General features: G+C 67.9%; 325 protein-coding genes, 4 tRNA genes and 1 pseudogene. 174 read left to right on the plus strand and 156 right to left on the minus strand.

Annotation, left to right across the window (positions count from 1 at the left end; translation table 11 throughout):
- The 6 genes from BGO20_RS20860 to BGO20_RS20885 all read right to left on the minus strand — a co-directional run.
- Positions 1 to 1,030 (minus strand): glycosyltransferase family 4 protein (locus BGO20_RS20860; protein ID WP_299858726.1); only part of this gene is annotated, 1,030 nt, incomplete at its 3' end.
- Positions 1,027 to 1,860 (minus strand): class I SAM-dependent methyltransferase, encoded by an 834-nt coding sequence (locus tag BGO20_RS20865; RefSeq protein WP_291659384.1) that lies wholly within the window; start codon positions 1,858 to 1,860, stop codon positions 1,027 to 1,029. The genes BGO20_RS20860 and BGO20_RS20865, both read right to left, overlap by 4 nt.
- Positions 1,857 to 4,148 carry a glycosyltransferase gene (locus BGO20_RS20870; RefSeq protein ID WP_291659385.1) on the minus strand — a complete coding sequence of 764 codons (2,292 nt, stop codon included), beginning with the start codon at positions 4,146 to 4,148 and terminating at the stop codon, positions 1,857 to 1,859. Before BGO20_RS20870 ends, BGO20_RS20865 begins: the two co-directional genes overlap by 4 nt.
- A gap of 149 nt (positions 4,149 to 4,297) precedes the next feature.
- Positions 4,298 to 5,146 (minus strand): calcium-binding protein, encoded by an 849-nt coding sequence (locus BGO20_RS20875; protein ID WP_291659386.1) that lies wholly within the window; start codon positions 5,144 to 5,146, stop codon positions 4,298 to 4,300.
- Positions 5,147 to 5,417: 271 nt separating this feature from the next.
- A complete protein-coding gene (locus BGO20_RS20880; protein WP_291659387.1) occupies positions 5,418 to 6,773 on the minus strand; it encodes an HlyD family type I secretion periplasmic adaptor subunit in 1,356 nt (451 codons plus the stop codon).
- Positions 6,770 to 8,524, minus strand: coding sequence for a type I secretion system permease/ATPase (locus BGO20_RS20885; protein ID WP_291659388.1), 1,755 nt, complete (start codon positions 8,522 to 8,524; stop codon positions 6,770 to 6,772). The genes BGO20_RS20880 and BGO20_RS20885 overlap by 4 nt, the downstream gene beginning before the upstream one ends.
- Before the next feature lie 326 nt (positions 8,525 to 8,850).
- Here BGO20_RS20885 and BGO20_RS20890 point away from each other — a divergent pair, with 326 nt between their 5' ends.
- Entirely contained in the window at positions 8,851 to 9,453 is a 603-nt protein-coding gene (locus BGO20_RS20890) for a MarR family winged helix-turn-helix transcriptional regulator (RefSeq protein ID WP_291659389.1), read from the plus strand.
- Complete coding sequence (locus tag BGO20_RS20895; RefSeq protein WP_291659390.1) at positions 9,402 to 10,595, plus strand: glycosyltransferase; 1,194 nt, start codon at positions 9,402 to 9,404, stop codon at positions 10,593 to 10,595. Before BGO20_RS20890 ends, BGO20_RS20895 begins: the two co-directional genes overlap by 52 nt.
- A gap of 108 nt (positions 10,596 to 10,703) precedes the next feature.
- On the opposite strand, the gene BGO20_RS20900 is transcribed toward BGO20_RS20895, so the two are convergent.
- The 11 genes from BGO20_RS20900 to BGO20_RS20950 all read right to left on the minus strand — a co-directional run bounded on the left by BGO20_RS20900 (position 10,704) and on the right by BGO20_RS20950 (position 21,015).
- Positions 10,704 to 11,519: a MipA/OmpV family protein gene (locus BGO20_RS20900; RefSeq protein ID WP_291659391.1), complete on the minus strand. Its 816-nt coding sequence runs from the start codon at positions 11,517 to 11,519 to the stop codon at positions 10,704 to 10,706.
- 77 nt (positions 11,520 to 11,596) lie between these two features.
- Complete coding sequence (locus BGO20_RS20905; RefSeq protein ID WP_291659392.1) at positions 11,597 to 12,973, minus strand: sigma-54-dependent transcriptional regulator; 1,377 nt, start codon at positions 12,971 to 12,973, stop codon at positions 11,597 to 11,599.
- On the minus strand, positions 12,970 to 14,697 hold the full coding sequence (locus BGO20_RS20910) for a sensor histidine kinase (protein ID WP_291659393.1): 1,728 nt from the start codon (positions 14,695 to 14,697) through the stop codon (positions 12,970 to 12,972). The genes BGO20_RS20905 and BGO20_RS20910 overlap by 4 nt, the downstream gene beginning before the upstream one ends.
- Before the next feature lie 58 nt (positions 14,698 to 14,755).
- Positions 14,756 to 15,181: a DUF2147 domain-containing protein gene (locus BGO20_RS20915; protein ID WP_291659394.1), complete on the minus strand. Its 426-nt coding sequence runs from the start codon at positions 15,179 to 15,181 to the stop codon at positions 14,756 to 14,758.
- Positions 15,171 to 15,575: an EamA family transporter gene (locus BGO20_RS20920; RefSeq protein ID WP_291659395.1), complete on the minus strand. Its 405-nt coding sequence runs from the start codon at positions 15,573 to 15,575 to the stop codon at positions 15,171 to 15,173. Before BGO20_RS20920 ends, BGO20_RS20915 begins: the two co-directional genes overlap by 11 nt.
- Complete coding sequence (locus BGO20_RS20925) at positions 15,572 to 16,732, minus strand: GNAT family N-acetyltransferase (protein ID WP_291659396.1); 1,161 nt, start codon at positions 16,730 to 16,732, stop codon at positions 15,572 to 15,574. Before BGO20_RS20925 ends, BGO20_RS20920 begins: the two co-directional genes overlap by 4 nt.
- Positions 16,729 to 17,580 (minus strand): alpha/beta hydrolase, encoded by an 852-nt coding sequence (locus BGO20_RS20930; RefSeq protein WP_291659397.1) that lies wholly within the window; start codon positions 17,578 to 17,580, stop codon positions 16,729 to 16,731. Before BGO20_RS20930 ends, BGO20_RS20925 begins: the two co-directional genes overlap by 4 nt.
- 11 nt (positions 17,581 to 17,591) lie before the next feature.
- The gene (locus tag BGO20_RS20935) at positions 17,592 to 17,954 is read right to left on the minus strand and encodes an EamA family transporter (RefSeq protein WP_291659398.1); all 363 of its coding nucleotides are present in this window, start codon (positions 17,952 to 17,954) and stop codon (positions 17,592 to 17,594) included.
- The gene (locus tag BGO20_RS20940; RefSeq protein WP_291659399.1) at positions 17,951 to 18,874 is read right to left on the minus strand and encodes an arginase family protein; all 924 of its coding nucleotides are present in this window, start codon (positions 18,872 to 18,874) and stop codon (positions 17,951 to 17,953) included. Before BGO20_RS20940 ends, BGO20_RS20935 begins: the two co-directional genes overlap by 4 nt.
- 19 nt (positions 18,875 to 18,893) lie before the next feature.
- Positions 18,894 to 20,330 (minus strand): aspartate aminotransferase family protein, encoded by a 1,437-nt coding sequence (locus BGO20_RS20945; protein ID WP_291659400.1) that lies wholly within the window; start codon positions 20,328 to 20,330, stop codon positions 18,894 to 18,896.
- On the minus strand, positions 20,323 to 21,015 hold the full coding sequence (locus tag BGO20_RS20950; RefSeq protein WP_291659401.1) for an MtnX-like HAD-IB family phosphatase: 693 nt from the start codon (positions 21,013 to 21,015) through the stop codon (positions 20,323 to 20,325). The genes BGO20_RS20945 and BGO20_RS20950 overlap by 8 nt, the downstream gene beginning before the upstream one ends.
- A gap of 402 nt (positions 21,016 to 21,417) precedes the next feature.
- Here BGO20_RS20950 and BGO20_RS20955 point away from each other — a divergent pair, with 402 nt between their 5' ends.
- From BGO20_RS20955 to BGO20_RS20965, 3 genes are all read left to right on the plus strand, one after another.
- Positions 21,418 to 22,992 carry a Re/Si-specific NAD(P)(+) transhydrogenase subunit alpha gene (locus tag BGO20_RS20955; RefSeq protein WP_291659402.1) on the plus strand — a complete coding sequence of 525 codons (1,575 nt, stop codon included), beginning with the start codon at positions 21,418 to 21,420 and terminating at the stop codon, positions 22,990 to 22,992.
- 13 nt (positions 22,993 to 23,005) lie between these two features.
- Complete coding sequence (locus BGO20_RS20960) at positions 23,006 to 24,439, plus strand: NAD(P)(+) transhydrogenase (Re/Si-specific) subunit beta (RefSeq protein WP_291659403.1); 1,434 nt, start codon at positions 23,006 to 23,008, stop codon at positions 24,437 to 24,439.
- Between the two features lie 253 nt (positions 24,440 to 24,692).
- Positions 24,693 to 25,379 carry a lysophospholipid acyltransferase family protein gene (locus BGO20_RS20965; RefSeq protein ID WP_291659404.1) on the plus strand — a complete coding sequence of 229 codons (687 nt, stop codon included), beginning with the start codon at positions 24,693 to 24,695 and terminating at the stop codon, positions 25,377 to 25,379.
- 14 nt (positions 25,380 to 25,393) lie between these two features.
- Here BGO20_RS20965 and BGO20_RS20970 read toward each other — a convergent pair whose 3' ends face one another.
- Entirely contained in the window at positions 25,394 to 26,077 is a 684-nt protein-coding gene (locus BGO20_RS20970; protein WP_291659405.1) for an EipA family protein, read from the minus strand.
- Positions 26,078 to 26,224: 147 nt separating this feature from the next.
- Here BGO20_RS20970 and BGO20_RS20975 point away from each other — a divergent pair, with 147 nt between their 5' ends.
- A complete protein-coding gene (locus BGO20_RS20975) occupies positions 26,225 to 27,616 on the plus strand; it encodes a sensor histidine kinase (RefSeq protein WP_291659406.1) in 1,392 nt (463 codons plus the stop codon).
- 25 nt (positions 27,617 to 27,641) lie between these two features.
- On the opposite strand, the gene BGO20_RS20980 is transcribed toward BGO20_RS20975, so the two are convergent.
- On the minus strand, positions 27,642 to 28,325 hold the full coding sequence (locus tag BGO20_RS20980; RefSeq protein WP_291659407.1) for a response regulator transcription factor: 684 nt from the start codon (positions 28,323 to 28,325) through the stop codon (positions 27,642 to 27,644).
- Between the two features lie 111 nt (positions 28,326 to 28,436).
- Entirely contained in the window at positions 28,437 to 29,081 is a 645-nt protein-coding gene (locus BGO20_RS20985; RefSeq protein ID WP_291659408.1) for an outer membrane protein, read from the minus strand.
- Between the two features lie 281 nt (positions 29,082 to 29,362).
- Here BGO20_RS20985 and nhaA point away from each other — a divergent pair, with 281 nt between their 5' ends.
- Positions 29,363 to 31,204: a Na+/H+ antiporter NhaA gene (gene nhaA / locus BGO20_RS20990; protein ID WP_291659409.1), complete on the plus strand. Its 1,842-nt coding sequence runs from the start codon at positions 29,363 to 29,365 to the stop codon at positions 31,202 to 31,204.
- Positions 31,205 to 31,644: 440 nt separating this feature from the next.
- On the opposite strand, the gene BGO20_RS20995 is transcribed toward nhaA, so the two are convergent.
- From BGO20_RS20995 to BGO20_RS21010, 4 genes are read right to left on the minus strand one after another with little or no spacing between them, the layout of a single operon-like run.
- On the minus strand, positions 31,645 to 32,973 hold the full coding sequence (locus tag BGO20_RS20995) for an NAD(P)/FAD-dependent oxidoreductase (RefSeq protein WP_291659410.1): 1,329 nt from the start codon (positions 32,971 to 32,973) through the stop codon (positions 31,645 to 31,647).
- 55 nt (positions 32,974 to 33,028) lie between these two features.
- Positions 33,029 to 33,916, minus strand: a complete 888-nt coding sequence (locus BGO20_RS21000; protein ID WP_291659411.1) for an ABC transporter permease — start codon at positions 33,914 to 33,916, stop codon at positions 33,029 to 33,031.
- Between the two features lie 4 nt (positions 33,917 to 33,920).
- Positions 33,921 to 34,871 carry an ABC transporter permease gene (locus BGO20_RS21005; protein WP_291659412.1) on the minus strand — a complete coding sequence of 317 codons (951 nt, stop codon included), beginning with the start codon at positions 34,869 to 34,871 and terminating at the stop codon, positions 33,921 to 33,923.
- 18 nt (positions 34,872 to 34,889) lie between these two features.
- Positions 34,890 to 36,542: a peptide ABC transporter substrate-binding protein gene (locus tag BGO20_RS21010; protein ID WP_291659413.1), complete on the minus strand. Its 1,653-nt coding sequence runs from the start codon at positions 36,540 to 36,542 to the stop codon at positions 34,890 to 34,892.
- 200 nt (positions 36,543 to 36,742) lie between these two features.
- Between BGO20_RS21010 and BGO20_RS21015 the strand changes: the two genes are divergently transcribed.
- The 3 genes from BGO20_RS21015 (at position 36,743) to BGO20_RS21025 (ending at position 37,944) form a co-directional block, all read left to right on the plus strand.
- Positions 36,743 to 37,381 carry a cupin domain-containing protein gene (locus tag BGO20_RS21015; RefSeq protein WP_291659414.1) on the plus strand — a complete coding sequence of 213 codons (639 nt, stop codon included), beginning with the start codon at positions 36,743 to 36,745 and terminating at the stop codon, positions 37,379 to 37,381.
- A 69-nt stretch (positions 37,382 to 37,450) separates the two neighbouring features.
- Positions 37,451 to 37,612: a hypothetical protein gene (locus BGO20_RS21020; RefSeq protein WP_291659415.1), complete on the plus strand. Its 162-nt coding sequence runs from the start codon at positions 37,451 to 37,453 to the stop codon at positions 37,610 to 37,612.
- A 176-nt stretch (positions 37,613 to 37,788) separates the two neighbouring features.
- The gene (locus BGO20_RS21025; RefSeq protein ID WP_291659416.1) at positions 37,789 to 37,944 is read left to right on the plus strand and encodes a hypothetical protein; all 156 of its coding nucleotides are present in this window, start codon (positions 37,789 to 37,791) and stop codon (positions 37,942 to 37,944) included.
- A gap of 630 nt (positions 37,945 to 38,574) precedes the next feature.
- Here the strand turns inward: BGO20_RS21025 and BGO20_RS21030 are convergent.
- Positions 38,575 to 38,650: transfer RNA gene (locus tag BGO20_RS21030), tRNA-Glu, on the minus strand.
- Positions 38,651 to 39,220: 570 nt separating this feature from the next.
- On the opposite strand from BGO20_RS21030, the gene BGO20_RS21035 reads away from it, so the two are divergent.
- From BGO20_RS21035 to BGO20_RS21055, 5 genes are all read left to right on the plus strand, one after another.
- Positions 39,221 to 39,970 (plus strand): ComF family protein, encoded by a 750-nt coding sequence (locus BGO20_RS21035; RefSeq protein WP_440141658.1) that lies wholly within the window; start codon positions 39,221 to 39,223, stop codon positions 39,968 to 39,970.
- 48 nt (positions 39,971 to 40,018) lie between these two features.
- Positions 40,019 to 40,276 carry a glutaredoxin 3 gene (grxC, locus tag BGO20_RS21040; protein WP_291659941.1) on the plus strand — a complete coding sequence of 86 codons (258 nt, stop codon included), beginning with the start codon at positions 40,019 to 40,021 and terminating at the stop codon, positions 40,274 to 40,276.
- Between the two features lie 88 nt (positions 40,277 to 40,364).
- On the plus strand, positions 40,365 to 40,838 hold the full coding sequence (locus BGO20_RS21045) for a DUF1178 family protein (protein WP_291659418.1): 474 nt from the start codon (positions 40,365 to 40,367) through the stop codon (positions 40,836 to 40,838).
- A 352-nt stretch (positions 40,839 to 41,190) separates the two neighbouring features.
- Positions 41,191 to 42,126 (plus strand): cell wall hydrolase, encoded by a 936-nt coding sequence (locus BGO20_RS21050; RefSeq protein ID WP_291659419.1) that lies wholly within the window; start codon positions 41,191 to 41,193, stop codon positions 42,124 to 42,126.
- A gap of 183 nt (positions 42,127 to 42,309) precedes the next feature.
- Entirely contained in the window at positions 42,310 to 44,301 is a 1,992-nt protein-coding gene (locus BGO20_RS21055; protein WP_291659420.1) for a protein meaA, read from the plus strand.
- An 11-nt stretch (positions 44,302 to 44,312) separates the two neighbouring features.
- On the opposite strand, the gene BGO20_RS21060 is transcribed toward BGO20_RS21055, so the two are convergent.
- Positions 44,313 to 45,167, minus strand: a complete 855-nt coding sequence (locus BGO20_RS21060) for an urea carboxylase-associated family protein (RefSeq protein ID WP_291659421.1) — start codon at positions 45,165 to 45,167, stop codon at positions 44,313 to 44,315.
- Positions 45,168 to 45,219: 52 nt separating this feature from the next.
- The gene (locus BGO20_RS21065; protein ID WP_291659422.1) at positions 45,220 to 45,837 is read right to left on the minus strand and encodes a J domain-containing protein; all 618 of its coding nucleotides are present in this window, start codon (positions 45,835 to 45,837) and stop codon (positions 45,220 to 45,222) included.
- A gap of 98 nt (positions 45,838 to 45,935) precedes the next feature.
- Between BGO20_RS21065 and BGO20_RS21070 the strand changes: the two genes are divergently transcribed.
- A complete protein-coding gene (locus tag BGO20_RS21070; protein WP_291659942.1) occupies positions 45,936 to 46,208 on the plus strand; it encodes a BolA family protein in 273 nt (90 codons plus the stop codon).
- Positions 46,209 to 46,211: 3 nt separating this feature from the next.
- Here the strand turns inward: BGO20_RS21070 and BGO20_RS21075 are convergent, their stop codons facing one another.
- The 3 genes from BGO20_RS21075 to BGO20_RS21085 form a co-directional block, all read right to left on the minus strand.
- Positions 46,212 to 47,420, minus strand: coding sequence for an MFS transporter (locus tag BGO20_RS21075; RefSeq protein WP_291659423.1), 1,209 nt, complete (start codon positions 47,418 to 47,420; stop codon positions 46,212 to 46,214).
- A gap of 94 nt (positions 47,421 to 47,514) precedes the next feature.
- On the minus strand, positions 47,515 to 48,684 hold the full coding sequence (locus BGO20_RS21080) for an acetyl-CoA acetyltransferase (RefSeq protein WP_291659424.1): 1,170 nt from the start codon (positions 48,682 to 48,684) through the stop codon (positions 47,515 to 47,517).
- 159 nt (positions 48,685 to 48,843) lie between these two features.
- On the minus strand, positions 48,844 to 49,749 hold the full coding sequence (locus BGO20_RS21085) for a DMT family transporter (RefSeq protein WP_291659425.1): 906 nt from the start codon (positions 49,747 to 49,749) through the stop codon (positions 48,844 to 48,846).
- 209 nt (positions 49,750 to 49,958) lie between these two features.
- On the opposite strand from BGO20_RS21085, the gene BGO20_RS21090 reads away from it, so the two are divergent.
- The 3 genes from BGO20_RS21090 to BGO20_RS21100 are packed head-to-tail and all read left to right on the plus strand — an operon-like array spanning position 49,959 to position 53,521.
- Positions 49,959 to 51,488: a serine hydrolase gene (locus BGO20_RS21090; protein ID WP_291659426.1), complete on the plus strand. Its 1,530-nt coding sequence runs from the start codon at positions 49,959 to 49,961 to the stop codon at positions 51,486 to 51,488.
- An 18-nt stretch (positions 51,489 to 51,506) separates the two neighbouring features.
- Positions 51,507 to 52,403 (plus strand): DMT family transporter, encoded by an 897-nt coding sequence (locus tag BGO20_RS21095; protein ID WP_291659427.1) that lies wholly within the window; start codon positions 51,507 to 51,509, stop codon positions 52,401 to 52,403.
- A 14-nt stretch (positions 52,404 to 52,417) separates the two neighbouring features.
- Complete coding sequence (locus BGO20_RS21100) at positions 52,418 to 53,521, plus strand: CobW family GTP-binding protein (RefSeq protein ID WP_291659428.1); 1,104 nt, start codon at positions 52,418 to 52,420, stop codon at positions 53,519 to 53,521.
- Positions 53,522 to 53,529: 8 nt separating this feature from the next.
- On the opposite strand, the gene BGO20_RS21105 is transcribed toward BGO20_RS21100, so the two are convergent.
- The 3 genes from BGO20_RS21105 to BGO20_RS21115 all read right to left on the minus strand — a co-directional run bounded on the left by BGO20_RS21105 (position 53,530) and on the right by BGO20_RS21115 (position 56,885).
- Positions 53,530 to 55,149 carry an AMP-binding protein gene (locus tag BGO20_RS21105; RefSeq protein WP_291659429.1) on the minus strand — a complete coding sequence of 540 codons (1,620 nt, stop codon included), beginning with the start codon at positions 55,147 to 55,149 and terminating at the stop codon, positions 53,530 to 53,532.
- 96 nt (positions 55,150 to 55,245) lie between these two features.
- Positions 55,246 to 56,295, minus strand: coding sequence for an ABC transporter substrate-binding protein (locus BGO20_RS21110; protein ID WP_291659430.1), 1,050 nt, complete (start codon positions 56,293 to 56,295; stop codon positions 55,246 to 55,248).
- Between the two features lie 131 nt (positions 56,296 to 56,426).
- A complete protein-coding gene (locus BGO20_RS21115; protein ID WP_291659943.1) occupies positions 56,427 to 56,885 on the minus strand; it encodes an Lrp/AsnC ligand binding domain-containing protein in 459 nt (152 codons plus the stop codon).
- A gap of 125 nt (positions 56,886 to 57,010) precedes the next feature.
- Here BGO20_RS21115 and putA point away from each other — a divergent pair, with 125 nt between their 5' ends.
- Positions 57,011 to 60,100, plus strand: a complete 3,090-nt coding sequence (putA, locus tag BGO20_RS21120; RefSeq protein ID WP_291659431.1) for a bifunctional proline dehydrogenase/L-glutamate gamma-semialdehyde dehydrogenase PutA — start codon at positions 57,011 to 57,013, stop codon at positions 60,098 to 60,100.
- Positions 60,101 to 60,154: 54 nt separating this feature from the next.
- Here the strand turns inward: putA and BGO20_RS21125 are convergent, their stop codons facing one another.
- Positions 60,155 to 61,255: an NADH:flavin oxidoreductase/NADH oxidase gene (locus tag BGO20_RS21125; protein ID WP_291659432.1), complete on the minus strand. Its 1,101-nt coding sequence runs from the start codon at positions 61,253 to 61,255 to the stop codon at positions 60,155 to 60,157.
- Between the two features lie 92 nt (positions 61,256 to 61,347).
- On the opposite strand from BGO20_RS21125, the gene BGO20_RS21130 reads away from it, so the two are divergent.
- Both BGO20_RS21130 and BGO20_RS21135 read left to right on the plus strand, forming a co-directional pair.
- On the plus strand, positions 61,348 to 61,653 hold the full coding sequence (locus BGO20_RS21130) for an ArsR/SmtB family transcription factor (RefSeq protein WP_291659433.1): 306 nt from the start codon (positions 61,348 to 61,350) through the stop codon (positions 61,651 to 61,653).
- A gap of 43 nt (positions 61,654 to 61,696) precedes the next feature.
- A complete protein-coding gene (locus BGO20_RS21135; protein WP_291659434.1) occupies positions 61,697 to 62,191 on the plus strand; it encodes an RNA pyrophosphohydrolase in 495 nt (164 codons plus the stop codon).
- Between the two features lie 177 nt (positions 62,192 to 62,368).
- On the opposite strand, the gene BGO20_RS21140 is transcribed toward BGO20_RS21135, so the two are convergent.
- The 6 genes from BGO20_RS21140 to BGO20_RS21165 form a co-directional block, all read right to left on the minus strand.
- Entirely contained in the window at positions 62,369 to 62,782 is a 414-nt protein-coding gene (locus tag BGO20_RS21140) for a F0F1 ATP synthase subunit epsilon (RefSeq protein WP_291659435.1), read from the minus strand.
- 113 nt (positions 62,783 to 62,895) lie between these two features.
- Entirely contained in the window at positions 62,896 to 64,380 is a 1,485-nt protein-coding gene (gene atpD, locus BGO20_RS21145) for a F0F1 ATP synthase subunit beta (protein ID WP_291659436.1), read from the minus strand.
- Positions 64,381 to 64,454: 74 nt separating this feature from the next.
- Complete coding sequence (locus BGO20_RS21150) at positions 64,455 to 65,324, minus strand: F0F1 ATP synthase subunit gamma (protein WP_291659437.1); 870 nt, start codon at positions 65,322 to 65,324, stop codon at positions 64,455 to 64,457.
- A 134-nt stretch (positions 65,325 to 65,458) separates the two neighbouring features.
- On the minus strand, positions 65,459 to 66,991 hold the full coding sequence (gene atpA, locus BGO20_RS21155; RefSeq protein ID WP_291659438.1) for a F0F1 ATP synthase subunit alpha: 1,533 nt from the start codon (positions 66,989 to 66,991) through the stop codon (positions 65,459 to 65,461).
- Positions 66,991 to 67,560, minus strand: a complete 570-nt coding sequence (locus BGO20_RS21160) for a F0F1 ATP synthase subunit delta (protein ID WP_291659439.1) — start codon at positions 67,558 to 67,560, stop codon at positions 66,991 to 66,993. Before BGO20_RS21160 ends, atpA begins: the two co-directional genes overlap by 1 nt.
- A gap of 219 nt (positions 67,561 to 67,779) precedes the next feature.
- On the minus strand, positions 67,780 to 69,963 hold the full coding sequence (locus BGO20_RS21165; RefSeq protein ID WP_291659440.1) for a primosomal protein N': 2,184 nt from the start codon (positions 69,961 to 69,963) through the stop codon (positions 67,780 to 67,782).
- A gap of 57 nt (positions 69,964 to 70,020) precedes the next feature.
- Here BGO20_RS21165 and BGO20_RS21170 point away from each other — a divergent pair, with 57 nt between their 5' ends.
- Positions 70,021 to 70,950 (plus strand): tyrosine recombinase XerC, encoded by a 930-nt coding sequence (locus BGO20_RS21170; RefSeq protein WP_291659441.1) that lies wholly within the window; start codon positions 70,021 to 70,023, stop codon positions 70,948 to 70,950.
- Positions 70,951 to 70,960: 10 nt separating this feature from the next.
- Here the strand turns inward: BGO20_RS21170 and BGO20_RS21175 are convergent, their stop codons facing one another.
- Positions 70,961 to 71,761, minus strand: a complete 801-nt coding sequence (locus BGO20_RS21175; RefSeq protein ID WP_291659442.1) for an SDR family NAD(P)-dependent oxidoreductase — start codon at positions 71,759 to 71,761, stop codon at positions 70,961 to 70,963.
- Between the two features lie 190 nt (positions 71,762 to 71,951).
- Between BGO20_RS21175 and uxaC the strand changes: the two genes are divergently transcribed.
- The 3 genes from uxaC to BGO20_RS21190 all read left to right on the plus strand — a co-directional run bounded on the left by uxaC (position 71,952) and on the right by BGO20_RS21190 (position 75,738).
- A complete protein-coding gene (uxaC, locus tag BGO20_RS21180) occupies positions 71,952 to 73,355 on the plus strand; it encodes a glucuronate isomerase (RefSeq protein WP_291659443.1) in 1,404 nt (467 codons plus the stop codon).
- On the plus strand, positions 73,352 to 74,821 hold the full coding sequence (locus BGO20_RS21185) for a mannitol dehydrogenase family protein (RefSeq protein ID WP_291659444.1): 1,470 nt from the start codon (positions 73,352 to 73,354) through the stop codon (positions 74,819 to 74,821). The genes uxaC and BGO20_RS21185 overlap by 4 nt, the downstream gene beginning before the upstream one ends.
- Before the next feature lie 86 nt (positions 74,822 to 74,907).
- The gene (locus tag BGO20_RS21190) at positions 74,908 to 75,738 is read left to right on the plus strand and encodes a transporter substrate-binding domain-containing protein (RefSeq protein WP_291659445.1); all 831 of its coding nucleotides are present in this window, start codon (positions 74,908 to 74,910) and stop codon (positions 75,736 to 75,738) included.
- 3 nt (positions 75,739 to 75,741) lie between these two features.
- Here BGO20_RS21190 and BGO20_RS21195 read toward each other — a convergent pair whose 3' ends face one another.
- Entirely contained in the window at positions 75,742 to 76,893 is a 1,152-nt protein-coding gene (locus tag BGO20_RS21195) for an amidohydrolase (RefSeq protein WP_291659446.1), read from the minus strand.
- A gap of 214 nt (positions 76,894 to 77,107) precedes the next feature.
- Here BGO20_RS21195 and BGO20_RS21200 point away from each other — a divergent pair, with 214 nt between their 5' ends.
- Positions 77,108 to 78,817, plus strand: coding sequence for a lysine--tRNA ligase (locus BGO20_RS21200; protein WP_291659447.1), 1,710 nt, complete (start codon positions 77,108 to 77,110; stop codon positions 78,815 to 78,817).
- Between the two features lie 5 nt (positions 78,818 to 78,822).
- Complete coding sequence (locus BGO20_RS21205) at positions 78,823 to 79,503, plus strand: nitroreductase (protein ID WP_291659448.1); 681 nt, start codon at positions 78,823 to 78,825, stop codon at positions 79,501 to 79,503.
- Between the two features lie 90 nt (positions 79,504 to 79,593).
- Here the strand turns inward: BGO20_RS21205 and BGO20_RS21210 are convergent, their stop codons facing one another.
- Positions 79,594 to 80,664, minus strand: a complete 1,071-nt coding sequence (locus BGO20_RS21210; RefSeq protein ID WP_291659449.1) for a DUF808 domain-containing protein — start codon at positions 80,662 to 80,664, stop codon at positions 79,594 to 79,596.
- 189 nt (positions 80,665 to 80,853) lie between these two features.
- Here BGO20_RS21210 and BGO20_RS21215 point away from each other — a divergent pair, with 189 nt between their 5' ends.
- The gene (locus tag BGO20_RS21215; protein ID WP_291659450.1) at positions 80,854 to 81,603 is read left to right on the plus strand and encodes an enoyl-CoA hydratase-related protein; all 750 of its coding nucleotides are present in this window, start codon (positions 80,854 to 80,856) and stop codon (positions 81,601 to 81,603) included.
- An 11-nt stretch (positions 81,604 to 81,614) separates the two neighbouring features.
- Here the strand turns inward: BGO20_RS21215 and BGO20_RS21220 are convergent, their stop codons facing one another.
- The 4 genes from BGO20_RS21220 to BGO20_RS21235 all read right to left on the minus strand — a co-directional run bounded on the left by BGO20_RS21220 (position 81,615) and on the right by BGO20_RS21235 (position 86,282).
- A complete protein-coding gene (locus BGO20_RS21220; RefSeq protein ID WP_291659451.1) occupies positions 81,615 to 83,132 on the minus strand; it encodes a tripartite tricarboxylate transporter permease in 1,518 nt (505 codons plus the stop codon).
- A gap of 10 nt (positions 83,133 to 83,142) precedes the next feature.
- Complete coding sequence (locus BGO20_RS21225) at positions 83,143 to 83,613, minus strand: tripartite tricarboxylate transporter TctB family protein (protein WP_291659452.1); 471 nt, start codon at positions 83,611 to 83,613, stop codon at positions 83,143 to 83,145.
- 94 nt (positions 83,614 to 83,707) lie between these two features.
- Positions 83,708 to 84,709 (minus strand): tripartite tricarboxylate transporter substrate binding protein, encoded by a 1,002-nt coding sequence (locus BGO20_RS21230; RefSeq protein ID WP_291659453.1) that lies wholly within the window; start codon positions 84,707 to 84,709, stop codon positions 83,708 to 83,710.
- A gap of 169 nt (positions 84,710 to 84,878) precedes the next feature.
- Positions 84,879 to 86,282: a trypsin-like peptidase domain-containing protein gene (locus tag BGO20_RS21235; RefSeq protein WP_291659454.1), complete on the minus strand. Its 1,404-nt coding sequence runs from the start codon at positions 86,280 to 86,282 to the stop codon at positions 84,879 to 84,881.
- A 258-nt stretch (positions 86,283 to 86,540) separates the two neighbouring features.
- Between BGO20_RS21235 and BGO20_RS21240 the strand changes: the two genes are divergently transcribed.
- Positions 86,541 to 91,799 (plus strand): alpha-2-macroglobulin family protein, encoded by a 5,259-nt coding sequence (locus tag BGO20_RS21240; protein WP_291659455.1) that lies wholly within the window; start codon positions 86,541 to 86,543, stop codon positions 91,797 to 91,799.
- Positions 91,799 to 93,952 (plus strand): penicillin-binding protein 1C, encoded by a 2,154-nt coding sequence (gene pbpC, locus BGO20_RS21245; protein WP_291659456.1) that lies wholly within the window; start codon positions 91,799 to 91,801, stop codon positions 93,950 to 93,952. Before BGO20_RS21240 ends, pbpC begins: the two co-directional genes overlap by 1 nt.
- A gap of 2 nt (positions 93,953 to 93,954) precedes the next feature.
- On the opposite strand, the gene BGO20_RS21250 is transcribed toward pbpC, so the two are convergent.
- Positions 93,955 to 97,044, minus strand: coding sequence for an efflux RND transporter permease subunit (locus BGO20_RS21250; protein WP_291659457.1), 3,090 nt, complete (start codon positions 97,042 to 97,044; stop codon positions 93,955 to 93,957).
- 11 nt (positions 97,045 to 97,055) lie between these two features.
- Positions 97,056 to 98,138, minus strand: coding sequence for an efflux RND transporter periplasmic adaptor subunit (locus BGO20_RS21255; RefSeq protein ID WP_291659458.1), 1,083 nt, complete (start codon positions 98,136 to 98,138; stop codon positions 97,056 to 97,058).
- Between the two features lie 427 nt (positions 98,139 to 98,565).
- Between BGO20_RS21255 and phnC the strand changes: the two genes are divergently transcribed.
- From phnC to BGO20_RS21280, 5 genes are all read left to right on the plus strand, one after another.
- Positions 98,566 to 99,384, plus strand: a complete 819-nt coding sequence (phnC, locus tag BGO20_RS21260; protein ID WP_291659459.1) for a phosphonate ABC transporter ATP-binding protein — start codon at positions 98,566 to 98,568, stop codon at positions 99,382 to 99,384.
- 62 nt (positions 99,385 to 99,446) lie between these two features.
- Positions 99,447 to 100,361, plus strand: coding sequence for a phosphonate ABC transporter substrate-binding protein (gene phnD / locus BGO20_RS21265; RefSeq protein ID WP_291659460.1), 915 nt, complete (start codon positions 99,447 to 99,449; stop codon positions 100,359 to 100,361).
- A gap of 147 nt (positions 100,362 to 100,508) precedes the next feature.
- Positions 100,509 to 101,387, plus strand: a complete 879-nt coding sequence (phnE, locus tag BGO20_RS21270; RefSeq protein ID WP_291659461.1) for a phosphonate ABC transporter, permease protein PhnE — start codon at positions 100,509 to 100,511, stop codon at positions 101,385 to 101,387.
- On the plus strand, positions 101,387 to 102,241 hold the full coding sequence (phnE, locus tag BGO20_RS21275; protein WP_291659462.1) for a phosphonate ABC transporter, permease protein PhnE: 855 nt from the start codon (positions 101,387 to 101,389) through the stop codon (positions 102,239 to 102,241). Before phnE (BGO20_RS21270) ends, phnE (BGO20_RS21275) begins: the two co-directional genes overlap by 1 nt.
- Before the next feature lie 73 nt (positions 102,242 to 102,314).
- A complete protein-coding gene (locus BGO20_RS21280; protein ID WP_291659463.1) occupies positions 102,315 to 102,512 on the plus strand; it encodes a hypothetical protein in 198 nt (65 codons plus the stop codon).
- A gap of 15 nt (positions 102,513 to 102,527) precedes the next feature.
- Here the strand turns inward: BGO20_RS21280 and phnF are convergent, their stop codons facing one another.
- Entirely contained in the window at positions 102,528 to 103,271 is a 744-nt protein-coding gene (phnF, locus tag BGO20_RS21285; RefSeq protein WP_291659464.1) for a phosphonate metabolism transcriptional regulator PhnF, read from the minus strand.
- Between the two features lie 88 nt (positions 103,272 to 103,359).
- Here phnF and phnG point away from each other — a divergent pair, with 88 nt between their 5' ends.
- From phnG to BGO20_RS21325, 8 genes are read left to right on the plus strand one after another with little or no spacing between them, the layout of a single operon-like run.
- Positions 103,360 to 103,791, plus strand: a complete 432-nt coding sequence (phnG, locus tag BGO20_RS21290) for a phosphonate C-P lyase system protein PhnG (protein ID WP_291659465.1) — start codon at positions 103,360 to 103,362, stop codon at positions 103,789 to 103,791.
- Positions 103,791 to 104,393 carry a phosphonate C-P lyase system protein PhnH gene (gene phnH, locus BGO20_RS21295; RefSeq protein WP_291659466.1) on the plus strand — a complete coding sequence of 201 codons (603 nt, stop codon included), beginning with the start codon at positions 103,791 to 103,793 and terminating at the stop codon, positions 104,391 to 104,393. The genes phnG and phnH overlap by 1 nt, the downstream gene beginning before the upstream one ends.
- The gene (locus tag BGO20_RS21300) at positions 104,393 to 105,505 is read left to right on the plus strand and encodes a carbon-phosphorus lyase complex subunit (RefSeq protein ID WP_291659467.1); all 1,113 of its coding nucleotides are present in this window, start codon (positions 104,393 to 104,395) and stop codon (positions 105,503 to 105,505) included. The genes phnH and BGO20_RS21300 overlap by 1 nt, the downstream gene beginning before the upstream one ends.
- The gene (locus BGO20_RS21305; RefSeq protein ID WP_291659468.1) at positions 105,502 to 106,425 is read left to right on the plus strand and encodes an alpha-D-ribose 1-methylphosphonate 5-phosphate C-P-lyase PhnJ; all 924 of its coding nucleotides are present in this window, start codon (positions 105,502 to 105,504) and stop codon (positions 106,423 to 106,425) included. The genes BGO20_RS21300 and BGO20_RS21305 overlap by 4 nt, the downstream gene beginning before the upstream one ends.
- Entirely contained in the window at positions 106,422 to 107,228 is an 807-nt protein-coding gene (gene phnK, locus BGO20_RS21310; protein WP_291659469.1) for a phosphonate C-P lyase system protein PhnK, read from the plus strand. Before BGO20_RS21305 ends, phnK begins: the two co-directional genes overlap by 4 nt.
- A gap of 47 nt (positions 107,229 to 107,275) precedes the next feature.
- Positions 107,276 to 107,971, plus strand: coding sequence for a phosphonate C-P lyase system protein PhnL (phnL, locus tag BGO20_RS21315; RefSeq protein WP_291659470.1), 696 nt, complete (start codon positions 107,276 to 107,278; stop codon positions 107,969 to 107,971).
- Positions 107,972 to 107,973: 2 nt separating this feature from the next.
- Positions 107,974 to 109,113, plus strand: coding sequence for an alpha-D-ribose 1-methylphosphonate 5-triphosphate diphosphatase (locus BGO20_RS21320; protein WP_291659471.1), 1,140 nt, complete (start codon positions 107,974 to 107,976; stop codon positions 109,111 to 109,113).
- A complete protein-coding gene (locus BGO20_RS21325; protein WP_291659472.1) occupies positions 109,110 to 109,805 on the plus strand; it encodes a DUF1045 domain-containing protein in 696 nt (231 codons plus the stop codon). Before BGO20_RS21320 ends, BGO20_RS21325 begins: the two co-directional genes overlap by 4 nt.
- Here the strand turns inward: BGO20_RS21325 and phnN are convergent.
- Positions 109,802 to 110,401, minus strand: coding sequence for a phosphonate metabolism protein/1,5-bisphosphokinase (PRPP-forming) PhnN (gene phnN / locus BGO20_RS21330; RefSeq protein ID WP_291659473.1), 600 nt, complete (start codon positions 110,399 to 110,401; stop codon positions 109,802 to 109,804). The two genes, BGO20_RS21325 and phnN, sit on opposite strands and share 4 nt — an antisense overlap.
- On the opposite strand from phnN, the gene BGO20_RS21335 reads away from it, so the two are divergent.
- Together BGO20_RS21335 and BGO20_RS21340 are read left to right on the plus strand one after the other, a co-directional pair.
- A complete protein-coding gene (locus BGO20_RS21335; protein ID WP_291659474.1) occupies positions 110,400 to 111,041 on the plus strand; it encodes an LbetaH domain-containing protein in 642 nt (213 codons plus the stop codon). The two genes, phnN and BGO20_RS21335, sit on opposite strands and share 2 nt — an antisense overlap.
- A 170-nt stretch (positions 111,042 to 111,211) precedes the next feature.
- Entirely contained in the window at positions 111,212 to 112,717 is a 1,506-nt protein-coding gene (locus tag BGO20_RS21340) for a globin-coupled sensor protein (protein WP_291659475.1), read from the plus strand.
- A gap of 87 nt (positions 112,718 to 112,804) precedes the next feature.
- Here BGO20_RS21340 and BGO20_RS21345 read toward each other — a convergent pair whose 3' ends face one another.
- From BGO20_RS21345 to rpsU, 7 genes are all read right to left on the minus strand, one after another.
- Positions 112,805 to 113,479: a class I SAM-dependent methyltransferase gene (locus tag BGO20_RS21345; RefSeq protein ID WP_291659476.1), complete on the minus strand. Its 675-nt coding sequence runs from the start codon at positions 113,477 to 113,479 to the stop codon at positions 112,805 to 112,807.
- A complete protein-coding gene (locus tag BGO20_RS21350) occupies positions 113,476 to 114,630 on the minus strand; it encodes a glycosyltransferase family 4 protein (protein WP_291659477.1) in 1,155 nt (384 codons plus the stop codon). Before BGO20_RS21350 ends, BGO20_RS21345 begins: the two co-directional genes overlap by 4 nt.
- A 47-nt stretch (positions 114,631 to 114,677) precedes the next feature.
- Positions 114,678 to 115,967, minus strand: a complete 1,290-nt coding sequence (locus BGO20_RS21355) for a S8 family serine peptidase (protein WP_291659478.1) — start codon at positions 115,965 to 115,967, stop codon at positions 114,678 to 114,680.
- A gap of 255 nt (positions 115,968 to 116,222) precedes the next feature.
- Positions 116,223 to 116,930, minus strand: coding sequence for an anti-sigma factor family protein (locus BGO20_RS21360; protein WP_291659479.1), 708 nt, complete (start codon positions 116,928 to 116,930; stop codon positions 116,223 to 116,225).
- Between the two features lie 48 nt (positions 116,931 to 116,978).
- Positions 116,979 to 117,539: a sigma-70 family RNA polymerase sigma factor gene (locus BGO20_RS21365; RefSeq protein WP_291659480.1), complete on the minus strand. Its 561-nt coding sequence runs from the start codon at positions 117,537 to 117,539 to the stop codon at positions 116,979 to 116,981.
- Positions 117,540 to 117,756: 217 nt separating this feature from the next.
- A complete protein-coding gene (locus tag BGO20_RS21370) occupies positions 117,757 to 118,131 on the minus strand; it encodes a DUF6481 family protein (RefSeq protein ID WP_291659481.1) in 375 nt (124 codons plus the stop codon).
- Positions 118,132 to 118,216: 85 nt separating this feature from the next.
- Positions 118,217 to 118,480 carry a 30S ribosomal protein S21 gene (rpsU, locus tag BGO20_RS21375; RefSeq protein ID WP_291659482.1) on the minus strand — a complete coding sequence of 88 codons (264 nt, stop codon included), beginning with the start codon at positions 118,478 to 118,480 and terminating at the stop codon, positions 118,217 to 118,219.
- 264 nt (positions 118,481 to 118,744) lie between these two features.
- Here rpsU and proB point away from each other — a divergent pair, with 264 nt between their 5' ends.
- From proB to BGO20_RS21420, 9 genes are all read left to right on the plus strand, one after another.
- Entirely contained in the window at positions 118,745 to 119,869 is a 1,125-nt protein-coding gene (proB, locus tag BGO20_RS21380) for a glutamate 5-kinase (protein WP_291659483.1), read from the plus strand.
- A gap of 101 nt (positions 119,870 to 119,970) precedes the next feature.
- A complete protein-coding gene (locus BGO20_RS21385; protein ID WP_291659944.1) occupies positions 119,971 to 121,212 on the plus strand; it encodes a glutamate-5-semialdehyde dehydrogenase in 1,242 nt (413 codons plus the stop codon).
- 31 nt (positions 121,213 to 121,243) lie between these two features.
- Positions 121,244 to 121,855 (plus strand): nicotinate-nucleotide adenylyltransferase, encoded by a 612-nt coding sequence (locus tag BGO20_RS21390; RefSeq protein ID WP_291659484.1) that lies wholly within the window; start codon positions 121,244 to 121,246, stop codon positions 121,853 to 121,855.
- Positions 121,856 to 121,936: 81 nt separating this feature from the next.
- A complete protein-coding gene (gene rsfS, locus BGO20_RS21395; protein WP_465246067.1) occupies positions 121,937 to 122,335 on the plus strand; it encodes a ribosome silencing factor in 399 nt (132 codons plus the stop codon).
- A 6-nt stretch (positions 122,336 to 122,341) separates the two neighbouring features.
- Positions 122,342 to 122,821, plus strand: coding sequence for a 23S rRNA (pseudouridine(1915)-N(3))-methyltransferase RlmH (gene rlmH, locus BGO20_RS21400; RefSeq protein WP_291659486.1), 480 nt, complete (start codon positions 122,342 to 122,344; stop codon positions 122,819 to 122,821).
- A gap of 14 nt (positions 122,822 to 122,835) precedes the next feature.
- Entirely contained in the window at positions 122,836 to 124,176 is a 1,341-nt protein-coding gene (locus BGO20_RS21405; protein WP_291659487.1) for a murein hydrolase activator EnvC family protein, read from the plus strand.
- A complete protein-coding gene (locus BGO20_RS21410; protein WP_291659945.1) occupies positions 124,176 to 125,546 on the plus strand; it encodes a S41 family peptidase in 1,371 nt (456 codons plus the stop codon). The genes BGO20_RS21405 and BGO20_RS21410 overlap by 1 nt, the downstream gene beginning before the upstream one ends.
- A gap of 113 nt (positions 125,547 to 125,659) precedes the next feature.
- Positions 125,660 to 126,874, plus strand: a complete 1,215-nt coding sequence (locus tag BGO20_RS21415) for a divergent polysaccharide deacetylase family protein (RefSeq protein ID WP_291659488.1) — start codon at positions 125,660 to 125,662, stop codon at positions 126,872 to 126,874.
- On the plus strand, positions 126,871 to 127,380 hold the full coding sequence (locus tag BGO20_RS21420; RefSeq protein ID WP_291659489.1) for an RNA pyrophosphohydrolase: 510 nt from the start codon (positions 126,871 to 126,873) through the stop codon (positions 127,378 to 127,380). The genes BGO20_RS21415 and BGO20_RS21420 overlap by 4 nt, the downstream gene beginning before the upstream one ends.
- A gap of 39 nt (positions 127,381 to 127,419) precedes the next feature.
- Here the strand turns inward: BGO20_RS21420 and BGO20_RS21425 are convergent, their stop codons facing one another.
- The 4 genes from BGO20_RS21425 to BGO20_RS21440 all read right to left on the minus strand — a co-directional run bounded on the left by BGO20_RS21425 (position 127,420) and on the right by BGO20_RS21440 (position 130,946).
- On the minus strand, positions 127,420 to 128,013 hold the full coding sequence (locus BGO20_RS21425) for a hypothetical protein (protein WP_291659490.1): 594 nt from the start codon (positions 128,011 to 128,013) through the stop codon (positions 127,420 to 127,422).
- Positions 128,014 to 128,195: 182 nt separating this feature from the next.
- The gene (locus tag BGO20_RS21430; protein ID WP_291659491.1) at positions 128,196 to 129,569 is read right to left on the minus strand and encodes a chloride channel protein; all 1,374 of its coding nucleotides are present in this window, start codon (positions 129,567 to 129,569) and stop codon (positions 128,196 to 128,198) included.
- A 101-nt stretch (positions 129,570 to 129,670) separates the two neighbouring features.
- On the minus strand, positions 129,671 to 130,312 hold the full coding sequence (locus BGO20_RS21435; RefSeq protein ID WP_291659492.1) for an NrsF family protein: 642 nt from the start codon (positions 130,310 to 130,312) through the stop codon (positions 129,671 to 129,673).
- A 79-nt stretch (positions 130,313 to 130,391) separates the two neighbouring features.
- Positions 130,392 to 130,946, minus strand: coding sequence for a sigma-70 family RNA polymerase sigma factor (locus BGO20_RS21440; protein ID WP_291659493.1), 555 nt, complete (start codon positions 130,944 to 130,946; stop codon positions 130,392 to 130,394).
- 182 nt (positions 130,947 to 131,128) lie between these two features.
- Between BGO20_RS21440 and BGO20_RS21445 the strand changes: the two genes are divergently transcribed.
- The 6 genes from BGO20_RS21445 to BGO20_RS21470 all read left to right on the plus strand — a co-directional run bounded on the left by BGO20_RS21445 (position 131,129) and on the right by BGO20_RS21470 (position 137,395).
- Positions 131,129 to 132,013 carry a CE1 family esterase gene (locus tag BGO20_RS21445; RefSeq protein WP_291659494.1) on the plus strand — a complete coding sequence of 295 codons (885 nt, stop codon included), beginning with the start codon at positions 131,129 to 131,131 and terminating at the stop codon, positions 132,011 to 132,013.
- A gap of 70 nt (positions 132,014 to 132,083) precedes the next feature.
- The gene (locus BGO20_RS21450; protein WP_291659495.1) at positions 132,084 to 133,736 is read left to right on the plus strand and encodes a thiamine pyrophosphate-binding protein; all 1,653 of its coding nucleotides are present in this window, start codon (positions 132,084 to 132,086) and stop codon (positions 133,734 to 133,736) included.
- A complete protein-coding gene (locus tag BGO20_RS21455) occupies positions 133,736 to 134,932 on the plus strand; it encodes an OpgC family protein (protein WP_291659496.1) in 1,197 nt (398 codons plus the stop codon). Before BGO20_RS21450 ends, BGO20_RS21455 begins: the two co-directional genes overlap by 1 nt.
- 70 nt (positions 134,933 to 135,002) lie before the next feature.
- Positions 135,003 to 136,400 carry a tetratricopeptide repeat protein gene (locus BGO20_RS21460; RefSeq protein WP_291659497.1) on the plus strand — a complete coding sequence of 466 codons (1,398 nt, stop codon included), beginning with the start codon at positions 135,003 to 135,005 and terminating at the stop codon, positions 136,398 to 136,400.
- 21 nt (positions 136,401 to 136,421) lie between these two features.
- A complete protein-coding gene (locus BGO20_RS21465) occupies positions 136,422 to 136,907 on the plus strand; it encodes a hypothetical protein (RefSeq protein ID WP_291659498.1) in 486 nt (161 codons plus the stop codon).
- Positions 136,904 to 137,395: a YHS domain-containing (seleno)protein gene (locus BGO20_RS21470; RefSeq protein ID WP_291659499.1), complete on the plus strand. Its 492-nt coding sequence runs from the start codon at positions 136,904 to 136,906 to the stop codon at positions 137,393 to 137,395. The genes BGO20_RS21465 and BGO20_RS21470 overlap by 4 nt, the downstream gene beginning before the upstream one ends.
- Before the next feature lie 16 nt (positions 137,396 to 137,411).
- Here BGO20_RS21470 and BGO20_RS21475 read toward each other — a convergent pair whose 3' ends face one another.
- The 4 genes from BGO20_RS21475 to BGO20_RS21490 all read right to left on the minus strand — a co-directional run bounded on the left by BGO20_RS21475 (position 137,412) and on the right by BGO20_RS21490 (position 141,170).
- Positions 137,412 to 138,566, minus strand: a complete 1,155-nt coding sequence (locus tag BGO20_RS21475) for an NAD(P)/FAD-dependent oxidoreductase (protein WP_291659500.1) — start codon at positions 138,564 to 138,566, stop codon at positions 137,412 to 137,414.
- A complete protein-coding gene (locus BGO20_RS21480; protein WP_291659501.1) occupies positions 138,563 to 139,927 on the minus strand; it encodes an FAD/NAD(P)-dependent oxidoreductase in 1,365 nt (454 codons plus the stop codon). The genes BGO20_RS21475 and BGO20_RS21480 overlap by 4 nt, the downstream gene beginning before the upstream one ends.
- A complete protein-coding gene (locus BGO20_RS21485; RefSeq protein WP_291659502.1) occupies positions 139,920 to 140,252 on the minus strand; it encodes a (2Fe-2S)-binding protein in 333 nt (110 codons plus the stop codon). Before BGO20_RS21485 ends, BGO20_RS21480 begins: the two co-directional genes overlap by 8 nt.
- A 93-nt stretch (positions 140,253 to 140,345) precedes the next feature.
- On the minus strand, positions 140,346 to 141,170 hold the full coding sequence (locus BGO20_RS21490) for an IclR family transcriptional regulator (protein ID WP_362890705.1): 825 nt from the start codon (positions 141,168 to 141,170) through the stop codon (positions 140,346 to 140,348).
- Between the two features lie 120 nt (positions 141,171 to 141,290).
- Here BGO20_RS21490 and BGO20_RS21495 point away from each other — a divergent pair, with 120 nt between their 5' ends.
- The 6 genes from BGO20_RS21495 (at position 141,291) to BGO20_RS21520 (ending at position 148,688) form a co-directional block, all read left to right on the plus strand.
- Complete coding sequence (locus BGO20_RS21495; RefSeq protein WP_291659503.1) at positions 141,291 to 142,064, plus strand: enoyl-CoA hydratase/isomerase family protein; 774 nt, start codon at positions 141,291 to 141,293, stop codon at positions 142,062 to 142,064.
- 66 nt (positions 142,065 to 142,130) lie between these two features.
- Positions 142,131 to 143,198, plus strand: a complete 1,068-nt coding sequence (locus tag BGO20_RS21500) for an ABC transporter substrate-binding protein (protein ID WP_291659504.1) — start codon at positions 142,131 to 142,133, stop codon at positions 143,196 to 143,198.
- Positions 143,199 to 143,221: 23 nt separating this feature from the next.
- A complete protein-coding gene (locus BGO20_RS21505) occupies positions 143,222 to 144,280 on the plus strand; it encodes an ABC transporter ATP-binding protein (protein WP_291659505.1) in 1,059 nt (352 codons plus the stop codon).
- Positions 144,277 to 146,040: an ABC transporter permease subunit gene (locus BGO20_RS21510; RefSeq protein WP_291659506.1), complete on the plus strand. Its 1,764-nt coding sequence runs from the start codon at positions 144,277 to 144,279 to the stop codon at positions 146,038 to 146,040. The genes BGO20_RS21505 and BGO20_RS21510 overlap by 4 nt, the downstream gene beginning before the upstream one ends.
- A 37-nt stretch (positions 146,041 to 146,077) precedes the next feature.
- Positions 146,078 to 147,586 (plus strand): AMP-binding protein, encoded by a 1,509-nt coding sequence (locus BGO20_RS21515; RefSeq protein ID WP_362890710.1) that lies wholly within the window; start codon positions 146,078 to 146,080, stop codon positions 147,584 to 147,586.
- 1 nt (position 147,587) lies between these two features.
- Positions 147,588 to 148,688, plus strand: a complete 1,101-nt coding sequence (locus BGO20_RS21520) for a glycosyltransferase family protein (RefSeq protein WP_291659508.1) — start codon at positions 147,588 to 147,590, stop codon at positions 148,686 to 148,688.
- An 11-nt stretch (positions 148,689 to 148,699) separates the two neighbouring features.
- Here the strand turns inward: BGO20_RS21520 and BGO20_RS21525 are convergent, their stop codons facing one another.
- A complete protein-coding gene (locus BGO20_RS21525) occupies positions 148,700 to 150,061 on the minus strand; it encodes a GGDEF domain-containing protein (protein WP_291659509.1) in 1,362 nt (453 codons plus the stop codon).
- Positions 150,062 to 150,500: 439 nt separating this feature from the next.
- On the opposite strand from BGO20_RS21525, the gene BGO20_RS21530 reads away from it, so the two are divergent.
- From BGO20_RS21530 to BGO20_RS21540, 3 genes are all read left to right on the plus strand, one after another.
- Positions 150,501 to 152,348 carry a methyl-accepting chemotaxis protein gene (locus tag BGO20_RS21530; RefSeq protein WP_291659510.1) on the plus strand — a complete coding sequence of 616 codons (1,848 nt, stop codon included), beginning with the start codon at positions 150,501 to 150,503 and terminating at the stop codon, positions 152,346 to 152,348.
- 113 nt (positions 152,349 to 152,461) lie between these two features.
- A complete protein-coding gene (locus BGO20_RS21535; RefSeq protein ID WP_291659511.1) occupies positions 152,462 to 152,770 on the plus strand; it encodes a hypothetical protein in 309 nt (102 codons plus the stop codon).
- A 34-nt stretch (positions 152,771 to 152,804) separates the two neighbouring features.
- Positions 152,805 to 154,367 (plus strand): methyl-accepting chemotaxis protein, encoded by a 1,563-nt coding sequence (locus BGO20_RS21540; protein WP_291659512.1) that lies wholly within the window; start codon positions 152,805 to 152,807, stop codon positions 154,365 to 154,367.
- Between the two features lie 57 nt (positions 154,368 to 154,424).
- On the opposite strand, the gene BGO20_RS21545 is transcribed toward BGO20_RS21540, so the two are convergent.
- From BGO20_RS21545 to BGO20_RS21555, 3 genes are all read right to left on the minus strand, one after another.
- Positions 154,425 to 155,783 (minus strand): GGDEF domain-containing protein, encoded by a 1,359-nt coding sequence (locus BGO20_RS21545; protein WP_291659513.1) that lies wholly within the window; start codon positions 155,781 to 155,783, stop codon positions 154,425 to 154,427.
- 701 nt (positions 155,784 to 156,484) lie between these two features.
- Positions 156,485 to 157,258 carry an SDR family NAD(P)-dependent oxidoreductase gene (locus BGO20_RS21550; protein WP_291659514.1) on the minus strand — a complete coding sequence of 258 codons (774 nt, stop codon included), beginning with the start codon at positions 157,256 to 157,258 and terminating at the stop codon, positions 156,485 to 156,487.
- Entirely contained in the window at positions 157,258 to 157,956 is a 699-nt protein-coding gene (locus BGO20_RS21555; protein ID WP_291659515.1) for a hypothetical protein, read from the minus strand. Before BGO20_RS21555 ends, BGO20_RS21550 begins: the two co-directional genes overlap by 1 nt.
- Positions 157,957 to 158,074: 118 nt before the next feature.
- On the opposite strand from BGO20_RS21555, the gene BGO20_RS21560 reads away from it, so the two are divergent.
- From BGO20_RS21560 to BGO20_RS21575, 4 genes are all read left to right on the plus strand, one after another.
- Positions 158,075 to 158,923 (plus strand): IclR family transcriptional regulator, encoded by an 849-nt coding sequence (locus BGO20_RS21560; protein WP_291659516.1) that lies wholly within the window; start codon positions 158,075 to 158,077, stop codon positions 158,921 to 158,923.
- Entirely contained in the window at positions 158,920 to 159,729 is an 810-nt protein-coding gene (locus tag BGO20_RS21565) for an ABC transporter permease (protein WP_291659517.1), read from the plus strand. The genes BGO20_RS21560 and BGO20_RS21565 overlap by 4 nt, the downstream gene beginning before the upstream one ends.
- 46 nt (positions 159,730 to 159,775) lie before the next feature.
- Positions 159,776 to 160,768, plus strand: a complete 993-nt coding sequence (locus tag BGO20_RS21570; RefSeq protein ID WP_291659518.1) for an ABC transporter substrate-binding protein — start codon at positions 159,776 to 159,778, stop codon at positions 160,766 to 160,768.
- A gap of 124 nt (positions 160,769 to 160,892) precedes the next feature.
- Positions 160,893 to 161,672, plus strand: a complete 780-nt coding sequence (locus BGO20_RS21575) for an ABC transporter ATP-binding protein (RefSeq protein ID WP_291659519.1) — start codon at positions 160,893 to 160,895, stop codon at positions 161,670 to 161,672.
- Between the two features lie 87 nt (positions 161,673 to 161,759).
- On the opposite strand, the gene BGO20_RS21580 is transcribed toward BGO20_RS21575, so the two are convergent.
- The 4 genes from BGO20_RS21580 to BGO20_RS21595 all read right to left on the minus strand — a co-directional run bounded on the left by BGO20_RS21580 (position 161,760) and on the right by BGO20_RS21595 (position 167,449).
- Positions 161,760 to 163,364 carry a hydantoinase B/oxoprolinase family protein gene (locus tag BGO20_RS21580; RefSeq protein ID WP_291659520.1) on the minus strand — a complete coding sequence of 535 codons (1,605 nt, stop codon included), beginning with the start codon at positions 163,362 to 163,364 and terminating at the stop codon, positions 161,760 to 161,762.
- Positions 163,364 to 165,415 carry a hydantoinase/oxoprolinase family protein gene (locus BGO20_RS21585; RefSeq protein ID WP_291659521.1) on the minus strand — a complete coding sequence of 684 codons (2,052 nt, stop codon included), beginning with the start codon at positions 165,413 to 165,415 and terminating at the stop codon, positions 163,364 to 163,366. Before BGO20_RS21585 ends, BGO20_RS21580 begins: the two co-directional genes overlap by 1 nt.
- Positions 165,416 to 165,430: 15 nt before the next feature.
- Entirely contained in the window at positions 165,431 to 166,267 is an 837-nt protein-coding gene (locus BGO20_RS21590) for a PfkB family carbohydrate kinase (protein ID WP_291659522.1), read from the minus strand.
- A 168-nt stretch (positions 166,268 to 166,435) separates the two neighbouring features.
- The gene (locus tag BGO20_RS21595; RefSeq protein ID WP_291659523.1) at positions 166,436 to 167,449 is read right to left on the minus strand and encodes an SIS domain-containing protein; all 1,014 of its coding nucleotides are present in this window, start codon (positions 167,447 to 167,449) and stop codon (positions 166,436 to 166,438) included.
- 213 nt (positions 167,450 to 167,662) lie between these two features.
- Between BGO20_RS21595 and BGO20_RS21600 the strand changes: the two genes are divergently transcribed.
- Complete coding sequence (locus BGO20_RS21600; protein ID WP_291659524.1) at positions 167,663 to 168,409, plus strand: GntR family transcriptional regulator; 747 nt, start codon at positions 167,663 to 167,665, stop codon at positions 168,407 to 168,409.
- 64 nt (positions 168,410 to 168,473) lie between these two features.
- On the plus strand, positions 168,474 to 169,799 hold the full coding sequence (locus BGO20_RS21605) for an NAD(P)/FAD-dependent oxidoreductase (RefSeq protein WP_465246062.1): 1,326 nt from the start codon (positions 168,474 to 168,476) through the stop codon (positions 169,797 to 169,799).
- Between the two features lie 43 nt (positions 169,800 to 169,842).
- Here BGO20_RS21605 and BGO20_RS21610 read toward each other — a convergent pair whose 3' ends face one another.
- Positions 169,843 to 171,369, minus strand: a complete 1,527-nt coding sequence (locus tag BGO20_RS21610; RefSeq protein WP_291659526.1) for an ABC transporter substrate-binding protein — start codon at positions 171,367 to 171,369, stop codon at positions 169,843 to 169,845.
- 348 nt (positions 171,370 to 171,717) lie between these two features.
- Here BGO20_RS21610 and BGO20_RS21615 point away from each other — a divergent pair, with 348 nt between their 5' ends.
- The 7 genes from BGO20_RS21615 to BGO20_RS21645 all read left to right on the plus strand — a co-directional run bounded on the left by BGO20_RS21615 (position 171,718) and on the right by BGO20_RS21645 (position 179,512).
- Positions 171,718 to 172,146, plus strand: coding sequence for a RidA family protein (locus tag BGO20_RS21615; protein ID WP_291659527.1), 429 nt, complete (start codon positions 171,718 to 171,720; stop codon positions 172,144 to 172,146).
- A 14-nt stretch (positions 172,147 to 172,160) separates the two neighbouring features.
- A complete protein-coding gene (locus BGO20_RS21620) occupies positions 172,161 to 173,318 on the plus strand; it encodes an NAD(P)/FAD-dependent oxidoreductase (RefSeq protein ID WP_291659528.1) in 1,158 nt (385 codons plus the stop codon).
- A 13-nt stretch (positions 173,319 to 173,331) separates the two neighbouring features.
- Positions 173,332 to 174,045 (plus strand): SDR family NAD(P)-dependent oxidoreductase, encoded by a 714-nt coding sequence (locus tag BGO20_RS21625; RefSeq protein WP_291659529.1) that lies wholly within the window; start codon positions 173,332 to 173,334, stop codon positions 174,043 to 174,045.
- Between the two features lie 90 nt (positions 174,046 to 174,135).
- Entirely contained in the window at positions 174,136 to 175,689 is a 1,554-nt protein-coding gene (locus BGO20_RS21630; RefSeq protein WP_291659530.1) for an ABC transporter substrate-binding protein, read from the plus strand.
- 177 nt (positions 175,690 to 175,866) lie between these two features.
- On the plus strand, positions 175,867 to 176,805 hold the full coding sequence (locus BGO20_RS21635; protein WP_291659531.1) for an ABC transporter permease: 939 nt from the start codon (positions 175,867 to 175,869) through the stop codon (positions 176,803 to 176,805).
- On the plus strand, positions 176,802 to 177,692 hold the full coding sequence (locus BGO20_RS21640; protein WP_291659532.1) for an ABC transporter permease: 891 nt from the start codon (positions 176,802 to 176,804) through the stop codon (positions 177,690 to 177,692). Before BGO20_RS21635 ends, BGO20_RS21640 begins: the two co-directional genes overlap by 4 nt.
- On the plus strand, positions 177,689 to 179,512 hold the full coding sequence (locus BGO20_RS21645; RefSeq protein ID WP_291659533.1) for an ABC transporter ATP-binding protein: 1,824 nt from the start codon (positions 177,689 to 177,691) through the stop codon (positions 179,510 to 179,512). Before BGO20_RS21640 ends, BGO20_RS21645 begins: the two co-directional genes overlap by 4 nt.
- A 155-nt stretch (positions 179,513 to 179,667) precedes the next feature.
- On the opposite strand, the gene rpiB is transcribed toward BGO20_RS21645, so the two are convergent.
- The 8 genes from rpiB to BGO20_RS21685 all read right to left on the minus strand — a co-directional run bounded on the left by rpiB (position 179,668) and on the right by BGO20_RS21685 (position 186,048).
- The gene (rpiB, locus tag BGO20_RS21650) at positions 179,668 to 180,114 is read right to left on the minus strand and encodes a ribose 5-phosphate isomerase B (protein WP_291659534.1); all 447 of its coding nucleotides are present in this window, start codon (positions 180,112 to 180,114) and stop codon (positions 179,668 to 179,670) included.
- A 65-nt stretch (positions 180,115 to 180,179) separates the two neighbouring features.
- Positions 180,180 to 180,968, minus strand: coding sequence for a transporter substrate-binding domain-containing protein (locus tag BGO20_RS21655; RefSeq protein WP_291659535.1), 789 nt, complete (start codon positions 180,966 to 180,968; stop codon positions 180,180 to 180,182).
- A 29-nt stretch (positions 180,969 to 180,997) separates the two neighbouring features.
- Positions 180,998 to 181,750, minus strand: coding sequence for an amino acid ABC transporter ATP-binding protein (locus BGO20_RS21660; RefSeq protein WP_291659536.1), 753 nt, complete (start codon positions 181,748 to 181,750; stop codon positions 180,998 to 181,000).
- Between the two features lie 15 nt (positions 181,751 to 181,765).
- Positions 181,766 to 182,434 (minus strand): amino acid ABC transporter permease, encoded by a 669-nt coding sequence (locus BGO20_RS21665; protein ID WP_291659537.1) that lies wholly within the window; start codon positions 182,432 to 182,434, stop codon positions 181,766 to 181,768.
- Positions 182,435 to 182,445: 11 nt separating this feature from the next.
- A complete protein-coding gene (locus BGO20_RS21670) occupies positions 182,446 to 183,129 on the minus strand; it encodes an amino acid ABC transporter permease (protein ID WP_291659538.1) in 684 nt (227 codons plus the stop codon).
- Positions 183,130 to 183,137: 8 nt separating this feature from the next.
- Positions 183,138 to 184,031, minus strand: coding sequence for an NAD(P)-dependent oxidoreductase (locus BGO20_RS21675; protein ID WP_291659539.1), 894 nt, complete (start codon positions 184,029 to 184,031; stop codon positions 183,138 to 183,140).
- A 39-nt stretch (positions 184,032 to 184,070) separates the two neighbouring features.
- A complete protein-coding gene (locus tag BGO20_RS21680) occupies positions 184,071 to 184,820 on the minus strand; it encodes a FadR/GntR family transcriptional regulator (RefSeq protein ID WP_291659540.1) in 750 nt (249 codons plus the stop codon).
- Between the two features lie 331 nt (positions 184,821 to 185,151).
- Positions 185,152 to 186,048 (minus strand): GntR family transcriptional regulator, encoded by an 897-nt coding sequence (locus BGO20_RS21685; protein WP_291659541.1) that lies wholly within the window; start codon positions 186,046 to 186,048, stop codon positions 185,152 to 185,154.
- Between the two features lie 51 nt (positions 186,049 to 186,099).
- Here BGO20_RS21685 and BGO20_RS21690 point away from each other — a divergent pair, with 51 nt between their 5' ends.
- From BGO20_RS21690 to BGO20_RS21720, 7 genes are read left to right on the plus strand one after another with little or no spacing between them, the layout of a single operon-like run.
- Positions 186,100 to 187,422, plus strand: a complete 1,323-nt coding sequence (locus BGO20_RS21690) for a M20 family metallopeptidase (RefSeq protein ID WP_465246063.1) — start codon at positions 186,100 to 186,102, stop codon at positions 187,420 to 187,422.
- 11 nt (positions 187,423 to 187,433) lie between these two features.
- Positions 187,434 to 188,987, plus strand: a complete 1,554-nt coding sequence (locus tag BGO20_RS21695; protein WP_291659542.1) for an ABC transporter substrate-binding protein — start codon at positions 187,434 to 187,436, stop codon at positions 188,985 to 188,987.
- A gap of 19 nt (positions 188,988 to 189,006) precedes the next feature.
- The gene (locus tag BGO20_RS21700) at positions 189,007 to 189,954 is read left to right on the plus strand and encodes an ABC transporter permease (RefSeq protein WP_291659543.1); all 948 of its coding nucleotides are present in this window, start codon (positions 189,007 to 189,009) and stop codon (positions 189,952 to 189,954) included.
- Entirely contained in the window at positions 189,947 to 190,771 is an 825-nt protein-coding gene (locus BGO20_RS21705) for an ABC transporter permease (protein ID WP_291659544.1), read from the plus strand. Before BGO20_RS21700 ends, BGO20_RS21705 begins: the two co-directional genes overlap by 8 nt.
- Positions 190,772 to 190,774: 3 nt before the next feature.
- The gene (locus BGO20_RS21710) at positions 190,775 to 192,397 is read left to right on the plus strand and encodes a dipeptide ABC transporter ATP-binding protein (RefSeq protein WP_291659545.1); all 1,623 of its coding nucleotides are present in this window, start codon (positions 190,775 to 190,777) and stop codon (positions 192,395 to 192,397) included.
- Positions 192,398 to 192,414: 17 nt separating this feature from the next.
- Entirely contained in the window at positions 192,415 to 193,635 is a 1,221-nt protein-coding gene (locus BGO20_RS21715; protein WP_291659546.1) for a M20 family metallopeptidase, read from the plus strand.
- Positions 193,632 to 194,831, plus strand: a complete 1,200-nt coding sequence (locus BGO20_RS21720; protein WP_291659547.1) for a M24 family metallopeptidase — start codon at positions 193,632 to 193,634, stop codon at positions 194,829 to 194,831. Before BGO20_RS21715 ends, BGO20_RS21720 begins: the two co-directional genes overlap by 4 nt.
- An 89-nt stretch (positions 194,832 to 194,920) precedes the next feature.
- Here the strand turns inward: BGO20_RS21720 and BGO20_RS21725 are convergent, their stop codons facing one another.
- The 8 genes from BGO20_RS21725 to groES all read right to left on the minus strand — a co-directional run bounded on the left by BGO20_RS21725 (position 194,921) and on the right by groES (position 202,861).
- Positions 194,921 to 195,304 (minus strand): cupin domain-containing protein, encoded by a 384-nt coding sequence (locus tag BGO20_RS21725; RefSeq protein WP_291659548.1) that lies wholly within the window; start codon positions 195,302 to 195,304, stop codon positions 194,921 to 194,923.
- A gap of 481 nt (positions 195,305 to 195,785) precedes the next feature.
- Positions 195,786 to 196,973: an ABC transporter ATP-binding protein gene (locus BGO20_RS21730; RefSeq protein ID WP_291659549.1), complete on the minus strand. Its 1,188-nt coding sequence runs from the start codon at positions 196,971 to 196,973 to the stop codon at positions 195,786 to 195,788.
- Positions 196,974 to 196,987: 14 nt separating this feature from the next.
- A complete protein-coding gene (locus BGO20_RS21735) occupies positions 196,988 to 197,815 on the minus strand; it encodes a carbohydrate ABC transporter permease (RefSeq protein WP_291659550.1) in 828 nt (275 codons plus the stop codon).
- Positions 197,815 to 198,762 carry a carbohydrate ABC transporter permease gene (locus BGO20_RS21740; RefSeq protein ID WP_291659551.1) on the minus strand — a complete coding sequence of 316 codons (948 nt, stop codon included), beginning with the start codon at positions 198,760 to 198,762 and terminating at the stop codon, positions 197,815 to 197,817. The genes BGO20_RS21735 and BGO20_RS21740 overlap by 1 nt, the downstream gene beginning before the upstream one ends.
- 4 nt (positions 198,763 to 198,766) lie before the next feature.
- The gene (locus BGO20_RS21745; RefSeq protein WP_291659552.1) at positions 198,767 to 199,999 is read right to left on the minus strand and encodes an ABC transporter substrate-binding protein; all 1,233 of its coding nucleotides are present in this window, start codon (positions 199,997 to 199,999) and stop codon (positions 198,767 to 198,769) included.
- 578 nt (positions 200,000 to 200,577) lie between these two features.
- A complete protein-coding gene (locus BGO20_RS21750) occupies positions 200,578 to 200,793 on the minus strand; it encodes a hypothetical protein (RefSeq protein ID WP_291659553.1) in 216 nt (71 codons plus the stop codon).
- Between the two features lie 71 nt (positions 200,794 to 200,864).
- Positions 200,865 to 202,490, minus strand: a complete 1,626-nt coding sequence (gene groL / locus BGO20_RS21755) for a chaperonin GroEL (protein WP_291659554.1) — start codon at positions 202,488 to 202,490, stop codon at positions 200,865 to 200,867.
- 56 nt (positions 202,491 to 202,546) lie between these two features.
- Positions 202,547 to 202,861, minus strand: coding sequence for a co-chaperone GroES (groES, locus tag BGO20_RS21760; RefSeq protein ID WP_100962244.1), 315 nt, complete (start codon positions 202,859 to 202,861; stop codon positions 202,547 to 202,549).
- Positions 202,862 to 203,123: 262 nt separating this feature from the next.
- On the opposite strand from groES, the gene BGO20_RS21765 reads away from it, so the two are divergent.
- The 3 genes from BGO20_RS21765 to BGO20_RS21775 all read left to right on the plus strand — a co-directional run bounded on the left by BGO20_RS21765 (position 203,124) and on the right by BGO20_RS21775 (position 204,497).
- Positions 203,124 to 203,393 (plus strand): usg protein, encoded by a 270-nt coding sequence (locus tag BGO20_RS21765; RefSeq protein ID WP_291659555.1) that lies wholly within the window; start codon positions 203,124 to 203,126, stop codon positions 203,391 to 203,393.
- A gap of 173 nt (positions 203,394 to 203,566) precedes the next feature.
- Positions 203,567 to 203,860, plus strand: coding sequence for a DUF982 domain-containing protein (locus BGO20_RS21770; RefSeq protein WP_291659950.1), 294 nt, complete (start codon positions 203,567 to 203,569; stop codon positions 203,858 to 203,860).
- Positions 203,861 to 204,008: 148 nt separating this feature from the next.
- Positions 204,009 to 204,497 carry a phosphatase PAP2 family protein gene (locus tag BGO20_RS21775; protein WP_299858786.1) on the plus strand — a complete coding sequence of 163 codons (489 nt, stop codon included), beginning with the start codon at positions 204,009 to 204,011 and terminating at the stop codon, positions 204,495 to 204,497.
- On the opposite strand, the gene BGO20_RS21780 is transcribed toward BGO20_RS21775, so the two are convergent.
- On the minus strand, positions 204,413 to 204,670 hold the full coding sequence (locus BGO20_RS21780; RefSeq protein WP_291659962.1) for a hypothetical protein: 258 nt from the start codon (positions 204,668 to 204,670) through the stop codon (positions 204,413 to 204,415). The genes BGO20_RS21775 and BGO20_RS21780 overlap by 85 nt on opposite strands.
- A gap of 84 nt (positions 204,671 to 204,754) precedes the next feature.
- Here BGO20_RS21780 and BGO20_RS21785 point away from each other — a divergent pair, with 84 nt between their 5' ends.
- The 3 genes from BGO20_RS21785 to BGO20_RS21795 all read left to right on the plus strand — a co-directional run bounded on the left by BGO20_RS21785 (position 204,755) and on the right by BGO20_RS21795 (position 206,303).
- On the plus strand, positions 204,755 to 204,964 hold the full coding sequence (locus BGO20_RS21785; RefSeq protein WP_291659556.1) for a cold-shock protein: 210 nt from the start codon (positions 204,755 to 204,757) through the stop codon (positions 204,962 to 204,964).
- 201 nt (positions 204,965 to 205,165) lie between these two features.
- Entirely contained in the window at positions 205,166 to 205,405 is a 240-nt protein-coding gene (locus tag BGO20_RS21790; RefSeq protein WP_291659557.1) for a hypothetical protein, read from the plus strand.
- 64 nt (positions 205,406 to 205,469) lie between these two features.
- Positions 205,470 to 206,303, plus strand: a complete 834-nt coding sequence (locus BGO20_RS21795) for a transglutaminase-like domain-containing protein (RefSeq protein ID WP_291659558.1) — start codon at positions 205,470 to 205,472, stop codon at positions 206,301 to 206,303.
- Between the two features lie 104 nt (positions 206,304 to 206,407).
- Here BGO20_RS21795 and BGO20_RS21800 read toward each other — a convergent pair whose 3' ends face one another.
- Together BGO20_RS21800 and BGO20_RS21805 are read right to left on the minus strand one after the other, a co-directional pair.
- Positions 206,408 to 206,677, minus strand: coding sequence for a hypothetical protein (locus BGO20_RS21800; RefSeq protein ID WP_291659559.1), 270 nt, complete (start codon positions 206,675 to 206,677; stop codon positions 206,408 to 206,410).
- Positions 206,678 to 206,752: 75 nt separating this feature from the next.
- On the minus strand, positions 206,753 to 207,028 hold the full coding sequence (locus BGO20_RS21805) for a hypothetical protein (RefSeq protein WP_291659560.1): 276 nt from the start codon (positions 207,026 to 207,028) through the stop codon (positions 206,753 to 206,755).
- 17 nt (positions 207,029 to 207,045) lie between these two features.
- On the opposite strand from BGO20_RS21805, the gene BGO20_RS21810 reads away from it, so the two are divergent.
- The 3 genes from BGO20_RS21810 to BGO20_RS21820 all read left to right on the plus strand — a co-directional run bounded on the left by BGO20_RS21810 (position 207,046) and on the right by BGO20_RS21820 (position 208,612).
- Positions 207,046 to 207,417, plus strand: coding sequence for a hypothetical protein (locus tag BGO20_RS21810; protein ID WP_291659561.1), 372 nt, complete (start codon positions 207,046 to 207,048; stop codon positions 207,415 to 207,417).
- 398 nt (positions 207,418 to 207,815) lie between these two features.
- Positions 207,816 to 208,238 carry a hypothetical protein gene (locus tag BGO20_RS21815; protein ID WP_291659562.1) on the plus strand — a complete coding sequence of 141 codons (423 nt, stop codon included), beginning with the start codon at positions 207,816 to 207,818 and terminating at the stop codon, positions 208,236 to 208,238.
- A 104-nt stretch (positions 208,239 to 208,342) separates the two neighbouring features.
- Positions 208,343 to 208,612 carry a DUF1488 family protein gene (locus BGO20_RS21820; protein WP_291659563.1) on the plus strand — a complete coding sequence of 90 codons (270 nt, stop codon included), beginning with the start codon at positions 208,343 to 208,345 and terminating at the stop codon, positions 208,610 to 208,612.
- A 414-nt stretch (positions 208,613 to 209,026) separates the two neighbouring features.
- Here the strand turns inward: BGO20_RS21820 and BGO20_RS21825 are convergent.
- The 4 genes and pseudogenes from BGO20_RS21825 to BGO20_RS21840 form a co-directional block, all read right to left on the minus strand.
- Positions 209,027 to 209,778: pseudogene (locus BGO20_RS21825) on the minus strand (IS5 family transposase); the annotation flags it as partial.
- Positions 209,779 to 210,131: 353 nt separating this feature from the next.
- A tRNA-Arg gene (locus BGO20_RS21830) sits at positions 210,132 to 210,208 on the minus strand.
- A 157-nt stretch (positions 210,209 to 210,365) separates the two neighbouring features.
- Positions 210,366 to 210,731: a phosphoribosyl-ATP diphosphatase gene (gene hisE / locus BGO20_RS21835; RefSeq protein WP_291659565.1), complete on the minus strand. Its 366-nt coding sequence runs from the start codon at positions 210,729 to 210,731 to the stop codon at positions 210,366 to 210,368.
- A gap of 149 nt (positions 210,732 to 210,880) precedes the next feature.
- A complete protein-coding gene (locus BGO20_RS21840; RefSeq protein ID WP_291659568.1) occupies positions 210,881 to 211,090 on the minus strand; it encodes a hypothetical protein in 210 nt (69 codons plus the stop codon).
- Positions 211,091 to 211,334: 244 nt separating this feature from the next.
- On the opposite strand from BGO20_RS21840, the gene ykgO reads away from it, so the two are divergent.
- Together ykgO and BGO20_RS21850 are read left to right on the plus strand one after the other, a co-directional pair.
- The gene (gene ykgO, locus BGO20_RS21845) at positions 211,335 to 211,460 is read left to right on the plus strand and encodes a type B 50S ribosomal protein L36 (RefSeq protein WP_055726794.1); all 126 of its coding nucleotides are present in this window, start codon (positions 211,335 to 211,337) and stop codon (positions 211,458 to 211,460) included.
- A 143-nt stretch (positions 211,461 to 211,603) separates the two neighbouring features.
- The gene (locus BGO20_RS21850) at positions 211,604 to 212,236 is read left to right on the plus strand and encodes a tetratricopeptide repeat protein (RefSeq protein WP_291659570.1); all 633 of its coding nucleotides are present in this window, start codon (positions 211,604 to 211,606) and stop codon (positions 212,234 to 212,236) included.
- 40 nt (positions 212,237 to 212,276) lie between these two features.
- On the opposite strand, the gene pyk is transcribed toward BGO20_RS21850, so the two are convergent.
- The 3 genes from pyk to BGO20_RS21865 form a co-directional block, all read right to left on the minus strand.
- Positions 212,277 to 213,716, minus strand: a complete 1,440-nt coding sequence (pyk, locus tag BGO20_RS21855; RefSeq protein WP_291659578.1) for a pyruvate kinase — start codon at positions 213,714 to 213,716, stop codon at positions 212,277 to 212,279.
- A gap of 67 nt (positions 213,717 to 213,783) precedes the next feature.
- A complete protein-coding gene (locus tag BGO20_RS21860; RefSeq protein ID WP_291659580.1) occupies positions 213,784 to 214,236 on the minus strand; it encodes a DUF1036 domain-containing protein in 453 nt (150 codons plus the stop codon).
- Positions 214,237 to 214,238: 2 nt separating this feature from the next.
- Positions 214,239 to 215,543: a glycerate kinase type-2 family protein gene (locus BGO20_RS21865; protein ID WP_291659582.1), complete on the minus strand. Its 1,305-nt coding sequence runs from the start codon at positions 215,541 to 215,543 to the stop codon at positions 214,239 to 214,241.
- 231 nt (positions 215,544 to 215,774) lie between these two features.
- Between BGO20_RS21865 and BGO20_RS21870 the strand changes: the two genes are divergently transcribed.
- Positions 215,775 to 216,017: a DUF2312 domain-containing protein gene (locus tag BGO20_RS21870; RefSeq protein ID WP_047574439.1), complete on the plus strand. Its 243-nt coding sequence runs from the start codon at positions 215,775 to 215,777 to the stop codon at positions 216,015 to 216,017.
- Positions 216,018 to 216,046: 29 nt separating this feature from the next.
- Here BGO20_RS21870 and BGO20_RS21875 read toward each other — a convergent pair whose 3' ends face one another.
- The 3 genes from BGO20_RS21875 to BGO20_RS21885 form a co-directional block, all read right to left on the minus strand.
- Positions 216,047 to 217,939, minus strand: coding sequence for a TRAP transporter permease (locus BGO20_RS21875; protein WP_291659583.1), 1,893 nt, complete (start codon positions 217,937 to 217,939; stop codon positions 216,047 to 216,049).
- Between the two features lie 125 nt (positions 217,940 to 218,064).
- Entirely contained in the window at positions 218,065 to 219,015 is a 951-nt protein-coding gene (locus BGO20_RS21880) for a TAXI family TRAP transporter solute-binding subunit (protein ID WP_291659584.1), read from the minus strand.
- Positions 219,016 to 219,254: 239 nt separating this feature from the next.
- Complete coding sequence (locus BGO20_RS21885; protein WP_291659585.1) at positions 219,255 to 219,860, minus strand: FMN-dependent NADH-azoreductase; 606 nt, start codon at positions 219,858 to 219,860, stop codon at positions 219,255 to 219,257.
- 111 nt (positions 219,861 to 219,971) lie between these two features.
- Between BGO20_RS21885 and BGO20_RS21890 the strand changes: the two genes are divergently transcribed.
- Both BGO20_RS21890 and BGO20_RS21895 read left to right on the plus strand, forming a co-directional pair.
- A complete protein-coding gene (locus BGO20_RS21890; RefSeq protein ID WP_291659586.1) occupies positions 219,972 to 220,967 on the plus strand; it encodes a LysR family transcriptional regulator in 996 nt (331 codons plus the stop codon).
- Between the two features lie 78 nt (positions 220,968 to 221,045).
- Positions 221,046 to 221,654 (plus strand): glutathione S-transferase, encoded by a 609-nt coding sequence (locus tag BGO20_RS21895; RefSeq protein ID WP_291659587.1) that lies wholly within the window; start codon positions 221,046 to 221,048, stop codon positions 221,652 to 221,654.
- A 22-nt stretch (positions 221,655 to 221,676) separates the two neighbouring features.
- Here the strand turns inward: BGO20_RS21895 and BGO20_RS21900 are convergent, their stop codons facing one another.
- The 3 genes from BGO20_RS21900 to BGO20_RS21910 all read right to left on the minus strand — a co-directional run bounded on the left by BGO20_RS21900 (position 221,677) and on the right by BGO20_RS21910 (position 227,224).
- Positions 221,677 to 223,449 (minus strand): peptidoglycan L,D-endopeptidase MepK, encoded by a 1,773-nt coding sequence (locus BGO20_RS21900; RefSeq protein WP_291659588.1) that lies wholly within the window; start codon positions 223,447 to 223,449, stop codon positions 221,677 to 221,679.
- 223 nt (positions 223,450 to 223,672) lie between these two features.
- Positions 223,673 to 225,622, minus strand: a complete 1,950-nt coding sequence (locus tag BGO20_RS21905) for a L,D-transpeptidase family protein (protein WP_291659589.1) — start codon at positions 225,620 to 225,622, stop codon at positions 223,673 to 223,675.
- Between the two features lie 105 nt (positions 225,623 to 225,727).
- Complete coding sequence (locus tag BGO20_RS21910) at positions 225,728 to 227,224, minus strand: sigma-54-dependent transcriptional regulator (protein WP_291659590.1); 1,497 nt, start codon at positions 227,222 to 227,224, stop codon at positions 225,728 to 225,730.
- A 216-nt stretch (positions 227,225 to 227,440) separates the two neighbouring features.
- Between BGO20_RS21910 and BGO20_RS21915 the strand changes: the two genes are divergently transcribed.
- Positions 227,441 to 229,276, plus strand: a complete 1,836-nt coding sequence (locus tag BGO20_RS21915) for a M3 family oligoendopeptidase (RefSeq protein ID WP_291659952.1) — start codon at positions 227,441 to 227,443, stop codon at positions 229,274 to 229,276.
- A 52-nt stretch (positions 229,277 to 229,328) separates the two neighbouring features.
- Here the strand turns inward: BGO20_RS21915 and BGO20_RS21920 are convergent, their stop codons facing one another.
- Complete coding sequence (locus tag BGO20_RS21920; RefSeq protein WP_291659591.1) at positions 229,329 to 230,861, minus strand: outer membrane beta-barrel protein; 1,533 nt, start codon at positions 230,859 to 230,861, stop codon at positions 229,329 to 229,331.
- 156 nt (positions 230,862 to 231,017) lie between these two features.
- On the opposite strand from BGO20_RS21920, the gene BGO20_RS21925 reads away from it, so the two are divergent.
- From BGO20_RS21925 to BGO20_RS21950, 6 genes are all read left to right on the plus strand, one after another.
- A complete protein-coding gene (locus tag BGO20_RS21925) occupies positions 231,018 to 231,992 on the plus strand; it encodes a KpsF/GutQ family sugar-phosphate isomerase (protein ID WP_291659593.1) in 975 nt (324 codons plus the stop codon).
- 66 nt (positions 231,993 to 232,058) lie between these two features.
- Entirely contained in the window at positions 232,059 to 232,505 is a 447-nt protein-coding gene (locus BGO20_RS21930; protein WP_291659595.1) for a MerR family transcriptional regulator, read from the plus strand.
- 325 nt (positions 232,506 to 232,830) lie between these two features.
- Entirely contained in the window at positions 232,831 to 236,148 is a 3,318-nt protein-coding gene (locus BGO20_RS21935) for a helicase-related protein (RefSeq protein WP_465246064.1), read from the plus strand.
- Between the two features lie 24 nt (positions 236,149 to 236,172).
- The gene (locus BGO20_RS21940; protein ID WP_291659596.1) at positions 236,173 to 236,481 is read left to right on the plus strand and encodes an RNA-binding S4 domain-containing protein; all 309 of its coding nucleotides are present in this window, start codon (positions 236,173 to 236,175) and stop codon (positions 236,479 to 236,481) included.
- Between the two features lie 170 nt (positions 236,482 to 236,651).
- Entirely contained in the window at positions 236,652 to 236,987 is a 336-nt protein-coding gene (gene fdxA / locus BGO20_RS21945) for a ferredoxin FdxA (RefSeq protein WP_291659597.1), read from the plus strand.
- A 368-nt stretch (positions 236,988 to 237,355) separates the two neighbouring features.
- Positions 237,356 to 237,949, plus strand: coding sequence for a CarD family transcriptional regulator (locus tag BGO20_RS21950; protein WP_291659598.1), 594 nt, complete (start codon positions 237,356 to 237,358; stop codon positions 237,947 to 237,949).
- A gap of 105 nt (positions 237,950 to 238,054) precedes the next feature.
- Here BGO20_RS21950 and BGO20_RS21955 read toward each other — a convergent pair whose 3' ends face one another.
- Together BGO20_RS21955 and BGO20_RS21960 are read right to left on the minus strand one after the other, a co-directional pair.
- A complete protein-coding gene (locus BGO20_RS21955) occupies positions 238,055 to 239,539 on the minus strand; it encodes a M48 family metalloprotease (protein WP_291659599.1) in 1,485 nt (494 codons plus the stop codon).
- 3 nt (positions 239,540 to 239,542) lie between these two features.
- Complete coding sequence (locus tag BGO20_RS21960; RefSeq protein WP_291659600.1) at positions 239,543 to 240,304, minus strand: hypothetical protein; 762 nt, start codon at positions 240,302 to 240,304, stop codon at positions 239,543 to 239,545.
- Between the two features lie 28 nt (positions 240,305 to 240,332).
- Here BGO20_RS21960 and BGO20_RS21965 point away from each other — a divergent pair.
- Positions 240,333 to 240,409: transfer RNA gene (locus tag BGO20_RS21965), tRNA-Arg, on the plus strand.
- Between the two features lie 72 nt (positions 240,410 to 240,481).
- Here BGO20_RS21965 and BGO20_RS21970 read toward each other — a convergent pair.
- Positions 240,482 to 241,372, minus strand: coding sequence for a MurR/RpiR family transcriptional regulator (locus BGO20_RS21970; RefSeq protein WP_291659602.1), 891 nt, complete (start codon positions 241,370 to 241,372; stop codon positions 240,482 to 240,484).
- Between the two features lie 248 nt (positions 241,373 to 241,620).
- Between BGO20_RS21970 and BGO20_RS21975 the strand changes: the two genes are divergently transcribed.
- The 8 genes from BGO20_RS21975 to BGO20_RS22010 all read left to right on the plus strand — a co-directional run bounded on the left by BGO20_RS21975 (position 241,621) and on the right by BGO20_RS22010 (position 251,060).
- Complete coding sequence (locus tag BGO20_RS21975) at positions 241,621 to 242,946, plus strand: aspartate aminotransferase family protein (RefSeq protein ID WP_291659605.1); 1,326 nt, start codon at positions 241,621 to 241,623, stop codon at positions 242,944 to 242,946.
- Between the two features lie 8 nt (positions 242,947 to 242,954).
- Positions 242,955 to 244,424 carry a M81 family metallopeptidase gene (locus tag BGO20_RS21980; protein ID WP_291659607.1) on the plus strand — a complete coding sequence of 490 codons (1,470 nt, stop codon included), beginning with the start codon at positions 242,955 to 242,957 and terminating at the stop codon, positions 244,422 to 244,424.
- Between the two features lie 43 nt (positions 244,425 to 244,467).
- Positions 244,468 to 246,048, plus strand: coding sequence for an ABC transporter substrate-binding protein (locus BGO20_RS21985; protein WP_291659609.1), 1,581 nt, complete (start codon positions 244,468 to 244,470; stop codon positions 246,046 to 246,048).
- Positions 246,049 to 246,150: 102 nt separating this feature from the next.
- Positions 246,151 to 247,095 carry an ABC transporter permease gene (locus BGO20_RS21990; RefSeq protein ID WP_291659610.1) on the plus strand — a complete coding sequence of 315 codons (945 nt, stop codon included), beginning with the start codon at positions 246,151 to 246,153 and terminating at the stop codon, positions 247,093 to 247,095.
- Positions 247,092 to 247,964 (plus strand): ABC transporter permease, encoded by an 873-nt coding sequence (locus BGO20_RS21995; RefSeq protein ID WP_291659611.1) that lies wholly within the window; start codon positions 247,092 to 247,094, stop codon positions 247,962 to 247,964. Before BGO20_RS21990 ends, BGO20_RS21995 begins: the two co-directional genes overlap by 4 nt.
- Positions 247,961 to 249,637, plus strand: coding sequence for an ABC transporter ATP-binding protein (locus BGO20_RS22000; protein ID WP_291659612.1), 1,677 nt, complete (start codon positions 247,961 to 247,963; stop codon positions 249,635 to 249,637). Before BGO20_RS21995 ends, BGO20_RS22000 begins: the two co-directional genes overlap by 4 nt.
- Positions 249,634 to 250,497: a carbon-nitrogen hydrolase family protein gene (locus BGO20_RS22005; protein ID WP_291659613.1), complete on the plus strand. Its 864-nt coding sequence runs from the start codon at positions 249,634 to 249,636 to the stop codon at positions 250,495 to 250,497. The genes BGO20_RS22000 and BGO20_RS22005 overlap by 4 nt, the downstream gene beginning before the upstream one ends.
- Positions 250,498 to 250,514: 17 nt before the next feature.
- Positions 250,515 to 251,060 (plus strand): carboxymuconolactone decarboxylase family protein, encoded by a 546-nt coding sequence (locus BGO20_RS22010; RefSeq protein ID WP_291659614.1) that lies wholly within the window; start codon positions 250,515 to 250,517, stop codon positions 251,058 to 251,060.
- Between the two features lie 14 nt (positions 251,061 to 251,074).
- Here the strand turns inward: BGO20_RS22010 and BGO20_RS22015 are convergent, their stop codons facing one another.
- Genes BGO20_RS22015 through BGO20_RS22035 form a run of 5 tightly spaced genes read right to left on the minus strand, consistent with a single transcriptional unit; the run spans position 251,075 to position 255,128 of the window.
- On the minus strand, positions 251,075 to 251,410 hold the full coding sequence (locus BGO20_RS22015; RefSeq protein ID WP_291659616.1) for a hypothetical protein: 336 nt from the start codon (positions 251,408 to 251,410) through the stop codon (positions 251,075 to 251,077).
- Complete coding sequence (locus tag BGO20_RS22020) at positions 251,410 to 252,306, minus strand: DUF6772 family protein (RefSeq protein ID WP_291659618.1); 897 nt, start codon at positions 252,304 to 252,306, stop codon at positions 251,410 to 251,412. The genes BGO20_RS22015 and BGO20_RS22020 overlap by 1 nt, the downstream gene beginning before the upstream one ends.
- A 5-nt stretch (positions 252,307 to 252,311) precedes the next feature.
- Positions 252,312 to 253,139 (minus strand): carbohydrate ABC transporter permease, encoded by an 828-nt coding sequence (locus tag BGO20_RS22025; RefSeq protein WP_291659620.1) that lies wholly within the window; start codon positions 253,137 to 253,139, stop codon positions 252,312 to 252,314.
- Positions 253,132 to 254,004 carry a carbohydrate ABC transporter permease gene (locus BGO20_RS22030; protein ID WP_291659621.1) on the minus strand — a complete coding sequence of 291 codons (873 nt, stop codon included), beginning with the start codon at positions 254,002 to 254,004 and terminating at the stop codon, positions 253,132 to 253,134. The genes BGO20_RS22025 and BGO20_RS22030 overlap by 8 nt, the downstream gene beginning before the upstream one ends.
- On the minus strand, positions 254,004 to 255,128 hold the full coding sequence (locus tag BGO20_RS22035; RefSeq protein WP_291659622.1) for a mandelate racemase/muconate lactonizing enzyme family protein: 1,125 nt from the start codon (positions 255,126 to 255,128) through the stop codon (positions 254,004 to 254,006). The genes BGO20_RS22030 and BGO20_RS22035 overlap by 1 nt, the downstream gene beginning before the upstream one ends.
- A 110-nt stretch (positions 255,129 to 255,238) precedes the next feature.
- On the opposite strand from BGO20_RS22035, the gene BGO20_RS22040 reads away from it, so the two are divergent.
- The 4 genes from BGO20_RS22040 to BGO20_RS22055 are packed head-to-tail and all read left to right on the plus strand — an operon-like array spanning position 255,239 to position 259,394.
- Positions 255,239 to 256,030, plus strand: coding sequence for a FadR/GntR family transcriptional regulator (locus BGO20_RS22040; RefSeq protein ID WP_291659624.1), 792 nt, complete (start codon positions 255,239 to 255,241; stop codon positions 256,028 to 256,030).
- Positions 256,002 to 257,297, plus strand: a complete 1,296-nt coding sequence (locus tag BGO20_RS22045) for an ABC transporter substrate-binding protein (RefSeq protein WP_291659625.1) — start codon at positions 256,002 to 256,004, stop codon at positions 257,295 to 257,297. The genes BGO20_RS22040 and BGO20_RS22045 overlap by 29 nt, the downstream gene beginning before the upstream one ends.
- Before the next feature lie 55 nt (positions 257,298 to 257,352).
- The gene (locus tag BGO20_RS22050) at positions 257,353 to 258,642 is read left to right on the plus strand and encodes an ABC transporter substrate-binding protein (RefSeq protein ID WP_291659627.1); all 1,290 of its coding nucleotides are present in this window, start codon (positions 257,353 to 257,355) and stop codon (positions 258,640 to 258,642) included.
- Positions 258,642 to 259,394 (plus strand): SDR family NAD(P)-dependent oxidoreductase, encoded by a 753-nt coding sequence (locus BGO20_RS22055; protein ID WP_291659629.1) that lies wholly within the window; start codon positions 258,642 to 258,644, stop codon positions 259,392 to 259,394. The genes BGO20_RS22050 and BGO20_RS22055 overlap by 1 nt, the downstream gene beginning before the upstream one ends.
- Before the next feature lie 60 nt (positions 259,395 to 259,454).
- Here the strand turns inward: BGO20_RS22055 and kduD are convergent, their stop codons facing one another.
- The 6 genes from kduD to BGO20_RS22085 form a co-directional block, all read right to left on the minus strand.
- Positions 259,455 to 260,225 carry a 2-dehydro-3-deoxy-D-gluconate 5-dehydrogenase KduD gene (gene kduD, locus BGO20_RS22060; protein ID WP_291659631.1) on the minus strand — a complete coding sequence of 257 codons (771 nt, stop codon included), beginning with the start codon at positions 260,223 to 260,225 and terminating at the stop codon, positions 259,455 to 259,457.
- Complete coding sequence (kduI, locus tag BGO20_RS22065) at positions 260,225 to 261,061, minus strand: 5-dehydro-4-deoxy-D-glucuronate isomerase (RefSeq protein ID WP_291659633.1); 837 nt, start codon at positions 261,059 to 261,061, stop codon at positions 260,225 to 260,227. Before kduI ends, kduD begins: the two co-directional genes overlap by 1 nt.
- Before the next feature lie 10 nt (positions 261,062 to 261,071).
- Positions 261,072 to 262,352 (minus strand): TRAP transporter large permease, encoded by a 1,281-nt coding sequence (locus BGO20_RS22070; RefSeq protein WP_291659634.1) that lies wholly within the window; start codon positions 262,350 to 262,352, stop codon positions 261,072 to 261,074.
- Between the two features lie 3 nt (positions 262,353 to 262,355).
- Complete coding sequence (locus BGO20_RS22075) at positions 262,356 to 262,889, minus strand: TRAP transporter small permease (protein ID WP_291659635.1); 534 nt, start codon at positions 262,887 to 262,889, stop codon at positions 262,356 to 262,358.
- A 68-nt stretch (positions 262,890 to 262,957) separates the two neighbouring features.
- On the minus strand, positions 262,958 to 263,944 hold the full coding sequence (locus tag BGO20_RS22080; protein WP_291659636.1) for a TRAP transporter substrate-binding protein: 987 nt from the start codon (positions 263,942 to 263,944) through the stop codon (positions 262,958 to 262,960).
- Between the two features lie 67 nt (positions 263,945 to 264,011).
- Positions 264,012 to 264,725, minus strand: a complete 714-nt coding sequence (locus BGO20_RS22085; protein WP_291659637.1) for a 2-keto-4-pentenoate hydratase — start codon at positions 264,723 to 264,725, stop codon at positions 264,012 to 264,014.
- A gap of 158 nt (positions 264,726 to 264,883) precedes the next feature.
- Between BGO20_RS22085 and BGO20_RS22090 the strand changes: the two genes are divergently transcribed.
- The 3 genes from BGO20_RS22090 to BGO20_RS22100 all read left to right on the plus strand — a co-directional run bounded on the left by BGO20_RS22090 (position 264,884) and on the right by BGO20_RS22100 (position 268,186).
- On the plus strand, positions 264,884 to 265,558 hold the full coding sequence (locus tag BGO20_RS22090) for a GntR family transcriptional regulator (protein ID WP_291659638.1): 675 nt from the start codon (positions 264,884 to 264,886) through the stop codon (positions 265,556 to 265,558).
- 219 nt (positions 265,559 to 265,777) lie between these two features.
- Positions 265,778 to 267,013, plus strand: a complete 1,236-nt coding sequence (locus BGO20_RS22095) for an alpha/beta hydrolase (protein ID WP_299858806.1) — start codon at positions 265,778 to 265,780, stop codon at positions 267,011 to 267,013.
- Positions 267,014 to 267,028: 15 nt separating this feature from the next.
- Positions 267,029 to 268,186, plus strand: coding sequence for a lyase family protein (locus BGO20_RS22100; RefSeq protein ID WP_291659640.1), 1,158 nt, complete (start codon positions 267,029 to 267,031; stop codon positions 268,184 to 268,186).
- On the opposite strand, the gene BGO20_RS22105 is transcribed toward BGO20_RS22100, so the two are convergent.
- Positions 268,183 to 269,058: a helix-turn-helix domain-containing protein gene (locus BGO20_RS22105; protein WP_291659642.1), complete on the minus strand. Its 876-nt coding sequence runs from the start codon at positions 269,056 to 269,058 to the stop codon at positions 268,183 to 268,185. The two genes, BGO20_RS22100 and BGO20_RS22105, sit on opposite strands and share 4 nt — an antisense overlap.
- Positions 269,059 to 269,184: 126 nt before the next feature.
- Here BGO20_RS22105 and pobA point away from each other — a divergent pair, with 126 nt between their 5' ends.
- The 6 genes from pobA to BGO20_RS22135 all read left to right on the plus strand — a co-directional run bounded on the left by pobA (position 269,185) and on the right by BGO20_RS22135 (position 275,085).
- Positions 269,185 to 270,357, plus strand: a complete 1,173-nt coding sequence (pobA, locus tag BGO20_RS22110) for a 4-hydroxybenzoate 3-monooxygenase (protein WP_291659644.1) — start codon at positions 269,185 to 269,187, stop codon at positions 270,355 to 270,357.
- 114 nt (positions 270,358 to 270,471) lie between these two features.
- Positions 270,472 to 271,668 (plus strand): ABC transporter substrate-binding protein, encoded by a 1,197-nt coding sequence (locus tag BGO20_RS22115; protein WP_291659646.1) that lies wholly within the window; start codon positions 270,472 to 270,474, stop codon positions 271,666 to 271,668.
- A gap of 88 nt (positions 271,669 to 271,756) precedes the next feature.
- On the plus strand, positions 271,757 to 272,620 hold the full coding sequence (locus BGO20_RS22120) for a branched-chain amino acid ABC transporter permease (protein WP_291659647.1): 864 nt from the start codon (positions 271,757 to 271,759) through the stop codon (positions 272,618 to 272,620).
- A complete protein-coding gene (locus BGO20_RS22125) occupies positions 272,617 to 273,627 on the plus strand; it encodes a branched-chain amino acid ABC transporter permease (RefSeq protein ID WP_291659649.1) in 1,011 nt (336 codons plus the stop codon). The genes BGO20_RS22120 and BGO20_RS22125 overlap by 4 nt, the downstream gene beginning before the upstream one ends.
- Entirely contained in the window at positions 273,624 to 274,382 is a 759-nt protein-coding gene (locus BGO20_RS22130; RefSeq protein WP_291659650.1) for an ABC transporter ATP-binding protein, read from the plus strand. Before BGO20_RS22125 ends, BGO20_RS22130 begins: the two co-directional genes overlap by 4 nt.
- Positions 274,369 to 275,085, plus strand: a complete 717-nt coding sequence (locus BGO20_RS22135) for an ABC transporter ATP-binding protein (protein WP_291659651.1) — start codon at positions 274,369 to 274,371, stop codon at positions 275,083 to 275,085. Before BGO20_RS22130 ends, BGO20_RS22135 begins: the two co-directional genes overlap by 14 nt.
- Before the next feature lie 12 nt (positions 275,086 to 275,097).
- Here BGO20_RS22135 and ggt read toward each other — a convergent pair whose 3' ends face one another.
- Positions 275,098 to 276,771, minus strand: a complete 1,674-nt coding sequence (gene ggt / locus BGO20_RS22140; RefSeq protein ID WP_291659652.1) for a gamma-glutamyltransferase — start codon at positions 276,769 to 276,771, stop codon at positions 275,098 to 275,100.
- A gap of 242 nt (positions 276,772 to 277,013) precedes the next feature.
- On the opposite strand from ggt, the gene BGO20_RS22145 reads away from it, so the two are divergent.
- On the plus strand, positions 277,014 to 277,469 hold the full coding sequence (locus BGO20_RS22145; protein ID WP_291659654.1) for a MarR family winged helix-turn-helix transcriptional regulator: 456 nt from the start codon (positions 277,014 to 277,016) through the stop codon (positions 277,467 to 277,469).
- A 6-nt stretch (positions 277,470 to 277,475) separates the two neighbouring features.
- Here BGO20_RS22145 and BGO20_RS22150 read toward each other — a convergent pair whose 3' ends face one another.
- A complete protein-coding gene (locus BGO20_RS22150) occupies positions 277,476 to 279,827 on the minus strand; it encodes a xanthine dehydrogenase family protein molybdopterin-binding subunit (protein ID WP_291659656.1) in 2,352 nt (783 codons plus the stop codon).
- 130 nt (positions 279,828 to 279,957) lie between these two features.
- Positions 279,958 to 280,731, minus strand: a complete 774-nt coding sequence (locus BGO20_RS22155) for a ferredoxin--NADP reductase (RefSeq protein ID WP_291659658.1) — start codon at positions 280,729 to 280,731, stop codon at positions 279,958 to 279,960.
- A gap of 613 nt (positions 280,732 to 281,344) precedes the next feature.
- Here BGO20_RS22155 and BGO20_RS22160 point away from each other — a divergent pair.
- The 4 genes from BGO20_RS22160 to BGO20_RS22175 all read left to right on the plus strand — a co-directional run bounded on the left by BGO20_RS22160 (position 281,345) and on the right by BGO20_RS22175 (position 286,106).
- The gene (locus BGO20_RS22160; RefSeq protein WP_291659660.1) at positions 281,345 to 282,562 is read left to right on the plus strand and encodes an ABC transporter substrate-binding protein; all 1,218 of its coding nucleotides are present in this window, start codon (positions 281,345 to 281,347) and stop codon (positions 282,560 to 282,562) included.
- A gap of 183 nt (positions 282,563 to 282,745) precedes the next feature.
- A complete protein-coding gene (locus tag BGO20_RS22165) occupies positions 282,746 to 284,602 on the plus strand; it encodes an ABC transporter permease (RefSeq protein WP_291659661.1) in 1,857 nt (618 codons plus the stop codon).
- Positions 284,599 to 285,396, plus strand: a complete 798-nt coding sequence (locus BGO20_RS22170; RefSeq protein ID WP_291659662.1) for an ABC transporter ATP-binding protein — start codon at positions 284,599 to 284,601, stop codon at positions 285,394 to 285,396. The genes BGO20_RS22165 and BGO20_RS22170 overlap by 4 nt, the downstream gene beginning before the upstream one ends.
- On the plus strand, positions 285,396 to 286,106 hold the full coding sequence (locus BGO20_RS22175) for an ABC transporter ATP-binding protein (protein WP_291659663.1): 711 nt from the start codon (positions 285,396 to 285,398) through the stop codon (positions 286,104 to 286,106). Before BGO20_RS22170 ends, BGO20_RS22175 begins: the two co-directional genes overlap by 1 nt.
- 151 nt (positions 286,107 to 286,257) lie before the next feature.
- Here the strand turns inward: BGO20_RS22175 and BGO20_RS22180 are convergent.
- Positions 286,258 to 286,333: transfer RNA gene (locus tag BGO20_RS22180), tRNA-Ala, on the minus strand.
- 119 nt (positions 286,334 to 286,452) lie between these two features.
- On the opposite strand from BGO20_RS22180, the gene BGO20_RS22185 reads away from it, so the two are divergent.
- A complete protein-coding gene (locus BGO20_RS22185) occupies positions 286,453 to 286,743 on the plus strand; it encodes a YggT family protein (RefSeq protein ID WP_291659665.1) in 291 nt (96 codons plus the stop codon).
- A gap of 133 nt (positions 286,744 to 286,876) precedes the next feature.
- Positions 286,877 to 288,469 carry a gamma-glutamyltransferase gene (locus tag BGO20_RS22190; RefSeq protein ID WP_291659667.1) on the plus strand — a complete coding sequence of 531 codons (1,593 nt, stop codon included), beginning with the start codon at positions 286,877 to 286,879 and terminating at the stop codon, positions 288,467 to 288,469.
- Positions 288,470 to 288,532: 63 nt separating this feature from the next.
- On the opposite strand, the gene BGO20_RS22195 is transcribed toward BGO20_RS22190, so the two are convergent.
- On the minus strand, positions 288,533 to 290,119 hold the full coding sequence (locus BGO20_RS22195) for an ABC transporter substrate-binding protein (RefSeq protein WP_291659668.1): 1,587 nt from the start codon (positions 290,117 to 290,119) through the stop codon (positions 288,533 to 288,535).
- Between the two features lie 68 nt (positions 290,120 to 290,187).
- Positions 290,188 to 291,681: an amidase gene (locus tag BGO20_RS22200; protein WP_291659669.1), complete on the minus strand. Its 1,494-nt coding sequence runs from the start codon at positions 291,679 to 291,681 to the stop codon at positions 290,188 to 290,190.
- An 84-nt stretch (positions 291,682 to 291,765) separates the two neighbouring features.
- Between BGO20_RS22200 and BGO20_RS22205 the strand changes: the two genes are divergently transcribed.
- Together BGO20_RS22205 and BGO20_RS22210 are read left to right on the plus strand one after the other, a co-directional pair.
- Positions 291,766 to 292,158, plus strand: coding sequence for a DUF167 family protein (locus tag BGO20_RS22205; RefSeq protein WP_291659670.1), 393 nt, complete (start codon positions 291,766 to 291,768; stop codon positions 292,156 to 292,158).
- Positions 292,159 to 292,227: 69 nt separating this feature from the next.
- Entirely contained in the window at positions 292,228 to 292,926 is a 699-nt protein-coding gene (locus tag BGO20_RS22210; protein WP_291659671.1) for a carbonic anhydrase, read from the plus strand.
- Between the two features lie 6 nt (positions 292,927 to 292,932).
- Here the strand turns inward: BGO20_RS22210 and BGO20_RS22215 are convergent, their stop codons facing one another.
- Both BGO20_RS22215 and BGO20_RS22220 read right to left on the minus strand, forming a co-directional pair.
- Entirely contained in the window at positions 292,933 to 293,862 is a 930-nt protein-coding gene (locus tag BGO20_RS22215) for a site-specific tyrosine recombinase XerD (protein ID WP_291659673.1), read from the minus strand.
- A gap of 111 nt (positions 293,863 to 293,973) precedes the next feature.
- Complete coding sequence (locus BGO20_RS22220) at positions 293,974 to 294,126, minus strand: histidine kinase (RefSeq protein ID WP_291659674.1); 153 nt, start codon at positions 294,124 to 294,126, stop codon at positions 293,974 to 293,976.
- Positions 294,127 to 294,372: 246 nt separating this feature from the next.
- Here BGO20_RS22220 and BGO20_RS22225 point away from each other — a divergent pair, with 246 nt between their 5' ends.
- Positions 294,373 to 294,972, plus strand: coding sequence for a shikimate kinase (locus BGO20_RS22225; protein ID WP_291659675.1), 600 nt, complete (start codon positions 294,373 to 294,375; stop codon positions 294,970 to 294,972).
- Complete coding sequence (gene aroB / locus BGO20_RS22230) at positions 294,969 to 296,123, plus strand: 3-dehydroquinate synthase (RefSeq protein ID WP_291659676.1); 1,155 nt, start codon at positions 294,969 to 294,971, stop codon at positions 296,121 to 296,123. The genes BGO20_RS22225 and aroB overlap by 4 nt, the downstream gene beginning before the upstream one ends.
- A gap of 42 nt (positions 296,124 to 296,165) precedes the next feature.
- Here aroB and BGO20_RS22235 read toward each other — a convergent pair whose 3' ends face one another.
- The 11 genes from BGO20_RS22235 to BGO20_RS22285 all read right to left on the minus strand — a co-directional run bounded on the left by BGO20_RS22235 (position 296,166) and on the right by BGO20_RS22285 (position 305,896).
- Positions 296,166 to 296,498 carry a DUF1330 domain-containing protein gene (locus tag BGO20_RS22235; RefSeq protein ID WP_291659678.1) on the minus strand — a complete coding sequence of 111 codons (333 nt, stop codon included), beginning with the start codon at positions 296,496 to 296,498 and terminating at the stop codon, positions 296,166 to 296,168.
- A gap of 101 nt (positions 296,499 to 296,599) precedes the next feature.
- Positions 296,600 to 297,718, minus strand: coding sequence for a calcium:cation antiporter (locus BGO20_RS22240; protein WP_291659679.1), 1,119 nt, complete (start codon positions 297,716 to 297,718; stop codon positions 296,600 to 296,602).
- Between the two features lie 109 nt (positions 297,719 to 297,827).
- Positions 297,828 to 298,808: a TRAP transporter substrate-binding protein gene (locus BGO20_RS22245; protein WP_291659681.1), complete on the minus strand. Its 981-nt coding sequence runs from the start codon at positions 298,806 to 298,808 to the stop codon at positions 297,828 to 297,830.
- A 55-nt stretch (positions 298,809 to 298,863) separates the two neighbouring features.
- Positions 298,864 to 300,681: a glucan ABC transporter ATP-binding protein/ permease gene (locus BGO20_RS22250; RefSeq protein WP_291659682.1), complete on the minus strand. Its 1,818-nt coding sequence runs from the start codon at positions 300,679 to 300,681 to the stop codon at positions 298,864 to 298,866.
- A 115-nt stretch (positions 300,682 to 300,796) separates the two neighbouring features.
- Complete coding sequence (locus BGO20_RS22255) at positions 300,797 to 301,093, minus strand: hypothetical protein (protein ID WP_291659684.1); 297 nt, start codon at positions 301,091 to 301,093, stop codon at positions 300,797 to 300,799.
- Positions 301,094 to 301,098: 5 nt separating this feature from the next.
- The gene (locus BGO20_RS22260) at positions 301,099 to 302,106 is read right to left on the minus strand and encodes a WD40 repeat domain-containing protein (protein ID WP_291659686.1); all 1,008 of its coding nucleotides are present in this window, start codon (positions 302,104 to 302,106) and stop codon (positions 301,099 to 301,101) included.
- A 14-nt stretch (positions 302,107 to 302,120) separates the two neighbouring features.
- Positions 302,121 to 303,083 (minus strand): CobW family GTP-binding protein, encoded by a 963-nt coding sequence (locus tag BGO20_RS22265; RefSeq protein WP_291659688.1) that lies wholly within the window; start codon positions 303,081 to 303,083, stop codon positions 302,121 to 302,123.
- A gap of 44 nt (positions 303,084 to 303,127) precedes the next feature.
- Positions 303,128 to 304,054: a metal ABC transporter substrate-binding protein gene (locus BGO20_RS22270; protein WP_291659690.1), complete on the minus strand. Its 927-nt coding sequence runs from the start codon at positions 304,052 to 304,054 to the stop codon at positions 303,128 to 303,130.
- A gap of 36 nt (positions 304,055 to 304,090) precedes the next feature.
- Positions 304,091 to 304,966: a metal ABC transporter permease gene (locus BGO20_RS22275; RefSeq protein WP_291659692.1), complete on the minus strand. Its 876-nt coding sequence runs from the start codon at positions 304,964 to 304,966 to the stop codon at positions 304,091 to 304,093.
- A gap of 21 nt (positions 304,967 to 304,987) precedes the next feature.
- Positions 304,988 to 305,722: a zinc ABC transporter ATP-binding protein AztA gene (aztA, locus tag BGO20_RS22280; RefSeq protein ID WP_291659694.1), complete on the minus strand. Its 735-nt coding sequence runs from the start codon at positions 305,720 to 305,722 to the stop codon at positions 304,988 to 304,990.
- Between the two features lie 12 nt (positions 305,723 to 305,734).
- Positions 305,735 to 305,896: a hypothetical protein gene (locus BGO20_RS22285; RefSeq protein ID WP_291659696.1), complete on the minus strand. Its 162-nt coding sequence runs from the start codon at positions 305,894 to 305,896 to the stop codon at positions 305,735 to 305,737.
- 224 nt (positions 305,897 to 306,120) lie between these two features.
- Here BGO20_RS22285 and BGO20_RS22290 point away from each other — a divergent pair, with 224 nt between their 5' ends.
- The 3 genes from BGO20_RS22290 (at position 306,121) to BGO20_RS22300 (ending at position 309,825) form a co-directional block, all read left to right on the plus strand.
- Positions 306,121 to 307,089, plus strand: a complete 969-nt coding sequence (locus BGO20_RS22290; protein ID WP_291659698.1) for a TAXI family TRAP transporter solute-binding subunit — start codon at positions 306,121 to 306,123, stop codon at positions 307,087 to 307,089.
- 73 nt (positions 307,090 to 307,162) lie between these two features.
- Positions 307,163 to 309,463, plus strand: a complete 2,301-nt coding sequence (locus BGO20_RS22295; protein WP_291659700.1) for a TRAP transporter permease — start codon at positions 307,163 to 307,165, stop codon at positions 309,461 to 309,463.
- On the plus strand, positions 309,460 to 309,825 hold the full coding sequence (locus BGO20_RS22300; RefSeq protein WP_291659702.1) for a DUF1850 domain-containing protein: 366 nt from the start codon (positions 309,460 to 309,462) through the stop codon (positions 309,823 to 309,825). Before BGO20_RS22295 ends, BGO20_RS22300 begins: the two co-directional genes overlap by 4 nt.
- Positions 309,826 to 309,835: 10 nt before the next feature.
- On the opposite strand, the gene BGO20_RS22305 is transcribed toward BGO20_RS22300, so the two are convergent.
- Complete coding sequence (locus BGO20_RS22305; protein ID WP_291659704.1) at positions 309,836 to 310,075, minus strand: hypothetical protein; 240 nt, start codon at positions 310,073 to 310,075, stop codon at positions 309,836 to 309,838.
- Between the two features lie 176 nt (positions 310,076 to 310,251).
- Between BGO20_RS22305 and BGO20_RS22310 the strand changes: the two genes are divergently transcribed.
- From BGO20_RS22310 to BGO20_RS22330, 5 genes are read left to right on the plus strand one after another with little or no spacing between them, the layout of a single operon-like run.
- The gene (locus BGO20_RS22310; protein WP_291659705.1) at positions 310,252 to 311,841 is read left to right on the plus strand and encodes a gamma-glutamyltransferase family protein; all 1,590 of its coding nucleotides are present in this window, start codon (positions 310,252 to 310,254) and stop codon (positions 311,839 to 311,841) included.
- A 5-nt stretch (positions 311,842 to 311,846) separates the two neighbouring features.
- The gene (locus BGO20_RS22315; protein WP_291659707.1) at positions 311,847 to 313,043 is read left to right on the plus strand and encodes an amidase; all 1,197 of its coding nucleotides are present in this window, start codon (positions 311,847 to 311,849) and stop codon (positions 313,041 to 313,043) included.
- Between the two features lie 11 nt (positions 313,044 to 313,054).
- Complete coding sequence (nthA, locus tag BGO20_RS22320) at positions 313,055 to 313,693, plus strand: nitrile hydratase subunit alpha (protein ID WP_291659709.1); 639 nt, start codon at positions 313,055 to 313,057, stop codon at positions 313,691 to 313,693.
- A complete protein-coding gene (gene nthB / locus BGO20_RS22325) occupies positions 313,690 to 314,349 on the plus strand; it encodes a nitrile hydratase subunit beta (RefSeq protein WP_291659710.1) in 660 nt (219 codons plus the stop codon). Before nthA ends, nthB begins: the two co-directional genes overlap by 4 nt.
- Entirely contained in the window at positions 314,336 to 314,722 is a 387-nt protein-coding gene (locus BGO20_RS22330; protein ID WP_291659712.1) for a nitrile hydratase accessory protein, read from the plus strand. The genes nthB and BGO20_RS22330 overlap by 14 nt, the downstream gene beginning before the upstream one ends.
- 4 nt (positions 314,723 to 314,726) lie before the next feature.
- Here the strand turns inward: BGO20_RS22330 and BGO20_RS22335 are convergent, their stop codons facing one another.
- Together BGO20_RS22335 and BGO20_RS22340 are read right to left on the minus strand one after the other, a co-directional pair.
- Positions 314,727 to 315,749, minus strand: a complete 1,023-nt coding sequence (locus tag BGO20_RS22335) for a nickel/cobalt transporter (RefSeq protein ID WP_291659714.1) — start codon at positions 315,747 to 315,749, stop codon at positions 314,727 to 314,729.
- Positions 315,740 to 316,387 (minus strand): DUF1007 family protein, encoded by a 648-nt coding sequence (locus BGO20_RS22340; protein ID WP_291659716.1) that lies wholly within the window; start codon positions 316,385 to 316,387, stop codon positions 315,740 to 315,742. Before BGO20_RS22340 ends, BGO20_RS22335 begins: the two co-directional genes overlap by 10 nt.
- Before the next feature lie 290 nt (positions 316,388 to 316,677).
- Here BGO20_RS22340 and BGO20_RS22345 point away from each other — a divergent pair, with 290 nt between their 5' ends.
- From BGO20_RS22345 to BGO20_RS22395, 11 genes are all read left to right on the plus strand, one after another.
- On the plus strand, positions 316,678 to 320,217 hold the full coding sequence (locus BGO20_RS22345; RefSeq protein ID WP_291659718.1) for an indolepyruvate ferredoxin oxidoreductase family protein: 3,540 nt from the start codon (positions 316,678 to 316,680) through the stop codon (positions 320,215 to 320,217).
- A gap of 83 nt (positions 320,218 to 320,300) precedes the next feature.
- Positions 320,301 to 320,975, plus strand: coding sequence for a Crp/Fnr family transcriptional regulator (locus BGO20_RS22350; protein WP_291659719.1), 675 nt, complete (start codon positions 320,301 to 320,303; stop codon positions 320,973 to 320,975).
- 96 nt (positions 320,976 to 321,071) lie between these two features.
- A complete protein-coding gene (locus tag BGO20_RS22355) occupies positions 321,072 to 321,275 on the plus strand; it encodes a hypothetical protein (RefSeq protein WP_291659720.1) in 204 nt (67 codons plus the stop codon).
- Positions 321,276 to 321,360: 85 nt separating this feature from the next.
- Positions 321,361 to 321,663: a hypothetical protein gene (locus BGO20_RS22360; RefSeq protein WP_291659721.1), complete on the plus strand. Its 303-nt coding sequence runs from the start codon at positions 321,361 to 321,363 to the stop codon at positions 321,661 to 321,663.
- A 318-nt stretch (positions 321,664 to 321,981) separates the two neighbouring features.
- The gene (locus tag BGO20_RS22365; RefSeq protein WP_291659954.1) at positions 321,982 to 323,964 is read left to right on the plus strand and encodes an AMP-dependent synthetase/ligase; all 1,983 of its coding nucleotides are present in this window, start codon (positions 321,982 to 321,984) and stop codon (positions 323,962 to 323,964) included.
- Positions 323,961 to 324,776, plus strand: coding sequence for an ABC transporter ATP-binding protein (locus tag BGO20_RS22370; protein ID WP_291659722.1), 816 nt, complete (start codon positions 323,961 to 323,963; stop codon positions 324,774 to 324,776). Before BGO20_RS22365 ends, BGO20_RS22370 begins: the two co-directional genes overlap by 4 nt.
- 170 nt (positions 324,777 to 324,946) lie before the next feature.
- Positions 324,947 to 325,861: a branched-chain amino acid ABC transporter permease gene (locus BGO20_RS22375; RefSeq protein ID WP_291659955.1), complete on the plus strand. Its 915-nt coding sequence runs from the start codon at positions 324,947 to 324,949 to the stop codon at positions 325,859 to 325,861.
- Positions 325,862 to 325,873: 12 nt separating this feature from the next.
- Positions 325,874 to 326,953, plus strand: a complete 1,080-nt coding sequence (locus BGO20_RS22380) for a branched-chain amino acid ABC transporter permease (protein WP_291659723.1) — start codon at positions 325,874 to 325,876, stop codon at positions 326,951 to 326,953.
- 104 nt (positions 326,954 to 327,057) lie between these two features.
- Positions 327,058 to 328,389 carry an ABC transporter substrate-binding protein gene (locus tag BGO20_RS22385; protein WP_291659724.1) on the plus strand — a complete coding sequence of 444 codons (1,332 nt, stop codon included), beginning with the start codon at positions 327,058 to 327,060 and terminating at the stop codon, positions 328,387 to 328,389.
- Between the two features lie 69 nt (positions 328,390 to 328,458).
- Positions 328,459 to 329,304: an ABC transporter ATP-binding protein gene (locus BGO20_RS22390; RefSeq protein WP_291659725.1), complete on the plus strand. Its 846-nt coding sequence runs from the start codon at positions 328,459 to 328,461 to the stop codon at positions 329,302 to 329,304.
- A gap of 43 nt (positions 329,305 to 329,347) precedes the next feature.
- Positions 329,348 to 330,580 (plus strand): phenylacetate--CoA ligase family protein, encoded by a 1,233-nt coding sequence (locus BGO20_RS22395; RefSeq protein WP_291659726.1) that lies wholly within the window; start codon positions 329,348 to 329,350, stop codon positions 330,578 to 330,580.
- 126 nt (positions 330,581 to 330,706) lie between these two features.
- Here the strand turns inward: BGO20_RS22395 and ung are convergent, their stop codons facing one another.
- Positions 330,707 to 331,405, minus strand: a complete 699-nt coding sequence (gene ung / locus BGO20_RS22400) for a uracil-DNA glycosylase (RefSeq protein ID WP_291659727.1) — start codon at positions 331,403 to 331,405, stop codon at positions 330,707 to 330,709.
- A 10-nt stretch (positions 331,406 to 331,415) separates the two neighbouring features.
- Positions 331,416 to 332,939 (minus strand): bifunctional metallophosphatase/5'-nucleotidase, encoded by a 1,524-nt coding sequence (locus tag BGO20_RS22405; RefSeq protein WP_291659729.1) that lies wholly within the window; start codon positions 332,937 to 332,939, stop codon positions 331,416 to 331,418.
- A gap of 178 nt (positions 332,940 to 333,117) precedes the next feature.
- Here BGO20_RS22405 and hemH point away from each other — a divergent pair, with 178 nt between their 5' ends.
- Positions 333,118 to 334,182, plus strand: coding sequence for a ferrochelatase (gene hemH / locus BGO20_RS22410; protein ID WP_291659731.1), 1,065 nt, complete (start codon positions 333,118 to 333,120; stop codon positions 334,180 to 334,182).
- A gap of 6 nt (positions 334,183 to 334,188) precedes the next feature.
- Here hemH and BGO20_RS22415 read toward each other — a convergent pair whose 3' ends face one another.
- A complete protein-coding gene (locus tag BGO20_RS22415; protein WP_291659733.1) occupies positions 334,189 to 335,109 on the minus strand; it encodes an alpha/beta hydrolase in 921 nt (306 codons plus the stop codon).
- A 12-nt stretch (positions 335,110 to 335,121) separates the two neighbouring features.
- Here BGO20_RS22415 and BGO20_RS22420 point away from each other — a divergent pair, with 12 nt between their 5' ends.
- Positions 335,122 to 335,601 carry a MarR family winged helix-turn-helix transcriptional regulator gene (locus tag BGO20_RS22420; protein ID WP_291659735.1) on the plus strand — a complete coding sequence of 160 codons (480 nt, stop codon included), beginning with the start codon at positions 335,122 to 335,124 and terminating at the stop codon, positions 335,599 to 335,601.
- Positions 335,602 to 335,655: 54 nt separating this feature from the next.
- Here the strand turns inward: BGO20_RS22420 and BGO20_RS22425 are convergent, their stop codons facing one another.
- The 4 genes from BGO20_RS22425 to BGO20_RS22440 form a co-directional block, all read right to left on the minus strand.
- The gene (locus tag BGO20_RS22425) at positions 335,656 to 336,567 is read right to left on the minus strand and encodes a TorF family putative porin (protein WP_291659737.1); all 912 of its coding nucleotides are present in this window, start codon (positions 336,565 to 336,567) and stop codon (positions 335,656 to 335,658) included.
- 214 nt (positions 336,568 to 336,781) lie between these two features.
- Positions 336,782 to 338,218, minus strand: a complete 1,437-nt coding sequence (locus BGO20_RS22430) for a L,D-transpeptidase family protein (protein WP_291659739.1) — start codon at positions 338,216 to 338,218, stop codon at positions 336,782 to 336,784.
- Between the two features lie 199 nt (positions 338,219 to 338,417).
- Positions 338,418 to 339,371: an acetyl-CoA carboxylase carboxyltransferase subunit alpha gene (locus BGO20_RS22435; RefSeq protein WP_291659741.1), complete on the minus strand. Its 954-nt coding sequence runs from the start codon at positions 339,369 to 339,371 to the stop codon at positions 338,418 to 338,420.
- Between the two features lie 104 nt (positions 339,372 to 339,475).
- A complete protein-coding gene (locus tag BGO20_RS22440) occupies positions 339,476 to 340,243 on the minus strand; it encodes a class I SAM-dependent methyltransferase (protein WP_291659742.1) in 768 nt (255 codons plus the stop codon).
- A gap of 144 nt (positions 340,244 to 340,387) precedes the next feature.
- On the opposite strand from BGO20_RS22440, the gene gloB reads away from it, so the two are divergent.
- Genes gloB through BGO20_RS22455 form a run of 3 tightly spaced genes read left to right on the plus strand, consistent with a single transcriptional unit; the run spans position 340,388 to position 342,380 of the window.
- On the plus strand, positions 340,388 to 341,152 hold the full coding sequence (gene gloB / locus BGO20_RS22445; protein WP_291659744.1) for a hydroxyacylglutathione hydrolase: 765 nt from the start codon (positions 340,388 to 340,390) through the stop codon (positions 341,150 to 341,152).
- A 2-nt stretch (positions 341,153 to 341,154) separates the two neighbouring features.
- Entirely contained in the window at positions 341,155 to 341,619 is a 465-nt protein-coding gene (locus BGO20_RS22450; RefSeq protein ID WP_291659746.1) for a cupin domain-containing protein, read from the plus strand.
- The gene (locus BGO20_RS22455) at positions 341,616 to 342,380 is read left to right on the plus strand and encodes a GNAT family N-acetyltransferase (RefSeq protein WP_291659748.1); all 765 of its coding nucleotides are present in this window, start codon (positions 341,616 to 341,618) and stop codon (positions 342,378 to 342,380) included. The genes BGO20_RS22450 and BGO20_RS22455 overlap by 4 nt, the downstream gene beginning before the upstream one ends.
- Here the strand turns inward: BGO20_RS22455 and BGO20_RS22460 are convergent, their stop codons facing one another.
- Entirely contained in the window at positions 342,381 to 342,836 is a 456-nt protein-coding gene (locus tag BGO20_RS22460) for a DUF2938 domain-containing protein (protein WP_465246068.1), read from the minus strand. It abuts the gene before it with no gap.
- 196 nt (positions 342,837 to 343,032) lie between these two features.
- On the opposite strand from BGO20_RS22460, the gene BGO20_RS22465 reads away from it, so the two are divergent.
- The 6 genes from BGO20_RS22465 (at position 343,033) to BGO20_RS22490 (ending at position 351,322) form a co-directional block, all read left to right on the plus strand.
- The gene (locus tag BGO20_RS22465; RefSeq protein ID WP_291659752.1) at positions 343,033 to 344,121 is read left to right on the plus strand and encodes an ROK family protein; all 1,089 of its coding nucleotides are present in this window, start codon (positions 343,033 to 343,035) and stop codon (positions 344,119 to 344,121) included.
- A gap of 231 nt (positions 344,122 to 344,352) precedes the next feature.
- Positions 344,353 to 346,998, plus strand: coding sequence for a DUF3772 domain-containing protein (locus BGO20_RS22470; protein ID WP_291659754.1), 2,646 nt, complete (start codon positions 344,353 to 344,355; stop codon positions 346,996 to 346,998).
- A 4-nt stretch (positions 346,999 to 347,002) separates the two neighbouring features.
- Positions 347,003 to 347,527: a CAP domain-containing protein gene (locus BGO20_RS22475; RefSeq protein WP_291659757.1), complete on the plus strand. Its 525-nt coding sequence runs from the start codon at positions 347,003 to 347,005 to the stop codon at positions 347,525 to 347,527.
- Between the two features lie 163 nt (positions 347,528 to 347,690).
- Positions 347,691 to 349,187 (plus strand): hypothetical protein, encoded by a 1,497-nt coding sequence (locus tag BGO20_RS22480; protein WP_291659758.1) that lies wholly within the window; start codon positions 347,691 to 347,693, stop codon positions 349,185 to 349,187.
- A 124-nt stretch (positions 349,188 to 349,311) separates the two neighbouring features.
- A complete protein-coding gene (locus BGO20_RS22485; RefSeq protein WP_291659759.1) occupies positions 349,312 to 350,514 on the plus strand; it encodes a winged helix-turn-helix domain-containing protein in 1,203 nt (400 codons plus the stop codon).
- Positions 350,515 to 350,605: 91 nt separating this feature from the next.
- Entirely contained in the window at positions 350,606 to 351,322 is a 717-nt protein-coding gene (locus tag BGO20_RS22490) for a DUF930 domain-containing protein (protein ID WP_291659760.1), read from the plus strand.
- 9 nt (positions 351,323 to 351,331) lie between these two features.
- Here the strand turns inward: BGO20_RS22490 and mutT are convergent, their stop codons facing one another.
- The 3 genes from mutT to argJ all read right to left on the minus strand — a co-directional run.
- Positions 351,332 to 351,736, minus strand: coding sequence for an 8-oxo-dGTP diphosphatase MutT (mutT, locus tag BGO20_RS22495; RefSeq protein WP_291659761.1), 405 nt, complete (start codon positions 351,734 to 351,736; stop codon positions 351,332 to 351,334).
- An 11-nt stretch (positions 351,737 to 351,747) separates the two neighbouring features.
- Positions 351,748 to 352,251, minus strand: a complete 504-nt coding sequence (locus tag BGO20_RS22500) for a peptidase associated/transthyretin-like domain-containing protein (RefSeq protein WP_291659763.1) — start codon at positions 352,249 to 352,251, stop codon at positions 351,748 to 351,750.
- Positions 352,252 to 352,334: 83 nt separating this feature from the next.
- Positions 352,335 to 353,560, minus strand: a 1,226-nt coding sequence (gene argJ / locus BGO20_RS22505) for a bifunctional glutamate N-acetyltransferase/amino-acid acetyltransferase ArgJ (RefSeq protein WP_299858837.1), incomplete at its 5' end; no start/stop codon positions are given.

Consider the following 353,560-nt stretch of genomic DNA (forward strand, 5'->3'; position numbering starts at 1 on the left):
CGATGCCGCTGACGATCGGGGGGCGGCGATGCTGGAAGGCTTCCTGGATGACGAGCGGCGCATTCTCCCACCAGATCGAGGGGATCACCACCCAGTCAATCTCCGCCATCAGCCCGGGCATCTCGTCACTCGAGTAAGGCCCGCAATGGCTGACGATCGCTGCGGTGTCGGCGAGCATGGAATCGAGCGCGGAGGTGAAAACCTCGTTCTGGAAAGGCGCCCCGCCATGGATGCGCAGGCTGAAGCTCTCTCCAGACGCTTGCAGGATTTTGACCGCCTGCAGCAGCGGCAGGACGCCCTTCCAGGGGTTGAGATTACCGAAATAGCCGAAGCTGGCGCGCCGGCCCGTGGCCTGCCGGTGAGGGACGGAGTCCCGAGCGGGCCGCGCATTGGCAATGACCTCGACCCGCTCATCCGGAAGGCCCCAGTCGAGATAGCGCTGGCGCAGGAAGCGGCTCGGCGCGACGAAGCGGTCGACGGCGGCCAGATGCGTCTTGAGGAAGCGCTCGCGCAGCAGGAAGCGGTCGGGGCCGATCTCGGGGAAGCAGGCATGGCAGGCCGCGGGGGAGGAGCCCACGCAGCGCTGCCGGTCGCCGGGCCGTACCATCAGCCCGTCATGGTGGCAGATCGGGTAATAGTCGTGCAGCGTCATGACGATCGCGGCCTGCGGCAACAGGCGGCGGGCCAGCGTCAGGAATTCCGCGCCGATCAGCACGAGGTGATGGACGTGGATCACCTCCGGCCGAAATTCCTCGAGCAGCGTCCCGAGGTCCTGCAGCGTGCCGTAATGGTCGATCTGGCTCATGTGGAAGCGGTCGTAATGTGCGCTCCACAGCACCACGTCGTCGCCGATGGACTGCAGTGCCGTACCCGGATGAGGCTGGCGGTGGATCCCGTTGGTCGCTCCCAGGAACAGCACTTCGCAGCCCTGTTCGCGATAGGCGCGCGTCAGGTCATGCGCGAAGATCTCGGTGCCGCCCGGGTGCAGTGCCGGGTGGTTGTGCGCGACGACGAGGATGCGCCGGCTCATGGCCGGCCTCCCGGCTTCGTCGCGATCAGCACGTCCTGGTAATGCGCGGAGGTGATCGCCCGCCAATGCCCCGGGCGCAAAGCCTCGACCTTCAGTCCGGCCTGTGCCGTCTGCTCGAGCAGGAAGCGGCTGTCGATGCCGGCGGCGGCGAGCGGCGCCTCGTCGATGGCATACCAGCCCGGCCCGTCCTGCCAGCGCTTGAACGACAGGCGTTCCTGCCCGGTCTCCGCGCCGTCGATGGCGAAGGCGGTGAGGAAGAGGCGGCCGCCCGGCGCCAGCAGCCGCGAAGCCTCCTGCAGATAGACCACCAGCTCCTCGGGCGGCAGATGCGTCGCGACCGAGGTCATGGTCACGAAGTCGAAGCTGCCGTTGGCGAAGCCGAAGCGGACCTCGATGCCCGGCAGCGAGCCCTGCGGGTTGTAGAGCGGGTGGGCGATGTCGAGACGCTGGAAGCGGAAGCGCGGATAGGCCGGCGTGATGGTCTGCGCGCACCAGAGAATGCCGTCCATCACCGGGTCGACGCCGTCGTAGCTGCCGCGCTCGGGGTCGAGATATTGCGTCAGTGGCACCGCCATGCGGCCGATGCCGCAGCCGATGTCGAAGACGCGCTCATGCGGCTGCAATCGGCCGATGCGGATGAAATGCCCGAGGAATTCGGCGCCGATCGCACGAAAGTCGCCGTCGCCGACGAAGATCGAATCCGGCGGCGGGTGCGGCATGAAGCGGTTCGTCTGCAGCGAGGTCATGAGCCAGTCGAGCTCGGGCCGGGCAGAATTCTGCGCCGGAACCGGCTCCGCTGCGATGTCTCTCAGGGCCGTCATTGCCGTCATGCCGCGGTCGCTCTCCTGAAGGTGAAGCGGGGAACAAGCTCGGGCGCGCTCGGTGCCGGTTCGGGCAGGGCGGGTTCAGCCACCGAGGTTGCGAAGGCCAGCATCAGGGCCTCGATCTGCGCGTCCCAGCGCCGCGTCTGCAGCCAGGCATTGTGCTGCGAGGCGGCACCGCGCGTGTAGTCGACGCTCCGGGAAATCGACTGCCGCTCGAGATGGTAGAGAGCGACGCTCGGCGCATAGACGATGCCGAAACCGGCGCGCCGGACCTTGAGGCAGAGGTCGCTGTCCTCATAGTCGCCGATCACATAGCTCTCGTCGAAGCCGCCGAGCTCGTCGAAGAGCGCGCGCGGCATCACGATGCAGGCGCCGGTCACCCCAGGTACGGGCCGTTCGACATTGGCCGGGCCATAGCTCCCCGGCATGCCCTTGAAGAAATGGTGATTGAGCCAGGTGCCCTTGCTGTCGCGCTTGAAATAGAGTCCGGCGTGCTGCAGCGAGCCGTCGTCATAGAGCAGCTTGGGCCCCACGGCACCGACGCGCCTTTGCCGGTCGAGCTTGCCGATCAGCGTCGGCAGCCAACCGTTGCCGATCGGGATCACATCGGAATTGACCAGCGCCAGCGCCTCGCCGCGCGCCTGCAGCGCACCGGCATTGCAGGCGGCCGAAAAGCCGCCATTGCGCCGCATCGCGACGAGCTGCATCGGCAGGCCGTAGGCGAGATGGAGACCGCCGAGCAGATGGGCGACCTCCGCCTCGTGCTCGGGCGAATCCAGCACATAGATCAGCTCGGCATGCTCGACGAACCAGGGGTCGCCGGCGAAAGCCGCGACCTGCACGCGCAGGAAGTCGTAGACGCGGTAGAGCGGGATGACGACCGAAGCCTTCGGCCGGGCCATGACCGGGCCAAACCGTTGGACGCTCGGCTCCGGCCGACTCTCGCGCAGCTCCTCCTGGCAGGCCGCCAGGATGGGCGCAAGCGTTTCCTCCAGCATCGCCGCCGTGAGATACTGCGGTGGTATGGCCGCCAGCGCCCGGGCTCGGATGGTAGCCGCGTCGGCCGGCTGGACCGGCGGGCGCAGCGTCAACGTGGTGCCGGATCGCAGCTTGATCTCGCAGCGCGGCTGCAGCACCGGGGCGCCCGCAGCATAGTCGCAGGCGAAAGCGGCAAAGCCCGTCGCGGCGCGCGTCTCCCCCTCCTCCCCTGTCGGCAGTCTGACCGGGAAGCGCTGGAGCCGCGGCAGCATGGCGACCGGCTCGCCGCCCGCGCGGTGCAGCAGCACCTCCTCGAGCAGTTCGTCGGGGTCACGCAGCCAACCGCCGATCAGCAGCCCCGCCTGGTTGCACACGGCCAGGTCCAGCTCCGCAGCCGGCAGGTCGTCGTCGCGGCGCACATGCTGCACGGCGAGCGGCACCCGCCTTTGCATCTCGATCGCGAGCAGGCGGCCCTGCCCGGACAGGCCGGCGAGCTGCTCCACCACCCAGTTGCGCAGGCCGTCGCGGCTCGCGGCCTTCCCGGCCCACCAGCGGCCGAGCGAGGGCACCACCTGACGTCCGGGAAGAGACCTGACCACGAGCGAGCGCTCGCTTTGCAGGAGCAGCAGCCCTCCGCCGCGCGCGGGCGGTTCCTCCATCACCAGATGGAGCTCGCGCCTGCCGTTCCGGTCGGCAGCGCCAATGCGCGAATTGAGGGTGAGCCGCGTCAGCCCGGCCCCGTCCAGCCGGGAGGCCGCCTGAAGCCCGGCGAAATCGGCCGGAACGAGGGTTTCGCAGAGCCATTGCCCCTCGACCAGCGCCGCGCTCGGCTGCATGGCGAGCGGCTTCGGGAACAGAGTGAGCAGGAACTGACGCAGGAAGGAGAGGTAGCTCGGGGCGGTGGAGAGCCCGAACAGCGGCGGCCAGGCCCGCACCAGCGCGTTGGCCAGGGTGAGGCGTGCCTGCGGCGCCAGGTCGGCGAGAATATCCTTCGGATCGGCGATTCCGTGGACGAGCGCGGGGTCGAAGCTCGCGGTCACATCGCCTTGCGGCCCCTGGTCCGACAGCGTCGCCACGATGCCGTCCGGACCCGAGGCACGGAAGGCGACGGCAAGGCGCTCGCGCCCGTCCCGCAATCCCAGCGAGATCGAAGCGGCAGCGAGGCGGCGACCACCTGTGCTCAGCGCGATCGACGGCTTACCGAAGGGCGAGGCTTCCAGCGTCCAGCAGAGCAGGAAGGCCGGCCCGCCGAGCCTGTGCAATTCAAGTTGTGTCGGGACGGCGGCGGCCGAGGCGGCGGGCGCGAGTGAAAGCATGAAGGCGTTCCTGCGTCGCGGAAGGAGCCCGAAGCGCCATCGAAACGGAAATCTTCCGGCCGATGCGCGCTTCGGAATGGTGTCGGAACGCGGCGCTCTCTCCGCTCTCGCGACCATGCCGGGAGAGCGGAGAGGCCGTGTCGTGACGATCAGGCGACCGAGAAGTAGGCGTGCGGGTCCGCCTGGACGTCTTCCGCCGTCACGCCGACGAGGGTCAGCGTGTCGCCATGGCCGAGATCGATGACGGTGTTGCCGCCGACCGTGGTGGCGCGGGCCGCAACGTCTTCCGCCGAATGGACGCCGGTGCCGTTGATGTCCGACGCGATCTGCAGCATGTCCGAGCCGGCCTCGAAATCGAGGACGACATCGTTGCCGCCGCCGCCGGCGAAGACGAAGGTGTCGTGGCCGGCGCCGCCCTGGAGGACGTCATTGCCGGCACCGCCGAACAGCATGTCGTCGCCCGCACCGCCCTGGAGGATGTCGTTGCCGGCACCGCCCTGGAGGACGTCGTTACCAGCGCCGCCCTGCAGGATGTCGTTGCCGGCGCCGCCCTGCAGGATGTCGTTGCCGGCACCCCCCTGGAGGATGTCGTTGCCGGCGCCACCCTGGAGGATGTCGTTGCCGGCACCGCCCTGCAGGATATCGTTGCCGGCGCCGCCGAGGAGCGTGTCGTCGCCCTGACCGCCGAACAGGGAGTCATTGCCATCTCCGCCGGAGAGGACATCGTCGCCCTGCCCCCCGAACAGTGTGTCGTGGCCTTCGTCGCCGGAGAGGAAATCATCGCCGCGCCCGCCGAAGAGGATGTCCTCCCCCTCGCCGCCGAACAGCGCGTCGTTGCCGCCGTCCCCGTAAAGCAGGTCGTTGCCTTCTTCGCCGAACAGCGAGTCGACTCCGTCCCCGCCATGCACGATGTCATGGCCACCGCCAGCGAGAATCACATCGCTGAATCGAGTGCCAATCAAAAAGTCGTCGAATGCACTTCCTTCGATCGTCGCCATTCGGCGCCTCCTAGGTGGTTGATGAACCCGGATTTGTCGGCAGGCCCGCCGCGGCTCTCCATATCCGGATACTGTTCCGGAGACACGACAAGGGTCCTGTCACCGCTCGACACCCTAAGAATTACGCAATGCGTGCAGCGCATCAACAATTTTATTATGACCATTTTGCGATGCAAAATGATTTAGACTTTATTTGTGGCACGAATTACGTCGTTATTCGTACGGATATACTTCCAAATTCGAAACATCTCTCCCGCACTGCAGCGAGTTCTCAATCCTCGCGGAAAGCGCGGTTGAAGCTGTCGGTGAAGGGCGAGATGAGATAGTCGATCGCACGGCGGGCCCCGTTGACGATCATCACCTCCGCGGTCATGCCCGCGTGCAGAGCAACCTTATGATCCTTCAGGCTCCCAGGATCGATCTCGGCGCGCACCACGAAGTATGGAAAGCCGGTCTTATCGTCGACGAGCTGGTCCGGCGCGACATAGGTGACCTTCGCTTCGAGCGGCGGCAGCAGGCGTGAATTGAACGCCGTCAGCCGGACGCGGGTCGCGGCTCCCACGCGAACCGCATCGATATCCCGCGGATCGACCTTGGCCTCGATGACCAGCGGCTCGTTCTCCGGCACGATGTCCAGGATCGCCTCGCCGGCCGCGATCACGCTGCCGGCGGTACGCATGCGGATATTGGAGACGATGCCCTCCTGCGGGGCCTTCACCACCAACCGGCGCAGCACGTCCTCGGCCTGGACGATGCGTTCGGTGACCTCCGACAGCATCAGCTGGGATTCCTGTATGTCCCCGGCAATCTCGTTCTGGCGGTCGAGGCTGATCGACAGGATCTCCAGATTGGCACCGGCCACGGCCTGCTCGGCCTTGGCCTTGCGCGCGGCATATTCCCCGGCCCGGCCGACGAGCTCGCTCTGCTTGGTCTGCAATTCGACGAGCTGGCTGCGCTTGGCATAGCGCTTCTCGTAGAGCTCGGTGAGGATCCTGACCTCCTCGTCGATCAGCGAACGTTGCCGGTCGGTCGCGTCGATCTGGGCCTTCAGCGCCGCCGCCTCGGCCTGGTATTGTTCGATGACGCGCTGCTGGATCTGGATCTTGCCTTCATGGACCTGGGCGCGCGATTTGAACAAGGTCCGCTCGGCACGCAGCACTTCGCGCGTCACCGGAGTGTCGGCCGTTTCGATGTCATCGGGAAAGTCGACTTCGGCAGCCTTCGACTGCTCGGCCCTGAGACGGGCAAGCTTTGCCATGAGGCCGACGCGCTTGGCCTGCAGTTGCTGCAGCTCTGCGCGAGCGCGGGCGTCCTCGAGCCGCAGCAGCGGCTCGCCCCTGACGACACGCTCGCCTTCCGCCTTCAGCAGGCTCTTGAGAATGCCGCCTTCGAGATGGCTGACCGTCTTGCGCTTGCTGTCGACCGCGACGATACCGCTCGCGACGGCGGCATTGTCCAGCCGGGCGGTGACCGCCCAGGCGCCGAAACCGCCAAAGCCGACGCCGATCGCCGCGATGCCGGCCAGCACGAGGCTGCGCAGGCTCGGCGTGCGCTCATCCGACTCATCCTGCAGCGGTGCGGCCACGAGAGACCTTTCGGGCCCCCTGATCAGAGAGCGGCCGGTCATGCTGTCGCTCCACGGACTGCGGGCGCCGAGGCGGCGCCCCGCGCAGCGGCCTCGATCTCGATCCGCCCGCTCGGCGTGATCATGCCGGCGATCGCGGCTCGCGGCCCGAATTGCTGGACGCGGCCATCACGCAGGACGAGCAACTTGTCGACGACCTGCATCACCGAGGGACGGTGCGCGATCAGGACGACGATCGCCCCGCTCTCGCGCGCAGCCGCCACCGCGCGGATAAGGCTCTGCTCGCCTTCGGCGTCCAGATTGGCGTTCGGCTCGTCGAGGACGATCAGGCGCGGCATTCCATAGAGCGCCCTCGCCAGGCCGATGCGTTGCCTCTGGCCGCCGGAAAGCTTGAAGTCGCTGTCGGCGACGCTGGTGTCGTAGCCGAGCGGCAGCCGGCCGATGAGTTCGTGCACCCCGGCGATGCGCGCCGCCTCCAGAATGGCGTGCGGATCGGGCTCCTGCATGCGGGCGATGTTCTCGGCAATCGTGCCGTTCAGCAGCGAGACCGATTGCGGCAGGTAGCCGACCATCGCCCCGAAGGAGCCTCGCTCCCAGAGATAGGTGCTGTGGCCATCGAGATAGACGCCGCCGGCATTCGGCTTGAGGACGCCGACGAGGAGCCGGGCCAATGTCGATTTGCCCGCGCCGGACGGCCCTACGACACCGAGAACCTCGCCGGGCTCCAGCGAAAAGGACACGCCCTTGATGACGGTCTGCTCCGACCCTGGTGGCGCGAAGATCGCGCGATCGACCACGAGATCGCCCTGGCAGGGCGGCGTCGGAACCGTCTGCCGCTGCGAGCTGCGCGACAGGACGAGTTCCCGCACACGCCTCCACGCCGCCGCGGCGAGAACCCATTGCCGCCAGTCGGTGATCATCGAATCGAATGGCGCCAGCAGCCGCCCGAGCAGAATGCTCGCAGCCATCAGCGTGCCGGCCGTGACCTCGTTGCGGATGATCAGGACCGCGCCCGTCGCATAGACTGCAAGCTGCATCGTCATCCGCGACGAACGCGTCACCGCCGCGATGAGCTTGCCACGGCGCGTCCCCATGTCGAGTTGTTCGATCATCGCGAGCTGCTGGCCGCGCCAACGCCGCGCCAGCGCCGGCAGCATGCCCATCGCCTCGATGGTTTCGGCATGACGAAGGCTGGCGCCGACCTCGTTGATACTGGTGACGCCGGCTTCGTTAGCCTCCTTCAGAACCCGCCGCGTGAGCATGTCCGACAGGACACCGAGCAGCAGCAGGATGATCAGAGAAGCCAGTCCCACCAGCCCGTAGATCGGGTGGAGCAGGAACAGCACCGACAGAAAAACCGGAGACCAGGCGGCCTCGAGCGGTGTCGCGATGGCCGAACTCGCGATGAAGAAGCGGATGTCGTTGAGATCCCGGATCGCCTGTGTCGCCTGGCCCGAACCCTGCTCCAGCGAAGCGCTCACAGCCGCCTGCAAGGCCGGCAAGTTGAGGCGCCGCGCGAAGATGCTCGCCATTGTCTGGAAAGTTAGCGAGCGGATGAACTCGATCGTGCCGTACAGCACGAGCGCCCCGACGGCGATGACCAGCAGCATCGTCAACGTGTCATAGCTGTGGCTGACGGTCACTCTGTCCTGCACCTGCATCATGAAGAGCGGCACCGTCAGCAGCAGCAGATTCACGCAAAGACTGAGAAGCCCCGCATAGCCGAGACCACCGGCGAACGACCTCTGCAGATCCCGGATCAGAACGTCGGGAGCCGGCTTCGCTGCCTTCATGCATGTCTCCGGGAACGGGATCGTCGGGAAGCCGCGGCGATGGCGTCGCCGCCGCACATCAGCATTCACAAACGAGACAGGGAGGGAGTGTCAAGATTATGACAGATTAGATATCTATTCAAACGTCGAATCGGCTAGAAATGAGGCATTATTGTGCGATATTTCAAATTTCGAAGCAGTTCACAATCGATTCCGGATCGATAAATTCTTATCGAATTGCCAGAGACTCTGGCATGTACTTTGCCTATGAGCTTCATAGGGGAAAGGAAGAAAAAGGGATGAATTGGTCAATCTTCAATCAGATGGGGTGAGGAATGCACTTCAAATTGCATGGCGGCGAGCAATTTTCAGGCAGATCCTTGAATGGCCATCACCGGGCTAACGGTGATGGCGAAGTGGAAGACGGGCCCGACCGACGGGTCTCCGCATTCGATCTGGCCCGCGTCATCGAGCGGGTCAGCCGGCGCTTCCTCGACTATCTGCGCCTTGAGCTCGGCAAGCTCGGGATCGAGGACATCTCGCCGGCGCAGGTCATGATTCTGCTGACGATCGGACAAGGCGAGATTGCCGTACGCGACCTGCTGGACCGCGGGCATTACGGCGGCTCGAACGCATCCTACAATCTGAAGCAGCTCGTCGAGAGCGGCTATCTCGAGCGGGGGGCGTCTCCGCGCGACAGACGGCTCGCCCGGATCTCGCTCTCGCTCAAGGGGCAGATGCTGTGCGAGCGCCTGCGCTTGCTCGATGAGGCCAATCCCCTCGCCGCTCGGACCGAGAGCGGGACCGAAGAAGACCTCCTGACCACCCATGAAACGCTCCGACGTCTCGAGCAGTGGTGGAACGACTCCCTCCGCTATGGCGGCGTCCTGCTGGCCTCATGCATATCCTATTCGTTCATCGTTCAGGATCTGGTCAATTCGCTGCTCTGATCGCGAGCCTCGTCGCCCGGGGCGACGAGGTCACGCTGATCACGGAGCGGCCGGCGCCGGAGCAGCCCGGCCTGCGTCAGCTTGCCTACACGGTCGGCGACGCCTCGACGCAGCACCCGGCCCTGGCCGCGACGGACTACCACCTGCGCACGGGCGAGGCCGTCGCCGGCCTGATGGCCCGCCTCGGCGCCGACGATCCGCCTGAGGTCGTCATCGGCCATACGGGCTGGGGCGGACTGCTCTTCGCACGCGACGCCCTGCCGGACGCCGCGCTGCTGGGCTATTGCGAATACTATTATCGCAGCTCGGGATCGGATTTCGATTTCGGCGCGATCGAGCCGATTTCCCAGGCCGAACGGCAGCGCATCCGCATGCGCAACGCCGCGCAGCTGGTTGCCCTCGACGGGCTGGACGCAGCCTATGCGCCGACGCAATGGCAGCGTCAGCAATACCCTGCACCCTATCGTCCGCGCATCGGCGTCTGCCATGACGGCATCGATATCGCATCCTGCCGGCCCGATTCGCAGGCGCGCTTCACCTTGCCGGACGGCCGCGAACTCCGGCCGGGAGCGCCCGTCGTCACCTTCGTCGCACGCGACCTCGATCCCTATCGCGGCTACCCGCAGTTCATGCGGGCGGCGGCTCGTCTGGCACAGGACGATCCAGGGCTGATCTTCGTCGTCGTCGGCGGCGACGGGCCGGGCTACGGACGCCCGCGCGAGGACGGCCGCCTCTGGCGCGAGGCCATGCTGGCCGAAACGGAGCTGGCCGAACGGGTGGTCCACATCCCCTGGCTGCCGCATGAAAGCCTGGTCAGGCTGTTCCAGGTCTCAGCGGCCCATGTCTATCTGACCGTGCCGTTCGTGCTGTCCTGGTCGCTGCTGGAGGCCATGGCCTGCGGCTGCCTCGTGGTAGCCTCGGATACGCCGCCGGTCCAGGAGGCGATTCGCGACGGCGTCAACGGCCTTCTCGCGCCATTCGATGCCCCGGCGATTCTGGCGCAGCGAATCGCCGAGGCGCTGCGGCGTCCGCAGGGCATGGCTTCGCTGCGGCGCGCCGCTCGCGAGACCGTTCGCGCCGGCTATGCGCGCGAGCTGTGCGTCGACCGCCAGATCGGCTGGATTCACCGCCTTGCCGGCTAGATCATCGCGCGTCCTATCGGGCGCGATAACGATGATCTATCTCATTGCTGGAGCATCGAATTTTTCCAAAAAGTGGATTCCACTTTTCGGTCCGATGCTCTAGGCGCCTCAGAGGTCCAGCCGGAACGAATAGCTTGCCCCGAGACCGATCGTGATCTGGTCACGTTGGCCGACCGTGCGCACGAGCGGTGAATTGGCCGCCTGGTCGATCATGCGGTCATAGCGCGCGAACAGCGTCGTCGACCATTGCTCCGACCAACTGTATTCTAGGGCTGTGGCGATGCCGATGCTCTTGGCGCCGCCGGTCGGACGGTAGGGGGCGAGGAAGCCGTTGGCCGCCGATTCGGGCAGGCTCACGCCGAAGTTGCGGCGCATATAGGAGGCGCTGCCCAGCGACAGGCGCGGCCCGCCGGAAAGAGTGAAGCGGCCAAGGCGCTCGACCCAGTCCGCGGAGAAATCGGCGACGACGCCATGGTGCCCGTGAAAGCCCTGCCGGACCTCGACGCGCGTCCGCAGCCGGTCCTGGATCGGCCAGTACTCCGCAAAGGCGCCGGCCTCGATCGTCCAGGGCACGTCGTGCATGCCGAAAAGCCGTTTGCTCGACGAGGAATAGCGCCCGCTCTTCCAGCCGCCGGCGACGCCGAAGCTGAAGCGGTCGGTCTCGTAAAGCGCATAGTCCAGGCTGTCGTCGGGCGCGCTGAACCCCTCCACCTCTCCGACGCGCCGCCAGCTGATCGAAGGCATGAAGGAGAATCCTGCCGCGCTCGCGCCGTCATATTTCGGGCCGAGCTCGGCCGTTCCGCCAAGGGTGATGATCCAGCCCTTGGCCGGCGCCGGATCGGTCAGGGCGGGCAAGGCATCCGCGGCCGCGGCGGCAGCCGGGAGCAGGACAAGGCAGGCAAGGCTTCCGATAGCGATACGCAACCCAGTTCCTCCACGCACCCCGGCTCCGGCCACGCCTCTCGCAGGTGCGGACGACAGTGCCATCACGGTCCGCCACATCATTCCACGATCGTCCGGCTCAATCGGATACCGAGTTTCTTGATGCGGTGCCAGAGGCTGCGCTCGGCGATGCCCAGCATCCGAGCCGCCTTGACCTGCACGCCGTCGCTACGGCGCAGCGCCTCGAGGATGAAGTCGCGCTCGATGCGCTCGAGCTCGGCATCGAGGTCGCGCGGCAGCATGTCGCTGCCGGCGCGCCTTTGCGCCTCGAACAGGTCGCGCGGCAGATCCTGGACATCGATCACCGCATTCTTGGCAACGATCAGGGCGCGCTCGACGCAGTTGTGAAGTTCCCGGATGTTCCCCGGCCAGCTATGCGCCGACATTGCCGCCAGCGCGGCCGGCGAGAAGCCCGACACACGCTTGCCCACCGCCTCCGACAGGGCGGCGAGGAAATGCGCGACGAGCAACGGAATATCCTCCGGCCGCTCGCGCAGGGCCGGGAGGCGGATGGGGAAGACGTTCAGGCGGTAGAACAGGTCCTCGCGGAAGCGCCCCTGGGCCACGGCCTCGCGCATGTCCTTATGCGTTGCCGCGACCAGCCGGACATCCGCGGCCTGGCTGCGGCTGGCGCCGACCGGCTCGAAGCTGCGCTCCTGCACCACGCGCAGCAGCTTCGCCTGGATGGCGAGCGGCATGTCGCCGATCTCGTCGAGGAACAACGTTCCACCTTCGGCGGCGGCGAAGCGGCCGATGCGGTTGGCGACGGCGCCGGTGAAGGCGCCCTTGACGTGGCCGAAGAGCTCGCTCTCGAGCAGTGTCTCGGGAATGGCCGCACAGTTGACCGCGATGAAGGGCCGGCTGCGGCGCGGGCTGTTGAAGTGGATGGCCCTGGCGACGAGCTCCTTGCCCGTGCCGCTTTCGCCGTTCAGCATCACGGTGGCGCGGGTCTCGCAGACCTCGGTGACCTGCTCGATCACGCGGCGGAATGAGGCGCTGTTGCCGATCAGCGTATCGAAGCTGTGGCGCCCCTCCAGCTCGCTGCGCAGGCGTTCGTTGTCGCGCACGACGTCGGCAAGGCGCAGCGCCCGCCTGATCGTGGCGGCGACATCCTCGATCTCGAAGGGCTTGGCGATGTAGTCGAACGCGCCTTCCTTCACCAGCTCGACCGCGTCGCGCACCGCCGCGAAGGCCGTGACGATGACGACCGGCAGCTCGGGCCAGCGGCCGCGGACCTCGCGCAGGAGCCCGCGCCCGTCCATGGCGGGGAGCCTGAGATCCGTCAGCACGAGATCGAAGCGCGTTTGCTCCAGCGCCGCGAGCGCGGCCTGGGCGCTGGTCACCGCCGTCGCCCGGTAGCCAAGATCCTCGAGCGCAGCCGCGAGGACATCGGCCAGGCGTTCTTCATCGTCGACGACCAGGATGGCGTGGCTCACGCGATGTCTCCCTTGCGGGCCCGCGGCAGGGCGAGCGTGAAGGTGGCGCCCTGCCCGGGCTCGCTTTCGCAGGTGACGGTGCCGCCATGGGCCGCCGCCACGCTCTGCACTTTGGCAAGACCGAGGCCGGTCCCCTTCACCTTCGTGGTGAAGAAGGGGTTGAAGACCTCGGAGCGGATCGCCTCCGGCACGCCCGGCCCCTCATCGCGGATCGCCAGCGAGACGATGTCGGGGCTCGCCGCCAGACTCGCGAAGATGGTGCCTCCGGATGGCATCGCATCCATCGCGTTCAGGATCAGATTGAGGCAGGCCTGGTGAAGCTGGTCCGCATCGCCGACGACCTCTCCGCCCCCGCTGTTATCGTCGATGCGAAGCGCGATGCCGTGGCGCGCAAGCTCCGGAGCGGCGATGGCCGCGACACGGTCAATGACGCTGCGCAGCGGCAGACGGCTGCGCACGGGTGGGCGCGGCTGGGCGAAGTCGAGGAATTCCCGCATCAGCGTCTCGATGCGGCGCACCTCGTCGATGACGTAGCCGAGCATCTTCTCCTCGGTCTCGCCGAGCTTCGCCCGGTTTCGCACCACCTCCGTCGAGGTCTTGATGATCCCGAGCGGATTGCGGACCTCGTGGGCGATGACCATGGCGGCCTGGCCCAGCGCCGACAGCCTGTCGCGACGACGCAGCTCCGTCTCCAGTTCCTGCAGCTTGCCCAGCCGCTCGGCCATGCCGTTGAAGCCGCCGGCCAGTTCCGCGATCTCGCGACCGCCGCCGATCGGGACGCGCTGCCCGAAATCCCCGGCGGCGATCGCGCGCACGCCCCTGGTCAACGCCCGGACGGGACGCACCAGCACCTCCGACATCAGGCTCCCGACCAGCACGGCGATCAGGCTGCCGAGCACGAAGATGCCGAGGAAGAGGCGCTCGCGTCCGAGCTGTTCAAGCAGGCCGACCTCGTTGCGCAGGCCGATGAAGCTAACCGCGGCGAGATGCCCGTCGATGCCGCGAAAGCCGGAATAGACCGCGCGATAGGCTCCGTCCCCGGCGCCGGGGTCGAAGATCTCGTCCTCGCCGGCATCGAGCCGCGCCTTGATCGCTTCCGGCACCACGGTCGGCTTCTCGCCATGCGTCTGCATGATGGGTTCGAGCGTGCCGTCGAAGTCGGAAAACAGCGTCACCTCCAGCGAAGTGACCACCTTGATGCCGCCCAGATAATTGTCGTCGAGCCAGCTCCCCACCAGGATGTTGGCCGGCTGCCCGTTGATCGTGATCGACTGCACCGCGCCGGCCATGAGCCAACGCTGGCCGTCGGCGGCGATCTTGAAGAGGCCTTGCCCCGTCGCGGTCGGCAACTCGCCGATCGCCTTGAAGGAGCGCGAGGAGAAGATCACCTCGCCGCCCGGACGATAGATGGCGATGAGATCGTAGCCGACCGAGCTCAGGACGGCGAACTCGCGCTCGGCGGTGCGCTGGATCCGGGTGTCGTCGGGGCTATGCTCGAGGCGATGGCCGATCACGCCGGCGACGCGCTGGGCCTCCTGCACGGCCTCGACGATCTCCAGCCTGAAGAAGCGCGAGGTCTCCCGCAGCCAGTGCCCGACATTGTCTTCGAAGGCGCTCGAGATCAGCTTCGCCGCGATGAAGGCCGAGGCCAGCATCGCCGGCACGCTGACCAGCATGAAGCCGATGACGAGCCTGAGCCGGAGCGACGTCACCTGTCCGGCCATGGCGGGGCGCCGAGGCCGGCCGGGCAGCGCCCGCTCCTTCTGTTGGAGGGTCGCGGCATCAGGGTTGCCTCGTCCAGGTGTCGTCGTCGCAGATCAGCCCGCCGAACACGCAGCCGCGGACGACGAGCGTGTCGCGTGCGGCCAGTTCCAGCGTGGTGCGATACGTCTTGCCGTCGGAGGGATTGTAGCCCTCGCCGGCGAGATTGCCGGGCCCCTCGGGCCTGAAGCCGCTGAGCACCTGCAGGCCGAGCAGCGAGCGCGACCGCAAGCTCTCGTCGGGATTGAAGCGGTCGATCCGCGGCTCCCTGAGCCAGACGATCCGTCCGCACAGGGCCGCGCCGCAGCGGCCGATGGCGATTTCCGATTCCCCGTCGGAATCGCGCCAGCGCCCGACGATATCGGCCATGGGGTCGGCCTGCGCCGGCATCGGCACTCCTCCTGCCAGCGCCACCGCGACCGCCATCATCCGCAACCTACCGCTCATCGTCATGCTCCCCGCCGAGCAGCACCACGCCGGCGATGATCAGGGCGATGCCGCCGGCGCGCGGCAGGTCGATCCTCTCGCCGAAGGCGCTCCAGGCAAGCAGCGGCACCGTGATATAGACCAATCCCGTCATCGGGAAGGCACGGCTGAGCGGCATGTCGCGCAGGATCGCCATCCAGACGAAGAAAGTCGCGAGATAGCCGGCGATCGCCAGCCAGACGCCCGGCAGCGTGACAGAGCGTGCCAGCATGGCGAAGCCGAAATCCATGTCGCCGAGGCCGTCCGCCCCCCATTTGAAGGCGAGCTGCGTGCCGGTGTCGAGCGCGATGAAGGCGAGCCAGATCACAAGCTGGCGCCAGCGTGCGACAAGTTCGGTGGATGTGGTGGCGCTCATGCCGCCTTCCTTCCGGGTCTGCCGGCGAGGTCCGGATCGAATCTGTCGAAGCCGATCCACGGGCTCAGGCGCCGCAGGACCCATTGCAGCGCGGTCACGCGATGACGGACATGGAGCACGGAGGGAACCAGCCGACTGCCGAAACGCAGCTTCGAGGCATAGGCGGTCTGCCCGCTCTGGAACAGACCCACGCCGCGCGCGATGCAGAAGCGGATATTCGCCATCCAGCTCACCGCATACAGGTTGTGTTCGCGAGCCAGCGGGTAGCGCATGCCCAGGAACTTGTCGATGACACGATCCGCCTCGACGAGCAGGAGGTTGAACGCGCAGAGTTCCGCCCCGACCCAGTAGAGCGCAAAGACGGCCCGCTCGCCGAGCGCCTGCGAGACCGCGGCGAAATAGCCTTGCGGCAGGACTTCGAGGTCACCGTAGTCGAGCCCGCTTTGCCGGCGCGTCGCTTCGTAGAGCGCGTCGATCTCGGCCTCCAGCCCGGAAATCCCGCTTCTGAACTCGATCCGGACCTCGCCGGCCTTGCCGAGCTTGCGGCGGATATCCTTGCGGGTGGCAGCCGACAGCGTGGCCAGATAGCCGCCCTCGTCCGGGAACGGCAGGTCGAGCACCGCGACGGGCAGGCTGGCGATACGCACAAATCCCGCCTGCTTCAGAAGGTTCGCGGCCTCGAATTCTTCGGCGGGCGCGAGGTCCTTCCAGACCAGGAGCTGGGCTCCCTCGGCCGTGCCCTGGCGCGACAGGGCTTCCAGGATGGCGTCGAGCGCGGCCGAGCGTCCGGCTTCGTCGAGCCGCGGCGAAAAGCCGAGATGGCAGCGCTCGGCATAAGGCGATCCGATGCAGAGCGCCTTCAGCGTCAGCAGCCCGGGCAGATGGCGAAACAGCGCGTCACCGAGCCGGCGTAGCCTGCCCTGCAGCGGCGTATCGAGACGGTAGCTCAGCCTGAACAACGGTGCGACCGCGACGATCTCGCCATTGCGCTCGGCCACCAGAGCGGCGACGCGCAATCCCATGCCCGACGCGGCCGCAGCCTCCTCGCAGGCGCGGTAATAGGCGTGGCATTCGGCTTCGCCCGGGAGGCAGGCATCCCAGGCGGAGGCGGCGATCTCGGCCACGCTCTCGACGATCCGGGCGGTCGGCGCGCTCATTCGGCGGCCACCACATGCAGTTTCGGCGTCTTCTCGCGGCGATGCGCCTGCTCGAGGCGGGCCGCGAGCGCCAGCGAACGCTCGATGACGATGTCGCGCTGCTGGTCGATCGTCACCAGATGGTAGCTGTCGTCGAGAATGGCGGCGTCGACGAGTCCGCCGAGCCGCCGCTGGATGTAGAAGGCGTTCGAGAGGCTGGCGATATCGTCTTCGCGCGCATGAACGAGCAGCGCCGGGCACTTGATCGTCGGCATCTCGCGCCGGGTCTGGGCGATCAGATCCCACATCTGCTTCAGCGCCCCCGATGGCGTGCCGAGCAGGCCTGCCTCCGAGCTGTCGCCACGCGTAATCGCGGCCGCGATCAGCGACCGGGTGCGCAGGTCCTTCACCCCGAACGGTTCGCGCTCGACGAAGCTGTAGCGCCGGCCGGCGGGCGTATTGATCAGCCATTTCAGCAGGAAGGCGTAGCGCGGGATCGACCAGCCATCGTACCACAGCGTCGGCGCATAGAGGGCAAGGCCGTTCACGGCGTCGGGCCGGACCGCCGCGACATGCATCGCGAGGACGGCCCCCATCGACAAGCCGCCGACGATGACGGTGTCGCAAAGGCCGCGCATGCGCTCGAGCTCGTCGACGACGCTTCGGCTCCAATCGCGCCAGCCCGTGGCCAGGAGCTCGGCCTCGCCGGCACAATGGCCGGCCAGCTGCGGGCAATGAACCGTGCGGCCGGCCCGGTGCAGGGCGCGCGCCACCAGCCGCATTTCGGTGGGGGTGCCGCCAAGACCATGGATCAACAGGAAGCCGGTGCGGTCCCCGGCGTAGCGAAGGCTGAAATCTTGCTTGGTCACGTCGGGTTCCGTCAGGCTGTCCGCGCGACGATGACGACGCCGCAGGTAATGAGGCAGGCGCCGAGCCATTGCCGGGTTCCGACCCGCTCGCCGAGCAGGATCGAGCTCGCGAAGGTGATGGCGAGGAAGTTCAGGCTGGCGACGGGGAAGGCGATCGACAGCGGCACCTCGGCGAGGATTCGCAGCCAGATGAAGAACTCCGCGACATAGGTCGCAATCCCGGCCAGAACCCAGCCCGACCGGCCGATCGCCAGAGCCATCTCGCGCAACGTGCCGCTCGCCGGCAGCTTGTCGGCCCCGAGCTTGAGGCAAAGCTGGCCGACGACGTCGCAGGCGACCGAGAGGACGAACCACAGGATGATCGAAAGGCTCATGGCAGCACCCGGCTGAAGCAGTCGACCAGCGCCGCATTGGCGCGGGCATTGATCGCAAGGTCCTCCGCCGTGGGGCGCAGCCGCGGCGGATGGTCGAAGAAGGCCAGAGCCGCGCGAAACGGATCGGAGAAGCGGGGCTCCGACCAGTCGCCACAGACATCGACGCCGACGACAAAACGCCCGGCCGCCAGCCGCTCGATGGCGGCGATGAGATGAGCGAGCTTCAACTGTCCCTGGTCCCAGTTTGTCACAGCCTCGTCGCGGCCGAGCACGTCCTTGTCGATGGTGAGCCAGACAGCCTCCGTCGGGATCGCCGTCATGAGCTCGTCGAGGAAACCGGACCAGTCCTCCTCAGCGAGGTTGCGCCAGTGCAAGTGGCCTCCCTCCTGCCGGAAGCTCGCGGCACTGTTGTATCGCCTCCAGACGCGGGAGGGCGCGTGCCGCCACGGAAAGAGCGCCATCCGCCCGGCTTCGACCGCCCGGAGATTGGCGAACTGCCACTCCGGGCGCACCAGGTCGTCACTGCAGGGACCGATGGTCACGACCTTGCGGACCTGCGGCAATTCCAGGGCGCGATTGACCCAGGCGCCGCAATTGACCGTCGCCGGAAACCGGACCCAGTCGGGGTGGTTGTCGAAATGGACGACGGTCACCGGCGCGCTGACGGTCCTCAGGAAAAGGGCCGTCAGGTGGTGAAAGTCGCCGGAGCCGTAGAAATAGACTGGCGGTCCGCCGCCGTCCCGCCCGCCCGCGGCCAACCTTTCGAGCAGCCCCGCAACCGCCCCGCGGCTCGCCACGATGCGCAGGCGCGCGGCGAGATCCGCCGCATCGATGCAGGACGCTTCGCCCGTATCGATGCGGCGGCGAAGCGGCTCCTGGCCGGCGACGCTGCCGTCAAGATTGATCACCTGCAGGCGCAACGACCGGTCTCCTGCCGGCTCAGGCGTCGGCGACGCGGGCGAAGAGCTGGTCGAGCAGCGCGATCGCCAGGTCGATCTCGGCATGACTCATGGTCAGCGCCGGCGCGAGGGTAATGACGTTCTTGTAGTAGCCGCCGATATCGAGCACGAGCCCGTAGCGCCGGCCAGCCACCTCCAGATCGGCCCTCATGCCCTCGTCGCACATCAGGTCGACCAGGCGCTTGGATGGCGTGTAGCTGTCATGCGGCTCGCAGATCTCGATGCGCAGCGCCATGCCGAGACCATCGACCTCGCCGACGATCTTGTGGCGACGCTTGAGCTCCTGGAGGCCGGCGAGGAAATGTGCGCCCTTGGCCATGACCATGGTCTCGTAGTCTTCCTCCTCCATCATCTTCATCGCTTCCAGCGCGACGGCGGTGCCGAGCGGGTTGGCGTTGAAGGTCGAGTGGGTGGAGCCCGGCGGGAAGACGGTCGGGTTGATCAGCGCCTCCTTGGCCCAGATGCCGGAGAGCGGGTTCAGGCCGTTGGTCACGGCCTTGCCGAAGACGATCACGTCCGGGTTCACACCGAAATGCTCGATCGACCAGAGCTTGCCGGTCCGGTAGAAGCCCATCTGGATCTCGTCGACGACCAGCAGGATGCCGTGGTCGTCGAGCACCTTCTTCAGCCCGGTGAAGAAGTTCGGCGGCGGAATGACGTAGCCGCCCGTGCCCTGCAGGGGCTCGACATAGAAGGCGGCATATTCGGCCTGGCCGGTCTTGGGGTCCCAGACGCCGTTGTACTCGCTCTCGAACAGCCGGGCGAATTGCGCGACGCAATGCTCGCCATACTCTTCCTTGCTCATGCCCTTGGGGCCGCGGAAATGGTAGGGGAACGGGATGAAATGCGCGCGCTCGCCGAAATGGCCGAAGCGGCGGCGATAGCGATAGGAGGAGGTGATCGCGGAGGCGCCGAGCGTGCGGCCGTGATAGCCGCCCTCGAAGGCGAACATCAGGCTCTTGCCGTTCGAGGCGTTGCGCACGAGCTTGAGCGAATCCTCGACCGCCTGGGCGCCGCCGACATTGAAATGGACCCTGCCCTTCGAGCCGAACTTGCGCTGCGCATCCTTGGCGATCATCGCCGCGAGCTCGATCTTCTCGCGGTGGAGATACTGGCTGGCGACCTGCGGCAGCGTGTCGATCTGGCGCTTCAGCGCGTTGTTCAGGCGCGGATTGGCGTAGCCGAAATTGACCGCCGAGTACCACATCTGCAGGTCGAGGAAGCGGTTGCCGGCCGCGTCGAGCATGAAGGAGCCCTCGCAGCCCGAGAAGATCTTCGGGAACTGCGTGTAGTGGACCGTGTCGCCATGCGAGCAGTACTCGGCCTCGAGCGCCAGCAGGCGCGCCTCCTCGGCGGCGAGCGCGGCCGGGTTCGTCGCGGCGCGAGCGGCCGCGAGCTGGGGAAATCCGTCATCCATCGATCATGTCCTTGAGGTGATGGCTCGCGATGGCCGGCATGGTGCCGGTCAACATCTCGTCCAGGAGACGTGCCGCGTCCGCCAGCTGGGCGAAGGGGTGGTGCTCGATGCCGGTCGCGCGGCAATGCGCGATCAGGCCGTTCTTGGCGAAGACGAGGTCGGCGCGCTCGGCAAGGCAGAAATCGGAGCGCCCGTCGCCAACGAGAATGGTCGCCGGCCGGCCTAGTCCCTGGGCGACATTGCATTTGCAGGTGCCGCTGACGCAGCTTCCATCCCGCGACGCATGCGGCGAGGTCAGGCGCCAACGGTCGCCGCCTGCCGATTCGAGATGGTTGGCGATGACAGGAAGGCCGGCAAGGCCGGTCCGGCGCAGCACGGAATGGATCGTGCGGTCGAGCCCGTCCGATACGACCGTCACCGGAACCGCGTGGCGCTGGCAGACCCGGACCAGGAAAGCGAACCCCCAGTCGATCTCGAAGCTATCGACGAAAGTGTCGAGGATGTCGGGCGACACTCGCAGCAGCGCGATCTGCCGCTCCATGCATTCGCGTGAGCCGATGCGTCCCGCGACCCATTCGGCCTCGATCGTTTCCCAGCCCGGCGCGGCGAAGCGCTCGAGAATCCGGTCCGTCGTGTCATCAAGAGAAATCGTGCCGTCGAAATCGACGATGGCCTGCCACTGCATCCGCGTTGACGCTCCGTTGCGAGGCGGTCCGTCGGCAAGCGCCATGCCAAGTGTCAAGCATCTGTTATTGTTGCGTTTTGTTTCGGGAAACCTTCGTCGAACGCGACATTCGAGGGGGGTTACTCCAAAATTTGGAGGAACATCGCTGCTCGGGCTGACCCGAGTTCGCTATGGAACGGTAGCCGCGAGCCGGCCGACGTCACGGCAACGCGCAAAAGGGAATCGATATTTTTTCGCTCAGCCTATAGAGGCCATAGCAAGGCGTCGGGGGAAGCGCCGCCGTACGGAACGGCTTGAGCCCGGCGGCTCCGCAGTGTTCGATGGGAACCGGGCGAGTCTGGCGTCGTGTTCGAATGAGCTGGCGGTCGCGTCGTGCGGCAAGGGGAAGTGGAGAGGGGCATCGTGAAGATCGGATCACCGAAGGAAGTCTTTGCGGGCGAGGCGCGGGTGGCGATGACGCCGGACAGTGCGGCTCAGCTCCAGAAACTCGGCTATGACTGCCTGATCGAAGCCGGTGCGGGCGTGCTCGCCGGCTTCACCGACGATGCCTACCGGAATGCCGGCGTGAGCGTGGTCCCGACAGCCGGCGCGCTCTGGGACGAGGCCGACGTGATCGCCAAGGTGCGCCCGCCCGAGACCTCCGAGGCCGAGCGCCTCAAGGCCGGCAAGACGCTGATCTCGTTCTTCTATCCGGCGCAGAACAAGGAGCTCCTGGAGCTCTGCAAGGACAAGGGCGCCGCCGTCATCGCCATGGACATGGTGCCGCGCATCTCGCGCGCCCAGAAGATGGACGCGCTGTCCTCGATGGCGAACATCGCCGGCTATCGCGCGGTGATCGAGGCCGGCAACAATTTCGGCCGCTTCTTCACCGGTCAGATCACGGCGGCAGGCAAGGTGCCGCCGGCCAAGGTGCTGGTAGTGGGCGCCGGCGTCGCCGGCCTCGCCGCCATCGGCACGGCGACCTCGCTCGGTGCCATCACCTATGCCTTCGACGTGCGCCCCGAAGTCTCCGAGCAGATCGAATCGATGGGCGCGCAATTCGTCTTCCTCGATTTCAAGGGCCAGCAGCAGGACGGCGCCTCGACCGGCGGCTACGCCGCCCCGTCGAGCCCCGAGTTCCGCGAGGCGCAGCTCAAGAAGTTCCGCGAGCTCGCGCCTGAGATCGACATCGTCATCACCACGGCGCTGATCCCCGGCCGCGATGCGCCGGTGCTCTGGACCAAGGACATGGTCGAGGCGATGAAGCCGGGCTCGGTCATCGTCGATCTCGCCGCCGAGCGCGGCGGCAACTGCGAATTGACCAAGGCCGACCAGAAGATCGTGACGCCCAACGGGGTCACCATCGTCGGCTATACCGACTTCCCGAGCCGGATGGCGGCGCAGTCCTCGACGCTCTACGCCACCAACATCCGCCACATGATGACGGACCTGACGCCGGGCAAGGACGGCAAGCTCGTCCACAACATGGAGGACGACGTCATCCGCGGCGCGACGGTGACCTATGAGGGGGCCATCACCTTCCCGCCGCCGCCGCCGAAGGTCGCCGCGATCGCCGCGCAGAAGCCGAAGGAGAAGGCCAAGGAACTGACGCCGGAGGAGAAGCGGGCCAAGGAAGCCGCCGCCTTTCGCGAGCAGACCCGCTCGCAGCTCATGCTGCTCGGCATCGGCACGATCCTGATGCTGATCGTCGGCGCCTATGCACCGGTCAGTTTCATGAGCCACTTCATCGTGTTCGCGCTCGCCTGCTTCGTCGGCTTCCAGGTGATCTGGAATGTGTCGCATTCGCTGCACACGCCGCTGATGGCGGTCACCAACGCGATCTCCGGCATCATCGTGCTCGGCGCGCTCTTGCAGATCGGCTCCTCGGGCTGGCTCGTCACCATTCTGGCGATGATCTCGGTGCTGATCGCATCGATCAATATCGTCGGCGGCTTCCTGGTCACGCGCCGGATGCTCGCCATGTTCCAGAAGTCCTGAGGGGGGCTCGGACGTGAGCATCGGTATCGTTTCCGCGGCCTATATCTCCGCCGCCATCCTGTTCATCCTGTCGCTCGGCGGTCTCTCGAACCAGGAAAGCGCCAAGCGCGCGGTCTGGTACGGCATCGCCGGCATGGCGCTTGCCGTCTTCGCCACGGTCTTCGGGCCGGGCAGCGGCAAGCTCTGGCTCGTCCTCGTCATGTTCGCCATCGCCGCCGCCATCGGCTGGCAGGTGGCGATGAAGGTGCAGATGACGGAGATGCCGCAGCTCGTCGCGGCGCTGCACTCCTTCGTCGGCCTCGCCGCGGTCTTCATCGGCTACAACGCGCATCTGGAGCTCGGTGCCGTCCAGGCGTTGGACCCGGCGGCACGCGAGGCGCTGACCGGCTTCGCCGCCGTACTGGCCCACAAGACCGGGGTCGAGATTTCGATCCTCAAGGTCGAGGTCTTCCTCGGCGTCTTCATCGGCGCGGTCACCTTCACAGGCTCGGTCATCGCCTTCGGCAAGCTCGCCGGCAAGGTCGACGGCAAGGCGAAGAAGCTGCCCGGCGGCCATATGCTCAACGCGGGCGCAGCGCTCCTCTCGCTGCTGCTGCTGATCCTCTATGTGAAGGGAGCCGGCATCTGGGCGCTGCTGCTGATGACGCTGCTCGCCTTCTTCATCGGCTACCACCTGATCATGGGCATCGGCGGTGCCGACATGCCGGTCGTGGTCTCGATGCTGAACAGCTATTCCGGCTGGGCGGCCGCGGCGATCGGCTTCACGCTCGGCAACGACCTCTTGATCGTGGTCGGCGCGCTGGTCGGCTCGTCCGGCGCGATCCTGTCCTACATCATGTGCAAGGCGATGAACCGCTCCTTCATCTCGGTCATCCTCGGCGGCTTCGGCAATACCACCGGCCCGGCGCTGGCGATCGAGGGCGAGCAGATCGCGATCGATGTCGAGGGCGTCGCGGCGGCGCTGAACGAGGCCGACAGCGTCATCATCGTGCCGGGCTACGGCATGGCGGTGGCACAGGCCCAGCAGTCCGTCTCGGAGCTGACACGCAAGCTGCGCGCCGCCGGCAAGGAGGTGCGCTTCGCGATCCATCCGGTCGCCGGCCGCCTGCCCGGCCACATGAACGTGCTGCTCGCCGAGGCGAAGGTGCCCTACGACATCGTGCTGGAGATGGACGAGATCAACGAGGACTTCCCGAACACGGACGTCGCGATCGTCATCGGCTCGAACGACATCGTCAATCCGGCGGCGCAGGAGGATCCGAACTCGCCGATCGCCGGCATGCCGGTACTCGAGGTCTGGAAGGCGAAGCAGGTCTTCGTCTCCAAGCGCGGCCAGGGCACCGGCTATTCCGGCATCGAGAATCCGCTCTTCTACAAGGAGAACACGCGGATGTTCTACGGCGACGCCAAAGCCTCGCTCGACAAGCTCCTGCCGCTCATCGATTGAGCGGCCGGAAGCGGGCGTCACGGGCCTTCACCGGCTTCGGGACGCCCGCGATCAGGCTCGGCCGAGACAGCCGCCGCCCCGCGCGGGATCGCCTCGCCACCGAAACGTATCCGCCTCTGTCGGTGGCGAGCTCTCGAGAACGCATTCGGAAATCGGCCAAATTGCCGTTTCCATTGCCCGCACACTCGCCGCGCAATGTTCCAGCAAACCAGCATGCCGACCACTCCGGGTGATTCACCACGGAGGATCGACGATGCTCTCCCGATCGGGACCGTCGACGGCGCTCGCCGGCCGCGCCCTGCACGCCTATCTCGGCTTCCTCCGGCGAACCACCCGGTTCAAGCCCGCGATCCCGGGCGCCCGCCCTTGGGAGCGTGCCAGCGAGCCCTTCATCGCCATGACCTGGCATGGCCAGCGCATGCTGAGCCTCGCGGCGCTCGACGATGCCTCGCGCCTCGCGATCTTGACGTCACGGGGACATGACGGCGGCCCGGTCGCCTACGCCGTCCGGAAAGCGGGCTTCCGCACGATCCATTGCTCCAGCTCATGCAGCCGCGTGGCGTGGCCGGGAGGGGTCCGCGCGGAGGTCCGCCACATGCGCAATGCGCTGCGCGACGGAACCAGCATCGTGCTGACCGCACGAACGGCGGAGGACTCTCTCGCGGCCGGGCGCGGCGCGGTCCAGCTCGCCCGGCTCTCCGGCCGCCCGATCTATCTGTTCGCCGCGATGACGAGCGCCTGCTTCGACCTCGGCGAGCGCAACCGCACGAGCATTGCCCTGCCCTTCGGGCGCGGCTGCATCCTCTGGTCGGAGCCCCTTTATGTCCGCAAAGGCGCGGATGGCGGCGAGCTGCAGCTGATCGCGCTCGATATCGCGGAGCGCCTCGACGATCTGCATGCGAGCGCCTGCCGATCGCTCCTGCGCAATCGCCGGATATGAGGTGCCATGGGCGCTCAGGGCTTCCCCCGCGCGGCACAGCCGGCGGGATCGGGGCAGATATCCGCCGGGGGGCGCAGAATCTCCGGGGCCCCGGCGGGCTCGATGCGAATGCGGCTGAGATCGCCCGAGAATCGGAGGCCGAGGCCCGACGAGATCAGCACGATCCGGGCCCTGGGCGAAGCGAGGATCGTCGCATTGGCGCCGGCCAGAAAATGAGCGCTGCCGCCGATGCTCGCATAGGTGCCGAACACGTCCTCGCGGCGATCGAGGCCGTAAACCAGCATGATCACCCGGCCGTAATCGGCCCCCAGGCCGATGCCGACCGAGAGCGCCGACCAGACCACCGGCTCCGGCGCGCCGTCGGCGAAGCGCAGCTCCCCGCTGCCGTGACGGCCCCCCACGACGAAGGAGCCGCTCAATTCTCCACCCAGGATATAGGCGTTCGGCTCGCCGAAAAGCGCCAGCGAACGCTCGATCGGAATGCTGACCGTCTTCGACGCCGTGTCGAACACCCCTTCCACCAGCGCGACGATCTCGTTTCGCGACGCGGTCGGCAGTTGGCCCGGCCTGATCTGCTCCGTCGCCGGCGGGCCTCCCTGAGCGAGCACGGTGGTGGCGCCAGTGATGCCGGTGAACAGCGCCGCCAGCAAAACCGCGACAGCTTCCCGACCGGCCTTGATGGCGCGCAACTCGGGCATCAGGCTGCGCGATCCGGGAAAGTGTTGAACGACAAGGGCAATGCGGTCCATGCAGAGCAAGGCAGGGCGAAGCGCCCTGCCCGACAAGCCATATCCGCACGGAGGCCCCTTGACGACCCGTGAGATCGAACCGAATGCGGAACGCTGATGGTCCTTGAGCTTCTGCGGGGGGGATCGCCGAGGCCCCGGAGGGCGGCCGCGACCTCGCTATCGCGCGCGCTCACCATCCGGCTGAGCCTGCTCGGCATCGTGCTGTTCGTCGCCTTCATCGCGGCCGTCCTGGCTTTCACCTTCGTCACCGAGGATCCCGGCGTCCTGCGCAACGATGTCACCTCGCGCATCATCCAGCAAAGCGTCCGGCTCTCGGGCGGCAGCCTGCAGGTCGAGAAGACCGCAGGGTTGGCGCAGATCGAAGCAGCCAGCCCCCGCCTCTGGTACCTGGTCTCCGACGGACGATCGGTCGTCGAGTATGCGCCAGCGTTGCGTCCGGGCTTGCCGATCGACATCCGCCTCGACGGCCCGACCATCGCCGCGCAGATGCGGGTCGGCGGCGACAACGCACTCGCTTTCGACGTCATCGAGGTCGAGGGCAGCCGCGTCATCGTGGCAACCGGCGGCGGCCTGCCGGGATGGGACCTGATCCTCGGCTACTTCCTGCGCGCCATCGCCGGCTCGGCGCTGGCCATCTCGGTGGTCTTCGGCATCCTGGTCGCAGCCGCCATCGCCATGTCGGTGTCCTACATCACCGCCCGGCTGCGGAGCGCCGCCGAGGCGGCCGCCCGCATCGACCCGCGCGCGCCGCGCGGCCTGCTCCCCACCGAGGAAACGCCGGTGGAGCTGATGCCGCTGACCACCGCGCTCAATTCGGCGCTCGACCAGATCGCCAGCAACATGGAGGTGCAGCGACGCTTCATGAACAACGTCGCACACGAGCTGCGCACGCCGCTTGCCGTCATGCGCAGCCATGTCGACGCCCTCGCCGACGAGCCGGCGCGGCTGCGGCTCGCCACCGATCTGAGCCGTCTGACCACGATCGTCTCGTCGATGCTGCAGCTCGCCCGCCTGCACGCCACCGACCTGCCCTTTGAACCGCTGCAGCTCAACGGTCTCGCCCGGGCGGTGCTAGCCGATCTCGCCCCGCTGATCCTGAGCCACGGCGTCGACGTGGCCCTCGAGGAAGTGGGGGATCGCCACGCCACGATCATCGCCAACGAGCCCACCGTGCGCGCGGCACTCGCCAACCTCGTCGACAACGCGCTGCGCCATGCCCAGGCGCGCTCGACCATTCTGGTCCGCGTCCTCGACGGCGCGGTCATCGAGGTGGCCGACGACGGTGTTGGTATTGCCGCGGCCAAGCGCGCGCAGGTCCTCGAACCCTTCAACCGCATCTCGGCCAGCGGCACCGGCGCCGGTCTCGGCTTGACCATCGTGCGCGACATCATGTCCGCCCATGGCGGAACGATCGCCGTCCTCGGCAATGACGGTGGCGGCACCACCGTCAGGCTGACATTTCCACCGGGCGAGGCAGGCCTCGATTAGAACACCGTTCCGGGCGCCGCTTGTGCTAAAGAGCCGCCTCGCTCGCGCGCAGCATGTAGCCGATCCCGCGCAGTGATGTGATTTCGACCCGCGCACCGGCATCGCGCAGCTTGCGGCGCAGCCGCGAGATCTGTGCTTCCAGCGTATTGGATTCGATCAGGTCGTCGAAGCCGTAGACCGCCTCGATCAGCACGTCGCGGGTCACGACCCGGCCGGCTCGCTGCACCAGCGCTTCCAGGATGAGCGCTTCGCGCCGGCGCAGTTCGAGCGGCTCCTTCCCGACGCTCGCGCTTCGCCCCTCGAGATCCAGCGACAGGTTGCCGGCGGCGAGAACGAGGGAACGCTTCGGATGACGGCGCCGGGCGATGACGCGCAGGCGCGCCAGCAATTCGTCGGGCTCGAACGGCTTGACCAGGTAATCGTCGGCACCGCCGTTCAGGCCCTCGACCACGTCCGCCTTCGCGTCGCGAGCCGTCAGCAGCAGGAAGGCGGGGCGGGGATCCTGCGCGCTCATCGCCTTGACGATCGACAGGCCGTCGCCATCCGGCAGGCGCCGGTCGATGACCGCGATGTCGAAGGGCGCGGCACGCAGCGCCGAAAGCGCCGCGTCGATCGATGCAGTTCGGTCCACGACCAGCCCCGCATTCGTCAGAAGCGTGCAGAGGAAGTCCATGAGGGCAGGTTCGTCCTCGACGATCAGGGCGCGCATGTCGATCCTGTGGGTGCAGGGATGGAACGTGATGCCGGATCAGGGGCGGTATTTCCAGACATCCCGTCCCATCCCTACCGCGGAAGCAGCCGACCGGCCGCCATGTCGGTATCAGAAGCGGTAATTGAGTCCCGCTTTCACGAGATGTTCGGTAACGCCGATCTTCGTCCTGCCGCTGCCGAGCTGAAAGGTCTGCTTGCCCAGCGAAACGTAGTTGTATTCCAGCTTGGCGCTGAGGTGATCGGTGATGCCGTATTCGGCACCCGCGCCGAGCACGTAGCCCATCGCACTCTTGCTCCGGGAGAGCAGCCCGTCGGTCGCCTTGAGGCTGCCATAGGCGAGGCCGCCCGTGCCATAGACCAGGACGCGGTCGAAGGCGAAGCCGGCGCGCGCCTTCAGGGTTCCGAGGTAGCGCATGTCGGCGCTGATGCCGCCGCCGCGCCCGGAGCCCTTGCCGAAGCCGTTCATCGACAGGTCGCTCTCCATGCCGAAGACCATGCTGCCGAGTTGCAGGTTGTAGCCGAGCTGGCCGCCGAGCAGGAATTCATTGCGGCTCTTGCGGGCCGTGGCGCCATCGAAGCGGTCGAAGGCGCCGCCGGCATGCAGTCCGGCATAGAGGCCGTTCCAGTTATAGGTTCGCGGCGCAACATAGGCCGGCCATTCCTGGCTGCGTGGCAGCGGACGATCGGCGGCCGCTGCCGGAACCGCGAGCAGGGCGAGCAGCCCCAGGCCCGCTAGGGGAATGGTTGGATACATCGAGAACTCCTTGCGGCGGTCATGGTGCCGCCGGCACATCTGCCCCCGTCTCCCGGATCGGAGCGGGTCGGCACGCCCAGATTGCGGGCCAAGATTACGGCAAGGTTGCCGATCGGGACGCGATCCACGGCGCCCGCCATGGCCGCATGCACGCCTCGCGGCAGGCCGTTCAGCCAAATCCGGCGCTGACTTCCGCCCGATGCCGCGGCTACCATGCGGGGCCGGCGCGGAACGCCGGCGCAGGCCGCGCGGCCTGCGCGATGTAAGAAAAGGTAAGCCGGATGGCGCAAGCCGCGATCGTCAATCGCCTCGATCGGCCCGTCGACATTGCCGTCGATCACGTGCTGGGGCCGGATCGCGCGCCGATCACCCTCGTCGAATACGGGAGCTACGCCTGCCCCTATTGCCGGGCTGCCAACGATCGTATCGCCGAAGTTCGCGACCAGCTCGGCGAGCGCCTGCGCTATGTCTTCCGCCACCGTCCGCTGACCGGCAGCGACCTGGCCCTGCGCGCCGCCGAGCTGGTGGAACGCGCCGGAACCGCCGAGCAATTCTGGGCGGCCCATGTCAAGCTGATGACGCGCTCACAGGTTTTGACCGAAGACGATCTCGTCGCGGTCGCAGGCGATCTCGGCCTCGAGCCGCGGGAGCCCGGCGAGGCCGCTCAGGACATACGCCGCGCCGCCGCGCGCGTCGAGGCTGACATCGACAGCTCCCATGCCAGCGGCGTGCATTTCACGCCGACCTTCTTCATCAACGAGCGCCGTTACGACGGTCCCTGGGACGAGAGCTCCTTCCTCGACGCGATGCAGGGAACGCTCGGCCATCGCTTTCGCGCCGCGGCGCTCGACTTCGCCAGCTGGGGCCCCTCCGCCGGCATTCTGCTGCTGCTTGCGACGGTGGTCGCCATCGTCCTGATGAACTCTGCCCTGGGCCCGGCCTTCGAGGACTTCTGGCATCGCGAACTCGCGCTTTCGCTCGGCGAGACCCGCTTCGGTATGTCGATCCGGCACTGGGTGAACGACGCGCTGCTCACGGTGTTCTTTCTGGTGGTCGGGCTGGAGATCAAGCGCGAGTTCACCGTCGGCCACCTCGCGGGACGCCGCTCCGCCGCGCTGCCGGTCGCCGGTGCGATCGGCGGCATGCTGGTGCCCGCGGGGCTCTACGCCCTGATCCTGCCCGGTGGCCCCTGGTCCCATGGCTGGGGCATCCCGATGGCAACCGATACCGCTTTCGCCATCGCGATCATCGTGATGATGGGCCAGCGGGTGCCGATCGAGCTGCGCATCTTCCTGACGGCTGCCGCCATCGTCGACGATATCGGGGCGATCGTCGTCGTCGCGCTGTTCTATTCGGGCGAGCTGCATCCCGGCTACCTAGGCGCTGCGTTGATCCTGACGGCCGGCCTCGCGGCGCTCAACCGCGCGCATATCTACCGCGTCGCGCCCTATGCGCTGATCGGCATCGCGCTTTGGGCCTGCATCCATGCCGGCGGCCTGCATGCGACGCTGGCCGGCGTCGTGCTGGCGCTGTTCATCCCGACCCGCCCGCCGGCCAATCTCGCGGCGCTGACCGCCCAGGCCAACTCGATCATGCTGGCCGAGGCGGCCCACGGCGGCGAGGTTCTCCGGCACGGCCCCTCGGGCCAGGCGCTGCGCGCGCTCGACGCGATCCACGACCGCCTGGAATCGCCGGCGGACCGGCTGCTGCGGCATGCCGGCGCACGGTCGAGCTACCTGGTGCTTCCGCTTTTCGCCCTTGCCAATGCCGGCGTCGCCCTGACTCCGGGCGTCCTCGACGGCCGCGGCATGCTCGTGCTTGCGATCATGGCCGGGCTGGTGCTCGGCAAGCCGCTCGGCATGTTCGGCGCCGCGGCGCTGGCAGCCCGGCTCGGCATCGCCGTCAAGCCTGAAGGGTACAACTGGCTTCAGCTCGCCGGGGCGAGCGCGCTGGCCGGTATCGGCTTCACCATGTCGCTCTTCATCGCGGGGCAGGCCTTCGGCGCCCCGGCAGATTTCGCCGCTGCCAAGATCGCGGTCTTCGCGGCCTCGATCGGCTCCGCCCTGCTCGGTACGGCCCTGCTCTGGAGGGCGGCACGCGATGTCCGGGCTGCACCCGAGTAGACTTGCCCCTTGCGCAGGCTGGTCGCGGGCGTCTGCCAGGGAGGCGCGGTCGCACGGTCCGTTCCGCGGCAGCGCCGGGGCCGCTGGTCGATATAGGCCGCCACGTCGTGGTGCAGCATGAGCGTGGCCATGCAGACGAACTCGGCCATGCTCTCGGCGATGCCGGCTCCGGCATACGGACCACCGGCAGTTCGGCAGGCAACTGGCTGAGATCGAACTGGTCGACGCCCGCGCCCACCGAGAACACCATCTTCAGGTTCGGGAAGGTCTCGACGATCCGTTCCGGTGGCTGCAAGAGCAGCAGATGCTCCACGGCGGCAGGATCGCCGACATCCGGCCAGATCCGGAACGGCACCTCCGGCGCCTGCCCCGCAAAGGCCGCCGCCCATTACCCGGCGCGCTCGGCGCTTGCCTTGTAGACGATGCTCACCTGCCGGCCCTCAGAACAGCCCGACCGGCGCCAGCGGACGGCCGTCGATCAGTCGCTCGTAGCTGTAGGCTGCCGGATCGACGAGGGGCGTGTCGCCGTTGACGATGTCGGCTGCGAGCTTGCCTGCGGCCGGCCCGATGCCGAAGCCATGCCCGGAAAATCCCGTCGCGAGGAAGAAACCCTTCTGGCTGGGGACGGGAGAGATCACCGGCACCGTGTCCGGGGTGGAGTCGATCGTGCCACCCCAGGCCTCGGCGATGCGGATGTCCTTGAGTACGGGATTGCCGGCGATCAGGGCGGCGAGCGCGGCGTTGACGAGGTCCATGTCGGGAGCGGGATCCTGCACGCGCACCGCCTCGAAGGGCGACGGCTGGTCGAGGCGCCAATTGGCGCTGCCGAACAGCTGCCTGAAGAAATCGGCTCCGAGCCGCAGCTTCAGGCCGGCGCGACGCTGCTTGAAGGTCGGCCAGAAGATCTTGGCATGGCGCAGGATGTCGGGCGTCAGGTTGACGGTGCCGCGTCCGCGCAGCGCCAGCGTGAAGCCGCCGTCGAGGCGGCGGCGGATGCAGTATTCGGTGGTGCCGAGTGCGCCATCCGTGAAGTCGGGCGCGGGGGTGGTGCGGCAGGCGGTGGCATCGACCAGTCCGACCGGCAAGTCGATGCCATGGCGCCGGCAGAACAGCGACGACCAAGCGCCGCCGGCAAGCAGCACGGCCTGGGTCCGGATCGTACCCTTTTCCGTGATCACGCCGCTGATGGCGCCGCCCGTCAGCTCCAGTCCGCGGGCCGCACAGCTCTGGTGAATAGTGACGCCACGCTTGCGCGCCGCCAACGCCAGCGCCGGAACGGCCATCGAGGGCTCGGCGCGGCCATCGCTCGGCGTGTGCAGGCCCGCGACCCAGCCCTGTGCGTTGCCGGGGAGCTTCTCGCGAATCTGCTCGGGCGTCAGCAAGGTCGAATGGACCTGCTGTTCGCGGGCAACGGCGGCCCACCGCTCCCAATCCGCGGCCTCCTTCGGATCCTTGGTCAGGAACAGCACGCCGGTGCGGCGGAAGCCGGTGTCGGCACCGGCCTCCTCCTGCAGTTCCTCCCAGAGGCGCAGCGCCTCGCGCGCGAGGGGTATCTCGGCGCGGGCGCGTCCCTGCTGGCGGCACCAGCCCCAGTTGCGGCTGGACTGCTCCCCGGCAACGTGGCCCTTCTCGACGAGCGCGACCGAAAGGCCCTTTCGAGCGAGGTGATAGGCGCTCGAAACCCCGATCACGCCTCCGCCGATGACGACCACGTCGACGGCCTCCGGCAGACGCTCGTCGCTGGGAATGCGATTGACCGGCGGGGACATGGACAGGGCTCCTGGAATGGGCGCGGACGGCTGCTGCGGCGGGGGACGGAAAAGGTCAGTTGACGTCGAGGCGCGGATCGAGCGCATCGCGCAGACCGTCGCCGATGAAGTTGAAGCTTGTCACCGCGAGCGTGATCGCGAGGCCCGGCAGGATCGCGAGCCAGGGCGCGCTCGTCAGGTAGATCTGGGCGTTGTTGAGCATGTTGCCCCAGCTCGAGGCGGGCGGCTGGATGCCGTATCCGAGGAAGCTGATGTAGGATTCGAGCAGGATCGCCTTGGCGACGTTGAGCGTGGCCGCCACGACGATCGGCGCCATGGCATTGGGCAGGAGACTGCGGAACATGATGTAGAGGTCACCGGCTCCGACGGAGCGTGCGGCCGTCGCGAAATCGCGCTCGCGCAGGGAGCGGATCTGCGCTTCGACGATGCGGGCGACGTTCATCCACGACGTCGCCGCGATCAGCAACGTGGTCGCCAGGATGCCGGGCTCCGTCAGCGCCGCCAGCGCCAGCAGCAGGAAGATCGTCGGGAAGCACAGCACGGCATCGACGAAGCGCATCAGCGCCGAGCCGAGCCAGCCGCCATAGAAGCCGGCGATCACGCCGACCGCGATGCCGATTGCCATCGCGACCGCCATGGCGAGAAAGCCGATCGCCAGCGAGATGCGTCCGCCCATCATCAGCCTGGCCAGGATGTCGCGGCCGAGCTCGTCCGTTCCCAGCACGTGCACGCCGGACAGCGGTGGCGCGAAACGCTGCAGGATGTCGATGTAGGTGTCGTCGAAAGGCAGGAGATAGGGGCCGAGGAAGCAGCCGAGAGCCAGCACGAGGATGGTCGCCGTGCCGGCCATGGCGAGCCGGTGCCGGCGGAAGCGCCGCCAGGCGGTATTGGTCGAGGTGGCTGGGCCCGTTTCGGTCGAGACGGATGCGGCCGGCGTGCTCATCGCCTCACTCCATCCTGATCCGCGGATCGACCACCGCGTAGAGCAGGTCGGCGATCAGCGATCCCAGCATGACCATGGCGGCCGACAGCATCAGGATGCCCATCACCACGGGATAGTCGCGATAGGCGATCGAATCGAGGAAGAGCCGGCCCATGCCGGGCCAGGTGAACACCGTCTCCGCCACCAGGGCGCCGCCGAGCAGGGTGGGGAACTGCAGGCCGGCGACGGTGATCATCGGCAGCAACGCGTTTCGCAGCGCGTGCCGCGAGAGGACGCTCCATTCCGGCAACCCCTTGGCGCGGGCAGTGCGGATGTAGTCCTGGCCGATCACGTCGAGCATGGACGAGCGCATGAAGCGCGCCCAGATCGCCATCTCGACCAATGCCAGCACCAGTGCCGGAGCGATCAGGTGATGCATGAGGTCGAGCAGCGAATCGTCGCCGACGGTATGGCGGTTGCCGGCCGGCAACCAGCCGAGCGTGACGGAGAAGATGTAGATCGCGACCAGTCCGAACCAGAAGGTCGGGATCGAGAGCGCGACCATCGCGCCGACGGTCGCCAGCGTATCGAACAGGGAATAGCGCCGGATCGCGCCGAGGATGCCAACCCAGCAGCCGAGCAGACAGGCGATCAGCGTCGCGGTCGCCATCAGCTCGAAGGTGGCCCTGAGATGCGAGCCGATGACGTAGAGCACCGCGCTGCCGTCCCGGTAGGAGGTTCCCCAGTCGCCCTGCAGCATCCGCCAGAGCCAATCGGCGTACTGGACCGGCAGGGGCCGGTCCAGGCCGAGTTGGTGCGAGATCCTGGCGATGTCCTCGGGCGACATCTGCGAGGACAGCGCGAACTGCGAGAGCGGCCCGCCGGGAGCCAGATGCAGGATGGCGAAACCGAGCATCGAGACGATGAGCAGGAGCACCAGCGCCTGCCCCAGCCGGCGGATGAGATAGGGAAGCATCGCGCGCCTCGCCGGCCGTCAGGCCCAGTACCACTCCCGCATGTTCCAGCAGTTGGAGGAGGTGTTGATATTGGGCGAGAAGCCCTGGAGCCCTTCCTTCGTGCCCTCAGAGATGACGGACTGGAACAGAGGAAGGATCGTCAGGTCGTCTCGGATCAGCTTCTGCAGGGCCCCATAAGTCTTCTTGCGCTCGGCGAGGTCGAACTGCGCCGCTCCCTGTGCCAGCAGCCGGTCGGCTTCCTTGCTCTGGTACTGGTAGGTGTTGTAGCCGCGCCCGCCCTTCGCGGGGATCGCGCCGGAGCCGAAGCGGGGCGTGACGTCGGGGTCGCTGCCGAGCATGAAGTTGACGCCGACGATCACCGACTGGAACTTCGACTGCTGCCAGAACTCGCCCCAGATCACCGCGGCAGGCATGTTGCTGATCCGCAGCAAGGCGCCGATAGCCTTCCAGTCCTGCATCAGAAGCTGCTGGGTCTGCTCGCGCACCGCATTGCCGCTGGTGGTCGAATTGCTGAATTCCAGCTTGACGCCGTCCTTCTCGCGGATGCCGCTGGAGCCGCGCTTCCAGCCGGCCGCGTCGAGAATGGCATTCGCCTTGGCGGGGTCGTGCACATGCGCCGGCAGGTCCTTGTTGAACGACCAGGCCTGCTGCGGCACGAAGGACTCCGTCGGCAGCGGCAGACCGTAGTTCAGCGCGTCGATCAGCCCCTTCTTGTTGATCGCGAGATAAAGCGCTTCGCGGACCGAGCGATCGGCGAGCGGCCCGAACTCGAGATTGGGCGCGATATGCTCGACCGATGCGGTCGGCGACACCGTCAGCTTGCGCCCGGGCAGCGTCTTCGCTTCCTTGACGAAGTTCGGCAGCACGCCCTGGATGCCGGTATAGTCGATCTGACCGGTGCGGAACTGGGTGTAGAGCACCGTGAGATCGGGGACGTATTTGAAGACGATCCGCTCCAGGAACGGCCCGCGTCCATGATAGCTCGTGTTGGCGAGGAGCTGGATGTGATCGCCCGGCACGCGTTCGCCCCAGCGGAACGGGCCGGTCCCGATCGGGGCGTTGTTGAACGGGGAGGCGTTGGGATCGGACGCCTTCTCCAGCGCGTGCTTGGGCACGATGAAGAACAGCGAGAGGATCGACATATAGGGAGAGTAGGCGCTTTCCATGCGCCAGTGGATCTCGTCCGGCGCCACGATCTTGATGTCATGGACGAGGCTGTGACCGACACGGTTGCGCGCCCGGAATGCGGTATTGTTGATCAGGTCGATGCTGAACTTGACGTCTTCGGCCGTGAAGGGCGTGCCGTCGTGCCATTTGGCGTCGTTGCGCAGCTTGACCTTCCAGGTCAGGCCGTCGGCGGAGAGACCGCCATTCTCGACGGTCGGTACTTCCTTGGCGAGATCGGGCTGGAAGCGCCCTTCCGGGTCGATGTACCAGAGCGTGCTGAAGAGCTGCCACCAGACGCCCTGGTCGACTTCGATCCCGGGCATTAGCGGATGGAAGACGGTCGGCTCCTGCGACACGCCGGCGACGACCTGCCCCTTCGGCGCGGAGGGCGGCTGGGCCGCCCGCAGCGATGCGGGCAGGCTGACCCCCGCGGCAAGCCCCACACCCATCGCCAGTGCGCCGCGGCGCGTCGGACCCGTGACTCCAGAAAATCCGTCGGACATGATGTGCTCCTCCCGCAAACCCGCTTGCAGCGCGCTCCATTCGTCGCCCAAAGGGCGGAGTTTCAATCCCTCTAACTTTTGTTAATCTGAATTCAACATGGCTAAAATGACCTGTCAATCATGCCGGCTCAATTGCCCGCGCCGCGCCAGGACGGGCAGGCTGTGATAGGCGAACTGGAACACGGGCGGAGAGGCGATCGATGAGCAGGAACGCCGGGGGAAGCGAAGGGGCGGCGACGAGCGAGGCCATCGTTCTGCCGGAGGACGCCGAGCACCGTCTGGGCGAGACGGTGCGGCTGCTGCGCCAGCGTGCGGGCCTGTCGATTCAGGATCTCGCCCAGCGCACGGGCCTGTCGACGGGCATGATCAGCCAGCTCGAGCGTGCGCTCGCCTCGCCCTCGATCCGCAGCCTGCGCCTGCTCAGCCTCGCCCTGAACGTGCCGATCTCATATTTCTTCGAGCCCCATGCGCCCGATCCCTCGTCGGAATACATCGTTCGCCGGAATGACCGCCGTCTCTTGCGGCTCACAGCCAGCGGCGTCCTGAAGGAGTCGCTGACGCCGGCCCAGGGCGGAGCTCTCGAGATCTACGAGCTCACGCTCAATCCCGGCGCCTCGTCGGGCGCGGACTTCTTCCAGCATGTCGGGGAAAAGGCGGTCTACGTGCTGTCGGGCCGGATGCGGATCTGGCTCGACCATGAGCCCCATCTGCTCGACGAAGGCGACAGCGTCTGCTTCCCCAGCACCGTCCCGCACATGTTCGACAATCCCGAGCAGACCGTGGCCAGGGCGATCTGGGTGACCACCCTGCATTCCGGCACCCCGCCCGGGGAGCGTTGAACGGCGCAGGGCGCAGAGCCGGCACGGTCCTTGAACCGCTCCATGTGAACAAGCGCGAGGTGTTCACAAATGAGCCAGACTGCACCGATCCGGCACAGCAGCATCGGATACGTCCTGAGGGAGCACGCCGTCGAAGCCTCGCTGGCGACGACCCTCGTCGTGCTGGAGACGGCATGGCTCGGGGCGCTTGCATACGGCCTCTGGAAGGTCGGCTGCTGGCTGATGTCCTAGAATTACCCGCCAGCACCGGAACGGATCAATCGCGAGCGGGCGGATCGAAAGGAACGACGCCGCTTTTCCAGCGTCCTGGCGAGACGCGCTGGCCCCATGCTGTTGGGATGGGGCGTCAGGTGAGGTGGCGCGGCGTCGAGCCCAATGGCCACCGGCTCCCGGGGGAGCGCATCGAGATGAGACAGCCGAGACCATTCCGCCGCAGCCAGGCTGCACACACCGCCTTCCGCGAAGCGGAAGCGATGCGCCGGCTCATCGAGCTCTGCCTTGCCGTCTTCATCGGGCTGACCGCGCTGCACCTGCATCAGTTGCTGTCGGCCGGAACACCCTGATGGACCTGTCGTGAAGAAGCACAACCGGCTTTCGCAAGCCGCGCATCTAGCCAAGAAGAAGCGGGCCCAGAACCGGCGCCGCAAGGAACGCGAGGTCCGCTTCCCGAAGCCGACGCTCGTTCCCCGGACGGAGCCGGTTCCGATCAGGCCAGGCAAGACGGACCGAGACGGCGGCGACGCGGAACCACCCGCGTCGCGCGACGATTCACAGTCCGGCCGCGACCGGCCGGGTTCGCCGCGGTGAGCGCCACGCGACGAAACGACGACGTTCGCCATGCGGACGCGGGCGGCATCGGCCGCGGCCATCTATGGTGCTTTCGGCATCATCGGATCAGATGACGCCAGGCGGCGCGAAGCATGGACACTGGGCCAAGGTCCGGCCCCAGGGGTCTGAGGGGCCGCTTCGGCCGGCCTATCGTCGCCAGGAAGACAGGAGCTGAGCGGAATGAAGGACCGTCTGATCGCGCCGATGTTCCTGGCGATAGCGACCGCCGCAATGACCCTGTGGCTCGGCCTGATCGGCTATGGAGCTTGGCATTTCCTGTTCGGATAATGCGGCCGCGATGGTCGAGGCCCCTGGAAGCAGGCGACCTCATGCCCGGATTGTTCGAAGGATCACGAGTCCGGAAATGGCGCTCCCTAGGGGACTCGAACCCCTGTTTTCGCCGTGAGAGGGCGACGTCCTAGACCGCTAGACGAAGGGAGCAGCGCCGGTCGAGGGCGCTATTTAGTCGGAGCGTCGCGGCACCGCAACTCCTTTTTCGCAAGCCCGCCAGAAAAGATCGCCGCCATCGGACGGGCTCTGGACCGGCCGCTCGCGGGCTCCAGCCGCCGGGGTCAAGGCCGTCGCGGCTTGGCGAACGCCGCCGCGCGTCGGACCTCGCGATTCCCATAGCGGCCGGCCCGGGGTGCCGAGTATTGGCCTGCTGCCGGCTCTGCGGACGGGCTGTCAGGCTTGTCCCACGAACTCACGCGCTCCCCTCGGATTCGTGCGGCCAGCCGGGCGTCATCGCGGCAGCGTTCCGCGACAGGGTATCATCGATGGAACGCGCGCAGCGACGTTTTTGCGATTGCCCTTCTTGCCGCAAGCGCCAAAGCTGGGGGGCTGCTGCAGATCGAGCCGTGCCGGCGCCGGTCGGAGCAACGGAATGGGTTCCAGCGTGCGATGACGGAGCAGCCACCTGCCGAATGTGAGGATGCGGGCCGGCTCGCGGCTGCCGGGGATGGAAACGATCCCGCTCGCGCCCGCCCTGCCTATGCGGCCGCTCGCGGCAGGCTGCTCGAACCGGCCCACCGAACCCTGCGAGCCGGATGGCGCAGCCTGGTCGCCCTGATCTATCCGCCGGTCTGCGTCGCATGCCGGGCCGCGACCGGCGAGGCCCAGGCGCTTTGCCCGCATTGCTGGGGCGAAATCGCCTTCATCGAGCGCCCCTATTGCGAACGCCTCGGCACGCCCTTCGCCGTCGATCTCGGCCCGGGGCTGATCTCTCCCGCTGCGATCGCGAATCCGCCCGTCTTCGCCCGGGCGCGCGCGGTCTGCCGCTTCGACGGGGTTGCGCGCGAGCTGGTGCACAAGCTGAAATACGGCGATCGCACCGAGCTTGCCCTGACACTTGGGCGCATGATGCTGCAGGCCGGACGCGACCTCGTCGCGGATGCCGATCTCGCCGTGCCCGTGCCGCTGCATCGCACCCGGCTGTGGAGCCGCCGCTTCAACCAGGCCGCCCTGCTGGCCGCGATCGTGGCCGAGAAGTCGGGCTTGCCGCTTCGGCCGAACCTGCTGGTTCGGGCCAAGCGCACACGCCGGCAGGTCGGGCTGTCGCGCGTACAGCGCGCCGACAATCTGCAAGGCGCCTTCCGCGTGCCCGAGGAAGCGCGGCCACAGCTGGAAGGCCGGCATGTCCTGCTCGTCGACGACGTCCTGACGACCGGCGCGACGGCCAATGCCGCGGCGCGCGCGCTGCTCAGGGGCGGTGCGAGGCAGGTCGACCTGCTCAGTTTCGCGCGGGTCGTGACGGATGGCTGACGACGCACTACATGAGGGTTGACGCAACCTCGATGAAGGCCCGCCTTGATGCCGCCGGTCACGATCTACACCACCTCCTGGTGCCCCTATTGCAAATCCGCCAAGGCCCTGCTGTCGAAGAAGGGCGTGGCATTCGAGGAGATCGATGTCGAGGCGGGGCCGGGCCTGCGCCAGGCGATGACGGCACGGGCCGGCGGACGCACCTCCGTGCCGCAGATCTTCATCGGCGGGACGCATATCGGCGGCTCGGACGATCTCCACGCGCTCGATGCGCGCGGTAAGCTCGACCAACTGCTGGCGGCCTGACCCAGAGCTCCGCCCGCCACCTTGCCGCTTGGTTCCGGAACACCCATTTTGCCGCAAGCGCCAAGGTGCCCCGCCGGACAGAAGCGATATGATCCGTTACGCCCTCATCTGCGACCAGGCTCACGAATTCGAAAGCTGGTTCTCGACCTCGGCGAGCTTCGAGAACCAGGCGAAACGCGGACTCGTCACCTGCCCCGTCTGCGACAGCGCCAAGGTCGAGCGCGCCGTCATGGCGCCGAACGTCTCGCGGACCGATCGCGGCCCCAAGGCTCCCGAGCCGGCGGGAGAGCCTGCCGCTCACGCGGCAGCACCGGCGCCGGTCGCCCTGATGAGCGAGAAGGAAAAGGCGCTGCGCGAGATGGTCGCGGCGCTGCATCGACATGTCCACGATAACGCAGAGCATGTCGGAAGGCGCTTCGCCGAGGAGGCGCTGAAGATTCATCACGGCGAAACGGAAGAGCGCGCCATTTACGGCGAGGCGACACCCGACGATGCCAGGATGTTGCATGACGAAGGCGTGGCTTTCGTGCCGCTGCCGCGGCTGCCGGACTCGCAGAACTAGCATCCGGGAAGCGTCGCGAACGCGGCCGGTCCCGCAGGAGGCGCGAACGCGGGCCCGACGGCCGAGAATGCCGTAACGGCAGATTCGCGGACAGGCATCCGGCAGGCGGCCTCCGGCATGACCAGACGGCGGTGCGGACGAAAATTTTCCGGCCGGGGCATCTGCATTTTCATTTGCCAGGCATAGTCTTAGCCGGAGCACCGGCGCTCCCGGCCTGCCGCCTCGCACGGCCCGCCGCCGTTACCCCCTTTCTTCCCGGATTAACTTTCTGTTAAGGAATTCGCGGTTCCTTGCCGGAGATCCCGGTGCGCCGCCCTGGCAGCCCATGATCCCGAACTCAGGAGGTTGCCGCATGAAGCGGGCCGCGATCGCTGTGCATGGTCTTCGTTCCGGTGGCATCCGCCGGCATGGCAGCAAGGCGATCCCGCTTCTGATCTCGCTGGCGGCTCCCATGCTCGGGGCCTGCAGCCTATCTCCTGTCGAGACGGCCTCGACCAGCACGGCGCCCGCCCCGGCCGCCAAGGACGCGGTCCAGGCCCGCAAGCGCGCGGTCGCGCTGGCCAAGGCCAATCCGCGCGAGAAGGATTGTCTCGTCCGCGCGATGTATTTCGAATCGAACCGGTCGAGCGAGGCCGGTCTGCTCGGCGTCGGAACGGTGGTGATGAACCGCGTCGAATCACCGCGATACCCGGAGACGATCTGTGGCGTCGTCGGCGCCCCGCGCCAGTTTGCGTCCGGTGTCCTGACGCGCCCGATGACCGAAAAGGTGCTGCCGAAGATCGAGGCGATTGCGGACGAGATTCTCGACGGTCGCCGCAACTCCGCCGTAGGCCAAGCCAAGCATTTCCACACCGCCGGGCTGCGTTTCTCCTACACCAACATGCACTATGTGACGGTGGCCGGTGGCAACGCCTTTTACCTGAAGGGCGAGCGGCCGGAGCGTCGCCGCATCTATGAGGAGCCGAGCTTCCAGCTCGCATCGGCGTCGGAGCCGGCCTCTTCCGCCCATCTGGCGACCGCCTCCTCCACCGCTTCGGTCGCCTCCGCCGCCTTCGCAGCGGCCCCTCTTGCCTTCGCGCCGCAGGCGCCGGCCGCAGAGGCGGCGAAGTTCAATTCCCCGGCCGTTCAGCTGGTCAGGAACGCGCCGCTCCCTCCGGACCGGCCACTCGACCTCGACCTGCCGAAGAAGACCGAGCGCGCCTTCATCGCCCCGCCCAAGGTCGATCGTCGCCTCGCGGCGCTGCTGCCGCCACCGTCGCCGATGCGCGGCACGATCATCGCGGAATAGCCGCTACTCGCCTGCCACGGCCCACCGAACGGTTCGCGATGAAGCGGCCCTGCGCCGGCGCGCCCGGCCGGCCGCGGTCGTCTGGCCTGTGCGCCTAACGTCGCAGGCGACATCGCCATCGCTCTGGCTTTATCTTCGCCGCAGTGCAACATTTTAGATTGCTCTGCAGAACGGGAAAACGCCATGACCGCGACCGGACGACACGGCGAGCAGACGGCCGGGCGCGACAAGCCCTGGATCTTCCGCACCTATGCCGGCCATTCCGACGCAGCGGAATCCAACAGGCTCTATCGCACCAATCTCGCCAAGGGACAGACGGGCCTCTCCGTCGCCTTCGACCTGCCGACGCAGACGGGTTACGATCCGGACCATGTGCTGGCGCGCGGCGAGGTCGGGAAGGTCGGCGTGCCGATCAGCCATCTCGGCGACATGCGCAGCCTGTTCGACCAGATTCCGCTGGCGCAGATGAACACCTCGATGACGATCAATGCGACCGCAGCCTGGCTGCTCTCGCTTTACATCGCCGTCGCGGATGAGCAGGGCGCCGACCGCAAGCTCCTGCAGGGCACGACCCAGAACGACCTCGTCAAGGAATACCTCTCGCGCGGCACCTATGTCTTCCCGCCGCGACCCTCGATGCAGCTCACCACCGATATCGTCGTCTTCACGGCAAGCGAATTGCCGAAATGGAACCCGACGAATGTCTGCTCCTACCATCTGCAGGAGGCCGGTGCCTCGCCGGTGCAGGAACTCTCTTTCGCGCTGGCCACCGCCATCGCCCTGCTGGATTCGATCCGCGCCCGGCCGGAGGTGAACCCGGCGGATTTCCCCGCCACGGTCGGCCGCATTTCCTTCTTCGTGAATGCCGGCATGCGCTTCGTCACCGAGCTGTGCAAGATGCGGGCTTTCGCCGAGCTCTGGGACGAGATCACGCTGGGCCGGTATGGTATCGCCGAGGAGCAGCACCGCCGTTTCCGCTATGGCGTGCAGGTCAATTCGCTCGGCCTGACCGAGCAGCAGGCCGAGAACAACGTCTACCGCATCCTGATCGAGATGCTGGCCGTGACGCTGTCCAGGAAGGCCCGCGCCCGCGCGGTCCAGCTCCCGGCCTGGAACGAGGCGCTCGGCCTGCCGCGCCCCTTCGACCAGCAATGGTCGCTGAGGATGCAGCAGGTGCTGGCCTATGAGACCGACCTGCTCGAGTTCGGCGACATCTTCGACGGCTCGACCGTGATCGAGGCCAAGGTCGACGCCCTCAAGGCCGCCGCGTTGGAGGAATTGGCGAAGATCGACGACATGGGCGGCGCGCTCGCGGCCGTCGAGAGCGGCTACATGAAGCAGGCGCTGGTCGAAAGCGGCGCGCGCCGCATCGAAGCGATCGAGCGCGGCGAGCAGATCGTCGTCGGCGTCAACAAATTCACCAACAGCGAGCCCTCCCCGCTCTCGGCGGGCGACGGCGCCGTCGTCACCGTGCCGGATTCGGTCGAGATCGAAGCCATCGGCCGTCTTAAGGCCTGGCGCTCCGCCCGCGATGCCAGGGTGGCCGAAGCTGCGCTGGCCGAGCTTGCCGCGAGCGCCCGCGAAGGCCGCAACGTCATGCCGGCCTCGATCGCCTGCGCCAAGGCCGGCGTCACCACCGGCGAATGGGCGCAGACCCTGCGCGAGATCTTCGGCGAATACCGCGCACCCACCGGCGTCGACACCACCAGGCTCGGCGACGCGACCGGCCTCGCCACGGCCAGGGCGGCGGTCGAGAAGGCGACGCAGCGCCTCGGCCGACCTCCGCGCTTCCTTGTCGGCAAGCCCGGCCTCGACGGCCATTCCAACGGCGCCGAGCAGATTGCGGTCAGGGCGCGCGACGCCGGGATGAGTGTGAGCTATGGCGGCATACGCCAGACGCCCGAGGAAATCGTCACCCAGGCCAAGGAGACAGAAGCCGACATCATCGGCCTTTCGATCCTCTCCGGCTCGCATCTGCCGCTGGTGCGCGACGTGACGGCGCGCCTGCGCGTCGCCGGCATGGACGTACCCGTCGTGGTCGGCGGCATCATCCCGCCCGACGACGAGAACGCGCTGCGCAACATGGGCGTCGCGAGGGTCTACACGCCCAAGGATTTCGCATTGGACGGCATCATCGCCGATGTCGCCGGGCTGACGGCACAGCGAAAGGGGTAGGCGCCCGCCTACTACTCTCCATGGCTTCTGCCGTAGGAGCTTCGCTCGGGCGGCCTCCAGCCCGTGAGAAGTTCCGGCTCCGTCGCGAGAATTTCGACCTTGAGCGGGTGGCAGGCAGCGGCATCGCTCGAATGCGTCGCCCCGCAATCGCCGCCCGGGCAGGCGGAGAGCGCGCCGAGCAGGTCGATCTCGGCGAAGAATTCGATGAAATCACCCGGTCGTACTGGGCTCGCCTTCATGAAGTACTGATGCGTATCGTGGGTGAAGCCCGTGCACATGAAGACGTTGAGCACGTCGTGGACGAGGTGCTCGACCTCGTGCGCCGGCTTGCCCGTCGCCGCGCCCAGCGCCCGTGACAGGTTGGAATGGCAGCAGCGGTGGTAGTCACCGCCGCCGAGCAGGCGATGGGTATAGGGGTCGCAGCGCGTGCCGATCACGTCGTGGATCCCGGCGCCGTCCTGGTCCCAGCCATACCAGCCCAGCGTGTCATGGGTGATCGTCGCCATCGGACGTAGATAGGGCAGCGAGCTCCAGAGCCGGTCGCCGGTCGAGACATGCGTCGCATGCAACGCCCGCGTCTTGCCGCTGAAGAAGCGCTCGGACAGGTCGTCCGCGTTCCAGAGGTTGAGGTCGCCCACCTGCGGCCCCTCGGTGCTGACGATCCGGAAGAAATACCCCCTCGGCACCCGGAAGCTGCCGCCTTCGCGCGGCGGCACGATGATCTCGTCAACCTTGCGGAGGTTGGCGCGCGCGGCTGCCAACATCGCCATGTCCGGAGGGGGCAGCGTGCCATTCGGATAGACCACGACCGCCGGCTTCGCGCGCCGCTCGGCCGCATCGGGCGGCGCCTGCACCACATCCGTCATGATCTCGCCTCCGGCTCTCGCTTCGCCCGGCGGGCGAAGTCCGCCCGGCCGGTCAGACCATACCGACGCTCTTGAGCTGCTGATAGGCTTTCAGGATCTCCTGGAGCGTGCCCTCGCGCGACCGGTCTCCGCCATTGGCGTCCGGGTGGAAGCGCTTCACCAGTTCCTTGTAGCGGGCCTTGATCGCAGCGGAATCGGCGCTGTCGTCGAGACCGAGCGTCTCGAGGGACTTCATCGCCAGCACGCCGACGCGCGGCTCCTGGCGGGCCGCCTGCTGCGCCCGCCGGGCGCCGAACAGGTTGAAGGCGTCGTGCATGTCCGGCCCGGCCTCGCCGTTGCGCAGGCGCCCGCGCTGCGACATCCGCGCGGCCGAAGCGTTGACGCCGAGCTTCCAGGTCGGCCGATGGCCGATTTCCTCCTGCTTCTGGTAGGCGGCGAGAGCGTCGTCGTCCATCCCGGCGAAGTAGTTGTAGGAGGCGTTGTATTCCTTCACGTGCTCCATGCAGAAACGGAAGAACTGGCCCTCGCGCCCGCGCCCCTTGGGTGCGCGGAATTCCCCGCCGCGCGCGCAGCCGGGGTGGTCGCAACGCGGCCCATCGCCATCGACAACCGCTTCCGCCTCGGAAGCGCCGATCCTGATGCGATCGAAAAGGCGTGAGTTGATGTTCATCGTCGAATGGTTATGAGACGCGGAAGACAGGCCGGCAAGTGCAACGCAACATGCACGCGCCGGACTGTCACGAAGATCATCGCAACGGTGGCACGATCATGACCACGATGGCTGACAGGATCACGAACAAGCTCGGTGCGGTGTTCGCGCCACGGACCCTGCAGGTGATCGATGAATCGCACCAGCATCACGGCCATGGCGGCTGGCGCGAAGGCGGAGAGACTCACTTCCGGGTCAATATCGTATCGGAAGCCTTCCGGGGCAAGAGCCGGCTGGAGCGTCACCGCTTGGTCAACGCCGCGCTGGCCGAGGAGCTGGCGGAGCGGGTCCACGCCCTCGCCATCTCCGCGAAGGCGCCGGACGAAGGCTGAAGGCTAGGCCGCCGCCGGGGTGCCCGCCTTGGACTCGGCCGGCGACGCCACGTAGAGGGCGAGAGCCGCGGCGAGGGCCATGCCCATGAAGACGAAAAGCCAGGCGAAGGTCGCCTGCGGTTCGTGGCCCTGCCTGTCGAGCGCGTTCACCAGGCGCCCCGACACCCATTGCATCACGCCGGCTCCACCCATGAAGACGAAATTCATGAAGGTCACGCCGCGGCCGATCTCCTGGGGCGACATGAAGGCGCGCGCATGCGCCATCACCACGGCATAGGTGACGCCGAACAGCCCGATGACGAGGAGCAGCGCGACCGACAGGCGGGACGAGTCCGCTCCCCAGAGCGCCAGCGCGAAGAAGGCCGCGACCACCGCAAGGGCACAGGCGACGACCGTGGCCTTGGCGCCGATGCGTCGATAGAGCGGCAGCACCAGCAGCGCGCCGATCGCGATCGACCCTCCCATCGCCATCGCCGCATAGCTCGTCGCGGCGAGGTCGAAGCCGTGCACCGTCTGCAGGTAGGGGGCGATCCACAGGCCGCGCATCGAGATCGTGACGCCGTAGCTCACGAAGGTGAAGGGCAGGATCAGCCAGAGCGCCCGCTTCGTCACCATCTGCCAGACCCCTCCCAGCAGCGAGGCGGGCCGATGCGTGGAACCGGAGAGCGGCGGCGGGTCCTTCAGCAGAAGCACCACGAGCAGCGCCGTCAGCGCCACGATCCCGGCCAGGCCGAAGACGGTCGCACGCCAGCCATAGGCGGCCAGGAAATAAGCGAGCGGCGCCCCGCTCAGCGGATCGCCTATGGCGCCGAAGCCGATCAGAAGCGACGACATCGTCGCGAAATGCCGGGGCGAATAGAGCCGCGCGGCGAGATAGAAGCCGGCCATCAGGATCGGCGCGCAGCCGACGCCGATGAGCGCGAGGGCCGTCAAGGCCGCGACATAGTTTTGCGACAGGCCGAAAAGGACCGTCCCCGCCACGGCGGCGAGAAGGAACCCGGCCAGCGTTCGCCGCGGACCGATCCGGTCGAGTGCATAGCCGACCGGGAACTGCGAGAGCGCGAAGGCGATCAGCCAGGCGGCCTGCAGGCTGCCCAGCTGCCCCTGATCGAGACCGAGATCCCGCACGAGATCGCCGGAGACAACAGCCAGGAACGACCGGAAGAACTGGCTCAGGATGTAGGCCAGCAGCAGGACGACGAAGCTCGTCACGAAGGGTCGCTTTCGCTTGGCGGCCCGCGCTCCGGCAAAGGCCCTGTCTGGACGTCCGCGCCCCGGGAGGTTTCACCCACCCGAGGCGCCCGTGTCACTTGATGCGTTCGAGCACGGAGACGTAGTTCGCGACCGCCGCGCCGCCCATATTGAAGATGCCCCCGAGCCGCGGCTCCTCGAGCTGCATGCCCTCCGGCGCCTCGCCGGTGAGCTGCATGGCGGAGAGGACATGCATCGACACGCCGGTGGCGCCGATCGGATGGCCCTTCGCCTTGAGGCCGCCGGAAACGTTGACCGGCAGCTTGCCGTCCTTCTGGGTCCAGCCTTCCTTGATGGCCCGCGCGCCCTCGCCTTCCTTGGTCAGGCCCATCGCCTCGTATTCGATCAGCTCGGCGATGGTGAAGCAGTCATGCGTCTCGACGAAGGAGAGGTCGCCGAGCGTCACGCCGGCATCGGCCAGCGCCTTCTGCCAAGCGAGCGCCCCGCCCTCGAACTTCAGGATGTCGCGCTTCGACATCGGCAGGAAATCCTGGACATGGGCCATGCCGCGGAAGCCGACCGCGCGGCGCATCTGCAGGGCGGTCTCGGCATCGGCAAGCACGATCGCGGCGGCGCCGTCCGAGACCAGCGAGCAGTCGGTGCGCTTCAGCGGCCCGGCAACATAGGGGTTCTTCTCGCTCTCCTCGCGGCAGAACGCATAACCGAGGTCCTTACGCATCTGCGCAAAGGGGTTCTCGACGCCGTTCTTGTGGTTCTTGGCCGCGATCATGGCCAGCGCGTCGGACTGGTCGCCATGGCGCTGGAAATAGGCGGCCGCGATCTTGCCGAAGACGCCGGCGAAGCCGCCCTGGGTCTCGCCGTCCTCGGGGAGGTAGGAAGCCTTCAGCAGGTTCTTGCCGATCTCGGCGCCCGGCGTCTTGGTCATCTGCTCGACGCCGACGACGAGCACGATCTTCGCGTCGCCCGCCTTGATGGCGCGCACGCCCTGATGCACGGCGGCCGAGCCGGTGGCGCAGGCGTTCTCGACGCGCGTGGTCGGCTTGAAGCGCAGCGCCGGATCGGCCTGCAGCACCAGCGACGCGGTGAAATCCTGCGCCGAGAAGCCGGCGTTGTAGTGGCCGAGCACGATCTCGTCGACCTGGTCGGCGGTGATGCCGGCATCGACCAGCGCGTCGGTGGCGACGCGGACGATCAGGCTTTCGACAGTCTCGGCATCCTGCTTGCCGAACGGTGTGTGGGCCCAGCCGACGATCGCAGCGCTCATGGCGAAATCTCCCTTACTGTGCATTTACACGTTATCTTGGCAGCACCGGCCGATCCCGCAAGGCGGTATCCGCGCATGATCGGCGTGCGCAGATCGGCCGACGGCGTTCGGCTTCAGCACTAGCGTGCTTTCGCCACCCGCGCCAAGCGCGCCGCGGCGTCATCGCAGGGACAGCAGAAGCAGGAGGCCGACACCGCCGACGATCATCGCCATGCCCAGAATCTCGCGGCGGCTCGTGCCCTCCGCGAAGAGCCTGCGCGAGGCGATCTGCGCCAGCGGCACCTCGATCAGGCCGAGCGTGCGGACATTGGCCGCGCTGGTCAGCGAAAAGCCGATGAACCAGAACTGCGAGGCCGCGGCGCCGAGGAAGCCGGCCGAGAGCGAACGGCGCCAGTTGCGCAGGCTCAGCACCAGCGCCGGCCGATTGGCGATCAGCATGTAGAGCGTCAGCAGCACGGTCTGCATCGCGAGGCCGAGCACGAGGATGGTCGAGGCGCGTATCAGGAAGCTGCCCTCGGGCAGGGCCTGGATCGCGCCGCGAAAGCCAACGGCCGAAAGCGCGAAGCAGGCGCCGGAGACGATGCCGAGCAGCGCCGGGCGCATGCCGGCCCGCGTCAGCTTCTCGCCCGGTTTCCACGAGACGACGATGACCCCGGCCGTCGCGATGGCGATGGCGAGGAATTTCAAGGGGCTGAGCGGGTCGCCCAGCAGCAGCGCACCGAAGACCGCGACCTGGACGGGTTCGGTCTTGGTATAGGCCGTCGTCACGGCGAAGGAGCGCTCGCGCATCGCCGCCAGCATCAGCGCCGTCGCGGCAATCTGCGTGAGCGCCCCCCAGGCCGCGTAGCCCAGGACCGCGGGTCCGATCGCCGGCGGCAGCGTTCGCAGCGCGAGGCAGGCCGCGCCCAGAAATATCAGCGCGAAGGGCAGCCCGAACAGGAAGCGCACCTGCGTCGCACCGACGACGCCGATCACGTCGGTCAGCGAGCGCTGCGCCAGATTGCGCGCCGTCTGCAGCAGCGAGGCGAGGATCGTCGCCGGTATCCAGAGAAAGCCGATAGGCACGCCGATGAGCCCCGCAAATGGACAACGCAGCGTCGCTTCTGGACCGGAGCGGGCGGCTAGGCAAATCGCTGCGCTGAGGGTAGGTATGCATGCAGGTATGAATTGCTGGGCGGAGATCTGCGCCCGTCGTCTCGAAAATGCCGCATGCGTCGCGTTGAACCCTGCGCCGCCAAGCTCCGTTCAAGACAAGACAGGTTCAAGACCCGCCGATGATCGCATCCCGCCTCGCCGCCGCCTCGCTTGTCTTCGGCCTCGCCTTCACGGTGCCCGCCTTCGCTGGGGCCAGCCTCGTGGTCGATGCGGCCAGCGGCGAGGTCCTCTCCGCCGAGAACGCCACCCAGGCCTGGCGCCCGGCCTCCACCGCCAAGATGATGACGATCTATCTGGCGCTGAAGGCGGTGCGCGAGGGCCGCATCGGGCTGGAGACGGCCATCCCGGCCTCGAAACTGGCCGCCAGCCAGCCGCGCGTGAAGGTCTACATCAAGCCCGGGCAGGAAATCACGCTCGACAACGCCTTGCGGATCATGATGGTCAAATCGGCCAACGACATCGCCTATGTCGTGGCCGAGGGCGTCGGCGGCGACGTTCCGACCTTCGTCGGCATGATGAACGCCGAGGCCCAGCGCCTGGGCATGCGCGACACCCGCTTCATGAACCCGAACGGCTGGGACAACCCGGACCAGCAGGTCAGCGCCCGGGACCTCGCAGTGCTCGCCATGGCGCTGATACATGATTTCCCGGAATACTCCGGCTACTGGAACACCTCCGCCGTTCAGCTCGGCAAGCAGATCATCCACAACACCAACGGGCTGGTCGGCCGGTATCCCGGCATCGGCGGCATGAAGACCGGCTTCACCTGCGCCTCCGGCTTCAACGTGGTGGCGACGGCGAGCCGTGGCGGGCGCACGCTCATCGCGGTGGTGCTCGGCTCGCTCTCGGGCACCGAGCGCACGGTCAAGGCCGCGCAGCTCCTCGACGAAGGCTTCAGCCGCTGGGGCGGAATGGGCAGCAACGTCGCCGCGCTGGCGCCCAGCGGAACCCGCGCGCCCAACATCTGCGACGATGTCCGCCATCGCGGCGGCGGCGTCGCCCTCGCCGACGATGCCGATTCCAACGGTCCGATTTCCGGCACCGCGCCGCTCAGCGGCAATGAGCCGGATGGCGGCCGCTTCGCCACCGTGGCGCCCCAATCCGCCGCGCCGGTCGCCAGGCGCTCGCCGCGTGGCCGCATCGTACTCGGTCCGCGGGCCGAGACGGTGCCGGTGCAGGTGTCCTTCGGGCGCACCGCCGGCTCGGCCAGCGCGCCGCTCGCGGCCAATGTGGCGGCACAGCCCGCCTCCCGCGTGGCGCGCGGGGCCGCTCCGACCATCGAGCCGAGCGCTCCCGTCGCCGCCGGCCTGGTCGGCGGCGCCATCCCGCGCACCGCTTCGGCCAATGGCGCCATTCCGCGCGGCACCAGCGCTTTCGCGCCGGCCGGGGAGCCGGTCCAGCCGCCGAGCGATGCGTTCGAATCCGGGCCGATGCGCCTTCAGGGAGCCGTCCAGCCAGGCAAGGCGACGGCTGCGAGCCTGCGCCCCTCCGCCGCGGCGGGCATCAAGCCGGCGGCGAGGCCGAACGCCAAGGCGCAGCCAGCCAGGACGAAAGCCTTGAAGATTCCTCCCGCGAAACCCAAGCGGTCCGAGGCCGCCGCGAAGCCCAAACCCACGGCGAAAGCCAAGGGCAAGGGCGGCGACGCCTGAACAGCGTCGGAGGCCTGATTGGCAGAGGGGCGGACGAATGAAGGCGGGGGCCTGCTTCTCGCCTTTATGTCGGCGGCAGCCTTCGGCACCAATATAGTCAGCGCCCAGATCGCCGGCGCCGCCGGGCTCGGCGGCCCGCTGCTGGTGTTCTACCGCGTCCTCATCATGCTGGTGCTCGTGGGCGGCGTCGCGCTGCTCGCCGGTACCCGGCTCGCCCTCCTCCGGCACCAGCGCCGACCGGTGCTGTTGTTCGGCGTCACGACCGCGCTGGTCGGAATAGCCTATCTCTCCTCGGTCGCCTTCGTCCCGGTCTCGGTCGCGGCCGTCATCTTCTACACCTACCCCATGCTCATCGTCCTGGCCGAGCCGCTGCTGACGCGGAGCGCCTTCCGGGCCGACAGGCTCGCCGTGGCGCTGGTCGCCTTCCTCGGCATCGCGCTGGTGGTCGGGCCGGACCTGCGCGGGCTCGATCCACGCGGGCTGGCGCTGGCGGGGCTCGCCAGCGTGGCCGCCGCGGCCCAGTTCTTCGCCGCCTCCCGCTGCGCTGCGATCGCCACGATGCCGAAGCTGTTCTGGTCGCATGTCGTGATCCTGCCGGTTGCGCTCGCAATCGTGGTTCTGACCGGCGGTATCCTGCCGCCGCAAGCCTTCCTGCTCGCTCCCCTGGCGGTTGCCGTGACCTATGGCGGCTATCTGATCGGCTTCGTCCTTCAGATCCTGGCGCTGGCGCGCATCGCTCCAGGACCCGCCGGTCTCGCCTTCTGTGCCGAGCCGATCGTCGCCGTCGCGATCGCCGCCGTCGTCCTCGGCGAAAGGCTGGGCGCACTGCAATATGCCGGCGGCGGCCTTGTCATCGCGGCACTGACCGCTAATGTAATATTAGAACAAACGCGGCGACGTCCCCTGCCCGCCTGAGGCCTTTGAACGTGATGACCGGCGACCCCGCCCGCCCCGCCCCCATTCCCCTGACGCTGCTCACCGGCTTCCTCGGCGCCGGCAAGACGACCCTGCTCAACCGCCTGTTGAGGGACCCGGCCCTGGCCGACACCGTCGTGCTCATCAACGAGTTCGGCGAGGTCGGGCTCGACCATCTCATGGTCGAGGGCGTCGCGGACAACATGATTCTGCTCGAATCCGGCTGCCTGTGCTGCACCATCCGCGACGATCTGATCGTCACGCTGGAAGACCTGCTTCGCCGCCGCGACAATGGCCGTATCGGCGCGTTCTCCCGGCTCGTCATCGAGACGACAGGCCTTGCCGACCCCGCGCCGATCCTCAACGTCCTGATCAACCATCCCTATCTCGCCATGCGCTTCCGGCTCGACGGCGTCGTGACGCTGGTCGACGCGGTCAACGGGATGGCGACGCTCGACGCCCATGAGGAAGCGCGCCGGCAGGTCGTCGCCGCCGACCGGCTCGTGCTGACCAAGACGGATATCGCCGCACCCGAAAGCGTCGCGGCCCTGCGCTCCCGCCTGCTGGCGCTCAATCCCGGCATCGGGATCCTGCCACCGGATGCGGCGGCCTCGACGCTGCTGGGCGCCGGCCTCTACAATCTGGCACAGCGGCCCCACGCGCTGCGGCACTGGCTGGCGGAAGATGCCCTGCCGGGTCATCACGGCCACGCTCATCATGATCACCACCACCACGGCCATGAGCACCGTCACGGCCAGGCCGCGCACGACGTCAACCGCCACGACGCCGCGATCCGCGCCTTCGCGCTGACCGCCGAGCACCCGGTGGCGCAGCAGACCTTCGACCTGTTCTGGACGCTGCTGCGCTCGATCCACGGGCCGCGCCTGCTGCGGCTCAAAGGCCTCGTCCAGCTCGCCGACCAGCCGGAACGGCCGCTGCTGGTGCATGCCGTGCAGCAGATCCTGCATCCGCCGATCCGCCTCGACGCGTGGCCGGACAGCGACCGGCGCTCCCGCCTCGTCCTGATCGTCAAGGATGTCGAGGAGGAGACCGTCCAGCGGCTCTGGGCCGCCTTCCTCGGTCAGCAGGCCCGCACGGATGCCGTCCAGCCGGCCTGAGCGGGCCTTCAGGCCTCCGCGCGCAGCAGGCGGCGGATGATCTTGCCCGTCGTGGTCATGGGCAGCTCGTCGCGGAAAGCGATCTCGCGCGGGTATTCATGCGCCGCGAGCCGCGCCCGGACGAAATTCTGCAACTCCGAGACGAGGGCGGAGGAGGCACTGCGACCCGGCTTGAGCACCACGAAGGCCTTGACGATCTCGGTGCGCAGCGCATCGGGCTTGCCGACCGCCGCCGCCAGCGCCACGGCCGGATGCCGGAGCAGGCAATCCTCGATCTCGCCCGGCCCGATCCGATAGCCGGAGGAGGTGATGACGTCGTCGTCGCGGCCGATGAAGCGGAAATACCCGTCTTCGTCCTGCACACCCTCGTCGCCGGTCGTCATCCAGTCGCCGATGAATTTTGCCGCCGTGGCGGCCGGGTTGTTCCAGTAGCCGAGGAACATCACCGGGTCGGGCCGGCGCACCGCGATCTGACCCTCTTCGCCGGCAGCGCAGACCGTACCATCCGTCCGGATGATCGCCACCTCATGCCCCGGCACCGCCTTGCCGATCGCCCCCGGCCGGCTGACGCCGAGCGCGGCACTCGAGGCCAGCACGAGATTGCATTCGGTCTGGCCATAGGCCTCGTTGATGGTCAGGCCGAGCGCCTCGCGACCCCATTCCAGGGTCTCGGCGCCGAGCGCCTCGCCCGCGGCGGCGACCGTCCTGAGGTTCAGCTTGAAGCGCCCCTGTGGACTGCCGGCGCCACGCAGCATCCGGAGCGCGGTCGGTGGCACGAAGGCGTTACGGATACCGAGGTCCTGCATCAGCCGATAGGCTTCGTCCGGCTCGAAGCGCGTCACCGGCCGCGCCACCACCGCGACGCCGAAATGCAGCGCCGGGAGCAGCATGTTGAGCAGCCCGCCGGCCCAGGCCCAGTCCGCCGGCGTCCAGGCGAGATCGCCCGGTCGCGGCATGAACTCGTGCGGCATCTGCACGCCCGGCAGATGGCCCGGCAGCACGCGGTGGCCATGCAGGGCCCCCTTCGGATTGCCGGTCGTCCCAGAGGTGTAGATCATCAGCGCCGGATCGTCGGGCGTCGTATCGAGGGGCGTGAACTGCGGGCTCGCGCCGGCGAGCAATGCCTCCCAATCCTCGGTGCTGCCATCGCGGCCATCGGTCGAGATGGTGAGCGCCAGATCGGGCAAGGGCTCGCGAATCTGGCGCAGCTTCGCCAGCCCGGCCTCATTCGTCACGACGACCTTGGCGCCCGAATCCGCCAGCCGGTAGGCCAGCGCGTCGACGCCGAACAACGCCGCCAGCGGCACCGCGATGGCGCCGAGCTTGTAGGCTGCGAGATGGGCCGTCAGGACGGCACGTCCCTGCGGCAGCAGAATCGCGATGCGGTCTCCCCGCGTGACGCCGCGGGCCTGCAGCGCATTGGCGAGCCGGTTCGAATGCTCGCGGAACCAGCCATAGCTGACAGGCGCGACCTGCCAGTCTTTCGAGACCTCGATGATGGCCGGACGCTCCGGCTCGGCGCGCGCCCAGCGGTCGCAGACGTCTACGGCGATGTTGTAGCGATCGGGGATTCGCCAGCGGAAGGCATCGCGAAGGCGGGCATGGTCAGGCTGGTCGGGCAGATGCAACGAACCGGGATCCGGTGAAAAAGGCGCCGCAAGATAGGCACCTCTCCCGGCGCTGTCACCACCGGATCGGCCAGGCGGGACTGCGTGTGGCGCTTGTCAGAACAGCCGTTCGTCCATGGCCGGAAGATAGGCGTCGGTAAAGCTGTCCGCAGCACGCCCCCTGTCCTTGAAGGGCTGCGCCAGCGCGAGCTGGTCCAGGGCCTGCCCCCAGCGCACGGGATCGACCGCGCCGATTCCGTGCTGCCTGACATGGGGCGTCAGGACGTTCTGCTCCAGCGTCAGGACGAGTCGTTCGCGCTCGACGGCCGGCTGGGCATTCTCGGCCCGTCGGACGATCAACTGCACACCGAACTCGGGATCCGCGGCGACGTCCCGGATCCCGCGCAGGATCGCGCGCAGCAACCCCCGCACCGCACCCGGCTCGCTGGCCGCGAACTTCGCCGAGACCATGACGGCATGGCCGTAGAGCAGCAGCCCGTGATCGGCCATCGACATCTCAACGAGGTCGTCGGCGGGCACGCCGCGTGCCTTCAGGCTGGGAAGCGAGGATGGGCCATAGCCGAAGAAGCCGTCGACCTCGCCCGAGCCCAGCATCGGCTCGCGAACGGCGAAACCGATGTTCTCGAGCTTCACCTTGCCTTCGTCGATCCGGTTCAGCTTGCTGAAGATCGGCCACTGCGCGAAGGCGGCATCGCCCGCGGGGGCGCCGAGCCTCCGCCCCTCGAGGCTTGCAGGCAGCGGGGTTATCCCGCGGCTGCGTCGCCCGATGATCGCGAAAGGCGCCCGGTCGTGGACGATCATCACCGCCTTTGGGTCCTGCCCGGCATTCGCATCGCGGAAGCGGATCAGCGCATTGATATCGCCGAACGCGGCCTCGAAATCGCCCGAGGCCAGTTGAGCGGGAGCCTGGCGCGATCCGTTGATCGTCTCGAAGCGCACCTCCAGCCCCTCATCGCGGAAATGGCCCTTCTCCTGGGCGGCAAGCAGCAATGCCGTCGGCCCCTCGATGCGCCAGTCCAGCAGAAAGCGGATCGGCGCGGCCGCCCGCACCTCTCGGCTGGCCAGGCCCGATGCGGCGGCGCCGGCCCACGCGATGAAGGCGCGGCGCGAGAGCGGAACGAGTACGCGACGCGAAAGCACCGGCATCTGAACCTCGAAAACTCCCCTGGAGACACCGGCCCGGCCCATCTCGCCGACCCCGAGCTGCTTCCGAAAGCATCCTGACATCACAACGCGTTGAAATCACGTCAACATCGCCACGACTTTCGACATGCCCGTCAGAGCGGCAGCGCACCGTCCGTCTTGACCTCCTCCATGACGGCATAGGTGCGTGTCTCGCGCACTGCCGGCAGGGCCAGCAGGACCTCGCCGAGGAAGTGGCGGTAAGCGTTCATGTCGGCCACACGAGTCTTGACGAGATAGTCGAAGCCACCGGCGACCATATGGCATTCCAGCACCTCCGGCGCTCGCTTCACCGCCGCCGCGAAACGCTCAAAAGCATCAGGCGTCGTCTTGTCGAGATAGACCTCGACGAACACGAGGAGGTGCAATCCCAGCTTCGCCGGATCGAGCGTGGCGCGATAGCCCGTGATGTATCCGTCCCGCGTCAGTCGCTTCAGCCGCTCCCCCGTGGCGGTCGGGGACAAGCCGACCTTCTCGGCCAGCTCCACCCCCGCGATCCGGCCATCGGCCTGCAGCAGCGACAGGATGCGGCGATCCGTACGGTCAATCATGATAAATCTCTATCGATATCGATTTTTATAGAGAAATGTAAACCAGCAACGCCAGCAATGCCAATTGATATCCGGCAAGACTGCGACCATCCTTCAGATATCACCGATCGCCTTGCCGGAGCCTGTTCATGGCAACCCCCACCCTCCCGCCCTTCCGCGCGCCTTATGCCGAGGATGACGGCACCATCGCCGGCCGGCTGCTCGCGGGCAGCCGCCGTGATCCGGCCGCCAAGGCCCGGATCGATGCGCGCGCCACCGGACTGATCGAGGCGATCCGCACTCGCAAGGCCGGTCTGGGCGGCATCGAGGAGCTGCTGCGGGAATATTCGCTCTCGACCAAGGAGGGCCTCGCCCTGATGGTCCTGGCGGAAGCGCTGTTGCGCGTGCCCGACGCCGCCACCGCCGACCGGCTGATCGAGGACAAGCTCGGCCAGGGCGATTTCGCTCATCATGAAGCCAAGTCGGATGCGTTCCTGGTGTCCGCCTCGGCCTGGGCGCTCGGCATCACTGCGCGCGTCATCCAGCCGGGCGAGACGCCGACAGGCATCGTCAGCAGCCTGGCCAAGCGCCTGGGCGTCCCGACCGTGCGCACCGCGACACGTCAGGCCATGCGCGTGATGGGCAATCACTTCGTCCTTGGCCAGACCATCGAGGAGGCGCTGAAGCGTGCCCGCTCCGGCACGGGCAAGCTCTATCGCTACTCCTTCGACATGCTGGGCGAGGGCGCGCGCACGCAGGCCGATGCCGACCGCTACTTCACCTCCTATACCGCTGCGATCGACGCGATCGGCCGCTCGGCTGGCAACGACCGATTGCCGAACCGCCCGGGGATCTCGGTCAAGCTCTCGGCGCTGCACCCACGTTACGAGGCGACGAGCCATGAGCGGGTGATGACCGAGCTGGTGCCGAAGGCGATCGCGCTCGCCCGCCAGGCCAAGAGCTACGATCTCAACTTCACCATCGATGCCGAGGAGGCGGACCGGCTCGAACTCTCGCTCGATGTGATCGATGCCGTCTTCGCCGACACCTCGCTCGACGGCTGGGACGGCTTCGGCCTTGCCATTCAGGCGTATCAGAAGCGCGCCTCGGCGGTGATCGACCATATGGGTCGGCTAGCCGAGATGCATAACCGGCGCATGATGGTGCGACTGGTCAAGGGCGCCTATTGGGACACTGAGCTCAAGCGCGCCCAGGAGCGCGGCCTGCCCGACTATCCGGTCTTCACCCGCAAGGCGATGACCGACCTGAACTACGAGGCCTGCGCCGCCCAGCTCCTGAAGCTCAGGCCCCGCATCATCCCGCAATTCGCCACGCACAACGCGCTGACCGTCGCGACCGTGGCCGAGATGGCGGGCAATGCCGAAGGCTTCGAGTTCCAGCGCCTGCACGGCATGGGCGAGGCGCTCTACGAGAAGCTGCTGCGCGAGAACGACGGCTATGCCTGCCGCACCTATGCGCCGGTCGGAGGGCATCAGGACCTGCTTGCCTATCTCGTGCGGCGCCTGCTCGAGAATGGCGCCAACTCCTCCTTCGTCAGCGCCTCGGGGGACCCCGACGTGCCGGTTTCACAGCTCTTGCTCGCCCCCGCCGACATCATCGGCAGCCCCAGTGCCGCCCGCCATCGCCGCATTCCGCTTCCGGCCGATCTCTACGGCCCCTCGCGCAAGAACTCGGCCGGCACCGAGCTCGGCCATGAGGAGAGCCTCGATAGCCTGCTGAAGGAGATCGCCGCCGCCGGCAGCTTTCCGGATGCCGCGCCGATCATCGATGGAAAGCCCCAGCCCGGTGTCGCCCGCGAGGTGCGCTCCCCGATCGACGGCAAACCGATCGGCAAGGCGATCGAGGCCGACGCGGCAACGGCCGAGCGCGCCATGGCAGCGGCCGCAAAGGGCTTCCGCGCCTGGAGCGAGACGCCCGCCCGCATCCGCGCGGCGGCCCTGCGGAAGGCCGCCGACCTGATGGAGGCCCGTCGCGGCCTCTTGATCGCGCTGCTGCAAAGCGAAGCCGGCAAGACCATCGACGATGCGATCTCCGAAGTGCGCGAGGCGGTCGATTTCTGTCGCTACTATGCCGCCCAGGCGGAGGAGCACTTCGCCGCGCCGACCGTTCTGCCCGGCCCGACCGGCGAGGAGAACCGGCTGGTGCTGCGCGGTCGCGGCGCCTTTGTCTGCATCGCGCCCTGGAACTTTCCGCTCGCGATCTTCGCCGGACAGGTCGTGGCCGCGCTTGTGGCGGGCAACAGCGTCGTCGCCAAGCCCGCCCCGCAGACGCCGCTCATCGCCGCCGTCACCGTCAGGATCCTTCACGAGGCCGGCGTGCCGGCCACGGCGCTCCATCTCGTGCCCGGCGGCACCGAGGCGGGCGCGGCCCTCGTCGCGCATAAGGACGTGGCCGGCGTCGCCTTCACCGGCTCGACCGCCACCGCGCGCGGCATCAACCGGGCGCTCGCCGCCAAGGACGGGCCGATCGTACCGCTGATCGCCGAGACCGGCGGCCTCAACGCCATGATCGTCGATGCGACCGCGCTGCCCGAGCAGGTCAGTGACGACGTCGTGATGTCGGCCTTCCGCTCGGCCGGCCAGCGCTGCTCGGCCCTGCGCCTTCTGGTGGTGCAGGACGACGTCGCCGACAAGATGATCGAGATGATCGAGGGTGCGACCAGGGAGTTGAAGCTCGGCGATCCGCGCCGTCTCGACACTCATATCGGCCCGGTGATCGACGCCGCCGCCAAGCAGCGCCTGGACGGTCATCTCGCCGCCATGCGTCAGCAGGGCCGTGTTGCCTGGGCCGGGCAGGTGCCCGATCTCGGCGGCACCTTCGTGGCGCCGCATATCGTCAGGCTCGATCGGGTGAGCGACCTCACCGCCGAGCATTTCGGCCCCGTCCTTCATGTCGTGCGCTGGAAGGCTGGCGAGCTCGACAAGGTCATCGCCGCGATCGACGCCACCGGCTACGGCCTGACGCTCGGCGTCCACTCCCGCATCGAGGCGACGGTGGAACGTGTCGTCGAACGCCTCTCGGCCGGCAATGTCTACGTCAACCGCAACATCATCGGCGCGGTGGTCGGCGTGCAGCCCTTCGGCGGTCACGGGCTCTCCGGGACCGGCCCGAAGGCCGGTGGCCCGCATTACCTGACGCGCTTCGCCACCGAGCAGACGGTGACGATCAACACGGCTGCGGCCGGCGGCAACGCCAGCCTGATCGCGATGGGCGAATGATCGGAGGGGCCATGCAGCCCCTCCTCTTCCGTCGCCCGGCACGGATGAAGAACTTCAGGCGGCGCGATAGCGCGCCAGCCAATGTGCGTAGGGCGGCGGCAAGGTCGCCCAGGCCGGGTTCTCGACGCCGAGCGCCTGTGCCGCAGCATAAGGCCAGTGCGGATTGGCCAGCAGCGGCCGGCCGAGCGTCACGAGGTCGACCTTGCCTTCCCGCACCAGCGCATCGGCCTGCTCGGGCTGGCTGATGTACCAGCTCGTCGAGGCCGGCAGGCCGGCTTCGCGGCGCACCCGCTCGGCGATGGGCGCCAGGAAAGCCGGACCCCACGGGATCTTCGCCTCGTTGGTCGAGAAGCCGACGCTCACGTCGATGAAGTCGAGCCCCTCCTCCTTGAAGCGCTTCACCAGTTCGATCGCCTCGGCCAGTGTTTCCTCGTCGCGCCCGTCATACTCGATCACGCCGAGCCGGGCGGAGAGCGGCCGGTTCGCCGGCCAGACCTTGCGCACGGCCGCCAGCGTCTCGATCAGGAAGCGGCTGCGGTTCTCGAAGCTGCCGCCATAGGCGTCCTCGCGCCTGTTGGCATGCCGCGACAGGAAGCTTTGCGCGAGATAGCCATGGGCGAAGTGCAGCTTCAGCCACTGGATGCCGATGTCGCGGGCACGCTCGGCCGCCGCGACGAAATCGCCGCGCACGCGCTCGATATCGGCCATGGTCATCGCGCGCGGCACGCGCGGAAGCCCGCCGCCCTGCGCGACCGCAGAAGGCGCGATCGTTTCCCAGCCGCGCTCGTCATTGGCCGGGATATGGTCGTCGCCCTCCCAGGGCAGGTTGGCGCTGGCCTTGCGCCCGGCATGGCCGATCTGGATGCCGGAGACCGCACCGGCCTTGCGCATCTCCGCGACGATCGGCGCCAGCGCCTGCGCCTGTCCGTCGTTCCACAGCCCGAGGCAGCCGGGCGTGATCCGCCCTTCCGGAGAGACTCCGGTCGCCTCGATCACCACCAGCCCGGCACCGCCGCGCGCCAGCCCGGCAAGATGCGCCCGGTGCCATTCATTCGCGACGCCGTCCTGCGCCATGTACTGGCACATCGGCGAGGCGATGATGCGATTGCGAAGGGTGATGTCCTTCAGGCTGAAGGGATCGAACAGGCCCGGCATGATGCGGCTCCGTGCAAATGAGTTTTGATGCTTCGATAGTTCGATATTTTTCGAACTTTGGCAAGTTCAAACCTTTGTGATAGGCTGCGTCCATGCGCCATGCCCGCCTGCCCGCCTCTGAAGAAATCGCGCTCGAAGACGTCTTCCACGCGTTGAGCGACCCGTTCCGACTGGAAGTCGTTCGCCGGCTCGCGACCGAGGGCGAGCAAAGCTGCCAGGCACTGGAGGGCGACCGGCCGAAATCCAGCGTTTCCCATCATTTCCGCGTGCTGCGCGAGGCCGGGTTGATCCGTACCCGCAACGAGGGCGTGACGCGGATGAACGCGTTGCGGCGGGACGATATCGAGCAGCGCTTCCCGGGCCTGCTCGCCTGCGTCGCGCCCAGGCGCGACGACTGAGCTCCCTTTTCCGATCCGTTCGGCACCGCCCGATGCTCGCGCCATGAGCCTCCCCTATCGTCCCAATGTCGGCATCGCCCTGTTCAATGCGCAGGGCCTCGTTTTCGCCGGCCGCTCGCACAGCGCCGGCCCCGAGATCGTCCTGCCGGGCTTCGACTGGCAGATGCCCCAGGGCGGTATCGACCCCGATGAGGACATCGACGCCGCCGCCCGCCGCGAACTGGAGGAGGAGACGGGAGTGACGCAAACCGAACTGCTTGCCGTGACCGGCGAATGGTGGAGCTACGATTTTCCACCCTATGACGGCCCGCCGCACAAGCTCTCGGCGTTCCGGGGCCAGCGTCAACGCTGGGTCGCGTACCGCTTCACCGGCGACGACGCGGCGATGGATATCGCCAAGCCCAATGGCGACGAGCCGCCCGAGTTCAGCGAATGGCGCTGGCGGCCGCTTGCCGAGATGCCTCGGCTGGTCGTGCCGTTCAAACGGCCGGTCTACGAGAAGGTGGTGCAGGCCTTCGCGGCATTCGCGGCGCCTTGAGCCGATAGCGCGCCATCAGCGCGCGCAGCGGGGCGCAGGCCCGAAAGCCCCGTGCGGAATGGAGCGCCGCTTCATCCGGAGTGCTCCGGTCAAACCCGGATATGATGACCGGCTGGCTATACCAACGAAAAAGGGCCGCACATGCGGCCCTTGTGCATTCCGAAGCTCAGGCGCAGATCACGCCGCCTTGCGCTGCTCGAAGACGTGCTTGAACTCGCGCAGCTGCACCAAGGTCTCGTGCAGTCGCTTCTTGTCCTCTTCCGTGTGGGCGCCGGCAATGCGCGTCTCGACGGTCAGGATCTCGGCGTCGAGCACGCCGGTGTCGACATCCTCGAGGAACTTGCCCTGCTCGGCCAGGATCGTCGTCGTCTCGTGGTTGACCTCGACGAGGCCGCCATTGACGAAGAATTCCTTGCCGTTGCTCTCGGTGGTCTGGACGAAGACAATGCCGGTCTTGAGCGTCGCGACGAGCGGCGCATGGCCGGCGAGCACGGTCATCTCGCCCTCGACGGAGGGGACGATGACGCTGACGACATCGCCCGAGAACAGGATGCGCTCCGGCGAGACGAGTTCGAACTTGAAGGTGGCCATCGTTTCATTCTCCCCGGCTCGTCATGGCCGGGTCTGACCCGGCCATCTCGGAAACCAGCGGTTTCTGGTCATGAGATCCCCGGGACGAGCCCGGGGATGACGCATACCGCAGCTTACGCGGCCTCGGCGGCCAGGCGCTGGGCCTTCTCGACGGCTTCCTCGATCGAGCCGACCATGTAGAAGGCCGCCTCCGGCAGGTGGTCGTACTTGCCCTCGACCAGACCCTTGAAGCCCTTGATCGTGTCCTCGAGCGAGACGAGCTTGCCGGGCGAGCCGGTGAAGACTTCCGCGACGTGGAAGGGCTGCGACAGGAAGCGCTCGATCTTGCGGGCGCGGGCGACCGTCATCTTGTCGTCTTCCGAGAGCTCATCCATGCCCAGGATTGCGATGATGTCCTGCAGCGCCTTGTAGCGCTGGAGCACCTGCTGGACCTGGCGGGCTACCGCGTAGTGCTCCTCGCCGACGATGTCGGCCGAGAGCATGCGCGAGGTCGAGTCGAGCGGGTCGACCGCCGGATAGATGCCCTTTTCCGCGATCGAGCGCGACAGCACGGTCGTGGCGTCAAGGTGGGCGAAGGAGGTCGCCGGCGCCGGGTCGGTCAGGTCGTCCGCCGGCACGTAGATCGCCTGCACCGAGGTGATCGAGCCCTTGGTCGTGGTGGTGATGCGCTCCTGCAGGTTGCCCATGTCGGTGGCGAGCGTCGGCTGATAGCCCACCGCCGAAGGAATGCGGCCGAGCAGCGCCGACACTTCCGAGCCTGCCTGGGTGAAGCGGAAGATGTTGTCGACGAAGAACAGCACGTCCTGACCCTGGTCGCGGAAGTGCTCGGCGACGGTGAGGCCCGAAAGCGCGACACGCATACGGGCGCCCGGGGGCTCGTTCATCTGGCCATAGACGAGGGCGCACTTGGAGCCGGCGGTCGAGCCGTTGTTCTCCTTCGGGTCCTTGTTGACGTTCGACTCGATCATCTCGTGATAGAGGTCGTTGCCTTCACGGGTGCGCTCGCCGACGCCGGCGAACACCGAGTAGCCGCCATGGGCCTTCGCGACGTTGTTGATCAGCTCCATGATCAGCACGGTCTTGCCGACGCCGGCGCCGCCGAACAGGCCGATCTTGCCGCCCTTGGCGTAGGGAGCCAGCAGGTCGACCACCTTGATGCCGGTGACGAGGATCTGCGCCTCGGTCGACTGCTCCGAATAGGCAGGGGCCGGCTGGTGGATGCCGCGGGTCGTGGTGGTCAGGATCGGGCCGGCTTCGTCGACCGGCTCGCCGATGACGTTCATGATGCGGCCGAGGCACTCGTCGCCGACCGGCACGGCGATCGGGGCGCCGGTATCGGTCACCGACTGGCCGCGAACCAGACCTTCGGTCGAGTCCATCGCGATGGTGCGCACCGTGTTCTCGCCGAGATGCTGCGCAACCTCGAGGACGAGGCGGTTGCCGAGGTTCTCGGTCTCCAGCGCGTTCAGAATCTCCGGCAGGGCGCCATCGAACTGCACGTCGACGACGGCGCCGATGACCTGGGCAACGCGGCCGGTGCCGGTGTTGGCGGGCTTCTCGGCGGTCTTCTTGGTGGTCTTGGTAGCGGCTTTGGCCATGGCGGAACCTCGGGACTAGCGCATTCGGATGTTTCGGCAGCCGGCGGCTTGCGCCACCGGCGAAGGCTGGGCGGTTAGAGCGCTTCCGCGCCGGAGATGATCTCGATCAGTTCCTTCGTGATCATCGCCTGGCGCGAGCGGTTGTAGAGCGTGGTCTGCTTCTTGATCATCTCGCCGGCGTTACGCGTGGCGGAATCCATCGCCGACATGCGCGCGCCCTGCTCGGAAGCGGCATTTTCCAGCAGCCCGCGCAGGATTTGGACGGTCAGGTTGCGCGGCAGCAGCGTCTCGAGGATCTCGCCCTCGTCCGGCTCGTAGTCGTAGACGGCTTCGGTCTGCTTCGTCCCTTCCGGGATCTCGGCCGGGATGATGCGCTGTGCCGTCGGGATCTGCGCGATCACCGAGCGGAACTTCGAGAAGAACAGCGTCGCAACGTCGAACTCGCCGTTGTTGAAGCGGGTCAGGATGTTCTGGGCGATGGCCTCGGCGTTGACGAAGCCGACCTGCTTGAACTCGCGCAGGTCGATGAACTCGATGATGTCGCTGGCGAACTGGCGACGCAGGATATCGTAGCCCTTCTTGCCGACGCAGATGATCTTGACGGTCTTGCCCTCGGCCTTCAGCGCCAATGCCTTGTCGCGGGCGAGGCGGGCGATCGAGGAGTTGAAGGCGCCGCACAGGCCGCGCTCGGCGGTCAGCACCAGCAGCAGCTGCACCTTGTCCGAGCCTGTGCCGGCGATCAGACGCGGGGCGCTCGAACCGGACACGCCGGAAGCGAGATTCGCCAGCACCGTTTCCATGCGTTCGGCATAGGGACGTGCGGCCTCGGCGGCCATCTGCGCCCGGCGCAGCTTCGCAGCCGCGACCATCTGCATGGCCTTGGTGATCTTCTGCGTCGCCTTCACCGAGGCGATGCGGTTTCTAAGATCCTTCAAAGAAGGCATGTGGCGCTCTCACCCCGTCATGGTCGACCGCGTCGACCATCCACGTCTTGAACCTAGATCTCATCACCCACGCACGCCGCCTTCGCGGCGAAAACGTGGATGGCCGGGCCGAGCCCGGCCATGACACCTGCAGATCAGGCGAAGGACTTCGCGAAGCCCTCGACGATCTCCTTCAGCTTCGCCGCATTGGCGTCCGAGAGATCCTTGGACGAGCCGATCTCGTCGAGGAGGTCGGCATGCTTCGAACGGACCAGAGCCAGCAGGCCGTCCTCGAAGGCACGAACCTTGTTGACCGGCAGCGGGTCGAGATAGCCGTTCACGCCGGCATAGATCACGACGACCTGCTCTTCCATCTTCAGCGGCGAGAACTGCGGCTGCTTGAGCAGCTCGGTCAGGCGGGCGCCGCGATTGAGCAGGCGCTGCGTGACCGCGTCGAGGTCCGAGCCGAACTGGGCGAAGGCGGCCATCTCGCGATACTGGGCGAGCTCGCCCTTGATCTTGCCGGCGACCTTCTTCGTCGCCTTGGTCTGCGCCGACGAACCGACGCGCGACACCGACAGGCCGACGTTCACCGCCGGGCGGATGCCCTGGTAGAACAGGTCCGTCTCCAGGAAGATCTGGCCGTCGGTGATCGAGATCACGTTGGTCGGGATGTAGGCGGACACGTCGTTCGCCTGCGTCTCGATGACCGGCAGCGCCGTCAGCGAGCCGAGGCCGGCGGCCTCGCCCATCTTCGCCGCGCGCTCGAGCAGGCGGGAGTGGAGATAGAACACGTCGCCCGGATAGGCCTCGCGGCCCGGCGGGCGGCGCAGCAGCAGGGACATCTGGCGGTAGGCGACGGCCTGCTTCGACAGGTCGTCATAGATGATCACGGCGTGCATGCCGTTGTCGCGGAAGAACTCGCCCATGGCGCAGCCGGCGAAGGGCGCCAGGAACTGCATCGGGGCGGCATCCGAGGCGGTGGCCGCGACGACGATCGAGTACTCCAGAGCGCCACGCTCCTCGAGCACCTTCACGAACTGGGCGACAGTCGAGCGCTTCTGGCCCACGGCGACGTACACGCAGTAGAGCTTCTGGCTCTCCGGGGCGCCTTCCGCGTTCAGCGACTTCTGATTGAGAATCGTGTCGAGCGCGACGGCGGTCTTGCCGGTCTGGCGGTCGCCGATGATGAGCTCGCGCTGGCCGCGGCCGATCGGGATCAGGGCGTCGATCGCCTTGAGGCCGGTCGCCATGGGCTCGTGCACCGACTTGCGCGGGATGATGCCGGGCGCCTTGACGTCGACGCGGGCGCGGGTCTTGGCCTTGATCGGGCCCTTTCCGTCGATCGGGTTGCCGAGCGCGTCGACGACGCGGCCGAGCAGCTCCTTGCCGACGGGAACGTCGACGATGGCGCCGGTGCGCTTGACGGTCTGGCCTTCCTTGATCTCGCGGTCGGAGCCGAAGATCACGACGCCGACATTGTCGCTCTCGAGGTTGAGCGCCATGCCGCGCACGCCGGATTCGAATTCGACCATCTCGCCGGCCTGGACCTTGTCGAGGCCATAGACGCGGGCGATGCCGTCACCGACGGAGAGAACCTGACCGACCTCGGTGACGGAAGCTTCGGAGCCGAAGTTCGAAATCTGGGCCTTCAGGATGGCGGAGATTTCAGCGGGGCGGATGTCCATCAGCCGACCTCTTTCATGGCAAGACGAATTGAATTGAGCTTGGTTTTCAGCGAGGCGTCGACCATGCGGGAGCCCATCTTGACGACGAGCCCGCCGATCAGCGCCGGGTCGACCTTGACGAGCAGGTCGACATCCTTGCCGGCGACGCCCTTCAGCGCCGCGCGGATCTCGTCGACGCGCTTGGCCGTGGGCTCCTCGGCGACCGTCACCTCGGCGGAGACGATGCCCTTGGCCTCGGCGACCAGGCGCTTGTAGCCTGCGATCATGCCCGGCAGCGCGAAGAGACGGCGCTTGCTGGCGACGAGGCCGATGAAATTGGCGGCGATACCGGTGATGCCGGCCTTTTCGAGCACGGCCTTGATCGCGGCGACCTGCTCCTCGGCGGTGAAGGCCGGGCTCTCGATCAGGCGGTTGAGGTCGGCGCTCTCGGCAAGCAGGCCATTGAAGGAATCGAGGGCGGCGGCAACGGTGTCGACGGCACCGTTCTCCTCAGCCAGCTCGAACAGAGCGGTGGCATAGCGCTGAGCTACGCCCGACACCAATGTCCCCTGCGATCCGCCTTCAGCCACGCTTCCCGTCTCTCGTTTCAAGGAACCGCACCGGCGACCTTCCTGGAAGAAGGTGGAGTGCATGGTCCCGGCGCTGCGAGTATCATTCGCGCAAAGCCGGCTAGACGACTTCGCGACCGAAATGTGGCGGTGCACTAGCATGCGGTTCCGGGGCACGCAATCGCTGATTGGGCGATGGAAGTGGCGATTTCGCCACGGCTTTCCGCAATTCGATGGAATCTAGAGGAAGCTTTGCGGATCGACGTCGACGGCGACCCTGACCGAGCCCTTGGCCTTGGGTCCGCGCTTCAACCAGCCCCGCAGATAGTCCTGCAGATTGACCTCGCGCGTCGTCCTGACGATCAGACGCATGCGATGGCGCCCGCGCAGCACCGCCAGCGGCGCTTCCGCCGGCCCGAGCACCACGATTCCGTCGCCCGCCTCCGCACAGCGCGCCAGCGCACGCGCATGCGCTTCAGCCTCCGATTGGCTGTTGGCCGAGACGATCAGCGCGGCGAGCCGGCCGAAGGGAGGCAGCCCCGCCGCCTCGCGCGAGGCCTCCTCTGCGGCATAAAACCGCTCCGGGTCTCCTGAGACCAACGCCTTCAGCACCGGATGCTCGGGATCATGCGTCTGAAGCAGGGCCCGGCCGGGCTTCTCGCCCCGTCCCGCGCGGCCGGTCACCTGGCGGAGCGCCTGGAAGGTCCGCTCGGCCGCGCGTGGATCGCCCGACGTGAGGCCGAGATCGGCATCGATCACCCCGACCAGCGTCATTCCCGGGAAATTATGGCCCTTGGCGACGAGCTGCGTGCCGATGACGATGTCAAACTCGCCCTCGGCCACCGCCATCAGTTCCTGCTTCAGCCTTTCGGTGCCTCCCGGAAAATCGCTGGAGAGCACGATCGCGCGCGCCTGTGGAAAAAGCGTCGCCACCTCCTCGGCCAGCCGCTCCACGCCCGGCCCGCACGCGATCAGGCTCTCGGGGGAATGGCATTGCGGGCACTCATGCGGCCGCCGCTCGACATGGCCGCAATGATGACAGATCAGCGCGCGCCGGAAGCGGTGGTCGACCAGCCATGCCGTGCAGTTCGGGCATTGGAAGCGGTGGCCGCAGTCCCGGCAAAGCGTCAGCGGTGCATAGCCGCGCCGGTTGAGGAAGAGCAGCGACTGCTCCTTGGCCTCGAGATTGACCTCGACCGCCTTGACCAGCGCGCCCGAGAGCCAGCGCCCGCGCTCCGGCTTGTCGCGGCGCAGGTCCACCAGCCCGAGCTTCGGCAACTCGCGCCCGCCGAAGCGCTCCGGCAGCTTCAGATGGGCGTAGCGCCCGCGCTCGGCATTGACGCGGGTTTCGAGCGAGGGTGTGGCGGAAGCGAGCACCACCGGCGCATTCTCGATGCGCCCCCGAACCACCGCCATGTCGCGCGCATGATAGGAGACGCCGTCCTCCTGCTTGTAGGCGCTCTCATGCTCCTCATCGACGACGATCAGGCCGAGATCCCTGTACGGCAGGAACAGGGCCGAGCGGGCGCCGGCCACGACCTTCGCCTCGCCAGTCGCGATCGCCGCCTGCAGGCGCTCGCGTCGGCGCCCGGTCACGGCCGAATGCCAGAGCCCCGGCCGCACGCCGAAGCGCGCCTCGAAGCGGTCGATGAACTGCGCGGTCAGCGCGATCTCCGGCATCAGGATCAGGCTCTGCCGGCCGAGCCTGATCGCCGCCGCCACCGCCTCGAAATAGACCTCGGTCTTGCCTGAACCGGTGACGCCTTCGAGCAGCGAAACGCCGAACGCCCTCGCCTGCACGGACGCGACCAGCGCCTGCGCGACCTCCGCTTGCCCTTCCGAAAGCTCCGGCACCGCATGGTCTGGATCGGGCACGGCCGCGATCGCCTCGCGCGGCATCGGCTCGACGATGAAGGTGCCGGCGTCGACCAGGGAATCGATCACCGCCGCGCTGACCGAGGCCGCCTCCGCCAGAGCCGATTTCGCGATCAGCAGCCCGCCCTCAGCCGCCGCAATGGCCCGCGCTCTCGCGGGGGTCATCCGTCCCGGCGGCGGGCCGGCAAGCCTGACGCCGAGCTTCGGACGTTCGGGCGTATCGTCCGGCTGCCTGCGCAGGGCCAGCGCCAGCACGGACCCTTTGGGCGCGAGCGTGTACCAGGCGACCCAGTCGACGAGCTTGCGCAGCGCCGGATCGAGCGGCGGCATGTCGTATTTGCCGGTGACCTTCTTGAGGTTGCCGCCGCGTCCGTTGCCCACGTCCCAGACCACGCCGACCGTCTCGCGCGGTCCGAGCGGCACCTGCACGACATCGCCTGGCTTGAGGACGAGCCCGGCCGGAACGGCGTAGCTGTAGGCCTGGTCGAGTCCGAGCGGGATCAGCACGTCCACCGTGCCGCCTGCGATCATGTCCGCGGTTTCGTCCATGCCGCGTGTCTAGCACCGATTCGGCTGGTGTTAAGGCAGGAGCGTCATGCTTCGCGCATGAACGATTTCGACTCCTTCCGGCGGGACTGGCTCGCGCATCTGGCAGCCGAGCGGCGCCTCTCGCCCAAGACGCTGGAGGCCTATGCACGCGATCTCGGCCAGTTCGGGGCCTTCCTGACCGAGCATCTCGGCGGTGCACCGACGCTCGCGGACATCGCCGGCCTGAAGCCGGTCGACCTGCGCGCCTTCCTCGGTCGGCGCCGTCGCGACGGCGTCGGCAACCGCACGCTGATGCGCCAGCTTGCGGCATTGCGCTCCTTCGCCCGCTTCGGCGAGCGCAGCGGCAAGCTCACCGCAGCCGCCTTCGCCGCGACGCGCGGACCGCGCCTCGGCAAGTCGCTGCCGCGCCCGCTCGAGCCGTCGGCCGCCCGTGCCATTACCCAGGCCGATACCCGCGCCGGCGAGGAGCGGGAGCAATGGATTCTTGCTCGCGACGCTGCCGTGCTCGGCCTGCTCTATGGCAGCGGCCTACGCATTTCGGAAGCGCTCTCGCTCGCCCGCGCCCAGGCGCCGCAAAGCGCCGGCGAGACGCTGACCGTGATCGGCAAGGGCAACAAGACCCGCATGGTCCCGGTGCTGCCCGTCGTGGTCGCGGCAATCGCGGAGTATCTCAAGCTCTGCCCCTGGCGCCTGCCGCCGGAAGGCCCGCTCTTCGTCGGCGCCAAGGGTGGGCCGCTCTCGCCCCGCATCATCCAGCTCGCGGTCGAGGGCCTGCGCGGCGCGCTTGGCCTGCCCTCCTCCGCCACGCCACATGCCCTGCGCCACTCCTTCGCGACCCATCTGCTCGGCCGCGGCGGCGACCTGCGCGCCATCCAGGAACTGCTCGGCCATGCCTCGCTCTCGACGACGCAGATCTATACCCGGATCGATTCAGCCCGGCTGATGGCCGCCTATGACGCGGCTCATCCGCGGGCGCGCACTGCCTGAATCCGGCTGTTCAATAATGGATTGCGCCGCGGATGCCGCCGCCACAGGCGATGGCATCGCCGTTGATCGCGACGCTGCGCGGCGAGGCCAGGAAGGCGACGATATCCGCGACCTCGGCCGCATCAACGAGCCGCCCGATGGTTACGTTGGAGGCCATGCCGGCCTCAACCTGGGCTTCGCTCTTGCCGCCGGCCGCCGCCCGCGCCGCGACGACCGCGGCGGTCTTCTCCGTCCGTGTCAGGCCGGGATGGACCACCGTGACGTTGATCCCCTGCGGGCCGAGCTCATCGGCGAGGTTCTTGCTGAGCGCAGCGACCGCGACGTTGCGCATCGAGCCGATGGTCGAGCCGGTGGAGCGCGCGGCAAGGCCGCTGATGTTGATGATCCGCCCCCAGCCCTGCGCCGCCATATAGGGCGCGGCCTCGCGTGCCATCCGCAGATAGCCCATCACCTTGACGTCGACATCGTCCCAGAACAACGCGTCGGTGATCGCGGCAAGCTTCGGCGGCGGCGCCTGCCCGCCCGGCTTGCCGGCCGCGTTCACCAGGATGTCGAGACCGCCGAGAACCTTGGCCGCCTGGGCGACCAATGCCTTGACGGAGTCGTCGAGCCGGGTATCGACGGCGTGGCCGATGACCCTGCGCCCGGTCTCGGCCGCGAGCGCGGAGGCCGCCTCGGCCAGCTCGGCGGCGTTGCGCGCGGCGATGACGACATCGACGCCTTCGAGCGCGAGCTGCCGGGCGATGGCGCGGCCGATGCCCTTGCTTCCGCCGGTTACCAGCGCGCGCTTGCCCTCGAGCTGCAGATCCATGCGGGGTCTCCTGTCGGCGTATTCAGATAGAGGGCGGGTACGTTGACAGCGATGGACCGGCTTTGCGCCGCGTGCAAGCGCCGGCAGCACCATGTGATCGCAGCACGCCTCTCTGGCGCACTAGTATACCAGGGAATTGACCCTCGCCTCGCGCAGTCCTAGAGATCGCTCACTCATTCGGGAGATGCCCATGCTGCTGCACGACGATCGCCTCTTTCCCGCCGATCCGGTGACCCGCGGCATCGCACGACGGCTCTTCGCCACGGTGCGCGACCTGCCGATCATCTCCCCGCACGGCCACACCGACCCGCGCTGGTATGCCGAGAACAATGCCTTTCCCGATCCCGCGACGCTTTTCGTCAAGCCAGATCACTACATCTTCCGCATGCTTTATTCGCAAGGCGTGCGGCTCGAGCAGCTCGGCATCCCGCGCAAAGACGGCGCTCCGGTCGAGACCGACCCGCGCAAGATCTGGCAGCTCTTCGCCAGCCACTGGCACCTCTTCCGCGGCACGCCGACGCGGCTGTGGTTCGAGCACGCGGCCTCGACGATCTTCGGCGTCAACGAGCGGCTGACCTCCGAGAACGCCGACCGGATCTACGACAAGATCGCCGCCAAGCTGGAAGAACCGGAGCTGCGCCCCCGCGCCCTGTTCGAGCGCTTCAACATCGAGGCGATCAGCACGACCGAAGGCGCGCTCGACGATCTCAAATGGCACGACATGGTCCGCGACTCCGGCTGGAGCGGCAAGGTCGTCACGGCCTATCGGCCCGACAGCGTCGTCGACCCGGAATTCGAGGGCTTTGCCGAGAATCTCGAAAAGCTCGGCGAACTGACCGGCGAAGATATCGGCTCCTGGACCGGCTATCTCGCGGCCCACCGCCAGCGGCGCGGCTATTTCAAGAAACGCGGCGCAACATCGTCCGACCATGGCCATGCCACGGCGCGCACCGCCAACCTCTCCGACGCCGATGCGGAAAAGCTCTACGCCAAGATCCTCAAGGGCAAGGTCTCGGCCAAGGATGCCGATCTGTTCCGCGGCCAGATGCTGACCGAGATGGCGAAGATGAGTCTCGACGACGGGCTCGTGCTGCAGATCCATCCCGGCTCCTGGCGCAATCACAACGCTGCGCTGTTCGAACAGTTTGGCCGCGACATGGGCTGCGACATCCCGACCGCGACCAACTATGTCGAGGCGCTGAAGCCCCTGCTCGACGCCGTCGGCAACGAGCCGAACCTCACCGTCATCGCGTTCACCCTGGACGAGACCAGCTATTCGCGCGAGCTCGCCCCGCTCGCCGGGCACTACCCGGCGCTGCGGCTCGGGCCGGGCTGGTGGTTCCTCGATGCGCCCGAAGCGATGCTGCGCTTCCGCGAGCTGACCACGGAGACGGCCGGCTTCTACAATACCGTCGGCTTCAACGACGACACCCGCGCCTATCTCTCGATCCCCGCCCGCCACGACGTCGCCCGGCGCGTCGACTGCGCCTATCTCGCCAAGCTCGTCGCCGAGCACCGGCTCGACGAGGACGAAGCGGCCGAGGTGGCGCACGACCTCGCCTACCGCCTCGCCAAGGAGGCCTATAAGCTGTGACCCGCCTCTGCGCCGCCACCCTCGCGAGCCTGCCGGCCACGGTTCGCCGCCCGGCCTATGATCGCTCGGCCCTCAAGCCAGGCATCGTCCATCTCGGCCTCGGCGCCTTCGCCCGCGGCCATCTCGCCGAATACACCGAGGATGCGCTTGAGCAGCGCTTTGGTGCCTGGGGCATCGTCGGCGCGAGCCTCCAGCGCCCCGACCAGCGCGACCGACTCCAGCCGCAGGACGGGCTCTACACCCTCCTGAAGCTTGCCCCCACCGGGCCGGAGCTGCGGGTCATCGGCTCGGTCCTGGACGTTCTGGTCGCACCGGAGAACCCTGCCGCCCTCATCGCCAGGCTGGCTTCTCCCGAGACGCGCATCGTCTCGCTCACCGTCACGGAGAAGGGCTATTGCCACGATCCGGCGACCGGGAAGCTCAAGGCCGGTCATCCCGACATCCTGCACGACCTCGAAAACCCGGACGCACCGCGTTCCGCTATCGGCATCCTGGTCGCGGGCCTGCGAGTCCGCCGGGCCGAAGGCCGCGCTGCGTTCACCGCACTCTGTTGCGACAACCTCCCCTCCAACGGCCATGTGCTGCGCGGCCTCGCCCGCGACTTCGCAGCGTTGACGGACGACAAGCTCGCAGCCTGGATCGAGACCGACGTCGCCTTCCCCGCCACCATGGTCGACCGCATCGTTCCCGCTACCACCGAGGCGGACATCGCCGAGGTCGCGAAGCTGATCGGCCAGGACGATGCCGCCCCGGTGATCGGCGAGCCCTTCCGGCAATGGGCGATCGAGGACGTCTTCGTGCAAGGCAGGCCCGAGTGGGATGAAGTCGGCGCGCAGATGGTCTCGGAGGTCGCACCCTTCGAGTTCATGAAGCTCAGGATGCTGAACGGCGCACATTCCTCGCTCGCCTATCTCGGCTATCTCGCCGGCCACGAGACGGTGGCCGAAGCGAGCGGCGACCCGGTCTTCGCCCGCTTCCTCCAGGGCCTCTGGGCCGAGATCATTCCGACCGTGCCAGCGCCGCAGGGCGTCGTGCTGGTGGATTACGCCAAGGCCCTGCTCTCCCGCTTCCAGAACCCGGCGATCCGTCACCGCACCTGGCAGATCGCCATGGACGGCTCGCAGAAGCTGCCGCAGCGCCTGCTCGGCACCATCCGCGAACGGCTGAAGGACGGCGCGCCCATCGACCACCTCGCGCTCGGCGTCGCCGCCTGGATGCGCTACGTCACCGGCACCGACGAGAAGGGCGGCGCCATCGATGTGCGTGACCCGCTTGCCGCCGAGCTGAAGCGCCGCGCCGAAGCCGCCGGCGGCAACGCCGAGGCGCTGAGCGCGAGCCTGCTCGGCATCGAGGCGATCTTCGGGGCCGACCTGCCGGGCGAGGAACGCTTCAGCAAGCCGCTCGCCGCGCATCTGGCTTCGCTGTTCGGCAAGGGTGCCAAGGCTACGGCGGCGAGCCTGGGCTGAGGGCGCGGCCATGCCGGGCTCCGGACGCTCGCGGCCCGGCATCACGCCCCTTGATCCTGCCTTTCATCCGGCGCCAGATGCGCGCGATGCTTCGCGCGCTTACCGCCTTCGCCTTCGTGATCCTTGCCGCCGCCAGCGCCGCGGCGCAGGAGGCGCCGCGCGTCGCCATCCCGAATTTCTGGGATCCGCGCATCCGGATCGATCGTCCCGAGCCCGGCCCGCCGCGGGTCGTGCGCTTTCTCACCGACGATAATTATCCGCCCTTCCATTTCGCCGGGCCGGACGGGGCGCTGACCGGCTTCTCGGTCGAGCTCGCCCGCGCCGTCTGCGAAAAGCTGGGCTGGACCTGCACCATCCAGCCGCGCCGCTTCGACACCTTGCTGGATTCGCTCGGCGAGGCCCGCGGCGACGTGCTCGCCGCGGCGATGAATCTCACCCCGGCGATCAGGGAGCGCTTCGCCGCCAGCCATCTCTATTTCCGCGCGCCGGCCCGCTTCGTCACGACACGCGGAAACACCCGGGCCGCGCTCGACGGCGAGAGCCTCCACGGACGGCGCGTGGCGGTCGTCTCCGGCACGGCGCACCAGGCCTTCCTCGACAAGCTGATGCCCTTCGTGCAGCGCCGGGAAACCAGCAACCTCAACGCCGCTGTCGCGGCATTGCGCAGCGGCGATGCCGAATACGTCTTCGGCGACGGCACCGCGCTCGCGCTGCTGATCGCGGCCAGCGGCGGCGAACTCGCCTTCTCCGGCGGCCCCTACCTCGAAAGCCGCTATTTCGGCGAGGGCGTCGCCTTCCTGCTGCGCAAGGACGATCCCGCCCTGAAGCGCGCCATCGACTACGCGCTGCAGGGCCTCTGGGATGACGGCAGCTACAGCCGCCTCTATCTGCGCTTCTTCCCGGTCAGCCCGTTCTGAGCATCAGGGCGCGTTGCTGGCCAGCGCCTGCTTCGCCACCGCGGCAAGCCAGCCGGAAGCTGCGGGCAGGATCGCGTCGTTGAAGTTGTAGCGGTCATTGTGCAGGTCGCCGCCGTCGACCGACGGGCCGTTGCCCATCCAGATGTAGCAGCCGGGGCGCTTCTCCAGGAAATAGGCGAAATCCTCGCCGGTCGTGCTGGCCTTCATGTCGCGCCGAACCTTAAGCCCCGCCGCCTCGCCGGCAGCGGCGGCCATCTCCTCCTCGGGAGCCGTGTTGACCGTGGCGGCGCCGTAGGTGAACTCGACCTCGGCCGTCATCTCGAAGGTCGCGGCGATATTCTCGGCGATGCCCTTGAGCCGCGCCAGGAGCCGGTCGCGCACGGCCGGCACGAAGGTGCGGAAGGTGCCTTCGATGAAGACATGGGTCGGGATCTGGTTGGAGGCGAGCCCGCCATGGACCTGCCCGATCGAGACTACCGCCGACTCCATCGGGTCGACATTGCGCGAGACGATCGTCTGCAGCGCGACGATCAGATGCCCCATCGCCACGATCGGATCATGGGTCTGCTCGGGCAGGGCGGCATGGCCGGCCTTGCCGGTCAGCGTAACCTTGAAGCGCCCGGGCTCCGACATGACCGGCCCGCGATGCACCGCGACCGTGCCGGCCTCCAGCCCCGGCCAGTTATGCAGCGCGAACACGCGCTCCATCGGGAAGCGCTCCAGCACGCCGTCGGCCAGCATCGCGAGCGCGCCGCCGGTTCCCTCCTCCGCCGGCTGGAAGACGAACTGCACCGTGCCGCTCCAGCCCTCGTCGGCCTTGAGCAGCGCGGCCGCGCCGAGCAGCGACGTGGTGTGCCCGTCATGGCCGCAGGCATGCATCACATTGGGCGTCTTCGACTTGTAGGGCAGGTCGTTGACTTCCTGGATCGGCAGCGCGTCCATGTCGGCCCGCAATCCCACGGTGCGCTCGGACGAGCCGCGCTTGAGCGTCGCCACCACGCCATAGCCGCCGACATTGGCCGTGAAGGGAATGCCGAGCTCGGTCAGCTTCTCCTGCACGAAAGCGCTCGTCATCTTCTCCTGGCGTCCGAGTTCCGGGTGAGCATGGAGGTGTCGTCGCCAGGCGGTCAGCTTGTCGAGCAGGTCGCGGTCCAAGGCGGCAGTCCTTTCGAGGCAACATCGCGTTTGAAAAAGCGCGCAGAGCCTATACGGCGCGGACGCGCCGGCAAGGCGTTCCCGCGGGGGCCTCACCCCCGCTTGCCGCATTCCTGCCGCAACCGCGCATTGACGGCGCCCTTCGCAATCTGCGAAAGCCGGTTCTTCGCATAAGCGATATCTCTTATCCTTTCAGGAGAGGACGCCAGCCGCCATGCCCGCCTTCGACGCAGCCCTCGTTGACGCCGCCCAGCGTTCGGCCGCCTGGCCGTTCGAGGAGGCGCGCAAACTGGTGGCTCGCATCGAGAAATCGGGCAAGAAGACGGTGATCTTCGAGACGGGCTACGGCCCTTCCGGCCTGCCGCATCTGGGCACGTTCGGCGAGGTCGCGCGCACCTCGATGGTCCGCCACGCCTTCCAGGTGCTGACCGGCAATACGATACCGACCCGGCTGATCGCCTTCTCGGACGACATGGACGGCCTGCGCAAGGTGCCGGACAACGTGCCGAACAAGGAGCTGCTCGCCGCCAATCTCGGCAAGCCGCTGACGGAGGTTCCGGACCCATTCGGCACGCATGACTCGTTCGGCCGACACAACAACGCCCGCCTGCGCGCCTTCCTCGACAGTTTCGGCTTCGACTACGAGTTCAGATCCTCGACCGACGCCTATCGGGCCGGCGAGTTCGACGCGACGCTGCTGAAGATGCTCGCCCGCTACGACGCGGTGATGAAGATCATGTTGCCGACGCTGCGCGAGGAGCGGGCTGCGACCTATTCGCCCTTCCTGCCGATCCATCCGAAGACGCGCATCGTCATGCAGGTGCCGATCGACGAGGTCGATGTCGAGGCCGGCACCATTGCCTGGACCGACCCGCAGACGCAGGAGCGCTTCGTCACCCCCGTCACCGGCGGCCACGTCAAGCTGCAGTGGAAGCCGGACTGGGCGATGCGCTGGGTCGCGCTCGGCGTCGATTACGAGATGGCCGGCAAGGACCTGATCGACTCGGTCAAGGTCTCCTCGCAGATCGCCCGCGCGCTCGACGCCGCGCCGCCGGAAGGCTTCAACTACGAGCTTTTCCTGGACGAGCAGGGCCAGAAGATCTCGAAGTCGAAGGGCAACGGCCTGACCATCGAGGAATGGCTGACCTACGGCCCGCCGGAGAGCCTGGCGCTCTACATGTTCCAGCGCCCGCGCGAGGCGAAGAAGCTGCATTTCGACGTCATCCCGCGTGCGATCGACGAATATCTCCAGTTTCTCAACGGCTATGAGCGGCAGGACTGGAAGAACCGGCTCGGAAACCCGGTCTGGCACATCCACGCCGGCAATCCGCCCGCGCCCGAGGTGATCGCCTCCGGCGAAGGCGACAACGCGGTCCGCACGCAGGTCACCTTCGGCCTGCTGATGAACCTGGTGGCGGTGGCGAACTCCGAGGACAAGGCCGTGCTCTGGGGCTTCCTCCAGCGCTATGCGCCCGGCATGTCGCCGGAAACCCATCCGCGCCTCGACGCCCTGGTCGGCTATGCGATCGCCTATTTCCGCGACTTCGTGAAGCCGGCCAAGAGCTACCGCCCGGCCGACGAGGTTGAGCGCGACGCCTTCATCAAGCTCGACGCCGCGCTGGCCGCCCTGCCGGCCGATCCGACGCCCGAGATGGTGCAGGACACCGCGCTCGATGTCGCCCGCGCCATCCCGCGCTACCAGAACCTCACCGCCAAGAACGCGACGCCCGAGCGCCCCGGCGTCTCCGGCGACTGGTGGAAGGCGATCTACCAGGTGATGTTCGGCGAGGATCAGGGCCCGCGCTTCGGCTCCTTCGCCGCGATCTACGGGCTGCCCAACACGCGCGCCCTGATCACCAAGGCGCTGGCCGGCGATCTGGTGAAGGACCACGCCGCCTTCCTCGCCGACCGCAAGGTCGGATAGCCGGGATGACCGGAGCCGAGGCGGTCGAGCAGGCAATCCTGAAGCGCCGCGCCGTCCGGGCCTTCCTGCCCGATCCGGTCGACCCCACCCTGGTCCGCCGCCTGATCGAGCTGGCGGCGCGGGCACCCTCCGGCACCAACATGCAGCCCTGGAAGCTCAGGGTGGTCGGCCCGCAGACGCGGGCGCGGCTCGAGACGGCACTCATCGCCGCGCTCGAAGCCGGTGAACGGCCCGGTGCCGAGGAATACCGTTACTATCCCGAGCGCTTCCGCGAGCCCTATCTCTCGCGCCGCCGCAAGGTCGGCTGGGATCTCTACGGCCTGCTCGGGGTGGCAAAGGGCGACACCGCGGGCATGCTGCGCCAGACTGCCGCCAACCTTCGCTTCTTCGATGCGCCGGTCGCTTTGATGCTGACGATCGACCGCGACCTGGAGATCGGCTCCTGGCTCGACCTCGGCATGTTCATCGAGAACCTGCTGATCGCCGCGCAGGGCCACGGGCTCGATTCCTGTCCGCAGGCGATCTTTGCGCAGTTCCATCCGATCGTGCGGCGCGAGCTCGCAATCCCCGAGGATGAGATCGTGGTCTGCGGCATCGCCATCGGTAAGGCCGATCCCGACGCGCCCGCCAACCGCCTCGTACCCGAACGCGAGCCGATCGAGCGCTTCACGACCTGGCTTGACTGAGAGACGTCCGGTGCTGGCTCGCGCCCGGAGTTCACCGGTCGAACGCTGCTTTACGGCGTGGACGCGCGCCGCGAGGGCGAGCATCGCGGCCTAGGAGCCGCGCCCGCCATCGGACACGGACTTGCCGCCAGCCTTACGGAACAGCCTGATCGCCGGCCCGAGCAGCCAGCGCATCGCGGCGATGGCAAGCCCGCCGACAACCACGCCGAATGCCGCCGCCAGCACCGCGCCGGCGAGCCATTCGCCGGCGCCCGCCACAGCAGCTGGCAGGGCCTGCCCTGCCGCGAAGGCGAGGCCATGGATGCCATGGCCAAGACCGGCGAGACCATACCCCTCCAGCCCGTGGATGATGATGCCGCCACCGACCCAGAGCATCGCGGCCGTGCCGACCGCGCCGAGCAGGTTCAGCGCGTGCGGCATGGCGAGGACGAGACCGCGCCCGAGCGGCCGCGTCAGCCGCGACAGCGCACGGTCCAGCGGCCCGGCCTCGCCCGGCTTCAGCCGTCTGAAGCCGAGCAGGCTGGCCGCCGGGCGTGAGTTGGCGGCCAGCGCCACGCCGGCATCGTCCGCCTTCACGATCAGCGCGACGACCCCGTAGACCGCGACGGTGATGCCGACGCCGACGATGGCGAGCACCGCCGCCTTCATCCAGAAGGTCTGGTCGGAGACGCCCGCCAGGGTGATCGCCATGATCTCGGCCGAGAGGATGAAATCCGTCTTGATCGCGCCGGCGATCTTCTGTTGCTCGAGCGCCGTCGGATCGCCTGCCGCCTCGCCCGCTCCGGACGAGCCGCCGGCCGGATGCGGCAGCGCAGGCTCGAGGAGCTTCTCCGCTCCCTCGAAGCAGAGAAAGACGCCTCCCGCCATCAGCAGCGGCGTGATCGCCCAGGGTGCGACCAACGCGAGAACCAGCGCCCCGGGCAGCAGGAAGACAAGCTTGTTGCGCAGTGAGCCGAGTGCGATCCGCCAGATGATCGGCAGTTCGCGCGCCGCCGCGAAGCCGACCGCGTAGCGCGGTGTCACCGCAGCATCGTCGATCACGACCCCAGCCGCCTTGGCTCCAGCCTTCCCGGCCTGCGCCACGACGTCGTCGACGGAGGAGGCAGCGACCTTGGCGATGCCGGCGACATCGTCGAGCAGAGCGAACAGACCCGATGCCACGCCATCCTCCGTGCTTGCGTCCCCGGCAGGATAGGGGCTCGCACACGCAGCGCAAACGGGCTCGTCCACCTGCCGTGGCCATGACGGCATGCCCTTCCGCAATCGCGGACTGACGAAAGGCGCAGGCCGCCTCGCTTGCCCGCCGCGACATCGCGTGCCATCCCGGCTGGAGACGGGAGGCAATCCGAGATGAACGGAAGCGTGCTGAGCGAGATCGTGGCGGCGGGCGTCGCGCAGATCACCATGAACCGGCCCGAGCGCAGGAACGCGCTCGACCGCGCGAGCTATGCCGGGCTGATCGAGGCGATCACCGCCGCCGAGGCCGACGAGAGCATCCGCGCCGTGCTGCTGACCGGCGCCGGCAACTGCTTCACCAGCGGCAACGACATCAAGGATTTCGCGGCCGCCGCCGCGGCCGGGGAAGGCCCGCGCGTCGCCATCGACTTCCTGAACGCCATCGCCACGGCCCGCAAGCCGATCGTCGCCGCCGTCGAAGGCTTCGCCGTCGGTATCGGCACCACGATGCTGCTGCATTGCGACCTGGCCTTCGCCGGCGCGACCGCGAGCTTTCGCCTGCCCTTCGTCACGCTCGGTCTCTCGCCCGAAGGCGGTTCGAGCTATCTCCTGCCGCTGGTCGCCGGCGGCAAGAAGGCAGCGGAGCTGCTGATGCTGGGCGAGGCCTTCGACGCCGCAACCGCCACCGAGGCCGGCCTTCTCAACGCCGTCGTGTCGGAAGGCACCGCGCTGGAGCATGGGCTCGCCCGGGCAAAGGCGCTTGCGGCCCTGCCGCCGCAATCGGTCGCCCTGACCAAGATGCTGCTGAAGCGCGGCACCGCCGAGGCGGTAGCCGAGACCATCGCCATCGAGGCCGACCATTTCGGCCAGCGCCTGCGCTCGACCGAGGCCATGGCGGCCTTCGCGGCCTTCCTGAAGAAGTAGCGCGTGCCGCCTCAGGGCGGCGCCACCTCTCCCTCCGGAATCACCTGGGCGCGCCGGCCGAATGGCAGGATCCGCCAGAGCATGAAGCCCCAGATCACCAGCGTGCAGACCCCCAGCACGCCGGCGATCGGCCGCTCGAAGAACACCAGGAACGAGCCGTCCGCCTTGATCATCGAGGTCATGAAGTTCTGCTCGAGCATCTCGCCGAGCACCAGGCCGAGGATCAGCGGAGCGACCGGGATGCCGTGCTCCTCGAGCAGCCAGCCGAACACGCCCATCACCACCATCAGCACCACGCCGTAGAGCGAGTTGGTCATGGCGAAGGAGCCGACCATGCAGAAGATCAGGATGACCGGCAGCAGGATGTTGCGCGGCACCCGCAGAATCTGCTTGGCCGATTTGATCGCCGCCCAGCCGAGCGGGAACATCACGATATTGGCGAGGATGAAGATGATGAAGACGGCGTAGATCAGCTCCGGCGTCTGCAGGAAGACGCTCGGCCCCGGGTTCATGCCCTTCATGTAGAGCACGCCGATGACGATCGCCGTGATCGAATCGCCAGGGATGCCGAAGACCAGCGCCGGGATCCAGGCGCCGCCCAACGCGGCGTTGTTGGCCGAAGTCGAATCGACGATGCCCTCGATATGGCCGGTGCCGAACTTCTCCGGCTCCTTCGAGAGCTTTTTGGAGACGGCATAGGAGACCCAGGCCGCGATGTCCGCGCCGGCACCCGGCAAGGCGCCGATGACGGTGCCCAGGATGGAGCCGCGGAAGAAGTTCTTCCAGTACTTGCGCCAGACCCCGCCGATGCCGGACAGGAGATTGCCGACATGCTGCTGCACCATGGTCAGCCCCTTGTCGAGGGTGACCGCCCCGCGCAGCAGTTCCGAGACGGCGAACATGCCGATCAGCGTCGGAATGAAGTTGATGCCCGAGAGCAGATCGACATTGCCGAAGGTGAAGCGCGCCTGCCCGGCCGCCGGGTCGATGCCGATGCAGCCGATGGCGAGGCCAACGAACAAGGACAGCAGCCCCTTCACCGGATCGCCCGTGCCGATGAAGACGGCGCAGGTGAGGCCGAGGCAGGCCAGCCAGAAATATTCGAAGGACGAGAAGTTGATCGCCACTTCCGCCAGCACGGGCGCGAGCAGGATCAGCACCACCACCCCGAAGATGCCGCCGAGCACCGAGAAGACCAGGTTGGTGCCCATGCACAGGTCGAGCTGGCCCTTCTTGGTCATCTCGTAGCTTTCGTCGGCATAGGCAGCCGAAGCGGGCGTGCCCGGCATGCGCAGCATCGCCGCCGGGATGTCGCCGGCGAAGATCGCCATCGCGGTCGCGGTGACGATGGCGCCGAGCGCCGGCACCGGGGCCATGAAGAAGGTCACCGGCACCAGCAGCGCCGTAGCCATCGTGGCCGTCAGGCCCGGCATCGCACCGACGAACATGCCGAACATGGCGGAGGCGAGGATGACGCCGAGAACCTGGAAGTCGAAGACGAGCCTGAAGGCGGTTTCGATCGCATGCATGGCAACCTCCTCAGAGCACGCTATCGAGGATGCCGCGCGGCAGGGGCACGAGCATCATGCTGCTGAAGAACCAGTGCACCAGCGCGGTCATCCCGACCGCGACCACGAGCGCGGTGACGGGCCTGACCCCGAACCAGAGGAACAGCACGATCTGGATCAGGAAGGCGCAGGGAATGAAGCCGAGCGGCTCCGAGGCGAAGAGATAGAACAGCATCGCCGCCAGCATCAGCGCGAAGGAGGCGACCTTGCGCGGCTCGCGCACCCAGTCTGCCATCACCAGCCAGGGCGCGGCCACCGCGGCCCGCCGGTCGCGCAGGATCAGGACCAGCGAGCAGAAGATGATGCCGGCGCCGAGGATGCGGGGAAACAGGCTCGGCCCGTAATCCTGCCCGGGGAATGCCGGGAACGAGAATGTCATGGCGATCATGGCCGCGGCCAGCGCGATGAACGCGACGCCGACGACGGTATCGTTGAAACGCATCGATTCGACCTTCAGGTGAGATCCGCCGCGCCGGCGCGCGGCCTTCGCGAGATGGCGGCGCGCATTCGCCCGCGCGCCGCCGGATATCGGTGTCTCAGCTTGCCTTCTTGGCGAGCCCCGCGGCCGCCATGGCCGTGCCCATCGCCTTGTCGCCATCGGCCATGAACTTGGCGAATCCGGCCTGGTCGGCAAAGGTCATGCCGAAGCCGCGTGCGTTCATGAAGTCCTTGAACTCCTTGGCGTCGTAGGCCTTCTTGAGTTCCTCGACGAGGATTTTCTGGACGTTCTCCGGCAGGCCCTTCGGTCCGCCGATGCCGCGCCAGGCGCCGACCGAATAGTTGATGCCGAGCGTTTCGTTGAGCGTCGGCACGTCCTTGAACTGCGGATTGCGCTCCTTGGCCATGATCGCCAGCGAGCGCGCCTTGCCGGCATCCAGCATGGCACGGGCCTCGGGCACCGAGCAGGTGACGATGTCGATGCCGCCGGCCGCGAGGTCCTGCATCGCCGGTGCGGCGCCGTTGGACGGGGCCCAGGCGACATGGTCGGGCTTGAGGCCCATCGCCATCAGCCAGCCGATCAGCGCCAGGTGCCAGATGCCGCCCTGCCCGGTACCGGAAGCCTTCATCTTGCCGGCAGGCGCCGCCTTGATCGCGTCCGCCAGGGCCTTGATGTCCTTGTAAGGGCTCGAGGCGCTGACCTGCACGCCCGGCGGGTCTTCGTTCATCAGGGCGAGCGGGGTGTAGCTCGCCGGCGTCAGCTCGGTGAGGCCCATATGGTGCATCATGCTGATCTCGACCGTCAGCATGCCGATCGTGTAGCCGTCAGGCGCGGCGGTCGCGATGGCGGAATGACCGACGACGCCGGAGCCGCCGGTGCGGTTCACCACGTTGACCGGCTGGCCGAGGCTCTTCTCCAGCATCGCGGCGACGATGCGCGCGGTCGCGTCCGTCCCGCCGCCGGCGCCCCAGGGGCAGATCATGGTGATCGGGCGCGCAGGCCATTTCGGCTGGGCTATCGCCGGCGCGGCGATGATACCCGCGGCACTCGCCGCGACCGCGCCTTTGAGGACGCCACGCCTGTCAATGGTCTTGCTCATAATTCCGGTTCCTCCGCTAAATCGATTTAGTGCTCGGGCGCTCCTCGTCCACGACGGGGCGCCCTTCAAGTGGCCCGCTATCTGAGCCGATCGGACGGCGCGTGACAACCGCTGATTTCAGCCGGGGCGCGTGTCCTGCCGCAGGGGTAGGCTCCGCTCCAAGGCACGGCTAGATCGCGCAGACCAGGGGCAGGACGGCGGCAGAGACCTTCTCGACGACGGCCCCCGTGCTCATCTCGGGCGAGGAAACGCCGGCCGGCAAGGCAAGTCCGGACCGGGAGAGGATCTCCCGGATCACAGCCGGGCCCGCCATGAGATGGGCGCGCTGCGGCGCGACCCCGGCGACGAGCTGCTTGTCCGACGGATTGGCCGTCACCAGCCCGACGAGGCGGCCCTGACGATCGAAGGCGGGGCTTCCGGCCTGGCCAGGCTGCAGCGGCGCGGTGACCATGGCGCCGGAACCGGCGCGGGTCAGCTGCCCGGGCAGGGCGACGGCGGCGCGTTTTCCGGCATCGTCCGCGTAAGCGACGAGCACGAGCGCCTCGCCGGCACCGATCGCCTCTCCCGCCAGCGCCGGCGGCGTGGCGGTCCCGGTCCCGTCGAGATCGATGAGCACCAGCCCGCTCTCGTCCCGGGCTCGCGGCCTGGCGGTGCGATTGCCCGCCCGCAGGCTGCGGCAGCCCTCCACCGCCACAGCCGCGGTAAGCGCGACCTTGTCGGACAGCATGACGGCGACGCCGTAGCGCTCGTTGACGCGCGCTGCCGGTGGCGCTGCGGGAGCCGATCCGGCGCTGGCCGGTGGCGCTGCGGCCGAGGGAGCCGGCCCCGTGGGGAACGGCTCGAAGCTCGCGGCGATGGCGATGACAAGCTTGTCGACGCTCGGCGCCAGCGCCTTGTCGTAACCGACGGAGAAGCCGCGCACGCCCTGGGGCCCGGCCGCGAGCCGGCGGTAGAAGCGACCGGTCGGCGTTTCGCCGGTGACGACGAAGAAGTCCGGCCGCAGGAGCTTGTAGGTGATCTTGCGCGGGCTTCTCGGATTGACCGCAGTCGCCTTCTCGAACAGGGCCGCGAGGTCCTCGCCGGGAGGCGAGGCGGAGGTGTCGAGCGTGACCTTCTCGTCCGCGCTCTGCCAGCGGCTGCCGGAGGAACTCACGTCGCGCCTGGGCAGCAGCTTCGACGGAATGCCGATGCGCACTCCCGTCCGCTCGTCCTCGACCAGCCGGAAACCGGATGCGTCGCGCGCCGCCTGCGCCGCCCTGGCGAGGGCAGCGCGGTCCGCCGGCGCCAGGATGCCGTCTGCCGGCCCGCGCCCGCCCTTCAGCGCATTGATCGCCTTGAAGGTCAGCGGGCCGAAGGAGCCGCTGACAGCGCCGTTGAACTGGCCTGCCCAGATCAGATCGGCCTGGATCGCCTTGCGCTCGGCCTCCGGCAGCGCCTCGAAGCGCGCCTGCGCCGCTGCCATCAGCGGGTTGGGAGCTTGTGCCCGCGCGCTCCCCGGCAGCGCCGCCAGCAGCATCAGCCCGAGCACAGCGGCACCGGCAAGCCTGGTTTGCGGTCGGCGGGTAGGCACCATGGTCTCGTCCTCTGAACGGGCGCAACAGCGCCATTGAGCGTCAGAATGCGCCGCGCCGCAACCGCAGCCCGGCGGCAGAAAGCCGCGATGGCCCCTGCCCCAATACAGCAGGCGCGGGCTGGAGCCGGCGCGTCCTTCACGCGCATGACTTGCACGCGATTCCGGCAGTGATAGCCTGCCCGACCGTTCAGCACCGTCATCGGCTCGAAGCCTCCGCCAGCCGCGCTGGGGGCTCCGGCCGCTGCGAGAGGACCGACGATGACCCTGCTCACCCGCCTCCTGCTGGCACTCTGCCTGACCTTCGCGGCGGCGCCGGCCTTCGCCCAGAAGGCCTATGTCCGCAACGACCTTGCGGCCGACGGGCAGCGGCTAGAGGAGCGTCTCAAGCGCGAGGTCGCCGCCGGCGGCCGTTCGGTCGTCGATCTCATACGCGCCGGCGACAGCGCGCTCGGCCGCGGCGACGCCCGCGCGGCACTGCCGCTGGCGAATGCCGCCGTCGTCGCGGATTCGGGCAATGCGGCCGCCTGGCGCTTGATGGCGCGCGCCGCATCGGCCATCGAGCCGCGCGATTATCGCGAGCGCTGGGAATTGCGCGAACGCGCCATCACAGCCGCCTATCTCGCCTATAGCCGGGCTGCCAGCCGCACCGACGAGGCATCCTCGCTCGGCGTGCTCGCCCAGACCTTCGAGAAATACGAGCTCTGGCGCCCGGCGCTGACGACCTATCGCCTCAGCCTCGACCTCGCCAGCAACGCCTCGCTGCAGAAGAGCTACGAGGAACTGCGCGAAAAACGCGGCTTCCGCCTGCTCTCGAACCAGGTCGATTCCGACGCCGCATCGCCACGCGCCTGCTTCGAATTCTCAGAGCCGCTCGCCCGCGGCAATGTCGATTTCGCCCCTTACGTCGCGATCTCCGGCGGCACCGGCGATTTCGCCGTCAGCAGCGAGGAGCGCCAGATCTGCGTCGATGGGCTGCGCCATGGCGAGCGCTACGCCATCGTCATCCGCCAGGGCGTGCCCTCGGCCATCCCCGACGAGACGCTGCTGAAATCGGCGGATTACGAGATCTATGTCCGCGACCGCACCCCTTCCGTGCGCTTCACCGGCAAGAACTACGTGCTGCCGCGCACCGGCCAGCAGGGCATCCCCGTCGTCTCGGTCAATGCCGGCAAGCTCGACCTCGAGGTGATGCGGATCGGCGACCGCAACCTGATCAACTCCGTCCATTCCGACGACTTTCTGGGCCAGCTCGGCTCCTGGTCGGCGAAGCAGATCTCCAGCGACAAGGGCCAGAGCGTCTGGACCGGCTCGATGGACGTGAAGTCCGAGCTCAACAAGGACGTTGTCACCGCCTTCCCGGTGGTCGAGGCAGTCGGCACGCTGAAGCCCGGCGTCTATGTGATGTTCGCCAAGCCTTCCGGCGGCCCGGCCGCGCCTCCGACCGGCGATGACGGCGATTCCTATGACGACGGCACAACACGCGCGACGCAGTGGTTCGTCGTCTCCGATCTCGGCCTGACCTCCTTCTCGGGGCCGGACGGCGTGCATGTGCTCGCCCGCTCGCTCGCCGACGCCAAGCCGATCCCGAATGCCGAGCTACGCCTGATTGCCCGCAACAACGAGGTGCTCGGCACGGCCAGGACCGATGCCAACGGCTATGCCCGCTTCGACGCCGGCCTGGCCAAGGGCGAAGGTGGCAATTCGCCGGGCCTTCTCACTGCGGCCCTCGGCGACGACTACGGCTTCCTCGACCTCAAGCAGACGGCCTTCGATCTCTCCGACCGCGGCGTGAAGGGCCGTGTCGCGCCGGCCGGGCTCGACGCCTTCCTCTACACCGAGCGCGGCGTCTATCGCTCGGGCGAGACGGTATATCTCACCGCCCTCCTGCGCGATCCGAAGGGTGCTGCCGTCACCGGCCTGCCGCTGACCATCGTCGTCAAGCGCCCCGACGGCGTCGAATATCGCCGCCGCCAGGTCGAGGACCAGGGCGCCGGCGGCCGCGCCCATTCGATCCCGCTGATCTCCGGCGCCGCCACCGGCACCTGGCGCGTCCTCGCCTATGCCGATCCCAAGGGGCAGGCGATCGGCGAGACCTCCTTCCTCGTCGAGGACTACGTTCCCGAGCGGCTCGAACTCAGCCTGACGCCCAAGGCACCCGTTCTCCAGGCCGGCGAGCCGGCGGAAGTCAACGTCGCCGCGCGCTATCTCTACGGCGCGCCGGGCTCGGCGCTGGACGTCACCGGCTCGATGACGCTGCGCGCGGCGAGCCAGAGCGCGATCCCGGGCTTCAAGGATTATCAGGTCGGCCTGACCGACGAGGCCTTCGATCCGGTTCAGACCGAGTTCGAGGAAAGTGCCACCACCGACGCCGCCGGCAAGGCGACGATCTCGAATCCGGTCCAGCAGGCGGAGACCAACCGCCCGCTCGAGGTCGAGATGACCGTGCGCGTCGGCGAGCCGGGGGGGCGCGCCATCGCCCGCTCCGTCACCGTGCCGATCGTGCCCAAGGGCGCTGCCATCGGCGTCAAGCAGACCTTCAAGGACGGCGAGCTCGGCAACAACCAGACCGCGACCTTCGACGTCATCATGGCGACCGGCGACGGCAAGCGCATCGCGCGGCCGAACGTGAAATGGGTGCTCTCGAAGGTGCGCCGCAACTACCAGTGGTTCTTCAAGGACGGCCGCTGGAACTATGAGGGCGTCACCACCACAAGGCGCGTCGCGGACGGGCAGGTCGCGGTCTCCGCGACGGAGCCGGCGAAGATCGCGACGCCCGTCGACTGGGGCAATTATCGCCTCGACGTGACCTCCGACGGCGCAGAGGAAGCCGCCACCGCCGTTTCCTTCGGCGTCGGCTACGAGAGCGACAAGACGGCCGATACGCCGGATGTGCTCGACGTCAACATCGACAAGGCTTCTTATGCCAATGGCGAGACCATGCAGGTCCGCCTCTCGCCGCGCTTCTCCGGCAAGGCGACGCTCGCGGTGATCAGCGACAAGCTCGCCGACATCCGCACGATCGACATCACTGATGGCGGCACCACCGCCAATATCCCGGTGAAATCGGAGTGGGGCGCGAGCGCCTATCTCGTCGTGCTCGCGCACCGGCCGATGGACACCGCCGCCAAGCGCCTGCCCGGCCGCGCGATCGGCCTCGCCTGGTTCCAGATCGGCAAGGACGAGCGCACGCTTGCCGTCGATCTCGGCGCGCCCAAGCTGGTGCGGCCGCAATCGACTCTGTCGCTGCCGGTCAAGCTCGCCGGGCTGAAGGCCGGCGAGGAGGCTTTCGTCACGGTCGCGGCCGTCGATGTCGGCATCCTCAACCTCACCCGCTATGAGAGCCCGGACCCGAGCCAGTTCTTCTTCGGCCAGCGCCAGCTCGGCCATGATCTGCGTGACCTCTACGGCTATCTGATCGACGGCATGCAGGGCACCCGCGGCACCATCCGCACCGGCGGCGACGCGGCGCCCCAGCTCGACGGCGAGAAGCCGACGCAGGAGCCGCTCGCCCGCTATTCCGGCGTGGTCAAGGTCGGGCCGGACGGCACAGCGAAGATCGATTTCGACCTGCCGGCCTTCAACGGCACGGTGCGCGTCATGGGGGTCGCTTGGTCGGCCGGGCGCACCGGCCAGGCCAGCGCCGACGTGATCGTGCGTGATCAGGTCGTGGCGCAGGCGACGCTGCCGCGCTTCCTCGCCATCGGCGACCAGTCGCGCTTCCATCTCCAGATCGACAATGTCGAGGGTCCCGCCGGCGCCTACACCGTCGATCTCGACGTGAAGGGCCCGGTCCTCGTCGCCGCCGACGCGACGCATCGCACGGTGCAGCTCGCCGCCGGCGCCAAGATGCAGATGACCATCCCCGTCACCGCCGCCGGCCTCGGCCGCGCCGAGTTCGACGTGCGCGTCTCCGGGCCGAACGGCATCGGCACGGTGCAGAACTTGGCCGTGCAGGTGAAGCCCTCGGCCGCGACGCTGGCGCGCCGCATTGTCCGGCCGCTCCCCGGCAATGGCGGCGCGATCACCGTCTCCTCCGATCTCATGGCCGATCTCGTGCCGGGCTCGGGGCAGGTCTCGGTCTCTGTCTCGCCCTTCGGCTCGCTCGACGTGCCGGCCCTGCTCAAGGCGCTCGACCGCTACCCCTATGGCTGCACCGAGCAGACCGTCTCGCGCGCCCTGCCGCTGCTGGCGGTCAACCAGCTCGCCTCGATGGAGAACCTCGCGCTCGACGACAATGCCGACGAGCGCGTGCAGAAGGCGATCGAGCGCGTCCTGGCTCGCCAGGGCGGCAACGGCTCCTTCGGCCTCTGGAGCGTCGGCGGCGAGGACCTCTGGCTCGACGCCTTCGTCACCGACTTCCTGACGCGGGCGCGCGAGCGCCAGTTCGACGTCCCGCAGACCGCCTTCGCCATGGCGCTGGACCGGCTGCGCAACCAGGTCGTCAACACCGGCGACATCAACAAGGAGGAGGCGGCCGGCATCGCCTATGCGCTCTATGTGCTCGCCCGCAACGGCCGGCCGGTAATGGGCGACCTGCGTTACCTCGCCGACAACAAGCTCGGCGATTTCGGCACGCCGCTCGCCCGCGCCCAGATCGGCGCGGCGCTCTCGGCGCTGGGCGACCGCACCCGTGGCCGCAATGCCTTCGGCAGCGCGCTCGGCCTGCTGCAGCAGGCGAGCGACGATGGGCTCTCGCGGCCCGATTACGGCTCGCGCCTGCGCGACGGCGCCGGCGTACTGGCGCTCATCGCGGAATCGAACGGCGAGCGCGCCGACATCTCCCGCGCCGTCTCGATCCTCGACGCGACGCGCAACAGCGCGCGCTACAGCTACACCTCGACGCAGGAGCAGAGCTGGATGGTGCTGGCGGCGCAGGCAATGGCCAAGGAGGCCGAGGGCATGACGCTGACGGTCGATGGCACGGCCCGCAAGGGCGCCTTCTACCGCACGGTCTCGGCCGAGGCGCTGGAAGCCAAGCCGCTGACCATCGCCAATCCCGGTAGCGCCAACGCTCAGGTCGTCATCACCGTCGCCGGCATCCCGACCACGCCTGAGCCCGCGCTGAACCAGGGCTTCGGCCTGGAGCGCGTCATCTACACGATGAGGGGCGAGCGGGCCGACCCCGCCCGCCTGCGCCAGAACGAGCGCTATGTCGTGGCGCTCAACGTGTCGGAGAACGCGCCGCGCTTCGGCCGCCTGCTGCTGGTCGATCCGGTGCCGGCGGGGCTGGAGATCGAGAACGCCAACCTCACCGAGGGCGCCTCGACCGCCGGCCTCGACTGGCTGAAGCAGGAGGTTTCGCCGGTCCATACCGAGGCGCGCGACGACCGCTTCGTCGCGGCCTTCGAGCGCGCGGGCGCGAAGAACGACAAGCTCGCCTACACCGTCGCCTATATCGCCCGGGCCGTTTCGCCCGGCCGCTATGTCGCGCCGGCCGCCGTGATCGAGGACATGTACCGCCCCGACCGCTTCGGCCGCACCGGCTTCGGCGCGGTGGAGATCAGCGCGGCGCGGTGATGCCCGTGAACGCGCAACCCGAAAGCGGAAGCGCAACAAGCCGCCCTCTCCCTCCAGTGGAGAGGGCGCTGCGACGCTTTCGCAGATTGAAGGTCGCGGCGGCTGCTTTCGCTGCTGCTGCCCTTGCCGGTACGGCAGCCCTCGCCCTCTACATCCGGTCCCTGCCGCCGCTCGATCTCTCGGCGGCCAGCAATCGCTCGACAGTGGTGCTTGACCGCGAAGGCAAGCTACTGCGCCCCTTCCTCACCGCCGACGGCCGCTGGAAGCTCCCCGTCACCAGCGACGACGTCGATCCGCGCTACCTCGCCATGCTCAAGGCTTATGAGGACAAGCGCTTCGACAGCCATCACGGCATCGACCCGCTCGGCCTGGCGCGCGCCGCCGGCCAGATGCTGCGGCATGGCCGCGTCGTCTCCGGCGGCTCGACCCTGACCATGCAGGTCGCCCGCCTGCTCGAGCCGCGCGACGAGCGCAACCTTGCTGCAAAACTCCGGCAGGCCGTGCGCGCCGTCGAGCTGGAGCAGCGCTTCGGCAAGAAAGAGATCCTCGATCTCTATCTCAACCTCGCACCCTTCGGCGGCAATCTCGAAGGCGTGCGCGCCGCGAGCTTCGCCTATTTCGGCAAGGAGCCGAAGCGGCTCTCCACCGCCGAGGCCGCCCTGCTCGTCGCTCTGCCGCAATCGCCCGAGACCCGCCGGCCCGACCGCTTCGCCGAAGCCGCAAGAAAAGCCCGCGCCCGCGTCCTCGCCCGCGTCGAGCGCGCAGGCATCGCCACGGCCAGCGAGGTCGCGGCCGCGCGCGAGGAGGAGATCCCGACCGCGCGTCGCCCCTTCCCGAATCTCAGCCCGCATGTCGCGGAGCAGGTCGTGGCGGAGGCGCCCACGCAGCGCGTGCACCGGCTCAGCCTCGATGCCCGTTTGCAGAAGAGCCTGGAAGGCCTCGCCCGCGAGCGCAGCCTCGGGCTGGCGCCACAGGTCTCGATCGCGATCCTCGCCGTCGACAACGAGACCGGCGCGGTCCGCGCCTCGGTCGGCGGCGTCGATTATTTCGCAGCGGAGAGAGCAGGCTCGCTCGACCTGACGCGTGCGCTACGATCGCCCGGCTCCGCGCTGAAGCCCTTCATCTACGCGCTCGCCTTCGACAACGGCATCGCCCATCCCGAGACGATGCTGGAGGACCGGCCGGCCCGCTATGGCGCCTATGTGCCGGAAAATTTCGATAGGGCCTTCCAGGGCATGGTCAGCGCCCGCAAGGCGCTCCAGCTCTCGCTCAACGTGCCGGCGGTGGAATTGCTGTCGGCGCTCGGGCCGCAACGCTTCCTGTCGCGATTGCGCGATGCCGGCATCAGCATCGCCATGCCGAAGGACGGCGGCGCGCCCGGTCTCGCGGTCGGGCTCGGCGGGCTCGGCATCACCTTGCAGGACCTGACCCGTGCCTATGTCGGGCTGGCGCGCGGCGGCGAGATGCTGCCGCTGCGCTTCCGCGAAGAGGCACCGGCCGGCGATATGCCGCCCATCCGTCTCGTCGAACCGGTCGCCGCCTGGTACGTCGCCGACACGCTGCTCGGCGCGCCGCCGCCGCTCAACGCCGTGCCGGGTCGCATCGCCTACAAGACCGGCACCTCCTATGGATATCGCGATGCCTGGGCCGTCGGCTTCGACCGCAAGCATACGATCGGCGTCTGGGTCGGCCGGGCCGATAACGGCGCCGTTCCCGGCCTCGTCGGGCGCGCCGTCGCGGCGCCCATCCTGTTCGATGCCTTCGCCCGGCTCGGCATCGATCCGCGTCCCTTCGTTCAGCCGCCCGACGCGATCGTCGCCAGCACCAACCATCTGCCTCCGCCCTTGCGGCATCTGCGGCAGGACGTGCCCAAGACGGTCGCGGCTATCGCGACGCCGGCCCTGAAGCTCGCCTTCCCGCCCGACGGCGCCCGGATCGACCTTTCGGCCGGCAGCCTCGACGGCCGGGGCCAGCTCAACCTCAAGGCCTCGGGCGGCGCGCCGCCCTTCACCTGGCTGGTCGACGGCGCCCCCGTGACCGGACCGCTGCGGCGACGCGAAGCCCAGTGGCAGCCCCCGGGCAGAGGCTTCATGCGGATTTCCGTGATCGACGGCAGCGGCGCCAGCGAGAGCATCTCGATCCGTTTGCAGTAGGCCTATTCCGCCGGCTGCGGATGCGCGCCGTGCGGCGCTTCCTCCTGCGCGCCATGGCGCGAGCCGTGGACCTTGCGCGCCAGATAGCTGTAGGCGACCGGCACCACATAGAGCGTCAGCAGCGTCCCGAACGTCATGCCGCCGACGATGACCCAGCCGATCTGCGAGCGGCTTTCCGCGCCCGCGCCATGGGCGATGGCGAGCGGCACGGCGCCGAGCACCATCGCGCCCGTGGTCATCAGGATCGGCCGCAGGCGCAGTTCCGCCGCCTCGACGAGGGCATCGATCATCTCCTTGCCCTCCTCGCGCAACTGGTTGGTGAATTCCAGGATCAGGATGCCGTGCTTGGTGATAAGACCGACCAGCGTGATCAGGCCGATCTGGCTGTAGACGTTCATCGTGCCGCCGGAGAAGTACAGCGCCGCCAGCGCGCCGGTCAGCGACAGCGGCACCGAGACCATGATCACAACCGGGTCGACGAAGCTTTCGAACTGTGCCGCCAGCACGAGATAGATGAAGCCGAGCGCGAGCAGGAAGACCACGAAGATGCTGGCACCGGACTGCTTGAACTCGCGGCTCTGGCCGGAATAGTCGATCTGCACCGAATTGGGCAGGACGCGCGCCGCGCCATCCTCCAGCACCTTGAGCGCGTCGCCCAGCGAATAGCCCGGCGCCGGGATCGCGGTGATCGTCGCCGAGCGGAGCTGGTTGAAGCGCACGAGTTCCTTGGGCGCGACGTTCTCCTCGATCTTGACCAGGCTGGAGAGCTGCACCACCGCCCCGCCGCGGCCCATCAGATAGATCGACTGCAGCGCCTGCGGCGTGTTGCGCTCGGAGCCCTCGACCTGCAGCACGACGTCGTACTGCTTGCTGTTCATGTTGAAGCGCGTCACCTGCCGGCCGCCGAGCAGCGTCTCCATGGTGCGGCCGACGACATCGACGCCGACGCCGAGATCGGCGGCACGCTGCCGGTCGATCGAGACCTTGATCTGCGGCTTGTCGAGGATGAGGTTGCTTTCGAGATTGGTCAGCACCGGCGAATTGCCGACCTCCGCCAGAAGCTGGTCGACATAGCCCTTGATCTGGGCATAGGGCTCGGACGAGCGGAGCACGAACTCGACCGGCTTGCTGTTGGCGTTGCCCTGTCCAAGCGAGGCGGGATTGGTCGCGAACAGGCGGATGCCCGGGATCTGCGACAGGCCTCTGTTGATCTCGGCGACGATGTCCTGCTGCTTGCGGTGGCGCTCCTCCCACGGCTTGAGCCGCGCGAAGGCAATGGCGCGCGTCACGTCCGGGAAGCCGACGATGACCAGATAGGTGTCGACTTCCGGAATGTTCTTGAAGAACGTCTCGACCCGCCGGGCATAATCGGCCGTGAAGGTCATGGTCGCGCCTTCCGGGGCGACGCCGATCACGTTGATCGTGCCGCGGTCCTCGACCGGCGACAGTTCCGAGCGCAGATGCGTGAAGAAGTAGTAGCCGCCGCCGGCCACGCCGATCGCCAGCAGGACGACGAGGGGGCGCACCGAGAGCGCGGCGCGCAACGAAGCCTTGTAGCCGCGGGACAGCCCGTCGAAGCCGCGCTCCAGCAGGTTGTACAGCCAGCTGTGCTTCTCGTGATGACGCAGCAGCTTGGCGCACATCATCGGCGTCAGCGTCAGCGCCACGAAGCCCGAGACCAGCACTGCGCCGGCCAGGGTCAGGGCGAACTCGATGAAAAGCTTGCCGGTGCGCCCGGTCGAGAACGCCATCGGGGCGTAGACCGCAACCAGGGTCAGCGTCATCGCGACGACCGCGAAGGCGATCTCGTTAATGCCGCGGATGGCCGCCGGAACCGGCTTCATGCCGTCCTCGATATGGCGATGGACGTTCTCCAGCACGACGATGGCGTCATCGACGACCAGGCCGATGGCGAGCACCATCGAGAGCAGCGTGAGCGTGTTGACGGTAAAGCCCAGCGCATACATCAGCGCGAAGGAGCCGATCAGCGAGACCGGGATCGTCACCAGCGGGATCAGCGTCGCCCGGAACGAGCGCAGGAAGATGAAGATGATCAGGACGACCAGCACGATCGCCTCGAGAATCGTCTGGTAGACCGCCTTGATCGAGCGATCGATGAAGACGGAGGTGTCGTAGGACTTGGCGATCGACATGCCCTGCGGCAGGTCTTCGATGATGCCCGGCAGCGCTTCCTCGATCCCGGCCGAGACGTCGAGCGGATTCGCCGTCGCCTGCTTGACGATGCCGATCGTCACCGAGGGTGTCCCGCCAAACCAGGCGGCATTGCGTTCCTCGCGCGCGCCGAGCTCGACCTTGGCGATGTCCTTGACCTTGACCGGGAAGCCGTTGACGTCCTTGACCACGATCTCCCGGAACTCGCCGGGGATGGTCATGCCGGTTTGCGAGAGCACGGTGAACTCGCGATCGTTGCTCTCGATGCGGCCGGAGGGAATCTCGATGTTCTGCGCCCGGACGGCGGCCTCCACCTCCTGCACGGTGATGTTGTAGGCGGACATGCGGGCGCGATCGAGCCAGACGCGCATCGCGTACTGCCGCTGGCCGAGGATGCGGACCTCGGCCACGCCGGTGACGTTCTGCACGCGGTCGGAGATGAAGCGGTCGGCGAAATCGGTCAGCTCCAGCGGCCCGTGCCGCGAGCTCGTCAGCGAAAGATAGAGGATCGGCTGGGAATCCGCCTCGACCTTGGCGATGACCGGCTCGTCGATCTCGTCGGGCATCCGGCTGCGCACGCGGCTGACGCGGTCGCGCACGTCGGAGGCCGCGACGTCGGGGTCGACATCCGGGCGGAAGCGCACCTGGATGAAACTGCGCTCCTGGCGGCTGGTCGAGGACAGGATCTCGATGCCCTCGATGCCGGCGATCGAGTTCTCCAGGATCTGCGTGACCTGAGTCTCGATGATCTCGGCCGAGGCGCCGCGGTAGTCGGTACGCACCGACACGATCGGCTCGTCGATATTGGGGTATTCACGAACCGTCAGGCGCTGATAGCTGACGAAGCCGATCAGCATCACGAGCAGGCTCATGACCGTCGAGAGAACCGGCCGGCGGACGAAGAGCTCGAACAGGCTCATCTGGGCAGCCCCTAGAGCTGGCTCGTCTGGAGGGGCTTGTCCTTGATCGCGACGGCGCTGCCGTCGCGCAGGCGCATCTGGCCGGCGGTGATGATCCGCATGTCCGGCTTGAGCCCGCTGACGATCTCGACCTTGCCCGGCAGGCGCTTGCCGATCTCGACGCTCACGCGCCGCGCCTTTCCGTTCTCGACGACATAGACCATCTTGCCGACGGCATCGGGCACCACGGCCATCTCCGGAACGACAATCGCATTCTCGCGCTGGTCGACGGTGATGGCGAGGCGTGCGAAGAGGCCGGGCTTCAGCGCCAGATCGGTATTCGGGATGTTGGCGCGCAGCCTGATCGCGCGGCCGTTGACGTCCACCACCGGATCGATCGCGAAGATATGCCCGGTGAACTTGCGGTCGGGCACGGCATCGACGCGCATCTGCACCGGCTGGCCCGTCTTGAGCCGGCTGAGATAGATCTCCGGCACGCGGAAGTCGATCTTGATCGGGTCGATGCTGGTCAGCGTGATCAACTGCTTGCCGGCCGGAACGTAATCGCCGACGCCGACCGAGCGCAGGCCGACCACGCCGCTGAACGGCGCCAGAAGCGTCGACTGCGCCAGCTTGGCCTTGGCGAGCTGCACCCGCGCTTCGCTGGACGCGAGCTTCGCCGTGGATTCGTCGAGCGCGACCTGCGTGCCCGAGCCGCGCGAGACCAGCGACTTGAGCCGCTCGTTGGTGTCACGCGCCAGGCCGAGATCGGCCATCGCCTGCTTGAGCTCGGCATCGAGGATCGCAGTGTCGAGCTTGACCAGCTCCTGCCCGGCCTTGACGCGCTCGCCCTCCTTGAAGCCGAGGAAGACGACGCGGCCGGCGATTTCCGGAGCGATCACGACCGATTCATCGGCAGCCAGCGTGCCGAGCGCCTCGACCTCCTCGCTGACCGACATGATCTCGACGGCGGCAACCTCTACCGGCACCGCGGGGCGGCCTGCCGGCGCCACGCTCGCCCGCGCCGGCTCCCCGCCGGCCAGATGCGTGCGGTAGCCGTAATACCCGCCGCCCGCCAGGCCGACGACGAGAAGAAGGAGAACGAACCGCTTCATCAGGCTGGAGGCTCCGTTGCCGCCGGTTGGTCTTAAATGGAACGAAAGGCCTTGCTAAGATGCCGCAGCGCCACAGCTGCCCGAAAACAGCGGCGCGAAGACCGGCATCCTTGCGGGCATCCCCATGCCGAGCGAGCCCGACCGGCAGCGATGCAAGATGCTTGCCGCCGTGTCGCGCGCCGACCGCGACCTAGGCGACACAGCCATCCATCGTCATCCTGCCGGCAAGTCGCGTCGCCTCCAAGCGCATTCTCGCGACCTCACGAAAACGTTGATCGATGCCTGCAGCGCCGATGGATGCCGGCCGGAACAGACGCCGTCACGCGGCTGTCATCTCGAACGCCTAGCTCTCGCCGCACCAGAGAGGCGAGCGCGGCCGGATCGTGATCCCGGAAGCGCGCGCCGCGCCTTCATCCGGGAACCGTCCATGCTGCGCATCGAAGGCCTGACCAAGCGCTTCGGCGAAAAAAACGCCGTGGACGACGTCTCGCTGTCGATCCCCGCCGGCGAGATGATCGGCGTCATCGGCCGGTCTGGAGCCGGCAAATCGACCTTGCTGCGGATGCTCAACCGCCTGGCCGAGCCGAGCGCCGGCCGTATCCTCTGCGAAGACCGCGACGTCACCGCGCTCAGGGGCGCCGCGCTCAGGCACTGGCGCCGCGACACGGCGATGATCTTCCAGCAGTTCAACCTCGTCGGACGCCTCGACGTCCTCACCAACGTTCTGCTCGGCCGTCTCAACCACCGCTCCGCCGCGCTGACGCTGGTGAAGAGCTTCTCCGAGGACGACAAGGTCCGCGCCATCGCAGCGCTCGAGCGTCTCGACATGGGCCATCTGCTGGCCCAGCGCGCCGAAACCCTCTCGGGCGGACAGCAGCAGCGCGTCGCGATCGCTCGCGCCCTGGTGCAGGAGCCGCGCATCATCCTCGCCGACGAGCCGATCGCCTCCCTCGATCCGCGCAACACCCAGGTCGTGATGGATGCGCTGTTCCGCATCAACCGCGAGCACGGCATCACCGTGATGTGCAACCTGCACGACCTCGACATCGCCGCCAAGTACTGCGACCGGCTGATCGGCATGGCGGCGGGCAAGGTCGTCTTCGACGACGTGCCCCAGGCGCTGACCCGCGAGGTCGCCGCCGAACTCTACGGCATCGAGGCCAAGGATGCCGGCGCCGAGGCCCTGGACGCATTGGACGCGATCGCCGCGTCCGAAGCCAGGCGCGCCAAGCAGAAGATCGCCTGAGCGGCTGCGCCGCACCGGACGAGCCCAAGCCCGAAGACAGCTATCCCCAAAAGGAGCAGACCATGCTGACCCGTCGTCATACCCTCAAGCTGGCCGCCGCCGGCCTCGCCGCGGCCGCCGCCCCGGCCTTCGCGCAGGACTGGAAGGCGAAGTACCCCGAGCTCGTCTTCGGCATCATTCCGGCCGAGAACGCTTCGGGCGTCGTCGAGCGCTACACCCCCTTCGTCAACTATCTCTCGAAGGAGCTCGGCACCAAGGTCACGCTCCGCATCGCCAACGACTATGCCGCGATCATCGAGGGCCAGCGCGCCGGCAACATCCACATCGGCATGTACGGCCCGGCGTCCTTCGCCCGTGCGCGCGTCACCGGCGTCAAGGTCGATGCCTTCGCCATCGAGACCAATCTCGACGGCACCAAGGGCTATCACTCGGTCTTCTACGTGAAGAAGGATTCGCCCTTCCAGAAGGTCGAGGACCTCAAGGGCAAGAACCTCGGCCTCGTCGACCCGAACTCGACCTCGGGCAACAACGTGCCGCGCTACGTGCTCGACAAGATGGGCATCGATCCCGACACCTTCTTCAACAAGGTCATTTACACCGGCAGCCACGAGAACGCGATCATCGCGCTGCAGCAGGGCACCGTCGACATGGCGGCCAACTGGTGGAACGACGAGAACGAGTCGAACCTCCTGCGCATGGCCCGCAAGAACATGGCCAAGGCCGAGGACTTCCGCATCATCTACAAGTCCGACCTGATCGTGAACTCGCCGATGGCCTATCTCTCGGACCTGCCGGACGACCTGAAGGCCAAGATCCGCGACGCGGTGCTGAACCTCGCCACCAAGGACAAGGCCGCCTTCGACAAGATCTACGAAGGCAAGCAGGGCCCGCTGGTCGCCGTCGACAACAAGGCATACGACCCGGTCATCGAGCTGATCACCTTCGTCGACAAGCTGCGCAAGAAGAAGTCGTCGTAACGGCACCATTCCACCGCAGCGGCGGCAGGGCCCTCTCTTCTGGGGAGCCGTCGCGCCGCCCGCTCCGGCAACCTGCCGCTCGCCAGCCCTCTCCCGCCGGGAGAGGGCTCACCCCGCGCCCTCGACCGGCCAGGGATGCTACGCTCCATGACCCTTGCGATCGACCGCAACGACCCGGCCGTACGCGCCCATGCCGAAGCCTATCGGCAGGCCGCGGCGACCAAGCGTCGCCAGACGCTGATCGGCCTCGTCGTCTTCCTCGCCTGCGCCTGGCTCGCCGCCATCGGCTCCGAGGTGGATCTCGGCAGGCTCTTCGAGAATATCGCCCGCTTTCCGAACTACATCTGGCAGACCTTGCCGACGTTGCATCTGGCCAGCCTCGGCTCCGACCTCGCCGAATGGTACTGGGGCCTGCATCGCTGGCTCAGGCTGCTGTGGCAGACCATCCTGATCGCTTATGTCGGCACGGTGCTGGGCGCCGTCGGCGCCTTCGTGTTCTGCTTCGCGGCCGCAGCCAACCTCGGCCGCTCCGCCTGGCTGCGCTTCTGCGTGCGCCGCTTCCTCGAGTTCTGCCGCACGGTTCCCGAGATCGTCTTCGCCCTGATCTTCGTCATCGCTTTCGGCCTCGGCCCCCTGCCCGGCGTTCTGGCGATCGCGATCCACACCATGGGCGCCCTCGGCAAGCTCTTTTCCGAAGTTGTCGAGAACATCGACCTGAGGCCGGTGGACGGCATCACCGCGACGGGTGCGAGCTGGTGGCAGGTGGTGCGCTTCGCCGTGGTGCCGCAGGTGCTGTCCAACTTCGCGAGCTATGCCCTGCTGCGCTTCGAGATCAATGTCCGCGGCGCCTCGATCATGGGCTTCGTCGGCGCCGGCGGCATCGGCCAGGACCTGATCGAGGCCATCCGCAAATTCTACTACACCGATGTCAGCGCCATCATGCTGCTGGTCATCCTCGCCGTGATGCTGATCGACCTCGGCACGGAGCGCCTGCGCCACGCCCTTCTCAGCCGGGAGCAGCGCTGATGACCTTCGCCATCTCCGCCGAAGAGCGCGGCGCGATTCTCGCGCGCCATGGCGATGCCATTCGCGGCTCGGCCCGCCGCCGCCTCACGACCATCGCGACCATCGCAGCCGTCGCCGGCCTTTTCGTCTACGGGCTGACCACGCTCGAGACCTCGCTCTGGCGCATCCTCGCGGGCCTCGGCAACCTCGGCTCCTTCGTGGTGCTGATGCTGCCGCCGAACCCGGGCTCCTGGGCGCGCGCGCTGATCTTCGTCAAGGCGTTGTTCGAGACCGTCGCCATCGCCTTCATGGGAACGGTGCTGGCTGCGACGCTGGCATTGCCGCTCGGCTTTCTCGCCGCGCGAAACGTCGTCGCCAATCGCATCGTGCACTTCCTCGCACGCCGTTCGCTGGACATGGTGCGCGGCGTCGATGCCCTGATCTGGGCGCTGATCTGGATCAACGTCGTCGGCCTGGGTCCCTTCGCCGGCATGCTGGCGATCATGACCAGCGACCTCGGTTCCTTCGGCAAGCTCTATTCCGAAGCGATCGAGGCTGCCGACCGCAAGCCGGTCGAGGGCGTCGCCTCCGTCGGCGGCGGCAGGGCTCATGAGATCCGCTTCGGCCTGCTGCCGCAGGTCCTACCGGTGATCGCCAGCCAGGTTCTCTATTTCATCGAATCGAACACGCGCTCCTCGACGATCATCGGCATTGTCGGCGCCGGCGGCATCGGGCTCTACCTGTCCGAGACGATCCGCACGCTCGAATGGCAGCAGACCTCGTTCCTGATCCTGCTGATCCTGGTCGCCGTCTCGGCCATCGACTTCCTGTCGAACAAGCTGCGCTTCGCCATCATCGGCAAGCGCGCGATCTGAGCGAGCCGCCGTCGACTCGACTTGAGGATACCGTAAGGTCATCATGGCGCTGGTCCCAGCCCGGAGCAGCGCCATGAGACGGGTCTTTGCAGTTGCCGTATCCGCCGCCCTCCTCCTTCTCCTGCCGTCGGCGGCATCCGCCAAGCGCGAGGCGAACGACCCACGCCGCCTCTGTCGCGAAGCCATCCAGAAGGCGAATGGGCTCGGCAAGGACGCCAAGGTCTCGCGAAAGGATCTCGACCGCTGCGTCGCCAATGGCGGAAGGCTCTGAACGGAGCGCTGCCGCTCAGCCGGTCGTCAGATCGACGACCATCTCCACGCGCTCACCGGCGAAGACGCTGCTGACAAGGTGGACCGGCGTCCGGTCTATCAGCGCATCGACAGCCCAGGACACCATGACCGGCCCCCGAGGCTCGATGCCGAGCAGCTCGGCCTCCGCCTCGTCCGCAAGCCGCGCCGTCAGCCGCGTCGACAGGCGCACGTAATCCGTAATGCCGTAGCTCTTGAACGCAGCGGTGATTGAGCCCGCCGCCTCGCGATAGGCCCTGTCGAAATCCGGGAAGCGAGCGACCGAGAGCCAATGCGTTCCGGTGCCCATCGGCACGCCGTCGGCCAGGCTCACGCCCCGCACGTGCCAGAGCGGCGTCCCGGTCGTCAGTTTGAGCGCCGCACAGGCCGCCGCCTCGCCGACGACCGTCTCGGCCGAGAGCATGCGGCTCGTCCCGGTGATCCCGAGCTTGCCCATATTGCTGCGCATGCTCACCCGCCGGCCGATCGGGTAAGGCAGGCGCGGCGCCGTGACCTGCGTGCCGCGGCCGCGTGCGACCGTCACCAGCCCCTGATCGGCCAGATGCCGGAAGGCCTGCCGCACCGTGTGGCGATGCACGCCGTAGCGCTCGGCCAGCGCGACCGAGGCCGGCAGCGTGTCGCCGAGCTTGTACTCGCCGCGCCCGATCGCCTCCGCCAGTTCGTCGGCGATGCGCCGCCAGGCCGTTCCGCCGTCACGTTCCGCCAGCGCGGTGTCCGTCATCGAATTGTCGCTCAAAAAGTATAGACCTTTGCCATCAACTTCCCTAGTATAGTCTAGACATTCGGAACTGACCAGCGAGCCCGCGCCGATGACACAGAAAACCCCGAGGCAAAGCTGGATGGCGACGCTGGCGCGCGCCTCCCGCAGCGAGATCGAAACCCTGCTCGGCGTTCCGCCGGACCATGACCTGCTCAAGGCGCCGGAGACCGGCACGGTGATGGTCGAGGGTAGGGCCGGTGGCGCCGGCCGCCGCTTCAACCTCGGCGAAGCCACCGTGACGCGCTGCGTGGTCCGTCTCGCCAATGGGCGAATGGGCTTCTCCTACGCGCTCGGCCGCGACGGCCGGAAGGCGCGGCTCGCCGCCCTGCTCGACGCCCGCCTCCAGGACGAGGCCGAAGGCAGCGGCCTGCATCAAGGCATCGCCACCCTCGCCGCCCGGCAGGCCGCCGCACGCGACCTCGCCTCGCGCAAGGCCGCCGCGACCAAGGTCGATTTCTTCACGCTGGTCCGGGGGTCGTGATGTCGGATGAAACCATGATCGCTCCCGGCTTCTCCGATCCGGTCTTCCAGTCGCAGGCCGCCTTTCGCGCCCTGCTCACCGCCCTTTCCGAGCCCGGCACCTTGCAGCAAGTCGCGGGCGAAGTCCCGCCGCCGGAAGGTTTGACGGCCGCGACGGCCACCGCCCTGCTGACGCTCGCCGATTACGAGACCCCGGTCTGGCTGCCGGAAGCCCTGCGCAGCGGCCCGGCCGGCGCCTGGCTGCGCTTCCATTGCGGCGCGACGGTCGTCGACAAGCCCGCCGAGGCAGCCTTCGCCGTCATCGACGGCATGGCGGATGAACCGAAGCTCTCGGCCTTCAATCTCGGCACGGACCAGTTCCCGGATCGCTCGACCACCGTGATCGTGCAGATCGCGGGCCTGGAAGGCGGCCCCGCCCTCACCCTCGCCGGCCCCGGCATTCCCGGTTCGCGCAACATCGCGCCGCTGGGCTTGCGCCCCGGCTTTACCGATGAACTGCGCGAGAATGGCGCGCTCTACCCGCTCGGCGTCGATGTCCTGCTCGCGCATGGCGAGGGCCTGATCGGCCTGCCGCGCTCGACGCAAGTTGAGGAAGCCCGCTAATGTATGTCGCAGTGAAGGGCGGCGAGGCCGCCATCCTCGCCACGCATGATCTCGTCGCCGAGGCCCGCCGCGGCGATCCGGCCGTGCCGGAAATCTCGGTCGCCCAGATCCGCGAGCAGCAGGCTTTGGCCTGCGCCCGCGTGATGAACGAGGGCTCGCTCTACGATCAGGACCTCGCCGCGCTCGCGCTGAAGCAGTCGCAGGGCGACGTGATCGAGGCCGCCTTCCTGATGCGCGCCTATCGCACGACGCTGCCGCGCTTCGGCTCCTCCGAGCCGCTCGATACAGCTGCGATGGCGATCCGCCGCCGCGTCTCCGCCACCTACAAGGATCTGCCCGGCGGACAGGTGCTCGGCCCGACCTATGACTACACCCATCGTCTCTTCGACTTCGCGCTGATGGACGAAGGCGGCGAGGCCGCGCCCCGCAAGGCACCCGCCCCGCTCGACGCGACCATGCCCCGCGTTCCCGACATTCTCGGCGCCGAGGGCCTGATGGAAGCCGAAGAGCCGCCGGAGGGCGATCCGCGCCCCTTCGACCTGACGCGCGACCCCGTCTCCTTCCCGGCCGATCGCGACGTGCGCCTGCAATCGATGGCGCGCGGCGACGAGGGCTTCCTGCTAGGCCTCGGCTATTCCGTGCAGCGCGGCTTCGGCGGCTCGCATCCCTTCGTCGGCGAGGTCCGCGTCGGCGAGGTCGCCGTCGAATTCGTACCGGAGGAGCTCGGTTTCGCGGTCGATCTCGGCGAGGTCACCCTGACCGAATGCCAGATGGTCAACCAGTTCCAGGGCTCGAAGGACGTCCCGCCGCAATTCACCCGCGGCTACGGTCTCGTCTTCGGCCATAGCGAGCGCAAGGCGATGTCGATGTCGCTGGTCGACCGTGCCTTGAAATCCCGCGATTTCGGAGAGGCGACGAACTACCCGGCGCAGCAGGACGAATTCGTTCTCTACCACGCCGACAATGTCGAGGCGGCCGGCTTCGTCGAGCATCTCAAGCTGCCGCACTATGTCGATTTCCAGGGCGAGCTCGAACTGATCCGCCGCATTCGCCGGGAGCGCGAGGAGCGGCTGGCTCGCGAACAGGATACCATGCCGGAGGCTGCGGAATGACGGTTCATCAGATGCCGGCGGACAATACAAAGCCGGCTTACAACTACGCCTATCTCGACGAGCAGACCAAGCGGATGATCCGCCGGGCCCTGCTCAAGGCCGTCGCGGTTCCCGGCTATCAGGTGCCATTCGGCTCCCGTGAAATGCCGCTGGCGCGGGGCTGGGGCACGGGCGGCATCCAGATCACCGCCGCGCTCATTGGTCCGGCCGACACGCTCAAGGTGATCGACCAGGGCGCCGACGACACCACCAACGCCGTCTCGATCCGCAAGTTCTTCGAGCGCACGGCCGATGCCCGCACCAGCGAGGCGACGGAAGAGGCAACGATCATTCAGACACGCCACCGCATCCCGGAGGCGCCGCTGAAGAGCGGACAGGTCATGGTCTATCAGGTGCCGATGCCGGAGCCGCTGCGCAAGCTCGAGCCGCGCGAGGCCGAGACCCGCAAGATGCACGCCTGGGCGGAATACGGGCTGATGCAGGTCAAGCTCTACGAGAGCATCGCCCGCTTCGGCGAGGTGACGACGACCTATGACTACCCGGTCATGGTCAACGGCCGCTACGTGATGTCCCCCTCGCCCATTCCGAAATTCGACAATCCGAAGATGCATATGTCGCCCGCGCTCCAGCTCTTCGGCGCCGGCCGCGAGAAGCGCATCTATGCGCTGCCGCCCTATACCAGCGTGAAGAGCCTCGATTTCGAGGATCATCCCTTCCGCATCCAGAGCTGGACCCAGCCCTGCGGTTTATGTGGCGCGGGCGACTCCTATCTCGACGAGGTCGTGATCGACGACCAGGGCGGGCGCATGTTCGTCTGCTCGGACAGCCATTATTGCGAGACCCGCCGGGCGGAAGGCCATCGCGGCACGATGCTGGGCGATGCGGCCGCGAGCGGCCTGGTCGAGGAGACCACCCCATGACCCTGCATGTCGCAGCAGCCGAGCTTGCGCTCGAACCCGCCCCTCTTCTCTCCGTCGACGGCGTGAGCCGCTTCTATGGCGAGCGCATCGGCTGCGCCGATGTCTCCTTCGATCTCTGGCCGGGCGAGGTGCTCGGCATCGTCGGCGAATCCGGCTCGGGCAAGTCGACCCTGCTGCGCTGCCTTGCCGGCATCGACAAACCCGACGCGGGCGAGGTGCTGTTCCGTGGCGGCACGGAGCCGCTCGACATCTACTCGGTGTCCGAGCAGGAGCGCCGCCGCCTGATGCGCACGGCCTGGGGCATCGTCCACCAGAACCCGCGCGACGGCCTGCGCATGGACGTGACCGCCGGCGGCAATGTCGGCGAACGCCTGATGGATCGCGGCGACCGGCATTACGGCCAGATCCGCGAGCGCGCCCTCGACTGGCTCCAGCGCGTCGAGATCGCCGGCGCCCGCATCGACGACCGGCCGCGCCAGTTCTCCGGCGGCATGCAGCAGCGCCTGCAGATCGCTCGCGTGCTGGTCTCGGAGCCCCGCCTCGTCTTCATGGACGAGCCGACCGGCGGCCTCGACGTTTCCGTGCAGGCCCGCCTGCTCGACCTGCTGCGCGTGCTGGTGCGCGATCTCGGCCTCGCCGCGATCATCGTCACGCATGACCTTGCGGTAGCGCGGCTCCTGACCGACCGCCTGATGGTGATGAAGGACGGACGCGTGGTCGAGCAGGGCCTGACCGACCAGGTGCTGGACGATCCGCACCACGCCTATACGCAGCTTCTCACCTCGGCGGTGCTGAGCGTGTGATCTCGCGTCACACCCTCGTCACCTCGCCGGCACAAGGCACTGACCCCATGACCACGATGATTCAGGTCGAGAACGTCGCCAAGACCTTCACCCTGCACAATCAGGGCGGAGCGCGTTTGCCCGTCTTCGACAACGTCAATTTCCATGTCGAGGCCGGCGAGGCGCTGGTGCTGGCCGGCGCGTCCGGTGCCGGCAAGTCGAGCCTGCTGCGTATCCTCTACGGCAATTACAGGCCCACGAGCGGCGCGATCCGCATCACCCATGCCGGCCGCCCCGTCGATATCGTTGCCGCCGTCCCGCGCACCGTGCTCGACATCCGCCGCCGCACGCTCGGCTTCGTCTCGCAGTTCCTGCGCGTGATCCCGCGCGTCTCGACGCTCGACATCGTCCGCGACCCGCTGCTGGCGCGCGGCGCCACGCCGGAAACCGCGACCGAGCGCGCCAAGGCCATGCTCGCCCGGCTCAACCTGCCGGAGCGGCTCTGGAATCTCGCGCCCGCCACCTTCTCCGGCGGCGAGCAGCAGCGCGTCAACATCGCCCGCTCCTTCGTCGATCCCTCGGCGATCATGCTGATCGACGAGCCGACCGCCTCGCTCGACGCCGCCAATCGCGACGTCGTCGTCGAGCTCATTGCCGAGGCGCGCGCCGCCGGCTCTGCGATCGTCGGCATTTTCCATGACGAAGCGGTTCGCGAACGCGTCGCGACGCGCTATCTCGACATCACCGCTTTCCGGAAGGCCTGACGATGCAAACCGTTCTCACCAATGCCAAGCTCATCCTCGAGAACGAGGTCGTCACCGGCACCATCGCCTTCGACGCGAACGGCATCACCGCAGTCGATCAAGGCAAGTCGTCCCTGCCCGGCGCGATCGATGTCGGCGGCGACTATGTCGCGCCCGGCCTCGTCGAGATGCACACCGACAACATGGAAAAGCATTTCATGCCGCGCCCGAAGGTCTTCTGGCCGAACGGGCTGGCGGCGGCGCTGGTCCATGACGCGCAGATGGCGGCCGCCGGCGTCACCACGGTCTATGACGCGGTCTGCGCCGGCACGCCCTTCTCGGCCAAGGACTATCGCAAGGACATCTTCGCCGACGTGATGAAGTCGCTGGCCTATGGCAAGAGCGAGAACGTCTTCCGCATCGACCACCGCATCCACATGCGCTGCGAACTGACGAGTCCGGGCCTGCTCGAAGACATCGCCCCCTATCAGGACGACGAACTGGTTCAGCTGGTCTCGCTGATGGACCATACGCCGGGCCAACGCCAGTGGCGCAACCTCGAGCACCTCAAGACCTACGCCGTCGGCAACGGCAAGACCGTCGAGGAGTTCGAGGAGGATGTGGTGATGCGCCAACGCGAAGGCGCCGCCAATGTCGCCAAGAATTGGCAGGCCGTGGTCGACATCTTCCGCACGCGCGGCATCCCGCTCGCCACCCATGACGACACGATCCCCGAGCATGTCGAGGAAGGCGTCGCCTCGGGCGCGGTGATCTCGGAATTCCCGACCACGGTCGAGGCCGCGGCCGCCGCCAAGCAGGCCGGCCTCGCGACCGTGGCGGGGGCGCCGAACGTCGTGCGCGGCGGCTCGCATTCCGGTGGTGTCTCGGTCTCCGAGCTCGCCGAGAAGGGCCTGCTCGACGGCCTCTCCTCGGATTACGTCCCGGCGAGCCTGCTGCAGGCGGTGGTCAAGCTCAATGCCGACCACGGCATCGCGCTGCCCGAAGCCATGGGCATGGTCACCTGGAAGGTCGCGGATATCCTCGGCCTCCAGGACCGCGGCCATCTCAAGACCGGCCTGCGCGCCGATCTCGTTCGCTTCAAGGTGCTCGGCGCAACGCCGGTGCTCTCCGCCGTGTGGTCGCAGGGCGAGCGCGCATTTTGAGCAAGCCGCGCTACGCCGTCTATTACGCCCCCGCCACTGAGAGCGCCCTCTGGCGCTTCGGCTGCTCCGTGTTGGGCTATGACGCGCTGACGGGCGAGGATATCCCTTTTGCTGTGCCGCCCGGCTGCGACCGCGCGACCTGGCCGGCACTGACCGAGGAGCCGCGTCGCTACGGCTTCCACGCCACGCTGAAAGCGCCCTTCGAGCTTGCCGACGGCCGCAGCGAGGAGCAGTTGCGCGCCTTCGCCCGCAACTATGCGGCTGGGCTGGAAGGCGTCGCATTGGCGGGCTTGAGCGTGACGGCGCTCGGCTCCTTCATCGCCTTGACGCCGTCCGAGCCGAGCGACGCCCTGCAGCGCCTCGCCTTCGCCCTGGTCCAGGCCTTCGAGCCCTTCCGCGCGCCGCTCGCCCAAGCCGATCGCGCGCGGCGGCTGAAGAGCCCGCTCACGCCGGCGCAGCACGCCTATCTCGAAGCCTATGGCTACCCTTACGTGGGCGACGCCTTCCGCTTTCACATGACCTTGACCGGCGCACTGCCCGCCGATCGCATGGCAGGCGTCAGGCAGGGGCTCGAAACCGCCTATGCCGAGGCCTTCCCGGCCGGGCCAGTCGGGCTCGATCGCTTCGCGCTGTTCAAGCAGGAGGGGCGCGCCGGCCGCTTCCGGCTGCTCGATTCCTATCCCTTCGGTTAGGAGCCATGTCGCCCGAGCGCGCGCAGCGCGGCAAGCAGCTCTTGGGCAGCCTCGGCGACGCTCCGGTCGTTCATGATCGTGATGATCTCGGCTCGCTCGGCCGTCAACGGCGCCTCGCGCCTGAGGCGGGCTGCGATATCGGCCGCGCTCTCGCGCCCGCGCGCAGCCAGCCGCTGCGCCAGCACCGGGACGGGGGCGGTGATGTTGAGCACGATAACGCGCTCCGCCAGCCGCTCGGCCGCGGCGATGACGGCGCGCGAGACGTTGACGATGACCACCGCGCCCTCGTCGACGCCGGAAAGCTCCGCCGCCGGGATGCCGTAGCTCAACCCATGCGCCCGCCAGCTCAGCGCGAATTCGCCGCGCGCCTCGGCGCCGTGGAAGGCAGCCTCGTCACAGGAATCATGGTCCTCGGAGCCGGCCATGGCCGGACGGGTGATCAGGCGGCGCGCGAAGCGGAAGCGCGGATCGCCGGCAAGCCCGGCTCGACCCGCATCCATCAGGGTGTCCTTCCCGGCTCCGGAAGGCCCGACCACGAGGACGAGCGCGCCCGCTGCTGAAACCGGGGCCGCAAGATCAGGAGGATGCAAGGACATGGCTGGCAAGAAACTCGGACTGGAACCGGTGATCGACCCGACGGCCAAGGTCAGCAAGGCCACGCTCGGACGCTACACCGAGATCGGCGCCCGTACCGCCTTCGTCGAGTCGACCTTAGGCGACTACTCTTATGTCGTGAACGACGCGAATGTCATTTACACGACGATCGGCAAATTCTGCTCGATCGCGGCGATGACGCGGATCAACCCTGGCAACCATCCGATGCAGCGGGCGAGCCAGTCGCATTTCAGCTACCGCTCCTCCGCCTATTTCGACGATGCCGAGGATGACGCCGCCTTCTTCGACTGGCGCCGCGCCCATGCCGTCACCATCGGCCACGATGTCTGGATCGGCCATGGTGCGATCGTGCTCGCCGGCCGCAGCATCGGCACCGGCGCGGTGGTGGCCGGGGGCGCCGTGGTCACCAAGGACGTACCGGCCTACACCATCGTCGCCGGCAATCCGGCGCGCCCGATTCGGCGGCGCTTTCCGGAGGATATCGCGGATAGGTTGCAGAAGCTCGCCTGGTGGGACTGGGAGCACGAGAGGCTCCGCGAGGCCCTGAACGACTTCCGCAACCTGTCGGTCGAGGATTTTCTCGACCGTCACGAGGCAGATCGACCGGCATACGGGCTGTAACGGCTCTCGCGGCAGGACCGAAATGAGCCTTGTCTCGGGCGTACTATAGTACGATCACGGCATGTGGAAATTGATCCAGATCAAGACACACCCTCATAGGTTGTTAATCTTGTTCTGGCATGGTCGAGGTCTGAGCGGCCGGAGGCTGCCGCTCGTTGGGGACCTTCTCGATGTCGGCATTGGATCATCTCGCTAAACGACTTGCCTTCATGCAGCTTGGGCCGGAGGCTCAGGCACACATCCGCAGCGCCGGCGAGGCATTGGGCAAATCGATTCCCGACGCGCTCGATGCCTTCTATGCGCAGCTTCGCGCCTTTCCCGAGACGAAGGCCTTCTTCAGCAGCGAGCAGCATGTCGAGGCAGCCAAGCAGCGTCAGGCCAGGCACTGGAGCGGCATTGCCACCGGCCAATTCGACGAGACCTATGTCGGCGCCGTCACCCAGGTCGGCAAGGTCCATGCCCGCATCGGCCTGGAGCCACGCTGGTACATCGGCGGCTACGCTCTGATCCTCGAGAAGCTGCTCGCCGGCGTGCTCGAGGCGCGCTGGCCGAAGAATGCTCTGGGCAGGCGCATGCCCGGCGCCGCCGAGCGGTCGGCCGAGATCGGCGCCATCGTCAAGGCCGCCCTGCTCGACATGGACTATGCCATCACGGTCTATCTGGAAGCATCGGAGGAAGCCCGGCTCAAGATGGAGGCCGAGGTCCGCGCCGTCGAGCAGGCGCAGGCGGCCGACCGCGACAAGGCGATCGCCTGCGTCAGCGAGAGCATGGCGGCGCTGGCGGACGGCGACCTGACCCATCGCATGAGCGCCGACATCCCGGCCGAGTACGCCCAGATCCGTGATCATTTCAATGCGGCGGCGGAACGGCTGCAGCAGATGGCGAGCACGATCAAGACGACCTCCGCCTCGATCGCCGCCTCTTCCCAGGAAATCAACAGCGGCGCGCAGGACTTGTCGATGCGCACCGAGCAGCAGGCTTCCGCCCTCGAGGAGAGCGCAGCGACGACCGAGCAGCTCGCGGCCTCGGTCAAGACGTCCTCGCAGGCCTCGCGTGAATCCGTGGCGCTGGCCGACGAGGCCGCCCACGTCGCCCGCACCGGCGGCGACATCGTCCGGGATGCCGTGGAGGCGATGGCGCGGATCGAGGGCGCCTCGAAGCGCATCTCGGAGATTACCGACGTGATCGACGGCATCGCCTTCCAGACGAATCTGCTGGCCCTCAATGCCGCGGTCGAGGCCGCGCGGGCCGGGGATGCCGGGCGCGGTTTCGCTGTCGTCGCCGCCGAGGTGCGCGCGCTCGCCCAGCGCTCGGCCGATGCCGCCAAGGACATCACCGGCCTGATCGCCTCCTCGGATACGGAGGTGGCCGATGGGGTCAAGCTTGTCCGGCAGGCGGGCGAGACGCTGGACCGGATCGTCGCGGCCTCGGCCCGGGTCTCGAGCCGGGTGGAGGAGATCGCCGCCGCATCGGGCGAGCAGGCCAACGGGATCGACGAGATGAGCCAGACGGTCAGCCATATGGATGAGATGACGCAGCAGAACGCCGCTCTCGCCGAGGAAAGTGCGGCCTCCGCGCGCACGCTCCTCGACCAGATCGAGCAGCTCAACCGCCTCGTGTCCGCCTTCCGCACCGAGGCCGGAACCGGCAGCGCTGATCGCCGCCGCGCAGCCTAGATCATCGGACGCGCTAACGGCGATCTATCGCATCGCCGGGGCATCGCGCTCTTCCGAAAAGCGATTTCCACTTTTCGGTCCGATGCTCTAGCGGGACGCCCGACCGTCGAGCCGCCAGACCGAACTGCGCTTGATCTCCGCATCCTCGAGGGCGCGCGTCACCGGCACTTCGTAGGTGGCGACGGCTTCGAGCCTGTCCTTCGGCAGGTAGCTGCGGCCCGGATCGCCGATCAGGACCGTCGCCCCGCGCTGCGCCAAGGCGCCGAGCCAGTCGATCACGGTGCTGGCCATGGTGCGTTCGTAGCAGACGTCGCCGGCGCAGATCACCTCCCAGCCGGCGTCGCAGCCGACCAGATCGGCCAGCCGCGCCGTCACCGCGACGCCGTTGGCCTGCGCGTTGAGACCGATCGCGGTCGCGGCGAAGGCATCGATGTCGCAGGCCTCGACGGAGACCGCGCCGGCCTTCATCGCCGCGATCGCGACGAGCCCGGAGCCCGAGGCGAAATCGAGCACGCGTCGGCCGGCGACGGCATGCGGATGGTCGAGCAGGTAGCGGGCCAGCGCCTGCCCGCCCGCCCAGGCAAAAGCCCAGAACGGCGGCGGCAGGCCGATGACCGCGAGTTCGTCCTCGGTCTTCTGCCAAAGCTCCGTCGCCTCTTCCGCAACATGCAGAGCGATCTCGGGCGCATGCGGCACCGGCAGCAGCCGCGTATGCTCCCTGATGAATGCCGCGCGATCCGGCTCGTTCGCCAGCGCGCTCATGCCGTCACATCCGTTGCAGGCTCATCCAGCAGGCTGCGATAGAGCGCCTTCACCGCGTTCATCACATCGCGTTCGGTATGGCCGTCGAGCAGGCGCGCGCGCGCGTTCGCGCCCATCCGCTCGGCCAGGCCCGGCGCCCGCGCGAAGACCAGCAGCGCCTTGGCCAGCGCAGCCGCATCCTCGGAGGGCACGACCATGCCGTCCTGTCCTTCGCGCACGAAACTGCGACAGCCCGGCACATCGGTGGTCAGGATCGGTCGGCCACAGGCGGCAGCTTCCAGGATGGTGCGCGGCAGTCCCTCACCGCCGCGCGATGGCAGGATGCACAGGTGATGCGCCTTCCAGACGCCCTCGATATCGCGCGTCGGGCCGGCCCAGCTGATGCCGGGCCGCGCTGCCCATTCCTTCAACGTGGCTTCGGGAATGGCCTTGGGATTGGACGGGTCCGGCGCGCCGTGGATTGTCAGCGTGACGTTGGCGCCGCCGGCCCGCGCCAGCCTGACCGCCTCGACGGCAAGATCGACACCCTTCGACCACAGCATCCGCGCCACCAGCGCGACCTTGAACGGCGGTGCCGCGGGCATCGGTTCCGGCATCAGGATCAGCGGGTCGACGCCGGCACCGCCGACGATCGCGACCTTGCCGGCATCCTGCGGGTCCAAGCCCAGGGTGACGGGATCATCCGGGTTCTCGAACAGGAAACGCACCTGCTTTCCGTCGATCGCGCCGCGCAGCCAGGCCACCGCGGCGAAGCGCGCCAGCGCCGCGAGCATCCCTTGCCTGGCACCGAGGAAGCCAAGGCCAGTGAGCGCATAGACGCGCCGTTCGATGCCGGCGAGCTTGCCGGCGAGTCCGGCCAGGGCAATCGGCTTCAGCGCGATACAATGCAGGATGGCGGGCTTCTCTGCGGCAATGATCCGCCGCAGCGCCTGGATCTGGTGGAACAGCGCACGCGGGTCGAGGCTGCGACGCTCGGCCTCAAGCGCGATCAGCCGCGCGCCGGTCGCCTCGATGACACGGCGATGGCTGCGCTCACGGGCGATGACCGCGACATCGAGGCCCATCTCGCGTGCCGCCCGCGCCATCGGCAGGAAATGCGAGGCGAAGAACCAGTCCTCGGTGGCGACGAACAGCAGTTTCGGGCGCGGCATCGCGTCATCAGGCCGATGCGGCGGCGAAGGTCAAGAGCGCAGGCGCCTCAGGGCTGCGCAGTCGCGACAGGCAGCACCCGCGCAACCGCTGCCTGAGCATCGACGCGGCCGGCGCCGAAGAGCGGGTCGCGCCCCTTCGCTCCAAGATCGACGGCACTCTCCGCCAGGAACTTGCGCGCACCCGCGAGGTCGAGATCGGGCTGTTTCTCGGCCAGCAGCGCGATCAGCCCGGTCACATGCGCGGCGGCGATCGAGGTGCCGGAAGTGAAGGCGTAGCGGCCGCCTGGCTCCGCCGTCAGGACATCGACGCCCGGCGCAGCCACGGCGACATAGGCTCCGCGATTGGCCTCGGGAAACAGCTGATCCTCGGCATCGGTCGCGGTCACCGCGATGACGTTCGGATCGGCTCCCGGATAGAGCGGTGGCGATTTCGGACCGCCATTGCCCGCAGCGGCCACGACGATCACCCCGCGTTCCCTGGCACCGACCAGCGCCTTCGAGAGCAGCCTATCCTGCGGGCCGGCGAAGCTCAGATTGACGACCTTGGCGCGCTGCTGCACCACCCAGTCGAGCGCCGTCATGATCTGGAACGACTTGCCGTTGGCCGAGGCCGACTGCGGGCCGCCGAAAGCACGGCCGACCAGGATGCGCACGGCCGGCGCCATGCCCTCCAGCTCGCCATGGGCCGCGATCGCAGCCGCCATCGATGTACCGTGAGCATGCGGCGTCGCCAGCCCATCGACGGCGTCGAGATAGCCGATGACCGAGCCACGCAGCTCGGGATGCTCCATATCGACGCCGGAATCGATCAGCGCGACGCGCACGCCCCGGCCCTGGGCCAGCTTGTGGGCCTCGGGCAGATGCAGCTTCGCGACGACGTATTGCGGCGGCAGCACGCGGCGTGTCGTCACCGGGGCGCGGGCGGCCGGCGTCGGGTCGGACAGCCGCAGCGTCGGCAGCGTCGACTGGCTGCGCGCGTCGGAGGAGGCGGTGCTGGGCCCGGTGGCGCTGCCGGAGGGCTGGGCGGCCTGCTGCTGCAGGTCGAACAGGAAATTGGGCTGGGCACCGGCGATGCTGTCATCGTCCCCCATCTGCGTCAGCACGGCCCGCAGGTCGCGCCCCGCCTCGAGCTTCGCCCGGATGATGGTGACGCCCGCAAGCTCGAAGCGCTGCCGGGCGATCACTGTCGCACCGTAGCGCCGCAACACCGTGTCGGCATCGGCGTTGGGCGCGAGCTCGAACAGGACCTCGTCGGGGACGAAGCGGGTCTCGTCGGGAGCGGGCACGACGGCGCGCGCCTGTCGCGGTTGCATCCAGGCGCCGGGCGGCACACGCATCGAGCGTTGCAGGCCGTTTGCAGGCGCTGGCTGCCCACCGGGGTTGGTGATGCGTCGGGAAGGGCCGCCCGAATGCTCGGCACCAGACTGGGCCCAAGCCAGGCCGGGCGCCAGGACGAAGCCGAAAGCGACAAGACCTGCCCCGGCGAGACAGCGCAGGCGCGGCGGACAAATCCGGGCAAGGCTCGGGAGCATGGCCTGATCCTCCTGCGTCGCGCGATTATGCCACGGAGGTCGCCGGCCGCGCCAGGGTCGTCACGGCGAAGCCGCGACGAAGCTGACGATGCCGGTTTCAGCTTTCATCCGCGCCGCGATGGCATCGACCTCGGCGGTGGAGAGCGAGGCATCGCCGACCCGCACCTTGAAGAAACCGTTGGCGCGCGGCCCGTCAACCACCGAGGCATCGAAACGCTTGAAGAAGGAGGCGATCTCCCCCGCCCGGGCTTCCGGCGCGAAGCTCAGCAGCACATAGCGCTCCGAGGCGCGCGTGCCGGGTGCGGAAGCCGTCTGGTAGCCACCACCGGCATCGCGCAACGCAAGGCCGGTGAGCGCGGCGCCCTGCAGCACGATCAGCGCCAGCGCGAAGGCGCCGGCATAGGCGAGACGCCGCGGCGACTGCGCCGCCAGCAAGCCGCCGAGCCAGCCCAGGAAACCGCCGGCGAGACCGTTGTTCAGGTCCCCCCTGGCGCGGGCCAGCAGCGGCATCTGTCGCGGCTGCGCCTCGATCCCCGCCATCAGCCTGTCCAGCACCCGCGGCGACGGCGCCCCGAGATGCTCGTTGAGCAGCACCGTCTCGGCCATGTCGTCGCGGATGATCTCGAGCCGGGCGGCAAGCTCGGCATCGGAGGCGAGCGCCGCCTCGATGCGCGCCCGGTCCGCCTCGGCAATGCGGCCGTTGGCGTAGAAGGGCAGCAGCTCCTCGAGCTCGCGGCGCTTCGGATCGCTGGCGATGCTGTCGGTCATGACGCCACTCCTGCAGCGGCCGGGCCGCGCTTCACCACTGGTTTCGTTTCACGGCCAGCCGCGGTCGATACCGGCGGCCTTGAGCATCTCGCCCAGCTTCTTGCGGGCGTGGAACAGCCGGGTCTTGACGGTGTTCTCGGGGATTCCGACGATCCGTGCGACCTCCTCGACGGAGGTCTCGTGGTAGTAGACCAGGTCGATGACCTCGCGATGCTCGGCCGAGAGGCGTCCGAGGCAGGCGCGGATGGCGCGACCCTTGTCCTGCTTCTGCAGCACGACCTCCGGTCCATCCGATTCATCTTCGATGCTGGAGGCGTAATCCTCGTCCAGCTCGGCATCGCGGCGCTTGCGCAGCAGCGACCAGGCCTTGTTCCGGGCGATGGCGAGCAGCCAGGTCGCGACCGAGGCGCGAGCCTCGAAACGGTCCGCCTGTCGCCAGAGATCCATGAACACGTCACTGATCACATCCTCGGCAAGCGTCTCGTCGCGGACGAGCCGCAGCACGAAACGGTAGACCCGCACCTGGTGCCGCGAAAACAGCACCTTCATCGCGAGCCGGTCGCCCGAGGCGATCCGTTTGACGAGATCCTCGTCCGATTCCGTATGCATTGCCCCTCGAAGGCCAGGCATTCCGGCTCGCACCCATTCGTCGCGGCGAGCAGGAGAAAGGTTCAAACGGCGCGCACATTAATCTGCACGGCCGGATTTGCCGATAGCATGCGGAACGATTTCGGTCACGTTTCGGCCATGATTGCCGACGGACCGGAGGGAGCCTTCGCAAAAGGGAAAGCAGAAACGAAAAGGGGCGCCGTGGCGCCCCAGATCATCAGCGGCGTTTGCCGGCCGATCGCAGCTGCATGTATTGCACCGCTTCCAGCAGCACCTTGCGGGGGCGCTCCGCATCGCGCTTGGCCTGCTCCGCCTTGCGGGCAGCCTCGCGAGCGAGCTCTTCCTGGCGCTTCTCTTCCGCGATGCGCTCGCGCTCGATCGCCTCCAGCCGCTCCTTCTCGGCGCGGATCTTGGCCTTTTCCGCCTCGCGCTCGGCACGCGCCTGCGCGATGGCTTCCCGCTCCGCGCGTCGCTGCACCATGACCGGGTCATCGGCCTTGGGCCGTGCCTGGAAACGCTCGAGGAGCGCCTGCTTGGCTTTGGCGGAGTTGGCCTGACGGTCGGTGAAGCTGCGGTCGCTCGGGTTCTTCAAGGGTGGTCATCTCTCAGGTTGTTACAGGCCATTTGGCGGCCTGCGCGGGCGAAATAATCCAGATCGCGGCGAATTGGTATCGAAATCAACGCGCAGGCGCTGTGCTTCCAGCGCGCGACGGGCGAGCTTTCGGACGTGGCGCAGGGGCCAACCCCTCGCGCCGCGCCTGCTTGAGCGCGGCCTTGCGGGCGCGGCGCACCGCATCGGCCTTTTCGCGGACGCGCCGCTCGGAGGGCTTCTCATAAGCCCTGCGGCGCTTCATCTCGCGCATAACTCCTTCGCGTTGCAGCTTTTTCTTCAGCACGCGCAGCGCCTGATCGACATTGTTGTCTCTGACGAGAACTTGCATGGCGGCCTCCTGACCCGGGGGAACGCGCGGCGACGCCGCGCGAAGCAGCGGGCACGGGGCGGTCCGGAGTGACGGAAAAGTCGCAGGGCGCGCGAAAACGCAGCGGGTGCGACCGGAACGGTCCCGGATATGGGTACAACACCCCGCCATGTCAAATCCGGACAGTCCCGATGCGTCTTTCGGGGAGCCGTCATTGCGGCGTCGCGCTTTACAAGCGCGCCGTTTTCCCCAACAGGCAAGGGCTTCGCAACCGGTTCCCATGCTGTGAACACGCCCACGCTCTCCCAGTTCCGCCGCATCGTCGTGAAGGTCGGCTCCAGTCTGCTGGTCGATCGCGAACGCGGCCGCCTGCGCCATGCCTGGCTGGCCGCACTCGCCGAGGATCTCGCCGAGTTGCACCAGCGCGGCGCCGACATCCTCGTCGTCTCCTCCGGCGCGATCGCGCTCGGGCGGACCGTGCTCGGCCTGCCCTCCGGCCCGCTGCGTCTGGAGGAGAGCCAGGCCGCGGCCGCCGTCGGCCAGATCGCGCTCGCCCGCAACTGGGCCGAGGCGCTGGGCGCCCACGGTCTCACGGCCGGCCAGATCCTGCTGACGCTGGCCGACACCGAGCAGCGCCGCCGCTATCTCAACGCGCGCGCGACGCTGGGGCGCCTGCTCGATCTGCGCGCCGTCCCGGTCATCAACGAGAACGACACCGTCGCCACAACCGAGATCCGCTATGGCGACAACGACCGCCTCGCCGCCCGCGTCGCGACCATGGCCGGCGCCGATTTGCTCGTGCTCTTCTCCGACATCGACGGACTTTATACCGCCCCGCCCGCGAAGGACCCGCAGGCGCGGCACATCCCGGTGGTCGAGCGCATCACACCCGAGATCGATGCCATGGCTGGCGGCGCGGCCTCCGAATTGTCGCGCGGGGGCATGCGCACCAAGATCGAGGCCGGCAAGATCGCGATCGCCGGCGGCACGCATATGCTGATCGCCGACGGGCGGGCCAAGAATCCGCTCGCCGCCATCGCGGCCGGCGGGCGCTGCACCTGGTTCCTCACCGCCTCGACGCCCGCGACGGCGCGCAAGACCTGGATCGCCGGCTCGTTGGAGCAGCGCGGCACGCTGCATGTCGATGCCGGCGCGGCACGGGCGCTGCGCGGGGGCGCCAGCCTGCTGCCCGTCGGCGTCGCCCGCATCGAGGGCGAGTTCTCGCGGGGCGATGCCGTCCTGATCCGCGACCCCGATGGACAGGTGCTCGGCCGCGGCCTTGTCGCCTATGATGCCGCCGAGGCGGCGCTGGTGCTCGGCAAGGCCTCGCGCGACATCGAGGCCGTGCTCGGCTATCCCGGCCGGGCCGAGATGATCCACCGGGACGACATGGCGCTCGGTCTGAGCTAGGTTCGGGGCCGAACGCGGATTTTGGGCGTAACAGGATGACGAGCGACAGCGCGCTGCGCATCATCGCGACGAACGGAGCCGACCGGAACGTCGGCGCCGTTATGCGGGAAATCGGCAAGCGGGCCCGCGCCGCTGCGCGCAAGGTCGCGCTCGCTCCGGCCGAGCAGCGCAACGCCGCCCTGCTCGCCATGGCAGAGGCCCTGCGCGCCCGCACATCCCGGATCCTCGCGGCCAATGCTCAAGACCTCGCCGACGGCAAGGCCGCCGGCCTGAGCGTATCCTTCATCGACCGCCTCGCTCTCGACGACACGCGCCTCGCCGCCATCGCCGACGCCGTCGCCGAGGTCGCCGAGTTGCCCGACCCGCTCGGACGCGTGCTGGCGGAATGGACCAGGCCGAACGGCCTGCGCTTCGAGCGTGTCGCGACACCGCTCGGCGTCATCGCCGTGATCTTCGAGAGCCGCCCGAACGTCACCGCCGATGCAGGTGCGCTCTGCCTGAAGAGCGGCAATGCCGCGATCCTGCGGGCCGGTTCCGATTCCTTCCGCTCCTCGACCGAGATCGCCGCCGCGATGCGCGAAGGACTGGAAGCAGCTGGCCTACCTGCCGACGCGATCCAGCTTGTGCCGACGCGCGACCGGGCCGCGGTGGGCGAAATCCTCGCCGGGCTCGGCGGCACCGTCGATGTCGTCGTGCCGCGCGGCGGCAAGAGCCTCGTCGCCCGCGTCCAGAGCGAGGCGCGTGTGCCGGTCTTCGCCCATCTCGACGGCAACTGCCATGTCTATGTCGATGCGAAGGCCGATCTCGCCATGGCGCGCGAGATCCTGCTCAACGCCAAATTGCGCCGCACCGGCGTCTGCGGCGCGGCCGAGACGCTGCTGGTCGACGAGGCCTGCGCCGCGACGCATCTCGCCCCGCTCGTCGGCGCCCTGCTCGAGGCCGGCTGCGCCGTGCGCGGCGACGAGGCGGTGCAAGCTCTCGATGCCCGCGTCACCGCCGCGACGGCAGAAGACTGGGCGACCGAGTATCTCGACCGGATCATCGCGGTGAAGACCGTGCCCGGCCTCGACGCCGCGATCGACCATATCGAGCGCTACGGCTCGCATCATACCGACGCCATCGTCACCGCCGACGAGGCCGCGGCCGCGCGCTTCCTCACCGAGGTCGATTCCGCCATCGTCATCCACAACGCCTCGACCCAGTTCGCCGACGGCGGCGAATTCGGCTTCGGGGCCGAGATCGGCATCGCGACCGGCCGGATGCATGCGCGCGGGCCCGTCGGCGTCGAGCAGCTCTGCTCGTTCAAATACCGCGTCCACGGCGCCGGCCAGACAAGGCCCTGAGCGGATCCCGGCCCTGAGCGAGATCCGAACCATGGCGAACGAGCATCTGCGCCTGCCGCCCCACGCGCCGGGCCTGTGCATTGGCCTGTTCGGCGGCAGCTTCAATCCCGCCCATGACGGACATCGCCTGGCGAGCCTGACGGCATTGCGCCGGCTCCAGCTCGACCGGGTCTGGTGGCTGGTGACGCCCGGCAACCCGCTCAAGGACAATTCCCGGCTGCCGCCGCTGGCCGAGCGCATCCGCCACGCACGCGGCGTCGCCGGCTCGGCCCGCATCCATGTCACCGGCATCGAGGCGAGGTTGCGCACCCGCTACACCGCCGACACGCTGCGCGCGCTGCAGCGCCGCTGCCCTGGCGTCCGCTTCGTCTGGATCATGGGGTCCGACAATCTCGCGAGCTTCCACCGCTGGAACGAATGGCGCGCCATCGCCCGGATGATGCCGATCGCGATCATCGACCGGCCGGGCTCGACGCACAGCGCCATGGCGTCGCCTGCCGCCAACTGGCTCTCGCGCTGGCGCGTCCCGGAGAACCGGGCGGCCACGCTCGCCCGGACACAGCCCCCCGCCTGGGTCTTCCTGCACGGCAGGCGCTCGCCGTTGTCCTCGACAATGCTGCGCGAACAGGCCGGCCGCGATTGAATTCCGGGCCTTTCCGGCTTATTTTGACTGCGTCGCGCGCAAGGCGCGCCTGATCGAGAGGATACGTCACTGAACCGTCAAATCCTTGGTGAAGCAGAGCCGAAGCCGCTTCCCCAGGCTGCTATCGCGGACAATCCCTCTGCCGATAGCATCGCCCTCGCGCTGCGTGTCCTGGACGACATGAAGGCCGAGGATGTCACGGTGATCGACCTCGTGGGCAAGACCTCGCTGGCCGATGCGATGATCATCGCGTCGGGCCGCGTCAACCGCCACGTCGCCTCGATTGCCGAAACCCTGATCGAGGCCCTGAAGAATGCCGGGCTGCCCGCGCCGAAGGTCGAGGGCATGCCGGCTTGCGACTGGGTGTTGATCGATACGGGCGACATCATCATCCACATCTTCCGGCCGGAAGTGCGCGATTTCTACAATCTCGAGAAGATGTGGGGCGCCGACCGACCGAACGAGCGCCTCGTCGGCTGACGAGGCGTGCGGCTCGCGGTCATCGCCGTCGGCCGGCTCAAGGACGGGCCGGAACGTGAGCTGTGCGAGCGCTACCGCGAGCGCGCCCTGGCGCTTGGCCGGAGCATCGGTTTCAGCGGCCCCGAGATCGCGGAATTGGCCGAGAGCCGCGGCCGGCGGCCCGAGGAGCGCAAGCGCGACGAGGGCGAAGCCATCCTTGGCAAGATCCAGCCCGGGCTGATCGTCGCGCTCGACGAGCGCGGCCGCAATCTCGGCAGCGAGGCCTTCGCCCAGCGCCTCGCCTCCGCGCGTGACGCCGGCACCGCTCATGCCAACTTCCTGATCGGCGGGGCGGACGGGCTGGGCGAAGCTGTGCGCGACCGTGCCGACATCACGCTCGCCTTCGGCGCGCTGACATTGCCGCATCAGCTTGTGCGCGCCCTCGTCCTGGAACAGATCTACCGGGCGATGACGATCGTCGCCGGCCACCCTTATCATCGGGTATGAATCACGCTCTGCTGATGATTCGCACCACGCTCTCCGGTCTGGGCCTCGCCGCCGCCTTGTTTTTCAGCACGGCTTCCGTCGCCATCGCCCAGACGGCCCCGGATCCCGATGCCTTGCAGCGCGAGGCCCAGCAGAAGCTCGCCGAGAAGCAGGCGCGCGAGGCGGAGCTGAAGGCGATCGAGCAGCGGCTCGCCGGGAACAGGGAGGCGCGCGAAAAGCTCGAGGGCGAGATCGCGGCGATCCGCGCCGACCGTGCCGCCCTCAACAAGGCGCTGCTGGACACGACCGCCCGCACCCAGGCCGGCGAGCAGAAGCTCGGCGAGCTGGAAAAGCGGCTGGCGCTGCTGCAATCCAGCGAAGCGGCCATCCGCCGCTCTCTCGACAGCCGGCGCAGCCTGATCGCCGAGGTGCTGGCGGCGCTGCAGCGTATCGGCCGCCGCCCGCCGCCCGCCGTGCTGGTGCGGCCCGAGGACATCCTCGATGCCGTCCGGGCATCGATGCTGCTCGGCGCGGTCGTCCCGGATCTGCGCCAGGAGGTCGAAATCCTGGGCACCGACCTCGCCGAGCTGGTGCGATTGCGAAACGGCATCGCGGCCGAAAAGACCAATATCGGTGCCGAGATGGAGCAGCTTGCGGCCGAGCGGCAGCGCCTCGCCGCGCTGGTCGAGGCGCGGCGCGAGCGCGAGGCGGCCGCCGCCAAGGATGTCGAGGCGCAGAAGGCGCTGGGCGACCAGCTTGCCGGCCGGGCGCGTTCGATGCGGGATTTCGTCGAGAAGATCGAAAAGGAGATCTCCGTCGCCAACAAGGCCGCCGACGCCGCCCGCCAGGCGATCGAGCAGGAGACCCGCGAGCAGCGCGAGCGCATGACGGCGCTGGCCTTCAAGGACCCGGCGCGGCTGGCGCCGAAAATCGCCTTCGCCGACGCCAGGGGGCTGCTCTCGCTGCCCGTCGCTGGTTCACGATTGCGTGGCTTCGGCGATCCGGACGGCGCCGGCGGCACGACGCGCGGAATTTCACTGGAAACCCGTCCGGGCGCCCTAGTTTCGGCGCCTTCTGACGCTTGGGTGGTATACGCGGGTCCGTTCCGTTCCTTCGGGCAACTCTTGATCCTGAATGCCGGCGGCGGATACTACATATTGCTGGCCGGAATGCAGCGGATCGACGTCGCGCTCAACCAGTTCGTCCTCGCCGGCGAACCGGTTGCAGTCATGGGCGAAACGTCGGAAGCTGCCGCGACGACTGTCGGAGTAGGAACCGGACAACCGGTTCTGTATATAGAATTCAGGAAAGACGGCGTCTCGGTCGACCCGGGCCCGTGGTGGACGAAATCGCAAGGCGAAAAGGTTCGCGGATGATGCGCAAGGTTTCTCTCGTTCTCGCCGGCGCCATCATGGGCGCGGGCCTGACCGGACTGGCTACCCAGACTCAGTTGCTGAGCTCGACCAGCGCGGTCGCCGCTTCGGCCGAGGTCTACCGCAGCCTGAACCTGTTCGGTGATATCTTCGAGAAGATCCGCACCGACTATGTCGACAAGCCCGACGAGCAGAAGCTGATCGAGGCCGCCATCAACGGCATGGTCTCCTCGCTCGACCCGCATTCCTCCTATCTCGACGCCAAGTCCTTCCGCGAGATGGACACCGACATGCGCGGCCAGTTCGGCGGGCTCGGCATCGAGGTGACGATGGAGAACGGCGTTCTCAAGGTCGCCAAGCCGATCAAGGATACGCCCGCCTCAAAGGCCGGCATCCTGGCCAACGACATCATCCGCCAGATCGACGGGCAGGAGGTCAAGGGCCTCTCCCTCACCCAGGCGGTGGACAAGATGCGCGGCCTGATCAACACCCAGGTGACGCTCAAGATCGAACGCCCCGGCAAGACCGATCCGCTCGACTTCACCCTGACCCGCCAGACCATCGTCGTCCCCGCGGTCGAGGACCGCGTCGAGGGCGACATCGGCTATATCCGCATCGGCACCTTCTCCGAGCAGACCTATGACGGCCTGCGCAAGGCGATCGAGAAGACCACGAGCGAAATCGGCGCCGACAAGATCAAGGGCTACGTCATCGACCTCCGCAACAACCGCGGCGGGCGTCTCGACCAGTCGGTGCTGGTTTCCGACGCCTTCCTCGAGCGCGGCAAGATCGTCTCGACCCGCGGCCGCAACGCCGAGGAGACCCAGGTCTTCAACGCGAAGTCCGGCGACCTGACCAAGGGCAAGCCCGTGGTGGTGCTGATCAACGGCTCGACGGCCTCGGCCGCCGAGATCGTCTCGGGCGCGCTGCAGGATCACAAGCGCGCCACGATCATCGGCACGCGCTCCTTCGGCAAGGGCTCGGTCCAGACAGTGATTCCGCTCGGCTCGAACGGCGGCCTGCGCCTGACCACGGCCCGCTACTACACTCCCTCCGGCAACTCGATCCAGGCCAGGGGCATCACCCCGGACATCGAGGTCCAGCAGGACATTCCGCCCGAGCTGAAGGACAAGATCGTCGACAACAAGGGCGAAGCCGCTCTCAAGGGCCACCTCAAGGCCGGCGAGGGCGAGGAGCAGTCCGGCTCGAGCTCCTATGTCCCGAACGACCCGAAGAAGGACACGCAGTTGATCGCCGCGATCGACCTGCTGCACGGGGTTAAAAAGGATGCGACCGCCGCCGCGCCCAAGCCGGCGGAAGCGCCAGCCCCTGCCCCGGCGGCACCGGCCGCCCCCGAGGCACCGAAGCCCTGATCCCTGCGGCTCCGGGTAAGCTCGGGGCTCGACGGCGGGCAGCCGAGACGACAAGACTAGCGCGCGGGCCGCTGATTCGGGTCCGCGTCGCAACTTTCGAGGACGGCTGACCTTTGGCCGGAACGCCGCTCACGGACCTCAACCGGCCGCTCGGCCGCGACAAGCCTGCGCCCACCGGGAAGCCGTGGGCGCGCTGGCTTGCGACCGCTGCGGCCGGCGGAATCGGTACCGTCGTTCTGGGGCTCGCCCTGGTCGCTGCCCTGCGCCGCGATCCCGATGGCGGCGAACCCATGGCCGTCGCAACGATCGAGAAGCGCGCCGCACCGCCCGTCGCCGTCTCGACCGGCCCCGACGCGAAGCCGCACGGCCCGGCCAGTGCCTCTCAGCTCGAGAACGATGCCGGCGTCGTGGTCTATCGCCCGGACTCGGACGCGCCGGGCGCGATCGTCATCACCGTTCCCGACGATGCCGGCGCCGTCAGGCTCGCTCCCGCACCCGACACGCGGCTGGTGGAGCGCACCCGCTACGGCCTGCTGCCCAAGACCGGCCCGGACGGCGCGACCCCGGCGCGGATCTATGCGCGCCCGCTCGGCCCCGAACCGACGACAAAACTCGCCGGGCGCATCGCCCTCGTCGTGGGCGGCCTCGGAATCAGCCAGAGCGGCACCGCCGACGCCATCTCCCGTTTGCCGCCCCAGGTCTCGCTCGCCTTCGCGCCCTACGGCAGCGAGCTCGAACGGACCGTGCAGCGGGCAAGGAGCGAGGGACACGAGGCCTTCCTACAATTGCCGATGGAACCCTTCGACTATCCCGACAACGATCCCGGACCGCATACCCTGCTGAGCGGCCCCAAGGCATCCGACAATCTCGACAAGCTGCATTGGTCGCTCGGTCGCTTCACCGGCTATGTCGGGGTGATCAACTTCCTCGGCGGCCGCCTGACCGCAGATGAGACCGCGCTGTCGCCGATTCTGCGCGACCTCGCCGGGCGCGGGCTGATGGTCGTCGACGATGGCTCTTCCGCCCGCAGCCAGTTCGCCGCTGCCGCCAGCCGCGCGCAGATTCCCTCCCTCAAGGTCGACCGCACCATCGACACGGTCACCCGCGCCGAGGCGATCGACAAGGAGCTGGCCGGCCTGGAGGCGACGGCGCGCGAGCGCGGCATCGTCGTCGCCTCGGCCAGCGCCCTGCCCGTCTCGATCGAGCGCATCGCCCGCTGGGCTCAGTCGCTCGAGGCCAAGAAGATCGCTCTCGTGCCGCTGAGTGCGGCACGCGGTTTCCGCGATCCCAAGACGACCGGATCCCTCTCCGCTGGACCCTTGCGATGACCGACGCCGCCCCGGAAGGCTATCGCCCTTGCGTGGGGCTTGCCTTGTTCAATCGCGACGGCCTCGTCTTCGTCGGCCGACGCGCCGACAAGACCAAGCGCGAGCACGTGGCCCCGGGCTATGCCTGGCAGATGCCGCAAGGCGGCATCGACGCCGGCGAGACGCCGCTGGAAGCGGCCCGGCGCGAGCTGCAGGAAGAGACGAACGTCACCTCCGTCGAGCTCCTGGCCGAAGCTCCCGGATGGCTCAGCTATGATTTGCCCGGCGATATCGGCCGTGAAGCCTGGAAGGGTCGCTGGCGCGGGCAGGCACAGCGCTGGTTCGCCTTCCGCTTCACGGGTCCCGACGACGAGATCGACATCCTGACCCCCGCCGGCGGCCACAAGGCCGAGTTCGACGCCTGGCGCTGGGTGCCGCTCGCCGAGACGCCCGGCCTGATCATCCCCTTCAAGCAGGGCGTCTACCATCAGGTCGTCGGCCATTTCGCCGCTTTCGCCCAGGCCTGAGGCGCGCTCCGCCCGGTCCGAGGAGCGCCGGGGCGGCCCTTATCCGCCATGCATCGCCGCCAGGATGCGCGCGATCCAGTAGATCTGATAGGCGATGTGGCTGGCGGCGATGCCGATCTGCAATCGCCGGTCCGCCCACAGGCTTCCGGCCAGGCAGAAGGCGAGGCCGAGCGGCACCTGCACGAGATAGTCGCCGCTGAGCCGGTTCCAGTGCTCGGCTCCCTTGATCACGGTGTCGACGATATCGAGCACGAAGGCGATGGCGAGCAGCCCGAAGAACCAGCGCCGGCGCTTGATGAAGAAGTCTTCGTAGCCGGCGTATTCCGAGATGTTGTCCGGGAAGAGCAGCGCCGCGAGCAAATACAGCACCACCGCATAGCCGATCAGGAACAGGAAGATCTCGAAGCTGAGCGCGGGCATCCGCGACAGCCCGAATTCCCACCACCAGAACAGCACCAGCTCAAGCAGGATCGACCCGACCCAGAGCAGGTGCAGCAGGGAGAGGCGCTGGCGGCCGGGATGCTGGATGAAGCCGGCGAGGCCGGTGAGCGTTCTGGTAATGCCGAGGCCGACCACCATGCCCATCACGATGCGGACATGGCTGAAGAGTTCTTGCGTCGTCGCGGCATCCATGACCCTGCATAACGCGGCTAGCGGCCTGCGCCTAGATCATCGCGTGTCCTATCGGACGCGGTAACGATGATCTATCTCGTTGCTGGAGCATCGAATTTTCCCGAAAAGTGGAATCCACTTTTCGGTCCGATGCTCCAGCTCGCGCGCCCAACGCAACGAGCGCCGCAGCCGACTGCGGCGCCTTACGGCGCGGCGCCGGCGGACTGGGCTCGCCGCTGCCGGAGCACATCGGCGATGAAGAGACGCGACAACGCATGGTAGAGCGGCTCGCGCGTGATCAGCCGTGCAGTCCCGTAGCCGAGGACGGAGGCCGCCATCAATGCGATGACGTTGTCGTGGTTGCCGGTCATCTCGAGGATGATGACGAAGGCCGTCATCGGCGCCTGGACGACGCCGGAGAAATAGCCGGCCATGCCGAGCACCGCCGCCAGGCCTGCCGGCGAGCCGAGAAGGCTGCCGAGCGTGCTGCCGAGGCCGGCACCGACCGACAGGGATGGAGCGAACAACCCGCCCGGGATGCCCGAGACCGACGACGCCAGGCTGGCGATGAACTTCGCCAGGAAGAACGACGCCGGCAACGGCGTGCCCTCGATGGCGCTGCGTGCCTGCGCGTAGCCGGTGCCGAAGGTCATGCCGCCCGTGGCGATGCCGATGAGCGCGACCACGGCCCCGGAGAGAACCGCAACGATCAGGATGCGCCCGAGGGGCGATCCGGCCCGCCAGCGCCGGATCCGGCGCGTCAGCCAGACCATGCCGCTGCTGAAGACGGCGCCGAAGCCGCCGCCGATGACGCCGCAGCAGAGCACCAGGAACCAGTCCCGCTTCAGAACGGCGGTGGCGTCGGTGAAGCCGAAATAGGTGTAGTTCCCGACGATGGCGATCGAGGCGAGGCCGGCGATGATGACGGCGGAAAGCACGATGCCGTTGGTTCGGGCCTGGTAGGTCCGGCTCATTTCCTCGATGGCGAAGACGATGCCGGCGAGCGGCGTATTGAAGGCGGCCGCGATCCCGGCGGCCGACCCGGCGAGAATCAGTCCGCGAGCCTGGACCATGCCGCCCCAGCGCGCGACCTGCAGCATGATCGACGCTCCGACCTGGACCGTGGGTCCTTCGCGGCCGATCGAGGCGCCGCAGAGCAGCCCGATGATGGTCATCACGATCTTGCCCACCGCGATGCGCAGCGACAGGAAGCTGGAACGCTCCGAATCGTCGCGCAGGTGGCGGGCGGCGATCGCCTGCGGGATGCCGCTGCCCTGGGAGCCTTGAACGAAGCGCGCCGCGAAGAAGGCGCAGAGCCCGAAGCCCAGCGGCGTCACCAGCAGCGGCAGGAAGCGCAGCCCGTCCTGCCTGACGGCCACCTGCGAGAACAGATGCTGCGCCTCGTCCGCGAGCTGTGCGAATCCGGCGCTGACGAGACCGATGGCGAGCGCCCCGAGCCAGAACACCAGCCGCTGTCGCCAGTAGCGGGGCGTGATGACCAGCGTGCGCGAGCGCCGAAGAATCCGCAATCCACCACCGGCCACGCGACCAATCCCTTCGTACTCGACTCCTGTCATGCCGGCTTTAGCAGAATTCTTCCCCGAACTGTCGAGCAACAAATCATCGGCGAGGGCAACAGGCCCGCCATGGCCACCGCGTCAGACGGTCAGCGGACCCGTCACCAGCGCAGGAACCGCGGAAAAACCAGTGCTCCGGCGCTCGTGACCAGAGCAATCCCGATCATGTACCAGGTCGCCAGGAAAGGCGCGGTGTCGTCGGGACAATGCAGGCTGTAGGCGACGATCGCGAGCCCGGCGGAAGCGAGCCCGGCACATGCCCCGGTGAGCGGCCCGTCGACCGCCGCGCCCCGCCGCGCCAGCACCAGCAGGACAAGGAACGGTACCATCGCGTAGAGCGGCACCGCCACCAGGCAGGCGCGCCAGTAGTGACCGAAGATCAACGTAGTCCACTGCTCCGCAGGGGTCTGCGCGAGCGTCAGCGCGGCCCAGCCCACTACCAGCAGGATCGGCGCCAGAACCCAGGGCAGCTGCCGTGCCGGCTCCTGCCCCGGCCTCAGGCTGCGCTGGAACAGCGGCAGGGCAATCGCCGCGACGCCGGCGCCGAGCAGCATCTTGGCCAGCACCGGCATGCTCAGCCAGGCGCGGCCGAGATCGTGCCGCGGCCCGAGCGTGATCAGGACGAGACCGGCCGTCACCGCAAGCGCACACAGCGCCGCGAGCCAGGTCGCGCGGCTCAGCCGGGCCGTGTCCACCGGGCGCTGGCTTGCGACCATCAGGGAGATCAATTGATCAGTCTGCATGTCCGATCTTCGGTTGGTTGCGTTGGAATATTCGTTGCGGATCAGGGAAACGTTACGGACGTTCGGTGTCGCGGCCGGCTCATCCGGGCTTGCTCCCACTGCGGGACAGGAATTTGGCCATGGTTTGCAAGCCGCGATGAATCGCGACCTTCGCGGCGTTCTCGCTCATGCCTGCCGCAACCGCCGCTTCGGCGATGCTGGCCCCCTGCAGCCTGACCCGGTCGATCAGGCCCCGCGTTCGCTCGGGCAGGCTCGCCATGGCGCGATCCAGGTCGAGCCGCGCCTCCGCAGCCGCTGCGACCGGCCGGTCGGCCAGCCCGAACGCCTCTTCGTCGAGCGGCAGATGGCCGACATGGCGGCCGGAGCGGCGCAGATGATCGACCAGCTTGTAGCGGGCAATCGCATGGGCCCAGGCCGTGACCGGGCTCGCCGGGTCATAGGTATGGCGAGACAGGTGCAGCGCCAGCAGCACCTCCTGCAGCACGTCCTCGACCTCGCTCGGCTCGCGGCGCCCGGCCCGCGCCAGCATGTGGCGCAGATGGCCTCGCAAGCGCTCGCCGATGATATCGAGGAAGCGCCGATAGGCCGCCCCGTCGCCGGCGAGCGCCGCCAGAAACAGCGGCCTCAGCTGCATTTCAAGATCTTCGAGCGACAAGTCCGGTGCGCTTCCCGTCTATGTTGCGATGCGGCTTATCCCGTCGCATGCCGGAGCTCGGCTCACAAGCGCGTGACCGCCTGATGAGCGGCGCGGGAGCCGCCGCTACGCTCGCGGGCAGGCGCGGCGCCCCCGCATCCGCCTCACCTGGAGACCAGCCCATGGCCGCCGCAGCCCGTATTGCGTTCGCCGTCCTTGCGACCCTGGCGACGACATCCATCGCCCCGGCGCAGGAACCCGGGCCGTCTGCGCAGCCATGCCCGGCCGAGGGCGGATGCAGCGTCGCCGGCGGCTCCTACCGCATCCTGATCCCGCCCGGCGGCCGCCCCGGCCAGCGTTACGGCGCCATCGTGTATTTCCACGGCTATCAGGGCTCGGCCGCCGAAACCATCGCCGACGACGCCTTGGCCGGAGTGGCGCGCCGGCTCGGCGTCGCGCTGATCGCTCCGGAAGGGCTGGGCCGCAGCTGGTCGTTTCCGGGTTCGCCGAGCCGGCGCAGGGACGAGTTCGCTTTCGTCGGGCAGGTACTCGACGATGCGACGCGACGCTTTCCGGTCGATCCGCAGCGCCTGATGGCGAGCGGCTTCTCGCAGGGTGGCTCGATGGTCTGGTATCTCGCCTGCCGGATGCCGACGCGCTTCGCCGCATTCGCGCCGATCGCCGGCGCCTTCTGGGAGCCACTTCCGCAAGCCTGCGAGGGGCCGCGACCCAAGCTGATCCATGTCCACGGCACCAGCGACACCACGATACCGCTCGCCGGCAGAATGCTGCGCCAGGGGGCCAGGCAGGGCGACGTCTTCAGGAGCTTGGCCGTCCTCGCCGGCGGGAGCTGCGCGGCGGGCTGGGCCGATCTGCCCGGCCAGGCCGTTCCGGGCACGGCGCTGACCTGCCGGCTGGCAAGCCATTGCGGCGGGGCCCGGCTCGAGCTCTGCCTGCATGACGGCGGCCATTTCGCCGATGCGGCCTGGGTCGAACGGGCCTGGCGCCTGATGATGACCAACGAACCCGCGTCCCGGACCGCCGGTGCCGTGCTCACGTCTCCGTGAGGCTGTAACCGTGGGCACCGCCGCTGCGATCTCTCAGGCGCCACCGCCACGCGGACCGCTGGAGAGACCGATGCGCCACGACCCGATTTCCGCCTCCCGTCCCGGCGCGGGCACGGACCAGGGCTGCGTCAGGGGGGCCGATCTCGTCGCCGCCCGTCTCGCCGCGGCGGGTGTGACCCATGCCTTCGGCATTCCCGGCGGCGAGGTGCTGGCGCTCGTCGATGCGCTGGAGCGCGCCGACATTCGCTTCCTGCTCGCCAAGCATGAGAATGCGGCCGGCTTCATGGCTGAGGGGCTGTGGCACGCGACCGGCGCGCAACCGGTATTGATTGCGACGCTCGGGCCGGGCGTTGCGAATGCGGTCAACGTCGTCGCCAACGCCCAGCAGGATCGCGTGCCGCTGCTCTTCATCACCGGTTGTGTCGATCAGGCGCTCGCCGAGAGCTACACGCACCAGGTCTTCGACCATCAGGCCGTGCTGCGCCCCCTGGTCAAGGCGAGCTTCCGCGCTGCGCCCGGCACCGAGGATCTCGTCGTCGCCAAGGCGATCGCGCTCGCGAGACGCGGCCGGCCCGGCCCGGTGCATATCGACTTGCCGATCGCGGTGGCGGAGGCGCCGGCTCCGCACCGCGCGCCGGGGCGCCTGCCCCGGTCCGAAGCCGCCGTTCCCGCCGAGCTCGGCCCCGCGGCCGGACGCCTCGCCGCCGCGCGGCGGCCCCTCGTCATCGCCGGCCTCGACCTTGTCAACGAAGGCGCGGCACCTGCCCTCGAGCAATTCCTGGCCCGCACCGGCGCGCCGTTGCTGACGACCTACAAGGCCAAGGGCTTGCTGCCGGAGGACGACCAGCGCGTCATCGGCGGCATCGGCCTCTCGCCGCGCGCCGACGCGATCGTCCGGCCGCTGCTGGAAGCAGCGGACCTGATCGTCCTCGCCGGTTACGATCCCATCGAGATGCGCCAGGGCTGGCGCCATCCCTGGCCGCAGGACAAGCCGGTGATCGACATCGTCGCGGAGGCGATGCCGCACGGCATGCATGCCGCGACCCTGCTGCTGGAAGGCGATGTCGGGACGATCCTGGCGCGGTTGACGGCGGCGCTGCCGGCTGCGCAGGCGGCCTGGCCAGCGGGCGAGCCCGCGGCCGTGCGATCCCGCTTTCGCGAGGCCTTCGCCGCGCCGCCCGGCTGGGGGCCGCACGCCGTCTTCGAGACCCTGCGCGCGGTGGCGCCCGCCGGCACGATCGCCACCGCCGACTCCGGCGCGCACCGCATCCTGCTCAGCCAGATGTGGCGCTGCGACGGGCCGCGGCGGCTGCTGCAATCGACCGGGCTCTGCACCATGGGTTGCGCCTTGCCGCTGGCGACCGGTGCCGCGCTTGGCGCGGACGCTCCAGTGCTCTGCTTCGTCGGCGATGCCGGGCTGGAGATGGTCCTCGGCGAATTGGCGACGCTGCGCGATCTCGAACTTCCGGTCGTCGTCGTCACGCTCGTCGACGAGAGCCTCGGGCTGATCGCGCTCAAGCAGCGGCAGATGGGTCTGCGGCGGGCCGGCGTCGATTTCGGCGGCACCGATTTCACGGCGGTGGCCCGAGCCATGGGCGGGCACGGCGTCACCATAGACGATCGCGAGACTTTGCAGTGCGAGGCCGCCGCCGCCTTCTCCCGCAAGGGCTTCACGCTTCTTGCCTGCCGGATCGACGCTGCGCATTACGAGGGAGCCTTCTGATGGCGGCGGTGATCGACAAGGCGGGAAAGCGCCCGCGCGACGAGCGGCTCGACGTCTTTCGCGGCCTGACGATGCTGATCATCTTCGTCGCACACCTGCCCGACAACAGCTGGAACGCCTGGATCCCGGCGCGGTTCGGCTTCTCGTCCGGTGCGGAGCTCTTCGTCTTCTGCTCGGGCGTCGCCAGCGCCCTGGCCTTCGGCAGCGTCTTCGTGCGGCGCGGCCCGGTCCTGGGCACCGCGCGCATCGCCTATCGGATCTGGCAGGTCTACTGGGCCCAGATCGGCCTCGTGCTGGCCCTGATCGCCCTCGCCGCCGGCATCGACCGGATCTTCGACTTCGGTGTTCTGGCGAAGCAGTTCGGGCCGCTGATCGGCGATCCGGAGCGCGCCTTGCTCGGGCTCGCGACGCTGACCTGGCAGCCCGACTATCTCGACATCCTGCCGATGTATCTCGTCATCCTCGCCCTGGTCCCGGTGATGATGCTGCTGCGGCGCCTGCATGGCGGCCTGCCCTTCCTCCTTGCCGCACTGCTCTACGCGCTGGTCTGGACGCAGGGCCTGAACCTGCCGGGCAATCCCTGGACCGGCGCCGGCTGGTTCCTCAACCCCTTCGCCTGGCAGCTCATCTTCTTCACCGGCTTCTTCATCGCGATGAAATGGCTGCCGGTGCCGCGGCTGGGCGCGCCCCGGCTGATGCTGGTGGCAACGCTCTTCCTTGCCCTGTCGGTGCCGCTCTCCTTCTGGGTCGTGCTCGATCATTGGCCGGCGGCACAGGCGCTGCACGACGCGATCCTGCCCGCCAGCGAGAAGAACGACCTGCACATCCTCAGGGTGCTCCATTTCCTGGCGCTGGCCTATGTCGTGCTCAGCCTGATCGAGCCCTGGCGCGGCAAGCTGGATCGCGGCATCGGCCATCTCCTCATCCTGATCGGGCGGCAGTCGCTGGCCTGCTTCCTTGCCAGCGTCGTGCTGGCGCGGCTGCTGGGCGTCGTGGCAGACGCGACCGGCCGGGGCGAAGCGACCATGGCGCTGCTCAATCTCGTCGGCTTCGCGCTGATCCTCGGCACGGCCGTGGTGGTTGGCTGGTTCAAAAGCGCGCCGTGGCTGGCGCCGGGGCGACCGCAGCCCGGCCCCGCACCGCAGGAACTATCCGCCGGACTGCCGCTCCGGACACGGGTCCGTGAAGCGAGTTGAACGGCGTTTGATCGCCCGCCTGCGAACTCCCTCATGAGCGTTCGAAGCGAACGCTGCAAAGGAGCAGCCGATGTCACAGCCTCTCTATCACGATCTGTCCGGCGACCGCCTCACCGTAGCGAACGACCCCGCGCGCTTGGCCTGGAACGATACGCTCGAGGCCATGATGGCCCATGCCGCCGCGACGCCCGAGCATCTGGCCCGCACGCTCGCAGCCGATCCGGACTTCGCCCTCGCCCATGCGGCGAAGGGGCTGATGCTGCTGTCGCTCGCCCGTGCCGAGCTGGTCGGGGCCGCCCGCGAATGCCTCCTGCAGGCGCGAGCCTCCGCAGGGCTGCGGCCTGTCACCCGGCGCGAGGCGATGGTGATCGAGGCTCTCTCGCTCTGGCTCGACGACGCGCCGCGCCGCGCCGCCGAAAGGCTGGAAGCCATCCTGCTTGCCCACCCGCACGACGTGCTCGCGCTCAAGCTCTCTCACGGTCTGCGCTTCATACTGGGCGACCAGCAGGAGATGCTCGCCACCTTGCAGCGCTTCGCGCCGGGCTTCGGCGAGCACCACCCCCTCGCCGGCTACGTCAACGGCTGCCACGCCTTTGCGCTGGAAGAGCGCGGCTTCTACGCCGAAGCCGAGCGCACCGGCCGGCGCGCCGTCGCCCTCAGCCCCCGCGACGCCTGGGGGCGCCACGCCGTCGCGCATGTGCTGGAGATGACCGGCCGGGCCGGCGAGGGGATCGCCTGGCTCGGCGACGGGCGCGGCATCGCGCACGCCAACAATCTGCGGTTTCACATCTTCTGGCATCTTGCGCTGTTCAGGCTGGAACGCGGCGAGAATGCCGAGGTGCTGCGGCTCTATGACGAGGAGATCCGTGCGGAGCCGACTGACGACTACCGCGACATTGCCAATGGCGCCTCGCTGCTGGCCCGGCTCGACCATGCCGGCGTCGATGTCGGCGATCGCTGGGAGGAGCTCGCCGCCAAGGCTGAGGGCCGGGTCCACGACGGGCGCCTCGTCTTCGCCGATCTGCACTATGTCCTCTCGCTGCTCGGGGCCGGCCACCGCGGCGGAGCCGAGGCCATCGCCGCGGATCTCATGCACGATGCCCGCTCCCATGCGAGCCGCGAGCGTGCCGCGGCGGCCCGCAGCGGCGCGTTTGCGGCCCGTGGCCTGATCGCGTTCAGCGAGGGCGATCATCCCGAGGCTGCGCGCCTCCTCGGCATGGCCCGCGACGGCCTGCTGGCCATCGGCGGCAGCCACGCCCAGCGCGACATCTTCGAGCAGATCCATATCGAAAGCCTGATCCGCGCGGGCAGCCACGATCTCGCTGGCCGCCTCCTGGAACAGCGCCTTGCCCGCCGCGGCGGCGCCAACCGCTTCGCCGTCCGCCGCCTCGCCCAGCTGCGCCACCATGCCCCGGGACGTCTCGCCGCTCTCGCCGTCGCGGCGACCCCTCTCGCCATCGCACACTGACCTTGCAGAAAGGACCGCGCCATGACCACCGCCGCCATGCCTCGCAGCCTCGCTCTTCCCTCCAGCCGGACCGTGATCAACCTCGCGCTCGGGGGGTTCGCCGGCCTCGGCTTCTGGGAGCTCTTCTCCGCCGTGCCGACGGCCTGGGTTGCGGGCTTCCCGCTGGAGCCGCCAGAGCTGGTGAAGGCGCTGTTCTACCACCAGCTCGGCCTCCAGCTCTCGACACCGGTCGCAAAGCTGCTGCACTTCGTCACCGGTTTCCTATTCTACCCGATGGCGTACTGGGTCCTGACCCGCTGGGTGAAGAGCTTCGGCATGCCGGCCGATGGCTGGATCTGGGGCGTGATCACCTATTTCATCGCGCTTGGCTTCTTCGCCCCTCTCGGCGGGCAGCATTTCCTGCTGAACGACGTGCCGCTGCTGTCCCTCATGAGCCTGATCGGCCATGCCATCTATGGCTGGCTCGCGGCCTATGTCTTCGAGGCGCTGGAGGCGCGCTCGGCATGAACGTGCTCGCCCGCAGAAACCGTAAAGGCCTGGACCGGCGCGGCCTGCTTCTGTTCGCCCTGGCGGTCATCCCCGCCACGGCAGCCGGGGCGGCGACGACGCATCGCGTCAACACGCTGGGCTCGCCGGACGGCGTCGCGATCGGCGGCTACGATCCGGTCGCCTATTTCCGCGACGGCGGCCCCCGCCTCGGCAAGCCGGAGTTTTCGTTGCGCCATGGCGGCGCCACCTGGCACTTCGCCAGTGCCGAGCACAAGGCGCTGTTCGCGGCCGATCCGGAGCGCTACCTGCCGGCCTATGGCGGCTTCTGCGCCTACGGCACCTCGCGTGGATACCTGGTCAAGATCGAGCCGGAAGCCTGGTCGATCGTCGACGGGAAGCTCTATCTCAACTACGATCTCGGCGTCCGCACGACCTGGCTTCGCGACCGCGCGAAATATATCGGCCGGGCCGACCGGAACTGGCCGCGCCTGAGCACCATGCCCTGATGCGGGGTGGAAGCCCTCAGTCGAATTCCTTGCGGAACTTCTCGCTCACTTGAGTCGCCGAACGGAAGCGGCCGATCCCGAACGGCGCCAGCGGCGTCTGCGTCCCGCCATCGAGAATCATCTCGCTGAGGCAGGCTCCGACACCCGGTCCAATCTGGAAGCCATGGCCGCAGAAGCCGAAGGCGTGGAACAGCCCCGCCGTGGTCTGGCTCGGCCCGATCACCGGAATCATGTCGGGAAGATAGGCCTCGATCCCCGACCAGACCCGGATGACATGGCACTGCGCCAGCACCGGCGCGACGCGCGCCAGCGCCCTCATCGCGGCCAACGTCTTCGCCGGAGGTACCGGTGCGCGGTTCGCCTGCGGATCGGCGGCCGTGCGGGGATAGCCGGCGAGGATGACATTGCCGCGCGGGATCTGGCGGAAGATGACCGAACCGTCGATCGCCTGGATGGACGGCGCGATCAGATAAGGAAACGGCTCGGTCACGAACTGCGGCGGGCCGGCCGGAAACAGCGGCGCCGTTTCGCCGAAGCGTTCCGCGATCTCGAGCGCCCAGGCGCCGGCGCTGTTGACCAGCGCGCCACAGCTCAGGGTTTCCCCGTTGGCGAGGGCCAGCGTGAAGCCGTCGCCCGAGCGGCCGATATCGACGACGCGCGTGTTCTCGCGCACGCTGGCCCCATGCCGCGCCGCGGCTCGCATGACGGCCGGCGTCGCGAGCCGCGGATTGGCGGTGGCGTCCCGGGCCGAGAAGGTCGCGGCGACCGCCTGCTGGCCGAGCCAGGGCCAGCGCCGCCTGAGATCCGCCGGCTCGAGGCGCTCGATCGCCAGACCGTACGACTCGGAGACCTCGGCATAGCTCTCCAGCCTGGCATGCTCCTCCGCGTCATAGGCGAGGTAGAGATGCCCGCTCTGCTCGAATTCGCAATCCTCCCCGGTCAGGGCCTCGAACTCCTCCCAGAGCGCCTGGGAGCGCAGCGACAGCGGATACTGCCCGGGAAAGCGGCCTTGCAGCCGGAGATTGCCGAAGTTGACGCCGCTCGATTGCGCACCGACGACGCCCTTCTCGAGCACGGTGACGCGCTGGCCCCGCCGCGCCAGGAAAAACGCCGTCCAGGCGCCGACGAGCCCGCCGCCGACGATGGCGACATCGGTGGTTCGTCCGGTCATGACCCGTCCATGGCCGCGGCGAGCGCGATCGGCTTGACTGGTGCCTGGCCGCGCAGGCGCCCTGCGGCAAGGCCATCGCCGCCGCATTCGGCCGCGACGAGTTCCTGCAGCGCCGGTCCGCAGACGCGGCCCTGGCAACGCCCCATCCCGCAACGCGTAATGGCCTTGACCCGGTTGACCTCGGCCGGGCCGAGGTCACGAGCCATGCTGGCGCGCACCGCTCCGACGGTCACGTTCTCGCAGCGGCACAGCGTCACCGCATCGTCGAGGGCCGCGATCTGGGCTCGTGGCCAGGCGAAAGCGCGGGCAAGGCCTCGCTGGAAATCGCGCAGGCGCTGCACGCGCCGCGCCAGGCGCCGCGTGACGGCGATCTCTGCGGGCCGGCCTAGATCGGACAGGATCGCATGGGCGGCGAGGGCCCCGCTCGCCTCCGCTGCGTCGGCTCCGCCGATACGAACCCCGTCTCCCGCGAGATACAGGCCCGGCCGTGCCCGGCCCATGCCGTCGATCTTCGGCAGGAAGAGCCTGAAATCGGCATCATAGACGAATGTCGCCCCGGCCAGGTCGGCGAGCTGGGTTTCCGGCTTCAGCCCGTAGCCCAGCGCGACGGCATCGCAGGCGAAGCGGCGTTCGCGGCCCCGGGCGTCGTGCAGCAGGAGCGCCTCGACCCGCTCGCTGCCCTCGATCGCCACGGGCACCGCGCCATGCAGCATCTTGGTTCCGGCGCGCAGCGAGGCAGCCATATACCAGAGCCCTCGGGCCAGCGTCCGCGGCGCATGCAGCAGCGCCGGCAGCGCCGCCGCCTTGGCGCGAAGCGCAGTCGTGTCGGCGATGACGGCGATCTCGGCGCCCATCTCGCGATACTGCTTGGCGGCCAGCGCCAGCAGCGGCGACGAACCGAGGAAGGCGACGCGGCTCCCGATCAGGCAGCCCTGATCCTTCAGGGCCACCTGCGCGCCGCCGAGCGTGAACACACCCGGCAAGGTCCAGCCCGGCAACGGGGCGATGCGGTCCATCGCGCCGCTGGCGATCAGCAGCCTGTCGAAGCAGAGCGTCTCCGCACGCCCGTCGCGCAGCAGATGCAGCGTGTCGCCGTCGATCGCCCAGACGAGCGTGCCCGGCCGGTAGTCGATGCGCGGCAGAAGGGCCTCGAAGCGCCGATGCAGCGCGGCATATTTCCTCGCCTCCGACCCCATGAGGCGGGCCATGTCCAGCGCCAGGCTCTCCGCCGGCCGGCGATAGCCCTGGCCGCCGGCCCTGGCGCCTTCGTCGATGAGGATGGGTCTCAGGCCTGCGGCGCAGAGGACCTCCGCCGCGGCAATCCCGGCCGGGCCGGCGCCGACGATGACGGGATCAGCCACGGCCGCTCTCTTCGGCCGGACGATCGAACGATGCTTGCGGCATGGCGAACAGCTCCATGCCCTCGGCGACGGGGGTCGTGCAGGCCCTGATCCGGCCGCCGGCGGAGCTCCAGACCCAGCAGTCCTGGCAAGCGCCCATCAGGCAGAAGCCCGCGCGCGGCTCGGCGCCGAACTCCAGGCGGCGAAGCAGCGTGCCGTGCTGCAGCAAGGCGGCCAGGACGCTGTCCCCGGCTGTCGCAGCGATGGAGACTCCATCGAAACGGAGCGTCACCGCAGGTCCGGTCCTGGCGGCGACGCGGCGGAACTGAGCTGTCGGGGGCCCCATGAGCGATCCTGAATAGTTATTTCTATACGATAACTATTCGCGAATATTGATAACTCTCCAAAAGCCTTGTCAAGCGGCCGCGGCGCGGACGGTTCAGACGCGCGAGATCGCGTGTGCGGTGGCGATGACCAGCGAGGAGAAGCGGGAGATGACCTCGGCATGGCTGAAGCGCGACGTCGAGGTCGCGATGTTGACCGCAGCCTCCGGGCGGCCGTGATGGTCGACGATCGGCGCCGCGATCGAGGCGTCGCCGATATAGACCTCCTCGAAGGCCGTCGCATAGCCCTGGGCCGCCGACTGCCGCAGCTTCTCGCGCAAGGCGTCGCGCTGCCAGGTCGTCGACGGCGTATGGGCCTTGAGATCGGAAGCGTCGATGATGGCCAGCGCCTCCTCCTCGGGCAGGCGCGAGAGCATCGCGATGCCCGGCGCGGTGGCATAGGCCGGCATCCGCGTACCGATGATGACGTCGGTGTTCAGCACGTGCCGGCTGAGGAAGCGCGAAACGAAGATGATCTCGGTACCGTCGCGCACCGTCAGGTTGACCGTTTCCTCCGTCTCCTTGCTGAGGTGCATCAGATAAGGCATCGCCCGGTCCAGCAGGCGGCTGCTGCGCACGAAATGGTAGCCGAGGTCGAGCGTCTTGGCCGTCAGCTCGAAGCGCTTGGTCTGGGTATCCTTGTGCAGGTAGCCGAGCCTGGTGAGGGTGTGCGTGAAGCGCTGCGCCGCGCTGACGTCCATGCCGGTCTCGGACGCGACCTGCGACAGGTTGAGCGTCTGGTGCTGCCGGCCGAAGGCCGACAGCACGCGGAACGCCTTCTCGACCGAGTTCACCATCAGCGCGTCGTCCTTGCGGGACGATCGTTCGGCGAGCGGCGGCGCGAGCTTTCCACGGCGCTGTGGCGTGTCGGACATCGTCATCGGACCAACTCTCCTCGCGCGATCAATGGCCGTCAGCGGTGGCCTTGACAAGTTGGCGCGTTCGCGCAGTATATTCAATAGATTTTATCGCATTGTGATAGAAGGCCATCGGAGGGCGGTATGAAGGACTCGGTTCTGGTCGAAGTGCGCGGCACGGTCGGCATCGTGACGCTCAATCGCCCTCAGGTGCTCAACGCCTGGAACGCGCCGATGCGGGCGCGGCTCGTCGAATGCTTCGACGAGATGGAAGCGAACGAGGAAGTCCGCGCGATCATCCTCACCGGTGCCGGCGACCGCGCCTTCGGCGCCGGCCAGGATCTCAACGAGACCAAGACCTTCGATGCCGACCGCGCCGAAGCCTGGATGGGGGAATGGGAGCGCCTCTACGACCGCATCCGGTCGCTCTCCAAGCCGCTGATCGCGGCTCTCAACGGCGTCGCGGCCGGCTCCGCCTTCCAGGTCGCGCTGCTCTGCGACCTGCGCGTCGGCCATGACGGCGTCACCATGGGCCAGCCCGAGATCAATTCCGGCATCGCCTCGGTCACCGGGCCCTGGATCATGAAGGAGATGATCGGGCTCGCCCGCACCATCGACCTGACGCTGACCGGCCGGATGATGGACGCCGACGAATCCTTCCGCATCGGCCTGATCAGCCGGATCGTGCCGAAGGAGAAGGTCATGGAGGCCTCGCTCGCGCTGGCCGAAGAGCTCGGCGCCAAGGCCCCCAACGCCATGCGGCTCAACAAGGCGCGGTTCCGCGAGGTGACCGAGCAGAGCTTCCGCGAATGCCTGGCGGCCGGCATCCGCAACCAGCGCGAAGCCTACGCGACCGGCGAGCCGGCGCGGATGATGGAGGAATTCCTGGCCAAGCGCGCCGCGCGCAAGAGCGCCTGACCGCGTTCACGCCATTCTGACCACCCACGGGGAAATGCGGAAAACCGCTTGAAAGGGGAGAAGACGATGACGAGCACGATCACGAGGCCGACCCGGCGCAACCTGCTGCAACTGGCCGGCGGCGTCGCTGCCGGCGCGGTCGCCGCGCCATATCTCGGCGGCGCGGCCCGCGCCGCCACCCAGATCACCGTTGCCGATCCGGGCGGCCCCTTCGGCCCCGCCTTCCGCAAGGCCTTCTACGACCCCTTCGAGAAGGCGACCGGCAACAAGGTCGTCAACGTCGCCCGCGAAGCCGAGCCGACCGCGCAGTTCAAGGCGATGGTCGAGACCAAATCCTATACCTGGGACGTCTGTACGCTGACGCTCTCGGCCCGCGACATCCTGAAGGGCCAGGGCCTGCTCGATCCGATCGGCTTCTCGCATGCCGATGTCCCGAAGCTGATGCCGCAGGCGATCTCGCCGGAGTTCATGGGCACCGACGTCTATTCGACGATCTTCGCCTACCGCACCGACAAGGTGAAGAACGCGCCCGCGAGCTGGACCGACTTCTTCAACGTCGAGAAGTTCCCCGGCCGCCGCGCGCTGCGCAAGAACCCGATCGATACTATCGAGCAGGCGCTGCTCGCCGACGGCGTGCCGCTGGACAAGCTCTACCCGCTCGACGTCGACCGCGCCTTCAAGGTGCTCGACAAGATCAAGCCGCATGTCGCGGTCTGGTGGACCGGCGGCGCGCAGTCGACCCAGCTCCTGCAGAGCGGCGAGGTCGACATGCTGCCGGGCTGGAACGCCCGCCTGCAGGCGGCGATCGACGGTGGCACGCCGGCGAAGATCGTCTGGAACCAGGGCCTGTACTCGATCGAGGGCTGGGGTCTGCCCAAGGGCGGCCCGAAGGCGGACGTTGCGCGGCAGTTCATCCGCTTCTGCTCCGATCCGAAGCAGCAGGCGATCTACACCGAGGCCCTGGCCTATGGCCCGACCAACCTCGACGCCTACCAGACGATCCCGGCGGCGCGCGCCAAGCTGCTGCCGACCTCGCCGGAAAACCTGAAGCAGATGGCGATCGCCAACGAGGATTGGTGGAGCGCCAACCGCGCCAAGGTGACCGAGCGCTTCAACGCCTGGCTGCTGACCTGACGCCGATGGCGACGAGCGCCGGCATGAACGCCACCGAACCCAGGGCTGCCAAGCTCGTCATCGAAGGGCTGTGCAAGCGCTATGGCGCCACCACGGCCCTCGAGCCGAGCTCGCTCAGCGTCGCCGAGGGCGAGTTCCTGACCTTGCTGGGGCCTTCGGGCTCCGGCAAGACCACGCTGCTCCAGCTCATCTGCGGTCTGGTCGAGGCCAGTGAAGGCAAGGTGGTGATCGACGGGCGCGACCAGTCGGCGATGCCGGTCCACCAGCGCGATATCGGCCTCGTCTTCCAGCACTACGCCTTGTTCCCGCACCTCACGGTGGCGGAGAACATCGCCTTCCCACTCAAGATGCGCGGCCGGCCTTCGGCCGAGGTCGCCGGCCGGGTTTCGGCCGCGCTCGACATGGTCCATCTCGGCCATCTTGCCGGGCGCTTCCCGCGCGAACTGTCCGGCGGCCAGCAGCAGCGCGTCGCGCTGGCGCGCTGCTTCGTCTACCAGCCCTCGATCATCCTGATGGACGAGCCGCTCGGCGCCCTCGACAAGAAGCTGCGCGAGCACATGCAGATCGAGATCAAGCGGCTGCACCGCGAGAGCGGCGCCACGATCGTCTACGTCACCCACGACCAGGAGGAGGCGCTCGCGATGTCCGACCGCATCTGCCTGATGAACCACGCGAAGATCGAGCAGCTCGGCACGCCGCGCGAGATCTACGAACGTCCGCGCACGGCCTTCGCCGCCGATTTCATCGGCATCTCCAACATCTTCCGCGGCCGCTGGGAGGGCAATGGCTCGCTCGAGACCGCCCATGGCCGCTTTGTCCTGCCGCGCGGGGCACAGTGCGAGACGTCCGATCCCGCGCTGGTGATCCGGCCCGAGAACCTGCGCCTCGGCGCGCAGGACGGCAACGCCGTCAACGGGCGCGTCAGCGAGATCGTCTATGCCGGCTCCGAGACGCGCGTCATCGCCGCGCTCGCCGATGGCGGCCAGCTCGTGCTGCGCCTCGGCCCCGACGACGCCGTGCCTGCCATTGACGAGGCCATTGTCGCCGGCTGGCCGCGCGACAAGGCGGTGCTGGTCGCATGAGCGCCGTCAGCATCGGCCGCGCGCCGGCCCTCGCCGGCAGGCTGCGCCCCAACGCGCTGTGGCTGGCGGTGCCCGGCCTTGTCTTCCTTGCGGTGTTCTTCGTCTGGCCGGTGGCCCAGCTGCTGGGCCTGAGCGCCGTCGATCCGGAAAGCGGGGCCTATTCGGCCGGCGCCTATCAACGCATCGCCGCGACCGACGTCTATCTGCGCGTGCTGGGCATCACCTTCCGCATCGCCGGCTGGACCGCGCTGTGGTCGCTGCTGATCGGCTATCCGCTGGCCTACTGGCTGGCGCGCCTGCCCGACCTGTTCCGCGGCCGCATGCTGCTCTTCGTGATGGTGCCGTTCTGGACGAGCTACCTCGTCAAGACCTTCGCCTGGATGCTCATCCTGGGCCGCACCGGCGTTGTCAATTCGCTGCTGACCGGCGCCCATGTCGTCGGCGAGCCGCTCTCGCTGATCAACAACCAGTTCGGCGTCATGGTCGGCATGGTGCATGCCATGGTGCCGCTGGCGGTGATGACCATGCTGCCGGTGATGACCGGCATCGACCGGCGTCTGGTCCAGGCGGCGCAGACGCTGGGCGCGGCCCCGGCGCGCGCCTTCTGGCTGATCTATTTCAAGCTCTCGTTGCCTGGCGTCGCCGCGGCGGGACTGCTCGTCTTCATCTCCTCGCTTGGCTTCTTCATCGTTCCGGCCTTCCTCGGCGGGCGGCAGGAGACCATGCTGGCCCAGCTCATCATCACCCAGGTGCAGGAGCTGCTGAACTGGTCCTTCGCCGGCGCGCTTTCGGCGATGATGCTGGCGGCCGCGCTCGTCTCCTGCGTCGTCTACGATCGCATCTTCGGACTGTCGACCATCGCCGGCGGCTCGGCGCAGATCGGCACCGGGCGCATCCGCGACCTCGGCCTGGCGCTGCTGTCCGCGGTCGCGACCATTCTGGGGCGCCTCTCCGATGCCGCGCAGGCCGTGCTCGGCAAGCGCGCCTGCGCATGGCTGCTGCCCGGCTTCTGCTGGCTGGTCATCGCCTTCCTGGTGCTGCCGACGCTGCTCGTCATTCCGCTCGCCTTCACCTCCTCGCAGTTCCTGGAGTTCCCGCCGCCGGGTTACGGGCTGAGCTGGTTCCACGCCTATTTCGGTTCCCCGCTCTGGATCCAGGCGACGATCCGCTCCTTCGGCGTCGCCTTCGTCACGGCGTTCGCGGCGACGGCGATCGGCGGCTTCGCGGCGCTGGCTCTGGCGAACAGCCGCACCCGCTGGGCCGGGCTGATCTTCGCCTTCTTCCTCGCACCGATGATCGTGCCGCGCATCGTCATCGCGGTCGGGCTGTTCTACCTGTTCGCGCGGCTCGGGCTGATCGCCACCGATCTCGGCCTCGTCATCGGCCACACCGTGCTGGCGATCCCCTTCACCCTCGTCACCATCGCCGCCGTGCTGAAGACCTACGACCAGCGCCTCGACCAGGCGGCGGCGACGCTCGGGGCCAACCGCGTGCGGACGCTGACCGGCGTCACCATCCCGCTGGTCAAGGGCGGCCTCGTCGCCGCTTTCCTCTTCGCCTTCATCACCTCCTTCGACGAGCTGACCATCGCGATCTTCGTCTCCGGCGGCATCAAAACGACGCTGCCGAAGCAGATGTGGGACGACATGATTCTGCAGCTCAACCCGACGCTCGCGGCGGTCTCGGTCGTCGTCTTCATCGTGGTGACAGCGATGCTGCTCGTCGCGGAACGCTTCCGCTCCTCTTCCCGACCCGACTGAACCGACGACGATGACCTCCTTGGACGACGCTGGCTTCGTGAGCCTTCTGACGACACGCGCCGCGGCAGAGCCGGAGCGCGTCTATGCGCGCTTCTGCGGCGAGCCTGTGACCTATGCCCAGATCGAGCGGCGCTCGGCCGCCTTCGCCGCCCATCTGAGGGCACGCGGCATTGTGGCCGGCGATCGGGTCGCCGTGATGATGCGCAACTCGATCGCGACCATCGCGGTGGTGTTCGGGCTCGCGCGCGCCGGCGTCGCCTGGGTGCCGGTCAACGCGCAGCAGCGCGGCGAGGGCTTGCGTTACCTGCTGACGCATTCGCAGCCGCGCCTTGTCGTCGCCGATGCGGAGCTTGCGCCGCAGATCGCGGAGGCGATGGCGTCGGAGGCCGAATTGCCGCTCCTCGCCCATGCGCCGGGCGGAGAGCTCGACGCCGCCCTGTCTCGGCAGGAACGCTTCACCGAGCCGGCGCCGGCGCCGGAGGCCGTCTTCGCGATCATGTACACCTCCGGCACGACCGGGCGGCCGAAGGGCGTGATCGTCTCGCATCGCATGCTGCGGCTGGCGGCCGAGAGCGTCGCGCTGCTCTCGGATGCGAAACCGGACGATGTCTTCTTCGTCTGGGAGCCGCTCTATCACATCGGCGGCGCGCAGCTGCTGCCCCTGCCGATGATCCGCGGCGTCACGCTCGCCATGGTCGAACGGTTCAGCGCCAGCCGGTTCTGGGATCAGGTCAGGGCCGAAGGCGCCAGCCATATCCACTATCTCGGCGGCATCCTGCAGATCCTGCTGAAGCAGCCGCCCTCGCCGCGGGACCGCGACCATGGCGTGCGCATCGCCTGGGGCGGCGGCTGCCCCGCCGACATCTGGCCGCAGTTCCGCAAGCGCTTCGGTGTCGACATCCGCGAATGCTACGGCATGACCGAGGCCTCGAGCCTCACGACCTGCAACCTGAGCGGCGTGGTCGGTTCGGTCGGAACGCCGATGCCCTGGTTCACGGTGCGGCTGGACGATGCCGAAGGACGGCCCGTGCCTGCCGGCGCCCGCGGCGAGATCGTGATCGAGACCAGCGTTCCAGGCGCGATCTTTCCGGGCTATCTCGACAATTCCGAGGCGACCGCGAAGGCGCTGAGGCCCGACGGTTTCCACACCGGCGACCTCGGCTCCTTCGACCCGCAAGGCAACCTCTATTTCCACGGCCGGATGACCGACAGCGTGCGCTGCCGCGGCGAGAACGTCTCGGCCTGGGAGGTCGAGCACGTCGCCGCCGAGCACGAGGCAGTCGAAGACTGCGCGATGATCGGGGTCGCGGCAGATGTCGGCGAGCAGGACATCAAGCTCTTCGTCAAGCCACGTGCCGGCGCGAGCATCGATCCGCAGGCGCTGTCCGGCTGGCTCGGCCAGCGCCTGGCCCCCTACCAGAACCCGCGCTACATCGCCGTCGTCGACGAGTTCGAACGCACCGCCAGCCAGCGCATCATGAAGCACCGGCTCTCGCCTCGGCTCGACGATTGCTGGGACCGCGCCGCAATGGCGCTGGAGCGCTGAGATGGCCGGCTGCGACATCCTGATTTCCGGCACCGGCGGCTTCGCGGCGCGCATCGCCTTCGATATCGCGGCAACCGCCGAGGAGGCGGTCGAGGTCGTCATCGCCGGGCGCAATCGCGAGCGGCTGAGCTGGCTGCGCACTGCCGCCAACGCCCGGGCGGGATTGTTCGGCAGGAAGGCCCGCTTCACCACCCATATCGTCGACCTGCTCGCCGCCGACGCTTCCGACCTCATGCTCGCGGCGACCGGCCCACGCATCGTGGTGCAGGCAGCCTCGATCCAGACCTCGCAGGTCATCGCCCAGACCGGCAACGCCTGGACGCAGCTCGTCGCCGAGGGCGGCCTGAGCGCCACGGCTGTCTTCCAGGCCCTGCTGAGCTCGCGGGTCGCCGCGGCCATCACCCGTGCCGGCAAGCCGGTCACTCTGGTCAATTGCGGCTTTCCCGACGTGGTCAACGGCATCATCAAGGCGATGGGCCATGATGTCGCCTGCGGCATGGGCAATGTCGCGATCCTGTCGAACGTCTTCGCCGGCTCGGCGGCGACGCCTGCCGGAGCCGAAGTCAAGGTTCTCGCGCATTACCAGAACCTCGCCGCCTGGCGGCGACGGCCACAGGAGCGGGGCGGCCGGCCGCCGCGCGTCTGGTTCGCCGGCAGGGAGGTCGCCGATGTCTATGCAACCTTCGCGGATATTCAGCTGACGCCCGAGCCGGTGATCGAGATCTCCGGCGCCAGCGGCGTTCCCATGCTGCTGGCCATGGCGGCGGGGCGCTCCTGGCACGGCCATGTGCCCGGACCCAACGGCCTGCCCGGCGGCTACCCGGTCCGCCTCGCCGGCGGCGAGCTGGAGCTGGCGCTCCCGGACGGCGTCAGCGCCGCCGAGGCGATAACCTGGAACGCCTCGTTCGAGGAAGCCAACGGCCTGGTCGTCTCCCCCGAAGGCGGCGTGCGTTTCACGGGCATCCTGCGCGACAGGCTGACGGAACACGTCCCGGCGCTGCGCGACGGCTTCCCCGTGCGGGATCTGGAGGCCGTTTGCGAGGAACTGCTTCGTCTGCGCGCCGCGCTGATGGAAACCCCGCCCGCGGCCAATGACGCGTAGAATAGACGGCGTCAGGGCCTCCCCGGCGTCCTGGCTTGTCTGATCTTCCGGATGATCATTTCGGCCCGCTCGATCAGGTTGCGAGGGTCGGGATGGCCGTCATATTCCACGACGGCAGCGTCCAGCGACAGATCCCTGAGGACATGTCCGCCGATATCGAGCCGGCTCGCGGCAAAGACCGCGGAGATCTGATCGACGAAATCCTGGGCCTCTGCCTGGGTCGTCTCGACGCGGATCACGAAAAACCGGTCCCGTCCGAACTGGAAGACCGAATCGCTCGAGCGAGAGGCATTGAAGATCATCGTGGCGGCGTGCTGGGCAAGGACATCGGCTGCTTCCTCGCCGAGGCGGGCGCGCAGTTCGGCCGCACCCGCGATCTCCGCCAGGATCGCGCAGAATGGGTGCGGAACCTTCTCCTGCAGGCCGATCTCACGGGAGAGCGCCGCCCGCAGATAGCGTCGATGCAAGAGCTGGGTCACCGGATCGCGCGCGCCTTCGACGCCCGTGGCATGGTCGAACAGCAATGCCACGAGGCGTGCGAGCAGGTCGATCGACGTCTTGAGGCCCTGGAGCGCTTCCCGGCGATCTTCCTGCGCCGCCAGCGCCAGAATGATCTCGTCGATCTTGCCGACGGCCTCCAATGCGACGGGATACTCCCTGAACTGCGAGAAGATGACATCGCCCTGATGCAGAAGCCATAGGCCGAATTCGGAACGACCCAGGCTGCGGCCACCCGGCGGCGCATCGTCAAATTGCGCATGAAAGAATGCGTTCTGGCCCCACTCCGCCAAGGCCGCTCTCTGGCGCTCCCGCTCGGCCTGAAGATCCTTGCCGATGGAGTAGAGCCGCAAGGCCTCATCCGCTCGCGTGTTGCGCTCGAGATTGCTCATATGCGCGGCGGTCATCGCGCTGAGCGCGATATCGAGCGATCCCGAGACATAGGCATGTGCCTGCGCGATCTGGGAAGACGGCAGCGGGGCCTGCTTGAGCAGTTCGTAAAGGCGCTGCCTCAGAACGCGCGTTCCATACATGATCAGGCCGATCGGCACGCGGATCCTGGCATGGGCCGATCCGACGAGAAGCTGCAGCCGGACGATCTCGTCGAGATCGCCCCTCTCCTTCGGGAACAGCGTTTCGAGCCAATTCTGCAAGGCAGCCTGCAACCGTTCGGCAACGACCGCATTGTCGAGATAGAAATGGGCCCGCGGCCTCGACTGCACCGCTTCGTAGAAGTCCCGGCTGAGCCCGAGCGCGTGAGCGTGAGTGACGCGCCCGACCACGCGCCGGACCTGGGCGGATGTGACGGAATGGAGCCGCGACAGCTCCTCCCGCAGGTCGGCAAATTCCAGATCGAAGTGGGCGCGACTATCCAACGCCATGTCTCACGTTATGAATTCAGAACACAAGCGTATATCTTGATTAAACTATGATTAAATTAAGTTTAATGAACAAATAATTTCGCAGTGCATACTGTTTAATGAATTATTAATTTGCATTAATCGGTTAACTCGCACCCCAAGTTCGCGCGCTATTTCATTTCGATTTCAGCAGAAAGCCAATACATTCTGTACCGGACGGTCATCGAAAGGGTTAAAATCCCTCGCGGATAAAGGAATCTTAATTTTCAGTTTAACTCCATTCTACGTCGGGCATGCAGCGCCTTAAACCTGCGCGGATGCAGATTTGCATTGGCTGACGCTGAGACGACTGCGGTCGAACCGGCTCGTGCATGAACAGGTTCTCGCCCTCGGCGGGCATCGCGACAGGCAGATTCACATGACGCGCCGGCCGGCGCGCTTCCGGGGGATGTCCATGCCACTGAAATTGATGAACCCGCTGACCTCTGCATCGCGGACGGCCGAGAGCCAGGCGCTGCGGCGGACCCAGGCTGTCATCGAATTCGAACCGGATGGCACGATACGCGATGCCAATCCCCTGTTCCTGACGACGCTGGGATATGAGCTCGACGAGATCCGCGGCCAGTCCCATGCCCTGTTCGTCGAACCGGCAGAGCGCGCCAGCGAGGCCTATCGCAGCTTCTGGACCGAGCTGGCGGCGGGCAAGGCGCATCAGGCGCAGTTCCTGCGAATTGCCAAGGGCGGCCGCAGAATCTGGCTTCAGGCGACCTATACTCCGGTTCTCGACCGGTCGGGACGCGTCGAGAAGGTCGTCAAATTCGCGTCCGACATCACGGAACTCAAAGGCACCTTCGCCGACCTCGAAGGGCAGATCGCCGCGATCAACAAGGCGCAAGCGGTTATCCAGTTCGACCTCTCCGGCACCATTCTCGACGCCAATCCGAATTTCCTGGCGGTCATGGGCTACGCCCGCGACGAGATCATCGGCCGCCATCACAGCCTGTTCGCGAGCGAGGAGCTTCGCACCAGCGCCGCCTATCGCGAATTCTGGGACAAGCTGAAGCGCGGGGAATACGACGAAGGCCGCTATATGCGCCTTGCCAAGGGCGGCCGCGCCATCTGGATCCAGGCCAGCTACAATCCCATTCTCGACGCGGCCGGCCGCCCCTGGAAGGTCGTGAAATATGCAACCGACATCACGGCCTCGGTGATGGCGGAAGAGCGCATGCGCCAGGCTGTTTCCGAGGCGGGGCGCGTGGTCCAGGCGGCCATCCGGCACGACCTGACGCCACGCATCGCACTCGACGGCTTCTCGGGCGATCTGCTGTCGCTTTGCCGAAGCGTCAACGAGCTCGTCGAGAATTTTGCCGGAGTCGTTCACTCGGTCGCAGGCATTTCGCAGAATGTCGAAACCGCTTCGCGCGAGATCTCGTCAGGGGCGGAAGATCTGTCGCGACGCACGGAAGATCAGGCTTCCTCGCTCGAGGAGACCGCGGCCACCACCGAGGAACTCGCCGCTTCCGTGAAGGCGACGGCTCAGGCTTCGCGGGAGGCGGCGACGATCGCGGACGAGGCGATGAAGGCGGCCGATGCGGGCGGCGCGATCGCCGGGCAGGCGGTGGAGGCCATGGCGCGCATCGAGATCGCCTCGACGAAGATCGCCGACATCATCCGCGTGATCGACGACATCGCGTTCCAGACCAATCTGCTGGCGCTCAATGCCGCGGTCGAGGCGGCCCGCGCCGGCGACGCAGGCAAGGGCTTTGCCGTCGTCGCCAGCGAGGTGCGCACATTGGCACAGCGCTCCAGCGCAGCGGCCAAGGACATCGCGGTGCTGATCTCCTCCTCGAACAACGAGGTCGCAGACGGCGTCAAGCTGGTGCGCAAGGCGGGAGAGTCGCTCGTCGTCATTCTCGAAGCCTCCCGCAAGGTCGCGGCCACCATCGCCGACATCTCATCCGCTTCGGGCGAGCAGGCCAGCGGGCTCGACGAGATGAGCCAGGCCGTCGCCCACCTCGATGAAATGACGCAGGCCAACGCCGCGCTGGCCGAGCAAAGCGCGGCGTCGTCGACCGCGCTGACCGGCCGCACCGCCGAGCTGCATGAGATCATTGCGCGCTTTCGGATCGACGAAGCCGCGACGCGCCCTCTTACGGCATCTACCGAGCCCGAACGGCTGCGGCAGCTCGCCCGGGAGGCCTTCCAGGCCGACCGCCGGCCTGGAAGGCCGGCAGCCGGGGTTGCCCCGCCACAGAAGCGCGCTGCGGCTGGCCGTGGCAGCCGGGGCTGGGAAGAATTCTAGGCGCCGCATCTCATCCCTGGCCGGCCGCTCATCGGGCTCATCGCGACCATCGCTCGAGTCCAACGCGCCCCGTTGCCGCACAACATGTCCACATGTCTCTTCCGGAGAAGAAGATGATGAACGACGAACTGCGAGACTACCTGACCGGCATCGCCAGCGCCCAGATCAGCCTGTTCGGCCTCCTGGTCGACCATCTGGAACGAGCCGGCGCGCTCGACAAGGCCAAACTTTCGGAAGAGCTGCAGAGCATCATGAAGATCTCGGAAAGCAGCGAAAAGCCGCTTCAGCGCTATCAGGCGATGGTGTTCGATCAGGTCATCAGCTGGATGGCGACAGGCAAGCCGCAATGGACCCCGGTCGTCATCCAGGGGGATGGCCGCCCCACACCGGGGAAGGACCAGCAGGGCGCGCAGCCCGGCTGAACCGCTGCCCCCTGTGCAAGCAGCCGAGTTCGCCATGCCGACCGGTCTTCGGTTTCACGAGCGCCTGATCCTGCGTTGGAGCGACGCGCTCGACCTTCGCTTCGGCCTACGCATCGACGCAGGCGAGCGCGCCGCCATGCGCGCGGCCCAGGCCGTGCGCTTCGGCGCGTCGCTGCCCACCATCCTGCGCGCCAACATCATCTTCGTGCTCGCGATCTCGGCGGTGCTGCTTTGCAGCGGGTGGCGCGCGCTTCCGCTGATCTGGGCACCGATCACGGCCGCGCTGTCCGTGCTCGGCATTCACCAGATGGGCCTGCTGCGCAAGCGGGACTGCAGCGATCCGCCGTCGCCGCGTTTCACCGTCCGCATCATCCGGGATTCCTTCCTGATGGGCCTTCCCTGGGCGGTGCTGGCGACGCTCGTCAACAGCAGCGCCGCCATGCGCTTCGACGGCGTCATCGGCATCACGATCACCTGCCTCTCCTGCGTCGGGATATTCACGATGGGGATCGTGCCGGCGGCGGCCTTCACCTTCCTGGCGACCTTGTGGATCGGGCGCGCCACGCATCTGTTCTATCTCGGGGAGGACTTGCTTCCGATCTACGCGACCGTCGACGTCATATTCCTCGGCCTCGCCTTGGTGCTGATCCGTTCGGTGGCCACGCTTTTCCTCGATGGCGTCCGCCGGGACTTCAGCATCGCCGAACTTCAACAGGCCCAGAGGCTGCGGGCCCAGAACGAGGAGGACAAGCGCCGTGCCCTCGAAGGCCGGGTGTCGCACTTCAACTCCTCCGTCTGGGCGGTGCTCTCGGCGCTTACCAACGCCATCGACCGGATGAAGCAGAGTTCCGATCAGCTTTCCGCCCTGTCGGGGCGCTCGCGATCTGCCGTCGCCGAAGTCCCCGACATGGTCAATGCGGCGAAGCTCAGCCTGCGCACGGTCGACGAAGCGTCGGACCGGATGGCGGAAGCTGTCGCGAGCATCAGGACGAACGCCGACAGCGCCTCCGCCTTCGTCCGGCTTGCGTCCGAGGGCATTCACCGCTCGGCGGCGGCCAAGGCTCGCCTGACGCTGCAGCTGGATGAAGTCGACAAGGAGAGCAATCTCATCCGCGACATTGTCCGGCAAACCAACCTGCTCGCGCTCAACGCGACGATCGAGGCGGCGCGCGCCGGGCCTCTCGGCGCCGGCTTCTCGGTGGTGGCCAAGGAGGTGAAGCTGTTGTCGGCCCGGATCAACGACGCCGCCGGGTTGATCGTCGGACGGATCGAAGACATCCGGACGGCGAGCGAGCAAGCGGCCGTCGCAAGCCAGGACCTGGAGACCAACGCGGGCAAAGTCATCGGTTCGGCCGAGCAGATCCTGGCGGCGTCGGACCAGCAGACGGAAGCGCTCTCGCGCATCGCCACGGCACTGAAGGATGTGATCAGTGCCTCGGAAGCCGCCGGCGAAGCCACCGCGATCGTGATCGCCGGATCGACCGGAGCCCTCGATCAAGCCGTCTCGGTCTCCGAAACCGCACGGCAGGTCCAGGAAACGGCGAAGGATCTCAACGAAACCGTCGACCAGTTCACCAAGGCCATCATGCAGTTCTGAGCGGGCGGCAACCCAGCCGCTGCGGCAGCCGGCCGTCCGGGCCTGGCAACGCCGTGGCTATGGCGTCGATTCGCCGCCGTGCAGCGCCGCTGCAACGAGATCGACGAGCCGCCGCGAATCCGACACGCCGTCATAGCTGGCCACGCCGAATGTCAGGGTGCTTTCCTGGACGGTCTGGCCCTCGATCGAGAAATGGGCGGCCCTGTAGCTCGCGACGATGCGCTGCGCAAAGGCCCTCGCCTCCGGCAGCTCGGCTTCTACGCGAATGACCAGGAAGGTCTCCCGCCCCATGCTGATCACCACATCGCTCGATCTGACCGCATTGAGCAGGAAGGCGGCAGTCTGCTGGACCATCGCATCCGCACCGTCCTCGCCCAGGCGCGCGCGCAGCTCGGCGAAGCCGGGGATCTCGAACATGACGAGCGAAAACGTCTTCCCCGTCCGGCGATAGGCCGTCATCTCGCGCTGGATGGCTGCCTTGAGGAAACGACGGTTCAGCAGGCGCGACAGCGGGTCTCTCGTCCCGCCCATGTCGAGGAACCGGCTGAACTGGGCCACCATCAGATTGTTGATCTGGTCGGATATCTGCTTGATGTCCTTGAGGCACTCCTGCCGGAGCAGATCCACCTTGCTGCCATTGAGCTGATTCACAAGCTGGTCGGCGCGTTCGATGAGCGCGGCGGTGGAGGCGTATTCGAGCTTGTGGCCGAACAGGAGATGCGCTCGATGCGAAAACCAAAGGCCGAACTCCGAGCGGCTCAGCAGCGGCGCGCTCCCAGTGGCCCTCACAAGCGCGGTCTCGAAGAAGACGTCCTGCGCCCATTCAGCGAGGGCAGCCTTCTGCTTTTCGCGTTCGGCGCGAAGGTCGTGTCCGACCGATATTTCTCGCAACGCTTCGTCGGCCCGTGCCGAACGTTGCATTTCGCTCGCGTATCCCGCGACGACCGCCGCCGCGGAGATATCGATCACGGCGGAGATATAGATGAAGGCGTGACTGTAGTAATCTTTCGAAAAATTCTGATCGAGCACGTGCTTGCTAAAGACGTGCTTGGCGGAAATCGTCGCATTGACGACGACGGGCAATGGGATCTGCCGGTTCGCCTCGGCGGCACCGGAACGCATCTGCCGCGCGATGAAAGCATCGGGATCGATACCTTCTCGCGGCAGCAGGCCGACCATCAATTGCGTCAAGCACGAGCGGCAATGGGCAAGCGCCTCGCTGCCCCTGAAATTGTGCTGGATTCGCGGGCTGTCCGTAAGTCCAGACCAGAACTCGTCTCCGAGCTCTTCGAACAAGCGGTCCGAAGTGGCGGATATGGCACTCCGCACCTTCTGGGGAACAGCCTTGTTCAAGCGAAGTAGTTGGGTCTTCAACGAAGAAACGTCGAAATCATCCCAGGTGACAGGAAGAAACATTACAAATACTCAAATCTGGCACGATGAAATACCTTAGACACGACTCGGAACCGTAGGCCCGGCGACGACCACGGCGGCTCCGAAGCTGGCATCGGCAATCGAATTCTCGCGAGAACGATCGCATTCTCCACCGTCAAGGCGGAATTGTGTCGCCTCATCTGCTCGCCCCGAGGCCCGTCGAGGCTTCGGGATCGTCCACGCCGGACTCCACGCAAATTCGCTCGGCCTCATCTGTCGCCGGTCGGACAGATTCACTTTGGCGACAGGCGAGTGGTTTGACCATTACGGCATTCCGATTCCGATTCGAACGATGGAGACGGCCTCTTTCACAATTATTAATTGTAAGAATCTTGAAAATGACTTCAACAAACAGCGAGAATAAAGATTGAACTGCGTCACGCCCGAGGTCTTTACCGCCCGTTTACACCTGTAAAAACCCTCGATTCGCCCTGCAGGCTTGAGGCAGCGGTCACAAGCAGACAATCAATGCCGATGCGAGACTGAAATCGCTGGGCGTCATCGGCCTGAGCTTCTCGCGGTGTGGACGCTCCAGTTCACTCGCCAGCGGACGACGAGCGCCTTGTCGAACGAGAACGCACACAACACACGTGGCGGCGGGCCGAACGCCCTCGCGTCATGTCGCGGTTGCCTGCATGATGCCGATCGCCACCCGTTCGGCTCTCGCCGCCGCTGCAGGCCCTTCAGTAGGTCGCTCTGCCACCCGACAGGTCGAAGACGCCGCCGGTCGAGAACGAGCATTCATCCGAGGAGAGCCAAAGCACCATGCGCGCCACCTCCGCGATTTCGACGAAGCGGCCCATAGGAATGCGCGAGAGGATGTCGGCGCGGCGCTCCGCGGATATCTCCTTCGCCATGGCGGTTTCGGCGGCGGCAGGGGTGATCGCCGTGACGATGATGCCGTCGCGCGCGGTCTCCTTGGCCGCGCTCTTGGTCAGCGCGATCACGCCAGCCTTGGACGCCGAATAGGCGGCGGCCAGCGCCATGCCTTCCTTGCCCTGGATCGACGCGACATTCACGACATGGCCGCGCAAGGCATGGCCACCCACGCCGGAGCGCGCCTCCTGCATCCGCATACGGCCGATCAGCGCACGGCAGACGAGATAGGTGCCGAACAGATTGACGCGCAGCACGGCCTCGAAATTGGCGGGATCGGTCTCCCAGAGCGGCCTGACCTCCCCCAGGATGCCGGCATTGTTGACGAGGATGTCGATCCGTCCATGTGTGTCGAAGGCCGCCGCGGCGGCGGCGTCCACGATCGCCGCATCGGTGATGTCGACCTGCCGCTGGCCGACGCCCAGCACGGTCGCCGCTTCGGCAAGCCGCTCGGCATGCGCGTCCCAGAGCTCCACCGTCGCGCCCGCGTCGCGCAGCGCTTCGGCTATGCCGCGGCCGAGACCTCCGGCGCCGCCGGTGACGATCGCGCTGCGGCCGGCGAGATCGTAGCGGGCATCCATCAGCCAGCGCTCCAGGCAGTCTTGGTCCGGGTAATCTGGTGGCGGTAGAGGCCGAGCGAATATGGGCCTTCGCCGCCGACGGCGTCGAGCGCGGCTGATGACAGCGCCTGCTTCGCCAGAGCGACGAAATCGGCCTCGTCGCCCCAGCCTTCCAGGAGGAGCACCCGGCGCGGCACGGCATTGGCGACGCCGCGCGCCTTCTGCTCGGCGGTGGCGACGCCGCTCGCCTCGTCATCGGCGACGAGCCAATGCACGCCCGCAACGCCGGGCTTGTCCAACAGGTCGGGGATGAAGCGGCGCAGCAGCGCCTCGCGATGCACCGTCTCGCCGCCTTGCGGTACGTCATAGCGCAGCGTCGCCATCAACCCGCCCTGGGCCGGACCGGCACTGTGGGCGACGCGGCAGATCGAGCGGGCGACCGAGCGGAAATGCCTGACGGCGCTCAACGTCCAGGGCGTCGGCGCGTTGACACGGGCGGTGTAGTCCTGGCCTTTCAGGGTCTCGACGCTCAGCGCCTCGTAGAGGTTGAAGAACTCCAGATCGGCCTCGATCGCGACATAGCGGCGTCCACGCAGGAAACCGGGAATGCCGACACGCTCCGGCATGTGCTCCCGGCCGTGCCAGGCATAGAATTCGCCGCGCCCCTCTGGCGCGATGTCGTGCCAGATCGCGACCGCCCCCTCACCCGCCAGACTCATGCGCCCTCCCGAATTCCGCCGCGAGGCGCGTTGACTCGGCCTTGCCGCACTCTTATACGGAAATGAATTCCTAATTGGAAATGATTTCCAAAAATAAGAAAGAGGGAGTGTGCGAAGGGTGACGATCGCGGCGGTCGAGCGGGCATTGAAGCTGATCGAGGCGCTGGCCGGCGAGCCGGACGGCGTCGATCTCAGCCTGCTCGCGGAGCGGCTCGACCTGCCCTTCAGCGCGACGCATCGGCTTCTGGCCACGCTGGCCGAGCGCGGCGTCGTCGACCAGGACGCCCAATCCGGCGCTTACGGCCTGACGCTGAAACTCGCCCAGCTCGCCTTTCGTGATCTCGACAGCCGCGGCCTGCCAGACGCCGGCCAGCTCGTGCTCGACCGGCTCGCGGCGGCAACGCGGGAATATTGCCGGCTGGCGGTGGTCGAGCGCGGCGACCTGATCTGGATCGCCCGCGCGCAGGGCGCCACGGCAGGCCTGCGCTACGAGCCGCCGATGGGCGCCGGACCCGTGCTGCATGCGACCGCGACCGGGAAGGCCTGGCTCGCCTCGCTGCCGGAGGCAGACGCACTCCGCATCGTCTTCGCGCGTGGCTTCGACGGCGACGAGCGCACCGGGCCGAATGCGCTCAAGGATGTCGATGCCTTGCGGGCCCATCTCGACGAGACGCGGCGGCGCGGCTTCGCCGCCGCGGTCGAGGAAGGCGAGATCGGCATCGTCGCCATGGCGACGACGTTCCGCGCCGGGCCCGATCCGGCCGCACCGGTCGCCGGCACGCTCAGCGTTGCGGGGCCCCTGCCCCGCATGCCGGCGGAACGGCGCCCCGCTGTCGCCGAGGCGCTGGCGCGCGCGGCGGCCGAAATGGCGGAGATCTGGCCGCTGCGCCGCCGGCAGATCCAGCCCTCGCGAGCGTCTTCGCCGGCCTCCACCAATCAGGACCAGACCGCAGGAATAACGGCATGACCGACACTGCCGCCAACCCCTCCGTCGCTCCGGCGACCCGCCGAGGCTGGTTTCAGCAGTGGGGTTCGGCCGTCGCCTGGCCGCTGATGAGCTTCGCCGTGCTGCTCGCCGCCTGGGAGTGGCTGGTGCCGCTCGCCCGCATTCCCGAATACATCCTGCCGGTTCCGAGCGCCTTCTTCGAGCGGCTCTGGATCGATCGGGTCGACATCCTCAGGCATACGCTGGTTACGGCGAACGAGATCGTGCTCGGCTTCCTGATGGCAGCGGTGATCTCGATCCCGCTCGGCTACGTCATCGTCTCGGTACGGCTGCTGGAGAAGGCGATCTATCCGGTCATCGTCTTCTTCCAGCTGGTGCCGAAGATCGCGATCGCGCCGCTCTTCGTCGTCTGGTTCGGCTTCGGCCTGTTCCCCAAGGTGCTGCTGACCTTCCTGCTCTGCTTCTTCCCGACGCTGGTCGCCAGCATGACCGGCTTTCGCGCGCTGGACGAGCGCGTGCTCTACCTCACGCGCTCGATGGGCGCCTCGGCCTGGCAGACCTTCCGCTATGTGCGGGTGCCGGCGGCGCTGACCTATATCTTCTCGGGGCTTAAGGTCTCGGCCGTGTTCGCCGCGACCGGCGCCATCGTCGGCGAGTTCGTCGGCGCCAATGCCGGCCTCGGCTATCTCCTGCTGCGCGGCACGAGCTTCCTCGACATGCCGCTGATCTTCGCCTGCCTCGTGGCGCTGAGCATCGTCGGCATCCTGTTCAGCTACATCGTCGACGGCCTCGAAGTCTTGCTGATGCCCTGGCAACGCAAGGGCTGACCACCAAACGCACAAGCCGGACGAACCGGTATTCGGGAGGACACAGATGAACAGACGCATGCTGATCACCGCAGCCGCCATGCTCGCTCTCGGCGCTTCCGGCGCGCTGGCGCAAGGCGCCGGCAAGCCGATGAAGATCACGTTGAACTTCCTCGCCGCCGCGCCCAATGCCGGCTTCATGATGGCCAAGCAGATGGGGCTCTATCAGAAAGCCGGGATCGACCTGACCATCGAGGAGGGCAAGGGCTCGGGCACCACGGCGCAAATGGTGGCGACCGGCCAGACCGACCTCGGCTTCGCCGACGCTCCCGCCGCGATGCAGCTGCGGACCAAGGGCGCGCCGGTGAAGATCATCGCGCCCGTGCTCCAGACCAACGGCTTCGCCATCATCGCGCTGGAGGATTCCGGCATCGCCTCGCCGAAGGACCTCGTCGGCAAGAAGGTCGCCGTCCAGCCCGGCACGGCGCAGACCACGCTGCTCGACGCGATTCTCGCCAGCAACCAGATCGACAAGAGCAAGGTCGATATCATCAATATCGACCCGGGCGCCTTCGTCGGCGCCCTCCTGGAAAAGAAGGTCGATGCCATCCTCGGCGGCGCCGACTTCCATTCGATCCAGATCCGCGAGCGCGGCTTCAAGGTCCGCGACATCTTCTACCGCGATGTCGGCGTGCCCACGGTCGGCCTCTCGATCATCGCCCGCGACGACAGGATCAAGGCCAACGCCGAGCTCTACAGGAAGTTCGTCGAAACCAGCCTGCAGGGCTGGGATGCAGCCCGCAAGAACCCCGACGCCGCCGCCGACGCGGTGGTCGCGCAGTTCCCGTCGGTGAAGAAGGCGCAGGTGCTGGCGCAGTTCGAGGTGGTCAACAAGCTGCTCTGCGCACCGGGCGCGACCGCGCTCGGCAAGGTGCCGGAGGCCAACTGGACCAAGAGCTTCGAACTGCTGACCCAGTATCTCGGCCTGCCCAAGGACAAGCCGATCACCGACTACTACACGACAGAGCTGCTGCCCGCCTCGGCGCCGGCCTGCCCCTGAGAAGCCAACCCCTGTCCCGGCCGGAGCAGAACGCGGATCCGGGGGCTATGCCGAAGCAATTCAGGCGTGGATCCCGGATCTCCTTTGCGAACGTCGCGGATGGCCCGAAACTGGATCGACTATCGTGACAGCCGCCGCCCACGCCGCCGCCTCGATCGAGGGGCGCGGCATCATCAAGACCTTCGGCAGCTTCACTGCTGTCGACGGGCTGACCCTGAACATCCGCAGCGGCGAGTTCGTCAGCCTGATCGGCCCCTCCGGCTGCGGCAAGAGCACCTTCATGCTGATGGCGGCGGGGCTCATCCCGGTCAGCCAGGGCGAGCTCCTTGTGAACGGCAAGAAGCTGACCTCGCCGCTGACCGATATCGGCATCGTCTTCCAGGATCACCTCCTGCTGGAATTCCGCACGGCGATGGAAAATGTGCTGCTGCAGGCTGAAATCCGCGGCCTGCCGCTGGAGCCGGCGCGCGAGCGGGCGCTGGATCTCTTCGCCAAGCTCGGCATCTCGCACGCGGTCGACCGCTATCCCAAGCAGCTCTCCGGCGGCATGCGCCAGCGCGTCTCGATCGCCCGCGCGCTGATCCACAACCCGGCCGTGCTGATGATGGACGAGCCCTTCGGCGCGCTCGACGCCATTACCCGAACCCAGATCCGGCACGATCTCGAGCTGCTCTGGATGGAGCAGGCCAAGACGGTGGTCTTCATCACCCATTCGATCGAGGAGGCGATCGGCCTCTCCGACCGCGTGCTGGTGATGTCGCCGACGCCGGGCAGGATCGTCGACGAGATCGCGATCGAGCTGCCGCGCCCGCGCCCGGCCCATCTCGGCGACTATCCGAGCTTCAACCACTATGCCGATCGCATCCACGACGCCTTCCGGCGCTTCGGCGTGATCAAGTACTGAAGCGCCGGGGCCGGCACCGGGTCCGGATCGCGCGGTTGGCCGGTCCCCCGGCCTCGGCATTGATGGACGCGGCAGTCGCGGCCGCCCTCAGTAGCGCTGCTCGGCGCGGTCCTTCGCCCGCAACTCGGCGCTGCGCTCGGCCGGTGGTCCGTAGCCGCCGGCACCGGGGGTGATGATCTCGACGATCTGACCCTTTTCCAACGCACCGTCGCCCTTGAAGAAGGGCACGACACCCTCGCTGAAGGCGAAGGAGCCGCCCTGCCCCTCGCCGCCGCCGGCGAGGCCCCAGGGCCGCGAGGTCAGGCGCGAATTGTCGACGTTGAGCCGGCACGGCGCCTCTGCCCGGTAGACGCGGCGCAGGCCCATGCCACCGCGCTGGCGTCCGTCGCCGCCCGAACCGTCGACCAGTTCGTAGCGCAGCAGGGTCAACGGATATTCGAGCTCCAGCGCCTCGACAGGGAGGTTCGAGGTGTTGGTCATGTGGACATGGACGCCATGGAGCCCGTCCTTGTTGGTGCGGGCGCCGGAACCGCCGCCGATCGTCTCCAGATAGACCCAGAGCTCACCGCTACCGGGCTGCTCACCGGCAAAGGTCGCGGAAGCGACCGCGCCCGAACAGGCGGCGATGACGCGATCCGGCACGGCCTGCGCGAGCGCACCATGGATCAGGTCGACGACGCGCTGGCAGGCGGCGATGCGGCCGTTGACGGCGGCCGGATGCACGCAGTTCAGCACCGAGCCTTCCGTCGCGGTGACGGTGAGCGGCCGCGCGAGCCCCGCATTGGGCGGGATCGTCGGGTCGGCCACGGTCTTGACCGCGTAATACACGGTCGAGAGCAGCGCCGTGTAGACCATGTTGAAGCCGGCCCGCATCTGCGGCGGCGAGTCGAAGGCCAGCGTCATTTCATCGCCCGCGACGGTGATCGTGACCGAGAAGGTCAGCGCCGCGTCGATCTCGGGATTGTCGAAAGAATCCGAGAAGCGATAGGTGCCGTCGGGAATCGAGGCGATGCCGGCGCGCATCTTGCGCTCGGCATAATCCTGCAAGGCCTTGCCGGCGGCGAGCACGGTGTCGCGGCCATACTTGTCGCAAAGCGCGCGCAGCCGCTCGACGCCGAGGCGGTTCGCCGCCATCTGGGCGCGCAGGTCCGAGAGGCGCTCACGCGGCACCTGGCAGTTGAGCAGGATCAGTTCCTGCACATCCTTCATCAGCACGCCGCCGTCATAGAGGCGGATCGGCGGGATGCGCAGGCCCTCCTGATAGATATGGGCGTGGCCGCGATCGGCGAAGTCCGAATGGTGCGCCGTGTTGACCGCCCAGGCGATCATCACGCCCTCGTGGAAGACCGGCTCGGCCAGCACGATATCAGGGAGATGGGTGCCGCCACCCTCATAGGCGTCGTTGCCGATGAAGACGTCGCCCGGCTTCATCTCGGCGACAGAGTGGCGCTTCAGGATATGCGGGATGATGCCGATGAAGGAGCCGAGATGCATCGGGATATGCTCGGCCTGGCAGAGCGTCTGGCCCTCAACGTCGAAGAGCGCGGTCGAGCAGTCGCGACGCTCCTTGATGTTGGTCGAGTAGCTCGCCTTGACCAAGGCCTCGCCCATCTCCTCGGCGATGGAGGCGAAGGAGGAGCCGATGACCTCGACGGTGATCGGATCGACGCTGACGGATGCGGGCGTGGTCATCACGGCATCTCCAGGATCAGGTTGAGATAGGGCTCGACCGTCGCGGTCATGCCCGGCAGCAGCACGGTGGTCGAATCCATCTGCTCGACGATGGCCGGGCCGGTGAAGCGATTGCCGGATTTGAGCTTGTCGCGGTCGTAGATAGGGCAGGCGACGAAGCCGCCGGCCTCGGGGAACCACACCTCGCGGCTGCCGATGACGGCGTGGGAAGCATCAGGCCCGGCATCGGGCTCCGGTCGGAAGGCGGCCTTGGGCACGAGGCCGACCGCCTCGACTCGATAGGTCACGAGCTGGACCGCCTCGCCTTCCGCGACGAAGCCGTAGAGGCGCTTGTGGGCGGCGGCGAAGCCCTCGGCCAGCGCGGCGATGGTCGCGGGCGTGATCGGTCCGTCCGGCACATCGATGGCGAGTTCGTAGTTCTGGCCGTGATAGCGGAGATCGGCGGTGCGCTTCAGCCGGCGATCGGCCGATGCGACGCCCTCTTCCGCGAACCAGTGATCAGCCTGTTCCTGCAGGGCAACGAAGATTCCCGCCATGTCCGGCAGGAGCGCTTCGGAGAGCGTCGCCAACCGCGTCGTCGCGAAATTGGCGCGCAGGTCGGTCAGGAGCAGGCCGAGCGCGCAGCCGATGCCGGGATTGCGGGGCACCACGATGCGCTTCATGTCGAGCTCGCGGGCGAGCCGCGCGGCATGCAGCGGCCCCGCGCCACCGAAGGCGACCAGCGCGTAGTCGCGCGGATCATGGCCGCGCTGGACGCTGATGACGCGGATCGCCTTGGCCATGTTGGCTGTGACGACCGAGATGATGCCCTGCGCCGTCGCCATCAGGTCGAGGCCGAGTTCGTCGGCAAGCCGGCCGATCGCCTGTTTCGACAAAGCCTGGTCGATCGGCATGCGCCCGCCGAGCAGATGCGTCGGGTTCAGGGTCTGGAGCACGACATTGGCGTCGGTAACGGCGGGCTCGGTCGCGCCGCGCCCGTAGCAGACCGGCCCGGGATCGGCGCCGGCCGAGCGCGGCCCGACCTTGAGCAAGCCGCCGGAATCGATCGCGGCGAGCGAGCCGCCGCCGGCCCCGACCGTGTGGATGTCGAGCATCGGCGCCTTGATCGGATAGCCGTGGACATTGGCCTCCGAGGCGAGCTTGGCCTCGCCATCGTCGAGCAGGGCGACGTCCGAGGAGGTGCCGCCCATGTCGAAGGTGATGAGGCTGGGTATGCCGATCATGGCGCCGATCGCCTGCGCCGCGACGACACCGGTCGAGGGGCCGGAGAGCACCGTGCGAACCGGCAGGCGCGCCGCCATGTCGAAGCCGATGACGCCGCCATTGGACTGCGTCAGATGCGGGACAGCCTTGAGCCCGAGTTCCTTCAAACGGTCGGCGAGGCGGCGGATATAGCCTTGCATGACCGGGCCGAGATAGGCGTTCACGACGGTGGTCGAGATGCGTTCGTACTCACGGAACTCGGGCGCGACCTCATGCGAGGCGCAGATGAAGGCCTCGGGGAACTCTTCGGTGATGATGTGCTTGGCCGCTTCCTCGTGCTCCGGCCGGACGAAGCCGTAGAGGAAGCCGATGGCGACCGCCTTGACGCCCTCCGATTTCAGCGCCCTCGCGGCCTGCCTGACGGCCTCCTCATCGAGCGGCGTCTCGACCGATCCATCATACCGGACGCGCTCGGGGACGCCGAAGCGCAGATCGCGGGTGACGAGCGGCGGGGCCTTGTCGGCCTGGAGATCGTAGAGGTCCGGCCGCTTCTGCCGGCCGATCTCGATCAGGTCGCGGAAGCCCTCGGTGGTGATCAGCCCCGTCTTCACGCCGCGATGCTGGATCAGCGCGTTGGTGCCGACCGTGGTGCCATGGCCGAAATAGGCGATGTCGGCGGGGCTGGCGCCGACGCGCTCGACGGCTTCCTGCGTGCCGCGAGCGATAGCGCGGGAGGGGTCGTCTGGCGTCGACGGCACCTTCCAGACCGCGACCATGCCGGTCGCATCGTCGAACAGGCAGACATCGGTGAAGGTGCCCCCGGAATCGATCCCGATCCGCCACGCCATCTGTGTTTCCCTCCCTTACAGCACCGCCGTCTCGATCTGCGTCCAGGCCGCGCCGTGGCCGAAACCACCCTGATAGCCGCAGACGCGCGCCGCATGCTCCGCGCCGGCAGCCATGGCCGCCGCAACACTGCCGCCGTCCAATATGGTCAGCAGAAACGCAGCGATGAAACCATCGCCGGCGCCTAGCGTATCCACGACCAGCGCGGGGCTGGCGTCATGGACCCGAAAGGCGCCCTCGACCAGCGCCATCGAGCCCTTCGCGCCGCGCGTCGCGACCGCCATACCGGCCCCGAGCTCGATGCAGCGCGCGAGCAGGCTGCGACAATCCTCGTCGGAAGACGAAGGATAGGACAGGAATGCGATGTCCACCGAGGGCAGGGTTGCGGCGAGATTCCGGTCGGTCCAGCGCTCGGAAAAATCGTAGGACAAGCGCCGCGCCGTGCCGCGCACGATCGACAGCGCATCGCCGAGCTCGCTGTAGATGCTGGAATGAACGAGATCATAGCCGGCTATGTAAAAGAGGTCGTCTTCGTCGATTGGTCCCCATTGGCCGCGCACGCCACGCTTGGAGCGCAGGAAGCGCCGGTCCTGCCCATCATGACCGATGAAGGCGCGGGCATTCGCTCCCGGCCTGATCCGGCAGCGGGAAATATCGACATCCTCCCGGACCAGCGCCTCGCCCAGGAGCCTTCCCGCCTCGTCTGAGCCAAGGCAGCCGAGATAGCCGGCCGCGGCGCCGAGACGCCTGGCCTGCACAGCGACGTTGACGGCGTTTCCGCCCGGGAACTGCAGGCCGCGGTCGACATAGGTGTCGACGGTATTGTCGCCGAGGCCAAGCAGACGGTGCCGCATCAGGCACTCCTCCCTTTCGCCGCGGCCATGAACGATATGAAGTCCTCGCCCCCGGCGACGCCACATCCCGGTGAATGCGCGGACAAACTCCGAAGCCAACGGAAACGCCCCTCGGGAAGCCGATGGCCGGACTCCTCGGGATGACGGCTGCAGCGGGTCATGCGCGCCTCAATACGCCACCTTCCACATGTAGCGGCGCGTGCTCAGGGGCTGGTTGCGAAGCACCGAGAGATGGGCCGCCATGCGCTTGAGGGCCGCCTGCAGAATATAGGGCGCGACGATGGGACGGATATCGGGATCGATCCCGCGCATGGCGTAGTCGCGGGAATCATAGGCCATGACCCGTCCAGCATGGGTATCGCAGAAGCTCGCCACCCGCTCCATCAGCGGCCGGCTCGGATCCTCGCCGGTGATCAGGATAAGCGGCGTCCGCTTGTCGACGATCTCGAAGGGACCGTGGAAAAACTCGGCCGCCTCGATCGGATAGCTGTGCAGCCACAGCATCTCCATCAGGATGCAGACTCCGAAGACATAAGCCGTCGTGAAGCCGGGGCCCGAGGCGACATGGTAGATTCGGTCGTCGTCCGCATAGGTCGCGGCGTCGGCCGCGGCGCGGGCCTCGTTCTGCTCGGCGGCATCGCACATCGCCGCCGGCAGCGCGTCGAGCGAGGCGAGCAGCTTCTCCCCGAGGGACCAGCCTTCCTTGGCGGTCATCAAACCGCCGATCAACGCCTGCATCAGCATGAACATGGCCGCGAAGGATTCGCTGGTGGCGCCCACGAGGAAATGCCGCGGCACCGCCTGCGCCAGCGGCTTGTCGCCGTACTGGCTGAAGGCGACGATCTCGCAGGGCTTGTCCTTGAGAAAATGCGCCGCCGCCACCGTCTCCGGCGTCGTCCCTGATTTCGAGGCGAGCAGGACCAGCGTCCGGTCGTCGAGCCGCGGCGGGTCGATCGCCATGAATTCCGCCGGGAAATAGCGGCGCACCTCGAGACCGGGCGAATAGCGCTCCAGCCAATACTGGATGCCGAGCATGGCCCGGTTCGCCGAGCCGCAGGCGATCAGGTAGACCCGCTCGATCCGCGGCGCCAATTCCCGTCCGAGTGCGAAGGCGGCCGGCAGGGCGGCGCGGGTCGGCTCCAGCCCGGACAGGACGGCGTCACGGTCGAAGGCGATTGACATGGAGCGCTCCGGGCAGCTTTAAGGCGACGACGCAATTGGTATACACCAATATGCTATACCAATTCCTGTCAAGCCTATTCCAGTTTTGACCGGACCCGCCGTTCGGACAGTAGCGTGCGCAGGCGCTTTCGCCTTACACAAGCGGAGCGCACCGGCCGTCACTCACCGATCTGCCGGCGCGCCACTGAGGTGCAAGCCATAGAGACGCAACGCATGTCGAAACCGCTGAAGCGGCTCAAGCCGATCTATGTCGAGGTCCAGGATTACCTCCTCGATCTCGTCGGCGGATCGGATTACGGACCCGGTGACCGGATTCCCTCGGAACGGACGCTGGCCGACACGCTCGGCATCAACCGCATGACGGTCCGCAAGGCGATAGACCGCCTGGTCGAGCGCAGCGTCTTGGAACGCAACGGCACCAGCGGCACGCGCATCCCGCTGGTCCAGGTCTCGCGGCCGATCGACGCTTCCGCCTCGCTCGGCATCACCCGTATCATCCGCAACGCCGGCGGAGAGCCCGGCAGCAAACTGCTTCACTTCGGCGAGGAAGCCGCGACCGAAAGCGTCGCCCAGCGCCTCGAATTGCAGCCCGGTAGCGATCTCGTCATGGCACGCCGTCTGCGCAGCGTGAACGACGAGGCCTTCTGCATCGAGACGAGCTATCTGCCCGCATCGCGCGTGCCCGGCCTTTCCGCCGAGGACCTCCTGTCGGGGCAGTCGCTCTACGAGCTTCTCCGGCAGCGTTACGACATCGAGGTCAGCATCCGCGATCGCGAGATCGGCGTCGGCACGGCGACGGAACGCGAAGCGCAGCTGCTTGCGCTGGCGCCCGGCTCTCCAACGCTCGTCCTGCGGATCGTCGCCCGCGACCGGGAAGGCCGGCCGATCGAATACATGCGGTCCGTCAATCACCCGCACCATGTCGTCTTTCGCAGCTCCGCAGCGCCGGCCCAGGCATGATCCGCGCCTGGACGGGCGCAGTGACGCCTTCCGCAGCCCACTTGTCCCGCCTTCCGGAGCCTTCGTGATGGGCATCACCATCGAGACCATCGAGCCCGATCCGTCCCTGCCGGCCGCCAGCGACGTCGTCGTCATCGGCGGCGGCATCATCGGCATCGCCACAGCACTGTTCCTGGCGCGCGATGGGATCTCGGTCACGGTCTGCGAGAAGGGCGAGGTCGGCCATGAGCAATCCGGCCGCAACTGGGGCTGGGTCCGCATCATGGGCCGCGACCCCGGCGAGATCCCGCTCGGACTCGAAAGCATGCGGCTCTGGCAGGATATGGACCGGCTGGTCGGCGGCGATACCGGCTTCACCCGGTCCGGCATCGTCTATGTCGCCGACACTCAGGCGAAGCTTGCCGAACACGAGGCCTGGCTCGACCACGCCAGGACTTACCAGCTCGACTCGCGGCTCCTGAGCAGCAGCGACATCGAGGCCGTCCTGCCCGGCGGCAGGCGCGCCTTCGCCGGCGCGCTGTTCACACCGAGCGATGCCCGCGCCGAGCCGCAGAAGGCCGTGCCGGCCATGGCGCGGGCATTGCGCCGCCATGGCGGAACCGTCCTGACACGTTGCGCGGTGCGCGGCATCGAGACGGCCGGTGGGCGCGTCGGCGCCGTCGTCACCGAGCGCGGGAGGATTGCCTGCCAGCGCGTGGTGCTGGCGGGCGGCGCCTGGTCGCGGCTCTTCCTCGGCAATCTCGGCATCGACTTCCCGCAGCTCAAGATCCTCGGCTCGGTGTTCCGGACCGAGCCGCTGGACGGGCCGCCGGCTCATGCGGTCGGCGCCTCGGATTTCGCCTTCCGCAAGCGGCAGGACGGCGGCTACACGATCGCGCATCGCGGGGCGAGCCTGGCCGAGATCGTGCCGGACTCCTTCCGGCTGCTGTTCGACTACCTGCCCTCGCTGGTGAAGCAGCGCCATGAACTGCGGCTGCGGCTCGGCGAGCGCTTCCTGGAAGAAGCCCGCACGCCGAAGCGCTGGTCCCTCGACGCCGAAACGCCATTCGAGCGCATGCGCATCCTCGATCCCCGGCCATCAGAGCCGATTCTCGCGGAGGCGAAGCGCAACCTGATCGCTGCCTTCCCCGCCTTCGCCGAGCTCAGGATCAAGGAAAGCTGGGGCGGGCTGATCGATGCCACGCCCGATGCGGTGCCCGTCATCGGCGAGGTGCCGCGCCTGCCCGGCTTCTTCCTGGCCACCGGCTTCTCCGGCCATGGCTTCGGCATCGGCCCTGGCGCGGGCCGGCTGATCGCCGATCTGGTCAGCGGCCGCACGCCGATGATCGACCCGAAGCCGTTCCGGCTGGAGCGCTTCGCCCGGCTGGAGCGAACGACGCGCGCCGGCTGAGCCCGCACCTCGACGGAAGCGCCCTTCAGGAGCCTGAGCGCGCTCAGGCCAGCGCAGCCTCGTCGAGCGAATAGGCGGAGAAGAAATTCGTCCCGCCGGGATAGCATTTGAAGCCGGTCAGGCCCTTGGCCATGGCGTAACCTTGCGAGCGCCAGGCGAGGCCGACGAGCGGCGCCTGTTCGAGAGCGTATTTCTCGAGCTCGGCATAGACTGCCTTGCGCTTCTGAGGGTCGAATTCGGCGCGCCCCTTGGCAAACAGCGCGTGAATCTCGGGGGTTGGGATCTGCCAGCTCCGTGCCATGTTGGCGGGCAGCTCGCCGTCGATCAGCGGGGCAAGGCCGTCAGGATCATTGTTGTCCGCCGTCGTACCCTGGACCATGAAGTCGTAACGGCCCTTGCCCGCCAGATCGACCCGCGCAGCCCAGTCGGGCAGATTGAGAGTGACCTGGATTCCGATTTCGGCAAGATTGGCCTGCACGACCTCGGCGGTCGATTTGTGCATGCCGTACTGCGCCGTCGACAGCAGCGTGCAGGAGAAGCCGTTCGCCAGCCCCGCTTCCGCCATCAGCTTCTTCGCCTTGGCCGGATCGTAGTTCCAGTAGTGCGAGCGCGCCTTGTCGAAATAGGGGCTGCTCGCCGGAATCGGGATGCCCTCGAGCTTGCTGCCCCGGCCGAAGAAGGCCGCCTGGACGATGTCCTCGCGGCGGATGGCGTGCGCCACCGCCTGTCGCAGCCGCACATCCTTGAACGGCCCGGCACCACCGTTGAAGTTCAGCCCCATGAAAGGCCCGTCGGCGGCGACGAGCCGCAAGCGCTCATCCTTCTCGATCGTGCTCATCGACTGCCAGGGCACGTATTCGATGAGGTCGACATCGCCGGCCTGCAGCGCCGCGACACGCAGGTTCTCGTCGGCATAGGCAACGAGCCTGATGCCGGCCAGCTTGGGCAGCCCGGGCTTGTAGTACTTGTCGAAGCGCGCGACCTCGATCGAAGCGCCGCGCTCCTGCGCCTTGATCGTGAACGGCCCGGCACCGACGCCGAGGCCGGCCCGGCCTTCGATGGAATCCTTGGCGATGATCGGCATGTGCGGGCTGGCAAGCCAGATCGGCAGCGTCACGGTCGGCTGCTTCATGACGATGCGGACAGTCCGTGGGTCTGGCGTCTCGACACGCTCGACACCGCCGAACTCGGCCTTGAGGAAAGCGGTGGAGTTGGGCGCGGCGACCTGCTCCAGCGTCCACTTCACATCTTCGGACGTCACCGGCTTGCCATTGTGGAACGTCGCCTGACGCAGCTTGAAGACCCAGCCGGTCTCGCCCTCGCGCTCCCAGCTCTCGGCGAGCTCGGGCCTGACCTCACCCCTCTCGTCGAAGCCGGTCAGGCCGCGGAAGATCAGCAGCTTGACGGTCAGCGCCGCAGTGCCGGTATGGAGCCAGGGTTGCAGACTCGGCGGAAAGCTCGACAGGCCGAAGCGGAGCACCTTGCCCGCGCCTTGAGCCTGCGCCCGCAATCCCAGAAGAGGCAAGGCCGCACCGGCGGCGAGCAGATTACGGCGGGAGATCGAGACCATCGCATACCCCTCCTGGTTCTGACGGCCGTGCGGGCCGATGCGGCAGAATGATTTGGTATATACCAATTTGTCAATCTGCTCGGATTGCCCCGGCTGGGTTCGGCGCGACGGCGGCGGTCGACTCTAGAGCCCGACCGGGTTCGTCGACAACGGCGGTGCAGCATCACTGCCCGGCTGCGGCCACCGCGCCGCTGAGCGAGCTGTGCCGGGCCGATCCGATGAAGGCACGAAAGCCGGCCGAACCGTTCTTGACAGCCCCGGGTAACTCGAATGGTATACACCAGATCAAGGCATTCGACGCCTGTCGATCGAGCTCGATACGATGCTGGCAGCCCCCGGAGGCAACTCATGAGCGAGATCGTCAAAGTCAAATCGGGCAGCAAATACGAGACGCTGAACAGCTATTCGCGCGTCGTCGTCGCCGGCGACATGATCTTCGTCTCGAACACGGCCGGACGGAACTACAAGACCCGCGCCATCGCGCCCGACGCCAGGGGTCAGGCCGAACAGGCCTTCCGCAATATCGAAGGCGCTCTTGCCGCCGTCGGCGCCTCGCTGAAGGACGTCGTCGCGATCAAGGTCTTCGTGCCGGATATCGCCGATATGGACGAGGTCAACGAGGTCGTCGGCGCCAGGTTCAGGGGTATCGACCCGGCCAACACCACGACCTGCACGCCGCTCGGCCAGCCCGAGCTCAAGGTCGAATTCGAGGTCACCGCTTACAAGCGCCGCAACCCCGACGAGCCCGAGCGGCGCATCAGCGTCGACCTCTCCTGAAGCGGGGCGCCGCCATGCCGGACGTCGTCATCGTCGGAGGCGGGATCAGCGGGGTTTCGGCCGCCTACGAGATCGCGCGCGCCGGTCATGCGGTGACGCTGCTCGAAGCACGTGGTCTCGCGGCGATGGCGTCCAGTTGGACACTCGGTGGCGTCCGCCAATCCGGGCGCGATCCCGCGGAACTGCCGCTCGCGCAGGCCGCGGTCGAGCGCTGGGCCGGTCTCGATGTCGAGCTCGACGCACCCACCGGCTATCGCCGGCACGGCAATCTGCGGCTGGCGAGAACGGAAGCGGAAGTCACCGTCATCCGCGAACTGGTCCGGCAGCAAGGCGCGCTCGGTCTCGCCATCGAGTATCTGCCCGACAACGCGGCCGTGCGCGACAAGGCTCCGGCGATCGGGCCCGGCATCCTGGCAGCCTCGTTCTGCCCCGGCGACGGCAATGCCGACCCGGTTCCCGCGGTCCATGCCTATGCCGCGGCGGCCCGTCGGCATGGCGCGGTCATCCGCGAGGGAATTGCGGTGCGCAGGCTCGCCCGCAGCGGCAACCGCGTCACCGGGGTTGAGACGCAGGCCGGCCAAACCATCGCCGCCGGGCGCGTCGTCGTGGCGACGGGCATCCACGCACCGGAGTTGCTCACGCCGCTCGGCCTGTCCTTGCCGCTCACCATCAGGCTGGTCTGTGTCATGCAGAGCGTGCCGCTGCCGCCTCTGCTTGCGCCGGTCTTCGGCGTCGCCAATGCGGATTGCGCCGGACGGCAGGAGATCGACGGGCGCCTGCGCGTCACCACCGGCATCGGCGATTGGCCGCATGACCCGCGCGGCTGGACGGAGGCCTTGCTGGCGCCGCCCAGCCGGGATGTCGCGGCGCTGATCGCCCGCACCAGCCTGGTTCTGCCGGCGGTGGCGGATGCCGGCATCGCCCGGCTCTGGGGCGGGCTGATCGATCTGACGCCGGATGCCCTGCCTGCGATCGACGCCGATACCGGGCTCGACGGGCTCGTGGTCGCCGCCGGCTTTTCCGGCCACGGCTTCGGCATCGGCCCCGTCACCGGCGAGATCCTGGCCGATCTCTGCCTTGGGCGGCGATCGCGCTTCGATCTCTCGCCCTTCCGGCTGAATCGCTTCGCTGCTGGCGAGCGGCCCGCAGCCGAGCTCACCCTGCACGGATAGGACATCGCCCGCCATGCTCGCTCCCGAGGGTCGCGTCATCCTGATTTCCGGTGCCAATCGCGGCATCGGCCGGGCCGTCGCAGAGCTCCTGCATGGGCAGGGATACAGCCTGAGCCTGGGCGGCCGCGATCTCGCCTCGCTGAGGGCGATGAGCGCCGGCTGGGACCCGTCGCGCATACACGTCGCGCGCTATGACGCGGCCGACTGGACGAGCCATCGCGCCTGGACCGACGCTGCGGCTGCACGTTTCGGTCGGATCGACGGCCTCGTCAACAATGCCGGCATGAGCAGCCACATGACCCTGCGCGCGCCGGACGAAGCGACGCTCGACGCGATCTGGGCCGCGAACTGCAAAGGGCCGCTCAACTTGATCCACTGCGCCCTGCCCCATCTTGAGGCCTGCGGCACAGGGCGCATCGTGAACGTCGCGTCGATGTCGGGCAAGCGCGTGCGCAACGACCACGTCGCCTACAACATGACCAAGCACGCGATGATCGCGCTGAACCATGCGGCACGGCGCATCGCCTGGGACAAGGGCGTGCGCACCACGGCGCTCTGCCCCTCCTTCGTCCGGACCGACATGACCGCCGCGAGCACCGCATTGCCGCCGGAGGCGATGACGCAGCCGGCCGATCTCGCGGAACTGGTTGCCACGGTGCTGGCACTGCCCAACAATGCCACCGTCGCGGAACTGCTCGTCAATTGCAGGCTGGAGGACATGCTGTAGAGCCGCGCGCTCGACGGAACGAGTGCCGACGCAGAGAGGCCATTGTCAGATCGAAATCACCGCAATCAACGACAAAAGCAGGGGAAAACCATGAAGACACCCGTTTCGATCCTCGCCGCCCTGGTAGCCGGCGCATTGCTGGCCAGCCCGGCGCTGGCACAGAAGACGGTGCTGACGGTCGGCATGCAGAGTTCCGACGCCGGCGTACTCGATCCGCATCTCAACTCCGGCACTCCCGGCAAGGCGATGCTGCAATGGATGTTCAACGGGCTGGTACGGATCAAGCCCGGCGAGCTCTCGCCGGAATTCATCGAGCCCGATCTCGCCGAGAGCTGGACCTCCTCCGCCGACGGCAAGGAATGGACCTTCAAGCTGCGCCATGGCGTCCAGTGCCATCACGGCTATGGCGAGTTCACCTCGGAGGACGCCGTCTATTCGCTGAAGCGCGCATCCGCCAAGGAAACCTCGGCGTTTTCCTCCGACTACAGCGCGGTGCAGTCGATCGAGGCCCCCGACAAATACACCGTCAAGATCACGCTCAAGCAGCCGATCCCCAGCCTGCTCGGCATCGTCATGAACTACCATGGCGGCAACATGGTCTGTAAGAAGGCGGCGGAAGAGCTGGGCAAGGAGGGCTTCGCCAAGAAGCCGATCGGCACCGGGCCCTTCATGTTCTCCGAATACGTGCCGCAGCAATACGCCAAGCTCGTCGCCAACCCCGACTATTTTCGCGGCAAGCCGAAGCTGACCGAAATCCTCTACCGCTTCATCCCGTCCGACTCCTCGCGCGATCTCGCTTTCCAGGCGGGCGAGCTCGACATGATGCTCGGACGGCAGGAACAGGCCTGGGTCGACCGCATGAAGGCGCTGCCGGGCGTCAAGGTTGTGGCGATGGGCCCGGCCGAGATGTCGGTGCTGCATCTCAACGAGAGCCAGCCGCCGCTCGACAATCTCAAGGTCCGGCAGGCGATCGCCTATGCCATCGACCGCAACGCGATCTGGCAGTTCCGCGGCAAGAACATCTCGCGCCCAGCCGTCTCGGTGGTGCCTTCCGGCTATCTCGGCACCGACGAGAAGGCGCCGCTCCTGCCCCATGACCTCGCCAAGGCCAAGGCCCTTCTGGCCGAGGCCGGCTTCCCGAACGGCATCACCATCAAGGCGATCAACACCACCCTGCCTTCGATGCTGAGCTTCACCGAAGCCGTGCAGGCCCAGCTCAAGCGCGCCAACATCAACCTGGAAATCCAGCCGGTGGAACATGCGACCTTCCATCAGCAGATCCGGCAGGATCTCTCGCAGGTCGTGCATTTCCAGGCCGCGCGCTTCCCGGTGGCTGACGTTTATCTGTCGCAGTTCTTCCACTCGCGTGCGATCGTGAAGACGCCGACGGCGGTAACCAACTTCTCGCACTGCAAGGTCGCCGACGCCGAGATCGACGCCGCGCGCTCCGAGACCGACAAGGCCAAGCAACTTGCCTTGTGGAAGACGGCGCAGGAGAAGATCATTGCCGATGTCTGCGCCATCCCGGTCAACGAGATGATGCAGCTCTGGGCCTACAAGGACAATCTCGACCTCGGCTACGAGCTCAAAGCCTCGCTCAATCTCGGTCCGCCGGTGCTGGAGACGACGCACTTCACCAAGTGAAGAACGCCTGATCTGACACTCCTCAGCCCTCATCCTGAGAAGGCCGCTTCAGCGGCCGTCTCGCAGGATGCTCCAGGAGGCTCCCGTGCCCCTGGCAGCGCCCTTCGAGACGCAAGGCGGCGCCTTGCTCCTCAGGGTGAAGGCTGAGGGCAAAGCTCCCTCCAATCCGGCGGCATCATGAGCGCCTTCCTCGTCAAACGCCTCGGCTTCGCCATCGTCACGCTCTGGGCTGTGCTATCGCTGGTCTTCGTCGTGGTGCGCATCGTGCCGGGCGATCCGGCGCAGGTCGTCCTGGGTGACCAGGCCGATGCCACGGCGATCGCGGCGATGCGTACGCGTCTCGGCCTCGACGCGCCGATGAGCGAGCAATATGTCAGCTTCCTCGCCGGCGCCGTACGCGGCGACTGGGGCGTTTCGCTGGTGACGGGGCGCCCGGTGATCCAGGAGGTGCTTGCGGTTCTGCCCTGGACGATCGAGCTGACGGTTGTCTCGCTGGTGATCGGCGTCCTCATCGGCGTCCCGCTCGGCGTCTGGTCGGCCGTCAACCGCAACCGCATGCCGGACTACGTCACCCGCATCGCCTCGCTGCTCGGCCTGTCCTTCCCACCTTTCGTCTCGGCGATCATCCTGCTGATCGTCTTTGCGATCATGCTGCGCTGGTTCCCGGTGATCTCAGCCGGGCGAGGCTCGGTCTCGGCCTGGTTCCAATCCATGGCCTTGCCCGCTCTCAATCTCGGACTGATCATGGCGGCCTACATCACCCGCGTCGCGCGCTCGGCCATGCTCGAGGTGATGCAGGAGGACTATGTCCGCAGCGCCCGCGCCAAGGGCGTGCCCTGGCGCGTGGTGATCTGGCGGCATGCGCTGCGCAACGCGCTGATCCCGATCATCACCATCGTGGGGCTCTACCTCGGCATCCTGATCGGCAATTCGGTGCTGACCGAGATCGTCTTCAACCGGCCGGGCCTCGGCAAGCTGATCGTCGGCGCGCTGAACCAGCGCGACTACACCATGCTCCAGGGCATGATGGTGATCTACACGCTGATCGTCGTGCTCGTGAACATCGCGACCGATATCACCTACGCCCTCGTCGATCCAAGGGTGAAGCTGTCATGAGCACCTCCGTCCATGATGCCGCTCCCGTCGCGCCGTCGCGCCTGCGCTGGCTCAAGGCGACGATCGGCGCCTTCAACGCCAACAAGACCTCCTGGCTCGGGCTCGCCATCGTCCTCGCGGTGATCATCGCCGCCGCGCTGGCGCCCGTCATCGCCCCGCATGACCCGCTCGAGCAGGATATCCTCTCGCGGCTGCAACCGCCCCATGACGACTTCTACCTCGGCACCGACTATTTCGGCCGCGACATCCTGTCCCGCCTGCTCTACGGCGCCCGGATCTCGCTGGTGATCGGCATCGCCTCGACCGCCATCGCCATGGTCGCCGGCTCGCTGGTAGGCATCCTCGCCGGCTACTATGGCGGGCGCTTCGACGTGGTGGTGATGCAGGCGATGGACATCCTGCTGGCGTTTCCGTCGCTGATCCTGGGCCTCATCCTGGTCGCGATGCTCGGCCCCTCGATGGAGAACATCACCATCGCGATCGCATTGACCTCGATCCCCTCCTTCGCCCGCATCGCGCGGGCCCCGACCATCGCCGTCAAGGAGCGCGACTATATCGGCGCCGGCCGGGCGCTCGCCTTCTCCGACGCGCGGATCATGGCCGGGCACATCCTGCCCAACATCTTCCCGGAGATCCTGGTGATGGCGTCGCTCTGGCTCGCCAGCGCCATCCGGACCGAGGCCTCGCTCGCCTTCATCGGACTCGGCGTCAAGCCGCCGACCGCGACCTGGGGCGGCATGATCCGCGAGGGCTTCGAGAACATCCTCGACAGCTACTGGCTGGTGCTCGCGCCGAGCCTCGCCATCCTCGTCGTCGTCTTCGCCCTCAACGTTCTCGGCGACGGCCTCCGCGACGCCATCGACCCCAAGCTGAAGGGCGAGCGATGAGCGCCCCCGTCCTTTCCGTCCAGAACTTGCAGACCGCGTTCCGCGTCGGCGGGCAATGGCGCTGGGCCGTCGAGGATCTGAGCTTCGACGTGGCGCCCGGCGAGACCGTCGCCATCGTCGGCGAATCCGGCTCGGGCAAGAGCGTGACCGCGCTTTCGGTGATGCGGCTGGTCTCGTCGGCCAATGGCCGCATCCAGGGCCGGATCGCGCTGGAAGGGCGCGACCTGCTGGCGCTCACCGAGGAGGAGATGCGCAAGGTCCGCGGCAACGACGTCGCGATGATCTTCCAGGAGCCGATGACGAGCCTGAATCCGGTTCTCACCGTCGGCTTCCAGATCGCCGAGGCGCTGCGTTACCATCGCGGCCTCGGTGCCGGCGCGGCCAAGGCCGAGGCACTGCGCATGCTCGACAAGGTGCGCATCCCCTCGGCGAAGACGCGCTTCGACAACTATCCGCATCAACTGTCGGGCGGCATGCGCCAGCGCGTGATGATCGCCACCGCGCTGGCCTGCAGGCCGAAACTCCTGATTGCCGACGAGCCGACCACAGCGCTGGACGTGACGATCCAGGCGCAGATTCTCGAACTCATCAAGACTCTGCAGGACGAGGAGCGCATGTCCGTGCTCTTCATCACGCACGACATGGGTGTCGTCGCGGAGATCGCCGATCGTGTCGTGGTGATGTGGAAGGGCAGGAAGCTCGAGGATGCCCCCGCCTCGCAGGTGTTTGACGCGCCTCTTCACGGCTATACCAAGGCGCTGCTCGCGGCGGTTCCAAAGCTCGGGGACATGCAGGGACATATCCGTCCGCTGCGCTTCCCCCGCATCGATCCCGACAGCGGCGATGTCGGCAGTGCGCCGATCGAGCAGCCCGACACCGTGGAAGCGTCGGGGCCGCCCTTGCTCGAGGTCTCTGGGCTGACCACCCGCTTCGGCATCCGCGGCGGCGTGCTCGGGCGCCTCCGCGGTCAGGTCCACGCCGTCGAGGACGTCTCCTTCAGCCTGCGGCGCGGCGAGACGCTGGCGCTGGTCGGCGAATCCGGCTGCGGCAAGTCGACGACCGGGCGCTCGATCCTGCGCCTGATCGAGCCCTCCTTCGGGACAGTCCGCTTCGGCGGGCGCGACGTCACCGGCCTGGGCAAGAGCGAGTTGCGCGATGTCCGCCGCGACATGCAGATGATCTTCCAGGACCCCTTTGCCAGCCTGAACCCGCGCAAGAGCGTCGGCAGCGCCCTGGCGGAGCCGATCCTGGTGCACGGCCTCGCCAAGGGCGCAGAGGCGCAGGAGCGTGTCGCGGAGCTGCTGCGCAAGGTCGGGCTCGCGCCCGAGATGCATGTCCGCTTTCCGCATGAGTTTTCCGGCGGCCAGCGCCAGCGCATCGCGATCGCCCGCGCGCTCGCCCTCTCGCCCAAGCTCGTGGTGGCGGACGAGGCGGTCTCGGCGCTCGACGTCTCCGTGAAGGCGCAGGTGCTGAACCTGATGCTCGACCTGCAGGCCGAGCTCGGCCTCGCCTATCTCTTCATCTCGCACGACATGGCGGTGGTCGAGCGCGTCAGCCATCGTGTCGCGGTGATGTATCTCGGCGAGATCGTCGAGATCGGCCCGCGCGAGGCGGTATTCTCCAACCCGCGCCATCCCTATACGCGCAAGCTGCTGGCGGCGGTTCCGGTGCCCGATCCGGGCCGCCGCGCGCTCAGGCGCGAACTCGCTGTCGACGAATTGCCGAGCCCGGTCCGCGCGCTCGGCTGGCGGGCAGAGCCCACGGCGCTGATCGAGGTCGGTCCGGGCCATTTCACCCGTCAGGCGGAAGCGCGAGCCTGAAGGCGCAGCCGGTGGGCTCGCAGCGTGCGCGCACAAGCGCATGGCGCGATACCGTCGGCGGCGCGATTGCCGGGGTGCCCGGTTCCGGAAGGAGGGCGACACGCCACCGGGTCCGCATGGTCGAGCCCAAGACCACGATGATCTGGCGCCGCGCCTCAGCCTTCGGCATCCATCTGGTGCAGCTTCTCGACCCGGCGGCGGAAATCCTCGTCGGTGGAAAATTCGGCCGCGAGATAGGATGAGATCAGGTCGCTGGCGAGCCAGGGGCCGACGATCTTGGCGCCGATGCACATTACATTGACGTCGTCATGCTCGACGCTCTGATGGGCGGAGTGGATATCGTGGCAGACGGCGGCGCGGATGCCCTTCATCTTGTTGGCCGCGATCGAGGCTCCGACGCCGGTGCCGCAGACCATGATGCCGCGCTCGGCCTCGCCGGAGGTGACCTTGCGGGCGACCTCGCGGGCGATGTCGGGAAAATCGACCGGCTTGTCGTCATGGGAGCCGACGTCGACGACCTCGTGGCCGAGCGACTTGATGTGGTCGATCACGTGCTGCTTGAGGGACCAGCCGGCATGGTCGGATCCGATGACGAGGCGCATGGATTTTCCTATCGATGTGGGAGCGAAAGGCCGGCGCTCGCGAAGAGCGCCGGCATCGGGAGAGATCAGCCGCGCATGTTTTCCGGCAGATCGGTTCCATGGAACTTCTTGTAGATCGCGTTGAGCTTGCCGTTCTTGAGGTTCTGCTCGATCCACACGTTGAGCTTTTCGAGCAGCTTCGGCTCGCCCTTCTTGACGCCGATGGCCAGGTCGAAATTGGTGATCGTGACCTTGGGCTCGAAGGGGCGCGACGGCGCCTTGACGCCGATCTGCGAGACGATCGTGGCCGAGGTCGCGATGCAATCCGCCTGGCCTGAGACCGCCGCGGTGACCATGGTCGCATCGTCTTCGTAGCGGGCGAGCTTGAGATCGCGCTCCTTCATATTGGTCAGCGTCGTGTCTTGCGTGGTACCGCGCGAGACGGCGATCGTCTTGTCCTTCAGATCCGACCAGTTCTTGGCGTCGACCGACTTCAGGCAGCCCACCACCGATTGCAGTGCGGCGTAAGGCTTGGAGAAGTCGATGACCTTGGCGCGATCCGGCGTGACCGACAGCGTCGAGATGATGATGTCGGCCTTGTTGGTCTGGACGTTGGGGATGCGGGTCGCACCCGTCGTCTGGACGAATTCGAGCTGCAAACCCCAGTCCTTGGCGAGGAGTTCGGCAGTCTCGACGTCGGAGCCCGTCGGCTTCATGGCGCTGTCGATCATGCCCGACGGCGGAATCGCCAGATCGGTGGCGATGCGGATCTTGCCGGCCTTCGTGATGTCGTCGAGCATGTCGGCGCGGGCGGCCTGGCCGGCGCAGGCGAGCGCCGTCGTGGCGAAGAGGATAGTCGCGAGATAGCGTTTCATCCTTGATGTTCCTTCCCTTTTTTTGGTCGTTAGAACCCGGTTCCGACGAACTGGGCGAGTTCCGGCGTAGCCGGAGCCGACAGGATCGAGGCACTTCCGGCCTCGTGGACCCTGCCCGCATGCATGAACACCACCTGATCGGCGATGCCCCGGGCGAACCCCATCTCATGGGTGACCATGACCATGGTCATGCCGTCCGCCGCGAGCTGTTCGATGACCTTGAGCACCTCGCCGGTCAGTTCCGGATCGAGCGCGGAAGTCACCTCGTCGAACAGCATCACCTTGGGCTGCATGGCGAGCGAGCGGGCGATCGCCGCGCGCTGCTGCTGGCCGCCAGAGAGTTGCTCGGGATAGGCATCGAGCTTTTCGGAGAGCCCCACTCTGGCCAGCATGGCCCGGGCGAGATCGAGAGCCTCGGCCTTCCTCATGCCCTTCACCGAGACGGGCGCGAGCGTGATGTTCTGTGCGATGGTGAGGTGGGGAAAGAGGTTGTAGCTCTGGAAGACGATGCCGACGTCCTGGCGCAACGCCCGCAGGTCGATGTCGGCGGCATCGACGCGGTGATCGCAGACGCGGATCTCGCCTGAATCGATTTTTTCGAAGCGGTCGATGCAGCGCAGCGCCGTGCTCTTGCCGGAGCCGGAGCGGCCGATCAGCGCCAGGACCTCGCCGCGTTCCACGGTGAAGCTGACGCCGTCCAGCACCTTGAGCGGGCCGAAGCTCTTGTGGACCTTGTCGAGGGCGACGACGGGGCGTTCGACGATGATGCGTTCCCGGCTCATGGCTTTCAAACCTCGTCAGGCTGGCATCAGCTTCGCGCGCCCGACGCCCAGGCGACGTTCCAGGCGCCGGCTGAGGAGCGATATCGGGAAGCAGAGCGCGAAGTAGATCAGTGCGATGATCGCGTAGATCAGGAAGGGCTCGAACAGCGAGTTGTTGATGATCTGTCCCGAGCGGGCGAGTTCGACGAAGCCCACGACGGAGGCGAGCGACGTATTCTTGATGATCTGCACCATGAAGCCGACGGTCGGCGGCGTCGCGATGCGCAGGGCCTGCGGCAGAACGACCTTGAGCATCCGCTGCGTACGGCTGAGCGCGAGACCTTCGGCAGCCTCCCATTGCTGGCGCGGGACGGCCTGGATGCAGCCGCGCCAGATCTCTCCGAAATAGGCGCCGACATAGATCGTCAGCGAGGCGCCAGCCGCCCAGAGCGGCGTGATCGCCAGGCCGAGCGCCGAGAGGCCGAAATAGCCGAGGAACATGATGACGAGGAGCGGGGTACCCTGGACAAGCTGCACATAGGCGCCGCTGAGGAGACGCACGGCCTTGCTCGGCGAGACGCGGGCGAGCGCGATCAGAAAGCCGACGAGCCCTCCACCGATCAGCGCGATCACCGACAGCCCGATCGTCCAGAGTGCACCCTGGCCGAGGAAGAGGAGATGGTTCGCATTGAGCGAGCCGCCCATGATCGCCCTCCCTAAAGCGGCGTGCCGAGGCGCCGGCGGCGCGGGAACAGGACAAGCCCCAGCGACCAGAAGACAGCGCGCAGGACGAGCGACAGCCCGATATAGGCGAGCGCGACGAGGATGTAGGTCTCGAAGGCGCGGTAGGTGTCGGACTGGACGTAGTTGGCGACCGCGGTCAGTTCTTCGGCGGAAATCTGCGAGGTCACGGAGGAAGCCAGCATCAGCAGCACGAACTGGCTGGTCAGTGACGGGTAGACCTTCTCGATCGCCGGCAGCAGGATGACATGCCAGTAGATCTGGAAGCGCGAGAGGGCGAGTCCTTCGGCAGCCTCGATCTGGCTTGGCGGGATCGACTCGAAGCCGGCGCGGATGATCTCGGCTGTGTAGGCGCCGACATTGATGGCGAGCGCCGCCGCCGCCACCGAGAAGGCCGAGAATTTGAAGCCAATACTGGCGAGGCCGAAATAGACCAGGAAGATCTGGACCAGCAGCGGCGTGTTGCGGATCGTCTCGACATAAACGGTGCAAAATCCGGCGACGAAGCGGTTGTTGCTGCCGCGGCCGACAGCGCAGAGCGTGCCGATGGCGCCGCCGATCAGGATCGCCATGAAGGCGAGCTTCAGCGTCATCACCGCGCCGTCGAGGAAGAGCGGCCACCGCTCCAGCACGACCGAGAAGTCGAGATTGAGGCTCATCGCCGCCGTCAGGCCCGGTTCGTCATGCGGTCATAGACGCGGAAGAGCGCCTGGTTGCCGTTGCTGCCTTCGCCATGGGCACGCGCCTCGATATACTGGTTGGTCACGAGCGCGGTGCCTGGAAGCGGCACCGAAAGCGCCTGCGCCTGCTCCTGGACCAGCCGCAGGTCCTTCAACATCAGATCGATGCGGAAGCCGGCCCCGGCGTCGCCGGCGATCATCGCCGGGCCGAGCTTGTCGAGCATCCAGGACGCTGCCGAGCCCCCGAGCAGCACGGAGCGCATCTGCTCCAGATCGACGCCCGAGGCGCGGCCGAGCGCGATCGCCTCGCAGACCGCCTGGATGTTGATGCCGCAGATCAACTGGTTGCAAAGCTTGACCGCCTGGCCGGCGCCCGGAGCGCCGACATGCGTGATCGTCGTGCCCATGCCCCGGAAGAACGGCTCGGCCCTGGCGAAAGCCGGCGCCTCGCCGCCCGCCATGATCGTCAACGTCGCATTCTTGGCGCCGATCGGGCCGCCGGAAACCGGCGCGTCGATGAAATCGATGCTCTTTGCCTTGAGATCGGCATGCATCCGGCGGACTGCGGCCGGCGCGATCGTGCTCATGTCGACGACCAGGCGCCCGCGCGGCGGCGAGGCCAGCAGACCGCCTTCGCCGTAGATCACATCCTCGACCTGAGGCGTGTCCGGCAGCATCGTGATCGCGAGATCGGCGTCCGCGACGGCCTCGGCGAGGCTCGTCGCCGCGATCGCCCCCTCTGCCGCCAGCGCCGTGACCGCCTCCTCGACGATGTCGAAGACGGTGACCGCATGCCCGGCTTTGAGGAGGTTGCGGACCATCTCGCGGCCCATCGTGCCGAGCCCGATGAAGCCGACGCTACCTGTTCCGTTTTCTGCCATCTTCCGCTCTCTCGGCATCGTGTCTGGTGAAGCAGGGCGTCAGGCGCCGCTGGCCTTGCGCGCCTCGGGCCGGTCGCCTTCGCCGGTGACCGCACGGCGCCGATACTCGTCGCCGATCGCGAAGTGGCGCCGAAGCGTCACCTCGGCACGGTCGGCATCGCGTCCGACGATGGCGTCGAAGACGCGCTTATGGTCGTCGATCAGGTAGCCCTTCATCGAGCTGAACTGCTGGACGAGTTCGCGACGGCTGCGATGCGAACGTGCCAGCAGCGTCGACATGGATTCGTGCAGCACCGCCAGCGTGGGCGAGCGCGCCGCCAGCACGATGGCCCGGTGGAAATCGAAGTCGGCGTCACCGCCGGCATCGGCATCGTCGATCGTCTCGCCGATCCGGACGATCGCCCGCTGCAGCCGCTCGAAATCGGCGATGGTCGCGCGCTCGCAAGCCAGGCGGACGGCCTGGCATTCGATCGCGATGCGCGCCTCCATCACATCGTCGATCAAGTCGGCCTGCTGCGCGAGCGCGAGCGTGAAGAAGTCCTTCAGCATCGAGGCATCGGGGCGCTTCACGATGGTGCCGACACGCTCGCGGATCTCGACGATGCCGAGCATATGGAGCGCGCGCAGCGCCTCGCGGACGACCGGCCGGCTCACGCCGAGCTGTGCGGCCAGTTCGCGTTCGGCCATGAGCCGTTCGCCCTGCTTCAGCGTGCCGTCGAGCAGACGCTCCCGCAGATATGCGAAGACGCGTTCGAACCCCGACGCGCTGTCGGCATCTTGAGCTTCCATCCCTGAAACCGTTCTTTTTGTTTCTGGTAAGACCAGTACGATGACCAGATTGGCCGAGTCAAGAATGCCGTGGCCGGGAAACTCGCGTCCTCGGCAGATTGAGCAGCGCGGTTCGGCAACCGCCGCCGCTGCATGGCGCGGCGGGCGATCTCAACGCGCCTGCAGTTCCGCGTGAGAAGATCGGCCCCGAGCTCGGCGAAACGGCACGAAGGAGGCCCAAAGGCCCAGGGCGATAGAGCAGGCCGCTTGCCTGCGCAGAGACAGCCTCGACGGCGACGCCGCACCCGATCGCCGGCTGTCAGGCGGTCACCGGAGCCGGCATTGGCGCGCTCTACCTGACCTCGTTCACATAGGCGTGCGAGGCCGTCGTCGCACGGTGCCATCCGAGGATCGTGGGAACGCCTGCCTGATCGTAGGCGACCTCGTCGATGGTGAGGACCGCCTGGCGTTGAGGGAGATCGAGCAGGGCTATGTCCTCGTCGCTCGCCAGATCGGCTGTGATCTGCTCGCGCACGGCTGAAATCCGAATCCCGTACCGTTCCAGGAGGTGCAGATAGAGAAGTGGAGGCAGGGCTTCCGGCTCGCGCGGAAGCCCGGAAACGCGTTCCTCGGCAAGCAGCAGCTTGTCATGCATGACCGGGCGCCCATCGGCATGCCTGATGCGGTGAATGGCGATCACGCCGCCTGCCGAAACCTGCAGGCGCTCGGCTTCCTCGGCCGTAGCAGGCCGCGCCTTCACGCTCAGGAATTGGCTCGTCGATTTCACCAGGCTGCCATCGGCGCGGTGAAGCCGGAAATACTGGAAGAAGAAGCGCAGCGAGTGATGCGGAGCGCGGCCCGTCACCACGGTTCCCGTCTTCCGCCGGCGGGACAGCAATCCTTCCGCGACGAGATCCGTCATGGCCCGCCGCACCGTGCCGACGGCGATGCCAAAGCCCTGTGCCAATGCCGTTTCGTTGGGCAGCACCATTCCGGGCGGCCATTCTCCGACGAGGATCGCCTCGGACATGTGCCGCTTGACCCGCTCGTAGAGCGGGGCGGATTCCCCGGATGCCAAGTTCGGCAGCATCGCGGCGAGGTCGCCGCCATTGACCAATGTCGCGGCAGGACCGGTCGATTTTTTGGCGTTGACAGATGGCATCAGGCTTGGTCCTATTTCTATATAGTTTATATGAAAGTGGCGAATGCGCCAGATGGCACCGCGACCCGCACCTTCCGCCTCTTCCATGGCAGATCGACCTTCTGTCGCCCAGCCGGGCGCCTTTCGCGAGCGAAAGACATGAAGACCTCGCAAGCTTCCGCACCTTCGGCGGCGTTGGACAAGGCGCTAAACTGGATCGTCGTGGAAGCGCAGGGCGCCGTGGCCGATCTTCGCCGCATGATCGCCCTCGACACGTCCTTTCCGCCCGGCCTCGGCTACGATGATTTCGCTGAACTGATGGAGGGCTTCGTCGCCCCGCTCGGTTTCGCCAGCGAGCGCGTCGCAGTGCCCGAGGCTTTGTGGCGCACCGCGCATGGACCGGCAGCGGGCGTGCGCACCAATCTCCTCGCCTCTCGCGGGACCGGCCGGCCGGCCTGCGGCATCTATTTCCATGTCGATACCGTGCCCGCCGCCGCCGGCTGGAAAACCGACCCCCTGCGGATGGAGCGCGACGGCGACCGGCTGATCGGGCTCGGTGCGGCCGACATGAAAGGCTGCATCGCAGCGGTCCTGCTCGCGTTGCGGGCCGCGCGAGCGTTTGGCGTGGAGCTCGCCTACGACCCGATGCTGCTGTTCTGCACGGACGAGGAAGGCGGGCTTTATCCCGGCATCCGCCATCTCGCCGAGCAGGGCCGCCTCCCGGAGCATATCCTCAACTTCAACGGCAGCGCCGAGGCCCGGATCTGGGCTGGCTGCTTCGGCCTGTTCAATTTGCTCGTCCGCATCCATGGCCAGACCGTCCATGCCGGCGAGGGCAATCGCAAGGGAGGCGGCCTCAACGCGATCGAGGCTGCGCTGCCGCTGCTCAATGCGCTGACGGTGCTGAAGGCCAGGGTCGCGACCCGCATCTCCGCCTTGCCGCCGCCGCCGGGCAAGCCGCCGCTCGCGGCCCAGCTCAACCTCGCCGCGATTGAGGGCGGCACGGCCGGCGGCCAGGTTCCTGCTCTCCTCGAACTGACGATCAACCGACGCTACGCCCCCGAGGAGCGTTTCGAGGATGCACTGGCGGAGATCGAAGATGCGATCCGCCGCAGCACCGCCGCCGTGCCGGGGCTGACGGTCGAGACCACGCTGATCGGCCATCTCATGCCGACGGCGGACCCGACCGGGCCGCACTGGCCACGCTGGCAGGCAGCGATGGGGGCAGGCTTCGGCTACGCGCCGGAGGAGTTCCGCAAATGGGGCGCCGCGAGCTGCTCCGATTTCGGCTGGGTCCAGCGCGCCACCGGGCGGAACGAGGTTCTGCTGGGCGGGCTCGGCCGGCCCGACCGTAATATCCATTCGCCCGGCGAATATACGACCCTGTCCGACATCGTCTCGCTGGCGAAAGCCGTGCTCGCTTATCTCGCCACAGATTTCCGACCCGACATCAACCCCGACCTGAATCCGTCCCGGAGCTGAAGGAGCGTCCCATGCCGAGCATCCATCGTCGCGATTTCCTCGCCGCTTCCGCCGCTCTGAGCGGCCTCGCCATGTCCGGCATTCCTGCCTTCGCCCAGACGCCGCGCCGCGGCGGCACGCTGCGCGTCAGCGTTGACCAGGCGGTGTCGAAGCTGAACCCGCTCGTGACCCGTGTGAACCCGGAATATCTGGTGGCGGAGCTGCTCTACTCCGGCCTGACCCGGCTCAAGGTCGACATGAGCGCCGAGCCCGACCTGGCCGAATCCTGGACGAGCTCGGCCGACCTGACCGAGTGGACCTTCACCCTGCGCAAGGGCTTGGCCTTCCACGACGGCTCGCCGTGCACGGCCGCCGACGTAGTCGCGACCTTCGAGGCGATCCTCGACCCCAAGACCGCCTCGCCCGCACGCCAGAACGTCGGCCCGATCGCCAAGGTTTCGGCCAAGGACGATGCGACCGTCGTCTTCAATCTTTCGGCGCCCTTCGCCGACCTGCCGGTGACGCTGGCCTATACCAACGCCAAGATCGTCCCGGCCGCCGTGATCAAGAGCGGGCTGGAGAAGCTCGACCGCCAGGCGATCGGCACCGGCCCGTTCAAGCTCGTCTCGTTCGAGCCGGAGCGGCAGGTCGTCGTCGCCCGCAACGACGCCTATTACGACAAGGCGCGGCCCTATCTCGACAAGATCGAGGTCCTGGTGTTCCCGGATGTCAGTGCCGAGGCTTCCGCATTGATCGCCGGCGATACGGACCTGATCTCGACGACCCCGCCGACCGAGTTCGGGCGTTTGCAGAAAGCCAGCGGCGTCAAGGCGCTGCGCGTGCCCTCGGGCCAGTTCTGCAACGTCAATTTCGGCTGCGACCAGAAGCCCTTCAACGATGTCCGCGTGCGCCAGGCCCTCGCGCTGACGGTCGACCGCGCCGCCATGGTCGACTTCGTCACCGAGGGCTTCGGCTCGCCCGGCAACGATACGCCGCTCAATCCCGCCTATCGCTTCTACGCCGACTTGCCGGCCAAGAAGGCCGACATCGCCAAGGCCAAGGCGCTGCTCGCGGAAGCCGGCTATCCGAAGGGGCTCGAGGCGACGCTGATCGCGTCCGACCGGCCGGGCCAGCGCGCCCAGCTCGCCGTGGCGCTACGCGAGATGGCCAAGCCCGCCGGCTTCGACATCAAGGTCGAGACCATGCCGCACGCGACCTATCTCGACCAGGTCTGGAAGAAGGGCTCGTTCTATGTCGGCTTCTACAACATGCAGGCGACGGCCGACGCCATATTCTCGCTGCTCTACACGTCCAACGCCGCCTGGAACGAGACGCGCTGGAACAACACCGCCTTCGACAAGCTCGTCTTCGAGGCCCGGGCCACGGTCGACGAGACGAAGCGCCGCGCACTATACGCACAGGCGCAGAAGCTGATGTATGACGAGGTGCCCTCGATCATCCCGGCCTTCTTCGATCTTCTCGGCGGGCAGCGCGACTGGGTCGAGGGTTATCAGCTCCATCCGCGCGGCGCGGTCTTCCGGCTCGATTTCGTTTCGCTCGGCGCCAACGCGCCGAAGCGCGGCTGAGCGAAAACGGGCAGCGGACGTGTCGCCGGCCTATATCCTCAAGCGGATCCTGCTGATCGGCTACACGCTGCTGGTCGTGTCGCTGATCGTCTTCGCGATCACCCAGATCCTGCCGGCCGATGCCGCCGTCATGATGCTGGGCGAGAATGCGACGCCGGATGCGCTGGCGGCGCTGCGCCTCAAGATGGGGCTGAACGACCCCATCTGGATGCAATATCTGCACTGGCTCGGTGGCGTCGTGCGTGGCGATTTCGGCGTCTCGATGCGCACCGGCCAGCCGGTCGCACCGGCGATGATCGAGGCGCTCGGACGCTCGCTGCTGCTCGCCCTGTTCTCGATCCTGCTGATGCTGGCGGTCGCGATCCCGCTCGGCATCGTCGCGGCTGTCAGGCGGGGTCGTGCGGCCGATCTCGGTGTCAGCTTCCTCTCCTATATCGGCGTCTCGCTGCCGGAGTTCGTCACCGCGACGCTCATGGTGCTCGTCCTGGCCGACTGGCTGCAATGGCTGCCGGCGACCGGCTATGTGCCGCTGACCGAGGATCCGCTGCGGGGCTTGCGGCACCTCGTCCTGCCGGTGCTGACGGTATCGATGATCCTGGTCGCCCATGTCTCGCGCATGGTGCGCTCCGAACTCGTCGACGTGCTGCATTCCGACTATATCCGCGCGGCGCGGTTGAAGGGGCTGTCGAAGCGGCAGGTGCTGTTCAAGCATGCGCTGCGCAACGCCCTGCTGCCGACCATCACCATCGTCGCGCTCGATGTCGGCTACCTGCTCGGCGGCGTCATCGTGGTCGAGGAGATCTTCGCCCTGCCCGGGATCGGGCGCCAGCTCATCGTCGCGATCCAGGCACGCGACCTGCCCTCGATCCAGGCCGGCGCCCTGATCATGGCGACGACCTATGCGGTGGCGAATTTCCTCGCCGACATCTGCTATGCCTGGCTCGACCGGAGGATCCAGTATGATTGAGATCCTCAAGCGCATGCTGCGCTCGCCGCAAGGCGCTCTCGGCCTCGTCGTCGTCGGGCTTATCCTGCTCGTCGTCATCGTCGGGCCCTGGTCGGCACCCTACGACCCCGAGAAGATGGCGCCCCTGATGCGCTACAAGCCGCCGAGCGCGCAGTTCTGGCTCGGCACCGACCAATATGGCCGCGACATCCTCAGCCGCCTGCTGCACGGCGCCCGCGCCACGGTCGTTATGGCGGTGCTGGCGACGGCGCTGGGCACGCTGGTCGGCGCCATCGTCGGCACGGTCTCCGCCTTCTTGGGCGGGCGCGGCGACGAGGCGATCATGCGCACCGTCGATGCGATCATGTCGATCCCGAGCCTGCTGCTCGCGCTGCTGATCGTGAACCTGCTCGGCAAGAGCAGCGTCAACGCGCTGCTGGCCATTGCGCTCGCCTTCGCGCCGGGCATGGCACGGGTGACACGCTCGGTCGCGCTGGCCGTGCGCAAGCAGGATTATGTCAACGCCGCAATCGCGCGCGGCGAGAGCGCCGGCTTCATCGTCGGGCGCGAGATGCTGCCCAATGTGGTGGCGCCGATCATCGTCGAGATGACGATCCGCGTCGCCTTCGCGGTGATGTTGTTCGCGACGCTCTCCTTCCTCGGACTGGGCGCCCAGCCGCCGGCTTCCGAATGGGGGCTGATGGTCTCGGAGGCCCGCCGCTTCATGCATCTGAGCCCCTGGATGATCCTGTGGCCGAGCCTTGCCATCGCGCTGGTCGCGATCGGCTTCAACCTGCTCGGCGACGGTCTGCGCGACGCGCTCAACCCGAGGACCTGAGCGATGCGCGAAACGATCCTCGACATCGCCGGCTATGGGCTCGACTACGCGACACCGTCGGGCTTCACCCGCGCGCTCGACGATGTCTCGCTCTCGATCGCCAGGGGCGAAGTTCTCGGCCTCGTCGGTGAATCCGGCTCGGGCAAGACCTCGCTCGCCTGGGCGATCATGCGCTATCTGCCGGCGACGGCCCGCGAGACGGGCAGCATCCGGCTGACAGGGCAGGACCTGCTGAAGGCTTCGGAAGCCGAGATCGATGCGATCCGCGGCCGGCGCATCGGCATGGTCTTCCAGGACCCGAGCACCTCGCTCAACCCGACGCTGCCGCTCGGCGAGCAGCTTGCCGAGGTGCTGGTGCGCCATCGCGGCCTGACGCGGAAGCAGGCCTGGGCAGAGGGCGAAGCGCGCCTCGCCCATGTCGGGCTCAAGGTGCCCCGGCAGATGATGCGGCGCTATCCGCACGAGGCTTCCGGCGGCGAGAAGCAGCGCGTCGTCATCGCCACTGCCTTCGCCTGCCAGCCGGAATGCATCATCTTCGACGAGCCGACCACGGCGCTCGACGTCATCACCGCCCGGCAGATCCTCGAACTGTTCAAGGAATTGCAGGCCGAGACCGGCGTCGCCTCGCTCTATATCTCGCACGACCTCGCTCTGGTCTCGCAGATCGCAAGCAAGGTCGCGGTGATCCACCGTGGCCGGATTGTCGAGCAGGGCGCCGTTGGCGACGTCTTCGCCCGGCCGCAGGACGCCTATACGAAGAAGCTGCTCGCCGCCGTGCCGCGCCCTGACCATCGCCTGGTCGGGATGGAGGCTCCCGAAGCGGCCACGCCCCTCGTCGAGGTCGAGAAGGTCAGCGTGCTCTATGGCCGCAAGCCTTTCCTTGGGAGACTTCTCGGCCGGGCGAACACCCAGTTCACCGGCAATCGCGAGGTCAGCCTCTCGGTGATGCCGGGCGAGATCCTCGGCATCGTCGGCGAATCCGGTTCCGGCAAGTCGACGCTTGCCAAGGCGATGACCGGCCTCAATCGCTTCGAGGGCGAGATCCGCTTCGCCGGCCGCCGCATCACCGGCCTTTCCGATATGGACCGGGCCTACCGCCGCGAGGTCCAGATCATCTTCCAGCATCCGGATTCCTCGCTCAATCCGCGCCAGCGCATCCGCGAGATCCTGTCGCGGCCGCTCGCGCTTTATGGCGAGCCGGGCTCCCGGCGAGACGCGGCGGCGATCGGAGAATTGCTGGAGCAGGTGCGCCTGCCGGCCGCTTATGCCGATCGCTACCCGCACCAGCTCTCCGGCGGCGAGAAGCAGCGTGTTGCGATCGCCCGTGCCTTCGCTTCCAAGCCGAAGCTCGTGATCTGCGACGAAATCACCTCGGCGCTCGACGTGTCGGTTCAGGCTTCCGTCGTTGAATTGCTCGTCGACCTGCAGAAGCGTTTCGGCACGGCCTATCTCTTCATCACCCACGATCTCAACCTGGTGCGCCAGATCGCCCACCGGATCGCGGTGATGTATCGCGGCGACCTCGTCGATCTCGTCGATATCGCGACGCTCTCGACCGGCCCCCTCCATCCCTACACCCGATCCCTGCTCGAGGCCGTGCCCGCCCCGGCCACGGCTGCCGCCTGACATCAGAGGCCACACGCATGAACCCGCGCGACCTGATCCATTCGCTCGACGAGAAGGCTTGCCTGGCGCTGCTCTCGGACTGGGCGAAGCACAAGAGCTATTCGGAAACCGAAGGCGAGAAGGCGCTGGTCCGCCACGTCGTCGGCCAGATGAAGGCGATGGGCATTGAGGCGGAAGAACAGCCTTTCGACGACGGGCGCCGTGCCAACGCCATCGGCCGCTGGAAGGGCACCGGCGGCGGCAAGAGCCTGCTGTTCAACGGCCATCTCGACACCAACCCGGCAACCGAAGGATGGACCGTCGATCCCTGGGGCGGCCTCGTCGACGACGAATTCATCTATGGCATCGGCGTCTCCAACATGAAGGCGGGCGACGCCGCCTCCTATTGCGCGGTCAAGACGCTGGTCGATGCTGGTGTGAAGCTGAAGGGCGACGTGATCCTGACCTATGTCGTCGGCGAACTGCAGGGCGGCGTCGGCACGGTCGCGGCGATCCGCAACGGCATCCGCGCCGACTACTTCGTCAACAGCGAGCCGACCGACGTGCAGGCGGTGACCATGCATGCCTGCGCCTTCTCCTTCGTGATCGAGCTCATCGGCAATACGCGGCATCTCTCCAAGCGGGAGCAGGCCGTCGACGCCATCATGGCGGCCTGCGACCTGATCCCGCGCCTCAACGCGATGACCTTCAGCGGCGCTCGCTCGCCCGAGCATGAATCGATCAATCGCGTCCATGTCGGCGTCGTCCACGGCGCGCTCGGCAAGGAACTGCATGAGTGGCGCGCACCGCAGGTGGCGGATTACTGCAAGCTCAAGGGCTCCGGCCGCTACGCACCCGGACAGACGCAGGAGGGCGCGCTCGCCGACATGCAGCGCGAACTCGCCGCGCTGGAACAGCGCTTCCCGGGACTGAAGACCTCGATCCGCGTCGAGAAGAAGGAAGGCCACCAGTCGATGCCGGCCTTCGAGGTCGCCAGGGACGCCCGCATCGTGAAGGTCGTCAACGCGGCCTACGAGGCCGTGCGCGGCGAGAAGCAGCCGACCGGCGCGATCAAGCCGCCGGGCTTCTTCGGCACCGATGCCGGCCATCTCTATGCCGAGGCCGGGATGGAAGGCATCGTCTGCGGACCGGGCGGGCGCTACAACACCATGCCCGACGAGCGCGTCGAGATCCGCGATTTCCTCGACATGGTCCGCATCTACATGCTGGCGATCCTGGATATCTGCGAGGTCGCGTGAGCCCTCCCTTTACCCGCGAGGAATTCGCCGGGCGGGTCGCCAAGGCCCGCGCCGCGATGGCCGCGGCCGGTGCAGACGTTCTGCTCGTCGATCATGCCGAGCTCCTGGCCTGGCTGACCGGCTATACCGTCTCCGAGACGATGTATCGCGCGGCTTTTCTCCCGCAGGACGGCGAGCCCTGGTTCGTGCTGCGCGAGCTCGATGCCGGGCCGTGCCGGGCCGCTTGCTGGTTCTCCGACATCGTTGGATATGCCGATGCGGACGAGCCGCATGCGGTGATGGCCGCGGAACTGCACCGCCGCGGCCTGGCGGCCGGCCGGATCGGGGCCGACCATGGCTCCTATGGTTTCACCGCCGCGACACGCGACCGGCTCGCGGCGTTGCTGCCGCAACTGCATTTCGTCGACCTGCCCGCGGCGAGCGACCTGCTCAGAGCAGTGAAGTCGCCAGCCGAGATCGCCCTGATCGCGCAGGCCGCCCAGATCGCCGACACGACCATGTCCGCGATCGTCGCGCAGGCCCGTCCGGGGCTTTCCCCGCGCGCCGCCGCCGCTATCGCTGCCGCCAGCTTCCTCCGCAACGGAGCCGACACCGGCGAAACCGGGCCGATTGTGCCCGGCGTCGGAGACCACGAGTTCCTGCATGGCGTCATGACGGCTCGGCCGCTTGGGGATGGCGACATCCTGCACGTCGAGTTGATCCCGAAGGTCCGCAACTACGGCGCACGCCTGATGCGGCCTGTTCTGATCGGTGAGGATCGCCGCGGGCTGGCACCGCTCGCCGGACGCCTTGTCGCTCTGCAGGACCGACAGCTCTCGGCCATGAAGCCGGGGGCCATCGCTCGCGATGTCGATGCCATCCTGCGCGAGGCCGTTGTCGCGGAGGGGCTGCGGCCAGCCTATGACAACGTGACCGGCTATACGCTCGGTCTCTACGGCCGAACCCCGCGACCCAGCGATTTCTCCCGCGTTTTCCTGCCAAACGCGCGCTGGCGGCTGGAGGAGGGCATGGTCTTTCACATGTACGTCTCTGCGGGCGGCCTGGGCTTCAGCGAGAGCGTCGTCGTCGACGCGGAAGGCGGACGGCGCCTGACGAATGCGCCGCGCGCGCTCCTTTCCGCCGATCCGGGCGAACTCGCGACGAGTCGGCCATGGCCGGCTTCAGCGAGCCGGCCCGCGTCGCGACGCGCCGTGTGAGGCGGAACTCGCCATGGTACGGATCCCAGCCTCCGCATCTGGCGCTTGCTTGCTGCCGGCAGCCCTTCCGTCCAAAGATTGCCCGGTTCCTAGAGGTCAACCTGCAGCCAGCGCGGCCCGGTGTGCACGTCGATTGTCTGCAGGCGCCCGGGCCCTAGATTCTCGAAGCGGTGCGGGACGCCCGCCGGCCCGAGCAACACATCTCCGGCCGTTGCATCGATGACGGTGTCGCCGACGAAGAAGCGCGCATTCCCTGCCACGACGATGAAGATTTCGTCATAAGGGTGGACGTGGAGCCGCGGTCCTTCGCCCGGCGTCTCGTTGCCATAGGCCAGCACGGTGCACTGTGCATTCAGCACCTCGCCCTGGACATTCCCGCGCCACGGCCCGCCGGCCTCGGGATCGAACAATCGCGCCTTGGCGGCGCTCCGCCCGTCCGGTTTGACCGTCGAGAGATCGAAATCCTTGCGCATCTCGGCATGCCTCCTGCTCTTCATCATTGATGCTGGCGGGCCTGCCCGATTGCGGCAGGATACGCCAGGCGAGCCATCATGGCGAAAGCGAGGAGGCCCATCCACGTGCGCAAAGGACAGTCGCCGGAGCAGCCGCGGGGGCGGTCATTCGCTCGTCGGGACGGCGTTGCGGGGGAACGCAAGAGAGCCGTTACGGCATCGCTCTCCCGCCGCAACCCGCTTCAGGCCCGCGCTGACTCGCTTCGCCCCGCGTCAGAGATATCACCGGCTTTCATGCAAGGAACGTCCGACTTCCCGCCTCTGCAGTCAGAGATAGTCCGGCGCAGTTCCTCGGCGGCGAACTTCGTCCTGCTCCGGTGAGCCCAGCGGTCGGCAGGTGTGTGCCGGCGGTCAGCAGGATGCTCGCCCCCGGCAAGCGCATCTCGAAGCAAGCCTAGCTCATCCTTGTCAACAGGATGACGCCTTTCATCATTCGGGTTCGTCAGTTCGCGGTTGCGGGCTCGCCGCTGAGACGCTGGCCCGTCTCAGCCGAGAACAGCACCGCCTCCGACAGGTCGAGCCCGATCGTCACAGCCGCCCCCGGCGCGAGCTCGCTGTAGCCGGGTGCCGTGATCATGACCTCGCCGGCAACCTGGTCTTCCTCCTCATGGGCGGTGCGCGCCCGAGCGAGCCCGACCGCGACGACGGACTCGGCGCCGACATGCTCGACGAAGCTGACCAGGCCGGAAAGTCCGTGTGCCTCGCCGGGCGAGGCTATCCTCAGCGCGCCGGGCCGGATGCCGAGGAGAACGGCCCCGCCACCTGCCGTGCGAGCGGCAGGTAGCAGTCGGACCGGCAGCGGCAGCAGCGCCTCGCCGATGCGGATGGCCTCGCCTTCGACGCGGGCTTCGATCAGGTTCATAGGCGGCGTGCCGATGAAGCGGGCGACATAGGTGTTCGCCGGAGACGTGTAGATCTCACGCGGCGTACCGAACTGCTGGATGACGCCGTCGCGCAGCAATGCGATGCGCGTGCCCATCGTCATCGCCTCGACCTGATCGTGCGTGACGTAGACGAATGTGCCGCCAACCCGGCCGTGAAGCCGCGTGATCTCGGCGCGCATCGCCGAGCGCAGCTTGGCGTCGAGGTTGGAGAGCGGCTCGTCCATCAGAAAGACCTCGGGCTTGCGCACCATAGCGCGCCCGAGCGCGACACGTTGGCGCTGGCCGCCGGAGAGCGTGCGCGGATAGCGGTCGAGCAATTCGGTGAGCGAAAGCGTCTTCGCGGTCCTCTCGACGAGTTCGCTGACTTCGGGCGAACGCTCGACGCGCCGCTTGGCCAACCCGCCGATGAGGGGGATATGAAACCACCATTTGAACTGCCGCATGATCAGCGGGAAGGCGATGTTCCGCCTGACCGTCATATGCGGATACAGCGCGTAGGACTGGAAAACGAAGGCCATGTCTCGGGCGCTGGGGGGCAGTTGGTCGACGCGCCGGCCTCCGACATCGATCTCGCCGGAGGTAACGGTCTCGAGCCCCGCGAGCATGCGCAGCAGCGTGGACTTGCCGCAGCCGGAGGGGCCGAGCAGGACGAGAAACTCGCCATCCTCCACCTTGAGGTCGATATCGGCGATCGCGACCTTCGAGCCGAAATGCTTTGCGACGTGGTTGAGCGTGATCGAGGCCATGGCTGTTCTGTTCCTCAGCCCTTGACGCTGCCGGCGGTCATGCCCGCCACGACATAGCGCTGGACCATCAGGTAGAAGGCGACGGCGGGCAGCGTGTACATCACGCCGATGGCCATCACGGTGTGGATCGGGGTCGAGAGTTCACCGACGAAGCTGGCGAGGCCGACCGAAGCAGTGCGCAGTTCCTGGCTGAGGATCAGCGTCTGGGCGAAGACGTATTCGTTCCAACCGTGGAAGAACGCGATGACGGAAGCCGCCGCCAGCGTCGGCGCCACCACCGGCAGTACGATCCCGAGCACGATGTCGAGCCGCGAGCAGCCGTCGATGCGCGCCGCTTCCTCGATCTCCAGCGGAACGCCGTCGATGGCGCCCTTGAGGATCCAGGTGATGACAGGAACCGTGAAGGCGGCGTTCGCCAGGATGAGGCCGCCCAGCGTGTCCAGCAGCAACAGCTTGGCGAAGATCGCGTAGAGCGGCACGACCAGCATCGCCTCGGGCAGCATCTGCGTGGCGAAGAGGACGAAGCCCAGCAGGCCCTTGCCGTGGAACTTGAAGCGCGAGAGCGCATAGGCAGGCAGGATGGCGAGCAGGATCGAGAGCACCATGGTGCCCACCGCCACGATCGCGCTGTTCTTCAGCCAGAGCAGCACGCCGGTCTTGGCGAAGGTCTCGGCATAATTGAAGCCCTGAGCCGGGTCGGGCAGCATTTGCGGTCGGTCGGCGAACAGGTTCGCCGAGGAGGTCAGCGACGTGACCACCATCCAGTATATCGGGAACAGCGCCGCGCTCAGCAGCACCATGATGAGCGCCATGCGCAGCGCGTGGGAGGCAGGGGTTTTCATCAGCGGCGCCCCTGCGCGCGCTCCGTGCGCTGCGTGTACCAGAAGTAGACGAAGGTCACGACGAGCGCGATGGAAAGCCCGATCATGCCGACGGCCGCCGCCTCGCCCAGCTCGCGGGTGACGAAGCCGCGGGTGTAGAGCTCGATGACCAGCGTCTTGGTGGCGCCGATCGGCCCGCCCTGCGTCATCACCCAGATCAGGTCAAAGCGGCGCAGCGACCAGATGGTGACGAAGAGCGCCAGCAGCGCCACCGTCGGCTGGATCGTCGGCCAGACCGCGACCTTGAAGATGCTGAAGCGATCGGCCCCGTCGATCTGGGCGGCCTCGCGCACCTCTTCCGAGACCCCCTGCAGCGCCGCAAGGAGCACCACGGAGGAGAAGGGAAAGATCTGCCAGACCGTGGTGAACAGGATGGCCGGCAGGGCCAGCTTTGGATTGTCCAGCCAGCTCTCATAGCCGATCTCGAGATCGAGCAGCTTCAGCGCATGGTTGAAGATGCCGTATTGTGCGTTCAGCATCCAGGCGAAAATAGTCGCCACGGCCACGGGCGGGGCCGCCCAGGGCACGGTGACGAGCGCCCGCGCCAGGCCGCGGCCGCGGAAAGGACGGTCGAGCAGCAGCGCCGCGCCCAGCCCCAGCGAGATCGCGAAGACGACGCAGGCAACCGTGTAGATCAGCGTCGTCCAGAGAACCGAGGCGAAATCGCTGGAGGAAGCGAGGTCGTGATAGTTGCGCAGGCCGACGAAGCGGGCGTCCTGCGGGGCCAGCAGCGAGCTCTGCTGGAAGCTCAGCACGAACTCGCTGACCAGCGGGTAACCCTGGAACACCGCCAGATAGAGCGCGACGGGCGCGATGAAGAGATAGGGCGTCCAGCGGCTCTCGCGATCCCGCCCTCCGCTATGCGGAGGGCGGCCGGCCACTGCCCTCGCGGGGCTGGCGGAACTCATGGCCTCACTGCCGCTCGATGCGCTTCAGCGCCAGCGACTGGGCCTCGTCCAGCGTCTTCCGAACATCGGCGTTGCCGACGAGGATCTTCAGCACCTGCTCGACGACGATCTGCTGGATTTCCAGCGTCTTGGTCTCGAAGCCGAGCACGAGCTGGGGCAATGCATAGGGCGTCTGCGCGTCATAGACGGCGAGCCAGGGCGCACGCTCCAGATCGGCCTTGGGCCGCTCCACCGGCGTCGCGACGCTGGCGGCGCCGAGAATGCCCTGCAATTCGGCCTGCGCTGCCGGCTGCAGCATCCAGTTGACGAAGACGCCGCAGGCCTCCTTGTTCTTGGTGTTGGCGTTGACCGAGAGCGAGGTCAGGATCAATCCCTGCTGCCGGTTAGGGAAGGGCGAGGGCGCCGCCTTGAAGCCGAGATTGGGGTTCTGCGCGGCAAAGATGCCGGCGACGCCGCCATTGTCGATGTTCATGGCGATCTTGCCTTCCCAGAACATCCGCCGGTAGGTCGCGGCATCCGCTCCCTTCGGGATCACGCCGGCATCGTAGACCTGCTTGTAGGCGGTGATGGCCTCGACCACCTTCGGGCTGTTCAGAGTGAGCTGCTTGCCGTCTGCCCAGTTGCCGCCGAAGCCGTAGACATAGTTCGTCAGGTCCTGCCAGAAGCCGGAGCGCTCCGGCATCGTCGCGCGGAAGGCATAGCCGAAATTGCCTTTGCCCGTCGCTTCCTTGGCGGCAGCAAGGAATTCCGGGAAAGTCTTGGGCGGCTCGCCACCCTTCAGCAGCGCGGGGTTGTAGATGAGCTGGTAGTTCGCGAGCTCGAACACCACGCCGTAGCGCTTGCCTTCGACATTCAGGAACTTGTCAGGCGCCTGGAATGTGTACTTGCTCGCGTCGACGAGGTCGTCGATCGGCAGGATGCGCTTGGCCGGCAGCGCGGCGAAGAAGTCGGTCTGGTCGAAGCGCACGAGGTCCGGCCCGCCCCCGCCGCCCATCTGGGTGAAGACGGTGTTGGCGAGCTGCGAGAACGGGATCGCGACCGGCTGGACCTCCACCTTGTCCTGCGAAGCGTTGAACTTCTCGATCCAGGCCTTGAGTTTGTCGCCGCGGCCGGCTTCGGCGAAGGTCGCCGCCGCAAAGGTGATGGTGGTCTTCCCCTGCGCCAGAGCGCGGGTGGCGCCGAGGGCGGCGGTAGCGCCGGCGGCCGCCAGAACGGCGCGGCGGGTGATTGTCGTCATGGCTTCCTCCATTGTCCCGTCGGGCGGGTTATCTTTGGTGCAGCGAGCATCGCCGTAGCAGTGTCCGCACAACCGGCGATGATCGGGCGCGCGGTTCGGAATGGCGGCGAGCAGACTCCTGTTTGAAAGTCGAGGAGATGCCGTTGGCCGCCTCAACGGCCCATCCCGATCTCCCAAGCTCCGCGCTTCTCCGCAATTCACGCGCGGCACGGTTGAAAAGCGACGATAGACATTTTGTGACATTTTACAAGACGGCGGATGTTCTCTTATTGGTGATCGGCCGGCGAACTCGGCCGTGCAGGCCCGAATTCCAGCCTCGATGTGAGGACCATCGTCAGCGCGAGGCGCGCGCTGGGAACCGGCAATTTTATCTGTCACGGTCCAGCGGCAAAGCCGGGCACCGATACGCGCCGAGTTTGCGAAGCGACATCGCAATCAATTGCGCCGGCTAATCGAATGCCGCTTGCTCAGGCCGTTGGGTTTTGGAAGGCGGATGTCCTTGGGTTCCTGCGAGCCGTCGGTCATGTCGGGTGTCTATGCGATTGAGAGAATACCGTGGATTCCACGCGGCCTCTCGTCTAGGCCTTCTCGCGAAACCGGTCGATCGCACGCCGTGCGAGATCGTCCTCGTCGAGCGCCAGGGGAACCAGCGAAGCCACGATATAGGCGAGGTTGTTGCGTTCCTGTTCGACAGAGCCCGCCGCAAGAGACGGTTTGAGTTCCGCCCATGCCTTTTCGAGAGCGGCCTCGGCACGGGCCAGGTCGATGGGATCAGTCAGCGATGAAAAGGGCATGGCTTCCCTCGGGATGCCTAGGCAATCACGGCGTCGGGAGGGCGCCGCGAGGCCGCGGCGCCCTCGTTTTCTCAATAATCCATGCCGCCAGCAGGCATGGCGGGCGCCGGATCCTTCTTCGGCGCCTCGGCGATCATCGCCTCGGTGGTGATCAGCAGACCTGCGACCGACGCCGCATCCTGGATCGCCGTGCGCACGACCTTGGTCGGGTCGATGATACCGGCTTTGACCAGATCGCCGTACTCGCCGGTCTGGGCGTTGTAGCCCCAGGCGTAATCCTGCGCTTCGAGCAGCTTGCCGACCACGACGGCGCCATCGCCGCCGGCATTCTCGACGATCTGGCGCGCCGGAGCGGTGATCGCCTTTCGCACGATCTCGATGCCGGTGCGCTGGTCGTCATTGCCGGGCACGAGCCCTTCGAGCGCCTTGACCGCGCGCAGAAGCGCAACGCCGCCGCCTGGCAGGATGCCTTCCTCGACCGCGGCGCGGGTCGCGTTGAGGGCGTCATCAACGCGGTCCTTCTTCTCCTTGACCTCGACCTCGGTCGCGCCGCCGACGCGGATGACCGCGACGCCGCCGGCGAGCTTGGCCAGGCGCTCCTGGAGCTTCTCACGGTCGTAGTCCGAGGTGGTCTCCTCGATCTGGGCCTTGATCTGGGCGACCCGGGTGTCGATCTCGGCCTTCTTGCCGGAACCATCGACAATGGTCGTGTTCTCCTTCTCGATCCGGACCTTCTTGGCGCGGCCGAGCATGTCGAGCGTGACGGTCTCCAGCTTGATGCCGAGATCCTCGCTGATCGCAGTACCGCCGGTGAGGATCGCGATGTCCTCCAGCATGGCCTTGCGACGATCACCGAAGCCCGGAGCCTTGACGGCCGCGATCTTGAGGCCGCCGCGCAGCTTGTTGACGACGAGCGTGGCGAGAGCCTCGCCCTCGACATCCTCCGCCACGATCAGCAGCGGCTTTCCGGTCTGGACGACTGCCTCCAGCAGCGGCAGCATCGTCTGGAGCCCTGAGAGCTTCTTCTCGTGGATCAGGATGTAGGGGTCTTCCAGTTCCGCGACCATCTTCTCGGTGTTGGTCACGAAATAGGGCGAGAGGTAGCCGCGGTCGAACTGCATGCCCTCGACGACGTCGAGCTCGGTCTCGGCGGTCTTGGCCTCCTCGACGGTGATGACGCCCTCGTTGCCGACCTTCTTCATCGCCTCGGCGATCATCTCGCCGATCGTCCGGTCGCCATTGGCGGAGATGGTGCCGACCTGCGCGACCTCCTCCGAGCCGGTGATGGTCTTGGAATGCTCGCCGAGCGACTTCGTCACCGCCTCGACGGCGAGATCGATGCCCCGCTTCAAATCCATCGGGTTGATGCCGGCGGCGACCGCCTTGGCACCTTCGCGGACGATCGCCTGGGCGAGCACGGTCGCGGTCGTGGTACCGTCACCGGCCGCGTCGTTCTGCTTCGAGGCCACCTCGCGCACCATCTGGGCGCCCATGTTCTCGAACTTGTCGGAAAGCTCGATCTCCTTGGCGACAGTGACGCCGTCCTTGGTGATGCGCGGCGCGCCGAACGACTTCTCGATCACGACGTTGCGGCCCTTCGGACCGAGCGTGACCTTCACGGCGTTGGCCAGCGTGTCGACGCCGCGCAGCATCCGCTCGCGCGCGTCCTGCGAAAACTTCACGTCCTTCGCAGCCATGATTCCTCACTCCTTCAGACTTGAGGTTTCAGGTTGATGATCCGGATGAGGCCCCGTCAGGCGGCCTTCTTGAGGGTCGCGGTCGTCTCGACGACGCCCATGATGTCGGATTCCTTCATGATCAGGAGATCCTGGCCATCGATCTTGACCTCGGTGCCGCTCCATTTGCCGAAGAGCACGCGGTCGCCGACCTTGACGTCAGGCGGCACGAGCTTGCCCGTCTCGTCGCGCGCGCCGGCGCCCACGGCGACGACCTCGCCCTCCTGCGGCTTTTCCTTGGCTGTATCGGGGATGATGATCCCGCCCTTGGTCTTCTCCTCGGCGTCGATGCGCTTCACGACGACGCGGTCATGCAGTGGCCGAAACTTCAGAGTTCCTCCAGTTTCCATGTCGGTCACATGTCAAAGCGGGCAGGCCCTGAACGGGTCTCGCGGCGAGGTTCCGCGCGCCCCTGAGGCGCCGTGCCCGCGCGATGATCTAGGTTGCCCCATTTTTGCCTTCAAGAGGCTGGCAGCACTTTTTTTGATCGAGTGCTAACAGACTGAAAAGGCAGCATAAACGCAACCTTTCGGCTTGCCAGGACGTTGAGAATCCGCTGCCATCGGCGCAGTGAAAACCAAGGAGCTGAAAGGAATGGCTTCGACGGACTTTGCCCGCCAGATCGCCGGCTACGGATTGACCACCGCCGGGATTCTCTACCGCCTTCCCGACCACCCTTCGATCCTGCAGGAATACATCTGGCAGGACTACGATCTCGCCCCGCGCTTCCCCGAGCTCAACAAGTTCCTCGCCTTCTGGCAGGCCAGGCTCGACGGCAAGCTGTTTAGCATCACCGTCGCTCACAAGGACCTGATCGGCCCCGCCGACCTCAACGCGGTGAGTGGCGAATTTCGGCTCCAATGACATCGATGTTTCGGCGGGCTTGATCCGGCGAGAACGCATCCCAAAATCAAAGGAGCTGCAGACGGCGTAACGCGCTCAACGCGGCGATCAACTAAACCGGATCCATGTTGCTTCCAGGAGGATATGGCTATGGCAACGTTGGCGATCGCTCCCCGCCGAGGGAGGACTGCATGATGACAACTGACGACTTCGAAAGGCCGGTCGTGATCCTGACCGGGCTCGGGCACCCGGCGGCGATCGCATCCGCGATGGAGGCCTACATGTTCCTGGCCGACTGGCCGATGAACAAACGCGATGCGGTCCACGGCTTCGCGCTGAAGGCTTGCCTGGCGGCGATCCGCGGAGAGATCGAAGCGGATACGGCGCGCGGCCTGTTCGCGTCATGGGCGGAAAAGCATGATCTTCTCGCGCCCGACGTCGCTGCATTCGCTGGAGGTCGCAGGGAAGGCTCGCGCGGCCACGCCTGACGACAAGCCCGGCGCCGCCTTAGCGGGGCTGGGCGACATCTGAGGCCAAGGCGCCGTGTATAGGACCTGAATGTTCCGTAGCGCGAGATTATCGTGGTTTCGAATTCCTTGCATCCGCTTGGAGGTCAGCGAATGCGAGGAAAGAACCATGCGGGCGCTCGCGCAGAGTATTCCTGACGGGACGGTCCGTGTTGCCAAGTCCTTGGGATGGGCCTGCGATGCCCGAGCGTTATTGGGCGGGGGCGCAATCTGGGGGCTCGTCTCGCCGCCTGGGAAACGCCGAACCGCTCTCCGGTATATCGCCGTTTTCACCACGACCACGGCTCTCCATCACGCGATCAAGAGATTTATCGATCAGCAACGACCAGATCGCCTCATCCAAACCAGAGAAAAGCATGCTCTGGTCGGCCGGGCGAGCGATGCTTTTCCATCCGGGCACGCGATGCATGCCGGCGCCTTCGCGTCGTTTCTAACCGGTTCTGAGACCGGTTCGCCGCCATGGCTCTGGAGCGCCTTCGGAGCTTTGGCAATGACGCGTGTCGCTGCCCTGGCTCATTGGCCTTCAGGAGTCGCGGCGGGGTTTGCGGCCGGGGTCGTGGTCGAAAGATTGTGGCGGTGCATTCGCCCTCGGCGATGAGCGCCGGCGACGCGCTGTAAGGAGCTGCCGATGGAAAATAATAGCGGCAACGTTTTCGCCATCTGCGACTGCCACAAAAGAATTTTCTTGCGTTTTTGAAAGTCATCATCTAGATATAAACGCATCGAGATTGCTTGGTTGGTTTTTGTTTTACCGCGCTCTGGGCGCGGCATCGATGATCCCCCCTTTCAAAATCGTTCTGAACTCGCCTGACATCCTGTCGGGGAGCGACAGAGTTTGCCAGAAGGAGGGTTTTCATGACCACCGGCACTGTGAAATGGTTCAACTCCACCAAGGGCTTCGGCTTTATCCAGCCCGACGATGGCGGTCAGGACGTGTTCGTCCACGTCTCCGCCGTCGAGCGGGCCGGCATGCGGGAGCTCCGCGAGGGCCAGAAGATCGGGTTTGAGGTCGCTCGCGACAACAAGTCCGGCAAGATGGCCGCGGAGCAGTTGCAGGCTGCGTAATCAGGCCATGTGTCATCGGCGACCACGGATGTACTGGCGCCTTGACCATAGCCATAGGAAAGGCCGGGCCCATGCTCGGCCTTTTTTGCTTTTGAGGTCGCCCGCGATCAGCGATCCGGACCGGGCTGCCTCGATACAGCCGGCAGGATGCACACAGCATCCGCTCGCGCCAGTGCTCGAACACAAATCAAGGAGAACGACATGCTTCAACAATCCAAGCAGCGGATGACTGCCGACAATCAATTTCTCAAGCTCCAGACCAAATCGCTGGCGAAAGGTCGGATGAACTCGGAGATGGATAGCATCATCCAGCAGCGTGCCGAAAACACCGCCCGCCTGCGCGGCCTTCGGCTTGCCAAGCAGGCGCAAGACCAGGCCCTGGCTCTTGCATCGCCGCCACTCAAGACGAAGCGCCCGAAGGTGTCTAAAATCTCGGCATAGCATCCCGGAACCCGGCTTGGCGGCCGCGTGTTGCGGTCTCACCCATTCAGGTGAGAAGGCATCCATGGACATTCGCGTCGGCTATCGGGTCGAGATCAGCACAATCCAGGCTGTTCCCGGCATCCTGCTCCTCGATCCGCATCCGGGCCGACAGGCGGATTTCTTGAGTGAGCCAAACCCGCGCGCCGTGTCGATCGCTGACGGTAGCGAGGTGCCCGTCGAAGAGTATACGGACGGCTTCGGCAATCTCTGCCGCAGGCTCGTCATTCCCGCGGGCGGCGCGATCTTCACCAACGACATGGTGGTGCGGGATTCCGGTCTGCCCGATCAGTTCGACCAGACTGCAGCGGAGATATGGCCTCCCGATCTGCCGCCCAACGTGATCGAATACATGCTGCCGAGCCGATATTGCGAGGTCGACGAGCTGTCGGCTACGGCTTGGGGTCTGTTCGGGAGTTTCGCACCGGGCTGGAACAGGGTCCAGCGGATCTGCAACTACGTGAACGCACAGATCCGTTTCGACTATCAGTGCGCGCGCAGCACGCGGACAGCCGCCCAGGCCATGAACGAGCGGGTCGGCGTCTGCCGCGACTTCACGCATCTGGCTATCGCATTGTGCCGGGCGATGAACATTCCGGCGCGCTACTGCAACGGGTTTCTCGGCGACATCGGCGTTCCTCCCGATCCGGCGCCCATGGATTACAACGCCTGGTTCGAGGCTTATCTCGGCGGGACGTGGTGGACCTTCGACGCGCGACATAACGTGCCGCGCATCGGTCGCATTCTCGTGGCGCGCGGGCGCGACGCAGCCGACATCCCGATGGTCCATACCTTCGGTCCGCACATGCTGAACCGCTTCGAGGTGATAACCGAAGAGGTCGCCCCAAAGGTCGCCTAGGGCTACGGATCGTCGTTTCGAGGGCGCATTGCCATGTCACCACTCATATATTGTGGCTGACCAGAGGCGACTGTAAACCGCCGCGCATTCGTTTGCGGTATCTCTCACGTCTTGCTGAGTATGCGGTTCAAGGTATCGGTAATCGGATTTTGGTCGCTTTTTCGGCGCCCGAACGAACTGGTCTTCCCGGGCAGCACGATCTGCCCTTCGCCTATGACGCGTTCGCGGTCATCGTTTCCCTTCACGCGATACTGGGGTTCGCCGTTCATGCGCGTGGGCAGAACCCGGGTTATGGCATAGGTGCCGGTGGCGCTCTGGTCGTGAAAGCCGAATGCGAGGCTGACTCGGTCCCCGACCTTGAAATGATGCGACATGTCTCGCTCCTTGGTTTGATGCCCTCTGGAGCCGAGAGCGAGCTGAGTATCTTTCTGACGCGCCGATGCGGGACCTCAGCCCGTCAATGGATGGTCGGAAAGCAGAGGTGTGCCCGCAATCAAATTGCGTAAGCCAGTCCTGACAGTTTGAACGGTGAACTCGGCCAAGGCGGCTTCATCGGTCGCAAATTCAGCGAGCCATATGGTCCAGCCGCCATCGGTATGGACAAGCTCAGGGGTCCACCCGCCGGACCAGGCCATCTGATAAATCTCGACCTGGACCGTGATGCCACCTTGATGAAAACTTTGGCTCAGCGAGGACCGCCTCGTTTCATTCTTGTCGAGCTGCATCACAGGCTCGGTACCCCTTGATGCTGATGGTGCAAACGCTCGCTGGGACTAAGGTTGATCAAACAGCCCTGTCGAGCACGCGCAAAGGCCGTGCGGCGGCCGCCATATTGGTCAGTCCAGTAGGTCACGGCGCGTTCGATCGCTGTATCCCGATCGCAATGGAAAAGAACCTTGCCGCAGATCTCGCCGGGTTCGGTATGCGCTGTTTCGATAATCGGCTGGTCCGCGGGGAGGTCGGCACCGTCGCGCCGGATCGCCCTGCCGTCGCCGGGTTGCATGATGTTCTCGATTATGATTGCCGGCCGAAATGCTCGGGCGGAGGAAAGCGCGCAAAGGCAGCGTTACTTTCAGGAAGCGCCTTATTCGGGCGGATAGCAAGAAATACCTGATTGATCGCGCTTTGCGCGCATAGCGATAAACTCGCTGTCAAGCCGGACGGAACGCGAATGGCTGTCGTGCCGATGCGCGGAACTTACCGGCTGTTATCACATGAGGGCAACGCCTTGCTTCAATCTCAGATTTGTTCGGAACTGCCGCCCCATGCGCTGAAGTGGCGTTGGCCAGACGCGGATTTCAGCGCACTCCTGTGAACCGAGGTGCATCCATTCCGCGAAGCTGTCTTCAGCCGGCGCCTACCCCGATCGCGTCGGCGGCGTTCGACTACCATCATCGAGAGATTCGGAAGCGCCAAGTAAGGTAGAATTCAATCATTCAATCGATCGTTTTTTCTCGAAACTCAGTGATATTCGTCATATTGAAATAATACTACGATATTATTCTCATTGCCTTGCGAAATAAAATCGAGCATATTATATTACAATATCTCGAAACGCATCGAGATATTGCTTTGAGCATTTGCGCGAAGCGCCCCGATTTGGGCCAACCGGAGCCCGTCCATGACAAATATTTCCAGCAGCTGGTTCATTTATCGCGCTTGGGCCGCGGATCGCCATCTGGTTTGGTTCGCGCATGGCGGCCTCATCGCCGCATTCGCGCTGGCCTTCGCGCTCGTCCTGAAATGATGTCTGTCATTCATCCGGATCTGGAAAAGGCTCGGCTTGCAGCAGCCGTCTACGCTCCGGCACCGGAGGCGTCTGCGCTGGTCTATGGATTGATCGGCATGGCACTCTGCAGCGTCGGCATGTGGGGCGCAGGTCTGTTTTATGATTTGCCTTTGATGCCCCACTTGTCGTTGGTGGTTGCGGGTTAGCTGATCGCGTTTCCGACCGGGATTTTGCTGAGAAATACGCGGAAGAGACGCCATGTCGATGCCTATCAGGTTGAGCTGGCGCGTCTCGTCGGAGGGTGCAGATCATGAGCCTCGACTTTCCCAACGCGATCCGGCGTTACGAACCTGCTCGCGGTTGCGTGAGCTTCTGGGGTTCCGAGGCATCACTGGAAATCATGTTCCAGATCGAGCTAGATGTTCTGCGGAGTTTAAGCCCCGCTATTATCGACGGAAGCGAGAGTTCGTTCCTCGTCGCATTCGACCTCAATAGATCAGCGATATTGGGGGCCGCTCGCGCCGCCTATTCAAAAAAGCGCGGGGGCTATCATCGGCTGTCGGCAGGCAACTTCAGCTAGCAATGGTCGGAGGTTACCGGTTGCACATGAAGGAGCGCCGCCGGCGACAGGTGGCGCTTCGACCTGCTCGCATGGCGACTTTGCGTTTGACCGGCCGTCATCTATCGCAGGAGGACGCAACATCATGGGCGAACGGCGAGAACTATATCGCAGTCCCGCGGGCGACTGCTGGTTTCTGGGGCGGGAGCCGACGAGCGGTGCAGCCTTCGTGATCCATCAACCGAACGGCCCAGGAGGCGGCCAACTGTCACATATGGAGTTGGGAGCCTTCCTCGTCTCCGGAAAGTCGGACCGTCCCGAGCAACGGGCCTTGCTCCGTCTCATCGGCACGCTCGTGGACGTTCCTCCTTACGCGGATCGGGCATGACGTCGTGATCCCGGCCGCCGACCAAGCTGTAGGGTCGAGACTGAACGCAGCCAATAGGCGACGAGAGCAGCGAGGCAAAGCGAAGCCAAATAGTTCCTGGCGAGCTTGTCGTAGTGTGTTGCGATGCGCCTGAAGTCCTTGAGCCGACAGAACATACGTTCGATGGCATTGCGGTCGCGATAGCGTTTGCGGTCGAAGGGGCGGAAGAACCTGCGGTCATTCTTGTTCGGGATGACCGGTCGCATGCCCCTGCCGACGAGATCTTCGCGGACCGCGTCGCTGTCGTAGGCCTTGTCGGCGAGCAGCTCGTTTGCCGGTGGAGCGGCGTCGAGCATGATGGGTAACATCCTGAGGTCTGCGGCTTGTCCGGGCGTCAGTGCGAGGACGAGAGGCCCGCCCCTACCGTCGCTTAGGGCATGGATCTTAGTCGTTCGACCACCTCGTGCGCGACCAATCGCCTGACATTGCTCCCCCCTTTTTCAGCGCCCGCCGCCGAGCGGTGCGCCTTGATGTGGGTGCTGTCGGCGAGAAGCTGCCGGTGCGTGCGCCTGTCTTCGGTCAGAGCCGCGTAGATGCTCTGCCAGATGCCTTTCCGGGACCAGCGATTGAAGCGGTTATAAACCGTCGTGTAGGGCCCGTATTCAACCGGGCAGTCGCACCGGCGGCAGCCCCATCGAAGCACATGCACGATCCCGCTCAGAATGCGCCGGTCGTCGACCCGCGGTGGGCTGCCATAATGCGGCAGCAGCGGCTCAATCTTCGACCATTGCTCGTCATTCAACCAGAACAATCGGCTCATGAAGCTAAAATCTCCCATGAGCCGATTGAAATCCGCTGAGTTTAGACCCTAGATCGTTCAGTGACGATGAATCAGTCCGTTATATCGAGCCGTTTTGCACCTTCGGGAATCTGGGAATTGGGGTCCGTCAACCGCCGTGTGGCGCTCCCCGACAACGGTCATCAAAGACAATGCAGATATCGTCTGTCGAGACAGCTTTAACGGTATCGCGCCTGACCTTGGAACTGTGCGATCCCGACGACAATGCTCTTCCCGGCCAGCTTCGAACCGCGCAAAACGGTCCTAAAAACCAGTCCTGACGCCCCTTGCGAGGCGGTCCCAAAAACCGGCATTTATCGAGGAAAAGCAGTGAATGGCGCGCCCGAAAGGATTCGAACCTCTGACCCTCAGATTCGTAGTCTGATGCTCTATCCAGCTGAGCTACGGGCGCGTCTCAGAGCGTCAAGACGCTTGTGCGTCTGGCCTGATGAGGGGGACATAGCCGCTCGCTTTCGTCTTGGCAACCGGAAAATCGCAAGCCGCCAGGACGAGCTTCCGCTGTGGATATCCAGCCGTGTGGCGTTTGCCATCAGGCTGGCGCCGACCACCTAACCGATGGCGAGCTTCACCCGGTCCGGTCGCTTGGACCGGGCAGCGGGCCGCGCTTTCGGAAGCTTCTCCGCAATGCCGTAGAGGCGTTCGCGGCGGTCCAGCTCGCTCCAGATCTCGTCAGGTTCGATACCCAGGGCGGTCCAGAGCGCGACGAGATTGTAGATCAGGTCGGCACTCTCCAGGATCGTCTCGCGCCGCTGGCCCTGCAGCGCCGCGATGCCGGTCTCCACGGCCTCCTCCGCGACCTTCTTCGCCATTTTCGGCAGGCCGTCGCCAAACAGCTTGGCCGTGCGCGAACGGGCGGGATCGCCATCACGGGCCTGCCCGATGGCCGCATGGAGCCTCTGGACCGAATCAGTCATGCCGGCAGCCTCGGCCGGTCAAATGAGAGTTTGATGACAGCCGGGACTGGATGACGACGCCACGGCGCGCGGCACGCGCAAGGTGCCGAAGCGTCCCCGGGCAGGCCGCAAGCGCCCGGCAGGCCGCCGGGACGGGTTGATGAATGCGGTCAGCGTGTCGCGCGGCGCGTCGCCCTGACGACGCTCGGACCGGAGACCGCGCCTGCGGCTCCGCCGACCACCGCGCCGACCGGCCCGGCCACGACAGCCCCCGTGCCTGCTCCGACGGCGGCGCCGCCGATGCGCTGTTCCACCGTGTTGCCGCAGCCCGCCAGCATCAGCGTGACGGCCAGGGCGGAAGCGAGAAAGGGCAGGCGCATGTTCTTTTCTCCGGAAGGGCGAGGATCGAAACGCCATCTTGTCCGTCAGGTTCCCTCAAAGGAAAAGCGGATTTCCCGCGCGCAGCCTCGCGATCGCTCTTGCGATCCACGGAAAAATCCGTATACAGCCGGCATCGCATCAGTCGCACCATTGTCATGGGCGATGAGGGCCGAAGGGCTCGCTTCGCAGACTGTCCGTTTTTGACCGGCGCATTCGCGAGGATGGGCCGATGGAGTTGGTACGATGAAGATCCGCAATTCGCTGAAGTCGCTGCGTGCGCGCCATCGCGACAACCAGCTGGTGCGCCGCAAGGGCCGCATCTACATCATCAACAAGGTCCAGAAGCGCTTCAAGGCGCGCCAGGGCTGAGCTTCCTCCGCGGCCTGCAAGGCCGCGCGGCAAGCCGGAATGTTGCGAAGCGGGGCGCCGGATGGCGTGCCCGCTTTTTGCGTCTGCTCGCCGCTGCGTGAATTGACCGTGGGGCCGGGCGGGCTACAGTCGGGCGCATGAGCATGCTTCGTATCAGCTCCGCCGTGCTGGCCCTGTCGCTGGCCGCCACTGGTGCCGGCGCGCAGCCGACGCCGCCGCAGCGACCGGGCTCCGTCGCGCCATCGGACAAGATGGACAATCCGTCCGAGCCATCGGCTCCTGCCGCGCGCACGCCCGCGGCAACGCTCGACCGGCTGTTCCAGCGCCTGCACGATGCGACGTCCCCAGAAGAGGCGAAGGGCATCGCCAGCCTGATCCAGCGCCGTTGGGCACGCTCGGGCTCGGATACGGCGGATCTGCTGATGACCCGCGCGCAGCAGGCGCTGAAGTCGAAACAGACCGAGCTCGCCATCGAATTGCTCGATCGCGTCGTCAGCCTGCAGCCGGACTGGGCCGAGGCCTGGAACCAGCGGGCCAACGCGCTCTATATCGCCGGAGATCCGCTGCGCTCGATGGTCGACATCGGCGAAGCGCTGAAGCGGGAGCCGCGCCATTACGGCGCGATGATGGGCCTCGGCATCATCCTGCGCCAGCAGGGCGACGACAAGGGGGCGATGATTGCCTTCCGCAGGGCGCTGGCTGTCTATCCGGAGCTGGATACGGCCAGGAAAGCCGTCGATTCCCTGAGATACGAGGTCGACGGCCGCGAGATCTGATCAGGTCCCGTCTGCCGGAATCGGCTCCGGCACGCCCGCCTCATGCCTTTGCGACATGTTCCTGCGCGACGAAGGCGATGCGGACCATGTTGGTCGCGCCGGGCGTACCGAAGGGCACGCCGGCGACGACGATCACGCGATCGCCAAGCTTGGCGTAGTGCTCGCGCACCGCGAACTTGCAGGCCCGGAACGCCATGTCGTCGGCATCGCTGGCGTCCTTGGTGACGATAGCGTGGACGCCCCAGACCAGGGTGAGGCGCCGCGCGGTCGCCCGGTTCGGCGTCAGCGCGATCACCGTCGAGTTCGGCCGCTCGCGCGCGATGCGGAAGGCGGTCGAGCCGGAGGAGGTCCAGGCGCAGATCGCCTTGAGGTTCAGGGTCTCGGCGATCTCGTGGGCGGCCTTGGCGATGGCGTCGGCGCCAGTGGCCTCCGGCTCGTTGCTCTGCGAATCGAGGATCGAGCGGTAGACCGCGTCGTTTTCGACCTCCTCGGCGATGCGGTTCATCATCGTCACCGCCTCGACCGGATACTGGCCGGCGGCGCTCTCGGCCGAGAGCATCACGGCGTCGGCGCCCTCGAAGACGGCGGTCGCGACGTCGGATACCTCCGCGCGGGTCGGCACCGGGCTGGTGATCATGCTCTCCAGCATCTGCGTCGCGACGACGACCGGCTTGCCCTTGAGCCGGGCCATGCGGGTCAGGCGCTTCTGCGTGCCCGGCACCTTCTCCAACGGCATCTCGACGCCGAGATCGCCGCGCGCCACCATGATCGCGTCGGAGGCGTCGATGATCTCCTCCATCCTCGTGACGGCCTGCGGCTTCTCGATCTTGGCCAGCGCCAGGGCCCGGCCGCGCACGATCTTGCGCAATTCCGCCATATCCTCCGGCCGCTGCACGAAGGACAGCGCGATCCAGTCGACGCCGACCTCGGCCGCGACCTCGGCATCGGCCCGGTCCTTCTCGGTCATCGCCGAGACGGCGATGGTGGTGTCGGGCAGGCTCACGCCCTTGCGCGAGGAGAGCCGCCCGCCGACCAGCACCTTGGTCACGGCCTGCTCCGGGCTCGCTTTCTCGACGACGAGGCGCAGCTTGCCGTCGTCGAGGATGAGATGATGGCCGGGCTCGAGCGCGCTCAGGATTTCGGGATGGGGGAGGTGGACGCGCTTGGCATCGCCCGGCGAAGGATCGGAATTGAGGACGAACCGGGCGCCCTTCTCAAGCATGGCACCGCCATCGCCGCCGAACTGGCCGACGCGCAGCTTCGGCCCCTGGAGATCGGCGAGAATGCCGACCGGCCTCCGGAACTTCGCTTCCAGCCCCCTCAGCATCGCGATCTTCTCGGCCAGGGTCTCGCGCTGGGTATGGCTCATATTGATGCGGAAGACGTCGACGCCGGCTTCGAAGAGCTTGGCGCACATCTCCTCCGTCGCGGAGGCGGGCCCCAGCGTGGCAATGATCTTGATCCGGCGTTCGCGCTTCATCGTCTTCCCCCGCAGCCGGCCTCGCACCGGCGGCTGTTCTCTCGTTCTGCCTGGATCGACCCGGAAGTCAGGGTCGCGGCGGAGGCGGCGCCCCACCGGTGGTATCGGTGAGCTGGATGGTCCAGCTCTTCTGCTCACCCGTATCGACCTCGAAGAAGCCGGCGCGGTCGTAGCCGCGCGCCAGGCAGTCCTCGATACCGCGGATCGTGAATTCCTTGTTGCGCACGCACATGACGGATTTTCCCGTCCATTCGCCGCCCTTGTCGTAGTCGACGGCATGCACGTAGTAGTAGCGCGCGGCCAGCGTGCCGCGCAGCAGCGTCTCGCAGCCGCGCGGGCTGATGTTCCACCAGCCTTCCGTCGTCCAGCCCTGCGCGTCGCGGTAGCCGATGGCAACGCCCACGCGGCTGGAGGTCGTGTTGCACATGCGCAGGTCCGCCTTGGCCGGCGACGCCCCCAGAAGCAGGAAGGCGCCGCAGATTGCAGCGAGGCAGGCGCCCGTTCGAGGATATCCCGGCATTCTCACGGTTCGATCAGGATCACGCGGCAGTCGTTGACATTGGTCAGGGTTGGTCCCGGCTGCAGCAAATCGCCGAGCGCTTCGAAGAAGCCGGTCGAATCGTTGTCGGCGAGGGATCTGGCGGGATCAAGGCCGATCGCCGCGGCGCGCGTCAAGGTCTGGGGATCGACGAGGGCGCCGGCCGGGTCGGTCGCCTCGCCGCCGCCGCCGTCGGTGCCGTCGGTATCGCCGGCAAGCGCGACGATGCCCGGCTCGCCCGCGAGCGCGATCGCGAGGGCCAGCGCGTATTCCTGGCTCGGCCCGCCGCGGCCGGAGCCACGAAGCGTCACGGTCAGCTCGCCGCCGGACAGGATGGCGGCCCGGCGGCCCTCCTGCTTCAGCCGCCTCGCCATCTCCGCGTGAGCCGCCGCGATCTCGCGCGCCTCGCCCTGGAGGTCAGGCCCGAGGTCGATCACCGCGTAGCCGGCTTCCTCGGCCGTCGCGCGGGCGGCGGCGAGCGCGTCCGCGGGGCGGGCGATGATCCGGTAGGTGCCGTGGGCAAAGGCGGGGTGGCCGGGCTTGGGGGTCTCGCTGGCATCGTCGTCGAGCAGGGCGCGAGCAGCCGGCGGCAGGTCCAGCCGATAGCGGGCGACGATCGCGCGGGCATCCGCCATGGTGCTCGGATCGGGCACGGTGGGGCCGGATGCGATCGCGGCCGGATCGTCGCCCGGCACATCCGATATCGCCAGCGTGACGAATGGCGCCGGAGCGGCGGCGAGCGCAAGCCGCCCCCCCTTGATCCGCGACAGCCGCTTGCGGACGATGTTCATCTCGCCGATCGGCGCGCCGGAGCGCAGCAGCGCCCTGGTCACGGCCTGCTTCTCGGCGAGCGTCAGCCGGCCGGCCGGCGCCACCCAGTTGGCCGACCCCCCGCCCGACAGGAGCACCAGGACGAGGTCATCCACCGTTGCGGAGGCCGCAAGCTCGAGCGCGCGAGCGGCGCTGGCGACGCTGCCCGCGTCGGGCACGGGGTGCCCGGCCGCAACCATCGGAATCTGCCGCGTGGGGGCGGTGTAGCCGTGCCGGGCCACCGCATGGCCGACGAGCCGGTCCGGTTCGAGGCCGCCGTCGAGATAATGCGCCTCGGCCAGCGCCGTCATGCTGCCGGCGGCCTTGCCGGCCGCGAGCAGGATCAACCGGCCGCGCCCAGGCGCGGCCGGCAGGTGCGGCAACAGGCAGCCGGCCGGATGAGCGCGCGCCACGGCCGCGTCGTAGACGGTCCGCGCCGTCGCGCGCAGCTTCTGGATTTCGTCGGTTGATCGCCGCACGCCGCGTCCCGCCCTTTTGCCGCAGCTTGAAACGCGGCCGTTTCGACCGAGTCTTAGGCCGTGAGCGGCTGCACGTCATCCATCTTTTGGCGATTTAATCATACTTTTTAGCAGCGCTGCGACATCGCAACTGTTGAGGATGGGCAGGCGGAGGACGATCCGGCTTGACGTCCGGCCCCCATCCGCGCGAACGCTGCCGGCCGCATTTTTCGGTTCCCGGAAGGATATGAAATGGACGATCCGGTTCAGGGCGATCAGCTCAAGAGCATCGTCGAGCGCATCGAACGGCTCGAGGAAGAGAAGAAGACGATCGCCGACGACATCAAGGAGGTCTACGCCGAGGCCAAGGGCAACGGCTACGACGTCAAGGTGCTGCGCAAGGTGGTGGCCCTGCGCAAGCGCGACCTCGACGAACGCAAGGAGGAGGAGGCAATCCTCGACCTCTATCTGCAGGCGGTCGGCGAGACGGCCTGAACGGCCGCCTCCCGCGTTTCACCATCCCGTCACGGCGCCGCCTGTTCCGGCGCCGCTGGCACCGGTGCCGTAGCAGCAGGCACGGTCTCGCTGCGTCTTGGCCACTGCATCGCGACCACAGCCACCGCCAGGGCCAACCCGAGCAGATCGGTCAGCAACCCCGGCTTGATCAGGCTGAAGGCCGCGCCCACCAGCATGATCCGTTCGATCAGCGTCGCGCGGGCGATCAGGAAGCCGTGCAGCCCCGCCGCCAGCAACAGCGCGCCCGAGGTCGCGGACACCGCGGTGACGATCACCTTGGGCCAGTCGCCGATCATCAGCAGCGCCGGCTCGTAGGCGAACATGAAGGGCACGATGAAGCCGGCCGCGCCGATCTTCACCGAGGCCCAGCCGGTTTCCCACAGATCCGATTTCGCGATGCCGGCGGCGGCATAGACCGCCAGCGCGACCGGCGGCGTGATCGCCGAGAGGATGGCGAAGTAGAGCGCGAACAGATGCGCCGCCGGCGGGATCACGCCGAGCTTGACCAATGCCGGTACCAGCAGCGCGGTCATGATGATGTAGGCCGGCGTCGTCGGCATCCCCATGCCGAGCAGGATGCCGGCGCACATCGTCAGCAGCAGCGCCAGGAAGAGTGCCTGATCGGCGAGATTGACCACGAGCTGGGTGAACACGATCCCGGCGCCGGTCAGGGAGATCGCTCCGATCACGATGCCGGCGCAGGCACAGGCCAGCGCCACGGCGATCGTCCCCTTCGCACCGTCGATCAGGGCGCCGATCAGGTTGGCGAAGGTGACGTTGCCGCGCGAGCTGGCCCGCAGTGCCGCGACCGGGAAGCAGGCCGCCGTGCCCGCGAGCGCGGCAAGCGGCGCGCTGTATCCGCTGTAGATGACCAGCAGGATCACCACCACGGGAATGAACAGGTGGCCCTGCTCGCGCAGCACCGCTCCCAGCCGCGGCAGCTCCGAGCGCGGCAGTCCGGCCAGGCCGAGCCGCCGCGCCTCGAAATGCACCGCGCCGAAGCAGGCGACGTAGAACAGCAGCGCCGGAAGCAGCGCCCAGATCGTCACCTGGGCATAGGAAACGCCGAGGAACTCGGCCATGACGAAGGCGGCGGCGCCCATGATCGGCGGCATGATCTGCCCGCCGGTCGAGGCCACGGATTCGACGCCTCCGGCGAAGGCCGGACGGAAGCCGGTGCGCTTCATCAGCGGGATGGTCATCGTTCCGGTGACCATGACGTTGGCGACGGCGCTGCCCGAGATGGTGCCGAACAGGCTCGACGAGATGACTGCGACCTTGCCGGGACCGCCTGCGCTGGCGCCGGCCACGCTGGTGGCGAAGTCCATGAACAGCCGCCCCGATCCCGTTCGCTCGACGAAGGCACCGAACAGCACGAAGATCATGACATAGCCGGCCGAGACCGAGAGCGGGATGCCGAAGATGCCTTCGGTGGTCATGAACAGCTGGTCGAGCAGGCGCATCGGTTCGACGCGCGCGATGAAGATCGCATAGACCAGCGCGACCGCCGCCGTGATCGGCAATGCGAGCCCGATGACGCGCCGCGTCGCCTCGAGCACGACCACGATCAGGAGGCAGCCGAAGACGATGTCCGGCGTCGTCAGATCGTCCACGTAATAGATGCGGTTGACCAGGTAGTCGTAGTTCAGGAACAGGTAGAGGATCGGCGCGGCGCCCAGGACCGCCCAGGCATAGTCGAGCCAGCCGGGCTTCTGCCCCTCCCCCTTCGGACCGCAGAAGATCAGGAATGTCAGGGCCAGAGCGAAGAGCAGATGCGTTCCGCGGAACAGCACGGCCTCCGGTGGTCCGGCCAGAATGACCCATATGTGATAGAGCGACATGGCAATCGCGAGACAGGCGATCAGCCAGGCGCTGACGGACATCGATTTCAGGCGCTGCACCGGCGGCCTCCCGCTAGAGGAAACGCCCGGACCACCAGCCCGCACCCGGCGGGGCGCATGGCAATCCAGGCTCGATCAGGACCGAAGGCGCGCCGGATCGCTCCGGCGCGCCGGTTGGTACGATCTCAGTGGCTGGCGACGGTGATGCCCTTCTCCTTGTAGAAGCGTGCCGCTCCCGGGTGGAACGGCACTCCGATATCCTCCGCCATGACCTGCGGCGTGAGGCCGGCTACCGCCTTGCTCGTCGCGGTCAGGGCCGGGACGTTGTCGGCGATCGCCTTTGTCATGGCATAGACCTGGTCGGCCGGAAGCTTGCAGGAGGCGACGATGTGGGTGGCATAACCGATCACCTTCACGTCCTTGTCCTGCTTGGGATAGGTCCCCTTCGGCACGGTGACCAGCGTATAGCCGGGGTTGAGCTTCTTCATCCCGGCGAGATCGTCGGAGAGGTCGAGCAGCCGGACGTCCCGGGCCGAGGCGAGGTCCATCACCGCGCCCGAGGGGATCGCCGTCCCGAGCGAGAAGGCCTGGGCCTGTCCGTCCTGCATCTGCTGCACCGAGTCGGTGTAGGAGACGAAGGAGACCTTGACGTCGCTGTAGCTCAGCCCGTTGACCTTCAGCAGCTGGCCGGTGATCAGCTCGCCGGTGTTGCCACGCGGCTGGGTGGTGATGGCCTTGCCCTTCAGATCCTTGGCCGACTTGATGTCGGAATCCGCCGGGACCAGCATCTGGAAATATTGCGGGTAGAGCGTGGCGACGTTGCAGATGTCGGTCTGCTTCTTCGGGAAGGGCGGGTTTCCGGCCAGTCCGTCGACGGTCGAGATCGAGTTGCCGAAGCCGATCTCGGCCTTGCCGGCGTCGATGGCGCGGACATTGGCGATGCCGGCTCCGGGCAGCGACTGGATCTTGATCCCCGGAACGGCCTTCTCCCACATGTCCTTGAGCTGTCCCCCCAGCGGGACCCAGACGCCGCCTTGCGGGCCGGTCATCAGGCGCAGTTCCTGCGCGCCGGCCGCGGCGGGCAGCAGCAGCGCGCCGGCGAGCAGGGCATAGCGAAGCTTGTCTTTGGTGATCATGCGGCTCGTCTCCTCCAGGATTCGGGACGGCGCCGTGTCGTTGGTTGCACGGCGCTCGCGAAAGCGGCCCGGGGCCGATGGCACCCGCAGCCGGACGCGCCTAAGCTACCGGTCAAACCCTGCGTTGCAAGACGATAGTTTTCGCACGATGCCGGACCGGGGCCGGTCGAGCGGACGAGGCGCACGAAAAAAGCCCCGCGCGGACCGGCCGCGCGGGGCTCCATTGCCGGTGGCTGGCCTCAGGCGACGGCGGCCAGTTCTGCATTGGCGTTGCGGATCGCCTCCTCGCGCGCCTCGGGGCCGAAGCCGAGCTTCTCGGCCCGGATGAACGTGACGTCCGTGATGCCGACGAAGCTCAGGAGCGTGCGCAGATGCGGCTCCTGCGAATCCATGACCTGCGCCGGGCCGCTGCTGTAGAGCCCGCCGCGGCTCTCGACCACGATGGCGCGCTTGCCCTTGAGCAGGCCCTCCGGGCCGGTCTCGCTGTAGCGGAAGGTCAGCCCGGCCCTCAGCACGTAGTCGAACCAGCTCTTCAGCGTCGTCGGGATGCCGAAATTGTACATCGGCGCGCCGATCACCAGGGTATCGGCCGCCTTCAGCTCCTCGATCAGCGCCGCCGAGAGCGCCAGCGCGTCGCGCTGCGCCGGGCTGTTGGCTTCGCCGCCGCGCAGCGCGGCCGTGGTCTCGGTGGTGAGATGCGGGATCGGATCGGCGTTCAGGTCGCGCTCGACGATATGGACCCCCGGATTCTGGCGGCGCAGATGGTCGACGGTGGTCTGAACCAGCTGCCGCGAGATGGAGGCGGGGCCGGAGGTGCTGCTGTTGAGGACGAGGGCTGTGGCCATGACGGTGTTTCCAATGGGAACGATTTCGATGGCCAGGAAGATAGTGGTTCACGAATTGCACCAGAACACGCATAATCCGAACCACACTGTTGCACCCTAAGGAACACTCGCATGGCCGAGCTGGACGAGATCCGCAGTTTCATCGCGGTCGCCGAGACCGGCGGCTTCGGCCGCGCGGCTCAGATCCTCGGCCTGTCGAAATCCATCGTCAGCCGCCGCGTCAGCCGCCTTGAGGAAGAGCTGGGCGCGCGCCTGCTCAGCCGCACCACCCGCGGCGTCAGCCCGACCGAGGCCGGCATCGAGTTCCGGGCGCGCAGCGAGCGCATCCTGGCCGATCTCGAGGAAGCGCGCGAGGCGGTGGCGCAACAGGCCGGCGGCGTGGCCGGTCGCCTGCGCATCGCGATGCCGCTGACCTTCGGCAACCGCCATGTCGCGCCGCTGCTGCGCGAGTTGGCCCTCGCCCATCCGCGGCTCGAGCTCGACGTGCACGCCAGCGACCAGTTCGTCGACCTGATCGGCGAGCGCTTCGACGCCGCCATCCGCATCGGAACCTTGAAGGATTCGAGCCTGATCGCCAGGCGCATCGCGCCGGTGCATGCTTCGGTGCTCGGCAGCCCGGCCTATTTCGCGCGCAAGGGCCGCCCCGCCACGCCGCATGATCTCGCCGCGCATGACTGCCTGATCTACACCGGCACCGCCGAGCAGGAGTGGACCTTCCGCTCGGGGAAGCGCTGGATCGCACTGCGGCCGCCGGGCCGCTTGCGCTCCGACAGCGGCGAGACCCTGATGGAATGGGCCGCCGCCGGGCTGGGTCTCGTCGTCCTGCCCAATTTCGTCGCCTCCGAGGCGATCCGCTCCGGCGCGCTGGAACACGTCCTGCTCGACTATCCGATGCCGACGCGCGGCCTCTATGTCGTGCGCCCGCCGGGAGCCTTCGTGCCCGGCAAGGTGCGCGTGCTGATCGACCTGCTCGTGGCGCGCTTCGGCGGCACGCCCTATTGGGATCCCTGCCAGATCGCCATGCAGGAGCGCGGGATTTCCCTGGAGGAACCCTGGCGCGGCCAGCCCGAGGACGAAACCGGAGCGCGGGAGCATCAACCGGCGTGATCCGCGCCATCACGCGATTTCGCGTGGCTTTCCCGGCGCCATCCGGCAGGCTCCCGCCATCGCTGAAAGGATCGCCGGATGCTGCTGGTCGGAATGCTGGATAGTCCCTATGTGCGCCGTGCCGCGATCACCGGCACGCTGCTGGAGGTTCCCTTCGAACACCGCTCGGTCTCGGTCTTCCGCCACATGGACGAGTTCCGCGCGATCAACCCGCTGATCAAGGCGCCGAGCCTCGTCACAGACGACGGGACCGTCATCAGCGAATCTCTTCTCATCATCCAGCATTTCGAGGATGTGGCCGGCCGGTCGCTCCGGCCGCTCGAACCGGTCGCGCGCCGGCGCGACCTGTCGCTGACCGGCATCGGCATCGTCGCCGCCGACAAGGCGGTCGCGATCGAATATGAGCGCAAGCGGCCCGAGGCCCAGCGCTACGCGCCGTGGCAGGAGCGCATCGTCGAGCAACTCCACACCGCGCTCGGCCTGCTCGATGCCGCTGCCGCGGACGGCGGGCTTACGGCCGGGCCGGAACTCCTGCCGAGCGATATCGCGGCGGCCGTCGCCTGGGGCTTCTGCCGCTTCGTCATCCCCGCCTTCGTTCCAGAGGACCGCTGGCCCGCCCTCGCAGCCCAGGCACAGGCCTGCGAAGCGCTCGACGTCTTCAAGGCCTGGCCGATCGACCGGGAATGAGCGCCGACGATCGGCGATCCACTCAGTTCTGCACGTAGTTGGTCGGCAAGGGGCGCACTGCCGGGCCGGTGAAGGCGCCGGGGCGCGCATCGACGGGGTCCGCGTGGCTGAAGCCGAGGGCCGCCGCCGGGCTTGGCCCGGCGATGGGGGCGGCCGAGGGCCCTGCCGGCCGGGTCCGCGCCGTCGCCACCGTCACCGGCTTGCCGGAGCGCACAGGACGCGCAACCGTGGCGAACAGGGCTTCGAGACCGGACCGGTCCATGGTCGCCGCCTCGTCGGGGTCGGCAGCTACCGGCACCGAGCGCTGCGTCGCGGTGGCGTAGCTGGCGCCACCTTCGCGTGGCCTGACCGGCGGCAGGCTGGCGGTGACCAGCACGCCTTCGCCGGCCTGGCTCGCGGCGTTTGCGTCGCCCGCCGGCCGCAGGGCGGCCAGCGCGGCATCGGCAAGCGCGGTCGGCCGGATCGGCGGGAGCGGCGCGCTGGTGGGCAAACCGGCGACGACCACATCTTCCGGAGCCGCCATGGCGTCGGGGCGGCGCGGCGGCAGCGAGGCGAGGATCAGCTTCTGCTCTGTCCCGGAGCCGCTCGGGGCGAAGGCAAGCGGCCCGGCCGCCCCCGGCAGCGCCGCGATCTGCACGGTGCCCTCGTCGCCCGGCTGGCTCAATCCCCGCGGCCGGGCCAGCGGCAACGGCGCATCGATCAGTTGCGGGCGGCTTTCAGCCGGCGCCGATGGCGCGGCAGCGGCGGCGACGGGCGCCGGGGAAGCCGCTGGCGGTGGCGCCGCGGCCGGCTGCGGCGCGAGACGCTCCGAGCGCTCGCGCGTGATGGCCTGGACGGCGGGGTTCGGCGCCACGGCGACGGCGAAGCGGCCGCCATCGCTGGCGTTGCCGTCGAGATAGCCGGAATTGGCATAGGCCATGACCGCCGGTTGCTGACGTGGCGCACCGCGCCGACCGCGGGCGACGGGCCGGGCATCGGCCTCCTCGTCGTCGCCGCCAAACAGCGATGCCCACAGGCTCTTGCGGCCCGAGGAGGCGACCGCGCCCTCGTCCGCATCGGCCACCGCATAGCCGGCGACCGCACCGCCGCCCGACAGGATCTCGGCCTTGGCCAGCTCGTAGCCCGCCAGGGGGCGGCCATCAGCGGGGATGTGCACGGTCTTCTGATCGGGGAACAGCCGCACGAGCTGGTCGCGCGTCATGCGCGGCCAGGAGCGGACCGATCCGACATCGAGATGGACGAAGGGCGTGTGCGCGTTTGGATAGAAGCCGACGCCGCCACGCTGCAGACGCATCCCGATCTCGCGGATTCGCGCCGTGGGCACGTCGGGCAGGTAGAAGTCCATCGCCTTGCCGAGCATGTGCTGGCTGTGCTTGGCGACGGCGCGCGAGCGACGGCGCAGCATGGCGTTGGTGTTGGGCGAGCGATAGGCGGACACGACGTGGAAGGGCTGCTCGGAGCCGAGCTGGCGCTGCACCTCCCAGACGACATCGAACAGGCGCGGGTCCATGCGGATCGGCTCGTCGGTGCGCCAATCCCGCAGGGCCCAGTTCAGCTTCTCGAGAGCGGCGGGAACATAGCGGCCATCCTGCTTGAAGGTGACCGTCGTCTCCTCCTTCGTATGCATGTGCATGATGGTTATGGTGCGCGTATCGCCGTTGGCGACGGCGTTCTGCGTGCCACGGATGCCGAGCAGGAACGTGGCCACCGCGAGGCCGAGCAACGCGGCGCGGCGGCGGGCGGTCTTCGAGCCGAGACGCAGCCAACCCGGAATCGTGGCGTTTATCCTGCCCAATCTGCCTGACCCGTCTCGGTGCCCCCGCCGAAGCGGCGCGTTAAACGTGAACGAACAGTTGCGGAGAAGCGTTAACGACCCGTTAGCAAGCCGCAAAACGCCGCGCCAGGAAATTCTGGATATGGCTGGCTAAGGACGAATCATGGCAAAAAGGCGCCGACATTGCGACGGCGCCTTAATTCGGTGCGATTGCGGCCCGATCCGGCAGCCCGCTGGCCGGTGCTCAGCCCTGTTGCTCCAGCGCCTGCCGGACCAGCCTGTGGAAGCCGTAGACGTCGTCGAAACGGGTGATATGACCGTCCGCCCCCACCACGATGGTGTTGTAGACGAGGTGGATCGGCAGCGGCTCCGGCAGGTTGATGCGCCGCTCGCCCTTGCCGATCAGCTTCTTCAGGCGCTCGCTCGTCCATTCCGGCCCGAGGACCTGGTCGGCCAGGGCGAACGGATTGTCGACGCGGACGCAGCCGTGGCTGAAGGCACGCTTGGCCGCGGCGAAGAGCCGGCGGTTCGGCGTGTCGTGCAGATAGACCGCATGCTCGTTCGGGAACATGAACTTGATCCAGCCCAGCGCGTTGCGCTCGCCGGGCGGCTGGCGCACCGAGATGCCGTGCTTGGTGCGGGTGACGATGTAGCCGCGCTTGGCCGCATAGTCGGGGTCGGCCGCCAGCCCGGGCAGGAATTCCTTCTTCAGGATCGAGGGCGGCACATACCAGGACGGATTGACGATGACGTGGTCCATCTTGTGCGAGAAGATCGGCGTTGCCGAATCCGGCTTGCCGATGATCGCACGGGCCTCGTGGATCACCTGGCCGTCGCGGATCACGCGCACGCGCATCTCCGGCACGTTGACCATGATGTGCTTGGCGCCGAGATCCGGCGGCAGCCAGCGCCAGCGCTCCATCTGGGCGATGATGTCCTCTTCACCTTGGGCGGTCGCCGGCTTGCCCAGCGCGGCGATGGTGCGGGGGCTGAGGATGCCGTTGGCCGGCAGGCCGGCCTTCTTCTGGAAATCCGCGAGGGCGAGCGACGTCGACCGGTCGAACACCGAATCGTCGCTGGGTCCGAGCCCAAGCCGCGCCCGCACGAGCGGCACGCGCTCGTCGCGCATGCCGAGCTTGAGCGTCGGCCCGGCCGGAATCCGCACCAACGGCGTATCGTCGAGATGCTCGCGCAGTTCGGCGAGCTTGGCCTTGAGGCGGCGATACTGCTCGTGCGGCGGGTTGTAGGCGGCGAGCACCGCGCCCGCATCCGGCGCGCCGGCGAGCTCGGAGAGCACCTCGGTCGCCGAGGGCAGGTAGAGCGTCGGCGTGATCAGCTTGGAGAGCCGCCGCGGATCGAGCCGGCCGCCGCGGGCATCGCGAGCATAGAGCACGGCGAGCGCCGAGAGGCGGACATCCGCAGCGGCGAGCTGGGCCTTGTCGCTGAGCTCGAACACCGGGAGGGCGTAGTCGGTCGGGCGCAGGCCGTCATCGGCAGCGTGCTCGAGCTGCGCGACGATGCGCTTGCCGGCCGCGGTCCAGCCCTTGCCGTCGATCCAGAACGGACGGTTCTCGTTCGCCTGGTAGGCGGCGATGATCTCGCCGCGCTCGCGCTCGCCGAGCCGGCGGACGGCAACCGCCTCCGCGGCCTGTGCCGCGATGTCGGCGGCGAATTCGAGGCCGGGCGGGAGGTCGATCACCAGCTTCGGCATCTCGGGCGCCGGCACCAGCGATTGGATCGCCTGCAGCGGCCCGGGCGCGGCCTGGATCGTCGCCGAAGCCGGCACGACCGGCTCCGGTGCCGGTTGCGCCGGGGTGGCCTGGACGGGCGCGGCGGGCGCAGGGGTCGGCTCGGCCGGCTTGGAGGCGGGAATGAGCGCGGGATCGAGCGCCGGCATCTCGACCGGCGGAACGTCGAGCGCGACCGGCTCCTCCTCGACGGGCGCCGTCGCGTCCACCGAGGCCGCGCCACGCAGCCTGGCGCCGCTCGCGACGGTCCCCGTCACCATCGCGCGGTCGCGCGTTTCCGCGGCCGGCTTCTCGCTGTCGAGCAGCTTGAGCTGCGGGGTCTCCGGCAGCGGCACACCGGTCGTGGGATCGGTGGCGGGAGGGCCTTCGGCCAGGACCGGGGCGCAGCTCAGCATGATGGCCAGGGCGGATGCCGAGGTCAGATTCGCCCAATGGCGACGAGGCATAGTCGCGTTCCCGATAAATGCCGGATCACGCCCATTCCTGCGTGACTCGGCTGGCTTCGACAAGATGCGGCGGCGCAACAGGCCGTCGCTTTCGTTCGTCGCGGCTCAGGCCGCGTCGGTTTCCTCGGAATGCCCCTCGCTCTCGATCAACCCGTAATCCTTGAGCTTCCGGTAGAGCGTGGAGCGGCCGATGCCGAGCTTGCGCGAGACCTCGGACATGTGCCCGCGGTAATGCGTCAATGCGAAGGTGATGATCTCGCGTTCGAGCTCGTCGAGCCGGCGCATGTCGGAGCCGGAGACCAGTTCGAGCGAGTTCGGATCGCGCACCGGCATGTGGATGATGCGCGGCGGCGCCTCGGCACGGGCCTCGGCCGGGCCGAACTGGGCAGGAGCCGCCGGGATGCGGACGTCGTAGCCTTCCATCTGGGCGGCCACCTGCGGGAACTCGGCGACGCCGAGCTCCGGCCCGTCGGCCAGCACCACGGCGCGGAACATGGCGTTCTCGAGCTGGCGGACATTGCCCGGCCAGTCATAGCTCGTGATCAGCCGGACAGCCTCGTCGCCGATGCCGTCCAGCTTCTTCCCCTCCTCGGCGGCGAAGCGGGCGAGGAAGCCGCGGGCGAGATCGGGGATATCCTCGCGGCGCTGGCGCAGCGGCGGCAGCGTGATCGGGAAGACGTTGAGGCGATAGTAGAGGTCTTCGCGGAACGCGCCGGCCTTGACCTGGTCGAGCAGGCTCTTGTTGGTGGCGGAGATGACGCGGATGTCGACGCGCACGGACTTCTTGCCGCCGACGGGGTCGACCTCGCTTTCCTGGATGGCGCGCAGCAGCTTGACTTGCGCATCGAGCGGCAGTTCGCCGACCTCGTCGAGGAACAGCGTGCCGCCATTGGCCTCGACGAACTTGCCGAGATGGCGCTCCGTAGCGCCGGTGAAGGCGCCCTTCTCATGGCCGAACAGGATCGATTCGACCAGATTATGCGGGATCGCGCCGCAGTTGACCGTGACGAAGGGCTTGCCCTTGCGGTCGCTGGAGCCCTGGATGGCGCGCGCCAGCACCTCCTTGCCCACGCCGGATTCGCCTTCGATCAGGATCGGTATGTTCGACTTCGCGGCCCGCTCGGCCAGGCGCACGACGCGCGCCATGTCCGGGCTCTTGGTGGCGAGGTCGCGGAAGCCCAGCGTGTTCGAGGCCCGGCGCTTGATATGGCGCAACTCATGCTCGAGGGCGCCGAGCTTGAGCGCGTTCTTGAGCGAGACCTGCAGGCGTTCGGCCCCGACCGGCTTGACCACGAAGTCGACGGCACCGGCGCGCATCGCCGCAACCACGGTCTCGATCGAGCCGTTGGCGGTCTGCACGATCACGGGCTTGCCGATCTCGCGCTCGCGCAGCGCGGCGAGGACACCCATGCCGTCGAGGCCGGGCATGTTGAGGTCGAGCACGATGGCATCGATCGCATCGCCGTCGGCGCCGCTCATCAGCGTGACTGCAGCCTGGCCGTCCTCCACCACCGCGACGTCGTAGCCGGAGCGCTTCAGCATCGCCTCGAGCAGGCGGCGCTGTACGGGATCGTCATCGACGACGAGGACGCTGGCGGTCATGACACCTCGAAAGACGGCGCATTCGGAAAGAAAATCTTGGCCCCGGCGGAATCGCCTGTTCCGTTCTGGAGCATCGTCGGCCAGAAGGGTTAAGCGGGGTTTAAGCCCGCCGCTTTCGCAGATCAGCCACCGGCGCGATTGATCGATGCGCCGGCGCTCCTTAAGTGGAAGCGGCCCCTGCGGCGATGAGGCGGAGAAAGCATGCTGTTCCCAACGATGCGAGTCCAGATTGTCCATGGCCCTGCGGCGCCCGGCGGCGCGGCAACCGACAAGGCCCTCGGCGACCTGCCGGAATGGAACCTGGACGATCTCTATCCCGGCATCGAATCGGCTCCGCTGCGAAGCGACCTCGAGCGCGCCTTCGCCGACGCCCAGGCCCTGGCCGAGCGGTATCGCGGCCAGCTCGCGGAGCTGGCCGCCCGGCCCGACGGCAGCGCCCTGCTGGGCGGCGCGGTCAAGGCTTATGAGGAGCTGAGCGATCTGCTAGGGCGGATCGGCGCCTATGCGGGGCTGATCTATTCCGGAGACACCACCGACCCGCAGCGCGCCAAGTTCTACGGCGACACGCAGGACAAGCTGAACGCCGCCATCACGGAGCTGCTGTTCTTCGAGCTCGAGCTCAACCGGATCGAGCCCGAACTGCTGGCCAAGGTCGCGAGCCAGCCGCCGCTCTCGCACTGGAAGCCGTGGCTCGACGATCTCTCGAAGGACAAGCCGCACCAGCTCGACGATCGGGTGGAGGCGTTGTTCCACGAGAAGTCGATGACCGGCGCTGCGGCCTGGAACCGCCTTTTCGACGAGACCATCGCCTCGCTACGCTTCGACGTCGACGGCGAGGAGCTGACGCTGGAGCGAACCCTCAACAAGCTTCAGGACGCGGATGGCGAGGCGCGCCGCAAGGCGGCGGAGGCGCTGAGCAAGGTCTTCCGCAAGGAGCTGCGCACCTTCGCGCTGATCACCAACACGCTCGCCAAGGACAAGGAAATCTCCGACCGCTGGCGCAAGTTCGACGATGTCGCGGATTCGCGCCATCTGGCGAATCGGGTCGAGCGTGAGGTGGTGGACGCGCTCGTTTCCGCGGTGCGCGAGGCCTATCCGCGTCTGTCACACCGCTATTATCGCCTCAAGGCCAGGTGGTTCGGGCGCGACTCGCTCGACTTCTGGGACCGCAACGCGCCGCTGCCGGAGGTCGAGCAGCGAACCATTCCCTGGAACGAGGCGCGCGACACCGTGCTCTCGGCCTATGGCGCCTTCTCGCCCAGGATGGCGGAGATCGCCAAGCGCTTCTTCGACGATCGCTGGATCGATGCGCCGCCGCGCCCCGGCAAGGCACCGGGCGCCTTCGCGCATCCCACCGTGCCCTCCGCGCACCCCTATGTGCTGCTGAACTACCAGGGCAAGCCGCGCGACGTGATGACGCTGGCACATGAGCTCGGCCATGGCGTCCACCAGGTCCTGGCCGCCCCGAACGGGGCGCTGATGGCGCCGACGCCGCTGACCTTGGCCGAAACGGCGAGCGTCTTCGGCGAGATGCTGACCTTCCGCCGCCTGCTCGACGGCACGACCGATCCGAAGCAGCGCAAGGCGATGCTGGCGGCGAAGGTCGAGGACATGATCAACACGGTCGTGCGCCAGATCGCCTTCTACTCGTTCGAACGCAAGGTTCACGAGGCCCGCCGCCAGGGCGAGCTCACCCCCGAGGCGCTGTGCGATCTGTGGATGAGCGTTCAGGCCGAGAGCCTGGGGCCGGCGATCCGGCTGTCGAGCGGCTACGAGCCGTTCTGGTGCTACATCCCGCACTTCATCCATTCGCCCTTCTACGTCTATGCCTACGCCTTCGGCGACTGCCTGGTGAATTCCCTCTACGGCGTCTACCAGCATGCCGCCGACGGCTTCCAGGACCGGTACTTCGCCCTGCTCGCGGCCGGCGGCAGCAAGCCCTATGGCGAGCTGCTGAAGCCCTTCGGCCTCGATGCCAGGGATCCCGGCTTCTGGCAGATCGGCCTGAAGATGATCGAGGGGATGATCGTCGAGCTGGAAGGGATGGAGTGAGGCGTACCCGCCCTTCTCTCCTTGCGCGAGAAGGGAAGGACGTTGCGGTTTCTCAGAACTGCACCCGCAAGCCCACCTGCGAGACATTGGCGGTGTAGTCGGCGCCTGGCGCCGTCGAATTCAGCCGCTCATGGGTGAAGCTCGCGCGGATCGCGAAGGTGCGGGTCAGCTTGTATTCCAGCCGCGCGCCGACGTTCATGTAGTCCTCGCGCAGGCCCTGGCCGTCATATTCGGTGCGGCTGAAATTGGTGAAGCCGGTGACGATGAGGTTGCGGCGCAGCGCATGCGCGACCTCCAGCGTCGCGCGCCGGACCGTGGTTCCGGATGAGCCGGCGATGGTGGTGTCGCCGAGTTCGGCGGTGCCGCGCAAGGTCACCGTGGTCAGCGGTGTCGGCGACCACAGGATCGAGGCGTCGCCGACGAAGCCGCGCAGATCCTTGAGCCGCGTATCCTCGTAGCGGCGGTTCTGGTAGCCGCCCGAGATTTCGCCCGTCAGTTGCCGGCTGATCTCGAAGGTCGAGCCGAGCTTGGCGGTGACGCCATCGGAAGAACGCATATAGCCGCCGCTGTCGATCTTTTCGTCGAAGTCGCGTCGGTCGATCTCCGCCTGGACGAAAGGCTTGATCCCGGGCGTGATCTCATAGGCCGCGCGCAGGCGCAGGCCGTAATCCACCATGTTCCGGTCCTTCTGGGACAGGACGGCGCCGTTGCTCAGCCTGGCGTCCTCGTAGTCGCTGCGGTCGACCGACCCTCGCAGGGTCAGTTGCAGCCGGTTGAAGTCATGGGTGACTCCGGCCGAACCGCCATACTGCCAGACCTGCGGACGACCCTGGACATTCGCGGTGAGGTCGGGCGAGCCGGGACGCTGGGTGTCGAGATTCAGCCGCGATTCGAGCAGGATGCGCGTGTCGCGCGTGGCGTCGAGCCGCAGGTCGAGATTGCCCTGGGCGTCGGGGCGGGAGGCTTCGTGGTTTCGGAAGAAATTGCTGTAGCCGCCGCGCAGCCGTCCGGTCAGCTCATGCGCGTTCCAGTCGGACTGGACGGCGAGCTCGCCTTCATAGCGGCTGAAGGCCGAGCCCTTGGCACCGAGCGTCGCGCTGCGCTGCGGATTCGTGTCGAAACCGAGGGAGGTCGTGATCGCCGGCTTCAGCGTCACGGAGCCGACGCGCAATCCCAGAGGCTCCCACGGGTCCTCGGCATTGGCCGCACGGCGGCGTGGCGGAGGCGGCGCGGCCGGTGGCGGGGGAGGCATCGTCGCGACGGTCGGTGGCGGCGGACGGAACTGGCGCTGCGTGACGCCGCGCAGCGCCGGAGCCTGGACCGGGTCGCTCGCCCGGGGCGGCTGGCGCGACGAGATGGCGGAGGCCTGCCCCTGCACGAGGGCCGCCGGGTCCCGGATCGCGAGCGGATCGGCCGAGGCCGGAGCGAGAGCGGGATCGGGCGGCGGCGGAGTCTGGGCGATGTAGTTCGGCGTCCCGGTCCGCAGGCCGCTGCGAGGCTGCTGCGCCTGCGCCGGCAGGCAGGCGAGCAGCGCCCCCGCCAGCGCGGAGCCGGTCATCAGCAGGATCTTCGCGCGGCCGGACACGGGCTTCGCTGACTCCAGGCGGCAACAGGACCTGCGCCCTCGGGAGGCGCATGGTTAATGGAGTTAGAACGGACAGGGTTAAGGAGGCGTCAACAGCCGGGCGAACCTCGGTCTCCGCGGTGGAACTCGCGCGCGGCTCCGTGCTAGAGCGCCGTCATGACCGACGACATCCGCGCCTCGGCGCTTCGCACCATCGCCACCGAACGAGCCGGCCTCGACACGCTTCATGGCGCGCTGGCCGATGGGCTCGGGCAGCCATTCGCCGCGGCGGTCGCGATGATCCTCGGCGCGAGCGGCCGCGTCGTCGTCTCCGGCATGGGCAAGTCCGGCCATGTCGGGCGCAAGCTCGCGGCGACGCTGGCCTCGACCGGCACGCCCGCGCATTTCGTCCACCCGGCCGAGGCCAGCCACGGCGATCTCGGCATGGTCAGGCCCGAGGACGTGGTGATCGCGCTGTCCTGGTCGGGCGAGACGGCCGAGCTTGCCGCCCTCGTCGGCTACACCCGCCGCTTCCGGGTCGGGCTGATCGCCTTCACCGCCAATGCCGAGAGCACGCTCGGCAAGGAGGCGGATATCGCGCTGATCCTGCCCCGGGCGATCGAGGCCTGCCCGAACGGACTCGCGCCCACGACCTCGACGACGATGCAGATCGCGCTCGGCGATGCGCTGGCTGTCGCGCTGCTGGAAGCGCGCGGCTTCTCGCGCCAGGATTTCTTCGTCTACCATCCCGGCGGCAAGCTCGGCGCGCAGCTCAAGACCGTCGAGAGCATCATGCATCGCGGCGCCGAGCTGCCGCTCATCGGTCTCGACAGCCTGCTGCCGGATGTCGTTGCGATGATCTCGGCCAAGGGCTTCGGCTGCGCGGTCGTGATGGATCTCGACGGCAAGCTCGCCGGTGTCGTCACCGATGGCGATCTGCGCCGCAAGGCGACGATGGGCGGCGGCGCCTCCCTCAGGGCGCGCGACATCATGACGGGCAATCCGCGCCGCGTCGGGCTCGACACGCTCGCCGTCGAGGCACTGGAGCTGGTCAATCGCAGCCGGATCACGGCGCTGATCGTGGTCGATGCCGCGGAACGGCCGGTCGGGCTCGTCCATGTCCACGATCTGCTGGCGATGGGCGTCGCCTGATCGGGCTTGCATCAGGCATCCAAGAGCCTATCTGAATCTCTAGTTTCTAGAGCTTTGGAGGCTGCGATGACGGTGGCAAGCGGGCTTGAGCGCGTCATGCCGATCGGGGCACTGGCGGAGCGGACCGGCGTCAAGGTCGAGACCATCCGCTATTACGAGCAGGTAGGGCTGTTGCCGCCGCCGGAGCGCTCCGAAGGCAACCAGCGCCGCTATGGCCGGCGCCATGCCGAGCGGCTCGCCTTCATCAAGCATGCGCGCGATCTCGGCTTCGCCGTCGACAGCATCCGCACGCTCCTCAGGCTCTCGGACACCCCTGGCATCGCCTGTGACGAGGCGCACGCGATCTCCGTCTCGCATCTCGAGGACGTGCGCGGCAAGATCGCGAAGCTGCGCTCGCTGGAGAAGGAGCTGGAGCGCATTGCAGCCACCTGCTCGGGCGGCGTCGCGGCCTGCGACTGCGCCATCATCGAGGCCTTGTCCGACCACGGCCAGTGCGATCATGCCCGGCATTGAGGCACGGTCGAAGCGGAAAGAGCGGATTGCCTCTCGTTTCCGCGCTGGAAAGGCTTAGATTGGGTGGGCGCTGGACGGCTTGGGGCCGTCCTGCCTCGGATTGGCAAGAGGGCGGGCTATGCCGGTATTGCAGGTGTCGGTGGGGCTCCGGCTTCGCAACGGGAACAAACCCCGATTCTGGTCGAGTCAGCGATTCGGCCTCGCTTCGTTCCAGAGTCGTTCTCACCCGACTCGGTCCTGATCCCAGCTCACGCACCCGTCCGGACGGCTCGCCTTCGCGCAGGGCCCGTGCCGCCCGGACGGACGATATGATCGGCCCTACGCTTTGCAGCTCTTTCGTTCGTTGCCTCCCGCCGCCCGCGCCAACAGCGTCACTGCGGTGCTTGGCCCCACCAATACCGGCAAGACCCACCTCGCCATCGAACGCATGGTCGCCCATCCCACCGGGATGATCGGCCTGCCGCTGCGCCTGCTTGCGCGAGAGGTCTATCAACGCGTGGTCGACAAGGTCGGGCCGCAGGCCGTGGCGCTCGTCACCGGCGAGGAGAAGATCAAGCCGGAGCGCCCGCGCTTCTGGGTCTGCACGGTGGAGGCGATGCCGCGCGATCTGGCGGTCGATTTCGTCGCCATCGACGAGATTCAGCTCGCGGCCGATCTCGATCGCGGCCACGTCTTCACCGACCGGCTGCTCAACCGGCGCGGTCGGGCCGAGACGATGCTGATCGGCGCGGCGACCATGCGCCCGCTGATCGAGCAGCTCATGCCGGGGGTGAACGTCGTCACCCGCCCGCGCCTCTCGCAGCTCACCTTCGCCGGCGACCGCAAGATCACCCGCCTGCCGCCGCGCTCCGCCATCGTCGCCTTCTCGGTCGAGGAGGTCTATGCCATCGCCGAACTGATCCGTCGGCAGAAGGGCGGCGCCGCCGTCGTGCTCGGCGCGCTCTCGCCCCGGACCCGCAACGCCCAGGTCGAGATCTACCAGTCCGGCGATGTCGATTATCTCGTCGCGACCGATGCGATCGGCATGGGGCTCAATCTCGACGTCGACCACATCGCCTTCGCGGCGGACAAGAAGTTCGACGGGCACCACTACCGCAAGCTCAATCCGGCCGAGTTCGGACAGATCGCCGGCCGGGCCGGGCGGCATCTGCGCGACGGCACCTTCGGCACCAGCGGGCGCTGCCCGCCCTTCGATGCGGAACTGGTCGAGGCGATCGAGAATCACCGTTTCGAGCCGATCCGCCAGATGCAGTGGCGCAATTCCGATCTGGATCTGCGCTCGATCGCGGGCCTGCTCGACACGCTGAATCGCCAGCCCTCCGAGCTGGGGCTGACGCGGGCGCTGATCGCCGAGGATATGACGACGCTGGAAGTGCTGGCTCGCGACCCGGACGTTGCAGCGCTGGCGCAGGGGCGCGCGGCCGTGGAGCGGCTCTGGGAGGTCTGCGGCCTGCCCGATTATCGCAAGATCTCGCCGATGCAGCACGCCGAGCTGGCGACGACGCTCTATCTGCGGCTGATGCGCCATGACCGGCTCGACGGCGACTGGTATGCGAGGCAGCTCGCCTCGCTCGATCGCACCGATGGCGAGATCGACACCCTCTCGGCCCGGATCGCGCAGGTCCGGACCTGGACCTATGTCGCCAATCGTCCGGACTGGTTGCCCGATCCTGAGCATTGGCAGGGCATGGCGCGTCTTGTAGAGGACAAGCTGTCGGACGCTCTGCATGAGCGCCTGGCCCACCGATTTGTCGATCGGCGCACCAGCGTGCTGATGCGCCGTTTGCGGGAGAATGCGATGTTGGAGGCTGAGGTCACCGCGACGGGCGACGTGCTCGTCGAGGGCCAGCATGTGGGGATGCTGCAGGGCTTCCGCTTCACGGCGGACCCGAAGGCGGGCGGGTCGGAGGTGAAGGCCCTCAACCTGGCGGCGATGAAGGCGCTCGGCGCCGAGATCGAATCGCGGGCGGCGCGCGTGGTGCTGGCGGCGGACGATGCCTTCATTCTTGCGCATGACGGGCTGGTGCGCTGGACCGGCGAGCCGGTGGCCCGTCTCGTCGCCGGCGAGAAGGTGCTGGAGCCGCGGCTTCGGCTGCTTGTCGAAGAGCACCTGACCGGCGCCGCGCGCGAGCAGGTCGAGGCGCGCCTCACTCTCTGGCTGAAGAATCACATCACGCGCCTTTTGGGCGCCATCCAGATCCTGGAAGCAGCCGAGAGCGCGACGGGAATCGCCCGCGGCATCGCCTATCAGGCGGCCGAGGCGCTCGGCGTGCTGGAGCGCGCCAAGGTCGGCGAGGAGATGAAGGCGCTCGACCAGGAGGGCCGTGCCGCGCTGCGCCAGCTCGGCATCCGCTTCGGCGCCTTCCATATCTACATGCCGGCCCTGCTGAAGCCGGCACCGCGTGCGCTCGCCGCACAGCTCTGGGCACTGAAGCATGGCGGGCCGGAGACGGCCGGGCTGGACGACATCGCTCATCTCGCCGCCTCGGGCCGCACTTCCTTCCCCGTCGACAAGGCCGTGCCGAAGGGGCTCTACCGGGCCGCCGGCTATCGCGTCTGCGGCGAGCGGGCGGTGCGCGTCGACATCCTCGAGCGCCTTGCCGACCTGATCCGCCCGGCCATCGCCTATCGCCCCGGTGTCACGCAAGGGGTGCCGCCCGCCGGCGCTGCCGACCAGGATGGCTTCGTCGCCACCGGCGCGATGACCTCGCTCGTCGGTTGCGCCGGCGACGACTTCGCCTCGATCCTGCGCTCGCTCGGCTATGTCTCGGTCAAGCGCCCGGGCCCCGCGATCACAGTGCCGCTGGCGCCGCCCCCGGCCGCGACCGAACCGGCCAAGCCCGTCGGCACGCAGGCGGAGCCGGCGGCCGCTGAAACTGCGGCCGTGGAGACGGCCGGCGAAGCCGTGGCCCATGAGGAGACTCAGGCCGAGACGCCTGCGGAACCGCCTGCTGCAGACGCGCTGAACGAAGGCGCTTTGCCGGAGGGCGAGGCGCCGGCCGTGCCGGCCGCTGCCGTCGAGACGGCCGATACCCCGATCCTGACGGAAGCCGAGCTCGAGCCGGCACGCGAGCCGGTGCCGGCCGACGCGCTGTCTGCCCTGCCGGCTGCGGAAGCCGAGAACGTCGAGACAGCGGCTGCGGAGGCACCAACGGCCGAGGCTGCACCGGCGGAGCCGGAGCTGATCGAGGTCTGGCGGCCGCATCGGCATCAGGGTGGACGCCGGCCCGAGCATGGCCAGCGCGGACGCCATGACGGCCAGCGCCGCGAGGGCGAGCGCCGCGGCGACCGTCCTCAGCGCGAGGGCCGCCCGGGCGGCCCGCGCCGCGATGCGCGGCCGGAGAATCGACCGGCCACCGCCACCGGAGAGGCAACCGCGACGCAACGCCAGGAACGCCCGCGCCGTGACGAACGCCCGCGGCACGAGGACCAGACCCGGCAGGGCAGGCCCGAGGGCGGCCGCGGCGCGCGGCCCGAGTTCAAGCGCGACGGCCGCCCCGGCGGGCCGCGCCGCGAGGAGCGGGGTGCCGAGCGCTTCCCGCAGCCGCAGCGCCAGCGCCCGGCCAATCGCGAGCCTGACCCCGATTCGCCCTTCGCCAAGCTGGCTGCGCTCAAGGCGCAGCTCGAGGGCAGCAAGAGCTAGGCTCCGGAGGGAGGCGCGGACCGCTTGCAGGAGCATCGTCAACGCCTCGACAAATGGCTTTGCTTCGCGCGCTTCGCCCGCACCCGGCCCGCCGCCGTGCGCCTGGTGGAGGACGGACATGTCCGGGTCGCAGGGCGGCGCGCCGGCAATCCGGCCCAGGGGCTCAAGCTCGGCGATGTCCTCACGCTCGCACTGCCCCACGCCACCGTCGTGGTCCGGGTGGTCGCCTTTGCCGAGCGCCGCGGCCCCTTCGCGACGGCTCGCCTGCTCTATGAAAGGCTGGACGACGGCGGTGACGATCCGTCGCTTGCCGCCGACGCGGACCACGACTAAACCCGGCTGCTCCAGCCTCCCGAGTCGGTATGCGACCCGGCGGCGAAGGAATTTCCCCGATCGGACGCCGGAGGAGCAGGGTCTTCTGCCAAAGCCGGTGAGAACGACCTTGAAACCTGCGCGCGTCAGAGGTTTATGAGGTTGCTTGGAAGCATTGGAAGGGCCGGCCCATGACCTATGTGGTCACCGAGAACTGCATCAAGTGCAAGTATATGGACTGCGTCGAGGTCTGCCCGGTCGACTGCTTCTACGAAGGCGAGAACATGCTCGTCATCCATCCCGATGAATGCATCGACTGCGGCGTCTGCGAGCCTGAATGCCCTGCCGAGGCGATCAAGCCCGACACCGAGCCTGGGCTTGAGAGTTGGCTCCAGCTCAACACGAAGTTCGCAGGCAGCTGGCCCAACATCACGCAGAAGAAGGAGCCGCCGGCGGACGCCAAGGCGTTCGACGGAGTCCCCGACAAGCTCGCCATGCTTTCGCCGGAACCCGGCGAGGGCGATTGAGCCGATCATCCCGCCGCAGCGCCGGGTCGACCGGAACCGGACTGACGTCCGGCGGCGGACGGCTGTCTGCGCTGACCTTTGATTCGGCGTGTTTTTTGTGCTATACGCAAGCTCAGTCGAATTCGTTCCGCATGCCCCTGCGAGGTTCCCACAAAACGGGGCATCCCCAGAGATGACGATCAGCATGAGACCCGGCGGCCAGTCGCCGGGGTGACCGTTGTTCGCGTTCGCGGGCGAGATGAACCAATCGACTGAGGGAGCGTGAAGCGCCGCGTCGTCGCGTCGCGTCAGGCAGTGTCTCCGGCCATCCGGACGGGGACGTATCATCGCGTGCCCGCCACGGCGGGCCGGTCAGGAGTCGTAACGGCATGTCCACTGTGAAGAAAGCTGCTGCGCGCCAGGGTTTCAAGACGGGCGAATACGTCGTCTATCCATCCCACGGCGTCGGCCAGATCACGGCGATCGAGGAGCAGGAAGTCGCCGGCTTCAAGCTCGAGCTGTTCGTGGTCAGCTTTTCCAAGGACAAGATGACGCTGCGCGTCCCCACCGCCAAGGCCGCCAGCGTCGGCCTGCGCAAGCTCGCCGATGCCGAGGCCGTCGCCAAGGCGTTGACGACGCTCACCGGCCGTGCGCGCATCAAGCGCACCATGTGGTCGCGCCGCGCGCAGGAATACGAGGCGAAGATCAATTCGGGCGATCTCGTCGCGATCGCCGAGGTGGTGCGCGACCTCTACCGCTCGGAGGCTCAGCCCGAGCAGTCCTATTCCGAGCGTCAGCTCTATGAAGCTGCGCTCGACCGCATGGTCCGCGAGATCGCCGTCGTCGACGACGTCACCGAAATCGAGGCCCTCAAGAAGATCGAAGGGCAGCTCGCCAAGTCGCCGCGCCGCACCGGCAAGGCCGAGGCGGCCGAGGCCGAGCTCGAGGGCGACAACGACGACCTGCAGGAAGAGGCGGCCTGAGCCGCTTCACCGGTCTATGACGATTGCGACCCGGCGGGCGACCGCCGGGTCTTTCTTTTGCCGCGCGTCGCCCGGCGGCCCGGGCGAGGCCAGCGAGCCGCGCCGCTATTCGCCGATGATCTTGTAGCGCTGGCCGGGCACCAGGGCGGCACCGCGATCGAGGCCGTTGAGGAGCTGGAACAGTTCGGCCGGCCGGTCCTGATCCGGCATGCGGGCGGCCATATCCGCAATCGTCTCGCCGGCCCCTGCGGTGACGATGCGGATGCGCAGGGGCTTGGCGGCCTGCGCCTCGGCCGGCGTCAGCACCTTGAAGCTTTCGACGATGCTGCGCATCTGCCGCTCCGGATCGCTGCTCCCGCGGGCCGCGAGGATGAAGCGGTAGACCCTGTCGCCCAGTTGCACGGCCGCCAGGCGAAAGATCCAGTCCGAACCCTTGCCATGGGCCGTGACCGCGGGCTGGCCACCCATCTCGGTCTTTTCGATCCCGGTCGTCTCAACCCCCTCGATCCAGCCGGCGGCGACGTAGGATTCGAGGCTTTGCTCGGGTTTGAGTTTCACCGAATCGAAGCGCAGCGCCTGCGCACCGTTGGCACTGACGCCGATGACCATGTCCTGCGCCGCCTCGAGGCTGAAGCCATCGGGCGCCGCGAAGGCGATGCGCAGCGCGCTGTTGACGTAGCGCCGCCCGCGCACGACCCCGTCGCGCGGGTCGTCGCCATAGGCCAGGCCGTCGATGGCACCGAGCCAGCGGCCCGCATCGTGCTCGCCGATTCCCGGCGCGGCGATCTGCCGGGCGGCGGCCGTGACCGCGGCGATGCGTTCCGGCGTCTGCGGATGGGTCGCGAGCATGTCGAGGCGCTTGTCGCCGGCGTTCTGCTGCTGGCCGCTGTCGCGGAAGGCGGTGTTGCGGCCGAGTGTCGCGAGGAACCGGCTGGCGCCATAGGGGTCGTAGCCGGCCCGTGCCAGGCTGGTGACGCTGATGCGGTCAGCCTCGAACTCCTGCTGGCGGGAGAAGCGCGCGAGCGACAGCTTCGAGCCCGCCATCACGGCCGCGCCCTGCGTCGGGTCCTTCAGCACCTGCGAGGCCACCTGGCTGACCAGGGCGGATTCCGCCTCCTTCTCGGCCCGCTGCACCGCATGCTGCGCCGTGACGTGGCCGATCTCGTGGGCCAGGACCGAGGCGATCTCGGAGGTGTCGTTGGCGAGCGCCAGCAGGCCCCGCGTGACGTAGAGCCGCCCGTTGGGCAGCGCGAAGGCGTTGACCGCCGGCGAGTTGAGGATGGTGATCTCGTAGCTGCCGATCTGGCCGGCGCTGGCCTTGGCCAGGCGCTGGACGATGTCCTCGAGCGCAGCACGCGTGGCCGGCGCCCGATACTCGCCTCCAAAGGCCGCGAGCAGGCGCTGGTGCTCCTGGTCGGAGGCGCGCTGCACCGCGCTGATCCGGGGCGCGATCTCGCCATCCTTGGCCGCGTCTCCCGGCAGCAGGGAGCTCTGCTCGCCGAGGCAACCGGCGAGCAGCAGCGCCGGCACGGCCAGTGCGGCCAGCCGTTTCCCTCTTCGCGCGAGCTGTATCCGCCAGGCTTCCCGCATCCGTCAGTCGATCAGTTCCACAGCGGCGCGCGAGGTGACCTCCAGCAACAATCCGTTGCGGCCTCCCAGCACGCCATAGGCGCGCAAGCGTTTACCGCCGAGCCCGGCTGCGGTCCAGCCTGCGTGCTTCAGTTCCCGCCAGAGCTTGCGCGACATGACGATCGAGGCCGCCTCCCCCCGACGGCGGGAAAAATTCAGGTAGGTGCGCTGGGAGCGCTCGCCGACCGACGCGACCCGGCCCTCCAGCATGACGTATCGTCCCTCCTGCTCCCTCACGGCGGCGGGATCATGGCCGTCGACGGCGGTCGAGGGCAAAGCTTGCGAGGCGGAGGTTAGCTTTGTCTGAACGTCGGATGCGCAGGCGGCCGCCCCGGCCTCGGGCATCGGCAGGGCCGCACCGCTCTTCTGAAGCAGCAGCCCGATGTCCTGGCGCCCGCCCTCCGGCGTCGTCGCGACGAAGAGCCGCGCGGGCCAGCGGCCCCAGCGATCCTTCTCGCCGGCGACGGCCAGCAGCAGCTCACGGCCGATGAAGGGGGCGAGCCCGGCCTTGAAGCGGGCGTCCTCGGCCGCGTCCTGGCGCGGCGCCAGCCCGACCAGGCGCAGGGCGCGGCCATCGGCCAGCAGCGGATCCCCTGCCCTGTCGAAGCCCGAGAGCCGCGCCGGAGCCGTGGCGGGAGGATCCTCGCGGCAGGGCTCGGCCGCGAAGGCCGCCGGCAGCGCCGGGCCCAGGACCGTCAGGGCGAGAAGAAGAGGCTTCACCGTCATCGCGATTATGCTACAGGAAGTGCCGTGCGTCCCGGTAGCTCAGCAGGATAGAGCAACGGTTTCCTAAACCGTAGGTCAGGGGTTCGAATCCCTTCCGGGACGCCATTCCGCGCCCTGCGCCGATCGGCCGTCGACTTTGCCGAAGGTGGCCGCGACCCGACGCGCCCGCCTCCCCCTTCAGAGGCGCCGCCGCGGAATCGCGCTCGCATAGGTATTGAGCGACTGCAAATGGCTGTCGGCGCGCTGCAGCGATTCCAGCGCAGCCGCACGGTCCTTGTTCGCCAGCAGCCCGCACAGCACCTCCGACACGGCCAGCGCCGGCGCCAGCGTATGGAAGAAGCTCCGGCTCTCGGTCGAGCAGAGGATGGCCTGGTCGGCGATGCCGACCAGCGGCGAGACTTCGCTGTCGGTGATCGCGACGATGCCGAGGCCCTTTTCCCGGGCGAGTTGCGCCAGTTCGAGGCTGTGGCGCGCATAGGGATTGATCGAGATCGCCAACAGCACGTCCTCGGCGGTAGCGCGGATCAGCCCATCGCCCATCGTATCGGCCGGACCGTCGAGATGAATGGTCTTCTCGCCGAGCAGCGCCATCACGTAATGGAAATGCCAGGCGACGGAATGGCAGGAGCGCAGGCCCAGCACGTAGATGCGGCGGGCCTGCGCCAGCCGTTCCGCCGCGGCCGAGATGCGTTCCAGCGCGGCCGGCTCCGATAGCCGGGCGATCTGGTTGGCGAGGCTCTGCAGCATTCGCCGCGAAAGCTGCGCCGCCGCCATGTCCTGCTCGCCCTCGCCGTGCTGCATCGCACGCGCCGCGAAGCCGTCGGCCCTGAGACGCAACGCCTCGGCGTGGTGAGCCCTGATGTCGTCATAGCCCGGCAGGTCGAGGAACTTGGCGAGACGCGTCATCGTCGAAGGCTGCACGCCGGCATTGCGTGACAATTCCCGCATCGACACCAGGGCGACCTCCTGGGGATGCTCGAGAATGTAGCGCGCGGCCTGCTGCAATTGCGGGGACATGTCGTCGAAGCGGCCGACAATGCGCTCGCGCAGGGGATCGTTCTGCAACATCTGAATCGCGCCTTTCCCGGACAGCCGGGACCATTCCTGCATCACGCGGAGATTTCAAACGCTTTTCGCAGCTCTCATAGCACGAGCCGGCACGCCGGCATCGACCCGTACGTTCGTTTCAGCGCAACACAATAAGATTCGATCGTATCTATTATTATATCTATAAAACAAATGTTGCATCGCCTCCTGCCCTGTGGCAAGCACCGTGCGACGGCGGCATCGATGCCTGCCCGATGCGGGATGCGCTGATGACCAGGATTCTCCATCGCTCCATCGGAGGCCGGCTGCCGCAGGCGGTCGCCGGGCAAGGCGTCTTCGTCACCGACAATGACGGGCGCAGCTATATCGACGGCTCGGGCGGCGCTGCCGTCTCCTGCCTCGGTCATGGTCATCCCGAGGTCATGGCGGCGATGCGTGCGCAGATGGATCGCATCGCCTATGCCCACACCTCCTTCTTCACCACCGATGTCGCCGAGGAATTGGCCGAGCGGCTGATCGATCTGGCGCCGGAGGGGCTCGATTACGTCTATCTCGTCTCCGGCGGCTCGGAGGCGGTCGAGGCGGCCATGAAGATGGCGCGGCAGTATTTCGTCGAGATCGGCCAGCCGCAGCGCCGGCATTTCATCGCGCGCCGGCAGAGCTACCACGGCAACACGCTGGGCGCGCTGGCGGCCGGCGGCAATGCCTGGCGGCGGGCGCAGTTCCAGCCGATCCTGCCTGAGACCCATCATGTCTCGCCCTGCTACGCCTATCGCGACCAGAAGGACGGCGAGACGCCGGAAGCCTATGCCGCCCGCCTCGCCGACGAGCTGGAAGCCAAGATCCTGGAGCTTGGTGCCGAAGAGGTCATCGCCTTCATCGCCGAGCCGGTGGTCGGCGCGACGCTCGGCGCGGTCGGTCCGGTCGCGGACTACTTCGCCCGCATCCGCCGCATCTGCGACAAATACGGCGTGCTGCTGATCCTCGACGAGGTGATGTGCGGCATGGGCCGCACCGGCACGATGTTCGCCTGCGAGCAGGAGGGCATCTCGCCCGATCTCGTCACCATCGCCAAGGGCCTCGGCGGCGGCTACCAGCCGATCGGCGCGGTGCTGCTCTCGGAGACGATCTACCGCGCCTTCGCCGAAGGCTCCGGGCTGTTCCAGCACGGCCATACCTATATCTGCCACCCCGTGGCGGCAGCCGCAGCCAACAAGGTCGTCGAGCTGATCTCGCAGCCGGAAATGCTGGCGAATGTGCGCTTGATGGGCGAGCGCCTGCAGGCCGGCCTCGATGCCCGGCTCGGCCAGTCGCCTCATGTCGGCGACATCCGCGGACGCGGGCTCTTTCGCGGCATCGAGATCGTCGCGGACAAGGAAACCAAGGCGCCCTTCGATCCGGCGCTCAGGGTGCACGCCCGGATCAAGAAGGAAGCGATGGCGCGCGGCCTGATGAGCTACCCGATGGGCGGCACCATCGACGGGCGCCTCGGCGACCATGTGTTGCTGGCGCCGCCCTATATCGTCGGGCCCGACGAGATAGACCAGATCGTCGAGCGCATCGGCGGCGCGATCGACGCCGCGATCAAGGGCTGACGGCCGCGATGGCTCCGCGCATCGCCTTCGCCGGCTTCAATCTCGAATCGGTTACGGCCGTTCCGCAGATCGTGGAGCTCGCGGAGTTCGAGCGCGTCTGCCTGCGCGGGGCGGCGCTGACGGAGCGCTTTCGCGGCACCAATACGGTTCCCGGCGGCTGCCTGAAGATCTGCGAGGCGGACGGCGCGGAGTTCGTGCCGCTGTTCCACACGCTGCTCGGCGCGCTCGGCCCGGCGGCCGACGCGGCGGTCGAACACTATACGAGCGAAATCGTCGAGGGGCTGGGCAAGAGCGGCCCGCTCGACGGCGTCATCCTGTTCCTCCACGGCGCCTGCTGGGCCGCAGCCTACGCGGATGTCGAGCGGCACGTCATCGACGCCGTACGGGCGGCCTTTCCGGCACTGCCGATCACTGTTGCGCTCGACTATCACGGCAATATCGATCGCGAGACGCTGCGCGGCGCCGACATCGCCGTCGCCTATCGTCACTCGCCGCATATCGACATGGGCGAGACCGGCGAGCGGGCGGCCCGCGCCCTGCTGCGGTTCCTGCGCGAAGGGCGTCGGCCGGGTCTCGCGGTGGCGCGGCCTGATGTCGTCATCCCCTCGATCATGTCGGCGACGGCGCTCGAGCCTTTGGTTTCGATCATCGCCGAGGCGCGCGCGACCGAGGCGACCGGCGATTGCGACATCTCGGTCATGGCCGGCTTCTCCTATGCCGACAGCGCCAATACCGGGATGTCGGTGATCTGCCTGGACTGGGGCGGGCAGGAAGCGGCCGAAGCCAAGGCGCAGGCCTTTTCCGACCGGCTGCGCGCGAAGCGCCGCGCGATCGCGAGCGCCATCCCGATCCTGAGCGTCGAGGCAGCCCTGGCCGATATCGAGCGCAAGCCCGCGACGGGCCGGCCGATCGTGCTGCTCGAGCATGCCGACCGGATGAACGATTCCACCCATCTGCTGCGGGCTTTGCTCGGCCGCGATGTCGGGCGGGTCAACGTGCCCTTCCTGCTCGATCCCGAAACCGCGGCGCAGGCCCATGCAGCAGGCGAAGGCGCCGAGATCAACGTCTCGCTCGCCGGCAGGACGGCGCCGGAGACCGGCGGGCCGGTCGAGGCCGTGGCACGGGTCATCTGGTCGGGGCCGAAATCCTTCACTGTTTCCGGGCGCTACCAGCGCGGTTCCTTCGTCGATCTGGGCCTCACGGCGCTGCTTCAGATCGGCGCGATCCGGGTCTCGGTGGTCTCGCATTTCGCCTTCGCGGTCGATGGCGACCCCTTCTACATCTTCGGCGAGCGGCCGGAGGATTACGACGTCATCCTGCTGCGCTCGAAAACCCATTTCCGCGATTTCTACGAGCCGCTGGCCGATCGCATCCTCGTGGTCGACACGCCCGATCTCGGCCCTGCCGATGTGCGCCTGATCCCGTACCGCCAGCTCGATACCGCCAAGGCCTATCCGTGGAGCGACGCTCCCGCCTGACGACGCTCGACCCATCCAGGTAACCAAAAACGAGGGGATAACAATGACGTTTCGGTTCAGGACTTTCGGGGCTGCCGCGCTGGTCGCCGGCTCCCTTTACGCCATGCCGGCCTTTGCCGAGACGGTCCTCAACGCCGTGATGCAAGCGCCGCTGAGGACGCTCGACCCGATCCTCAGCACCGCGCAGATCGTGCGTACGCACGGCTTCATGGTGTTCGACACGCTGCTCGGCATGGACGCCAAGTACAATCCGCAACCGCAAATGGCGGACTATGCCGTCTCGTCCGACAAGCTGACCTACACCTTCACCCTGCGCGACGGGCTGAAATGGCATGACGGCACGCCGGTGAAGGCCGAGGATTGCGTCGCCTCGCTCAAGCGCTGGGCCGCCAATGACGGCGCCGGCCGCACGATGATGACTTACGTCGCTTCAATCGAGGCGACCTCCGACAAGGTGCTGGTAATCAAGCTGTCCAAACCTTTCGGGCAGGTGCTGGAGCTGCTGGCCAAGCCCTCGCCGGTGCCGCCCTTCATGATGCCGAAGCGGCTCGCCGAGACGCCCGCCGGCAAGCAGGTCACCGAGATGATCGGCTCCGGCCCGTTCAAGTTCGTCGCCGACCAGTACCGGCCGGGCGACCAGGCCGTCTACGTCAAGAACCCCGACTACAAGCCGCGCTCCGAGCCGATGAGCTGGACCGCCGGCGGAAAGGTCGTGAATGTCGACAAGGTCGTCTGGAAGGCGATGCCGGACATGCAGACCTCGATCAACGCCCTGCAATCCGGCGATGTCGACCTGATCGAGCAGGTGACGATCGACCTTCTGCCGCTGCTCAAGGCCAATGACGAGATCAAGACCGGCGCCATCAATGCGCTGGGCAGCCAGGTGACCGGCCGCTTCAACCATCGCCTGCCGCCCTTCGACAATCTGAAGGTGCGCCAGGCGGCGATGTATGCGCTGGACCAGGAGCAGCTGATGCAGACCGCGATCGGCGACAGCCAGTATTACAAGCTCTGCGCCTCGGTTTACGGCTGCGACGTGCCGCTCGCCTCCGATGCCGGCGCGGAGTATCTCAAGGGCAGCGCCAAGGAGCGCATGGCCAAGGCCAAGGAGCTGCTCAAGGCCTCCGGCTATGACGGCACGCCGGTCCTGATGATGCAGCCGACCGACCTGACCATCCTCTCGACCCAGCCGATCGTCGCGGCCGAGCGCCTGCGCGAAGCCGGCTTCAAGGTCGATGTCGCCTCGATGGACTGGGCGACGCTGCAGTCGCGCAAGAACGGCTGGCAGCCGGTGGCGCAGGGCGGCTGGAACATGTTCTTCACCTATTGGGGCGTCGCGGGCATCTGGAATCCGACGGTCCATGCGCTGCTCGACGGCTCCGGCAAGGACAGCGCCTGGGCCGGCTGGCCGAAAGACGCCCGGATCGAAGAGCTGCGCCACGCCTATCTCAGCGCCGCGACCACCGACGAGCAGAAGAAGATCGCCCGCGAGATCCAGCAGATCGCCTACGACCAGGGCTTCTACTTCAATGCCGGCGAGTTCCAGTCGGTCGCCGCCTGGAGCGCCAAGCTGAAGAACCTTCAGCCTGGCCCGCTCACCTTGTTCTGGGGCGTGAGCAAGTAAGGCCCGCGTGGCGGATGGCGGCATGGTCGCCATCCCTTCTCCGCGGCCGGCATCGTTTTCGGCATCGGCCTTCGAGCCGGTGCCCAGCGCGTGGTGCACCATATGGCTTCCTACTTCCTGCGCAGGCTGGCCATGGCGATCCCCGTCATGTTCTTCGTGGCGCTGTTCGTCTTCCTGCTGCTGCGCCTGACGCCGGGCGACCCTGCGCAGGCCATCGCCGGCGACCAGGCGACGCCGGCACAGCTCGCCGCCATCCGCGAGAATCTCGGCCTCGACAAGCCGCTCGCCGGCCAGTTCGCCACCTGGCTCGCCGACATGGCCGGTGGTGATTTCGGCCATTCGCTGATCTCGCAGCGCCCGGTGCTGGAGATGATCGGCCAGCGCGTCGGGCCGACGCTGGCGCTAGCCGTCATGGCGATGATCTTCACCGTGGTGATCTCGCTGCCGCTCGGCGTGCTCGCCGCCTGGCGCCATGGCGGCATGGTCGACCGCTTCGTCATGGCGCTCTCGGTGGTCGGCTTCTCCGTGCCGATCTTCGTGATCGGCTATGTGCTGATCGCCGTCTTCGCCGTCGACCTGAAATGGTTTCCCGTGCAGGGCTACAAGCCGCTGGCCGAGGGTCTCGGCCCGTTCCTCCACCGCATCCTGCTGCCGGGGCTGGCGCTCTCCTCCTTCTATGTCGCGCTGGTCTCGCGGATGACGCGCGCCTCGATGCTCGAGGTGCTGCGCGAGGATTATGTCCGCACCGCCCGCGCCAAGGGGCTGGGCGAGCGCATCGTCCTGTTCCGCCACGCGCTGCGCAACGCCGCGATCCCGATCCTCACCGTGATCGGCACGGGCTTCGCCATGATGGTCTCCGGCGTCGTGGTCACCGAGACGGTCTTCAACATTCCCGGCCTCGGGCGGCTGGTCGTCGACGGCGTGCTCGCCCGCGACTATCCGCTGATCCAGACGATCATCCTGCTGACGGCCGGCACCTATGTGCTGATCAACCTGCTGATCGACCTTTCCTATGCGCTGAGCGACCCGAGGATCCGCTACCAATGAGCGCTTCATCGAACCCGGTGCAGGGCGGGCTGCCGCGCCGCCGCCTGCTCAAGAACCCGCCGCACTGGACGACGGTGCTCGCCGTCCTCGTCCTCCTGGCCATCGTCGCGATGGCTGTCTTCGCACCGCTCCTCGCCAATTTCGAGCCGACCAAGCTCAATGCGGCGATGCGGCTCAAGCCTTCCTCGAACATCTACTGGCTGGGCACGGACTCGTTCGGCCGGGACCTCTATTCGCGCGTGGTCTATGGCGCGCGGGTCTCGCTGCTGGTCGGCGCGGGCGTCGCAGCGGGCGCGATCCTGATCGGCCTGCCGCTCGGTCTGATCGCCGGCTGGTACCGGGCCATCGATGGCGTGCTGATGCGGATGATGGACGGGCTGATGGCGATCCCCGGCATCCTGCTCGCCATCGCCATCGTCGCGCTCGTCCGCGGCGGGCTCCTCACCGTCATCATCGCGATCATGATCCCGGCGATCCCGCAGGTGGTGCGGCTGGTCCGGGCGCGCGTCATCGCGGCGCGCGAGGAGACCTATGTCGATGCGGCGATGCTGCTCGGCACGCCCCCGGCCAAGCTGATCTGGAAGCACCTGCTGCCGACGACGATCGCGCCGCTGATCGTGCAGGGCACCTATATGTATGCCTCCGCCATCCTGACCGAAGCTGCGCTCTCCTTCCTCGGCGTCGGCATCGGCACGGAGATCCCGAGCTGGGGCAACATCATGGCCGAGGGGCGGCTCTATTTCGCGATCAATCACTGGCTGGTGTTCTGGCCGGCGATCGTGCTGTCGGCCTGCATCCTGTCGATCAACCTGCTCGGCGACGCGCTGCGCGACCGGCTCGATCCGAAGATGCAGGGGAGGGCCCCGTGACAGAAACCACCGCTCCCACCCCGCCCGTGCTCTCGATCCGCGACCTCAAGGTCGCGACGCGCGGGCGCGAGCCTTCCGAGATTCTCAAGGGCATCAGCTTCGACATCCAGCCCGGCGAGACGCTCTGCCTCGTCGGCGAATCCGGCTCGGGCAAGTCGGTGACCTCGCTGGTGGCGATGGACCTCTTGCCGCGCGACGAATTGCGGACGACCGGCGGCACGGTCCTGCTCAACGGCGAGGACATCCTCACCGCGACGCCGTCCCGGACCAAGGCGCTGCGCGGCGCCGAGATGGCGATGATCTTCCAGGAGCCGATGACGGCGCTGAACCCGGTACTGACCATCGGGCTGCAGATGGACGAGGTCTATTGGGCGCACACGAAGATGCGTCCGAAGGAACGTAAGGAAGCCGCGCTCGCCGCCTTCGAGGCAGTGCATCTGCCCGATCCGGCACGGATCTATGACAGCTACCCCCACCAGCTCTCCGGCGGCCAGCGCCAGCGTGTGATGATCGCGATGGCCTTGGCGCTGAAGCCGAAGCTGCTGATCGCCGACGAGCCGACCACGGCGCTCGACGTCACCACGCAGAAGCAGATCCTCGGCCTGATCCGCGAATTGCAGGACAAGCAGAACACCGCCGTCCTGTTCATCACCCACGACATGGGCGTGGTCGTCGACATCGCCGACCGGGTCTGCGTAATGCGTCGCGGCGAGATCGTCGAGACCGGTCCGGTCGAGCAGGTGCTGAGCCGGCCGCGCGAGGGCTACACGCGTGACCTGCTGCAAGCCGTGCCGTCGCTGGTCCCGCGCGCGCCGCGCGTCGGGGCGAAGGAAGCGGAGGCCGTCGTCGAGATCCGCAACCTCGAAAAGACCTTCAGCTTCGGCTCCCTGCTCGGCAAGCTCATGGGTCGGGATATCCGTACCGTGCGCGCCGTGAAAGATGTCAGCCTCCGGCTGGAACGCGGGCGCACGCTCGGCATCGTCGGCGAAAGCGGTTCGGGCAAGTCGACGGTCGCCCGCTGCCTGCTTCGGTTGGAGCACCCCACCGGCGGCGAGATCCGGGTCAACGGCCAGGACATCGCGCCGCTTCAGGGCCAGGCGGCGCTGGCACCGGCGCGGCGACGCGTGCAGATGGTGTTCCAGGACCCGAACCGCTCGCTCAATCCGCGCCTGCGCATCGGCGAGAGCCTGATCGAGGGGCCTTTGAATCTGGGTGAGGACCGCGCCGCGGCGCTGCATCGCGCCGGCGAGCTGATCGAGGTGGTCGGCCTGCCCAGCACCAGCCTCGGCCGCTTCCCGCATCAGTTCTCCGGCGGCCAGCGCCAGCGTATCGCGATCGCGCGTGCCTTGATGATGGAGCCCGAGGTCATCGTCGCGGATGAGGCCGTCTCGGCGCTCGACGTTTCCGTGCAGGCGCAGGTGCTCGACCTCCTTGCCGAGATCCAGGAGCGGCGCAACCTCGCCGTGCTGTTCATCACGCACGACCTACGCGTCGCCGCCCAGATCTGTGACGAGGTGATGGTGATGCAGCGTGGCCGCGTCGTCGAGAACGGCCCCGCCGCCGAGGTGCTGGCCAACCCGCGCCATGAGTATACACAAGCCTTGATCAACGCGGCGCCAGGGCGGGACTGGGATTTCACCGCCGGGCGCCGCATCGCCGGAGCCGACGCATGATATCCGCCAGCCTCGTCCAGCTCGACGTGCAGTCTTTGGCGCCGGCCGAGAACTTGCGGCGCATCCACGAGTTCGTTGCCGCGGAAGCGGCCCGAGGCGCCCAGCTCATCCTGTTCCCGGAACTGTCCAATACAGGCTATGTCGAGCCGCTCGTGCCGGGCGGTCCACTGGTCAGCGAGGTGCCGCATTTCGGCGCCGCGCTCTACGAGGCCTGCGCCGCGCCGGATGGCGAGGAGATCAAGGCGCTGGTCGCGCTCGCGGCGAAGCATCGCGTGCATCTCGTGATCGGGCTCGGCCTGCGCGACGGTCTGCGCGCGGGCGTGATGCGCAACGCCTCGCTGCTGATCGGGCCGGAGGGCGTGCTGGGCGACTACACCAAGATCCACCAGTGGCAGAACGAGAAGCTGTTCTTCACCGGCGGCGACAGCATCGATACCTACCCGGTCTTCGGCACACGGCTCGGCATGCAGATTTGCTACGATATCCGTTTCCCCGAGATCACCCGCATTCTGGCCCTGCAAGGCGCGAGCATCGTCACTTCGGTCTGGGCCTCCTTCGGCGCCGAAGACGCGACGGTGACCGACGAGGGGCTCTTCATCCACCGCGCCTATACGCGCGCGACCGAGAACGGCGTCTTCTTCCTGAGCTGCAACCGCAGCGGCAGCCGTGGCGGGCAGCGCTTCTTCGGGCGCTCCTGCGCGGTCGGGCCGGATGGCAAACTGCTCGGCGCGCTCGACCACGACCGCGAGGACGTGTTGCGGGTCGAGATCGACCTGGCCGAAATCGCGCGCTATCGCAGCTTCACGGGCATCTGGGCCGACCGGGCCCCCGCGCTCTACGCCAAATACCTGAACAGCTGAGCTCCGCGAGGCATCCGATGACGACCTCTCCCTGCCCGCCGATCAGCGACGCCGACTGGCCTCAGGCCATCGCCGGGATGAAGGACGGCTTCGCGGGCGCGCTCAATGTCTATCGCACGATGGCGCATCACCCTGCCCTGCTCCAGGCCTGGGCGCCGCTGCGCCAGCACATCGTCAAGGATAGCGCGCTCGGGCCGGTGCGCTCGGAGGTGGTGATCCTGCGCGCCGCCCATCGCATGGGCTCGCCCTATGAATGGGCGCATCATGTCAGCCGGGCGCGGGTGCTCGGCATCAGCGACGCCCGCATCGCCGCGCTGCGCGGCATGCCGGAGGGAGAGGATGGGCTGATCGCGCGCGCCGTCGATGCGCTCTTCGACGACAGGTGCCTGTCCTCCGCCCTCGAAGCCGAGCTCGCCGCGGCGCTCGGGCGCGAGGGGGTGTTCGACCTGATCGCGACGGTCGGCTTCTATTCGGTGCTCGGCTACATCCTGATGACCTACGACACGCCGATCGAACCGGCTGTCGCGGCGGAAATGACGGACCGGCCCCTCGCTGCGGACTGAAGCCGGCCGCTCTCTCAGGCCTTCAGATGGAACGTCACCAGCACGGTGATCTCGGCGCCATCCGGCAGCGTCGCGGCGACGCGCAGGAAATTGCCGAAATGGCTCAGGCGCTGGAAGGTGACGGCGTCCTTCGCCGACGGCAGTTCGAACTCCGAACCCTCGTGACACCAATGCATGCCGTCGGCGGAAATCTCGATCCGCGCCTTCGGCAATGGCCCCTTCGGCTGCTTCAGCGCTCGAACGAAAACGATCGCTTCCTTCGCCCAGCCGGCCTCGTACGGCTCGGTCGCGCTGGTGCCGGTCCAGCTTTCGTTGCGGGCGACGACGGCGGTCAGGTTCTCGGGCAGCATCAGAAATCCCCCGACAGGCAGACGGAGTCGAGATAGGCGAAGGCGCGCTTGTCGGTGTCGGTCTCGGCGAAGAAGGCGAGATTCAGCATGCACCACAGGTTCTTCATCGCGGGGATGCGGATGCAGTCGTAACCGTCCATGGCGAAGACCCGATCGTTGACCTGGAAGCGCGTCGCCTGCATCGCCGCGAGGTCGAAATCGAAGCGCAGATAGTGCCAGTTCACCTTGGTCGGAATCTCGTTGTAGCAGAGCCTTTGCTCGCCGCCGGGCAGGTCCTCCCAGTCATCGGGAGCGAGATGGTAATGCGTGATCGTCTTGCCGGCGGTGCCGATCGGCTTAATCGGCGTCGTCCTGCGCTTGAACTGCCATTTCTGGATGTGCTGCCCGTCCTGCGCGTTGAGGAAGCGCAAATGCGGCATCACCCGGTCACCCGGCCCTGAGGTGTCGCCGATCTGGAGATCGTAGAGGAAGCCGAAGGAGCGGATATCGGTCTCCGAGAGCGCGAGCTCCGTCGCCTCCGGCTTGAAGGTGAAATAGGCCTCCAGCCGGATCGGCCCGGCCTTGCGGAAGGTCAGCCGCTTGATCGCGACATTCTGTGCGCCTTTCCTCGGCCGCGTCGCGATCTTCAGCGCATAGGAGCCGTCGACGCCGCCATGCGAGCCGAAATCCCAGTTCGGCAGGGTCGAGAGCATGGCGTGGCTGTGCTGGGCATAGCCCGGCAGCATCGCGTCGAGCGTATCCTCGTAATTGCCGACGAGCTGGGTCCAGCCGCACATGCCGCGGTCGAAATCGTCGAGGCAGATGATGCGCGGCAGCGGGTCGAAGCGGCTGAGTTGCGGGTCGCTCTCGCGGATGGCGCGTCTGAGATCGTCGAGCCGGGAATCTGATGCATTCATGGCGATTATCCCTTCACCGCGCCGGCGGTGAGCCCGGCCACGAGATGCTTCTGCATGAGGATGACGAAGGCGAGCACCGGCACGAGCTGCACGGTGGAAGCCGCGAAGAGCACGCCCCACTCGACGCCCTCGACGGCGCCGATCATCTCGGAGATCACCAGCGGCGCCGTCTTGGCCTTGGTCGTCGTGAAGATGAAGGCGAAGAGGAACTCGTTCCAGGCGTAGACGATGACGAAGACCGAGACCGCCAGCATTCCCTGCGCCGCCATCGGCAGGATGATCCGGGCGATGATCTGCATCTGCGAGGCCCCGTCGACCATCGCGGCTTCGTCGAGCTCGCGCGGGATCTGGTCGATGAAGGTGCGCATCACCACCGTGCCGAGCGAGACGAAGAAGGTGGCGTAGAGCAGGATCAGGATGAAATGCGTGTCGTTGAGGCCGAGCCAGTTCACCACCGGGAAGAGCGGCAGCGTGATCACGATCGGCGGGATCAGGCGGATGAAGATCAGGAAGAACGCCGAGGCCTGCAGGCCGCGCGAGGCGAAGCGCGAATAGGCGAAGCCGGCAAGCAGGGAGACGCCGACGGCGAGCAGTGTCGCGCCGACGGTGACGAGGAAGCTGTTCCACAGGCCGAAGAAGAAATCGCCCCAGCGGTTCCAGAGGGCCTCATAGTTCGCCAATGTCGGCGCGAAGGAGAATGCGCCCGTCGGCGAGAAGATGTCGCGATCGGCCTTGAAGGAGGATAGCGCGATCAGCCCGATCGGCACGAGCGACCAGGCGACGACCGCGAGCACGCCGACGAGCTTCAGGAGATGACGAACAAGCCTAGGCACGCGCGAACATCTCCCGGTAGAGCCGGCGCAGATAGAACAACGCGAGCAGGAGCGAGGCGAGCACCAGAAGCCAGCCGGTGGCGGCAGCCGAGCCGAAGGCGTTGTAGCGGAAGGCTTCGAGATAGAGATAGACCGCCATCACTTCGGTCGAACGCGCCGGTCCGCCCCCGGTCATCAGCCAGACCTCGGAGAACAGCCGGAAGGCGAAGATGTAGCGGAACAGGGCGGCGATCAGCAGAGCCGGCATCAGCAGCGGCAAGGTCACGCGCCGGAACGAGGTCCAGGCCGAGGCGCCGTCGATCGAGGCGGCCTCATAGAGATCGCCGGGGATCGAAAGCCGCGCCGCGTACAGGATGATGAAAGAGAACGGCAGGTGCAGCCAGATCGAGAGCAGGCTGACCATGGCGAGGCCGTGGCTCGGGTTCACCGCCCATTCGATCGGCGGCAGGCCGATCGTGGCGAGAAGCCGGCTCATCATCCCGACATCGGGCTCGAACAGGTAGCGCCACATCACCACCGCCGAGACCTCGCTGACGGCATAGGGGGCGAGCACGATCGCAAGCAGGAGAGGGCGGAACGGCACGCCCGAAGCAAAGAACAGCGCCATGCCGAGCCCGATCAGCAATTCGACATGCACGACGATGGCGACGACGATGACGGTGTTGAGCAGCGCCTTCCAGAAATACGGATCGCCCAGCACCTTCGCGTAATTGGCGAGGCCGACGAATGTCGCCGCCTGGCCGAAGGAGGATTGATTGAGGCTGAGCCAGAACACATAGATCGCCGGCAGGAAGATGATGCCGCCGATCATCAATTGGACCGGCGTGACCAGCGCTATGGCGGAAAGGGGCGTGCGGGTGGTCATCAGGCGATCCTGAAGCGCGCCAGCGCCTCGCGATCGATCTCGATACCCAGCCCCGGCCCCTGCGGGATGGCGAGCTTGCCCTCGACGAGTTGAGAGCCTTCGCCGACGAGCGGCTGCGTGAAAGCGTCGCGCAGCGGGTTCTCGTAGACCATGCATTCGAAGGTGCGGAAGCTCTCCGCCGCTGCGGCGAGCTGCAGGCTCGCGGCGACGCAGATCGCGCCGGACCAGCCGACATGCGGTGCGTAGGCCGTGTTGAAAGCCGCGGCGAGCTCGGCGATGCGCCAGGTCTCGGTGATACCGCCGGAGCGCGTCACGTCAGGCTGGATCAGGCCGAGCGAACGGTCCTGCAGCATGGTCAGCGCCTCGCCCGCGACGAAATCGCTCTCGCCGGCCGCGAGCCGGATCGGCAGATGCTGCGCCAGGCGCCGATAACCCTCGCGGTCATGGGGCGCGATCGGCTCCTCGAAGAAGCCGTAGCCGAGATCGGCCAGCGCCCGCCCGACGATCATCGCGTCGTCGACATCATAGGCCCAGTTCGCATCGACATAGAGCGCGATCTCGTCACCGGCGAGCCGGCGGACGAGCTTGGCACGCGCCACCGCGTCGCGCAGCGGATGGCCGAGCTTGACCTTGATCTCGCGGAACCCCGCCTTCAGCACCGCCGCGACCTCGGCCTCGACCGTGGCATCGTCGAGCCAATTGATCGAGGAGGCATAGGCCGCCACCTCCTTGCGCCCCATGCCGCCGAGCAGGCGATGGATCGGCTGGCCTGCCTGCCTCCCCGCGATGTCCCAGAGCGCGATATCGACCGCTGCGATCGCCTCGACGACCTGCCCGCCCGGCCGCCCCGAAAGCGACGCGCGCATCGCCTTCCACAGTGCGCGCCTATCCCCAGCATCGCGCCCGATCAGGCGCGGCACCAGCGCGTCCTCGGTGAAGCGTGCATAACCGGCCGCGCCGCGCCGGCACAGCCCCTCGCCGAAGCCGATCGTGCCGTCCTCGGTCTCGACCTCGACCACGACCAGCTCGATCGCCGGATAGTCGCCCTGCGAGGTCCTCTGGACCTTGGGGAGCGTCGCCCGCAGCGGGTGGACGTCAATCCTGGCGATGCGGCTGGCCGACATGCGGCTTGGCCCTCCCGAGTCGTGTCGCTGAACGACATCTGCTTATCTGATATGTTGAACAGTTGCCAAGGAACGCGGCATCTGTCAATGATCACAACCGGAGGATTTTGATGAGCGATCTCGCCCGTTCCGTGCTGGATGCAGACGACCCTTTCGCGGGCGGCGATGTGGTGCCGATGCGTCTCGGCGATGCGGTGATCCAGCGCATCACCCAGGCGATCCATGAGGGGCGTCTCAAGCCGGGCGATTCCCTGCCGTCGGAATCGCGCATCGCCGCCTCCTTCGGCGTCAGCAAGCCGATCGCGCGCGAGGCCATCCGCCAGCTCGCGGCGATGGGCGTCGTCCATATCCAGCAGGGCAAGCCGACGCGGGTGCAGGCGCTCGATGCCGCCCCCCTCGACCGCTTCTACCGCTTCGCCGTACGCGGTCGCGCCAATGGCCTGACCGAAGCGGTGGAGCTGCGCCGCATCCTCGAGCCGCCGATCGCAGCCCACAGCGCCGAGCGCCGCTCGGCCGAGGACATCGAGAAGCTCGACCTCATCCTCGCCCGGATGGAGGATGCGCTGGGCCACGTGCCGCGCTGGATCGAGGCCGACCTGGATTTCCACGAGGCCGTCGCCGCCGCCTCCGGCAACCGCCTGCTCGACTTCCAGATCCGGGGCCTCAGGCCGGTCATCCGCGAGGTGATGGAAATCTTCAACTCGCGGGAGGCGCGCGGGCCGGACGACTGGCAGCGCACCTTCGAGCGCCATGTCCGCGTCGTCGCGGCGATCAAGGCGAGCGACCCGGCGGCAGCCTCGGCCGCCATGAACAAGCATTTCGAAGCGGCAGAAGCCGCCATCGCGGAACTCGCGAGCCACAGGGAGGATCATCATGAGCCAAGGGGCGACACTCGATCGTAGGCAATTCGGCGCCGGTATCATCGGACTGAGCTTCGCCGGGCTGGGCAGCGCGGCGCACGCGCAGAGCGGGCCATTCAACGTCTTCACCCACCGCGTCATGCAGACGGTCTCGACCGGTGCGCAGGGCGGCGACATCACCAGGGACTGGGCGCAGAAGAACGGCGTCACCGTCCAGTGGACGACCTTCGACACCGGACCGCTGCAGGAGCGCCTGTTCCGCGAGGCCAGCCTTGGCGAGACCTCCGTCGATGTCGGCTTCGTCGTCAACACGCAGGTCGTGCCCCGCGCCGCGACGCTGTTCGAACCGCTCGACGACTACCTGAAGAAGGACCCGATCGAGGATCCCGCCGACATCTTTCCCGGCCTGATGCAGGGCATGAAGGTGGCCGGCAAGCAGCTCGCCGTCCCGTTCCGCCACGCTTCCTCCGGCTTGCACTACAACGAGGAAATCCTGGCCGGGAAGGGCTTCTCCAAGCCCCCCGCGACGATCGAGGAGATGATCGAGATCGCCAAGGCCTGCAGCTATCGCGGCGCCGATGGCACGCAGGTCGTGGGTCTCTGCACGCCGGGCGTGACCTATCCCAACGTGATCGACCTCGCCCGCGCCTGGGACGGCGACTTCATCACGCCCGACTTCAAATGCGTCGCCGACCAGCCGCCGATGCTGAACGCCATCCGCACGCTGCGCGCGCTGTTCGAGGCGCATGCCTTCCCGCGCAATTTCGCGACGCTCTCGCCCGAGGACGTCAATGTCTGGATGCAGCAGGGCCGCGCCGCGATGAGCCTGCAGAGCATGGGCCGCAACCGCATCTACAACGATCCGCAGAAGTCGAAATTCCCCGGCAAGATCAAGACGATCGCCGTGCCCGCCTCGAAGACGCTGGCCGGCAAGTATGACGCCGCGCCCGCGAAGGTGGAGTTCTGGGGCATGGTCATTCCGAAGAATGCCAGGCGCAAGGACCTGTCCTGGAGCTTCATCAAGGCGATGACTTCCAAGGAAGCGACGCTGAAGGCCGCGCTCAACGGCAACGGCCCGGTCCGCGCCTCGACCTATGCCGATCAGAGCTTCGCCGGAAAGGTTCCTTATGCGGCCGAAGAGCTGAAGGTGCTGAAGGTCGCCCGCGTTCCGCTGCCGGCCTTCGACGAGGCCGCGCGCGCCGGCGACCTGTTCAAGGAAGAGGCTGAGGCCGCCGTGCTCGGCATGAAGACGCCGGAGGAGGCGATGGCCTCGCTGGTCAAGCGCGTCCAGCCGCTGCTGCCGGCCTGAGCGATCCACGAGAACCGGCGCGTTGGCGCCCGATACCAGTACCGGAGGACCATCGATGACATCCCGCATCTCGCGCCGCCGGTTCGGCGCGCTCGCAGGCGCCGCGGCCACCTCCGCGCTGCTCCCGCAGGGCGCTTTCGCCCAGGCGAAAACGCTGACCGCGCTCGGCCACCGCGTTCACCAGAATGCCGCGACCACCGGCCCCGGCGGCGATGCGACCGAGGCCTTCCGCAAGGCGAACGACGCCTCTGTCAACTGGGTCACCTTCGGCGACGTCAACGCCGTGCATGAGCGGCTGCTGCGCGAGGCCTCGCTGTCGGAGACCTCGATCGACGTCGCCTATCTCGTCAACGGCCGTGCCGTGCCGCGCAATCTCCAGCTCTTCGAACCGCTCGACGCGCTGATGAAGCAGGCGCCGATCGAGGCCTTCGACGATTTCGCACCGGGCCTGCTGGCCCCACTCAGAGTCGGCGATGCCCTCCACGGCATCCCGGTGCGCCATGCCACCAATGCCCTGATCTACAACGAGGCCCTGCTGGAAGAGCGCGGCGTCACCAAGCTGCCGGCGACCTTCGAGGAGCTGACCGAGCTTGCCCGCAAGCTCACCTTCAAGCGCGAGGACGGCACGCAGGTCTACGGCCTCGCCTTCACCGCCGTCTTCGCCTCGAACTTCCTGACGCTCGCCCGCTGCCTCGGCGGCGACTACATGACGACCGACGGCAAGATCGTCGCGGCCGAGCCGCCGATGGTGAAGACGCTGACCCTGCTCGCCGACTTCTACAAGGCCGGCGTGCTGCCGCGGAATTTCGCCACGGTGAACAACGAGGAGATCACCACCTGGATGCAGCAGGGCCGGGCGGCGATGACGATCAACCCCTTCGCCCGGCTGGTGACCTACAACGACCCGTCCAAGGGGAAATACGGCGGCAAGTTCAAGTCGCTGCTGCCGCCGATGGCGGCCGACCTGGTAGGCAAGGTCGCCTTCGCGCCGACGACCGAGTTCTGGGCGCTGGTGATCCCGAAAAGCGCCGGGCAGAAGCCTCTGAGCTGGGAATTCATCCGCACCCTCTCCTCCAAGGCCGGCACGACCGCCATGGCGCTGAACGGCAACGGCCCCGCGCGCATCTCGACCTATGCCGACGCCAAGCTGAAGGCGGCGATGCCCTATGCCGCCGACGAGGCCGCGGCGCTCAAGGCCTCGCGCATCCATCTGCCCGCCTTCGACGAGCAGGCCCGCGCCCACGACATCTTCGTCGAGGAGACCCAGGCGGCCGTGCTCGGCCGCAAGCCGGCGCAGCAGGCGATGGACGACGCGACGGCGCGCGTGAAGCCGCTGCTCGGCTGATGGCGGGTCCGCTTTCGGGGCGCGTCGCGCTGGTCACCGGAGCGGCGCGTGGCATCGGCCTGGCGATCGCGACGCGCCTCGCCGAGGCCGGCGCGCATGCGATCATCCATGACCGGGATGCCGGCGCCGCCGACGCGACGACAGCCGATCTGCAAGCGCAAGGCCTCGCGGCCTCGGCCCTGATCGCCGATCTCGCCGAGGATGCTGCCCCCGCTGTCATGGCGGCCGAGCTGAAGGCGAAGGGCCGCGAGCCCGATATCCTCGTGCTCTGCGCGTCCGTCGAGATACTGGAAAGCTGGGACGCGGTCTCGGAAGCGGCCATGGCCGCCCAGACCGCGATCAACCTCCACGCGACCATGCGGCTGCTGCAGGCCTTCCTGCCGGGGATGTTGGCACGCGGCTTCGGCCGGGTGATCGCGATCGGCAGCGTGCAGGAAGCACGCCCCAATCCCAGCCATTTCTACTACGCCGCGACCAAGGCGGCGCAGACCAGCATGATCCTGAATCTCGCCCGCACGACACAGGCGCCGGACGTCACCTTCAACATCGTCAAGCCGGGCGCGATCCTGACCGACCGCAACCGCTCCGTCCTCGCCCAGCCCGGACGCGGGCAGCAGGTGCTCGCCCGCATCCCGCTGGGCCGGCTCGGGCGGCCGGAGGACTGCGCCGGGGTGGCGCTGCTGCTGTGCTCGCCCGAGGGCAGCTATCTCAACGGCGCCGAGATCGCGGTGGACGGCGGCATGCGGCTGTGAGGGCGATGGCCATATCGCCTCAAGGTGCGTCCCATCCCGCGTTCCGCATTCGCGCCGTCTTCAGCGCGCCAGCCATCCGCCATCGACGGGTAGCACGACGCCGTGGATATAGGCCGCCGCGGCGGAGGCGAGAAATACCGCCGCTCCACCCAGCTCGCGCGGCTCTCCCCAGTGCCCAGCCGGGATGCGCGCGAGGATCGCCTCGTTGCGGACCGGGTCGGCACGCAGGGCTTCGGTGTTGTTGGTGACGAAATAGCCCGGCGCGATGGCGTTGACGTTGATGCCATGCTGAGCCCATTCGCAGGCGAGCAGGCGCGTGAGACCGGCCAGCCCGCTCTTCGAGGCCGTGTATGACGGGATGCGGATGCCGCCCTGGAAGGAGAGCAGCGAGGCGATGTTGATCACCTTGCCGCCCTTGCCGTCGGCCAGCATGCGCCTCGCGACGCCTTGTGTCAGGAAGAAGGTCGATTTCAGGTTCACGTCCATCACCTCGTCCCAATCGGCCTCGGTGAAGTCGATGGCATCGGCTCGGCGGATGATGCCGGCATTGTTGACGAGGATGTCGAGCCGCGAGCCGTCTACCTTTGCCGCTGCCTCGGCCTCTTCCACGATGCGCCCGATCGGCTCCAGCGTCGCCAGGTCGGCCGTGATCTCATGGAAAGGCCTGCCGGTCGCGGCGACGAGTGCCTTCGTCTCGGCCATGCCGGAGCGCCCGACCGCGACGATGCCAGCGCCGGCCTCGGCGAGCGCGACCGCGATCGCCTGACCGAGGCCCGTATTGGCCCCGGTGACGATCGCGGTCCGGCCGCACAAGTCGAAGCCCTTCAGCATCAGCGCAGATCCCCGGTCGCGACCATGTCCATGTCGGTATAGTCGACATTGTCGCCGCCCATGCCCCAGATGAAGGAATAGGCCCGCGTACCGACGCCCGAATGGATCGACCAGCCGGGCGAGAGGATCGCCTGCTCGTTGGCGACGACGAGATGGCGGGTCTCCTGCGGCTCGCCCATCAGGTGGAAGACGCGGGCGTCTGCGGGAACGTCGAAATAGAGATAGATCTCGCAGCGCCGGTCATGGGTGTGGGCCGGCATCGTGTTCCAGATGCTGCCCTCCTCCAGGGTGGTGACGCCCATCACCAGCTGGCAAGTCTCGCAGACGCCGGGGATGATGTACTGGCGGATGACGCGCTTGTTCGCCGTCGCCTGCTCGCCCAGGGCGATCGTCTTGGCGTCGGCCTCGCGGATCACCTTGTTCGGATGCACGGCATGGGCCGGGGTCGAGAGCAGGTAGAACTTTGCCGGGCTCGCGGCATCGTCGCTGCTGAAGACGACCTCGCCGGCTTCCTTGCCGACATAGAGAGCGTCGCGCTTGGCGAGCGCGTGGTCCTTGCCGCCGACCGAGACCTTGCCCGGGCCGCCGACGTTGACGATGCCGAGCTCGCGCCGCCTGAGGAAGGCATCGGTGCCGATCGCCTTCGGCGTCGGCAAGACGATGGCCCTGTCTGTCGGCATGGCGCCGCCGACGATGACGCGGTCGAGATGGCTGTAGGTCAGCTTCACCTCGCCGGCCGCAAACAGCGTCTCGATCAGGAAGTGGCGCCTGAGTTCCGCCGTATCGAAGTCCTTGACGGCCTCGGGATGGGAAACCTGGCGAATATCGATGGTCATGATCGGTCCTTCAGTGGAACAGCCGCGGCAGCCAGAGCGACAGGCCGGGCAGATAGGTGACGAGCAGGAGCACGGCGACGCTGGCGCCGTAGAACGGCCAGATCGTGCGCATGGACTCGCCGATGGAGATGCGGCCGATGGCGCAGGCGACGAACTGCACCGACCCCACCGGCGGCGTGTTGAGGCCGATGCCGGCGTTGAGGATCAGGATAACGCCGAAATGCACCGGGTCGACGCCGAAGGCCTTCACCACCGGCAGGAAGATCGGCGTGCAGATGATGATCATCGGCGCCATGTCCATGAAGGTGCCGAGCACCAGCAGGATCAGGTTGATCATCAGCAGGATGACGATGGGATTGTCGGAGACCGCCTTCATCGCGGCGATCGTCGCCTGCGGCACCTGCAGGAAGGCCATCAGCCAGCCGAAGGCGCCGGCCGCCCCGATGACGAGCAGCACCATCGCCGTGGTGCGCACGGCACCCAGCGTCGCCTCGACGAAACCGCTCCAGCTCAGCTGGCGGTAGACGAAGACGGTCACGAGCAGTGCATAGACGACCGCGACGCAGGACGATTCCGTCGCGGTGAAGATACCGGAACGCACGCCGCCGAAGATGATGCCGATCAGCAGGATGCCGGGCAGCGCCAGCACCGCGTAGCGCCCGACCGTGGCAAAGCCGGGAAAAGGCTCGCGCGGATAGCCGCGCCGCACCGCGACGGCCCAGGCCGCGACCATCAGGGCGGCGCAGAGCATCAGGCCCGGTACGATGCCGGCGGTGAACAGGTCGGCGATGGAGAGATTGCCGCCGGCGGCAAGCGAATAGATGATCATGTTGTGCGAGGGCGGGATCATCAGGGCGATGATCGCCGCATTGGCCGTGACGTTGACGGCATAGTCGGCATCGTAGCCGCGCTTCTTCATCTGCGGGATCATCAGCCCGCCGACCGCCGAGGCATCCGCCACCGCCGAGCCGGAGATGCCGCCGAACAGCGTCGAGGTCACGACGTTGACCTGGCCCAGCCCGCCGCGCAGATGGCCGACGAGGCTCGCCGCCATCTGGATCAGACGCTCGGCGATGCCGCCGCGGATCATCAGGTCGCCGGCATAGATGAAGAACGGGATCGCCATCATGGCGAAGGCGTTCATGCCCGAATTCATCTGCTGGAAGACGACGACCGGCGGCAGGCCCATGGAGGCGACCGTCGCCAGAGAGGCGAGGCCCAGGCAGAAGGCCACGGGGACGCCGATCAGCAGCAGCACCGAGAAGACGCCGAAAAGGATCCAGAGCTCCATCTCTCAGGCCTCCTGGCTTTCGCCGAAATGGACGAAGCCGAGCGGCGCCTGCTGCTCGCCGGTGACGAAGAGCAGCAGCTTCTCCAGCGCAAACAGGGCGATCAACGCGCCGCCCACCGCGATCGGCACGTAGTCCCAGCCGCGCGAGATGCCGATGATCGGCATCCGGTCGCTCCAGGTGCCGGCGGCAAGCTGCCAGCCATAGCCCAGCATCGCCAGGCCGAAGGCGCAGACCAGCCCCTCGCCCAGCACGATCAGCACGGCGCGAAGCGGCGGCGGCGAGAGCACCAGCCCGACCTCGAAGCCGAGATGATCGCTTTCGCGCACGCCGACGGCGGCGCCGAGCAGGATGAACCAGGACATCAGGAACAGCGACCCGGCCTCGACCCAGATCGGCGTGTCGTTGAGCACGTAGCGGCCGAACACGCCCCAGGCGACCATCGCGGTCATCAGGACGAGGCCGGCACCGGCGGCGATCAGTGCGAACAGGCTGAGCTTGGCGTCGAGGCGGGTCAGGAAGGCGGTGAAGGCGCGCATGAAATATGCCCAGGCTGGCGAGGGGCCGGAAGCGGGGCCGCCGTCAGGGGCGGCCCGCCGAGCGAGGCTCAGTTCACCGCCTGGATCGCGGCGACCATCTCCTTCAGCTTCGGATCGGTGACGAACTTGTCGTAGACCGGCTTCATCGCGTCGATGAAGGGCTTCTTGTCGACGGTGTTGATCTGGGCGCCGCCGGCCTTGACCTTGGCCTCGGACGCCTTCTCGCGGGCATCCCAGAGCTTGCGCATCGTCAGCACCGATTCCTTGGCCGCGGCCTTGATCAGCGCCTGGTCGGCGGCGTTGAACTTGTCGAAGCTCTTCTTCGACATCACCAGCGCCTCCGGCGACAGCGAGTGCTCCGTCACCGAATAGAACTTCGCCACCTCGAAATGGCGGGTGGATTCGTAGGACGGCCAGTTGTTCTCGGCCCCGTCGATGACGCCGGTCTGGAGCGCCGAATAGACCTCGCCGAACGGCATCGGCGTGGCGTTGGCGCCGAGCGCCGAGACCAGCGCGACGAACATGTCGGATTGCTGGACGCGGATCTTCATGCCCTTCATGTCGGCAGGGCTGCTGATCGGGCGCTTGGAATTGTAGAAGGAGCGCGATCCGGAATCGTAGAAGGCGAGGCCGATCAGCTCGTGCTTCTCGAACTCCTTCAGCAGATTGTCGCCGATGGCTCCGTCCATCACCTTCCGCATGTGGTCGACCGAGCGGAAGATGAAGGGCAGCGACGGGATGTTCGTCGCCGGGATCAGGTTGTTGAACGGCGCCATGTTGATGCGGTTGATGTCGATGACGCCGAAGCGGGTCTGGTCGATCGTGTCCTTCTCCTGGCCGAGCTGTGCGGAGTGGAAGACGTTGATCTTGATGCGGCCCTGGCTGCGCTCCTCGAGCAGCTTGCCGAGATGGCGGACAGCCTCGACCGTCGGATAGTCGGTCGGATGGATGTCGGCGGCCCGCAGCGTCACGCTCTGGGCGCGGGCCGAGGACGAGGCGGTGGCCGAGACCGCCAGCGCGGCCGCGCCGGCAAGCAGGGTACGACGTGCAATCATGATCTTTCCTCCCTGAAGAGACCCGTTTTCGGGCCGGATTTTTTGTTTGTCGCGGCGCAAGCCCCCGCTAGCGCGCCGGTTCTCTCGCGACCAACCGGACGGACAGCGGCGGAGCCCCGGCGCAGACGGCCTCCGCGCCTTGGCCGATGGCGATCGGATGGACGCCGGTCGTCGCGCCGGCGGAGACGACCTCGCCTTTCGCGAGGCCGCGGCCGCGGCCGGCGAGATGGTTGACGAGGAACAGCAGGGCGTCGAGCGGGCCGCCGTTCGGGCCGTGGCTGCGCCCGCGCCCCGCGACCTCGCCATCGATCAGCATGGCCGTCTCGATATCCGACAGCCCCTGCGCAATGGCGAGCGGTGCGCCGAGCGCGATCGCCGTGTTGTTGCCGAAGTCGGAAACGATGGCAGGCGGGCCGATCTCGTTGATGCTCGGCAGGGGCGAGCCGGCGATCTCCATCGCCACGCGCACCTCGCCGACGAAGGGGACGAGCTCATCCCGGGTCCAGGGCCGCGTGCGCGGCGGCAGATCGGCGCCCATCACGATGCCGATCTCGGTCTCGACCGCGATGAAGCCGCCGTCGATGACGGCGACCTCGCCGACCGTGCCGGGAGTCACGGGCACGACGCCGCCCGCGAAGGCCGGCCCCGCCATCCGCGCCGCACCGAAGCGCTGGCGCAGGTCGGGATGGATCGCGGCCACCTTCCAGCCGCGCACCGGTTCGGGCCAGAGCGCGATCGCGGCCTCCTGAACCGCATAGGCTTGCGCCAGGTCGGTGGGCAAATCGCCGGGAAATGCCGAAAGAGGCCGTGCGCTGCGGCGCGCTTCGTGAAAGGATCGGGCGATCGTCGCAGCGGTCATACTTTTGGATACCATGATCGACACTGGTATGGTAGATTATCCCATGCGACGTCGATTGCAAGCGCTTTGGAGAAGGCCGCGTGAGCTTTGCTGAAGGTCAGACCGGGTCGAGCGCCAACCGGCTGGAGAAGGAACTCCTGCGGGCGATCGTGGCGCTGGAGCTCAAGCCCGGCACGCGGCTCTCCGAGCAGGAGATCGCCAGCCGCTACGGCGTCTCGCGGCAGCCGGTCCGCGAAGCCCTGATCGCTCTCAGCCAGCAGAGGTTCGTCGAGATCCTGCCGCAGCGCGGCACGATCGTGGTCAAAATCTCCGTCCAGAAGATGATGGAGGCGCGCTTCCTGCGCGAGGCGATCGAGAGTGCCGTCGTCCGGCGCGCCTGCGGCAGCTTCATCGTCACCAGCCGCCAGATCATCGACAACTGCCTGGAGGCGCAGCAGCGCGCCGTCGACAAGGGCGACCATGCCGGCTTCCAGCGCTTCGACGAGCGTTTTCACATGGCGCTGGCCGAAGGCGCCGGCTGCCCCATGGCCTGGACGCTCGTCGCCAACCTCAAGGCGCATATGGACCGGGCCTGCCATCTCAGCCTGCAGAGCCCCAACGCCATGGCCGCCCTGGTCACGCAGCATCAGGCGATCGTCGCCGCGATCGACGGCCGCGATCCCGAGGCCGCGGAGGCCGCGATGCGGCATCACCTCAACGAATTGCTGCGGGCGTTGCCCGAGATCGAGCATCTCCATCCCGATCTCTTCGAATAGACGTCCCGCGACTGCGCCCGCGAAACCACTCGCGCCACGGGATGGCGGCCCGGGCGACCTTGCGTCTCGCCGGCATGGCGCGGCCCTGTCTCAGGCATGCACCGCGCCCGCCGGCAGCGGGTCTCTCGGCCATGGGGCTTGAGTGCGTGGCCGGACCCTGCAAAGAAGGCTCCGGCAGCGGGCCGCGGAACGGCGGCCCGTTCATGACGAGGCCCGGCCATGACACGATGCCCTTCCGTTGCGACCGCCCTCGCCGCCGCGCTGCTGCTTGCCGGTTGCGCCGGCGATGTGAAGGGGACGCTGGTGCCCGTCGCGGCGGTTCCCGCCGATACGACCAAGGCTTCGATGCTCGTCGTGACCACGCGGGCGCCCGACCAGGATCCCGGCGTGCTCTTCTCCGGCGAGCGCGGCCGGATGTCCTTCGCCGAGATCGTGGTGTCGCTGCCGCCGGACGCGCGCCGCAAGACCGGAGAGGTGCAATGGCCGAGCCGGCTGCCGGGCAATCCCGAGACGGATTTCGTCGCCGCCAAGGTCGAGAAGCTCGACCGCAACCAGGCCGTGACGCTGTTTCACAAGGCGGTGCAGAAGGTGCCCAAGCGGCGCGTCCTCGTCTTCATCCACGGCTTCAACAACCGCTTCGAGGATGCGGTCTACCGCTTTGCCCAGATCGTCCATGATTCCCGCGCGGATGTCGTGCCGGTGCTCTTCACCTGGCCTTCCCGCGGCTCGATCTTCGCCTATGGCTACGATCGCGAGAGCGGCAACTACTCCCGTGACGCGCTGGAGAACCTGCTGCAGACGCTGGCGCGCGACCCGGCCGTCGGCGAGGTTTCGATCCTGGCTCATTCCATGGGCAACTGGGTGACGCTGGAGGCGCTGCGCCAGATGGCGATCCGCAACGGCAGCATCCCCCCGAAGATCGCCAATGCGATGCTCGCCGCGCCGGATGTCGACATCGACGTCTTCCGCAAGCAGGTGGCGGACATGACCGGCCGGCGCCCGCGCTTCACGATCTTCGTTTCGCAGGACGATCGCGCTCTGGCGGTCTCCCGCCGCGTCTGGGGCAGCACCGCCCGGCTCGGCGCGATCGACCCGGACGCCGAGCCCTACCGCAGCGAGCTGGGCAAGTCCGGCATCACGGTCCTGAACCTGACCAAGCTGCAGACCGGAGACCGGCTGAACCACGGCAAGTTCGCCGAGAGCCCCGAGGTCGTCCAGCTGATCGGTTCACGCCTGATCGAGGGCCAGCCGATCACCGATTCCCGGATCGGCCTGGGCGACCGGCTGATCCAGGTCACGGCCGGCGCCGCGACCGCGGTCGGTACCGCCGCGGGCCTTGCCGTCTCCGCCCCGCTCGCAGTCGTCGATCCGGCGACGCGCCGGGGCATCGCCGGCCATGCAGAGGAATTCGGCCAGTCGCTTCGCAGCGCTTCGGATGCCATCGTGGCCGAATGACCGGGTGAGAATGCCATGAGCCAATTGCTGCGCACGCGCCCGGCGACGACCGAGGCGATGCTTGCCGTGTTCGACGACCGCGCGACGCTGCGGCACGCGCTCGCCTTCGAGGCGGAGCTGGCACGCGCCGAAGCGGCCGAGGGGCTGATCGGCGCCCCCGAAGCGGAAGCCATCGCGGATCTCTGCGCGACGATCGTCATCGAGCCGGCTGCGCTCGCAGCCGAGGCGGCGCTGGCCGGCACGCTCGCCATCCCGCTCGTGGCGCGGCTGCGCAAGGCGCTGCCAAAGGCTGCGGCAAAGGCCCTGCACAAGGGCGCCACCAGCCAGGACGTCGCCGATGTCGTCCTCGTCCGGCAGATCCAGGAAGGCCACGCGCTCTTGTCCGCCGATCTGGCGCGGGTCCTGGCGACCTTGGACGCTCTGGCGCGCCGCCACGCGGCGAGGCCCGCCATCGGCCGCACGCTGCTGCAGGATGCGCTGCCGATCGGCTTCGGCCTGCGCATCGCCCATTGGCAGGCCGGGGTCGCCGATGCGGCCGGGCGGCTGCTGCGCGAGGTCGAGACCGGCGCTGTCCTCCAGTTCGGCGGCGCCGCCGGCACCCGCGCCGGCCTTGCCGGCCGCGGCGCGCCTGTCGCCGCCCGCCTCGCTGCCGCACTGCACCTCGCGGACGCCGCTCCGTGGCAGGCGCGGCGCGGGGCCGTGGCCGGGATCGCGGCAGCGCTGGCGATCGTGATCGGCGCGCTCGGGAAGATGGCCCGCGACGTCTCCCTGCTGGCGCAGAACGGCGTCGGCGAGGCGCGCGAGCCGGCGGTTCCCGGCCGCGGCGGTTCCTCCGCCATGGCACATAAGCGCAACCCCACCGGCTGCCAGATCGCGCTCTCCGCCTGCCAGCGTGCGCCCGGTCTCGTGGCCGGCATCCTCGCCGGCCTGCCGGCCGAGGAGGAGCGTGGCCTCGGCGGCTGGCAAGCCGAGGGCCCCGCCATCGCCGACCTGTTCCTGCTGGCTGCCGGCGCCGCCGACGCCATGGCGGGCGTCGCGGAAGGGCTCGAGATCGACGAGGCTGCGATCGCCTGCAATCTCGAGGCCGCCGGGCTGGGCGTCGACATCGGCGAGAGCGCCGCGCTGGTCGAGGCCCTGCTGGACACCGGAAGGCGAAAGCCTTCGCCCGGCTAGGCCCTGGCGCGATAATCGGAAGGCGAGAGCCCGGCCCGCTTGGCGAAGAAGCGCGAGAAATAGGCCGGGTCGGAGAAACCCAGGCGGAACGAGATCTGCGCGATCGTCAGCGAGGTGTAGACGAGATCGCGGCGCGCCTCGATCATCAGCCGGTCCTGCAGCACGCGCGCGGCCGAATGGCCGAGCACCTGGCGGCAGCTGCGCGACAGATGCGGAACCGACACGCCGAGCGCCCGGGCGTGCTCCGTCAGCTGTTCATGGCTTTGAAACCGCGTCTCGACCCGTTCGATGAAGCGGCGCACCAGCCCCGCGCGCCCGTCCTTCGCCGGCTCGCCGCTGGCCCGCAGGCCGCGGGCCGCGCGCGAGAACCAGGACGCGATCAGGTCGGCATAGGCGGCAAGCGCGAATTCGCGGTTCGCCCGATTGGCACCGAACTCGCTCATCGCGAGCCGCATCAGCGTCGCCAGCGCCTGCAGCTGCGCCTCGTCGGGCGCGGCCTGCAACAGCGCCGGGGCGCCGAGCAGCGAGCGCGCCTCCGGCTCGGCGTCGAACAGGCGCTTCAGCGAGGTTTCGGCGACGCTGGCGACGAACCCCTCGGTGCCGACGATGAAATGGAATTCGTGGATCGTCGCTGGCGGCAGCAGCAGCGCCGAGCCCGGAGCCAGGGGATGGTCGCGGCCATCGATGCGGGTCTGGCCGCCTCCGCCGACGATCAGGAAGAACTGGAAGAGCTGGTGGTGGAAATGCGGCTGGATGGTCCAGCCGTGCAGGGCGCTGCGCGCGACGATCGGTTCGATATGCAGTGCGTCGGGGAAGCGGTCGGTCAGGCGCTCGCCATAGAGCCAGTAAGCGGGAACGGAGGTGGCAGGCATCGGCCCTCGCGATCGATTTGTCCAAGACACTGCGCGAATCCTCCATTCCGTCAAGCGTCGGCACGGCGCATAGCTTGCGCAGAAAGATCGGCCGAAGACCGATCGTGCTGCGGGAGGAATGCGGCAATGCGCACGCAGGTTGCCATTATCGGCGCCGGCCCGGCCGGGCTGCTGCTGGGCCAGCTCCTGTCGCGAGCGGGGATCGATAATGTCATCCTCGAACGTCGCAGCCTCGACTACGTCCTTTCCCGCATCCGCGCCGGCGTGCTCGAGCAGGGCATGGTCGACCTTCTGCACGAGGCCGGCGTCGCCGCGCGCCTCGACCGGGAAGGTCAGGTGCATGACGGCGTCAATCTCGCTTTCGACGGCATGCTGCACCGCATCGACCTGAAGCATCTGACCGGCGGCAAGACGGTCACCGTCTACGGCCAGACGGAGGTCACGCAGGATCTCGCGGAAGCCCGCCGCGCGCTCGGCCGCCCTACCGTCTACGAGGCGCAGGAGGTCGCGCTGCACGACATCGGTACCGCCGCGCCGCGGATCACCTTCGAGACGCAGGGCGAAATCCGGGAGCTGCATTGCGACTTCATCGCCGGCTGCGACGGCTATCACGGCGTCTCGCGCCGCTCGGTTCCCGTGTCGGGGATCAGCAGCTTCGAGCGCGTCTACCCCTTCGGCTGGCTCGGCCTGCTGGTCGATCGCCCGCCGGCCGCGCACGAGCTGGTCTATGCGCGGCACGAGCGCGGCTTCGCGCTCTGCTCGATGCGCTCGGCCGAACGCAGCCGCTACTATGTCCAGGTGCCCCTGGAGGAGCGTGTCGAGAACTGGTCGGACGAGGCCTTCTACGACGAACTGCGCCGCCGGCTTCCCGCGGAAGTGGCCGATGCGGTGCAGACCGGCCCCTCGCTGGAGAAGAGCATCGCGCCGCTGCGCAGCTTCGTCGCCGAGCCGATGCGCTTCGGCCGGCTGTTCCTCGCCGGGGACGCCGCCCATATCGTGCCGCCGACAGGCGCCAAGGGCCTCAATCTCGCCGCTAGCGACGTGCGCTATCTGTTCGACGCCTTGCGCGAGCACTATCAGGAAGGTTCCGATGCCGGGATCGAGGCCTATTCCGCCCGCGCCCTCGCCCGCATCTGGAAGGCTGAGCGCTTCTCCTGGTGGATGACGGGGCTCCTGCACCGCTTCCCCGAGCGCAGCGCCTTCGAGGAACGCATGCAGCATGCCGAGCTCGATTATCTCGTCCAGTCGCCGGCGGCCTCCGCCGCCATGGCCGAGAACTATGTCGGGTTGCCATATTAGGGCGAAGCGGGCATTGCGCCTGTCGAAGCTCTTCGAGAGCGCGCAAACCGGCCGGACGAGGCAAGAGAGCCAGGACGCGACACAGACCTCAGGGAACGGAACGGGAGGACGCAGATGATCGACAGGCGCAGTTTCAGCAGGTTGCTTTCGCTCGGCGCGCTCGCGCTGGCGAGCGGGCTCGGACTCGGCGGCGCGGCCGCGGCCGACACGGTCAAGGTCGGCATCATCGGGCCCTTCTCCGGCCCCTTCGCCCTGCAGGGCAAGAATTTCCAGGCGGGCGTCGAAGCCTGGCTGGCGCAGAACGGCAAGTCGGTCGACGGACACGACATCGAGATCGTCTATCGCGACCTGCCGACCGCCAACCCGCAGCAATCCCGCGCTCTGGCGCAGGAGCTGATCGTCCGCGACAAGGTGCAGTATCTCGGCGGCGTCTACTTCACCCCCGACGCGATGGCGATCACGCCGTTGCTGAAGCAGGGCAATGTCCCGCTGGTGATCTTCAACGCCGCGACCTCGGCGATCATGACCTCCTCGCCGCTGGTGGTGCGCACCTCCTTCACCACCGCCCAGACCACGACCCCGCTGGGCAAGGCGGCAGTCGACCGTGGCGTGAAGAAGTTCGTCTCGGTCGTCAGCGACTACGGGCCGGGCGTCGATGCCGAGGCTGCCTTCAAGAAGGCCATCACGGCAGCCGGCGGGGAGGTCGTCGAATCGATCCGCATGCCGCTTAACACCACCGAGTTCAGCCCGATCATGCAGCGCGTCCGCGACGCCGGCGCCCAGGGCGTCTTCGCGTTCCTGCCGTCGGGCCCGCCGACGCTCGGCTTCGTCAAATCCTTCAACGACACCGGCTTGAAGCAGTCCGGCGTGAAGCTCTTCGCCACCGGCGATCTGACGCAGGAGTCGGATCTGCCGGCGCTCGGCGAGGCGGCCTCCGGCATGATCACCTCCTTCCACTACGCCGTCTCGCACGATTCCGACGTCAATCGGAAATTCGTCGCCGCGGCGGAGAAGGCCCTGGGCGATCCGGCCCAGCTTTCATTCCCGGCGGTCGGCGCCTATGACGGCATGCATGTGATCGCCAGGATGATCGCTGCGACCGGCGGCAAGCAGGACGCCGAGAAGGCGGTCGAGGCGGTGAAGGGCCTCGCCTGGGAAAGCCCGCGCGGCCCTGTGAAGATCGACCCCGAGACCCGTCACATCACCGAGACGATCTATCTGCGCGAGGTCGCCAAGGACGCGAAGGGACACTGGATCAACAAGGAGATCCAGCGCTTCCCCGAGCAGAAGGACCCGGGGCTGGCCAAATAGCCCGCCCGCCCCGTCCACAAGCGCCGGCGAGGGCGCAGCCCGTGCCCTCGCCCCTGTCCCGCTCGCGTCCGACGAGGCCAGCATCCGCATGCAGACCGCGCTGAGCATCGCCCTCGACGCCCTCGCCTACGGCATGGCGCTGTTCATCATCTGCATCGGCCTGTCGCTGACCATGGGCCTGATGCGGTTGGTCAACCTGGCCCATGGCGCCTTCGCCATGATCGGCGGCTACATCGCGTCCTATGCGGCCCGCGACCTCGGCCTCGGATACGCCGTCGGCATCGTCCTCGCCGTCGCCGGCACCATCCTCATCGCCATTCCGCTCGAGCGCCTGCTTTTCCGGCGGATCTACGACCGCAGCGAGCTCTCGCAGGTGCTGATGACGATCGGCATCACCTTCTGCGTCATCGGCATCACCAACTACTTCTTCGGCCCGACGCTGAAGACGATCCCGCTCCCGGCCGAATTGGCGCAGCCGGTCGATCTCGGCTTCCGCAGCATCGCCGGCCATCGGCTCTTCGTGATCGCGAGCGGGCTCGTCGTGGCGGGAGGCCTCTGGTTCCTGATCGAGCGCACCGGCTTCGGCATCAATCTGCGCGCCGCGGTCGAGAACGCGCCGATGGCACGCGCGCTCGGCGTGCGCACCGAATGGATCTATGCCGCCAGCTTCGCTCTCGCCATCGGTCTTGCCGCCTTCGGCGGCGCCGTCGGTGCCGAGTTCCTGCCGATCGAGCCGTATTATGCGCTGCGCTACATGGTGACCTTCCTCGTCGTCGTCTCCGTCGGCGGAGCCGGCTCGATCCCCGGTGCGCTGGCCGCCTGCATCCTGCTCGGCGCCATCGACGTGACCGCGCGCTATCTCGTGCCCGATTTCGGTAATTTCTTCTTCTATCTGGCCGTGATCCTCATCGTCTGCCTGTTTCCGCGCGGCTTGCTGGGACGGGCGCAATGACGCGGCAGGCTCCCGATTCCGCGGCCGCTGCCCGGCCCATGCGCAGTCTCGGCCGCGACAGCGTCGGTGTCGCTCTGGTCGCCATCGCCGGCCTCGCCGGCTACTGGCTTTTCCCCGACAACCTGTCCTTCCTGACCCGGATGATCTCGGTCGCGCTGCTCGTGCTCTCGCTCGACCTCGTCGTCGGCTATTGCGGCATCGCCTCCCTGGGGCAGGCGGCGCTCTACGGCGCCGGCGCCTACGCGGCCGGCATCGCCTGCCTCGCCGGCGTGACCGAGCCCTTCCTGCTGATCCTGATCGGCGCGGCCGCCGGCGGCGTGACCGGCCTGCTCATGGGCACTATCATGCTGCGGGCTCATGGCCTGCCGCAGCTCGTGCTCTCGATCGCCATCGTCCAGCTCCTGCACGAGGCCGCCAACAAGGCCTATTCCGTGACTGGTGGCAGCGACGGCCTCTCCGGCATGGCCCCGGCTCCGCTCTTCGGCATCTTCGAGTTCGATCTCTGGGGGCGGACGGCCTATCTCTTCGGGCTGGCCCTGCTCGTCATCGTCTTCGTCGCCCTGAAGCTGCTCGTCCGTTCGCCCTTCGGCATGGTCTGCCGCGGACTGAAGCAGGACCCGCTGCGGGTGAGCGCGCTCGGCATCTCGGCCTTCCCCGTGCTGCTCAGGATGTTTTTGATTTCGGGAGCGGTCGCCGGCACGGGCGGAGCGCTCGGCGCGATCGCGACGCAGGTGGTCGGGCTGGACAGCGTGAGCTTCGAATTGTCGGCCAATGCGCTGGTCATGCTGGTGCTCGGCGGGCTCGGCAATCTCTACGGCGCGCTGATCGGCACGGTCGTCTTCATGGCGGTCGAGCATATCGTCGCCGCATTCAACCCGTTCCACTGGCTGACGCTGGTCGGCGGCCTGCTGGTCGCCATCGTGCTCTTCGCCCCGCGCGGGCTTTCCGGCTCGATCGACGAGGCTGCCCGCATCCTGATGCGCGGCAAGAGGAGGACGGCGCCGTGAACGCGGTCTTCGAAGTCGCCCATCTCTCGAAATCCTTCGGCGGGCTGCGGGTCAATCACGACGTCTCCATCGCCATGGCGGCGGGCGAGCGCCTGGCGCTGATCGGCCCGAACGGTGCCGGAAAGACCACTTTCGTCAACCTCGTCACCGGGCGCATTCCGCCCAGCGCCGGCTCGGTGCGCCTCGCAGGCGAGGACATCACCTCGCTCGGCGCGGTCGCGCGCGTACGGCGCGGCCTGGTCCGCACCTTTCAGGTCACCCGGCTGTTCCCGGACATGACGCCGGAAGAGCATGTCGTCATGGCGATCCTGCAGCGGCAGGGCCGCGCAACGCGCATTCTCGCGCGCTTCCACGGCGACGGCGCCGCTTCCGACGAAGCCGCCGGCATCCTCGCAACGCTCAGCCTCACCGCCATCGCCCGCCGCAAGGTCGCCGAGATCGCCTATGGCCAGCAACGTCTGCTCGAAATCGCCATCGCGATGGCGCAGCGCCCGAAGGTCCTCCTCCTCGACGAGCCCGCGGCCGGCGTGCCGTCCTCCGACACGCCCCTGATCGAGCGGGCCCTGGAGCGCCTGCCGGCCTCCCTCGCCGTGCTGATGATCGAGCACGACATGGACCTCGTCTTCCGCTTTGCGAAGCGCGTCGTCGTGCTCGCCGCCGGCGAGCTGATCTTCCAGGGACTGCCCGCCGACGTCGCGCGGGACGACAGGGTCCGGGAAGCCTATCTCGGGAGCTATGCCCATGCCGGCGGCTGACCTCGATGTCCGCGGCCTGAGCGCCGGCTACGGCCGGACGCATGTGCTGGAGGACGTCTCCTTCTCCGTGCCGGCCGGCGGGCGCCTCTCCATCCTCGGCCGCAACGGCATGGGCAAGACCACGCTGATGGCGACACTGATGGGGCTGACCCGTCTCTATGCCGGCAGCATCGGCCTCGGCGGGCAGGACGTGACGGCCCTGCGCACCACGGGGCGGGCGCTGCGCGGCATCGGTCTCGTCCCGCAGACCCGCGAGATCTTCAAGAGCCTCACCGTCGAGGAAAATCTCTTCGTCGGGCTGAAGGGCCGTCCTCGATCGGCGATCGACGAATCCTATGCGCTTTTTCCCCGCCTCGCCGAGCGGCGCCGCAATCTCGGCTCGCAGCTGTCAGGCGGCGAGCAGCAGATGCTGGCCACCGCCCGCACCATTCTCGGCCAGCCCTCGGTCCTGCTGCTCGACGAGCCGCTGGAGGGCCTCGCCCCCGTGATCTGCGACATGCTGATGGAGGCCTTCACCCGGCTGGCCGCGAGCGGGGCGATGACGATCCTTTTCGTCGAGCAGCGGCTGGAGAGCGCGCTGGGCTTCGCGCAGGACGTCATCATCCTCGAACGCGGGCGGATCGTCTGGTCGGGAACATCCGCGGCGCTGCGGGCCGATGGCGACGTGCTGGAGCGCTACATCGGCGTCGGGGGGCTGCACTGAGCCGCTCGCGGCTCAGATGCTGAACCGCGCGCCAGCCCGCGCCAGCCCGCCCGAGATCGCGACGGGCGTGCCATCCGCCCGCCAGCAGGCGGCGCCGGCCATGGTGCCGTCCTCGTCGAAGGAAATGGCGTTCATGCCGCCGGCGATCCGGGGCGAGCGCACGATCCTGTGCCCGCGCGAGGCGAGTTCCCGCGCCACGGCCTCGGGGATAGCCTCCTCCAGTTCCAGCACCCCGCCCTCGGTCCAGACGCGGGGTGCCTCGACCGCCTCCTGCAGACTCATGCGATGGTCGATCAGGTTGACGATCGCCTGCAGGGCGGAGGGGAAGATGCGCAGCGCGCCGGGCAGGCCCAGCGCATAGCGGATCCGATCCCCCTTCAGCACCATCATCGGCGCCATCGAAGTGAAGACGCGCTTGCCCGGCGCGATCGACAGCGCCCGGCCGGGATGCGGATCGAAGTTGAACATGTAGTTGTTGGCGATCATGCCCGTGCCCGGGATCTGCACGCAGGCGCCGAACAGCCCGTTGATCGTCTGCGTCGCGCTGACGACGTTGCCGTCGGCATCGGCCACGGTGACATGGGTGGTGTCGGCCGATTCCCCGCCCGAGAGTCCCGCCGCCCAGCTTCGCGCCCGGTTCATCTCGATCAGCGCGCGCCGCTCGGCGGCATAGCGCTTGTCGATCAGCTTCTCGACGGGGACCTTGACGAAGGCCGGATCGGCCGTCGCGACGGCGCGGTCGGCGAAGGCGATCTTCAGCGCCTCCGCCAGCAGATGCACCGCGTCCGGCGAGCCGAAGCCGAGCGCGCCGATCTCGTAGCCTTCGAGGATGTTGAGCATCTGCGCGATATGCACGCCCGACGAGGAGGGCGGCGGCGGTCCGACGATCTCGTAGCCGCGATAGCTCCCCCTGATCGGCTCGCGCGTCTCGGTCCGGTAGCCGGCGAGGTCATCCTGCCCGATGAGGCCGCCATGTGTCGCCATGCAGCCGGTCAGCGCGGTTCCGAGCGCCCCGTCATAGAGCGCCCCGGGGCCTTGCTGCGCGATCAGCCGCAAGCTCTCCGCATAAGCGCCCTGAACCAGCTTCGCGCCGGGCTTGAGCGGGGTTCCGCCGGGCAGCAGCATCGCCGCGAGACCGGGGTCACGAGCGAGGTCGGCCGCATTGTCGCCGATGCAGTTCGAAAGATAGGGCGTGACCGTGAAGCCCCGCGCGGCAAGCGCGATCGCCGGCTGCAGCACGTCCGCCAGCGGCAGGCTGCCGAAGCGCTCCAGCGCCTCGCACCAGCCCTTGAGCGCGCCCGGCACCGCTACCGCCTTCGCGCCGACGACGTTCTCGCGATCGCGGGTGTCGCGCTGCTTGCCGATCTCGTCGGAGAGGCAGTCATACATGTCCGGCGCGGCGCGGCCGGGAGCCGTGGAGAGATTGTCGATGATGCGGTGGCTGCCGTCGGCGAGCCGGATATGGCTCAAGCCGCCGCCGAGGACGCCGACCATCATCGGCTCCGCCACCGTCAGCGCGAAGAGCGCAGCAACCGCCGCATCGATGGCGTTGCCGCCGGCGAGCAGCATCTGGGAGCCCGCGGCCGAAGCGAGCGGGTGGTTGGTGACGACCATGCCGCGCGAGCCGCTGGCGGGCCTCTTCTCGCAGGCGAATTCGGCGACGCGGCGGATGGCGGGAGCATTCATGTCCTGCACTTGAGCGCGAGCGAGGCCCCAGGTCCAGCCGGCTTGTCGCGGGACGGCGCGTGCGTCTGCCGCATGACAAACTTTCGTTGGATCGCGCCTCCCGCCTCCGCCGGAAGATTGCGCCGGCCGCCGATCCGGATATCACGGAGGGCAAGCTGCAAGACGCCCCGCAGGGCGTGCAGGGTCCGAGGACGTCCATGAGCGCAGAGAAGCGCGCTGCCAGATCCGGCAGGCAGCCGGCCATGCCATCCGAGCGAGCGCAGCCGGACGGTGCCAACGCTCCCTTCGGCTATGTGCTGGAGGAGCAATACGGCTTCCTGCTCCGGCGTGCCCAGCAGCGCTATCTGCCGCTCTTCCAGGAGATGATGGGGCCCGGCGGGCCGACGCCGACGCAGTTCGCGGCGCTGTGCAGGCTCGCCGGCGGCGCCGAGATATCGCAGAACCATCTGGGCCGCCTCACCGCGATGGACCCGGCGACGATCAAGGGCGTGATCGGCCGCCTCGCCGAACGCGGGCTGGTCGAGCGCCTGCCGGACCCGAACGACCAGCGCCGCCTGCTGATCCGGCTGACCGCAGCAGGGCACGCCGCCATGCCGGATCTGTTCGCCCGCGCGAAGGCCATCACCATCGCGGCGCTCGAGCCGCTCTCCCCCGAGGAGGCGAAGACGATCGTCGCCTTGCTCACCCGGATGAGCTGAGCCGCCTCAGCTCGCCGCGCCCTGGTTCCCATGGATGGCACGCCAGATCGAGAGCGGCGTCGCCGGCATGTCGAGATGCGTCACGCCGTAGGGCGCAAGCGCGTCGACGATCGCGTTCATCACCGAGGGCAACGAACCGGCGCAGCCCGCCTCGCCGCAGCCCTTGGCCCCCACCCGGTTGGTGCTGGTCGGGACCCCCTGGCTGATGAAGGAGAAGAACGGCACATCCGCCGCGCGCGGCATCGCGTAGTCCATGTAGGAGCCGGTCCTGAGCTGGCCGTCCTCGTCATAGGAGGTCAGCTCGTAGATGGCCTGGCCGATGCCCTGCACGACTCCGCCATGGAGCTGGCCCTCCACGATCATCGGATTCACCAGCGTGCCGAAATCGTTGACCATCACATAGCTGGCGATCTCCACCTGCCCGGTCTCGGGATCGATCTCGATCTCGGCGACATGGCAGCCATTGGGATAGGCGGAGGGCGCAGCCTTGAAGACATGGTCGACATCCAGCGTCGCCGGCAACGCGTCCGGCAGCCCCTGCGCCGTCCGCAGGCGCGCCGCCAGCTCCATGATGCCGATGGCGCGGTCCGTCCCGGCAATGCTGAAGCGGCCGCCGGCGAACTCGATATCCGCGGCGCTTGCCTCGAGGAAATGCGCTGCGAGGAGCTTGCCCTTCTCGACCACCTTCTCGCTCGCCTCGATGATGGCCGAGCCGCTCGCCATGATCGACTTCGAGCCGCCGGTACCGCCGCCGGCGACCAGGCGGTCGCTGTCACCCTGCACCAGCCGGATCTTGTCGAAGGGCACGCCGAGCTGGCTGGTCAGCACCTGGGCGAAGGGCGTCCAGTGGCCCTGCCCGTAATCGAGCGTGCCCGTGACGATGGTGACGCTGCCGTCGGCCTCGAAATGGATGCCGCCCATCTCGTTGCTCGGCGGCGCCGTCACCTCGAGATAGCAACCGATGCCGCGGCCGCGCAGCTTGCCCGCCTTGCGGCTGGCGCGCTGCCGGGTCCGGTAGCCCTTCCAATCGGCCGCCTCCAGCGCGCGGGCGAAGAGCGCCGGGAAGTCGCCGCTGTCATAGAGCGTCCCGATCGGCGTCTTCCAGGGCAGGGCCTTGGCCGGTATCAGGTTGCGGCGGCGCAGCGCGGCACTGTCGATGCCCATCTCGCGGGCGGCCGTCTCGATCAGCCGCTCCATGAAGTAATTGCCCTCGGGGCGCCCGGCGCCCCGATAGGCCGCGATCGGCACCGTGTTGGTGACCGCGCAGCGGGTGCGCACCTCGACCAACGGCGTGCGATACATGCCGATGCTGTTCTTGCCGATGTTGAGCGTCGCCATCATCGGCCCGACCGGCGAGAGATAGCCGCCCATATTGCCGAAGCCGGTGAAGCGCGTCGCCAGGAAGCGGCCGCGCGCATCGAGCGCGAGCTCCGCCTCGAACACCATGTCGCGGCCGTGATGGTCCGACACGAAGCTCTCCGAGCGCTGGTCGGTCCATTTCACCGGCTTCTTCAGCAGCCGCGCCGCATGCAGCAGCGCAACATATTCCGGGAACACCGCCGATTTCATGCCGAAGGAGCCGCCGACATGGCCGGTGAGGAGCCTCATCCTGGCGTGAGGCACGCCCATCGCCGAGGCCAGGCTGTTGCGCATGCCGAACGCACCCTGGCTCGGCGCGTGAAGCGTGTAGCGGCCGCTCTTGCGGTCATAGGTGCCGATCGCGGCGCGCGGCTCGAGCGGGTTCACGACGATGCGGTTGTTGACGATGCGCAGGCGGGCGACATGGGCCGCCGCCGCGAAGGCGGCCGAGACCTTGGCGGAATCGCCGAACTGATAGTCGAGGATCAGGTTGCCGGGAACATCGTCGAAGAGCTCCGGCGCGCCGGGAGCCAGCGCTTCCTCGGCCGAGGTGACGGCGGGAAGGACCTCGATGTCGAGCGCGACCGCCTCGGCCGCCTCGCGAGCCTGGACCGCGCTGCGCGCCACCACCATGGCGACGGGGTCCCCGACATAGCGAACCTTGTCGGCCGTCAGCGCCCGCCGCAGCGGCCGCTTCATCGGCGACCCGTCCCGGTTCGCAATGTCGACATTGCAGGTCAGCGCGCCATAGCCCTGCCCCTCGAGATCGCCGGCCGTGTAGACTGCGACTACGCCCGGCATCTCGCGCGCCGCGACAACGTCGATGCCGCGAATCACACCGTGGGCATAGGGGCTGCGGACGAAGACGGCATGGAGTTGGCCGTCGAGCGAAAGGTCGTCGGTATAGCGGCCGTCGCCGCGCACGAGGGCCGCATCCTCGTTGCGGGGGAGTGACTGGCCGATTCCCGCCGGCTTCGTCGAAGGGCCGGGCGGGGACACGCGCATATTCATGAAAGGCTACCGCGATCGACAGTGAACGCGGCTACACTGCCGCAAAAGCGCGGCGCCCGCTGTGCGGATGCGGCATGGCCGCTACCCGCTCGCGGACAGGAGCACGCTCCGACGCGCCTTACTTTTCGGCGAAAGCCTTCTCGATCACATAGTCTCCGGCCTCGCCGTGATTGCCTTCCTGGAGGTCGCGTTCGGCGAAGATGGTCCTGAGGTCGGCGAGCATCTGCGGCGAGCCGCAGAGCATGAAGCGGTCCCCCCCGGCATCGAAACCCGGCTGGCCGATATCGGCATAGAGCTGGCCCGACGTGATCAGGTCGGTGATCCGGCCGCGGTTGCGGAAGGGCTCGCGCGTTACGGTGGGATAATAGACGAGCTGCCGGCGGATCATCTCGCCGAGGAACTCGTCCTGCGGCAGTTGCTGGGTGATGCGCTCGCCATAGGCGAGCTCCGAGACCTGGCGGCAGCCATGCACGAGCACGACCTTCTCGTAGCGCTCATAGGTCTCGGGGTCGCGGATCAGCGACAGGAAGGGCGCCAGCCCGGTGCCCGTGCCGAGCAGGAAGAGGCGCCTGCCGTCCTTGAGATTGTCGAGCACGAGCGTGCCCGTCGCCTTCTTGCCGACGATGATCGCATCCCCGACCTGGAGATTTTGCAGCCGCGAAGTCAGCGGCCCGTCCGGCACCTTGATGGAGAAGAATTCGAGGTTGTCGTCATAGTTCGTGCTGGCGACGCTATAGGCCCGGAGCAGCGGCTTGTCGCCGACCTTGAGCCCGATCATGGTGAACTGGCCGTTCTTGAAACGGAACGAGGTGTCGCGCGTCGTCGTGAAGCTGAACAGCGTATCCGTCCAGTGATGGACGCTGAGGACCTGCTCCTCGTAGAAATTGCTCATCGCATCGTCCTTCGCGGCTCGGTCAGCGGCGGTCTAGCGGATATCTTTGCCGGCCGGCGCCGTTGGATAAGCAGAAAACGCAGGCAAAATCAAAGCCTTCTTCTTTATTCTCATTGGAGGCATTCAAGCAGAACGATCCGCGCGCCGCGCTGGGCTTCGGGAGAACTTTCCACTTGCGCGGCGAGCTTGCCGGCGCGGCCAGGGGGCCACGAACGGCCGGTGATCCTGCCGCCGCCTGTCGATGTCCCGGCAGGAAGCGATGCCCGTCCGCTCCCGCATGTCTGCCGGTCGCGCTTTGAGGATCGCCACGCCCGCCGGAAGGCGGTAGAGAGAGGCCTGCTGCGCTGCGCCATGAATTCGCTGCTGCGAGAGGCTATCGCTGCACGGGCAGATGCCCGAAGGACCGTGCGGCGCGCCGTTCCGGCGGCGGAGCCGGTCGGCATCCTCCCCGGTGGTTGACAAGCCTCGCCCTTCCTCGCAAGTTTGTATGTGTACAAACAATCTTCCGGCGACCGGCACCTTTCGGTGGCCGGCGCGGAACAGCCATGGAACTGGCGCCGGCACTGCGGCGGACGATGAGCGCCGCGCAGCCGTTTCCACCGAGGACACAACGATGACGATCGATCGCAGGCGTTTCCTGGCAGCCGCCTCCGGCGGCGCGGCCCTGGTCGCCGCCCCGTCTCTCCTGCGCGCCCAGGCGGCCGCGACGATCCGGATCGGCGAGATCAACAGCTACACCGCCCAGCCGGCGTTCCTGAAGCCTTACCGGCAGGGCTGGGAGCTTGCGCTTGAACAGGTGAATGCCGCCGGCGGCGTGCTCGGCCGCAAGGTCGAGACCCTGTTCCGGGACGATGCCGGCAAGCCCGAGGACGCCGTTCGCCATGCCGGCGACCTCCTCAACGCCGAGAAGGTCGACCTGATCGCCGGCGGCTACCTCTCGAATGTCGGCCTCGCCATTGCCGATTTCGCCGCCCAGAACAAGCGCCTCTACGCAGCGTCCGAACCGCTCTCCGACGCGCTCGTCTGGTCGAAAGGCAACCGCTACACCTTTCGCCTGCGCCCCTCGACCTACATGCAGGCGGCGATGCTGGTGGAGGAAGCCGCCAAGCTCAAGGCCCGCAAATGGGCGCTCGTGGCGCCGAACTACGAATACGGCCAGTCGGCGGTGAAGTGGTTCAAGACCTTGCTGAAGCAGGCCAGGCCGGATGTCGAGTTCGTCGCCGAGCAATATCCGGCGCTCGGCCGCATCGACGCGGGCGCGACGGTGCAGGCGCTCGAGGCCGCCAAGCCCGAGGCGATCTTCAACGTCACCTTCTCGGCCGACCTGACCAATCTCGTGCGCCAGGGCAATACGCGCGGCCTGTTCGAGGGCCGCGATGTCGTCTCGATGCTGACCGGCGAGCCGGAATATCTCGACGCGCTCGGCGGCGAAGCGCCGGAGGGCTGGATCGTCACCGGCTATCCGCATGCCGACCTTGCGACGCCGGAGCACGTCAGGTTCCGCGATGCCTACATGGCCAAATACAAGGATTATCCGCGGCTCGGCTCGGTCGTCGGCTTCGACACGATGAACTCGATCGCCGCCGCGCTGGCCAGGGCCGGCTCCACCGACACCGAAAAGCTGGTGGCTGCGATGGAGGGCCTGAAATTCCCCTCGGCCTTCGGCGCGGCCGAATACCGCGCCATCGACCACCAGTCGACGCTGGGCGCCTTCGTCGGCAGGACGGCCCTCAAGGATGGCAAGGGGGTGATGGTCGGCTGGCGCTATTGCGACGGCGCCCGCTATCTGCCTTCCGACGATGTCGTGAAGACGCTGCGCCCGGCCGGCTGACACCCATCCCCCGCCCTGCCGCCGGACTGATCCGGGGCCCGTGCCAGCGCCGTTTCGAACGAGGCTGGACATGGCCCCGTTTCACGGGTCGCGCGATCGCGCCGCAAATCTCGCGCGGCCCGCCCGGTCCAGCCGTGCTAGACAGCGCAGACCGCCGGCGGCGCCGCCTCGATACGGGTTCGAATGCTCGATCTCATCCTCACGCAGACGCTGAACGGGCTGGCATCCGCCTCGTCGCTGTTCCTGGTCGCATCGGGGCTGTCGATCATCTTCGGCGTCACCCGCATCGTGAACTTCGCCCATGGCTCGCTCTACATGCTGGGCGCCTATCTCGGCTGGACGCTGGTGACATGGCTCGGCCCGGCCAGCCCCTTCGGCTTCTGGGGCGGCGTCCTGCTGGCGGCGCTCTCCGTCGCGGCCATCGGCGTCCTGATCGAGGTCGCGATCCTGCGGCGGATCTATCAGGCGCCCGAGCTCTTCCAGCTGCTCGCCACCTTCGGCGTCGTACTGATGATCCAGGACATCGCGCTGGCGGTCTGGGGGCCGGAGGACAAGCTCGGCCCGCGCGCCCCCGGCTTCAAGAGCTTCGTCATCCTGTTCGACAGCCGTTTCCCGACCTATGAACTGCTGCTGATCGCGATCGGGCCGGCGGTGCTGGGCCTGCTCTGGTTCCTGTTCCGCAGGACGCGCTGGGGCACGCTGGTTCGCGCCGCGACGCAGGATCGCGAAATGGTCGGTGCGCTCGGCGTCAACCAGCGACTGCTCTTCACCTCCGTCTTCGCCTTCGGCGCCGGCCTTGCCGGCCTCGGCGGAGCGCTGCAGCTCCCGCGCGAGGCGGCGACCCTGCACATGGACCTCTCGATGATCGCCGAGGTCTTCGTCGTCGTCGTCGTCGGCGGACTCGGCAGCGTCACCGGCGCCTATCTCGCGGCCGTGCTGATCGGCATCCTGCACGCCTTCGGCATCCTGATCTTCCCGAAGATCACGCTCGTCCTCGTCTTCCTCGTCATGGCCGTCGTGCTGGTGGCCAAGCCCCACGGGCTGCTCGGCAAGCCGCCGACGGGCCAGGCGCGCGCGCCCGCCGACGAGCCTCTGCTGAGACCCGCCGACCGGGCGACGAAGCTTGCCGGGCTCGCGGCTCTGCTCCTGCTCGCCACCTTGCCGCTCGTGACGCCCGACTACCTGGTCCTGACACTGACCGAGCTCCTGATCCTCGGCCTGTTCGCCGCCTCGCTCCACTTCATGATGGGGCCGGGCGGCATGACCTCCTTTGGCCATGCCGCCTATTTCGGTCTTGGCGCCTATGGCGCGGCACTGGCGGTGAAATGGCTCGGCGCGCCGATGGAGCCGGCGCTGCTCTTCGCCCCGCTTCTCGCCGGCGTCGCCGGCGCGGTGTTCGGCTGGTTCTGCGTTCGGCTGTCCGGCGTCTATCTCGCCATGCTGACGCTCGCCTTCGCGCAGATCGCCTGGGCGACCGCCTTCCAATGGGTCGAGTTCACCGGAGGCGACAACGGCATCCTCGGCGTCTGGCCTGCGCAATGGGCGGTCTCGAAGACGGCTTTCTACTATCTGGTCCTCGGACTCTGCGCCGCCTGCGTGCTGCTGCTGCGCATCATGCTGTTCTCGCCGCTGGGCTATGCGCTGCGTGCCGCCCGTGACAATCCGCTCAGGGCCGAGGCCATCGGCATCGACACGATGCGCGTGCAATGGGCCGCCTTCGTCGTCGCGGCCTTCGCGGCCGGCATCGCCGGCGGGCTCTTCGCCTTCTTCAAGGGCTCGGTCTTCCCGACCTATCTCGCGATCCCGCGCTCGGTCGATGCGCTGCTGATGGTGTTGCTCGGCGGGGTTCAGACCGTCTCGGGCCCGATCGTCGGCGCCTTTGCCTATGCCGGCCTCAGCGAGCAGCTGAGCAGGCTGACCATGTACTGGCGCTTCGCGCTCGGGCTGTCGATCGTCTTGCTCGTCGTGCTCTTTCCGCGCGGCCTCGTCGGCAGCTTCCTCGCCTGGCGCGAGCGCTCCCGCGCGGAGCCGGCACGATGAGCGCCCCGGCGCTCCCGTCAGGCGCCGCGGCGCGCGAGGCCGTGCTGGTCGCGCGCGACCTGGCGAAGTCCTTCGGCGGCGTCGACGCGGTGCAGGGCGTGTCGTTTTCGGTCGAGGCCGGCCGGATGGTCGCCCTGATCGGCCCGAACGGAGCGGGCAAGACGACCTGCTTCAACATGCTGGGCGGGCAGCTCGTCCCGGATCGCGGCGAGATCCTCCTGGCCGGACGCGCGATCACCGGGCTGAAGCCGCGCGCGATCTGGCGCCGCGGCGTCGGCCGGACATTCCAGATCACCGCGACCTTCTCCTCGATGACCGTGCGCGAGAATGTGCAGATGGCCCTGATCTCGGAGGCCGGCGGCCTCTGGCATCCGTTCCGGGCCGCCCGTGACCAGCATGCCGCGGCGGCGGAGAGCCTGCTGGCCGCGGTCGGCATGCTCGGCCAGGCCGACCGGGCCTGCGGCGTGCTCGCCTATGGCGACCTCAAGCGCGTCGAGCTTGCGATCGCGCTCGCCAACCGGCCGAAGCTGCTGCTCATGGACGAGCCGACCGCCGGCATGGCGCCGGGCGAGCGTATCGAGCTGATGGCGCTGACGGCGCGGATCGCGGCCGAGGAGCGGATCGCGGTGCTCTTCACCGAGCACGACATGGACGTCGTCTTCGCCCATGCCGACAGGGTCATCGTTCTGGATCGCGGCCGGCTGATCGCCGACGGCCCGGCCGAGACGGTGCGGCAGGACCCGCAGGTGCGTGCCGTCTATCTCGGCTCGGGCGCGATCTCCGGAGGCCATTGATGGATCTCATCCTCGCCGTCTCCGGGCTCGATGCCTATTACGGCCGCGCCCATATCCTGCAGGGGGTCGGCTTCGGCATGGCGCGCGGCGAGGTGCTGGCCCTGATGGGCCGCAACGGCGCCGGCAAATCGACGACGATCAAGGCGGTGATGGGGCTGGTACCGCCGGCACGCGGCGAAGTCCGCTTCGAGGGCTCGCGCATCGACGGCCGCCAGCCTTTCGAGATCGCACGGCTCGGCATCGGCTATGTGCCGGAGGAGCGGCGCATCTTCTCCGAGCTGACGGTGATGGAAAACCTCGCCGTCGGCCAGCGCCCGCCACGCGAAGGCGTGCCGCACTGGACGGCGGAGAAGCTCTTCGCGCTCTTCCCCAATCTCGGCCGCATGCGGGACCGGGCCGGTGGGGCGATGTCGGGCGGCGAGCAGCAGATGCTGACCATCGCCCGTACGCTGATGGGCAACCCGCGGCTGCTGTTGCTGGACGAGCCTTCGGAAGGGCTGGCGCCGGTCATCGTCGAGGAAATGGCGAAGACGATCCTGGCGCTTAAGGACGAGGGGCTGAGCATCCTGCTCTCCGAGCAGAACCTGCATTTCGCCGGCGCCGTCGCGGACCGTGTCGCCATCATCGAGAAGGGCGCCATCCGGTTCACCGGCACGGTGGCCGCGCTCACGGCCAACGAGGCGATCCGCCGTCAGTACCTTTCCGTCTGAACGGCCGCATCACGGATGCAGTGCCGCCGCTCCCTGGCTGTCGCCCGCTACGCCGGTCGAGCCCACAAGGGCGCCATCCGCCAATGGCCGGAACATCGCATTCCAAGGATGATGGGATGACTGCGACAGCCGTTCCTGCCGCTCCGGGCCTTGGTGGAGCTGAGGGGATTCGAACCCCTGACCTCTGCAGTGCGATTGCAGCGCTCTCCCATCTGAGCTACAGCCCCAAGGCGCTGGCCTTCTAGGCCGTGCGTCGCGTGGATGTCAATCGCCTCCGTCGCCTCTTTCGGCCGGTCGCGACGATATTCTGCGGCAATCTCCCGGACTGGCCGAAGAAGGAAGATCGATGCGCGCCGTTCTCGACGTGGTTCTGCTCGCCCTGCAGATCTATGTATGGATCCTGATCGCCTCGGCCGTTCTGAGCTGGCTGATCGCTTTCAACGTCATCAACACCCGCAACCAGTTCGTCGCGACGGTCTGGGACATGCTCTACCGCATGACCGAGCCCGTGCTGCGGCCGATCCGCGAAAGGCTGCCCAATCTCGGCGGCCTCGACATCTCGCCGATCATCCTGCTGCTGATCATCTATTTCATCCAGAGCGTGATCATCCGCTACATCTACCCCAACGTCTTCTGACGCGGGCCGGGGCCTGGCGGCGGACCGGGGAGCGCTCTGCACGCAGCGCGACCCGCACGCGGGCACGACGCATTCGACCCGCCGGCCCTTGCGGGGCAGTATGCCGCGGTCGACAAACCGCGGAGACCGCCTCGTGTACAGCCCCGCCACGCCCTATCGCAGCCAGAACTGGACCCTGTCGAAGCCCTCCGCCAGCGGCCGGCACGGCATCGTCGTGTCGCAGAACCGGGAGGCCGCCGCGGCCGGGGCCGCGATTCTCGAGCAGGGCGGCAATGCGGCCGATGCGGCCGTGGCGACCTGCTTCGCGCTCGCCGCCGTCGAGCCCTGGAACAGCGGCCTCGGCGGCATCGGCTTCGCCGTCGTGCTGAAGGCGGGCGAAAGCCGGGCCCAGGTCGTCGATTTCGGACCGGTTGCCTCGCGTCGCGCCAACCCGGCGGACTATCCGCTGACCGGCGAGATGAAAAAGGATCTCTTCACCTGGCCCGAGGTCGTCGGCGACCGCAACATCCACGGGCCGCTTTCCTTCGTCACGCCGTCTTCGGTCGCGGGCTACGCCAAGCTGAAGGAGGCGTTCGGCTCCCGCCTGCCCCTCGCCGACCTGCTCGCACCCGCCATCGCGCTCGCCCGGCGCGGCCTGCCGGCCGACTGGTACACCACGCTGAAGGTCGCCTCCTCCGCATCCGTCCTGAGGCTCTATGCGGAAAGCGCCCGGATCTACCTGCCCGGAGGCCTGCCGCCGGTGCCGCCTTACCAGGGCTCCCCGGGCTTCATGGTGCTCGGCGAACTGCCGGCCACGCTGGAGCGGCTGGCGCAGGCCGGGCTTGACGATTTCTATCGCGGCGACATCGCCCGGCGCATCGCGGCCGACATCGCGGCCGCCGGTGGCGTCGTCGATGCCGAGGATCTGGCGCAGTGCCGGGCGGAACTGCGCCCCGCCCCGGCCATCGCCTGGCGCGACAGCCATCTGGTCCACACCGCCGGGGGGCTCACCGCCGCACCGACGCTGGAGCGCGTCGTCGCCGGCATGGCCGATGCGCCGGTGGACGCCCACGGCCCCTCCCCCGCCTGGTTCGCCAAGCTCTCCGACGTGATGCGGCAGGCCTATCGCGAGCGGCTCTCCGGCCTCGGCGCGGCGGCCGCGAAGGAGCCGGGCGACACCTGCACGACGCATCTCACGGTGGTCGACCGCGAGGGCAACCTCGTATCGGTCACCACCACGCTGCTCTCCTCGATGGGCAGCCGGGTCGTGCTGCCCTCGACCGGCGTGCTGATGAACAACGGCATGATGTGGTTCGATCCGCGACCCGGCAGCGCCAACGCCATCGCCCCCGGCGCCCGCCCGCTCTGCAACATGCTGCCGGTCGTGGTGACGCCGAAGGACGGCGGCTGGCCGCGTCTGGCCGCAGGATCGTCCGGCGGCCGGCGCATCCTCGCCAGCGTCTACCAGACCCTCGCCTGGCAGCTCGATTTCGGCATGGACACCGAGGCGACCGCGCATCAGCCGCGCATCGACGTCTCCGGACCGGATTCCACGAGCGCCGATCTGCGCCTGCCGGCCGAGACGCTTGCCGCGCTGGAAGCGGGCGGCCCGACGACGCTCGTCGAGCACGCGGTCCTGCCGATCAACTTCGCCTGCCCGAATTTCATCCGCGTCGACCGCGGCGGAGCCGAAGGTTCGAGCGACGCCGCCTCGCCCTGGTCGGCGGCGGTCGCGGCGGCGTCCTGAGGCGACACACGAAAAAGGGCGGCCGCGACGGCCGCCCTCGATGATACGGCTTTGGCGCGGCGCTCAGCCGCGCTTCACGCCCCAGGGATAGGGCGCCGAACCCGCCAGGATGCCCGTGAGGGTCTTGCGATAGGCGGTCCGGCTGACGAACTGGCCGAGCGGGATCGTCGCGACCTCTTCGAGCGCGAGCCGGCCCAGCTCCTTGGCGGCCTTTCTCTGCCCGTCCTCGTCGGGCGCGTAGAGCCAGGTCTCGGCGAGCTGCTCGGCCTTGTCGCTCTTCCACCAGCCGAACCAGCCCTTCTCGCCCTGGCCGCGGACCAGGGAGGACAACGCCGGATTGCCCCAGCCCGTCGCCGAGCCGGTGGTGTGGAAGATGCTCCAGCCGCCCTTCTCGACCGGTTCGCGGCTGCTGCGGCGCTGGACGACGGTGCCCCAGTCGCTCGCCGCCATCTCGACGTTCATGCCGAGCTTCTTCAAGAGTTCGAAGGTGACCTCGCCGAGCGGACCGATATCCGGGAAGTCGGTCGGGTTGATGATCACCACCTTCTCGCCGTTGTAGCCGGATTCCTTGAGCGCCGCCTTCGCCTTCTCGAGGCTCTGCGGCATCAGATCTTCCTGCTCGCCATCGTAATAGGGCGTGCCGCGCCACCACAGATTGCGGCAGGTCTGCCACAGCGTGGTGTCGTCGCCCTGCGTCGCCCGCATGTAGTCCTCCTGCTTCACCGCCATGCGGACGGCTGCGCGGATCTTCGGGTTGTTGAAGGGCGGCTGGAGGTGGTTCAGGCGGATGATCGAGCCGCGGCCCGCCTTGTCGATGACCTCCTGCTTGATATCCGGGTTGCTCGCCAGCATCGGCTGCAGATCCGCAAGAGGCCGCTCCCACCAGTCGACCTCGCCGGTGGTCAGCGCCGCCGCCGCGGTGGCCGGATCGGGCAGGACGTGCCATTCGATCCGCTTGAAATGCGCGACCTTGCCGCCGGCGTTGCGGCTCGGCGGCTCGCTGCGCGGCTTGTAGCCGTCGAACTTCTCGTAGGCCACGCGGCTTCCGGAGACGTAGTCCGCGGCCACGAACTTGTAGGGCCCCGAGCCGATCATCTCCGTCACCTGGGTGTTGGCATCGGTCTTGGCCAGGCGCTCGGGCATGATCACCGGCGGCTGGTCCGACTTCGCCAGGCAGTCGAGCATCATCGGGAAGGGCCGCTTGAGCTTGATCTGCACCGTGCGTTCGTCCGGCGCGCCCCATTCCTCGACGGCGCGGCCGAGAAGCTGGCCGTAGGGATCGCGCTGGGTCCAGCGCTTCAGGCTAGCGGCGCAGTCGGCGGCCTTCACCGGCGTTCCGTCATGGAACATCAGCCCTTCGCGCAGCTTGATGCGCCAGGTCTTGCCGTCGGCGGAAACCTCGTGCCCTTCCGCCATCTGCGGCTGCGGCTTCAGCTTCTCGTCGGTGCCGAAGAGCATGTCGAAGACGTAATAGCCGTGATTGTTGGTCACGGTGGCGGTCGTCCAGACCGGATCGAGCGCCGACAGATTGGCCTGCGGCACGAACTTCATCAGCGTGGCGGAGGCGGCCTGCGCGGCCGCCCGTTGCGGCAGGGCCGGACCTGCCAGGCCAAGTGCTGCCGTCCCCATCAGGAACTCGCGACGTTTCATCAGTAGTCTCCCCGTTATGGTTGGTGGTTGATTGACGGCCCCGGCGACGGCCGGAGCCGAAGGCGCGTTCAGGCGAAGCCCATGAAATTCGGGCTCTCGCTGATCGGCCGGGCCTTGGCGAGACCGGCCAGGTCCGGAATCGGCCGGGCTGTCAGCGGATCGCCGGCGAGCGCCTCCTCCAGCGCCGCCGCCACCGCCAGCACCTTGGCGTCGCCGCCGCGCGGTCCCACGATCTGCAGCCCGAACGGCATGCCGTTGCGATCGAGCCCCACAGGCAGCGAGATCGCCGGATGTCCGACGATGGTGACGGCATAGGCCAGCGCGAGCCAATGGAAATAGGTCCGGGTGGCCTTGCCGTCGATCTCGGCGGGGAAGAGCTCGGTCCAGGGCCGCGGGCTCAGCGTCACCGCCGGCGACAGGATGACGTCGTAATCCTCGAAGAAGCGCTGCCAGCGGTGGTAGATCGCCGTCTGCTGCTGCATGGCGCGGGTCACGTCGAGCGCGGAATAGCGCAAGCCCTCCTCGACATTGGCGCGCACGTTGGGCCCGACCATGTCCGGCGTGTCGCGAACCTTGTCGAGATGCGCCGCGAGGAAATTGCTGGCACGCAGGATTTCGAAGACCTCGTCCGTGCCCTCGCAATCCGGCGTCGCCTCCTCGGCAGCCCGGAAGAGATGGCTGAAGGCCTTGGTCTTGTCGAAGAAGGTGTCGCGGATCAGCCGCTCGGTCGGGGCGAAGCCGAAATCAGGGGTCAGCGCCACCTTGAGCGAGGCGAGATCGATCGCGCCGGGCCGCGCAAAATCCTCCGGCCGGCGCACGGTCCGGCCATCGATCGTGGTCGCCAGCGGATCGGCCCCGTTATCGGAGACGATGGCGGAGAGCAGCAGGCAGAGATCCGGCACATTGCGCGCCATCGGGCCGAGCACCGGCAGCGGCGACCAGCCGAGCTGGCGCTTCTCGCTCGGCACGAGACCGGGCGTCGGCCGGAAGCCGACGATCCCGTTGAAGGCGGCGGGGTTGCGCAGCGAGCCGCCGGTATCGGAGCCGGTCGCGAGCGGCACCATGTTCGTCGCCAGCACGACGCCCGAGCCGCCCGACGAGCCGGCGGCGCTCTTCGACGGGTCGAACGGGTTTCCGGTCGCGCCGTAGACGGCGTTGCGGGTATTGGCGCCGGCTCCCCATTCGGGCGTGTTCGTCTTGCCGGCGATGATGGCGCCGGCCTTGCGCACCGAGGCGACGATCAGCTGGTCCTGCTTCGGCACGAAATCGCGGTAGAGCGGGCTGCCATAGGTGGTGCGCAGCCCCGCGACGTTCTCGAGATCCTTGATGCCGACCGGCAGGCCGTGCAGGGCGCCGAGCGCGTCGCCGCGCGCCGTCGCCTCGTCGGCCGCAAGCGCATCCTTGCGGGCCTTGTCGTCGTCGCGCGCCACCATGGCGTTGACGGCCGGATCGACCGCGTCCATGCGGCGGATGCAGCTGTCGAGCAGTTCGCGGGCGGAGAGCTTCCTGGAGCCGATGAGAGTGCGCGCGGCGATGGCGCTGAGATCGCAGGGTTCGGTCAAGACAGGCTCTCCATTGCGCGTCCGGCCATGCAGGCGATATGCCGGATCGGCCTCGGCAGCTCAGCCTAGAGGGTGTCGGGACGAATGGACAAGGCGCGAACGCGACATGGGGGGCAGGACCTGGGCACCCGGCCGGTTTCGGCCGGCGGGGCGAGCGACGTGCCGGCGCCGTGGCAGGTGACCCGGGAGGGCGTGGTCCTGACGGTCCGGCTGACCCCGCGCGGCGGACGCGACGCCCTCGAGGCCGTCGAGACGCTCGCCGACGGACGCAGCGTGCTGAAGGCGCGGGTGCGCGCCGCACCGAGCGAAGGCGAGGCCAACGCCGCCCTGCTGGCGCTGCTCGCCCGCGAATTCGGCCTGCCGCGCTCCCGGCTCGCGATCACCGGAGGCACCACGGCGCGGCTGAAGGCCGTCCTGCTGCAAGGCGACCCGGCGGCGCTGACCGAGGCGCTGCGGCGGCGTTTCATTCCGGCTTGACGCAGGAGCCCGCTGCCGCGATGCAGCATCCCGCTTGACGGGCGCTGCGGTTTCCTGTTCCAGAGAGCCATGGACAAGCCCGCGGTTCCCTTTCCCCAGCGGCTCACGGAAGGCTACCGGGCCTTCCTCGACGATCGTTTCGTGCGCGAGCAGGATCGTTACGAGGAGCTCGGGGAAAACGGCCAGACGCCCCAGATCATGCTGATCGGGTGCTGCGATTCCCGCGTTTCGCCGGAGGTCATCTTCGATGCCCGCCCCGGTGAGATGTTCGTGGCGCGCAACATCGCCAACCTCATCCCGCCCTTCCAGCCCGACGACCAGCTCCACGGCACCTCGGCCGCGCTCGAATATGCGGTGCAGGCGCTGAAGGTCCGGCATATCGTCGTGCTCGGCCATGGTCGTTGCGGCGGCATCCGCGCCTTCGCCGACGACAGCCAGCAGGCGCTCTCGCCCGGCGACTTCATCGGCAAGTGGATCACCCTGATCGCACCGGCAGCCGAGCGCACCGGCGGCCGCGGCCGCAACGAAAGCTTCGACGACTACCTGCACCGCCTCGAGCTGGCATCCATCCAGCAATCGCTCGAGAACCTGCGCACCTTCCCCTGCGTGAAGATTCTCGAGGAGAAGGGGCGGCTGCATCTGCACGGCGCCTTCTTCGCCGTCGCGACCGGCGTTCTCATGATCCTCGACCCGGCGACGGGCCAGTTCATCCCAGCCGTGGGTGAGATGCCCAAACGCGTTCAGCAGATCCGCTGCTCCGAGGCCTGAGACGGCTCACTCCCCGTCCGCGAGCGGATGAAGATCGCGCACCATGCTCTTCAGCCGCTCGTCGAGGACATGGGTGTAGATCTGCGTCGTGGCGATATCGGCATGGCCGAGCAGCTCCTGCACGACCCGAAGATCGGCCCCGTTCTGCAGCAGGTGGCTGGCAAAGGCGTGGCGCAGGACATGCGGGCTCAGCGGTGCGCCCGGCAGGCCGGCCGCTCCTCCCAGCGCCTTGAGCTCGCGCCCGAAGGCCTGGCGCGTCAGGTGCCCGCTCTCGCCGTCGGAGGGGAAGAGCCAGCGGGTCCCGCCCTGCCCGGCCTCGTTCAGCGCCTCGAGCCAGGCGCGCGCGGCCAGGCGCGCCGCCTCGTTCAGCGGCACGAGCCGCTCCTTGTCGCCCTTGCCGCGCACGATCAGGAAGCGCTCGCGCGTCGTCGCGGCCGAAAGCGGCAATGCGATCAGCTCCGAGACCCGCAGCCCGGTCGCATAGAGCATCTCGACGAGGCAGCGCATCCTGAGCGCCCGGAGCCGGGCTGCCGGCGTCGTGCCCGCCCGCTCGCAGGCTTCGCGCGCCGCGCCGAGCAGCCGGTCCACGGCGTCGATCGTGATCACCTTCGGCAGCGGGCGGCCCTGGCGCGGCCCCTGGATCGCCGCGGCGGGGTCGCCGGGCGAAAGCCCCTCGGTATAGAGGAAGCGGTGAAATTGCCTGACCGCCGAAAGCCGCCGTGCCGCCGAGGAGGCCTTCAGGCCGCGCGCGGCCAGGTCGGCGAGCCAGCCGCGGATCTCGTCCGCGCTCACGCCTTCGAGCGGCTTGCCGCCGAGAAAGACCAGGTAGTCCGAGATGTCGCGCTCATAGGCGTCGAGCGTGTTGCGCGCCGCGCCGCGCTCGGCGGCCAGCATGTCGAGGAAGGCGTTGAGGCGCTGGCGCGGAATCCGGCTCACGGCGAACGCTAGAGCATCGGACCGAAAAGTGGAATCCGCTTTTCGGAAAAATGCGATGCTCCAGCCATGGGAGAGATCCTCGTTATCGCGTCCGATGGGACGCGCGACGATCTAGGGGCTCCTGGGCTGCAGTTTGGCCGGCGGCACGATCTCGATCATCTCGCGCTTCTCCGGCTGGACGAAGGTGACCAGCGCCACCATGCCCGCGAAGATCAGCCCGGCGATGACGGCGATGAAGAACAGGAACCGGAACAGGGTCGGCACGTCTGGCGAACTCTCGCTCTGTTCTGCGGCATCGGCCTCGTCCGAACGCCGCGTCTGGCTTTCGCGGCCGATCGGCTTGCAGATCCCGGCGCCGGACCCTTATCAGCGATGGCGCGCGGCCGACGCAAGGGCATGTGCGCCACAGCGATGCGTAAAACTCTCTGGACCCGGCGACGCAGGGGCGTGACAGAGGCATGACGGACGCGGCGGGTGATGCTACATCCCGCCCGAGGATCAAGAGCCAGCATGACCGCCGCGACCATACCAGTTCCGGAGACCGCCGACCTGCGCAGCGCGCTCGGCGGCCGCGCCGTCGTTCTGGTCGGCATGATGGGCTCCGGCAAGAGCTCAGTGGGCCGGCGGCTCGCGTCGCGGCTGGGCATGTCCTTCATCGACGCCGATGCCGAGATCGAGACGGCGGCGCGCATGACGATCCCCGAGATCTTCGAGCAGCGCGGCGAGGCCGAGTTCCGCGAAGGCGAGAAGCGCGTCATCGCCCGCATTTTGGCGACCCAGGCGCCCGTCGTGCTCGCAACCGGCGGCGGCGCCTTCATGAACGCCGACACGCGGGCGCGGGTGCGGGAGCTCGGCATCTCGGTCTGGCTCAAGGCCGAGCCCGACGTCCTGATGCGCCGGGTGCGCAAGCGTTCGAACCGCCCGCTGCTGCAGACCGCCGACCCCGAGGGCACGTTGCGGGCCATGCTGGCGCAGCGCGAGCCGGTCTATGCCCTCGCCGATCTCACCATCCAGTCGCGCGACGAGCCGCATGAGGTGATCGTCGGCGATATTGTCGCCGCATTGGAGCGCCATCTTGGCCTGGCGGTCGGCGGAGTCGCTGCACCATGAACGCCACCCAACCCGGCAAGCCCGGAGCCCGTATCACCGTCCCCGTCGCGCTCGAAGGGCGCGGCTACGACATCCACATCGGCCGCCACCAGCTCTGCGAGGCCGCGGCCCTGATCGCCGCTTTCGCGCCCGGCGCCCGCGCCGCCCTCGTCACAGACGAGAGCGTGGCCGCGCTGCACGGCAACGCCTTCGAGACCTGCCTGCACCAGGAAGGCATCAGCGCCACCCGCATCACCATCCCGCCCGGCGAGGCCTCGAAATCCTACGCCCAGTTCGTCGCGCTCTGCGATGCTCTGCTGGCGGCCAAGATCGAGCGAAACGACCTTGTCATCGCCTTCGGCGGCGGCGTCGTCGGCGACCTTTCCGGCTTCGCGGCCGCGGTGCTGCGCCGCGGCGTGCGCCTGGTCCAGGTGCCGACCACCCTGCTCTCGCAGGTCGATTCCTCGGTCGGCGGGAAGACCGGCATCAACTCGCCCCACGGCAAGAACCTGATCGGTGCCTTCCACCAGCCTTCGCTCGTCATCGCCGACACCGCGCTGCTCGACACCCTGAGCGAGCGCGAGTTCAAGGCCGGCTATGCCGAGGTGGTGAAATACGGGCTGATCGACGACCCCGGCTTCTTCGACTGGTGCGAGGCGAACTGGAACCGCGTCATCGCCGGCGGCCCGGAGCGCGACCATGCCGTCGCCGTTTCCTGCCGCGCCAAGGCGGCCATCGTCGCCCGCGACGAGCGCGAGGAGGGCGACCGCGCCTTGCTCAATCTCGGCCACACCTTCGCCCATGCGCTCGAGCGCCTGACGAAATACGACTCCAGCCGGCTCGTCCATGGCGAGGCCGTCGCGATCGGGCTCGCGCTCGCCTTCCGCTTCTCGCAGCGGCTCGAGCTGTGTTCGGGTCAGGACGCGATCCGGGTGTCGCGCCATCTCGACCATGTCGGCCTGCCGAGCCGCCTGCAGCAGGTTCCCGGCGGGGCCGGCAGCGCCGAGGAGATTCTCGCCGCCATGGCCCAGGACAAGAAGGTCAAGCGCGGCGCGCTGACCTTCATCCTCGCCCGCGGCATCGGCAAGAGCTTCATCGCGCCGGGCGTCGCCGCCGAGGAGGTCAAGGGCTTCCTCGAAGCCGAGCTCGCCGCCAACGGCGCTGCGCACTGATCGGGCCGGCCCGGCCTCGAAGCAGCGGAGCGGATTGCGCCCTCAGCCCGGCATTTTGGCCAGGAAGTCGCTGGCGCGGTAGTCCCGGCCGACGCCTTCGACGAGCATCGTGACGCTGCGCGAATGCTCCGTGCGCAGCGGCAGGATCTCCCGGTAGGCCGGTGAGTCGTACCAGCCGCGCGCCCGTTCCATGTCGGGAAAGGCGATGATCACGAGATCGCCGGGCCAGGGCCCCTCGACGATCTCCGGCGTCGCTCCATGGATCAGGAACCGGCCGTCATAGGGCGCAAGCGTCTCGTCGATGCGGGCGATGTAGTCGAGGATCTGTGGGCCGAGCCGGACATCCTGCAAGTGGGCGATGGCATAGGCGGTCATGTATCTCTCCTGCAATCGGCGGCCGGAAGGCCGTTCGTTGCGGAGAACCATGACGGCGGGAACGCCTGAGGGCGATTACCACAGCGGTAATCGTTCAACCGTCAGGGGCTGAAAACCAGCACCAGGAAGACGAAGAACACCGCCAGATGCACGGCGCCTTCGAGCATCGTGGTGCGCGTGCCGGTGAAGGTCAGCGTCGACAGCAGCAGCGTCATGGCGGCGATCACCATGTTCGTCGCCGAGAGGCCGAGCACCACGGGCTGGCCGGTGAAGACGCCGATCAGCAGCACCGCCGGCACCGTCATGCCCAGCGTCGAGGCGGCGGCGCCGAGGCACAGGTTGATGGCGCGCTGCAGCTGGTTGCCCGTGATCGCCCGCAGCGCGGCGATGCATTCGGGCGTGAACACGACCATGGCGATCAGGATGCCGCCGAGTGCCGGCGGCGCTCCGAGCCTGGCGATGCCGAAATCCAGCACCCCCGCCAGACTCTTCGACAGGATCACGATCGGCAGGATGTTGGCGAGCAGCAGCCCGACATGCGGCAGGATCTCCCGCGCCGAGGAGGAAGGTGCAGACTCCTCAGCGATCGCCGCCGGCACGGCCGGCCTCTCGCCCTCCGGCTCCGGCTCCGGCTCGCGGAAGAACATGCGGTGCCGCCCCGTCTGCAGGGCCAGGAAGGCGCCGTAGAGCGCCACCGTGAAGATCGAGAAGGCGATCGCCTGGAACGATGTCAGCGTGCCGTCGGCGGTCGAGGTCGTGAAGTTCGGCAGGAACAGCGGGATCACGGTCAGCGGAATTATGACCCCGAGATAGGACGAGGCGCCCTTGAAGTTGTAGCGCTGCGAGAAGTGCCGCAGGCCGCCGATCAGGAGGCCGATGCCGACCACGCCGTTGAGCACGATCATCAGCACCGCGAACATCGTGTCGCGGCCGAGCGTCGGCGCGCCCTTGGCGCCGAGCATCACGGCGCCCACGAGGGCGACCTCGATGATCACGATCGAGAGCGTCAGGATCAGCGTGCCATAGGGCTCGCCCAGCCGGTCGGCCAGGTCCTCCGCCTCGTGCACCACGCCGAACGCGGCCCAGACGATCACCACCAGCAGCCAGAGGAAGATCAGCAGGGAGGGCAACGGCGAGCCCAGCAGCCCCAGCAGGCTCCCGCCGAACGCGAGAAACACGGCGACGGAAGCCCAGGCGGCGGCGAGGCGAAGAAGCATCATACTGAAATGGCTCTGGTGATCGGCGGCAATGCCGCGACTGTCGCATAATCATGCTGCCCTGTCTTGGCGGGCGCCCCCCGCACCGCCGCCGGTCTCGCCGCGCCCGCGGCTATTTTCCGTCGTACTGCTTCAGCATCTCCCGGCCCTCCGGCCCGGCCTTGCGCTGCCACTCCTCGACGGCCATACGCCCGGCCTTGGCGAGGGCCAGGGCGAGATCCGGCGGGACCTCGGTCCGGATCGCGACCTTGTTGGCGCGCATGCGCGCGTAGTTCTCGCCGAGGCGGGTGCGGATCGCCGCCCATTGCCGCTGCTCGGTCTCCTGCGCTGCCGCGTCGACGACCTGCCGGAGGTCGGCCGGCAGCGCCTCGTAGGCTGCGAGATTGACCGAGGCGATCGAGATCGGCATCGCGTAGTTCACCTCGGTGAAATTCGGCAGATAGTCCCAGAGATTGCGCCCCGCCCCGCCATCGCCGGAGGACAGCACCGCGACGACCGAGCCGTCCTTCACCTTCGGCATCGCATCGGCGAAGGACAGGTTGGCGGCCTTGGCGCCCGCGGCGTTCATCACCGCGGTCGAGGTCGCGTCATAGGTCCGGATCGACAGGCCCGTCAGGGCCGCGGCCGAGTCGAGCGGCGTCTTCGACCAGATGCCCGAGGCCGGCCAGGGGGTGGTGTAGAGCAGCTTCTGGCCGAAGCCGGCGAGCTTCTTCTCATAGGCCGGCCGCGCCAGATCGGTGAGCCGGCGCGCATCGTCGATCGACGTCGCCAGGAACGGCAGGGAGGACAGGCCGAACAGCGGATCGACCGCGCCGAGCGCCCCGGCGAAGGCGTCGCCGGCCGCCACCTCGCCCTTCTGCACGGCGGCGATCATCTGCGCCGACTTGATGCCGCGCTTGGCGTCGAAGCTCGGCTTGACGGTCAGGCGCCCGCCGGCCCGCTCGTTCACCAGCCTGGCGAAGTTGGCGACGCCTTCTCCTGGAATGGCCGTCTCCGGATATTCCGTCGGCATTTCCCAGCTGGTCTGGGCCAAGGCGGCACCCGCACCGAAGACGAGTCCGGAAACCAGGAAGCCGGCTTTGAGCCATCGCATGACAAGTCCCTCCGTCAGTTCGCCGGAACACTCCAGCAAGAGGGGTGAGCCCTCGTCAATCGGCCCGCAATTTCTGCGCCAGCGGGCTCGCCGTCTCGACAGCGGGTTCCGGAGCGGGCTTGTCGGCGACGAGATATTGCGCCCGGGCCAGCGCCGCGAAGCGCCCGCCCTTGGCGACGAGCTCGTCGAAGGTTCCCATCTCCTCGACCTCGCCCTGCTCGAAGACGAGAATGCGGTCGGCGTTGCGGATCGTCGCGAGTCGATGCGCGATGACGAAGGTGGTGCGCCCCTTCATCACCTCCTCCAGCGCCTTCTGCAGCTTGACCTCGGTTGCGGCGTCGAGCGCCGAGGTCGCCTCGTCGAGGATCAGGATCGGCGGGTCCTTGAGCAGGGCGCGGGCGATCGAAAGCCGCTGGCGCTCGCCGCCGGAGAGCGTGCGGCCGCGCTCTCCCACCAGCGTGTCGAGCCCGTCCGGCTGGCGCGCCATCACCTCGGCGGCCTGAGCCCGGTCGAGCGCCTGCATCATCTCGGCATCGGTGGCATCGGGCTTGCCGACCTGCAGGTTCTCGCGGATCGAGCGGGCGAACAGCATCGGCTCCTGGAAGACGACGCCGATGTTGCGCCTGAGCGACAGCAGCGAGATTCCACGGATATCGAGGCCGTCGATGGCGATCCGGCCCGATTGCGGATCGAAGGCGCGGTGCAGCAGCCCGAGCGTCGTCGACTTGCCGGAGCCCGTCGAGCCGACCACCGCGATCGTCTCGCCCGGCTGGACGGCGAAGGAGACGTCCCGCACCGCGGCGCGCTTGCCGTCATAGGAGAAGGAGACATCCTCGAAGGCGACGGCGCCGGCCAGCCGGCCGGGGTCCGGAGCGTTCGGCAGGTCGCGCACCGTGGGCAGCGTATCGAGCACCTCGAAGAACTCGCGCATCTTCGGCGCCTGCATGAAGATGAAGTTCACGAAGGCGACGATCTGCTCGAGCCGCCCGACGAGCATGGTGGCGAAGCCCATGAAGGTGACGATCTCGCCGACCGTCGTCTGGCCGTGCATCAGGAGCCAGGTTCCGACGATGAAGATCGCCAGCACCGTCAGCGTCGCCGAGGCCCGGGTCGCCACATTCGCGACCGCCCACCAGGACAGGACCGGCAATTGCGCGGCAAGCACGTTGGCGATGGTGGAGCGCAGGCCGCGCACCTCGGCCTCGATGCGGGTGAAGCTCTGGATCACCGGCACGTTGCCGAGGGCATCCGACGCCTTCTCCGCCAGGCTCGAATGGTAGGATTCGACGTTGCGCTGGAGCTGGTCGGTCCGGCGCAGCACGAAGCCGGTCAGGAGGCCGAACAGCACGACCAGGCCGATCAGCAGCAGCCCGAGCTGCCAGTTCTTCCACAGCGTCAGCGGCAGCAGCACGAAGAGCGCGACGATCGAGGCGCAATGCTCGCGGAAGAAGGAGAGCCAGAGGCCCCACATCGCGCTCGCGCCGTCGAGCATCACCTTGAGCACGCGGCCGGAATGGGTCTGCGTGTGATAGGCGAGCGGCAGGGTCAGCGCATGCTCGAAATACTCAGCCATGACCGCGAGCCGGCGCCGGTGCGCCAGCCGGTCGGCATGCAGCGCGACGAAGACGCCGAGCCCGATATTGGCGAGGCCGAAGCCGACCCAGGCGAAGATCAGATAGTCGATGGCGTCCCAGCTCAGCCTGCCGCCGGAGGACTGGATGGTGGTCAGCCGGTCGATCAGCGCGCCGAACAGCATGGGCTCGGCGAAGGCGACCGCCGCCAGCAGGATGTTGGCGAGCGCCAGCACTAGGCCCAGCCGCTTTTCCGGGCCGAGCTCAGCGAGGACGCGGGCATAGAGGGCAAGCAGGGACATCGCTGCGAGCTTTAACGCATCGTCCCGAAAAGTGGAGTGCGGTTTTTCGAAAAGCCGGGACGGCATCGGGCTCGGACCGGAGCCAGCATCGCCTCGTACCGGCGTTCTGCCGGTCTCATGGGCGGGCCGGGCAGAGCGCCTCGGCCAGCGCCTCCGGTGTCACATCCGCGATCGCCATCTGCAGCTTGTAGGCTTGCGTCTTCGCGCCGGGCTGCATCACCAGGATGACCGTTTCGGTTCCCGGACAGCTCGGATCGGCACAGAGGATCTCGTTGACGGCGACGACAGCCGTCTCGGCGAGTCCGAGCAGCTCACGGACCCCTGTCTTCAACCGCTCGGCCGCGGCCTTGGCCTCGGCTTTCGCGCCGTCGTGCCCGCGGGCCTCGCCCTTGCCGAAGAGCCCGAAGCGCATCGTGCCTAAGCCGGCAGCGTCAGCACGCCCGCGGCGCCGTCCTCGGCACCGAAGGCCAGCCGCTTGCCGCCCTTGTCCCAGGCGAAGGCGCTGATCCCGCTGCCCTTCTGCGCCGGCCGCACCAGCAGTTCGGAGCCGTCGGTCAGGCGCACCAGCAGGATGCAGCCATCGTCATAGCCGATCGCCAGCACCAGCGCTCCGGGATGGAACGCCACCCGCGTGACGCGGGCGTGGCGGACACCGCATTCGCGCGGCGCCTTGCCCTGCGGCCCGTCGCCCTGGAAGGGCCAGACGATCGCGCCGTCGGCGCCGCTGGAGGCGAGCCAGAGCCCGTCATGCGACCAGGACAGCGAACGCGGCTTGGCGGGGTAGCCGGTCATCCGCATGTGGCTCGGCTTGTCGCCGAGCTTCCAGCCATGCAGCGCGTTCTCCTGCATCGAGGTGACGACGAAGCGCCCGTCCGGCGACCAGGCCACGTCGAGATGCGAGCCCTTCCATTCGAGGAATTCCGGCTTCGCCTCGGTGTTGGGATACCAGAGCGAGACGCCGTTCATCTGGGCGATCGCGAGGCGATAACCCTTCGGCGCGAAGACCAGGCCCTGCGGCGTGCTCGCCGCTTCGAGCGTGCGGATGCGGCCCTTCTCGTCGCGGGCATGCACGGTCTTGCCGGTGTTCCAGGCGAGGTTGCCGCCAGCCGAGAGCGTGATCGCGTCGATCCAGCGCCGCTTCGGGTCCTTCGCCAGCTCTTCCGGTTCGCCCTCGGCGCCGGTCGCGACGACGCGCCCGTCGTCGCCGCCGGAGATCAGCCGGTCCTTGTCGCCGGTGGCGCAGAGGATGCCGCCGGCATGGGCCTCGACGATGTCGGTCGCGCCGTCGCGCCAGCGCAGCACGCGCCCGTCGGCAAGTCCGAGGACGAGCGCCTGCTTCAGCCAGCGGACGGCGACGACATGCGTCTCCGCCTTGATCGGGACGACATGCTCGCGCAGCGAGACGGATGGGTTCGGTGCAGTCATGACGCGGCTTTAACTCAGGCCGCGCAGGCTTCAAACCCCTTGCGCAAGGCGGCCTCGTCAAGCTCGCGCCCGATGAACACCAGCCGGCTCTCGCGCTTCTCGCCGGCCTTCCAGTCCCGCTGCAGGTCGCCGTCGAGGATCATGTGCACGCCCTGGAAGACGAAGCGGCGCGGCTCGCCCTTGAAGGCGAGGATGCCCTTGGAGCGCAGGATGTTCGGTCCCTGGATCTGGCTGAGGTCGTTGATCCAGGGCATGAATTTCTCCGGATCGACATCGCCGGGAATGGTCAGCGAGATCGAGCGCACATCCTCGGCATGATGATGGTGATGGCCGGATTCGAGGAAATCCGGCTCGATGTCGAGAATGCGATCGAGATCGAAGGCGTTGCGATCGAGCAGAGCGGCGATATCGACATTGGCGCGCTCGGTCTTGTGCAGCTTGGCATAGGGGTTGATGGCGCGGATCGCCGCCTCGACCTCGGCCAGTTCTTCCGCCGAGACGAGGTCGGTCTTGTTCAGAATGATGACGTCGGCGAAGGCGATCTGATTCTTCGCCTCCGGCGCGTCCTTCAGCCGGTCCTTCAGCCATTTGGCGTCGGTGACGGTGACGACCGCGTCGAGCCGCGTCGCGTCGCCGACGTCCTGGTCGACGAAGAAGGTCTGCGCGACCGGGGCCGGATCGGCGAGGCCGGTCGTCTCGACGATGATAGCGTCGAACTTGCCCTTGCGCTTCATCAGCCCGTCGAGGATGCGGATCAGGTCGCCGCGAACGGTGCAGCAGATGCAGCCGTTGTTCATCTCGAAGACCTCCTCGTCGGCACCGACGACGAGGTCCCCGTCGATTCCCGCCTCGCCGAACTCGTTGACGATGACGGCAAACTTCTTGCCGTGCTCCTCGGTGAGGATTCGGTTCAGCAGCGTGGTCTTGCCGGCGCCCAGATAGCCGGTGAGCACCGTGACGGGAATCTTGTCGGACATGGGTCTACCTGATGGCTGATGGCACAGGGGACAACGCCGGCCGGTCAGGCCGGGCCGGCGGCGAGCGCCTTCTCGATCTCGCTTATATTGTGCTTCATCATGTCGATGTAAGTCCCCGCCGGGCCGGAAGCGTCGGAGAGCGCGTCGGAATAGAGCTCTCCGCCGATCCTGGCGCCGCTTTCCCTGGCGATCTGCTCGATCAGGCGGGGATTGCTGATGTTCTCGAGAAACACCGCCGGCACCTTCTGGGCCTTGATCTGCCGGATGATGCGGGCGACGTCCTTGGCCGAAGCCTCGGATTCGGTCGAGACGCCCTGCGGCGCGATGAAGTCGATTCCATAGGCCTTGATGAAATAGCCGAAGGCGTCATGGGTGGTGATCGCCTTGCGGCGGTCGGCCGGAATGCGCGCGACTGCCGCCTTGACCTCGCCTTCGACCACGTCGAGCCTGGCGAGATAGGCGGTGGCATTGGCGTCGTAGCTCGCCTTGCCGGCCGGGTCGGCCGCCGCCAGCGCATCGCGGATATTGGCGACGTAGATGCGCGCATTGGCGATGTCCTGCCAGGCATGCGGGTCGTCATGGCCGTGATCGTGGCCATGGCCGCCCTCTTCCTCCGTCGCCTCGATCGGCTTGATGCCCTTGGTCGCCGTGACCACGGTTGCCTTCGTGCCGGAGGACTTGATCAGACGCGGCAGCCAGCCCTCGAGATGCAGCCCGTTGATGACGACGAGCTTGGCCGCGGTCATCGCCTTGGCGTCGGCCGGGGTCGGCGAATAGACATGGGCATCGCCGTTCGGCCCGACCAGCGAGGTGACGCTGACCCGGTCGCCACCGACCTGCTTCACGAAATCGGCAAGTACCGAGAGGCTCGCCACCACCGGCATCTTGTCCTGGGCGAAGACAGCGGAGGGGAGCGCGGCGAGAGCGAGCCCCGCGACGAGGGTGGCGGCAAGGCTGCGACGGCTGGGCATGAAAGTCTCCGCTCGAAGTGAAACGATATAACGTTTCTAGCGTTCGAGATGTGGCCGGATCAAGGCGCGCCGCGCAAGGCCGTCCTGCGATCCGAACAGGAGCGAGAGGAGATAGAGGCAGCCCGCCGCCAGGATGATCGCCGGACCGGCAGGCAGGCTCGAGCCCGCCGCATAGGAGACGACCAGCCCGGCATAGCCCGCCACAAGGCCGAAGCCCGTCGCCAGCAGCAGCAGCCGCGTGATGTCCGCCGTCCAGAACCGGGCCGCGGCCGCCGGCAGCATCATCATGCCGACCGCGAGCAGCGTGCCCAGCGCGTTGAAGCCGGCGACAAGGTTGAGCACCACGAGCGCGAGGAAGGTCAGGTGCACGAAACCACCCGAGCGGCTGACCGAGCGCAGGAAGCCGGGATCGACGCATTCCAGCACCAGCGGCCGGTAAAGCGCCGCCAGCGCCAGCAGCGAGACGGTCGCGACCCCGGCGAGTAGGATCAGAACGCCATCGTCGAGCGCCAGCACGTTGCCGAAGAGCACGTGCAGCAAGTCGATCGCCGAACCGCGCAGAGAGACTATGGTGACGCCGAGCGCCAGCGAGATCAGGTAGAAGGCGGCGAGCGAGGCATCCTCCTTCAGCACCGTCGCGCGGGCGACCGCACCGGCCGCGAGCGCGACAGCGAAGCCGGCAGCGAGCCCGCCGATCGTCATCGCCGGTAGCGAGAAGCCGGCGACGAGATAGCCGAGCGCCGCGCCCGGCAGGATCGCGTGAGCCATGGCGTCGCCGGTCAGGCTCATCCGCCGGAGCATCAGGAAGACGCCGATCGGGGCGCCGGAGACCGACAGCGCCGTCACGCCGACGAGCGCACGGCGCATGAAATCGAATTCGGCGAAGGGGCCGATGAGGAGATCGTAGAGCATCGGCCTGACCGGAACGGAGCTTCAGGCCGCGTCGCGCCGGCACGGGGCGGCGTGGCTGTCGAAGGACTCGACCATGCGGCGCGCCGCGAGCAGGTTTTCCGGCGTCAGAACGGCCTCGGTCGCCCCCCAGGCGACCGCTTCGCGCGCCAGCAGCAGCGTCTGCGGAAACGTCCTGCGCACGGTCTCCATGTCGTGCAGCACCGCGACGACGGTCCGGCTCTCGCCATGCCAGCGCTGCACCAGGGCCAGCAGGTCGGCGGTGGTGCGCACGTCGATGGCGGTGAACGGCTCGTCCAGCAGGATCACGTCGGCATCCTGCAGCAGCAGCCTTGCGAACAGCGCGCGCTGCATCTGTCCACCGGAGAGCGTGCCGATCGGTCGGCGCTCGAAGCCGGTCAGTCCCACCGCCGCGATGGCGTGCTCGACCTTGTGCGCCGCCGCGGCGCCGATCCGCCCGAAGATTCCGGCGCGGTTCCACAGCCCCATGGCGACGAGGTCGTAGACATGGATCGGGAAGGACCGGTCGAGCTCGGCCGATTGCGGCAGATAGGCCAGGCGCTTGCCCTTCGCGACGGAAACGCTGCCGGAGAGCGGCGTGATTGTCCCGGTGATGCCCTTGAGCAGCGTCGACTTGCCGGCGCCGTTCGGCCCGACGATCGCGGTCAGGCTCCCCGCGGCGACCTCGCCCGACAGATGATGGACGGCCGGGTGGCGATCGTAGCCGAGCGTCAGGTCGGACAGGCGGATGGCGGACAACGCGAACTTCCTTCAGACGATGACGGCGAGCGTCGCGGCCCACAGCAGGACGACCAGAATGGCGGCCAGCCCGACGCGGCTCCCGGCCGAGAGCCGCAGCAGCGACCAGCCGGGATGATCCGGGCCGGTGGCCGGCGCGGCATGACGGTGCCCGTGATCGTGCGCGTGAACCATGCGAGATGATATAATGTTACGTCGACGGCCGCACAAGCGCGATCTCGGCCTGTGGAAACGGCCGGCTTGGGCCGTCCCGCCGGGCCGGACCGGCGGCCCGCATCCGACTATTGGCCTAAAGACGCAGTGCCCGGGGTAGCCTTGCGCTTGCCCATGCGCGATAACGTCATCAAAAACACGCAACCGAACCGGCCAGCCAAGCCGGAGATCGTCAGGGAGTCATCATGAAGTCGCTCTTCAGCCGCCGGCAGCTCGCCGGCCTCGCCGCTGCCGTCATCGCCGCCTCGGCTCCGGCCGGCGCCCGCGCCGAGCAGTTCATCAACATCCTCACCGGCGGCACCTCGGGCGTCTATTACCCGATGGGCGTAGCCCTCTCGAAGATCTTCGGCGAGAAGATCAAGGACGTGCGCCCGACCGTGCAGGCGACCAAGGCCTCGGTCGAGAACCTCGTGCTGCTGCAGCAAGGCAAGGGCGAGCTCGCCTTCACCCTCGGCGACTCGCTCGATGCCGCCTGGAAGGGCGAGGAGGAAGCCGGCTTCAAGGCCCCGCTCAAGAAGCTTCGCGGCGTCACCGCGATCTATCCGAACTACGTGCAGATCGTCGCCTCGAAGGAGAGCGGCATCAAGACGCTGGCCGATCTCAAGGGCAAGCGCCTCTCGGTCGGAGCGCCGAAATCCGGCACCGAGCTCAACGCCCGCGCCATCCTCGCCGCCGCCGGGCTGACCTACAAGGATCTCGGCAAGGTCGAGTACCTGCCCTTCGCCGAGTCGGTCGAGCTGATGAAGAACCGCCAGCTCGACGCCACCCTGCAGTCGGCCGGCCTCGGCGTCGCCTCGCTGCGCGACCTCGCCACCTCGGTCGACATCACCGTCGTCGAGGTGCCGCCGGCGACCGTCGAGAAGGCGGGCCCGCCCTTCGTCAAGGCGACGATCCCGGCCAACACCTATGGCGGCCAGACCGCGGCGGTCGAGACCGCCGCCGTCGTCAACTATCTCGTCACCCATCAGGGCGTCAGCGACGATCTGGTCTACCAGATGACCAAGGCGATGTACGAGAACCTCGGCGACCTCGCCGCCGCCCATGCGGCCGGCAAGGCGATCAAGCTCGAGAACGCGCTGCAGGGCATGCCGATCCCGCTGCACCCCGGCGCGGCGAAGTACTTCAAGGAGAAGGGTCTGAAGGTCGGTTCTTGAGCCGTCCGGACGGATCTTGCTTTCGGGCGGGGCCGCACGGCCTCGCCTTTTTGTGTCTCGGGGTTGGTGAGCCATGAGCGAAGACAAGCACACGCCTTTGGCGACGCCCGATATCGGTGGCGTCCCGGTCGAGGGATCGCAGCCGATCGTCGATCCCGAGCACGGCCTGCCGCCGGGCTTCGGCGCCGGCTGGGCCGGGCGCCTGCTGTTCTGGATCGCGGTCGCCTTCTCGCTGTTCCAGATCGCGACCGCCTTCAACGTGCCGTTGGACCACCGGCTCCTGGGCATCGACATCATCGACCTGCTGCGCGCCGCGATCGTGCTCTGGGCCGTCGCCATCGTCGTCCAGGCAGTGCGCGGCAAATCCTATGCCGAGATGCTGCTGGCCTGGATTCCGATCGCGGCCGTGGTCGAGATCCTCGCCCGCTTCGAGGGCTCCGTGCCCAACCAGGTGCTGCGCGCGCTGCATGTCGGCATGCTCTGCCTCGTGGCGGGCGGCCTGCTGGCCCAGCACAAGAGCCACTCCCGCGCCGCCGTGGCCCTGGCCTGGGCGCTCGCGCTGGCCGGGTTCGCCATCGGCCTCTATCACTGGTTCTTCTACGAGGACCTCGTCGCCCGCGCCGGGGAGCTGACCCAGTCCGACCTCGTCGTCGGTATCGCCGTCATCGTCGTGCTCTTCATCGTCTGCTGGCGCTTCATGGGCCCGGCCCTGCCGATCGTCGCCGGGCTGTTCCTGGCCTATTGCCTGCTCGGCCAGTACCTGCCCTCGCCGATGAACCACCGCGGCTACTCGCTGGAGCAGGTGATCGAGCACATGTCCTTCGGCACCGAGGGCGTCTACGCGACGCCGACCGGCGTCTCGGCAACCTTCATCTTCCTCTTCATCCTGTTCGGCTCCTTCCTGGAACGCGCCGGCATGATCCAGCTCTTCACCGACGTCGCCATGGGCCTGTTTGGCGGCGCCCGCGGCGGCCCGGCCAAGGTCGCGGTGTTCTCCTCGGCGCTGATGGGCACGATCTCGGGCTCCGGCGTCGCCAACGTCGTCTCGACCGGCCAGTTCACCATTCCGCTGATGAAGCGCTTCGGCTATCGCCCGGCCTTCGCCGGCGGCGTCGAGGCCACGGCCTCGATGGGCGGCCAGATCATGCCGCCCGTCATGGGCGCCGTCGCCTTCATCATGGCCGAGACCATCGACGTGCCCTATGCGGCGGTGGTCCAGGCCGCGATCGTGCCCGCGATCCTCTACTACGCCGCCGCCTTCCTTGCGGTGCATCTGGAGGCGGGCAAGCGCGGGCTGGTCGGCATGCCGCGCTCGGCGCTGCCGAGCGCCGGCAAGGCGCTGCGCGAGAAATGGTATCTCATCCTGCCTCTCGCCGTGCTCGTCTATCTGCTCTTCGCCGGTTACACGCCGCTCTTCTCGGGCTCGGTCGGCCTCGCCCTGACCGTCGTTCTCATCCTCGGCGGCTCCTTCATGATGGGCGTCGGCTCGCTGGCCGTGCGGGTGCTGTTCTGGGTGGCGCTCGGCCTGCTCTGCGGGCTGTTCTTCTGGTACGGCATCCTCGTCATCGTCGCGCTCGTCGTCGCGCTGATCCTCGCCAACCTCGTCGTGAAGGGCGGGGCGGAAACCGTGGCCGCCTGCCGCGAGGCGCTGGCGGACGGCGCGCGCCAGGCGATCCCGGTCGGCATCGCCTGCGCCGTCGTCGGCATCGTGATCGGCACGATGACCCTGACCGGCGTCGGTACGGTGTTCGGCAACGCCGTCGTCGCCGTCGGCCAGAACTCGCTGTTCCTTGCGCTGGTGCTGACGATGATCGTCAGCCTGATCCTCGGCATGGGCATCCCGACCATCCCGAACTACATCATCACCTCGTCGCTGGCGGCCCCGATCCTGCTCAAGCTCGGCGTGCCGCTGATCGTCAGCCACATGTTCGTCTTCTATTTCGGCATCATGGCCGATCTGACGCCGCCGGTGGCGCTGGCTGCCTTCGCGGCGGCGCCGATCGCGAAGGAATCCGGCTTCAAGATCGGCTTCCAGGCGCTGAAGATCGCGATGGCCGGCTTCGTCATCCCCTACATGGCCGTCTACGATCCCGCGCTGATGCTGCAGCCGCAGGAAGGCCTGACCGGCATCTCCTACGCCGTCGCCGCCGCCTACATCATCGTCAAGACGCTGCTCGCGATCTTCCTCTGGGGCGCGGCGACGATTGGCTTCATGAAGCGCGACATGCCGCTCTGGGAGCGCATCGCCGCGATCGTCGCCGCCTTCTCGCTGGTTCTCGCGCTGCCGGCCACCGACGAGATCGGCTTCGCGCTCGCGGCCCTGGTCATCGGCCAGCATTTCTGGCGGGCCCGCGCGGCCGCGGCGGCGGCATGAGCATCTGTCTGGCCACGGGCGCACTCGCCGTGACGCTGGGTCGCGGCGAGATCACGCTCGGCTGGCGTCACTCGGTGCAGAAGACGCTGTGGGAGGAGGTCTGGCGCGAGACCCCGAAGGGTCTCGAGATCGTCGAGGCCCGCATCGAGAGCTCCGGCGCCGGCATGGACCCGCCCGACGGGTCGAAGCTGGTCGACGGCTTCTGGCGCTGGCACCCGAGCCTGCCGCCGCTGCACGAAGTCGTGATGCGGCGCTCCGGCGCCACCGCCGACTGGCACATCTGCATCGGCGGGGCCTGCAAGCCGATGGGCGCCTACCTGCCGGCCGATGCCGACCCGGTCACGCTGAAGGTCTGCGAATAGGCGAGGCGGCTCAGTCGACCGTGGTCAGGTGCTCGATCTTGAGCACCCGGCGCATCAGGTTGACCAGGCCATAGGCGGCGAACAGCGAGAAGATCGCCATCATCGCGTATTCGAACATCGCGCCGAGGTCGAACATGCCGGCGAGCGCCCAGCCAGCGGCGAGGGCGACGCCGAACAGCTCGACGGCGATCAGGATGCCGAGCGAAACCACGATGGTCAGGCTGCGCCAGTTGGTGTGCCGTCCGGCCATGCTGTCCTTCCTCCGAGCGCCTGCCCTGCGCAGGCGCATTCGGCGCGTGCCCGCATCTCTCGCACGGCCATGCGCGCAACGCACCTAGCGGAGCCTGCCGCTCCATGCAACAAAATCGCGCCCCGATCGACGCGTTTCGACGAGATGGGGACAGGCGGGGAGATCGAAAAGTCCTGATGCTCGATACACCGGTCTTCGGCGCCGCCGCGGTGGCCGCGCCTCACAGTCTCGCTTCCGAAGCCGGGCGCGCCATCCTGGCCGAAGGTGGCAACGCCATCGAGGCGATGGTGGCGATGGCGGCGACGATCGCCGTGGTCTACCCGCATATGAACGGCATCGGCGGCGACGGCTTCTGGCTGGTTCACGAGCCCGGCGGCCGGATGCACGGCATCGAGGCCTGCGGACCGGCCGGTTCGCATGCGACAATCGAGCGCTACCGTTCCAAGGACTACGACGCCATCCCGGCGCGCGGCCCCGAAGCCGCGCTGACGGTTGCGGGCGCGGTTGGCGGCTGGCGCCTTGCGCTCGAGCTGGCGGCAGCGCTCGGCGGGCGCCTGCCGCTGCGCGACTTGCTCGGCGACGCCGCCCGGCACGCACGGGAAGGCTACACGGTTTCGCCGTCGGAATGCCGCAACAGGCCCAACGAGCTGCAGGCGCTCAAAGCGGCCCCGGGCTTCCTCGACGCCTTCTGGCCGGAAGAAGCGGCGCCGAAACCGGGCACGCAGCGCCGGATGGCGGCGCTCGCGGATACCCTGCAGCAGCTTGCCGATGCCGGGCTCGACGATTTCTATCGCGGCGATGTCGGCCGCGAGATCGCCGCCGATCTGGAGCGGATCGGCGCGCCGGTCATCCGTGCCGATCTCGAACGCTTCCACGCCCGCAGCGTGACGCCGCTCTCGCTCGCCCTCCCCGGCCTCACGGTCTGGAACATGCCGCCGCCGACGCAGGGGCTCGCGGCGCTCGTCATTCTCGGCCTGTTCGAGCGGCTGGGCCGTGTCGAGCGCGACTCCTTCGCGCATCATCACGGGCTGATCGAGGCGACGAAGCGCGCGCTCGCCATCCGCGACCGCCACGTCACCGACCCCGCCCATGCGACCGGCGATCCGGCGTCCTGGCTGGGCGAGGCCATGCTGGCGCGCGAGGCGGCCATGATCGACGGCCGGCGCGCTGCATCCTGGCCGGTCAAGGAAAGTCATGGCGACACGGTCTGGATGGGCGCGATCGACCGCAAGGGCCTCGCCGTCTCCTACATCCAGTCGATCTACTGGGAATACGGCTCCGGCTGCGTGCTGCCGGCGACCGGCATCCACTGGCAGAACCGCGGCACCTCCTTCTCGCTCGATCCGGCTGCGGCTAATCCGCTGATGCCGGGCCGCAAGCCCTTCCACACGCTGAACCCGGCCTTCGCCCGCTTCGACGACGGGCGCATCCTCCCCTATGGCTCGATGGGCGGCGACGGCCAGCCGCAGTTCCAGGCGCAGATCCTGGCGCGCTACCGGCTCGGCCAGAGCCTCGCCGCCGCGGTCGACGCCCCGCGCTGGCTCTTCGGCCGGACCTGGGGCTCGGCCTCGACGGCGCTGAAGTTCGAGGATCGCTTCGACCCGGCGCTGCTGGAGCGGCTTGCCGCCGCCGGGCACCCGGTCGAGGAAACCGGCGAGGCCTATTCCGAAGGCTTCGGCCATGCCGGCATGCTGGTGAAGCATCCCGGCGGCCGCGTCGAGGCCGTGCACGACCCGCGTTCCGACGGCGACTCCAGGGGGATCTGAGACGCATGACCTATGACGACCCGTTCCGCTGCTTCGTGCCCTATCCCGATGCCCCGGTGAAGCACAGCCCGACCGGCCCGCTCGCGGGGCTGACGCTGGCGGTGAAGGACCTGTTCGACGTCAAGGGCTATCCGACCGGCGCCGGCTCGCCGATCGTGCTGGCGCAATCCGGCATCAAGACCAAGACGGCGCCGATCGTGAAGGACCTGCTCGAGGCCGGGGCGCGCTTCGTCGGCAAGACCCATACCGACGAGCTCGCTTTCTCGCTCAACGGCAAGAACGCGCATTTCGGTTCGCCGATCAACCCGGCCGCGCCCGACCGCATCACCGGCGGCTCCTCCTGCGGCTCGATGGCGGCCGTGGCCGGCCGCCTCGCCGATATCGCCGTTGGTTCCGACACCGGCGGCTCGGTCCGGGCCCCGGCGAGCTATGGCGGGCTGTTCGGCATCCGCCCGACCCATGGCCGGCTCTCGCTGAAGCGGACCTGGCCGCTGGCCGAGAGCCTGGACACGCCGGGCTGGTTCGCCCGCGACGGCGACGTCTTCGCCCGCGTCGGCGCGGTCCTGCTCGGCAAGGACCGCGCGACCCTGCCGGAGGCACCGCGCCTTCTCCTCGCCGACGACATGTTCGGGCAGGCCGTGCCTGAATCCGAGACGATCCTGCGCAATGTCGTGCAGCGCGCCATGCCGAGCGTGGGCCAGCCGGAGAATGTCAAGGTCGTCCGCGATATCGATGCGCTGTACTGGGCCTTCCGCTGGATCCAGGGTCGTGAGGCCTGGGCCTCGGACGGCGCCATGATCGAGCGCTTCGCCCCGCCGCTCGGGCCGGGCGTTAAGGAGCGCTTCGCCTTCTCCAAGGCGGTGACGGATGGCGAGTACGCCAAGGGCGAGGCGACCCGGAAGACGTTCCGGACCAGGCTTGCCCGGCTGCTCGGGCAGGACGGCGTTCTGATCCTGCCGACCGTGCCCGATATCGCGCCCCTGGTCAGCGCCGACGAATCCGAACTGGAGGATTTCCGCAACCGGGCGCTGCGGCTGCTCTGCCTCTCCGGGCTCTCCGGCTTCCCGCAGGTGACCATTCCGGTCGCCCAGCGCGAGGGCGCGCCGCTCGGTCTTTCGCTGATCGGCCCGAAGGGTTCGGACAAGTCGCTGATCGCCTTCGCGATCGCCTATGAGCGCGCCACGCGGATCAGGATCGCCTGAAGGAGGCGGGGATGAGCGGACATCATCACGACCACGACCACCATCACGACAACCACTACACGGCCATCGAGGCCCGGGTGAAGGCGCTCGAGACGCTGCTGGTCGAGAAGGGCTATGTCGACCCCGCCGCGCTCGACGCCATCATCGACACCTACGAGACCAGGATCGGCCCCCGCGACGGCGCCCGCATCGTCGCAAAGGCGTGGACCGATCCGGCCTTCGCCGAGCGCCTCAGGGCGGACGGCACGGCGGCGGTGGCCGAGCTCGGCTATGGCGGGCGCGGCGGCGAGCATATCGTCGCCTGCTTCAACACGCCCGAGCAGCACAACCTGATCGTCTGCACGCTGTGCTCCTGCTATCCGTGGCCGGTGCTGGGCCTGCCGCCTGTCTGGTACAAATCCCCGCCCTATCGCGCCAAGGCGGTGATCGACCCGCGCGGCACCATCGCCGATTTCGGCGTGACCTTGCCGGAGAGCCAGCGCATCCGCGTCTGGGATTCGACGGCCGAGACCCGCTTCATCGTCATCCCGATGCGCCCTGCCGGCACCGAGGGCTGGAGCGAGGAAAAACTCGCCGGCATCGTCACGCGCGATTCGATGATCGGCACCGGTTTGCCGCAAATCGACAAGGCCGTGGAGGACGCCGCATGAACAGCGCCCATGACCTCGGCGGCCAGATGGGGTTCGGCCCGGTCGTTCCCGAGCCGGACGAACCGGTCTTCCATGGCGACTGGGAGAAACGCGTCCTCGCCATCAACGTCGCGGCCGGCGCCATGGGCGCCTGGACCATCGACGAGATCCGCCACGCCCGCGAGAGCCTGCCGCCGGCACAATACCTCTCGTCGAGCTATTACGAGATCTGGCTCGCGGCCCTCGACAAGGTGCTGGTCCGGCACGGCTTCCTCACATCGGAAGAGCTGGCCACGGGCAAGCCCGTGCCCGAGCGCCGTGAGCCGAGGCGCGTGCTCAAGGGCGAGGAGGTCGCGGACGTGCTCCGCCGCGGCTTCCCCTATGAGCGCAAGGCCGAGGCTCCGGCGCGCTTCGCCGTCGGCGACACCGTCCGCACCATCGTAATGCACCCGCAGCACCATACCCGCCTGCCGCGCTATGCCCGCGGCAAGGCCGGCGTGATCGAGCGCGTCACCGGCTGCCATGTCTTCCCGGATGCGGGCGCACAGGGCCAGCCCGAGACGGCGCAGTGGCTCTACACCGTCGTCTTCACCGGCCGCGAGCTCTGGGGCCGCGACGGCGATCCGGATTCCACCGTCAGCATCGAGGCCTGGGAGAGCTATCTTGAGCCGGCCTGAGACCGATCTGGCGGCAGCGCTCGCCGCCGACACCCCGATTCCACGTGATGCCGAGGGCCCGATCTTCGCCGAGCCCTGGCAGGCGCAGGCCTTCGCATTGGTCGTCGAACTCCAGAACAAGGGCGTCTTCACCGCCGATGAATGGGCGCAGGCGCTCGGCGCCGAGATCCGCGAGGCGCTGGCGGCCGGCGGCTGCAAGGACGGCTCGGACTATTACGAGCGCTGGTGCGAGGCGCTGGAGCACCTGCTGATCGCGAAGGGACTCACGTCCCATGAGGGCGTCGACGCGCTCGCCGCCTCCTGGGCGCGCGCGGCCGAGGCGACGCCGCATGGCAAGCCGATCCGGCTGGAGAACGACCCGCTGCGCAGCTGAGCCTCTAGCTCCCCATCCCGCCGATCCAGAGGCCGAGCGAGAGCGCTACGCCGAGGGTCACGATGAAGGCCGCGGCCAGCAGCTCCAGCCCGGCGAGCAGCCGCACCGCCCGGAGGCTGCCGCCGCTGGCGAATTTGAGCGCCGCGAACTTGAAGAAGACGGCGAGCGCGGCCAGCGCGCCCGTCGTGATCGCGGTGCCCAATGCCATGGCGAAGGCCGCGGCGATGCCGGCCCAGTAGAGGCCCTGCGATGCGGCGAAGACGAGGATGATCAGCGCCCCGGCGCAGGGCCTCAAGCCTGCGGCAAGCACGACGCCGGCCATATCGCGCCAGTCCCTGAGCCGCGCGATCTCCTGCGCATCCGGCAGATGCACATGGTCGCAGGCCGCCTCATGCGCGGCGGCGCCCTGCCCGAGCGCCAGGAAGCTGCCGGCCTTGCGCCACAGCACCAGCAGGCCGACGAGCGCGACCAGCAGGAAGCTGCCCTGCTCGATCGCGCTGGTCGCCACGTTCATCTGGGCCGCCGTGGTGCGGAAGATCAGCGTCGCCACCGAGACGATGGCGATGGCGACGAGCGCCTGCAGCATCGCCGCGGCGAAGCTGAGCGAAAGCCCGCGCCTCAGGCTGCGGTTGTCGGCGACGATATAGCCGGAGATGACCGCCTTGCCGTGACCGGGGCCGGCCGCATGGAAGACGCCGTAGCCGAAGGAAAGGCCGAGCAGCCCCCAGATCGCGGCAGGCGCCTGCGCGATCGCTTTCAGGGTGGCTGTCAATTCGCGATAGAAGCTCGACTGCCAGGCGATCAGCACGGCGCCGATGCCGGTGGTCGACGGCAGCGCCTCGCGCGGCAAGGCGGTTCCGAAGGGATTGCGCGCCGGGGGCCGCACCGGCGCGCTCCAGCTGGCGATCGCGAACGCCAGCAGCGCAAGGCAGCCTGCGACGAGCGCCAGCGCCAGCGCGCAGAGCAGCGCCCGCCGCAGCCAGCCGGGCCATCCTTGCGTCGCGTGATCGGCCGGGATCAGGGACATGCCACCAGCGCCCGCGTCGTCACCTCGTAGCCGCTCATATCCGGCGTGGCGGTGATGTCCTCCATCGCCAGCTTCTGCGCCACCCCGTCATCCAGCTTGGGCGGGCGGTTGACCCGGACGATGCAGCCGGCCGGCGCATCGCGCGTGACCACCGCATCGGGCGCATCGACGATCTCGAAGGAGACGAAATAGGTCGGATCGCCGATCTCGATGCCGAACGAGCGGACCTTCGGCGGCGGGTGCTTGAGCGGCAATGTGTAGGTCAGCGTCAGGACCTTGTCGGCAAAGACCAGGCCGGCATCGCTCGGCGTGCCGAATTCCTGCTTGCGGCCGTTGATCTTGGCGATGGTGAAGAACTCGACCTCGGGCAGCGATTCCATGTTCACCTTGGCGAGGTCGGCCATCTCGTCGGGCGTGAGCTTGCCGTCCCCGTTCTTGTCGAGCCCCTGCGTGATATAGGCGGAGTAGGCCTCGTCGAAGCTCCAGTGATGGCGGATCGCCTTGAGCGACCCGTCCGGCGCGAACAGGATCTCCGCCTTGGCCTTCACCCAGACATGCGGATGGGCTCCGGCCGGAACCGTCCACAGCAGCAGGAGAGCGGCGCCGGCCAGGGCCGACAGAAAGGCACGTCCCGACAAGAACGGTATCCTCCACAGGTCAGAGGCCGCGAGCGATAGCGCCGTCACGCAACGGCTGCGCAACGGAAGGCCGCAGCCATCGCCGCGAATCGGGGCCAAATCGCGGCGCCGCCATTTCGCGCATGCCCGGCTGCGTCGGCAAGTCTGGACCCGCGCGCAAAAACTGGAACAATGCCAATGTGATTGACCATGTCCGGCCGATATGTCAGCCTTGCTGACATATCTTGCATCGAGACAGGTCGAGAGGCCGGATCAACCGGCCCGCGGGAACGACGATCGGGAGGCCGGCCATGGCCGAAGCAGCAGGCGATTCCAGCGACGCGGGAGCGCTCCGCTCCGTCACGCTCGACGACAAGTACGACCTCGGGACCCGCGAGGTCTTCCTCACCGGCACCCAGGCGGTCGCGCGCATGCTCTTGATGCAGCGCGAGCGCGACCGGGCGGCCGGCCTGAACACCGCCGGCTTCGTCTCGGGCTATCGCGGCTCGCCGCTGGGCGGGCTCGACCAGCAATTGATGCGGGCCGGCAAGGCGCTGATGGCCGCCAATATCGTCTTCCAGCCCGGCCTGAACGAGGACCTCGCCGCCACCGCCGTCTGGGGCACCCAGCAGGCCGAATTGCAGGGCGAGGGCAAATATGACGGCGTCTTCGCGCTCTGGTACGGCAAGGGGCCGGGTGTCGACCGCTCGGGCGATGTTTTCCGCCACGGCAACATGGCCGGGACCTCGCCTCATGGCGGTGTGATCTGCCTGATGGGCGACGACCACACCGCGGAATCCTCGACCAACGCCCACCAGACCGAATTCGTCCTCGTCGACCGGATGATGCCGATCCTCAACCCGGCCGGCGTGCAGGAGATCATCGATTACGGCCTGCACGGCATCGCGCTCTCGCGCTTCGCCTCGGTCTGGGTCGGAATCAAATGCGTCAAGGACAACATCGAATCGACGGCCTCGATCGACGGCTCGCTCGACCGCGTGACGATCGTGACGCCGGGCGACTATGTCCCGCCGCCGGGCGGCCTCGCCATCCGCCGCGAGCTCGATTTCGTCGAGCAGGAGCGCCGCCTGCACCTCTACAAGCGCGATGCGATGCTGGCCTATCTACGCGCCAACAGGCTGAACCGCATCGTCACCCATGGCGGCCGGGAGCCGCGGATCGGCATCGCCACCGTCGGCAAATCCTATCTCGATGTCCGACAGGCGCTGGAGGATCTCGGCATCGACGAGGTCCGCGCCAATGACCTGGGCATCCGCCTGTTCAAGCTCGCCTGCCCCTGGCCGATCGATCCGGCGGAGCTGAAGGCCTTCGCCGATGGACTCGACCTGATCATGGTGGTCGAGGAGAAGCGCTCGCTGATCGAGGTCCAGGTCCGCGAGGAGCTCTATGGCGCCGCCCACCAGCCGATGGTGATCGGCAAGAAGGACGAGAAAGGCGACTGGCTCTTCCCTGTCCATGGCGCGCTCGACCCCAACGACATCGCGATCGCGCTCGGCTCGCGCCTGCTGCAATACCGCGACGATCCCGTTTTACGCGCCCGGCTGGAGGAGATCGCCGCGGCACAGGGCCGTCTCGCGGAAGCGCAGGAGATCGCCCGCCGCACGCCCTATTTCTGCTCGGGCTGCCCCCACAACACCTCGACCGTCGTGCCCGAGGGCTCGCGTGCCTATGCCGGCATCGGCTGCCATTACATGGTGCAGTGGATGGACCGCGACACCGCCGGCTTCACCCAGATGGGCGGCGAGGGCGCCAACTGGGTCGGCGAGGCGCCGTTCTCGACGCGCGGCCACGTCTTCCAGAACCTGGGCGACGGCACCTATACCCATTCCGGCTCGCTCGCGATCCGCTGGGCCGTCGCGAGCGGCGTGAACATCACCTACAAGCTGCTCTACAACGACGCCGTCGCCATGACCGGCGGCCAGCAGGCGGAAGGCCACCTCTCGCCCGACCAGATGGCGCGGCAGGCCGCCGCCGAGGGTGTCAAGCGCATCGCCATCGTCACCGACGAGCCCGACAAATATCCGCCCGGCACGCAATGGCCGGGCGGGGCCACGCTGCATCATCGCGACGAGCTCGACGCCGTCCAGCGCGAGCTCGCGGCGACCTCCGGCGTCTCGCTCCTGCTCTACGACCAGACCTGCGCCACCGAGAAGCGCCGGCGCCGCAAGCGCGGCGCCTACCCGGACCCGGACAAGCGCGTCATCGTCAACGAGCTGGTCTGCGAGGGCTGCGGCGATTGCGGCGTGCAGTCGAACTGCGTCTCGGTGCAGCCGCTCGAGACCGAATTCGGCCGCAAGCGCCAGATCGACCAGTCGAACTGCAACAAGGACTTTTCCTGCGTGAAGGGTTTCTGCCCGTCCTTCGTGACGGTGCACGGCGCCCAGCCGAAGAAGGCGGAGCCGATGCGGCTCGATGCCGACGCTCTGGGCGCAGGCGAGATACCCGAGCCCGCCCTCCCGACCCTCGACCGCAGCTTCGCCGTGATCGTCACCGGCGTCGGCGGCACCGGCGTCGTCACCATCGGCGCGATCCTCGGCATGGCCGCACATCTCGAAGGCAAGGGCTGCGGCATGATCGACATGGCCGGCCTCGCCCAAAAGGGCGGCGCCGTGTTCAGCCATGTCAAGCTCGCGCCAAAGCCCGAGGACATCCATGCCATCCGCGTCGCGGCCGGGCAGGCCGACCTCGTGCTGGGTTGCGATCTGACGGTCACCGGCTCGAAGAAGGTGCTCGGCGCGATCCGCCCCGGCGGCGGCACGGTCCTCGTCAATACCGCCGAAAGCCTGCCGGGCGACTTCACCCGCAACGCCGATTTCTCGCTCCCGACCGAGCGGCTCAAGCGCGCGATCCTCTCGGCCGCCGGCCGCGACCGCACCCGCTTCCTCGACGCAACCGCCGCGGCCGTCGCCTTCCTCGGCAATGCCATCGCCGCCAACATGCTGATGCTCGGCCATGCCTGGCAGCTCGGCGCCGTGCCCTTGTCGCGGGAATCGCTGCGCCGGGCGATCACGCTCAACGGCGAGGCCGTGGCGATGAACCTCGAGGCCTTCGAGCTGGGCCGCCGCGCCGCCCACGATCCGGCCGCGCTCGACGCCCTGCTGGCGCAAGCCAAGGCCCCGACGGCGGCGCGCCATCTCTCGCAGAGCCTCGACGAGATCATCTCCCGCCGCGTCGCCTATCTCACCGCCTACCAGAACGCTGCCTACGCCGCGCGCTATCGCCACCTCGTCGCCCGGGTGCAGACGAAGGAATCCGGCATCATGCCGGGCCAGTCGGCGCTGAGCGAGTCGGTCGCACGCAATCTCTTCAAGCTGATGGCCTACAAGGACGAGTACGAGGTCGCGCGCCTCTACAGCGACGGCGCCTTTCGCCGCCAGCTCGCCGCGACCTTCGAGGCCGAGAGCAAAAGCGGGAAGCCGTTGCGCTTCGAGTTTCACCTCGCCCCGCCGCTGCTGGCCCGGCGCGACCCCGTCACCGGCGTGCCGCGCAAGCTGAGCTTCGGGCCGTGGATGATGACGGCCTTCACGCTGCTGGCGAAGCTCAAGGGGCTGCGCGGCACCGCCTTCGACCCCTTCGGCCACACCCGGGAGCGCCGCACCGAACGCCGGCTCATCGCCGACTACGAAGACCTGCTGAATGAATTGCTGACCCGGCTGAAGCCGGAGAACCACGCGCTCTGCGTGGCGCTCGCCGCGATACCCGAAAAGATCCGCGGCTTCGGCCATGTCAAGGAGCGGCATCTCGAGGCGGCCAAGGCCGAGGAGGCGATGCTGCTGGCGCGGTTGCGCGATGGCGGCTCTGCCGCTGCTTTGCCGCAGGCTGCCGAGTAGGATGCGCCGCCTCTTTGGTCCAACTTGAGTCTGGTTGCCGTCGCCCCCCATACTGAGCGGACACCCGGCTTCAAGGACTGCTTGTGATCGCCCCTGAAGAATTGCGCGCCATCGCCTCCTGGTCCCGCGACCTGTCGGAGGCCGAATTCGAGGAGGCGCGGCGCGGCATCTCGTTCAAGAGCTATGGCAAGAACGCCTCGATCTGCCATGTCGGCGACCGGCTGGAGTCCTGGACCGGGGTGGCCGAAGGGCTGGTCAAGATGGCGACCACCTCGAAATCCGGCAAGAGCGCGACGCTCGCGGGCTTGCGCGCCGGCGCCTGGTTCGGCGAGGGCACGGTGATCAAGTCGGAGCCGCGGCGCTATGAGCTGGTGGCGCTGCGGGAAACCCGCCTGGCTCTGATGCGGCGCTCGACCTTCCTCTGGCTGTTCGAGCATTCCGCCGCCTTCAACCGCTTCCTCGTCCATCAGTTCAACGAGCGCCTGGCCCAGTTCATCTCGCTCGCGGAGACCGAGCGCACGCTGGATTCGACCGGGCGGCTGGCCCGCAACCTGGCCTGGCTGTTCAACCCCATCCTCTATCCCGACCTCGACCGCACCCTGACCGTATCGCAGGAAGAGCTCGGCATGCTCGCCGGCATCTCGCGCCAGATGGCCAATCAGGGTCTGGCGAAGCTCGCTTCGCACGGCCTGATCGAGCTCGGCCACGGCAGCGTCACCATTCTCGATCTGGAGCGGCTGGCCCGCTTCGAAGGCTAGCATTCGTCCGCTCCCTCTCGACGCTGCGGCACCAAACCGCGTTTCGCGCGTTCCCTCTCCCGAAGGCGCCCTCCGGCGCGGCAGGGATCGACAGAGATGTTCTGGTTTTTCGAGGGATTTGCAAAACGCATCAGTGAGCAGGCCGCCGAATACGCCGCGGCCCAGTCCGAGGTCCTCGCGCGGGCCTGCGGCGAGTGGCAGGGCCTGATGGGCCTCGCCCGGCCCGTCAGGATCGCCTGCGAGCAGGAAGAGGATCGACTGCGCCTGGCGCGGCAGCGAGCGGCGACCCGCGATCGCTGAACCCCGGTTGAACGGAACGTTCAGCCCCGGTTCGCGCCGGGGCTGGTCAACTCATCCCGATCGAGACAGACGAAGGAGACATCGGATGCGCAAGCTTCTGATCGCCGCAGGCCTCGCCCTGGCCACCCTTGCAGCTGCCCCCGCGAACGCCGCGGCGCCACGGATCATTCCCGAGGCGCAGACGCTCGACCGCCTGCCGGTGGAATATGCCCGCCACACGCGCGAGCACCGGATGTGGGAGATCCAGCGCAACATGGAGCGCCAGCAGCGGCGGGACCACTACCGCCACGGCCGCGGCTATGACCGCCGCCACGGCTACGGCCGCCGCCATGGCGGCCCGCCGCCCTGGGCGCCCGCGCATGGCTATCGCCGCCATCACCGCTACTGATCGCTCCGCAACGATCGACCGCCGCCCGCAGCTTCCCGGCTGCGGGCTTTTTTCTGCCGAACGACGCCGTGCGCGCGGGAGCGCCTTGGCGATCGAGCCCCCCGAAAGCCGGTAAAACAAGGGAATTCCGAAGGTCTGATCGATCCGATTCATCGACGGACGAACTTCGGCGGGACAATAGTGATCGAAAGGCGAATTGTCTGTCAAGCGCCTCCTTGCGAAGATGCGAGCCGCCTGCAAGGCTTGCATGAGAACGAGGCCGGCAACGGCCCGCACCGAAGTCGCCGCAATGGACGGCGACTCGACAGGGAGAACGCAATCGTGGCGATCGGCACCGCCGGTGAGGCGGACACCTTTCCGAAATTGCTGTTGCGCAACGCCCGCGAGCGCGCCTCGCGCGTCGCCTATCGTCACAAGGACCTCGGCATCTGGCAGTCCTGGAACTGGGCCGAAGTCGCGGAGCATGTCCGCAATTTCGCCAAGGGATTGCAGGATCTCGGGCTGCGGCGCGGCGAGAAGGTCGCGATCGTCGGCTACAACCGGCCGAAGCTCTACTGGTCGATGTGCGCCGCCCAGTGGCTCGGCGCCGTTCCCGTCCCGGTCTATGCCGACAGCGTCGCCGAGGAGATGGCCTATGTCCTCGACCATGCGGAGGCCGTCTTCGCCGTCGTGCAGGACCAGGAGCAGGTCGACAAGCTGCTTTCGATCACTGAGCGCCTGCCGCATCTCCGGCACATGCTCTATGACGAGCCCCGGGGCTTGCGCGACTACGATCACAGCAAGCTCCACGCCATCGAGACGGTGATCCAGGCCGGCGCCAAGGCGCTGGAGGACCCGCAGACCGCGGCCGCGCTCCAGCGCGAGATGGAAGCCGGGCAGGGCTCCGATCTCGGCATCATCCTCTACACCTCCGGCACGACGGGGCGGCCGAAGGGCGTGATGCTCAGCCATTACAACATCCTGGTCGCGGCCGAGATCGGCTGCGGCTTCGACGGGCTCAACGAGAGCGACGAGGTCATCGCCTATCTGCCGATCGCCTGGGTCGGCGATCACGTCTTCTCCTATGCGCAGGCGATGCTGGCGGGCTTCTGCGTCAACTGCCCCGAGAGCCCCGATACCGTGATCGACGACCGGCGCGAGGTCGGCACCACCTATGCCTTCGCGCCGCCGCGCGTCTTCGAGACGATGCTGACCATCACCATGGTGCGCATGGAGGATGCCGGCGCCCTGAAGCGCCGGATGTTCCACTATTTCCTCGGCGTCGCGAAGCGCTATGGCGAGCAGATCCTCAACGGCGAGAGCGTGCCCCTGAAGGGCCGGCTGCTCTATGCGCTCGGCGACCTGCTGGTCTACGGCCCCTTACGCAACCGCTTCGGCCTGACCAATATCAAGGTCGGCTACACCGCGGGCGAGGCCATCGGCCCCGAGCTCTTCCGCTTCTACCGCTCGATCGGCATCAACCTGAAGCAGCTCTACGGCCAGACCGAGGCCGGGGTCTACATCACCATGCAGCCGAACGGCGAGATCAAGGCGGACACGGTCGGCAAGCCGGCGCCGCTGGTCGAGATCCGCATCGACGACAATGGCGAGGTGCTCTACCGCTCGCCCTCGATCTTCGGCGGCTACTACAAGGATCCGGACAAGACCGCCGAGACGATGACGGCCGACGGCTATGTCCGCTCCGGCGATGCCGGCTTCTTCGACGACGGCGGCCACCTCAAGATCATCGACCGGGCCAAGGACGTGGGCAAGCTCGCCAGCGGCGAGCTGTTCCCGCCGAAATACATCGAGAACAAGCTGAAATTCTATCCGAACATCAAGGAGGCCGTCGCCTTCGGCCAAGGCCGCGATTTCGTCACCGTCGCGCTCAATATCGACCTGACGGCGGTGGGCAACTGGGCCGAGCGCAACAACGTCGTCTACGCCTCCTACCAGGAGCTCGCCGGCCACGACCTCGTCTACGACATGGTCGCGAAACATGTCGACGAGGTGAACCGCTCGCTCGCCTCCGAGGCGATGATGGGCGGCGCGCAGATCAGGCGCTTCCTCATCCTGCACAAGGAGCTCGACGCCGACGACGGCGAATTGACCCGCACCCAGAAGGTCCGCCGCGGCTTCATCGCCGAGCGCTACGCCCCGCTGGTGACGGCGCTCTATGACGGCTCGCAGGAGGCCGACATCTCGACGGAGGTGGTCTTCGAGGACGGGCGCAAGGGCGTGATCTCCGCCCGCGTCAAGATCCGCGACGCCAGGACCTACCCCGTTGCGCAGGAGGCGCCGTCCCCGGCGAAGGCGGCATGAACGCGGAACCGATCAACGTGACCGGCACGCCGATCCGCGAGAAGGGCGATGTCCTGCTCTCGGTCGAGAACATCTCGCTGCGCTTCGGCGGCGTGAAGGCGATCACCGACGTCTCCTTCGACATCCGCAAGGGCGAGATCCGCGCCATCATCGGCCCCAACGGCGCCGGCAAGACCTCGATGCTCAACTGCATCAACGGCTTCTACCAGCCGCAGGAAGGCCGCGTCGTCTTCAAGGGTGAGCGCCGCGCCAGGATGCGCCCGCATCGCGCCGCCGCCGGGGGCATCGCCCGGACCTTCCAGAACGTCGCGCTGTTCAAGGGCATGTCGACGCTCGACAACATCATGACCGGCCGCACCCTGAAGATGAAGAAGAACTTCTTTTGGCAGGCGTTGCGTCACGGGCCGGCGATGCAGGAGGAGATCGCGCATCGCCGTGTCGTCGAGGATATCATCGACTTCCTGCAGATCGAGCACATCCGCAAACTGCCGGTCGGCAAGCTGCCTTACGGCCTGCAGAAGCGCGTCGAGCTCGGCCGCGCGCTCGCCATGGAGCCGGAACTGCTGCTGCTCGACGAGCCGATGGCCGGAATGAACCTGGAGGAGAAGGAGGACATGTGCCGCTTCATCCTCGACGTGAACAACCAGTTCGGCACGACGATCGCCCTGATCGAGCACGACATGGGCGTGGTGATGGACCTGTCCGACCGGGTCGTGGTGCTCGAATACGGCCGCAAGATCGCCGACGGCACGCCTGACGAGGTCAAGCGCGACCAGAAGGTCATCGACGCCTATCTCGGCGTGGCGCATTAAGGAGCACGGCCATGAGCGACATCGCCACCCGCCCCGCGCCCGGCCTGCTTGCGAGCCCGCTGGCCAGGTTCGCCCTCGTCGTCGCCGCGATCGTCGCGGCACTGGCCATCGGCATCCGGCTCGATTCCTCGAACACGCTCTACGCCATCTTCATCGACCCCTTCCAGCAGATGAGACAGGCGCCCGACCTGCTCGTGCAGACGATCTGGGAAGGGCTCGTCTCCGGCGTGCTCTATGCGCTGATCGCGCTCGGCTTCGTGCTGATCTTCAAGGCCTCCGGCGTGTTCAACTTCGCCCAGGGCATCATGGTGGTGTTCGCCGCGCTGACGCTGGTGGGGCTCTACGAGAAGGGGGTACCGGCCTTCGTGGCCGTCGCCCTGACGCTCGGCGTGATGTTCGTGCTGGCCCTGACGATCGAGCGCGTCGTGCTGCGCCCGCTGGTCAACCAGCCGGACATCATCCTGTTCATGGCGACCTTCGGCATCACCTATTTCCTGATCGGCTTCGGTGAGGCGCTGTTCGGCGGCAACCCCAAGCAGATGATCACCGACCAGCTCTACCTGCCGCGCGGAGCCGTCGACCTGCAGATCCTCGGCGGCCTCGTCTCCCTGCAGAAGATCGACATCGCCGCCGCCGTGATCGCCTCGCTGATGATCGTCGCGCTCGGCCTCTTCTTCCAGTACACCCGCATCGGCCGGGCGCTCAGGGCCGTCGCCGACAGCCACAAGGCGGCGCTTTCGGTCGGCATCTCGCTCAACCAGATCTGGGTCATCGTCTGGTTCACCGCGGGCATCGTCGCGCTGATCACCGGCATCATGTGGGGCGCCCGCTCCGACGTCTCCTTCGCGCTCGAGATCGTCGCGCTGAAGGCCCTGCCCGTGCTGATCCTCGGCGGCTTCACCTCGATCCCCGGCGCCATCGTCGGCGGGCTCATCATCGGCATCGGCGAGAAGCTCGGCGAATTCTACTGGGGCCCGCTGGTCGGCGGCGGCATCGAGAGCTGGCTTGCCTATTTCATCGCCCTGGGCTTCCTGCTGTTCCGGCCGCAGGGCCTGTTCGGCGACAAGATCATCGAACGCATCTGAGGAGCCGGGATCATGCTCTACCGCGAGGCCGGCCAGTACAAGTCGAGCTACGCCGCCGACATGGCGATCTTCCCGCTGCGGGAGGACAGGCTCGGCATCGCCCTGATCCTGGCGATCGCCTTCATCGCCATCCCCTTCCTCGGCAGTGACTTCTTCATCGCCTCGGTGATGATCCCCTTCCTGGTCTTCTCGCTGGCGGCGATCGGGCTCAACATCCTCACCGGCTATACCGGGCTGATCTCGCTCGGCACCGCCGCCTTCATGGGGGTCGGCGCCTATAGCTGCTACAAGCTGACGACGCTCTTCCCCGATGTGAACATCATCGTCCTGATCCTGCTTTCGGGGCTGTTCTCGGCCGGCATCGGCGTGCTTTTCGGCCTGCCCTCGCTGCGCATCAAGGGCTTCTACCTGGCGGTGGCGACGCTCGCCGCGCAGTTCTTCCTGCAATGGGCCTTCGTGCGCATTCCCTGGCTGTTCAACTACAACGCCTCGGGCTCGATCGAAGTGCCCGAGCGCACCCTGTTCGACATCCCGCTGACCGGCGCGACCGCGACGCCGGAGACGCGCTACTTCGTCTGCCTCGGCCTCGTCGTGGTGCTGACCTGGTTCGCCTCCAACATCGTCCACGGCAAGCTCGGCCGCTCCTGGATGGCGGTGCGCGACATGGACATCGCCGCCGAGCTGATGGGCATCAAGCTGCTCAACGCCAAGCTCATGGCCTTCGCCGTCTCCTCCTATTTCGCCGGCGTCGCCGGTGCGATGATGATCTTTCTCTGGTACGGCGGCGGCGAGGCGGCGGACGTGTTCTCGATCCGCCTCTCCTTCAACATCCTGTTCATGGTCATCATCGGCGGCCTCGGCTCGCTGATCGGCTCCTTCTTCGGCGCGGCCTTCCTCTCGATCCTGCCGACGGCGCTGAAGTTCGGCCTCCCGGCGATCGGCGTCCCGCTGGCGGGCGCCACCGCCGAGCACGTCACCTACATGCTCGTCGGCGGCCTGATCATCCTCTTCCTGATCGTCGAGCCGCACGGCCTCGCCCGGCTCTGGCAGATCGGCAAGCAGAAATTGCGGACATGGCCCTTCCCGTACTGAGGCGGGGACGGGTCCAGGAAGCGACCGGCGCCGCAGAAGTGCCGGCGGGAAGCAAGACGGGACCGGCTGGAACCGGGACCGGAGGAAACGAACGGAGAGAACCGATGACAAGCAGGAAGCTGATGAAGGGTGCCACGCTCGGGGCCTTGCTGGCGGCCACCGCCATCGCCGCCCCGGCCATGGCGCAGGACAGCGTCTATTTCGCCAACAACGCCTATCGCACCGGCCCGTTCTCCGGCTCCGGCATCCCGATCGGCGACGGCATGCGCGACTACATCACGATGATCAACGAGCGCGACGGCGGCGTGAACGGCGTCAAGATCATCTACGAGGAGTGCGAGACCGGCTACGACACCAAGAAGTCGATCGAGTGCTACGAGCAGGCCAAGTCGAAGAACACGATCCTCTACTCGCCCTGGTCGACCGGCGCGACTCTGGCCGCGATCCCGCGCGCCCATGTCGACAAGATCCCGATCCTGTCGATGGCCTACGGCCTCTCGGCCTCGGCCGACGGCAACAACTTCCCCTGGGTCTTCATCCCGCCCTTCACCTATTGGGACGGCGCCTCCGTCATGGTGAAGTACATGGCCGACCAGCTCGGCGGCTTCGACAAGCTCAAGGGCAAGAAGCTCGGCCTGATCCATCTCGACGCGCCCTTCGGCAAGGAGCCGATCCCGGTGCTCGAGAGCCTGGCCAAGAAATATGGCTTCGAGCTGAAGCTCTATCCGGTTCCGGCCGCCGACATGCAGAACCAGAGCTCGCTCTGGCTCGGCATCCGCCGCGACCGGCCGGACTTCATCTACAACCAGGGCTGGGGCGCGATGAACCCGACCGCGGTCAAGGAAGCCATCCGCAACAACTTCCCGATCGGCAAGATGGTCGGCGTCTGGTGGGCGGGCGGCGATGACGATGCCCGCGCCGGCGGCGACCAGGCGAAGGGTTACAAGTCCCTGAGCTGGACGCAGAGCGGCACGCAGGCCCCCGCCCTGCAGGACATCGTCAAATACGTGGTCGACAAGGGCAAGAGCACGACGCCGAAGGACAAGGTCGGCGAGGCGCTCTACAACCGCGGCGTCTACAACTCCATGCTGGTCGTCGAGGGCATCCGCAACGCCCAGAAGATCACCGGCAAGAAGGTGATCACCGCCGAGGACATGCGCCGCGGCCTGGAATCGCTCAACCTCACCGAGGCGAAGCTCAAGGAGATCGGCTTCGGCGGCTTCGTCACGCCGACGACCATCACCTGCACCGACCATTCCGGCCACAGCAAGATGTTCATCCAGGAATGGGACGGCAAGAAGTGGGTCAAGAACTCGGACTGGACCGCGCCGCTGGAGGACGAGGTCAAGCCGCTCGTCGATGCCAACGCCAAGGACTATGTCGAGAAGGCCGGCAACTGGCCGAAGCGCACCGAGCCCTGCGAGAAGTCGTCCTGATCTGACGGCAGCCGGCGGCGGTTCCCCGCCGCCGGCACCCCATCGATACCGATTATCCGGGAGAGGCCGATGTCGACCGCCACCCTCGAGAAGCCAGCCGCAGCCGCCGCGAGCGACACCATCCTGTCCCTCAACAACATCGAGGTGATCTACGACCATGTCGTGCTGGTGCTGAAGGGTGTCTCGCTCACCGTGCCGCGCAAGGGCATCGTCGCGATCCTCGGCGCCAACGGCGCCGGCAAGACCACGACGCTGAAGGCGATCTCCAACCTGCTCAAGGCCGAGCGCGGCGAGGTCACCAAGGGCTCGATCGTCTTCGACGGCGAGCGCGTCGACAAGCTTTCGCCCAACGAGCTGGTGCGGCGCGGCTGCATCCAGGTCATGGAGGGCCGGCACTGCTTCGGCCATCTCTCGATCGAGGAGAACCTGCTGACCGGCGCCTTCACCCGCCGCGACGGAAATGCCGCCATCAAGCGCGACCTCGAGAAAATCTACACGCTGTTCCCGCGCCTGAAGCAGCGGCGGACCTCGCAGGCCGGCTACACCTCCGGCGGCGAGCAGCAGATGTGCGCCATCGGCCGGGCGATGATGTCGAAGCCCAAGATGATCCTGCTCGACGAGCCGTCGATGGGCCTGGCGCCGCAGATCGTCGAGGAGATCTTCGAGATCGTGAACCGCCTCAACGACAAGGAGGGCGTCTCCTTCCTGGTGGCCGAGCAGAACACCAACATGGCGCTGCGCTACGCCACCTACGGCTACATCATGGAGACCGGTCGCGTCGTCATGGACGGCGAGGCGCAGATGCTGCGCGAGAACGAGGACGTCAAGGAGTTCTATCTCGGCGTCGCGGAGGGGGACAAGAAGTCCTTCCGCGAGGTCAAGAGCTACAAGCGCCGCAAGCGCTGGCTGTCGTGACGGCATCCGCACCGGCACGGCACCCGACAGACGAGACATCGCCATGACAGAGCATCACGACGCGCTCGAAACCCGCTCGCCAGCCGAGCGCGAAGCCGATCTCTTCGCCCGCCTGCCGAAGCTCCTGGCCGCCGCGATGCGGGCGCCGGCCTACGCCGCGCGTCTCGCGGGCGTCGACCCGGCCGCGATCACCGATCGCGCGGCGCTGGCCAGCCTGCCGATCCTGCGCAAGGCCGATCTTCCGGCCCTGCAGAGGGAGGCTCTGCCCTTCGGCGGCCTGGTTCCGGCGGCGCCGGGCTCCTTCGGCCGGCTCTTCACCTCGCCCGGTCCGATCTTCGAGCCCGAGGGCACGGCCGTCGACGCCTGGGGAGCGGCGCGCGGCCTGCGCGCCGCGGGCTTCCGCCCCGGCGACATCGTGCTCAACACCCTGAGCTATCATCTGACGCCGGGCGGCTTCATCATGGATTCCGCCGCCCGCGCGCTCGGCTGCGCGGTGATCCCGGCCGGCCCGGGCAATACCGAGCAGCAGATGGAGGTGATCGCGGCCTATCGGCCGAGCGCCTATGCGGGCACGCCCGATTTCCTCAAGATCCTGATCGAGGCTGCCGATGCCCGCGGCGTCGACATCTCCTGCATCCGTCGTGCCGTCGTCTCCGGCGCGGCCTTTCCGCCCTCGCTTCAGGCCTGGGTCAGGGAACGCGGCATCGACGCCTGCCAGCTCTATGCGACGGCCGATATCGGCGTCATCGCCTACGAGACCTCCGCCCGCGACGGCATGGTGCTGAACGAGGACCTGATCGTCGAGATCGTCCGGCCCGGCACGGGCGATCCCGTGCCGGAGGGCGAGGTCGGCGAGGTCGTCGTCACGAATCTCGACCCGCACCATCCCCAGATCCGCCTCGCGGTGGGCGATCTGACCGCCGTGCTGCCCGGGGCGAGCCCCTGCGGGCGCACGAACACCCGGATCAGGGGCTGGCTGGGGCGCGCCGATCAGACGGCGAAGATCAAGGGCATGTTCGTCCGGCCGGAACAGGTCGCCGAGATCGCCAGGCGCCATGCCGAGATCGCCAAGCTCCGCCTCGTGGTCGGCCGCGCCGACGAGACCGACACGATGACGCTGAGGGCCGAGATCTATGCCGAGCCGGTCGGCTTCGTCGACGCGGTCTCATGGACCCTGCAGCAGGTCACCAAGCTCAAGGGCAAGGTCGAGGTGCTGCCGCTCGGCGCGCTGCCGAACGACGGCAAGGTCATCGCCGACGAGCGACCCGTCGGGTGAGCCAGCGGTCACGGGAGAGGCGCTGACCGGTCCTGCCGCGCGCCGGGCACGCCGGCGGTGAGATGGCCGCTTCGCGGGTCCTCGCCCCTGCCCCTGTGCCTGCGACAGAAGGGCTCTCCCCGCGCCTCACCAGTCGATCGTGGTCTCACCCTGCTCCTGCAGCCAGGCATTGGCGCGGCTGAACGGCTTCGAGCCGAAGAAGCCCCGCCTTGCCGACAGCGGCGAAGGATGTGCGCTGGCGATAACGAGATGGCGGCTCTCGTCGATCAGCGGCCGCTTCTTCTGCGCCGGCGCGCCCCAGAGCAGGAACACGACATGCGGGCGCGCCCGCGAGACGGTGGCGATGATCTCGTCCGTGACCTCGCCCCAGCCCAGCTGGAGATGGGAGCCCGCCTTGCTCGCGCCCTCGCGCACGGTGAGCGCGGTGTTCAGCAGCAGCACCCCCTGCCGGGCCAGATGCGTGAGGTCGCCATCCCGCGGCACCGGCAGCCCAAGGTCCTCGGCACGCTCCCGATAGATGTTCGCGAGCGAACGCGGCAGCGGCGGCGGGCCGACATAGGAGAAGGCAAGGCCGTTGGCATGGCCCGGCGTCGGATAGGGGTCCTGGCCGAGAACGACCAGGCGGACCGAATCGAGCGGTGTCAGCGCGAGCGCCGCGAAGACACGTTCCGGCGCGGGCGCCACGACATGGCCGGCGGCACGCTCGGCGTCGGCCGCGGCACAGGCGCGCGCGGCGGGGCCGCCGGCCGAGAACGCCGGCAACCCGTTCCAGCCGCGGGCGGCCGGCAGAGCCTGGAAGGCGGCGAGGGCCGCGACGCATGTCACGCGGCGGGGCTCACTTCAGCACCACGCGGCCCTCGACCTTCGATTCCACGGTGCCGAGCTTGCGCAGATAGACCATCACCTCATTGGCCATCAGCTTGCCGTCGGTGAGGCCGATCAACACCTTGCCGCGGCCCAGCGCGGTGTAGCCGTCGCCGCCTTCGAGCATGAAGTTGTTCGAGGCCACGGTGTATCGGGCCGCGGGATCGATCGGCGTGCCGTCGGACAGGGTGAGCGCGGTGACGCGCGAGCCCACCGGCTGCTTGATGTCGGCCTCGAACTTCATCCCCGCCACGACCGGAAACTTGCCCGAGCCCTGCGGGGCCGGGGAAAGGCCGTTCTCCAGGGCGTCCTTCACGTCCTTGCCGGTGATCTCGACCATCACCGTCGCGTTGCCGAAGGGCAGTTCGCTCAGCACGTCGCGCCGCGTCAGGGTCGTGCCGGCCGCATATTGCTTGTTGGCGCGGATGCCGCCGGCATTGGTGATGGCGAGCTGCGCGCCGGTGGAGGCCCGGATCGCATCGGCGATCAGGTTGCCGATCGCCGATTCCTGGGTCCGGATCACGCCGGTGCGCGAGTCGAGCGGGGCGGCAAGCTTGGCGACGTCGATGTCGAGTTCCTTGGAAAGCTCGCCCTCATAGCCCTTGACGATGGCTTCGACCTCGGGGTCCGGCGTCGCCGAGCGGGAATCGTTGACCCGGAAGGTCGGGCTCCACGACACCTGCCGGGCCACACCCTCGCCCTTCACTGTGACGGCGATGTCGATCGCGGTGACGTAGTTGCCCTCCTCGTTCGACTCGACCATCACGACCTTGCCGTCATAGGCGATGGCGAGGTCGTGGTCGTGGCCGGTCAGCACGATGTCGACGACGCGCGAGCGTACGATCTCGTTGTCCATCGCCCGGTCGGCATGGACGACCGCGACGAGGATGTCGGCGCCCTGCCCCTTCAACGCCTTGGCCTCGCGCCTGAGCGCTTCCATCGACGAGGAGAAGACCAGGTCGCCTGGATGCGAGATCTGCGGTGTCGGATCATAGGCCGTCCCGATGACGCCGACCTTGATGCCGCCGAGCTCGAAGATCCGGCTGTCCTCGTGGCCGGGCAGCTTCCCGCCGCCGGCATCGCGCAGATTGGCGGCGAAGGTCGGGTAGCTCTGCGCGGCGACGAGCTTGAGATAGTTCTCCTTGCCGAAGTCGAACTCGTGGTTGCCCGGGACGAAGACGTCGAGCCCCATCTTGTTCTGCATCGCGACGATGTGGGCGCCCTGGTCGAAGCCCGACATCAGCGAGGGCGAGTAGCAGTCGCCGGCGTGGCAGAACAGCACCGGCACGCCGCGCGCCCGCTCGGCCTTGGCGATGCCGGCCGCCCGGGCGAAGCCGCCGCGGCCCTTGTCCCCGCTCATCTTGTAGATGTCGTTGACGAGCAGCAGCGTGAAGCTCGGCGCGGGCTGCTGCGCCAGTGCGACCGGAGCGGTCGCAGCCAGCGTCGCGGGCGCGGCCAGGACACCGAGGGCTTTGCGGCGGGTCAGCTTGGTCATGGCGGGCGCCCCTGTCGAGAAGGCTTCCAGCCTAGCAAGAGAGCCGCCCGGCTGACCAGATGGCTTTCGCGACCGGAACGCGTTGTCGGCAATGTCGCACCGGACCCTTCGGGCCGCTTCAAGGCTGGACGAAAGCGCGAACTCGTCTAAATCACGAGCGCAAGGAGAGCCCGCGCTCATGACTGCCGACCTCGCCACATCACCGTCCTCCGCCGCCGCCCGGCGCCCCCCCGATCACCCCAGGGCCCGCTATGGCCGCATCGGCGTGCTGCTGATGAATCTCGGCACCCCGGAGGGCACCGGCTACTGGCCGATGCGCGCCTATCTCAAGGAGTTCCTCTCCGACCGCCGCGTCATCGAGGAACCGCGCTGGAAATGGTGGCCGATCCTCAACCTGATCATCCTGTCGACACGCCCGGGCCGGAAGGGCAAGGATTACGCCTCGATCTGGAACAACGATCGCGACGAAGGCCCGCTCAAGACCATCACCCGCTCGCAGACCGAGCAGTTGGCCGAGCGCCTGAAGCCGCTTGCCGGCGAGCGCGTCGTCTTCGACTGGGCGATGCGCTACGGCTTCCCCGATGTGAAGAGCCGGTTGAAAGCGCTGCTCGACCAGGGCTGCGACCGCATCCTGCTGGTGCCGCTCTATCCGCAATATGCCGCGCCGACCTCGGCCACCGCCTGCGACCAGGCCTTCCGCGCCCTGATGCAGATGCGCTGGCAGCCGACGGTGCGCGTCTCGCCGCCTTATCACGACGACCCCGCCTATATCGATGCGCTCGCCCGCTCGATGCGCGCCTCGCTGGCGAAGCTCGACTTCGAGCCCGAGGTCATCCTCTGCTCGTTCCACGGTATGCCGAAGGACTACCTGCTCAAGGGCGACCCCTATTACTGCCAGTGCGTGAAGACCTGGCGGCTGCTGCGCGCCGAGCTCGGCTTCTCCGAGGAGCGCTTCCCGCTGACCTTCCAGTCGCGCTTCGGCCCGGACGAGTGGCTCCAGCCTTACACCGACGAGACGGTGAAGGCGCTGGCCCAGGCCGGCAGGAAGTCGATGGCGATCGTCGCGCCGGGCTTCTCGGCCGATTGCCTGGAGACCCTCGAGGAGCTCGACGGCGAGAACCGCGAGATCTTCCTGCATAATGGCGGCGAGAAATTCGCCTATCTGCCTTGCCTGAACGATTCGGCGGAAGGCATCGACGTCATCGCCGAGGTCGTCCAGCGCGAACTGATGGGCTGGCTCTGAGGCTCGCTAGCCGCCGCAGACGAAGCGCGTGACGCTCTCGATCACCGGCTTCGCCTGCAGGATGCGGCGATGCCCGAAGCCGCTCGTCTCCGCCAGCCTGACGAAACCGCCGGCCGCCGCCAGCACCTCGGCATGGCTGAAATCGAGCTCGCGATCCTGCCGGTCGTGGACGATCAGGGTCGGCACGCCAACCGCCGCGAGCTGACGCGATCCTTCGAAGGCTTCGACCGGATTGCCGGCGACGGCATGAATGCGGCGCTCCAGCGCCGCCTGGCCGCGCCGGCCGAGACCGATCGTGGCGCCGAAGCGCCGCGTGATCCGCTGCACCGAACAGGGGGCGGCGATCATCGCCAGCCGGCCGGTGGCGACCGGCGGCTGGCCCGGAACCGAGCCCGCCAGCGCCGCAAGCGCGATCGCGCCGCCGAAGGAATGGGTGACGATCGCGTGCAGGGGCCCGAAGGCCTGCGCCACCGCCGCCAGGCTGGCGACGCCGAGCGGCATGTCCAGCACGCGCCCCGTCGAGGCGCCGTGGGCCGGCAGGTCGAAGGCCACGACCCGGAAGCCCGCCTCGCAGAGCGGCCCGGCGAAGGCCGTCATGAAGGCAGCCTCGCTGCTCCAGCCATGCACCAGCAGCACCGTGCCGCGCCGCGCCGCGCCGGCCGCCTTGAAGACATAGGCCTGCGCGCTGCCGCAGGGAAAGGGAATAGCCGTGGCTTCGGCCCGCGCCAGACGCGCGATCGCACCCGTGGCGCTGCGGGCAGCGTTTTCGCTTCGCCCCCGCCGCCGCGGCGGGGTACAGAAAAGGCGGAAGGCGACCTTGCCGGCTGCGGCGGGGGCGAGAAAGCTGGCGGCTCTGACCAGGGGCCGCAGCAGACGGAGCGCGGTAGCGGGCATGGCATCGACCTCGATCTGTTCAACGCTGAACATTTATGTTCAGCCATGAACAAAAAGCAAGCCGTCTCAGACGCACCGGGCTCCGGCCAGCGCCTGCCCTGGGAGCTGCCGCGGTTCCGTAACTGGATCGCGGTCGCCCGGGTCCATAATCTCTGGGAGAAGGCCTTCAGCGAGGCGCTGGCGCCGCTCGATATCCAGGTCGCCCACTACGACGTGCTGGCCAATATCTTCCATGTCCCCGGACTGACCCAGCAGGCGCTGGCCGAGAAGCTGCTGGTCGGGCGCAGCGCGATGAGCATGCTGCTGCCGGTGCTCGAGCGGCGCGGGCTGATCGAGCGGCGCGGCGACGAGGCCGACCGCCGGGTCCGGCGCCTCTGGCTCACCGCCGCCGGAGAGGCCCTGACCCGCGAGGCGATGGCGATCCACGTCGCCGAGATCGAGGCGATGATGACGGTGCTGAGTGACGCCGAGTGCAACGCGGTCGGCGAGATGATGCGGCGCGTCGCCAAGGCGCTGGAAGGTTGATGCGACACGGGCCGCCCGTGGGGCGGCCCGGCCGGGTTTGTCCGCCTGTCCGGCCTATTGTGGCGCGAACACGCCGAGGCTGCTCGCCGTGATGTCGAAGGAGAGCGTGCCGACCACCGCCGCTCCGCACCATTTCGAGCGGCCGCTGCCGGAATAGATGCCGCTGGGATCGGCGGTCAGCGCGAAGCATTCCGTCTTCGACAGCGTCGTGTCGTGATAGCGCAGATCCGCCGTGACGTTCTTCCAGGTGTAGGAGACGCCGGCATTCCAGTAGGTGTAGTCGGGCAGGTTCGTCGGCGGGTTGGTCGACCAGATCGCCAGATTGGTCCGGCCGAGCCAGTAATGCCCGAGTTCGCCGGAGACCGACAGGCCTTCGAGGAAGGGCAGGGCGTATTTCGCCGTGACCGAGGCATAGGTGCCGTCCGCGCCGGTGCCGAGCCAGTCCCAGGCGTAGAACACGTTGGCGCCGAGCGTCAGGCTGCCGCCGATGACATAGGACGCCTTGCCGTAGATTTCGGTGTAGTCGGTGTTCTTCGGCGTCCAGAACACGCCGCCGAAGTCGATGAGCTGCTTCTCGCTCGGATAGTAGTACTGCATGATTCCGAGATCGAGCGTCAGGTCGCCGAATTTCGGACGGATGCCGCCGTAGAAGTCGATCTCGGCGTCGGGCCGGGTCGCCAGGTCGACACTCGAGCCATAGACGCCGACATAGAACAGGTTGTTGTAGATCTGCAGCTCGGCGCCGCCGCCGATCCCGGGCTTGCGGTCGGTCTGCGAGATGCCGCGGAAATTGTAGTCGGTCTGGCCCTTGATGTTGACGGCGATGTCGAACCAGGTGATCGCCGGCACGATCGGAGCCGGCGGCGGCCCTTTCTTGCTGGGCAGGTCGGAGGCCTGGGCGGCCGCTCCCAGTGCCGCCGACAGGCCGAGGCCCAAGAGCGCAGAACGAACAAGATCCAGCTTCATCGACCCGAACCCCTCTTCGCGCGGTGATCGCGCTGCGATCGCGATCAAGCGGGCCGGGTGAATTTTTCGGCAAGGCGAGGTTTTCGGCAGGCTGCGCGGCGCCTAAGCAAAAGGCCCCGAAATCGGGGCCTTCGCGCCTGCAAAAAAGGCAGCGGTGATTTGCCGGGAAACTGTTGCGAATATATCACATATTCGGCAGCCACCCGACCGCTGTTCAACGCATCGCGGGCTGGCTCGCATAGGCGGCCGGGGACTCGTCGAGCCTGCTCGTGCGCAAGCCCGTCGCGCGCCGCGGCGGCAGCGGCGCCCGGATACTGGTCGGCGCAGCCGGGACGACGACCGCGACGGGTGCCTCGGCCGCGGCCATGTTCTGTCCGCTCGTGGTCGGGGCGCTGCCGAAGCTCGGCATGAAGCTCAGGGCGCGCTGCAGGAAGGGCTTGCTCTCCTCGGCCGGCGCGACCGGCGTCGCCGAGGCGCTGGCCAGCACCGGCGCCTGCTCGGCCTTGCCGGGCTGGACCCGCGCAATCTGGCTCGTCGCCGGAACGGCGGCCGGCCGGATGTCGGCCTTGGCGGGCGCGGACTGGGCCGGCCGCTCGGGCCGGGCGGCCTCCACCGGCGGCGCGGCAGCGATCGCGGCCATCACGGCGCTGTCCTCGGCCGAGGCGGCCCGCACGGTTTCCCTGACCTGGCCCTTGTCGTCGAGCACGACGACGCGCGGACCGATCGCCAGCGCATCCTCGCGGCTGATGCCGACGTCCTTCGAGGCCCAGGACGCCGACCGGTTGAGCGCATCGGCGCCACCGTTCATCAGCGCCTGCTTGAAGGAGGCGTGCTGGTCGCCATCGTCGTAGACCAGGCGGATCGCCGGCGTGCCCTTGGCGACGAGCGCGGCGACCTCGGTCGCATCATGACGCTGCTTGGCGGCGACCTCGGCCGGCTCGGAGCCGCCGTTGAAGACATAGCGTCCGCCGGCGACCGATACCGCCGGCTCGTCCTTGGTCACCTCGAAATAGTCCGAGCCTTCCTTCAGGTTCTTCCAGAAGGCGATGTTGGGGTCGAGACGGTGCTGGGCGAAGTTCTTCGCCGTCATGCGGAACGGAAAGGCCTGCATCTGCACGGCCTTCTGGCCGGCGTTCTGGGCCTCGCGCACCAGCGCGTAGATCTCGCCGATCTGGTCGTCGGTCATCGAATAGCAGCCGGCGGAGGAGCAGGCGCCATGCACCATCAGATGCGCGCCGGTGCGCCCGAGCGAGCGGTCATAGGCGTTGGGATAGCCCATGTTGAACGAGACGTAATAGGCCGAGTTCGGGTTCATCTGCGCCGGACCGATGGCGTAGAAGCCCTCCGGCGCCATGCGGTCGCCCTCGCGCTTCTTCGGCCCGAGCTGCCCCGACCAGCGGCACATCGGAAAGGTCTTGAGCAGGGCGTAGCGGCCGTCGGCCTTGCGCTTCCAGACCTCGAGCTCCGACTCCTTCTTGTAGGAGCGGATCAGCACGGGCTGGTCCTTGCTCATGCCCTTCTCGGCCATCAGCGCATAGGTCGCCGCCGGGATCGGGATATTGTGGCGGGAGGCTCCGCGATAACGCTGTTCCTCACAGGCTCCCAGGCTCAATGCAACCAAAGCCAGGATCGCGAGTTGCTTCAGTGCCACGTCGTCATTCCCATTGAACGGCAGGCCGGGGCGCGACCTGTGACTTCGCAAGACGGCCAAATTGTGCCCGTCGAACCGTTGTAGAAGCGTTAGCCTTGAGGGTTCCTTACCACAGGCTCTCTGAGTCTGGCCACATGGTCAATGACGGGTAAAAGGCGCCCGGTTTCGCAAGCGCAGCATTAACCGGCCTCGCGCGCCTTCAGAGCTGCCGCCCGATCGCCAGGAACTTCTCCGCCCGCTTGTCGACGATCGCGGTACCGTCCATGCCGGCGAAATCCGCCAGCGCCGCGGCGACGGCATCGCCGGCCCTGGCCATGGCGGCCTGCTTGTCGCGATGCGCACCACCCGTCGGTTCGGAGACGATGGCGTCGATGACGCCGAACCTGAGCAGGTCCTGCGCGGTGATCTTCATGCCGGTCGCGGCGTCCTGCGCCCGCGCCGTGTCGCGCCACAGGATCGAGGCCGCGCCCTCCGGCGAGATCACGGAATAGATCGCATGCTCCAGCATCAGGACCCGGCTCGCCGCCGCGATCGCGATCGCGCCGCCGGAGCCGCCCTCGCCGATCACCAGCGCGACGCTCGCCGTCGGCAGGCCGAGCCAGGCTTCCGTCGAGCGGGCGATGGCTTCCGCCTGGCCGCGCTCCTCGGCGTCGATGCCCGGATAGGCGCCGGCGGTATCGACGAAGCTCAGCACCGGCAGGCCGAAGCGCCCGGCCATCTCGACCAGGCGGACGGCCTTGCGGTAGCCCTCCGGCTTGGGCATGCCGAAATTGTGCCGGATCCGGGTCTCGGTGGAATCGCCCTTCTCCTGGCCGATGACGCAGACGGCCTCGCCGCGGAAGCGGCCGAAGCCGCCGACGATCGCCTCGTCTTCGCCGAAGGCGCGATCGCCCGCGAGCGGCGTGAACTCTTCGATCAGCGCGGCGCAGTAGTCCTTGAAATGCGGCCGCTGCGGATGGCGCGCCACCAGCGTCTTCTGCCAGGGGGTCAGCGCCGCGTAGATCTCCTTGAGGGACTGGCTCGCCCGGGCATCGAGCTTGCCGATCTCCTCGGACAGCGAAATGCCGTCGCCGCGCGCTTCCAGCGCCCGCAATTCGTCCGCCTTCGCCTCCAGTTCGGCGACCGGTTTCTCGAAATCCAGATAGCTACGCATCGTGATCCAGTTCAGCTTCCGCGCCGGAAGCGGCACGGATCGGCGGTTTCATCCGAAACCCGGCTTGAAAAGCGGCGGACCTTGTCCGCCACCCGGCGAAATTGTCAACCCGTGCGCGCCGCGCCGCCGGGCTTTGCCGCGCGCGGCGTGGGAGCCGGCTGCGGCAGCAGAATGGGTCTCAGCGCGAAGCTGCGCCGCGTCGCGCGCAGCGGCGCGCGCCGGTAGAACTGCTTGGTCGCGTCGATGACGTGGACCCCGGCGAAGGGCAGCGACAGCCCCAGCCCGACCTGCTCCCAGGCATAGGCCGAGCGCATCAGGAGCCGCCTCTGCAGCGGCGGGACATAGAGCACCTCGGCCCAGTGCTCGGGCGAGAATTCGGCGGCCCGCAGCAGGGCCGAGAGCTGCCGCCGGCTGAAGGGACGGCCCTGGCCGAAGGGCGTGCCGTCGATCCGCGCCCACAGCCCGCGGCGGTTGGGCACCACCAGGATCATCCGGCCGCCCGGGTTGAGCACGCGCGAGACCTCCTCCAGCAGGTCGTCGGGGCTTTCGGTCTCCTCCAGCGCATGGACGAGCACGGCGCGGTCGATCGAGGCGGTCGGCAGTGGCAGGAGGGTCGGCTCGACCAGGGCCGAGGCCGACAGGCCGGGCGAAGGCCAGTTCACCACCCCCTGCGCCGCCGGCATGAAGGCGATGCTCCGTTCCGCCTGCATGCCGAGCACCGACAGATAGGGTGTCGAGAAGCCCAGCCCCAGAAGGCGCTGGCGCGAGCAATCCGGCCAGAACCGCAGCATCGCCCGGCCGATGAAGCGCCGCGCCACATGCCCGAGCGGGCTGGCGTAGAAGGCGCGCAGGTCGACGACGTCGAGAGGCATGGCGCCTGACATGGAACGCCAGCGGAGCGAACGCAAGGGTGGCGGCAGCCGCCGCCGCACGGCGCCCCTGCATGCCGGATGGGTTGATCGCCGACCGGGCATGGCCCATTCAGGACGCCGATCCGCCTTTTGCAGGAGTCCGCCATGCCGCTCGACCTCCACGTCTTCCGCACGCTCGGCGACAATGCCGGAGCCCTGCTCCACGACCCTGCTACCGGCGCCTGCGCGGCCGTAGACGTGCCCGATGCGGGCGAGCTGCTCGCTGCCGCCAAGGCGAAGGGCTGGACGATCAGCGACATCTTCGTCACCCATGCCCATCACGATCACACCCAGGGCGTGGCGGCGGTGAAGCAGGCGACCGGCGCGACGGTCGTCGGCCCCGCCGACGCACGGACCATGGCGCCGCTCGACCGTGTCGTCGGCGAGGGCGACAGCGTGACGCTCGCGGCCGAGCGCTTCGATGTCTGGCACACGCCGGGTCATTCCGACGGCCATCTCAGCTATGTCGGCCTCGACAGCAGGATCGCGCTGGTCGGCGATGTCGTCTTCGTCATGGGCTGCGGCCGGGTCCAGCCCGGGCAGATGGCGCGGATGTGGACCTCGCTGTCGCGCATCATGGCGCTGCCCGGCGACGTCCGCCTGCTCGGCGGCCACGACTACACCCTCGCCAATGCCCGCTTCGCACGCTCGGTCGACCCGGCCAACGCGGCGCTGACGGCGCGCTTCGCCGAAGCGGAGAAAGCCAAGGCCGAGGGCCGCTTCTGGGCGCTGACCACCGTCGCCGAGGAACGGGCGACCAACCCCTTCTTCCGCGCCGGCGACCCGGCCCTGGCGGCGTCCGTCCATCTCGCGGGCCAGCCCGCTGCGGAGGTCTTCGCCGCGCTGCGCGAAGCCAAGAACAGGTTCTGACCATGCCGCACCGCCTCGACGGGCTGACGGCGGCGGAGGTGATCCGCCTGCTCGATCTCAAGCCGCATCCGGAGGGCGGGCACTACCGCGAGACCTTCCGCGACGCGGAGGGCCCCGCGGGCCGCGGCCATTCGACAGCGATCTATTATCTGCTCGATACCGGCGAGACCTCCGAGTGGCACCGGGTCGACGCCGCCGAGATCTGGCACCATTACGCCGGCGCGCCGCTGGTCATCACCATCTCGCCCAACGGGCACGATGCCTCGGCCCATCATCTCGGCACCGACCTCGCCGCGGGCCAGCGTCCGCAATGCGTGGTGCCGGCCGGCTGCTGGCAGAGCGCGACCTCGCTCGGCGCCTGGACGCTGGTCGGCTGCACGGTGGCGCCGGGCTTCGCATTTTCGGGCTTCGAGATGGCGCCGCCGGACTGGCGGCCGACGCCGCGCAAGCCTTTCGGGGGGACATGATGCTGACGACACATGACGACAGCCGGCTCGCGCTGGAATGCGAGCGCCGGATCATCAATGCCTGGCCCGCGCTGGCGACGCTCGTCGTCGGCGATTGGGTGCTGCGCTTCGCCAACGGCTATTCCGGCCGCGCCAATTCGGCGACCCCGCTCGCCTATGGCGCCGAGCTCGACGGGGCGGCGCTCGACATGCTCGAGGAACTCTACCGCGCCGACGGCCTGCCCCCGGCGATCCGGCTGACCCCGCTCGTCGCCGAGGCTACGCGCGAGGCGGTGCTGGCCCGCGGCTACGCGGTTCGGGACCGTTCCTTCGGCATGATCGCTCCGCTGGCGGGCCTGCCGGTGTCGGCTGAGGCGGAGTTCCAGATCGAAGCCAGGCCGGAGGCCGAATGGATCGCCGGCGTCGCCGCCCTGCAGAGCGGCGCCAAGACCCATGCCGGCAATCTGGCGGCGATCGTCGAAAAGATCCGCATGCCCGCCGCCTTCGCCTCATGGCTGGTCGAGGGCGAGCCGGTCGCCTTCGGCATGGCGGTGGCGGAACGCGGCATGGCCGAGATCGGGCTGATCTGCGTCGACCCGACCCATCGCGGCAAGGGGCTGGGCCGCAGGATCGTGGCCGGACTGATGGGCTGGGCCGGGGCGACCGGCTGCCACAGCGCCTATCTCCAGGTCGAGCAGGGCAACGCCGTCGCGCTCGGCCTCTACCGCAGCCTCGGCTTCCGCCAGCTCTACGCCTACGAGACGCGCCTGCTCGCCGGCTGATCAGCGGATCAGCAGCGCGGTGCCGTAGAGCCCGATGGCGAAGAGGGTGTGGCTGACGAAGTTGAGCAGCCGGATCTGGTTCGCGTTGGGCTTCTTCGAGGCGGCGATGCCCATGCCCATGCCGGGCTGCAGGATGAACCAGCCGCAGCCGATCGTCGCCCAGCCGACGACGAGCGCCGGCAGGAAGGTCGGGTTGCGGACCCAGCCGGCGCCGGCGATCGCCAGCACGATGCCCGCGAAGGCGATACCGACGAGGTAATGGCAGATCCAGCCGATCGCGAGCTCGCCGGCAACGGGCTCCGATTTCGCAATGTCGTCATGCCAGACGCGGCCGCGCGGGAGATGGGCGAACCAGCGGCCGGGCATCGCCCAGTTCGGCTTGGGGAGGCCTAACAGGCGCAGGAATTGCGCCCAGATATCGGTGAGCGCGGTCGCGCCGACGCCTATGACGACCATTCGCAAGATCAGATCCGACACGTTCCACCCCCATCCGCATCGATGCAGTGCAATGCCTGTTGGAGCGACGATCGCGGCGGTGGTCAACCGCGACGGTGCGCGGGCGGGCTGCATGTGGCGCATCGCCCTATCGGGGAACCGTGGCACCAGCCGGCGGGTTGCCCCCGCTGATCCATTCGCGAGCGAGGGGAACGACATGGCCACGGCGACCGCCGAGACGTCACGCAGCGCAGCCAAGCCCGCGACGGGACCGCACGGCGCGGAGGAGCTGCCCTCCGTCGTCGTCACCAGCTACAATCTGGAAATCCGCGACGAGGACGGGTTCGTCGGCGACAAGGCCAGCCGCAGCGCTTTCGTCGAGCATCTCGATGCGCTGCGCGCGCATCTCAAGCGCAACGGCGACGATCCGCTCGACGGCGAGACCGCCCGGATCAGCAAGAAGGAGCTGGACGCGCTGCTGAAGGACGGCGACGCGGCGGAGGCTGCCCTGGTGCTGAGCGCGGTGGAAGGCTTCGCCCAGTCGCTCGCCTTCGTGATCCGCCGCTTCGCCCGCCTGAAGAGCTGGGCCGAGATCGAGCGCATCGTCATCGGCGGCGGTTTCCGCGAAAGCCGCATCGGTGAGCTCGCCATCGCCCGTGCCGCCATCATCCTGCGCACCGACGGCCGCGACATCGACCTGGTCCCGGTCAGCCATCATCCCGACGAGGCCGGGCTGGTCGGCAGCGCCCATCTCGCGCCGAAATGGATCTTCGAGGCGTTCGACAGCCTCGTCGCCGTCGACATCGGCGGCTCCAACATCCGCGCCGGCATCGTCGAGCTGCGCCAGAAGAAGGCGCCCGATCTCGGCAAGGCCCGCGTCTGGAAATCCGAGCTCTGGCGCCACGCCGAGGAAGAGCCCAGCCGCGACGAGGCGATCAAGCGCCTCGGCAAGATGCTCCGGGGCCAGATCGAACGCGCGCAGGACGAGGGCTTGCGGGTGGCGCCCTTCATCGGCATCGGCTGCCCCGGGCTGATCGAGCCGGACGGCAGCATCGAGCGCGGTGCCCAGAACCTGCCGGGCAACTGGGAGAGCAGCCGCTTCAACCTCGTCGACAGCGTGCGCGACCTCGTCCCCGCCATCGGTGAGCACGACACCGAGATCGTGATGCACAACGACGCGGTGATCCAGGGCCTGAGCGAAATGCCGGCGATGCAGGATGTCGAGAACTGGGCCGTGCTCACTATCGGCACCGGGCTCGGCAATGCCAGCTACCGCAACCGCAGCAAGCCGAAGCGGGGGAGCTGACCCGCGCCGGTACACGATCTGTCCGCACGATCCGCCCATCTGCCATCTTCAGGTCGTCTTTGCCGGTGATGAGCGACGGCAGGCGCCCGGCCCGGGCGCGCCCCTGCGGGGAATTGCGGGAGTCTGGCCTTGCCGGCAGCGGAAGCGCGGTCTTCGTCTTGCGTTGGGGCCGGTCCTGTGCGGAGGGTCGGCGACACAGCGAATCATCTTGACCGGCAGGGCCGCCCGACCATGGCAGCGCATCCCGCACGAGCAGCGATCCGGGCGGGCTGGACTGCCCGTCTGCTGGCCGCCTTCCTGCTGGCCGTCGCGCTCGCGGCCGGCCTGTCCGGCCCTGCCCCGGCGCAGCAGCCGGCCCCCGCCCCGGCCCCTGCCGCCGCGCCCGCGGCGCCGGTCGACCCGAAGAGCCCCCGCGGCCGGCTCGACGCGGTGCGCCTCGAGCTTTCGCAGATCGAGACGACCCTTTCCCGGCCGGAGCTCAGCGACGACGAGCTCCTGCGCCAGCGCATCCGCCTGCAGCCGCCGCTCGACCAGCTTCGCCTGATCATCGAGCAGCAGGCGCCGCTGGTCGACCAGGCCAAGCTGAAGCTCGACCAGCTCGGCCCGAAGCCCGACGACAAGGCGCCGCCGGAATCGACCGAGATCGCCCGCGAGCGGGAGATCCGCACGAAAGCCTATGCGGATGCGGACGAGACGCTGAAGATCGCGCGGGCCTCGCTGCTGCAGGCCGAGCAGCTCCAGAGCACGATCGGCGACAAGCGCCGCGAGATCTTCGCCGCGGCCCTCTTCGCCGCCGGGCCCTCGGTGCTCAGCCCCGATGTCTGGAGCAACGCCGTCTCGACCGCCCCGGAGGACCTGCGCGCCTCGGGCTATGTCTTCGGCGGCTGGCTCTCGGGCGTCTCGGAGGCGCTGTCGGGAACACGCGGCGGCATTCTCGCGCTGGCGCTGATGGGCGCGCTCCTGCTCTACTGGGCGCGTGCCCGCTATCTGCCGCGCTTCAAGGCGCGCCACGCCAACAGCGAGGACGCCGGCGACCTGCACTGCCTCTATATCGCGCTGGCCCATGTCGTCGCCGGGGCCGCGCCGCCGGCGCTGGCGAGCTGGCTGGTCTACAAGGCGCTCAACACCACCGGCCTGCTGCCGGAGCGCATCCAGCCGGTGATCTGGGCCGTGGTCGTCGGCCTCGCCTTCGTGGCCTTCGTGCAAGCCCTCGCCGACGCCGTCTTCGCCCCGTCGAGCCCGCAGCGGCGCCTGGTCCGCGTCATGGACGAGACCGCCCGCAGCGTCGTCTGGATCGCGAGCGCGCTCGCGCTCGTCACCATGGTCGGCAAGATCTTCGAGGCCTGGCTGCAGGCCATCGCCGCCGGCCTCGCCATCTCGATCATCGTCAAGGCGCTGTTCGCGATCTTCTTCGCACTGGCGCTGATCGCCGGCCTCTACCAGATCCGCGACGACGAGGAGGTCGAGCAGGAGGCCTGCCTCGGCCCCTACGTGCCCGTCGACGGCGCCAGCCTCGGGCCGATCCGCATCCTCGGCTGGATCGTCGGGCTGGTGATCATCGCCGCCGCCTTCAGCGGCTATGTCGTCTTCGCGGCCTTCCTCGGCCAGCAGACGCTCTGGCTCGGCATCGTCGCCTGCCTCTATCTGCTCGCCCACCAATTCATCGAGCTCGGCATCCCGCGACTTCTCTCCGGCAAGGGCCGGCTTGCGCTGACGCTCAGGGCCGGCATCGGCCTGCGCACGGCCACGCTCGAAAAGATCGCGGTGCTCGGCGCCGGCCTGCTCAAGCTTCTGCTGCTGTTCCTGACGCTGCTGCTCGTGCTCGCCCCCTGGGGTCTCGAATCGGCGGATTTCCTGGTTTCGCTGCGGGCGGCCTTCTTCGGTTTCCAGGTCGGCGGCGTGACGATCTCGGTCTCCACCATCGTCGTCGGCGCCGCCGTCTTCGCCCTCGGCATCGCCGCCACCCGGACGACCCAGCGCTGGCTCGAGACCAAGTTCCTGCCGACGACGCAGCTCGACCCCGGCCTGCGCAACTCGATCACCACCGCCGCCGGCTATGTCGGCTACATCGGCGCCGTCGCGCTGGCGGTCTCGGCGGTGGGGCTGAGCCTGGAGCGGCTGACCCTGGTCGCGTCCGCCCTCTCGGTCGGTATCGGTTTCGGCCTGCAGTCGGTGGTGTCGAACTTCGTATCCGGCCTGATCCTGCTTTGGGAACGGCCGATCCGGGTCGGCGATCAGGTCGTGGTCGGCGATGTCGAAGGCATCGTCAAGCGCATCAACGTGCGCTCGACCGAGATCGCCACCTTCGACCGCGCCAGTGTCATCGTCCCGAATTCGAACCTCGTCTCCGGCGTCGTCCGCAACCGCGTCCGCACCGACCGCACCGGCCGCGTCCTGATCTCGCTGTCGGTGACGCGGCTGACCGACGCCGGCGCCGTCCGCAGCATGCTGCAGGAGGTCGCCGACAACCATGGCGACGTGCTCAAGAAGCCGCCGCCGACCGTCCTCTTCAAGAAGCTCGGGACCGCGACGCTGGACTTCGACCTCATCTGCATCGTCGACGATCTCGATCTCGTCGGCCGGGTGACCAGCGACCTCAACTTCGCGATCCGCAAGCGGCTCGCCGACATCGAGGTCTTCGGCACCCCCCAGCTCGAGGTCAAGGGATTGTCGGGCGTCGAGCAGTCGCTCGACGGCATCGCGTCCGCCGTCGGCCGCTTCGATCCCTCCCGCAAGCCGGGCGGACGCCGGGCGAAGGCGCAGGCTGCCGCCGAGCCCGTCCCGCCGCCCGCCGGCGAGATGCCGGAAGAGGACGGCGACAAGAAGGCCCCGCCGGCCGCCGCCGAGAACAAGGCGCCCGGAGACGACAAGGAATGATCCGATGCCGAAGCTTCCGCGCCCCTTCGCTGGGACACACGCCGTGACCTGCCCCGCCGCCCTCGTCGGCGCGCTCGCCCTCTTCGGCCTCGCCGGCTGTACCGAGCCGCAGCGCCAGGCCCAGCCTGCCTTCTACCGCGATCTCGGCTCGGCCTCGGCCAGGGTCGACGCCGAGCAGGCGCGCGCGATGATCTCGGCCTATCGCCTGAATGCCGGCCTCGGCACGCTGACGCTCGACCCTGCGCTGAGCGCGGCGGCCGAGCGCGAGGCCGCGGCGATGGCGCGTTCCGACAAGCCGGCGCAGGCCGATGCGGTGAAGGCGCGCCTCGCCGGTGAGGGCATCCCCGGCGCCGAAGCCAATCTCTCGGCCGGCTACCGCCGTCTCGCCGAGGCGTTCTCGGGTTGGCGCGACTCGCCCCAGCACGACCGCGTCATGAAGGACGCGAAGGCGCGGCGCATGGGTATCGCCACCGCCTATGCGCCGGGCTCGAAATACCAGGTCTACTGGGCTCTCGTCGTCGCGCCCTGAACGGATCGCCCGCTGCAACCCGGACTCGGATTCTACCCGCATCGGTAGAGTTTCGTGAAATTTTACACAGAATGGTTGTAATCTTAACCGGCTTTTAACCAACTCAACCTATTGTTGCAGTGTCTCGGATAGACCCACCGAAGGTCATTCTGGAGGGCTGCCTATGTCATGCCGTCCGCTTCCGTTTCTTGTCTTCACCGTGATCCTGCTCCCGCAGGCGGCGCGAGCCCAGGCCGGCGGCCTGGTCGATGTCTGTACCGGGCTGAGCGTCGACCTGCCGGTGCTCCAGCCGGTCGCCGGGGTCGCCTCCGGATTGCTCGCCGGGCTCCTCGACCCGGTGCTCAACGGCATCGTCGGCGACATCAACGTCAACCTGCGCGACACGCTGAGCGGCCAGAACATCGGCCTCTCGATCCGGGACCAGAACGGCAACCTCGTCACCCTTCCCGGCAACTGCAATCTCAAGGCCGACAGCGTCACCGTCGACTCCCCCGGCGGCATCGCCATCGGCGGCGGCGAGATCAGCGGGCTCGGCAGCAGCGCGAGCCCCAAGGCCACGGCTAGCGATCCCGACGCGATCGCCTTCGGCAACGGCGCCGCGACCTCGGCCGCCGCGAGCGCCGGGGTGGCGATCGGGCTGCGCAGCGCGGTCAACGCCGCCGACGGCGTCGCGCTGGGACGAGACAGTACGGTCTCGGCCGCGGGCGGCGTCGCGCTGGGAGCCGGCTCGCTGGCGTTGCGCGCCGGTCTTTCCGGCGCGAGCGAGGCCTTCAGCGGGGTCGCGGTCGCCTCGACCCAAGGCGCGCTCTCCGTCGGCTCGGCGGGCAACGAGCGCCAGATCACCAACGTGGCCGGCGGCACCCAGGACACCGACGCCGTCAATCTGCGCCAGCTTCGCTCCGTCGCCGACAGTCTCTCCTCCGCGCTCGGCGGCGGGGCGGGCTTCGACACCGCCGGCAGCTTCACCGGGCCGAACTACGCCCTGCGCAGCGGCATCTACACCACCGTCGGCGCCGCGCTCACGGCGCTGGACCAGCAGAACGGCGTCATCGCCGGCAACAACACCAGCGCCCTGCCCCTGGCCTCCGCGACAGGGAGCGACGCGATGGCTGCCGGCTACGGCGCCCGCGCCGAGGGAAGCCTCTCGACCGCCATCGGCACGCAGGCGCGGGCCAGCGGGAGCGAGAGCACCGCGATCGGGGCCGGCGCCGTCGCCTCCCGTCCGCGCCAGATCGCGATCGGCACCGCCGCCAGCACCTACACGCTGCCGGGGCTGTCCTCCGCCGCGAGCCGCTCGGCGCAGAGCGGGCCGACGCAGATCGTCACCACCGACGCCGCCGGCAACCTGGCGGCCATGCCGATCGACCTCGCCGGGCTCGACCAGCGCATCGACGGCCTGGCCGTCTATGCCCGCGACAGCCGCCGCGAGGCCCGGCAGGGCGTCGCCGCCGCGATGGCGATGACCGGGGCACCGCTGCCGTCGCGACCGGGCAAGACGAGCTGGGCCGGCAACACCGCCACCTTCCGGGGCGAATGGGCCGCCGGTTTCGCCGTCGCGCACCGGCTCGACGTCGCGATCCCGATCGCGATCAATGCCGGCGTCAGCCTGACCGGCAACAGCTTCGGCGGCGCACGCCTGGGGTTGAGCGGAGAGTTCTGAGCGTCGGGCGCGGCGCGCCGCCGGTCCGTCCCGGCGCGGCGGACCGTCCGATCCCGCCAGCACCTGTCAGCGGCGGCCTTCCGGCCCCCTTACAGAGGCGGCGGCGCGAGGCTAGCTTGCGGCCATGCCCCCACGCCCGCGCAAGCCCTTTTCCCTCTCCGCCGAGCAGGCCCGCCGCATCTGGCTGCACGCCCAGCGGCTCGACCGGCGCGCGCCTTTCGGCGCCGGGCCGGAAGCGACCCGCGCCGCGGTCGAGCATCTCGGCTATGTGCAGATCGACACGATCAACGTGATCGAGCGCTGCCACCACCACATCCTCTATGCGCGCATTCCCGGCTATCGCCGCAGCGACCTCGCCCAGGCGCAATCGGTCGAGAAGAGCGTCTTCGAATACTGGACGCATGCGCTTTCCTATGTGCCGGCCCGCGACATCCGCTACTTCCTGCCGGAGATGAAGGCCCATCGCGAGGAGCCGAAGCGCTGGTCGGCGGTCGGCGCCCGCGAGGAGACCCGCAAGCTGCTCCGCCGCATCCGCAGGGACGGTGCGCTCACCATCCGCGACATCGAGGAGGAGCTGATCGAGAAGGCGCATCTCTGGGCCAGCAAGAAGCCGTCCAAGGGCCTGCTGGAGCGCGCCTTCTACGATGGCGACCTGGTGATCTCCGCCCGCAACGGCATGGTGAAGACCTACGAATTGTTCGACCGGCATTTCCAGTGGGAGAAGCGGCCGGCGCCGGCGAGCGAACGGCAGGTCGCCGGCTACAAGCTCGACCGCGCGCTCAGGGCGCAGGGCCTCGTCAGCCTCGATTCCGCCTGCCATCTTGATGCGCCGGGCAAGAAGGCGGTCGCCGCACAGATCGCCGGCCGGGTCCGGCGCAAGGAGCTGGTTCCCGTCGCGATCACAGGCGCCGGCAAGCAGCTGCATTGGGCGATGCCCGGGATGCTGGAGGCGGTGCCGGAGCCCGAGCCCGAGCTCATCCACATCCTCTCGCCCTTCGATCCCCTGGTGATCCAGCGCAAGCGGGCGAAGCTGTTCTTCGATTACGCCCATGTCTTCGAGGCCTATCTGCGCCCGGAGAACCGCGTCTACGGCTATTTCGGCCTGCCGGTGCTGGCCGGGGACCGCATCGTCGCCGTGCTCGACCTCAAGACCGATCGTGCCGCCGGCAAGCTCCTGATGCAACGCTGGACCTGGCTCGACGGCTTCGAGTCCCCGGGGCTCCAGGCCGCGATCGAGGAGGAGCTGGCGCGTTTCGAGCGCTTCCAGCTCGGACGCGACGAAGCCGAGCCGGCCCGCGCGGAGCCCGACACAAAAATGCCGGCTTGATCGGAGCTTTTGCCCGCGGGGAGCGGGGGGCCGGATGACCACGACATCGCGATCGACGAGGCCTGCCTGCAGCAAGGTGCCCAGCTGAATCATGATGGCGGCGCTCCGGACACGGTTTCCGACGCCCGCTCCGGGCCTGCCGGTTGCCGCGATCCTGCACGCCGCCCTGATCGCCTGGCTCGCCTCGGTCGCGATCCAGCAGTTCGATATCGCACCGATCGTCGAGCAGAGCGTCGAGGTCGAATTGCAGACGCCGGCGGAATTCGAGGCGCTGACGCGGCCGCCGCCGCCCGTTCCGCCCCCGGTCGTCGCGCCGCCTCCCCTGCTGCCTCCGGCACCCGCGCCGGCCGAAGCCGCCCCGCACGCGGACGCGCCTGCCCCCTCGCCGCCGCCCGAGCCGGCCCGGCAGCCGGGGGCCGACGGCCTGATCCATCCGCCGCGAATGCTGTCCCAGCGCGTGCTCGCCGATCCGCGCAGCCGCGGCGCGCTCGCCGCTCTGCCGCTGCTCGCCCCCGACGAGCGCGTCGAACAGCTCTGCGGGCTGGAGGCGATGGGCCAGATCCATGACTGGCAGCGCAGCTTCGAGCCCGACCGCGTCACCGCCTACGCACTCGCCGATACGAAGCGCGCCGGCCGCGTCCTGGCGGCCGAGGGCGCAGCCTTCCGCAGCCGCCGGCGCTGGTACGGCCTGCGCTTCACCTGCACCGTCTCGGCCGACCTCAAGCGCGTGACGGCCTTCGCCTTCCATGTCGGCGAGCCGATCCCGCAAAGCCGCTGGGAGGCGCTCGGCCTGCCGGCGGTGCATTGAGCGGGCGGGTCAGGCGCCGAGCAGCTCGACCAGCGGCGGAATCAGCGGCTCGTCCGCCGGCGGCATGGCGAGGTCGCGCAGCTTGCCGGGCCGCACCCATTTCAGCGCCTGCGCCTCGCGCGAGACGGGCGTGCCCTCCCAGCGCCGGCAGACATAGAGCGGCATCAGCAGGTGGAATTCGGGATAGGCGTAGCTGGCGAAGGTCAGCGGCGCCAGGCACGCCTCCTTGACGGCGATGCCGAGCTCCTCGTGCAGTTCGCGGATCAGCGCCGGCTCCGGCCGTTCGCCCGCTTCGAGCTTGCCGCCGGGAAACTCCCAGAGGCCGGCGAGCGCCTTGCCCTCGGGGCGCTGGGTGACGAGGACGCGGCCGTCGGCATCGATCAGGGCGCAGGCGACGACGAGAAGCAGCTTCACGGGAACGGGACTCAATTGCCGGAAAGGATGACCTGAACGGGCTCGGTTTCCTTGCCCGTCAGGGTGACGCTGTCATAGACCGAACCGCCCTCGCGGGAAAAGGCGGCCTCGTCCCCCCAGATCACCTGCGTGGTCAGGAAATAGCTGCCCGGCGCCACCTTGTCGAAGACGAAGCGACCGTTGGACTCGGCCTTGGTCGTCCGCGTGTAGTCCGAATAGGCGGGGTCGACGGCATCGTCGCGCGGATAGGCGCTGTGCGGGATGTATTTGCGCTTGCCGTAGAGATTGGCGAAGCGCTCGCGCGCGAAGGCCGTGGCCGGGACCAGGCGGACGACCTCTCCCGCCGCGTTGACCACCGCTCCGCTCGGCTTGGTCCGGAAGGCATGGCCGACGATGACGCCGGTGCCGGGCTTCCTGATGAAGGCCGCTTCCTCGGCGGAAAAGGCGACGGTCGCCGGCTTGCGCTCGACGCAGGCCGGGAGGAGGAGCGCTCCGACGAGCGCCAGCGATCGCAACAGCACGTCCTTCGGCCCCCCGCCCCTTGTCCCCGGCGCGATCATGCCGCCGCGGCGGGGGCGGCGCAATGCCGGGCTGAGCCTCAGGAGCGGTAGTCGCCGTTGATCTCGACATAGGCCTTGGTCAGGTCGCAGGTCCAGACCGTGGCCCTGCCGCGCCCCAGCCCGAGATCGGCGGTGATGACGATATTGTCGCCCTTCATGTAGTCCGAGACGGCCTGCTCGTCATAGGACGGGGCGCGCGCGCCCTGCCTCGCCACGACGATGTCGCCGAAGCCGATATCGAGCCGGTCGCGGTCGGCCGGCTCGCCGGCCTTGCCGACGGCCATGACGACGCGGCCCCAATTGGCGTCCTCGCCGGCAATGGCGGTCTTGACCAGCGGCGAATTGGCGATCGAGAGCGCGACCCGCTTGGCCGAGCGGGCGGAGGCCGCGCCGCTGACGCGCACCTCGACGAATTTGCGTGCGCCCTCGCCGTCCTTGCAGACGAGATGGGCGAGCTCGAGCAGGATGGAATTCAGCGCCCGCTTGAAGCCGGAGAGCCGGGCGTCGTTGAGCTCGGTGATCGCGGGAACGCCGCGCGCCGCGGCCTTGCCGGTGGCGAACAGCGTCAGCGTGTCCGAGGTCGAGGTGTCGCTGTCGACGGTGACCGCGTTGAACGAGCCCTTGACACCCTTCGAGAGCATGGCCTGCAGCACGGGCGCGGCGATCGGGGCGTCGGTGAAGACGAAGGAGAGCATCGTCGCCATGTCCGGCGCGATCATGCCGGCGCCCTTGGCGATGCCGGCGATGACCACTTCCTTGCCGTCGATCTTGGCCTTGCGGGTCAGCGCCTTCGGGAAGGTGTCGGTGGTCATGATCGCGCGGGCGGCGTCGATCCACGGACCGTCGGCGGCGCGCCTGGCGCAATCGTCGAGCACGCCCTTGAACTTGGTCGCGTCGAGCGGCTCGCCGATCACGCCGGTCGAGGCGATGAAGACCTCTTCCGGCTTGCATCCCGCCGCCCTGGCGGCGATCTCGGCGGTGAGCTTGACGGCCTCACGACCCTTCAGCCCGGTGAAGGCGTTGGCGTTGCCGGAATTGACCACGATCGCGCGGGCCGAGCCTTGCGCGAGGTTCTCGCGGCACCAGTCGACCGGGGCCGAGGGGCATTTCGAGCGCGTAAAGACGCCGGCGACCTGCGTGCCCTGGTCGAGCAGCGCGAACCACACATCCTGGCGGCCCTGGTAGCGGATGCCGGCCTCGGCGGTGGCGAAGCGCACGCCCGGAACCGGCGGCACCTTGGGCTGGCGCTTCGGCGCGAGCGGGG

It is taken from the genome of Allobosea sp. 67-29 (assembly GCF_001898115.1).
In the GTDB taxonomy this organism is placed as follows: Bacteria; Pseudomonadota; Alphaproteobacteria; order Rhizobiales; family Beijerinckiaceae; genus Allobosea.

Coding starts and splice junctions, on each gene's coding strand:
- BGO20_RS22480 (WP_291659758.1), top strand. CDS start 347,691: ATGTCATGCCGTCCGCTTCCGTTTCTTGTCTTCACCGTGATCCTGCTC.
- BGO20_RS21785 (WP_291659556.1), top strand. CDS start 204,755: ATGACCACCGGCACTGTGAAATGGTTCAACTCCACCAAGGGCTTCGGC.
- BGO20_RS22395 (WP_291659726.1), top strand. CDS start 329,348: ATGACAGAGCATCACGACGCGCTCGAAACCCGCTCGCCAGCCGAGCGC.
- BGO20_RS22465 (WP_291659752.1), top strand. CDS start 343,033: ATGGCCACGGCGACCGCCGAGACGTCACGCAGCGCAGCCAAGCCCGCG.
- BGO20_RS21690 (WP_465246063.1), top strand. CDS start 186,100: ATGAAGACCTCGCAAGCTTCCGCACCTTCGGCGGCGTTGGACAAGGCG.
- BGO20_RS20970 (WP_291659405.1), bottom strand. CDS start 26,077: ATGCCCGAGTTGCGCGCCATCAAGGCCGGTCGGGAAGCTGTCGCGGTT.
- BGO20_RS21630 (WP_291659530.1), top strand. CDS start 174,136: ATGAAGACACCCGTTTCGATCCTCGCCGCCCTGGTAGCCGGCGCATTG.
- BGO20_RS21885 (WP_291659585.1), bottom strand. CDS start 219,860: ATGGCCACAGCCCTCGTCCTCAACAGCAGCACCTCCGGCCCCGCCTCC.
- BGO20_RS21735 (WP_291659550.1), bottom strand. CDS start 197,815: ATGAAAACCCCTGCCTCCCACGCGCTGCGCATGGCGCTCATCATGGTG.
- phnG (WP_291659465.1), top strand. CDS start 103,360: ATGACACAGAAAACCCCGAGGCAAAGCTGGATGGCGACGCTGGCGCGC.
- BGO20_RS21995 (WP_291659611.1), top strand. CDS start 247,092: ATGAGCGCTTCATCGAACCCGGTGCAGGGCGGGCTGCCGCGCCGCCGC.
- BGO20_RS21730 (WP_291659549.1), bottom strand. CDS start 196,973: ATGGCCTCGATCACGCTCAACCACGTCGCAAAGCATTTCGGCTCGAAG.
- BGO20_RS21150 (WP_291659437.1), bottom strand. CDS start 65,324: ATGCCTTCTTTGAAGGATCTTAGAAACCGCATCGCCTCGGTGAAGGCG.
- BGO20_RS21140 (WP_291659435.1), bottom strand. CDS start 62,782: ATGGCCACCTTCAAGTTCGAACTCGTCTCGCCGGAGCGCATCCTGTTC.
- BGO20_RS21955 (WP_291659599.1), bottom strand. CDS start 239,539: ATGCGGGAAGCCTGGCGGATACAGCTCGCGCGAAGAGGGAAACGGCTG.
- BGO20_RS21450 (WP_291659495.1), top strand. CDS start 132,084: ATGCGCCACGACCCGATTTCCGCCTCCCGTCCCGGCGCGGGCACGGAC.
- BGO20_RS21715 (WP_291659546.1), top strand. CDS start 192,415: ATGAACCCGCGCGACCTGATCCATTCGCTCGACGAGAAGGCTTGCCTG.
- BGO20_RS21405 (WP_291659487.1), top strand. CDS start 122,836: ATGATTCGCACCACGCTCTCCGGTCTGGGCCTCGCCGCCGCCTTGTTT.
- BGO20_RS21765 (WP_291659555.1), top strand. CDS start 203,124: ATGGCTTCGACGGACTTTGCCCGCCAGATCGCCGGCTACGGATTGACC.
- BGO20_RS22415 (WP_291659733.1), bottom strand. CDS start 335,109: ATGTTCAGCGTTGAACAGATCGAGGTCGATGCCATGCCCGCTACCGCG.
- BGO20_RS22345 (WP_291659718.1), top strand. CDS start 316,678: ATGGCCGAAGCAGCAGGCGATTCCAGCGACGCGGGAGCGCTCCGCTCC.
- BGO20_RS21490 (WP_362890705.1), bottom strand. CDS start 141,170: ATGACGATGTCCGACACGCCACAGCGCCGTGGAAAGCTCGCGCCGCCG.
- BGO20_RS21565 (WP_291659517.1), top strand. CDS start 158,920: ATGACCGACACTGCCGCCAACCCCTCCGTCGCTCCGGCGACCCGCCGA.
- BGO20_RS21530 (WP_291659510.1), top strand. CDS start 150,501: ATGCCACTGAAATTGATGAACCCGCTGACCTCTGCATCGCGGACGGCC.
- BGO20_RS21895 (WP_291659587.1), top strand. CDS start 221,046: ATGCTGCTGGTCGGAATGCTGGATAGTCCCTATGTGCGCCGTGCCGCG.
- nthA (WP_291659709.1), top strand. CDS start 313,055: ATGAGCGGACATCATCACGACCACGACCACCATCACGACAACCACTAC.
- BGO20_RS21065 (WP_291659422.1), bottom strand. CDS start 45,837: ATGAACATCAACTCACGCCTTTTCGATCGCATCAGGATCGGCGCTTCC.
- BGO20_RS21060 (WP_291659421.1), bottom strand. CDS start 45,167: ATGACGGATGTGGTGCAGGCGCCGCCCGATGCGGCCGAGCGGCGCGCG.
- BGO20_RS22360 (WP_291659721.1), top strand. CDS start 321,361: ATGCGCAAGCTTCTGATCGCCGCAGGCCTCGCCCTGGCCACCCTTGCA.
- BGO20_RS20865 (WP_291659384.1), bottom strand. CDS start 1,860: ATGACGGCAATGACGGCCCTGAGAGACATCGCAGCGGAGCCGGTTCCG.
- BGO20_RS21585 (WP_291659521.1), bottom strand. CDS start 165,415: ATGGCGTGGCGGATCGGGATCGATTCCGGGGGCACCTTCACCGATGTC.
- BGO20_RS21365 (WP_291659480.1), bottom strand. CDS start 117,539: ATGCATACGGAATCGGACGAGGATCTCGTCAAACGGATCGCCTCGGGC.
- BGO20_RS22380 (WP_291659723.1), top strand. CDS start 325,874: ATGCTCTACCGCGAGGCCGGCCAGTACAAGTCGAGCTACGCCGCCGAC.
- hisE (WP_291659565.1), bottom strand. CDS start 210,731: ATGACTGATTCGGTCCAGAGGCTCCATGCGGCCATCGGGCAGGCCCGT.
- BGO20_RS21050 (WP_291659419.1), top strand. CDS start 41,191: ATGAAGCGGGCCGCGATCGCTGTGCATGGTCTTCGTTCCGGTGGCATC.
- BGO20_RS21970 (WP_291659602.1), bottom strand. CDS start 241,372: ATGTTGCAGAACGATCCCCTGCGCGAGCGCATTGTCGGCCGCTTCGAC.
- BGO20_RS21305 (WP_291659468.1), top strand. CDS start 105,502: ATGACGGTTCATCAGATGCCGGCGGACAATACAAAGCCGGCTTACAAC.
- phnK (WP_291659469.1), top strand. CDS start 106,422: ATGACCCTGCATGTCGCAGCAGCCGAGCTTGCGCTCGAACCCGCCCCT.
- BGO20_RS21070 (WP_291659942.1), top strand. CDS start 45,936: ATGACCACGATGGCTGACAGGATCACGAACAAGCTCGGTGCGGTGTTC.
- BGO20_RS21660 (WP_291659536.1), bottom strand. CDS start 181,750: ATGAGCCGGGAACGCATCATCGTCGAACGCCCCGTCGTCGCCCTCGAC.
- BGO20_RS21010 (WP_291659413.1), bottom strand. CDS start 36,542: ATGTCCGACGGATTTTCTGGAGTCACGGGTCCGACGCGCCGCGGCGCA.
- BGO20_RS21015 (WP_291659414.1), top strand. CDS start 36,743: ATGAGCAGGAACGCCGGGGGAAGCGAAGGGGCGGCGACGAGCGAGGCC.
- hemH (WP_291659731.1), top strand. CDS start 333,118: ATGACTGCCGACCTCGCCACATCACCGTCCTCCGCCGCCGCCCGGCGC.
- BGO20_RS21190 (WP_291659445.1), top strand. CDS start 74,908: ATGCTTCGCGCGCTTACCGCCTTCGCCTTCGTGATCCTTGCCGCCGCC.
- BGO20_RS21570 (WP_291659518.1), top strand. CDS start 159,776: ATGAACAGACGCATGCTGATCACCGCAGCCGCCATGCTCGCTCTCGGC.
- BGO20_RS21930 (WP_291659595.1), top strand. CDS start 232,059: ATGACGGTGGCAAGCGGGCTTGAGCGCGTCATGCCGATCGGGGCACTG.
- BGO20_RS20895 (WP_291659390.1), top strand. CDS start 9,402: ATGCATATCCTATTCGTTCATCGTTCAGGATCTGGTCAATTCGCTGCT.
- gloB (WP_291659744.1), top strand. CDS start 340,388: ATGCCGCTCGACCTCCACGTCTTCCGCACGCTCGGCGACAATGCCGGA.
- BGO20_RS21535 (WP_291659511.1), top strand. CDS start 152,462: ATGATGAACGACGAACTGCGAGACTACCTGACCGGCATCGCCAGCGCC.
- BGO20_RS20885 (WP_291659388.1), bottom strand. CDS start 8,524: ATGAAGGCAGCGAAGCCGGCTCCCGACGTTCTGATCCGGGATCTGCAG.
- BGO20_RS21800 (WP_291659559.1), bottom strand. CDS start 206,677: ATGTCGCATCATTTCAAGGTCGGGGACCGAGTCAGCCTCGCATTCGGC.
- BGO20_RS22290 (WP_291659698.1), top strand. CDS start 306,121: ATGAAGTCGCTCTTCAGCCGCCGGCAGCTCGCCGGCCTCGCCGCTGCC.
- BGO20_RS21505 (WP_291659505.1), top strand. CDS start 143,222: ATGAACGCCACCGAACCCAGGGCTGCCAAGCTCGTCATCGAAGGGCTG.
- BGO20_RS20975 (WP_291659406.1), top strand. CDS start 26,225: ATGGTCCTTGAGCTTCTGCGGGGGGGATCGCCGAGGCCCCGGAGGGCG.
- BGO20_RS20945 (WP_291659400.1), bottom strand. CDS start 20,330: ATGGATGACGGATTTCCCCAGCTCGCGGCCGCTCGCGCCGCGACGAAC.
- BGO20_RS21610 (WP_291659526.1), bottom strand. CDS start 171,369: ATGGTCTCGATCTCCCGCCGTAATCTGCTCGCCGCCGGTGCGGCCTTG.
- BGO20_RS21520 (WP_291659508.1), top strand. CDS start 147,588: ATGGCCGGCTGCGACATCCTGATTTCCGGCACCGGCGGCTTCGCGGCG.
- BGO20_RS21680 (WP_291659540.1), bottom strand. CDS start 184,820: ATGGAAGCTCAAGATGCCGACAGCGCGTCGGGGTTCGAACGCGTCTTC.
- BGO20_RS21110 (WP_291659430.1), bottom strand. CDS start 56,295: ATGCCGGTGCTTTCGCGTCGCGTACTCGTTCCGCTCTCGCGCCGCGCC.
- BGO20_RS22125 (WP_291659649.1), top strand. CDS start 272,617: ATGACGCGGCAGGCTCCCGATTCCGCGGCCGCTGCCCGGCCCATGCGC.
- BGO20_RS22270 (WP_291659690.1), bottom strand. CDS start 304,054: ATGCCCAGCCGTCGCAGCCTTGCCGCCACCCTCGTCGCGGGGCTCGCT.
- BGO20_RS20925 (WP_291659396.1), bottom strand. CDS start 16,732: ATGAGCGCGCCGACCGCCCGGATCGTCGAGAGCGTGGCCGAGATCGCC.
- BGO20_RS22355 (WP_291659720.1), top strand. CDS start 321,072: ATGTTCTGGTTTTTCGAGGGATTTGCAAAACGCATCAGTGAGCAGGCC.
- BGO20_RS21165 (WP_291659440.1), bottom strand. CDS start 69,963: ATGGACGAAACCGCGGACATGATCGCAGGCGGCACGGTGGACGTGCTG.
- BGO20_RS21675 (WP_291659539.1), bottom strand. CDS start 184,031: ATGGCAGAAAACGGAACAGGTAGCGTCGGCTTCATCGGGCTCGGCACG.
- BGO20_RS21820 (WP_291659563.1), top strand. CDS start 208,343: ATGAGCCTCGACTTTCCCAACGCGATCCGGCGTTACGAACCTGCTCGC.
- BGO20_RS22020 (WP_291659618.1), bottom strand. CDS start 252,306: ATGAATGCATCAGATTCCCGGCTCGACGATCTCAGACGCGCCATCCGC.
- BGO20_RS20985 (WP_291659408.1), bottom strand. CDS start 29,081: ATGTATCCAACCATTCCCCTAGCGGGCCTGGGGCTGCTCGCCCTGCTC.
- BGO20_RS22075 (WP_291659635.1), bottom strand. CDS start 262,889: ATGCGCGCCTTCACCGCCTTCCTGACCCGCCTCGACGCCAAGCTCAGC.
- BGO20_RS21130 (WP_291659433.1), top strand. CDS start 61,348: ATGCGCCATGCCCGCCTGCCCGCCTCTGAAGAAATCGCGCTCGAAGAC.
- BGO20_RS22265 (WP_291659688.1), bottom strand. CDS start 303,083: ATGTCCGACAAGATTCCCGTCACGGTGCTCACCGGCTATCTGGGCGCC.
- pbpC (WP_291659456.1), top strand. CDS start 91,799: ATGCCCGTGAACGCGCAACCCGAAAGCGGAAGCGCAACAAGCCGCCCT.
- BGO20_RS21590 (WP_291659522.1), bottom strand. CDS start 166,267: ATGCGGCACCGTCTGCTTGGCCTCGGCGACAATACCGTCGACACCTAT.
- BGO20_RS22275 (WP_291659692.1), bottom strand. CDS start 304,966: ATGCTCTACGATCTCCTCATCGGCCCCTTCGCCGAATTCGATTTCATG.
- BGO20_RS21345 (WP_291659476.1), bottom strand. CDS start 113,479: ATGAGCGCGCTGGCGAACGAGCCGGATCGCGCGGCATTCATCAGGGAG.
- BGO20_RS20980 (WP_291659407.1), bottom strand. CDS start 28,325: ATGCGCGCCCTGATCGTCGAGGACGAACCTGCCCTCATGGACTTCCTC.
- BGO20_RS21705 (WP_291659544.1), top strand. CDS start 189,947: ATGATTGAGATCCTCAAGCGCATGCTGCGCTCGCCGCAAGGCGCTCTC.
- BGO20_RS22450 (WP_291659746.1), top strand. CDS start 341,155: ATGCCGCACCGCCTCGACGGGCTGACGGCGGCGGAGGTGATCCGCCTG.
- BGO20_RS21860 (WP_291659580.1), bottom strand. CDS start 214,236: ATGCCGGGATATCCTCGAACGGGCGCCTGCCTCGCTGCAATCTGCGGC.
- BGO20_RS22250 (WP_291659682.1), bottom strand. CDS start 300,681: ATGTCCCTGCTTGCCCTCTATGCCCGCGTCCTCGCTGAGCTCGGCCCG.
- BGO20_RS22405 (WP_291659729.1), bottom strand. CDS start 332,939: ATGACCAAGCTGACCCGCCGCAAAGCCCTCGGTGTCCTGGCCGCGCCC.
- BGO20_RS22145 (WP_291659654.1), top strand. CDS start 277,014: ATGCCATCCGAGCGAGCGCAGCCGGACGGTGCCAACGCTCCCTTCGGC.
- BGO20_RS21340 (WP_291659475.1), top strand. CDS start 111,212: ATGTCGGCATTGGATCATCTCGCTAAACGACTTGCCTTCATGCAGCTT.
- BGO20_RS22095 (WP_299858806.1), top strand. CDS start 265,778: ATGACACGATGCCCTTCCGTTGCGACCGCCCTCGCCGCCGCGCTGCTG.
- BGO20_RS21880 (WP_291659584.1), bottom strand. CDS start 219,015: ATGATCACCAAAGACAAGCTTCGCTATGCCCTGCTCGCCGGCGCGCTG.
- BGO20_RS21790 (WP_291659557.1), top strand. CDS start 205,166: ATGCTTCAACAATCCAAGCAGCGGATGACTGCCGACAATCAATTTCTC.
- BGO20_RS22160 (WP_291659660.1), top strand. CDS start 281,345: ATGACGATCGATCGCAGGCGTTTCCTGGCAGCCGCCTCCGGCGGCGCG.
- BGO20_RS22195 (WP_291659668.1), bottom strand. CDS start 290,119: ATGAAACGTCGCGAGTTCCTGATGGGGACGGCAGCACTTGGCCTGGCA.
- BGO20_RS21080 (WP_291659424.1), bottom strand. CDS start 48,684: ATGAGCGCTGCGATCGTCGGCTGGGCCCACACACCGTTCGGCAAGCAG.
- BGO20_RS21240 (WP_291659455.1), top strand. CDS start 86,541: ATGACCCTGCTCACCCGCCTCCTGCTGGCACTCTGCCTGACCTTCGCG.
- kduD (WP_291659631.1), bottom strand. CDS start 260,225: ATGCTGAAGGGCTTCGACTTGTGCGGCCGGACCGCGATCGTCACCGGG.
- BGO20_RS21355 (WP_291659478.1), bottom strand. CDS start 115,967: ATGCGTGTGCCGCCCGGCGCCTGGATGCAACCGCGACAGGCGCGCGCC.
- BGO20_RS21615 (WP_291659527.1), top strand. CDS start 171,718: ATGAGCGAGATCGTCAAAGTCAAATCGGGCAGCAAATACGAGACGCTG.
- BGO20_RS21430 (WP_291659491.1), bottom strand. CDS start 129,569: ATGACAGGAGTCGAGTACGAAGGGATTGGTCGCGTGGCCGGTGGTGGA.
- BGO20_RS22120 (WP_291659647.1), top strand. CDS start 271,757: ATGCAGACCGCGCTGAGCATCGCCCTCGACGCCCTCGCCTACGGCATG.
- nthB (WP_291659710.1), top strand. CDS start 313,690: ATGAACAGCGCCCATGACCTCGGCGGCCAGATGGGGTTCGGCCCGGTC.
- BGO20_RS20875 (WP_291659386.1), bottom strand. CDS start 5,146: ATGGCGACGATCGAAGGAAGTGCATTCGACGACTTTTTGATTGGCACT.
- BGO20_RS22470 (WP_291659754.1), top strand. CDS start 344,353: ATGGCAGCGCATCCCGCACGAGCAGCGATCCGGGCGGGCTGGACTGCC.
- phnN (WP_291659473.1), bottom strand. CDS start 110,401: ATGTCCTTGCATCCTCCTGATCTTGCGGCCCCGGTTTCAGCAGCGGGC.
- BGO20_RS22475 (WP_291659757.1), top strand. CDS start 347,003: ATGCCGAAGCTTCCGCGCCCCTTCGCTGGGACACACGCCGTGACCTGC.
- BGO20_RS21455 (WP_291659496.1), top strand. CDS start 133,736: ATGGCGGCGGTGATCGACAAGGCGGGAAAGCGCCCGCGCGACGAGCGG.
- BGO20_RS20935 (WP_291659398.1), bottom strand. CDS start 17,954: ATGAGCCTTTCGATCATCCTGTGGTTCGTCCTCTCGGTCGCCTGCGAC.
- ggt (WP_291659652.1), bottom strand. CDS start 276,771: ATGAATGCTCCCGCCATCCGCCGCGTCGCCGAATTCGCCTGCGAGAAG.
- BGO20_RS21125 (WP_291659432.1), bottom strand. CDS start 61,255: ATGCCGGGCCTGTTCGATCCCTTCAGCCTGAAGGACATCACCCTTCGC.
- BGO20_RS20950 (WP_291659401.1), bottom strand. CDS start 21,015: ATGCAGTGGCAGGCCATCGTCGATTTCGACGGCACGATTTCTCTTGAT.
- BGO20_RS22185 (WP_291659665.1), top strand. CDS start 286,453: ATGCGCGCCGTTCTCGACGTGGTTCTGCTCGCCCTGCAGATCTATGTA.
- BGO20_RS22135 (WP_291659651.1), top strand. CDS start 274,369: ATGCCGGCGGCTGACCTCGATGTCCGCGGCCTGAGCGCCGGCTACGGC.
- BGO20_RS22300 (WP_291659702.1), top strand. CDS start 309,460: ATGAGCATCTGTCTGGCCACGGGCGCACTCGCCGTGACGCTGGGTCGC.
- phnE (WP_291659462.1), top strand. CDS start 101,387: ATGACCTTCGCCATCTCCGCCGAAGAGCGCGGCGCGATTCTCGCGCGC.
- BGO20_RS21925 (WP_291659593.1), top strand. CDS start 231,018: ATGACCGACGACATCCGCGCCTCGGCGCTTCGCACCATCGCCACCGAA.
- BGO20_RS21470 (WP_291659499.1), top strand. CDS start 136,904: ATGAACGTGCTCGCCCGCAGAAACCGTAAAGGCCTGGACCGGCGCGGC.
- BGO20_RS21215 (WP_291659450.1), top strand. CDS start 80,854: ATGAACGGAAGCGTGCTGAGCGAGATCGTGGCGGCGGGCGTCGCGCAG.
- BGO20_RS21225 (WP_291659452.1), bottom strand. CDS start 83,613: ATGCGTTTCAACGATACCGTCGTCGGCGTCGCGTTCATCGCGCTGGCC.
- BGO20_RS21950 (WP_291659598.1), top strand. CDS start 237,356: ATGTCCACTGTGAAGAAAGCTGCTGCGCGCCAGGGTTTCAAGACGGGC.
- aroB (WP_291659676.1), top strand. CDS start 294,969: ATGAACGCCACCCAACCCGGCAAGCCCGGAGCCCGTATCACCGTCCCC.
- BGO20_RS21025 (WP_291659416.1), top strand. CDS start 37,789: ATGAGACAGCCGAGACCATTCCGCCGCAGCCAGGCTGCACACACCGCC.
- BGO20_RS21580 (WP_291659520.1), bottom strand. CDS start 163,364: ATGACCACGCCCGCATCCGTCAGCGTCGATCCGATCACCGTCGAGGTC.
- BGO20_RS22205 (WP_291659670.1), top strand. CDS start 291,766: ATGGACAAGGCGCGAACGCGACATGGGGGGCAGGACCTGGGCACCCGG.
- BGO20_RS21420 (WP_291659489.1), top strand. CDS start 126,871: ATGACCGACGCCGCCCCGGAAGGCTATCGCCCTTGCGTGGGGCTTGCC.
- atpA (WP_291659438.1), bottom strand. CDS start 66,991: ATGGACATCCGCCCCGCTGAAATCTCCGCCATCCTGAAGGCCCAGATT.
- fdxA (WP_291659597.1), top strand. CDS start 236,652: ATGACCTATGTGGTCACCGAGAACTGCATCAAGTGCAAGTATATGGAC.
- putA (WP_291659431.1), top strand. CDS start 57,011: ATGGCAACCCCCACCCTCCCGCCCTTCCGCGCGCCTTATGCCGAGGAT.
- BGO20_RS21360 (WP_291659479.1), bottom strand. CDS start 116,930: ATGACCGACAGCATCGCCAGCGATCCGAAGCGCCGCGAGCTCGAGGAG.
- BGO20_RS20910 (WP_291659393.1), bottom strand. CDS start 14,697: ATGGCCGGACAGGTGACGTCGCTCCGGCTCAGGCTCGTCATCGGCTTC.
- phnD (WP_291659460.1), top strand. CDS start 99,447: ATGCTGACCCGTCGTCATACCCTCAAGCTGGCCGCCGCCGGCCTCGCC.
- BGO20_RS21170 (WP_291659441.1), top strand. CDS start 70,021: ATGAACGATTTCGACTCCTTCCGGCGGGACTGGCTCGCGCATCTGGCA.
- BGO20_RS21235 (WP_291659454.1), bottom strand. CDS start 86,282: ATGGTGCCTACCCGCCGACCGCAAACCAGGCTTGCCGGTGCCGCTGTG.
- BGO20_RS21335 (WP_291659474.1), top strand. CDS start 110,400: ATGGCTGGCAAGAAACTCGGACTGGAACCGGTGATCGACCCGACGGCC.
- BGO20_RS21250 (WP_291659457.1), bottom strand. CDS start 97,044: ATGAGCCTGTTCGAGCTCTTCGTCCGCCGGCCGGTTCTCTCGACGGTC.
- BGO20_RS21625 (WP_291659529.1), top strand. CDS start 173,332: ATGCTCGCTCCCGAGGGTCGCGTCATCCTGATTTCCGGTGCCAATCGC.
- BGO20_RS21000 (WP_291659411.1), bottom strand. CDS start 33,916: ATGAGCACGCCGGCCGCATCCGTCTCGACCGAAACGGGCCCAGCCACC.
- BGO20_RS22255 (WP_291659684.1), bottom strand. CDS start 301,093: ATGCGCTTCGGGCTCTTCGGCAAGGGCGAGGCCCGCGGGCACGACGGC.
- BGO20_RS22225 (WP_291659675.1), top strand. CDS start 294,373: ATGACCGCCGCGACCATACCAGTTCCGGAGACCGCCGACCTGCGCAGC.
- BGO20_RS21665 (WP_291659537.1), bottom strand. CDS start 182,434: ATGGGCGGCTCGCTCAATGCGAACCATCTCCTCTTCCTCGGCCAGGGT.
- BGO20_RS22375 (WP_291659955.1), top strand. CDS start 324,947: ATGAGACAGGCGCCCGACCTGCTCGTGCAGACGATCTGGGAAGGGCTC.
- BGO20_RS22080 (WP_291659636.1), bottom strand. CDS start 263,944: ATGATTGCACGTCGTACCCTGCTTGCCGGCGCGGCCGCGCTGGCGGTC.
- BGO20_RS21200 (WP_291659447.1), top strand. CDS start 77,108: ATGCCCGCCTTCGACGCAGCCCTCGTTGACGCCGCCCAGCGTTCGGCC.
- BGO20_RS20915 (WP_291659394.1), bottom strand. CDS start 15,181: ATGAGCGGTAGGTTGCGGATGATGGCGGTCGCGGTGGCGCTGGCAGGA.
- uxaC (WP_291659443.1), top strand. CDS start 71,952: ATGCTGCTGCACGACGATCGCCTCTTTCCCGCCGATCCGGTGACCCGC.
- BGO20_RS21230 (WP_291659453.1), bottom strand. CDS start 84,709: ATGAGCAAGACCATTGACAGGCGTGGCGTCCTCAAAGGCGCGGTCGCG.
- rpsU (WP_291659482.1), bottom strand. CDS start 118,480: ATGCAAGTTCTCGTCAGAGACAACAATGTCGATCAGGCGCTGCGCGTG.
- nhaA (WP_291659409.1), top strand. CDS start 29,363: ATGGCGCAAGCCGCGATCGTCAATCGCCTCGATCGGCCCGTCGACATT.
- BGO20_RS21670 (WP_291659538.1), bottom strand. CDS start 183,129: ATGAGCCTCAATCTCGACTTCTCGGTCGTGCTGGAGCGGTGGCCGCTC.
- grxC (WP_291659941.1), top strand. CDS start 40,019: ATGCCGCCGGTCACGATCTACACCACCTCCTGGTGCCCCTATTGCAAA.
- BGO20_RS21640 (WP_291659532.1), top strand. CDS start 176,802: ATGAGCACCTCCGTCCATGATGCCGCTCCCGTCGCGCCGTCGCGCCTG.
- BGO20_RS22035 (WP_291659622.1), bottom strand. CDS start 255,128: ATGTCGGCCAGCCGCATCGCCAGGATTGACGTCCACCCGCTGCGGGCG.
- kduI (WP_291659633.1), bottom strand. CDS start 261,061: ATGACCATCGATATTCGCCAGGTTTCCCATCCCGAGGCCGTCAAGGAC.
- BGO20_RS22040 (WP_291659624.1), top strand. CDS start 255,239: ATGAGCGATCTCGCCCGTTCCGTGCTGGATGCAGACGACCCTTTCGCG.
- phnC (WP_291659459.1), top strand. CDS start 98,566: ATGCTGCGCATCGAAGGCCTGACCAAGCGCTTCGGCGAAAAAAACGCC.
- BGO20_RS21300 (WP_291659467.1), top strand. CDS start 104,393: ATGTATGTCGCAGTGAAGGGCGGCGAGGCCGCCATCCTCGCCACGCAT.
- BGO20_RS21685 (WP_291659541.1), bottom strand. CDS start 186,048: ATGGAAGAGGCGGAAGGTGCGGGTCGCGGTGCCATCTGGCGCATTCGC.
- BGO20_RS21990 (WP_291659610.1), top strand. CDS start 246,151: ATGGCTTCCTACTTCCTGCGCAGGCTGGCCATGGCGATCCCCGTCATG.
- BGO20_RS21600 (WP_291659524.1), top strand. CDS start 167,663: ATGTCGAAACCGCTGAAGCGGCTCAAGCCGATCTATGTCGAGGTCCAG.
- BGO20_RS22005 (WP_291659613.1), top strand. CDS start 249,634: ATGATATCCGCCAGCCTCGTCCAGCTCGACGTGCAGTCTTTGGCGCCG.
- BGO20_RS22155 (WP_291659658.1), bottom strand. CDS start 280,731: ATGAGCAATTTCTACGAGGAGCAGGTCCTCAGCGTCCATCACTGGACG.
- BGO20_RS21850 (WP_291659570.1), top strand. CDS start 211,604: ATGCTTCGTATCAGCTCCGCCGTGCTGGCCCTGTCGCTGGCCGCCACT.
- BGO20_RS21545 (WP_291659513.1), bottom strand. CDS start 155,783: ATGTTTCTTCCTGTCACCTGGGATGATTTCGACGTTTCTTCGTTGAAG.
- BGO20_RS22055 (WP_291659629.1), top strand. CDS start 258,642: ATGGCGGGTCCGCTTTCGGGGCGCGTCGCGCTGGTCACCGGAGCGGCG.
- pyk (WP_291659578.1), bottom strand. CDS start 213,716: ATGAAGCGCGAACGCCGGATCAAGATCATTGCCACGCTGGGGCCCGCC.
- BGO20_RS22070 (WP_291659634.1), bottom strand. CDS start 262,352: ATGGAGCTCTGGATCCTTTTCGGCGTCTTCTCGGTGCTGCTGCTGATC.
- BGO20_RS21255 (WP_291659458.1), bottom strand. CDS start 98,138: ATGAAGCGGTTCGTTCTCCTTCTTCTCGTCGTCGGCCTGGCGGGCGGC.
- BGO20_RS21205 (WP_291659448.1), top strand. CDS start 78,823: ATGACCGGAGCCGAGGCGGTCGAGCAGGCAATCCTGAAGCGCCGCGCC.
- BGO20_RS22370 (WP_291659722.1), top strand. CDS start 323,961: ATGAACGCGGAACCGATCAACGTGACCGGCACGCCGATCCGCGAGAAG.
- BGO20_RS22425 (WP_291659737.1), bottom strand. CDS start 336,567: ATGAAGCTGGATCTTGTTCGTTCTGCGCTCTTGGGCCTCGGCCTGTCG.
- BGO20_RS21890 (WP_291659586.1), top strand. CDS start 219,972: ATGGCCGAGCTGGACGAGATCCGCAGTTTCATCGCGGTCGCCGAGACC.
- BGO20_RS22240 (WP_291659679.1), bottom strand. CDS start 297,718: ATGATGCTTCTTCGCCTCGCCGCCGCCTGGGCTTCCGTCGCCGTGTTT.
- atpD (WP_291659436.1), bottom strand. CDS start 64,380: ATGGCCAAAGCCGCTACCAAGACCACCAAGAAGACCGCCGAGAAGCCC.
- BGO20_RS21390 (WP_291659484.1), top strand. CDS start 121,244: ATGGCGAACGAGCATCTGCGCCTGCCGCCCCACGCGCCGGGCCTGTGC.
- BGO20_RS21620 (WP_291659528.1), top strand. CDS start 172,161: ATGCCGGACGTCGTCATCGTCGGAGGCGGGATCAGCGGGGTTTCGGCC.
- BGO20_RS21975 (WP_291659605.1), top strand. CDS start 241,621: ATGACCAGGATTCTCCATCGCTCCATCGGAGGCCGGCTGCCGCAGGCG.
- BGO20_RS22460 (WP_465246068.1), bottom strand. CDS start 342,836: ATGGTCGTCATAGGCGTCGGCGCGACCGCGCTCACCGATATCTGGGCG.
- BGO20_RS22115 (WP_291659646.1), top strand. CDS start 270,472: ATGATCGACAGGCGCAGTTTCAGCAGGTTGCTTTCGCTCGGCGCGCTC.
- BGO20_RS21775 (WP_299858786.1), top strand. CDS start 204,009: ATGCGGGCGCTCGCGCAGAGTATTCCTGACGGGACGGTCCGTGTTGCC.
- BGO20_RS21645 (WP_291659533.1), top strand. CDS start 177,689: ATGAGCGCCCCCGTCCTTTCCGTCCAGAACTTGCAGACCGCGTTCCGC.
- BGO20_RS22305 (WP_291659704.1), bottom strand. CDS start 310,075: ATGGCCGGACGGCACACCAACTGGCGCAGCCTGACCATCGTGGTTTCG.
- BGO20_RS22100 (WP_291659640.1), top strand. CDS start 267,029: ATGAGCCAATTGCTGCGCACGCGCCCGGCGACGACCGAGGCGATGCTT.
- BGO20_RS21175 (WP_291659442.1), bottom strand. CDS start 71,761: ATGGATCTGCAGCTCGAGGGCAAGCGCGCGCTGGTAACCGGCGGAAGC.
- BGO20_RS22015 (WP_291659616.1), bottom strand. CDS start 251,410: ATGCTGCCCGAGAACCTGACCGCCGTCGTCGCCCGCAACGAAAGCTGG.
- BGO20_RS22315 (WP_291659707.1), top strand. CDS start 311,847: ATGACCTATGACGACCCGTTCCGCTGCTTCGTGCCCTATCCCGATGCC.
- BGO20_RS21100 (WP_291659428.1), top strand. CDS start 52,418: ATGACCGGCGACCCCGCCCGCCCCGCCCCCATTCCCCTGACGCTGCTC.
- BGO20_RS22030 (WP_291659621.1), bottom strand. CDS start 254,004: ATGACCACCCGCACGCCCCTTTCCGCCATAGCGCTGGTCACGCCGGTC.
- BGO20_RS21960 (WP_291659600.1), bottom strand. CDS start 240,304: ATGACGGTGAAGCCTCTTCTTCTCGCCCTGACGGTCCTGGGCCCGGCG.
- BGO20_RS22455 (WP_291659748.1), top strand. CDS start 341,616: ATGATGCTGACGACACATGACGACAGCCGGCTCGCGCTGGAATGCGAG.
- BGO20_RS22485 (WP_291659759.1), top strand. CDS start 349,312: ATGCCCCCACGCCCGCGCAAGCCCTTTTCCCTCTCCGCCGAGCAGGCC.
- BGO20_RS21710 (WP_291659545.1), top strand. CDS start 190,775: ATGCGCGAAACGATCCTCGACATCGCCGGCTATGGGCTCGACTACGCG.
- BGO20_RS21840 (WP_291659568.1), bottom strand. CDS start 211,090: ATGCGCCTGCCCTTTCTCGCTTCCGCCCTGGCCGTCACGCTGATGCTG.
- BGO20_RS21555 (WP_291659515.1), bottom strand. CDS start 157,956: ATGAGTCTGGCGGGTGAGGGGGCGGTCGCGATCTGGCACGACATCGCG.
- BGO20_RS21495 (WP_291659503.1), top strand. CDS start 141,291: ATGAAGGACTCGGTTCTGGTCGAAGTGCGCGGCACGGTCGGCATCGTG.
- BGO20_RS22050 (WP_291659627.1), top strand. CDS start 257,353: ATGACATCCCGCATCTCGCGCCGCCGGTTCGGCGCGCTCGCAGGCGCC.
- BGO20_RS21510 (WP_291659506.1), top strand. CDS start 144,277: ATGAGCGCCGTCAGCATCGGCCGCGCGCCGGCCCTCGCCGGCAGGCTG.
- phnL (WP_291659470.1), top strand. CDS start 107,276: ATGACCACGATGATTCAGGTCGAGAACGTCGCCAAGACCTTCACCCTG.
- phnH (WP_291659466.1), top strand. CDS start 103,791: ATGTCGGATGAAACCATGATCGCTCCCGGCTTCTCCGATCCGGTCTTC.
- BGO20_RS22335 (WP_291659714.1), bottom strand. CDS start 315,749: ATGTCCCTGATCCCGGCCGATCACGCGACGCAAGGATGGCCCGGCTGG.
- pobA (WP_291659644.1), top strand. CDS start 269,185: ATGCGCACGCAGGTTGCCATTATCGGCGCCGGCCCGGCCGGGCTGCTG.
- BGO20_RS21460 (WP_291659497.1), top strand. CDS start 135,003: ATGTCACAGCCTCTCTATCACGATCTGTCCGGCGACCGCCTCACCGTA.
- BGO20_RS22235 (WP_291659678.1), bottom strand. CDS start 296,498: ATGACCGCCTATGCCATCGCCCACTTGCAGGATGTCCGGCTCGGCCCA.
- phnE (WP_291659461.1), top strand. CDS start 100,509: ATGACCCTTGCGATCGACCGCAACGACCCGGCCGTACGCGCCCATGCC.
- BGO20_RS21320 (WP_291659471.1), top strand. CDS start 107,974: ATGCAAACCGTTCTCACCAATGCCAAGCTCATCCTCGAGAACGAGGTC.
- BGO20_RS21445 (WP_291659494.1), top strand. CDS start 131,129: ATGGCCGCCGCAGCCCGTATTGCGTTCGCCGTCCTTGCGACCCTGGCG.
- BGO20_RS22245 (WP_291659681.1), bottom strand. CDS start 298,808: ATGCGATGGCTCAAAGCCGGCTTCCTGGTTTCCGGACTCGTCTTCGGT.
- BGO20_RS21750 (WP_291659553.1), bottom strand. CDS start 200,793: ATGCCCTTTTCATCGCTGACTGATCCCATCGACCTGGCCCGTGCCGAG.
- phnF (WP_291659464.1), bottom strand. CDS start 103,271: ATGACGGACACCGCGCTGGCGGAACGTGACGGCGGAACGGCCTGGCGG.
- BGO20_RS22420 (WP_291659735.1), top strand. CDS start 335,122: ATGAACAAAAAGCAAGCCGTCTCAGACGCACCGGGCTCCGGCCAGCGC.
- BGO20_RS22285 (WP_291659696.1), bottom strand. CDS start 305,896: ATGGTTCACGCGCACGATCACGGGCACCGTCATGCCGCGCCGGCCACC.
- BGO20_RS21090 (WP_291659426.1), top strand. CDS start 49,959: ATGATCGCATCCCGCCTCGCCGCCGCCTCGCTTGTCTTCGGCCTCGCC.
- BGO20_RS21805 (WP_291659560.1), bottom strand. CDS start 207,028: ATGCAGCTCGACAAGAATGAAACGAGGCGGTCCTCGCTGAGCCAAAGT.
- BGO20_RS21055 (WP_291659420.1), top strand. CDS start 42,310: ATGACCGCGACCGGACGACACGGCGAGCAGACGGCCGGGCGCGACAAG.
- BGO20_RS21745 (WP_291659552.1), bottom strand. CDS start 199,999: ATGACGACAATCACCCGCCGCGCCGTTCTGGCGGCCGCCGGCGCTACC.
- BGO20_RS21280 (WP_291659463.1), top strand. CDS start 102,315: ATGAGACGGGTCTTTGCAGTTGCCGTATCCGCCGCCCTCCTCCTTCTC.
- BGO20_RS22390 (WP_291659725.1), top strand. CDS start 328,459: ATGTCGACCGCCACCCTCGAGAAGCCAGCCGCAGCCGCCGCGAGCGAC.
- BGO20_RS21350 (WP_291659477.1), bottom strand. CDS start 114,630: ATGCCGCGCCCGAAACTGCTGTTCGTCGCCACCGAGGACTGGTTCTTC.
- BGO20_RS21910 (WP_291659590.1), bottom strand. CDS start 227,224: ATGACCGCCAGCGTCCTCGTCGTCGATGACGATCCCGTACAGCGCCGC.
- BGO20_RS21435 (WP_291659492.1), bottom strand. CDS start 130,312: ATGCAGACTGATCAATTGATCTCCCTGATGGTCGCAAGCCAGCGCCCG.
- BGO20_RS21915 (WP_291659952.1), top strand. CDS start 227,441: ATGCGAGTCCAGATTGTCCATGGCCCTGCGGCGCCCGGCGGCGCGGCA.
- BGO20_RS21655 (WP_291659535.1), bottom strand. CDS start 180,968: ATGAAACGCTATCTCGCGACTATCCTCTTCGCCACGACGGCGCTCGCC.
- BGO20_RS22045 (WP_291659625.1), top strand. CDS start 256,002: ATGAGCCAAGGGGCGACACTCGATCGTAGGCAATTCGGCGCCGGTATC.
- BGO20_RS21550 (WP_291659514.1), bottom strand. CDS start 157,258: ATGGATGCCCGCTACGATCTCGCCGGCCGCAGCGCGATCGTCACCGGC.
- BGO20_RS21475 (WP_291659500.1), bottom strand. CDS start 138,566: ATGACCGGACGAACCACCGATGTCGCCATCGTCGGCGGCGGGCTCGTC.
- BGO20_RS22295 (WP_291659700.1), top strand. CDS start 307,163: ATGAGCGAAGACAAGCACACGCCTTTGGCGACGCCCGATATCGGTGGC.
- BGO20_RS21485 (WP_291659502.1), bottom strand. CDS start 140,252: ATGGGGCCCCCGACAGCTCAGTTCCGCCGCGTCGCCGCCAGGACCGGA.
- BGO20_RS22105 (WP_291659642.1), bottom strand. CDS start 269,058: ATGCCTGCCACCTCCGTTCCCGCTTACTGGCTCTATGGCGAGCGCCTG.
- BGO20_RS21500 (WP_291659504.1), top strand. CDS start 142,131: ATGACGAGCACGATCACGAGGCCGACCCGGCGCAACCTGCTGCAACTG.
- BGO20_RS22385 (WP_291659724.1), top strand. CDS start 327,058: ATGACAAGCAGGAAGCTGATGAAGGGTGCCACGCTCGGGGCCTTGCTG.
- BGO20_RS21005 (WP_291659412.1), bottom strand. CDS start 34,871: ATGCTTCCCTATCTCATCCGCCGGCTGGGGCAGGCGCTGGTGCTCCTG.
- BGO20_RS21540 (WP_291659512.1), top strand. CDS start 152,805: ATGCCGACCGGTCTTCGGTTTCACGAGCGCCTGATCCTGCGTTGGAGC.
- BGO20_RS22170 (WP_291659662.1), top strand. CDS start 284,599: ATGAGCGCCCCGGCGCTCCCGTCAGGCGCCGCGGCGCGCGAGGCCGTG.
- BGO20_RS20870 (WP_291659385.1), bottom strand. CDS start 4,148: ATGCTTTCACTCGCGCCCGCCGCCTCGGCCGCCGCCGTCCCGACACAA.
- BGO20_RS21425 (WP_291659490.1), bottom strand. CDS start 128,013: ATGGATGCCGCGACGACGCAAGAACTCTTCAGCCATGTCCGCATCGTG.
- BGO20_RS21440 (WP_291659493.1), bottom strand. CDS start 130,946: ATGCAGCTGAGGCCGCTGTTTCTGGCGGCGCTCGCCGGCGACGGGGCG.
- ykgO (WP_055726794.1), top strand. CDS start 211,335: ATGAAGATCCGCAATTCGCTGAAGTCGCTGCGTGCGCGCCATCGCGAC.
- BGO20_RS21725 (WP_291659548.1), bottom strand. CDS start 195,304: ATGCGCAAGGATTTCGATCTCTCGACGGTCAAACCGGACGGGCGGAGC.
- BGO20_RS20920 (WP_291659395.1), bottom strand. CDS start 15,575: ATGAGCGCCACCACATCCACCGAACTTGTCGCACGCTGGCGCCAGCTT.
- BGO20_RS22440 (WP_291659742.1), bottom strand. CDS start 340,243: ATGCCTCTCGACGTCGTCGACCTGCGCGCCTTCTACGCCAGCCCGCTC.
- BGO20_RS21695 (WP_291659542.1), top strand. CDS start 187,434: ATGCCGAGCATCCATCGTCGCGATTTCCTCGCCGCTTCCGCCGCTCTG.
- BGO20_RS21635 (WP_291659531.1), top strand. CDS start 175,867: ATGAGCGCCTTCCTCGTCAAACGCCTCGGCTTCGCCATCGTCACGCTC.
- BGO20_RS21220 (WP_291659451.1), bottom strand. CDS start 83,132: ATGCATGCGATCGAAACCGCCTTCAGGCTCGTCTTCGACTTCCAGGTT.
- BGO20_RS21905 (WP_291659589.1), bottom strand. CDS start 225,622: ATGCCTCGTCGCCATTGGGCGAATCTGACCTCGGCATCCGCCCTGGCC.
- BGO20_RS21870 (WP_047574439.1), top strand. CDS start 215,775: ATGGACGATCCGGTTCAGGGCGATCAGCTCAAGAGCATCGTCGAGCGC.
- groL (WP_291659554.1), bottom strand. CDS start 202,490: ATGGCTGCGAAGGACGTGAAGTTTTCGCAGGACGCGCGCGAGCGGATG.
- BGO20_RS21020 (WP_291659415.1), top strand. CDS start 37,451: ATGAGCCAGACTGCACCGATCCGGCACAGCAGCATCGGATACGTCCTG.
- BGO20_RS21045 (WP_291659418.1), top strand. CDS start 40,365: ATGATCCGTTACGCCCTCATCTGCGACCAGGCTCACGAATTCGAAAGC.
- BGO20_RS21980 (WP_291659607.1), top strand. CDS start 242,955: ATGGCTCCGCGCATCGCCTTCGCCGGCTTCAATCTCGAATCGGTTACG.
- BGO20_RS22175 (WP_291659663.1), top strand. CDS start 285,396: ATGGATCTCATCCTCGCCGTCTCCGGGCTCGATGCCTATTACGGCCGC.
- BGO20_RS20965 (WP_291659404.1), top strand. CDS start 24,693: ATGCTCTCCCGATCGGGACCGTCGACGGCGCTCGCCGGCCGCGCCCTG.
- BGO20_RS21385 (WP_291659944.1), top strand. CDS start 119,971: ATGCGGGAAATCGGCAAGCGGGCCCGCGCCGCTGCGCGCAAGGTCGCG.
- BGO20_RS20995 (WP_291659410.1), bottom strand. CDS start 32,973: ATGTCCCCGCCGGTCAATCGCATTCCCAGCGACGAGCGTCTGCCGGAG.
- BGO20_RS21740 (WP_291659551.1), bottom strand. CDS start 198,762: ATGAGTTCCGCCAGCCCCGCGAGGGCAGTGGCCGGCCGCCCTCCGCAT.
- BGO20_RS22490 (WP_291659760.1), top strand. CDS start 350,606: ATGATGGCGGCGCTCCGGACACGGTTTCCGACGCCCGCTCCGGGCCTG.
- BGO20_RS21410 (WP_291659945.1), top strand. CDS start 124,176: ATGCGCAAGGTTTCTCTCGTTCTCGCCGGCGCCATCATGGGCGCGGGC.
- BGO20_RS22260 (WP_291659686.1), bottom strand. CDS start 302,106: ATGACTGCACCGAACCCATCCGTCTCGCTGCGCGAGCATGTCGTCCCG.
- BGO20_RS21795 (WP_291659558.1), top strand. CDS start 205,470: ATGGACATTCGCGTCGGCTATCGGGTCGAGATCAGCACAATCCAGGCT.
- BGO20_RS21985 (WP_291659609.1), top strand. CDS start 244,468: ATGACGTTTCGGTTCAGGACTTTCGGGGCTGCCGCGCTGGTCGCCGGC.
- BGO20_RS21595 (WP_291659523.1), bottom strand. CDS start 167,449: ATGTCAATCGCCTTCGACCGTGACGCCGTCCTGTCCGGGCTGGAGCCG.
- BGO20_RS22210 (WP_291659671.1), top strand. CDS start 292,228: ATGGACAAGCCCGCGGTTCCCTTTCCCCAGCGGCTCACGGAAGGCTAC.
- BGO20_RS21780 (WP_291659962.1), bottom strand. CDS start 204,670: ATGCCGCGCCCAGAGCGCGGTAAAACAAAAACCAACCAAGCAATCTCG.
- BGO20_RS22010 (WP_291659614.1), top strand. CDS start 250,515: ATGACGACCTCTCCCTGCCCGCCGATCAGCGACGCCGACTGGCCTCAG.
- BGO20_RS22310 (WP_291659705.1), top strand. CDS start 310,252: ATGCTCGATACACCGGTCTTCGGCGCCGCCGCGGTGGCCGCGCCTCAC.
- rpiB (WP_291659534.1), bottom strand. CDS start 180,114: ATGCGCCTCGTCATCGGATCCGACCATGCCGGCTGGTCCCTCAAGCAG.
- BGO20_RS21770 (WP_291659950.1), top strand. CDS start 203,567: ATGACAACTGACGACTTCGAAAGGCCGGTCGTGATCCTGACCGGGCTC.
- BGO20_RS21465 (WP_291659498.1), top strand. CDS start 136,422: ATGACCACCGCCGCCATGCCTCGCAGCCTCGCTCTTCCCTCCAGCCGG.
- BGO20_RS20880 (WP_291659387.1), bottom strand. CDS start 6,773: ATGACCGGCCGCTCTCTGATCAGGGGGCCCGAAAGGTCTCTCGTGGCC.
- BGO20_RS21135 (WP_291659434.1), top strand. CDS start 61,697: ATGAGCCTCCCCTATCGTCCCAATGTCGGCATCGCCCTGTTCAATGCG.
- BGO20_RS22165 (WP_291659661.1), top strand. CDS start 282,746: ATGCTCGATCTCATCCTCACGCAGACGCTGAACGGGCTGGCATCCGCC.
- BGO20_RS22435 (WP_291659741.1), bottom strand. CDS start 339,371: ATGCGTAGCTATCTGGATTTCGAGAAACCGGTCGCCGAACTGGAGGCG.